Origin of the sequence: Aeoliella fuhlenseeensis, from assembly GCF_052161615.1 — a bacterium.
Classification (GTDB): domain Bacteria; phylum Planctomycetota; class Planctomycetia; order Pirellulales; family Lacipirellulaceae; genus Aeoliella.
In genome coordinates this window covers 5075760-5537132 of sequence record NZ_CP197417.1, presented here as the reverse complement: position 1 = coordinate 5537132, position 461373 = coordinate 5075760, and the positions used below count along the sequence as shown (strand labels likewise).

Sequence of the window (461373 nt, the reverse complement as noted above, 5' to 3'; positions counted from 1 at the left end):
GTTCGGCCAGGGACAAGAGAGCGGGGCGGCGGCTTCGGTGGTAGGTCGCCAACCCATCAACTTCGTCTACTTCGTCGTTTAGCTTTGCTTGGTAATAGCAACTCGGGATGCTCGCGTTTGAATCTCCTTCTCCACTGTCTGCTCTTGAACAAGCTACGGTCCAAATAAGGTCGTAGTCGCGATGCCTCCGCTTCCAGTTGCAAATCGTCAGTGGGCAACGTGAAGAGGTGCCACCCAATAGCACGCATGCCGAATTTATCGGGTATTACAGTTGCTTTGTAGGGCAACTCGTCCCCGACGCTTGCTTCATTGATCTGCAGGAACAGACGCGTGCCTGGAGTGGCGTAGTAGACGATTACTCCTGGCGCAGGTATCGACCACTTCTCAACCTGCGCTGCCGGAAACACGACGTTATACTGTTGCAATCCGCGCCAACCGAGCATTTCGGCGAAACTTCTCATTTGATACCGAGGTTTAGCGCGTACGAATCTAGCTTGCTCGGCAGTGTAATGAGCGTATATGTTCATGCCGGCCTCCGGGCGCTTACGCAACCCCGTTCGATGGTTAGCTTCTGGCTAACAGCTTATAGCCGACAGCCTACAGCCATTCTCCCACTACTGCTTGATCATGCCCAGTTCGGTGCGCCCGCCGGGGATTATCGGGAGCACGTAGGGACCGGGGTAGTCGAGCATCTCCTGGATGGCCGCTTGGAGGTCTACCTTGCGACCGAAGAATAGTTGCGGTACGTGGTTTTCCATGAATTTGGGTGAATTCATCCAGTCCGGCTGATTCTCGCTACCAGCAGTCGCTAGGGTCTGTTAACATGCCCAGAGCGTTCAGCTATAGACCTATGCAAACTAGGGCGGTTTTCGCGATGATCAAACCATTTGTGGCGACCACACTTCTTGCGTTCCTGGCTCCGTTGACGGCCCAAGCGGCGGTGTTCCTCACCAAGGAAGTCCAGCCAACACCCGGGCTGGAGGGCTTTTTTACCTACACGGTCACGGCAACCTCCAATGTGGGAAAGATCTCGGCTTACGACTTTAGCAAGAGGTCTGGCGTAGGCGAGAATTCGGGAATCGTGGGACCGCTTCATCAAGGTGCTTTCAGCGCAATCTTTGGCTCGGCAGAAGCTTCGTCTTCGCTGGGGGTCGCTGGAGATTCTCGATTCTTATTCTCGCCCGATGACGTGCTCAACTTGTTGTCGGAAGAGTCCACTGAGTTCTTAGGCTCGGCGTTTACGTTGTACGGGGAGGCGTTGCACGAAGCGACTCCGTCACGAAGCTTCCTCCAAATCGTCACCAACGATCCTGCTGCGGTTCATCTATCCGGGAAGATTGTTTCCCGCTGGACGGATCTTGCAGCAGATGCGCACGTTGATCTCGTGAACTTGGCACTCTCTGACATTCCGGTTGGACCGGCCCCGGATCTGGCGAGCTTGCCGCTGTTTACACCGCCTGTCAAGGAGATTCCTCTCACCATTCCGCCAGTGACCCCTCCAGCGCCATCGCGTCCAATCCCTCCCGTGGAGGTTCCGACCGAAGCCGAAACGACTGAAGAGGAAGAACCCGCTCCGCCAGTGGGAACTCCTCTTCCGAATCCAAGAGAGGTACTCCTCACGCCGGAAATCCAGCGATGGCTATTGGAGTTCAGGACAAGCGATCTTCCGCCGAATCGAGTGTATCCCTACAGCCTAGGGGAGATGGCGAACTTGCCACAACTGTCGATCGATGAGGTCGGCACTCCGCAGATATACCTATCTTCTTTTCAGCTCTTTGATGGCGATTCCACCTTCGACTTCGCCGGCCAAATTCCGATCACTGATCGCCTAAACGTGGCAGTGGCCTTCCAGAACTTCGTAGGCCAATCTACCCCGCCGGTGACGAGTGTTCCTGAGCCCTCCACGCTGTTTATCGGCTTGGCAGCGGCGAGCGGCTTGCTCGTGCTGGGGCGCAAGCGACCCAGCGCAGCAGCATAGCCCGACCGGCGATCGCGTTCGAAGGGACTTTCGATCACGAACGAGCTTTTGTGCTCCGGGCGCTTACGCAACCCGGTTCGATGGTTAGCTTCTGGCTAACAGCCTATAGCTAACAGCCTATAGCCATTCTCCCACTACTCCTTGATCATGTCCTTGACGGTGTGGCCGCCGGGGATCATGGGGAGCACGTGTTCCTGGTAGGGCGTTGCAACGTCGAGCACGTAGGGGCCCGGGTAGTCGAGCATCTCCTGGATGGCCGCTTCGAGGTCTTCCTTCTTGTCGACGAATGCCGCCCCGCAGCCGAAGCCTTTGGCGATTTGGACGAAGTTCGGGTAGCGCTCGTCCTGTCCCTTGGCTCCGATGCCGTCGCCGCAGCCGCTCCACTCGGGGTTGTCGATCGGGCCGAGGTAGGTGTGGGCGCGATTGCCTTGCATGAAGCGATCTTCCCACTGCACCACCATGCCGAGGTGCTGGTTGTTGAGCAGCAGCACTTTCACGGGGAGCTTCTCGCACGCGAGCGTCGCGAGTTCCTGGATGTTCATCAGGAAGCTACCGTCGCCGTCGATGTCGATCACCAATCGGCCGGGGAACTGGCTCTGGGCGCCCATCGCTGCAGGGAGACCGAAGCCCATCGTGCCAAGTCCGCTCGACGAAAGCCACGTCCGCGGCTTGTCGAACTTGTAAAACTGAGCGGCCCACATCTGGTGCTGGCCGACGCCCACGCTGATCACGGGGTCGAGCTTGTGGGTCATCTTCCACAGCGTGCGGATGGCGTGCTGCTGAACGATGCCCGGGTACTCTTCGTTGTACTTGAACGGCTCGTCGGCCTTCCACTTCTGACACTTGGCGACCCAGTCGCTGATGTCTTCGGGGGCCTCGACGATCTTGTTGAGTTCCTTGAGCGCGAACTTCACGTCGCTGCACACAGGAATGTGGGCCGGCTTGTTCTTGTTGAGCTCGGCGGCGTCGATGTCGACGTGAATGACTTTGCCGTGCTTGCAGAACTCTTCGACCTTACCGGTCACGCGATCGTCGAAACGCACGCCCAAGGCAATCAACAGGTCCGCTTCGTCCACGGCGTAGTTCGAGTAGACGCTGCCGTGCATGCCGAGCATGTCGAGCGACAGCTCGTCGGTGCCCGGATAAACGCCGAGACCCATGACGGTCATGGTGACGGGAATGCCGGTCTTCTTGACGAGTTCGCGAAGCTCGTTGGAAGCCTCGGCGATCACGATGCCACCGCCGGCGTAGATAACGGGACGCTTGGCCCTCTTGATCGCCGCGGCGATTTGATTGATTTGTTCGGGGCGGGCCAGTGGAACGTCGGCCTCGAAGCCCGGGAGCTCGATGTCCGCGTCGTAGTTCGGCACGCACTTGTCGAGCTGAATGTCTTTCGGCATGTCGACCAGCACGGGACCGGGGCGACCGCTGGCGGCAACGAGGAAGGCTTCCTTCATCACCCGCGCGACGTCGTTGACGTCGGTCACCAGATAATGGTGCTTGGTGATTCCGCGGCAGACTTCGACGATGGGCGTTTCCTGAAACGCGTCGGTCCCGATCACCTTGGTGGGGACCTGGCCCGTGATCGCAACCATCGGAATGCTGTCGAGCTTCGCGTCGGCGATGGCGGTCACCAGGTTCGTGGCACCCGGACCGCTGGTCGCCATGCACACGCCCACCTTGCCGGTGCTGCGTGCGATGCCTTGGGCGGCGAACGCACCACCCTGCTCGTGACGCGGCAGGATCGTACGCAGCTTGTCCGCGTGGCGCGTGAGGGCTTGGTGGAGCGGCATGCTACAGCCGCCGGGGTAGGCAAAAATCGTATCGACGCCGTGGTTTACCAGCGACTGTACCAAAATGTCAGCGCCGCTAACGAGTTCGGTAGAAGTCTTTGGTTTGGTTGCAGTAGCCACGGTATGAGCCTCAACAGATCTAATAGGAAAAAACTAAAACGCGATTCGACCCCACCAAGCGGGGCCCGTGCTTAGGGACCCATGGAGGCGCGAAACGGTTCATGATAAGTGAACGGGGAGGCTCCGGCAACCAGTTCGGCCGGGTTCCCGTAGGCGAAAATGAGCAAAAACCGCCGAAATTGCCGGCGTTTTCGCCCGATTCGAGGTTCTTCCACGATTTGAGGTCGCGGACCTCCGTTAACCGCCCACCCGTTTGGGAATGGTGAACGAGTAGAGCACGACGACCGCTCCGGCGCCCATCAGGCTCCAGGGAGCCCAGTCGGGGGGCGTGATGACCTTGCCCGGAACGACCTGCTGTCCCTGGCCGCTGGGTTTGAGCACCGCCTGTTCGATCGCCAGCGCCTCGACGCCCAGCACGCAGCAGTAGGCTCCGACCGCTAAAAAGAATGCACGCCACATGGCCGTCATGGCCTCCTTGTCGCTTCCGTAGTTTGGAGTAGGTGTCTAGTGGTTTTATCGTCGCCATCCCAGGAGGTCTTTCAACGTTTGTGCTAGCGGAAACAAGGATGACTAAGGAAAGTCGACGGGTTGGTGGAGTTGTAAGAGTAAGGCGAGCGGGTGAGCGTCAGGGCCGTGGTGGTTAGTTAGTTGGTTCTCGCCTCCCGTCCGTGAATAAAGTCCCACATTCGCGACATCGCATTGAGTGCGACTTTATTATTTTTCAGCCCGTTGGGAGTTGTGACGCAAGTCACTTGGTGTCAATGGTTTACGGTGCTAATTTCAGCGAGGCTGGCACGGTTAATGTCGCAGGGGTTCCCCGCAGGTGCGACTTTACTCCATTCGGAAGGTGGGAGGCTGCTTCCCGATAAGCGCACGAGGCGAGTGTTCGACCAACTGGCGTCGGCCGCTCGTATTCGGTGATAAGTTGCTTCTTTCGTTACTTCGCAATTACTGATCTAGCGAGCAGTAATGTGTACATGAGAACATATTCAAAGCGCGCTTTCTAGTACCTTAGTGGAAGAAAGTGGGAAATAGTTTTGGGGGGATTCCGGCGGTGGGTGAGCGATTTTTTGCGAGTGAGAGGAGCCTCTGAGGATTCGGGGCACCACGGCCCTTACGGGCCCCGCTCGCCTGGAAGTTTGGAGGGGATTTCGCGAGAATAGGCACTCCCCTGCCCCTTTCCGCCTGACTGCGCCCCCTGCCCTCCTTTTGTACGCTGCCCTATGTCCCTCGCTCCTGGTTCGACGCTCGGTGTTTTTGGTGGTGGCCAGCTTGGTCAGATGTTTGCCGCGGCGGCTCAGAAGCTGGGGTTTCGGGTGCATGTGTATTGTCCGGAGAGTGACTGCCCGGCGGCGCAGGTCGCCGAGTTGCACACGCCAGCCGACTATCACGACTTTCAGTCGATCGCTCAGTTCGCGCAGTCGGTCGGTGCGGTGACGCTGGAGTTCGAGAACGTCCCGGTAGCCGCGGCCGAAGCAGCGGGGCACTATGTTCCGGTGCGGCCCGCTGGCGACGCGCTCTACACGGTGCAGGATCGCAGTCGCGAGAAGGGCTTCCTCACGGCGGCCGGCATTCCGACCACGCCGTATCGCAACGTTCGCTCGGAAGACGAACTCCACAAAGCAGTCGCAGACCTCGGCACGCCCGCGGTGCTCAAGACCACCAAGTTCGGTTACGACGGCAAAGGGCAGACGATCGTCCAGTCGCCGGACGACGCGATGCGAGCCTGGAGCTACCTCGGCAAACACAAGTGCGTGCTCGAAAAGTTCATCGAGTTCCGCCGCGAGATCTCGGTGCTCGTCGCCCGCGATATGGAAGGGAACATCGAGACGTTCGGCCCCATCGAGAATTCGCACGCCAATCACATTCTCGACGTGAGTGTCTACCCGGCCGAGTCGCCTCAGTCGGCGGTGGAAGCCGCGCAGGCCGCGGCGAGGCAGGTGGCGCTCGAGATCGATTTGGTGGGTCTGGCGTGCGTTGAGTTTTTCGAAACGCCGTCGCGCGAAGTGATGGTCAACGAGATTGCTCCTCGCCCGCACAACTCGGGGCATTTGACCATCGAAGCGTGCGGAACCAGTCAGTTTACGCAGCAGGCCCGAGCGGTTGCTGGCATGTCGGTCGCCCCCATGACCGCCCCGCGGCCGGCGGCGATGGCCAATTTGCTGGGCGATTTATGGGAGAATGGCGAGCCCGACTGGAACGCCATCGAGCGGTTTCCCGGCGTCGTGCTCCATTTATATGGCAAGCACACGGCACGTCCCGGGCGTAAAATGGGGCACCTGACCGCCGTGGCCGATACGCCGGCCGAGGCCGAGCGGTTGGTGCGCGAGGCGCGAGAAGCCATTGTGCGGCCGCGAAGAGGCTAGCCGATGGGGGCGGGGCCCCTAAAGTAAAGCTGGAACGATCAGAACTAAATCCATCCAAAGGAACACTTCGATGCGAACCCTAATTGCCACTGTTTTCGCACTCACTCTTACTTGCGGGATTTCGACCATGAGCATTGCTGAAGAAACCAAGGACAAGGAGTGGCCCGCGGCGCTCGACTTCACCATGCAGACGCTCGACGGCAAGGAAGTGCACCTCGGCGAGAAGTACGATGGCAAGGTCGTGCTGTTTGTGAACGTGGCGAGCAAGTGTGGTTACACGCCGCAGTACAAGGGTCTCCAAGAGTTGCATAAGAAGTACGGCAAGGAAGGCCTCGCGATCGTCGGCGTTCCTTCGAATCAGTTCGGCGGCCAGGAGCCAGGCACGGCGGATGAAATCGCCACGTTCTGCGAGAAGAACTACGGCGTCGAGTTCGACATGCTGTCCAAGGTGAACGTTAAGCGGAGCGAAGAAGATCAATGCCCGCTGTACCAGTACCTGACCGACAAGGAGAAGCTTCCCGGCATTGGCAGTGACGTGAAGTGGAACTTCGAGAAGTTCCTCGTGGGCCGCGACGGTGAGGTGATTGCTCACTACGGCTCGAGTGTGAAGCCCGAGAGCAAGGAAATGGTCGCGGCGGTCGAAGAAGCCCTGGCTGCCAAGCCGGCGGAGTGAGGCCAGCTGAATGAGGAAAGCCGCTGCTAGCAAGGCTGAGAAAATGTGGGAGGCCTCTCGGAGGCCGAAAAATCGGGCTCGGAGAGCCCTTTCACAGAATTTAACGGGAGAACCCCGCTACAAGTTGTTTCCGTGCGTAATACTGGATTGACGCACCCCGCGGACAATCGCGACAATAGAAGCCTCTATTTCGCTTACCGCCCTCGCATGGAGGTTATCGCTGTGACTGGCCGCTTGATGCTACTTGCTGTTTGTGTGGGTTCGCTCGTTTCGCTGTCGCTGGTTGCCAGCGGGCAGGACGCGGCGGCCCCGGCGGGTTCGCAAGTGCCCAAGGTCGAACTATCGGCGCAGCACAAGGCGATGGTCAAAGTGGGCGTCGGCCAGGAGTTCCCCGCCGTCCAGCAAGTCGCCGACGGACTGGGGACGAAGGCCACGGTGGTCGCGGTGTGGAAGGGGGACGGAGCGATGGCCAAGGCGATGCTGCGTGACCTGGGCGTCGACATTGCCGAGCAATACAAGTCGCCCGAAGTCACCACGTTCGCCATCGCCACGGGCATGCCTGTGGCCGAAGCCCAGGAGCAAGCCACGGCTCTCAAGTATACGGGCCCCGTGATCGCCGACGAACAGGGCGAGACCTTCGCCACGCTCGGCACTGACCGCCTGCCTCGCATCTACGTGCTCGACAGCAAGGGCCAAGTGGTGTGGATGGACATCGAGTACTCGCTCTCAAGTCGCCGCGAACTGAAGCAAGCGCTAGCGGCACTGGTGAAGTAGTCGCGGGGTAATTGCCCGCGAATCACGCGGATGGTCGCGGATCGAACTGTGGGAGGCCTCTCCGAGGCCGATTCTTCTCTAGGGCATCGGGCTCGGAGAGCCCTCCCACAAAGAATGCACGAGAGCTACAAATCCTTGCGCCACTCGTTGAGGCGTTGCAGTGCTTCGAGCGGTGTCATCGCGTTGAGATCCAGATCCCGAATCTGAGCGACCACAGGATGCTCGGTGGTTTCGAACAGCGTCAGTTGCAGCGAGCCGTTCTTCGAGGGCTTTTTCACCGCGGGCTCGGCGGGGGCGACATGCGACGTATCGACGCGGTGGCCGGTGGCTTCGAGCTCGGCGAGGATTTCTTCGGCCCGGGCACTCACGGCCTTGGGGACGCCGGCGAGCTGGGCGACGTGGATGCCGTAGCTGCGGTCGGCGGCTCCGGGGACGATCTGGTGTAAAAACACGATCTTGCCGAAGTGCTCGCGGACCATCACGTTGCGATTCGCCACGCCCGGCAGCTGCTCGGCGAGCTCCGTGAGTTCGTGGTAGTGGGTCGCGAAGAGTGTCCGTGAGCCGATGGCGTTATGCAAGTACTCGACGATGCTCCACGCGAGCGAAAGTCCGTCGTAGGTGCTGGTGCCGCGGCCGATTTCGTCGAGCACCACGACGCTACGGTGCGTGGCGGTGTTGAGGATGCGGGCGGCTTCGGTCATTTCGACCATGAACGTACTTTGCCCGCGGGCGAGCTCGTCACTTGCCCCCACGCGAGCAAACAACCGATCCGCCACGCCGATGCGTGCTTTGCGGGCGGGGACGAAGCTACCGACCTGGGCCATCAGCACGAGTAGCGCCGTCTGGCGAATGTAGGTACTCTTGCCCGCCATGTTTGGGCCGGTGATGAGGAGTATGGAGGGGGCTTGGGGCTCGGGGCTTGGGGCTGGGGACTCGGCAGAAAGAACATCATGACCTGCGCACACGCAGTCGTTCGGCACGAACGAACCGGCGGGTTCGGTGGCTTCGACCACGGGGTGGCGACCCGCTTCGATCTCGAGGACGGGCTCGTCGCAGATTTCGGGGCGGACGTAGTTGCGAGCCCGGGCTACCTCGGCGAGACTCGCGAGGGCGTCGAGATCGGCGAGCGCGGCGGCGGTCGATAGCAATCTCGGACCAACGCGCGCGGTGAGGTCGCGGAGTTCGGCGAATAGTTCGAGTTCGAGGGCGAGCACACGTTCTTCGGCCGACAGGACTTTCTCTTCGTACTCTTTAAGCTCGGGTGTAATGTACCGTTCGGCGTTTTTGAGGGTCTGCTTGCGGATGTACTCCGGCGGCACCTTGGCGATGTGGGCGTGCGTGACTTCGAGGTAGTAGCCAAACACTTTGTTGAAGCCGACCTTCATGCTGGGGATGCCCGACCGCTCGATCTCGGCGGCTTGGTAGTTGGCCATCCACTGCTTGCCGCCGGACATGAGCTCGCGAAACTCGTCGAGCTTCTCGTTCGCGCCAGAGCGAATAAATCCACCATCGCGTGCGAGGTGTGGACACTCGTCGGCGAGCATGGTCTCCAGGCGACTGCGAAGCTCGGGGCAAAGATCGATCCGCGACTCGATGCCTGCGAGTAGCGTGCTCGAACGTCCCGTGAGCTTGGCTTTGAGCGCGGGGAGCGTAGCGAGCGTTCGCCCCACGCACTGCAAGTCGCGCGGGCCCGCGCGGCCGGTGGTGACGCGGGCGATGAGCCGCTGGAGATCGTAGATGTTCTTGAGCGTATCGCGCACCGCGGTGGCGAGCTGCGACTGGTCGACGAGTTCGCCGACGGCGTCGAGCCGGGCGTTGATCGCGGCGACGTCGACCAGCGGGTAAGAGAGCCATTCGCCGAGCCGGCGCGCGCCCATCGGCGTGGTGGTGCGATCGAGCACGCCGAGCAGTGCGCCGTCGCGGCGGCCATCGCGGAGTGTTTGGGTGACTTCGAGACTTCGCCAAGTTGCAGCGTCGATCTCCAGCGACTGTCCCTCGCGCATCGGCGTGAGCGTGCTGATGTGCGACAGGTCGGTTTTTTGCGTCTCGGTGAGGTACTCGACAATCGCCCCCGCGGCCGCGAGGGCCATCAAGTCGGCGGGCGACTCGCAGTTGAAACCGAACCCGTCGAGCGTCTGCGTGCCAAAGTGTCGCGCGAGGAGCTCAATCGCTTGCTTTTGCCCGAACGCCCACGCGGGGCGCGTGGTGATAGTGCGATCGAGGGTCCACGTGGTGGGCATCGCGTCGCGCTGATCGACCGACAGTAGTAACTCGGCGGGGGCGATGCGGGTGAGCTGATCGGCGACCTGCGTGGGCGAGAGCGGCGCGCAGGCGAAGAGGCCGGTCGACATGTCGACCCACGCGAGGCCCACGCGCTCCTGGGCTTTATCGGTCACGACCGCGGCGAGGTAGTTGCTCGACTGCGGATCGAGCAGGGCGTCGTCGGTCACCGTGCCCCGGCTTACGACGCGGGTAACTTCGCGCTTGACGATGCCTTTGGCTTGCTTGGGGTCCTCCATCTGTTCGCAAATCGCGGCCCGATGGCCGGCGGCGATGATCTTCGCGAGGTACTGATCGAGCTGATGGTGCGGAAAGCCCGCCATCGGAATAGGGTTCTCACCCTTGTCGCGGCTCGTGAGAGACAAGCCGAGCAGTCGGGCCGCGGTCTTGGCATCGTCGTGGAAGAGCTCGTAGAAGTCGCCCATGCGGAACAACAGCAGCGCATCGCCAGCCGCCTCTTTGGCCTGGTGATACTGCTGCATCATGGGACTGAGCGACATTGGGGGCGAATCTCCGAAGGGGCGTGGGTGCGAGTTCCCTATGCTAGCGAACCACCGCGCGCGGGTCATGGGGTTGCGTCGCTAACCGCTGAACGCGAAGTACCAAATCACCCATAGCACAACCGCTGCATAAAGCGAGGCGACCACGTCGTCGGCCATGATGCCCCAGCCGCCGGGGAGTCGTTCGAGCCAGTTGCAGGGCCAGGGCTTCGTGATGTCGAACGCGCGGTGCAGTCCGAATCCAATCAGCGCGATCCAGATTCCCCCCGTGATCGGGACGAAGAGGAAAACTAATGGAACGGTCGAGAACTCGTCCCACACCACGGGCCCCGGGTCTTTGCGGGCGAGGTCGCGGGCGGCTCGGTCGCAGAGCGGGACCCCGAGCAGCAGCATTGCCACCGCGGCGACCCACGGCCAGAACGGCCCGGGGAGCTGAGCATAGAGCAGCGCCAGGGGCAGCCCCCAGATAGCGCCGAAGGTCCCCGGCGCGGGCATTAACAGCCCGATTCCCAGCCCCGACGCCAACCAAACGGCCAGGGAGTTGCGAGCGTGGGGGGGCGGGGCGTTGGGGTCCATAAGTTGTGCTATCGGTCCGCAATTCTGGGGAGAGATGTCCCAAACTGCGGGCAGTCTCCGTTTCCTATCTTCCGCCGGGCAGCTATGATTGCGAGAGGGATTCGGTAATCTAGCGAATGTTTAGCGGCGGGGTAAACAATGCCTGCCGCCCCTCGCCACGCCCGCCGAACCTGCCCGCCGGTGCCGCTGTCCGTGGCTTGTTCGTCCATCTTTCCTTTGTCCCATTGTGCGCGATGCCCGCAACCCCCGACCAGCCTCAGACGACTCCCACCAAGCCCGAAGCCGGCAAGAAGCTGAGCCCGCTCGAGCAGCTCAAGGCTGCCAAGGCGAAGGCCGCGACGGAGGACGACGGCGAGGAGAAGCTGAGCCACGCCGAAGAGGTGAAGCTGGCGAGCAACTACCTGCGCGGGACCATCGCCGAGGAGCTCGTGAACGGCGAGCCCAACATGAGTGCCGACAACTGCGTGCTGCTCAAGCACCACGGCACCTACGAACAGGACAACCGCGACCTCCGCGCCGAGGCCAAGGCCGCGGGCCTGCCGGGCGGTAAGTACTTCAGCTACATGATCCGCACCGGCATCCCGGGCGGGCGTTTGACGAGCGATCAGTTCCTGGCGCATATCCACTTGGGTCGCGAGTTGGGCGATGGCACGCTGCGCATCACCACGCGGCAAGGATTGCAATTGCATGGCGTGCTGAAGGGCAACCTGCATCGGGCCATTTTCCGCATCAATCAGGTGCAGCTCACGACGCTTGCCGCGTGCGGTGACGTGCGGCGTAACCTGATGTGCTCGCCGCAGCCTTACAAGAACGATCCGGTTTACGACAAGTTGCAGTTGCTGTCGGACGAGCTAGCGATCAAGCTCCGCCCGCAGACCGAGGCTTACCGAGAGATCTGGCTGACCGATCCGGATACGGGCGAGAAGATCGACCTGGTTGGCTCGGCGAACGACGTGAGCAATGGCAAGCCGAAGGGGGACGAAGAGCCCTTGTACGGCAAGGCTTACTTGCCGCGCAAGTTTAAGCTCGGCGTATCGCTAGCTGGTGACAACTCGGGTGAAGTTTACGCGCAGGACGTTGGCTTCCTGGCGGTGTGCGAGGATTTCGACATCGTTGGCTACAACGTGCTGGTGGGTGGCGGCATGGGCGTGACGCCGAGCGCCGCGAAGACCTACGCTGCGGTCGCATTGCCAATGGCGTTCATCCCGGTGAGCGGATCGAACGACGAAACCAACGCCGAGGCGGTGGAAGTCGCCAAGGCGATTCTCAAGGTGCAACGTGACTTCGGCAATCGCTCGGATCGCAAGACCGCGCGGCTCAAGTACACGGTGCGGAACTGGGGCCTCGACAAGTTCAAGAAGAAGGTCGAAGAGTACCTGGGCCACGATCTTGAAGATCCACGCCCTGTGCCGATCACCGACTACAACGACGGCCTTGGCTGGCACGAACAGGGCGACGGCAAGTGGTTCTATGGGCTGTTCGTCGAGAACGGCCGCATTAAAGACACCGACCACATGCAGTTGATGACGGCGCTCGGCGAAGTCTGCACGACGCTGAAGCCAAGCATTCGTCTCACGGCGCACCAAAATATTCTGTTCTGCGACATTGCCGATGCGGATCGTGAGCGTCTCGAAGGCATCCTGGTGCATCACAACGTGATCCTCACCGACGACATAAGCCTGTCGCGTCGCTGGAGCATGGCGTGCCCGGCACTTCCGATGTGCGGCCTGTCGATCACCGAGAGCGAACGCCTGCTGCCATCGATCATGGATCAGATGGAGAAGGAACTCGCCACGCTTGGCCTCGAAGGCGAGGTGTTCACGACGCACATGACGGGTTGCCCCAACGGCTGTGCGCGGCCGTACAACAGCGACCTTGGCATCGTTGGCAAGGCGAAGGGCAAGTACACGCTGTTCCTCGGCGGCCGTCGCCAGGGCGACCGGCTGAACTGGATCTACAAGGATCTGGTCCCCGAAGAAGAACTAGTGTCGACGCTGGTTCCGGTGTTCGAGCAGTTCCGCGACAACCGCCAGCCAGGCGAGGCGTTCGGCGATTTCTGCGACCGCGTGGGCAAAGAAGGCCTGCCGGCGTAGGTGTTTTCCTTTAAGCACCGGCCAAAGTCCCGGATGCGAACTGCTTGCTCCTAGACGTGTGGTGATGGGTAGTGATCGCTCGTGCGCATGCGGCGGAGCTGGCGTGAGCGGCGATTTGGGCGAATTGCTCGCTGTGGAGCTCGCCTTTTAGTATACTACTTCTACATGAGTCGAACTCCGCTGGTTGCGGCGGGGTTTACCAAGAGTCGGTCGCTCTGCTGGACCTAGCTCCTCTCCCGTCTGCTCCCTCCCCTGAAGCTCCATTGGATCTCATGAAGTTCTCCCGCGCCTCCGCAGTTCTGCTGCTCACGATGTCCGCTGTGTGCCCACCAGCGAGTGCCATCAACCTGCCGTTCGTGCTCAATGAAGCCAACGCGGTGGAGGACGATAGCTACCTTGAAGAGGATACGTACAGCGGTGTGCCGGTCGCCGATCGGCAGAACAAGCAGGACTTGTACTTCGCTTCGATTCCAGAGCTCGCGGTGCCGGCTGGTTCGCCGCAAGGGGTGCCCGCGGGTACGCCCGACGGCCGGATCCAGGGCAACGGTAGCGACTGGATGGAACTCGTGATCACCAGCGACCACACCAACCTCGCGGGGTGGAGCATCGAATGGTCCGAAGCCTACTCGGCGGCGAACTCGACCAATGGCCAAGCCGGGCGTCGTGGCGGGCGCCTGACGTTTGCCAACGATCCTGCGTGGAGCAATCTCCGCGCGGGGACCATCCTCACCATCAGTCAGGCGAAGTCGATTTGGATCGACACCGATTACAGCGGGCTCAATCGCAACTTCACCGATGGCGTGAACGAGATGAATGGGGGCGACTACAAACTCGACCTTTCGACCGACCTGAGTTTCAATCCGACTGCCGGTGACTGGTGGATGCACGTCAGCACGAAGGGCGAAGCCGACAACGAGGCTCCGCTGATCACCACCATCGACTTGCCGAGCAACTACAAGTACGCCGAGGGCGATGGGTTCGAGCCAGGTGAGTTTTCGGTGACCAACGACGACTGGGCATTCTCGATTCTCGACCCCACCAACGCGCTGGTCTTTGGTCCTGTGACCGAGCTCGATTCGCTCGACACGGGCGGTTATCACGGTGGCGGTAATATCAATGGCCGCGAGCTTCTGAAGCTCCAGGCCGATCCCTCAGCCGATTCCGAATACTACCGTTTCGCGGGCTACTATTCGGATGGCGCCACGAGCACTTTCGGCCGCGAAAATGTCTGGGACAGCGGCACTTCGAATCAAGATTTCACGGCACTTCGCAGTTGGTTCCCCGAAGTCCTTGCGGGCGACTACAACGGCGATGGCTTTGTGAATCTGGCGGACTACACGGTGTGGCGAGATGCGCTTGGTTCTACCGGAGCCGGACTCGCCGCAGATGGCGATGGCAGTGGTACGGTCGACGCCGCGGACTACACGTTCTGGAAAGAACGATTCGGCGACAGCACGGGCGGTGGTAGTTTTACGGGGGGATTGTCCCCCGCTTCGGTCCCCGAGCCCACCTCGGCGCTCTGCGCGCTAGTGGGCGTGATCGCCGTGGGCTTAGTGCATCGTTCGCAGCGAACGCTCTAGCGGACGTGCTGCTACAGCGCCCCGGCTGCAACCGTTTCGCCACCCGCGCGGGTTGCCATCGCGATGCCCGCCACGGTGTCGAGATCTTCGGATACGAGCACGACGTGTCCGTCCGCGAAGAGCGCTGCTGCACCTCCGGTGTGGAAGCCGTAGATCTCGCTGTCGTTGTGGCGATTGATGATTGGCTGGGTGTTGATGGTGAAGCCCGAGTCAGGATCGGCCCAGCCGGTGCCAGCGCCGACGTTCCGCGTGTTCCCTTTGCCGTCGCCAAGTTGGCCCTGGGTCCACAGTTCGGGACGGCCGGCGTCTTCGGCGATCATCATCGTGTTGGACGTGCCATCGGTGATCTTGCTAACTCGGCAGGCACCTTTGTGCCACACCTTGTTGAGCACGCCGACCACGGCTGGGTGATCATCGCCGCCACCCGTATTTCCGGGATAAGGTCCCAGAGTGCTTTGCACAAAGTCCCAAGCGCCCTTGCCAACCCCATTGATCGATCCATAGTCGCCGGCGGCGGGCTTCTTGTCGGAACGAAACATCATGTCCATGCGACTGGCCGTTGGCGTGCTCGGGCACACGAACAGGCCGATGGAGTAAGCGACTGGCTCGCGATTTTGGGGGCTGAACCACGCTGACTTCAGATCATAAACACTGGCAATGTTCTGCTCCTCGGCGTAGGGAAGTGTCACGACCTGCCATGACTGCTGCACCGACTTCGCCACGGGGCGATCGGGAACATCGTGGTTGCCTTTGTCGTTGAGGTTGATGTTCCACCGGCCGTAGGGAAACTCGCGTTTGGTGCTTTCGTAGTTGAGCACGGCCAAGCCGATTTGCTTGAGGTTGTTCATGCACTGCGTGCGACGGGCTGCTTCGCGAGCAGCCTGTACTGCTGGCAGCAAGAGGGCCACCAAAATTCCGATGATGGCGATCACCACGAGCAGTTCGACCAACGTGAAGGCGCGAGCGTAACGACGATTCTGGTTCATGGCAGTTCCAGTGTTTCCTACGAAAGATGTCCTGTGCTTAACGAATCTTGGATCCCTCGCTTCAGCGAGCGATCTACTAGGCGAGCCGGTTCCATTTGCGAATACCGATCGATGCTACAAACATCACGCTCCCTAGCAGGATCGCGCTGGGCTCGGGGATGGCGGTGGTGGACGCGAGAGCCCCGGCGGTGAGATTGGTGGCCCCCAGGTTGTCACGCCAGATGGTGTAGTCGGCGAGATTCACGGCCCCGTCGCCGTTCAGGTCGCCTTGGGTGAGAATTGCACCTTCGGTAATGCCGAAACCGTTCTTCCACGCGACATAATCATCGCCATCAACGGTGCCGTCGAGGTTGACGTCGCCGACAAGCGGGCTCCAGTTGCGAAGCATCGTCAGGTCCTGTAAGCCACCGCCCGAACTCCACGAGTTAGGTCCGCCGAAGGAGCTCGTCGAACCATCGCGGTAGTCGGCAACTCCCACGCCGAGGTAGGAGTCGGCGGTTGCTCCGGTACCGACGTTGAAGGCCTCGAGCTTGATGATTTCTTCCGCGCTTAGTCGCCAGCTACTGCCGGGCAGGTTGGTGCCCTCTTCGCCGAGGGGGCCCTGCACGACTTGGCCTTGGGCGTCCTTGATCGTCCATTGCCAGTTGTCGTTGTTGAGCGCGAACAGGCCGGCTTCGTCGGTGACGACATCGTGCGTCTCGTCGCCGGTGGTGATGGAGCCCGTGAAGTTGAAGTACTTGAAGCTGGTGTCTGCGTTTCGCTCGCCGGCATAGACATGCATGTGCCAGTCGTCGGCGGCTGGATCCCACGATGTATCCGTGGAGAAATCGAGGTAGGTGTGGAGGTTCGAATCGTAGGCGTCACCGCGCGGGGTTCCTAAACCATTGGTGCCACCCACTCGCTCTAGGCCTCCCGCTCCCCAGGGGTCGATCTCGAAGGGCGAATCGTTCAAGTACCAAGCGTCTTTCCACTCGGTAACGGTGAGCAGCGTGCCTACCGGCACTGCCTGCCACAGCGGATCGTTGGTGAATTGAATGGTTCCCTGGCCAAACTGATTGGGGTCCAGCGGGTCGTTCTTGTCGTACGACCATTCGAGCGTCCAGCCGCGAAGATCGAGCCCTTTTGAGAAGCCGCCGCCGGGCAGCTCGTCGCCTTGAACGACGAGGAACTCAAACCAGTTCTGGCCATGACCCTGCACGCGTCCGACGCTGGAAGCCGGCGAGGAAAAATAGGGGTCGCCTCGACCCTTGTCGATGAAGCGCTCGCCGCTGATGGCGTTGGCTTCGTTCAGAATGAAGGCATTGGGGGCCGCGGCCATTGTTTCCGCGGCAGAGTTCGAAAGCAGGCAGGCAAACGCGAGAAGCAGCAGATACAACAATCGGGAGGGCAGCATGAGCTTCTTGTTCCTCAAGTAAAGGCGTTCCGCCAATCGTGGCCACTTCGGGGAGCAGGGGAGATTTCGTAAAACTGTTTGGAAGGCAAGGTTGCCGGCGAACTTACGCTCGCCGGCACCTTGCGAAATCCGTCCGTCGTGCTGCGGCGAGCGACAGAGTCGTCGATGGTTGCCGCTCGCAGTTCGGCAGAGGTCTAGCGGCGACGGCAAGCCATCAGCAGGCCGCAGGCAGCCGCGACCATGACGAAGGTCGTTGGCTCGGGGATGGCGTTCAGCTGGGTGTAGACGCCCGGATTGCCGACTTCCAAGCGAGTGTTGGTGTAAGAGCCGAAGACGTCGCCATTCGCCGACGAGACAGCCGAGATGGGGTTGTTCAGACCAAGAGATTCAAAAGGAATATTGGCACTGATCTGGCGGGTACGGGGCGAACCAGGGAAAGTCTGATCGCTGTACTGAAGCGTATCGACCAGCACGTCGTTGGCGTCGTAGATGTTGATCGTATCGCTACGGCCGAGGCCAATTTCGGAGGCGCCGATAACGTCCACCTCAGGACCCAAGCCCCAGGCGTTCTTGAACAGCGTGGCGCTCCAATCGGTCCACAGCACGCTCTCGCCAGGCTGCACCACGCCGAAAGCGCTGAGATCGAAAGCGCCGGCAGCGGTGGAGCTATCGGCGAAAGACCAGCCCGTCATGTCGATGGGGGTGTCGCCTACGTTCGTCAGTTCGACGAATTCGCCGGCTTCGGGGGCAACGATGTTCTCGTCGGGATTGCCTTGATACATCCACTCGGTGATGCGAATGGCGGCATCTGCATTACAGCAGGCGAACATCATGGCTACGGCGGCCAAACCCACAAATCTACTCATCTTCATCAGTCATCCCTCAAAGTTGAATTACGATCCACAAAGCAAATTTGACGCCCAGCCCCAAGCTCACGCCACGAAGGGCGAGGAGGGCAACATTCCATTCGTGCTGCGAGTAGTTCGCAGTCCCCCGCGTCCGGTAGGCGCAATCTGCCTGTCCGGGTGCCAGCTCCGTGGGGGTGAGTGTAGAGGTCCGCAATGAAGCTCGCGTGAAGCAATTGTTAAGAAATGGCGCGGTTTTGATGAGGCTTGCCAGAGCTGACTTGTCGCTATGGCCGGTAAGAAAGGAGGCTCAGGTTTTCGCCTTCTCGGGCGTCCACCACCCCAGCCCGCCGGGAAGTGGCTCGTTCGCGAATTCCAGATGCACCACCCGGCGATGCGTTGCGCTCGCCGCCGGACGCGAGCTGTGGAATAAGAGAGGTCGCATTAGAAGTACGTCGCCGGTTTGCGCTGTGACCAAGTGTGGCAGGTGGTTCTCGACCACCGAACGCAGTTCGCTTTCGGGCACCACGCCCAGGCGATGCGTGCCAGGCAGTACTTCGAGAGGCCCGTTGTCGGCGGGGCAATCGTCGAGGTGGACTCGCAAGGTGAGCATTCGCTCGAGCACCGCGGCGGGTGGGCGGACGTGCGGTACCCCCTCCTTCACGCTCCAGGCCGTGAAGCCGGGCGCCGGGCGTTGCTCGGCGACGGGGATCATTAGGTCCTGATGCCAGCCGACGTGCCAGTTCGCGCCGGCGACCTTGTCGAACAGCAGGCCCCGCACGGCGAACGCCCCGCCGCCGAGTACCGGTTCGACGAGGCGGCGAACGGCGTCGCTCGCCGAAAAGTCGACGACCTCCGGGCACGTTTCGAGTAACCGACGTGCGTTGCGAGAGGCCGAGCGGACCGTGTCACCTCGCTCGACGATGGCGTCGCTGACGCGGCGAAGTCCGTCGATGGTCGCCGGGTCGACCGCACCGCGGGCGAGGAAATAGCCGTCGTTTTCTAGCGATTCGAGCATGCGGGCGATTCTACCCCTCCGCAAAGCGATTGGCGACGCGGGCCCGTGGCGGTAGCATAAAGACGCATCGTTCGACTTACTCGTTCCGCCGGTGGGGGTGCGTAATGGTTCGTTGGGTTGGCATCGTGACGGCACTACTTCTTGCTTCGAACGTCATCGCGTTCGATCACATCGGTAATGGCTTTGCTTCGACGTGGTCGGCGAGCCACGAGATGAACTCATCGGCCACGGTTACTTGGGGTTTCGTGCCTGATGAGACGATCGTCGAGTCAACCGGTCGTCTATCGGACATCGGTGCAACGGGTGGCAGCAATCTTTCGCAACTGAGGATGTTGATCGACAACACCCATGGTGCGGGGGCGTTCGACGCCGCTATCCGCCGAGCGTTCGCCACTTGGTCGGCCGTCGCGAACATCGACTTCGTGGAGATGATCGACCCAGGCACACCGATGGGCATTGCCAGTACTGGCACGCCCAACATCCGAATCTCGGCGTTTGTACCTCTCGCCGGTCATTGGTTCGAAGGAGCCGGCGCGGTGGGTATTGGCCCGCCGGGGTACGCCGAAGACTTCGAGCAGGCGTTCCCCGAATCGGGCGACGTGTTGTTCAACTTGAACGCGAACTTCGACATCGTGACCGGCGCGGAAGACGTGACGCCGCTGCCTCCGTTCACGAACGACCTCGAGGGGCTAATGCTGCACGAGTTGGGCCACGCCGCGATTGGCCTCAATCACCCCGAGTGGGACGGCGAGGATCCCGATCAACGTGTGATGTACGTCGGCGATTGGATGGACCCCGAAGCGCCCTTCTGCTGCACGGCGATCAACCACGAGCTTCACCCCGACGACATCGCTGGCGCGCAATTCGTCTACGGCGTGCGGGGCGACTTTAACGGCGATGGCACCGCGAATCTGGCGGACTACACCGTGTGGAGGGATGGCCTCGGCGGTGAGTTCGATGAAACGGACTACGCCGACTGGAAGCGAAACTTCGGTTCGGTGCGTCCGACGAGCGAGGGGCCCATCACGTTGGCGACCGAGAGTGTGCCCGAGACAGGGACTGGGGTGATGCTGGTATCGTTACTCCTAGTAGCTATGACTTACAAAATGTCGGGTGGCTGGGGACGAGTCCTGCGAGCCCCCAGAGCTTAAGTTGGATTAGAACCATGGTGAGCTGGGTCGTCCCCGACCCCGAACTGACCACCGCAAGCTGGAAGCTTACGCCACGGGGGTGTCGCGATTTACATCGGTCCCCGAAAGGCTTACCATAACGGCGGACTTTTCCGCTTACTTTTCCAGGGGTACGAACGTGGCTTGGGTTTTTGAACGCACGGTGGAAGTCGCGGCCTGGATCGCGCTGATCGTTTGCTGGATCGCCATTGGGCTGACGGTCTACTACTTCATTCGCTGGTGCGGCACGCTGCAAACCGATGAGATCGCCTGGTATCTGATCCGCGACGCCGCGAAGTCGGCCGGGGCGGCAGTGGCGTTTGCGCTGGCACTCGGTGGTTTAGCATGCATCGACCGGTTTCTGTTCGACGCCGAGAAATAGCCGACGCATCGAGCACGGCTCAGAAGGCGTGATCGACGAGCGAGGCATGGATCGACTCGCGCTGGAAGCAATCGAGCAGCAGAGCTAGCATTTGCTCGCTGGAAAACTCGCTGCTTGGCATCCCCGGTTCGTACTGATGACGAAGCAAGGTTTCAAGCGGAACCTGCGAATGGTCGCGGAGTGCCATCCATTCGTCGGCGAATAGAGGCTCGCCAACTAACCCTCGGTGTCGCAGTTCGACCTGCGAGTGCCGCGGATCCTGAGCGATGCGGCGATAGCGGTCGTCGACGCTGCCGGGCAAGCCCTCGAGCAGTTGAAAAAAGTAGCCATCCAGAAATAGCAGTCCCCCGGTCAGCCCGGCGTGACTATTGCGATTGTGCGAGACGCGAATGATATCGCACACATCACGGAACTCGACGCCGGGTGCCGCTTTGCTGCTGTAAAGCAATTGCTTGATCATATGGATGCTCCGTTCGTGACCCCACCGATCTGAGCGGGCGTCAGCGGCGACCGGAAGCTCAAGAGTTGCTCCTGGCGAAGGGGTCGGCTAAGCAGGTAGCCTTGGATCTGCGTGCAGCCTGCCGAGATCACGGTTGCCAGTTCGTCGGCAGTCTCGATGCCCTCGGCGGTGGTGGTCACGGCAATCGCGACGCCCAGCGCAGCGATCATATGGACCAGTGCCGCGGCTTCCGGATCATTGTTCACTCCGGCAATGAACGATCGATCGATTTTGATTTTGTCGAACGGAAACTGCCGCAGGTAGTTGATGGAGGAGTAGCCGGTGCCAAAGTCGTCCAAGGCCACTTTGACGCCAAGCTTGCGAAGCTCGCTCAGGATGGCGACGGTAAGCTCGCCGTGCCGAATGAGCGATGTCTCGGTGACTTCGAGTTCCAGGCGATCCGCGGGTAGTCCCGAGGATTCGAGGGCTCGCTCCACGGTTTGGACGAAGCTGCGATCTTCGAGTTGTACCGACGAGACGTTCACCGCTACCCGTCGGTCGTCGGGCCAGTAGGTCGCGTCGCGGCATGCTTGTTCCAGCACCCATCGGCCGAGCGGCACCACCAGGCCCATCTCTTCAGCCAATGGAATGAAGTCGGCTGGGGAGACTTTGCCTAACTCGGGGTGCTCCCACCGCACGAGCGCCTCGGCACCGACGATACGGTTCGAGGCGAGGCAAAGCAGGGGTTGGTAGTGCAGTTCGAGTTGGCATTCGCTTATGGCGCGGCGAAGCGCGTGCTCGAGTTTGCGGCGGATCTTGACCCCGACGTCCATCTGGGCCTCGTAGAACCGAATGCCATTGCGGCCTTCCTTCTTTCCCTGCGAACGGGCCATGCAGGCCGAGCGAACCAGTTCGGCCGCTTCGCGCGCGTCGTACGGGGCAAGCGAGATACCCAGGCTGACACCCAGCTCGATCCAAGCCTCGTCGACAACGTACGGTTCGCGTAGCGCCGATTGCAGTCGCTGCGCCAGCTTACGGGCATCGTTGGGCTGGATGGCGGACGCTTGCAGGATTGCGAACTCGTCTCCGCACAGTCTTCCCATCACGCAGTGTGGCCCCAGCAACTGTCCCGCGCGAGCTACAACCTGCTCCAGCACGGCATCGCCCGCCGAATGGCCATAGGTAGGATTGATCTCGTTAAGCTGCTCGATTCGGAAGCACAGCACGGCCACTTCCGGGCCACTCTCGTCAATCGAATCGAGTTCCCGCTGCACCTCCTCGTTAAACTCCAATCGGGAGAGGAGCCGGCAAACCGTCGTCGGTTCGGTGTGGGAAAGGTGGGACATAACGATTCGGTGCAACGGGCATGGGTCGGGGACCTAGAAAGGATACGTCTTGCAGGGAGGGGTGCCGAATAGCAGGCTCGGATTTGGAATCCGCTCCAAAGCGAGGCTTTCATCTGGGAGGATCGTACGGGGCTGGCGGATTTGGCTGCCGGCACGGCTGGCGCAATCGTTAGCGGCAGACGCCACCGTTTGGCACTCGACTGGCTGAGTCGACCCCATCGCGCTACAATAGCCGGTGACCATGGAAGAATCCCCTGTGGTCGTCGATCGGGCGAGCACCACTCGTGGGCCGCTCGAATCGCTGACCTTCGAGCTCGAACAACTCGAAGGCTTCGCCGAAGTGCAGGCTAGTTTGGCCGCCGGCCATAGCGGCACGCTGGGCGGAGTCTGGGGGTCGTCGTGCGCGCTCGCCGCGGCAGGCTTGGCTCGGCATTGCCCCGCGACGCTGGTGATTGTCGCCCCGCGCCCCGCGATGATCGACACGCTGGCCGAGGACCTCGCGCTCTTTACGACGACGCCGATCGCCTGCTTCCGTCCCAGCGAAGCGTCGCGCACCCGCCAAGTCGTGATCGACGAAGTCGAGAGCGAGCGGCTTCGCATCGTCAAACATCTCACCGCCGCCCCCGCCGAAGCGCGGATTCTCGTTACGTCGATCCAGGCACTCATGCAACCCGTGGCGAGCCGCGAAGTGCTCGCCGATTCGACGCGGGTGCTGCGAGTTGGCGAGGCCATGAATGTCGAAGAGTGGACGGCCTGGCTTACCTCGCGCGGGTGCCACGGCACTTCGGCGGTGGAGCTTCCGGGCGAGTTCGCAATTCGTGGCGGCATCGTCGACTTGTTCCCGCTCGATGCGCTGGCACCGGTGCGGATTGAACTCTTTGGCGACGAGATCGAGTCGATTCGCGAATTCGACGTGGCGTCGCAGCGAAGTCTTGGTGCCAAGAAGACGGTCGACGTGACGGTGCTCGACCCCGCGTCGCCCGGGCGGTCGCACTTCACCAGCCACCTGCCCGAGGGAAGCTGGTTCATGCTGGTGGAGCCGAACGATGTCGACGAAGAAGGGCGTTACTTTCACGAACGGCAGGAGTCGGCCGAGCGACTGCACAGCACAAAGACCACCCTCGCCGAGATTTACAAGTTCCCTTCGGTCACAGCATCGGGCATTCCGACCGGTTCGTACGACATCACCTGCCACCTGGGGTTCGAGTCGGTCGAGCGATTCAGTGGTGACTTGCAGAAGGTCCGCGGCGAACTCGAAAGCGTGGCGCGGGACGAGCGAGTGCTGCTGATTTGCGAAACGCCCGCGGAGATCGACCGCCTGAAGGAGCTGTTCACGGCCTCCGTGCTCACCACCGAGAACCGCCTGGAGTTCGTCACCGGTCGATTGCACGAAGGGTTTCGCATCGTCCCGCGGAAGACCCTGCTGCTGTCGAGTGCCGAGCTGTTCCATCGCCACGCGAGCGTGGCCCGCACGTCGCGAAGCTACCAAGGCCGAGCGATCGATAGCTTCCTGGAGCTCAAGCAGGGCGACTTGGTGGTGCATGTCGCCCATGGCATCGGTCGCTATCGCGGCATGAAGTTGCTGGAGAAGGAAGGCCGCGCCGAAGAGCACCTGGAAATCGAGTACGACGGCGGCACGCGGATTTACGTGCCGAGCTTCCGCATCGAGTTGGTGCAGAAGTACGTTGGCGGCAAGAAGCTGAAGCCGCCCTTGGCGAAGATCGGCGGCAAGGCGTGGGTGCGGCAAAAGAAGGCCGCCGAGGCCGCGGTGCACGACCTGGCGGCCGACATGATCGAGCTCGCCGCGAAGCGCGACGCCCGCCCCGGCATTCGCTTTCCCGACGACACGCCGTGGCAGAAGGAGTTCGACGCGGCGTTCCCCTATCAAGAAACGCCCGATCAGCTCCGTGCCATCGCCGACATCAAGGCCGACATGCAGGCCACGCGGCCCATGGATCGTCTGCTGTGCGGCGACGTCGGATTTGGCAAAACCGAGATGGCGATCCGCGCGGCGTTCAAAGCGGTCGACGCCGGCTACCAAGTTGCCGTGCTGGTACCGACCACGGTGCTCGCCGAGCAGCACCGCCGCACGTTCTCCGAGCGAATGGCGGAGTTTCCTTACGTGATCGCCGCGGTGTCGCGGTTCAGCACGGCGGGCGAGCAGCGGAAGACGATTGAAGCGGTGCGCGAGGGAAAGGTCGACATCCTGATCGGCACGCATCGCTTGGCGTCGCCCGATGTGGAGTTCGCGAACCTGGGTCTCTTAATCATCGACGAAGAGCAGCGGTTCGGCGTTGAAATCAAAGAGCGACTGAAGGCCATGCGAACGGTAGTCGACGTTCTCACCATGACCGCCACGCCGATTCCGCGAACGCTTCACTTCTCGCTGCTTGGCGTGCGGGCGATCTCGAATCTCGAAACACCTCCCGCCGATCGCGTGGCGGTCGAGACGCGTGTGACTCGTTTCAGCGACGAAATGATACGCAGCGCCCTACTCCGCGAACTCAACCGCGGAGGGCAAGCGTACTTCGTCCATAACCGCGTCCACGACATACAAGCAGTCGCCCACCGGCTGTCGTCGATTGTTCCCGAAGCCCGCATTTGCATTGGCCACGGCCAGATGGCCGAGGGGGAGCTGGAGAAAGTGATGGTCGATTTCGTCAATCACCAGTACGACATCCTGCTCGCCACGACGATCATCGAGAGTGGCCTCGACATTCCCAACGCGAACACCATGTTCGTCGACGACGCCGATCGCTACGGCCTCGCCGATCTGCATCAGCTTCGCGGGCGAGTGGGGCGGTACAAGCACCGGGCGTATTGTTATCTGCTGGTCGACGAGAAACGCCACCTGTCGCCCGAAGCCGCCCGCCGACTGCGGGCCATTGAAGAGTTTAGCCAGATGGGTGCCGGCTTTGCGCTTTCGATGCGTGATCTCGAGATTCGCGGAGCTGGCAACCTGCTCGGCACGCAGCAGAGCGGGCACATCGCCACCGTGGGCTACGAGATGTACTGCGCGATGCTCGAAAAAGCAGTGCGGCAGTTCAAGAATCTCCCGCCGCCCGAATCGATTGACGTCAACATCGACCTCCCTGGCGCAGCCTATTTGCCACCACAGTACGTGTCGGACGCGCGGACGAAGATCGACCTCTATCGCCGGCTCGCAAGGCTCACCTCCATGGAGCAAGTCGAAGAGTTCGCCGGCGAGCTTGTCGACCGGTTTGGTCCGCTACCTGAGGTTGTCGAAAGCTTGCTCGAACGCTGCCGACTACGCATCTGGGCCCATCAGTGGGGCATCCACTCGCTGCATCGCGATGATCGATTCGTGGTGCTAGCGTACGGCAATCGCGCGAAGCTGCGGCGACTCGTCGAGCGGGCTGGTGGAAAGCTTCGCGTCGCCGATACGAGCACGGCGTACTTTTTGCTAGCAGATCCCAGCGGTACGCCCGACGAGATGCTCGAAGAGATTAAATCGCTCTTGCGGCCAGCGGCGGCCGCTGCCTAAACTCCCGCCGCCGGATACCTTGGGCGCTGCGCCCCTGGTAGGGCGCGTTTGCTTCTCGAAATCTTTCGTTGCCGTGCATCGACTCCTCATACTCTCGCTCGTCGCGCTCGCTGCTGCCTCGGCGGTAGCTCAGGAGACTATCCAAGGCCCCGTGAAGCTCCAAGGAGCCGAGGTCATCGCGCGAATCGACAACAGCGTGATCTTGGCGAGCGACGTGCTTTGGGAAGCCGAGCTCATCATTCAGGTCAGCAACGTGCCACCCGAACAGGTCGAAGAAGCACGTCATATGCTGACGCAGAAGCAGCTTCGCAGCTACATCGACACCAAGCTGATCATGGCCGACTTCCGCCGTACCGCTCGCGGGGCGGACATGGAAGCGATTCGCGGCCAACTCGAAGAACCGTTCTACAGCGGTGGCATGTCGGGCAAGTCGCCCGGCAGTGTGCCCGGCTTGATGGAAGTGCTGAAGGTCGACGACCTCGAAGAGCTCGATAAGAAGCTCGTGTCTCTGGGCACTTCGCTTGCCGACCGCAAAGAGGCGTTCATGGAGAAGGCAATCGCTCAGACTTGGGTGCACGAACAAATCGATGTCCCCAAGCCGACTTACGCCGACCTGTTGGAGTACTACAAAACCCACCAGGACGACTACGCCATCGCCAAGGCAGCACGCTGGGAAGAGCTGATGGTTGAGTTCAAGAACCACCCGACGCGCGAAGCCGCGCGGGCGAAGATCGCCGAGGCGGGGAACATCGTTTGGCAGCGGGCGCAAGCGCAGCCCGACGCCTCGAAGCCGCTGTTCACCGACGTCGCGCCCAAGTACTCCGAGTCGTACAAGGCGGCCGACGGAGGTTTGTACGACTGGACCAGCGAAGGAGCGCTCCGCGATCCGAACCTCAACACGGCACTGTTCACGCTGCCGGTTGGTTCATTGAGCCCTATTCTCGAAAGCGAAGTGGGCTACCACATCATTCGCGTGGTCGAGCGTCGCGAGGCGGGGTACCAGCCGTTCGAAGAACTGCAGGACGCCATTCGCGAGAAGATGATGAACGATTCGTTCGGCGAGCAGACTCAAAAGCTAATTGCCAAACTACGCGGTGAAGCCCGCATCTGGACCATCTACAGCGGCGACACCACGGCCCAGGCGTACATCGAATCGCCTCTGGTGCCGCCGTCTCGGGTTCGCTAGTCGAATCCTCGAGAGTGAATCGCGGCTCGATTCGATCTTATTGTTCCACGAAGTGGAATTAACATCGAAGAAAACTGTGGGAGACCTCTCCGAGGCCGATTTTCCACGCAGGGCATCGGGCTCAGAGAGCCCTCCCACAATAGGCGCTCTCTCCTTGTTCCACGAAGTGGAACCATATCAATGCGAAGGGTCGCTGGGAGCCGAATGTCCACTGGTTTGGCAGTCCGGGGGCGAGGACGCCCCGGCTCACCCAGAAGTTTTCAGCATTCGATCACGTTCACTTCGATCGCTAGGCCGCCGCGGGCGGTTTCTTTGTACTTCGCGGACATGTCGGCGCCGGTGCGACGCATCGTGGCGATTACTTTGTCGAGGGACACGTGATGCTCTCCGTCGCCGGCGAGGGCCAGCCGCGACGAGTTGATCGCCGTAACCGATGCGACCGCATTGCGTTCGATGCACGGCACCTGCACTAACCCACCAATGGGATCGCACGTCAGTCCCAGATGGTGCTCCATGGCGATTTCCGCGGCCTGCAGCACTTGCTTGACGCTACCGCCGAGCACTTCGGTGAGCGCACCAGCGGCCATCGACGCGGCGACGCCCACCTCGCCCTGGCAACCGACCTCGGCACCGGAGATCGAGGCGTTCTCTTTGTAAAGCATCGCGAGCGCCCCCGCCACCGAGAAGTATCGCACGACGTTGTCTTCGCTCGCGCCGTTGCAGAATCGCATGTAGTAGTGCAGCACTGCCGGAATGATGCCAGCCGCCCCGTTGGTCGGTGCGGTCACTACACGACCACCGCCGGCGTTCTCTTCGTTCACGGCGAGCGCGTACAGATCGACCCAGTCGAGCGTGGCGAGCGGGTCTTGTGACTGGCCGCGCGCTTGGAGCTTACGGTAGAGCGCCGCGGCACGCCGGCGAACCTTTAGCCCGCCAGGAAGAATTCCCTCCGTACGGCAACCTTTCTCGACGCACTGCTGCATCACCTGCCACCGCTTGAGCACCTCGGAGCGGAACTCGGGCTCCGGTCGACGAGCTATCTCGTTGAGCCGCACCACGCCACTGATGGGCAGGCCGGTTTCTTGCGTCCGCGCTAGCAGGTCCGCGCCGGTGCGAAAAGGATAGGGACGATCGTCGGGCCGCTTCAGCCCTGCGGCTTTCGCGGCTTTGATCGCTTCGACATCCGCCGCCGTGAGTACGAACCCACCGCCGACCGAGTACACCACCTGCTCCGCCAGTGTCTCGCCTTCGGCGTCGTAGGCGACGAGCTTCATTTGATTGGGGTGGACCTTGCACTTCGTCTTGCGATCGAACTTCAGGTCGTTCTCGTGATCGAACTCGATCGCTCGCTCGCCGCCCAGGTTTAGGCGATGCGTCTCGTCAATCTCGGCGATGCGTTTGTCGATGGAGTCGACATCCACGCCATCGGGCGTTTCGCCCATTAGCCCCAGCAGCACGGCTTTGTCGGTACCATGGCCTTTGCCCGTGAGTGCCAGCGAGCCGTAGAGGGTGACCTTTACTCTCGCGGTTTGGCTAAGTTGATCGTGTTCACGAAGTTGGTCGACAAACGACTTCGCTGCTCGCATCGGCCCGACGCTATGCGAGCTAGAAGGTCCAATGCCAATGGTGAAGAAATCGAGGATGCTATACATAGGGGGCGGCGGGCAGCGTGGGTGGGGCCTGAGTAGCCTGAGAACCTTGGATCGCCTGGGAACATAGTAGAACGGCGGCGAGCCGAAAAGCCAAGTTGACGCAGGCGTCCAGATTCGCGATCGATTCGAGCCTGCGCTCTAGGAATCGTACGCGACAACCACGCGGCGTGCGAATCGCAATCGGGCGGGTTTCGAGGGTATTTCACGCACTCCCGCGTCGAATTTCCCTGCCGACCGTCGCGGCGACGTCTCCTGCGGGCAAACGGCGGGCCACTTTGTGATCGCCCTTCCGGATTGCATAATTAGTGCATGCCCGTGCTGAATGTTGCCTGCTATAAGTTCGTGGAACTAGACGACCTTGAGTCGCGTCGCCGCCTGCTGCGCCGGCGTTGCCATGAACTCGACCTGCGAGGCACCATCCTGCTGGCAACCGAAGGCATCAACCTTTTCGTCGCCGGCGAGAGGCCCAGTATCGAAGGGCTGATCGAATGCCTTGAGAACGAACTGGGCACGGGGCCGCTCGAAACCAAGGAGAGTTTCACCGAGTATCAGCCGTTCACGCGGATGCTGGTGAAGATCAAACGCGAGATCATCGCGTTCGGCGTCGAGGGCATTTCGCCCGCCCGCTACACCTCGAAACGTATCGCCCCCGCAGAGCTCAAGCAGTGGCTCGACGAAGGCCGGCCCGTGACGCTACTCGACACGCGGAACGACTACGAAGTCGATCTCGGCACGTTCGAAGGAGCAGTGCGGCTGTCGATCGACCACTTCCGCGATTTTCCCCGCGCCGCCAAGTCCTTACCCAACGAGATGCGCGAGCAACCGGTGGTGACGTTCTGCACGGGTGGCATTCGCTGCGAGAAGGCGGCACCCGCGCTCGAGCAGATGGGCTTTCGCGATGTCTATCAGCTCGATGGCGGCATCCTCAAGTACTTCGAGCAAGTGGGCGGCGCGCACTACCGTGGCGACTGCTTCGTGTTCGACCAACGGGTGGCGGTAGACGCGGCACTTCGCGAAACCGACGCCGCGCAGTGCTACGCGTGCCAAGCGATTCTGTCGCCGGAAGACCAGCAGTCGCCGCACTACGTGAAGGGCGAGTCGTGCCCCCGGTGCTATCGAACCACCGCCGAGGCGATGCAGGAGTCGATCGCCAAACGGCACGAAGCCATTCGCCGCGTGACGACGCCACTTCCCGGCAGCACACCCTACGATCGCCGGTTACCACTGCACGTGGCGGGTGAGTGGAATGGACTGGTGATGCTAGAGTTCCTCCAGCAGGCGGTGCCCTCTCTCTCACGCGAATATTGGCAGCAAGAGATTGCACTCGGACGCGTGCTGCTCGATGGTGTGCCCGTTAGCGGCGAGCGACTGGTGGTGGCTGGTGAGAAGTACGAGCACTTGGTGCCGCAGGTTGTCGAGCCGGCGGTGAACGCGGACATTCGAGTTTTGTACGAAGATGCCGACTTGGTGGTGATTAACAAGCCCGCGCCGCTTCCGATTCACGCCGGCGGCCGCTACGAGAAGAACACGCTGTCGGCGATCTTGGCTCCTGTCTACGCCCCCGAGCGTGTTCGCCATGCCCACCGACTTGACGCAAATACTACGGGTGTGGTGGTGTTCGCGCGGACGCGGCGCATCGCAAAGCTGCTCCGCACGCAGTTCGATGGCGAGGGCGTGAAGAAGGAATATCTGGCGCGAGTGGCCGGCCATCCCATCGAGGACGAATTCGCTTGCCATGCGAGCATCGCCCGCGAGAAGTCGACGGCCGGAACGCGAGAGCTCGACGACGATGGCCTCACCGCCGAGACGCACTTCCGCGTGATCGAGCGATCGCACGATGGCACGGCGCTGCTAGCCGTCGAGCCCGTCACCGGCCGGACCAATCAGATACGGTTGCATCTGGCGTCGCTTGGTCTGCCGATTGTCGGCGACCCCAGCTATCAAGCGAGCGGCGACGCCGTGCGACAGACACTCGATGTCGACGAACCCCCCATGTGCCTCCACGCCTGGCGGCTTACGATCGTGCATCCGTCGACCCGCCAGCGAATGACATTCGAAGCCCCGGCGCCCGCGTGGGCACAATCATCGTCGTAAGAAACTTATGCCTAACCCCGTCATCACCAGTCGCCAGAATCCGCGGATCAAAGAGGTCGCGGCGCTTCGCAATCGCGAGCGACGTGAGGAACTGCATCAGGCCGTGGTGTATGGCGTACGTGAGTCGCAGCGGGCGCTCGCGGCGGGGGCGACGGCGAAAGAATGCCTTTGGTGCCGTGATTATTTTCGTTCGAGCCAGGCCGAAGACATCGTCGCTGCGCTAGAAGCGGCGGGGGCCGAGTCGTTTGAAGTCGCACGCGACGCGTTCGACAAGCTGGCGTACGGCGATCGCCTTGATGGCGTGGTGTCGGTGTTCGAGACACCGCGACGAATGCTCGCGGACTTGAAGCTGCCGGCTGTGCCGCTGGTCGCCGTGCTCGAAGGAGTCGAGAAGCCCGGCAACTTGGGGGCCGTACTTCGTTCGGCCGATGGGGCGGGGCTCGATGCCGTGATTGTGGTCGATCCGGTGATTGATCTCTTCAATCCCAATGCCATCCGCGCGAGCGTAGCAGCTGTGTTTCAGTCGAACGTGGTGGTCGCTACCGCTCGCGAGACGCTCGCTTGGCTCGCTCAGAATAAGTTCACCGCATGGGCTACTCGCCCCGATGCCAAGCAGATGTACTGGGACGCCGACTTCACAGTGGCAGGAGCCATCGTGTTGGGGGGGGAAGCCGAAGGGCTTACGGGCGCCTGGCAGGGAGCGGGCATCACGCCGGTCGCGCTACCCATGCACGGAGTCGCTGACAGCCTGAATGTCTCGGCCACCGCCGCGGTGCTGTTTTACGAAGCACGAAGGCAGCGAAGCGTCGGGGCACGCTGAAAGGGCATGGGGGTCGGAGACCCCATCCCACAGGTTGGCCAATCAAGTTGGCTCAGTACTTTTTGCGGGCTTCGTCGATGGCGGTGTCGATGCGGCGGATGTTCGCCCAATCGTCCTTGTAATTTACTGGCACGAAGCGGTCGGCGTTCTGCGTGCCGTAGGTTTCGAGCATCGGCGTCCCTTGCCAATTGAATTCGGTAAGCACCTTGGTGATTTGCTCGCGAAGCTCCGGAGTCAAATTGCAAACGTAACCGACCGCCACCGGCGGGAAACGCTCGGACTCGTATATGACCCGCACGGCGGCAGGATCCACTTCTCCCCGAGCCACCATGCGATCAAACAGGTCGCTTGCAATTGGAATGCAGTCGGTCTTGCCAGCGAGCAGTTCGGCGACGGATAGCTCATGCCCCATCGAAAAACCGTAGTCGTAATCGCGCTCGGGAAGCATGCCTTGCTCGTCCATCAAGTAAATGAGCGCGGCCTTGAAGCCAGAGTTGGAATTGGGCCGAACGAAGGTAACCTTCTTGCCCTTCAGCCCTTTGGGGTCCTTGATATCGCTGTCGGCTCGGACCAGCAGGTTCATCGTGTAGCCCGCCGCGTCGGCATTGCCGAACGTGCTCACCGGAATGAAGCCGGCGGAGGTGACCGCCATCGGTACGGCACCGGTACTGAAAGCAATGAGGTGGAGATTGCCCGCTTGCATCTCCGCTAGCTGCTTCTCGGTGGCGTCGAAGTGTTGGTATTCCGTCTCGATGCCAGTCGCCTCGGCGATGGCGTCGAGTACGGGCTTCCATGCTTTGGCCTCATCGCCGGCCTCTTCGGACGCCACGTAGGAGAACACTAGCTTCTCGGGCTTGATGCACTCGCCGTCGGCGGGGGAGTCGGCCAGTAGATCGCCGTTAGCGTCAGTCCAGCCCTTCATCGGTGCGGGAGCGACGGTTGCCTTGCCCAGCAGCCGCGAGACTTCGCGTTGTTCGAGTTCTTGTTGCGCCGCGCTTGGTAGGTAGTTTTGGACGGCCCACGCTCCGGCGACCAATACGACGACGATCGGCAGCAGGATCTTAAAGATTCGCGAGCCGGAGAAGGATTGCGGGGGGGCGTCGTTCATAGCGACCTCCGAATAGGAAGTGGGGGGCGTGCGGCTGGGATATCGCCTGTCTACGGTAACATACCAGGGAGCTGGTATCGCGCGAATCACCGCCGCAGAAGTTGCCGAGCGCGCAGCGAAAAACCGGCCGAGGAAGGGGAACCTCGGCCGGTTCAATTGCGGACGCTAGCGTATCGGGCGAGGGATCGTCCGCGGGCCTTTAGCCCAAACGGTAACGCATGGCCACGGCGGATGTGCCGAGCAGACCAAGCAGCAGGAACGCACTCGCCGGCTCGGGAATGATGTTCTCGCCGGTCACGGTCAGCTGGCCCGAAGCCAAGATGCTGTTCACCGTTCCATTGGCATTCTTCATCAGCATCACGTCGGTCGAGGTGTAGCTGAGAATGACATCGTCAGCGTACTGCAGACCGGTCGGCAGGTTTTGGCTGAGCACCTTGGCCGTAGCGAAGAAGTTAAACAGGTTGAGGCCGGGGACGCCGGTTTCTACGACAATGTACGAAATCTCATCGACGCCCAGGCGAAGGAAATAACCGTCAGCTGTGAACCAGTCCAGGCCCCAAACTTGCGAGCCAGTACCACCCGCATTGTTGATGACCATGCCAGGAGTGAGCGAGCTCCCGAGGTTGGTAATGCCGAGGTCGAAGTAGATGGTGTCGGGCGGGTCCATCAGCAGGGCCTGCGTCACGTTGTCGAGCTCAAACTCGGTCGAGGTGACCTTGCGAGACTCGGCGGGCACTAGGTTGCCACCGTTGGGGTCGGCACGATCGAACAGCATGCCTCCCGATTCCTGGTTGTCGTATTGCACGTCGACGTTGCTGACCAACATGTTGATCAGGGCCGCCGAAGCGTTGTTGCTGACTAGCAGCATGGCGGCAATCGCCACAAACCATTTCATCACAGAAAGTTTCATCTCAGATAATCCCCTTCAAGGAACGATACAATGACAGCTTCGCTATCGGTTAGACGCTTGCCGCTTAGGCGGCCAGCGCGTCGGAGGTGACAACGATGTCACTTCCCCAAAAAAATAAAACGGCACTCCTTACCAGTCGGCTCGCTTATTGCGACGCTGGTGGATGCCTCCTGTAACACTCTTTCTTTTGGCTCGTTTGGCCGTATCCCGGCCGGAGCTCTTCGTTGACTTTTGCGACCCACGCGCCCGTTGCGGCACGGTCGATCGCGCGGGGCGATCGAGTGCGTCATGGTCGTCGGGCGAGTTAAACATCAATCGATCTCGCATCTACTTCACCCCTCGTTGTGAGCTTTCGCCTGCACCTGTTGCTGGTGACGCCCGTCGTTGTGTGTGGTTGCCAGTACTGGCCGGCCGTTTGATTCCTCAAGGGGCCTGCCCTACAGCACCCTCTGCTGTTTAGCCGGCTTACGCGCGCTCTTCTCGGCCTTGTCACGAAGAAGCTTCTCGGTAACGCCACGCGCTTCGCGAAACAGCGATTCGAGTCCCGAGTCTTCCCCCAACCCCGCCAGATAGACCCACACCCCCAGTTGCCTCGCGGCGAACTCACCCAGTGGGTCGTGGGGGTCGCCATTTATCACCAACAGTGGAACGTGATTGCGTGCAAGATCCGAAGCCAATTGCTCGAACTCCGTTCGGCGATCGTCGCCTGATACGCTCTGTAGATCCACGACCGCCAAATGCAACTCCAGCCGAAACGCAACACGCATCGCGTCGGCCGTCGTAGCGCAGGTTTCCACGGACCATCCCTCCTCGCTCGCCGTATGGCGGAGCGCGTCGGCATGAATCGCGTCGGCGGTAACGATCAAACAACGAATGCAAGCCACCGGCCCCGCACGGCTGATGGGCACCATTGTCGAGGCTGCCGACAATGGCATTGCGATGTTCAGTTCAGGCGCGTTCATCAATCACTGTTTCTGCCAAACTCATATGCCGACTCCTTGCCACTACCGTCCATAAATGAGACCCATCGGCTCAGATCTCGTGGCACACATAACTCGTGGCGCAGGTACGGACCTTCGAAGCGAAGAACCCGAACCTCACTGCGCGTCCTACTTGCGCAGGTCGCACCACCATCGTTGCTACTCTCGACCTCGCTCTCGCCCCGCGCGTACTACTTCGCGAATGCAAGATGCCGAGGCACTGTTGTTTTTGTGATCCACCTCCGCCGAGCGCATGGCCATCCGATGCCGATGCAAGCGGTTGCGGTGGTGCAGCGTGGATTCAGGCGCACGTCCCTCAACGCGCAGCGCGACCCACGACGCGCGATCGCTACCAGCTCACCTTCTTGCGGCGGCGGCGATGCATGCCGTTGAACGACTGCGGCGACTTTCCACGACGGCGTCCCTGAGGAGCGGTGCGACGGGCGTGTTCGTTACCACGAATCTGTTCGAACTTCTCGGTACCGTACTTCGTTTCGACGCTCTCGTAGACTTGTTCAAGACTCATTGCCAAACTCCCATTTCCAATTGCAGGAGACTTCGCCGCGCTGGCTGGCGCGACAACTCTAGAAAAAGACACACCTCTCGAAGCCTCGACTGGGTAAGACGATCCGCAACCACTCCGGGCCCGCGGCGCTCTTAAATCGAGACACACCTTGCACCCTCCGAACCGTCGTCCGGAGCTTGTGCGATGCCCCCTAAAGCGAGGGGCATGCCAAACGCCGGATGGATGCGTGTGTGATTGCGTAAGTGCTGATTAAATAAGCACTTAAGGGGAAAGAATTTTTTCTGGCCGGCGTGCAAGCGACCGCCGTGGTTCACATGATTGGTGAAACCGCTCGCGGTTGTCGGCCGTAAGTCGTTTGTGGGTAATGGCTTACGACTCGATTCCCCGAACGTGTGATTCGTCCCTCGAACAGGGAGGGCAACTCTGAAGCGAGGAGACGCGGGAGAAACAGTGTAAAAACCGCGAGAAAATGCGGTAGAAATGGACCAGCGGCTTAAGGGGCTGGGACCGGGTCGTATGGCTGGCCAAGAATGCAGCCACCAGCTCCCACCCGAGGGCCGGCCGCGGCTTGGCTGCCAGCTTGCCACTGAGGGGAGAGAACGGGACGGCAAGCAGGATGCTTGCCCCGCGGGCCCGGTTAGTTGTTCGACGAAGCCTCTTGCTGCTCTTCGTCAGCGATCTGCGCGAGCAGACGGGTCATGGTGTTGGCATGAATGCCGAGCAGCTTCGCCGCGCGACCTTTGTGGCCACGCGTGGCTTGCAGTGCTTGACGCACCGCGACGCGACGCAGCTTCGACAAATTGGTGAAGGGCAACGAGGGCGAGACGCTTTCGACGTTTCGCGTGACCGGCAGCGAGGGTTCGCAGTCGAGCACGTAGGCTTGCTCGATCACGTGACCCAACTGACGAATGTTGCCCGGCCAGGGGTACTCGCAGAACTCGCGAAGTCGTTCGGCCGAGGGCTTCCAGACTTCTCGCTTGTACTTCGCGGCGTACTTCGCGGAGAAGTACTCCATGAACCCCGGGATGTCGTCCGAACGATGACGCAGGGGTGGAACTTCGAGCTCCACCATGTTCAAGCGGTAGTAGAGATCTTCGCGGAAACGACCCGCGGCCACTTCGGCCTCGAGGTTGCGATTCGTGGCGGCGATGATCTGCACGTCGATGGGCACTGGCCTGGCTGCGCCCACCGGAGTGACCTCGCGCTCTTGCAGCACGCGAAGCAGTTTGGGCTGCAATTCCGCGGGCATTTCGCCCACTTCGTCGAGGAACACGATGCCCCCTTCGCCCGCACGGAACACACCAAGGCTCGCGCCGGCAGCGCCGGTGAACGCACCTTTCTCGTGACCAAACAACTGGCTCTCGGCTAGTGTTGGTGTGAGCGCGGCGCAGTTGACGGGGACGAACAGACGATCGCGACGGGGACCGAGCTCGTGCAGAAGTCGAGCCCACACTTCCTTGCCGGTACCGGTCTCGCCGGTGATCAAGACGGGGCATTGCACCTCGGCCGCCTTTTCGGCGTGACTTGCAATGCGCGTGACCCTCGGGTTCGAACCCAGAATCCAACTTCTGGGATGCTCGGGCGGCCGCGAAAGCAGACGCTCGATCGAGGGTGTAGTAACCTCAGGTGCCATTTCTCTGAAGCTCCGCAAGGCAGAAGCAACACGCAAAGCGTGCTTGAACGATGTTCGAATTGCTCTGCCAGTTCTGGCTAGGTTGATAGCCTGCCGACTTTCCATGCCCCAATGATTGTGGGAGCAAGTCGGGTGCTATTTACATCACTAGCGGTTCCAATAAATCAAAGTTCCGGGTACGAAAATGAGGAGTGGGGGCCAGGCTTCCCGCGTGTGGCTCCCTTACCCCAGGCTTGCAGTATAAACGCGGCGTACAAATCGCTCAATCAAGTTGAGTTAAATGCCTGCGAATTTTCGGCAGACTGGGGCAAATCGCACTTCCTTGACGATCAGGCGCAAGGTAGGGATTTTTACCGATCGAAGACGCCGCCGTCCGCGTCGTCTAGTGATGACGCAACTCGTTGCAGCGTATGGCCTTATAGGAATTCAGGCCGTTTCAAGCGGCCACGGGGCGAGAGAGCTGCCCAGAAGCGGTTTCGCGCACCGCAAGCACGGTGATCCCCAACCGGTCCGCCATTTTGCGGAATTCTGCATCCTCCAGCAGGATGGTTCGGTCGGCTTCGATCGCCAAAACCCGTCCGCCGGCCTGAGCGATGGTCTCCAATGTCCCGACGCCAACGGTCGGCACATCGAACCGCATGTCCTGCTGCGGCTTGGCAGTCTTCACCACCGTGAATCCACCTTGCGGGCAGAGCTCGCCCGCGCGGGCGATCGACCGATCGGTTCCTTCGACCGCTTCGACGGCGAGCACCGCGCGGCCTTTGATGCACACGCTCTGACCGACGTCGAGCTTGCCCATCTCTTTCGCAAGTTGCCAACCGAACTCCACGTCGGCGTACTCGCCCTTCGACAGCGGGCGGCCTGCGACGAGCCCTTCGCTGATGAGCAGTTCCGGCGCGTAGTCGGTGGCCGGCACAAACTCGATACCGAACTTCGCGAACGTATCGACCACCGCCAGCAGCAGCGTATCGTCCTTGCGATCGGACGAACCCGCGACGAAGTGCGGATAGAACGCCTTAAGTGTGGTCCAATCAGGAATCAGATTCCACATCGCGCGGGGTTGGAAGAAATTCACTTTGTGAATCTTCCCCGCCATCGTGGCGTGTTCGACGTCGTGACGCACGAACCATCGCGACGCTTCGCCCAAACGGGCGAGACCTACCCAATCGAACTCGTCGCACACGCGGGCAAGGTTCGCATCGGCGTGGCCTTTCACGCCCAGGCAACAGACGCGGTAGCCATCGCGCTTTAGCGCCTCGGCCACCACCAGCGGAAAGCGACCCCACGCCGCCAGCAACCCAATGGTTTTGGGCGACTTCGCGGCAATCGATCGTGGGTGACTATCGGTGGGCATTGCGAGGGAGCGTAAGATCTCTAAGCGGCGGGGGCGATGGCCTGCGGACCAAGGCCACTCTGGGCATCGCGGTTTTCGAGGTCGGCCACCACTTTGCGCATTTGCTTGAACTCTTTGCGGAGCTCGGGCAGCTTGGCGAGCGACGCCAATAGAATCTTCTGATCGCGTTCGGGAATCGCCGGTGCGCCGAACGCCACGACGCCGGGGGCAATATCGTTCGATACGCCCGCCATCGCGCCAATGCGAGCACCGGTGCCGATGTGGACGTGATCGCGCACGCCCACTTGGCCCGCCATCACAACGTAGTCGCCAGTCGACGTGCTGCCGGCGATTCCGACCTGGGCGCACAGCAAGTTGTGTTTGCCAATCTGGCAGTTGTGGGCGATCTGCACCAGGTTGTCGATCTTGGTTCCATCGCCAATGCGAGTGGAGCTGTAGGTACCGCGATCGATGGTCGAGTTCGCACCGACTTCGACGTGCGCGCCGATGACGACGTTGCCGAGTTGAGCGGAAAGTTCGTGACGACCTTCGGACTGACGATAACCAAAACCGTAGGCACCAATCACGGCGCCCGAGTGAATGATCGAGTGGTCGCCCACCACGGTGTCTTCGTAGAGCGTCGCGCCGGGGAACACGGTTACTCCGGTTCCAATCTGGCAGCCCGCCATCAGGTGCACGCCCGCGTGAATCGTCGAGCCAGCAGCAATTGTTACCTCGTCGCCAATCGTCGCACCGGGACCAATGCTGACCCCTTCGGCAAGCTTCGCGGTGGGGCTTACAAACGCCGCGGGGCTAACGCCTGGCGTTGCGGTGCGGCGGGCGGGGCGGAACGCGGCAACGATCTTCGCGAACGCGACTTGGACGTCGGCCACTTCAATCACCGGCTTACCTTCGCACCGAATTCCAACGGGCAGCAGCACGGCTGTTGCCAGCGACGCGGCAGCTTGGCTCGCGCGCTCGGGCTGGTCGATGAAGGTAATTTGACCCGCGGTCACCTCGTCTAGCGGAGCGGCACCAAGGATCGCGGTGTCCGCTGCTCCGGTCGCCGTGCCGGCAACCAGCGTGGCCAAGTCGGCCAGTGTTCGAGGTAGTCGCTCGGTCATGGCGGGAATCCTTTCCCCAAAAGTGTCCATCGGTGTGCGATAAGAACCTGCATGCTAGCAGGCGGCCGGTCTCTTCCATTAGACCGGGGGGCCGATAGTAACTTCGCCCTGTTGGCGAAGCAACATCAACCACTGGCGATGCTAGCAGCAAAGTCCGCCCAGTGTGGCCAAGCTCCGTAGTGGCGTAAGCTTCCAGCTTGCGATTGTGAAGCGGAGGTAGGTTGGCCACGGATGGAACGCACCAACCTCGGCTGCCGGACGGCTCGCGCCGTTCCGCTACGAAATCCAAACGGAAGGGCGCAAGCCCTGCGGCAGGGCATCGCAAGCAGGATGCTTACGCCACAAAACTTACGCCACGTCAATCATCCAGTGCCTGGCTCATCACCAGCGTCCGGGCTTGCTCGAAGTGTTGCTGTAGCTTGAGGAACTCGTTGCGGTCGCCGCCGAGGTCGGGGTGGCACGTCTTCACGAGTTGGCGGTAGGCGTTGAGAAGCTGGTCTTCGCTGCATGGCAGCTTGAGTCCAAAAGTCGCCAGGCACGGTGGGGCGTGTTTGCGTCGCTGCGAATCCGCGGCTACCCACGCCGGAATGCGAACCATGTAGTTCGAAACCAGCACCAATGCCCCACGCAGACGGCGGTAGTGGGCGCGGATGTCGACCGCCATCAAAACGTAACCTGCCAGCGGAATCCCAATGACAAGCACCACAAAGCCAACGATCACCGCCAAGTCGAAAGGACCTGGCCAGGGAGTAACCTCAGCAACAATCGGGGAGGCCGCGCTCGGCATGGGGCAACGCAACACGGGTGGTCGAGGGAAAGAACCCTCCCAATGTACACGCCTGCTGCCCCGTTGTCGCGACTACTTCGACCCCGACAGGGCCACTTTGGCAGCGTGACGTTCGGAACCGCGTGGATACCGGACATCCCAGGCCAGCCCCATCCGCTCCAGGCCGACGATCAGCAGCCAAATGCCATCGATTTCCCACCACCGGTGCCAGTTCGAGGCGCTGGTGGGGTGGGCGTGGTGGTTGTTGTGCCACCCCTCGCCGCTCGACAAAAACGCGACGAACCAATTGTTCTGACTCTCTTCGGCCGTCCCGTAATTCCTGTAGCCCCAGAGGTGCGTCATCGAGTTCACGCTCCACGTAATGTGCCACACAAACACCGTGCGGAGGATAACGCCCCACAGCAGGACGCTGCAGCCCAGTTGCAGTCCGGCCAGCCAACTTCCGGCTAGCACTCCGCCGACTACCCAGGCGATGCCAAAATACAGCAAGGCGTGGGCGAAGTAGACGCCAAGCAGGTTTTGCCGGCGTTGCAACCACAGGCAAATTGGCTTGCGAAGGATGTCGCGAGCATAAAGGTCGTAGAAGGTGAGGGTGTTCCGCTCGGGATTTCGCACCAGGAGCCAACCAACGTGGCTCCAGAAGAAATTCACCAGCGGGCTGTGAGGATCGGGCTGCTCGTCCGAGTCCTTGTGATGCAGTCGATGGTTCGCTACCCAAGCCGCGGGAGCGTCTTCCAGGCAGCAAACCGCCACGAGAATAAAGAAATTTTCGAGCCACTGGGGGCACGCAAAACTACGGTGAGTCAGCAAACGGTGATAGCACAGGTTGATTCCCACGCCACCGTAGAAGTAAATCCCCGCCACGCACACTACCACGCCGGTCCAACTAAACAGCCACGGCACAACCGCCAATAGCGCTAGTAAATGGAGCACAACAATCGGTGCGGCGTAATGCCACGCGATCCGCCACTGGGTGCCTCGAGGTGCCTCGAGGCGAGGGCGTTCGACGGTGGGCACGCGACGAGAGTCGCCCCGCGCGACCTCCGGTCGCGGGGTGGCAATGGTATTGGTGGGCACGCTTCGCTCCGACGCCAAAAGGGGGATGCAGTAGGAATGTGCCGCACCAGCACCCTTTCGATAGGAACACAATCGCGCAGATCCCACAAGGGTTTGAATCCATCAAACCCACGGATTAACGCCGACAGAGCGAATTAGTTGTCGTCTGGGTTGTCTGGGCTATCACTACCGGTGTCCGATTCAGTGCTCGCACGCTCACCGCCCGCCTGTTCACCGTCCGTTTCGGCAGCAGGATTCTCGTCGGACGGGTCGCTTGCTTCGGTTGTTTCCATTTCTTCGAACACCGTGACAACCTTCGGCTCGCCCCCATCCGCCGCTGGGGTTAACCGAAACAGATCACGCGAAGCCGGCGCATTCACCTGCACGTCGTAAAAGTCGAACTGCCACACGAACTTATTGAACTCGTCGTGCGGATAGAGTTGCTTCTGTAGCTCCTCGTTGGTGATTTCGACGCGAAGCAATAGGAACGACTGCTTAGCGATCCACAGCACCTGAGGTCCCACGCTCGTTGGCATCTGCACGCGATAGCAGGGCACCGGCTGGTCCTGCGTCTTGATGGACTTCGAGGGAAGCAGCACGAGCTTCGATGGCGTCGCCAGTGGCCACGGCGTTTGGTCCTTGGGAGTTAGCAGCAGGGCGAGCTGCGGGAAGATGTCCTGCATCGCCACGGGAAACAGCGCCTTGGCGAGCAGCGGATCGGGCGCCACCGTTTCGAACGTTGCCACTTCGGGCGCAGGCAGTCGCAAACGCTGGGGCTCGAGCCACGACACGGCTCCTTCGAGCTGCGTCCCGTCCGACACCACCACGGCTGCCGCCGCCATGTCGGTTCCGTCGGCGGTCGGTTCGATGCGCGTGATGCGGAACCGGTTGGGTCGCTTCCACAGCACCGCCACGTTGATCGGCACTCCCTGACGCTTTACACCATCTTCGGCTCGCACAAAGTGCGGACCGAACACTGCGCTATCCATGTAGGTGTTGGCGGTGCGATAAACCTCGACCATCCGCTCGACGACCTGTTTGGCCGTCATGTCGTCCTGCGTCGTCGTCGCGGCGGCGTCTTTCTCGGCTTCGTCCACCTTCGTCGGCGAATTGCACCCGGCAAGCACCAACATCGTGGCGAGACAAACGGGCGACCAACTCCATCGGACCAGTGGGGGCATCATGCTTTTCACCACGAGAAAACTAGGGCTTTGAAGATTCCGCCTAACCTACCACAGCCGGTCATCCGAAGCCATCGCGGGTTGACCCTCGCCGAGCGTCGCCGATACCATTTGTACCTTTCCCATATTGCCGCGCGCGGCTTACTCGTAGCGAAGCGTCTCCCCCATGTCCGTGCAAGCTCAATTCGTACTCGGCGAACTTCCCCCGTTGGAGCTATCGCTCCGCCAGGAAGCTTGGCTGGGCACGGCATCGGACACGACATCATCCAGCGGGGCGATTACCGATGTGATCGCGGCGACCCGTGCCGCGCTCGAATCGCCGCTCGACTTTCCTCCACTCTCGCAGGCCATCGTGCCGGGCGATCAAGTCGCCATCGCCATTGGCGCGGGTGTCCGCGAGCAGGCCAACGTCGTGCGGGGCATCGTCGCAACGCTCGAACAAGCTGGCACCGAACCGAGTGCCATTCAAATCGTCACCGGCAGTGTCGCCGAAGCCAACACGCTCCGCGGCGAACTCGACGACCTCACCGCTGGTGGTTCGGTGGTGGTCGGTCACGTGGCGAGCGACGACGAATCGCTTTGCTTCCTCGCCGCGGTCGACGAGGAACCACTGGTCATTAGTCGCCAACTGTTCGAGGCCGACCTGGTGATCCCCGTTGGCTGCGGACGCCCAGCCAAGTCGCGCGACGCCCGCGGGCCGTTCGAGTCGGTCTTCCCTCGTTTCGCCGATGCCCTGACGCAGCGCCGCTACTCCCAGGCCGACGCCCTCGACGCACCCACGTCCGGAGCCATCCGCCGACAAGAAACCGATCAAGTCGGTTGGCTACTCGGCGCGGCGATGGTGGTCGAAGTGGTCCCCGCGCGCGGCGGTGGTGTGGCACAGATCCTTGCCGGCGCCCCCGAAGCCGTCGCCCGCGAGGTGGCCGCGGCGTGCGATCGCGAGTGGGCGTGTGGCGTGGAGCAGCCCGCGCGGCTGGTCGTCGCCACACTCGCCGGCGGACCCGACGAACAAACGTGGGACAACGTGGCCCGCGCGCTGCACGCCGCCGGCATGGCAGCCGACGCCGACGAGAGTTCCGTGGCCATATGCACCCAGCTCGACACCTTGCCTGGCGAGACGCTGCACAAACTGATCGCCACTGGCGGCGACCTCGAGCGAGCCGCGCGACTACACAGCTCGCAGTCCGACGACGCGGCCGCCGCGTGGGAAATCTACAAAGCCCTGTGCCGCGGCCCGGTATACTTCATGAGCCAACTCCCCCCCGAGCTGGTCGAGGACCTCGGCATGACCCCCATCGCGAGCGCGAAGGAACTCGCCCGCCTCGCCGAGCGCAGCGAAACGTGCATCGTGCTGAACGAAGCCCAACACTCGGTGCCTAAACTGTAAGATGCTACCGACTGTGGGAGGGCTCTCCGAGCCCGATTGGAAAAGAATCGGACGCGGATTGTGCAGTGTAAACGCTTATTAGCCGCATGGCGCTAGCCACGGTTGATTCGATTTGAAAGCAACCGTGGCTAGCGCCAAAACGGCTAATAGCTTCTAGCAGGTTTACTTCATGAATACTTCAAACGTCGGTATCTATTTCAACGACTGGCCCGCGAGCGTGCTCGTGGTCACGGGAGGCGATCGCGCGAAGTTCCTGCACAACCTCTGCACCGCCGACGTGCTGAAGATGACGCCCGGCGAAAGCCGCGAGGCGTTCTTCACCAACGTCAAAGGGCATGTGCTATACCACGCACTGGTTCATGCGAAGGAAGACAAGATCGTGGTGATCGTCTTCACGGGCGATGCTGCGCCACTCGCCGCGCTCCTCGATCGTTATTTAATTCGCGAAGACGTGAAAATAACGCAGGGGGAAGCACATCCGACGCTCGTCGTGGGCAGTGAGAAATCAGACGGATCGATACCCGTTCCAATGCACCCCGCCGCGTCCATCTTCCTCGGCGAAGCTTCGGTCAAGAGTTTAGAACCGGGCGATCGCGTAAAGTTCGACACACTACGCGTCGGAGCAGGTTGGCCCCTCGGCGGTGTCGACTTCGGCGACGGCACCTTGCCCCAAGAACTGAGCCGCGATCGCCACGCGATCAGTTTCAATAAGGGTTGCTATCTGGGCCAAGAAACTGTCGCCCGCCTCGACGCCCTGGGCCACGTCAACAAACAAATGGTCCGCCTGCGAGCCGTCGAAGGCACCACGCTCGCCGTGGGCGATGAGTTGTTCGATGGCGAAAAGCTCGTCGGCAAGCTGACGACTTGCACGGCTAGTGGCGAAGCCGGTTTGGCCATGGTCCGCAGGGGTAGCAACACCGCTGGTACGGAGCTGCGAACGGCGAAGGGTACCGCGACGGTCGAAGCGATTGACTAATCGCGAGTCGAATCCCGCCGTACAACGGTGGGAGGGCTCTCCGAGCCCGATTACCTCGCATTCGGCGCGTTCGCGATCACCATCTCGCTCGCGAGCAGCGTTTCCAACCACGCGGGCACCTCCGCCTCCACATCAACATCCGCGGGCACACTCCCTACGACGATTAGCTTCTCGTTCCGCAGCGAATCGGCAAGCCGAGTTAGTTGCGACTCCATGTTTACTAGGAACGCCTTCGAAGTCACTTCGTCGAGCGGCCGGCTCACAAGCTGTACTTCCCCGGGCGTCCGCTCGCGGTGCATGGCGACTAGCTGGCCCCGCACCGACTTGATCAACTCGCCGGCGACGTACGCCCGGCGCAGTTCTCCTTCGGAGGTGAAGTGATAAACCGGGTCCTGATCGAGATAGACGCTCGCCGCGCCATTGGTGCGAAAGCCCACGAACACCTCCTGGCCCTCCGCATCACGAAACTCCACCCGCCGTACGTATGCCGTTGCATCGCCGAGCAGGTTCTCACGCTCGTGTTCGTCGCGTGCCATGGTTCGTCGACCTTCGGACGCAGCTACGCCGTTGTCTCGGCCTCTTTGTACATCAGGTCCATCGATTCGAACACTTCGTCGAGGTCGTCTTTGAACAGGTCGCCGATCAATAGGTCGGTGACGCGGTTCTTGAGGTGAGGGAACCGGCGGATGAATCGGCCGAAGCTGAAGCCGTCGTAGTACTCGCACACCAAGCGGCGCATGCGGTTCATGCCTTGCACGTAGTCGGCTTCCCACTTGCCAAGCTGGGCGGCGGAAGTGTCGCCCTTGGCTAGGCCCTCGGCGATGGCGTCGGCGGCCACGGCACCCGAGCGGAGCGCGAGCAGTACGCCGGAGGAGTAGAGCGGGTCGAGGAAGCCGAAGGCGTCGCCCACCAGCACCCAGCCGTCGCCCGCGGCTCGGCTAGCGCGGTAGGTGTAATCCTTGGTGGCGTGGTAGCGATCGACTCGTTTGCCGATCGACACTCGCTCTTTCACGTTCAGGCAGCGGTCGAGTTCTTCGTTGAAGGTTTGCTCGTGATCGCCGCGGCCTTGAAACAGGTACTCGAAGTCGGCCACCACGCCGACGCTCACGACGTTGTTGTGCTGGGGGATGTACCAGAACCAGCCCTTCTTATCCTCGGTCTGGAGTACGAGGGTCGCGCCGCCATTTTGACCCGGATCGCGATAGGCACCCTCGAAGTACGTCCAAATTGCTCCCTTGTTGAGCTTGGGGTCGGACATGCGGAGGCCGAACCGATTGATGATCATCGAGCTTTGGCCACTCGCGTCGACCACCACGTCGGCCATGACGCGGCGCTGCGTGCCATCCTCTAGCTTCACCTCAACGCCAACGGCGCGGTCGCCCTCGAACAGGATGTCGAGCACGCGGGCACCTTCGTGCGCCGTGACTCCATGCTCGCGGGCGTTCTCCAGCATCATGGTGTCGAACTCACTCCGCTCGACCTGCCAGGTTTGCGAACACTCATGGGGCTTGTTTTCGTGGAAGTAAAACGGGGTCGAGACCTTGCCGCTGGCACTGACGAACTGGACGCTGTACTTCTCAACGAAGTGGCTTGCCTTCATCTTGGGAAGCATGCCAAGCCGCTCGAATACCCAGTAGGTTTCGGGAATGAGCGACTCGCCGATGTGAAAGCGGGGGAACTTCTCACGTTCGAACAATTCGACTTGAACGCCTTGCTGTGCTAGCAGCGTGGAAACGGTCGAGCCGGCGGGCCCGCCACCGATGACAACGACTTGGGATTGATCGCTGGACGCCATGCGCGTTGAACTCCAATACGTGAATGCCGGTTGCATGCCGCCTGGGCACCCGCAGCCGCCGTGGGTGGGAGGTCGTCGAGGGGGGCGGGGCCGCGGTGGAGCAGCCCCGAGATTCCTCATTTTACGCCGATCGCCGCACGTCTCGCTACCCTTGCGCAGCGAATGGAGCGATTGTTTTGGCTGCGGATTTCCTCGCGGCGGGGGTATTGTAGGACGGCGGGCGGGAGTGGGGAGGGGGCGAAGTGAAAGCGTACTTCCGCACCCAAATTCATCCCCCCGCAGGCGTGGACCCAGTAGCGGAGCGTGGTGGTTGGCTACTGGGTCCCCGCCTACGGCCGCTACCACCGCATCATCGGCCGCAGAAGCATCGACCAACTACGAATCTGGTGCGAAGGCCGCCTGTCCCCCTACAAAATCCCCCGCCGCCTGCTGGTGGTCGACGACCTGGCGCGGAATGCGATGGGGAAGGTGAATAAGCCGAAGGTGGCGGAGATGTTTGGGGAGTGAGGGGGCTGTGGCAGCAGCCTAATGCTGGCCAGCTTGCTGTGCCAGTCGAGTTCTAACGAGTCGAGTGAGACATCGTCCTTGGAAGTGTTTTTGCACTACTAAGTGTGCGGCCAGAGATAGAACTTGATCACGCAGCTACCTGAGACGCCTCGACGATAAGACGCCACGTACGATACAGGTTGAATTAAGAAGGGCGCTTGAGCATTAGATACCTCAGCCGGGTACATACTCGCTCAAAAGGGCAATTGACTAGACGCAGCAATTGGCTGGCCGTACTTTGGTGTTGAGGTTGGCTGCACTCACCCCAGCCAGAGTTCGCCCGCGGCAATCCGAGGTGATGAAAACCTCTTAATTTTAGAGTCTACCAAAAGATTAATTCGAAGTGGATTTTGTTAAGCACTGTCGGACGAAGGTGGTGCTCATCGAAGTAAAGGAACTGGCCTCCCTTTGGCCTTACACAGCCGTTCGGTGGACACTAGCCCCAGGCTAACTATAATCCCGAACGTCGCTGTCGTCGGCTCCGGAACAGGGTCTGCATATTTCGCCACGTACACGTCCGCCGCTCCAGCGTTGGCTCCACCAAGATTCCCATATGTACGCCCCGTAAGGTACAAATTCCCCAGCCCGTCGGCGATGATACTACGACTATCATCCTCGAATGCCGTACCAAATTGTTCCGTCCATAGGTGCATACCGGTAGCATCGTACTTTCTCACAAATGCATCGAACCCACCGGCGGCCTCACCACTCAGAGCTCCCTCTGTGCGACCAGTGACGTAGACATTCCCCAACGTGTCAGCACTGACGCCGAAGCTCAGGTCGTCGTTTGCTGTACCAAATTGTTGTACCCAGAGGAGATTACCGACGGCATCGAATTTACCAACGAATGCGTCGCTTCCACCTGCGTTGGCACCATTCAGCGCGCCCTCGGTACGTCCGGTGAAATAAACATTCCCTAACCCATCTGCGCTGATTCCCAAACTATAGTCGGCGAAACCCGTGCCAACTTGTCGGGTCCAGTTCAGTCCGCCATCGGAGTCATACTGGCTCACGAACGCGTCGCTTTGGCCGGCATTGGCTTCACCTATGCTGCCCCCGGTCGACCCCGTGACGTATACGTTTCCAAACGCGTCAGCGGAGATGCTCTTTCCATCGTCTGATCCAACTGATCCAAGTTGCCGCGTCCATTTGAGCTCGCCTGTAGAATCGTATTTACTCAGAAACGCATCCCACGAACCGCGGTTGCCTCCTCCTAGGTCCCCCATGGTCCGGCCCGAAATGTAGACACTACCCAACCCATCAACGCTGACGCCAAAACCGTCGTCGTATGTCGCTGTTCCAAGTTGGCGAGTCCAGAGACTCGCTCCCTCTGAGTTATATTTACTGAGAAACGCATCTGTTAACCCGGCGCTAGTCCCGCCTAAATCGTGGTTCGTTCTCCCGGCAATGTACACGTTCCCTAGCCGATCGGCACTGACACCCAAGCTTTCGTCATCCGCCGCCGTGGCGACCTGTCTAGTCCAGAGCAGTGCGCCTCCGGAATCGTACTTAACTAGAAATGCATCGGTGCGGCCAACGTGAGCTCCTCCCAGCGCCCCTCCGGTAGACCCGGTGATGTACAGGTTTCCCAATCCATCGGAACTGACGCCGGAGCCCGCATCCAAGTCGGACGTACCGAGTTGCCGCGTCCACTCATGCGTGGCGGCCAGGAGCGGGGTCCAGCAGTGAGCGAAGAGCAAGAGGAACATGCAGCGTTTCATCTGGTTGTCTCTCCAATAGCGCGGGCGATCAACGGCACGGCAAGCGGAAGGGTGATCAACTCTTCAATATAATGTTGACCCCACTGTCTGTCCTACCAACAAGGCCAAATTTTCTCCGACTGTTCATCATCAGAAGCGGTATTGTAGGAAATGAGGTAACCAACATGTCTCGACGCCGATCGCTGATCTTCATCAGGATAAATTACTTGGGGATCGCTAAACCGCTGTGTCTGTGAGACGTCAGCGCACGACTATAGGCCGTCGGCACGTGTCAGCGGTGGCAACCACATCTCGCACTCGGCGAACGCCTTAAATTCGTGCCTTGCGAACCGCCTAATCGGCCCGCGCCATGCCGGCACAGAGGTGATCCAACTCACAAAAGGAAGTAAGTTGCGACTTGTGCAGTTGCTGAGTGACTTAGGCTTTCCGGGGAGACGAAGGGCAATGACGGCCTTGCCGGAAAACCTTGACAGCAAACGACTTAAAGAAGTGCTCCCTCTAGGGCTCGAACCTAGAACCTATTGATTAAGAGTCAATTGCTCTGCCAATTGAGCTAAGGGAGCGGCGGGTAGACTCGGCATTGTAATGCGACCGGCCGTGGGGGTGTAGGGGCCGTGGGGGGTGGTTTTTCGTGGGTGATGGGAAGGACCGCGAGGAGGGGATTGGAGTTCGCGGGTTGGGAGGAGTTGGGGGGCGATTGGCGGGGAGAGGGAACTCGCTGCTAATCCGTGCTGTAGAAGAGTAGATGCACGATCTTCCATTGGTTGCCGACTTTTTTCAGGGTGAAGTGGTCGTAGCCGTGGGTGATTCGTTTGTCGTTGGTCAGCTCCCAATAGGCCAGCACGCGGACGACGTCGGCTTCGTGGTGGATGTCGATGGTCTTGGGGATCTCGCGGGGTTTGATCTTCGCCTGCTGGACGTAGCCTCGCTGCTCTTCCACGAACGTCTTGCGGGGGTAGCTGATCAGCTGGCCGTCGGGGCCGAGCAGTTGGATGCATGCGTTGGGCATAAAGCACGCGTCGTACTTGTCGAACTGGCCGGTGGACCAACTGCTGAAATAACCCTCGATGAACTGTTTGACCTCGGCGTCGTCTGCGAGCGGGGCAGGAGGCTCGGACTTGGTCGTGGCGACGAGGGCATCGAGCGCGTCGAGCGCGAACGCTTGGACGTACTCGGGGTTCACTATCTGGCCAACCATTTCGTCGCCGCCAGCCGGCTTGCTCGGAACCGTTACACCCAGGGGCGGGACGTGGCAGAAGGCGACCGGTGCGGACAGCTGCTTCTTTCGCTTCAGGTATTCCAGTGAGTAGAGCGCTTCCTCGCACAGGTACTGCCCGGCGTTGGTCGAGACCTTCACCGCGTAACCCTTAGCCTCCAGTTGTTTCGCCATCGCGTCGCACGCGGCGGTGGCTGTGAGCTTCGCGGGGCCATCGCCCGCGAGGCGGTCGACGGCGGGGAGTTGTCGCTGGTTATCGGGAATCTGCCCGCGTTTGGCCAGGGCGACACTCTCAATGGTGAATCCGGCCGGACTCCCCTGCCCCAGCGACAAGATCGCGGCCGGCTGATACTCCGCATTCCACTCTTCGAGCTTCGGCAATACCTCGCCCCACACGACGGGGAGCTCTTTGCACACAAGGCGATAGCCATTCCACTCCTGGCCGTCGAGCGACTTGATCCCCTCCCAAGAAGGATTCGGCCGCTTGAGTCCCCCGAAGGGCTCGAAGCCCGTAAGCAGGATGTTTCGTGGCTCGGCGGCGTGGAGCGTGGCGGTCGCGAAGAGCACGAGCCCACACAGCAAAGTAAGCAGTAAAGGTCGGGAAAGAACGTTCAACATAGATTTAGATCCAGTCTCGCAAGCGAGGGTGGTGTTGCAAAATAGCCGACGACCTACGCGTCGTCGGAGTTCGGTCCGACGACGCGTAGGTCGTCGGCTAGGTGGTGTGTGCGTGGGGGATAGTTCGCCTCAAAAGGACATCGTTTCAATCGGGCAGAAGTTGTCTGTAAAGATCACAGCGCGGTCGGTCGGCGTGGGTTCGGTCACCAGGTTGGCGGCCATCGCCTCGACCATCTCGGCATTGACCCACGCATCGGTGCGAAATTCGCCAGCGAGTCGCTGCCAGTCTTCGGGAGTGAGTCGTTCCTCGCGTTTGCTTGCAACGAGGATCACGTTGGTCGATTCGTGCGTCCGGCGACGGCCTCGGTCGAGGGCGAACACGTACACCTGCGGGTAGACTTCGCTGAGCGTGGCGTGCATCGATTGGTAGATGCCGCTTTTTTCGCCGTCGAGCGAACTGTTGATGTTCATCACAAAGAGACCATTTGCGGTGCTCTTCGCGGAGCAGAGTTCAAGAAACTCGCGCGTCACCAAGTGAAACGGAATCCGCCCGCCAATGGTGAAGGCGTCGAGGACGATGCAGTCGTAGCCCCCTTCGGCACCACGTAGGAACATCCGGCCGTCGGCGGCGATGGAACGGAGGTTGGGCCGGCGATCGAGGAAAAAGAACTCGTGGGCCACGTCGAGCACACGCGGATCAATGTCCACCAGATCGATTTCGAGCGAAGGCTGATGGGCGAAGTAGGCCCGCGGTCCCACGCCACCTCCGGCGCCGATGAATAACACGCGGTGCATGTCGGGCGAGGGGAGGAACGCTAATTGAAAATAGTTGGTGTACTCGGCGAGCGTTTGGTGGGGTGGTTCGAGCGTCACCGCGCTTTCGGTGTACTGGTCGAACAGCATCTGCCGCGACTCGTAGCTGGTGTTGTCGACCACGGCGATGTGGTGATAGGGGGTGTCGGTCTCGTAGCGCAGCACATCGTACCGACCGAGCTGCGAGGGGGGCTCGGTGTTCGCGGCGAGCACCACCGCCAGCACTCCGACGATGGTAGCAGCGATGGCGTGCTGCGCGGCTTTGCGCTGCGTGAAGAGCGTGATGATTGAAGTGGCCAGCAGTACCAGGCCCAGCACTTTGAGAATGACCGAAAGACCCAGCCAGGGGATGAGCAGGAACGTGGTGATCAGCGTGCCGGCGATGCTGCCCGCGGTGCTGAGCGCGTACAGCTCGCCGGCGACTTTGCCGACCGACAGTACGGACGTCGCGGCGATGCGAACCGCGAAGGGTGAAAGGATTCCCAGGCCGACGCTGGGTGGCAGGAACAAAATCAGCGACGCCACGAGCGAGCCGCTCCGCTCGCCGAAGCCGGCCTCCACCAACCGGTCGCACACCACGGGGGCGAACGAACCGAGGAGCAGGATCCAGATCGAGACGACCACCGTGACCGTGGTCAATAAGACGAGCGAAGGGTAGCGGTCGGCGAGTCGTCCGCCGCCGTAGTAGCCAATGGCCAGGGAGGCTAGGAACACCGAAATCAGGCTCCCCCAGATGAAGACCGAGTTGCCGAAATGGGGGGCGAGGACCCGGCTGCCGGCGATTTCGAGCCCCATCAGTACCCCGCCGGCGACAAACACCAGCAGCCTCAGCCCCGCAATGGCCGCCGGCGAATCGCCGGGCTCGGGCCGGGCGGTTTCGACGGTCACGGCACTTTTCGAGCGAGCTTTGTTCGATTTGCTGGCGATGATCGGGCTCCTGAGGCTGGCTTCGGCTCGAAACGAGCACCGCGCGACTTGGCGAAACGCGAATTCTATCACAAGCGGTGAAGGCTGAAAAACTCCGAGCGGGAGCGTGGCGAGGGGAGCGCGAGGGTTTGGCGTTCGGTTCGCAGCAGAAGAATTTGCGGCTTTTTATGGATTTTTGGAGGGAGAAATGCCTCCGTTTTGGGATTACCTTATAGCGGCCTGCGTCCGCTCGTCGGGACAACAGACGGCCTCGGCGAGTCACTGGCAAGCATCGATGGGGAGGATGCTTGCCAGGCAGTCCGCGTTCTCCCGATCCTCGTGACCTTAAAAATAGCTTGTGTGCCATGCTTTGCCTGCGATTGATTGCGCTCGTTTCGTGCTTGTACCTGTCCTCCGCCGCCTGGGCCGATGTGCCCGTGGTGGACGAATGGAAGTTCGTCCTCCGTCGCCCCGCCCAGGGTTGGCAGCAGCCGGAGTTCGATGACAGCGAGTGGCGGGACGGCACCGGCGGTTTCGGCAAGAGTGGAACCCCGGGGGCGCGAATCGGCACGCAGTGGTCGCGCCCGAACATCTGGCTCCGCAAACACATCGAGCTCGACAGCGTACCGAGCAAGCCGGCCCTGCTGGTGCATCACGACGAAGACGCCGAGGTTTTTCTGAACGGCAAGCTGATCGCCACCCTGCCGGGCTACACGCAGAACTACGAAGTCGTCCCGATCGCCGAGGAGCATCTGGAGGCAATCAAGGCGGGCGAGAATGTGCTCGCCGTGCATTGCAACCAAAAGACGGGCGGGCAGTTCGTCGATGTCCATTTGGTGTCCGGCGACGACGTGCCGGAACTCCCCCCGGTGCAGGCGGCAACCGAGCCGTTCAAGACCGAGCTCGTCACCAAGTGGGGCGAGGAAGTCACGGCGGAGAACGCCTGGACCGAATACCCCCGTCCGCAGATGGCCCGCGACGAATGGCACAACCTCAACGGCACATGGAAGTACGCCATCACTTCGGACAAAGAAAAGAATACCCCCAGCGAATGGCAGGGCGACATCCTGGTGCCGTTTGCGCTGGAGTCGAAGCTGAGCGGCGTGCAGCGTTTGCTCGCGCCGAATGAATCGCTTTGGTACAAGCGGACGTTCGAGGTCAAGAAAAGCTCGCAGCCGCGGACCATCCTGCACTTCGAAGCCGTGGACTACGCGAGCGAAGTCCGCGTGAATGGCAAAGTGGTTGGCACGCACCAAGGTGGCAACGTGCCCTTCTCGTTCGATGTCACGGAGTTCGTGAAAGATGGCGAGAACGAGCTAGTAGTCCGCGTCGAGGACGACACCGAGGCCTGGCAGCTCCGCGGCAAGCAGGTGCTCGACCCCAACGGCATTTGGTACACGCAGGTCTCGGGCATCTGGCAAACCGTGTGGCTCGAAACCGTTTCGGACAGCTACATCGAAGACCTGGTGATCGGCACTAGCGCGAAGGACGGAACGATCAACGTCGATGTCGCCGCTGCGGGTGCGGGTAAGGCCTCCGGTGCTCAAGTTATCGTCAAAGATGGTGACGCGAAAGTGGCAGATGTGAAGGGCAAGCTCGAAGGCCTTACCGTCACCGTGCCCGACGCCAAGCTCTGGTCGCCCGACTCACCTCACCTGTACGACCTTGAAATCGTGCTGCTCGACGACGCGGGTAAGGAACTTGACCGCGTGAAGTCGTACGCTGGCATTCGAGATGTTGGCAAGTTGAAGGATAGCGATGGCCACTGGCGTTTCACGCTCAACGGCAAGGAAGTCTTCCATTGGGGTCCGCTCGATCAAGGTTGGTGGCCCGATGGATTGCTGACTCCCCCGTCAGACGAGGCGATGCTCTATGACATCGAGTACCTCAAAGAGGCCGGCTTCAACATGATCCGCAAGCACATCAAGGTCGAGCCGCGGCGGTATTACTACCACTGCGATCGCCTCGGGATGCTGGTGTGGCAGGACCAAGTGAGCGGCGGAGCGTCGCCCCCTTGGACGCGCATGGCCCCCAATCCGACCGACGCCAACTGGCCCGACAAGCACCACGAGCAGTACATGGCCGAGCTCGAGGCGATGATCGATCATCTGGAAAATCACCCATCGATCGTCGTGTGGGTTCCGTTCAACGAAGCGTGGGGGCAGCATCGCACCATGGAAGTGGGTGCGTGGACCGCCAAGCGTGATCCAAGCCGATTGGTGAACGTCGCCAGCGGTGGAAATTTCTGGCCGGTAGGCGACGTGGCCGACGAACACAGCTATCCCGATCCGGGATTCCCGCTCGGGCAGCAGCGGTTTGGCGACTACGTTAAAGTAGTCGGCGAGTTCGGCGGTCACGGCCTGCCGGTGGAAGGCCACATCTGGGACGCCGACCGCGACAACTGGGGTTACGGCGGGCTGCCCAAGAACGAGGCCGAGTACAAGCAGCGCTACGTCACGTCACTCGACAAGCTCAAGGAGCTTCGCGACCAAGGCATCGCCGCGGGTGTCTACACCCAGACGACCGACGTCGAGGGCGAAATCAACGGCCTGCTGACCTACGACCGCAAGGTGATCAAGTTCCCCGCCAAGGAACTCGCCGAGCTGCACAAGCCGCTGCTCGAAGACAAGTAAAGCAAATTGCCCACGAATGACGCGGATGGAAGAAAGAGCTTGGAACACTAATCGGCGCTAATCACTAGCGCCGCGCGGAGATACCAAATCGCAGTGCCGTTCTCTGTTCCTAATGCATTCGCGACCATTCGCGTGATTCGCGGGCAAGGAAAGCTATGAGTCGGCTAATCCGTGTTTCATCCGTGTTAATCCGTGGCTAAATGCTTACTCCCGAACTCTGGCGAGTCCGGCTACGAAGCAACTACTCCGCCGGAAACACTTGCTTCCAGTCGTCCTTCATTCGCACCACTAGCCAGCCTTTCTTCTCCGCCTCGTCCATCAGTTCCTCGGGGAACGTACCGATCTTCGAGTCGGGTAGACCGCCCGCGGGGCCGTAGGCGTATTCTCGCTCGGCATCGTTGTGGTAGACGAGAAGTCCCAGCCGCGGACCGTCGCCACCGGTGGTGTATTCGAGCATCTCGCGGTCGCCGGCGGAGTTGCCGAACGCCAGGATCGGACGCTGACCAATGTGTTGACCGATGCCCACCGGCTTGCCGGCGTGGTCGTCGATGAAGTTGACCTTGGGCAGACGGATCAGCACGGGCTTCCCGTCCTTGATTTGAAACTCGGTAACGATGCTCGAACCGACCACTTGCGGCTTGGGGATACCATAAGTCCGCTCGGTCCATGGCCGCATGAACTCGATGCCGCCCCCGGAAACGATGAACGTCTTAAAGCCGTTCTCGCGCAAGTAGGCAAGCAACTCAAGCTGCGGCTGATAGACGCACTCGGTGTAAGGCCGCTTAAACCGCGGGTGCTCGGCAGTCGCAATCCAATCCGTGACGATCTTTTCAAAATCGTCCGAGGTCATCCCAGCGTGTGTTACCGCGACGATTGCGAGCAGCGCCTTGTCCCCCATCGCCAGCAGCCCCTGAACGTCGCCATCGAGCACCGACTTGTAGGGCTGGGTGGTTTTCCACTCGGGATGCTGCGGGGCGAGTGCTTTAACGCGATCGAGCGCGAAGGCAAGCTGCGTGTACATGGGCTGCTCGACCCATAGCGTGCCATCGTTGTCGAACGTGGCGATGCGTTCGTTCTCAGCGACGAAGTCGGGCCCGCCTTCGGTCGTAACCTTTTCGACGAAGGCGATGATCGACTGCTTGATGGGTCCTTCGTTCCACGAGGGCAGAGGATCGGCCGCGTGGGCGGCGGCCGCGAAACACGCGATCGCCGCCACGACAAACAGACTGGAATTCCGAGATCTCATAACAACGCCCTGCTCAGTTGCCGGTTGGAATGGGAATCTTGACGCCCTCTTTTTCCAGCGCTTCGCGGATGTACTTGAAGCGTTGGTACTCGGACAGCGTGATGGGGCCGGTGTAAACGCCACTTTGCAGCTTGCGCGGCGGGTACTTGATGTAGGTCTTCATCAGGTCTTCGATCGAAGCACTGATGGTGACCATCGTCCAGGTCCGCTCGGTGTAGTTGTTCATGAAAATGTCATAACGCTCTTGGGGATCCTGCCACAAGTCAAACACCTGCGGCACGGTGGCAACGTACTTCTCGGCACCCTTCCATCCGAGATTCGTGTCGACCGCCAGAGCACCGGTCGCTTGGCCGTCGTCGCCACGAAGGTTGAACACCGCTTTGTAGTTGCCAACGCGTGCGGCGCCTGGGGTTAGCTCGTTCTCAGTGAAGTAAAACCACTCGGTGCGGTCGCACTTGCCTGTGCCGGTGAGCAGAGCGGTCATGTCGTGGCTGTCGAACATCATCGGCTTGCCCTCGCGGTCCTCGGTGGGAAGCTCTACGCCGGCGACCTTTGCGAACGTAGCCATCAGGTCGAGACCGCCGACGATATCGTGGTTTTTCACGCCTGGCGCGATCTTACCGGGCCACATCGCGATCGCCGGGACGCGATTGCCACCTTCGCGGACGGTCCCCTTAGTGCCCCGGAAGGGAGTGTAACCCGCGTCGGGGTAGACATCTTGCCAAGCACCATTATCCGTGGTGTAGAACACCAAGGTGTTGCGGTCGAGACCCAACTCGTGGAGCTTGTTGAGGACGTTGCCGATGCGGGTGTCGAGCTCCACGACGGAGTCGGCGTACTTCGATTTCGACATCGACTTGTGAATGAATTCCGGTGCCGGTAGGTTCGGCTGATGAACCTTCATGAAGTTGATGTTGATGAAGAACGGCGTTTCCTTGTCTTTGGCCGCTTGCTCCAGGAACTTCAGCCCCGACTCTTCGATGTACTGGTCAAGAAACGGAATGCCAACTACGCCTTTGTCGGGCGTGTTGACGTACTGGCCGTTGACTTTCCAGTCTTCCTTGGCGGGCTGACCGGCGTTACCGGACATCGAACCCTTGGTGACCTTGTTAAACATGGCGCGAAGCTTGGGGTCCATGTCGGGAAACCAAGTCGGGTCGCCATAGGTGTAAGCATTGCAGTGGTAGAGGAAGCAGTGCTCCATCTCGTCGTAGCCTTGCGCGTTGGGGAGTGCGTAGTCGGCTTCGCCCAAATGCCACTTGCCGGTGAAGTAGGTCTTGTAGCCACCCCGCTTCAGCACCGAAGCGAGCGTCCACTCGGCCGCGGGCAAACCGCCCCCTTCGCCCTGGAAGGCGACGGTCGTCATGCCGCTGCGGTTGGGAATGCGCCCTGTCTGCATCGCCGCGCGGCCCGGTGTGCAACTGGGCTGGGCGTAGAACGAGAAGAAGGTCATCCCTTGCGCCGCGAGATTGTCGATGTTCGGCGTTGGCATGCCACGCCCGACGCCACCGCCGTAAGGACCAAGATCGCCGTAACCGGTATCATCCGAAACGATGAACAAGATGTTCGGTTTGTCGGCCGCCACGACAGCGGTGCAGATCAACAGTGACAACACCGTGGCAGTCAAGAAACGATGAAAACGCATCGAACAGGCTCCTTGCTTCGAAGAGAGAAAGTAGGCGACCTTCGAACTTCCCCTCGAAGGTCCAGAATGGCTCTACTGTGTCGGTGTTCTTCACCAACCTTGGTAAGTCTACCGCCGCGCCCTCGGCCCGTCAGCCACTGCGAGGGAGGAAAACTTTCCCGCTGGCGACACTCCATGGCCCAATGAATCACTTCGCCGGATGGCAACGGTCGTGGGGTCTCATGACGAAAGGGTGCCCGAACTACCGGCAAATTCGCCCCAGATTGCACATCCTCGCCCTCCGGTTTGCCGCGAGATGCACCGATTCCTACCGGTACGCTGACGGGTTCGTAACGTCCGACTACAATGGAAGATGAGCCCTGGTGGCTCGTTTCGCCATTTCCTTCGCCCTGCCGCTCCGAATTGCCGCGATGGCCCACATTTCGCTTTACGTTCTCGATGGTGCCGACCGTGGGCGAAAGTACGAGAGCCTGGTGACGCCAATCACCATTGGCCGCGAGGAAGGCAACGCCGTTCAGCTGAACGACGAACGCATCAGCCGCTTCCACATCAAGATCCAGGAAGACCAGGACATGCTGGTGCTCACGGATCTCGACAGCACCAACGGCACGCGCGTCAACGGCGAGCAAGTGCAGCTTCGCATCTTGCGCTATGGTGATGTGATTTCGCTCGGACGCAGCGTCCTACGCTATGGCACGCGCGAGCAGATCGCGCAGCGCCTCAAGTCGCTTCGCGAGTCAGGCGAAATCCCGACCGACCAACTCGACGCCAGCGCGCTTGCCAAACACCTCGAACTATCGCCCTCCGATCCCGACGTCGATTGGGGGAGCACCACCCAGTCACGCAGCACGCTACACATCCCTCGCCCACCAGAGCTTCCCGAAGGTCTGGGCCCCGCGCAGTCGGCGCAACTTTCGGAACTCTTGGAATACCTTCACCTTCGCACCCGTGCACTGCTCGAAGGCGTGGAGATCCCTGAAGAGAGCCGCGTGGTGGAGATCGACATTGCCCGCTGGCAAGAAGTCCTCGACATGCAAGGCCTACTAGCCGGCTACCTCCGCAACATCGGCGAACCCGAAAAAGAGTAGCGGAACTCAGCTTTAATTGCATTCTTGTTGTTTAACGCCCAGCCGTAGGCGCCGGCTACCTCCGATGCACGAGTAGCCGGCGCCTACGGCTGGGCGTTAAACGAGTGAAAAGACCATTAGGTGCCATTAGAAACACTCTTGCCTCGTTACTGATCCGCGTTCATCCTGCCCAATCCGCGCCAATCCGCGTCCCATCCGTCACTTCTTTGCCCCTGCCACTGGGGGCTCGCAGGACTCGTCCCCAGCCACCCGATACACCCCTCCGGCCACATCTTGTGGTTCGATTTCTAGCGAATGCCGCGATTCTGCGTCGATGGAACTTCGCCTCCAGCGCGATACAATGACGGGCTCTCACCTCTGGTCATTCGCCCTTCGTTATTGGTCATTTGCTCGCCATGGATGCGCCCTCGTTTGTTCACCTGCACTGCCACAGCCACTACAGCCTGCTCGACGGTGCGAGTCCGATCAAGAAGCTGGTAGCGCGGGCCAAAGAGCTCGGCATGAACGGCCTCGCGCTCACCGATCATGGCAACCTGTACGGCGCGCTCGAGTTCTATCGCACGTGTAAGGAAGAGGGCATTAATCCCATTGTCGGGTACGAAGCCTACATCGCGCCGGGCAGTCGCCTCGACAAGGGTGGAGCTTCAAGCAGCAAAGAGGCGAGCTACCACCTGACGCTACTCGCGCAGAATCGTACAGGCTTTAAGAACCTGGTGAAGCTCGCCAGCAAAGCCTACCTCGAAGGCTTCTACCACAAGCCACGCATCGATAAGGAGATTCTCAAGGAGTACTCCGAAGGAATTATCTGCCTGTCGGGCTGCGTGAGTGGCGAGCTCAGCCGCACGCTGCTCTCGGGCTCCACGGCCGACGAAGCGATGCGTCAGGGTGAGAAGGCCGTGGCGTGGTTCCAGCAGACGTTTGGCGATCGCTACTTCCTGGAGATCCAAAACAACGGCGTCGATATTCAGCGGGCGGCGATGGAGCTGACCGTCGACTTGGCGAATCGCATGGGGCTGCCTCTGGTAGCCACGAGCGACGCTCACTACGTGAAGCAAGAGGATGCCGAGGCGCAGGACGTGCTGCTCTGCATCAACACCGGCCGGTTCCGCACCGACTCCAACCGCATGAAGATGGAGGGCGACCAGTTCTTTCTCCGCAGCCCCGCGGAAATGTACGCCGCCCTGCCCGGCCACGCCGAGGCCCTCGCGCGAAGCCAAGAGATTGCCAACTCGGTGGATATCGATCTCGATCTTGGCCAGCGGTACTTCCCAACCTTCACGACGCCCAGCAGCTCGACGCCCGACATCAAGGCGAGCGAAGCGTATCTCCGCGAGCTCGTAATCGCGGGGCTCAAAGAACGCTATTCCGACGTGCTGCATCGTTGGCAGAACAACGACCCCGCGACCGGCGAGCTATCGGACGAGGTAATGGCCCGCGTTGATCGCGAGCTGAACGTGATTAACAAGCTCGGCTTCCCCGACTACTTCCTCATCGTGTGGGACTTCGTTCGTTTCGCGGTCGAAAGCAACATCCCCTGCACGGCTCGTGGATCGGGCGTGGGGTCGCTGGTGTGCTTCGCGCTCCGGTTGAGCCACGTTTGCCCGCTGGAGTACGACCTGCTATTCGAGCGGTTCCTCGACGAAAGCCGTCTGGAAGCCCCCGATATCGACATCGACTTCTGCAAGGATCGGCGCGTCGAGGTGATTCAGTACGTCAAGCAGAAGTACGGCGAGGCGAACGTCGCACAGATCGGCACGTTTGGAACGCTCGCCGCACGGGCCGCCATCAAGGACGTCGGCCGCACGATGTCGATGCCCATTTTCCGCGTCGACCAGATCACGGCGATGATCCCTGACCAACTCGGCATCAGCCTCGACAAGGCGCTCGAAAATTCCGACGAGCTCAAAAGGGCCTACGAAAGCGATCCCGAAATCCGCGAACTGTTGGATCTTGCGCGGAAGATCGAAGGCCTCGCGCGAAACGTGGGCACGCACGCCGCGGCGGTGGTCATCGCGAAAGAACCGGTGAGCGAGTACGTCCCGCTGCAGCACGTTAAAGGCAAGACCGAAGTCATCACCCAGTGGTCGATGGGCGACGTCGAAGCTGCCGGCCTGCTGAAGATGGACTTCCTCGGCCTCCGCAACTTGACGATCCTTGCGCGGAGCATCGACCTGATCGAGGAGTCGACCGGCGAGCGGATCGATCCCTACAAGTTCCCCATCGACGACAAGGCATCTTATGCGCTGCTTTGTCGTGGCGAGACCAAGGGTATCTTCCAGCTCGAAAGCGGTGGAATTCGCGACCTCTTGCAGCGAATGAAGCCCGACAACTTCCGCGATATCATCGCGACCGCCGCCCTCTATCGACCTGGTCCGCTGGAAGGTGGCATGGTCGATCAGTACATCGAAGTGAAGCACGGCCGCCGCCCCGCCGAGTACCCTCACCCCGTGATGGAAGAGGTGCTCTCCGAGACGCACGGCGTCATGGTGTATCAAGAGCAGGTCATGCGGATTCTCAACCGCCTGGGTGGCATCGACCTGTCCGACGCCTATAAGTGCATTAAAGCGATCAGCAAGAAAAAGCTGCCGATGATCGCCAAGTACCAGGAAGAGTTCATCAAAGGCACGCAAGAGAAAGGCCTCGACAAGAAGAAAGCCGAAGAACTGTTCGGCATGATCGAGAAGTTCGCGGGTTATGGCTTCAATAAATCCCATTCGACGGCCTACGCCCTGATCGCCTACATGACGGCGTATCTCAAGGCCCACTATCCCGTGCAGTTCATGGCGGCGCTGCTCTCGGGCGATATTCCGGGGCGCAACTTCAAGAGCAAGGACTCGCTGGTCGAGCATCTTGAAGACTGCACTCGAATGAACATCGAAGTTGTCCCGCCCGACGTGAATCGGTCGTTCGTCGACTTTGCGGTTCGTGAGGGCAAGATCCTGTTCGGCATGTCGGCCATCAAGGCGTGTGGCGGCGGCGCAGCCGAGGCCATCGTCGAAGCCCGCGAGAAAGACGGCCCGTTCCGCAGCATGTTCGACTTCTGCGAACGCGTCGACCCGAGCGCCTGCAATCGCGCGGCGATCGAAACGTTGATCAAAGCCGGCGCGTTCGATTCGCTCGGTGCACGCCGGTCGCAGCAAATGGCCGTGGTCGAGCGTGCCCTGCAATCGGGGGCGTCGAAGCTCAAGGACCGGCGGGCGGGGCAGCGAGGGTTGTTCGACGCCGCGGACGAAGAAGAAACCACCACCGACACCTCGGTGCTGCCCGATGTTCCCGAGTGGGAAGAGAAGGAGAAGCTGACGAAAGAGAAAGAGGTGCTCGGCTACTACCTGTCGAGTCACCCACTGACCGAGTTCGAGCAGATCCTGCGAACCAACGCCACGCACTCGAGCAAGACGGTCAACACGCTCGAACACCGCACCGAAGTGGTGCTGGGTGGCATGCTCGCCGCCATCAAGATGAGCCACACCAAAAACCCCAAGCCCGGCATGCCGTCGAAGTATGCCATGTGGGACCTCGAAGACCTCGATGGCATCGTGCGGTGCATCATGTGGCCCGAGCAGTTCGCTCAGTTCGGCGACAACGTGATCGCCGACGCCATCGTGGGCGTGACGGCCGTGGTCGACCGCCGCCCCGGTGCCGAGGAAGTGAACCTGATCATCAACGAGCTAATGCCCATCGAAGCCCTCGCCGAGCGCTACACCAGCGGGCTGTCCGTTCGCGTGGACGAAGAGCGGCATGGCGTCGAGAAACTCGCGATGCTGCACGAAATCGTTCGAGGTTACCCCGGCAACAAGTCGTTGCGGTTGACGCTTGTTCTGTCCGACGGAGTCACCGCGCACGTCGAAAGTGGCAAGCGCGTCGACCTCAACCCCGAATTACGCCGCCGCATCGACGAGTTGCTCGGCCCCGGCAACGCCCAGCCGATCAGTTCGCCGCCGAAACCGACAGCGGCCCCACAAAACGGCCGCGGCCGGCGGCAGTTCGCTAAGCAGTAAGCAATCTTGCCTACCAGCCCCAATCGAACGCCAAGTCGACCGCGAGCACGGCTTCCGTGCTATCTGTGTCGAGCAGATCGTCGGCTGACCACTCGGCAATCGACCAATCGTCATCGTCGCGAAGCAGCAACAGGTCGTCGTTGTCGGACGATGGGATCACACTCGAACCCGCCGACATCGCACCGCTCTTCGGCGAGTCGTCGTACAGCGATTCCATCGCAAGGTCGTAGTCCGGTGTGCTCGGTGCTTCATCGGTAGTTACCGACTCACTAATGGCTTCCGGCTCCGGCGCGGCGAACAGCGCGGTTGGTGCAGAAGCCACGAAGCTCGCCACCGCCGCGGCGGGCAGCTTCGCGCCCAGGTTGTCCCGCCAGACGGTGTAATCGGCTAGGTCCACGCGGCCATCGTTGTTGGCGTCAGCCACCAACCCTGAGCCTGTCGCACCAAACGATTGCTTCCAGATCGCGTAATCGCCTTGGTCGACGGTGCCGCTGTCGTCAAAGTCGCCGGCGAGTTCCGGAACCACCGCGGCGTCGAAGATCGACTGACCCAGGTTGTCCCGCCACGCCGTGTAGTCCGCCAAGTTGACGACGTTGTCGCCATTGGCATCGCCCGCGAGTCCAGCACCCGTGCGGCCATAGTTTTGCTTCCACACCGTGTAGTCGCCTTGGTCGACGGTACCGCTGCCATCGAAGTCGCCCGGCAGATCGATGGTCGCCGGCGGTGTGGCCGAAGCCTTGGTCACGGGCGGATCGAAGTTGCCCACCAGTGGCATCGCTTGCTCGTCACCAAAGTCGGCGTACAGGTCGTTGCCAAACGGAACCGGCGTGAACGCGTGAGCCAGCGTGCTCACCGTCCCCACCACCCGAGGCGCGAAGCCCGACAGCACGAAGAACCACTCGGCACCCTCGCTGGGAGTTTGGGTCGAGTTCCGCGGCACCCACAGACCGATATCGTCGATGCCGTCCTGATCCATGTCCGCGGCGACCGGTCGCTCGAGTACACCCGAGAAGCCCCACTGGAAGGTGGGCCGCAGGGCGGCGAAGTTGCCGAAGGCCCCGATGCTCATGCCGAACGTGAACTGGTTGTTGTTGAACACGCCGACGTCGTCGATGCCGTTGCCATCGAAATCGCCGACAATCGGAATGCCCTTAAGGCCCGTATTGGCGACCACTTCGTTAGCGGTGATCACAAAGTTGCGATCGAAGTCGAACGCCCAGTTGCCCCCGTAGAACAAACCAATCTCGTCGCCATTCGCTAGGTTGTTATCGAAGTTACCGGCAATCGGAAGCGCCCCGGCAACATTGAAGTTGGCGAGCAGCGGCTGCGACGAGTAAAGATCGGCCACGCCGTCGCTGTTGAAATCCACCAGCCAGCGATGCTCGGCCGTTTCAATCGAGTAACCGTACACGGCGAGTTGATCGAAGTACCGCCCCGCGACCGGAATGCCACCACCAACGCCACCACCGATGAACTTACCCGCAAACACCGTGTCGTGCGTTGCGAAGCCGCCCGGCACGAGGTCGGGCCGATCCATCGCGAACGTGATGTCGACATTCGTCGCGTCGTTGCCAATCTGGCCGTTCGACGGATCCCACACGAAGTTGCCATTGATGTCGATCGCGATGGTCGTCGGGATGAAGGTCGCGATTTCGGGCCGCGAGTCGATCGTGAACCTACCCACGAAGTTGCCACCCGGCACGCCGTCGCCACTCGGGAACGTCGGATCGTCGAGCGGGCCGTTGGCGTTCGATTCGCCGTCGAGCTTGTTGCCCGCCGGATCGACCAAGTTGTCTTTGACCGTCAGCGTGTAACGATCGTCGGGCAGGAACTGATTGAACGTGAGCACGATGGTCGCCGTGGCCGCTTGGCCATTCACCCGCGCGGCGTTAATCACGTCGACCGCCGTAATGCCAATCACGCCCACGTGATCGCCCACGAGTTGGTAGTTACCCAGCGCCTCGGCAATGTCTTCCTTCAGCGCCTCGTACAGGAAGTTTGGGTCGACGTTCGACCGCAGCGGCAAGTCGCGGACGTGGATCGTGATGCTGTTCGTCAGCGGCGTGAATCCATTCACCGATGGCTTGGGGTCGAATAGATCGTAATCGGGCACACCCGTCGGATGCACCGCTTGCGTTGCACCAGCCGGGTCGTAAATCTGCGGGCCCTGCGTATCGATGAAGATGTTGAGCGCGTCGACACCGGCGGAAATCTGACCGTTCATCGGCATCGGATTGCCAGCCACGTCCTCGGCCGTCATCAACAGCCGCCGCAGCCCATCCTTCGGCAAGCCCACAATCTCGTTGAGATCGCGAATCGAAGTTAGCTCCCAGTAGCCTTCGGGATAGGCGTCGTTGCCATCGTACGGCACGGCCACCGTCATTCCGATAAACACGTCGGTCGCCAGGTCAATAATGCCATTGGCGTTCGAGTCGACGTACACGCGAACAATCGAATTCGCCTCGGCACGCCCCCAGAACTTCGGCGTCGTGTCGCTCGTCACGCGGTCGGCGTAGGTCATCGGCATCGTGGTGACACCCGAGTCGCTCGACGGCGCGAGGCCATCGGTGGTGCTCGCGGCGTCGGGAAGGCCGAACGACCCGGGAGGCGTCACTGTGTCGACAATGATCGTCAGTAGGAAGTCGTGGCTCAGGTTGCCGGCACGGTCTTCGACTTCGAGCTTCAAGTTGTGCACGCCATCGGCCAGCTTGCCGACCCCCGCGACGCTGATCACCGCCGCGTTTGCCGCACCAAACAGCGCGAAGAATTGCTCGGGCAGCATCTCCGCGATCAGCGTGCGGATGGTGAACATGTCGCCCGCCGTATTGAACGCATCTTCCACGGCGTCTTGAGCCGAGTCGTACAGCAGAAACTCGGGTGTGTTCTGCCCGTCGAAGCTCTCGTAACGATCGTACACGCGGAACTTCAAGTTGTCGGTGAACAGCGCCTGTGCGAGCGCGACGTTCGGATCCTCCGAAGTCATCGTCACCAGTGGCATGTTCTGTTTGGTGACATTGTCGACGTCGTTGCGGCCGGTGTCGCCCGTGACCGGGTTCGTGACCAAGTCGAGATACGGCATGTTCGGCTCGACCGTATCGACCACGATCCGCAGCGAGTTCGCCGCCGCGTCGGCGAGCGACGTGATATTGCCCGCCAAGTCTTCGAAGCGGACGCTAATGTCGTACACCCCATCGATCAACGGCTCGACCGTCACTTCCCATCGCCCCAAGCCGTCGGCGGGAACGCCATTGGTGTTCTCGCTACCGACGATTCCTTGGCCAATCAAGATCTCCGCACTAATGGGATTGCCCGACGTGGGGCTGATTCGCGTGGCGTAAACGTAGACCTTGGCATTGATCTCGCCCACGCCATCGAAAGCGGGTGCGTTGATCGCCGTCACGTTGTCGTCGACGAACATGCCCGAGTCGCTCGAATCGAGCAGGTTCGGCATCACGGCCGGCGGTTCGACCGTGTCGACCAGCACTTCGAGCAAGAAATCCTCGCTGATGTTGCCCGCGCGGTCTTCGACTTCGAGCTTCAGGTTATGGAAGCCATCCACCAAGAGCCCCGCGGCGGTTACCGCGAAGTTGCCACCCGGATTGAGCACGATGAACTGCTGGCCCAGCGTGCGATTAAGCACCGTGAGCGACGTAAACATGTCGCCCAACACCGAAGTGGCGTCCGACGGATCGCCCGCAGCCGCGGAGTCGAACAACAGGTACTCGGCGTTGTTCTCATATCGGTCCCAGATGCGGAACTTCAGGTTGTCGAGGAACAACCGGTTGAGAATCGCTGGGTCGTGCGTGGTCATCGACACCAGCGGCGAGTTATCGTTGGTCACTTCGTCGGCCAGGTCCCGCCCGCTATCCTCGCGCAGATCGAGCAGCGGTGTGTTGGGCTGGTTGGTGTCAATCTCGATGTCGCGCGTGGGGCCGAGCGCTGGATTCAAGTTCACGTCGAACGAAGTGACGTTGCCCGCCGCGTCTTCCACTTCTACACGCAAGTCGTACACGCCGTCGGCCAGGGGCTCGGTGGTGATCTCCCACAGACCCAGACCATCCGCCGCGCCGCCACCAATGCCTCCGATCGGTCCGATGATTACGTCCGACGAGTCGCTGCCGGTCACGGTTTGTCCCACCAGCGAGTTGTTCGCGAACAATCGCACGGTCGACCCCGCGGGTGCAATGCCCTGAAGCGCTGGCGACATCTTGTTCGTCACGTTGTCGTTGTTGAACATGCCGGTGTCGCTCGACGCGACCAAGTCGGCCGATATCTGCGCCACTAGGCCCGTCGGAACGATCGTCAGCACGAACGGATCGGACAACTGCGCACGGCCCGTGGCTCGCTGCGTTCCGCCCGCCGCACTGGTGTCCGAGCCGTCGACCATCTGCACGGCGGTCGACACAAACCACTCTCCGGCCGCGAGCGCCACGGCATTCGGCACCGTGAAGCTCCATAAGAATCCGCTCGCGCCGACTTGGCTGGCGAACCCACGCACCACGGCGCCGGTGACCAAATGCACCATCGAGACATAGACGCCGGCACCATCGTCGGTCGCGTCGGCCGCGCTGCCATCGCCGTTGGGGTCGATGGTCGCTTGATTCAATAGCGTGATGCCCGAGTCGCGAAAATCGACCAAGTCCGCCTGAATGATCAGCGTCGGCGTGGTGTCGCTGGTGATGTCGTCGCTGTTGGAGGAACCGGTGTCGCTCGATGCGATGAGGTCGATGAACGAGGGCTTCGGCGCCGCAAAGTTCTCAATCTCCAGCGAGTAGTTGTTCAAATCGTCGGCTGCACCCACCACGCGAATGAAGTACGGCTGCTGATGCACCACGGGCAGGATGATCTGCTCGTTCGAATCGACGCTGTTCGCCACAGCGATCTGATTGCCCGCTACGTCGAACACTGCGATGTCGATATCTCCCAGCCCATCGCCGGTGATATCGTCGAACAGGGCGTTGATAATGAGCTTGCCCGAGTGATGCGCGGTGTAGCGATACCAATCTTCGTCGTCCGCGGTGTCGATCGACAGGTTCGTCCGCGTGACGTAAGGCTCCGAGCCGAGGTTGGTCGCCGTTGCCTGCGTGTTGTTGGGTTCCAGCGAATCGGACACCACAAACGCGGCCCCCAGCGTCGACGGCAGCACGACGGTGTAACCGTAAGCATCGGCCAGGATCATCGTGTTGAGATCCGTGATCAATTGCCGCGTCGCCGGCGGACCCACGGTGCGGCCGGCATTCATCAGGTCGCTGGTAAACGTCGGCGCGCTGGGGAAACCAGGATCCGCGGGGCCTTCGTAAATGTGCCCGCCGCCGTCGGTGGTGAGCGTCACCGCGACACCAAACTGCCCCGCGATATTCCGAAATACTCGTAGGTCTTCGTCGGGATCCGCAGGGTCGGTTACCTGATCGGTACCCGCAGGCGTCACAAAGTTATTGATCGCCAAGCCGTTGCCGAGCAAAATGCCCACGGCGTGACCAATCTCGTGCAGCGCCGTGCGATAGAAGTCGTTACCCGCTTGCGTCGAGTCGGCCGTGAAGGGCGTGACAATCGCGGTGAACTCTTCGTCGAGGTACGGCGTGGGATCGATGAACCAGCCACCGCTGCCGCCGGCGTCGTCCATGGTGAGTGTCGCCGAGATGGGCAACTGATTGCCGTCGGCCACGATGTTGTTCGCTTGGCCTCGCAGCCCGCCACCGAGGTCCGTCGCCATGACGGTCAGCGTGAATCCATTGTCGGTCGTGGGGTTGTCGTCGCCATCGTAGTTGAAGTCGGTGATCACCGCGTTCCAATCGGCGATCGCCCGCTCGATGTTCAGCCGCGCCACCCCGGCCATCGCACCGTAGGTAACGTTGAACCCATCGCTGTCGGTCACCGCATCGCCACGATTCGCCCACACAATCGCCAGCAACCGCCGATCCTCAAGCCCCTCCACGCGAAGCTGCCGCCCCCGCTTCCAATCCAACTGCCGATCGACGGAACCTCCAAAGGGATTCAGCGCGGCAAGAAACGAACGGACCGGGCGCGCGGGGATGCGGCGGGACATCACGGGAACCTCGAAGTGGCTTGGTCATGTGGTGCAGATTCCGTCGTCGCGGCGCCCTCGCGCCCATCGTCGACGGAACTTCCAAGCGGTCCCTCGCCTGTAAACTGCCGCTCGTAAACCCATGCGGCCGTTCGAAAGAGAGCCCCCAAATGGCACTACGGCCCCCCGCGAACGCGCCCGTAACATACGGGAAGCTTGGGGAGTTTGCAACAGTTGGGAAGGCTTTGTCGTCAGTTAAGATGGGCTGTTAGTAAACCAAACGAAGCGCTCCCTGCGCCACCGCGCAGACCACGGGCGACCAAGCGCAGCAACAGCCCCCATCTTGGTCGTAGCCGGACTCGCCAGAGTTCGGGCAGCGCAACGAGAACGCCCGCCATGGGAGAAAACCTTGCCCGCGAATCACTCGAATGGGCGCGAATAGAACGATGCTCCGTCGTTTCGGTAGCGCCAACTTCATCCGTGCAGATCCATGTCCATCCGTGGCCAAACCTCCTTCCCCGAATTCTTGCGAATCCGGCTACCTTCATTCCTGCTCCACACACTCCATCAGATCATTAGCGAAGATTAGCGCCGATTAGTGTTCCAAAAACTGATTCACCTCTTCGCTTTCTCCGTTCCTTCCTATTCTCTAAAGCCCCGAATTCTTGCGAATCCGGCTACGAAGAAAATCGACCTCCAGAAACGCCAAAAGCGGAGGCAATCCCGTTGGATCGCCCCCGCTTCGGTTCTCATCCATCCAGCTCTTCGCTGATTTAGCAGCGTCACTGACTTAACAGCGTCACTGATTTAACAGCGTCACTGATTTAGAAGCGCCACTCGACGCTCGACGTGAGGCCGCTGAACGAAAGGGTGTCGCCGACGTCCACGTAGTTGTCGGCTTGCACCGCGTCGACGAACTCGGGAGTCGTCACGGCGTTGAACCAGTAGATTGCCGTGTAGCCAATCTTCGCACGAACGCAGCCCGAGCAGCTGGTCCACGCCAAGCCGACTTCGTATTCGAGCATCGGCGTGATGCGATCGTCTTCCCAGCGAACAATCGCCAGGTCGCTGTCGATGGTCGAGTTGTACTGGCGATAGTCGCCGCGGAACGAACCGGCCAGGGCACTCGCCGAAATGTTGCCGTAGCTCGAGAACCGGCCATGTCCGAGGAATCGCTCGCCATCGAGGCCGACCTTCAAGCCGCCGCCGTCGAAGTCGATCTCGGTCGTGGTGTCGATCACACCACCTTGCGAGCCGCCGAACGTGCCGTTCTGGCTAAACCTCTGATCGAGCCGGCCGTAGCGACCACCGATGCTGTAGTTGATCCAGCTGCAATCCGTGGCGGCCAGAATCCGGCGAAACTCACCATCGGCGAGCTGCATGCGAAGGTCGTACGTAGCCGACACGGGACCGGCCGAGCTGGTGACCGCGGTGCCCGGATGATGAACCAGCGAGCCAACCGTACCCAAGCCACCACCCACGTTGCCCGGTGGTGTCAGGTAGTCGACGGCGCTCGAATCGAGGTAGAGGTAGTTCACCACGACGCTGCTGCATTGATCGCACGCAATCGCACCACCCACGCGAACACCGGGAGTGTGATCGGGATCGGCAACACCAATCAAACCAAACGGCACGGTACCCGCGCCACCGGTTCCGTTTTGCTGCTGCGCATGGTGCATGTCGGCACCCGTCGGATGCAGGTATAAGAACTGCGCCCACACCGCAGTGCGATGCGCCCAAGGCGGAACGCACGGATCGCAGCAATCGAGGGCACAGGGATCATCGCATGCCGGCTCGCAGCAATTGGTATCGCAGCACGCGCCGCCTCCGCAGTTGCCCTGTTCGCAATAGGGACCCGAGGCGTAGCCCGACTCGCAATCGGAGCAGTAGGCCATCGAAGCCCAAGCGTCTTCTTGTTGTTGACTTTGCTGTTCTTGATTTTGACTTCCAGCAAACGCGGCGCGTACGGTTGGCTGAGCACCCCGCGCCACGCCAGTTGTCAGCACTAGGCTCGCGAGCAACAGCCCGGCGACCCCACGACCAATCCCCTTCGAGGAAATGGACATCCCCGCCTCCCCCTAAAAAGTGTTCAATGGTTGGCGCGCTCATCGCCGCGCCCCGTCTCCCCCAGGCAGTTCCCCAGGACCCCGCGCTCACTCCCCCAAGGAGGTTGGCTTGTAACGGTCCTACTGCCTGGGAGGAATGATCGGTCACCCGCGTCGCGGTTGTTCGCAATGTCCGCGTTTTGCCGGTTAGTTAAAAAGGGTAAAGTCTGCGGCTAGGCGCGACGGAAGTTTCGCTAGCAGTGCGCGCAGCGTTGGAGTTCCACTCTCCCTTCCGTGGCGCAAGCATCCTGCTTGCCACCTTGCAGCCGCGGAGCGGCGACAGCGCGTAGCCAGGGGCGCGAGCCCCTGGACCAATCGCCCCCCACAGCGAAAGCCGCGGAGCGGCGACAGCGCAATCGCCATTGGCATCAAATCACGAGAACGTCCGCCGGGCATCCCCACTCACTCCAGCTCTCCCAATCCCTCTCTCTCTCTCTCTCTCTCTCTCTCTCTCTCTCTCTCTCCGAGGCTGGAGCTCGCTGTCGCCACTCCGCGGCTCACGGTCACACGTTGCACATCCAACCAGGGGCTCGCGCCCCTGGCTATGCGCTGTCGCCGCTCCGCGGCTGGGGAAAGCGAGGCAAGATTTCCCCACATTCTCCGCAGAATTCCCGGTCCGAAAACTATTTTCGAGAAAATGTACGTTTGTCCAAAAAGGGACTAGAAAGTACTCGCGCCTATGGTAGGTTAGCAACTGTACATACAAGTAGGCCGGATCAAGCGGAGCGCCGATCCGGCAAAGGACGCTGAAAAGAAAGAAGAAACAAAGCCATTTAAAACACGCACACGCCATCCGTTTCCTAGCCACGAAGTGGCGCGCTTCGATAGCCCAGGACGAAGTCCTGGGAACTCTTCCATAACTACGACGATAGTCCCAACGGGACGCGCTACCGGTGCGCACACGCGTGACCGTAGCGCGCTCTTTCAGAGCTGACAATCACCATCTCATCACTCTACCCAGGGCTCCGCCCTGGGCTATCAAAGCGCGCTCCTTCGGAGCTAACCGCTTGGCGCCTCTGCGCCTTTGCGCCTTTGCGTGTGACAGGAACCAACTCAAACCCGAGGAGCAACCTGCGACATCGCGAGCGCCAACAACTCCCACACGCCAAGCGCCGGGTCGGCGCGGAGCTTGACCCGGCCTACTAGTCGCATGGACCGTTCACTCGCGAACTCAGCCCCCACCCCAGCCCTCCCCCGAGACGTCGTTGCGATCAAAGTGTCACCGACGAGCAACGTACCCCGCGCAATGACTTGGGGGAGGGAGTTAGAAACATAAAGTCGCACCTGCGGTTTACCCCTGCGACATTACTCTTTTCAGTCCCGAGAGCAAGCAATGAATTCGACCGAGAAAACACGACACTTTTTAACGCACGCGGCCTCGCGCAAAAAGAATAAAGTCGCACCCAATGAAAAAGTCGCGAAAGTGCGACATTACTCGCGCGAGGTGGGGAGCCTGATAAGGGACTCGAATGACCACGGCCCTTACGGGCCCCGCTCGCCTCAGCCTAGTAGTTGCCAGGTGACGACGGCGATGCCTAGCGGGACGAGGTACCACGCAAAGATCGAGAGCGTTCCTTGTCGCACGAAACGAATCAGGAGCAACAGCGATCCCCAGCCAACGACGAACGACACCACGAAGCCCACGACGAGTACAGCAATCGGGGTTCCCGTTGCTCCCTCTTCCAAAATGTCGAGTCCTTCGAGGAAGCCGGCACCAGCGATGGCGGGGATGGCCATGAGGAACGCAAACGTGGCGGCCGACTCGCGGCGAAGCCCGCATGCGATGCCCGCGGCGATGGTGGTTCCGCTACGCGAAATGCCGGGCAGGATGGCGAAGGCTTGCGCGAGACCGATGAGCAGCGCCCGCGAGTAACTGATCTCGGTGTAGTCGGTGTCGCCCGGCGTTCGGCGCATGGCGAACACCAGCATCATCGCAGTCACAGGAAACAAACAACCAACGAGCAATACATTTTCAAGGATTTGATCCGCTTGATAATCACTCAGTCCTTTTTTGATCCCAATGCCAACGATCGCTGCAGGAATGGTCGCCAGCACTACGGCGACGGCAACACGCTTATCGCGTGTGAACATGCGAACGATCTCGCGCCGGTAATGCACGAGCACCGCCAGCAGCGTGCCGAGGTGGAGCACGACGTTCACTTCCAGCATGTCCTCGGCGGGAGCGTGCCCCATCGCTTGGAGCAAGGCGTTGGCGACCACCAAATGCCCCGACGAGCTGATTGGCAGGAACTCGGCGATGCCCTGAATGATGCCGAGGAGGATGATTTCGAGATAACCCATGCTGACTAACCAACCAGAGCGAGCGGAAACGGAATGTGATAGGATAGCACGCAGGGGGTGCGGCGTGATTGCCGGAACAATCGATACAACCCACCCCGCGTGCTTTCCGCAGCAGTTCCATGTTCCACTACGACGACGGCCTGAAAATCACGCGAGCCGGCCTGGCGGTCGACTTTCGTCGTCGCCAGCCGCGAGGATTCGTCTCGCACGCCCACGCCGACCACATGGCACGGCACGAAATGGCGTACGCAACGCCGGCGACGGGGGCGCTGTATCGCCATCGACTCGGCAAGCTCCTGCAGGTTCGCGAGATGCCGTACCACGCACCGATGAAGCTGGGCGAGGTCGAGCTCACCACTTATCCAGCTGGACACTGCTTGGGTTCCGCCATGCTGCTCGCGGACGATGGCAAGGAGCGCTTGCTCTACACGGGCGATTTCAAGCTAGGCGATTCGCTCACCGCCGAGCCTGCGGAGCTTCCGCACACAGACATATTAGTAATGGAGACTACGTTCGGCTCGCCCCGCTACCGCATGCCACCCCGCGAGCTGGTGATCGAGCAGTTGCTCGAGACAATCGAAGCAGCGAAGAGTCAGGGAAAAACGCCCGTTGTTCACGCCTACGCGCTCGGCAAAGCCCAGGAAGTCACGGCGATCCTCACACGGCACGGGCAGCGAGTACTCCAGCATCCAACGATCGCCGAAGTGAGCAAAGTCTACGAGAAGTGTGGCGCGAAGCTCGGCAATTACGGCATGTATCGTCGCCAGACACTGAATGGTCAGGTGGTAGTGACCCTGCCACAGTCGATGAAGGGGTTTCGCCTGGCCGGCCTTGGAGAGACGGTGTCGATCGCCGTGACGGGTTGGGCGGTGAATCCTTCGACGCAAGCTCGGCTGGGTGTCGACGTGGCGCTACCTCTCTCCGATCACGCGGATTTCGACGAGCTGCTGGAGGCCGCCGGGCGGGTAGCGCCGCGAAAGATCTACACCACGCATGGGCCAAAAGGCTTCGACGAACACCTTCGCAATGCGGGTTTCAACGCCGAGCCTCTCTTGCCCGAAACGCAGCGCCGTCTCTTCCAGTCGTAAAGCTGCCAGCCGTAAAGCGTGCTAGCAGCCATTGGAAACTGCATAAGGTTTGCGGCCAGCGCCGTGTGCTAGCGATTGAAGCGGGTAGGGTTATGCGGGCCGTGCCGAGTGCGCGGGTCGCAGCTAGGTTCGATTGCACGGCTTTTGCTAGTTCGGCCGCCAATGACTGGCCGACTTTCACTTGGCAAGTGGTGCGCCCGCGTTTGGCGTGCGCACCGAGCTGTATCGACCCTGGCCGCTTCCCCCTGATTGTTTCCATGCATCGAATGCCGCGACCAAGGCGAACGACAACGCTGCTGCTCACCGGGCTAGCGCTCGGCGCTGCTGGATGTAGCAGCGAGCCCGTAGCTGATCCAACGGCGCAGCTTGCTCCTCCACAAGCGTGGACCGCGCCGGACGAAAGCATCCTCGCGGGAAGCCTTCCGCCAGAGAAGAAGAAAGTGTCGCGGGTAGTCAATCGTGTAGCGCAGCGAGAGCCGCAGCTCTTTCGATTGCCCCCGCCCCCCGAGATGAGTGTCCTGGTGCGAATGCCCGAGGCACCCGTGAGTTCCGACGTCACGCCGCCCGGCATCACGCCGGAAGTCGACCATCCAGTCGATCACCAAGTCGCCGACGCCGATCGGGCACCGCTGCTGGAGTTGCTCCCGCCGATTCAGGAGGAAGAGCTAGCGGGGGATCGCGGGGTGCTTGAGTTCGAGGAATTTGAGGAGCCCGTGGTCGCGGAAGCAGAGGCTGCACCCGCGGAGCCCGAGCTGCCCGCGAAGACGCAAGCGAAGCACGAGGGTGCCCTGTTGCACGGAGAAGTGGCTGCCGTGGATACGCCCTCGCCGAGCCATGCTTACGAAGTGGACGAGTTTGACGAAGACGCTGCGGCGGCCGCGGCGACTTCGATCGACGAGCTAATGGCCTACTATCCGGCCGAGGATCAACTCAGCGAGCAGTTCCGTCCCCGAGTGCAGGAAGCGTTTACGCTTGCACGGCATGGGGCGCTCCACGCGGCTCGGGCACGGTTCGAGCAGTTGCTCGTCGAGCTCGCCCAGTCCAAGGACGCGAGTCAAATGACCGACCGCCACACACGGTCGCTCGCCGCCGGTTTACGAGCGCTGGCCGAGGCTGACGATTTCGCGAAATGCACGAATGGCAAGATTCGCCCCCAGGGGATCGCCGCCGGGCACCAGACACCGATGCTGCACGAGAGCAAATCGGAGTGGACGCTCGCGCACGAAGCGACCGCCATGTACCACCTCTATGCCCAGCAGAAGCTCGCAGCGGCGGTGAAGGGGGAGCAGGCGGGCTCGATGATGCTGTTTGGCATGGGCAAGATCTACGCCCAAATGGCCGCGCGGGACAACACGCCGCAGGCCATCCGCAAGAGCTTGACCATGTATCGCAGTGCGGTGGTGGCTCATCCGCAGAATCACTTGGCGGCGAACGAAGCGGGCGTGCTCCTCGCGCGGGCAGGGCGTTATCCGCAGTCGCTCGAGATGCTCGAGCACTCGGTGAAGCTCGCCAATGCCAGCGCCACGCATCGCAACTTGGCGTACGTGCAAGGAAAGCTGAACCATCCCGAACTCGCCCAGATGCACGAGCAGACGGCGATGCAACTTGCACAGCATGAGATTTCGCGAGGACAGTTCTCGGCCGAACGCGGGATCCAATGGGTCTCGCCGGACGAGTTCAATCGCATGGGGAGTGATTCTCCCGCGGGGAGCGTTGCCTCGGCGCCGAACACACCCGCCCAGGCCCCCGCGACGCAGGCGGCATCGCCCCAACAGTCGCGCCCCCAGACGACCTGGTGGTAACCAAGTAGACGCATCGAATATGACTTCCAAGACGAAATACCGCCTGCCTGTGCTTGCTACCGCGACCTTCGCGGCCGCGATGCTGTCGCTGCTCGCCATGGCGCCGCGCGACCGCGCGGTTCCCGTGGAGACGCCCCCCGCGTCCACGTCGCCCGAGATCGAGCTTTGTCAGGCCATTAGTCCGGCTGCTCCCTACAACATCTGGTCGGTCGACAGCGCCGCCGGTGGTGGGTGTGGTGAAGTGGGTTGGGACTCGCGGGGTTGCAGCAACTGGCAAACCTACGCTCAGGGTGAGTACGTCGGGCATGCTCGCTTGCCCCATGTTTCGGAGTACCGCCTGCGGGTTGGTGATCAGCTCGCGATGTACTACCTGCGGACTCGCGAGGTGCTGTCGCATCCCTACGAACTCCAAGTGGGCGACGTGATTCGTGTCGAATCGCTCACCGCCGGTGGCGGTGTGCCTTCGTCAGGCACAGAAGACGGAGCGACTGGCACCGACGACCTGAGCCGCCAAGTGATCATACAGCCGGACGGCACGATTACGCTTCCCCTGTTGGGCCAAGTACGTGCGGCGGGGCATTCGATTCCGACGCTGCGTGACGAGCTCGAAGAGAAGTACAAGCGTTACTACCGCGTTCCAGCGATTACCGTGACAGCGGTTCGCGTCGACACACGGCTCGAAGACCTCATGGAAACCGTTGATGCCCGCGGTGGTGTGCTCGGTGGTCGTCAGTTGCAAGTGAACGTGACCCCGGCCGGGCAGATTAACCTACCCGCGATTGGCAGCGTGTACGTGCAGGGTCTCACCATTAGCGAAGCGAAGATGGAGATCGACGCTCGCTACCACCAAGTGATTCCTGGTGTTCGGATTACGCCGGACTTGACGCAACGGGCACAGCGGTTCGTGTACGTTCTCGGCCAAGTCCAAACTCCGGGACAATTCGAGTTGCAGGGTCCCACCACGACTATGCAGGCGATTGCGCGGGCGGGTGGCTGGAAAGTCGGCTCGAACCTTCGGCAGGTCGTGGTGTTCCGCCGCGGCGACGACTGGCGACTGCTGGCCACGATGGTCGACCTACGCGGCGCGCTCTACGCCCGCCGCCCCGTGCCGGCGGATGAGATCTGGCTGAACGATTCCGACATCATCCTGGTGCCGAAGAATGCGATTCAAATGGCGGACGAGGTGATCGAGCAAGTCTTCACCCGCGGCGTGTACGCTGCGGTGCCGATCGAAATGATCTGGGGCCAGGGCTTTGGCACGGTGAGTACGATCATCACGCAGTAGCATGAGGGCTGGGGAATCGGACTCGGAGAGCCCTCCCACAAAGCTTCCTTGGAGAGCCCTCCCACATTTAGTAGTTCCAGCGCTCAAGAGGTCGTGCGGGTTTGCTCGTCCATCCAGGCGAGGTACGACTGGCCGCCGTCGATGATCGGCGTGACGATCAGCTCAGGAACGTCGTAAGGATGAAGTTCGGCGATGGCCTGCTTCACGGCGTCGACATTGGCGGTGGATGTCTTGAACGTGACGACCATCTCCTCGGTGTACTCAACGCGGCCCTGCCAGCGGTAGACGCTGCGGACAGGTCCCGCGATTTGCGCACACGCCACGAGGCGGCGGTCCACCAGGTCGGTGGCAATTTGCTGGGCGACCGCGTGGTCGCCGGTTGTGGTGGTGATGACAACGAAGTCGGGCATGGCAGAAGTCTCAGAGGGGTAAGGTCGAGTCGATTGTAGCGAATGGAGCGTGCCAACGCATGCAGTCCCGTGGCGAACTCGCTCATCGGCCGGCCGCCGGGCGAGGCTCGGCGTAAGCTTGAGAATCAGCCCGTCCCTTCGACCAATTGTGCTTCGATCCATGTCCGGCTCACCTCCCACGATCCATTTATTTCCAACCGAAGTGCTCTCCACCGAAGCGCGCGAGAAACCTTCGCAACGCCTCGCGAGTGACGAGCAGCCGGTGCTGCTGCCGCTTCGTCCGCCGATTACCACGCGCGTGCTGCACGTGATCAATGGCGAGCACTACTCGGGTGCCGAGCGGGTGCAGGACTTGCTCGCGATGCAGCTAGCGAACGAGGGATTCGGGGTCGACTTCGCCGCGCTGAAGAGCGGCAAGTTCGGCGAAGTGCGGAAGTCGAAGGTGCGGCTAGTGCCCCTGAAGATGCGCTCGCGGCTCGATTTCCGGGCGGTGGGTGGCATCAAACAGCTCGTGCATCAACATGGCTATCGCATCCTGCACGCTCACACTCCGCGGACGGCGCTGGTGACGGCAATCGCGGCGAGGTCGCTCGGTGTGCCGTGGGTATATCACGTTCACAGTCCCGTGTCTCGCGACTCGGATCGCTACTGGCAGAATCGCATCAACTCGTGGGTCGAGAAGTTCTGCCTGAAGAACGCTTCACGCGTAGTGGTGGTTTCGCCATCGCTCGAACCGTACATGATCGAGCGCGGAGTGCCGGCGTCGAAGATCATCGTGATCCCCAACGGCGTGCCGGTCTGCGAAAACGTTGAGGAGCGCGCACCACGCACGGGGCCATTGGTGGTTGGCATGGTGGCGCTGTTCCGCCCGCGTAAGGGAACCGAGGTATTGCTGGAGTCACTGGCTGCCGCGCTTTCGTTAGGGCATGACGTTCGCGTACGGCTCATTGGTGGTTTCGAGACGCCCGAGTACGAGAAGCAGATTCGCGCCAAGGTTGAAAAGCTCGGCATCGCCGACCAGGTGGAGTTCACCGGCTTTACGACCAACGTCGCGGGGGAGCTGGCGAAGCTCGACGTGATGGTGCTGCCGAGTTTGTACGGCGAAGGTCTGCCGATGGTGGTGCTCGAAGCAATGGCAGCCGGCGTGCCGGTGATTGCTTCGCATGTCGAAGGTGCCAGCACGGCGATCGAACATCGCGAATCGGGCCTGTTGGTCGAGGCGGGAAGCGTCAGTCAATTGACCGACGCGATCGGCGAGTTCGCCAGCGGCGCGGTCGACTGCGAGTCGCTCGCCCGCTGCGCTCGGGAGCGTCACCGCGAGCAGTTCTCGGACGTCGCGATGGCTCGCGGCATGGCATCCGTGTACCACGAAATGCTGGAAGAAGTCGCCGCCCGTCAGTCGGCTGCACGCGATTCGCGGAGTAACTCGTAGGTCCGCCGAAGTACCCGATTGAGTCCTTCGCCCGTGACGGAGGAGAACGAGTAAACTTCGCGACCGGTTTCGGCGGCAAGTTTTTCGGCAAGTTCCTTGGCGCCAGGTAGTTCGCATTTGCTGACGGCGATGATCTCGGGCACCGATGCCAATTCGCTCGAGTGCTGTTCGAGCTCATTGCGAATCGTGTGGTAGTTCGCCACCGGATCGCTCTGGTCCATTGGCATCGGCTCGACGAGGTGCACGAGCACCCGAGTGCGTTCGACGTGCCGAAGAAACTCAAGGCCGAGGCCGGCTCCTTCGTGAGCCCCTTCGATCAATCCGGGAATGTCGGCCATGACAAATTCGGTGTCGAGGTCGACCTGGACGATGCCGAGGTTGGGCTTCTTGGTCGTGAACGGGTAGTCGGCGATCTCGGGGCGAGCTCGCGAGACACGGCTGAGCAACGTGCTCTTGCCGGCGTTGGGTTTCCCCAACAGTCCAACGTCGGCGATCAGCTTGAGCTCGAAGATCACGAAGCGATGCTCTCCTTCGCCGCCAGCGGTGTACTCGCGGGGAACTTGGTTCGTGGAGCTCTTGAAGCGGATGTTGCCTTTGCCCCCCTGCCCACCTCGGGCGGCTACCACGCTGTCCCCTTCGTTCTTCAGGTCGCGCAGAATCAGGTTGTGCTTAGCGTCGCGGAGCAGTGTGCCGGGGGGAACGCGGATGATCAGGTCTTCGGCATTTGCACCGTGGCAGCCACTCCCGCCACCGGGCACTCCGTTGCGGGCCCGCCAGTGCTTGCGATGGGCAAGTTCGGCGAGGCTATCGACACCTGGCTCGGCGACGACGATAACGCTGCCGCCGTTGCCACCGTCGCCACCGTCGGGGCCACCGCGAGGGATGTACTTCTCGCGGCGGAAGCTGGCGCAGCCGTCGCCCCCTTTGCCGGCTACGAGTTCGACTTCCACGCGATCGACGAACATGGCTGTGGCGGGGGTAAGAGTGGGGAGAACGTGCGGAGCAAAAAAAAAGGGACGCACGGGGCGTCCCTTATGTTATACGCTAAGGAGCTGTTAGCGGAGCGAGCTAGCCAGATTAGTTGGCGAGCACGTTCACGCGGCGGCCTTCCTGATCGAACTTGACGGTGCCTTCGATCAGCGCGAACAGCGTGAAGTCCTTACCCTGACCGACGCCGGTGCCGGGGTGGAACTTGTTGCCGAGCTGGCGAACCAAGATGCTGCCGGCGGTGACGGTTTGACCGCCGAAACGCTTGACACCACGACGTTGGGCGTTGGAATCGCGACCGTTGCGGCTCGAACCCTGACCTTTTTTATGTGCCATTTCAGTGGACCTTCGCGACTAAGAATCTTCGAGGACTTCTCGATCGATCGCGGAGCAAGCGCTAAGCCGCACCGGCGACGAGAGGTTTGTACGGGGGCTACCCGACGAGGCGCGTGAGACTACCCCATCGAGCCTGGAAATCCTACCGGAAGGTCCACCGGTACGCAACCCCCTCTTCGACGCCGTACAGCGAGCCCTTGCCGGGGGCCACGCCATAGCGAATTTCGGCCTCGTTCTCGAGAAATTCGTCGCCAGGACGCCAGAAATTGAGCTGCAAGGTCTTCACGGCGATTTGGCGTCCCTTGCCAGCGGGGTCGCCCACGCGGAACTCGCCGGGGGTGTCGTCCCAAACAAAAGCGTTGGTCAGCCCGCCGACGAAAACGGAGAAGAAGTCCATCTCGGGGTCGACTTGCTCCCAAATCGCCACTCCCCACACGGTGTTGTCTTCGCCCTCGGTGCTGACGGCGATTTCTTGGCTGGCCATCTCGGCGCTGTTGAGAAGCTCGACCCCGGGGACTTCGCGGTCGCGAATCGTATCGACGACTTCGGGCAGGATCCGATCGAGGTACGCCTTGTAAATCTTCTGGCCCCCGGCGTCGACGTCCTGCCCCTCGAGTACAAAGTGAGGTAGGAAACGAACCGGCTTGGGCTCGGCAGCTTCGACCGAGAACTCGCCCGCTTCGTTCTCAACGGGGCGAAGGCGATCGCCATTATTGCGAACGTTGTAAACCAAGTACCACAGCAGCTTACGCTCGGTTTGGCCGTCGGGGCGAGTGATGTCGACATTGATCATACGGAGCGGCTTGAACGTGAACTGAAGGCCCCACACTTCGTTACTGAAACCAACGTTCTGCGCCTTGCTGTAGAGCGTCCGCGTTTTGGCGAAGGTCTTGGGGTCCCAGTCGAGCGCCTTGTTCGAGGCGATCTCGATCATCGGGTGCCGGCTGTAAGTTTCTTCCGGCAAGATCTCGGGCGGAATGGTTGTTAGCACGCCCCTCGCGAACACACGTGGCTCGGTCCGCGGCGCTTGGGCGTCGACCGAAGCGGGCGTAATCAGTGCCAGCACGGAGAAGAGTGCCGAGAAGAGCAAAGATAAGGGCAGGCGAAGCATGGCGGCTTAGTCGGTGGTGCAGTGTTCTCTTCGAAGGGGCGATGCGTCCCACGGGGGAGCAAATTCGCTCGTAAGTTCCTGCCCGCATTATATTTGGCCGGCGGGGCGAGAGCAAACTTCGCCCCGTTCGATGGGCCTGAGCCCCGGCGATTCCGCACCACCGGCACTCGCCGCACACTCCACAAAAAACGACCTCGCGCCAGGCCGGGCCCAACGCGAGGTCGTCAGCAGGGGGGAACACTCGGCAAATGCCGTTAGGTTTTCTCTACTTTCTCTTCGCTTTTGTCGTCGTTTTTCTTCTCGCTGTCGTCCGCCGCTGGGCGGCCACCAGGACCGCGTCCACCACGTTCGCCTCGGCCACCGCCGCGACGCGACTCGGCATTAGCGGGTCCTCGCTCGCCATCGCCACGATCGGCCCACGGATTGCCGCGGCCTTCGCGATCGCCAGGGCCACGGCCCGGACCACGGCCTTCGCCCGGTCCGCCGCGACCTTCACCGCGACCAAAACCAGGACCACCGGCACCGGGACCACCGGGACGGCCTTCGCGGAAGGCGCGACCCATGACCATGAACTCCTCTTTGCTTAGTTGGCCATCGCCATCTTTGTCGAGACGTGTGAACATCGCTTCGGAACCAAGACCACCAGGGCGGCCTTCTGGTCCGAAACCTTGAGGAGGTCCACCACGACCTGGACCACCGAAGCCGGGGCCACGACCACGGCCTTCGCCAGGTCCGCGATCACCACGCTCGGCGCGGTCGCCGCGTTCCGCACGGTCGCCATCGCCTTCGCGAGGAGGACGTGGTCCACGAGGACGGTCGCCATCTCCATCACGCGGTCCGCGAGCACCGTCTCCGTCGCGTGGTCCACGCCCGCGATCGCCGCGAGCTTGATCGCCACCACGTTCGCCGCCGCGACGAGCTTCTCCGCGACCTTCGCCACGGCCTTCTCCATCGCGCCCGGCTTCACGGCGACGCTCTTGCATGGCACTTCGCATGGCGGAGCGCTCTTCGTCGTTCAGCTCGCCGTCGCCATCTTTGTCAAAACGCTCTAGCAGTTGTTTCATTCGTTCGGGATCGCGTGGTCCGCGCTCGCCGCGCGGGCGATCTCCGTCTTGCGCCAGTGCTGGACTTGCTATCAGCAGTGCCAACGCGGCGATGGTTAGGTAACGTTGCATAGTTCCAATTCTCCTCTGAATATCTGAAGACACGCACGCCAGGCCGCTTGTCTGTTTATCCCACCTGGAAAAACCGGCAGCCGGCGACGGCCAAGATTCGCTCGAGCACTCTTGGTCACGAGAGTACAAACCCCAAGTACAAGGGGTAGTATCGGGGGAACTTGGAATTTCTTGGCGACTTGCTGCCGATGACTGACGCTCCCCCCTGTTAGCGGTAACGACTACACTGACAGGACTCTAACGCACAGGCTAGCGACTCATATGCAATACCCGCCCTACCTTCTCGAGACTCCCATCTACATGGCCGCCGTGCTGGCACTGGGCATTGCCGCACAGTGGTTGGCGTGGCGGATGAAGGTACCGGCGATTGTGTTCTTGTTGTTCCTTGGCTTCGCCATGGGGTACATCGTTGGTCCGCCCGAGACCTATCTGGGCGACAACGAACAAGGGCGAGCCATTCTGTTTGGCATGGTTTCGCTGGCGGTCGGGGCGATCCTGTTCGAAGGGGGTCTCAGCCTGCGCTTCCAAGAGATCCGCGACCACAGCGGCGTGGTCATTCGGCTCGTCTCGTTGGGCCTGGCCATCACGGCGGTACTGACGACGCTCGCCGCGCGGTACCTCGTGGAGTTCTCGTGGCCAATGGCCGTTTTGATTGGTTCGCTGCTAACGGTGAGCGGCCCGACAGTGATCCTACCGCTGCTGCGACAAGTCCGCCCCGAGCGGCGCGTCGGTTCGATCATCAAGTGGGAAGGCATCGTCAACGATCCCATCGGCGCGGTGCTAGCGGCGCTCGTCTACGAGGTAGTGGTCCACCCTTCGACCGATGGCATGACCCACGGGACGCTGTTCGCCCTGGGTAAGACGATTGTCGTGGGACTTGGACTGGGCCTGGGTGGCGGCTGGGTCATTCGCGAACTGATGCGTCGCTACTTGGTGCCCGACTTCTTGCAGAACGCCGTGGTCCTGGCGATGGTGCTGCTATTGTTCGCGGTGTCGAATCAGTTGCAGTCGGAGTCAGGACTCGTCACCGTGACGGTGCTTGGCATTTACTTGGCGAATCAGCGCTCGGTACCCATCAAGCACGTGGTCGAGTTCAAAGAGAACTTGCGTGTGCTGCTCCTCGCGGTCTTGTTCATCGTGCTCGCGTCGCGGATTCAGCCCTCGATGGCGGAACTCGAGGACATCGGCTGGCGCGGCATCGTGTTCGTGTTGCTACTGATCTTCCTGGTGCGACCTATCGCCGCGTTTGTTTCGACATGGGGGAGCGATCTAACTCGCGAGCAACGAAAGCTACTGGCCTGGATGCATCCGCGGGGTATCGTCGCCGCTGCGGTGGCCACGCTGTTCGCCATTGGCATCGCCGAAGCCCGGCCCGAGTTCGAAGCCGAGGCTCAGAAAATGGTGCTCGTGGTGTTTCTGGTGGTCGTCGGTACGGTGACGATCTATGGATTGTCACTCGGCCGCGTGGCGAAGTCACTAGGCCTATCGCGCGAGGATCCGCAGGGCGTGCTCTTCGTGGGGGCGTCGCCCCTAGTACGTGAGCTCGCTCGCTCGCTTCGCGACGAAGGCTTCGGCACGCTGCTCGTCGACACCAATCCCGAGAACATTTCGCTGGCGCGAATGGACGGGCTGCCGGTGTGCTACGCCAGCATTGGCAGCGACTTTGTCCATCATGAGACCGACCTGGGCGAGCTCGGCAATCTGCTTGCGATGACTTCGAACGACGAAGTCAACACCCTCGCCGCGAGCGAGTTCGCCGAGCAGTTCGGTAGCGCGAACGTCTATCAGTTTTCGCCGCACGACAAAGCAAGCCAGCGACACCAACGCGTGCCAGCCCACTTGCGCGGCCGCATCCTGTTCGCCGACGGCCTGACGGAAGATCAAGTGCGCGATCGTTACGAAGCGGGCTTTCGGATTAAGAAGACCACGCTGAGCGAAGGTTTCACAATGAAGCAGTTCCGAGAAAAGTACGGCAGCGACGCCATCCTGATGTTCGTGCTCCCCGATAAGTCGCGCCTGACGGTGATCGCCAGCAATTCGACCTACGAACCGAAACCAGGCCACAAACTCATCGCCCTGGTGCCCCCGCAGCCAGCGGGCACGCCCACCGAAGCCTAGCACTCGCGAGCCGCGAACCGGTGCGTATAATGGCAGGTCCTAGTGAAACGCGAGACGACGATACGCGTCGCCCAGCGTCCAACTTGGTCCGGTAGCTCAGTCGGTTAGAGCAGGGGACTCATAATCCCTTGGTCGGGGGTTCGAGTCCCTCCCGGACTACTGTACGAAATGACACTGGTAGACCTGACGTGATAGGAGGGGAAAAACCCGAGGTTTTTGCATATTCCTCGTTTTCGTGTCCTTCCCAGCCGCTGGTGTCTGACACTGTCTGCGTCGGATTTTGCGTCGCTTTTTGGAAGTCGTCTTCGGTGACTTGCAGGTAGTGTTTAGCCGCGATTGCCTGGGAGTTTCCGATCCAATCGCACACCACATGCATGGGATAATCTCGCGCTAATTCGGTCTCGCGAGTGCTGCGTAGATTCTGGAACAGCTTGGGCCACGGTTTGACCCCTGCTCGCTTCATAATCCTCTGAAGGCCGGTTCTCCAATTCACCGTCCCATCTCGATCACCCTGGATGACGTAGGGGTCGTCAGGGTCGGCTAGCACCAGGGCGTCCAGGAGCAGGGGTTTGAGCTCCGGAAACAGCGGGATGGTGCGTGAGGCCCGTCCCACGTGGTGCTCGGTCTTGGGCGAGTGGACCACCATACGGTCGTTTTCCCAGTCGATGTCGTCCCACCGCAGTGCTAGGTGCTCTGAGGGGCATCGGAATCCGCCGAAGCGACCCAGGGCAAAAATGAGCCGCCACTGGGCGTCCGGGCACGCGTCGAGCACCGCATCCGCCTCGATTCGCGTCACGAAGTAGAACTTCTCGGGGCTGGCCAGGGTCGTCGACTTCAGGTGGCTAAATGGATTGGAGTCGATCAGGCCCTTCCGCATGGCCGCAGAGAAGAACTGCTGCGCGATCTGGACGTACTTCCGGAGGGTATTCTCCGTCAGTTTCTTGGTGATCAAGGCAATCCGCCATTCGTCCGCATCACCGGCCGTTATGTCCCGCAGTCGCTTCTCCTTTCCGAAGAAGTCGACCAAGTGCCGCTTCGTGATATCGAGCTTCACTGTGGTGCGGTGCTTCAGGTCGGTTCGTCCCTTGATGTAGGCTTCGACGAATTCTTCAAGGCACGCCACGGACCGTGCAGGGATAAGTTGGTGGTGGGAGAGCTTCTCCGCCAGCACATCACCAATTTCGGCCACCCACCGGGCGGTTTCGCCGTCGATGGGATACTTGGTGATTTGTGCATTCACCAGATTGTCCACGTGCATATCGATGCGTTCCGCATCACGGCGAGGCATTTTGCCAAGGTAAATCGACTTGCGTTTGCCCTCTGCATTCATGTACTGCAGACGCCAGCGGCCACCATTCTTGATCAGACTTCCCATTCTTCAAGCTCTCCTGTGGATATCTTTGGGCGGGATGGGACGTGGTGGCTCTGCCCAGCCACCATTGTACCCGATTTCGACGCTACACTGCCAACGTTTTTGGCTGCTCTTCGCCCCATTTTTCGATCTTGGCGCGAACGCGCCGCGCACGCGGTCCCTGCCGCATCGGCTTGGCGAAAGTCGACTGTTGCTCCAGGACAAGCACATCGCTCAAGTCCTTTCTGAGGAGCTGGGCAACTTCGCCTCGCGAGAGCGTGAACGAGTTGCGATGACGTTGAGTACTCGCATGAGACATCGGGTAGATCTCCAGCTACGCGGGGAGGGGTGAAACACAAATCAGTACAAAGCCGGCGCAAGCCGCCTGAGCAATGCTCGCTAAACGGCGAGCGCCGGACAGCCTGCATCGACCCATTCTTCGATCCGCTTACGCGAATGCCGGATGCACCTTTCGCGAAGCGAGACGGGCCGAGGGATCAGCCCATCCTTCTCCATTCGAGCCACGTGACGCTCGGAGCATTGGAGCAGCTTGGCGACGTCGGAACGGGTTAGGAGGAGGTTGTCGGGGGATTCCTTGGTAGATTTCATAGTTTCTCCAATAGGTTGCTAGAAAACGATTGCTAGACCAGCGTTTATCGCTTTTTGAAACTGGCAATCACCATGCAATTGCAGGCTTCGACTTCATAGCTGGACGATATTCCGGACGAAATGATTCGCTTCTGGGGGAGGGCGTGGCATTGGCAGTCTCCTGAGGTCGTTTGCTGTCGCTCTGGTGCGTACTGTTCCTGCTCGCAAAAATCGGACAATGACGGCGATGACGACAGAATTGGTCGTAACGTTCTTGAGGACCGACGGTTAGAAGAAAGGCAGGAGGCGATCAGTGCGGTGCAAAGCTAGACGAACGCTTCCCTCTTTTCTTAAGTCAAAAAAACTTCTCCTCGGCGTCATCGCCGTCAGCCGTCACGCGAACTGTGCGTGGTCGATCACCCCGGCAGGAAGCCATTTCAACTCTATCTTCCGCGCGGTCGCGGCCCGGCCTCGTTCACAGTTAAGCCCGGCGTTCCGAAGGCAGGGGGCTAACCGAGTCAGCGCGCCTGAAAGTTGAGACGCAGTGCGTGGCCACCTCTCATCGTGCTGCACGTCATCCGCAAAAGCTTTCAGTTCCGTCAGGAGCTGAGTCGCGGTGCCCGTCCATTCATCATGAGAGCCCATGAAGAGCTGTACGGCGTGCGCCAATGGCTCTTCGAGTACACCGTGATTGGCGTTTATGCGGTTGTTTTCATAGGCTGTCATAAATGTCCCCTCAATCCAGCCCAACCCGCTTTCGGCCGCAGTCACCCATGTCGCGAAATCGGCCATTCTCGGCATATCCTTCAATTGCACATGCGATTGCCTTCTGAGGGCCGAGGAAACGCCATCGAGTAACGCTCCGAGAATTGCTGGACGGGCCGCTTCAAACTGTTTCCAAAGCTCGGCTTCGGGCAATCGCTTCTGCGAGTCTATTACCGGTAACGTAACCAAGATGGCTCTATCGAGAAGGTCAGGGCGCTCCGTCGGGGGCTCGATACCTGTCAGTATCACTGGCCTCTTTCCCTCGAAGATTACCTCGCCTTTATTCGTGTAAAGGCTCCGAGTGCTAAATCCGCCTCCGGTAGCGAGCCGACAGAGCGCGTCGGATAGGGATGGTGATATCTTCGATAGGTTATCAAAGCACAGCCACCAGCTATTATCTGCGGCGATCATTAGGTCACGGCAGTCGTGCGGAGCTGCTCGCAAAGGCGAGACGTTTGGATCTATGAGGGATCGAATAACTCGTGCTGTAGTGCTCTTCGCTGACCCTTGCTCGCCACCTAGGATCAGCTCTGGGTAAGGGCCTCGCGGATTGAGGGCTCCCAACAGAGCCCCGACGATCAGAGGAAAATCCTCATCCGCGATATTGAGGAAGTTCCTCAACAATTCGATGTCGCCGCCATGTTCGGGGGTTGGTAGCGGCGACATACCAGGGGCTCGTTTAAAGTGGACGGGAGATTGTTCAACTACTCGCCAGCCGTCCGCTGTAACCGCAATTGCCCGCCAATCTTTGTCGCAGAGATCGAGAAATACCCTCTCCCCTTCGTGCCCAATTCGCACAAAGATCGACTGAGTGAACTTGCTCATGCGAGCCTTGGCCTTAAGCAGCCCGATAACGTCCTTAACGTTGGTGGTGCCGGCTAAAGTTCCAAAGCGGCTATAGTGCGTCCATTCCAGCCAGCTTGAGATATGCTCACTGTCCAAGTTCCAAGTCTCGCGATGCTGATCAATGCTAATACTTCCGTAGACGTCCCCATCGTCCGCGAGAAAGCACTCGGCACTACTGGCAATTTCTAGAAGCTGGGACGACTTGCTTGTCCTCCCTGGTCTCTGTGGCGAAGCGGTTTCAGGTGCGCCGTACCCCATTGAACGCAGGCGGTCTGCAGCTTCCGCAAAGTTGCTCTGGTGATGTAAGACAGCGTACAGCCCAAACTTGTCATACGGATGATCTGGCTCCACCGGATGTGCGTCGGTGGAGAAACAGAAAAAGAGCTCCTTTCCATAATCGGTGGAGCAATAGCCAGTCGTTGCACTGGAGCCCTCAACTTTACCTGGGCGGCGCCAATGTGTTACGCCATCGAGTGTTGACTCGATTCGCCAGCCTTTGGGCAGCAGAATTTCCTCCCACGTTCCGCGGTGATTAAAGTCATCCCCCGGTAGCGGTCGGATGATTTCCGTACATGAATCGAGATAACCATCCGCGATCGTATTGCAATCAATAGTCTCTACCAGTAGCTTGGGCGGCTTACTAGCGGTTGCGAGCAGTTTCTCCACAACTGCTGCCGGAAGTTCAGCAGGCTCATACTCCTCTAGCGAAACTATCCAAGTGCGCGCATGTCCTTCGGTGCTGCTGGGCGGTACTAACGAGTGTGCAGCTTTATCTCCCGCCCCGAGACGAATTTCGACGGATTTGAATTTGATAACCGCCTTCCCTAATTGCTCAAGCCTATCGTTGTGCCGAAATAAGTGGTGGTCACCACGACGAGAGGTGAAACATGGGGTACACGGAAGTTCCCCATCAAACAGCTCCAGTAGATCATCCTTGGACTCGGGCGAGTCGCATTCCACGTCGATGATTCCCGACTGTGGACCGAGAATCAAACCTACATTGAGGGTCGGGTTCCTATCAAACTCCGCAAGGATGCGTTCGTCCGTGTATACAATCTCGTTCCACTTCTTGCCGATTGGCTTCTTGCCGTTGCATAAAGTGATGGGGTATCCGGCACCGCTGAGATTCAAGGCTGCAGCTTTCGTTGCGACTTCACTCGTCGAGCTCATAAAACATCTCCATTAAGGAAATGAAGGGGGTGCAGCAATTCGAACGAGCCAGATGGATGACTCGGCAGAGACCACGCTCTAGGCTGCTGGAAAAGTCTGCGCGATCAGAGAACACGGGCCAGAATTATCCGGCCGGATAAGCCGGATTTCCGCCCGGATTGCTTCGTTATTCGTCAATTACTTCCAAGATATTTTGCTGTTTTGTCACTCTGTTTTCCGGCTGGGAAAGCCGGAAGCTGAGGTCCGGCAGTATTATCCGGCCGCGTCCTGCATTGCCGTTGAGAATACATCTCAGCTTCGGCTATCTCCGTTAGTCCTTCCTACTCATCTGCAAACCCTTGCGAACGTACCTTTTCCAACTCTCTTTTGAGGGCCTACTCGATGCACCCGCAACTTCCCACCTTCTGTCCGTAAATTCGTAAGCTGCATCGTAGGTTACATTTCGGCCGAGCGACCGCTTGGCATACTCGTACTCTGCGAGCGCTCGATCGAAGCATGACAGCCGTTCTCGAGTTCGCTCCACCCTATCGGGTGTGTTTACCTGATCGCAATTGGCTACCGTTATCGCATCGCAGTCGATACTTCCGCTCGCCGTCACGGGCGGTGGCGATCTGAACGCAGAATCGTCACTCCTGAACCACTTCACACAAAACAACTCCTTTAACGACATCGAAACTCCTTTAAAGCCTCTGTAAATACTTCCCGTTCACATTGAACGCGACAGCATGGCTAGCATCGGTTACGCGAATCGCCGTCATAAAATCGAATGGATGTGACGAAAAACCTTGCCAGACAAAAAAATACTTCCAAATGAAAATTGCCTCTGGCGTCGGCAAGCGAGTCTCTAAACTTCACTCCGTCTTCGCCATGCCCTTCCGCTCTAAGTCCTTTAGCCTCCGAGGCTTAAAGCCTTTACCGATTGGCGGTCTCGCGCAATTTTCTTGGGGGGGTGTTGGAGAATTGCGGAATGTATCGGTTGTCGTGATTGGCGGGTTCCTGTTCTAGTGATGATTTCTCCGAGCGGTGAGGTCCAGAGACCGCCGTCCCCCCGTGCGAGCTTTTTCGCGAATTTGGCCAGGGGTGGGGGTAGCCTAGACCGTGCACCGAGCCCAGCATTCCCTGACACCAATTCTGTTGCTCGACAGCAGGCATAGAGACGTTTCACTGTGCCGCTCCTCTAAGTGCCCATCACTAGAACCTCTTCGGCGAGGCCATAGGGAGATGAAGCCAGACCATCACGAAATCATCTTCAGCTCCATTTGGCAGGAGCGATTTCGAACGGTGCTGACCACTTCTGTCGGGTTGAGGTGCCGTACGTACCGATCGGTCGTGGCCAGACTCCTGTGGCCCAACTGAGCCTGAATGAGATGGATCGGCACGCCCTCGTTTGCCAGCTCGAAGGCGTGCGTGTGACGCAGTCCGTGGGCATGCACTCGCTTATCGATACCGGCGTGCTTCGCCAAGCGGGGTAGTAGCTGGCGCAGGTAAGCCGATGCCAGGCTCGTACCCACCTGGGTACAGAACAGGACACCCTCGTCGCAACCGACAACCACTCGGCGTGTTGCAAGGTACTCACCGAGGGCCCGAGCGGCAAGCGGATCCAGGCCCACCACTCGGGATTGGTCCCCCTTGCCGTGGAGGACGCGGAGCGTTCCCAGCCGAACATCCACGTCTTTGCAACGGAGAGCAATCGCCTCGCTGACCCTTAGTCCCGTTCGGTAGAGCAGGACGATCAGCGTCCAATTGCGAGCTTCGACGAAGGTCCCTCGGCCACAGGCATCCAGCAGCCGACGGACCTCCGATGAGGATAGCGGCTCGGGAGGCAGTCGACGGCCTTTATTGGCAAAACTCATGCTAGAAGACCTTGTATTCGAAATTTGGGGCAATTTTGGGGCTGGGAGTTACGCTTTGACTCAATAGCGTAACTCTCATCCACTCTCACACCTCCGCTTAATGATCTGCCTTTGCATCTTCGACGTGTGCTGGGCCCACACCACCACCCCGTCAAAATTCGACTTGATTGCCTCCCCGGTTCCCCCGATCTTCATCTTGTCTACATTCACGATCTGCGCCCGACCTTCGAAGTGCTTTACAAGTCGATGGGCTTGGTGGGGCTGGGCCCCGATGACGGCGATCACCGGTGGGGTTTTGGCGTGTCCGTTTGTATGTCCGTTGTGGCCGTTGTCCCCGTTCGTATTCCCATTGAGTTGGGTCTGGGTCTTCGGTAGCTCGGCAGACGGACGAGCAAGAAAGGCAGTCACCAGTTGTTCGGCGACGTAGCCGGCCAGTTTGGGGAGGGGGAGGGAACCGATGAGTTCTTCGGGAGAAAAGTAATGAACTAACTCAGCAGGTTCGGTATTCTCCAGTACTTTGTCGCCAAAGAAGGTCATCACTTCTTCGATGGGCATTTCGTCGAGGTCGACTTTGGATTTTTCAGCCTCTTCGAGTTTTTGTTTGACCGTAGTGGCTTGTTTGAAGATCGTTTGTCGATCGCGATCCAACTGGATCAAGAAGGGAAAGACCTGAGCTATCTGATCGTTCGACGAGATGGTTCTTTCGCGGTGAGGTTGCCATTCGCCAAGTTTGATAAGGGTGGCTTGGGCTAGGTTGATGAGACTGATGTTGGATTTCTTGGGGTGATTGATTCTTAGCTCAATCATCTTCTCCGCTAGTTGGTAACACTCGTCGCCCGTCCAGCGGACGTTTTTGCGACAGGTGTCTCCTAAGAGGTCGTCGAGCGCGAAAGTTGTGACGAGCGGACTTTGCCCTTGCGTCCCGTTGTCGACAGGAGAAGTCCACAATCCGTCGAAGCGAAGCATCTCCGAACCATGGGTTCCAGGTGGGGGAACAGTATCGCCATATGGGTAGGTCTGCTCGCAATGGCCACAGGCCCGGGACAAGCCGCAATGTAGGAGCCTAACTACCAACCGCCAGCCCTTTCCTGGGCATCGAGGTCTTCATCATAAGTACCCCTAAACACCCTAATTCAAAACTCTAGGGGATGGGATTGTAAGCAAGGAACTAAGTCGACTGCTAATTCTCAATTATGGTAGGATTTGGTAAGGTTTGGGGTTGGGGGCCGGCACCGCTAACAATCATGACCGCGACATGCCTAAGTTAGACGAATACCTTCGTATTACCGAGGCAGCAGAGTACCTGGGTGTGGCACCCAATACGCTCCGCAACTGGGGGCGTAGTGGCAAGCTGGTAGAGCGACGCCATCCCGTGAATGGGTACCGGCTCTATGCCAAGATTGAACTAGACGCATTACTCCAACAGACCGCAGAGCCCACCTCCAGTCCAACGCGCAAACGTAAGCCCCGTTAAGCTTCCCCGCCTTGGTCCCTTCCGGATCATACCATGACGCCTGAACAAGAAGCCCGTGCGATGATTGACGCGAAGCTCGCGTCGTCGGGGTGGATTGTGCAGACGTACAAAGAGATGAACCTTGGCGCGGGTCGAGGCTTGGCTGTCACCGAGTTCCCGGGTGCACACGGTCCGGCCGACTATCTTCTCTATGTCGACTGCAAGGCGCTCGGCGTGGTGGAGGCGAAGCCGGTGGGGCACACCTTGACTGGTGTCGAAGGACAATCGGCCAGTTATGCCGAAGGATTGTCCGACAAACTCCCAGCTTGGCGGCGGCCCCTCCCGTTTCAGTACGAAACAACCGGCGAGGTCACGCAGTTCACGAACTGGATGGATCCGCATGCCCGCAGCCGGAGCGTCTTTCAGTTCCATGGCCCCGAGACGCTGCTGGATTTGGTTAAGGATGAGGGAACGCTTCGTGGTCGATTGCGGCAGATGCCAGAGCTACTGCCACAAGGACTATGGCCCAAGCAGTTCACAGCGATCAACAACCTGGAAGAGTCTCTCGCATTGGCGAAGCCCAAGGCGTTGATCCAGATGGCAACCGGTTCGGGCAAGACGTTCACCGCGGCCAACATTGCCTACCGGCTTATCAAACACGCTGGCGCTCGGCGCATCTGCTTTCTGGTCGACCGTACGAACTTGGGCCTGCAAACGCTCAAGGAGTTTCAGCAGTTCCAGCCGCTTGGCGAGCGGCATACCTTCGACAAGCTGTACGTTACCAGCTACCCGCGGACCAATCACTTTGATCCGGTGAACAAAGTCGTCATCACCACGATTCAACGTCTGTATTCCGTATTGACCGGTGCGCCGGAGTTAGCCGAGGAAGACGAAGAGCGATCAAGCTTTGAGGGTGCTGGGGCATTTAAGAAGCCCCCCAAGCCGATCGTCTACAACGAGAAGCTTCCGCCAGAGTTCTTCGATGCCATCATCGTTGATGAATGCCACCGTTCGATCTACAGCGTGTGGGGCGATGTGCTGAAGTACTTCGACGCGTTCACGATCGGCCTCACCGCCACGCCGAGCAAGCAGACAATCGGGTTCTTCGACAAGAACTTGGTTATGGAATACAGTCACGCGGAAGCCGTCGCCGACCGGGTGAACGTCCCCTACGACGTTTATGAGATCAACACACGCATCACCAGTGACGGTTCCGATGTGGAGGCAGGATACTACGTCGGTAAACGCAGTCGCAGGACCCGCGCAGAGCGGATGGAGCAACTCGACGACGACCTTAATTATGACGCTAGCCAGCTCGATCGCGCGGTGGTCGCTGTTGATCAGATCCGCACCGTCGTGCAGACCTTCCGCGACCGACTCTACACGGAGATATTTCCGGGCCGCAAGGAAGTCCCCAAGACGCTCATTTTTGCCAAAGACGACTCACACGCCGACGACATCCTCCGGATTGTCCGCGAGGAGTTTGGGCGCGGCAACGAGTTTTGCCAGAAGATCACCTACCGCACCGGAACGATGCGGTGCACTCGCAAGGTGAAGGACCCTGACGGGACTGAGCGGGAAGAGGTTTACTACGAGAAGATTAAGGGAAAGACGGGCGAGGACGTGCTGATCGCGTTTCGCAATTCGTTCAATCCGCGGATTGCAGTCACGGTCGACATGATCGCCACCGGCACCGACCTCAAACCGGTGGAGATCGTCTTCTTCATGCGCTCGGTTCGCAGTAGCAACTACTTCGAGCAGATGAAGGGCCGTGGCGTCCGCGTGATCGATAGGGATGAGCTCAAGGGCGTCACCCCCGAAGAGAAAGGCGAGAAGGTCGTAAAGACGCGATTCGTGCTGATCGACGCAGTGGGCGTGTGCAAGGAGTGTAAGAGTGAACGCGGTCCGCTCGACCGTGAGCCGAACAAGACGCTTAAGCAGGTGTTCGATTACATCAAGGCCGGTGGTCTCGATCCCGATGCTGCGAGCGCGCTGGCCGGCAAGTTGACACGGCTCTCGCGTGAAATGAGCGAGGAGCAGCACGAAGAGGTCCGCCGCCATGCCGCCGGGCGGAGCATCGATGAATTGGTCGCGGGCCTCGTTGCCGCGACCGACGACGCCCATATCGAAACCAGGGCTCAGCTAGATAATCCCGCCGCCGCCGAGTTAACCGTAGACCATCTGAAAGAGGCCGAAGAGGAACTGATCCGCGATGCCATCCGCCCCTTCTACGACCCCAGGCTCCGCGACTTGCTGCTGACACTAAAAGCACAGAACGAGCAAACGATCGACCATATCAGCCAGGACGAACTACTATCGGCTGGTTACTCGCAAGCAGCACGCGATCAGGCGCACACGAAGATCGAGAACTTCAGAAAGTTTATCGAAGAGCACAAGGACGAGCTGCTGGCTTTACAAGTGTTTTACGGACAGGCCACGCCCGACCGATTGCGGTTCCGCGACCTGAAGGAGTTGGCGAAGCTGATCGAGCGGCCGCCAGTCAGCGCTACCACCGAAGAGCTATGGCGGTGCTACGAGGCGCTCGAAGCATCTCAGGCGACTGGCAAAGGAGGCCAGATGGTCACCGACCTGATCTCGATCATCCGGCACACGCTCACCCCTGATGAGCCGCTCACTCCGTTCGCAGAGGTCGTGCGATGGCGCTACGCCGCGTGGCGCAAGCAGCAGACCGAAGCCGGCGTCACGTTCACCGATGAGCAAAGCCAGTGGCTCGACAAGATTGCCGAGCACATCGCCACGAGCCTCGCCATCGAGATGGACGACTTCCACGACGGCTGGTTCGCGCAGCGAGGCAACCTCGGCAAAGCCCACGAGCTGTTTGGCGACCGGCTCTCGACGATCTTGGATGATCTGAATAGGAACCTTTGTGCATGAGCGATGGAAAAGGACTACCGGACGGTTGGGTGGCAACGACCATGGAGTCACTCGGGTCTTTGCTGTGTGGGACATCCCCGACTACCGCAACAGTCAATAAGAATGGTGAAGGTACTCCGTATGTTTCTGGCCCAGAGCAATGGGATGGGTATATGCTTCACCTTGACAAATGGACTACAGAACCTCGTCGCGTAGTCCCCGACGGATGCATCTTCATCACTGTTAAGGGAGCAGGCGTCGGAAAGCTTTTCCCTGGGCAGGCAGTGGCGATCGGTCGCGATATCTACGCATTCTTGCCTCATGAAGGTATAGACCGACGCTTGGTGCAGAATGCTCTACAGGCCACGATCTACGACGTGGTTCGACAAGCTAAAGGTGATATACCGGGCCTCTCGAAGCCGCACATTCTCGAGCACCCGATCACTCTTCCACCCGCGCGTGAGCAAACCCGCATTGCCGATCGCATTGACGAACTCTTCACCGACCTGGCCGCCGGTGTCGCGGCGCTCGAGCGGGTGCGGAAGAAGCTGAAGCGGTATCGCTCGGCAGTGCTACACGCGGCGGTGACCGGCCGGCTCACTGAGGCGTGGCGCCACGAGCATGGCCCTCCTGGCGAGTCGGGCGAGCAACTCTTGGAGCGATTGCTCGTCGAACGCCGCCGGCAATGGGAAGAGCGGACCCAGGCCGACTATGAAGTGAAGGGCGCGACGCCTCCTAAGAACTGGCGGGAAAGGTACAAGGAGCCTATCGAGCCGAAGACGGACGACTTGCCCGAGTTGCCCGAGGGCTGGTGCTGGGCAAGCCAAGATCAGATTGGGGAAGTGCAGCTTGGTCGCCAGCGATCTCCTGAGCATCACTCTGGTGAACATATGCGACCATATCTACGCGTCGCAAACGTGTTCGAGGATCGCATAAGCACTAAGGACGTGAAGTCAATGAACTTCACGCCGCGAGAGTTTGAGGCTTATCAGCTAAAACACGGCGACTTGCTTCTCAATGAGGGGCAGAGTATGGAATTGATTGGACGGCCGGCGATGTATCGTGACGAGATTCCAGGGTGTTGCTTTCAGAACACTTTGGTTCGGCAAAGAGTCGGCCATGTAGTTCTTGCCGAATATGCATTGAGCGTATTGCTCGCCCAGTTCAAGACGGGACGTTATCGGAAGATCGCAAGAATCACCACGAGCATAGCGCACCTTGGTGCGGAAAGGTTTGCCGGTCTAGAGTTTCCGCTACCTCCGATTGCAGAGCAGCAGGCGATTGTGGAATTGGTGCAGGAGAAGTTCTCGCAAATCGACGGGATGGAAGCCGAAGTCAATCGCGGGCTAGCTCGCGCTGCTCGGTTACGCCAAGCCATCCTTAAAGCCGCCTTCGCGGGCGACTTGGTCAAACAAGACCCGCAGGACGAACCAGCGTCGGTTCTGTTGGATCGCATCCGCACTGAGCGCGAGGCAATCGCCGCAGTGTCGAACGGCCGTCCCAAACGGTCGCCGCGCAAGAAAGCGGCCCCCAAGAAGACGACGAAGAGTGCGAAGAAGGCATCACCGAGAAAGGCACGGAAGTCATGAGCAAAGCGAATGGACAACCTACTACCGCCCCCACGGCGAGCCAGATCGGCGCCCGGGTCTGGTCGTACGCAAGCGTGCTGAAGGACGATGGCCTGAGCTACATGGCCTACGTCGAGCAGCTCACGTTCCTCCTGTTCCTCAAGATGGCCGACGAGCTGACGAAACCTCCGTACAACCAGCCCAACCGCATCCCTAAAGGCAAAGACGCCAAGGGCAAGCCAATCGACTTCGACTGGCCCAGCCTGTTGAGGCGCGATGGTGCCGAGCTGTACCAACATTACCGCGACGCCCTCGACTCGCTCAGCACGCAGCCGGGGCTGCTGGGTGTGATCTTCAAAGAGGCCGAGTGCAAGATCAAAGACCCCGCCAAGCTACGGCGGTTGATCTTCGACCTCATCGACCGCGAGAGCTGGCTGAGTCTCGACCTCGACGTGAAAGGTGTGATCTACGAGGAACTTCTGAGCCGTAGCGCCAGTGAGAGCTCCGGCGGGGCGGGGCAGTACTTTACGCCACGGCCGATCATCCAAGCGGTGGTCGACGTGATGCAGCCTGAGCCCGACGAGACAATCGTCGACCCGGCGGCCGGCACTGGTGGTTTCCTGACGGTCGCCTACCAGTACGTGCTCGACGAGCACGGGGCAAGGATGGACAAAGACGAGAAACGTCGCGCCCGCGAGAGCCTGGTCGCCGCTCAAGAGCTGGTCCCCGAGACGGCACGGCTATGCGCTATGAACCTCTACCTGCACGGCATCGGGGGCGTGGACCTGTCGCCCGACACCCCGACGCCGGTCATCAGCGGCAAGAGCAGTCTCGACACGCCCCCCACGCAGCACTATTCGATGGTGCTCACCAACCCGCCTTTCGGGAAGAAGGCGAGCTTCAAGACCGTGAACGAGGAGGGGGACCTGGAAAACGAGGACGAGGTAATCGTCCGCCAGGACTTTTGGGCTTCGACTAGCAATAAGCAACTCAACTTCGTCCAGCACATCTTCAACCTGCTGAAGGTCCACGGCCGAGCGGCGGTCGTCGTCCCCGACAACGTGCTTTTTGAGGGTGGCCCAGGCCAAAAGGTTCGTAACCAGCTCCTTGCACAGTGCGATGTCCACACGCTCCTGCGACTGCCCACCGGCATCTTTTATAAGCCAGGCGTTAAGGCCAACGTGATCTTCTTTGATCGCAAACCGCCGCAAGAGAAAACATGGACCAAGAAGCTGTGGGTCTACGACCTCCGAACCAACAAACACTACAGCCCAAAGCAGAACCCAATTCACCGCCGCGACTTCGACGAGTTCGTCAAACTCTACAAGCCCGGTGCCATTGGCAAACGCAAAGCAACCTGGAGCGAGGACAACCCCGACGGTCGCTGGCGGAGCTACACTTACGAAGAGCTGCAAAAACGCGACAAGCTGAGCCTCGATCTGTTCTGGATCAAAGACGACAGCGTCGAGGATAGCGACAGTCTGCCAGATCCCGATATCCTGGCGCAGGAGATTGTGGACGACTTGCAGGACGCACTGGAGCAGTTTGTGACGATTGCTGGGAAATTGAAGCGGTAACTAGGGCGAAGTAGCAGGAAGTGGAAAATGGCGACTGAGAAGGCACTCGGTTACGGCCCTCACGCGATCCTGGCCGAGGCGACACTTACTCGCGATGCTTTACCTGATACGGGCGAGTCTGATGCGATCTTCGCCGAACACGCATCCGTAGGCGTAACCAAGTATGAATTCTGGCGTTCGCTTTCCAATGGTGCGAAGCGAGGAGGGCTCAAGAGTAAGCAACGTGGAGCCAAGGCCATTCACCTAAATCATGCTGAGCTCGACGTTAATCGACGTTTGGGACGAGTACGGATCCGCAACCTAGCCCGTAGCAGTGGTCATGGCCGACGCGAGCCGGATCGCCTATTTACCGCCGTTCGAGGCCGAGCAGGAATTCCACAACCTCGGATTCGAGTCTGTCGAGGTCATGTCCGACGGGTCGATGACCGGATAAGAGCTGAGAAAAACAACCTACAATGGGAGCGCAGCAACGTGGACTTCAGAGAGGTTGGCCGACGCAATATGATAATCACTTCTCACCCAGTGGATGGGTGGCCGCACCGAACTTTGAAAAGCACCTTCCGCTTCTCTTCTCAATAGCTACGAATCACATTTGCGAAAGTGGCCCCGCTCCGGCCAGAGGAGGTCGTCTCGGTGAGCCTGCGATTCTCATAACCCAAGTGACAACGTCCACTTCCGCTGAACTTCGCTAGGGACATTTCAAGCGGGCGGAATGGTGTCGTCCTTGCCACCATTGCGTAATTCAGCTTTCCGAAGCTCTCGAGTGTTCCGCACCTCTTCAAGCGACGAGTGCTCCAAGTACGTCGCGACCATTTTGACCAGATCCGCTGCCGCTATGGGCTTAGGCAGGTAGTCATCGCACCCAGAGTTCAGGCAACGCTCCCGGTCCTCCTTCATCGCGTCAGCGGTGAGTGCGATAATTGGAATTTCGCAACCCATAGCGCGCAATTCCGAGACGGCCGTGTGACCGTCCATTATGGGCATCTGCATATCCATGACGATCACCCCGTAGGGCCTATTGTCTTCGGCGGCCTGCTGCACAAGACGCAGCGCTTCCTTGCCATTTTCGGCCGTCTCAACTTCCGCACCTGCTTCTTCCAGAAAATGCTGACCCACGTAGCGAATATCTCGGCGATCATCTACTAATAATATCCGGCCCTCTAAACTGGGAATTTCAATCGGTTGATCGTCGCGAGGATACGCGCTCGGTGTTAGGGGAACAAGCTGGAGTTGATCGGCTGACGGGGTTGGCAGCGTGACGGTGAAGGTAGAGCCCACTCCTTCGACGCTCTGGACATCAATATGGCCCCCCAGCATTTCTACAAGTCGCTTACTGATTGCCAGCCCTAGCCCGCTGCCTCCGTAGGGACGCGTCCGTGAGGCGTCTCCCTGGTGAAAGGGTTGAAAGAGGGTCTTGAGCGTACTGGGTGGTATACCAATTCCTGTATCCTCGACCTCGATTCGCACACAACCCTTGTGCGGATCATAGACGGCACGCAGTTCTACGTATCCCTTCTCCGTAAACTTGAGGGCGTTGCCAACGAGGTTCAACAGAACCTGTTTTAGCCGCTTGGTATCCGACTCAATGAAGGCCGGAATAACGGATGACGATGTGAGGCGAAAGTCGACCCTTTGATTCCGAACCCGGACATGCATTAGCGATTCGACCTCGGCAAGCAGTAGAGGCAGATTGCAGGGTTCGCGGATAACCTCCATACGCCCCGCTTCGATACGGGACAGGTCCAATATGTCATTAATCAAATCCAGCAGATGGTTTCCGCTTCGTTTGATGGTGAGAGCGCACTGCCGATTATCGGGGTCGGTAAGGTGCGCAAGAAGAATGTCCGCGTGTCCCATAAGAGCCGCCATGGGCGTGCGAATCTCGTGGCTCATGTTGGCTAGAAACTCACCGCGAGCCTGGTTGGCTGCATCCGCTTCGGCCTTAGCCTTGGCTAGCAACTCCTCTCGTCGCATTCGTTCGGTCTTATCGATGACCGCCACCAGAGTCTGTGCATCGCCTCTATCACCCTCGCTATGCGTTGACGCCGGCTGCATCGAGGCGTTAAGCCATCGCAGACCACCATCGGTATGAATTACCCGGTGATCTACGGAGAGGACCTCGCGACTTTCCGATGTCGAAACGCTTTGTATCGTCGCTAAAAGTGTCTCGCGATCGGCGGGGTGACAGCGGCTCAAGAACTGGTCCATGGAGATCCAGTCGTTCGTCGGAAGATCGTACTGTTCTCCAGCCATCCGATCGAGGCGCACCGACTCACAGCCATAGTCAATGTCTACTGCACCAACACCAGCAAGTTGGGTTGCAAGTCGCAACCGCTCTTCGCTACGCTCTCGTCTTTCTACCTCGTCGCGTAACGCGTCATTGGAGGTCTTCAAGCCCGGCCATTCCATGGCCTGGGGCGCGATCCTTACCAGGGCGATGACGGTGGCCCAGGACACGATTGCCGTGAGCAGTTTTAAGAGCCCTGAAAACCTGTAGATGGGTTGCCAAAAGATAATTGCCTCTACGAGGTGGACACTGCCACATGCAAGAATGAAAGCTGCGAAGAGTAGGTAGATCCGTTTGAACGGAACGTCTCTTCGGCGCTTGGCAAAGACAACTAGGGCAACGGGAATCGAAGTGTACGCACCCCAGACAGCGATATCTGAGAGAATATGAAGCCAACCGTGACCGGTAGTCCAATGACCGCAATTCCAGCGGGCAGGGAAGTCGGAAGTGTCAAACAGTTTGTATAGGAAATCGAGCACGCTCATGGCAGCCTGGGTCAGCTAAAGGTCAGCCTTATCTGCACCACAATCGACGTTGAAGTCTTAGAGCTTCCCTGTCTGTCCACCGGGTGGGTACTCCCGGGGAAGAGGTATGGAATTAGATTCGAGTTCGTCCGGAATGAATCTTAAGCAAGCTTTATTCGCGTAGCAAAGGGATCTAATGTTTGCCCAACTTCCACAAATCCGAACAAGATCGGCACGAAGACCGCTGACCTCCCCTCGTGGGCCGTCAGCTCAAGTCAGGAGACGAAAGTTATTCTAAGACGTAGGCAGACAACTCGCTCTTGGAAGGCTATGGCGTTTGCAATTTGGGAGGCAGGGGTAAACTTGCTCGCCACTCACGCCCAAAGCCTGTCGCAAGCGTGGCCCTTTAGCCAGCGGGCGCGTCCAAGGCGGTGCCACGGGCGCCGGTGCGAACGAGCCACGCACCAGCAGCAATCATCAACAGCCCCGATGCTAAGAAAGCGACATCCCAGAAAATATGTTCGGCGGTCTCCACGACGTGATGCAGGTGCAAGATATGGTGGTCGATAATCCCTTCGACGAGATTAAACAAACCCCAGCCCACAACCATGGCACCGATCAGGGTGCGGCCTGACAAGATGATGTTCGGTCGCACTATCGCCTGCCAGAGCAGCACAAGTCCCGCTGCGGTCATTGTCCACGTCATCATGTGGAAAACGCCATCCCAGAACATGTTGATTTCGAGATTCACTATCAACTGTTCGGCGGCGACGCCTCGAGTAGGGTACTTGGCCGACATCATGTTATGGAGTTGAAGCAACTGGTGGAGCACAATGCCATCTAGGAACCCACCCATGCCGATCCCGAGGGCGGTGCCCGCAACAATCAACGGTCGGCGAGTGGGTGCGAGACTCATAGTGATCCCGTATTCGACTTAGAGGATCCAGCGGCTGACAAAGCTTCTCGATCGGGTTGCTTCGAAGATTGAGGGGGCCAAGAGTGTATGAGAATGAGTGCCCCGACAAGTACCGCGAACGGAGCCAGTGACATTCCCAGGTTATAGAAGAAGCGGGAGTCAAAAATGCCTTCCCTGACCTGCTCGCCCAAGCTGGAACTGCAAAAGGGGCAAGCCAACGCTGGGGCGCAGTTAGTTAAAGCCATTGCTAGGAGGACAGGCAACTGTGCAAACCTCATGAGAAATGCCTTCGAGGGACGGTAACGAGATGGCAATGAAAAGAGCAGCAAGCGACCACGGTGGCCGGCAAATAGCCACCTACCGTTCGGCCACAGCCAATGACGATTGGCCGAATTAGAAGCGGAGTGGGACATCGAGCGGCTCCTTGAGGTCATGCTCTGAAGGCCATGCGTGACGATTTCACCGAGGCCGAGGGGATGAATCCGCGAGGACAGCTTTATCGGCGTTCTTCAATCGGGCGATATTGCGCAATGTCTCCTGACGGATTTGGTGGTTGATCGACTCGGACGTACTATTAGGGACGCGACGGGTTGTACAAGGAATCATGCCAGCGCCTCCTTAACGGGAAGAGAGAGGTGGAAGTGTCCACACTTCCGCTCTGCGAATACCGTGCCCACGGGAGTGTATTCGGACTCGATCAGTGCCCTCATTGAGTCCAGTGCGGATGGTAATGCGGCGTGATCGAAAACCGTTGCTCTTGCCCATGGCTAGGGCAGCATTTTGGACCAGTTCGAAAAGTACCTCGCGAAGCTGGCTTTCGCTCGTGACAAGCAGCCGTAGATATCCATATAGATCCAGCATGAGCTGAGTGCCCGGTTTCAATTTGCTCTGTAGGATTGACCGGCAATCAGCCGTAAGCTTGTTGAGATCTACCTCCATCTACAGAATGCTCGCGGCCATCCTACCCTTTAGCTGTGCTTGAAGCTCACAACACCGTTCCGAAGAATGTATTGGTGATCGATTGAATCGGGCGAGCGTCTTCCGCCGTGCCATTTAATCAACGTGGTGAGTCTGTATATCGTGCGGCTCCGGTTGTGTGGACACTTGCTTTTGTATGGCGGTTAGACCGGATTGGTGCGAGTGGCATAACGCCCCATGCGGCCAGTTCGAAGTTGCAGATAGCCTGCCCGACGGGCGAGTGCTTTTCGCACCAGTATCCTGCGGACCGTATGCACGGAGGCAGACAACGCGAACATCCCGCCCTGCGATCCCTAGCGGCTCGAGAGTGCGGAACGGTGCCACAGTTCGTACTGCAAGGCTCGTAGGTTGGTACCGAGCGAGACCTTACGATCGATTACTACGCCCTACGGACTGCAGAGGCGGAGAATCACCAGGCGCCCACATCCACGGCGGTCCCATCGTCTTTCCGGCAGAGTAATTGAAAAAGCGGATTGGAGATGTCAAAACTTAGTGTTCGCACCGATCCATCGGCGAACGCCGCATTCATGCCACTGGAGTGGGCGGCGCCGAAGAGTTGCCAGTAGGCAAGCTCCCCAAGAGGCTGATCCTGAAATGGACCGTACATAGAGCATCGCATGACGGACCAATTCCATCCGTGGAAATAACCCATGTCCGTGAAGGCAATTGTTGGCCAAGGGGGTTGAGGACCTTCTTCGTTCAGTTTCACCGGCTGATAGCGAGTGGGATCGACAAACTTCTCGGCCATCATCATGACATTGGACGTACCGTCGGTCAGTTGTGCCAGCCGGCTCGGCGGAAATCGCACATCGGCTTTTCCCCCACGTACAAAGGCCGTGTTCCGATAGTAGGGATGGTTGATGTTGTCACCCGCCTTATCTCCCCAGAAGTTCCAACACCCTGCGCTGCTTGCTCCTCGACCGCTTCCAGCCGTCGCGTCCTTCCAGAGCGGCATTGCATAGTCATTTAAGCCTAGCCGCTTTCCGTCCACGCCTAGGCGAGTCACTGGAGATCGTCGGGATGGGCAGAAGTACGCAGGTACTGCAACTCCTTGAATTGTCTTATCGTCGGCCGAATGCTCGGACGCGAATTCCAAGTAAGGCAGTATCTGAAAGAGCGTTCCTGCCTGTTGGAACCGCCGAGCCTTCGCGGAAGTGGATTTTGCCCCCTCTCGCGTGATAGAGCCATTGTTGCCAGAGGTTGGCAAGCAGCGCATCGCATCGTGGTGGTTGAGCACGGCGAGGCTGATTTGTTTGAGGTTATTCTGGCAACTAGCTCGCCGTGCAGCCTCTCGTGCAGCCTGAATGGCCGGAAGGAGTAGAGCTACAAGAATACCGACGACAGAGATTACCACCAATAGCTCGACGAGTGTAAACCCTACATGAGTACTTCGTAGCGGAGTAGTCATTTTGGCATCCTAACTTCGGAGAACTGTCAAACCGACCAGAACCATTGGAAAACTCACCGCGTTCCAGGCGTAGCAGTTCCTTCAGCTGTTTGTCAGAGACGAGCTTTACTTCCCCGTTAGCGAACGCGACGTAGCAATTCACTGCATCGTCGGTCGACTCATAGGCTATCACAGGCCCTGTCTTACCTGGGCTGAGGGAAATTGATTGACCGTAACAGATCACAAATGGCTGATCGTTGCGAGCTGAAGTAAGGAGATAAGTCTTCCCTAACGCGTCACGGATCCCTTCGGGAACTTTGAATGGTGCTAGGTGTCGTAGGCTCTGCTGAAGTTCTATTGCATCGATTGGACCTCGCCCATTGGCAACGGCGTAGTCCAAGTAAGCTGTAGCTAGCGCGCGAAGGCGTTGCTCTGTAGTGACATCTGTTGGGTTTGATTGTTTACATCCGGCCAGAAACACGAGTGTAATGACAATAAGCGCAGCGCACTGTGCGGCTTGCGGAGTTCGTGGATATTCACCCATGCTGACTCTCCGGGGGGTTAACTTGGTTCTGGGAGACTCGCTTCGTGTCCATTCCGCAATGTCGACGCTACATCGCCGCCAACGGAGCCGTTCGCGTGTCGCGCCGGTGTTGCTTGAAGTAGAGTTTTCAGCTCGCCGACATCAATAGGCTTCACTAGATGGCTGTTGAAACCTGCCGCATTGGTCCGCCGCCGATCGTCTTCTTGCCCCCAACCGGTAATGGCGACAAGCGGCATATCGCAACCCCAGGAAGTTCCGCGGATATGCTTCGCGGCTTCGTACCCATTCATGCGGGGCATCCCGATGTCCATCAACACAACATCGGGAAGAATCTGTTCGGCCAGTTCAATACCTTCCTGACCATCGCTCGCCTGAAACGGAATATGCCCCAGTAGTTTAACGAGACGCGCGGTCACCGAGCGTACATCGGGGTGATCGTCTACGACCAGCACACGCCGGGAGGTTGCCGACATGCTATCGATTCCCCTACCAACTTCGCCTGAAGGTTTCACTTGTTTGGGCGTTATCGCAGGCAGACGTACACAAAACCGACTTCCCTGGCCTATCCCTTCGCTGTGAACTTCAATCGTCCCCCCGTGCATGTCGATCAGCTGCTTGACGAGGGTAAGTCCAATTCCCAAGCCAACATGTCCGCCTTCGATGGTTGACCGCACCTGCATGAACATCTCGAAAATAGACTCTAGTTTATCGCTGGGAATACCTCGCCCGTTGTCAGCGACTTCTATGGTCACTTCCTCATCGCACACCGCTGCCGACAACCGGATCCTCCCGCCTGGCGGGGTATACTTCGCGGCGTTGTCCAGCAAATTGGAAAGCACCTGTGTTAATCGGTTAGGATCGGCGTGGACGATCACCCGTTCGTCCGGCACATCAATGGTCAGTTCATGCTGTGCTTGCTCGATTGTAGGTCGGGTTTCTTCGACCGCGTTTTGCACGATCTCCGCAATGGATACCTGACATTTGCGAAGCTCCAACTTGCCGCGAGTTATTCGTGACACGTCCAGTAAATCATCAACCAGCCGTACCATATGACGTGCCTGGCGATCGACCATGTCAAGCATCTCCTGTGTCAGTTCAGGATCGTCACCGCAGCTTTTGACGAGCTGGATTCCATTGCATATGGGCGCTAAAGGGTTGCGGAGCTCATGCGCAAGGGTGGCTAGAAACTCATCTTTACGACGATACGCGTCACGTAGAGCTTTTTCGTTCTCGCGACGCTTCGTTTCATCTCGCAGAAGGATGACAATGCCACTGATACGATCTTGGACGTCCCAAATAGGCGCGGCCGTATAGGCGACCGGCAGAAGTCGGCCGCTCCTCGTGCGCAAACTTACTCCTATGGCGCCTTTTATCACGCGCTTTTCTCCGAGGGCGAACGTGTGGTGGGTGTCAAGTTGGGTGATGAGAGCCTTCTGGCGGATCACGTGGTTCTCGCCGTCCCTTTGGCGCCAGCGCAACTTCTTATCAAGGGCTTAGCAACAAATACCGAATGTTTGGAACCAATGCTCCGCCTTCCTTCCCTCTCTGCCGTCAGCATTCAGTTTGAACTCGCTGAACCACTACTCGACGACGATCGCACCAACTTCTCCCCAACGAGTATCTGTTGCTTCGCGGAGCAAAGCCGGACGACTTTTCGCGAGACTGAGGGAAGGCTCTCGGCGATTGTGTATCCACCGGCTGAATTCATCGACAGTGATGATGAACAGATTCTCGCCCGCGTTCTCGAAGACGCCGAACGACTGCGATTGCCCCTTCGGCGGCTCATGCGACAGTACCGGGTAGTAAAGCACCCGTTTGACTTCTATGCGATGCGGCCAGGCACCGAACGCCTGCGTCCGACCCAGGCGACATCCATCCTTGGCCTATCGCTAGCAGGTGACTACACGAAACAGCCCTTCTCCGCTTCCATGGAGGGTGCCGTCATTTCCGGGCAATTCGCCGCGGAAGCAGTGTTGGGTGTCATTTAAGATGTGGGGAACTATTGCTCGGAAGGCTAGTAGCCACATGGATCGCGGAATCGAGGACGGCTGGTCACGTATTGCGGCTTGGCTCGCATGGCTCCAGGGCCTGTACTTCGTAACCTTCGGAATCTGGCCACTGGTGGATATGAACTCCTTCCAGTGGGTCACCGGGCCCAAGTTCGACCATCTGCCGAACGGCAATCAAGCCGATCACTGGCTCGTCTTCACTGTCGGTTTGCAGTTGGCTGTTATTGGCTTGGTTCTGATGCTCGCCGCTTACCGGCACGACATAGGCCTAGGAATTGCACTTCTCGGGTTACTTTCGGCGGCAGCTCTGTTCGTGATAGATGTGGTCTACGTCAGCCGCGGAATCATTTCGGCCATCTACTTGATGGATGCAGTCATCGAGATCGTCATCGTCGGGGGTTGGATCGCCATAATTGCACGTTACAGAATGTTGACTCAACAGGGACGGCCATGATCGGTTTTCATTGCTCTCATGAACTGTACTCGCCCCGTCAGCTTCTCGATCTGGCCGAGTTGGCACTACGCGCCGGGTTCTCTTGCGTAAGCTGCTCCGACCACTTTAGCCCGTGGAGCGTCCAGGGTCAGAGTGGTTATGCATGGTCGTGGCTGGGGTCTGCGATGGAACGATGCGGGGGAGAATTCGGAACCGTCTGCGCACCCGGTCAACGCTACCACCCTGCGATCATCGCTCAAGCTTCGGCCACACTGGCTCAAATGTACCCAGATCGATTCTGGCTAGCGGTCGGGACCGGCCAGAATCTGAACGAGCACATCACCGGCGACGAGTGGCCCGCAAAGCCCCTCCGCAAGGAACGATTGGCTGAGTGCGTCAACATTATTCGCCAACTCTGGGCCGGGGAAACCGTCAGTCGGAAGGGGTTAGTACGTGTAGAGAACGCGCGACTCTATACGATCCCTGAACAACCCCCCCTGCTCTTTGGGGCCGCCATCACGGACTTCACGGCAGAGTGGGTAGGCGCTTGGGCAGACGGACTGCTGACGGTCGCGAAACCTCCTAAAGAGCTTGCGAAAACGGTGGACGCTTTTCGTCGTGGAGGTGGCTTGGGGAGGCCGATGCGTTTGCAGGCCGCGGTTTCACTTGACTCCACGGAAGACAAAGCGGAGCGGGCTGCCTATCGGCATTGGGGGGTCGCGAGCTTAGATGTGGATGAGATGCAGGACATCCCTCTTCCGGAGCTGTTCGATCAAAAGGTCGCCCATCACGATGCGGACGAGGTCGGCGACAATCTGCGGGTTTCGGCTGACCTCGACGAGCACGCAGAATGGATTCGGCAAGACCTCGAACTCGGTTTCGAAACGGTGTACATGCATTACGTTGGCAAAGACATCCAACATTTCATTCAGACATTCGGCAGAGAGGTTCTGCCACGCTTCAAGTAGGTGTTTCCGGAGGTGTTTCTATGACCCCTCGCTCTGTGAACGATCTCGATTTCACGCCCGTTAGCGACGTTACGCCCTCTCCGGTTCAGTGGCGAGATCAGGTGATTTATCAGTTGCTAATCGACCGATTCGACAATGGTCAGGAGCAACCCCCGTATGACCCCGAGTCCACGACTCGTCACGAGTGGAACCCGGAACATGGCAAGCAGTTTCAAGGGGGGTGTCTACGGGGTATCACGCGACGACTGGATTACATACGGAACTTGGGCTGCACCACGTTGTGGATCAGTCCTCCCTTCAAGAATCGGAAGGAGGTAAAAGATACGTACCATGGCTATGGCATTCAAAACTTCCTGGCTGTTGATCCGAGGTTTGGCACCATGGAAGATCTGCAAGAACTCACTCGCGAAGCCCATCGTCGTGGAATGTACGTGATTCTCGACATCGTGATCAACCACACGGGGAACAATTGGGGGTACCTAAACGATGAGCCGATGGTTTTCAACCACGGAGAAGTGTTTGATTTCGGCTTCTGGCGAGGTAGTGATGGAAACGCCTTGAAGTGCGAACCTGACAAGTTCGGCGACGACGACGCCGTTTGGCCGGTAGAGTTGCAACGCCCAGAGTGTTATAAGCGACAAGGTCGGATCGGCGACATGCAGTCAGATGCGCCGGACGAGATGATCAGCGGAGATACCGGCGACATGAAGGATTTGGATCTTACGCGCGGGGACGTACGTGACATCCTTATCCGATGCTACAAGTGGTGGATCGCCCAAACGGACTGCGATGGTTTTCGAATTGATACGGTGAAACACACGGAACCTTACGCAACCTCGATCTTCGTGAACGCCATTCGGGAGTATACCCAAAGCATCGGCAAACACGACTTCCTGCTTTTCGCCGAGATTGTCGCCGACGATGACACTCTGATGAAGTATCTGGGTAAGAACACCCCCAACAAGGAAGATGCGGATACCCAAGAGTATCCGGCACTTCGTAGCTGTCTCGATTTCCCCCTTTGCTTCGTTCTTGAAGGAGTAATCAAATGTCAGAAGCCCGGTAAGGTCTTAATGGAACGATACGAAGGCTTCCAACATTACTTTCGAGACTTCAGCCAGATCGGCGAATACTTTGTCACCTTCGCCGACAGCCACGACCAAATCCACCATCCCTACTTCCGGCTCCTACACGGCCAGCAGGATGAACGGGTCGCAATTCTCATGGTTGGCTACCTGCTAACGGCGATGGGAATTCCTTGTATTTACTACGGCACGGAACAAGGATTTGACGGTGGCAGAGAAGACGACGACGATTACGTCCGCGAAACGATGTTCGGGGGAGACTGGGGCGCTTTCGGGGCCCGCGAGGGCCATTTCTTTAACGAGGGCCACACCCTATTTAAATCCATCGCTTCCATCGCCCAGATCCGGGCGTCGGAGCCGGCGCTCCGCTACGGGCGTCAATTCTTTCAGCAGATATCGGATGACGGGCAAGATTTCAGAGAGCCCGAGACGCCAGGCGGAGTTCTAGCTTATTCGAGAGTCTTAGATACCACGGGAATCTTGATGGTGATGAACCTAGATCCCGAGCCGCGGACTGCTTTGGTCGCGGTGGATGAAACCTTCTTCCCAGAGGGAAGCGAGGTGGTAAATCTCCTTACGCAAAACACGACAACGGTCGAAAAAGCATCCGACGGCACCACGGTTGTCGTTAGGGCGGAGATGCAGCCTCGGGAGATCGCGATCCTTAAGTGTAGGTAGGAGAGGTGGGCTGTTCTGAGTTTCGAGGCATCGATCTCTTCGAGCGGTACTCGAACACAATCGGCATCTTGCGCAGACGCCAATAGGCGAGATAGTCTCGCAGCGAATCGACACCTTGCGTGAATAGCAAGCTAATGGCCGTCCACCCCGAAACCCACGCCCCCAAGCGGACTGCCTCGGCGGAAGTCTTGGCCGTTTCTTCGTCCCAATCGAATCCCTCCACTCGATGTGATAACCAGAGGAGGAACACGGAGGCAATAATCAGGAAGGCAATCGTAGGGATGCACTCGGTAAGCGCCCGTGCAGCCATCTTCAAGCGCCAGCTAAACATAGCCTGGTAGGCTTTCGATGTCTCCGATTCCTTCTCGGTATCTTTTACATCGTCGTTTACGCGGATCGCCAGTCTTTTCGAGGACCCCGGCTTGAGGTGGCGCATGGACGAGCATAGGTAGCGAGCAATCTGATCATCGAGCGACCGAGCATTGGGGTTGGTAAAGTCGCTGGCCGCGTAGCGCTCCCGGTATCCAGGAACGGTTATACGAAGGACGGAGCCCTTTGAGCCATCGTTCTTCGAGTCCAGTTGATTCATGGGAGTGCTCCTCAACAATGAAAAGAGCCCTCCTTCGTAGGGAGAAGGAGGGCTCTAAAGTCATCAAATCACTCTTCCGCTTCTTGCTCGGCCATCCAATTAATCTCGGACGCCACGCCGGTCAACTCTTCGTCGGTCTGCTTTTCCTCCGCGAGGGTCTCTGAGAGCAGGCTGGCAGCTTCCTCTAGTTCGAGCATCTGTGCATAGGTCACAAGTGTGCCATACGCGGCGATCTCGTAGTGTTCGACCTTTTGTGCGGCAGCAATCATGGCAGCGTCTCGCGCCGGCCCCATCTCTTCCTTCTCAATGAGCTCCGAGCCTTCTTTCAGAAGCCCTTCCATTCCGGGGCAGTGTTTGCCCCGCGCGGCTTTGTCCATGCTTTGAAAAATGGTTTCGAGCCGCTCGATCTGCTTTTCAGTCACGCTTAGATGCTCTTCAAAAGCTCGGCGAAGCTCATCACTTTCGGCAGCCTTCGCCATCTTTGGCAAGGCCTTGGTGATTTGACGCTCGGCGTCCAAGGTGTCCTTCAGGACATCCATGAATACGTCGTCCAGGTTCTTAAGACTCATCTTATAGTTCTCCAAGTTTAGATGGTGGGAAGGGTAACTGGACCGACTGCTCGCAACTCTTGTACCTAGCCAATCGGCTATTCGTTCGGTCTGCGGTTTGCCACTACTGCAAGTAGTGTGATTCCTTGATTCCACCATGAACCCCTAGTAGAAACGCTGAGGCCGACCATGAACATCGATTGGCACGCATTATTCGTCCCGGATACCTCGCTCCCGGAGTTGATACTCCGTGGCACCTTTATGTACATTGCCCTTTTGGCCGCGTTGCGAGTATTGGTGAGACGTCACATTGGCTCCATGAGCCTGATGGACCTACTGCTGATGGTGTTGATCGCAGACGCCGCCCAAAACGGAATGGCGGACGAGTATCGATCACTTACCGAAGGCGCCGTACTCTGCGGAACTCTATTCGCCTGGAACTATTTGTTCGATTGGCTTTCGTATCGATATAAATGGTTCCAGCGGATCTTGGAGCCTGCTCCCCTCCCGGTCATTCAGAATGGCAAGATGCTACGGCGGAACATGCAGCGGGAGCTGATCACCAAGGATGAACTCCAAAGCCAATTGCGAGAACAAGGCGTGCACGACGTGTCGGAAGTAGAATTTGCCTTCATCGAGCCCGATGGCGGAGTAAGCGTGTTCCGCAAGGACGGCACTTCGGAGGCGAAAGGAGCCGATCATCAGGATAAAAAAGAGTCGAACTTCGGGTAAGTGAAGCGTGGGGGGCATTCGCCAACGAGCGATTCACTAAGCCCATTGCCAGCCAATATGGAGCGTTACGTTTTCGAGTCCTTCGTACGTGCCTTGAGCGCCCGTGAGCGTGGAGGGCTCGCTGTCGTAGAACATAAACCTGTGCGAATGGAAGTAGTTGGTGGTCGCCTGCGTTTGTGCGACCGTTCCGTACACCAAATCTACGCGACCACAGAGTCCCATGCCTTGGAGCCATCAGCGATCTTCCCGAGATAGAGTTAGATTCAGCCAGTTCGGCAAGTCATCAGGCGAACCGCTATCATCGTCGCTGAACGACAAGGGGATGTTGTCGGTGTAATCAGCGGCGTTAGTCCATCCGCCCCTATCTGAATAGGACTTGCTAACGGCAACCATCAGGCGCTCGTTCGACCAATGCATGCCTTCGTCCTCACGACCGCTGAGGGGGTAAGCGAAAGGATTAGGTTTCGCTCTCTTCGGTCCGCCCCTCGCGCTCACGCAGTGTTTCTACTTCCTTGGCGGCGACCTTCTTGGCCACTTGCTCATCGCGCCCACGTTCAGTCTCCATCTCTTTCAGTTTGTTAAAGCGATCTTCATCGAGCTGTTTATCGTTGTTGGGCTTATCGTTACTAGGCATGATGGTCTCCTTCAAACGTGGTTAAGCGAGGACTACTCGGCATTTTGCCGGTGGTGGTAAGGCAAATCTCGTGCCGCTAGCGCTCCTTGGGTTGTGTGGTCTGTTTGCGTAGCGATGCCAGCGCGCACCGAACTCAAGTGGCACGGGAACTGCATCCGCCCACTTCATTCAACTTCATTCAACTTCATTCACAGGAGAGCCTACCATGGCTAAGAAGAAAGCATCCAAACGCGACACCATCAAGCCGAACGGCGACACTCGGTACGTCCGAAGGGACAGTGGAGGCAAGTTTAAGGAAAGTGACGACGCCGGACGCTCGCTCGCCCAGGATCGAAAGAAAAAGGCAAAACGCAAAGTGCCTTCCGGACAGGGCGACAAAGGCGATCAAAAGCGGTGACGCCTACCTCGGAGAGTCGGAGCTGGCGACGCTAAGGGGTTAGACGAACTCGGCAACTTTTCGGTGTTCCATCAGTTCCTCGTGTCGCCTTTTCAAACTAAAGGTGATAGGTCAGGAGTAATCGATGAGAGAGGAATCGAACCCAGCCGCCGATGACCGCGGCACTTTGGTTATCGTCGGTGGCCACGAAAACAAGGAGTGGCACGAGGAAATCTTATCTACCTTCGTGTCCCTTTCGAAGGGGAATGAAGCCAATCTCGTGGTGATGACAACTGCCTCGCAGAAGCCTGACAAGGTGGGGGCGAAGTACGCCGAAGCGTTGCAGAAGCTGACAGGCACAGACGCGTCTATTGCCGTTTGCGACGGACGAGACGGCGACCTCGAACAAGTGGCTAAGTGCATTGCGCAAGCAACCGGCGTTTTCTTCGTAGGCGGAGAGCCGTGCCGTCTGCTTGGTGCGCTGAAGGGAACTGTCGTTGAGGAGGTGCTTCACAAAAGCAATAGTGAGGGACTAGTGATCGCCGGCACGAGCGCGGGGGCGCTCATGATGGGAGACGTCGTGTTCATGGACGGGGAGAACAGAACCAACCCCTCCGAAGACACGATGAAGCCAGGCCCGGGAATGTCCCTTATTCGACAAGTGCTTCTGGATGTCCATTTTGCCGAACGCGGGCGCTGTGGAGAGATGTTATGCGCCATCGCGAAGTTTCCCGACCACCTTGGGATCGGCATCGACGAGAACACGGCAGTGATCTATCGAGGTGGATGTTGCCGTGTTATCGGCTCGGGTGCCGTGTTCCTATTCGATCCCTCGCATCCTGACTTTCACGATCATACCAACGGCACTGACGACCTAGCCCTGGTTGGGGTTCGCCTGCACGTACTACCAAAGGGATTTGAATTTCGAATCGAAGATGGTTCGGCAGTCGACATCAGGGGTGTCAGCGCTCAGTGATGAAAGCAGCTACGACCGTTTTCCACTCCTGACGTCCACAATTCTTGCAGGTCCCGGTCCCGCCGTTTTCGCCGCTGAGCTGCCCGCAGTAGCCACAGCAGCATTCTCGCCCTTCCCTTCCCGGAGAGGGGCAGTCTTCCCCCGCCAGAGGTTCGGCCGACAGTCCTTCTCGTGGCTCCTCACGCCGCATAACGCTTAGCTCACCAGAGGGTTCGAGGTAAGCGATTCGTACGTCACCCAGTTGTTCGATACCCTTGAGGCGTAACTCTTCCAAGAGCTCTTCGCGCGTGAAACTTTCCTTTTGGAGGTTATTAACCTGGATGACGCCATCGATGACGAGGATAGAGGGGGTGCTGGAGAGGGCTCGTTCCGCCCATTCGTTGTGGGCGCTAAACGCCGCTAAGCCTCGCTGCAAGCCAATGACCAGCGTGATTACTAGCATGCAGTGCAACAACGGCACATCGGCTTGAAACATGGGATCGCCTACAGCGGAGCCAAGCGCCACGATGATGGCGAACTCGAATGGTGTTAAGTTGCCCATACCCCGCTTCCCCATCCATCGGATCAGCAGCAGGGTGTAAAGAAAGATGATCACGGTCCTTCCAGCGATCTCTGCCATAAAGATCGGTGGGTAATCTCCGAAGAGGAGGTGATTTAAGTCGAACTGATAGTTTTGAGTTGCCATGGGTCGAAGCTCTCCTTGCCCCCCATTTCGCTAATCGTGTGCCCATGCTCAGAATGTGTCCCTCCAGAGATGCGTTTTTCGGCGAATGCCACAGTGTCTGCATTTACCCATGATGGATCGCGATATTGAACGTCCTGTCGACGGTGTTTCGACCTACCACTCACAGGCGTTTCCACCAACAGTTCGTCATTCAAAGTGAGCATAGCTGGGCGTGGGTGGGTGATCACTTCATTACCAGCGTGATCGGCAGCATTCCAACTGCTTTACACACCTATCCAGAGAGCTATTACGAGTTTCCACCGAGTGGGAACTGCGCGTACAATCAGTGAAGCAATGAAGCAACGTGATTGCTTTCCTTCCCCCTCCCGAGCTGCGAACCATGGATCGCCGCAAGCACAGCTTCGAACATTTCCGCGAATCAGATCGTGGGGAAGGTGCGTCTTTGGAGGGTGATCGGCGATTTCAGGCGTTGTTGGAGGCTACCTCCTACAGCATCTATAGCATGAGCCCAGACTGGTCGGAGTTACGCTACGTCGAAGGCCAGAATTTTGTAGCCGACACACGCGAGCCTAGCAAGTCATGGCTTGACAAGTACATTCCGCCGAGCGATCGCCCCCGACTGCTGGCAACCATTCAGCGGATGGTGCAAGAGCATCGCACGTTCGAGCTCGAACATCGAGTGATTCGCGCCGACGGTTCCATTGGTTGGGCTCATTCCCGGGCGATCCCACTTCTGGACGAGAAGGGTATGATTATCGAGTGGTTTGGAGCAGCTTCTGACATCACCGACCGGAAGCGGATCGAGCAGGACGCCGACGAAGCTCGCGTATACGCTGAGTCGATCGTCGAAACGTTGCATGAACCACTGCTCGTCCTACATTCGGACCTCCGGGTGAAAAGCGTTAATCGGGCTTTCTACGATCACTTTAAGGTAAATCCCGCCGACACGCTTGGCAGCAGAATATATGATTTGGGCAATGGCCAGTGGGACATCCCAGAACTTAGAATTCTTCTGGAGGAAGTTCTATCAAAGCACCGTATCTTCAAAGACCACCTGGTCGAGCACGATTTCGAGAGCATCGGCCCGCGCGTTATGCTACTGAATGCTCGCCGGCTCGATACCGTCGAACTACTTCTCCTAGGCATCCGCGACATCACCGACCGTTTCGAGGTCGAGCGGGTTTCGCGCCAAAGCGATGAGCGGTACCGCGAACTCGTCAGCCAAGTAGCGGACTACGCCATCTTCCGAACGGATGTGAAAGGGCGCCCGATCACGTGGAACGAGGGCGTGGAGCGCATGCTAGGGTTTAGCCAAGACGAATTCATTGGGACAGACATCAAATTCACCATCTTTACGCCCGAAGACATCGCCGTAGGCATACCAGAGCAGGAATTCGACACGGCAGCTCGTACCGGCACCGCCAACAATGACCGTTGGATGTGTCGCAAGTCAGGGATGCGATTCTATGCGCAGGGTGTGACGAGTGCGATACGAGGTGACCACGGCGAGCTTGTTGGTTTTACCAAGGTAATGCGGGATCATACGAGTCTGAAGAACGCAGAGGACGCGCTTCGCGAGAGCGAGCAGCGTCTACGGGCGGTGGTGCACCAGGCAAGCACTGGAGTGGTCCAAGCGGACGCCCGAGGCCGGATCACCTTGGTCAACCGTCGATGGTGCGAGATGCTGGGCTATGAGGAGTCCGAGCTGTTGGGAACCACTATCTTGGACGTGACTGAGCCAGAGTATCGAGACGCCACGCGGCGGGCGGTCGAGGAGTTGGCGAACGGTGGGGCCGACTTCGAAATTGAGAAAAGGTATCGACGTAAAGACGGGTCGGGGCTCTGGGCGACCAGTAGTGTAGCAGCCCTACGCGATCCCAACGGGCTCTACGAAGGTCTAGTGGCAGTGGTTCTCGATATTACCGAACGAAAGCGAGCCGAAGAGGCGCTTCTTCAATTGAATGAGACACTCGAACAACAGGTCGCCGAGCGAACGGCCGTCGCTGAACGTCGCGCCCGCGATCTTAGTAGGCTTGCTGAGCAACTAAGTGCCACCGAACATCGCGAGCGAATTCGCTTGGCGAAGCTTCTACATGACCACCTGCAACAGTCGCTTGTGGGCGCGCGGTATCTACTTTCCGCGGCTGATAACGAGCACGCTCTTGAACGTCGAGGGATTCTACAACGATTGGACGAGTTGTTGTCCGAGTGCATCACTACCTCGCACAATCTGACTCAGGAACTAAGTCCACCGATACTGCAGATCGGAACTATTGCCCAGATTCTCGAATGGCTCGGCGAGCGAGGCAAGCAACGGTACGGGTTATCTACCGTGGTAAAGTGTCACGACGAATTCCCGACTCTTCCCCAGCATGTTCGCATCTTCATCTTCGAAGCAGTCCGTGAAATGCTGTTCAATGTAGTAAAGCATTCTGGACGAGCCGAAGCAACCATAGACGCGTACGTGGTTGATCACACAATCGTGGTTCAAGTTCAAGACAGTGGATCGAACTTCGACCCGGCCGCCCTTCGATCGCGTTTGGAACGACCGGATACATTCGGTCTTTTTCACATCCGCGAGCGGGTCGAAGCTTTGGGAGGGAGTCTGGGGTTTGAAGTCGCGGTCAACGGCGGGGCGCGTTTTCGGATCGTACTGCCTGCCCTCGCCACAGCGGTTGTCGCACGGCAGCGAGGATAGAGATGCTAACCCGACTTTGCACGTGGCAATTGGAAGCGAGGTAAGAGCGATACGATTGAATCCGCTTTTAGTGCCCAGCGTAATACCCGCCAGCCTAATCGAGCCGCTCGCGACTCACGCATAGAGGTGGCGCGAGATTTCACGAGGATAACGTGACAGAGCAGTTCCAATCTCCGAAGTCAGAAAGCTAGCGGCTAATGTGAAGTCCAGGTTCACGCCAAGTAAACTCGAATTCCCACCTAGGCCTCCGTCATTCCAGGTACCTCCGTGTCGGGCGGAAAAGGCCTTTGCAACGGAAACTCCAGGTCGTTCCTGCCTCCCCAGGAGCCCAGTGCAACATGAATGGCCGAGAGATCTCTGGAGTTAAGGAACAAGGGAGTTTAGGGTAAGTTGATTGTATACAGAGGTATTTATCGGTATAACTTGAAGGGAAATTGGAGTTCCCGCACCGCATACATACGTTAGATTCGATCATCAAGCGTAGCGAACTCCTCAACTTTTTGGCTTTGGATCCGATGCACTCCTGCAATCGGGGAGTTCTCGGTCGCTTGCTTCTCATCTCTCAATCTCTTATCTGCGCTGACTAATTCTCGTCAGTCGCCACAAAGAAGGTATGCCATGATGGATCGTGCTAGCGGTATGTCGTTTGGTGCCCGTTTGATTCGCGAGAAGAAAGACCGGGGATGGAAGTGGGTCAAGGGTCGTCGTGGCAAAAAACCGGTAGTGCGTCCGCATCGCTTCGAGACTCTCGAAGAACGTACGGTGTTCGCAGTCGCCGGCTTCGATACGACCAGTTGGCTTGGAGCTCCGTACAACTACAGCACCAATGGAATGGGACTGCCAATTCTTCACAGTAATCCTGGCGCTACCGCCGCCATCTTCCTGGACTTCGACGGTGGAGGTGGCGGAGAGTATTCCGGAGTGGTGTATGACACGGACGGTAACACATCCAACTTTAGTGCCGCCGAGCAAAGCGACATTTTCTACGCGTGGCGGACGGTAGCCAATGCGTACGCGGCGTTCAACATTGATGTCACCACCGAATGGAACGCTAGCCAGCCAAAAGCATGGATCACGGTGAATTCCACGGGCAGTTTCCGCCAAGCATCAAGTAACTCGTTTGGTAATCCGTCCAATCCAGGCGGCTCTGTCCCCAAGGCAGATACGACCAGCAGGCCCCAGTCCTTCATTCACGAAATCGGCCACATGTTTGGGGCCGACCATCAGGAATGGTACGACGAGAATGGAAATAAGCTCGACGAATACGCCCCCAAGATCGACGACAATCATGGAGTGATCATGGGGCGAGACTGGGAGGGGAGCACACCTAAGTTCGTTGACGCCCTTAGTGGTGCAGGTGTGTTTCAAGATGATTTGGCGGTAATTGCCGCCAAGATTTCCTCGGTCGTAGGTGGTACAGGCTACCGTACCGATGACTACGTTCACGGTGGCTCCAGCGTGCAGTGGATGGATAGCACCAGTTATCCTGGCTACTTCGTGACAGCCGGCATCAATGAGCATAGTAATGACGCCGACCGTTTTAAGTTTACTTCCACCGGCGGGAAGTACTCCATCTATGCCAGCACCGATTTTGGCTCAGCCGCCGACGTGAAGTTACGGGTTTATGACTCTAGTTCGACGCTACTCTACGAATCGTCTGACGCACGCAATCAATCGCAGCTTACGTTGGATTTGCCTGCCGGAACCATCTTCGTGCAAGTACAGGGGGAAAACAATTACGGAGACATCGGCACTTACAATCTCATCGTCGCACGGCCCACCACATCGGCAAATGCGTTTTGGGCGAATTCCGATATCGGCAACCCTGGCCAACGGGGGGCTTCATTCTACGAACCCACCTCTGGAACTTACACCATCGCGGGGTCAGGAGCTGATATTGCCGGCTCCAGCGACCACTTTCAGTACAACTACATGAAGCTCTCGGGAGATGGTTCCATCGAGGGGCTGGTGACCGATGTCGACCCCACTCACGGTAGTGCCAAGATGGGGCTCATGATTCGTGAGACCCTCGACGCGAACTCCAAAAATGTAAACATACTATCGATGCCCACTACTGGCATCCGAATGCAGTACCGTAGTAGCATCGGAGCGTCATCCGGCACTCAAGCGATCTTGGGTAGCACGTTTACCCCCATGTACGTGAAGCTTGAGCGGCTTGGGAATACCTTCAATACTTACACGAAGGTCAACTCCGGCGATAGTTGGATCCTGTTAGGAACTCGCTCGGTGACCATGGGCAGCACCGTCTACATGGGCATCGCCAGCACCTCGCATGACAACAAGGATATCAGCTACGGCCAAATCACCAATGTGGCTGTGACGGGAAATGTCAGTAATGCGAACCCTTCCGCACCAGTCATCAACGGCCTGGCGAGTCCTAGCTCGGTGACCTTCACCAACGTGGCGACCACGACGGCCACCGTCAACTGGACCAACGTGTCGGGTGAAACGGGCTTCACCATCGAACGATCCAATGGAAAGGGAGGCTTCGAGGTGGCGGGGACAGTGGCAGCCAATGTGCTCACGTTCAATGATAGTGGATTGCTCCCTGGGCGGAAGTATTTCTATAGGATCCGGTCCAATGATGCCACTGGTGTGTCGGCCGGATCATCGGGCTTAGATTCGATGGATACGCGTCCTGGACCGGTAACCGACCTGCGGCTGATCTCCTCCGGAGCCGACCGAATGACTGTCCAGTGGTACGGCTATGGCCTCATGCGGGAAACTGGCTTCCGAGTCGAACGATCAACTGATGGGGTCAATTTCAGCACGGTCGCTACGCGAAGTGCGAACGATACAGGCTTCATCGACACGGGACTCACGACGGACACTCTATACTACTACCGTGTCGTTACAACAGACGCCGCGGGCGACGCCGCCACTTCAGCCGTTGTAAGCCGTCGTACCCGGCTTGAAAGCGTTAACAACCTCGCTTTCACCTCCACGCACGAGACTGTAACGCTGAGCTGGACGGAGAACCTCATTAACGAAGATGGATTTCTGGTTCAGCGTGAGGAGGACGAAGGATGGCAGACCGTCGCTACCCTTCCTCCCAATTCGACCACTGCGGTCATCCTGGATCAGAATGCTCATAGTCGTCATGACTACCGGGTGTTCGCTCATAATGATGGCGTGGAAGGAAACAAGACAACTATCTACACGTTGACCAAGCCGAATCCCGTCAATCCACTTCCCACCCCTCTAACTTCGATTAATCTTGGAAACCAGTCACGACCCGGACAATGGGACTTCCGCTACGACTCAGCCGAGTCGGAGCAAGAGTTTAGGACTTGGGCGGCCACCGGCACTATAGGTGGCACGTCCGATAATATGACATTTGCATATGCCACGCGTTCGGTCGCAAATATCACGTTGACCGCCCGAGTCGAGTACATGAACTATGGCGTCAGCGGATCGGAAGCCGGGATCATGATTCGGCAAGACTCCAGCGCCGGATCGAAGTATGTATTTCTAGCGCTGGAAGAGTTGAGTGGCGGCTCCAATCGTGCGGAGTTCTCGCGTCGCAATTCTGCCAATGGCACGGCCGCTCAAGTGGGAAGTTCGGTCAATAATCTGAGCAATGATTACTGGCTCCGCATGACCCTATCGGGTGCCGGGTCTACTAAAACAGTCACGGCTGCGATTTCTCCAGATGGCGTGACTTGGACCAACATGTCGAGTACTACGACGATCAGCCTGTCCGGTAACATGCTGGTGGGCTTGGCTTACAACTCCAACACAACAGACGATGCCAAGCCGTGGAGCGCTCGCTTCACGAATCTGACCATCACCGGTGGCGCAAATGTCGCACCGTATGCGAAGGACGACACGAGTAGTACTACCGAGAACGTGCCTCTAGTCGGCAACGTCCTCACCAACGATTACGACATAAATGGAAATGCCCTCACCGCGACTCAGCTCACTAGTCCGACCAATGGCTCGGTGACCTTCTCGTCGAACGGAGCGTATACCTACACCCCCAATGCCTCTTTCACTGGAACCGACTCGTTTACCTATCGCGCCACCGATGGCAATGCCAACAGCAACACGGGTACGGTGACGATTACCGTCAATCCAAGTGCAGGCCTGATGTTTGCTTTTGAAGGGATGGAAGCTGAATCGAACCTAAGGAGCCCCGCGCTGACTGAGGGTCGCTCAAGGGATGAGGCCTTTGGAAGCATGGGTGAACATTTTGATCCGGCTCACGAAGGTTGCTGCTGTGGGGCGTGCCTACTAGCGGAGGCTATTTTCAAAGAGAATAACGGCCAGAAGAAACGTGGCGAAGTGAAGGTACCTGAGAACGGCGAGCAGGCTATCTTCCATGCTAGCTTAGCTCAACAGCGGTGGGAAAGCTTCCCCGGCATTTCCCGGCAAATTCGTTCTCGGGTTTAGGTAGACGGTAGGTTAGCGATTCGCTTTTGCCTTTGTGCAGAAGCTGTTCTGATAAGCCATAAGGTCCAGAGCTAGACCCACGCCTTTGTAAGATCGAGAACCTAATCAGTCCTAGCCGCTTTTTCGCGGCGCGCGTGACGGCAAGAGTCATAACATGTCAGTCGACGCCGTGAGCCAAGGACCGGGGTGCGTCCATACCTGAATCGTAGATCGCCACACCCGACCACTTTACCAATCAATCGCAGCCGAACCTTGGGCGGCCCAGGACCGCCCGTCCCATTTCAGAAACGAAATAACGTGGGTCGTGATCACTTGATTGCAAGAGATAGTTCCGCGTCTTCCAACAAATTAAACGTCGAGTCGTTCTCAAGAACTCCGCTGATGGCAGAAGCGGGCAAGGGGCGTGCGAAGAAATAACCCTGTCCGAACTCACAGTCTAATCGACGCAGGGCTGTCGCCTGCTCGAAGGTCTCGATACCTTCGGCGATCAGTCGCATGTTTCTATGCTCCGCAATCATCACCATGGCTCGAATTGTCGTCGCCGTCTCTGCGTCCACTTCCGAGCTTGCCAAGAAGCTTTTGTCGAGTTTAATGGCCGCGAAGGGAAGCGTGTGCAGCGTGCTCAACGATGAATAGCCCGTGCCAAAATCATCAAGATAGACCTCGATTCCGCGTGCTACCAGTGAGTCGATTACCTGCTTGGAAAGTTTCGGATTTCGCATCGCGGTAGTTTCCGTCAGTTCGAGTTTAAGGGAACTCGGTTCCAGCCCATACTGATTGAGGCATCGATCCACTTGATCAAGAAGCTGCTCGCCGACGAGTTGAGCCGCAGAAAGGTTAACGCTGACGGACAGATTAGCGGTTTGCGGCATAGTAGCGCGCCATTCGCTTAGTTGGCAAGCGACTTCTTCGAGAACCTGCTCGCCAATGGCTTCGATCGTACCGGTCTGTTCCGCGATTGGGATAAAGGCGTCAGGCGACAAGAGCCCCCGCGTGGGATGCTCCCACCGCACAAGCGCCTCTAGGCCCACAATTTTGCCGTCCGCCAGAGAGACGATCGGTTGGTAATAGACAACGAATTCCTGGTTCGCGATCGCAAGTCGCAGGTCGTTCTCAATGTCCGCACGCTCCAGCATTCGAGATCGCATCGCCTGATCGAACATGGCGATTCTTCCCTTGCCCTGCTCCTTGGCATAGTACAGAGCTGTATCGGCGTCGCGCAACACGTCGATGCCGTCGTCGTACTCACTCTGGCTAATCGCTGCCCCGATGCTAATGCTCGGCGTCATACGCCGACCACCGAGGTCTAGCGGCGCACACGCCAGATTTTGGATCCGCCGAGCGACACTCAGGACGTTGTCGGTATCGCGAATATTGTCGAGTAACACGACAAATTCGTCGCCCCCCAATCGGGCGACCGTGTCGTGCGATGGACGAATCGACGCTTCCATAGTGCGCATCGCCCCAAGCATGGCCGTGGCAAACTGCGTTAACAGTTGGTCACCGGCGCGGTGTCCCAAACTGTCGTTCACCAGCTTGAAGTTATCGATGTCAATAAACAAGACGGCGAAGCGGTAGTCCTTTTGGCGTTTCCCACGATCCACGCATTCGTTCAGTCGGTCCATCAAAAAAGGTCGATTTGGCAGGCCAGTCAGTGTATCATGAAATGCGATATGTTGAATCTTTGCATCGACGAGTTGGCGTGCGTGCACTTCCCGTGACAGGCGCTCGTTTGCCTCCGCGAGCGAGCTGTTGCGCTTTTCAAGATCGATATTTGCCTGCTGAAGTTGCAAGGCATGGTCCTTGACTAATTCCTGCAACGCTTGGATGTTGAGGGACGCTCTGACGCTGAGGTTCCATTTCTCGGTCAGGGCACGGGCAAGTTGTCGAATTTCCGCATGCTCGAACGGCTTTCTCAGAATGAGTAGCCAGTCCGTCGCCTTTAATCGCTCGTCGATCGCTTTCCAAGAATAGTCCGAATACGCGGAGCAGATCACGATTTGCAGCGCAGGATCGACCTGACGCATACGTTCAATCGTTTCGATGCCGTCCCATCCGGGAGGCATGCGAATGTCCACAATTGCCATGCTGAACGGATGGCCTTCGCCCAGAGCTTGTTCGACCATCTTCAGCGCCTGCTCGCCTTGGAACGCGGACTGGAGTTCATATTGGACTGGCGCGCGTTCGCCCTTTTCTGGCGTGGCAACGTCGCCGAAGAGTTCGGCTTCGACGCTCGCCAACGGATCCTCTTGCTGAGGACGGAGAATCCCCATGATGTCTTTGTGGATCTCCGGGTTGTCGTCAACCAACAGGATGCGGCGCGTCGGCAATTGCAAGCAGGAGTCGATGATGGATGTTTTCATGGCAAGCGTTCGTTGTTGGCTTTGCTAGGGGATCACCCGAGGGAGCGGTGAAAGCGAGTTACGCCAGGATTGTTTGATTCAGGAGAACGACGTCGACAAGGCGAACTCGAAACGTTGCGCCTAGACCGGGTCCTGCACTCTCCGCTGAAATATGGCCGCCGACACCCTGCACGGCGTTGGCGCAGTAGTGTAGTCCAAAGCCGTTTCCATTCGTTTTTGTCGTAAAGCCATGCGCAAACAGTTTTTTCCCCGTCTGTTCGTCGAAGCCGTGCCCTGTATCAGTGACTTCTATCTCAATCCCCGCCTCGTCGATCCATTGGGCGGAGATGGTCAGCACGCGGGGTCGGCCGTATTCGTTCTGCATCGCCTGGATGGCATTGCGGACTAGGTTGACCAACACTTGCGTCGTCTTGCTCTTATTCAAGCGCAAATCGGGCAGCGGTGGCAAATCCACCTGAACCTCAATCCGAGCAGATTGCAATTGCTCTTGGTTGAGCAAGAGGACCTCGTCTACCAACGAAGCGAGAGCCACTTCTTGACGGAAGTCAGACTCTCCCGTGTAGCTTTGTTGGGCAGAAATGACGTCGCGTATGTGGCGAATTGTCTCGAACAAGCGAGTAACGTCGGCCTGTTGCTCGATTTGCTCCCGTTTTAGCGCCTCGTTCACATCGATCAGATACTTGATCAGCTTGGGGCCGCGTGGATCGCCCGTAAAAAACTCGCCAGCACGCGGAGCCTGTTCGCGCAGCATCGCCGTGGCGCGATCCAACCCAGCCGCTTTTGATTCGCCCAGTCGCTCGCGCAGCATCTCAATGCTACAGCTCGCCGAGTTCACTGCGTTGCCGACGTTGTGCAGCACCTCGGAAGCGACTTCTTCCATCCCCGCGCGGTGCGCCGAATCAAGCACCTTCTTGCGATAGCTAGAGAGGTGCTCGGCCATGCGGTCGAATTCATTGGCTAACATCCCAATTTCGTCAGTCCGAGTCAGTCCCAGTCGCATCTTGAGATCGCCGGTTTGTCCGACCAGCACGACATGGTCCACCATGCGACGAAGCGGATCGACGACACCACGCTGCAACAGAACCCACATGACGGCCAGCGTTACGGCGCCGCCCACCACGCTGACTGCGGTCGCCACTTTGGCGGCCACCCTCCCTTGCGCGGTTACCTCGCGCGGAACTTCGACGCGCATCAAGATCGCCGGTTTGCCGTAGACGTCGTTCACGAGCCTATACGCATGGAGCAACCCTTGATCGACGATCTCGATGTGCGTTGCTTGGGCTACCGGATTATTGTCCAATACCCGACGCGCCCCCGCCGGCATGTCCGACTGGCCAATCGTCCAAGCCTCCAGCTTGACCTGCGTCCGGTCCGCAATGCTCTTGATTTCGCGATCGTTCAGAAACCGGCCCATAATTAGCGTGCCTCGAATCGGGCCGGTGTGCTTGGTCGTAATGATCGGCCGCGACGCAAGGAGCATGGGCCCTTGGTTAGTCACGAGAATACCCGTCGCCGCGTCGTCAACGCTGTCGTGCGTGGAAATCGGGCAGGAAACGTCCTTAAGGGCGGCGAACAGGTCGGGAACGCTTATTTCCTCAAGCGTCTCCTGGTCGCGGACCTCTCCCCAACGTACTCGCCGGTCAAGATCGAGAAAGCACAGCAAGTTGAGATGGGCGTTGGAGAACGTTTCGTCGACCAAGTTGGAAGCTTCATATTCAAGATTGCCGTCTTGAACGTAACGGTAGGTGTCATCCCAAGAAGCCCAGTCATTCGTCGTATTCGAAAGGCTATGGAGATCGCGATCCAAGGCTTCTAGGCACCGACTGACGTTGCGCTCGGCGCCGGACCGCTCCAGTTCCTCGAAGGTCGGCATCACGACCAATTCCTGAGCGGCGCACATAATTGCCACGAGAGCAATCGATAGCGCCACCAGCAGGGCGGCTACCCGGTTGCGCAATGACATGTGACATCACCTCAGTAAAAGGCAAAGATATCGCGAGGGAACCTATTGCGAAGGATAAGGAGCCTTGGAAACTGTACGTCGGGACAAGAGTAAATTCCCCACTCACCGCGCCAAATGTGGCTGAACACATCGAAGCGGTACAATCCGCGCGTGCCCGTCAATCGTTACTTTGTGACTAAGGGGGCGGCCAACACTTCATTTCGCCCGATGCGCATTCCGAGAGACCGTGGCACGAGGCGTGGCGTAGTGAGGGAGCAATGGCGATACAGAACCTGGGGCGGGCCGTGGCAGCGTTCCTGCTTTCCGCATGCCCGGCATACGCCAGCGAAGTCCCCTCGTCGTCATTAGCGATTCAGGGGCCTCTCCTCAATGTGGAAGAGTATTCGGCGATCCCCTCCGGTTCTTCCGTGCAACTGTCGCAACTTCTGCGCCTGGCCCGAACCGACGTCACGACAGAACCTAACCCGGCGGCCACCCTGGGAGTCGTACCGGGCAGACCGAATCGGCCGGAAGATGAGACGGCCGAACTCGAGCCTCAGGGAGACGACGCCAATGAGGAGGCCGACGAAGATGCCGAGGAGCTCCAGACGCTTTTGGGCGAGCGGTGGCATGAACTTGGGCCGTTCTCCGCGCAGTACCTTTATACAGGCGAAGTCTTCAACAACACCCGCGGTGGCATCAGTACGAAAGGCGCGACGCGATATCGGGGCAATCTCGATCTGGAGCTACGGATGGATACCGCGATGGCCAACTGGTGGGACGGAGGGGAGTTCTATGTCTACATGGAGCAGAGCCAGGGGACGACTCTCACAAGCGACTTCGTGGGGGACAGCCAGTACTACAGCGACCTCGACACCAGCCCCAAACCACAATGGCTGACCCAGCTCGGCGAATATTGGTACGGACATACCGTCGGCGACGACGTGCTGGTTGTGCGAGTAGGTCGCTACGATCCCAACAACGATTTCGCTTTCGCTGATTTGGGCGGCGACTTCATCAACTCGTCGTTCGAGACGCTTCCCAATGTTCCGATGCCTTTTTGGCCTTTCCAGACCCTCGGTGTTACCGCACTCTTTCAACCGCACGAAAAGTGGCGCCTCGGAGGTTCCGTGAATGACCAAGGGCGCGATGTCGGCCAATGGTGGATGTCCACAACCAACCGCGGGATGTTCTTCATCGCCCAAGCCGACTACCTACCATTTGCCGGCCCGGAGGATGCGCCCCTCACGATCATCCGTGGCGGTGCTTGGGGCTCGAGCAGCGATACGGAGGCCGTCGACGCCACTCGCGTCTTTGAGAACAACTACGGTTTTTACGCTACGATCGACCTAAAGATCTTCACGGAGAAGAAGTCTGAAGATCAGGGCCTGGGCGTATTCGTTCAATACTGCTGGGCGCCGTCCGATCGCAATCAGGTCGATCAAGGCATCGGCGGCGGCCTAGTCTACACCGGACTGTTGCAGGGGCGTGAAGCGGACACCTGCGGCATCGGGTGTACGCAAATCCTATTCAGTGACGAACTCGAAGTCATTACCGGGCAGGAGTCTGAAATCGCGACTGAAGTATTCTACAAAGCGCGGTTGAATGATTGGTTTTCTCTCACCCCCGACCTGCAGTACATTACTCGTCCCGGCGGCATTTATCGCGACGCGATGGTTGCTGGCTTTCGATTCGAAGTAGCTTTTTAGTGGGAGTCGATGGAACGGCTGCACGTCCACCACCGACTCGCACGTGATTTCCATCTCTGCTAGTCCCCCGGCCATAGGGAACTGTGGAAAGCTGCAACGGCTTGAGGAAGTAGTTTGTACCTTCGCTAAATTGGTAGTGTGCTCTCGCCCTTGCTTGAGCTCTACCCACTTCAACCTAAGAGCTGTCTCAAGATCGGTCCCAGATGTCGCCGAGACTCTGGCAGTGATGGAGCGGGGCCGCGGTGAGCGCTGAAAAGTGAATATCGGTACTAATCGACGATCGATCGCCGGGCGACCAGTTCAGGGACTTTAATGATCCAAGTCAACGCGCGATCGATGTCCGGACGATGACGGTGCCGCATCAGTATTCCTGGGCAGTGCGCGCACTCAGCAAGCATCTGCGCCCTGGAGGCGGTAGGGACTTTGGTGAAACTCGATCCACCCTATTGCGACTCCGAGTTCTGAACATCCTCGATCGGCGAGACGGAGATTGTGTTGAGGGGGAGTCGTAGCTCGCAGACGACGGCTGCTGTTCTCTTCTAGGTCGGCAGGTCTAACTGTGTCGGTGTTGCCGTCCTGGAGCATATCATCCGGGCTGGTGTAGCTCGCGGCTTGCATCACACGATGTACGGCATCGGGCTCGAAGACGTTGGTTAGCTGGTGTTTGGTGTGGTAGCGGTACTGGTTAGCCATCCTCGAGATTGCAGTCGGAGGTGGGCTTGCAGACCTATACCTGAACGCAGTCGCCCAGGCACCCAGATCAGCAGAAGGGGCTGGTAGCGAATTTCTGGTATCGTGAGCTGATGGGGGGAAAGCAGTATCCAAACGTCTCGGAGATGCGTTGTGCAAAAATCGACTGGGAGCATCAAGCTATCGACACACATGTACTGAGGCGTGCTGATGAACCGTACCTGGTCACCGCCCACGGCCGCAATATTGGAGTCAAATTCATCGAGCTTGAAGGATTTCCGAGCATCGGTCTCCGTTAGGCGATAGAGCTCGGCCCCCGTCGAGGCACTGTCGATTGTCATCATGGCACTGTATTTGGTCGGAACCGTAAATGGAGAACTGAATTCTGTAGCGCTCCCCTCCATTGGGTACAGGCAGACCAATGGGTTGCTTAGGCTTTCTGGGCATGGCGCGAATTGCCGCAATACGCAAATGCCCTACTATCGGGGGCACTAGCGAACTACTAGTATTCAAATACTATAAGAGCTACATGGCCTCTAATCGATTCGGCGTGCAGAGGCCATTCTTCTTGTTGATCGCGTGTTGACCATCCTGGCAGCGGCGTAAACCGTACAAATGGTACGAAAGCGATCTGCTTAGCATGACACGGTTTAGCGATTGTGGTGATTGCTGCTCTTAGCCCTTCTGGCAACGCCTTCTAGTTCGTTGCTTTCTCTATTTCTGCGCACTTGGTGCGCGCGGAGGTAACTATGGCTCGCCCGGTTCAGATTCATTGCATCAACAAGAGTGATCGCTACCACGCTTACGGGAGAACCACTCATCTTGGCGGCCTAAACCTCGACAAGACTCGATGGCATCTATCTCAAGTTGGTGCAATTGAGGGTATTGAAGGTGGCAAGTGGGACTTTTATGTGAGCGGAGGAGTTCAATTCGTTTGGGCCGTTGTTGCCAAGAGTTATTACGGCAAGAAGTACCTCAAAACGGAATGTGGCGGCGAACAGCCCAACAACCTGCTCAGCCTGCCAGAGATTCACAAATAGGACGGTGAATGTTTCCACGCATGATTGCAACATGGGGCGTGTCGGCGAGGCTGTAGTCTACTCCCCAAGCGGGTTGTGTTGCGCGCCGTAGAGCTTCGCGTATGACTCGCCCGTTGTCGCAGGGGCCAGCAGCGATGATTGGATGCGTTCCATTCCTCAGTGATACGCGGATCCTTACCAACGGCTGTCGCGGTTTGCGATAAGTTTGCACTCATTCGAGCCTCTCTCGTGTGACAAACAATAACGTTAGGTTTGCCATGTCTGTGCCAACCCGCATGGGCCAATCTGCTCAATCAGCGCCACTAGCCACACTGGTGCCAATTTTTCATTTTACGCCACAGACGATGTTTCGAGCAGCTCCCTTACTGTCCAGGCGTGATCCGAGAGCCCGGATGCCATCGCTAGTGCGTCCGTAATGGACTCAAGTTTCCAGACAAGGTTAAACCACGCCACGAAAATAGCCTGCATTGCGGCGTGATGCTCTGGACTTTCAATGCGAGCGTTGCTCAACCGAGTGAACCGACGCAGCGACATGCGAAGCGTCAGGTTCCGAGGGAAGTTCGCGACGGGGGCAGGCCCTCCACAGCCGTCAGGCTGCATTTTCCATCTTCGTTAGCCAATACCTTTTCGATGAGTGGCTCGGTAACATTCAACTTGCCAAGGATGAGAAACTTGCCAATCCAGCCGTCATGATCGTAGGACTGACCGATGAAGCCATCCCCTTGCCAGCCTGGACAAGTGGCTGCCTTGGGAAGCTCCCGACTGCGCCTGGCGCGCTCGGCGAGCAAGCGACGAGCGAATTCCCTGGTTGAATCGAAAGATGAGGTAGGATTTCCGGACTGAGTCGGGCGTGAGCTTGGCTAAGAGTTGCGGATCGGCGGGAAGCTTCACGAAGGTTGCGATTCGCTGCTCGGCAGAACAACGCCGTAGCAGATGCCACAACTCGGCACCGACGAGGCCATTCACATCGTTCGGTTGCGCGAGTCCCATCTCGCAGCGCACGCTGAGAGGCCGTCAGCCGCCATGCCGCGTCATCTCATTCGGGGTGAGCAAACCCTACTTTTCTCCAAACAATTGAAGGAGCGATTGGAGCTGCTTCCACTCGGATGAACTCGGGATCTGCTCATCGAACAGCTACTGCTGGTCAGCGTTCCTGGGGTCCTGCGGTGTCACAACGTTGCAGCGTGCGCCGCAACGCTAAGAGATCGCAACGGATCGCTTACAGCAGAAACCTGACGTGATCTAAGTGGGTGTGGCGATTGAGATGCCGCGTCGTGCTTAATCGGGTGTTGCTTCGAGGAAGAGCGCAAGCACCATCGGAGTCGCCGAAGCTTCCGTGCGACCCTGTCTGTCACCGCCCAAAATCCTGGGGTGCGACCATGGGATTGATCTCTTCAGGAAAGTCCAGTGACTCGTCATCTTTCATCGGTGGATCGACGACGGGAGTCGGCTCCGATGGTGGCGGCAATATTTCTTGGTCGGTTTCGTTGCGCGCTCCCTCCGGCGTCCCGTCAAACTCCGCCGAGGCGAGCTTAATCGGATGAATCCCCACCGTGTCGCGAGCCCAAGCGACCCATTCCGGTCGATCGTCGTAGAAGATCATCTCCTGAAGAACACCACGAACCGCTTCGACATCCGCCCCCGCGCGCAATTGGGCCTTTGCCAGATTGCCAAGGTAAACAGGGTTGGTGGGTACCATCTCAACGGCCGTTTCATAGTACCCGATGGCCACCCCCATCTTGCCAGCCGCTTCGTAAGCCAGCCCCAAATTATTGAGGGGCTCGGCATGGCTTGGCATTAGCCGCGATGCGTACTCGAATTCCCATGCCGCAAGGTAAAGCTTCTCCTGATGATAGTAGAGCATGCCCAACGTATTGTGGGCGGGTCCGTAACGCACGTCGGCGAGCAGTGCCTTTTGGCAGAGGGCCTCTGCCTTCCCCAAGTCTTTTAGGCACCCGAGCAAACAGTCGCACTCGCAGGGACACGACTTGCTGGCACGCTCGATGATCTTGAGTGCCCGCTCGTGATAAATGGCGGCCGCCTGGGTATCCCGCGTAGGATCGGCGGCTACCGTGGCGTACCGCTTTACGTCCTCGGTGGTCATCAACCGGCAGCCCGCGCCGCCGAAAAAGAGCAGAAGGACGGCCGAAGACCATCGCCAGGTTGTCGGCCAACTGCGGAGCATGTCGCAAAATAGTAGAAAAGCATGAGTCGAAAAGAACGCTGGCCCAAGAGGCGCAGAGTGTCACCGAGAGGAGCTTTTAGGCGAGTAAATGAGATAGGTCAACGCCACTTCGGCGTTCCACACTTCTGCCTGATCCTCGGCTGTGATGCGGGGTGGTGAGAGTCTGAGGTCGGTTAACTTAGGGGAATCATCGGACTGCTCTGCTAGCTGAGCGAAACGGATCACGCTGGCAAGCGGTACGGATAGCACTTCGAGCTCCGTGACCTGTTCTAGGTACTGAGAGTCGCCGACTCGCCTCGCTTCCTGAGGTTCGATACGAGCGATCCCCTTGGCTTCGATTCCGGCCTCTTGTGCCCAGGCGGCGATCTTGCGATTCAGCTCCTCACTCGGCTTTGTCTTGAGAAGGGCACGCTGCTTCTGCTGACGGAGTTCTAGAATTTGGCGGGCGGCCTTTTGGCACGCGATCAAGTTTTCGAGTTCGGTGGCGAGGCGGTTTTCCATCGTCCAGCGATACCAAAGGCTCCATGCGCACGCCGCTACCAGCGATAACGCAATCACCGACACCAAAAGCGTACTGCGGCGGACATCACTTCCCATGGGACTTCTCCTTGTCCGCCGCCTGAGCGACCATCCGAAAACTCACCCCCTCGACCGGAAGCCGCTGCGTGGTGGGAGGTGTCACGGCTAGGCCCTTAGCTCGAAGAGCAGCCGCGATACGGTCGGCGTCACTAAACTCGCGGACTTCGCCGGTGAGGTGGAGTTGGCGACCATCAAGCCGTACTTCCAGCAGGCGGAATCGCATCTCCTCGGGTAACACTGATAGCAACTGATGCAACATTGGTAGTACCGACTCTGAAATCCCGTCTTCATTCTTACCGCCCTTCACTCCCGAGAGCTTGGCGAGCTCACTTTCTAGGCGTGATCGAACGCCGGTACGCAGCGTTGCTCCCGGGAGCACTTCCCGAAAAACGTCTTCGGACGCTACCTGGAGTTCCGCACGCTCACGTGCTCGATCTTGCGCCGTGTGCCAGTTCATTACCGCCAAGGAGATCAGTAAACCAGCTGCCGCAAGTTGCAGAAGGCGTACCTCCCACCGGAGCGGCTCCTGGGCGCGTCCACCGTGCGCGACCCCTTGGAAGGCAGTCGCGGGTTCTTCCTTTCCTTGCCTCACGGCGGTAAGGGCTTCGAGTGCTCCTAAAGCAAGCGGATCGGCGTCTCGATGAACCATCTCCGTGCCGGCAATGGTTTGGAAAGACTGGAGCAAGTCATCGGAGGAACTGCCGTTGTGATAGACTGTAAGCGGGAAGGCTCCTGGCCGCGAAAGTTGATCGTACGTGAGTTGTTGGCCCAATTGCGCGGAGCCGTGTGGTAGATACTGCCACTGTGTGGGCTTTCCGTCGATGAGTCGCAGGTGATTCGCGGTCCCGCAGGTTCCGAGCCAGACAATGACCTCTTCTGGCGCAGCGCGGCGCGACTTCCTGTGGGACCAAGCGGCGAGTGGCATGATCGGCATGACCAAGTCGACCTGTATGCCATTGGTTTGTAGGGCAGAGGCTAACGACAGGATTTCCTCTTGATCCGCCGCAATGGCCATTAGGTCGAGGTCGCGACGAAGGTACGTCGCGGTCAAGTCTTCGGCCGCCAGCGGTAGATGTTCTTCGAGCTCGTAGAGAAGAGCGCTAGTTCGCCGCAGTTGGCGAGGCGAATCGAGCTTCCAGTGCGCGACGTAGGTGATGTCCGATTCCAACAATATGGCGAGCGGAAAACGTGAGAGCGCCCGCTCTTCGAGGGCACTCGCAATTTCGGTCGCTGCCGTTGTGGGTTCTTCTTGATGCCAATCGCCTCCCTCCTCCAGGACGATGGGTTCGTCCTGGGCTAGCGCTAGTCGCCACTTGGTGCGACCGAGGAGCAAGGCGGGATAGGCTCGTGCCATCGAACGACGCTATTCCATCTGGAGTGTGGTGAGATCGTCGCCGCGACGAACTTCGATAGAACTCGGGAGTATCTTTTCAATCAACGCATCTGCGGAGCCGGGGCTAATCGATTGCCCGACTCGACGAAAATGGACGTTCTGCTGCGCGTCCTGAATGATCGCTTGGGAGTTGTCGTCGTCGATCATCGTGCCCAGGAGTTTTTCCTGTAGCGGCGGTGGCGGCGGCTTCACCTCGACTATGGGTGGAGGTGGCGGAGGGTCGAACAAGACCTGCTGTAAACGCTTCTCCCATACCGGGGAGAAATCGAGCTGGGTATCAGAGCTCGGCTCTGGTTTGCCAGCTTTAGCGGATGAGCTTAGATCGACACTCATTCTCTCACGATCAGTCCCTGAGTCCGAGAGTCCGAGCGCAACAATCAATCCTGTCCCCGTCAGGATAGCAAGGGTCACTAGTCGCAAGGACCATCGTTTGGTGCGGAGTTTCATGGGTTACCACTCAAACACAATGGTTTCGGGAGTCTGGCGATTGCTCGGATCGCGGACCAGCAGGTAGGTCCGATCCCCTAGATTGTTTGTTTCCCTGATCCACACCGAGTAGGATCGCGAGTCGGTCGACAACAGCGACTTTGCTTGTATCCAACGCCGCCTGGGGATGTCGAGGTCTTTTACCAGGGCTTCCAAGTCGCCTTGGAAAGCCATGCGGGCTTCGAGGAGTTTCTCCGTCTCCTGCGGGAGGAGGACGCCATCGAGGAGTAATCGCATCACCTCATCGCTCGACCGGTAGATGTTGAGTTTTCCGCGCCCCCAACAGCTCCAAGTGGTGGTCAGGGAGCGGAGGCGAGTAGCGAGGTCTTCCTGGAGATCGAACTTGGAGAGGTCGACCACCTGCCCCCAGCTTTCGTACGGGAGGCTTATTCGTTGGGTGAGCGACTGACGGGGGCGTAAGAGGAGTGGCACGCCTCCGACGACGGCCGATTGTGCGAGCATAGAGGGGAGCTGTTCCGGTCGGCGGACGTGCAGTGCGTTGAGATTGAGCTTGGCTTCCTCGTCGCCCAGGCGGAGTTGATACAACTTGTCGTTGAGCGTGACCTCGAACTCGATCTCGGAGGGAAAAGGGCAACCATAGCCCAGGGCAAGCTGCTGATCTTGGGCCATTGTAAACAACTCTTCCCCTCGATCTAAAACGGCCTTCCTACAAGTCACAAGGCTCCACCGGTTCTCCAGTTCACGCTGAGCCGCGGTACCCCGTCGCACCAAGCTGAGGCTGTGGCTCGCGATTCGGGCAAGAGCGCAAGCAGCGATTGCCACGATGACAAGCGTCATCACCAGCACGAATCCTCGGCGGCGTCCGGGTCGGCATTGGCGATGGCCTTGAAAAGTCATAGCTAGTCAACAGCCTAATTCAGTAGAGGACGAAGCTACGTAGATAAATAACGGAGTTGGCGTTGTCGGGATAGTCACCGTAGATTGCCACTTGCAAGCGTGATGGCAAGACGCCATCGGCAATCGGCATGATCGGTGTCGTATTCGACGGGTGCACTGTCGTTAGGGTACCAGGACCTATTTCCAGCCGACTTGCGCCCTGCACCATCAGCTCGGGCGCGGAAGGGGAAGACAGCCCATCGGCCGAATACTCTTGGCGGAACAGTAGAGTGTCCGATTTCACGTGTACTCCGTAGTAGTGAATCTCCACTGGTAACCAACTGCGTTGGCCCATCGCGTTTACGGAGCCAGCGTGCCCGACGAGGATCAATCTTCCACCCTGGCGTTTGAGCGTCCGGGCATGCCGCAGGTCTCGTTCGAGTTGCCGGGTGAGATGGTCGTGCCAGGGTGGAGATGACAGGGTAGCGTCGAGAATGCGCTCTTTCTTGGCCACTCCGGCGAGTATCCCTAACACGGCTACCATGAGTGCCGAAGCCAAGGTCGTAGCGGCGAGGACCTCCACGGAAGTGAAGGCAAGTCGGTAGTTGTAAGTCGCGTCTTTCACGGCAGACGCTCCAAAGGTACGGACCCTGTCGTTAGAAACTCCACTTGTGCGAGCGGAATGTCAGTTTCACCCATAGTGGGTCTCTTGTCGGAGACCACCAGTCGGACCGGTTGCATTCCAAGCGGCAGAAGTTTAGGGTCGGGTTTGGCTTCGAGCTTCCAGTAGAGAACCGGTTTTGTATTCAGCGAGCCCGAGGCGGCAGGTATTGCCATGGGAGTGACCATCGACCACTCACGAAGGAGCTGGTCCGCTGCGTTGATCGCCATTAGGCGCAACTCCGCTCGCTTCGTTTGCCGCGCGAGACGATCTTGCGCTGCGAGTACCAGGACGAGCAGCGTGGCCAAAATCGCGATGGCAGCCACCACTTCAAGGAGAGTGAGGGCTGTTCGATTTGAGGACACGGAACACCTCCTCTACTTCACGTGTATCTTGTAGGCTGACCGCTTGGCCGGAACCCCCAGCGAACAAAAGCCACTCGGCAGGCGTCGCAGCGGTGCTTAGCTGAACAGCGTAGGACTCACTCTCACCCCCAGGGCCCAAACGTACCGTTGCCAGCCCTGAGCTCTTTCGCTCTCGAAGCGAGAGAAACCGTTCAATTCTCACCGACTTTGGTAGTACGCAAGGTTGCCCCATCATCTCGCGATCGTCTCGGCATTCGATGGTCGATTTACGAAGATCGATTCTAAGTTCAAGTGGTGTGTGCTTTCTGGCCGCGAGGTGACGGCTCTGATCGTCGTAGCTCGCAAAACTCTTGAGGGCCGTCTTAAACTGCGCCCGCTGGTAACTGCCACCAGTTCGAGAGACGGCCATTGCTGCAATTAGCGCCAACAGCGCCAGAACCACCAGAAGCTCTAACAGCGTGAAACCTCGCCAGCGCTGGTAGCGTGGGACATGCACGGTTATCGGTCACCTAGCGACGAACTGACGATGTCGCCATCGGCACCATTGCCACCCTCTGTTCCGTCCGCTCCGTAGGATGCGACTTCGTAGGGAGGGCTGTTACCGGTTTCCAGGTAAGAATAGGGATTCTTCCACGGATCCGTCGGCAATCGTTCGAGGAGCGGTTCGGGGAATTTTTCGCTGGGCTCGGCTAAGACTTCGAGTCCCTCGTCGTTGCTGGGGTAGCGGTCGTATTCGAGGTAGTAGCTTTCGAGGGCTTGGCAGATTTTGGAGATTTCGGTGCGGGCGATGTTTTGTTTGCTGCGGATCATGTAGCTCCGTACTCCAATAGTTACGGTGCCGGCCAATAGGCCGATGATCACAATCACCACCATCAGTTCCACTAGCGAGAAACCGCGGCGCTCTTTTGAATGTTCAGAGTACATTGCCAGCCTCCAGGATCGGGAGCATTGTCGCGAACAGAATAAACCCAACCACTACTGCTAAGAGCACAATCAAGATCGGTTCTAGCACTGTCGCCAATCGCGTCGACAGGCTAGTCACTTGTCGATCGTAGTCGGTCGCTAGCCGCTTGAGCATCTCCTCAAGTTTACCCGACTGCTGGCCCACCGCAAACACTTGTACGACCGTAGGGGGAAAGACACCCTGGCGGTCCATTGCGTCGCCGATGTCGCTTCCAGTTTGGACCTGATCGCGTACCCGTTCAAAGGCGTGGCGAAGGACTTGATTCTTTACGGCACGGGCCGCGATGCCGACTGACTCTAAGAAGACGATACCGCTTTCCATCAACGTGGCAATGATGAGCGAGGCGCGGGCGAGCTCCTGCTTTTCTGCTAGTTTGCCGAAGATAGGTAAACGGAGCAGGACGCGGTGCCAGCGGAGGCGGCCCCAGGAGGTGCGTAAGATGAATACTAGTCCCACAAAAACCCCACCCAGAGTCATGGCGATGAGCATCCCATGTCCGCGGAGCAGATCGCTGACGCCCTTGAGGATTCTCGTGGGCCAGGGGATCGTCTGCCCCGCTTCCAAGAGATTATCTAGCAGCATTGGCACCACAAAGGTCATCAAGAACAGCGTCACCAGCAGGCTCATCCCCAATACAAACATGGGGTAAAACAGCGAGGTGAGCACTCGGTCTTTGAACTGGAGGTATCGTTCCCGGAACTCCGCCAGGTGGTCGAGCACTACGTCGAGAGTACCAGCACTCTCTCCCACCTCGACCATCTGGATAGTCAGGGGATCGAACACTTGCGGCTGCTCCCGCATCGCTTCCGCGAGGCTGCGGCCGGCGCTGACTCGGTCGCACACCAGAGCTAGGGCGTTGCCCATGCGGCCTCGTTGTTGCTTCGTCACAGTGCGGAGGGCATCGGAGAGCGGAATCGCGGCGCTAAGGAGTGTCGAGAGTTCTCGAACTATAGGAACGAGGCGTGCTTCGTAGCGGTTGGTGCCGCCCCAGATCCAATTAGTCGCAGTGCTGGAGGACTGGGAGCGAATCTCCTCAACGCGAAGGCCACGTGCCCTAAGTTGGTCCCGAGCTTGTCGGGCGGTATCGGCGGCAATCGAGCCGCGGACGAGCCCATCAGTACCAATCGCTTTGTAAGCAAACACTGCCACTGGCACTTACTCGGTGGCGAAAGTTAGTGGGGGTCGTAAGTCCAACTGAAGCCGACCTCTGTAACTAGAGGCGGCCTAATCTGTAGATATCTCACAGCGACGAGTTCCCCTGATCTATTTTAAACGTTGAGGAGGTGCCAAAGGTACCTCAACTCAGTTTCCTAATTCGCTCCGGTCAACGGCTTCCCTGCCATCAAGCGTTGTACCGCTATATCAGTACCACTATATCAGGGGCGGATTGGCTACCGCAGGCTTACTCAGAAATGCGTTAAAATCAATCTAAGAAAGGTCCCATCCGAATCAAATTCGATCTCGCATTTTCGTCCCCCCAATTTAAACGTGAATAGCGCGCCCTCGCCATCCGGTTCGACTTCCGAAGCTCCACCAAGTTCCCTTTGGCAATTGAGGGGGGTGAGGCCTAGCAGGTCAAGATCTTGGTAATTGGCATACGTTCGTCCCGAGAAGGTGGTGTACTGTTTTTCAATTCTGTCATAGCGGACCAGGTGCAAGCCCTCGACCGTTTGCGAGCTCTTGGATACTTCTAGGCACAGGCCGAGGCTAAAATAGCGAAACTCGATCCCATTTCTCCAGGGCTGATCGTGCACCGGACCAAGGAATGAAAAAAGTTGAATGGGGCTCCCCAACGAAATGGAGTTCAAGGTGCCGAGAACCACGTCAACATTCAGCATGCGGCCATCGTAAGGAGGCCACTCTTTCGTTGGATCGGACGTTCGCCGGAGAAAGTTGAACACTGCGGCTCCATCGGAATTTCTAACGCTTTTGTTTTCGAGGCTTTCAAAGATCGTCACGAGAGTCAAAAGGCTGTGCAGGCTGTTCACTTACCTCAATCTCACAGCTCATTCAACCGGTGCCCCGGCGTGGCCACCATTGGTAGATCGAGATCCCCGCGAAGGCGGCCGCGCTCATGATCCACCAAATATGCCACATCAACATTTCAAGCCAAATCTGAGGCAGGGTGGTGTGTCGGGAGCTCAATTTCACAAGGTGGTGACTTCCGTAAGCAAGATCGTGTTCATTCAACTTGGGAGAATAAAGCACCCGGTAATCGTAACTATTGAGCTTACCTGTTTTAAGCTGGAGTAATACGGATTCAGGGATGTCTAGTTGACAAGTATCGGCTGCCACTTCGGCACCATTTATTATTCCGCTGATTGACGTGATTGTCTCATTACGGTGCTTTCCAACCTTCCTCTCCCAGGCCCGGGTGATTCGATAATCGACTTCCGAATAGCTGTCGCGATTCTCCGCATAAACCCACTTGGCGATATGCTCGTTGCCTTTCAAGCCGATAGCGATAGGGAAGGTCACCACAAAGCAGAGAATGGCCACTACTTCAGGAGCATCACGCGCTGCGGTTATTAATCTTGGCAACATGGTCCTTTGGCCGGCCCTAACTCAACGTACACAAAATCGAGCGAAATACCCACTTGAAGCGAAGCCCCAGCACTACCGATCCAACCGTATCCCATCGTACCGTTGATCTTCGAGAGATAATCATCGTCCGGACCAAGGGGGCCAGACGCTGACCCATAGATACCAAATCCAAGCCCCGCTTGGCCTCTTATAAACCAGTTGCCAGAACCCCGCCAGCCGGCTTTGGGACACCCATCTGTTGAACCTTCGACGAGACCGACCGAGGGCGAGGAAAAGCCTTTATCTTGGCAGCCAGCCAGGGCGCTTGGATAGTTCTTTATCTTGACCTTTTGACCTTTCTTGCAAGGGTGGTCTACCCACTGATTTCGACCTCCAACCGGAGTCTTATTTCTCTTGTGGTAACGACGTTGGTCACCGATAGATTTGCCAATTTCAAAGTATCCCTCACCAGAGATGCCGATCTGCAGGAAACCTTTATAGTTGGTGCCATCGCAGCATTCGCCGAGACTCACCTGCAGGCACACTTGGAACTGGAAGGAATACACTCCTCCTATCGGGATGGTGACTCCATAGCAGCCGCTTCCGCTGGATCCATACTTTTTGACAATGTCGTCTATGCTTGCCAGACCAGAAGGGTCCAGTCCATTGGGAGCAAAGTAGGCGGCGTACAAATTCATTCCATCTTGGTACTCAATCGGATCCCGATTGATAAATCTACCAAGCTGCGCGTGGTAGTACCGATGTCGGTATTGGTACAACCCCGTCTCTGGATCGAGTCTCCTTCCGGTATAAAGATATTCGTTCCCGATGTCACTCGATTCGTCGCCATCCTGCTCCCAGGCGGTTAAAGGGGAATCGACCGTGTCGGCCTCCCCATTGAGAATAGTAACCTCCCCGTACGGGCTGTACGTGTACCGCTCGCCCACCCCATCCGTCCCCGAGTTTTCGTAAAGGGCGGCAGTGACATTGAAGTTGGCGTCGTGGGTGAGGTAGGCCCTATTTCCATAGTTGTCGTAGCTCACCGCTAACGAATCGATGTACTCGGGATGCCACACGTACTGCTTGTTGGCAGTGCTAGCCGTCCCCACGCGTTCCTCCAGGCACTGCCATTGCTCGTTGTAGTAGAAATGCACGGCAGTCGAGGCAGTGCTTGCGGGCAATCCGGGGTAGCGGATGATCCTACGGTGAAGACCGTCGTAACGGTTGGTTTGTCGAACCGTACTTCCCTCTTTAAGTTCCACTAGCCGATTCCACGCGTCGTACGTCGCCGTGTAACCGTTCGCCAAGTCCCGTGGTTTGGGGATCGTGGTCATATTTCCCGCCGCATCGTGGGCGGGAGTCGCCATCGCCGTCGAAGCCGTCAGTTCGTTCACCTGGTTGTGCGTACGTGTATCGAGCAGCGTCCCGCTACTGGTCGTACCGTTGCGGAGCTTCGCCCAGTTGCCAAGCTGATCGAGTTCCCAGTACCGATCTTTGGCACTCGTCGATTCGTTGTTCGACTGGAGCCGCTGGAGGCCATCGTAAGTGTACTCTTGGTTTAACGCTGCCCGCAGAACGTTATCTCGCGTTAATCGGTTGCCGGCGAAGTCGTACGTGTAGGAGAACTGGTCACGCATCACGTTGTCATCGTAATCCCACCACTCTTTACGGGTTTGCCGACCAAAGCGGTCCAGACCGTTGTAGACGTTCGTCCCTGCGCTCTCCAGATTGTAAAGTCTTGATTCTACGTCGAACTCCGTGTAATCCGTTTTTACCATTCGGCTGGTTCCGCTGTACTGGTAGGCGACCAGCTCGGTATCGGGTGTACCGTTCCCGTCGTCCTCAATCAACGTGGCGATGCGGGATAGCCGATCGTTGACTGTATCGTTCGATCCGTAGGTCATATGAATCTTACGAGCCGTGGTGGGATAAGTGACGAGAGTCTGGCGAAGCCCATTGGTGAGAATGTCCCCGCTGTCGGTTTCGTCGTAGGAATACCCAACGCTGGGCTCTCCCCCGCCGACTGCACCACCGTGGTCCTGCTCCGTCCGTCGAACGAGTCCAATGTCGTTACTCCCGCCTCCGCCAGCCGTGTTGTAATTGTACTTGACCTCATTACGGACCGCGCCAGTGCCGTTGCTATTCTCCCATGAAGTGACATGAGTGACCCGCCCAAGGCTGTCGTAGGTCTTTCCAATTGCCTTCACGTGCCCATCAACGGTTCCAGGTATCGAGGTCGCACCCTCGCGAATCACTCGTCGGCCTGCGTCGTAGGCATACGACATCTCTATGTCCAACTGGTCTTTTCGCTTCGAAATGGATCCATCGACGTTATACTGCACCCGCACTTGATCCGCGGCAGTCGCCCAAGTGGTCTGGGGCGTGCGGGTGCTGGCTTCGGGATAGATGGTACATGTTACCAGGGAAGCATCGTACGGATCGGTGTAAAAATAGTCCGTGACCTGATCGACGTTGGCGCTAGGGCCGTTATTGTACGCCGTGAGTTTAGTTGGCTGCCCCAAACCGTTGTAAACAAAGCCCGTGGTGCGATTTACACCCGCCGCAACGGTGCCAATGCTGCTGGTGGGATCGTACCCCGACTGCCAATTCTCTACCTCAAACGTCTGACGCCCTAGATCGTCGTAAAACGATTTCGTAGTGTTCGTTGTCGAGCTAGCTTGCCAAGTTTTGACTGTGTCTCGCTGACCGTTGGCTGCTTCATAGCCGAACTTCGTCAACAATGCGTAACTGGTGCTGACGCTTGGCTCAGCTGTGTATTCAGGCGGTGCAGTAGATTGCCAGTAATCAGGACTACTAGTACCGTCGCCCGAGCCGTAATCTGCGATCGTCCTCAACCGATCCGCTTCGTCGAACCAGTAATACTCCGTTGCACGAACGCCATCGACCAACTGCCCAGGTGTGTCACCGAATGCTAGGCCGTTACTGTCGTCGTGATTGACTTCCAACGAATGCTGCTCGGTCACATTGGTCACGGCAACCGGAGTATCAGTATTATCCCAGTACTCCAAGTGTTGCATCTCAATCACTTCACTACTGCCGCTGGTGTGATTCAAGAATTGTGGCTGTGGCACCGGTGCGCGGTAGTTAAAACCTCCGCTCCAATACTTGGTGACGTTCAATTCCTTGACCGTACGCTGCTGGTACTGGCGACCGGCACCGTCATAGGCGTATTCTTGGTGGGCCCCATACGAATTGCCGGTTGCTACGAGGTTACCGCGACGATCGTAGTAGTTGTTGATCTCGACATGATTCGCCCCTTCGACGCCAGGAAATTGCTCGATGCGATAGACCCGCCCCAATTTGTCGTAGTAGGTCTTGGCAAGGTTGTTGCGATTCGTGGGGGTGCTCGTTACGAACGCCGCATAGTTGGTGGGCCAAGCCGGTGCGCTGGTGTAGACGGCGGTCGCCGTAGTGCGTCCCAGCCAATCAATATCTTGCACCTTATACGGTCCAAACGGGGTGGTCCCATTGTTTTGCAGTACACCACGGACATGTCCGCGGAAAGTATACTGCGGGATGGAATCGATGTAGTCGTTAGTCCCAGTGCCGAAGTACGACTTAATGCTGGTGAGCCGGCCGTCCCCAATTCCCCCGCTGTCATAGATCATTGTCGAAGTTCTAGCCCAGCCGTTGAAGTTGCTTGGCAACGCAGGCTGTGATCCATCGATCGTCGTGAGATCGTCGTAGTCAGTGGGCGCTGCAGTGGCCACACCCCAGCGCGTCTCTGTCACGCGGCCTCTGGCATCGTAAAGTTGGGCCGACACCTGATAACGATTGGTATCTACGTAGGCGCTAGTAGCACCGCGCCTCCCCATAGCATCGTAGAGGAAACTTGTCTCGTAGTAGTTGGTGCCGAGCGACGTGCCGCTTAGTTTGTGGTAATTTCGAGTGCTGGTTAACTGACCGTTGACAGGGTTGTAGTGGTAGGTGGTAAGAGACACCTTACCGCTGGTTGGAAGCGTACCGGTACTGCTTGCCACCGAGGACGGGTCTACTGCGTAGGACTCCAGCACGATGCCGGCGTCGGTAGTTCGCGTCACTTGCACGGGAAGTTCGTCCGCACTTCCGTCGTACGGGAATCGAGCCATTCCATTCGCGAAGTACTTCGTTACATGGACGGCCCCGCCCGGCTCGATCGTCTTCGTGACGCGGCCTTCTACGTCGTACTCCGTCTGGGAGGTCAAGTTCATCGCCGTGGGTAGAGTCGTACCGCGTGTAAAATCGTAGCCCGTCCCACTGGGTACAGCACCCGCCCAAGCGACGCGAACTCCGCTACCGGTGCTCCCCACTTCTGCCGGAAGCGTGCCGGTATTTATATCGGTGATCACAAGAGCCTGCTTACGCGTATTGGGATGATGACTGTAGTAAGTCACGTAGCCATCACCGTCCTTGTACCAGCGGAGATTTCCCTGTTCGTCAAAGTATTCGTACGTGACGGTCGAGGAGGTTGGCCCGTTCTGGGTGTCGACGCTGGCCAGCGTGGTCTTACGCACCTTGATCTGGGTATCGTTCGCGTCATGGAAATAATAGGCATAGGATGCTGTATTAATTCGCGATGAATCGGTTCGCGAGGTTATGTTTGCCACTGGGAAAATGTACTGTGCCGTTGGCAGCCACTTAGGTTGTCCAGAGGTTCCATTCCCCCAATCGATTGCGTCGACGTAGTAGCGGTTGTTCGAACCGGCGCCTTGGCGAACCCGAGTGCCAGTGGGATAGCCATCTGCGTTGTATTCGAGGTAGTAGACGACTCCCGCGGAGCCATCGACGGTGTTGGTGTTATTGGCTCCACCGTTGCCGGTAGGATTGAGGAAGTTACGGAGTTCACTGTCTGTATCGACAAGTGTATGGGCCGAGGGCATTCGGCTCTCTACGACCCGAAAGGACGCGTTCAGAATCTTCGACTGGCACCACATCTTACCGGGAATAGTGGCCGCCTCGCGGATAGCAACCCCTCGAAAGTTCATTCCCCAGATGTGACGGATAACTTCGTTTCCTTGAGAATCTTCCGTATCTTCGATGGTGATCTGGATGACCTCGTTGGGATCGATATTGCTGGCAACTGCTCCGTCATTAAGGTTGAGGTAAAAGAAGCTACGAGTAATTCCCGTCGCTGAACCACCACAACCTCCACACCCACCGTTGACTGTCTCGGTTCGCACCATCCCCGTTTGTGCCGTTGCATCGTACTCCGGTCGATCTTGGGCTCCGTACTTGGTATTCAGATTCTCGTTGGCTCCACCATCCCACGGTGTGGGCGCGGCGGTGGTATTGAGGTTACTTGTGTAGTAGGTATACGACCGACTTGCGAAATCCTTAATTTCGATGGGTGTACCTCCACTGATCACGTCGGTAGAGTCGCCAGCGGCAAGAATTTCCGGCAGGGAATTGTACGCCGAATTGCCGGCGTTTAGGATTCGCTCGACTGCGGCTGCGTCATAGACCGCCTTGACTTGATGAGCCTTGCCATTGGAAGAACCGCTGACAGGATAGTAGCGGTACTGGGTAACCCGGATCATGGGGTTGCCTGCCGAGTCGTAGCGTATGTCCTTGACCTGAACTAAGTCTCCCTCGGATCCTAAGTCAGCCGAGTGTAAGTCCGAGTCGAAATAGGTGTACTCGACCTTTATCACATCGCTTGATCCGTCGCTAACCGTGATGCTCGTAAGATAATCGGACGTATAGACGTAATCGACTTGCCAGTTTTGAGGGGCCGCGGTGTACGCCGTTGTCACGTGGCCTGACCCATCGTAAATGAACCGGTCACCATGCAGTATGCTGGGGAAGTCTCGCTTACGTCGCTCGTAGAGAAGTGCCCGCGAGCTGGCGAACTCGTCGAAGATATAGATGTCGCCAGTATCAAGATTCGTGAGAACGTACACATACTGTGCAGACGCCCCGCCGAAGCTGCGGTCTTCGTAGACGTTACCCACCTCTAACTTTTCGAGAGTCGCGTTGAAGTCCGCAGGAGCAGACCATGTTTCGTTGGTCGGGTGTTTCTTGAAAACACGGACCGTTGACGCGGTCGTCTTGAGGGTGATGGTGCCATCCAACGCTTTGTGGAGCGCAAGCCCTGCGTCGGTGCTCGACCATTTAGGGCCCATGATGGGAGACTCGCCTAACTGACCTCCTTGGATACTGCTATCGTAGCTGATCTGGTGGACAAACTTGCCGAGCGGCGTGGCGACCGAGAACGCACCGCTGCGCTCCGTCTGAGCGCCACGCGATGGCATGACATTCCCCGAATTCTGACTAATTGACTCAGAACCGTAGGCAGCCCCGGACTGAGGAATACCTTCACTTTTAGGACAGGTTGGACATTCCAGCGGGTCAAAACACTGCGTAGGAGGTTCCTGCACAGGTGGCTTAGGCGGCTCTTGGTAAGGGGGCGAATTAGACCCCCCTGGGGGCGGCCCGGTAGATGCGGCAGCTTCCTGCATCACGGCGAGTGGTAGAGCGAGCCAAACTGCGAGAAATACTTTTATGCCCGTTGAGAACCCAATGCGAATACGACGATTCGCAAGAGTGGCGAGACAACGGCGAGCGAGTGAAGTTGCGAAAGTCATTGCGGATTTCGAGCCAGTAGAAGGGCCTGCGATGTCTAAATGAATCAAATAAAGAACTCTTGCTTGAACTACTCAGCCACTGCGGGCTTGCCGTCCATAGCATCGAGCGTCTGCTGAAGCGAAGCTGCTTGGGTGTCATCACCACGCTTCAACGCATCTTCAAGGCGGGTTGCAACTTCTGCCCGTTGCTTCCTGGTTTCCGCCTTGCGAGCGCTGTCCATCTCGCGAAGAGCGCGGCGCTGCATGGAGGCAAGCTCTCTGGGCCATTTCGGCCACACGTTAAGGTGGGGCTGCATAAGGCTGTCGGCTTGTTCCCAGCGGCGCGTGACAGTGAGCCGAGCCGCCCGTTCACGGGCAACTCTCGCCTGCATTCGTGGGTCTTTGGTAACGAGAGATGCTTCTTCAAGCCATTGAATGCCAGCACTGGGGCGCCCGGGCTCTTTGAGGTGTCGCTCGGCGGGACTTTCGCGAATCTCTTCGGCCATGGCGCGGGCGATCAGCCAGTTGACGCGTGTGTCGCCTGAGACAGTTTCATCAGCAAGTTTGGCTTCTAGGAATTCGATCCACTCCAGAATTCGACCTCGCTCTAGATAGCCGAAGGCAAGTAGGTAAGCGACCGGGAGAACGCATTCGCCGTCTTCCCGCACCAGGTAGTCTGACTGGAGCCACTGGAACGACTTTGGATGCTGCCACAGGATGGAGATGCACGCACGGCGGAATAGGGCGCGATTGCCATCATAGAAATCCTGAACATTAGTAGCGAATTCGGCTTTTCGGCCTCCGTTCATTTGCATCCAAGAACCTAAAATGTCTAGCGCCGCGCTTTCTGCTCCAGGCTGCAGTCGGTCATGCAGTCGCATGATGGTCTTGAGTCTCGCGTGCCGGTAAGACTCTGGATGCTCCAAGAGCTTGTTGGCAAGCGCCATTCGCTGAGGAGTTGAGAGGGCGAGTAAACAATCCTGGTTGCGATAGTGCTCCAGTCCCAAGGGATGCAGGTGCCTAATCTTCGCAGGGGATCGAGGGGGTTCTGTGGATGCCGTCGCCTCCACCCCGACAGCCTGTGTCTCTACGGGAGGTGGAGGGGGCAGGAACGCCGCATCCTCAATAAGCTTCTCGTAGATTCGTTGCTTAACTTGGTCGTACGGCTCGCCAACAAGATTTGGAGTCTCACGCGCAAGAATCTGGTCAATATTCTTGACGGTTGTCACTTCCGTGTGTTCGGTGGCATCGGTCTCGACCCAGCGAACGGTGCAACGTACTCCCGGCGTAGCTTCTCGGGGAACGGTCCAGAGTGCCTCAGGGACAATCTGGCGAGCAAACCCTGGCCCCTTCCAGTAGAGTTGACCAACGCCCATCCGCAGCGAGCCGAGCGCTGCGGTGTTGCGGAGCGTGACCCGCACCTCTGCGACCTGCCCTGCGGGAAGTGTGATCGCTTGGCGAGAGGCAGCCCACTTGGTGGGCTCGGCTGACACCACCTGCGTGCCGTTTACGAAGACTTTCATTTCCTGGCTGTCGTGCGCGTCTCCCGCGGAAGTGCTCATCTCCAGCGGTGTTATGTCAAACACATACTCGCCCGCATTTGGTATTTGCAGCTGCCCCACCCACTCCACTTCCATTATGCATGCTCGACCGATCCTAGGTCGGAGGCCACTGCCGAATAAAAAGGTCAGCTGATCGAGCGTCAGCTCCTGCACCCCATGCACACGCACCCAGTTAGCCACTAGCTCGCGCTGGAGCTTCGTACTCTCATAAGGGTTGTCCTCGGGCTTGATAGTTCGACGGATGAACGATTGCAGCCCGTCAAATGACATGCTCTCCACGAATGGGGTCGAAGCGGCCAACTTGGCCTCGATCTCCAGGACCTGCGGGCTGGGAACGAAATCCCTACCCTTAATAAGGAGGCTATAAAGTTTATCGTGAGTCCAGTAAGGGAGCGCACTCGTACCCGTGATATACCGCTGAACCGACTGTCCAAACTCTTCCCGAGGCACCACCGTGCTAGCCCATCGAAGCATTTCTATCCCCGCGGCTGGGGAATCGGTGAAGTCCACCTGACCTGCCCTTAGCCGTCGTGCTCCCTCTCGAGCTGCTGCCAATTCGAAGTTCGCTTGCTGCTCCGCAGGCCACTTATCAACGACGTCGACCGTACCTCGGACCAATTTGGCAAACCCTCCCGACGACAATTCCGGCCATTGAGCTTGAGTGGCCACAACTACTTCATCGATCCGCTCGGGCGGTACGGTACCCCCCGCCCAATCGAGGAGCTGGCGAATGTCGGCTACTGAGCCCGACTGAAGTAGGTCGACGCTCAGAGCCCGCCGAATAGCTTCTGCATTGGAGGCTTCGTCGTAGATGGATTCTTGAAGTGAGCCCCAGGACCTCTTGGTATAACCGGCGTTTTGTACATCCTGAATAAACTCCCGGGTCGTCATCTGACTCCAGGTAGCTTGCCGAGCTGTATGGATTTCAAAGAGACGCTGGCCGCCAAGGACGCTGCTTGCCCAACCGCACAACTGCTTGGCCGAATCAGCGTCCTGTGGTGGAACTCCGGCTTCCACACGGCGGGCGGCTTCAACACCGACGCTCTGGTGAAATTCGAGCTTTTGTTGCGGTGTCCAGTCGGCGTAACTTTGCGTTACGACCTCGACCGAATGGACGAACTCCGCCCCTGACATTCCGCCCCATTTCGCGCGAACAGCCAGGGGATCCCCGGGAGCGGGAGGATTGGTTTGCCCCAAAGCACTTGCCGCTAGCAGCAGCGTCGTACAGAAAACTGCCGCGTGCTCCAAAAAAGCCCGAGAGCGCATAGTCGTATCCTAGAGAAACAGGACCCCATAGATGAAGAAAAGTCGCCCCCGAGGCGTTGTCCCGTAGAACTTGCGGCGAGTATACCAGTGAATGCCATTGTCGCAAGCGGCGAATTCTGAGAAAAGAGCGGTCAGGAATAAGCATTGGTGTAAACACACGAAGAGTGGGGCAGCTCAGTGGCATCGTGAATGGATACTTGTAACGCAATTTAAGTTCAGTGCGCACAAATACTTAGTAGTACGTCTACGCGTCGTCTGGCTGCAGGAACTCCTGATTAATGGCAGACGCGTGGATGTTGAGAAACTGGATTTCGCCTTATGCGGATTTGGAAGTGAGTGGTAAGTGCATGGTAGAGCCGTTGACTCTTTACCTCTTCATTCGCGGAAGGGCTATCCTCCAACAGCATCGTGTCTACACATCGTGGTTGACTTTTGATCCGAAGGAAGGAACTGCCCCATGAGGCCGGCGCACGTAGCGAGAAGGAACCACTTCCACAGGAGTGTTTTGTGGTATATCGCCTTTGCATCAGTAGCGGTCGCAGCACCTAATGCGGTCAAGTCGCAGCAACTGGAAGTTCCCCGCGGTGCAAGGCTCGACCGCCAGACTGCGAGCAAAGAAGTTCAGCTTAATCTGCCGGGGACAGTAACACTCAACGTGCTTGCCGACCTCGTGAGTGAGCGGCTGGGCGTGAAGATCATCTATAACGACGACATCCGCCAAGAGAAAATCAATATCAAGGCACCTCAGCAAATACCCGAGGATTCGGTACTCCCGCTCTTGGAGAGCATTCTCAAGATCAAGGGATTTGCGCTCATCGACGCAGACGTGCCGGGTTGGAAGCGGATCGTCAAATCCGCGAACCTCACGGAAATCGCTCGCCCGCGCGTGACCCTCCCGACGGGCGAAGTCGCTCCGACGGAGGCGGTAACGCAATCCTTCGTCCTCAAGCACATCTCGCCCCAGCGACTCGAAGAGCTTATCAAGCCGTTTTTAACGGAACCAGGTGCGAATACGATCCGACTCGACGAGCAAAACACACTGATCGTCACCGATTACGCCAGCAATCTCGATCGCATTTCCCAGCTTATCCAGACGATCGATCTTGCCGGCCCTGAGTCCATGTTGGAGTTTTACAAGGTTCAGCACGAGGACGCGGCCAATCTCCAAAAGCAAATCACCCAAGTGTTGGCCGATCGCGTGGCTGCAGCGCCCGCCGGCCGTGTAGTCGCTCCCCTCAAGATTACGCCCGATACGCGTACCAACCAGCTGCTCATTACCGGCAGTCGAGAACAAGTCGCCGAAGCACTCGCCCTCGCACAAGCACTCGACGTGTCTTTAGGGCTGGAGTCCCGTGTCTACTCATTCCGCTACGTACAAGCCGCCCGGATCGACCGCTTAGTACGCGATCTGTTGGACCCTGTCACGGCCGAGCGCCTTTACCGTTCGTCGGTCGACGATGAGGACAACCTCTTGATCGTGAGCGGCACGAAAGACATCCACGACCGGGTCGAGGCCGTTCGTCGCCAGATGGACGTGGAAGCACGCCGTCCCGGGAGCGCGATGCAGTTCTACAAGATCAAACACACCGACGCGGCGGAGATTCTCCAGACGATCCTCTCGGTTCAGCAAGGAACGACCTCCCTCGAACGATTCGGTGATCGAGGGGTTTCTCCACTTGGTAGAGGCCGGATGGCAAACTCGCAGTACGGCATCCCCTGGGGATACGATGGGCAGTTTCTGCCCGGACCCAATCAGCCTGCCATTCCCGGAGCAGCACTGCCACCGACAACCCCCGCGTTCGTACCGACAACTGGTATTGAGTCGGGCCAAGCCGCCATCCAACCGAATCTTGCACCCGCTACCCCGGCCCCAGCACCCGAGACCAGCATTACCACCGCACTAGCGCCAGAGGCCGCCAAGGTTACCGCCGACCCAACGACCAACAGCATCATCGTCGTCGCCGACCGAGCGACTCAGCAAGTCTACGCAGACCTGATTAAGTTTCTTGACCGACCGCGCCCTCAGGTGATGATCGAAGCGCAGATCGTGATCATCGACACCACCGACAACTACGCGCTTGGCATCGAAATCTCTGGCGGCGATGGCCTGGGAATCAGCAAAGCATTTCAGTTCACTTCCTATGGCCTTAGTATGGTGGACCCGGCCACAGGGGCTTTGTCGCTCATTCCCGGCACGGGGTACAACGGGACAATCGTGAATCCCGAGGTTGCCGATGCCGTGGTCCGTGCCCTATCCACACATACGAAAGCCCGCGTAATGTCGTCGCCGAGGGTGCTCGTCAAGGACAATGAAACCGGTACGCTCGCTAGCGTCGCCGAAGTTCCCTTTACCAGCGTGAACGCGTCGCAGACGGTGGCTACGACGAGTTTTGCGGGGTTTGCGGAGGCGGGTACGACGATTGACGTTACGCCTCGTATCATCGAATCGGATCGCTTGGATTTGGAGTTCGTCGTGACCCTTAATAGTTTCACCGGGGCAGGCAGCGACGGTGTCCCTCCTCCCAGGCAGACGAACGAAGTGGCAAGCTCGGTGACTGTCCCTAACGGGTATACGGTGATCGTTGGTGGCCTCAATCAGCAGAACAATTCGCTCACCCAGCAGGGCATTCCCGGAATTGACCGAATTCCCGTGTTGCGACTCCTGACCAGTAACTTCACGTCCAACAATAGCAAGAGCACGCTGTTTGTGTTCCTGCGTCCCGTGATCGTGGCAGACGACAAGTTTGAAGACCTCAAATACATGTCAGATCGCGATCTATGTCCGACCGGACTTCCGAAGAATTTCCCTACAAGCCAGCCGCTGCTGATCAAGTAAACCTGCCAGTGCGGGATGAAATGGTTCGCGTAGAGGCACTCGTCCGCTATAAAGAGCCGCATGTCCATCGTCCAGCTTCAACCTGAACTCAGCACTTCGGCCAAGTCACCTGTAGAACAGTGGCTCGAAAGGCTGCGGGAGCTCGCCCGCACCGAGCAGACCATTGTCGACACGATAACACATGATGGCAAAGAGAGTGTTTTTGAGTGGGCTATGCGAACCAAAGTACCTGAGTCGCTCGTGTTGAGGACTTCGGCCGAGGTTCTTAATGTCACTTTTGCCGCGGAGCTCTCCAACTACGAGCCCCTGCGAACTTTCCTCGATAAAACACCAATCGCCTTCGCTCGTCAGCATGCGGTGCTCGGACTGGTGTCTCGTGAGGGGCAGAAGCACCTTGTCCTGGGCTCGATGGAATCCTGGCACGCCCTCGACACGTTTCGCCGCCATACGGCCCCTGGGCTGGTCCCCCTGCTAGCTCCGCGAGAGGTCGTGCTGGAGAAAGTGAACCTTGCCTACGGCCAACGCACCGGCCAAGCCGAGACGGTAATCAGCACGTTGGGACCCAGTTCGGTGCTGACGAGCGTGGAAGCCATCACAGAGCGAGAAGACCTACTCGATGGTGGGGGGCGAGCTCCAGTTATTCAGCTCGTCAATGCGATCCTTTTCGAAGCGGTGCAGGAGGGCGCTTCGGACGTTCATATCCAGCCCTGTGAAGATCGAGTCGTTGTGCGGATGAGAATCGATGGCATTCTGCATGACCAGCACGAACTGCCCAAGTCGATCCAAGAAGAGATTACTAGCCGTATCAAGGTTCAGGGGAAGATGAACATCGCTGAGAAGCGACTCCCTCAGGATGGACGTGCCACCGTTCAGGTGGGGGAGCGGATGATCGATCTGCGAATCGCATCTCTCCCGTCCAGTTATGGGGAACGGGTGGTTATTCGTCTCCTTGATAAGAGTGCCAGGCTTTACACGCTCGCCGAAGTGGGAATGGATTCGTGGTCGCTCGAACATTACAGCCGTCTGATCCACTTGGAGCACGGTCTTATCCTCGTGACTGGCCCCACGGGTAGCGGCAAAAGCACCACCCTCTACGCGGCATTGCAAGCGATCAACTCCAAGGATCGCAACGTCGTGACGCTCGAAGACCCGATCGAGTACGACATCGCCGGCGTCAGCCAGACGCAGATCAACACTAAAAAAGGACTCACGTTCGCAACCGGGTTGCGGAACGTACTGCGTCAGGACCCCGACATTATCATGGTGGGAGAGATTCGTGACCAAGAAACGGCCGTGATGGGTATTCAATCTGCTCTCACGGGCCATCTGGTGTTCTCGACGCTTCACACCAACGACGCGGCGAGTGCCGTGACACGACTTCTGGACTTGGGGATCGAGCCGTATCTGGTGAGCAGCTCGCTCCTAGCCGTGCTTGCGCAGCGGCTCGTTCGCTGTGTTTGCAAGAAGTGCGGCGTAGCGGAGCCGATGACGGAAGCTCAACTGCGGCTCCTCGACCTCGATCCCTCCGATGGCAACGATTATCGCGTCACGACCGGTAAAGGCTGTGAGGATTGCCGTGGCACCGGCTACCGCGGACGCATCGGAATCTTTGAGCTGCTGGTGGTGAACGATTCAGTACGAGAGGCTATTCAGAACCAAGCCAATGCGTCGCAGATTCGCGAAGCGGCCATGCGGGGTGGGATGCGGCTCTTGCGGGCCGATGGCATCCAAAAGATTCTTCGCGGACAGACGACCATTGAGGAAGTCGAGCGAGTGACGATGCGAACCGCATTGTGATCGCCGGGGCAAATGCTGTTTCGAGCATGCCAACATTGCTTCCAGTGGACTTACTCAACGCCCAACTAACGGCTCCGAGGCGCTCTCCCACAGACCCTCGTCGCCTCCGATACGCGTCCGGTGGGAAGCGAATGCTCTCGATCTTTTGATCTTACCCTTATGCTAATCTCCGAGGAATGGATTGCGTTGATCGAGACCACTGCATCGTCTACTAAGCAGCAGGTTCGTCTGGACCTTTAGGCCATTGGATCTTTACGCGGGTCACCAAGAAGATTAGGTCTCACCTTCGTGATGCCCTCCGAAGATGACGACCTGCTGGTGGTGACGCTTTCGCGGACGTATTGGAATGCGTCCATCAAGCGTTGCCACAACCTTCATGGATCGGGGTGGCCATATCGGGAGACGGATGCCGGGCAGCTATTTTCAACAGCACCTGCTTCACCAATGTTGGAAGCGCCGGCCATTTCTCAATTAGCAGGATCAGTTGCGAATCTGCAGCAAGTGCGTCGGATTTTGCGTCGCGAACTTTCGACGAGCCTTGTTTTTTCGAAGAATTCGGCCACTGTTCGAGTCCCTCCCGGACTACTTTTATCCTGAAGACTTGCACATTGCCCTGCAAGTCAGCGGGGCGGGTGCGAAATCGTCGTTGGCGGGCGGTGTCTATCGCCGGTATACTTCGGCCACGAATTCGCCCCTCGTCCCCCGCGAGCATTCACGATGAATCCTCACCCCGAGCTTCGCTTAGTGGCCTCGGCGGCGTTTGCTCCTTACGCGGGTCCGCTCGCGGCTGCAAATCGGGGGTTCCACGACATCTACAATCGCTTGGTGGTCGACACGATCGACGCCATTGGCGACTCGATCCCCGTGTTGGTGATGATCGGCGACGACCTGTCGCTGCTCGCGAATAACGAAACTCGCACCGAGCGCGTCATCCCCGAGCTCTATCATCAGCTGAAGGCCATCGGCCACACGGCCTTTGGCGTGCAGTTGTGGCTGATGGGTAGCGAGGAGAAGCCACTCGGTGAGGCCGAGCTGCTCGAGTTTCACGAGAAGCAACTAGAGATCGCCGCCACGCGAACCGCGCTCGCGTTGCTACCTGACGCCGAGCGTGCCACACCTGCGGAACTTTTGCACAAGACGCACGAAATCGTCGCCGAAGTGCTACGCGATCGAAAGGTCGATCCAACGCACGCCGCCACGTTCGCCCGGCAAATCGAGCCGCTGGTGATGAAGATGGCGGCGGCCGCCGTGCGGCTAGAACTCGATGCGCTGCACCGTGTGGTCACCGCCTGGCGAGGGGGCCTGGGCGAGGCCAAGTGGCAATCGACGTACGTCGTCCTGGGCGACTATCACCAACCCCGCTACCGCAACGCCGCCCGTCAGTACTTCGACCGCGTGCTCCGCGAACAAGAAGGGATCGGTGCCGAGTTCGAAAACCGCATCGTCTACGCCGAAGGCATTCTCGACCTCGGAGGCGCCGTCGATCTCCTAGCCCGCCACCTGATCGACCAACACGCCTCGCAGCTCATCTTCGGCGACAAGAGCCGGTTGCAGAAAGATCTGCTGGCCGACGCGGCGGGGGTGTATTTGGAGGAGCTGCTGGGGTGAGGGAGGGGGAGAGGAATGCAAGAAGGGGGGACAAAAACCAATGGAGACCAAGGCTCTAAGGAGAACAGGCCAAGTGTAGCCTTCACGCCGATAAAAGACCTGACCCCTTTTCTCGCTCGACGACTTCGGTAGGCACACTCCCCGACTTCAGCAATTGAGCGCAGGGGAAGGTGCTCGTCTTAAGCGAGTCTCGCGGGATATGAAGCCCAGCACGAGCACCGCGGCGACCATACCGGCAAAGGTGGAAGGGGGCTCGGGCACGGCGAGCGTGTTCGAGGGGTAGTGGACTATGTAGCCTTCGAGATTCACTGCCCCGCCAGAAATCACGCTTCCATAAAAGTCCCGACCTCGCAGTGTAGCGTCGCCAAACGGAGTGAAAAGCGTACCGAAAAAACTTCCGATGCCGCCCGTCTCGACGATGGCCTCACCATGTACCTCGAACAGCACGTCGCTTGCTAGTTGCTGGATAGAGAGTGGGGTCGAGGCTCCAATGGGCACGCCGTTAACGTAGACAAACAGGTACGGATCGACGATCAGGTCTTCCGCGATGTAGATGTTGATTGGCCCATTAGTTAGGTCCAAATACAGGTACGCAGAACTCGACTTAGTCAGCGAATTGAAGTAATAGTCGCCTCCACTAAGGTGAAGTTCGTCGTACAATCCCCGAAAGATCACATCGCCATAGCTCCCGGGTGCCAAAATACGATCGTCGTTGATCGTCAGATCAAGCGTACCCGGCGAGAACGGTGTCGCCATTGGCAGCCTCAAGTCTGGGACCGTGTTGCCGACTCGATTGATGGTTCCCGCTATGTTCCCGACATTTGTGAAGGTATTGCCGTAGGTCACGTCTCCCGTCACGTCGACCCCGAAGCCCGTTTGGAATTGGATTGAGCCATTTGCCCAGAGGCTCCCCTCGAAATCGTGAAGCCCACCTGAAGTCGTCAAATTTCGACCAGCGTAGTAGTCTCCCCGATGGCGTTCAGGCTCCTGAATGCCCAGGGCAAAATCGATAAGAATATCATTTGCCGCGTACACGTCGCCCTGGACGGTCGAGTAGGTCTCTAGCCGGATGTCTTTCTTGCTGAACACAGCAAAATCAGTTGCCGCTCTATCGCTGGCGAGTGCCGCTTGCGTCCGCTGACAAGTCGGCAGTGTCGACGACAAGACCAAACAAACTAGTACGCAAACTGCCGGCGATCGTGTCATGAGGTCTCTCCGATAAAGTGGAAGTCTGTACTACAGGTTGCCATCAACTTTAGTCGCCACCTACAGCCCACGCTAGCTTTCGCCGTTCCAACTCCCAGCGACCCAAGCCAAGATGTCTTACGTTCAACGGTTACATCCTGATCCTCTCGGAAGCTAGGTCGTGTAGGGTAAATACCTCACTCTCCACTTCTCGGTGGAAGGTCTTTTCCAGGTCGCAGCGCACCCGCCATCGTGTCACACGCGGCGCATTGTCACGCGTTCCTTTGTACTCCCATTCTGGGATCGCCGATTTAATCGGTTGCCTTTTCGCACTTTGATGCTGCACTTATCGCTGACTTCGGAGCCAGCCATGCCGCCGTTTATTGGGACGGGCGATGTCGGTCCGCTAGATCCAAGGGCCTGGACGGGCGAGAAGACGTCGTGCGTGGGAAGATTGCCACCCAGGTCGTCCCCGATCCAACGCGGTTGCTGGGGATAGTGATGGGGCTAATACGAATCGGACTCCAACTTGCCTCCTGCCCTCCACAGCCGTCGAACAAAAGAGTTGGCCGATGCAAACGGCATCGCACCGTGCCCTGGATCGCCGCTCCGCTTGAACACGCCTGTCGGTTCGTAAGATCTTCTCTCCACGCCACTTACGCCCACCCAGCAAGCAAGGTACCGGTGGCAAAACGGACGCGAGGGCAATGCCGGTCGTAGGAATTCCCCACCCGCCCGCGATCCCCGACGCCTCCGGACCCGTACATCCTCTGTCGGCTTGGTGCGGAGTTGCCTCCGCGGGCCCTCGTTTCATGGACACGGGGCCCTGGTGTGTTAAACTGGGGGGGCGGGACCCCCTCTACAGGCTGTTGGTGCGGCTGGGTTCTTCCACCAACTCCTCGTGGCTCCACAGGCCGGCTCCCTGGCTATTAATACGTACGCACTTGGAGTTCCAAACAGTGATGACATCTTCGCGTTGCGCGCTCGCGCTAGCGGTAACGTCGCTCGTTGCCTTAGGGCAACTTGCGAGCCAAGCACCGGGTCAAACGCAGGCACCGCCCCCCCGCGATGCTTCCTACGCGGGCTCCGCGCCGGCGGTCAACACCACGGTGGTAGGCGGCGGTGGTTGGGGTGGTGGCTATCACTCGTCGACCGCCGCGGGCGATGCGATGCAGGGCATGGCCTCGGCCATCAGCGCCAAGGGCGAAGCGAACTTGAACAACAGCATGGCCGCTCGCAATATGGAAGAAGCCTACAGCCGGGCGCTCGACAATCGCGCGAAACACATCGAGACGTTCCGCTGGCGCGAAGACAGCGCAAAGCAGATTCAGCAGCAGCAAATGGCCGAGCACCGGGCCGAGATGGAACCGTGGCTGGCGAAGCAGCGTTTGCAGCCGCTCACAACCGCTCAGTTTGATCAAACATCGGGCGTGGTCGAATGGCCCAAGCTGTGCCTCGATCCGCGGTACGACAAGTATCGCAATCGTTTGAACGAGTTGTTTCAGAAGCGCTCGCAGTACGGCGCGCTTAGCATGGACGAATTCACGGAAGTGGAGAATCTGATCAAGGACTGGCGTGGGGCGATCACCGCCGACAGTCGGACCGAGAACTGGCCGAGTGGTCCGGTAAGCCAAGCGCTCCGCTTCCTGCTCTCATTGAATCGCGAACTGAATGCCCAGTTTGGTTAGTGCCTTTGTGCAACGTTTGACCCCCGCATTCAGTCCAATCATTATTCGTCACGAAAGAAATTCGAACATGCCAGCTTTTCGTTACACATTCGGAGCAACGGTTTGTGGCCTCGCGCTGCTCTCGCCGGCTCCTGCGATTCATGCCCAATCGGTCGCCACGCCCGCCGCTCCCGCTATTTCCAGCGAAGCGAACGCCGTGGACGACCTGATGGATGGCAAGGTTTCCAAGGAACAAGTCGCCGCGAAAATTAGCCAAGGACTTGACTCCAAGATGCCGGCGGTGCGCTGGCGTGCGGCTCGTGCCGCGGGTTTGATGGGGGTTTCGAGCCCCGAGATCATTGCCAAGCTGCAGACGGGTGCCGCCGACAAGGACTGGGTGATCCAGCTCCACTCGGTGTCGGCTCTCGGCAAGCTGGGCGATAAATCAGACGCCACGATCGACGCGCTGACGAAGGCCGCGGTATCGTCGAACGCCCGTGTGGCGACGGCGGCGATTGCGAGCCTCAAGGCGTTGGAAGTCTCGCCAGAGAGGCTCGCCGAGACCTTGAGTAAAGCCCTGGCCTCGGACGAAGATCAGTCGGATGCCGTGCACGCCGTCGAGGCGATGGTGGCTGCTGGTGCCAAGTCGGTGCCGCTGCTGAATGCCTCGCTCGCGCACGAGAACACCGCCTACTGGGCGAGTGTCGCGATTGCCAAGATTGGCCCCGAAGCCGCAGGCACCGCGCCGGCGCTCGCGAAGTTCCTCGGCACTACGAAGCTCGTCGAGTCGGTGCCTCAGGCGCTGCTGGCACTGGCCGCGATTGGCCCTGAAGCCAAGAGTGCCGAACCCGCCATCACCGCCGCGATGAAGAAGTGGGCGACCGACGAGTCGGTGCAGATCAGTGGCCTCTACGCCCTTGGTGCGATTGGCGCAACCAACTCGCGTGCGGTGCTCGACACCGCGGCGGCGAGCGCAAAGCCGTTCGAATCGATGGTCGCTTCGTGGGCCCTCGCGAAGACTAACCCTGGCGACAAGGCACTCACCGAGACCGCCGTTAAGAAGTTGGCCGCGGGTCTCGCAAGCGCCGACGAGCCGATGGGCCGCGCTGCTGCTCATGGCCTGGCAAGCCTCGAGATTCCCGCTGGCATGGCGGCACCGTACCTGATGGCCGCCGCGAGCGATCCCGATGGTAAGGAGCACGTGGTGATGGCCCTGGCTTCGCTGGGCGAGCAGGTCGTCCCGCACGCCGACAAGGCCCTCGCGAATCCGAAGACCCAGAAGCTGGCGATCGCCGTGCTTGAGCGGCTTGGTCCTCAGGCCGCGGGTGCGACGGGTGCTCTTGTCGCGGCACTGGACGGTGCGGATGCCGAGACGGCCGTCGACATCAACGACGTGCTCGCGAACATCGGACCCGGCGCTGCTGCCGCGACCGAGAAGCTGGCCGCCGAGCTGAAGTCGAAGGACGCCGCGGTTCGTCACAGCGCCCTGTACGCCCTGCGTGAGATTGGCCCCAAGGCTGCGGCTGCGAAGCCGGCGGTGATCGCGCTGATGGAAGCCGCCGACACCAGCACTGCCGAAGGCAAGTTCGACAAGCTGGCCGCCGCGTGGACCTTGGCCCGCTTCATGAAGGCCGAGCCGGTGCTGACTGGCAAGCTGGTCGAAGTGATTCAAGAAGGCCTTGGAGACGACTCGGAAATCGTCCGCCACGAGTCGATTATCGCCGTCGTGGACCTGGGCGAATCGGGCAAGCCGCTGCACGAAGCCGTGAAGAAGCTCGCCGGCAGCGACCCCAACGCCGAAGTACGTGCGACCGCCGAAGCGGCGACGACCACGCACTAAACGCGTCATAGCGACTTAGTAGAAAACGCTGAGGGCCCTTCGAGACCGATAACCCATCGGACCTGAAGGGCCCTCTTTTTGTTGGCACTTTGCTCTGTTGAGTCTTTGTGGGAGGGCTCTCCGAGCCCGATGGCCTGCTCTGGGAATCGGCCTCGGAGAGGCCTCCCACAATTGTTGTTCGCAGCTACGGCAGCTTGATCCCTTCCAGCTGGTACTTGTACTCCTGGCGGACGATCGACGCGGGGGACTCGTACACCCAGGTCAGGCCATCGATGCCGTCGGGCAGGTCGAACAGGTAGGCGATGCCGACTTCCGTGGGAGTTTGCTTGGTGGTTTCGAAGCCGGCGTGGTCGATTCGCTCGCCTTTGTCGTTCACCAAGTAACTGGGGTTGTTGAACACCCAGCCGCGATGCGAGGCCAGGGCGTCGTTGTCGTCCTCGAGCACCAGGGTCATGTGAACCTCCCACACGGGCCCGCTCTCGACGACTTGCTCGAGCGTCACCTTCACACCGCCACGCGACTGCGCGATGGGGGCTTTGGGCTTCAGGTCTTCGAACTTGAATTCCTCGCGTTTGCCCGGCACCAGGGCGACCATCGTCCCGCCGAGCACGGTGATTTCTTCCACCGAGCGTGCCGGTAGTTCAAAGGGCGCGGTGATGGTGGTTGCGCCGGTTCCTTCTTGCACCTCGATCTGGAACACGCGTCCTGGCTGTCGCGGAGCGAGGCGCGTGCCATCGCCGGTCACGGCGTCCATGCGATCGATTTCCTGGGCGATGGCGATTGGCCTCAGGCGTGGCTCCCACGCAATTTCGAGCTCAATGTTCACGGCCTTATTCTCAGGCAGACGCATTCCGCGATTGGCAACCACGTCGGTCACTTCGAAGCGAAACGGCCCGGCGTAGCTCGCCCGGCCAAACCGCTCGGCTTCTCCCTCTTCGCGTGGCACCAGGGCTACGGCCTCTTCGCCCGCGTAGGCGTAGTGACTCAGTCGAGCTTGATCCATCACTTGATCGAGCACCGACCAAAACGGCTCGTCTTCGACTTGCAGAATGATGTCGGGGCTCGCGGCGATTACCTCGGGGTCGCGTTTGTCGACCAGCCGATTGCCGCTCAGCTTTTCGAGCTCCTTGAGCACCTCGGCGAGTGGCCACTGGATGGCGTTGAGCGACACGGTGGCGGCCTCGACCGCCGCCGTGGCGATACGATCTTCAACCGCCTTGCGAATCGTCGCGAGTCGCTCGCGGACTGCTGGGGGCATGTTCTCGTTGGGCTTGGGGAGCGCGGCGAGGAATTTCTCGGGTCCCACTCCTTCGACATCCACCAGCAGCAGCAAGTTCTGCTCGGCGATATCGCGCTCCGAGATCGTGTCGGCGTCGAGCGAGGCAACGAGCTCCTCGATCTGCGCGGCGAGCTCCGCGTCGTCGGCCCCGGCGGTGCCCATTAGCGAAAGGGCCATCGCCAGTGCGATGCCCGACAGCCATGTGCGTGGATTCATGGTTTCTTACCTCCCTCAGCTCTCATGTTGCGTTTTGGCATCATGCGTGCGGCCTGTTCCGATTCTGCGAACTGCATTTTAAGCCCTCGGGCGGCAAAAGTCTTGCCGGTTTTGCGAGCTAGAATTCCTCTAGAACGATCCAGATTCTTCGAGTACTGTCGGCCCACCCACCGCTTGCCATCGCCATGCTCACTCCACGCATTGCCCTCGCGATTCTCGCCACCACCGCGGCGTTACCGGCTCTGGGGGCCGAATTCATGTTCGCGGCCGACTACGACGGCCAGCGGATCGAAGGCCGGCCGCTGTACTGGACCAAGACGCAGATATTAATCCAGTCTCGCGATGGCGTGCTCCACTATCTCGACCCCAAGAAGGCCGAAAACGCCCAGCGGACTTCGCCAGTATTCGAAGGCTTTAGCCCCAGCGAGATGCGAGCGTCGCTGAGCGAAGAATTTGGCGACGGGTTCAGCATTACTTCTACGGGGCACTACTTGGTGGTCCATCGTCCCGGCGAGAGCGACATTTGGGGGCAGCGGTTCGAAGAGCTCTACCGCGCTTTCCAGAATTATTTCCGGGTCCGCAATTTCTCGCTCACGGAGCCCAAGTTCCCGCTGGTCGCGGTGATATACGGGTCCGAGGACGAGTACTACGAGCAAGCCCGTCTGAGCGGGCACAATCTGCCTCCGAACACGCTCGGGCACTACGACCCGCTCACCAACCGCGTCTTAATGTTCGACCGCGTGGACGTGAACGACAGCGAGTGGGGGTCAACCGCCAATACGCTGGTGCACGAAGCGACCCATCAAACGGCGTTCAACACGGGCCTCCACAGCCGCACGGCGGTGACGCCCAAGTGGGTGGTCGAGGGTCTCGCGACCATGTTCGAAGCCCGTGGCGTCTATCAAACGGGCACCGACGCCCAGCGTCGCGATCGAATTAATCGCACTCGGCTCGACGACTATCGCCACTTCTTGCCGTCCAGCAGCGGCAAGCACGAGTTGTTGGAACTCATTGCCAGCGACCAACCGTACAACACGTCGGCCGAGCGAGCCTACGCCCTAGGCTGGGCATTGACCTTCTATCTCAATGAAACCCGGCCCCGCGAGTACGAGCAGTACCTACAGAAAATCGCGGATCGCCCCATCAATAGCGAGTACCCGGCGGTCGAACGCGTACGCGACTTCGCATCGGCGTTCGGAAAAGACTTCGGGTTGTTCGAATCGAACTTCCGCACCTGGATGACAGAGCTCGAATAGCGAAGGGCGAGCTTACAACAACTGTGGGAGGGCTCTCCGAGCCCGATAGCCGAGAGTAAGTAATTGTGGAGGCCTCTCCGAGGCCGATTACCCTAGTAGGGCATCGGGCTCAGAGAGCCCTCCTACAGCACCAGAGCACTCAGAAATCAATCGAGCGCCGGGGTGCCGGGGTGGTGCCGCTGGGGCGATTCGGCTTTCGCTCTTCTTCGTCCTCGTCGTCGGCCTTGGGGGTTCCGCCCTCGCGCTCGCCGGAGTCAAGCTGCTGGCGTTCGCGAACCGGTTTGCCCTGCTCGTAGCTTTCCAGTTCCTTCTTGATGGCGTCCGAGTTCTCTTCGTCGTTGAGCTCAATCGCCTGCTTGACGTACTTCTTCGCGTTCTCGAAGTCGCCCGTCTCGGCGTAGGCGGCGGCCAGCGTGCTGACAATGTGGGCCGTCTTGAAGTCGGTCATTTCGCACGCCTTGGTAGCGAGCTCCACGGCTCGCTTGCCGTCGCGCACGGGGTCGTCGGGGCTGGTGGCGAGCGTCCACGCCAAGTTGTTGAGCACGCCCGAGTCCTCGGGATCGAGCTTCATGGCTTCCTCGTAGTCGGCCACGGCCTCGGCGTGCATGCCGACGTTGAGCTTCGAGTCGCCGCGGAAGCGGTACAGCAGGGCGTTCTTGGGATCGCCCTCAATGGCCCGGTCGAGGGCCTCGATCGCCCGGCGGGGCATTTCGAGCTTCAGGGCGAACATGGCGATTTGCAATTCGAGGTCGGCACGCCCGGGGGCAGCTTTGCCCAGGATTTCGAGTTGTTCCAGGGCCTTTTGGTCTTCACCAAGACCTTCGTATGCCCGGGCCTTCAGCAACACTGCCGGCGCCAAGGTTGGATTTAGCTCCAGCATCTTGTCGGCGTCGGCCAGGGCTTCTTTGGGCTGCTCGTTACGAAGGTAAAGCTCGGCACGCAGCAGGTAGCACAGCGGGTTCGACTCTTCGCGATCGATGGCCTTGTTTGCTTGGTCGATGGCGTTCTCAAGATCGCCCTGCTGTCCGTACATTTCCGCGCGTTGCAGATAAGGCATGATGGCCCCGGGCTCGGCTTCGCTCGCCCGATCGAACGCCTTGAAGGCTTCCTCGGTGCGACCTTGGGCATTGAGCACCAAGCCTCGAAGTTCATGCGCCGCGTATTCGTCTTCTGAGATCTCGATCGCGGCGTCGATGTCGTCGAGCGCCTTGTCGAGTTCCTCTTCGCCCATGAAGTGCCGGGCGCGGAGCAAGCGATAATTGATGTTCTTGGTCTCGGCCTCGATGGCACCGTTAAGGTCGGTCAGCCGTGCGCCGGGATCGGTTTGTGCGGTGGCGCGGCGAGCATACGCCTCGGCGAGCACGGCGGGTTCGACGTCCTTGGCGTCAATCACTTTGCCATAGGCGGAAGCCGCGGCTTTGGGGTCGCCCTGCGGAAGTTGCTGCAACCGGCCGATGAGAATCCACGCCTCGTTCTCCGCCGGGTCGAGCTTCACGGCCTGTGCCAAGTCCGACAGCGCGATCACGCGCAGCTGCAGCCATCGCGGGTCCTGCTGGGGATTGGGAAGCGGTTGTTCGAGTAGCACCCGCGCGAGGCCCGCACCTCGTTCCATGAGGGTCGAGGCGAGCATTTGCTTGGCGAACGCCTCGTTCTCTTTATCGAGACCTTTCTTCATCGCCGAGGCGAGCAGCTGAATCACGTCGTTCACCTGCTTGCCATCGGTCGCGGTGAGCTTGAGCTGCGTCGCTTTATCGAGGTCTTCTTGGCCCGGTGCCGGCTCGTCGGAGTCGTCCGCGGCCTCCTCGCCCGAATCTTCGCGGTCGTCGGAGTCATCATCCCCTTCTTCGGTGTTCTCGTCGTCGGGGGTTTCGCTCGATTCGAGGGTCGCAGGGTCGACGGCCGGGGCGGCGTCGGGCTTGGGTTTCTCGGGGGCGGCGATCACCAGCGGCACCGAGGTTAGCACCAGCAGCAGGGCAAGCGAGAAAACCAGGAGCGAGAGGGAGCGAAGGGCGAGCGGCATGGCGGGGGCTCCGGAGGGGTGTCCGAAAATCAGGAATGCGGGTGCTCCATTATTGTCGCCCGCGACGCCGCTGGCTATCCGAGCCGCCCGCGCGCGACGAAGCGACACTGCCGAACCCAGGCGTTTCGCGATATACTGCCACGTTTTCCCCCTACTTCCCCATTCGCCCTACCGCACGCCACGCCCCGCGGCTAGCCGCTGAGCACGACGCGCGAGGACGCCCACCAAGGAACCGCCGCCATGGAGGCAGGCATCGTTGGCCTACCGAACGTCGGAAAGAGCACGCTGTTCAACGCCCTGACGGCCGCGGGCATTGCTAGCGAGAACTATCCCTTCTGCACCATCGAGCCCAACGTCGGCGCGGTGCCCGTGCCCGACGCGCGCCTCGGCCGAATCCAGTCGCACATCAAAACCCAGAAGGTGATCCCCGCCATTCTGCAACTGGTGGACATCGCCGGCATCGTCCGCGGGGCGAGCGTGGGCGAAGGCCTGGGCAATAAGTTCCTCACGCACATTCGCAACGTCGATGCGATCTTGCATGTGGTCCGTTGCTTTGACGACGAAGACATCACGCACGTCGATGGCACGGTCGATCCGATTCGCGACATCGAAACCATCGACACCGAGCTGATGCTCGCCGATCTCGAATCGGTCGACAGCTCGCTCGAGAAAGCACGCCGCACCGCCCGCACGGGCGACAAGGACGCCAAGCGTCGCGTCGAGTTGCTCGAAATCTGCAAAGGCATCCTCGCCGACAGCAAGCCGATTCGCTCGCTGAACACCAACGATCCGATCCTCCGCAAAGAAATCGCCGGCCTGCAACTGCTGACTAGCAAGCAGGTGCTATACGTCGCCAACATCGAAGAGGACGACCTCGAAGGCACGGGGCCCCACGTCCAGCGCGTCCGCGAGCGGGCTGCTGCCGAAGGGGGCCAGGTCGTCCCGGTCTGTGCACGGCTCGAAGCCGAACTCTCGGAACTCGACGAAGCCGACCGCCAGGAGATGCTCGAAAGCGTTGGACTCACCGAGCCTGCGCTAGCGGTGCTCGCGCGGGCCGCGTACTCGCTGCTCGGTTTGCAGAGCTACTTTACCGCGGGCGAGAAGGAAGTTCGCGCCTGGACGATCCCCGTCGGAGCTACTGGCCCTCAAGCCGCCGGCGTGATTCACAGCGACTTCGAGCGGGGCTTCATCCGCGTCGAATGCTACTCGGTCGACGACCTCGACCAGTACGGCAGCGAGAAAGCGATCCGTGAAGCGGGCAAACTACGCGTCGAAGGCAAAGACTACGTCATGCGCGATAGCGACGTCTGCCACTTCTTGTTCAACGTCTAAAAGCGAGCGGGGCCCGTAAGGGCCGTGGTGGCCTCGGTAGTCGAATCTTTGTGGGAGCCCTCCCACAAATCCCCAACTGACGATTCCTCGCCGCTAGAACCCCATCCCCTTTGCCTTCACCTTCACCCGGCAAAGGTCGTGGTTGCTGGTCATGTAAAGCGTCGAGCCATCGTCGCCGAAGGCGCAGTTGGCTACCAAGTCGCCGGTGTGGATCGTGGCGAGGTGTTTGCCCTCGGGGCTGATAACCAGCACGCCGCCGGGGCCGGTCGCCCATAGGTTTCCCTCGGTGTCGACCTTGAGTCCATCGCAGCTGCCGCGGGCGTGCTTCCCGAGCGGCGTGACATCCAGCAGCACTCGGCCTTCGTCGATCGAGCCATCGTCCTGGATGGCGTATGCCATGTAGATGGCGTTCTTCGAGTCCGACTGCGCGACGTACAGTGTCTTCTCGTCGGGCGACAGGGCGATGCCATTGGGCGCGCGGAGCGACTTGGTGAGGAGCGTCGCCGGCTCGCCCGGCACCACGCGATACACGCCCTGGAAGTCGAGCGGGCGATCGGTGTTGTCAAACGAACCGATGCGGCCGTACGGCGGGTCGGTGAAATAGATGGCTCCCGACGAATGAATCGCGAGGTCGTTGGGGCTGTTGAGCTTCTTCCCCTCGAAGTCGCCGGCGAGTGTCGTGAACTTGGCCTCGGGCTCAAGCACGCTCGCGTCCATCCGCACGACGCGATGGTCACCATGCTGGCACAGCACCAATCGCCCCTCGCCATCGATGGCGAGTCCATTGGAGCCCGATTCACCTTCGCGATCGGTGTCGCCGGTGTAGCCCGAGGGGTTGAGATAAACGCTGAGCCCTTTGCCGTCCTTCCACTTGTAGACGGTATTGCGTGGGACGTCCGAGAACACCAGGAAGTCTCCCTCCGAGATCCACACTGGTCCTTCGCTCCACAGGAATCCCGTGGCAAGGCGTTCGATCTTCGCGTCCTCGTCAACCAACTCCACCGCCGCCGGATCGTGGATCTCGATCGAACCCACGGTCTCGATTGGCTCGACGTTCGATTGCCCTCGGGCGATGGAACTCATGGCAATAATGCAGATCCACGGAAGCACAGCGGTGCGAAGCATGCGAGGGGCACTCCAAGATGTAACAAGGGAACGCTCTGCGGCAGGAAAATCGGGCTCGGAGAGCCCTCCCACAGAATTGGCGAGCGGTCGATTTACTCTTCCGGTTGGCCGACATCGACCTGTGACCAATCGATTTCCGGGCCGTGCTCTTCGATCAACTGGAGGAGCGTCACGGCCCGTGGGGCATCGTGATTAGTAACGAGGATTTCGACCTCGCCCATCACTTCAGGAAGCAAAGTGGCGGAGTTCGTGTTGCCAGTCATGGCCTTGATGCCGGCCCGTTCCAGCGCCGCAACGATGGGTGCCGCTTCCATCACCGAGTGGGCATTGGCGACAACGCAGAGATCTTCGGACGGGGACATGGGCGGAACCTCCTGAGTCAATTCGGGAAAAGCGCGACTAGCGACCCCTTAAGCCACTGCAACTATCGTACCTCACCCACCAGCGGGGACCAAGTTCCAACCGCGAAAACACCGCGGCGGCCCGCTGGCAATCGGCCGCATAACCTGCCATGCTGTTCGCTTCGCCAATAGAGCGTTAGAAAATCTAGCGCAACTGTTGAGAATCCAATGCAATGGCTGGCAGTAGGACGTGGGATCGAATCGGGTGGAATCTGTCGAACGAATGCCGAGCGGCTCGCGACGCGATGCGGCTGCCGAGTGGCTGCTGAGCCGCATTAACTACGAGCGCACCAACGTCGTCCCCTACGGCGAGCGGCAGCTCAAGCTCGATCGCATGCGGCAGTTCGTCACCGCCTTGGGTAGCCCCGACACGGCGGCCCCCATCGTCCACATTGCCGGCACCAAGGGCAAAGGCTCGACGGCCGCCATGGTCGCCGCGATGCTCACGGCGTCGGGTTGCCGGACCGGCGTGTTCAGTTCGCCCCACCTTGAACGGCTCGAAGAGCGTTTCGCCATCGATGGCATTGCCGCAACGGGCGAGCAACTTGCCGACCTCGTCGAAACCGTTCGCCCCGTCGTCGACGAGTTTGATCGCCGCGCTGCCGAGTCGGGCGAAGATGGTCTCACGTTCTTCGACATCTCGACCGCGATGGCCCTGGTGTATTTCGCACAGCAGAAGTGCGCGGCCGTGGTGCTCGAGGTCGGCCTTGGCGGGCGGCTCGACTCGACCAACGTTTGCCTGCCCGCTGTGTCGGTGATCACCAGCATCAGCTTCGACCACACCAAGCAGCTCGGCAACACACTCGCCAGCATCGCCGGCGAGAAGGCCGGCATCATCAAGTCGGGTGTCCCCGTCGTGTCGGGCGTGATCCCCGACGAGCCGCGCGACGTGATCGTTCAAGTGGCCCGCGAACATGGCGCGCGGTTGATCGAGCGCGGTCGCGACTTTGACTACATCTACCACCCTTCGAAGAAGGGGGACAAGTTCGACTACGTCGTCGCGGGCGAGGTGAAGCTCGCGGACGTGGCTATCGCCCTCACCGGCGAGCACCAGGCCGCCAACGGCGCGGTGGCCCTCGCCGTGATCGACGAACTGATCCGCCAAGGCTGGCAGATCCCGGAGTCGGCACGCCGCGAAGGACTCGCCACGATGCGGCTGGCGGGGCGAATTGAACTCGTGGCCGGCGAACCGCTCGTCGTGCTCGACACGGCGCACAACGCCGCCAGCGCCGCCGCGCTCGCCACTACGCTCGCCGCGCGGTGCGAAGTGCCTAGGACGCTCGTGATCGCCTGCAGTCGCGATAAGGATTTCAAGGCCATCGCCACGGCGCTGGTGCCGCACTTCGAGCGGATCCTGATCACCGAGTACCAGTCGAACCCTCGCGTGGTGCCCCGCGACGAGTTGGCCGCGGCGTTTCGCGCCGTCGCTAGCCCGACGCCTAGTGCCTCGATCGAACTCATCGCCACGCCCATCGAGGCGTGGCGTCGTGCCATCGAGGTCACTCCGGCGAGCGGCTTGATTGCCATCGCAGGCTCGTTCTTCCTCACCGCCGAACTCCGCCCCGTTGTGCTGGGCCAGCGCGCCCAGCTTCCCTCCACTTGAATTCAACCTCCATGTCGATCCCCACCATTCTCCCGGTTCGTCAGCAAGCTCGATTCGTCAACGCGACACTTGCCCGCCGTTTCGAGCAGATCCTGCCCACTGTAATGCGTGAGACTGGTTTCGACGCGTGGCTCGTCATCGGCCACGAGGATAATCACGACCCCGTGTTCAAAACCATCACGCCCTACGAAGTGTGGGCACCCATTCTTCAGGTCGTGCTGTTCTTCGACAACGGGACCGAGATCGAGCGAATCAACATCTCGCGAACCAACATGCGAGGACTGATGCCACCATCCACTTGGCAGCCCCTCGACGACAAAGACCAGTGGCAACTACTCCGCGAAATGCTCGATCAGCGACAGCCACGCCGCATCGGCATCAACACGTCCGAAGTGATCTGGGCGGCAGACGGACTCACCGCGACGCTTCGGGACAAGCTATTCGCGTCGATCGGCCCCGAGCTGTCGTCGCGATGCGTTTCCGCCGAGCCACTGGTCATTCGCTGGCTCGAAACGCGACTCGACGAGGAGTTCGAACTCTACGAACACGCCTGCCAAATCGCCCACGCCATGATGCGGCAGATTTTCTCGCGCGACACCATCACCCCCGGCGTCACCACGCTCGAAGACCTCGAGTGGGCGTACACACAACTCGCCCGCGACCTGGGCCTGCCGCTGTCGTTCAAGCCGTTCTACCGACTTTACCGCAACGACAACGCGCCGCAGCCCAGCGATCCCGATAAGCTCGTCATCCACGCCGGCGACATGCTGCACTGCGACGTCGGTGTCGAGTACTTACGGCTCATTACCGACCACCAAGAACTCGCCTACGTCCTCCGCCCCGGCGAAACCGCGGCACCCGAAGGCCTCCGCCGCGGCCTTGCCGAGTCGAACCGCTTGCAGGACGTCTTCACCAGCAACTGGCAGTGCGGCCTCACCGGCAACGCGATCCTCGAGTGCAGCCTTGCCCAAGCCCACGCCGAGGGGATCAGCAACCCGCGAATCTACTCGCACTCGCTTAGCCACTTCCTGCACGAGCCCGGCCCGCTAATGGGCCTCCCCTGGCAACAAACGGCGATCGCCGGCCGGGGCGACGTTGTGATGCACGAGAACACCGCCTATACCGTCGAACTCCGCACCGACGTCGAGGTGCCCGAATGGGGCGGCCAGCTCGTGCCGTTCATGCTCGAACAAGACGCTGCGATCACGCGCGCCGGCGTCCACTACATCGACGGCCGCCAAACTGAGTTTCATTTGGTGTAGGAGTCATAGTACAACCCTACTCCGTATGGTTAGGCCCATGCGTTCGCATTCTCGGAACGAGCGAAGTCCCAGGGGGCGAAACCGCTCCAATGGCTGCGCTCACTCCTCCGCTTCTCCATACGGAGTATGGAGGTACTATCTTGCGAGCCACTCCAAGCTCACACACCCCACCATCCCGAACAAGCTCAGACCAACGGCCGCGAACAGCGCTGACAACACCATCATCGCCAGCCCGACGACCATCGAAAGCGCGAGCACGCACACGTAGAACTGGAACACCAACCAGAGCATGCTGCTCCACGACATCCGCACATCAACCACGCGGACGTTCTGAAGTTCTACGTCGGCGACTCGCGCCTTGCGCGCTCTAGCGGCTCTCGGAGCGCGTGGCGACGCAATGGGTTCCGCCGTCTCGGGAGCCGCTCCCACGAAGTCGAGCTCAGGTGGCGCGCTCGCCGTAGCTCCGCGCGGCACAATCTCGGGAATCACCGCGTCGTCTTCTTCCTCTACCGCGGGAAACACCTGCGCGGGCGGCGGAACCGCGACAGAAGGAGGAGCCACCGCGGGCGGAGCGCTCGTTACGGGCGGAACGCTCGGCGGCACACTCGCCACCGGCGGCACCATCGGCTGAACGTTGGGCGCTGGCGGCGCGACCACGTCCGCCATCACCAGCACGGGCGATCCACACTTCGGACAGGGCAATGTCTGCCCCGCGTGCGTGTCAGGAGCCTTGATCGGCGCACCGCAGTGACCGCAGTGAAACTTAATCGGCATAACTACATTCAGCGAATTCAAGGCGAGCCGGGAGCGTCAGCGACCGGAGGAAAGCAGTTGAGATCCAGCGACGGGAGGGAATCTGCTTAGGGTTCGAGCCTGAAGCTCAGATTGTTCCCTGAATGCCCAACCCCTACCATTAAGTTTGACCCGCCCGCCCGTGTCAAACTTCCACCCGGCGGGGGTTGCGGTAAAGCACACGGGCCAGAAGCTCCGGCGAACCAGGCTCGCCCCCACGCTCGAAGTGCCACTCGGGATGCGTCGGCACCCACTCGGGGGCCAAAGGCCAGGGATCAAAGGGATCGCCCCCCAGCAGCTCCGCAAGCCGCGACGACTGCATCGCCACGTTCCCGGCCCGCGGCGGCATCGGCCCCGCCTCGATCCGCGGACAACCTTTGAGGAGCCGTGGATCGTACCCACCCACGCGGTTAATCACCTGGGCGATCTGGTACAAGCTAAGCCGCCGCGAAGCCCCCGCGTGCAACACTCCAGCCGAGTCTCCCGCCAGCAGTTGCTCGAACACCACGTTCAGGCAATCGGTGTAAGTCGGCGTGCGGATCTCGTCGTAGTACAACGTCGCCGGCCGGTCTTTGGCGAAACGCGATTGAATCCAATCGATCGCCCCCGCGTGACCGTTGAAGCTCACCCCCATCGGCAGCGAGATCCGCACCACGCAGGCCTCGGGGTACCAGTCGGCGATCAATTGCTCGGCACTCACCATCGTCTTGCCGTACACCGTCACGGGGTCGGGGCGATCGGTCTCGACGTGCCCCTCGTGTTCGGCGCGGTCGCCCGAGAACACGAGGTCAATCGAAGTATGCACCAATCGCACCTGCCGCTCGGCTACATGCGACAACAGGTTCACGAGCCCTTCGACGTTGGTCCGCCATGCGAGGCGAGTGTCGAGTTCGCACGCCTTGAGAGCGCAGTTGCCCGCGCAATTGAGCACCGCGTGAAACTGGTACTCGTCAAACAACCGCCCCATCGCCACCGGATCCTCGGCATCGCACGCCACGATGTGCGGCCCGTCAAGCCGCCAGTTGTCCCGCTGGCGAATGCCAATCACTTGGCCGGGGTAACGCTCGTGGAAGTAGGCCAGCGCGTTGTACCCCGCCACCCCAGCAACGCCGGTCACGAGCAGCGGCAAGCGTTGTTCGTCGAGGGGGAGCATCGGCGGGGGAATCGGAGGCAAGGGGAAGCGAAACGCCCCATTATAGCCGCCAAACCTGCGATCGGCGAACGCTAGGCCGCCCGTTGCCACCGGCTTACGAACTTCGCGTAATCCTCGGCGGTGTCGATACCGCTGGACGTGTGCTGCGTGACGCCGACCATGATGGCGTGGCCCCGCTCGATGACGCGGAGCTGTTCGAGCCGCTCGGCCTGTTCCATTCGCGACGGGGGCCAGCTTGCCAGTTGCATCAAGAAGTCCCGGCGATACGCGTAGATGCCCAGGTGCTGGTGGAACAGCGCGGGCTCGCTCGTCAGGTCAAAGTCTTCCGCCTCGCGGACGAACGGAATCTGGCTGCGGCTGAAATACATCGCTCGGCCGGCGTCGTCGAACACCACCTTCACGCACGCAGGGTTCGCAATCTGCGCCGCGTCTCGCAGCGGCGTGGCGAGCGTTGCCATCGGTGCGTGCGGATTTTGTTCCAGAAGTTCAATGACCTGATCGATGGCCGTCGCCGCCATTTCCGGCTCGTCCCCTTGCAGGTTCACCAGCACGTCGGCATCGGGAAGACCCGCGGCCACCTCGGCCACGCGATCGGTGCCACTCGCACACGACTCGCTGGTCATCACCGCGGTGCCGCCTGTGCGGCGAATCACCTCGGCGATCTCCACGCTATCGGTCGCCACGACCACGCCCACCGGCCGCCGCGCCCGGCGGGCCGCCTCGTAGGTGTGCTCGATGAGCGACCGCCCCGTGTCCGACAGCAACATCTTCCGCCGAAGCCGGGTCGATCCAAGCCGAGCGGGAACCACCACGTAACTGCGAAGCGCGCGAGTATTATTCATGCCGCGATTTTTACCGCGAACCGCCATGCCGTGGTAGCTCAATCGCCACGGTGTTCTTCGGAATGCTAGCAGCGAGTTGTGTAGGCCGGGTCAAGCTCCGCGCCGACCCGGCACTTCCCGCTAAGCCATCCTAGTCCCCTCTCCCCCATTTCGTTCGCGCGCGGCTCTCACCCATTGTTGGAACACCACCGCGAACGAACTGGGGGAGAGGGTTAGGGTGAGGGGGCAGCCTCGCGAGCAAACTCAGCCCCCACCCGCCCCAACATGAAGCCGAATTTAACTTCCCTTCAGCCCAGCCTTAGGGCCGCCGGCGATACTTGGGACATCGAATCGCAACTACTACGACTTCCTGGAACATCGCCATGACCCCCGTCGTCCTCGCCGGCATCATCACCGCCTCGGCCACCGCCGCCGTGCTGCTCGCTACGTGCGTATCCGCGGCCTTCGAAAACCCACCCAACGCGACCTCGCGTCCGCAACCACCGCTGAGCGAAGTGTTGTCGCGGGGGAATTAGGCTTCTGCGGTACCCTCCTGCTCGCCAGCCGTTTTCTGCTGCCTAAGTCGGTGGATCGCCCGCAATTGGAGAAGGGCTTCTTGGTCCTTGGGGCGGCCAAGATACTCTTTGATGCGAATAAGATCTTCCAATCCGATCACGGACAGCTTTCGCCCTTTGTACTCAAAAGATTCCGCAGACGGGACTAGCTCTTCGTAGGCTCCAATCGGATCAAGCCATCCCAACAGATCGAGTGGCACGTACCGGGTGTTGAACGTGAAGTTGCTCCCCAGCGCCAATGTCTTGGCATCCAAAACAAAGGGCAAACCGGCTGGTGCGTCCCGCAGTGTTGGCTGCAGGGCCTTCATCGCCTCTGCAAGTCGATGCAGATTCTCGGCCGTACGTCGGTAGCATAGGTCGACATCGAACGTGGTACGTGAACCGCCGAGCAACACCTCAGCCTGACCACCCACCACGATAAACTCCACTTCGTGCGCGAGGAGCAAGTCCAGTAGCTTCTCCAGTCCATCGGTTTCAGATTCTTCGTCCATGAGTTCTCAATTGCTCGGTTTGCCAGCGGGCACGGTCGCTCTGGCGAATCCGCTCTAGAGGCGTAAGTCGCAAATTGGCGCGAATCAGCGAGATATCCACCCCGTCGGCGTTTTGCTCTGGAAACGTCGGCCGAGGGCAGGGTCGAGCAAGAATTGCTTCGAGTGATTCTTCCGACGAATCGGTGGTTGTACGCGAGGGCTCCATACTATCATTGTAGAACCGGACAGTGAGCTTGCCGAGCGGATTTTCACCGCCATCTCCACGGCTTTTTAAAAGTTAGCCAGCCATTGACGCCCGCAACCGCCGCTGTGCCATCGGTTACAATAGAACTCTTCCAGTACCTCCTCCGATGCCGGGAGCCGCGGAACGTGACCCATTTATCTGCTGTTCTATGTTGCTCGCTATTGGCGATTCATGCCATCGGTTGCTCGCGTCCTGCTCCTGCTCCGGGACCGGAGTTGTTCGACACAAGCAACTTGCAGTCGCTTGAGATCCTCCGCCTGCGTCCCTATGGGGAAGAAGGAACGTTGGATATCAGCACCGAACCCGCGCCCGATCGTTTCCGCGGGTGGCGCGTCATTGATCGGGTGACCGTCGATCGCCCGAGCACGCAGAGCGAGATCTCCCAGCTTGTGGAACGCGGCCTTCGGGAAGGCGAGGAAGGCAACCTCGCCGCATCGTGTTTTGAACCGAGGCACGCCATTATCGCCCGGAGTCCGAACTCGACATGCGAGCTGGAGATCTGCTTCGCATGCAGCTGGGTATACGTCTATCAGGATGGGAAGTCTTCGCGGCGGATGATTTCCGACGCTCCAATGGAGTTGCTGGAGGAACTGCTGGGCCCGGCGGAAGTCACGCGACGTGAGCCCGTCGAGTGATCTCTGAAACGACGATCGCCACCCAATAGACTTCGAACTATGGAAGAGCCCAACCCCCCTACGAGTCGCCCCGCGCCACGGGCTCTGTGCAAGAGGTCCCCCGGCAGCATGCAGATACTCAAGTAGTGAAGCCGCTGGAGCCGTTTGGAACGGCTGCTTTTGTGATGGCGTTGTTGATACCGCTATCTGGTGTAGGCGGCATCGTGGCCCTGCTCGTCGCTGAACAGCGCATCATGCTAGCAGCGATGCTGACTGCATTGGCCGATATCCTGGTTGTCGTGCCTATCATCGTCTCGTGGAAGCGGCACCACAAAGCACCGCAGCGATGGCGAGGCTATGGATTGCTCGTGTCGGCCCTGGCTATTCTCACGGTCCAAGTAGCCTTGAACGCGATTGGATTTCTGACCCTGATTCTAAGGTGAGTTTTGTCCCTAATTGCCGATGGGAACGGCCAAATAACCCGCGTTTTCGCCACATTTTGGCGCCCAACTATTTCCACTTTTTTCCAGAAAGGGACTAGAAAGCGCGCTTCGGATGTGTTCTTATGTGCATATCCACTGAAGTCGTGGACGCATGTTCTTTGACAACTGAAAAACTAGAAGAAAACGGCAGGCAGAGTGCTTGGTGGGGGCTCGGCGTACGCGTTGGGCAAGGCGTAAGGAGCCGGGTCGGCGCGGAGCTTGACCCGGCCTACATCGAGTAAAGTTGCAGTGCGGAATCGCGCTGCGACTTTATTCCGAACGAGTGTTTGGGAGGTTTCTCGTAACTTGTGCCTGCAAAGGCGCTTACGACCAACTCCCAAAGGGCAGGAAAATAATAATGTCGCAGTCAATGCGATATTCGCGCAAGTGCGACACAACTTCGAAGGTGGCTACTGCACCAGCTGCTCTTCTTCGGCGGAGGCGACTTCGATTTCGCCGGCGTCTTCGAGGCTGCGGACGATGTCGACGATTTTCTGCTGCTCGGCTTCGACCGCAGAGACTTTCACCGCACCGAGGAACTCCATTTCCTCGCGGAGCATGTCGCCGGCACGCTGCGACAGGTTGCCCAGGATCTTGTCCTTGAGTTCCTCGCTCGCCCCCTTGAGCGCCAGCGCCCACTGCGTGGTTTCGATGTGTTTGAGCATCGACTGGATGTCTTTGTTCGAGAACTTGGCAATGTCTTCGAACACGAACATCAACCGGCGAATCTCTTCCACCAGATCGGGATCGTCCTCGGCCAGTTGCTGCAGGATAATGCGTTCGGTCGAGCGCTCGGAGACGTTCAGCATCTCGGCGACCGACTCGACGCCACCCGCGTTCTGGAAGCTCTGGCTCACGACATTCGACATCCGTCCTTCGAGACCACGCTCGACTTCGCGAATGATCTCGGGATTGGTTTGGTTCATCGTCGCCATCCGCCGCACGACCGCGAGCTGCCTCTCGGGAGGCAAACCCGCGAGGATCTCCGCCCCGTACGCAGCGGGCAGGTACGACATGATGAGTGCGATGGTCTGCGGGTGCTCGTCCATGATGTAAGTCAGGACGTTCTGGCTATCGACATGCCGAAGGAAGCCGAACGGCAACGCTTCGATGGTCTGGCGAATGTTGTCGAGCGCCTGCCCCGCGTCGGATCCAAGAGCCCGCTTCACGAGGTTCTTAGCGAGGTCGAGACTGCCACCTTCGGTGGTGGAGCTCGGATTGGCGTTGGCGAACTCGCGAATGGTCGAGTCCTGCTCCGCCGGCAAAATGCGATTGGTCCGGGCGATCTCGATCGAAACCTGCTCGACTTCCTTGGGGCTCAGCTTGCTCAACAGAGCGGCCGCGTCCTCTTCAGGAAGGCTCATCAACACGATGGCAGCTTTGCGAATATCGGACATCGCTCAGACATTGGGGGTGACAAGGAGTTGCCAGCACCCAACAACGATCGAGGGCGCGCGGCAATCGTCTTATCGACTCCGATAGTCGCAACGCATGAGAGGATTTGACGTTTGCGAAGGATGTGCTGCCGCTAGCGAGAAATGTGGGAGGGCTCTCTGAGCCCGATAGCCGTGGCTGTGGTTCCCTTTCAGGGAACGATCCGCGCGACTGCTAGCGAAGGTCATCCCAACGACAAACCCCTTCTTGCCCTTCGCATTCGTCGACCGACACTTCGAGCGACGTGGGGCGAAAACCATGCTCGGCGAGGGCAGCAAGCAGTTGCTCGCCGATGTGGTGTGCTAGCAGCTCGGCGGTGGTGTTGGAGACGGGGAGCAGCACGCAGTCGCTCGCCGGGAACACCCAGCGGCGATCTTCGAACCGTGCGGTGACTTCGTTGTCCGCGCTCGTCACGTGGATCGTTGGGTGACTGGTGGGAAGGATCACGCGGTGGTCGAGCGTGCGAGTGATGGCGATCAACGCATCACGAGCGGCGATGAAATCGACGACGTACTCGTTCTCATCGAGCGGCCCCGCGATTTCCGCCGCGACGCGGTAGTTGTGCCCGTGGAGTGGCTCGCAGATGTTGCCCGCGAACGTGATGAAGTGGGCGGCGCAGAACGTGAACTGCTCCTTGCGAAGCCGAACGTGGTAGGTGTTGGACATGGGCGACGACGCTCGCGGTCAGGAGTAGAATTTCACCGGCCAGCTTAGTCGATCGCCGGCGAGGAGCACAAACAAAGCCGCGGCCACCAAGTCCGCCGTGGTGCCCGGGTTTCGGCGATGCCCATCGGCACGGAGCCAGAAATCGAGGTCCGAAAGTGCTGCGTGGTACGACTGGGGATCTCGATTGGCGAGAGCCAGTACGCTCGCCGCCCGAGCCGCGAGGTCATGCGACACATCCGTGCCGAGCTTCCGCTCGACCAAGCTGTCGCCATAACGCGAAATGAGAAGCAGTTGAGCACGAATGATGGCGTCGTTCAGCGAGGTGCCATGCGTGACGTGATCGGCGATTTGGTTCGCGGCTTCCGTGACTTCGGCGAACTGATTGGTGAACTGGCGGGCCACTAGGTCGCGATCGGCGGCGAGTTGCATCGCCTCGACGAGCGAGTGTTCGGGTTCGGCGGAGACATCTCCCTCGTCCACTTTCCCCAGTCCGCCGGGCATTGCTTCGCGAATGGCGGCGTAGAACTTGGAGGTGTCTTCGCGAGTCGCCGAGTGGACGATTCGGGTTGCTTCTTCCGCATCTCCCTCGGCGAGCGCGAGGGGGGCAAGGAGTAGCAGCGTTCCTAAATTCGTGTTCACGCCCACGGCAGCACGCGTCGCCCGGACGGCTTCGAGCACGGTACCGCCGAGTCCGAGCTCGGCCGAGGAGTCGAACACGGGGCCGATTACCGCGGCGCTGACCAGGAAGTCGACGTAGCTCATGTCAGCAAAGTCCGCCCCGCGGTGGACGTTGCCGGGCTTCGCGGCGGTGGCTTCCCACAGGCAGGCGAGTGTCGCACAGCCACCGATGGTGGTCGGGCGTTGGTTCGGATCGCTGCTCATGACGACGCCTCGCTGGTGGTTCGCGTGAGGAACGACTCGACCAATTGCAAAGCTTCGTCGGGGGCGTCCTCGACCACCCAGTGCCCCACGTCGGCGAGTCGATAGGCCTCGGCGTCGGGCCAGATGTTCTCGAACTTCGTCAAACAGTCGGGGCGAAAACACCAGTCGCGCATGCCCCACACGAGCATCTTTGGTTTGTCGGCGAGCGAGGGGAGTCCTTGCTCGATGTCGTGCAGCGTCTGCCAAGTGGGATGGCTTTGCTTCATCGGAATGTCGGCGACGAACTCGTACGTCTGCCTGCGATGGTCCCACGTGTCAGTCGTTGCAAGGTACGCATCGGCAACCGCGGGTTCGAGCTTTGCCTTGCGAGCCAGCGTCATCCGCAGTGCCGCACAGGTAAATAGATTAAGCCCCTGCACACCCCAGCGACCGACGACCGGAATGCGACACGCGGCGATGCGCTGGGGGATGTACCACGGCGGGAATGCACCGGTGTTGAACAGCACTACTCGTGAGAACGCCTGCGGACGCTGGAGCATGGTGCCGAGGCCGATGGCTCCGCCCCAGTCTTGGGCGACGAGCGTGGCGTTGGTGAGACCGAGCGCATCGACGAGCGAGACCACGTGCTCAATGTGATCTGCCAGGCGAAACCCGCGATCGGGCTTGTCGCTGAGTCCGCAGCCCATGTGATCGACCGCGATGTGGCGATACGAGTCGCCGAGCCCCTGGATCAAGTTCCGCCAGTGGAACGACCAAGTGGGATTGCCGTGAACGTACAGCAGCGGCGGTGCTTCGCGGGGGCCAACATCGAGGTAATGCATCCGCCCCGCCGGCAGTTCGTGCCACGACGACTCGAACGGATAGAGCTCACGCCAGCGGGAGGAATTGGACGACATGGCGGAGCGAGCAATGGAATGGTGGGGCGACGGCTAGGGGAGTGGTACACTATCAATTGCCAGGGCATCGCGTACAAGGCGGCCCCCGCTTCGCCCCCCTTCGTGAGGACCGACCTCGTGCCGAGTTTGACCGTCGAAAACTACCTGAAGGCGATCTTCCAACTGGCCGACGGTTCGGGCAGCCAGACCGTCAGCACGGGCCAAATCGCCGACGCCCTGAGCGTCTCGCCCGGCACGGTGACCAGCATGCTGAAGACGCTCGCCGAAGGGAGCCTGGCGAGCTACAAGCCGTACGAAGGGGTCGAGCTAACTCCTGCAGGTCGGGCGCTCGCGCTGCGGGTGATTCGCCGGCATCGGCTGATCGAGTTGTTCCTGGTTCGTACGCTCGACCTGACGTGGGACGAAGTGCACGAAGAAGCCGAGCACATGGAGCACGCGGTGAGTGACTGGCTGGTCGACCGCATCGAGGCCCATCTCGGACATCCGAAGTTCGATCCGCACGGCGACCCGATTCCGGCGGCCGATGGCGAGATGGCCGAAGGCGAAACGCTGCCGCTTGCGGACCTGCCAGCGGGACAGCAGTTTCGCGTGGTGCGAGTGCTCGACCAATCGCCGGAGTTCCTGCGAACGCTCAGCGACTCGGGCATTGGTATTGGCGTAGCGGGCTCGGTGGCGATTGCTCACGCCGACGGAGGGCAGACGCTGCAACTCGGGGACGTCGAGCAGCGGATTGATGGGCGCATCGCCGCGAGCGTATGCGTGGACGTGCTGGATTAGCAAGCGTGCACGAAAAAACCCCGTGCGGCCGGGTTCGATGAACCGAGGCCACACGGGGCGTATAACAAACTTACCGGCCTATTGCGACTGGGTGGAGTCACTCGAAGATAGACGCGAGTCGGACGGTGCTGCGCACAGCCATATATCAACTCGGGCCAATCGTATTTTTAGGTCCTCCCGACGGAATCTTGACCGGAAAGTTTGAATGGTAACTCGGCTGCTCGGGCGAGAGCCGAAATGCAAAGCACGCTTAGGTTATCGGGCCACGTGGGTTACGAACTTCAGTGGCAGTTAGGTCACTGTAGCGCGGTGGCCGCGATGGTCAACCTTCGCCAGGAACTCTCGTTCGCTTTTTGGCGAAAGGTCTCGAAGCCTACTGGAAAATCATAGTTCGGGAAAGGACGGTCGCCAGCGTTTTGTTGGAGTTTTCACACACCCCTGCGAAATGCAAACGTCGTGCCGCTAGCACGCGAGGCGGGTGATCTTGCGGGCAGTTCGCGAATGCCGTAATTGTTGCCGCGCGATTCTATCGCCTTGCTTTTCTCGATCTCTCCTCGCTCCGCGGAAGTTCCTATGGACGACTCCACCGAAGTCTCTCGTCGAACCGTGCTGGCGAACTGTGGTCGTTTGGCCGCTGGTTTGTTTACGGTGCCCATATGGCTGCTGTTCGCTCAGCGTGCAGACGCCGCGATTCCTCGTGGACCCGTGCTGAGGGAACGCCTGATCGTCGGCTTGCGGGTGAAAACCGAGCGAGACATCGAGTTCATCGACCACGTGGTCGATTTGGTGGTCAGGCGTAAGCTACCCCTGAAGCTGGTCGACCAAACCTACTTCTGGGCGCGGACCAAGGCGGCGGCCCACCGCTCGCTCGGCAACAACCCCATGGTCTACTTCCGGCCGGGACTGGCAGCTCGGGCGGCGAAAATCGGCATCAAAGTGTGAAGCTGGCTCCGCGGTGGGTGGGCGGTAGGCATCGAACTCCATTGCGGCTAAAATCGGGCTTTTCCGGGTCCCCGTTGTCCCCGTTTGTCGATCGAAAAGAGTCCTCATGGCGCGCAAAGTCATAAACCGCAAAGAGAAACGTGCCGAGATGGAGGCCGCGGAGGCCATCGAAGCTACCGAGAAGAAGGTAGTCAAGAAGACTCCAGCGAAGCGTAAGAGCCGTGCCAAGGCTGCCAAGGAAGTTCGCCTGAAGGCGTTCTGGGGCGTGTTCAACCAGTCGCTCCGCCGCGTCGCGCTGTACGATTACAGCGAGAAGAAAGAGGCGGAAAAGAAGGCCGAAGAACTCAGCGCCTCGGGCAAGTCGCCGCACTTCGTGCAGCCGGTGAAGGAAGCGATCGAAGAAGCTTAAAGAAATCTCAAGCCTCGCGTCGCGAGTGCGGCTCCCCGGTGGTCACCCAATAGGTGGCATCCTAGCGTACTAACGGTCCCCGGAGATCAGTTCCCGGGACGCCGACATGCTTTGGAGGCCCGGACGTTGACTCCTGCCGATTCGCGACGACTAGTGCTGCTGACCGGTGCCTCGGGCTACGTCGGTGGGCGGCTTCTCAAGTTGCTCGAGAACCGAGGCTTCACGGTGCGCTGTCTCGCGCGAAACGCCGAGGCGCTCGCCAAACGTTGCGGTCCGGGCACCGAAGTCGTCGCAGGGGACGTGCTGGTTCGCGAGTCGCTCGACGCACCGCTCGCGGGTGTCGACACGGCTTACTACCTGATCCACTCGATGGGTGCCACGCGCGACTTCGAGAAGGAAGATCGCGACGCCGCGGCCAATTTCGCCAGTGCAGCACGAGCGGCCGGCGTGCGCCGCATCATCTACCTCGGTGGCCTCGGCGAGGACACCAAGGATCTCTCCAAGCACCTTCGCAGCCGCCAAGAGGTGGGCCGCGTGCTCCGCGAGTCGGGTGCCGAGGTCATCGAACTACGAGCTTCGATCGTCATTGGCTCCGGCAGTTTGTCGTACGAGCTGGTTCGCAACCTGGTCGAGCGTTTGCCCGTAATGATCTGCCCTTCCTGGGTCTCTGTGGCCGCACAGCCGATTGCGATTGAGGACCTGCTTGACTACTTGCTTGAGGCAATGGACGTCTGCACCGACGGCTCGCGAGTTTTCGAGATCGGCGGCCCCGAGCAAGTCTCCTACGGCGACCTGATGCGCGAGTACGCGCGGCAACGCGGGCTACGGCGATGGATGATTCCGGTACCGGTGCTGACTCCGTACCTATCAAGTCTGTGGCTCGGCTTGGTGACGCCGATCTACGCACGAATTGGGCGGAAGCTGGTTGCGAGCATGCGAAATCCCACGGTCGTGAACGACACATCGGCCTCCCAATCGTTCAGTGTTCGCCCTCGTGGTCTCCGTGATGCGATCGCCCGCGCGCTGGCCAACGAAGACCAAGAGTACGCTCAAACACGCTGGAGCGACGCATTGAGTTCCAGCGGTCCGATCCGCGATCTGGACGGGATGAACTGCGGTTCGCGGATCGTCGATTCGCGGACTTTGCAGGTCGCCGTTTCACCGGCCGAGGCGTTTGCGCCCATCCAGCAAATTGGCGGCACTCGGGGTTGGTACTACGGCAGTTGGTTGTGGCAACTCCGGGGTTTTCTGGACCTGCTGGTGGGCGGCATCGGTGTGCGGCGAGGCCGCCGGCACCCGGTGGATATTCGCGTGGGCGATACGCTGGACTTCTGGCGGGTGGAGCGGTTCGAGCCCCATCGAATGCTTCGGCTCCGGGCCGAAATGAAGGTGCCGGGGCGAGCCTGGCTGGAGTTGGATGTCGATCAAGGAGAACAGCCAGGAACCAGCGTGATTCGCCAAACGGCGATCTTCGATCCGCTGGGTCTCGCGGGGCTGGCGTACTGGTACGGGCTCTATCCGCTGCATCAACTTGTGTTTGCGGGAATGCTGCGTAATATCGCCCGCGCGGCAGAAGCGGAGGCGGCCAGCGGACCCACGCCCGGGCGCCGCTAAATCGGACCGGCCCGCTTGCAATCTGAGGACTCACTCGTGAGGATACACGTCGTCGCCCCTGGGCGGCGACGCGGAACACTCCGCCCTGCCCTCGCCCGCCGATCCCGCTTGAGAGGAACCTTGCCGTGGCTAAATCAAAAGCAGACACGTCGAAAGCCCCATCCAAGACAGCCGAGTCGAAGAAGTCGGAAGCCGCACCCAAGCCCGCTCCCAAGGCCGCGGCGGCTAAGAAAACCGTCGCCAAGCCTGCCGCGCCGCTGCTCACCGACGACGAAATCGGCCCCACCGCCGGCCTCGTGTGGCAGACGCTCAACGACCAGGGTGCCCAAACCGTGGCGGCGCTCAAGAAGTCGGTCGATGCGCCGGGCGACCTGGTGATGGCCGCTGTGGGATGGCTCGCTCGCGAGGGAAAGCTCGAGTTCGAGACGTCCGGCCGCACCGTGAAAATCTCGCTCCGCTAACCTCCGATACCAGAGCCGATGTACCAAGCTGCCGCCGATCGTTACGACTCGATGCCGTACAACCGATGTGGCAAAAGCGGCCTGTGTTTGCCGGCTGTTTCGCTCGGATTATGGCACAATTTCGGCGGCGTCGATGCGTTCGAGAATGGTCGGGCGATTGTCCACCGGGCGCTCGATTTGGGCGTCACCCACTTCGATCTCGCGAACAATTACGGCCCGCCACCTGGTTCGGCCGAGGAAAATTTCGGCCGGATGCTGGCGACCGATCTCGCGCCGTACCGCGACGAGTTGGTGATCAGCACCAAGGCGGGCTACTTGATGTGGCCTGGTCCTTACGGCGAGTGGGGTTCGCGAAAGTACTTGCTGTCGAGTCTCGACCAAAGCCTCAAGCGAATGGGGCTCGAGTACGTCGATATCTTCTACTCGCACCGCCGCGATCCCGACACGCCGCTGGAAGAGACGCTCGGAGCCGTGGCGACGGCGGTCAAGCAAGGCAAGGCACTCTATGCCGGCATCTCGAACTACAACGCCGAGGACACCCGTACGGCGTGCCGACTGCTTCGCGAAATGGGCTGCCCGCTGCTGATTCACCAACCGAAGTACTCGATGTTCGTCCGCGAGCCCGAGCAAGGGCTGCTGGACGTGCTGGGCGAGGAAGGCGTGGGGTGCATCCCGTTCTCGCCGCTTGCGCAGGGCATGCTGACCGATCGGTACTTGAAGGGAATTCCCGAAGATAGCCGAGCCGCCAAGTCGCATGGCTTCCTCCAGCAAAGTGAGCTGACCGCCGAGCGGATGCAGCAGATTCGCTCGCTCAACGACCTCGCCGCCAAGCGAGGTCAGTCGCTCGCCCAAATGGCCCTGGCTTGGGTACTCCGCGATCCGCGAATCACCACCGTGTTGATCGGCGCCAGTAGTGTCCAGCAGCTCGAGCAGAACATCGCTTGCCTCGAAAATCGACATTTGTCGGGCGAAGAGCAGGCGGCCATCGAGCGGATTCTGGCGTAACTTCCCCGGCACTTCAGGCGCGAGCGAAAGAGTCTTAGCGATGAAAGTGGCGATTGTGGGGGTTGGGCACGTCGGAGCCACGCTGGCCTACTCGTTGCTCGAAGTCGAAACCATCGACCACCTGCACCTGGTGGGGCGGAACCAAGGACGGCTCGAAGGCGAGACGCTCGATCTGCGTCACGCCGCGTCGTTCTTCGCCGCGCCGCAGACCATCAGCTACAGCACGGTCGCCGATTGCCGGGATGCCCAGATCATTGTGCTGACGCTCTCGCAGCCCCCGACGAGCACCGACCGCAACGCCCTGGCGGTCGATAATGGTCGGCTTTTCGCCGAGGTAGTGCCCCAGCTCGCCCGTCAGTCGCCGGACGCGGTGTTCGTCGTGGCGACGAACCCCGTCGAGGCCCTAACGCAGTGGACCATCGAGCTCTCGGGCTTCGATCCCGGGCGGGTTCTGGGGGCGGGGACCATCATCGATAGCTGCCGATTCCGGGCCGCGTTGTCGGAGTTTTTGCACGTCCATCCCGAAGATTTGCGGGCTTACGTGCTGGGGGAGCATGGCGATTCGCAGTTCCTGTGGCTCAGCGGGGCGGCGGTCGGCGGAGTCCGCCTAGAGGCCCGAGACATTCCGGACCACGTGATCGAATCGACCCGATCGAGCGGCACGGCCATTTTTCGCCTCAAAGGTCACACGTCCTACGCGATCAGTCAGGCGCTACAATTGATCATCGGCAGCATTGCCGGCGACCGAATGCGTACTATGCCGGTGTCGACTCAGGTCGACCTGGGCCCGGAATTCCCTCCGCTATGCCTGGCGATCCCCTGCGTGGTGGGTCGCGGCGGCGTCGAGCGGCAGCTTCGGCCCCGGTTCACGACCGAGGAGCAGGAGAAGTGGCTGGCGAGCGGGCGAAGCGTGGCGGCCACGCTCGGCCGGATTCATGCGGAGTTAGGGTAAACACCCGTAAGATTGGGGGAATAGCTAAAGTTGTTGTGTTGCGGTTCGTGCGAAGTTCGTGGGGGCGGGAGCGAACCACCCTTGCGGCAGTTGGTGTCCCCTGTATATTAGGCGATTCGCACGATATCGCGTAGATTCGCGCTAGCGTAGCTCAATTGGCAGAGCAGCGGTTTTGTAAACCGCAGGTTGTGGGTTCAAGTCCCTCCGCTAGCTCTCTCCTTGTGGCCGACGCGAGAGCGAATTGATGCGAGATTTTGCGGCCGCGGCAGGCAAATCTCTCCGCGTTGAGTGAACCTTCGGGGGCACTCACAGGCTTCGCTGGTCGGTGGTGGTCCCCGAGCCGGACGGCGCGAGAGGGGGATTTGTCAGGGCCGCGAAACCCCGAAAGGGGAGGTTACCGAAGCGGTCAAACGGGTCAGACTGTAAATCTGATGGCTTATGCCTTCGCAGGTTCGAATCCTGCACCTCCCACTTAGGAAAATGACCAATGTCGAATGACCAATGACCAATCCGGGAAGGTGCTGAGGTTGCCGCGAGGCGTTGGTCATTGAGACTTGGGCATTGAGATTTCCCGTGATTGCGGGTGTAGCTCAATGGTAGAGCAATAGCCTTCCAAGCTGAAGACGAGGGTTCGATTCCCTTCACCCGCTTGGCGAGGTCTGCTGGCGTGAAGCTGGCGGCTTCGAGAGAGACGAGTTTTAGAGATGATTCGCTGCTGTAGCTCAGTTGGTAGAGCACGTCCTTGGTAAGGACGAGGTCACGCGTTCGAGTCGCGTCAGCAGCTTTCACAGTGGTGACTTTCCGGTTACCTTTTAATTTTTCCAGCTTCTGTATTTCAACAAGTATTTGAGTTAGGGACGAAAATGGCCAAGGCTCTTTTTACCAGCAAGAAGCCGCACGTGAACGTCGGCACCATCGGTCACATCGACCACGGCAAAACCACCACCACTGGCGCCATTGTGGCTGTGCAGGCTGCAAAGGGCCTCGCCCAGGCTAAGTCCTATGCTGATATCGCCAAGGGCGGTACGGTTCGCGACGCGACCAAGACCGTGACCATTGCCGCGGCTCACGTCGAGTACGAGACCGCCAATCGTCATTACGCCCACATCGACTGCCCGGGCCATGCTGACTTTATCAAGAACATGATCACCGGTGCCGCCCAGATGGACGGCGCGATCCTGGTCGTTTCGGCTCCGGACGGACCGATGCCCCAGACCCGCGAGCACATCCTGCTGGCCCGCCAAGTCGGTGTGCCCAAGGTGGTGGTCTACCTCAATAAGTGCGACCTGGTCGACGACGAAGAGCTGCTGGAGCTCGTCGAAATCGAAGTTCGCGAACTGCTGGACAAGAACGGCTTCCCCGGCGACGAAGTCCCCGTGATTCGTGGTAACTCGAAGGCCGCTTACGACAATCCTTCGGACCCTGAAGCTTCGAAGTGCATCAGCGAGCTGATGGACGCCATCGACAGCTACATCGACGAGCCCACCCGCGAAGTCGACAAGCCGTTCCTGATGGCCATCGAAGACGTGTTCTCGATCGAAGGTCGTGGTACTGTTGCTACCGGCCGTGTCGAGAAGGGTCGCGTGAAGGTTGGTGACGAAGTCGAGATCATTGGTCTCACTGCCGCCCCCACCAAGACCACCTGCACCGGCGTCGAGGCGTTCAACAAGACGATGGAATCGGCTGAAGCCGGTCACAACGTCGGTTGCCTGCTGCGTGGTGTGAAGCGTGAAGACATTCAGCGTGGTCAGGTTCTGGCCAAGCCGGGTTCGGTTACCCCGCACACCAAGTTCGAAGGCGAAGTGTACGTCTTGAGCAAGGAAGAAGGCGGACGCCACACCCCGTTCTTCAGCGGCTACCGTCCTCAGTTCTACTTCCGCACGACGGACGTCACTGGTTCGGCCAACCTGATGGGCGATGCCGAAATGTGCATGCCTGGCGACAACACTCGCATTAGCGTCGAGCTGTCGAAGCCAATCGCCATGGAAGACGGTGTCCGCTTCGCTATCCGCGAAGGTGGCAAGACCGTCGGTTCGGGCGTTGTAACGAAGATTCTTGAGTAATTGATGTCCAAAAGCTGAATGACCAATGACCGATTCTGGTCATTGGTCATTCGTGCTTGGGCATTCGAGATATGTAGGGGCGTAGCTCAATTGGCAGAGCGCTGGTCTCCAAAACCAGAGGTTGTGAGTTCGATTCCCACCGCCCCTGCCATTTTTATGTGCGAAGCCGAGGAGCCAGGGTATCCTCGTCCAGGTGTTGGACGGGGCCCGCAGGAAGTTCTACCGTGTGGCGGGAGTCGTCAGTGGGTGCGTTCCTTTCGGAGCTGCTAAAGTTCGACATCTACAAGCGTAGCCAAGGACGCATTGTCCGTCAGGTTACGTTTGCAGCCCTCGCAATCATTATCGCGCTGGGTTGCTGGTCGCTGTCGTTCGCGATGCAGGAAGTTGAGAATCCAGCCGTCCGCTACTCGGTGCCTCTGGCAATCCTGGCGGTCGGTCTATGGGCATCTTTCCGCCTGGTGCAGATGCCCCAGTTCGCGGACTTCTTGATTTCGGTCGAAGCCGAGATGAACAAGGTAGCCTGGCCCAAGCGGCGCGAGCTGATCAATGCCTCGATCGTCGTGATCCTGGTGATCTTCTTGCTTGCCGGCTTGCTCTTTGGTTTTGACATGTTGCTGTTGACGTTGAAGGGCTGGCTGGAATCGCTGGTTCGAGCGGGAGCCACGGAAGCGGAAGTCCTCACCGAGCAAGCTCGGTAATCGCGGGTACGAAGTAGCCTTGGAGTAAGCGTGGAGAACGAAGCCGAAAAACTGCAGCGCGAAGCACTGGCCGAATCGGCGTCCGAGGGGACGCACGACCGGGATACCTCCGCGCCAGCTAGTCCGGTGGAAGGCGACCCCGCGGACGACGGAACGGCTCTGGCCCGCGGCACGGCCGGCGGCCTGAGTGAGAATGTCGATGGCGAGATGGAAGAGGTGCTCAATACCTCGGAAGATCCCGAGGCGGCTCGCGAAGCCCTTGAAGACGCCGAGCGCGTGCTCGAAGACATGACCGGCGATGACGACGAGCCAGACGACGAAACTCCCTCCTCCGACGACACCGTGATGGAGAATATCGTCGATGAATCGTCCGAAGAGGATTTCGACGAGATCGACGACGAGGACGAAGCAAACGCCCAGCCCGTGCGGACTACCCCTCGCGGCCCTATCGAACTCGATGTGCCCGAAGAGGAAGAGATTAAGCTCGAGTGGTACATCCTCAAGGTTCAGAGTAACCGCGAGCGATCGATCGCCGACGCCTTGAAGCGGAAGATTGCCATCGAAGGGCTGGACAAGCTCTTCGGTCAGGTGCTGGTTCCGACCGAGAAGGTCACCGAGTTCAAGGGCGGCAAGAAGAAGATCGTCGAGCGGAAGCTATGGCCGGGCTACATCGCCGTCCAGATGCACGTGAACGACGATACCTGGTTTGCTATTCGCGAAACCTCGGGCATCGGCGACTTCACCGGTTCAGCCGGCAAGCCAAGTCCGATGCAGCCGAACGAGATTGCCCTGATCCTGCAATCGGACGTCGAGGTGGCTGAAGAAGCCCCGAAGCTGGACATCAAGTTCAGCCCCGGCGACAAGGTCAAGGTCATGGAAGGCAACTTCGAGAACTTCGAAGGCGAAGTGAGCCAGATCGACGAGGCTCATGGCCGGGTCACCGTGATGCTGAGCATCTTCGGCCGTCCCACGCCGGTGGAGTTGGAGTACTGGCAGGTCGAGGTAATCTAGGCCAAACAGCCTCTCTAGGCTAAGCCGCAAGCGACAGTTGGGTGTGGTTTTTGAAAATCACACCACCCCCCTTCCCCTGTTTCCCAACTGCGGGTACAAAACAGGGCTCGGCAGTTGCCGAAATTCAAGCCTAATAGATACTTTATCCCCACTGCGTTACGGTCATGGCCAAGCAACTCGTTGCCAAGGCGGCATTTCAGATCCCGGGCGGACAGGCGACTCCGGCTCCTCCTGTGGGTACCGCGCTAGGTAAGCACGGCATCAACCTGGGGCAATTCGTCCAGGCATTCAACGAAGCCACTCGCGAAGCGAATGGCATGATGATCCCCGTGGTGGTGAGCGTCTACAACGACCGCTCGTTCGACTTCATCACCAAAAGTCCCCCCGCCGCTGTGCTGCTGAAGAAGGCGGCTGGCTTGGCGAAGGGCTCTGGCGTGCCGAATAAGACGAAGGTGGGTAAGGTTAGCAACGCTCAGCTCGAAGAGATCGCGACCACGAAAATGGCCGATCTGAATGCCCGTGACTTGGAGCACGCCGTGCGAATGATCGCCGGCACTGCACGCAGCATGGGCTTGGTTGTTGAAGGTTAAATCGAAGTCATTTTAAACGTGGGACGTCCGGCCGTAGTGGTCGCGGCGGTTTGAACCACACTTCCCGCGAAAGGGGGAAGCAATATGCCAAAGCTCTCTAAGCGACTGAAGTCGGCTGCTGCTAAGAAGCCGAAGACCGCGCTGCCTCTGGCTGAGGCGGTGAACGCCCTGAAGGGGTACGACAAGCCGAAGTTCGACCAATCGGTCGAGGTGGCGATGCGACTTGGTGTCGATCATGCCCAGGCTGACCAGATTGTCCGTGGGTCGATTGTCCTGCCTCATGGCATCGGCAAGGATCAGCGGGTGGTGGTGTTCGCCAAGGGTCCTCAGGCTGATGCTGCTCGTGCAGCGGGTGCGGACGAGGTGGGTGACGACGAGCTCGCCAAGAGGATTCTTGGCGGCTGGACTGACTTCGATGTCTGTATCGCCGCTCCGGACATGATGAAGGTTGTCGGTCCGCTTGGCCGTGTGCTCGGTCCTCGTGGTTTGATGCCTTCGCCTCGTGCGGGTACCGTGACTCCGGACGTCGGCAAGACGGTCGAGGAGTACAAGGCGGGTAAGGTCGAGTTCCGCAATGACAAGGGTGGTAATATTCACGCCATCGTCGGCAAGCTGAGCTTCGATTCCGAGAAGCTGGTTGAGAACGTTCAGGCGTTTGTCGACCGGATTGTCAGCGTCAAGCCGTCGGCCGTGAAGGGCGTGTACGTCAAGTCGGTGCACTTGAGTGCCACGATGAGCCCCAGCGTGATGGTGTCTATCTAGTTCGCGAATGGCTAAGTCGGTGCCAGGTGTGGCACGGCAGGCCCTTACCCCCTACAGATTGCCATGAGCAAGCCAGTTAAACAGTACATCACCAAGGACCTGCAGGGTCGTTGGGAAGGCGTGAACGACGCCCTGCTGGTCGATGTTGCCCTGCTGGAGGCCAACGACGCGGTGGCCCTGCGGAAGCAGCTTCGCGAGAAGAATATCCACATGCTGGTCGTCAAGAACAGCCTGGCTCGGCGTGCCAGTGAAGGCACGCTGCTCCGCCCGGCGTTCGATGGTGCCAGCGGTAACACGGCCGTGATCTGGGGTGCTGAGGACATTGTGTCTTTGGCCAAGGAGGTCACGAAGGTTGCCAGCACCAAGCAGTTCGAGAAGCTGAAGGCCAAGGGCGGTGTGATGGATGGCTCGAAGCTGTCCGCCGACGACGTGAAGGCTGTCAGTAAGTGGCCAAGCCGCGGTGAGCAGCTCAGCATCCTGATGGGCCAAATCCTGTCGCCGGGTGCCAAGCTTTCGTCGCAGCTTCTTGCAGGTGGTGCAAATCTGGCGAGCCAGATCAAGCAACTAGGCGAGAAGGATGGCGACGGTTCGAGCGAGCCTGCGGCTGAGGCGGCAGCGGAGTAGAGCTGACTTGGTTCAGCTCTCGAAGAGAAAAGACATAGAACGGAAGAATTTCCGTATTTGCGAGCGGTTTCGGCGCAGCCACGGTAGCGATTGCCAAGCCCACATAATTATCCAGATCCAGTCCACTTTTGCGGCCCTCCCGCCGCACACCCAGCGAGAAAGGGAACGTTACCATGAGCGATGAAGCAGCCGTTGCCGAATACTCCGAGACCACCAAGCAGCTCGGCGAGAAGATCATTGGCCTGACTCTGAAAGAGGCCAAGGAACTCAGCGATTATCTGAAGGACGTCCACGGCATTGAGCCGGCTGCCGGCGGCGGTGCCATCATGATGGCGGCCCCTGCTGATGGCGGCGGTGCTGCTGCAGCCGAAGAGAAGACCGACTTCGATGTCATCCTCGAAGGTTTCGGCGACAAGAAGATCGGCGTGATCAAGGTGATTCGCACCATCACGGGCCTCGGCCTGAAGGAAGCCAAAGACCTGGTCGAAGGCGCTCCGAGCAAGGTCAAGGAAGGCGTCTCCAAGGAAGATGCCGCGAAGATCAAGGCCGAACTGGAAGAAGCAGGTGCTACCGTCTCGGTCAAGTAGTTCGGCGGCCCGCCCCAGCGGCGGGCAGCTGCGCGTCTTGATTCGGAACTGTGTGGGTGGTGTACGTACCCCGGGTGCTAGCATTGCTGGCTCCCCGGGGTTCGGCGATTGCCTATTTAAGCAATTTTTATGCCACCCAGGTGCCCAAGGGGGCTGCGACCTGGTATAACTACTGGTCCGCAGCTCGCGTTTGCCTGCTCTCTCCCCTCGGCTGATTGCATGAGCTTTCCGTCCCTGGCCTTTCCATCCGCCCTTACGGTGAAGTGTGCCGGAGCCTGCTGCGCGCAGGTCGCGCACCTCGGGTGGCTCGCTGCGCCCGACGCTCCGGCTGCGTCCCTCTATCGACTTCCTACGGACCCTTGTGTCCTAGCACTGGAGTAGATTCGCCATGGCTGTGCCTGCGCAACGTCGTCTCGAAACGCCCGTCGTCCGCCGCTTTGGCGGCGGCCGCGATCCGCTGGAAATTCCGGATCTTACTCAGATCCAAACCGCCAGCTACGCCCGCTTCTTGCAGTACTCGGGAAGTGGTGCGCCTACGCAGAAGCGTAAGGACGATGGTCTGGAAGCGGTTCTGCAGGAAATTTTCCCCATCGAGAGCTACGACAAGTCGATCAACTTGCAGTACCTCCATTACGAACTGGGGAAGCCGCGCTACGATCCGGACGAGTGCCGTCAGTTGCGTTTGACCTATGGACGGCCGTTCCGTATTTGGCTGCGCCTGAATAAGGGCGACGAGCCGCTGGACGAAGAGGTGTACCTGGGCGACCTGCCCATCATGCTGGGTGGTGGCGAGTTCATCATCAACGGTGCCGAGCGCGTCGTGGTGAGCCAATTGCACCGCAGTCCTGGTATCGACTTCGTTAGCGAAATGGAAGCTGGCGAGCGTAAGGTCTATAGCTGCCGCGTGATTCCCGAGCGTGGAAGCTGGATCGAAGTCAACACCACGAAGAAAGACAGCATCACTGTCCGCATCGATCAGAGCGGCAAGTTCTCGGTGATGACGCTGCTTCGTGCGATGGACCCGAAGTACTCGCTCGATTCGGATATCCTCCGTGCGTTCGCCGAAACCACCAAGCAGAAGATCGTCGATGGCCGCAGCGCCACGAAGATCGAAGGCAAGGTGGCGGTCGACGACATCGTCTATCCAGTTGGCAGCGATCGCGCCGGCGAGATCATTGTCGAGTGCGGCAATAAGATCACCAAGAACACGGCGGAGTTGATCTGCACGTCGGGCGTGAAGTCCGTCGAGATCATGGAGCCCCCGGCGACGCCGCATCTCCTTAATGCGTTGGCGGACGACGTCACTGCGAGCCACGAGGAAGCACTGCTGCGTATCTACCAGCGGCTTCGTCCTGGTAATCCCCCGCAGCTCGAGAAGGCGCGGACTCTGTTCCACGAGAAGTTCTACGATACCAATCGCTATCGCTTGGGTCGCGTGGGTCGCTTCCGTATCAATCGCAAGCTCGATATCAACGTGCCCGAGACGGAGATGATTCTCCGCCCCGAGGACGTGATCAACTCGGTGTCGTACATTCTCGGTCTTGCCGCTGGTGAGTCGGAGTACCACGTCGACGACATCGATCACTTGGGCAATCGCCGGTTGCGTACGATTGACGAGTTGGCGAGTGACGAACTTCGCAAGGGCTTCCTGAAGCTTCGCCGCACCGTCCAGGAGCGGATGAGCCTGAAGGATCAGGAGGACATGACTCCTCGCAGCCTGATCAACCCCAAGAGCATCTCGGCGGCCATCGAGTATTTCTTTGGCCGTGGCGAGCTCTCGCAGGTCGTCGACCAGACCAACCCGCTGTCGATGCTCACTCACGAGCGTCGTCTATCGGCCCTTGGCCCGGGTGGTTTGAATCGCAAGCGTGCCGGCTTCGAAGTGCGTGACGTTCACATTTCGCACTACGGTCGTATCTGTCCGATTGAGACGCCGGAAGGTACGAACATTGGTCTGATTTCCAGCTTGGCGATGTATGCCTCGGTGGACGAGTACGGCTTCCTGATCACGCCCTACCGCGTGATCAAGAACACCAAGCTCACCGACGACATCGTTTGGTTGCGTGCCGACGAGGAGCACCGGGCTTACGTGGCCTCGGCCGACTCGCCGATTGAGAACGACAAGCTGAAGGGGGACACGATCGTCGCCCGCTTCCACTCCGACTTCGTGCTGGTTCCGACCGACAAGATCGAGTACATCGACGTCGCGCCGAGCCAGATGATCGGTGTGTCGGCCGGTCTGATTCCGTTCCTCGAGCACGACGATGCCAACCGCGCGCTCATGGGATCCAACATGCAGCGCCAAGCGGTGCCGCTGTTGGTGGCCGAGCCACCGGTGGTGGGCACGGGTCTTGAGAAAGACGTCGCGCGTCATAGCGGTATGCTCGTTCGCGCTGGCCACAAGGGCACGGTGACCTACGTTGACGCCGAGCGCATCGAGATTGGCCCCGAGGTTCACAAGCTGCGTAAGTTCGTTGGTCTCAACGAGCGTACCTGCCAGAACCAGAAGCCGATCGTCAAGCCGGGCGACAAGGTCGAGAAGGGCGATGTAATCGCCGACGGTGCCGCGACGTTCAAGGGCGAACTGGCGCTGGGTCGCAACGTGCTCGTCGCCTTCATGTCGTTCGAAGGTTACAACTACGAAGACGCGATCATCCTGAGCGAAGAGCTGGTACAGCGCGACACCTACACTTCGATTCACATCGAAGAGTTCGACGTCGAGATCCGCGAAACCAAGCTCGGTCGCGAAGAGTTCACGCGTGACATTCCCAATGTCAGCGAGAAGATGCTTCGTAACCTCGACGAGAGCGGTATTGTCCAGATCGGCACCTACGTCGAGCCGGGCGATATTCTCGTGGGTAAGGTTTCGCCGAAGAGCAAGACCGAACTGACGCCGGAAGAGAAGCTACTGCACGCCATTTTCGGTCGTGCCGGCGAAGACGTGAAGAACGATTCGCTCGAAGTTCCCTCGGGCGTCGAGGGCATCGTGATCGACACGCAGAAGTTCTCGCGTCGCATGAGCCTGTCGGAAGACGAACGGAAGGAATTCGAGCAATCGCTGAAGGTTGCCGAGACCGAAGGAAACGAAGCGATCGCCGCTGCGTTCACCGGCTTGGTAACGGAACTCGAAACGGTTCTGGGTCGCAAGCTGACCGACGACGATGGCAACTCGCTGGTCCATGGCCAGGATCCCAAGTTCGTCGCCGAGCAAGCCCAGACGTTCAAGCTCGATGCGATTGACGTTCGTAGCCCCGACAAGAAGAAGCTGCTCGAGAAAGCGTACAAGCAGTATTGGACCAGCGTCGAAGAGGCGATGGACGAGCGGGACCGCAAACTCAACAGCATGAAGCGTGGCGACGAGCTCCGCAGCGGCGTGTTGCAGATGGTGAAGGTCTACATTGCCACCAAGCGAGTGATCTCGGTGGGTGACAAGATGGCCGGCCGCCACGGTAACAAGGGTGTGATTTCGAAGATCATGCCGATCGAGGACATGCCGTTCCTCGAAGACGGCACCCCGATCCAGATCATGCTCAACCCGCTGGGCGTTCCGAGCCGTATGAACGTGGGTCAGATTCTTGAGACCCATCTCGGTTGGGCTGGTGCCAAGCTCGGCTTCCGGGCTGTGACGCCAGTATTCAACGGAGCGAACGAAGACGAAATCAACGATTGCCTAGTGCAGGCCGGCTTGCCACGCAATGGCAAGGCTCGCCTCTACGACGGTCGCACCGGCGAACCGTTCGAACAGACGACCACCGTTGGTTTCATCTACATGCTCAAGCTGCATCACTTGGTGGACGACAAGGTCCACGCCCGCAGCACAGGCCCGTACTCGCTGATCACCCAGCAGCCGCTCGGCGGTAAGGCTCGGTTCGGCGGTCAGCGTTTCGGCGAAATGGAAGTGTGGGCCCTCGAGGCCTACGGTGCCGCTTACATTCTGCAGGAACTGCTGACGGTGAAGTCGGACGACGTCGAAGGGCGTACGAAGATTTACGAGTCGATGGTCAAGGGCGAGAACACGCTGGAAGCCGGTACGCCGGCGAGCTTCGACGTGCTCACGAACGAGATCCGCGGCCTGGGTCTCAATATGCAACTCGAAAAGCGACAGATTTGATTTAACGCAGAGAGTCCGCCTTTCTCACGCCGCGCCTTGCTAATGCGAAGCGATGAGAAAGGTACCACCCGTTCTTTGCGACTTCGCGCCTCGGCGTGAAATAAATTTTCCAGGAGTTTAAGTATGAGCCTGCTCGAAACTTCCAACTTCGATCGCATCAACGACTACGCCTCGGTCAAGATCAGCCTCGCCCGGCCTCATGACATCCGTAGCTGGTCGTTCGGCGAAGTGAAGAAGCCCGAGACCATCAACTACCGGACCTACCGTCCGGAGAAGGATGGTTTGTTCTGCGAGCGGATTTTCGGCCCCGAAAAGGACTGGGAGTGCGCCTGCGGTAAGTACCGCGGCATGAAGTACAAGGGCATGATCTGCGACCGCTGCGGCGTGAAAGTGACGCACAGCCGGGTGCGTCGCAAGCGCATGGGCCACATCGAGCTCGCCGCGCCGATCGTGCACATCTGGTTCTTCAAGGCCATGCCGAGCCGCCTTGGTTCGCTGCTGGCGATGAAGACCACCAGCCTGGAGAAGGTGATCTACTTCCAGGACTACGTGGTTACCAATCCCGGCAACACGCCGCTGAAGCCACAGCAACTGCTGACCGAAGAAGAGTTCCGCGCCGCTCGCGAAGAGTACGGCGAAGGAGCCTTCGAGGCCGACATGGGTGCCGAGGCGATTCGCAAACTGCTGGGTGCGCTTGACCTGGTGAAGCTGTCCGAGCAACTTCGCATTGACTTGCGGGATACTGGCTCGAAGCAAAAAGCTAAGGACCTGATTGGCCGCTTGAAGACGGTCGAAGCCATTCGCGACTCAGACAACAAGCCTGAGTGGATGGTGCTCGACGTGATTCCGGTCATTCCGCCCGACCTTCGTCCGTTGGTGTTGCTCGATAGCGGCAACTTCGCGACGAGCGATCTCAACGACCTCTACCGTCGTATCATCAATCGCAACAACCGCCTCAAGAAGCTGGTGGACCTCAACGCTCCTGAGGTCATCATTCGCAATGAGAAGCGAATGCTGCAGCAGTCGGTCGACGCCTTGTTCGACAACAACCGCTGCAAGCGTCCTGTGCTCGGTAGCTCGAATCGCCCGCTGAAGTCGCTTACCGACATGATCAAGGGTAAGCAGGGCCGGTTCCGCGAGAACCTGCTCGGCAAGCGTGTCGATTACTCGGCACGTAGCGTGATCGTGGTTGGTCCGAAGCTGAAGCTGCACCAGTGCGGTCTGCCTAAGAAGATCGCGCTCGAACTGTACCAGCCGTTCATCATCCGCCGGCTCAAGGAGCTGGGCCACGCCGACACGATCAAGTCGGCGAAGAAGATGCTGGAGCGCAAGGACGAAGAAGTTTGGGACATCCTGGAAGAGGTGATCACCAACCACCCGGTGCTCCTCAACCGTGCCCCCACGCTGCACCGCATGGGTATTCAGGCGTTCGAGCCGATCCTGGTGGAAGGCAACGCGATCAACCTGCATCCGCTGGTGTGCAAAGGCTTCAATGCCGACTTCGACGGCGACCAGATGGCAGTCCATCTGCCGCTGTCGATCGAAGCCCAGGTGGAAGCCCACACGCTGATGATGTCGACGCACAACATCTTCAGCCCAGCCAACGGTGCCCCCATTATTAGCCCGTCGCAAGACGTGGTGATGGGTTGCTACTACATCACGATGAACGTTCCCGACAGCAAGGGTGACGGCATGGTGTTTAGTAGCATGGAAGAGGTCGAGATGGCCTACGCCTCGGGCAAGGTTGCCACGCACGCCAAGATCCGAGTTCGCCTGCCGAAGGACCGCTGCCTCCGCGAGGAGATGAATCAGCCCGGTTCGAAGGGCAAAGTGATCAACACGACCGTTGGTCGCGTGATCTTCAATATGATCCTGCCCCAAGGCATGCCGTTCTACGACGTTGCCCTGCGGTCGGGTCAGTTGTCGCGCGTGATTAGCGACTCGTACGAGTTCCTCGGCCGTCGTCAGACGATTGACCTCTTGGATGACATGAATCGCCTGGGCTTCCGTCAATCGACGCTCAGCGGTTTGTCGTTCGCCACGGACGACCTCGTCACGCCGACGACCAAGGAGAAGATCCTTGCCGAGGCGGAGAAGGAAGTTCTCAAGCGTAATAAGCTGTACCAACGCGGTATCATCACCGAAGGCGAACGCTATAACGGCGTGCTCGACGCGTGGACTCATGCCCGCGAAGAAATCACCGCGGCGATGATGTCGGCCCTCGAAAGCGACTTCCGCAAAGACGGCTACGTGAACCCGGTGTACTTGATGGCGCACTCCGGTGCTCGTGGTGGTGTCGAGCAGATGCGTCAGCTCGGTGGTATGCGAGGTCTGATGGCCAAGCCGAGCGGCAAGATTATCGAGACTCCCATTAAGGCCAACTTCCGTGAAGGCCTGACGGTGCTCGAGTACTTCAGCTCGACGCACGGTGCTCGTAAGGGTCTGGCCGATACGGCTCTGAAGACGGCCGACTCGGGTTACTTGACCCGTAAGCTGGCGGACGTCGCACAGAACGTGGTGGTCACGCTGCACGACTGCAAGACGACCCAAGGTATCACCAAGGGTATTATCTATCGCGGTGAGAAGGTCGAAGTGAGCCTCGCCGACTCGATTAAGGGTCGCGTGAGCCGCTCGAACATCGTCAACCCGATCACCGACGAAGTGATCGTGAGCGAGAACGCCCTGATCACCGGCGATATCGCCCGGAAGATCGAAGAGCTCGGCCTGGAGAAGATTCAGGTCCGCAGTGCGATGACTTGCGATGCCGCTCTCGGTATTTGCCGTCTGTGCTACGGCATGGACATGTCGACTGGTTCGCTGGTCGAAGAAGGCATGGCCGTCGGTATCATCGCTGCTCAGAGTATCGGCGAACCGGGAACGCAGCTAACGATGCGTACGTTCCACATCGGTGGTGTGGCGTCCGGCGACGTCGAGAAGAGCGACATCAAGGCCACCAAGGACGGTATCGTCAAGTACGCCCGTCTCAAGGCCGTGGTCAACGCCGAGGGTCAGCAAATTGTGCTGGCTCGTAACGGCGAACTGTCGCTGGTCGACGAGAAGGGTCGCGAAATCGAGAAGTACGACGTTCCGACCGGTGCGCACATCATGTTCGATGAAAACGCGACCGTGAAGAAGGGCGACGTGCTCTGCGAATGGGATCCTCACTCGATTCCGATTCTCGCCGAGACGGGTGGTAAGATCCGCTTCGAGGACCTGATCGAAGGCGAAACCATTCGCTCGGAGAAGGAAGCCTCAGGTCACACTCGTTACATGGTGATCGAACACAAGGGCGACCTGCACCCGCAGATCGTGGTGGAAGATCCCAAGGACGGCAAGATCCTCGACTTCTACTACATGCCCGAAAAGGCGTACCTCGAAGTCAAAGAAGGCGATGTCATCACGCCTGGCTCGGTGCTCGCCAAGACGCCCCGCGAAGCCGGCGGTACGCAGGACATCACCGGTGGTCTGCCCCGCGTGACGGAAATCTTTGAGGCTCGCAAGCCGAAGGATCCGTCGGTCATCGCCGAAATCGATGGCGTGGTGGAGATCATGCAGGAGAAGAAGCGTGGCAAGCGCTCGATTATCGTTCGCAGCGAAAGCGGCATCGAACGCGAGCACTTGGTAACGCAGAACAAGCATCCTCGCGTCCACACTGGCGACATCGTCAAGGCCGGCGACTCGCTGGTCGATGGCCCGCTGGTGCCGCACGATATTCTGCGTGTCTCGGGCGAAGAAGCCCTGCAACAGTACCTGACTCGCGAAATTCAAAACGTCTATCGCAGCCAGCGCGTCGATATCAACGACAAGCACATCGAAATCATCGTCTCGCAGATGCTGCGGAAGGTGAAGATCGAGTCGCCCGGCGATACCGATTTGCTCCCGGGTAGCGTGGTCGACAAGTACGACTTCCGCCTGGCGAACGACAAGGTCGCCCAGTGCCTGAAGATCTCGGACAAGGGCGACAGCGACTTCGAAGTCGGTGCCATTGTTCCGAAGGACGTCCTAGAGCAAGCCAACGCCCAGATCGAAGCCCTCGGCGGAGCCCTGGCGAAGGGAACCAAGCCGAAGAAAGCCACGGCAGCCACCCAGCTTCTTGGTATTACCAAGGCGTCGGTGCAAAGCCAAAGCTTTATCTCGGCAGCCAGCTTCCAGGAAACCACCAAGGTGCTCACCGAGGCGGCCCTCGCTGGCCGTACCGACCACCTGGTTGGTCTGAAGGAAAACGTGATCCTGGGTCACCTGATTCCGGCCGGTACTGGTTTCCGGTCGATTCAGGAGTCGGAAGTTCGCATCCGCCCCGAAGCCCTCGAAGCCCTGGCGGCCGAGAAGGCCTCGCTGCTGGAGCGGAGCTTCCCGCTGCTGGAATCGGGAGCCAGTTTGGACGTGCTCAATGGCGACCTGCACCCCACGGTCGGCACCATTCCGAGCAGCCTCGACGCCCTGTTAGGGAACGATCCCGAGCCGACTCCGAGCGAGGATTTGGGTTCGGATTCCCTAGATTAACTATTATGCCGGCCTAGGCGGAAACACGCTCGCCCCCAGTGGGCGAGGTGCCCGTTGACGGGCGGAAAAAAGCCCCTATATTGAGTGGTTCTCCACAGTGTGGAACTGCTCACTGTATTCAACCTAAAGCGTGTCCTTAGAATGCCCACGATCAACCAACTCGTACGCAAGAATCGCAAGGCGAAGCGGAAGTTCTCCAAGTCGCCGGTGCTCGAAAAATGCCCGTTCAAGCGCGGCGTGTGCCTGCAAGTGCGTACGATGACGCCCAAGAAGCCCAACTCGGCACTGCGAAAGATCACCCGCGTGCGGTTGTCGAACGGCAAGGAAGTCACCGTGTACATCCCGGGCGAAGGTCACTCGCTGCAGGAACACAGCATCGTGCTGGTCCGTGGCGGTCGTGTTCGCGACCTCCCCGGTGTGCGCTACCAAGTGGTCCGCGGTGCCCTCGACACGTTGGGCGTTAAGGGTCGTAAGCAAAGCCGCAGCCGCTACGGTGCGAAGAAGAGCTAAGCGTGAATGCCCAGTGGCGAATGACCAATGACCAAAGCAGAGGTCTTGGTGGTTCCCAAGTTGGGCAGACGAACAAATCATTGGTCATTCGTTAATTGAGAATTGGGAATTCCCCACTATGGGTCGTATCACCGCCAGCCGTAAGCAGATGAAGCCGGATCCGATTTACGGATCGCTGCTCGCCTCGAAGTTCATCAACTGCCTGATGCACGACGGCAAGAAGAGCACCGCCCAGCGCGTGTTCTACGATGCTCTGGACCTCGTCAAAGAGCGCCTGCCAGACGTCGAGCCGATCGAAGTTTTCACGCAAGCCCTTGAGAACGTGAAGCCGGCGATCGAAGTTCGCAGCAAGCGCGTTGGTGGTGCCGCTTACCAGGTCCCGATGCAGGTCAATCGTACCCGTCAGCAATCGCTCGCGATTCGCTGGGTGCTGATGGCCATCCGCGACAAGAAGGGCCGCCCCACGCACATGAAGCTGGCCGACGAGCTGGTGCAAGCTTACAACCGCGAAGGCACCGCGATGACTCGTCGCGAAAACGTTCACCGCATGGCCGACGCCAACAAGGCGTTCGCCCACTTCGCCTGGTAGCATTCTCCCGAATTGCCACCTGCCGCTTAATAGGGCCAGGGGCTGAGGACATGGGTTCGGTAGAGAACCCTAGTCCCCGGCCCCTGGCTTTTTTATGCGCTGGTTAGCAACCCCTGGCTGTCGCACTCGCGTCGCTCGTCTTCGCTGATCCTAGGCCCCCAGCACCCGGGCTGCGATCGTGGTAGAATCGCCATTCTGCCCCGAGTACCCGTTCAATTGCGTGTGGGAGCCCCTCGTGCCTTACGTCAACGTGAAGATCACCAAGGAAGGTCTCACGCGCGAGAAGAAGGCAGCGCTCGTGCGCGGGATCACCGACCTGTTGGTCGAAGTGCTCGGCAAGCGGCCCGAGCATACGCACATCGTCATCGACGAAGTCGACGACGAAAACTGGGGATACGCTGGCGTGCTGACCGACGAGTACCGACAACAATCCAAAGCCTGAATCAACTGCCCGTACCAATTCGCCGGCCCGCCCGGCGTCCTGCTGACACACCATGGCCATCGACCTCACCAAACTACGCAACATCGGCATCATCGCGCACATCGATGCCGGCAAGACGACCGTCACCGAGCAGATGCTTTGGGCGAGTGGGGCGAAGCACCGCGCGGGGGCGGTCGACTCAGGGACGACTACCACCGACGACGATCCCGAAGAGGGCGAACGCGGCATCACCATTTATTCGGCGTGCGTGCAGTTCCCGTGGAAGGACGTGAAGGTCAACTTGATCGACACGCCCGGTCATGTCGACTTCACGGCCGAGGTCGAGCGAAGCCTGCGAGTGCTCGACGGTGCGGTGGTCGTGTTCAGCGCCCGTGAGGGAGTCGAGGCGCAGAGCGAAACCGTCTGGCGGCAAGCCAACAAGTACGGCGTGCCTCGCATCGCGTTCATCAACAAACTCGACCGCGAAGGGGCCGACTACTACGCCGTGCTCGACGAGATCGAGAAACGCCTGGGAGCGCACCCGGTCCCGATTCAGATCCCGGTAGGGCAGGGGCCCGCGCATACCGACACCCCGTTCCGTGGCGTGATTGATCTGGTGCGGATGAAGATGCTGACCTTCCCCGGCGGCAAGGAAGACCTTCGCATCGAGACTCTCGACGTTCCCGAGGACGTGCTGCCCGAGGCCCAGCTTTATCGCGAGCGGCTGCTCGAGTCGCTGTACGACTTCAGCAACGAACTGATGGAACTCGCGCTCGCCGAAGAAGAGATTCCGGAGAAGCTAATCCACAGGGTGCTCCGCGAGGCGACCATCGCCCAGCAAATCCAACCGCTGCTTTGCGGTTCGGCACTTCATGGCATGGGAGTGCAACCATTGCTCGACGCCGTGGCGGCGTACCTGCCCAATCCGCTGGAGATGCCACCCGTGGTTGGCACCGACCCCACGGCCAAAGTGAAGGACGACGAGGAACCGGCGAAGATCATCCGCAAGCCAGACCCCAAGGAGCCGTTCTGCGCCCTGGTGTTCAAGATCCTGCCGTACAAGACGGGCGACCTCTACTGGATTCGCATCTACTCGGGCGAGCTGAAGCCTAACAGTCGCGTGCTGAATCCCGGCAAGGACAAGAAGGAAAACGTCGCTCAGCTTTGGCGCATCCACGCCTCGAAGAAAGACGAGCAGCTCACTGGCGCGCAGGCGGGCGACATCTGCGCGGTGATTGGCCTTCGCGACAGCATCACGGGCGACACCCTATGCGATACTCGCGAGCCGATTCTGCTGGAGTCGATCGAGTTTCCTGACACGGTCATCTCGATGGCCATCGAGCCCGAGAGCACGGCCGACAAGAAGAAGCTTGCCGAAGTGCTCGACATGCTCCGCAAACAGGATCCGACCTTCGCAGCCAAAGACAACGAGGAGACAGGCCAGACCATCATCAGTGGCATGGGCGAATTGCACCTCGAAGTGATTCAGCACCGCCTCGAACGCGACTTCAAACTCAACGTGAAGGTCCATCGCCCACGGGTCAGCTATCGCGAAACGGTCGATCACGCCGTCGAGGTGACGGGCGAGTGCTCGCGGCTGATCAACGGTGCCCAGCACACCGCAGCGGTGCGGCTGAAGGTCGAGCCGTTCGTCGCCACCGGACCGCTCGCCGCGCACGCTCCGCCGGTAATGGTTTCGGTCGATCCCAATCATGGGCTCCCCAATCACTTTTTGAACGTCGTGGTCGAAGAACTCGAGAACGCCACTGCGGGTGGCGGAACCTTGGGCTTCCCGTTGATGCGGCTCAAGGTCACGGTGCTCGGTGGCGATGTGCACGAAACCGACTCGACCGACATCGCGTTCCGCACCGCCGCGAGTTTGGCGTTTGATCAAGGCTTGCGCGACGCGGGCGAAGTGCTGCTCGAACCGATCATGAAGCTCGAACTCTCGACTCCCGCCGACCACGTCGGCGATCTTGTCGGCGACCTGCAGCAACGTCGGGCGATTATTCATCAGACCGAATCGCGAGGATCCGACACGGTGCTCCACGCCGAAGCACCGCTTGCGAACTTGTTTGGTTACTCTAGCGCCATGCGTAGCCTCAGCCAGGGTCGCGCTGGATGCTCGATGACTCCCAGCGGTTATGGCCCCGCGCCGGACGAAGTCGTGAAGAAGTTCCTAGGCGAATAGTCATCGGCTCGTAAACATCGGCTAGTTAACATCGACGGGCGGGTGCCATGATTTCACTGCACTTCTTCGGTCACCAACCGGACGATTCGACGATTGCTTTGGCGCAGGCGCTCGGTGTCGGCAGCCGCGAAGACACTCGCAACGCGGCCGAAGTCGGTAAGTTCGAACAGCTGTTAGCCGAAGCCCCCAAGCACTGGCGCGTCGCGCCGCTCGAAGAGGCGGACGTGGTGATCCTGTCGGTTGCCTACGAAGGAAATAGCGAGTCGATGCCAGAGGTCGCTCGGGCGAGAGAACTCGGCAAACCGGTCCTGTATTTCAACCCTCGCGACAACGTGGCCCCCCTGCCCGCCCACTACGGCACGCTCTATCGCGATTCGTTCGAGGCCCACACTCGGCTGCCGCACGAAGAGGCGATGCCCGCCTTTTCGAAGGACTTCTACGCCGAGGGCCGCGAGTTCGCACCCCGCGAAAAGCAGTCGCAGCCTGTCGTCGGATTCTGCGGCTTCGTGGGGACCGCATGGTCGCGGCTGCTCTATCACCTGCAGCGAAGGAAGCAGAAGGTTCTTGGTCTAGAGCTCCGGCATCGCGCTCTCCGAGTGCTGGAGCGGACGTCCGGCGTGAAGACCAACTTCATTTGTCGAAGCCAGTTTTGGGGAGGCACGGTTAGTCGTCGAGGGGCGGCCGAGCCGCAAAGTGTCCTGCAGGTACGCAACGAGTACCTCGACAACATCATCGACTCCGACTACACGCTGTGCGTCCGCGGGGCGGGCAATTTTTCCTACCGGTTTTATGAAACCCTGTCGCTCGGGCGAATTCCCTTGTTCATCAACACCGACTGCGTGCTGCCGTTCGCGGACGCGATCGATTGGCGGAAGCATTGCGTTTGGGTGGAGAGTTACGAGATTCCCCAAATCGGCGAAATCGTCCGGCAGTTCCACGACCAGCTCGCACCCCAGGAGTTCGTCGCTCTCCAGCACGCCAACCGCCAGTTGTGGCAGGATTACCTCCGTCCGCTGGAGTGTTACCAGCACATCCTTCACCGCACCTTGGCGAGCTGAAGCCCCCGCCCACGGGTGTCCGAACCCTTAGGCTGTGCCGTTCGTACCAATTATTCGAGGTCCCCGCGCGCCCCGTCCGCCAGTGGCTGGTCGCGTTGCTTGACACCCCCCGGCTTGCCGCCTACCGTGGAAATCTCGGGGGCTTTGCAACAGGCGGTCTCCTGACACCTCCTCCATTGTGTTAACCCGCTCCCTCTCAGGCGTTTACGAATGCTCAAGTACCTGCCCTTCATCGTCGTCGGCCTCATCGCCATTCCACTTACCGTCAAGCAGTGGCAGTTGATGGACTGGGTCTGGGGCGCCAATACCCCGGCTCTTCAGTGTGCCTACCTGCTGGAGACCGAAATCCCCCGAGAGATTGGTGACTGGGTGGGAGTCGACCAGCCGGTGGACGAGAAGACGCTGCGGACCGCTGGTGCCGACGGCTACATCAACCGCGTCTACACCAATCAGAAAACAAAGCAGCAGGTGGCCGTTTGGTTTATCGTGGGCCACTTCCGCCAAGTGTCGCAGCACACTCCCACCGTCTGTTACCGCGCGGCCGGTTACAACCAGTGCGAAAAGCAATCGACCTACAACTTCGAGATCGAAGACATTCCGACTTCGCAGTTCGCGACCACCAAGTTCCATCGTCAGGATGGTGGTGCGGATAACTACGAGCGCGTGTTCTGGGCCTGGTGGAAGCCCGAGAAGCTGGAAGAAGGACAGTCGGCCGCCGATGTGAACATCGCCTGGAGTGCTCCGGAAGATCCTCGCCTGAAGTTTGGTTTCTGCCGCGCTCTCTACAAGCTCTACTTCACCTCCGCAGCAGGTCGCGACCAAACGCCGGACGACACCCCCTGCATCGAGTTTGCTGAGCTGTTCCTTCCCATCGTTCATGAGAAGCTACGCGAGAGCGGCATGATGATGGCAAACGAACAACTGCCGCCAGACGCCGAGCAAGTGCTGAAGCGGATGCGCGACTCCAACGAAGCCAAGCCTGGCGAGACCGTCACCCCGGAAACCGGCGACGTGACCGACGACGCCCCCGCCGAAGACGCAGCCTAAACTGCGATAACTACGAACGCCAAACAACTAGGGCCGCCGAAGTCGAAGACTTCGGCGGCCCTTTGTGTTGGTGCTTAGCGAGTGGGTTGCTTAGAACTGATCGCTGGAGACGGGAGGCAGTTGGGCATCGCGTGGGTTGTTAGGTCCAGGTCCGCCGGGCTGGAAGTAGGAGCGCCGGGAGTTCGTGGTCATGATCTGGCCGTACACAGTGGGATCCAGCGTGTCGAGCATGAAGGTCACTCGACCATCACCAAATGACGTGTTCACGCCACCTGGATGATTGCTGGAAGGATAGGCGTTACAGTCGGTTAGATCAGTCATGTTCAATAGCGGGGGAACTTCAGCGGGGATGCCGTTGATCTTTTGATAACCTTCCGGGCATGCACTTACAGGTCGGTTGGACCACTGAAATCCAAACCACCGACCGTCGTCCTTCAGAATGTCATTCTTGTCCTGGGAGAACTGTGTGGGCTGGTTGCTATCGTCCGTGTAGGTCCAGTAGAAGTTGTTTAACCGTTCGCTGACCATCACCGTGTTCGAAGCACCATCGTTGGCCATGTAGCTAATGGAAACTTGTGGTGGTTTGTTCGGCTTGTTGTTGCTGCCTATTTCGCGTCCGTCTGCAGCACCCGAGGGGATAGCATTCATATTGACGCTGCGATCCACGAAAACTCCGTTAGCGGCATTTTCAAAGATATCGGGACGAGTGGGATCTCCACTCATCTGGCCCGAGTTGCCGACGTACGCGCACCACGGGAAGCCAGGAACCTCGGGGGGGCTGCTAGGGCACTGGAGTACCTCGAGTTCAGGGATACTGGCCGCCGGGTTGTTAAAATTGTTCCAATTGTCCCAAACGGCTGGCTGTTCCATGTAAGGAAACAACATGACTATCCAACTCGCCTGACGTGCCGTCCCGTACTGGCCGCGGGCATCCTTTTGGCTCCGAACGTCTTCAAGGTCGTTCACGTAACCCGGCAGGTGGTTGCGGGTGGAGTCGAAGTTGGTCAGCGCGAGGCCGAGCTGACGCATGTTGTTTTTGCAAGTGTTGTTGCGGGCCGACTCACGTGCCGCTTGCACCGCCGGTAGCAGCAAGGCTACCAGCGTTCCGATGATGGCGATGACCACCAAGAGTTCGACGAGCGTGAAGCCGCGGGGGGAGCGGCGGGGCGATAACGAGTGCCTCATGTTCTTTTCTCTCTCCTTGTGTTGCGCGGGCTCGATCGGCCACGCGCAGGCGTTGGTTCAACAGGCCTTCCGCTTACCGTGTTGCCCACGCGGGTGCGGCCTCAGTCTCGGTACGTTTTCTGGTCCGGTGTTGGTCGCCCTAAGGAGCTCTACGAACAGGGCCCAGCGAGCTGGGAATCGAAAAATAAAAACGGTTGCAGCGTCCGTTCGAGGTGGCGACCAACGCCTCGGCCGGGCTGCGTCGTGGGGCTCGCACCATCGCGAGCCAAAAACAAGGTGGTGGTGCCAAGAGTGCGTACACTCCGCCCGCCACCTTAAATTGTCGCAAAACTAGGGGGTCCTGTCCAGAAATAGAAGTTGCGATTCGAGGCAGGTCGCTTGAATAAACGCCCCATTTTGGTATTCTCCCTGACAGTGGTGTGGACGCCCGGCATCGGATCCGCCGGCCTGGTTCCATCCGCTATTCGCCCAAAACAGCCCCATTTCTTCCTCAGCTGGCTGTTTTTACCCAACTTCTTGGGACTGGCGGCACAACCAACGGCTGGCCGTATCACTTAAACCATCCTTCAAGGAGAAATCGGAATGTCCATGTTCATCGGCGAGGCACTTGCAGGCGACGGCAACGAAATTGCCCACATCGACCTGTTGATCGGCAGCAAGGACGGCCCCGTGGGCGTCGCGTTTGCCAACGCCCTGGCACGTCAGAGCGAAGGCCACAGCAACCTGCTGGCCGTGCTCACCCCCAACCTGGCCGTGAAGCCCGCCACCGTCATGGTGACCAAGGTGACCATCAAGGGCATGAAGCAAGCCGTCCAGATGTTTGGCCCCGCTCAGGCTGCCGTGGCCAAGGCCGTTGCCGATAGCGTGGCAGATGGCGTAATCAAGCAAGGCGACGCCGAAGACCTCGTGTGCGTGTGCGGTGTGTTCATTCACCCCCAAGCCGACGACGACAAGAAGATCTACGACTACAACTACGAAGCCACCAAAATGGCCATCAAGAACGCGATGGAAGGCAAGCCCTCGGCCGCCGAAATGGTCGCCGGCAAGGACGCAGCCGCCCATCCGTTCCGCGGCTTCTAGTTTGAGTTGAAGGAAATGGTTGGGGGTGGGAGCAACTTGTCAGTTTGCTCCCGCCCCAACTTTTACTACAACTGTGGGAGGGCTCTCCGAGCCCGATTTCTTGCCGAGGGTGATGCTAAGTCCTTCGAGTGAGTGGAGAGTCATCACCTCCGCTAGCCCCCACCCCGGCCCTCCCCCCGAAACGTCGTTGCATCGGGGCTTATGAGAAATTGACCATCCATCTGGCAACGACTTGGGGGAGGGAGGCAAGAGCTTCGCTCTTCCACAGGTTTTGCCCACACGGACGCCGATTCCATGCCCGCCAAGATCCTCCTCTGCCTCGATACCGATCCGCAGCCCAGTGTGTTCGACGCGGTGGTGGCAGTGGATGCTGGAGTCGACCAGTTATTCCGGCATAGCAACATCACGCCCGACGTAGTGCGTGACCTCGTGTACGGAGCCATCTTCACCCGCTCACCGGCAGAGCTGAAGAACACGGCGATCTTTGTCGGCGGCAGCGACGTTACCGCGGGTGAAAAAGTTCTCGCTACGGTCGACAAGACTTGCTTCGGACCGATGCGCGTCTCGGCGATGCTCGACTCCAACGGCTCGAACACTACCGCGGCTGCTGCGGTGATCGCCGCGGGGCGTCACGTCGATTTGTCGAAGTCGACGGTCGCGGTGCTCGCAGGCACAGGCTCCGTGGGCAAGCGGATCCTGCGAATGCTCGCCGACGACGGAGCGAACATTCGGCTTGGCTCGCGGTCCCTCGAACACGCCGAGCGCGTGGCCGAAGAAATCCGCCAGCAGTCGCCCACCGCCAAAATCGAGTGCCTGGTGACCACCGACGACGCCGGGCTTCGCCGCTCGCTCGATGGCGCGAACGTAGTCATCGCGAGCGGACCTCCCGGCGTCGAGCTCTTGCCGCAATCGATTCGCGACGAGTTCCCGAACCTTGCCGTAGCGATCGACCTTAACGCTGTCCCTCCGCTGGGCATCGCGGGCATCGAAGTGGGCGATAAACGCAAAGAGCAGGGCCGCACCATTTGTTACGGCGCGATCGGCGTTGGGGGCACAAAAATGAAAATCCACCGCGCGGCGATCCAGAAGCTCTTCACCACCAACGACTTGGTGCTCGACGCGGTGGAGATTTACGAGCTCGGTAAAGAGCTCGACTCCGCGAAGTGAGTGTTGCTCACCAATCCTACGGGCTCAGCATCAGTAGCACGATAAACGTCACCAACAGCGCGACCGCCGAAAACACGGCAATCGCGATCCGCATCTTCACTCGCAGCTTCGCCTTCTCCTCGGGCGAGAGCTTTAGCAACTCGGCATCGGAGACACGCTGGCGGGCTGGCTCGGGAGCTGGTTTCTCTCGCTTGGCTCGCGGGGCGATCGGAGCGATCTCAGGCACGACCACCGCGTCGACTTCGGAGTCTTCCTCGAACTCCGCGGAAATTGCGGAGGGAGTCGCCACCCATTCCGCTGGATCCTCGGTCACCCGCGGTGCCGGCGGCGGTGGAGGAGGTGGTGGCGGAGGCGGGGGTGTTGCTGCCTGCAGCAATCGACCGCAGTGCGGGCAGGTGGCCGAGGTCACCACGCCCAGCGGGCTGCCACAGTGGGGGCAGGGACGGGGCGGCGGAGGAGGTGGTGGGGGCGTGGTCGACATGGCGGTTCCATCCTAACTGGTCGAAGTCGACTTCAAAAGCGATAATGGCCCCTCCCCCTTCCATCTCCAACGTCCCCGCACAGAACTCGCCTCGCCTTGGCCAAGAAACGACGACCTTCGCGCCCCAATCAACGCCCCAAGCCAAGTGGCGATTCGAATTCTGTTGCGCTCACCCCTACGCCCGCCGGTGATGGGTGGATTCTTCGGCATCCGCGGTGTGCCCGCGATCGCGCCGAGGACATCGAGGAAGTCGGCATCATGATCGACGCCGGCGAGCTCGAAGTCGCCCGCGACGAACTGCAGTGGCTCCTCTCGGGCTGTACCGATTGTCTCGATGCTCATTTGCTGCTCGGCCAGCTCGCGCTCGACGGGCAGAACGACTACGAGCTCGCCCGAGGTCATTTCGGCTATGCCTACCAACTTGGTTTCCGGGCGTGGCGACGAGCGGGCGAACCCACTCCGGTTCGCTACTCGCAGCTTCCCAACCGCGGATTCTTCGAAGCGGGTCGGGCACTCGCCTGGTGTCTCGAAAAGCTCAACAAGCGAATCATGGCCGACGAAGTGGTCGAGGTGCTCGTGAAGCTCGACCCCGAAGACCCGCTGGGCTGCCGGCGGATGCTCGCCGAGCTACGGGACACAGGATCGCTGCCGATGCTGTGAGGGAGCTATTGAAGCCGCTGTGCCACCAGATGCAGTGCTGCGAGCAACTTGAAATCCGCTCCGTCGCCCTGCTCCAGGCGATTCGCGATCCAGGCGTCGGCTTCGGCGAGGGGGACTTCGTGGACCACGATCGACTCCGATTCGTCGCCGCCGCCGGTGCCCGTCTTCCGAACGTTCGCGGCAAGGTACAGCGTGACCGACTCGTTGGTCAGCCCCGCGGATGAGTACATCTCCACGAGGTGCGTCCACTCATCCGACTCGTAACCTGTCTCTTCCAAAAGCTCGCGCTGCGCGGCGACCAAGAGCGGTTCGTCGGCGACTTCGGGAAGGTCCCCGACGAGGCCCGCCGGAATCTCAATCACTCGCCGACCCACCGGAATGCGGTACTGCTCGACGAGGATGATATTGCGATCGGGCGTCACCGCGACAATCCCCACGGCCGCCTTCGCGACAGTCCGCGCCGCGTACTCCCAGTGCCCCTCGGCCACCAAGGCCAGGTGCTTGCCGCTGTAAAGCGTGGTCGGATGCGAGTGGTGATGCGTGTCGTGCATGAGTTTTGGTCCTAAAAGTTTCGTGCCATTAAACCCGCTCGCCGATCGACTCGCAACTAACACGAGTTGCCGAAGGGAGGTAATGTCGCGATTCGCGAATATCGCAACGACTGCGACATTATTATTTTCCCGCCCTTTGGGAGTTGGTCGTAAGCGTTTTTGCAGGCACAAGTTGCGAAGCAACTCCCAAGCACTCGTTCGGAATAAAGTCGCAGCGCGAATCCGCAGGTGCGACTTTATTCGATGTAGGCCGGGTCAAGCTCCGCGCCGACCCGGCTCTTTACGCCTTGCCCCGCGCGCGTACGCCGATCGGCTCGCCAAGCTTCTCGCCTGCCGTTTTTCTTCTAGTTTTTCGAGTTGCCAGAGAACATGTGTCCACTACTTCGGTGAATATGCACATCAGAACACACCCGAAGCGCGCTTTCTAGTCACATTCTGGAAAAAAGTGGAAATAGTTGGGTACCCGATTTCCAGGGGTTTTCTCGAAGAATCGAGCCTGGGGCATGCTCTTGTTTAATGCCCAGCCGTAGACGCCGGCTACGCCTACCAATTCGCATCGCGTTGAATGGTCTCTAGGGGTTTTTGGCGCTGGTGAGGTGTTTGAGGTGGGTTGGGTGGCCGGCCGATTTCCTCGGGGCGAACCGCGAGGCGCCGCCATCGGCGCGGAGCTTGCCCCGGCCTACTTTTATTGCTCGCTGGTCGCTGGCCACCCAGGCTAGGCCCCGAACTGGTGCCTCGTTGACCACCCCGCTGGTCTCTAATTGGGCGAAATTTTGCCATCGGCCTAATGTTCCAGGTTGGCACGCAATGTGCCAATTACGGCTGGACCCCCGAGTCGTTTCGATACCCGCACGAGTTTTCCCTCCATGATCAGCGCCGCCGACACCCTTGAACCAATGACGACGTTGGCCCCTTCGTCGGTCATGGGGCTCCGCGAGCATTACCAACGGGTTCGCCTGCAAACGCAGGCGATCTGCGAACCGCTCTCGCCCGAGGACTGCGCCCTGCAGTCGATGCCCGACGCCAGTCCTGTGCGTTGGCATCTGGCGCACACCACGTGGTTCTTCGAGACGTTCGTGCTGAAGAACGCGGTGCCCAGCTACAAACCTTACAACCCCGCTTACGAGTACCTGTTTAACTCTTACTACAACCAGGTCGGCAAACAGTTTCCGCGGGCGCGGCGTGGGGTGTTGTCGCGGCCTGGGCTCGCGGAGATTTTTGAGTATCGCCAAGCAGTTGACGCGAGAATGTCCGAGTTGCTGGAAGATAGCGATACTTTGCCTCGTGAACTGCTCGACGTGGCCACCCTAGGCCTGCATCACGAGCAGCAGCATCAGGAGTTGATCCTGACGGACATCAAGCACCTGTTGTCGTGCAATCCGATGTGGCCCGTGTATCGCGAGCGAACGCCAGAGGTCGCCGCCACGCCTGCGTCGATGGACTGGATCGAGGGTCGCGAGGGAATCCATGCGATTGGGTACGTGGGCGAAGCGTTCGCTTACGACAACGAAACGCCTCGGCACGAAGTGCTCCTGCAACCGCATGAGCTCGCCTGGCGACTGGTAACCAACGCCGAGTTCTTGGAATTCGTCGAAGACGGTGGCTACCAGCGTCCTGAGTTTTGGTTGTCGCTCGGTTGGAACACCGTGCAGGCAGAACAATGGAATGCTCCGCTCTATTGGCTGAAGCAGGACGGCATTTGGAATCAATTCACGCTGGCTGGGATGGCTCCGCTCGAACCGCATGAACCGGTGTGCCATGTTAGTTTCTTTGAAGCCGATGCGTACGCTCGGTGGCGCGGTGCGCGGCTGCCGACTGAAGCCGAGTGGGAACTGGCGGCCATCGAAACCGAAACCGCGGGCAACTTCGTCGAGAGTGGACAGTTCCACCCCGTGCCTGCCAATCCGGCGGCTCGCGGAATGCAGCAAATGTTCGGCGACGTATGGGAGTGGACGGCTAGCCCCTACACCCCCTACCCCGGCTATCAGCCCGCCCCCGGCGCGATTGGCGAGTACAACGGCAAGTTCATGTGTAACCAGTACGTGCTGCGTGGCGGTTCGTGCGCGACTTCCGAGTCGCACATTCGTCCGACTTACCGCAACTTTTTCCCGCCCGACGCGCGTTGGCAATTCAGCGGCATTCGACTCGCTCGATAAAACCTCACACTCAGGACCCTTTGGCAGAGTTCACAGGAAACAAGATGGTCATCTCATCCCCCCTCGAACGTCTGAACGCATCACACCGAGACACGTTTCGCAAGGACGTTATTCAGGGCCTCCGCATGCCTCAGAAAACCTTGCCCAGCAAGTACTTTTACGACCAGCGCGGAAGCGAACTGTTCGATCAGATTTGCGAGCTCCCGGAGTACTACCCGACGCGGACCGAAGTCGAGATCATGCGACAGCACGCGGCGGAGATCGGCGAGCGGATCGGCCCGAACAGCATGATCATCGAGCTCGGCAGCGGCAGCAGCATGAAGACCTCGTGGCTGCTGGAGAACACGCCAAGGCCGGTCGCCTACGTGCCGGTGGACATTTGCCGGGAACATTTGGCGGCGGCTGCCGCGAGGATTGCCAAGCAGTTTGTGGAGATCGAAGTGGCCCCGATCTGCGCGGACTTCAGCACGCCATTTTTGCTACCGGTCACCGAAACACGCATCGCCCGGCGAGTGGTGTACTTCCCGGGCTCGACGATTGGTAACTTCCGCCCGGAGTCGGCGAGACAACTGCTGAAGCAGATGGCAAAGCTCGTCGGCAAGAACGGCGCGATGGTGATTGGCTACGATCTCGACAAGGACCCGCGCGTGCTGGAGCGGGCGTACGACGACGCGGCCAAGGTGACCGCTGAGTTCAACAAGAACTTGCTGCGGCGGATCAACAACGAACTCGACGCCGACTTCGCGATGGACAAGTTCCATCATCGTGCGCTCTACAACCCCGTGCAGCACCGCGTGGAGATGCACCTGGTGAGTGGGCAGGAGCAGCGGGTGGCGGTGGATGGCGAGGAGTTCGATTTTGCCAGCGGTGAAAGCATCCGCACCGAGCTCTCGCATAAGTACCGCATCAATCAGTTTGGCCGGCTTGCCCAAGCCGCCGGTTTCGGAGAGGGCACGGTGTGGACCGACCCGCAGCAGCAATTCGCGGTGGGTTACTACCCGGTGGCGTCGTAGCGAAGAGTGTAGCTAAGGAATAGGACTCGGATAACGCGGACTGGGCAGGATTTGCCGCGGGTTTCGTAGCCCCGGATACACACAGATTCGCACGGACGAAGGAAGAATTGTGGGTGAACCCGCGTCTCGCCAGCGGGGTCGTGAGTGTGTAAAATGAAACCCTCAGCGAGCCCCCGCGGCTTGCCACGCGTCCGTAGCGCAATTGGATAGAGCATCGGTCTTCGAAACCGAAGGTTGCAGGTTCGAGCCCTGCCGGGCGTACTAGGTACTAGTTTCTCTTTTTCGGCGAGCAGGGTTCTGAGCTCGCGTCGCACCGCGTACTTTGATCGCGTTAGTGCGCGTCTGCCGTTTGCTTCGTAAGTAGCGAAGCTGCGGGTTCGTCTAGAAACAGCGTGGTGCCGGCGTGGGTTTGGAGAATCGACGCGGGGGCCGTTGGGGTGACTTCGCCTTCCACGGCGGCGCGGACGGCGTTTGCCTTGCGAGCGTCGGGCACGGTGCAGACGATGCGGCGGCTGGTGAGAATCTGCTGGATGCCCATCGACAAGGCCTGCTTGGGGACCTCCGCAAGCGACGGGTACCAGCCTTCGCCCACTTGCTGGCGTCGGCATTCTTCGTCGAGCTCGACCACGAGGTAAGGCGACTTTGTCTCGAAGTCGGCAGGTGGGTCGTTGAACGCGAGGTGGCAGTTCTCGCCGATGCCGACGAACGCCACGTCGACCACGTGCTTCGCGATTTGCTCACCAGCGCGATGGCACTCGGCATGCGGATCGGAGTCGCCTTGAAGGTAGCAAATCGACTTCGGCGGCAGCGGCATACGGCTCACCACGCGCTTCCACAGGAACTGCCGGAACGAGGCGGGGTGCTCGATGGACAGGCCGACGTACTCGTCGAGATGGAACACGTGCACGCGGTGCCAAGGGAGGTTGGGGAGCGAAAGCAGCGCTTCGAGCATTTCCATTTGCGACGCGGCGCACGCAAACACCACGGTGGCTTCGCCGCGCTCTTCGACGGCTTGGCGAATGCTTGCGGCGCCGCTTTGGGCCGCGGCCTGCGCCATTTGAGCGATCGTTTCAAATATCTGGACGTCCATCAGCGTGGTTTCTCGAATCGGGTTGCAAAGCTAAAGTTGTTGCTTCTAAAGTCACTCGGCGGAGGCTGACTTCTGGCGTGCGAGGTCGATCACTTCGGCGATTTTGACCGTCGCCCCTTCGCGATCGCGGCTTAGTTCCGCGGCTTCCATGATGGCGAGCACTTCGAGCGTCTCGTCCGGCGAGACAGGGGCCACGCGGGTTTCGAAGAAGGTGCAAATCTGCGTGACCAAATTGCCGTAGCCCGAGAATCCGGTGTTCGAGGCGACTTGCTTGGTGCCATAGAGCGTGAAGGAATACACGGGGTTGCCGGTGGCGAGTGCCCACATGGTCCCTTTGCGTCCATCCTGCCATTTGCAGGCGAGCAGTACGCCGGTGGTCGAATCGATTCGAGTGACTTCTTCGCAACCCGGACCCAGGAGCGTAGCGAGCGACTCGACGCCGTGGATGCCGTACCAAAACAGGTCGGGGTGCGTGGGTTCGGTGCGATACGGCGAAGAAGTCGACGCGCCGAGGAGTTTGCCGATCTTCTTGTTGGACTTGATCGCTTCGACTTCGGAACAGAATCGCAATGCGGACGAACTGAAGAACGGCGTGTTCGTTTCTTTGGCGATTCGCATGATCGAGAGGAAGTCGGCGACCGAAGCCGTCGCCGGCTTGTCGATGAACACCGGTTTGCCCACGGCGATTTTGCGGAACTGTTCGAGGTGTACCCGGCCATCCACGCTTTCGAGTAGGAAGGCGTCGGCGAGTTCCACCGCTTCGTCGATCGAATCCACGATCGTGACGCCGGACCTCTTAAGCTGGTCGGCGAACTTTGCGACGCGGTCTTTGCTGCTCGCGATGTCGGGGCTGCCGCCCGGGAAGGCGGCGACCACCTGGACGTTGGCCAGGGGACCGGTTGCCGAGGGAGCGTTGATGAGCTCGGTGAAGGCCACGGCGTGGGAGGTATCGGTGCCAATGACGGCGACGCGAATCGGTTCGGCGAAGGCCCCATTTGCGCAGAAGTAACTCGCCGCGACGATCAGAAGTTGGAGCCCGCTCGGCGGGGAATAGGGCCACGTAGGGATCATGGGGACGCCCGTTGAATTTTAATTGACGGCAAAACTGCATGCACTATAATAACTGCATGCAGATTGGGTCAAGCCGCTGAGTCGTGTTTTCCCGCACCAATCCTGCGCCCGCCCCTTCCTGCCTTTCCCGCCACGCCCCATGCCCGGCCTTTTCGACATCCAGGTGAACGGTTACGGCGGGGTCGATTTCAACTCCGACACGATCGACGACTTGGCGATTTTGCAGGCGTGTCAGCGACTCGAAGCGGATGGGGTCGAAAGCATCCTGGCGACCATTATCTCGGCCGATGTCGAATCGATGTGCCGACGAATCGGGCGTATCGCGCGGGCCGTGGCGAAGTCCCCCGAGGTCGCCCGCGTGATCCGCGGCATACACATCGAGGGCCCCTTCCTTCGCGATCAAGCCGGCTACATCGGCACCCACCCGGTTGCCAGCGCGCAGCCCGCCACGCCCGATGTAGCGGACCGGTTGCTCGAGGCGGGCGAGGGGCTCGTGCGGCTCGTAACGCTTGCGCCCGAGCGCGATGCCGGCTTCGCGACCACTCGCTGGCTCGCCGAGCAGGGTGTGGTCGTGTCGGCTGGGCACTGTGATCCGACGCTCGACGAACTGCGCGGCGCGATCGACAACGGGCTGTCGATGTTTACGCATTTGGGCAACGGTTGCCCCAAGCTGATGGACCGTCACGACAACGTGGTGCAGCGGGTGCTGAGCGTTGCATCGGACCTTTGGGTCTGCTTCATCGCCGATGGCGTGCACGTGCCGCTATTTGCCCTGTGTAACTACTTGGATGTGGTCGGCATCGATCGGGCGATTGTGGTGAGCGACGCGATTTCGGCCGCGGGACAGGGTCCCGGTGTGTTCGCGCTGGGCGACATGCAAGTGGTGGTCGACGAGAACCTGGCGACGTGGTCGGCCGACCGGCAGCACCTGATGGGCTCGGCGTGCCCACTGCCACGAGCCATGGAGAATCTGGTTGAGCGGGTGGGACTCACCCGCGACGAAGCCGAACTACTTACTTCCGCGAATCCTCGACAAGCGCTGAAGATGGATGCCTATCACCCCGTTGGCAAGGAGCTGAGCCGATGACCGCGCTGTTGTCGAACCTACGCATGATCCGCCGCTATCCGAGCGTGGCGAATGCCGTCCGTCTGCTCGACGACGAGAACCGTTCGCTGGTGGATCAAGCAGCCGACGAGATCCTTTCGCGTATAATCACCGGTGCGTTTCAGCCGGGGATGAGCCTCAAGTCGACACAGCTCGCCGCGACGCTGGGGATGAGTCGCACGCCGATCGCGGGGTCGCTCGCCCGGTTGGTGGACGATGGCGTGTTGGTGCAAGCGTACAACCACGCGGCGGTCGTCGGCTCCCACGCCAAAGACTGGCTGGACCACGTCCACCGACTTCGGCAACTACTGGAGCCCGAGGCGGCGGCGCTCGCTGCGGGGCGACTGCCGGAGGATGTGATCGAAGACTTCCGCCTGCTGATCGCCGACGCCGAGCCGATGGTCCGCGAGTGCTGGAAGATCGCGGCGATGCTGCTGGACTTCTCGCTGCACCTCGCAATCGCGGAATACTGCGGCAACGAGCCACTGGCCGCGGCGATACGCAAGTGTTGGTCGTTCAAGCGAGTGTCGTACTCGTTGTCAGGCGACTGCGGGGAGAATTTGGAGGCGGAATACTTCGAGCACGTGGCGTTGTTCGAAGCGTTGGCAGCGGGCGACGCGCAAAAGGCCCGCTCGCGGATGGCTGGTCACTTGAAGAACGCATCGGACACCCGGCCCTCGGCGAGGATCGTTTAAGAGAAGTTTGGCAAATCGTAGAAAGCGATGAGTTCAAGAGCCGCCTTAGTTGGGCACTCGCACTATTCGACAACCCTGAGTAATTGGTAGCAACCTATGAATCGACGGCAATTTATCGGTACCGCAGCCGCGGCTACCGCGGCCTACACGGCGGCGAAAACGACCCTGGCGCAGGGGGCCAACGACAAGATTGTGCTCGCGCTGATGGGAGCCCACAACCGCGGGGCCCAGCTTGTCGAGCGATTTGGCAAGCTGCCCAACGTGGAGATCGCCTACATTTGCGACGTGGACGAGCGGCAACTCGAGAATGGCGTGAAGGCGGTGGCGAAGGGGGGCCAGAAGGCCAAGCCGCAGGTGACCGGCGACTTCCGCCGGGCGCTGGACGATCCGAACGTCGATGGGCTGATTTGTGCGGCACCGAATCATTGGCACGCGGCGGCGACCATAATGGCCTGTCAGGCGGGGAAGCACGTGTACGTGGAAAAGCCGTGCAGCCACACGGCCGAAGAAGGCGAGCTGATGATCGCCGCGGCGAAGAAGTCGGGGACCGTGGTGCAGGTTGGCATGCAACGCCGTAGCGGCGCGCTCTACCAGCAAATGGCAGAGAAGGTTCGTGGCGGGGCGATTGGCAAAGTGTTGCTCGCCAAGTCGTACTACCACCGCAACCGCCCGACGCTAGGCCACGCCTCGCCGGAGACGCCCCCAGAGTACCTCGACTTCGACATGTGGCAAGGTCCCGTGGCCGAGCAGCCCTACCGCAGCAACATCCTGCACTACAATTGGCATCAGTTCTGGCAGTGGGGCAATGGCGAGCTGGGCAACAATGGCGTCCATACGATCGACATCTGCCGATGGGCGATGGGCGTTGATTTTCCTTCGCGAGTCACGGCGTTCGGCCGAAAGCTTCGCTTCGACGACGATCAAGAGACGCCCGACACGCTCACCGTGAACTACGAATGCGGCGACGCCAACATCCAATGGGAAGGGATTAGTTGGTCCGATCCCTACCTGACCGGCAGCCAAATTGGTATCGAGCTACGTGGTACCGAAGGCACCGTGACCATCAACGACGGCGGCATGACCATCTACGATGAACGACGTAGGCCGGTCGATCGGCTGAAGGAAAGCCGAGGGGATACTGAGCACTTGATCGACTTTGCCAAGTGCATCCAGGAAGGTGGTGTGCCTCAGGCCAATCTCGACGAAGGGCATAAGAGCGTGATGTTCTGCCACCTCGGAAACATGGCGTTCCGCAGCGGGCTGGATCTGGAAGTCGATCCGACGACAGGCCACTTGATTGGCGACAGCGCCGCCCAGAAGTACTGGGGCTGCGAGTACCGAAGCAAGTGGATGCCCAAGGTGTAAGCGGGATAACAGCAAAACCCTCGGCGACTTTGCGGTCGTCGAGGGTTTGCACCCCTTGGCAAGTTTCGCGTTCTTAGGGTCGCGACACCGTCTCGTCGAGATTCAGCAGCACGCGGCTAAGCATCGTCCAGGTGGCGAGCTCGTGAACGTCGTGCTCTTCAAGCTTGGCTTCTTCGCCCACCACGGTTTCAGCTCGCTCGCGATCGTCCGCGAACAACGCCTGGTGCTTGGCGAGGTAGTCGGCGAGCGTTTCAAGCTCGTTCTCGCTCGCCTCGCGAGAGGTAGCAAGCCGGAAGGCGTACTGCAGCCGCGCGGCGTCGTCGGTGGCAGGCGATGCAAGTACACGGGCGGCCATCGCCCGCGAGGCGAGCAGCGACTTCCTGCGGGCTTCGACTTCAAACGCACGGTAACCATTTCGCAGTGGCTTTGAATTCCACTTCAACTCAGGACCAGCTATGCGGCGTTCGATAGGGTACCTTGCACTTACGCTCGCTATGGCACTTAGCTTCGCCATCGCCGCGACCGTCGGGGCGGAACCCGCCGAGGTGTCGAGCTATCTGGCGGATGTTCGTGGCGAGTTCGTCAAGAAGTGGCCCGAGAACCGCACGGTGTACCTCGTCTGCCACGGGCATAGCGTCCCCGCTGGCTACTTCGAAACGCCCGAGGTCCGCCCGTTCGATAGCTATCCGCACCTACTGAATGTTGCCCTTCAGGAGAGACACCCCACCGCGATGATTGAAGTCGTTCGCACGGCGATCGGTGGTGAGAACTCGGAGCAGGGAGTCAAACGTTTCGCGGCTGACGTGCTCGCCAAGAAACCGGACGTGATCACCATCGACTACGCGCTCAACGATCGCCGCATCGGTCTGCAGCGCGCCCGAGTTGCCTGGGAGTCGATGATTCGTCAGGCGAAAGAGCAGGGCGTGAAGGTTATTCTGGTCACGCCGTCTCCCGACCAACGATCGGACTTCAACGACCCGAAAGATCCATTAGCATTGCACGCAGCACAGGTCCGCGAGCTTGCGGCGATTCACGAGGTGGGCTTGGCCGATAGCTTCGCGGCGTTCCAACAAGCCGTCGCCGCCGGTACACCGCTGGCGGACCTGATGAGCCACGTCAATCATCCCAATCGCAAGGGCCACGAGCTCATCGCGGGTGAGATTGCCCCTTGGTTCGGTGTCGAGCCGCCACTCGAATTTGAAGCGGGGACGAACTCGCCGTAACGGACGTCGGACCGCTACGCCGCGCGGCCCGTCAATTTCTTGATCGAGCCCGACACTTTGCGGTAGACACTCGACTTGCGAAGCACCTGCTTCACTTCGTGCACCGTCTTGCGCAGGCCCTTGCGGCGCTTGGGGCCGAGCGTGGCTCGAGGAGCATTTTTCACCGGCTGCGGACGCCAGCCTTGCCACGGCGTGCGGTCGAGCACTTCAAAGTACTCGTGCCGCAAAGGGTGATCGCAGTCGGCGTGCCAGGGTTTCGCGGGCGAGCAGAAGTGGATGATCCACGGGTCGTGTCGGACGCTTTCGAACATCTGCTGTGTTAGCGGGCTCGCTTCCCACGTCGGATAAACGAACACGTGCGAGCCTTGGTTCCACCGCGGGTCGAGCTGGTGCCAGCGATCGGCGAACACCACGTTCAGGGCGTATTGATCCCACCACAGCACGTGCTCGCGATGCTCTTCGAGGCAGCGAAACACTTGCTCGGCGAACCCTTCGCTTCGCCAAAGGTCAATGTCCATGACCAACAGGCCCGAGTTGAAATACCGGCCTGTGGGATTGAGGCCGAGCGCCTCGTAGTTCGCCACTGGCCGTGCCGCGGACAACCAAGTGGTCGCCGCCTCGAAGTTCGGCGCGGAAATCTGAGCGTCGATCCAAGGAGCGGCCATGTCCTGCACCGCTGCGATGCCACACTCGCCAAGTGGTGCGTCCCACAACAGCGACACGTCACGCCGCACGAGCATGTCCGAATCGAGATACAGAATTCGGTGCACGTCATCCGGCAGCAGTTTCGGCAGCAGCAACCGGAGGTACGCCGCGGTGCTGATGTGGTGACTGACCGGATAGTCGGCGACGAGCCGAAGGTCGGGCGTCAACCAATTCAACTGGCAGCGGTCGCCGCAGAGGGTCGCCAGTCGCTCTTTGGTCAGCGAGGTCATACCACCATCGAGCACGTACAGAACGATCGCTCGCGCGGGATCGGTCGCATCCAGCAACGAGCGAAGCGTCACCGCCAGCGGCATGGCGTAGGTATCGTCGGCACCGCAAGCGATGACAATCGGTTCGTTGGCACTCGGCATGGAACGTTCGCCTTTTCCTTAGGCGGCCTTGTTGGCTGCGGTAGAACGAGTAGCAGTGGATGACGACGCAAGACCGGACTGCACCGGAAGGCTCGGACGATCCAAGGGCTGATGCGTCGCGGCGATGCCGAATCGCACCGCACAGAACGCCGCCTTGAAAAGATCCTTCCAGCGCTTGCGGTCGAGCTTCCAAGCTCGAAAGTACAGGGGCGCGGCGCGGCCACGTGTGGCCGAGGGGTCATGGGCAGGGTGGCTCGTTGCGTGAAATCTCGCCGCAACCGCAACATTCACCGCGATCAGTCGCTTCAGCCGCCGCGGCCGCAATCCTGGCATCGACGTGTAGAGCTGGGCAATATCGGTTGACTCTTCGATGGTCCCCGCCAGGCTTTGCGTGGTCGCCCCCGCGTGGCACTTGCGATACAGACAATGCACGCCACCGACGTAGCGGAACTTCTTGCCAATATACGCCGCGCGAAGCATGAAGTCGGCGTCCTCGCAGTACTTCCGCCGGGCATCCCACGGACCCACTTCCTCGATCACCGAACGTCGTACGATGGTCGCCGACGGAGTGACGTAGCTGCGACCGAATAGCGACTCCGGAAACGACGCCACTTCTGGAGCGGTTGGTCCCCAAAGCCCGAGCAGCAGATCGGTGCCATCGGTAAACATAACAACGGTCGAGTAAGCGAGGTCGTCCCCCGACTCTTCGAGCGCAGCTACGCACGACTGCATGTGGTACGGCAACCAGCGATCGTCGCAGTCCAGAAAAGCGATGTACTGCCCCGCCGCCTGTTGGAACGCCACGTTGCGCGTGTAGGCCGCGCCGCAGGACGTTTCGTTACGCTGGTAGTGAACGCGGTGGCGAGGATGGTTGCGAGCGAACTGTTCGACCAATTGCTCGGCACCATCGTTCGAACCATCCTCCACCACAACCACTTCCCAGTGCTTGTAGATCTGGCTGGAAATCGAATCGAGCGCTTCGCCCAGGAACCGAACGCCATTGCGGGTTGGAATGATAACGGAAACCAGTCCCGGCGTTTCGGGAAAACTGAACAGAAGCTGACTCATGGCAAGTGCCCTTCGTTGCTAGATGACTACAGGGCCCATACGGTGCCACCAAGACGGCGAGGTCCGCCAAACTCGTCGACCACCTTGATGACGCCTGGGAACTTATCGCAGTAGTCATGCCCGGAAATAATCTTGGCCCCCACGCGTTTGGCCCATTCGATGTCCTTCTTGGTTTCCTCGTAGTCGTGCATGGCATCGAGGAACACCAGCGCCGGCGCGGGGCCTTTGTAGTTGCGGTAGTACTCGTTCTTATCGCCGCGGATCAGTTGCACCTCGCCTTTCGCGATCGGGTACTGAAGCAACTGCCGAGCCAGTGCCTCGTGCACATCGGGCGACAGGCCCCAGGGATTCCAGCAGAACGCGTCCACCGTGATGATCTTCTGTTCGGGCGACTTGGCGAGCGCCATGTAAGTAGCCGTGATGCCCACCAGCGTGCCGACCTCGATAATCGGACCAGGGAATTGCTTCGACTCGCGAACCAGCTCCTGCAATAACGCCACACCCTCGGGTTCTACTGTGCAGTCCTGCGGGTGGAAGTTGGCAATCGACGCCGGGGGAGGCGAGATCACCACAACCGGGGCAGGAGCGTGCTTGGGACGGGCCACGCGCTTTACACCACGGGCCAGCTGTTGGAAGGGTCGGGAAACTTCGCGCCGAAGTTTGGAGAGGGGAGTCTTCGAAATCTGCTGGGTGGCCATGGGCGGGTCTTCCTTGAACTTTGGGGGCCAGTTGGAGGGTAGATAAATGGGGGATTCGAGTTAGGGCTTGGACGCTACGCGGACATCGCCGTCGCGGAGTCGAGTTCCAGTAGTCGGCCATTTTCCACGTGGATAACGCGCTGAGCGAGCGCCAGCGTGCTTTCGCGGTGGGTTACCATGATCAACGTTCGGTCGACCGCGATGTCCTGCAGGGCATCGTGAATCAACCGCTCGCTTTCGACATCGATCTGACTGGTGGCTTCGTCGAGGATCAGTATCTCGGCATCGCGGAGAATCGCGCGGGCCAGGGCGATTCGTTGACGCTGCCCACCGCTCAGTCGCTGACCGTTGGCACCCACAATCGTGTGGTAGCCTTGGGGCAGGTTCGACACGAACTCGTCCGCACGGGCGAGCTTCGCGGCTTCGATCACTTCTTCCTCGGTGGCATCCCACCGGCCATAACGAATATTGTGAAGCACCGTCTCGTTAAAGAGCTCGGTCTGCTGACTCACCACGGCGATCCGCTTGCGAAGGTCGGCCAGCGCCATCTCGCGAATTGGCACGCCATCGATTTCGATGTCGCCCGACTGCGGTTCGTAGAATCGACACAGCAAGCTGACGATGGTGCTTTTGCCGCTGCCGTTGGCACCCACCAGGGCAACGTGCTCGCCACGCTCGATTCGCAAGTTCACGTCCTGCAGCACGGGCTGAACGCCGTCGTAGCTGAAGTGGACGTGACGGAACTCGATCTCTTGATGCGGCGAGGGAAACGCGCGGGGCGACTCCGGTTCGCGAATCCGCGACTGAGCGTCGATGATCGGGAATAGCAAGTTGGCGGCGGCCATGCCATTGTTCACGCCGGTCACCACCCCCGACAGCTTTCGCAGTGGGTCGGCAGCACCGATCAGCATCGCGAAGAACACCGTGAGCAGGCTGACCGACAACGGGCGGTCGCTCATCGGGATGCCAAAGATGTCGGTTCGCTGATTGGTGACCAAGTAGCCCGAGACGACGATGCCCGTACACAGCATGCCGATGCCAAACAGTTCGGTCACCGGACTGGTGAGCGAGTTGTAGAACGTGGCGGTCATCGCAGTGCGTTTCATAAGCTCGGTCGACTCGCGAAAACGTTCGCGCTCGAAGTCTTCCATCGTGTTCGCCTTCACCGTGGTGAGCGAACCGAACACTTCGAGCATCACGTGGTGGAAGCCTCGCGAGCGATCCAAGATGCGAAGCGACAGCCGGCGGATCGAGCGGTTAAGAAACACGATCAAGTAAGCGGCGAGCGGAGCAAAGATTAGCGACGCCAGCGTCAACCGCCACGAGATCATCCACGCCCCCGCCAGGCAGGCGAAGATGCGGAGCGGTTCGGTGACGGCGCCCCCCAGAATGTTGGTGAGCCCGACCGAAAGCATGTCGGTGGTGTAAGTAATGTGGGCAGCGAAGCCACTGGTGCCGTGGGCATCAAAGCCGGGGCGATCGAGGGTGATCGCCGAGTTGAAGAGGCGACCGCGAAGGTCGCGCGATACGCTTTGCGAAACCGACGACACCAGCACCGCGTTGGTCACCATGAATACCTGCTTCATCAGCGTGGCGACAAGCACCAGGCTGGCGATCAGGGCAATCGTTGCAAACGGCGTGCTGGGGAGCCAGCTTTCGAAGAAGGGTTGCACGCGCTCGGCCGAGTAAAGCTCCGCGGCTTTCGCCTGTTTGCGTACTTCCAGCATCTGGAGCTGGATATCCAGTTCAGCACGTTCTTCAGCAGGTGCCTTCTCGATCCGGGCTGCCAGCGACTTGAGTTCAGCTTCGTGCGCCGTTAGTTCCTGCTTCGACTGCGTGATCTGTTCGCGGTTCCAATCCTGAAGCGACTTGCCCTGAAGCGTGGCTTCGATAATCGGAAACAGGGCCGCGATGTTCGCGCCCCACAGCACCGCCACGGCCACCGAGCAACCGATCGATGCCACCACGGCAGGCCAATACTTGAGCGCCTCGCGTACCGCACGCAGGAACGAGTTCATGCTTGAAACAACCTTCGGAATTCGGCAGGACTACGGCCTTGCCTGGCTTGACTGCATGGTCTTGCCACCAGTGCAGGCGGGTGTCGCGAACGGAAGCCCGCCGCCGCGCGTGGCCGGAGTGTAGGCACTTGAACTATTTGGTCCAACCCCAATCAATCGTGTCCCTGAATTCCCCTAGCTAGCATCGGGAATCCGCGATGGGAGTTTCCGATACCCCCCAATCAACCCCACTGGAACTACCGATCCTGTACCTTACCTACTGACGTTGACCCGCTCACATTTACTTGGTTTAATCCCGCACCTCAACCGATAGCACTGCCGAGCGGGCCAACACCTTGGCAGGTATAACATGCGAACAAGTTGCCTCATCAATAACTACAACTACGGTCGCTTCCTTCCCGAAGCGCTCGATAGTGCGCTTTCACAGTCGGTGCCATTCGACGAGATCATCGTCGTCGACGATGGCTCCACCGACCACTCCCGCCGTATCCTTCAGCGGTACGAAGCGGAAGAGCCAAGAATAACCGTTGTAACGCAGCCCAATTCAGGGCAGCTCTCGACCTTCAACACCGGCTATAAGCTAGCAACCGGCGACGTCATCTTTTTCCTCGACGCCGACGATACCTACGCCCCCAACTACCTCGAACGGACGATGCGCGTTTACGCAACTCGCCCGGATGTCGACTTTACCTTCTGCGGACGCGAAGTTTTCGGCACCCAGAACTGGATCGACATGCCCTATACCCAGGACATGGACTTCGGCTACTCGGTAGCCGGCGTCGCGCTCGGACAGCACTGGATCGGCGGTCCGACCTCGTGCATTTCGATGCGGCGCCAGGTTCTCGACCGCCTGCTCCCGGCGCACGACCTCGAGAACTCGTGGACCATCTGCGCCGACCTTTGTTTGGTATATGGCGCCTCGCTCGCTCGGGCGCGAAAGTACTTCATCGCCGACCCGCTAGTCCGGTACCGCGCCCACCCCGACAATCGCTACTTCGGAAAACAGGGAAACCGGATCTCGCAGTACAACCAGCGGCTAAGCTTGATGCAGCTGAACGACCACTACATGGAACGGTTTGGCTACCATCGCGACGACTTGGCACAGTTGCTGCGTGCCGAGTTCCGGACCATTCCGAGGCCGACCAAATTGCAACTCCGCGAGTACACCCGCACAACCTTCCGCCAGCACCAATCGCTCGCGTGGAAGCTTCGACAATTCTCGGCGTACGTGATGCACTTTGCTTCCACGAGAAAGCGCGCCGCTGCACTTGCACCCGAGGAAATTGCCCCCGCCAAGGTAGCACGTCCTGTGATGGTGGCCGAGGAGAAGCAGCGGAAGGCGAAGAAACGACTCAGCGAAGCTCCGGTGTTTGCTGCTAAGTAGGCACGGTAGTTCGCTCCGAGGAACACGGCACGCGACCCGGGGGTGGCCTTCGCTGGCTATCGCTGTACGTTGCCCCGAGCGTCGTGGTACACTGGCCCGCTACTTGGCTGGTGCACGCTTGGGCCTCGCAATATGTTCTCTCGATTTAGTCAGACGTTCGTCACGGGCGTTTTCGGCATTCTGCCACTCGCGCTAACGTTCGCCGTCTTCGCCTGGATGGTCGTGTTCTTGCACGATCTTGCCGGCCCTAAGAGCGCCTTCGGCCGCTTACTGCAAACCATGGGCATGTCGCTCACGGCCTGCGAAGTCACCGCGTATCTCTTGGGGCTCGTCGGCACGTTCCTGCTGATCTACCTGCTTGGCCTGTTGGTCGAGAACGGGGCGGCGGTGCGATGGAACGGCTTGTTCGATCGCGCCATGCAGCGAATCCCGCTGGTGTCGACCGTCTACGATGCCTCGAAGAACTTAACGAGCGTGTTCGATCGCCGTGCCGACTCGATGCAGGGAATGATGCCGGTGATGTGCTACTTCGGCGACGAGCTCGGCATCGGCACCCCTGCCCTGCTCCCCACGTCCGAACGCATTCGAATCAACGACCAGGACTACGTCGTGGTCATTATCCCCAGTGCCCCCGTGCCGTTTGGCGGGGCACTCCTGTGCGTCCGCGCCGATTGGGTGAAGCCGGCCGATTGCACCTTCGACGAACTCGTCGGCATCTACATGTCCATGGGAGCGAGTGCCCCCGCCTCCCTCGGCCGCAACAACAAACCCGAAACCCCAAACCTGTCTCCCCCAAGCGAGCGGGGCCCGTAAGGGCCGTGGTAATATAAACGAACCACATCCCCTTCCATTAAAACGCATATCGCCAAGATCACCAACTAAGGTCTTCTTATGATTCCCGATACAACGTACCCCAAGCTCGCACGCAGCTTCCGTCGATTGGGGTGGATTGGTTTTTGGGTGCAGATCGTGCTCGGGATCACGCCCCTGTTCATGTTCGGCTACTTCCTCTTCGGCAAGTTCACCGGCACCGACCAGCGCGTCGGCTTCTCGGAAATCCTTGCACTCACTGGGCTCGCCATCCTGGCGTTCACCACACTGTGGTCGCTCCGCTACGTGAAGCTGGGCACACAAATCGACGACCTGGCGCGCCGCCCCACCACCTCTAAGATTCAGAACACGCTTTGGATCGGACTCTGGGCGAGCTGCGCGGGAATCGCGATTTCGCTCGCCCTGATGTTCTACGAGGTCATACGGCTTCTCATTTTATTCCTCAAAGCACCCCAAGGTGGTGTGCCGGTGATGCAGACGCAAATCGACGATCGCGCGACCTGGGTGTCTGCGATGGACGTCGTGAGCTTGCTAGCAGAACTCTGCACCCTCGCCGGCGAACTCGTGGTGCTAGGATTCACGCTGTGGCTGTTGTTCCGCGTAGCACGACTACATGGAACCAATGAGTCGCCGAACAGCTAGTCAAACTGTAGGAGGGGTCTCCGACCCCGATTATCGGCCTCGGAGAGGCCTCCCACAGTCTTTTTAATTGAGTGCGCCCGCCTGATGAAAATTTCCCAACGACTGCTGGCGATTGTTCGGCGAACAGGGCGATTCTTAGCCGTCGCTGCCTGGTGGGCTCTTGGCATCTGGGCGATGCTCGCCATCTTCTTCACCGCCCCGGGCTCCGCATGGCTCGGCTGGCCACTCGCATTTGCGGTAATCTGGCCATTCTGGAAGGCTCGTCGCGAGCGCAAGAAGTCGAAGGATTCGCCCGAAGCCGCTTCGCGCAGCAAGCGGTACTCGCTGGTCGCGCTCGCTGCCGCAGCGATCGTTGGCGTCTATTACTTCGGCTTCGTCACGCCCGATCCCAATCAGAACTGGGTGGCCGAGCAGTCCCGCATGCCGATCGTCGATGTCGAAGGAGATAAGGTTTACGTCAAGGACATTCGCAACTTCACCTGGCGGACCGCGACCGACTTCGACGCCAAGTTTTACGACCGGGTGTACGATGTCAGCAAGATCAACTCGATGTACTACATCGTGGCACCGATGCCGGTGTGGGACGGCGTGGCCCACGTGTTCGTGAGCTTCGGCTTCACCGACGGCCAGCACTGCACGGTGTCGGTCGAGGGCCGTCGAGTAGTGGGAAAACCTTACCGGCTCATCCCTTCACTATTCCGCCAGTACCAGCTGATCTACGTCGTGGGTGACGAACGCGACGTGCTTGGGCTGCGTGGTGCGATTTGGAAGAAGCAAGTGTTCTTCTACCCCGCGAAGACCACGAAGGAACGAATGCAGCGCATCTTCGTCGACATGATGCAGCGGGCGCACGATCTGGAGGAGCACCCCGAGTTTTACAACCTCGTGACCAACAACTGCATGAACAACATCACCGACCACCTCAGGCTGCTAGGCGGTCGAACGGTGCCGCACGACATTCGGCTTCTGCTCACCGGATTGTCGGACCGCCTCGCCCATCGCTATGGGTTCATCGACACCGACCTGCCATTCGAAGCGGCTCGTCGTGCGTTTCGTGTCGACCAGTGGATGCAGACTACGCCGCTCGACGAAGGCTTCTCCGATCGCCTGCGCGAGCAACTCGCGAAACAAGTGGCCGAAGAACAAAAAAAGGCGGGCGAGGCCAAATAAGCCCTCGCCCGCCTTCTAGTGTGTTACTTTGAGCTCAAGCGAGTTCACTTAGAGCGATGCGTTCGAATGGCTCATCGGCTGGTGGCGATGCAGGCCAATGGCCAGCATGATCCACGCCCAACCGTTGAAGATCAGCTCGATGCCGATGAACATGCCGATCACCCACAGGCCCGACAAAGGCCACTGCTTGTAGATCAACATGCCCAGGAAGAAGGTGACGGCACCGTTGAGCAGGATCCAGCCACGGGCCGGAATGTCGTGCATGATCGCAAACACAATGCGCATCAGGCCCGAGAAAATTAGGAAGATGGCAATCAGCAAGGTTAGCTGGATCGCGGCGCCCTCTGGCTGGTCGATCACCATCACGCCGACAATCGTGTAGAGCAAACCGATCACCAAGTGCAGCAGCATGCCGCTCCACTTACCTACCCAGAACGAGTTGATCACTTCAACCACGCCCGTGGCGAGCAGGAAGAAGCCGAAGATCCAAGTGGCGGCCACGGTCACTTTGATGGCGCAAGCCCATCCAACCGCGAAGAAACCAAGCACCACCATCGCGATGCCAAGGGCCAGGAACCAGCCCCAGTGACGACGCAAGTTGCTCAACTCAGCCAGGAAGTCGGACGAAACCGAATCGTTAGGCAGGTTCATGGAAGTTTCCATTTCGTAAGGGTGTGTCGAATGGGCGCGTGGCCCGTTACCGCAATGTTCACCCGCAGCGTTTGCGCAGCCTATCGAGGCAGTGCGGTTTCTACAAGCTGGCGAGTCGTATGGTCCGGCACGACGCAAGCCTGCGCCATGGACCACCATCTAGCTTAGGACACGAATTGCGCGCGCTGTCCCAAGAGCACCTACGTAGAAACCCGCGGAGTGGCCGCTACCGCCCGTACGATCGTTACTTTCCCACCGCAACGTGCTGCGATACGAACAAGTCCATGCCGAGGCGTTGCGACAGGAACTTGGCGGCGAGTTGGCCTTTGACGCTGTTGCCGGCGGCGTCGAGCGGCGGGGCGAACGTGCCGAGGCCACCTTTGCCCGGCGAGACGGCGACAATTCCGCCCCCGATACCACTTTTTCCTGGCAGGCCAATCTCGTAGAGCCAGTCCCCCGAGGTCTCGTAGAGTCCCGCAGTCGCCATGACCGCCAGAACGTAATGGCAGACTTGTGGATCCACAACTCTCTCGTGCGTGATTGGATTCACGCCACCATCGGCGAGCGTCGCCCCCATCACCGCGAGGTCCCGCGCCGAAACGCTTAGTGCACACTGCCGCGTGTAGAGATCGATCGCCTGCACCGGGTCGACCTTCAGCCGGCCGTAGCTGTGAAGCAGCCGAGCGATCGCCTGGTTGCGATGGTTGGTTTCCATCGCCGATTGATAAACCTCGTCGTTCATCGCCAACGTGCGGCCGGCGAATTTTGATAGGCCTTGGTGGATGCACTGCCAACGCGATTCGAGCGAATCCCCGGGCACCAGGCTGGTGGTGGCGATGGCTCCGGAGTTGACCATCGGGTTGGTACGACCTTGCTGGCCGCGCTCGATTGCTTCGAGCGAATTGAACGCCCTGCCGGTTGCGTTCACGCCAACGAATTCGCGGACATGATCGGGGCCGAGCGCTTCGCACACCAGGGCGAGTACAAACGGTTTCGAGACGCTCATGATGGCGAACTCGTATTCCGACTCGCCGGCCGAGTAGACGTTGCCACTGGTGCCGACCATGGCGATGCCGAACAGGTCGCGTGGCACGCGGGCGAGGGCGGGGTAGACCTCGGCGTTTTTCCCGTCGGTGTCCGTTTTGAACTGCTCGTACGCCTCGGCGACGAGCTGCGTCACCAGGGTGTCAGGGGGGAGCTGGCCGGTGGAGACGAACGGTTCGGGCGGGCTGGGGTTCATGGCGGTAATTCACGATCGGTGCGGGATCGCAGGACCCTGCAAAACCAGATCGCCGAGTCCGCTGGCGTAAAGCTAATCCATCGCGAGCGGGTTGTCGAACGTCGGCGACGCTCGGCAAGTCGGCGGCTCCGCTTTAGCGAAAATGTTTCACGTGAAACATTTTAAGCAAATGGTATTATTGCGTACACTAATCGGAGGATTGGTGCCGATGGTCGCGGTGAGTAGGTGAGTAGGTGAGTAGGTGAGTAGGTACAGACGTTCCCGGGCCCTGATTGGAGCAGATGCGCGGGTACTTTCAAGTCACTTTTTTGGCGAAAGGCGAATTTGTTTTTGCCTGGGATTTGGGGACCGGCCGCCGGTGTTAGAATGCTGGGCTATGAAACTGCTCAACATCCTGCATACGACCGAATACCACTACCACTCGCCCGTGAAGCTGGGGACGCACCGCGCGCTGTTTCGACCGCGAGAGGGGCACGACTTGCACATCGAGCGGGCGCATCTTGAGATCGAGCCGACGCCGAACCTCAGTTGGCTGCGTGACATTTATGGCAACTCGATCGCCGTGATGAAGTTCGCGGAGCCGACGGACAAGTTTCGGCTGCACAGCGATATCACCGTCGCGCTGTACGACGACAGCCCGGTCGAGTCGCTGCTCGATCCGCTGGCGGCCGCGTATCCCTTCTCGTACGCATCGAACGAGCAGGTGGAGATCATTCCCTATCGCCTGCCGAGCTATCCGCATGACGGGCCGGCGGTGAAGCGGTGGCTGCTCGACCTCTATCAACCAGGGCAGATGGCAAACACTTCGGACCTGCTCGACCGGCTCAACACGCGGATCTTCGAGGCGTTCGAGTATCGCTATCGACCCGAGTACGGCGTGCAGCTTCCGTGCACCACGCTCGCGCTCGGTACCGGCTCGTGCCGCGACTACGCGGTTTTCATGATGGAGGCGGCGCGGCACTGGGGGTTTGCCGCGCGGTTTGTGACGGGCTACATCCAGATGGCCGAGGGCCAGCACGGGGCGACGCACGCGTGGACCGAGATCTACCTGCCCGGCGCCGGCTGGCGAGGCTACGACCCCACGAACAACAAGCAGGTCGGCCAAGAGCACGTCTCGGTCGCCGTCGCCCGCGAACAGGACCAAGCGTCGCCGCTCTCGGGGACTTGGGAGGGGGCGTCCGATGCGTTTGATCGGATGGAGGTGTCGGTGCAGGTGGTGGGGGTGTAGTGTGGCGTAAGCTTCCAGCTTGCGATGGGTGGAGAAGAATTAGTCGCGGATTTGCGCGGATTGGGCAGGATGTTCGCGGATGAGGATGGAAGTGGCCAATGCGGATAGATCGTAGGGTGGGAGGTTCTGTCGGCAGATCGCGGTTTGCGTCACCTTGAACTCCGATGCCGACAGGTTCACCCACCTTTGACCGTTGCCGAACGCGGTGGGTAAACCTGCTGGCGGATGGGGCTTTCACGATGGCTTGGGTTACTTCGCCAGCAGAACTGCCCACCCTACGGACTACGACAAAGATAAAATATGGTGTTCCGATCTTCTGCGCGTTTGAATCAGGTTACATGAATCCGGTCGCAACTTTGACATTTCCGGTGCTTGCATTCACTCCCGTTGGAGTGAGGCCCTATTCTCTCTACGAGTCGTTGCTTCGCGTTATGAAGCACGAATACGCATTGGGCTGGTATAACGACCTGGAAATCGTTGACTCTAACGGCGTCTGCGTAGTAGTACGGTCGGCTCGCCTTGTGAAGGTACCGATCATCGCCAAATTGTTTGGCGGTATGGTCGAAGTCGAAATCCAAGACGCTGAGAAGCTTGCGGAATATGACCTCGACTCCATGCGTAGCCGCGCGATTGAGTTTCTCTCTCTGTACCCTGGTATGTATCAAGCTTCCGGCTATGAAGAACTCGTCAAAAGAGTAGACAAAGCTGCGACATCGGCTGATATAGTGAGCGTTTTCTTGACTTGAGAACTGGAGGCTCGCCGGGCTCGTCCCCAGCCACCCGAACAACTAAGGACATAATGGTGGGCTCGATGGGTAAGCCAATTGACCTTCTCCTTTCGCTCCGGCCTTACGATGGGCTCCGGGATGCCCAAGTCTGTCTCGCACTCGCCAAGAAATACTTTGAGATTGAGACGAGTTGGGCGGAGAAGTTGAGAATGCTCGACTTCTTTCCACCCATTAACATCGCCCAAGCGCTGGCACCCGACATCGGCTCGCCGGACATGGCAGTACTGCTTCGCAGTAATTTCGCCACCTCGACTGCTGAACACAGGGCTTGCGAAGGATTTCTCCTTTGGCAAGCACTAACGGACTCGACGCCTCACCTGATTTCGCAGCATCGTTTGGAAGATCCTTATCCGGTGCTTCTCGATTTTTTCAAGCATGGCGGGCGATTGGCCATGGAAGGATGGCAAGCTGAGGTATTCGGGTGCGGAGGGTTCGATGTCCGCCAATTGCGAAAACAGATGTTGGGATTTGGATAGTTAGCTTGTCCGTCCTCGACCTTGGATTGGTGACAGTCGAATTGGTAGCGAGGCGTCTAGCAGGCCCACATTTCCGGGGGCGAGGACGCCCCGGCTCACACGGGGGTGGAGGATCTTACCGACTACTTCTTATCCGCGAACATCCTGCCCGATCCGCGTCATCCGCGTTCTATTCCTTAGCCCGACACACGCAGCTCCACCGTTGTCGAGAACTGGGGGCTCGTGGAACTCGTCCCCAGGCACCCAAGAGTGTTCTCGTAGGGCTGGCCCCCTCACCCTAGCCCTCTCCCCCAAGTCGTTCGCGGCGCGGGGAATCGCGAGTGGTGTGTTGTGCGCGCGAACGAATTGGGGGAGAGGGGACAAGAGGGTTGGGGACATTCCCAGTGGCGTAGGGTGGGAGGTTCTGTCGGCAGATCGCACGTTACGCCGCTTAGGACTCCGACGCCGACAGGTTCACCCACCTTTGACCGCTACGCAACGCGGTGGGTAAATCTGCTGGCGGATTGTGCTTTCGCGATGGCACATTTCCCTTCGCCAGCAGAACTACCCACCCTACGGGGTTGTGGCCTATAATCCCCGCTGCATGTGGGGGTGCGGTTTGGGTTCTTGCAACGGGAAGAGGATGCTATGGACGTTGGATGGCGGTGCGGCCTCCGCGCTTTGGGTGTTTGGCCTAGTGCGATGCTAGCGGTGTGCGTGATCGCGGGGTGCGACGAGCCGCCGGCTGCTCGCACCGAGGTGGTGCGGCCGGTGAAGACGTTGGTGGTGGTGCCGGGGAGTGAGACGCAGGCGCGGATCTTCTCGGGGACCGTCGAGGCGTCGCGGCGGGTTGAGCTGGCGTTTCAGGTGTCGGGGCTCCTGGCGAGTCTACCTATCAAGGAAGGGCAGCGGGTGGCGAAGGGGGATTTGATTGCTCAGCTTCGCACCGATGAGTTCCAAACGCGGCTCGACTCGTTGCAGTCGCAACTCGATCAAGCGCGGGTGACGCTCGTTGCCTTGCGGGCGGGGGAGCGGCGTGAGGAGCAGCTTCGCCGGGAGTCGCTGGTGCGGCAGGCTCAGTCGCGGCTCGCCAATGCTCGCGCGAATTTGCAGCGGACCGAGCCTCTGGTGGCACGCCGGGCCGTATCGGAACTGGAATACGACTCGGTACGCACGCAGTACGAAGTGGCGCAGGAAGAGTACGAGGCGGCGAAGCAGCTGCTGGAGAAGGGGACCGTTGGCCGCGAGGAAGACATCCTGGCTCAAGAGGCTTCGGTTCGTGGGCTCGAGGCACAAGTCGTTGAGGCGAACATTCAGCTCTCCGACGCGACGCTCACCGCTCCTTACGACGGCGTGATTGCTCAGCGGTTTGTCGAAGAAGGGCAAAACGTGCGGGCCAAGGAGCCGGTCGTGCGGTTTCAGGATGTCGAAGAGATTGAGATCGTGATCGACGTTCCGGAAGTCGTGATGGCGGCGGACTTGAGTTCGTCGGATGTCGTGGAAACGCTGGCCGAGCTAAGTAGTGCGCCGGGCGTACAGTTTCCGGTGGTGATTCGCGAGATGGCGCAGGTGGCCGATCCGACGACGCAGACATTTCGCGTCCGGGCAGCGATGCAAGTTCCAGACGGAGTTCGCGCGCTCCCTGGCATGACGGCGCGGGTGACGATGAACTTCCGCCGGGCGAAGGTGCTCGGCGAGCGAATCATGGTGCCGGTGGCCGCGGTGGTGAGTAGTGCCGATGGCGAAGCGGCGGTGTGGACGATCGACAACAACTCGACCACGCGGCGACAAGTGGTGAAGCTGGGCGAGCCATCGGGTGGGCAGATTGAAATTGTCGAAGGCTTGGAGCCAGGCGTTCGGATTGCGGTGGCCGGAGCCAACGGGCTTCGCGAGGGAACCAAGGTTCGCGATCTGGGCGACGCCCTCGGAGGGGTTCGGCTATGAACCCCGGCATCCTTTCGGTCCATTACAATCGGGTGGTCTTCGCCGCGATGGCGCTACTGCTCGCGGGTGGCATCGTGGCGTACCAGCAGATGGGACGCCTCGAAGATCCCGAGTTCACGATCAAAGAAGCGCTGATCATCACGCCCTATCCCGGCGCGAGTGCCGAGGAAGTGGCGCAGGAAGTCACCAATCCGATCGAAGCGGCGGTGCAGCAGCTTGGACAGCTCGACCGAGTGACGTCGGAGTCGATGCGTGGGCGTTCGGTGGTGTCGGCGATCATCAAAGACCAGTATCACAAGGACGCCATCCCGCAGGTGTGGGACGAGCTCCGCCGAAAGATTGCGGATGTGCAGCCGCAGCTGCCGCCGTCGGCACGCGGGCAGACGATGGTGGTCGACGATTTCGGCGACGTGTTTGGCATTTTCTTCGCCATCACCGGCGATGGTTACACGCAGCCCGAGGTGCGTCGCTATGCCGAGTTCCTGCGTCGGCAGCTGTTGCAAGTGCCGGGGGTGAAGAGCATCGAGCTGTTCGCGGCGCAGCAGGAAGTGGTGTATCTCGAAATCTCGCGAGAGCGACTCGCGCAGCTCGGCATCAACGAAGAGCAGATCTACGCGAAACTTCGCGAGCGAAACATCGCGGCGGACGGCGGGCGGATTCAAGTCGGCTCGCAGCATTTACCGCTCGATCCGACAGGTGGGTTTGAATCGGCCGAGGAGATGCTCGACCTAGTGATTGGCAGCGACGCGTCGGGGCGGCAAATGTTCCTGCGCGACGTGGCGAGCCTCGAACGGAGCGAACTCGACCCGCCACGCCGACTATTGCGCTACGATGGTGCGCCGGCAGTGGGGCTTGGCATCTCGACGGTCGGCGGCGGCAACGTGGTGACGATGGGGGAGGGGATTCGCAAGAAGCTGGCGGAGCTCGAGCAGTTCCAGCCAATCGGCATGGAGATTGGCGAGATCAACTTCCAGCCCGAGGCAGTGTCGGCGGCGACCAGCGATTTTATTTTCAACTTGATCAAAGCCGTTTCGATCGTGCTGGTCGTGTTGTCGCTGGCGATGGGCATGCGAACGGGTTTTATCATCGGTGTGGTGCTGTTCCTGACGATCATGGCGACGTTCTTCGTGATGTACATGAAGGGCGATCTGCTGATGGAGCGGATTTCGCTCGGGGCCCTGATCATCGCGCTCTGCATGCTGACCGATAATGCGATCATCGTGATCGAGGGGATCAAAGTCGGCATCGAGTCGGGCAAGGACAAGCTGCAAGTGGTCCGCGAAACGGTGGCCGAGAATCAGTGGCCGCTGTTCGGGGCGACGGCGATTGGCGTGATTGCGTTCGCGGCCATCGGGTTGTCGGACGACGCGACGGGCGAGTACTGCAACTCGCTGTTCTGGGTGATCCTGATTGCGCTGACGCTGAGCTGGATTTCGTCGGTGACGGTGACGCCGCTGTTGAGTTACTTGATGTTCAAGCCCGCGGCGGGGGAAGCGAGTGAGCGAAAAGAGGAGTACAGCAGCTTGCCGTTTCGCGTTTATCGCCGGCTGCTGGTGACGGCGCTCCGTTTTCGCTGGGCCGTGGTCGTGATGGCGGTGGTGGCGTTCGTGGCGGCGATTTATGGGTTCGGGGCGGTGAAGCAGAGTTTCTTCCCGCCGGCGACGCGGCCGCAATTCATGGTCGACGTTTACCTGCCCGCGGCGACGCACATTCGTGAAACCGAGGCGTTTGCTTCCGAAGTGCAGAAGTACATCCAGGAGCAGAAGCACGTGACGCACGTCACGTCGTTCATCGGCGGCGGCGGGCTGCGATTCCTGCTGGTGTATTCACCCGAGATGGAGAATCCGGCCTTCGTGCAGTTCCTGGTAGACGTGGACGACTGGCGCGAGATCGACACGTTGGTGCCTTTGGTTCAGAAGTACTTGGACGAAGAGCACCCCGGTGCCAACGCGATTGCCAAGCGGTTTCTTTTGGGTCCAGGGGCCGGTGGGCGTATTCAAGCGCGATTCCGCGGGCCGGACCTAGCAACGCTGAGGCGACTCGCCGACGAGGCGAAGCTGGTTCTGGAGAACGATGGCAACGCGCTCGGCGTGCGGGACGACTGGCGCGAGCAGGTTAAAGCGATTCGGCCCGAGCTTTTGGAGTTTCAAGCTCGGCGGAATGGAATCTCGCGCGTTGAAGTTTCGCAGGCTCTGCAGGGTAGTTTTGAAGGGCGGCCGGTAGGTATCTATCGCGAGCCGGGCTACGCCGAGACGGGGATGTTCCCGCAAGAGTCGCGACTGCTGCCGATCATTGCCCGCCCGCCACTCGACGAGCGTGCGGACGTGGGGAGGCTGAACAGTTTGATGATTTGGAGCCCGGTGGCGGGGCGGATGATTCCGCTGAGCCAGGTCACTTCGGGATCGGAAGTGGTGTGGGAAAATCCCGTGATCGCCCGGCGAAATCGCGCGGCGACGGTGACCGTGCACGCCGATCCGCGGGTGGGGCTGCCGAGTGAGTTGTTCGCGCGAGTTCGCGACGGGATCGAAGCGATTGAGCTTCCCGAGGGTTACACGATGGAGTGGGGTGGCGAGCACGAGGACTCGAGCAGGGCGCGGGCGGGGCTCGTGAAACCGCTGCCGGCGGTGCTGGCGTTGATGGTGTTCATCGTGGTGTGCTTGTTCAATTCGCTGCGGACCACGACGCTCATCTGGTTGATCATGCCGCTGGCGATCATTGGCGTGACGACGGGGCTTTTGCTCACCGGCCAGCCGTTTGGGTTCATGGCGCTTCTGGGCGTGCTGGCGCTGGGTGGCGAGCAGATCAAGAACCAGATCGTCGTGCTGAGCAAAATTCGCAGCGAGTCGGCGAAAGGGAAGACGCCCTATCAGGCGATCATCGACGGCGGCGTAGCGAAGATGCGGCCCGTGTGCATGGTGGCGCTGACCACGGTGCTCGGCATGATACCGCTGGTGAAGGACCCGTTCTTCGGAGCGATGGCCGTGTGCATCATGTTCGGCCTGTCGTTCGCGGCAGTGCTGTCGCTGATCGTAACGCCGGTGGTGTATGCGATTTTCTACGGAGTGGAGGAAGGGTCTGCCCCTGCTCCGAGTTAAGAATCAGTCGCGGATGAACGCGGGTGTGGCAGGATGGTCGCGGATTTCTTGGAGCTATCCGCGAGAATCCGTTCAAATCCGTGAAGGTCCGCGACTAATTCTTAGTTGAACGCTGCACGCAACACCGGGTTACCACCAGTAGCCGTAGAAGGGGTTCCAGCGGATGGGAGCACCCCAGGGGGTGAGGGAATGCATGGGGGCCATGCGCATCGAGTTGCCCACGGCGTCGAAGTCGGTGTAGTTGGGTAGGTCCTGGGGACGCGGGGCGTAGGGGCTGCGAACCTGCGTGGTCGCGGCACGGCTTCGTGCGTCGGTAAACTGCTGCATCGACTGCTGCTGCTGGGCGTGGATGTTCTGGGCCTTCGTAGCTTGCAGGCTTCGCGTGCGCTCGAAAGCGGCTTGGGCCTGGGCTTCGCGGCGACGGTCGCGGTCGAAGTTGCCGAGCTGGTCGCGAATCTCTTGTGCCGACATGCTCATCACGTCGGGTCGCTTGCCCTGGAGGCGCTCGTCGGCGTTGGCAGCGGTTGCGCGGAACTGCGACACCCACTGCCGAGCTTCATTCGCTTGGGGGCTCATGAGGACCTTGAGTCGCTCCTGCATGTCGGCGAGCAGTTCCTTGCGCTCGCTTTCGGACATCGAGAGTGCCCGCTGGTTGAGATCGTTGACGATCGCGGTCATTTCCTCGGTGGAGTAGATCTGCTGCACGGAGAGCCATTGCTGGAAGTCGCTCTGCATAGCGAGCCACTCGGGGCTTTGCAGGACGCCACCCTCGGCGACATCCGAAGGATGCGTCATCGGGGGCGAATCTTGCCCGCTCGCCGTTAGGGCGAAGCTCGCCAGAAGCAACGACGACACGCAGAACAGCGAGCGGAAAGTTGTGGTGAACACGGTTGGCTCCAAGTTAGGTCTCGTGACCCGAATGCTGACCGAAGTGATTGGTTGGATTACTCGCTGGCGCGCTTGAACTCGAGTTGCTGCGTGGGGAGTGCTTCGCCGCCCGCGCGGGTGGGAGTCGACTTCCAGAGGATGCCGCCGTTTTTGGTGGGGCTGTAGCTGCTTTGGGTGGTGAGCTCTTCGCCGGTAGGGAGCGTGGCGGTGAGGTCGACGCGCCAGGTGTCGCCGTCCTTCGTCCAGATGCCCTCGCCGGTGCCACCATTGGAGTCGAAGACCCACGAGTGGAACTTCTTCAGGGCGGGGTCCCATTTGATCCGCTCGTTTGCCGTGATCGGTTCGCGGCCTGGTGCGCTGATCAGGAACGACCGCAGCAGGTAGTGGCCGTCTTCGCTAAATTCGTTCGAGGCGACGATTTCAATGGGGCCCGACTTACCTGCCCACTCGCCAACGAGCCAATCGAGTTGGTGCAACTCGGGCTCAATGCCATCGGTTTCGCTAGTGGCCTCGCGAAGGCTGTCGAGCAACCACTGGCCATCGCGGTTCACCCACACGGCTGTGAAGCGACTGCTGAGCGAACGCCCGTCGGGACTGTCGACATCGGGGTATTCGCCATCCTCGATGGCCACGGAGGGGGTGATGAGACGGATGGTGCTTTCCCACTGGGGGATTTCGATCACTTCGGGATTCGGCTTGCCTTGCGCGGACGCCAGGGCGAGCAGGCCTTTGACCTTGAACTTCGTGCCCGCGGCGTCGATGTAATCGCCATCGGGGGTCCACAGGGTTTGCAGCTTGGCGGCGTCGCCCCGCTTCGAGGCATCGACGTAGGCCTTGCCCGCAGCGCGGATGGCAGCGACGTCGCCGGTTTCTTGGGCGACCGCGGCGGTGGAGTGCGCAATCGCCACGAGCACCAAAGCGATCGAAAGAGAGGGGAGAGTTTTCATGACTGCCTGTCGTCGCTGGATGTGAGTGTGGGGTCCACGCCGCGTGCTGGCGCGGTGCCCCGCTTGGCGTTCGCTGCCCCCAGAAAACGCCGCAAAAACCCGACTGAATTAGAGGCAGCCCCGAATGCAAAGTCAAGAATAACACGCTCCGCCCGCGCGGTGGCGGAATCGGGTTGCGAATTGATCGCAGGGATTCGGGACGTGCCGAATATGACGATTGAACACGCTATACGAGGCGTTTCGCTAGTTCCAGGCACCTTCGCGAACGGTATGATAGGGCTGCTTTGGCAGTTGGTCTGGTCGGTTTGGTCGAAAGGCGCTAGGTATGTCTCAGCCGGGTGGTGGTGCGTCGCCCACGGTGTTTGCGCGGGTTCTGGGTGCCATCGAACGGTGGGGCAATCGCGTGCCGCATCCGGCGATTCTGTTTCTCGCACTGTCGGCGGTGGTCATCGTGCTGTCGCAGGTGCTGGCGTCGATGGGGGCGAGCGTCAGCTACACGCGAGTGAACCCCGAGACGCTGGAACTCGAAGAGGCCCAGACGGTCGCCCGAAGTTTGCTCGCCGCGGATGGCATTCGGTTCATCTTCACGTCGGTGGTTCGCAACTTCATCAACTTCGGGCCGGTGGGCATCATCATCGTGGCGATGATTGGCATCGGGGTGGCCGAGCGATCGGGGTTGATCCAAGCGGTGATTCGCCAAGTGGTGGTGATCGCGCCGCGGAGTTCGATCACGGCGATCGTCGTCACGCTCGGCGTGCTGTCGAGCATCGCGTCGGACGCTGGCTACCTGGTGCTCATACCGCTTGGTGCGGTGGCGTTTCACAGCCTGGGCCGGCACCCGCTCGCGGGACTGGCGGCGGCGTTTGCGGGCGTCGCCGCGGCGTTCGGGGCGAACGTGCTGGTGAAGCCGATCGATGGCATCCTGGCCGAGATGACCAACGACGCGATCCACATCGTCGATCCTGGGCGGAACATCGAGCTCACCGCGAACTTTTACTTCGGTATCGCATCGAGCATCGTGCTGATTGTCGTCTGCACGCTCATTTCGTCGAAGATCGTCGAGCCCCGCCTCGGCAAGTACGAGGGGGACGCACCGCCGGCGGAGTCCGAGGGGCTGAGCAAAGACGAGACGCGTGGGCTGTGGTTCGCCGGCGTGGCGACGGCGTTGTTCGTGGCGCTGATACTCTGGCTGACGGTGCCCGCGAGTGCGCCGCTGCGTAATCCCGACACCGGTGCGATCCTGGGCAACTCGCCGTTCATGGACAGCTTGGTGTTTCTGATCATGTCGTCGTTCTTGGTGGCGGGGCTCGCGTATGGGTACGCGGCAAGGACGCTGCGGTCGGCGGACGACGCGATCGATGCGATCACCAAGACGCTGTCGGACCTCGGTGGGCTGTTGTTCCTGTTCTTCATCATCAGCCAGTTCGTTGCGTACTTTAATTACAGCAACATGGGGACGATCCTAGCGGTGCATCTGGCGGGGATTTTGAAGGACGCCGAGCTCAACAGCTACACGTTGCTGCTGGCGTTCATCGTGATCGGGTTCTTGATGAGCTTTCCGGTGCCGAACATCTTGCCGAAGTGGGCGATTCTTGCCCCGGTGTTTGTGCCGCTGTTTATCAAGCTGGGTGTCGACCCCGACGTGGTGCTCGCGGCGTATCGTGTGAGCGACTCGCCGTCGAACGTCGTGAATCCGCTGCTGCCTCACTTCGCGCTGGTGGTGGGCTTTGCGCAGCGGTGGCAGAAGGACGCCGGCGTGGGGTCGATCATCGCCATGATGCTGCCTTACAGCGTGGCGACGATGTTGGCATGGGTGGCGCTGTTCTTCGTGTGGTATGGGTTCGATCTACCGTTTGGTCCGTAACGGGGTTCTTAACAGGGTGGGGTGCCAGGGTGAAGGACTCGTCGAGCGATTCCGAGTGCCAAGTGGTGCTTGCGTACCTGCTGCAACTCGCGCAAGCCCATTTGGCGTGTGGCGAGCAGACCGCCGAGGTCGAGCATTTGCTCCGCCGCGCCGCGCTCGCGTACGGCTTGCATCGGCCGCGGGCGATTGTGTTTCCCACGGCCATTTTCATTTGCGTCCACGATGACGATGGCGAGCATACCACGATGGCGGAGGGGCCGACGGAGTCGCTGCGGCTCGATCAGATCGCGGATGTTTACAACCTGGGTGATGCCACCAAGAAGGGGCAGATGACGGCTCGGCAGGGGCTGAAGGAACTGAAAGAGATCCTCGCGAAGCCGCCGCGCTTCGGCGCGGCCATCGTCGTCCTGGGGCATACGATTCTCACGGTCGGCGTGGCGATGCTGTTCATGCCGACCGAGGACAACCTGATTGCCGCCGCGATCTTGGGGACCATCGTCGGCGTGCTGCGGGTGCTCAATCGCAATCGCCCCGTGCTGGCGGTGCCGCTGTCCGTGGTGGCGGCCACGCTGGTGTCGAGCTTGGTATTCTCGGCCATGAAGTATGGCCTGCCGGTCGAGCCGCTGCATGCGCTGGTTCCGCCGCTGATCACGTTCCTACCCGGGGCGATGCTGACACTGGGCATGGTCGAGCTAGCGTACGGCGACATGGTCAGTGGTTCGAGCCGACTCGTGACGGGCTTGGTGCAACTGATCCTGCTGGTGCTGGGGCTCGTGGCGGGCGCGATGCTCGTTGGTTACCAACCCGCCGACTTGCTCGAAGCTTCTGACGAGAACATCGACGAGCATTGGCGACTGGGAGCAAAGTGGGTGGGGGCGTTAGTCTTCGGCATCGGTGCGTACCTCCATTTCTCGGCTCCCAAAAAGTCGTTGGGATGGTTGCTGCTCGTGTTGGTGCTGGTGTTTGGGACACAGCAACTCGCCGGCGGGGCCGTGGGCATGGGGGGAAGTGCTTTCCTGGGCATGCTGGTGGCCACGCCGATGGCGTACCTGATTCAGCTAAGGCTCAATGGCCCACCGGCGATGGTGACGTTCCTGCCGAGCTTCTGGCTGCTCGTGCCCGGTGCGCTGGGACTGTTGAGCGTCAAGCAGATGCTCAGCGACCGCGCGGCGGGCATCGATGGCCTGGTGGCGATGCTGTTTGTCTTCACGTCGATTGCGCTAGGGTCGCTGGTCGGAGCGACGTTATATCGCACGCTATCGGAATGGCTTGGCTGGCAACAGCAACAGCTCAATCGCGTGGGACGCTACCTTCGTCGCCGCAAGAAACCATAGGCGATGCCGCTCGCGGCTTAGCCCTTGGTCTCTTTAATCTTCCAGCGTCGCCAGCGCCACCGCCATTCGGCATCCCTCGGCAAACTCGGAGAGTTCGACGTACTCCTTCACGGTGTGAATCTCTGCTTGGCCCGCGCCGAAGGTCACGGTCGGTACGCCATGCTTCACGAGCCAGTTGGCATCGAGTCCGCCATTCGAGAGCATCGTGGTGGGGGTGAGCCCAATCAACGTGGCCGCCCGCTTTGCGTACTCGACGGCGGGCGAATTCGCGTCCAGCTCGAACGACGGATACGACGCGCGGCTTTGGAAGTTGACCTCCGCCATTCCGCCCGTGTCGTCGGTGACCTCGGCCTGGGCTTTGGCGAAGGCTTCGCCGTAGGCAGCGGCAATGGTCGCGGCGAACTCGGTGTCGAGACTGCGAGCCTCGCCGACAACATGAACGTAGTCGGTCACTACGTTCGTGGCATCGCCCGCGGCCTTGCCCGCTTTGCCACCGAACACACCAGGGTTGCTCGATCCTTTGCCCTCGGGCTTCACGACTTTGCCGAACCATCCGCTACGATGGGCTTCGGCCAGCGCGATCGAGGCGACCAGCGTCGACGAGATTCCTTTCTCGGGGGCTACGCCCGCGTGAGCGGCCTTGCCTTTGATCTCGACCTCCCAGTTCACCTGCCCGACCGCGCCAATGGTCAGTAGCCCGGCGTGCGTGCTATCGACGTTGAAACACATGGTCGCGCCCCCCAGGTCCTTGGCGTCCAACTCGCGGGCACCATGCAGGCCACTCTCTTCGCGAACGGTAAAAAGCAGCGTGATGGGTGGATGCGGTAGCTTGTGTTTCAGCAGCGTGCCCGCCATCGCGATCAGCACGGCGCAGCCGGTACGGTTGTCGCCACCCAGGGCCGTGGTGCCATCGCCCACGATGCGCTGCCCCTCGCGGCGAGGCTTGGCACCGGCGCACAGCGGCACGGTGTCGAGGTGCGTGGAGAACAACCGCCGCTCGCCCGAGCGTGTGCCAGGCAAGTCGACGAAGAGATTGCCACACTCGGTTGGCAGCGGGATTCGCTCGTGCACCGTGTCGTACCGCCTGGCGGACGTGGGAACGCCCACCGCCGCTAGTTCCTCGCACACGGCGGCGGCGATGGCCGCCTCGTGGCCCGTAACACCTTCGACGGCCAAGAGACGCAGCAGTAGCTCTTCGGCGGCGTCGACATCCAGCGGTATTGCACTAGTGGACATGGCTTTATACTCCCCTCTAAACGGATAACAACGCTACGCGACGGTGATGCTCGGCGCGAGCTATTAAAGTCCCCACGGCAAGCCCAGCAGGTACCACGCCGCGAACAGGGCCATCCAAACGATGGTCATCCAGATCGAGTAGGGCAGCAGCAAGGCAACGATGGTACCGATGCCAGCGGTCTTGTCGTACTTCTGGGCGAAGCCAACGACCAGGGCGAAGTAGGCATTGAGGGGCGTAAGGGCATTGGTGGGCGAATCGCCGACGCGGTACGCCGAGAGCACTGCCGCAGGGTCGACCCCCAGCGTGACGAACAGGGGGATGAACACCGGCGCGAAAATGGCCCATTTCGCAATCGCCGGCGTAAAGATGAAGTTGAGCAGCGTCACCACCAGAATGAAGCCGAGCAGCAGCCAAATCGTGCCGATGTTTGCACTCTTGAGCGCGTCGGCCATGTTCACGGCGAGCAGCGTGGGGATGTTACTGTAGTTGAAGTAGGCGATGAACTGGCTGATAACCAGGAATAGCAAGATCGTCCCGCCAAGTCCCGACACGGCTTTAGTCATCGCCGCGATGATGGCATTGGTGCCTACGAGCGTTCGCGCTCCCATGCCATACGCGATGCCGGTGATGAGGAACAGGAACATGATCGGCACGATCAGGCCGTTCATGAAAGGCGAGTTGCCGATCAGGTCGCCCGTGTCCGGATTGCGGAGCGGTGCCCATTCGGGAATGGTCATGAACCCCAGCACGACGAGCACGAGCGCTAGCCCCATTGCGGCGAAGCGGAGACCGCGCGACTCGGCGGGGGTGATCGCTGTTCCTTCGCTCGCGGTGGACGATTCGGCAACATTGGTATCAAGGTCGGCGTCGGGATGCGCCTTCTCGGGGACGTAAGGCCCCAAGCGAGGTTCGATGATCCGTTCGGTGACCAGGGCAATAACGATGGCGAGCACGGGGACCGACGCGATCGAGAACCACAGGCCGGCGGTCAGGTCGATCGAACTCGAAGGGTCGACCATGTGAATGGCGTCGTTGGTGATCTCGGTCAGCACGGCGTCGAGCGGCTTGATGATCATGTTGACGTTAAACGCCCCGGCGACCGCGGCGAAACCGAGGGCCAGCCCCGCGAGAGGATTTCGGCCAATGGCGAGGTAGGCCGCTCCCGCGAGAGGAATGAGCACCACGTAGCCAGCGTCGGCGGCGATGCTCGACAGGATGCCTACGAGCGCCAAGATGTAGGTGAGCGCCCATCGCGGCGAGACGGCAACCAGCATGCGAATCAGGGCGTTGATCAGACCTGCTTCCTCCGCCACTCCCACGCCCACCATCGCCACGACCAACAGACCAATGGCGGTGAAGCCCATGAAGTTCGGCACCAGCCGAACGTACATATCGCGGAGACCACTGGCGCTAAGCAAACTCCGCGCGGTGGTAGTGGCGTCCTCGACTTCGTGCGTTTCGGGATTGATAACCTGATAGCTGACGCTAGCTTCCATCAGGACCAGGACGTGCGACAGCACCAGCACGATGGCGATGAGGATCAAGAAAATGACGACGGGGTGCGGAACTTTGTTCCCCACCTTCTCGACGATGTCCAAGACCTTTTGTGTAAAACCCTTCGGAGCCGCACCCGCCGAATTCATCACCAAGCCCTCCCGAGAACCAGCGAGCCGACCTTTAAGGCCTCAATGGCAACAGCCACGGCACGAGCAGCACGCTTGCGATAAGTACGATGATACTAAACGGTACGCCGACCCGCAGGAAGTCACCAAATTTATAATTACCCGGCCCTACGACCAGCGTGTTGACGGGCGACGACACGGGGGTCATGAACGCCGTTGAGGCGGCGAGCGCCACGATCATTGCAAACGGGTAAGGCGAGTTGCCGGTGTCCTGGGCGACTGCGATGGCGATGGGGGCCATCAATACGGCGGTCGCCGTGTTGGAGATGAACATGCCGAGAATGGCCGTGATGGCGAACAGGGCGCCAAGGATGACGTAAGTACCCGATTCGCCCAGCAACGATAGGATACCCTCAGCAGCCATCTCGACACCCCCGGTCCGGTCGAGCGCTGTAGAGAAGGGGAGCATTCCGACGATCAGGACGATGGTTTTCCAGTTGATCGACTGGTAGGCACTCTGGACGTCGACGCAGCCCAGCACGCCCATCAATAGGCAACCGAGGAGCGCGGCTTGCACAATGGGAATCAGTCCGCTGATCATGAGGCCAATGACGAGCAACAGAACGAGCACCGCGTGGGGAGCCTTTCCGACGACGGGTAGCACCTCGTCGTGCTCCTGGGGCAGGTTGAGCACCATCAGGTTGTGGTGGTCGAGTTGCAGGCGATCAATCTCTTTCCACGCGCCGATCACCAACAGCGTATCTCCGACGTGCAGCGACTCGCTCAGGATCGGCTGCTCCATCGCTTCGCTACCACGCCGGAGGCCGATGACGTTCAGCCCGTACCGCGAACGAAACTCGGCCTCGACGAGCGTCTTGCCGACGAGGTCGGAGTCGGGCGTGACGATGGCCTCGGCCATGCCAATCGCTTGGGCACGATCGTTGAAGTAAAGGCCGGTGAGCGGAACTTGCTCCAGCTCGTACCGCTCGCGGAGCTTATCGATATCGACGCCGGACATCTGCAGGTCGACCAGCAGCGTGTCGCCCACCTGAAGCTCGGTGGACTCGGTGGGCCGGATCATCTGCTTGGAGAAACCTTGCTGGCGTTCGATCGATACGATGTTCGCACCTGCGGTGCTGCGAAGGTGAAGCTCGCGAAGAGTCTTGCCGGAAAGCGACGACTCGGGGGTCACTCGCAGGCGGAATCCGCGGTCGGACAATCGGTACTTCGCCACCCAGTCGGCGAGTCGTGGTCGAGCCTTCGATTCGGCAGCGGTGGGGTCGTGAGACGAAAGCCACCGCCGTGCGAACAGCATGTAGACGATACCGAGTACCAAGATCACCGCACCGAAGGGAGTGAAGTCGAAGAACGAGAACCCATCGATTCCGTGGCGTACCAGCTCGCTATTCACTACCAGGTTGGGCGCAGTAGCGATGAGCGTGGTCATGCCGCTGATCAAAGCTGCGAAACTTAGGGGCATCATCAGCCGACTCGGCGCGGTGCGGGTCTTCCGTGCGATGCGGAGGACGACCGGAATGAAGATGGCGGTCACAGCGGTGGAGCTCATCGTCGCTCCTAGGCCGCACACGATGAGCATCAGCAGCACCAGCAGCTTGGTCTCGCTCTTTCCCGCGCGGGCCTGAAGCCAGTCGCCGAGCAGTTGCGCAACCCCCGTGCGGACCAGTCCTTCGCCAATCACAAACAGCGCGGCGATGAGCACGATGTTCGAGTCGCTAAACCCGGCGAGGGCTTCGGGCATGGTGATGACACCCGTAAACGGGAGCAGCGTCATCATCAACAGCGCCACGATGTCCATGCGTGGTTTGTTGATCACAAACATCACGATGGCCGCCATCAAAAGCGCCAGCACCACGGCAAGTTCCGTACTCATAGACTCCGCACCCATCCTCAAACGCTGCTAGAACAACGAGCCAAAGAGCGGCCATTGTAGCCTCAATGCCCGCGGAGCGGCACCGCGAGCCCCCAGCGAATTAGCCGTTTAGGCGATAGCCTCGGTTGGTCCCGAGAAAAGAACCGTGGCTAGCGCCAAAACGGCTAAGACCACGACCGGAACCTTAGAAGTTGTATTGAACCAGGGCGTTAAACCTTCGGGCGCGGGCGGAGTCGCCGTCGAGGTCTTCGCGCTCGCCGACCAGGTATTCCATGCCCAGCGACATGCGGGGAATCGGAATCCACCAGAGGCTTGCTGCGACGTACTTCGCGCTGTCGTAGGTGCCGCCGGGCTGACCCGGCGCGCTGTCGACCGACACCTGCGAATACGTGAAGTTCGAAAGCCACTGGGAGTTGTACCAGTGCTCGTAACTGGCGTTCCAGGCGGTGGCCTCTACCAAATCGAAGGCACCGGTGATCGGATCGACCTGGGCGTCGAGCCCCTGCCCTGCTAGGTCGTTAACGTATCGCCCGAGGCCAGGTCCCCAGTTGGCTTGCATCAGAATGCGACTGCGGGTGAGGCCCGAGGGATCTTCTTCGTGCACGGGATCGGTCCCCATCCACCACGCCCACGGATGGAACACGACGTTGCCATTCACTCCCAAGCCCATGCGGCGGGTGACTTCTTCGTCGTCGGTTCGATAGCCGATGGTGCGGAACAAGCCGGCGACCTGCACGTGCGAGCCGCGGTCGCCTTGAAGGCGAAGGTGCGTCGCGAAGTCGGGCACGTCCTGCACCGCCGAGCCCTGACCGTTGGTGGTGATGTCGGAGAAGCAGCGCTCGACGCTGGTGGCCCAGTAAACGCCATCGACTATGGGGATAGTCATGCGGGCGACGGGCTGCCGCTGGTTCGCCCAACTGTTGGGGCCCTGGAAGTCGACCAAACTTGGCCAGTTCGTGCCGTCCATGAACACGCTGTTCTGCTGACCAACGCGGAAGTAGCCGAAGTCGATGAATGCGTGCCGCAAACGAAACGGATTACCGCCGCCCCCCGCCGCTTGCGCGGGGCCGTTGAAGAAGTCGCCTTCGATGAACGTGTGGACGTTCCAGTCGCAGTAGTTGGTCGGCGTCCAGCTTTCGAGCGAGAACCGACTCGGCCGGGCGGTCATGTTGACGTTCTGACCGATCTGCTGCGGCACGGGGATCGTATTGGTGACGAACGAGTCGGCGCTGCCAATCGGTGCGAAGTCTAGCAGTCCCGTCATCCGCACGAAGCCGCGGAGCCTGAACGAAGTGTTGGTTCCAGGCACGAGGAACGAGCCAGGATACATGCCTCGCGTCACCAGCCCCGCAGGTTCGCCAACGGGGAGCGGTGTGGGGGGCGTGATCCACTCGAACTCGGGCTCGCCAGGCGCGCTTTCGTAGTCGCGCGGTTCGAAACCGGGCGGGGCGTAGTCGGGTAGAGGCCGCGCGCCGATGTCCCATGTGTCGTAGTAGTCGGGATTGAAGTAGTAACTGGGAAGCCGCGGGTACTGCCGAGCGTACTCAGAGTTCAGGTAATCGTCGCCCGGTGCGTCTTGGTAGTCGGTCGAGCCATCGCCATCGTCCGCTGTGGGAACGGGGAATGTCATCCCCTCGGCCTGGAACGCTGTGGGCTGGACGGACGAAGTCCCTGAGTCGTGACTTAGTGGTTGCCAGACACCGGAGTCCGAGAAGAGGGTCGACGTGATCGTCTCCGCACGGGGTGCGTCGTCGCCAATCGCAGCGCGACATGCACCCAGGACGATTGCGTGCAGCACCACGAGTAGCGTGAGGCTACGAAGCGTCATTTTGCAAGCGATACGACCCATCCTCGCGGCTCCCGCCAGCACCCTCACCGCGTACACCGCTAGCTACGCACCATGCGGCTTCCAGCGATAGTATCGACCGAAGCGATTGTGAGGCTTTGGGAGATCGGGCGGGCTGAGCGGAATTTAACTCCGAGGCGCCAGCATTGGTGGCAACTCTGAGATTGGCCATGTACCCCGACCAGGCTTGGTCGGGGCTGTTGGGGAGATCGCTCGTGCCTCACTTGTCCTGCAGCGTCTTCACGGGGACGTGCAGGTTGAATTGCACTGCCACCATCCGCAGGGCGAACGCCACGGCGACGCCGGCGGGCTGGGACGTCCACTCGCTGACGCCGGCGGCGTCGAGAGCCAGGTAGGTCACGGACCCAACCAGTGCGCAGGTGGCGTAAAGCGGGCTCTTGCGGAACAGACTGGGGGTTTCGTTGCAGATGATGTCGCCGATCACGCCGCCAAACGAACCGGTCATCACGCCGAACACGGCTGAGACCAGGGGGCTCATTCCCGCCTCGACCGCCACCACGGTGCCGGCGACGCTCCAGAGGCCCAGCCCCAGTGCATCGGGCAGGGCGAGCCAGGGTTCGAGCTTCGCAACCTGCCGTGGCAGCACCGCGCCGATCACGGCCACCACCAGCACGGCCCAAAGATAGTCTTCGTTCTCGACCCAGAACAGCGGCCGGCGGTCCAGCAGCACGTCTCGGAGCGTACCGCCGCCAAATGCCACGGCGAACGACACGCTGACGAGGCCCACGATGTCAAAGTCTTTACGCAAGCCCCGCAGCACGCCATAGATGGCGGCAGACAGCACGGCGGCGAATTGAAGAGCGTAGAACATGGCGGACCGAGGGGAGTGTTGCTGGATTCTAGAGCGGCGTCTGGGATGCTGCCAATCGGAGTCGAAGGATGATTAGTGCCGCACTTAACTTCAGATCATTAGTGCGCAGCTTAACTACGCTTCTAAGACCGCCGGCAGCCCGCGCGGGTTCGACTCCACGGGCCGGCAATGCGCACAGAGGCCGCCGGTCCCTGGTACGATCCGCGGGCTTTGTTTAGCGTGATGCAAATCGACAGGCGTCGTCCCTCTCCGCATCCCCCCTTTCCCCTGTCTGAGTTCCCGCCTTGAAAGCCCTCGTAAAGAAGCATTCCGAAGTTGGGTTGTGGCTCGAAGATGTCCCCGAGCCGACGCATGGCATCAACGACGTTCTGGTCCGCGTTCACAAGACTGGCATCTGCGGAACCGACGTCCACATCTACAACTGGGACGCCTGGGCCAAGAAGACGATTCCGGTGCCGATGGTCGTCGGCCACGAGTTTGTTGGCGAGATCGTGGCGGTCGGCTCGAACGTCAACGACTTTCACGTCGGCGACATCGTCAGTGGCGAAGGGCACGTCGTGTGCGGTCGCTGCCGCAACTGCATGGCGGGGCGTCGGCATCTTTGCAAGGCGACCAAGGGTGTGGGCGTGAATCGTCCCGGTGCGTTCGCCGAGTTGATCTCGCTGCCGATGACGAACGTCTGGCACCACGCGCCTGGCGTCGACCCCGACGTGGCGTCGATCTTCGACCCGCTTGGTAACGCCGTTCATACGGCGCTGTCGTTCCCCGTGCTGGGCGAGGACGTATTGATTACCGGTGCCGGTCCAATTGGTATCATGGCCGCCGCCGTGGTCCGCCACGCCGGCGCGCGGCACGTCGTGATCACCGACGTGAATCCCTACCGGCTTGAGCTAGCTCAACGGGTGGGCGTCACGCGGGCAGTTGATGTTCGTTCGACCAAACTCGCCGACGTGCAAGCCGAGCTCGGAATGACCGAGGGCTTCGACGTTGGCCTCGAGATGTCGGGCAACGCCAGCGCGTTCCGCGACATGATCTCGAACATGTGCCACGGCGGAAAAATCGCGATGCTCGGCATTCCCGAAGGCGAGATGGCCATCGACTGGAACGAGGTGGTGTTCAACATGCTCACCATCAAGGGCATCTACGGCCGCGAGATGTACGAGACTTGGTATCAGATGACCGTGATGATCCAGAGCGGCCTCGATATCAATCCTGTGATCACGCACCGCCTGCCCTACACCGAATTCCAGCAAGGTTTCGACACTATGCGTTCGGGAAGTTCGGGTAAAATCATCCTGGACTGGACGGTTTAGTACGCAGAGTCGCTGCGGCCAACAAAGTAGGGTGGGTGGTTCTGACGGGGCAAGACGCTGACTAACGTTTACGCTCACCACCGTCAGGTTCACCCACCATTGCAGCGAGCATGAACAAGAAGGTGGGTGAACCTGTCGGCGTCTGAATGATCTCAAAGACTACAAGTTTGCTGAGCCGACAGAACCACCCACCCTACGCACGAATATCAAACCCACAGAATCCCCGCGTTCCTGCCGGGGCTAATTGCGAGCGAACGATATGAACCAAGATCTCCAGCGTATCACTCACCAAGTCGATGAAATCCGCGAAGCCGGGCTCTACAAGCACGAGCGGCTGATTGAGTCGCCGCAGCGGGCGCATATTGGCGTCGCTGGCCACGAGGTGCTCAACATGTGCGCCAATAATTACCTGGGCCTCGCCGACAACGCCGAGATCATCCAGGCGGCCCACGAGTATCTCGACCGCTGGGGCTATGGGCTCTCCAGCGTGCGGTTTATCTGTGGTACGCAAACCTGCCACAAGGAACTCGAAACCGCCGTGAGCGACTTCCTTGGCACCGACGATACCATCTTGTACTCGTCGTGTTTCGACGCGAACGGTGGATTGTTCGAGACGCTGCTCGGCGACGAGGATGCGGTGATTAGCGACGAGTTGAACCACGCCTCGATCATCGACGGCGTGCGGCTTTGCAAGGCGAAGCGGTACCGTTACAAGACCTGTAACATGGACGACCTTCGCGAGAAGCTTCAGGAAGCCGACGCCGCGGGCGCGCGGACTAAGTTGATCACGACCGATGGCGTGTTCAGCATGGATGGCAGCGTGGCGAAGCTCGACCAGATTTGCGAGCTCGCCGACGAGTACGGTGCCTTGGTGCACTTCGACGACTGCCACGCCACCGGTTTCTGGGGCCCCACGGGGCGTGGAACCCACGAGCATTGCGGCGTGATGGGTCGAATCGACATCACGACTGGGACCTTCGGCAAAGCCCTCGGCGGCGCGAGCGGCGGCTACACCAGTGGCAAGAAGGAAATCATCGAACTCCTCCGCCAACGTTCGCGGCCTTACCTGTTCTCGAACACCATCGCCCCGCCCATTGTAGGTGGATCGATCAAGGCGATCGAAATCGCCGGCCGTTCGACCGAACTTCGCGACAAACTGATGCGCAACACCAAGCTGTTCCGCACCGAGATGACCGACGCCGGCTTTGATATTCTGCCGGGCGAACACCCGATCGTCCCCATCATGCTGGGCGACGCGAACCTCGCCACATCGCTAGCCAACAAGCTCCTGGAGCTCGGCATCTACGTCATAGGCTTCTACTACCCCGTGGTCCCAATGGGCAAAGCACGCATCCGGGTCCAAATTTCCGCCGCACATTCGGAAGACGATTTGCGCGGGGCGGTGGAGAAGTTTAAGGAAGCGAAATCGGCAATCGCGGTGGCTTAAGGGATTGGCTGACCACAGAGTGCACAGAGGACACGGAGGGAATTGTGTCATCCTGAGGAGTGAGCTGAGAAACGAGTACCGAGTTTATGGCACTGATTGATGATCCCGTGGCCTGGATACTTCTCATGTTCTCCAAAGAGGAGCGAGAAGGTCGTGGCGCGTTTTGCCAAAGGTTTCCCGACGGCGATCTAGTCCAAAGTCTGCCTCTCGTCGAAGGTGAGCGAATATTTGGGATTTACAAAGAGTCCTACTTCTTCTCACCCGTGGCCTTGTACATCGTGAAGACTGGAAATTGCGAGCGGCTGCCTTGGGCAGCGATTTGCGATTGCACTACTCGGCATGGCGATGGCCAGAAGAAGTCGGTGGTTACGCTGTTGGATGGGACAACTCACGAGATTAGTGTTTCGGACTTGGCTACTGGGTGGAGTGGTTGTATCTCCCAGTTGTTTCACCAAATGGTGGAGCGGTATGGCGCACGACCCGCTATGGGACCGGAATCCCTGATGAACATTGAGCAGTTTTTCCGTGGGTTGAGAATGGGCTCCAAGGCGATTCCAAACTTGCCGGAAGCAAGAAATACCGCAGCAATAGAAGAAACGCTGCTATCGCTTCGAAACCAACCGAACACCACCGATGTTCAACTGATTCTCGCTAGTGACGACCCCGATGCAGCCGTGGGTGTTGCCGTGCGGACTTCACTCAATGCTTCCCACTTTGAGGAGCTGGTGGAGCCTCTTGGTACATCCGGACTCGTCGATTCGACCGCCGAGCTAGGCCCTCGATTCAACGACTTTCAAAAGAACGAAAGAGTTTACCAGCTGATGTGGGACTGAAGATTACCCCCCAGTTCCTCCGGGCGCTAACGCTTCCGGCTCGCCTGGATCGTCATCAGTGTTTATTAGCGAAGATTAGCGGTCGCAACTCCTCTTCCTCCGCGCTCTCTGTGCCCTCTGTGGTTCATTCGAGCGAATGGCCACGGAGATCCTTCAGTCCCTTAGGCTCCCTCAGGATGACACAGACGCTTGGCCATAACGATGGGGATGCCTCAAAACTCTCTACCGCTTCAGTAGCGCGTCGACGTCGATCGAGAAGCCGGTGTCTTCGGTTTCGTATTCGAACGGTTCGTTCCACGGCATTTCGGCTTCGGCGTTGACTCGGCTGGAGTCGCGGACTTCGTCTTGCAGCTTACGGACCAGGCCGGCGATGTACGGGTCGGACCAAGGGACGAGGTCGCTCGGCTTGAACCGGGGACGGCTACCGCCATTGGCGAGCCAGTCATTGTCAGCGGCGACTTCAACCACAACGGTACGGATACGACGAGGAGCGTTCATTTGTGTGCCTTTGTTCTTCTTGATTAGATAGCGAGAAAAGTCCGTGGCACCGATTCGCGCGACCCCCGCAGGGATCAAGTGGAGGAGGAGTTCAGGATTGCCCACCTGCGCTGACTCGGTAACACTCACGCGGCCAATGCTATGACCGGGTGAGTGCAGTTCCTTCGGGTCTTGGTCGGCGGTGAGGTTGGCCCGTGGCGGGCCGGTGTGTCCTCGTTTCGCTCGACTTAGGTCCCCGATCTGTTGAAGGCTCACTTCAACGGAAGGGGACTATTGCAGGTGGTGTGCCAAACGCCGCGCGGCAGCGACAGAAATTGTCCGGCACCCAGAAACACCGCGAATTATCGAGGTTTTTCGCGGTGTGCAAGAACTACACGCTGGCGGCCCGGTTGCAAGGATTACAAACCTCGATAGTGCAAGCATCACGGCTGTGCGGGTGTGGAAAACTTTACGGGCGCGTGGCGACCGTGAGCCGGGTCGTCCTCGACCCCGGAAACTTGAACCCGTGGTGAAGCGTTCCACCTCGGGCATGTCCGGGGTCGGGGACGACCCGGCTCACACGCCTTCGCGAGAAGTTTTAGGGTTCGCGGCCCGAACTCTTGCGAGTCCGGCTACCGAGTAGCTACTCCGTTTCAGCATCCTGCTTGCTATCCAGCAGTTCCTGCAAGTGCGCCACTGCTAGCTCCACGGCGGGGTCGGCGTACAGCGGGGTGTCTTCGGAATCTTCCGTGGATTCATCGGCGGCGGGATCGTACGTCGTGGTATCGCGGAGCACGCGTGCCTTCGCCCAATCAACGTATTCGTCGAGGGTCATTTCGATTTCGAAACCTTCGTTCGGCGCGACTCCCCATTCGGGGTCGGCCATCGCTTTGGTGCGGTCGGGTTCGTGGCGATGAATGTTGCGGCCGCTTGGTCGCCAAAAGCTGGCGGTGGTGAGCTTCAGCGTGCTGTCGCCGGCCTGCATGGGCAAGGTTTCCTGCACCGTTCCTTTGCCGTAGGTACGCTCGCCGATTACCACCGCGCGGCCGTGGTCTTCGAGGCACGCGGCAACGATTTCGCTGGCGCTCGCGCTGTTGCGATCGATCAGCACGACCAGCGGCAGGTCGACGTAAGGCCCATCGCTTGAGCTTCGCGCGACGCTGCGAGCCTCGCCTTGGCGATCACGGGTCTCCACGATCAACTTCTCGGCAGGCAGAAACAGCTCGCACGTCGCGACGGCCGAATCGAGCAGACCTCCAGGATTGCCGCGAAGATCGAGGATTACGGCCTCCGTGCCAGTTTCCTGAAGCTTGGGGAGTAGGTCGGTGAGTTCGGTATAGGTCTTCGCGCCAAACGACGTGATGCGTACCAAGGCGATGCGTGGGTCTTCCTCAAGAACGTATTGCCAAGCTCCGCCCGGGAGCAAGCGATCGCCACGCAGCGAGTCGAGCGTCAGCTTCTCGCGGACTACTTTCAGGGTGACGGGCACCTTCTCGCCCTTGTGCAGCACCGAAAGCTGCACCGCGTCTCCGGGCTTGCCTCGCATCCGTTCCAGCACTTTATCGAAATCGAATTGGGTGAGTCCGGTGGTGCCAAAGTCGTCTATGGCCAGGATCACGTCCCCTTCGACGAGCCCCGCGCGATCGGCAGGCTTGCCCGCCATGGGCGGGCCGGCGACTTCGAGCACCGGTGGCTCGCCTTCAAAGCGTAGCCGGACTCCGATGCCGCCGATTTCCTGGTTAATCTCTTCGCGGAAGAACTGGGCCTGTCGCTCGGTAATGAACTGCGAGTGGTCGTCGCCGGCTCGCTTTAGCACCGCAACCATGCCGTCCATCGCCCCCTGGAACAGCTCGCGATCAGGAACTTGCTGGTAGGCGTGGCGATCGATTTTCTCGTAGCCCTCGACCATGTAGCGGGCGTAGGGGTCCTGCTCGTTGCGAATGAAGCAAAGCCAGCAAAATGCCGTGGCAAGGAGCAGGAGCGTGAGGTTGCGGCGAGACATGGCGTAGGAGCGGCTCGGTGGTTGTCAGTCCCCTCTCCCCCGCGATTTCGCGAGGTGAGGGCTGGCGGGAAAAGGAACTTATGATCGCGAAATCGTGGGGGAGAGGGCTAGGGTGAGGGGGCCTGCCCAGCGGGGTGCTTACTCTTCTGTGGGTGTGTCCAAGTATTCTACGCCCAAACTTCTACAAATCGCGACGGCGACCCCTTCGAGGTTTTCGAGCACTTCGTCGTTCGTGAAACGGATCACCCGCCAGCCTTGTTGTTCCAAATAGCTCTGCCGCGACGCATCGGAAGCGGCGACGTAGTCGTGATAGCCTCCATCGAGCTCCACAATCAAGGAATGCTCGATGCAGGCGAAATCGGCAATGAACGGTGGGATGGGCAACTGCCGCCGAAACTTGAGCCCACCCAGCCTTCGCCCGCGAAGGACGGACCACAACTGTGCCTCGGCTTCGGTCTGGCGCGTCCGAAGTTCCCGCGCGCGAGCGGTTTCGATGGGAGGTTGTCTTGGGGGCATGGCTTTACTTGCAGGGCAGCCCCCTCACCCTAACCCTCTCCCCCAAATCCCTCACTGCAGGGTCTCTGGGGATTGTAAGTCAATTGGGTGAGGGATTTGGGGGAGAGGGGACTAAGTTCCGAAAGCCGAGGGCTTAACTTTAGTCTGCTACCCCATTCTACGCCTCCCGCACGCTGCTAGCACCAGGGCGCTCGTGCTAGCATCTGTGCAGGTCCACAGGCGTCGACTCGGCCTTGCGTCGATCGGGCGGTTCGGATGTAATGCCGGTTGTTGGAAACAGAGATCTTCTCTTCGTGCGAGTCGGCATTGCCGGCACGCCGATCTAATCAGGCGATGGATGGCCTTCGAGGAAGCAATGCGGCTGGAAACCCAAGACAACGCGAATAACCCCTGGAAACAGTTCGTCTTTTACGGCGAAGTGGTGGGTTTCGTATTGGTGTGGGTGATGGGTGCCCTGTTGGTCGCACGCACCAGCACCCCCGAACCGAGCCTAGCGAACACACGAGCGGTCGACTCGGTCGCCGACGCAGGCCTGCCTGATCTGCCCGTCAAGAAGCTGGAACAATAAGTTTCCACGCGATTGTTGCGCATTTCTTACGGCGCAATTTCCGGGGTCGGGGACGACCCGGTTCACACGCGAGACTTCTGAGGTGCCGACGCCTCTTTACGCGTCGGCCATGGCTTCGCTGCCGATGTCGTCACGGAGGTCGGAATCGGACCGACGACGCAGGTAAAGCTTGATTGGCACTTCGTCGAAATCGAGTTGCTCGCGGAACGTGTTCAGCAGGTACCGCTGGTAGTTGGCATCGATCGCCGCCGGTTGGCTGCAGAACAGCACGATAGTTGGCGGCTCGATACCGACCTGTGTGGCGTAGTAAATCTTGGGCCGACGGTTCTGGTACATCGGTGGTGCTTTGCGCTTCACAGCGTCGCGGAGCATGCGATTCAGTTCGCCGGTGCCGACGCGCGAGCGGGCCTGCTTGAACAGCATCTGGCCGTGGTTCAGCAGTGCCTTGACGTTCTTGCCCGACTTGCCGGTGATGAACGCGATGGGGGCGTATCGCATCGTGCGATAGGTATCGTGGATGTAGTTCACCCACTTTTCGGTCGGCATGGTGCCGGCCAGTTCATCCCACTTGTTGACGACGATGAAGCAGGGCTTGTACTGGCTGGTGATGTAGTCGCAAAGCTGCTTGTCGACCTTGCCGATGCGCTCGGTGCAGTCGTGGAACAGGAACACCACGTCTGCCCGGCGGATGCTGCGCTGAGCGCGGTGCATGCCGTAGAAGTCGATGTCGCGCTGGCTCTTACCCTTGCGCAGGCCCGGGGTGTCGATGGCGATAAACGCCTTGCCGTCGAGCTCGAAACGGACGTCGACGCTATCGCGCGTGGTGCCCGGCACTTCGCTGACGATCATTCGCTCGGCCTTGGCCAGCGTGTTGACGAAGGTGCTCTTGCCAACGTTCCGCCGGCCGACAATCGCCACCTTCATGGTGGGCTCGGCGTCAGGCGTGTTGTCGTCGCCGGGCTCGGGCAGCGTGTCGATGATGCGATTGAGCAGGATGCCGCGATTGCGATTCTGCAGCACGCTCACTTTCACCGGAGAGCCGAAGCCCAGGCGATGGAAGTCGTCGGCTGCGGTATCGAATGTGTGGTCGTCCGTCTTGTTCGCCACGCAGACGACGGGCACTTTCACCAGTCGCAACCGCTTAGCGATTTCCTGGTCCATCGGCATGAGGCCGCTGCGGGTATCGAGCAGGAAGAGGATCAGATCGGCCGACTCGAGGGCGACGGTGATCTGGTCTTCGATGTGTTGGGTGAGGTTGTCGGCATCGTTGAACCCCATTCCGCCGGTATCAACCAGCTCGAAGAAGCGGTCTTCGTGGCACATGAGGTGCGTGATGCGGTCGCGCGTGACGCCCGGCTGGTCGTCGACGATGGCGATCTTGGTCCCAGCGAGCCAGTTGAACAGGCTGCTTTTCCCGACATTGGGGCGACCGACGATAACTACTTGGGGAACTGGCATGATGGCTGGACGTCTGCTGGTGCCTTGGGAAGGCCGCGATCCTGCGCATCTCCCTCTCGATTCGCTGCGGCGGTGCCTCGGGCGCACTATTACCCGCCGGCTACCTTCTATGGGGGTTGCCCTTCCTCGGGTCATCCCTCACCGTATTGTAGTTGTCCTTGGACCGAGGGTCAGCCCCCAAAACCTAGGGGTATTGGGAGCCGAGGTGCGTAGGCCTGCGTGTAATGGAACCGACGGAAGTGGCGATGGTTTCGAGGTTTCGGGTCGGAAAGGTCCGAGCCGAGAATGCCCGGCTCACTTGGATCGATCAACCTTTAGTAAGTGTACGTTATGGATTCCGCCCGCCATCGAGCCGTTCTGGCACGCCTCGAAAGCCTGAAAATGGCGGGGGTCGAGCAGTTTCCGCGGGCCTCGGCGGTCCCGATGCCGGCTGCCGAGCCACCCCAGCCCCCCGTGCCGGCTTCCCCCCTGCCCCAGCCCCCTTCGCCCCTTGAGCCCGATATGCCTCGCCCGTCCAAATCGGCCAAAGCCAAGCCCGCCGCCCTGTTTGAACCGACGGAGCCCGGCGTCGCCGCAAAACCGACCGACAAGGTTTCGTCGGCCGCCACGCTCGAAATCCTCCAGGCCGAGGTCGCCGGCTGCACGCTCTGCCACGAGCTAGCCACGACGCGCACGCAAACCGTGTTCGGCAGCGGCAATCCCAAGGCGAGGCTTTGCTTCATGGGCGAAGCTCCGGGGGCCGACGAGGATCGCACCGGCTTGCCCTTCGTGGGCCGCGCCGGGCAATTGCTGACGAAGATCATCGAGGCGTGCACGTTGACACGGGAAGAAGTCTACATTCTCAACGTCCTGAAGTGCCGGCCGCCGGGAAATCGGAATCCTCTGCCCCAGGAATCGGCGAACTGCAAACAGTACCTCCGCCGGCAGCTCGAGCTCATTCAGCCTGAGTACATTTGCTGCCTGGGGGCGGTCGCCGCCCAGAATCTGCTGGAAACGACGGAGACAATCGGCAAACTCCGCGGCCAGATTCATCAGTACCGCGGCATCAACGTCGTCTGCACCTACCACCCCGCCTACCTGCTTCGCAATCCTGCCGCGAAGAAAGATTGCTGGGACGACATGAAAATGTTGATGGGACTGATGGGGGTGAAGCTGTAGGAAAGGTAGCCGGGTAAGTGTCATTCCGAAGGAGCCTAAGCGACTGAGGAATCTACGCTGCCGGGCAGGGCCGTGCTGAGGATGGCTGAAGTTTGAAGTTCCAGCCACCAGAATGGCGGCGGCTTGCGATCTCCACGCCAGATTCCTCAGTCGTTCCACTCCTGTCGGAATGCCACAGGGTTCCCCGCGCCAGCGACGCTAGCTCGCTGCAAAACTCTGCCGGTCGTGCTGGGCAAACGGGCTGACCTTGCGGGTCGTGCCGGTTCTTTCTTTAGCCTTTTTGCAACTTGTGGCCGCTGGGCACTCAAAGCTCTTTTGCCCTCCGTAGCGGCTTGTTAAAGTCGAATTCACGGGAGCGCCGGAGTGCTCCACCACCCGCATACGACACCGATGCGCACGGCCTTTATCGGTCCGTGCACGCCAGCCATGTTCATGCCCGAATCTTCTCAACACAACGACGTCGATAGCCTGCTGCGGAACGCCCGGTTGCGTGACGAGCTGGAGCCGCTGTTTGACGAATCCATTGGAAGCGTCGATTACAGCGTGATGTCGACCCATCGCGAGAATGAGTTTCTCGAATCGATGCTGGAATGGGAGCGGGCTCCGATGGTCCCGATCAGCCAGTGGTTCGACCCGGAAATGGTGCTGCCTCACCCCGATCACTTGGCCGGCGACGATCTGAGCGAACTGCTCGATAGCGTCGTCGAGCAGCTTTACCAGCAGCAGATCGTGCTGGACTTCACCAACCACTTGGACGATCGCCAGCTTTACACGCTCATCTACCGCGACATCCTGCCGAGCTACGAGAAGAAGCTTTCGAAGCGCAGCAGCTTCTTGCACTGGGACTGTGCCAACATCGAGGGTGACCCCGAGATTTGGCTACGGTACTACGCCAGCGACGAAGAGCGCGATATCTGGTCGGACGAAACCGGCGAGAAACTCCCGCCGCGCCAGCTTCCGCCGTTCGCCCGCCAGTTGCCACGCGCACCACTTTAATCGTGCCCGCAGAACTGCGAACTCTCTGAAAAGTCCGGGGCCGGGGACGGCCCGGCTCACTTGGATTGCCGCTCAAAGCATCTCGGGCCACATCGCGTCGCTCACCAGCAGCCCTTCGCGCGTCAGCCGTACGCGATCGCCATCGTCGGCGAGTAGGCCGTAGCTGGTGAACTTCGAAATTGCTTCGCCGGCGAGTTCGTCCATCGCGAATCCGGTGGCTTGTTGGAACTCATCGCGGCGGAGGCCCTCGAGGCGACGCAGCGCGAACACCAACCGCTCGCGAGCCCGCGACTCGTCGTCGAATTGTTCTCGCTCGGCAACTGCCGACTCCCCTGCTAGAACGCGTTGCAAATAGGTGGTGGTGCTGCGGTGGTTCGTCTCGCGAACACCAGCGACGTAGCGCGCCGCGCCCGGGCCAACGGCGTAGTACTCGTCGCCCCGCCAGTAGGTTTCGTTGTGCCGGCTCCGGCGTCCGGGCTGGGCAAAGTTCGACACCTCGTAGTGCTCGAACCCCGCGGCGGCTAGCTCTTCGATCGCCGAGATGTACATGTCGCGCTCAAGATCGTCCTCGGCTTGCAGGAGCTCGCCACGCATCCGCCGGCTCCAGTAGGTCGTCCCCTTCTCGAACGTCAGCCCGTAAACCGAGATGTGCTGAGGGCGGAGTTCGATTGCCCGCCGAAGATCGTCCAGCCACTCGGCGAGCAACTCGCCCGGTGCGGCGAAAATCAGGTCGATGGACACCGCGATGCCTCGTTCGCGGGCGAGTTCCACCGAGCGCTCGATGTCACCGGCGTTGTGGTCGCGTTCGAGTACCCGCAGCTTCTCGGCGCGAAACGACTGGGCCCCAAGGCTCAAGCGGTTCACGCCCGCCGCGGCGAGCATGTCCGCCATTTCGGACGTCATGTCGGCGGGGTTGGCCTCGACGGTCCATTCGTAGCCGGCGGCCAGCGGGTGCCAATGCGCCGTAAGTTCGGTGAGCGTGCGAAGTCCGCTAGGCCCAAGTTGGGTCGGCGTTCCGCCGCCGTAGTAGAGCGTGTCGACTTCTTGTGGCTCGGCGAGTTGCTGCCGCAGTTCGATTTCGACGGCCTGAAGATAGCTCGGCACCAGGTCGCCGCGACCGGCGACGAGCGCGAAGTTGCAGTACCCGCAGCGGTGGGCACAGAACGGAACATGAACGTAAGCGGCTCGCGCCATGCTGGGTGCGGAACTCAGTAGTTAGGGTCTCTCCCTGAGTGCCCAACGACCAACGCTTCGCAGGAATCCACACGGGGTTTTCCTATCTTAACAAGTTTCGCAAAAAACTTGCGGGGAAGAATAAAGTCCCCCCATAATTGCGAATGGCTTCGGTCCGTCCTTCTCTGACACCGGAATGAGTTCCCATGCGTACCACGTTTCCAATCTGCCTCGCCATCGGATTTACCGTCAGCTCCCTTTCATCGGCCGGCGACAATGTTGCCTCGGGCATTGCCGAGCGCATGACTCGCGAAGCCCTGGCTGCCGGCGCGGCAGGTGAAACGGAACTTCGCGAAGACCTGCTCGACCAGGCACTGCGGGTTGCCCCCGACCACGCCCCCGCGCGCTGGGCGAAGGGCCAGATCGAGCAGGATGGCGAGTGGAAGTCGATTGGCGTGGTGCAAGAGGAAGCCCGCGCCAACACTCGGCGTGACGAATACCAGGCGATGAAGTCGCAGGCACCCGAGGGATCCGCCGCACAGCTTGAGCTCGCCAAGTGGTGCCAGCGGAACAACTTGGCCGACGAAGCCCGGTATCATTGGCTTAACGTCCTGACGGCCGATCCGCAGAACAAAGACGCCCTACGAGCGCTTGATAGCGATTGGTTCGAGGGTCGATTGCTGCCTCGCGATGAAGTGGCAGACCTGAAGCTCGACCAACGCGAGCGACGTAAGGCAGAGGGGACATGGCGAGCTCGCATCGCTGGGTGGGACCGCGCCATTAAATCCGGCGGTGACGAGGCCGAACGTGCGCTCGCCGATGTGGAAGCGACCGTCGATGAATCGGCGATTCCCGAGTTCGAGAAGCTAGCGATCAACACCCGCAAGCGTGGCCCCGGCCAAGCAAGTCGCAACGCACAACTTTGCGAAGCCTACGTCTCGGCCCTAGAACGCCTGCCGAGCTACGAGGCGAGCTTGTCGCTCGCACGTCTCGCGGTGCTCGCCGACGACTCGACGCTCCAACTCGCAGCCATGGAGACTTTGAAGCAGCGGCCTACTTATGAGGTGCTGCCGATGCTGTTCACCGGGCTTACTCCTGTGATCGAGAGTCGATTCGACATCACGCGGAGCGAGAACGGACTGATTCAATACACTCACGAGATGGTGGCTGAAGGAGCTGATGTCGATTACGTCGCCGAGACATCGACCACCGTGGCGGCACCGGTGGTGGTGATCGAGGGCGCGAGCGCTCAGGCGGTTCAACGAGCCCTGAATCGCTCGGAGATGCGGCAGTACACGGCTGCCCAGCAAATGGCTCGCGAAGCACAACGTCTTGAAGAAATGGCGGCCTCGGCGAATGCGACCCGCGAGCAACTTAATGGCCGCATCGTCGCCGTGCTTCGCACGCTGACGGGGAAAGACTATTCCGACAATCCCCGCGAGTGGTGGGACTACTGGCGCGAAGAGAATGGCTACGACGAGTACCGCGAAACCGTCGCCTACCGAGCCGACCAGTCGTACGACCTCACGGAAATCGTCGCCCCGCCGATCCAAACGGGCGGAGGTGGTGGCGGTTACGAGTGCTTCGCGGCGGGCACCTTGGTGTGGACCAAGACCGGTATGCAGGAGATCGAGACGCTCCGCGCTGGCGACATCGTCCTTACCATGGACGAGCAAACGGGCGAGCGATCGTTCCGGCCCGTGCTTCGCACAACACTCCGCCCGCCAGGCCCGATGATGCACTTGGCTACGAGCAACTACCAGATCGTCTGCACGCCGGGTCACCCTTTTTGGGTCGAGGGTACGGGTTGGCGGATGGCCAAAGAACTGTCCGTGGGCGATCGCATCACCACGGCCACCGGCGCGCCGCTTGAACTGCGTGCCGTTGCTTCGGCCGAAGAAGAGCAGCAGGCCTTTAATTTAGTGGTCGAAGGGAACAATAATTACTTCGTCGGCCAGGACGGTCTGTTGTCGCACGACAACACACAGCGTCGACCGGAACTCGCACGAGCCGCACAGCGGTAGTACTACCATAACGTGCAACTTAACAACGGAGGGGAAACCGTGGTAAGGTTGAATCCAGCTTGGAAGTTGGCAGGTGTTTCTGCGTTGTTCCTGTTCGCAGGAAATGCGTTGGCAAGCGACACCGTTGTAGTCGGCGTCGCCGAACGCATGACGCAAGAAGCACTCGCTGCTGGTGCGGCGGGCGAGCTGGAGCTTCGTGACGACCTGCTCGATCAAGCCCTGCGCGTGGCTCCCGATCATGCACCCGCGCACTGGGCCCGTGGCGAGATGCTCCAAGGCGGAGAGTGGAAGTCGATTGGTGCCATTCAGGAAGAGGCTCGGACCAACAAGTATCAGCAGGAGTACCAGACGCTTAAGGCCGAGGCAACGGCCCCCGCGGCGCATCTGGAACTCGCCAAATGGTGCGACCGCAACAGCCTTGCCGACGAAGCCCGCTACCACTGGCTTAGTGTGCTGTCGGCGGATCCCAAGAACAAAGACGCCCTGCGAGCGCTCGACTGCACCTGGTTCAACGGACAATTGGTAAGCCGGAGCATGGTCGCGGATCTGAAGGCGGAGCGGCGTGCACGTCGCGAAGCGGAGGGAGCGTGGCGTACCCGCCTCGCCGGATGGGATCGTGCCGTCTCGCTCGGTGGTGATGAGGCGGCTCGCGCGCTTGCCGATATCGAAGCGACGGTCGATGAAACGGCGATTCCCGAGTTTGAGAAGCTGGCGATTAATACTGGTAAGGCTGGGGCAGGCCAAGCGAGTCGCAACGCACGATTGTGCAAGGCGTACGTTGAGGGCCTTGAGAGGCTTCCGAGTTACCAGGCCAGCCTTGCTCTCGCTCGCGTAGCCGTTCTTGCCGACGATGAGCATCTGCGCCTTGCGGCAATCGAAACCTTGAAGCACCGTCCCACTTATGAAGTGCTGCCGGTTTTAGTGACGGGCCTCACTCCGGTGATTCAAACGCGGTTTGACATCTCTCGAAACGAGACTGGTCTTATTCAGTACACGCACGAAATGGTGGCTGAGGCGGCCGACGCCGACTACGTGGTCGCGTCCTCAACCACCTACGCGGCACCGGTGCTGTTTACCCCACGCGCTAATCCGCGTACTCTGCAGCGCCGCCTGAACAAGGCGGCTCAAGGAACGTACATGGCCGCCCAGCAAATGATTCGCGAGGCACAGCGATTGGAAGAGATGGCTGCCTCGACAAACGCAAATCGACAACAGCTTAACAGCCGCATCGTGGAAGTGCTTCGCGCGCTCACAGGCAAGGACTATTCTGATAATCCGCATCAGTGGTGGAACTACTGGCGAGAGGAAAATGGCTACGACGACTACCGCGACACCGTCACCTTTCGCGTCGTCGAAAAGTACTACTGCCCGCAGTACGTAACAGAGTACACACCCTCCTGCTTCGCAGCCGGCACGTTGGTGTGGACCAAGACTGGCATGAAAGAGATCCAAACTGTGGCTGCGGGCGACCTAGTGCTCACCATGGACGAACAGACCGGCGAGCGAGCCTTCCGGCCTGTGTTGCTAACTACTGTTCGCCCACCCACAGCGATGATGCACCTTCAAGCCGGCGACCACGAAATCGTCTGCACGCTGGGGCATCCATTTTGGGTAGAGGGATCGGGCTGGCGAATGGCGAAGGAACTCTCGGCGGGCGATCGTATCACCACGGCCACGGGTACGCCTTTGGAACTACGTGCTGTGGCTTCGGCGAATGTGGACCAGGAGGCCTTCAATCTGGTGGTCGAGGGCAACAATAATTACTTCGTCGGGCAAGACGGATTGTTGGCGCACGACAATACGCAGCGCCGTCCCGAGCTGACTCGGGCGGCACAACGATAGTCCTCGGGGGACTCTCGGAACATCGAACGACATCGCGCACAATGGAAGGGGCGGCAGAATGCTGCCCTCCTCGAGTTTCGCGTTCGTTCTTTGGTAGGTTCCTTTCGTGCAAATTACTACCGCTGATAAAGCCGTTGAAGTTATTCAGTCTGGGCATCGGGTGTTCGTCCACACGGCGGCCGCGACGCCGCAAGCGCTGGTCGAGGCGCTCACGGTGCGTGCCCGTGACCTAAATGATGTCGAGGTGATGCACCTGCACACCGAAGGTTCCGATCCGTGCCAGGATCCCGAGCTGGTGGGGAAGATCTACACCAACTCGCTGTTCGTGGGCGCGAACTGTCGGGGTGCGATGCACAATGGCAACGCGGACTACATACCCATCTTCCTGAGCGAAGTGCCGAACCTTTTCCGCAGCCGTGCATTGCCGCTCGATGTAGCGCTAGTGCAGGTGTCGCCACCTGATCAGCACGGATACTGTTCGCTAGGCGTTTCGGTTGACGCTTCACGGGCTGCGGTTGACTCGGCACGGTTCGTCGTGGCGCAAATCAATCGCCACATGCCACGCACCCACGGGCATGGGCAGTTGCATATTTCGCAGATTGGTTTAGCGGTTGAGCACGATGAGCTATTGCACCAGCGAGTTCCCTGCGAGTTATCGTCCACCGAGCGATCGATCGGTCGCCACATTGCCGAGCTAGTCGAAGACGGAGCAACCCTACAACTTGGCATTGGTGCGATCCCCGATGCCGTGCTCGCCGCTCTTAAGGATCACAAAGACCTTGGTGTGCACTCCGAGATGTTCTCTGACGGCATTGTTGAACTGGTAGAACGTGGCGTGATCAACGGGAAGTACAAAACGCTTGATGCGGGTAAAGTGGTCGGCTCTTTTTGCATCGGCACGCAGAAAGTGTACGACTTTATCGACGACAACCCGGCCGTCGACATGCTCGAAGCGAGTTACGTGAACGATACCGCGGTGATCCGTCGCCAGCCGAAAGTCACGGCGATCAACAGCGCCATCGAAGTCGATCTAACGGGGCAGGTGTGTGCCGACTCCATCGGCCCTCGGATCTATTCAGGCGTGGGCGGGCAGATGGACTTTATCCGCGGAGCGTCGCTCTCGCCGGGTGGCAAGCCGATCATCGCCTTGCCGTCCAGCACTCGCCGAGGCGAATCTCGCATCGTGGCCGTGTTGAAAGAGGGTGCCGGCGTTGTCACCACACGGGCACACGTCCATTACGTCGTCACCGAGTACGGCGTGGCGAATCTCTACGGAAAAAACCTCCGCCAACGCGCCTGCGCCTTGATCGACATCGCGCACCCCGACCATCGCGAACAGCTAGAGCGGGCAGCGCGAGAACGATTTACGACGCTGGAGTGGCGAGGGTGAGGTTAGGATCTTCAAATAGCCCCGACCAAGCTTGGTCGGGCTGCCCGCCTAACCGTTGCTCAACTTCTTGATGATATGCTTCGCAAGCACTTCTTTGATCTCGCGATGCCGGGGCACGGCTGAAGCACGCCAGTAATTGGGTTGCGATACCAGTCATGTCTTGCACCATGCCTGACCAACTCACATCCCACGGCTTCAAGCACCGTAATCAAATCCACTCGTTTCACGAGATCACCAGATCATCGACGCGGCGAACGCCTGGAAGGACGCCGCTCGTGACATCGCGATAGAGGTCAGCCAAGTGCTCGCGTAAGTCGTCGAGTGTGTCGCCTTGGGTGAGGTAGTCGGGATAGTCTTGCAAGTAACCCAACCAGCCACCTTCCGCTTCCCAGTAGACGTATTTGGTAGATTGCATGGTGGTAACTCCGTGGGACGTGCACCAAACGCTTAAACGCTACCCTAATTATAGCTCGCGGTCCTCCCCGACCAAGCTTGGTCGGGGCTATTCCCGTTAGCTATCCAGCACCTACCGCGACTTCACGCCCCCTTTGCCTTCGGTTTCGCCAGTCTCTAGCACCGCGAGGAACGCCTTCTGCGGAATGTCGACTTGGCCGATCGACTTCATGCGCTTCTTGCCTTCCTTCTGCTTCTCCCACAGTTTGCGCTTGCGGCTGATGTCGCCGCCGTAGCATTTGGCGGTCACGTTCTTGCTCATCGCGCTGATAGTCTCGCGAGCGATGACGCGCGTGCCGATGGCAGCTTGAAGCGGGACCTCGAACATGTGCCGCGGGATTTCTTGCTTCAGCTTCTTGATCACCGCCCGGCCGCGGACCTCGGCGTCGCGCTTGTCGCAGACGATCGACAGGGCGTCGACTCGCTCGTTCTTCACCAGGATGTCGAGACGCACCAACTCGCCGGGGCGATAGCCGATGAGCTCATAATCCATGGTGCCGTAGCCCCGCGTGATGCTCTTGAGTCGGTCGTGCATGTCGTACACCACGTCGGCGAGCGCCAGGTCGTACGTCAGCATCGCCCGCGTGCTCGACAGGTACTCGGTCCGGACGTACTCGCCGCGGCGATCGGAACAGAGCTTCATGATGCCGCCGATGTAGTCGGTCGGCAGTACGAAGTTGACGCGTACGATCGGCTGGCGGAACTCTTCGATGTCGCCCTGGTCGGGGACGCGCTGGGGCGTGTGGACTTCGAGTTCCTCGCCGCTCTTGGTGGTGACTTCGTAGGTCACGTTGGGCGCTGTCTGCACCAGGTCGATGTCCGACTCGCCCTCAAGACGTTGCTGCACGATTTCCATGTGCAACAGACCGAGGAAGCCACAGCGGAAACCGAAGCCGAGGGCGTCGGACGTCTCGGGTTCGAAATCGAAGCTGGGGTCGTTAATCTGGAGCTTGCCGAGGGCCTCGCGTAGCTGCTCGAAGTCTTGACCATCCGACGGATAAAGACCGCAGAACACCATTCGCTTGGGTTGCTGATAGCCAGGTAGCGCCGTGGCTGGTTCGCCCGTGGCGACGGTAATGGTATCGCCGATCTGAACTTGTCCGAGCGACTTGATGTTGCAGATCAGGTAGCCCACCTGCCCGGCGGAAAGCTGGGTTCGCGGGACTCGCTTAGGGGCGAACTGACCCAGTTCGATCACGTCGTGCGTCGTGCCGGCCTGAATGAACTTGATCTTCTGTCCCTTCTTGACGGTGCCGTTCATGATCCGAAGATAAGTCACCGCGCCGCGGAACTCGTCGTAGATCGAGTCGAACACCATCGCCTGGAGCGTCGCGTTGGGATCGCCCGCGGGGGCGGGGACACGCTCGATGACCGCTTCGATCACCTCGCGGCAACCCATGCCGGTCTTCGCACTGCAACCAAGCACGTCGTCGGGGTCGATGGCGAGCGTCTGCTCCATCTCTTGTTTGACTTCGTCGGGTCGGGCGTGGTTGAGGTCGACCTTGTTCATCACGGGGACGATGGTCAGCTCTTGCTCCATCGCCGCGTAGGCGTTCGCCACGGTTTGGGCTTCGACCCCTTGAAAGGCGTCGACCAGCAGCACGGCACCTTCGCAACACGCCAGCGACCGCGACACTTCGTACTGGAAGTCGACGTGGCCCGGGGTGTCGATCAGATTGAGCTCGTAGTCCTTGCCCTTGTACTTGGTCTTCATGCTCACGGCGCGGGCCTTGATCGTGATGCCGCGCTGCCGCTCGAGATCCATGTCGTCGAGCACCTGCTCCTTCATCTCACGCTTGCTAATGGTATCGGTGATCTCGAGCAGTCGGTCCGCGAGGGTGCTCTTCCCATGATCGATGTGGGCGATGATCGAAAAGTTGCGAATGTACTTGGGGTCCATCGACGCGAGCTGGAATTCGGAGGTAGGAGGCCGACAGGAGGGAAAACGGAGGGGCCGGGTCGTCCTCTGATCCCGGAGCTATAGCCCCTCAATATACCACGAGAGGGCAGATTGGAAGAATGGGCGAAATGCCGGGGATTTCAGCGTCGGCGAGCCAATTTGCTGGCAACTACCACTAAAGCGACGATGCCCACGATGAGGGAGATTGCCAGAAACCCGAGGGCTGGAATCAGCCAGTAGCCGGCCGGCTCCGTGAGACGCGCCAACTCGCGGCTATCTTGAAGACGCGTGTCAAAGGCCTGCGAAAGCTGATGGTAGTGCAACAACCCAGCGGCGATTGACGCCATCGAGAGGGCTAACGAACCCAGCGACCAGCAAAGCAGCCGCACTCCAACCGACCAACGCTTTCGACGCCGGCTTTTCCCCGGCTGGCTAGGCGACGCGTACGGATTGTCTTGCGGATCGTTCATGCGAGCCTTGTTGCGAGTGCTATCGCAAAGCTAGCAGAGAAGCCCGCGCCCGGTCAAATCGCAGTGGCCGGAAGTGCAACGCATTGGACGTATCAACGCACGCAAAAAAAAGCGGCCCCCATCGCCATCGATTGACGACAGGGACCGCTTTGCGTCCGTAAATCTTGCTGAATGCCAAGCTGCCTGTTACTTGGATCGGCGACGGTAGGCGATCAGTCCGCAGGCACCCAATCCCAGGATCGCGAGAGTGCTTGGCTCGGGAATCGCCACTGCCTCGACCCGGGCCACGCCCACCGCGACGCCTGACAAGTTGCTGGTAGCAAGTTGATTGGTAAGCAGGAAGCCTCCCAGTTCTGGCGACACAAGCAGGTTTCCATCGACGGTCAGGCTCGTCACTTCGGGCGACGCGCCCGTCACTTGAATGTCGAACAACGGTGCCACTACGCCGACGGTGCTCGCCACGAAGAAGCCGCTGGCATTGCCGCCAAGCGTTCCAGCACGCGCTGCGTCAAAGGCAATTGTGAAGTTACCCACTTCGACCGTGTCGGCGTTGAAGAACACGCTGCCTGTGTGCTCAATACTACCAGCGAAGCTTCCAGCGGCGGGAAACGTTGCTGCATCGTAGGAAAACGTGGTGGGCAGCGAAGCGGCGTCGCGTGGATTGACGGAGAACGCCACGGAGTCAGCAATAGAACCTGGAGCGATCACATCGCTCGATACGCTCGAAAATGTCAAACCAGCTGCCGACGACAACGCGTCGAAATTCAGAGCGACGTTGGTTTGGCCACCTGTCACAATGGACTGGGCCAACGCCTGAGAGCCCATTGCGAGGGCGCAAATTGCGATGGCAGTAAGGGAACCTGTACGGGATAAAGTCTTCATCTACGTTTCTCCTCTAAGTTCAGTTCGAAGAACGGGCTTACCTCAAAGAGATGGAATGCGAGGCCAGTCATGCGCGCCGTCAATGGCATGCATGCAGCTGACCGAGTTCACGGACTTGGTGTGCGAGATCCAGACGAAAGGTTGGCTAGCGAATTAGCCAAAGTTTCAGGCGGTCATTAGCGGAGAGGCCGCGAAGGCACGACTTGGAGATGTTTGCAATTGGAGATGTTTTCGCTTTCCGCGAGACTATTGGTCGATAGTCGCCGAGTGGCAAGTGCAAGATCGGCCTGTTTTTTGATTTTTTTGCGAGGCCGCCGTCGCGAAGCCCGCGGATTGTCTTGCAAATCGTTCATGCGCACAGCCGGCCGTTTCCAGCAATTTCATGCCCTATTCTGTCACCTTCGCCGACTCTTCACACTACGTCGCTTTGACTTCCGGCCTCGGTTGTCCAACAATACGGACCTGCCGAGTTCGGCGTCCTGCCCCCGTTCCTCCCGGAGCCTTTGCGATGGTAGCCCTGCGTTTTGCGTTCTTGCTGCTGGTGGTTGCCCTTGTGAACCCCGTGCTGGCCGAAGACTGGCCACAGTGGCTGGGGCCGGATCGGGCGAGCAACTGGGACGCACCAGGCATCAAGACTTCGTTCATGGACGGGGAGCTCAAGCAAAAATGGAGCTTGCCATGCAGTCTTGGGTACAGTGCCCCGTCGGTCGCCGGTGGCAAGGTGTACGTGTTCGACTACGAGATCACCGAGGGTACCGCCGAGAACAATCCTGGCCGGCCGATTGGACTCAAAGGCAACGAGCGCCTCCACTCGATCGACGCCGCTACGGGCAAGGTACTGTGGACCAAGGGGATGCCGGTCGACTACTACGTCTCTTACCCGAACGGCCCGCGCTCGGCCCCGACTATTGTTGGCGAGCACATTTACACGTTGGGTACCGAGGGCGATCTCGTGTGCCGCCGTGTTTCGGATGGCGAGCAGGTGTGGCACGTCAACTTCCTCAAGAAGTTCGGCATCAAGACACCCATCTGGGGTCACTCGTCGAGTCCGCTGGTCGTCGGCGACTTGGTGGTGAGTATGGTGGGTGGCGACGGAACCGCGGTGGTCGCGTTTAATAAAGAGACCGGCGAAGAAGCTTGGCGCGCCCTGTCGTCCACCGAGCCAGGATACTCGTCGCCCAGCACTACGGTGGTCGATGGCAAAACCTGCGTCGTGGCATTCCACCCGGCTGGCGTATCGCTGCTGGATGCGGAGAGCGGCGAAGAGCTTTGGACCAAGCCTATTCAATCGAAGTTCGGCATGTCGATCGCCGTGCCAAGGCGTTTGGACGAGCAAATGTTCGTCACCGGCTATGGCGAGGCGATGATGCTCGACGCTCTCAAGAGTGGTGATCCGAAAATCACTTGGAAGGACAACTCGGCACGGGAGTCGGTGTACTGCTCGAACTCGACGCCGTACTTTACGAAGGACGCCATCTTCGGCTGCGACATCGAGAGCAGCAAGCTGATGGCGGTCGACCCCACGACCGGCGAGCGGTTGTGGGAAAACCTTGAGATCTTGGTGGGAGCCGACGCAGGCCGACTTCCACGGCATGGCACTGGCTTCATCGTTCGCCATACGCCCAGCGGCAAGTACTTTATCTTCAACGAGCAGGGCGACCTGATCGTCTGCGACATGACCCGCGAAGCGATCACCGTTCACGGCAAGCAGAACATCATTGAGCCCGCGGGCGAGGCTTTCGGCCGCGACGTGGTGTGGACGCACCCAGCGTTCGCCGAAGGCTGCGTGTTCGCACGGAATGACCGCGAGATCGTGTGCGTGGACTTGAAGGAATAGAGTGCGATCTACTGCAGACCCACGTAGCCCCGACCAAGCGTGGTCGGGGTTCATGGCCAAGGTCTAATCGTGGGCGTGGTGGTCCTCGGGGGCACCTGGGCCGAGCACCGGCTGGACCCATGCTTGCTGGTGGTCGTCAATTTCCGACGGATTGGGATGCAGTGCGGACGAGGTGATGACCGCTCGCACGTAGTACTCGTCGCCCGTGAAGGTGTACTCGGCGGACGTGCTTTCGACCTTTTTCAGCACCTCGCCGATGCCCTTGCTATAAGTGTGGGTGACGTGCAGGTGCTCGCCCTTCTCGTTCTTGATCGGCTTGCCGGTCAAATCGGTGGTGTTGCGGGTGCCTATGAACTCGATGGTGTAAGTCTCGCCCGGGCGAGGGTCGACTTCCACCTTCATTCCGTTCGGACTGGTGGTGATTTGCTTGAGCGACACGCCGCTTGAAGCGTAGAACCTGCCTGCTTCAAGGGATTCAATCAGCAACTCGGGTGTTAGCTCGCGGGCGAGTACCTCGACCCAGCCTCGCCCCGGGTTGCTCTTGCGATTGGGGATGTGGTGATAGTCGTGCCCGTCGTCGACCGCTAGTCCATACATGATCGGCATGCCCAGCGCGCCGATGCGCTGCGCGAGGACGATGTCCCAGATGCGTTCGGTGCTGGGGTGATGATGGTGATCGCCGTGGTTGTTCACGCCCGGGTGGCCATTGTAGACTTCGAAGAACTTCTCGTCGCGCACCCGCAACAGGTCTTCCGCCGTGACCGCGAAATGGAAGTTCGGATGATTCAGGTGAATGATCATCGGCTTTCCCGTCGCCTCGCGCTGCGCCATGGCGGCTCGCACGTTGTTTTCGATCACTTCGAACGCGGTTCTTCCCCCCTGAGGAGGAATGAGCTCATGCGAGTTATGGACGTTCATATGAATCGGGTGGCCACCTTCGGCCGTTTTGTCGCTAATCTCCTCGCCTTGGATCAATAGGAACTTTCCCGGCTCATCGAGGCGAGAGGCAACTTCGGTAAACTGCCGCATGCGAACTTCCAGTTCGGCACCCTCACCGCGCTGCTCTACCCAGTCAGGGAACTTCTCCTTCAGCTTTCGATAGGCGGTCTGACCACCCTTGGTGTTGCGGACCTTCACCCAGCGCTCGGTGTTCGCCAGGACGTTGTGGTCGGTGAATACTAGGAACTGGTATCCGTGATCGCGATACCATAACGCAATCGATTCCAGGTAGTCATCGCCATCGCTCCAGTGCGAATGCGTGTGCATATTGCCGCGGTACCAGGACAATTCCTTATCGGCGGCGAGCACCACCGGCTCGTGCGCAACCGCAAGGCACGAAAGTGTTGCGAGTACCGCCGCGATCCCTGCCAGAAGCTTAGAAAAACGTTGCATCATTCCCACCCTAAATGGAAGTATTGCGTTGGGCCAGTCCGAGGTCGCTGAGTTCGGCGGTCCTGCGCTCGAAGGTTAGACAACTTCTAAAGTTCACTTACGGTAGCGGAAGTCCGAGCACGTTGATACTAGGAAATAGTAAACAAGCTCCGTAATACAGTACGAATAACCCCAAAAACACGGCGACGAACGAACCAAGTACTACGCCCATGGTGAACTCGTCCTCGTCACGCTTCGTCTCGCCTTTCTCATCGACCAACGCTTGCATCTTCGTGGCAGAGACGGTTTTGGGGGCAGAGGTGGGCGATGCCGCTTTCGGTGCCGCGGAGGTAGTTGGCTGAGTTCGCGGGGCGGGGCTCGTCGCTGTGGGCCCGCCGCGGGACGCAGCGACGGCTTGCTTCTGATTCCGCAAGCTTTGCGACGCCGCTTGCGGCGCGCCGTGGTCGATGGCGGGCTCGAGCGTGTGCCGCTTCGGTTCCGTTTTTGGCGTGGGCTGCGGAACTGGTTTTGCCGGCTGGCTCTTCGCCCCATGCAGCATGTCGTCACTAAGCAACATCGACGCCACGGCGTCTTCGAAATCCTGGTAGCCTCCGTCGCGACAAATCACTTTCTTCCAGCGATCAATACGCGACTCGGGTAACCCACGCACGCGGTCGAGTTCAATCTGCGCCTGATCGCCCAATCCTTCGACCGCCGCATTCACCGACAGGCGGCCGCTGGTGTCGTAGTTGTACGTCACGGTGATGGGTGTTCCTGCCGGTAGTCCCGGCGGCAGGTTCCGGAGGGCCGCCACGGCCAGCGGCGAACATTGATCGGGGAGTGAACTTTCGCCCTCGAGCAATTGGATCTTGATGCTCCGCTGGTTGTCGGTCTTGGTGACGAAGCGCCGAGTCACCGAGTAGGGGAGGGGAGTGTTGCGGGGGATGAGCGTGACGTTCTCGACCCGCATGGTCTCTTGGTTGATCCCTTCGATGCCTAAGCCGTGCGAATTCACATCGGTTACTCTCAGCCTCGGTACTTCGGCATCGATGCCTCGCACACCCATCAAGTACCGTGCAAACACCGCCGCTCCCCGCGCGACGGCCTCGTCGGGGTGGACGCTGTCGTCGGGTTCCTTGCCCGAAACTCGCTTCATCGCCTCGCGAACCGCAAGCATCCGTGTCGAACCACCGACCAATAGCAAGCGATCAATATCGTTCCACAACAGCCCCGCTGCTTTCACCGCTTGGTTGGTCGTGAACACGGTGCGCTCAACGAGATCGGCAGTAAGCATCTCGAAATCGTCCCGGCTTACCGGCAGGCTCATCTGACAGCCGTCTTTCTCAAACACTAGCGACGCCATCGGCAGCACCGACAAATCGTGCTTCGCGCCACGTGCGGCGCGAAGCATGCGAGCCGTATCGCGGTCGTTGAATTCGCCAACGCCAGGATGCATTTGACGGAATTGCTCCGTCGCATGATCGGCGAGGCGAGCGTCCCAATGAATGCCGCCGAGTTCGTAGTCGCCATCGGTTGATAACGTACGTACCTGGCCGGCGGAGAGTTGCATGACGGTCACGTCGAACGTACCGCCACCCAGGTCGTACACGACCAGCTTCAGATCGCCCTCGGGCGCACCATCGGGCGAGAGATAGCCGAGCCGCTCGCCAAATGCGAGGGCGGCAGCGGTCGGTTCGTTGACGATGTCGAGCACGGGGAGGCCGCTCATGGTTCCCGAGTCGGCAGTGATTTTTCGACGTGCTTCGTCGAAGTAGGCTGGCACCGTGATCACGGCGCGGAAGTTCTCACCGATCTTCGCGACGATGTCATGCCGCAACTGGCGAAGGATACAGCCTTGAATCACTTCGGGTGGATACTGTTGCCCGACGATCTTGTAGCGGTAGAGCGATGCCCCTACGTCGCGTTTGGCGTTCTCGGCAACGCGTCCAGGGAATTCGACCGCCGCCTCCCACGCGGCGTTGCCCACGACGATGTTGTCGTCGTCGAACAGCACGACGCTGGGCGTCAGGATGCTGCCTGAAGAGTTGCGAATCATCTGCGTATGGCCATCGGCGTCGACGTAGCTAGCCGCCGAAAGCGTTGTGCCAAGATCGATTCCGACGGGGATCACGCTAGACATTCGCACTCATCCAATCTCGAGGGGCATGGCCGCGGCGCTCACTCGCGTTGCGGCCCCATTTGCCGGCTGATACTATGATAGTCTACGGCGATAACCATTAAAAACGGCAGCCCGCGAGGGGTTCCGCACGAATAAAATCCCCTTTTGGTGGGCTGAACCAAGCCCGCAGTTTGCAAGTTTGAAATGAGCACTCCCGAGGCCAGCAACTTCGATCCCTACCACAAGTGGCTGGGCATCCCGCTGGCCGAACAGCCGCCAAACCACTACCGACTACTGGGGCTCACAGAGTTTGAAGACGACCCGGACGTGATCGCCGCCGCGGCCGATCGTCAAATGGGGCACGTCAAAGGCTTCGCCACCGGACGCTACGGTGCCCATTCGCAGCAGCTGCTTAACGAGCTGGCAAAGGTCCGGGTCTGTCTGCTGAACCCCAAGCTGAAACCGGCGTACGACGAAGAACTGCGCCGCAAGCTCACACCAAAGCCCGCGCCGGCCACGCAAGTCGCCCGTTCGCCCGCACCGGTGACCTCCGTTGCCGCTCCGCCCTCGGTGATTCGTGGACCGAAGATCGAGGTGGTCCGGGAGCCGCAGGATCCGGCGGAAGGTCTCCCCTCGCTAAAACCACCACGCCGCGCCCTGCTCGCACGCCGTCGGCGCAAGCAGAACTCAGCACTTCCTCTATTCCTGGGAATTGTGATTGCAGCGCTCGCCATCGCAGGCGTGTTGATCTACTACGCAACACAACCTGTCCCCTGAATACTCAAGGCGAGCGGGGCCCGTAAGGGCCGTGGTTGTACGAGTGCTGAGCAAGGGTAATAGCGCGTAGGTGAAAGCATCCGCGCCGCGGAAGGGTATTGGTTGTGGCGCGAAGTCACCACGGCCCTTACGGGCCCCGCTCGCCTATGGCTTCGAGCTCATAGCCTACAGCTCTAGAATACCGGACCGAGCTTCTTTAGCCGTGCTTCGGTTTCAGCCATCAGGGCGTCTTCGGCGGCTTCGTCGGCCGCGACGTAGGTGACGCTGAAGCGAAGGAAGGCCCCCGCGTCGTCCCAGGGCACCGTGCAGATCGACTGCTGGCGAATCAGGTACTGGCTCGCGGCTTCGGCGTTCTCGAACGTTGTGCCATCTGCCAGACCCTTTGGCGAAGGAGTGTAGAGGAAGTACGTTCCGCCCGGCATTTTGCAGTCGAATCCGCAGCGGGTGAGGACCGCCACGAGCTTCTCCATCCGCCGGCGGTACTTGGCCCGGGTCTGCTTGGGAATCTCGGGGTCGTCGAGTGCCGCGGCGGCCGCCTTCTGGATGGCGATGAACTGACCCGAGTCGCTGTTGTCCTTCACGTCGGCGAAGGCCTGCACGATCAGTGGATGGCCACACACCCAGCCCATCCGCCAGCCAATCATGTCGAAGCCCTTCGACATCGAGTGGACTTCAACGCCCACTTCTTTGGCCCCGGGAACCGACAGGAAGCTCGTGGGTGGTTGGTCGAACGATAGCATCGAGTGCGCGGCGTCCTGGACGATCACAATGCAGTGCTCGTGGGCGAACTCGATCACCTTGTCGTAGAACCAGCGCGGAGCCGTCTTGCCGGTGGGGCTGTTGGGATAGTTGAGCACCATCATCTTGGCCCGCTCCAGAATGTCGGGCGCGATGTTATCGAGGTCGGGAAGGAACTCGTTCTCGGCGAGGAGCGGCAACTTGTGAACAACACCACCGTAGTAGGCGGTGTGCGTGCCGGCGACGGGATAACCGGGGACCGTCATCAGTGTGATGTCGCCCGGATTGATGAACACGGCGGGAAGCATGGCGTAGGCCGGCTTCGAGCCGATCGCGTGGGTGATCTCGGTCACCGGATCGAGCACCACGCCGAACTCGCGCTCCATGAACCGCGCGGCGGCCTGCTTGAACTCCGCGACGCCGTTGTCCGCGTAGCCACGGTTCTCCGGCTGGTTGATCTCCTTGCCCATCACTTGGCGGACGCTCTCGGGCGCCATCGCGTCGTTCTCACCGATGCCAAAGTCGAGCAGCGTCCGATCAGGAAAATCAGCGAGCGCCTGCCGCTTCGCCCGCTTAATCTTCTCGAACTTGTAGATGGCGGTTCCTTTGCCGTAGTTGGCTCCACCAATTCGATCGGCGAAAAGCTGCTGGAAATAGGGATCGCTCATCGGTGGGGCACCTTCGTCTGCAGAATCAAGAATCGCTGAAAATCTTGTGAAAAGGCCAGAGTAATGCAGACCGCCGGCTGCTTCAATGGCCGGCCGTCGCAAGAGCGAGACACCCGCCAGAACCCGGCGGTTCGGCCCGGCCCAAGCGGCCGCGAGACGTAGAATCCCTACATTCCGCAGCGAATCCAGCTCCGCTGGCCATCCCGCGGTGCCAGCATGCGATTCGCCTTAGTTCACTGAGCCCTATTGCCTACAATGAAGGGACCAATCACCTCTTGCCTCCCAACGAGATCTGATGAAATTGCGAACACTCTCCATCGTGCTCCTTCTTGCCCCGCTCGCGAACGCCGTAGTACACGCTCAGGAATCGACCTCCAGGCCTGCGACTGGCGAGGTGGTCGAAGTAGTCCGATTCACGGACGGGGGAGCACAGCGATCGGTTACCGGGCGGGTTCTGGTGCAGGACTCCGAAGGGGGGGTGCTGGTCCAGGGGACCGACGGCGTCCAATGGATCGTCGAAGCCGATGAGGTGCTCGGCCGTGAGGCAATCGAAGCCCCGTTCATGCCGCTGTCGCAAGAAGAGGTGGCGAAACGTGTGCTGGCGAGCCTCCCCGCAGGATTCAAATCGCTCACCACACCGCACTACGTGGTTTGCTACAACACTACCCGGCCCTACGCTCAGTGGACGAGTTCGCTGCTCGAACGACTCCACCGTGCGTTTACCAATTACTGGAAGAATCAGGGGATGGAGCTCAAAGAGCCAGAGTTTCCGTTGGTGGTGGTGATCTACGCGACAGCACAACAATATCGCGCGGCTAGCACTGAGGAGCTCGGCGATGCGGCCAGCAGCATTATTGGCTACTACAGTCTGACGACCAATCGCGTCAACATGTACGACCTGACGGGCTCCGACGCTTTGCTCGCGGCGACAGGAAGTCGTGGATCGCTCGCCGAGATCAATCAGATGCTCGCCCAGCCCGCCGCGCAGCCACTGGTAGCGACCATTGTCCATGAGGCCACGCACCAGATCGCGTTCAACTGCGGCCTGCAACAACGCTTAGCTGAGCTGCCACTATGGTTGGTCGAAGGAATGGCCGTCTACTTCGAGGCACCCGACCTTTCGAGCACTCGCGGTTGGCGCGGCATTGGCAAGGTGAATCACTTGCGGCTCGACACCTTCAAGAACAATCTCGGCACGCCCCGCCGTACCTCGCTGCTCGCGATGATCGCCGACGACAAGGTGTTCCGCGACCCGCGCACGGCGACCGACGCCTACGCCGACGCGTGGGCGCTTAATTACTTCCTAATTCGCTATCAGCCTGACAAGTACGTGGCGTACGTCAAACACCTCGCCGAGCAGAAGCCTTTGGTGCCCACCACGCCCGAGGCGCGGATCGAAGAATTCCGCAAGCACTTTGGCGATATCGAACGCCTTGATCGGGAGTTTCAGAAGCGAATGTCGCGGATCAATTGAGCCTGCTGGCAACTTCTTAGTCCCCTCTCCCCGTCCCTCACCCGGGACGGGGAGAGGGGACTGATTGGTCTACCTTCCTCGCGCAAGACGACGGGCGAGTTGTTCGAAGGAGAACGTTCCGTTCGGTCGAGCGTCGAGTTGGCGGGCTTGCTTCAGCATGTCGGCTGGCGACTGGGGTGCCGCGGCAGTCGAGGCGACCACGACGAGTCCCGTGTTCTCGGGTAGCACGAAGGGGTAGACGTTGGGAAACGCCTCGCGCATCGTGGCCAAGTCTTCGCGAAGGCCTCGGTGGTTGTTCAGATTGAACACCACCACGCCGTCCTTGGTGAGGTGCGATTGCAAGTCGCGATAGAACTGGACGGTGTTCAAGTTGAGCGGCTTACCCGTCGAGTCGGTCTCTTCCGAGGGCTTGAGAAATGCGTCCATGTAGATGACATCGTACTTCGGCGTCTCGCCGGCGAGGTACTTGAAGGCGTCGGCGGTGATGATCTTCACGTTCCCGGCGGTCGTCACGCCGAAGAACCGCCTGGCAATGTCTACCACCGCGGGATCGATCTCGACGACATCCACTTTTAATTCGGGATCGAACTTCTTGAGGAAGTGCACCATCGATCCACCACCGAGGCCGACGATGAGCACACGTTCCTGCGCCGGACGAAAGGCGTAGCTGAGGAACATGAACTGCGTGTAAGGAACCACCAGCCGATTGGGATGGGCAAGGTCGAGCATCGACTCGACCACTTCCTCCTGCGTATCGCGAACGAACATCATCGAGCGATAATCTTCTCGCCGGCGAATGCGAATGTGCGAGAAGTCCGAGGTCACGTCGTGTTCGAGCTTGCCGTAGGGCGTCATTTCCTGCGCCGCGGCGGGCTGGCTGGCGGTAAGCAAAACGATCGCCGCTAGCACCCACAAACACCACTTGGCAGCCGGGTTCGTTCGAACGTCGCTCATCTACTTCCAGCTCCTCGAATCAGCTCTTCGTGAAGGAAAAGGGGGCCAGGGAAGGATACTCGCATGCCGCGCGATCGTCGACCCCGTGCGTTTGGTCAAGCTAGCAGCCTGCTTCATTCCCGCGTCGAAACGCTAAACGGCTTGTCGTCGTCGCCGGTCCCTCGCTCCAGGTTCGGCGTCAAACTCATCTCTAGCACCAGGGTTCCACCAGCGACAATATCGCGGTGGCGGAGGTAGTTCTTCGTGTAAGGTTCGCCGTTGAGTGTGGCGGACTGAATGTAGACGTTTTCGGGCGAGTTATTGCGGGCTTCGACGACGAATTGCTTTTCGTTTTCCAGGTTCAGCGTGGTTCGCTCGAAGACGGGACTGCCGAGGACATACTCGTCGGTCCCCGGGCAGACCGTGTAAAACCCCATCGCGCTCAGTACGTACCACGACGAGGTTTGCCCTTGGTCTTCGTCGCCTGGGTAGCCGTTTTCGGTAGAGTTGTAGAGTCGCCGCATTACCTCGCGGACGCGTGCCTGAGTTTTCCACGGCTGCCGGGCATAGCAATAAAGGTACACGGCGTGCTGCATCGGTTGATTGCCGTGGGCGTACTGGCCCATGCCGGCGAGCTTCATCTCGCGCATCTCGTGGATGGGTCCACCATACGTCCCGACTTCGAAGTCGCCCGGCGTGTCGAACACGGCGTCGAGTTTAAGGGCGAACTTTTGCTCGCCGCCGACGAGGGCCATTAGCCCTTCCACATCATGGAACACTGACCATAGCCAGTGCCATGCGCACCCTTCGGTGTAGGGACCACCCCATTCGATGGGATCAAACGGCTCGGCCCACTCGCCCGCAGCATTGCGTCCTCGCATGAATCCGGTGGTCGGTTCGTAGACATTCTTGTAATGAAACATCGTCTCGGCGAACTGGGCTTGATGGGGCTCGCTTCCCACCATGCGTGCGAGCTCGAAGCCGCAGAAATCGTCGTAGGCGTACTCCAGCGTTTTCGCCGTCGCTTCGCGGTGCTCGGGGTAAGGCAGGTAGCCGAGGCGCCCGTACTGTTCGGCACCGCCGCGACCATTGGCCGGACCCCAGGGGCCTTTGTTTGTCGCCTCGTGCTGGTAGGCGGCGAGCGCCTGCTGGGGGTCGAAGGTCCGAATGTCTTTCGCCCACGCGTCGGCGAGCACCGAGATGGCGTGATTACCAATCATGCTTCCCGCCTCGCCTGGGAACGACCACGAAGGGAGCCACCCGCATTGCTCGTACGCGTCGAGCGTCGCCGCAACGTATTCGCCATGCATCGTGGGCTGGATCAGGGCGTTGAGCGGCATCTGAGCGCGGAACGTGTCCCACAATCCGGTGTCGGTGTACATGGTCCCCGCGTGAACCTCGCCATCGTACGGACTGCGGTAGTAGGGATTTCCCTTCGCATCGAACTCGAAGAACTTCCGCGGAAAGAGGCACGCTCGAAACATGCATGAGTAGAACGTTGCTAGCTCTTCTTCACTGCCACCTTCGACCGCGATCTTACCAAGCATTTGGTTCCACGCACGGCGGGCGCGGTCACGTACTTCTTCGATTCTGGTTGTCGGCGGCAGCTCGTTCGCCAAGTTGCGCTCGGCCTGAGCGAGATCGACGTACGACGATGCCACGCGGACATTTACCACGCTTCCGGGAGCGAACTCGAAGTAACCACCCACGCGTCGCCCCAGTGCTACGGGATCGTCGGCGTTAATCGTGGTCCGTGATCGTCCCGCGCGCCACGTCCCGAAACTCTTCAGCGGCTGGTCGAACTCAAGGACGTAATGATTCACAAACCCTTGGGGTTGGTTGCGACCATTGCGAACAATGCCGGTCACTCGCCGCCGCTCGGCATCGATCTTCACCTCGGCGAATCCGGTGTAACCATCGAGCACCACCCACGCCGGCTTATCTGCGGGGAACTTGAACTCTAGCCACGCCCCGTGCTCGCTCGGTGCCATCGCGACATCGACGCCGCTCGCAAGTCGCACGCGATAGTCGTGAGGCTTCGCGATTTCGTCGTCGTGCGAGAATCGCGTCGCCCGCTCGTCTTCGTGCACCACGAGCTTGCCGACCACGGGCATTAGCGAGAATACCGCGTAGTCGTTGCTCCACGAACTGCACTGGTGGGCCTGCTGAAATCCGCGAATGGTGTGGACGTGGTACTGGTATTTCCAACCATCGCCGTTGCGCCCAGTCTGCGGCGTCCACGTGTGCATGCCAAAGGGCATTGCGCACGTGGGGTAGGTGTTGCCGTAAGTCAGCTCAAACCGCGAGTTCGTCCCTTGCAGCGTGTTCACGTAGTCGACCGGGTCTTTCGCCAACGAAGGCGTGGCGACAGAAGCTGCTAACATACAGAGAAGAGCGGAGCGAATCATCGGCACGGTCGGCGGGGTGGGAGAGCTTGCCAGGAGGGAGTGCTCCCATTCTACCCCAAACTGCTGGGCCTGCCCACGCAATGGCTACCGAAGTGCAGCAGATTGCCATTCGAGAGCCGGTGAACCCTATTTCTCGCTCGCCAGCGCCCGGGCGACCGAATGCATGGTGCGGGCAACGCTCGCTTGATCGAGCAATTCGACCGACCGGCCGCGGCGGTCGCGGGGCTCGCCCCAACTGCCGGCGTAGTGACCACGATCGTCGCGGAGCGTGTGTCGCAGGTGATGCGTGGTCTTGGCTGCGAGTTGCTCCCAAGCGGGTTCGTCGGTCGCTTCGCCAAGTTCCAGGAAGGCATCAATCAGCATGTGGGCGAACCGTCCGCCATCGCGGATCGCACCGGTGCTCTCGTCGACCCATTGCTGCTTGGCAGCCTCGGCGACGCGCTGCGCCTCGTCGAGATATTTCTTGTCACCCGTGATGGTGTAGAGGTCCACGTTGGCTTTGATCATCACGGCCGTGTTGTAGGTAAACTTACGCTTGTCGAGTCGACCTTCTAGCGACAAGTTGTCCCAGAACAGGCCGTCTTCGTCTTGCAAATTCTTCGTCGTCCACTCGTAGAGCCGCAGGGCGTCGGCGAGTTGCTTGTCGTCCTTCGTCACGCGATGTAGCCGCAGGGCGCCGAGCATCGCGGGGGCGTTGGCACACGTGTTCTTCGAGGTCTTCTCATTCTCACGCCAGTACACGCCGCCGCCCAGTTTGTCGTCCTCGCCACTCATCACGTAGCGCTGCGTCCGCTCGGCCTTCTCGAGGTACTCGCGATTGCCCGTGTGCTCGTACGCTTCGACCAAGGCAATAACAAACCACGCGTTGTCGTCGTAGTAGCGATCAAGGTTCGTCGAGTTAGGCAGCACGTCGTACCCGCCGACGCCGTCCTCACGCCAGTGCTTATCGAGTGCCGCCACGCACGCCTTCAGGCGATCGACGTACTGTGGGTCGTCGTTCTTCGCCGCAGCGACGAGCGCCGAGAGTTGCACCCCCAAACTCCAAGCGTACGCCGGCTTGCTTCCTCGCCATGCCCCCCAGGGGCCGACACGTTCGGCGTAGGTGTCGTGCTCGTCGAGCCAGAAGTCGTTCTCAATCTGCGCCGAAGTTTCGTTGGCCCATGCGAGCACTTCTTCGGCCGTGGGACGGCTGGTTTCGGTTTCTTCGCCATTGGCTATAACGGCGAGACCACTAAGGGCGAACAAACAAAGGCACGAGATTGGAAATCGCATCGGGGACCTCGCAAAGAAAGGAATCTCCCATGAGCTTACTCGTGCGGCGCACGGAACTCCAGCGCGACCAAGTCGTACGGACGCTCCGGATGCCTATCCTTCGAGAAACCGCAGCACTTCGTCCACATTTCTACGGCCACCAATCACCAGCGGCGTTCGGTCGTGAACTTGTGTCGGCATGCAATCCACAATGCGATGGCCCCGCCCATCGACGGCCGCTCCCCCCGCTTGCTCGGCGAGGAACGCCAGAGGATTGCACTCGTACATCAGGCGGAGTTTGCCATCGGGATGCTCCGTGGTCGGCGGATAAAGATACACGCCACCGCTCACCAAGATGCGATGGAAGTCGGCGACCAGCGAGCCAACGTATCGCGACGTGAAGCCACCCTCCCCTGCTTGCTTGGTCCACGCGAGATACTTCTGGTAGCCCTCGGGGAATCGCCCGGCGTAAGCCTCGTTCACGGAGTAGCTTCGCGCGTAGTCTGGCATCTGCATGTTCTCGCGCGTCAAAAGGAACGTGCCAATCTGCGGATCGAGCGTGAACTGGTGCACGCCGTTGCCACAGGTGTAGACCAGCACCGTCGATGGTCCGTAGAGCACGTATCCGGCCGCCACCTGCTCGGTACCCGGTTGAAGGACGCTCTCGGCGGCCCCGTTGATCTCGGGTGGATTGCGAAAGATGGTGAAGATGGTGCCGACCGAAACATTCACGTCGATATTGGACGACCCGTCGAGGGGATCGAACATCACGATGTACGAATCGTCGGGCTCGACTTCGTGGAGCACGCGGGGCTCGTTGTCTTCTTCCGAAGCGATAATACCGACGTTGCCACGGTAGCCGAGCGTCTTCTCTAGCGTTCGGTTGGCGATGACATCGAGTTTCTTTTGCGCCTCGCCCTGGATGTTGATCGCACCTTCTTCCCCCCAAACGTCGATGAGTCCCGCACGCCGGACGTAGGAGCCAATCATCCGAGTGGCAAGCGTGATGCCAGATAGCAACCACGAGAATTGGCCCGACGCATTCGGAAAGCGAAGCTGCTGTTCCTGAATGTGCTGACTGAAGGTGACAAAGTCCCCATCTCGCTCAATCGCCATCGATTCGCTCCTCGCCAGCCTGTATTTGAGACGCGAGCGATCGACCCACAAAGGCCGATTTCCGCCCCGGTCCTACGCCCGACGATTATAAGCGGCGATGAAGGGCTGGCCAGCACCAAAACAAGGACGATCAGCAGTGCTAACGCGGCATGTCGAATCGATAGATGGCGACCAGCACGTCTTGCCAGTCGGCATTGACCGTGGACTCGGGACTATCTTCGAATCCCACGATTTCGACACCCATGTCTTTGGTGAGCAGCCGATGGAGATTGCTCCGCCATAGTTGCCGATACCGATCCGTCAGGCAACTCGACTGTAGCTCGTACTGTCGAACGCGGTTAGAGGTGTTGCGAATGACGTACGCACCGCGATCGGAAGGATACTGATCGGTCCATTGAACGCCACGCTGCACGCCTCCATGATGCCAAACGATACGCTGGTTAGCGACGTCGACGATGCGGATGTCGTTCTGGAGCGCGGCGTAGCCCGTCACCATCAGGTAAGCCTCTTCGCCGGGTTGAAGGCTCAGGGTGTAACCCGTGCCAAGCTCCCTGGCTGGCTTGAGGTATTCGGTCTTATCGACTTCCGGAAAGTAGTTAACTGTCGCCTGCGATTCGTCGAGGCGCGTGCCGTCAACGCTGGCGAAGCGAATGATTGCGCGGATATCGTTGTAGTCGCAGTCCTGCCATTCTTCGGAATTCTCTAATCCCGTCCCGTCGAGCTTCGCCGTGGTATAAGTGCGATCATCCCAACCTAGGATCATCAGCTCTTTTCGCTCGACGTAAGTGCGGAAGTCGCTTGGTGCCCATCGCTGCGAATCTTGAAAACGCCGATCCAGGTAAGCTCCGGTGAACAGGAAGTAGCGGTTCGACGAAGTCGGGTTCGACTGCGAGAACTCACCCGTCCAACCCGTTCGAATGTTCGACGGGAGTTGATCGCCAATCGTATTGCCTACGGAGTAGCTATCCCCGACAGGCACTCCATAAGCATTGAGCTCGACGATGGACAACGTATTCTGCGAGGAAGCATCGGTGTCGATGAAAACATCCATCACCGTATTCGGAGGTTGAACCACGAGTCGGCCTCGCTCGCGCAGTCCTGGCGCGTACTCCATCCATGCGGTGCCGCCGATGAGTTGCGGGAAGTCGCGATCCGCGTTGATCATCGATGGCAGCAGCAACTTCGAAGGAGTCGATGTGCGAGTCAGCCGGCTCACCAAAGTCGCAGCTTGGTGATCTTCGGTCCAGAACAGCGCATTTTCGATCTCGTAGTGGTGTGAAATGCTCGGACTGGAGGCCGAGGACGCGGTGTTGTCGTATTGTCCATCGCCTGAAGCGATAAACAATGCCACCAACAGCAGGCTAACCGCCAATGCTACGAAGCCGGTCGTTGCCCAACGTGGGTCAGCGGCCGACGGAACCTGTCGCCCGCGCGGCCATGCGCTCACGCTCTTGCCCGAACGACTGACCAGTGGCGCGAACGACGTGCTCGCATCCGTTAGCTCGCCTTCGAGCAGCACGTGCATAGAGAGCAATCGCGCGTAGTAACGTTGTAAGTCGGGGCGGTCGAGCAGCATTGTGTTCAATGCGACGATCGCCTCGTCACACCCTGGCGTTTCCACCAGCATGCTGACCAAACGCTCGACCTGTCCTTGTTCCTCTAGTTTCACAGAATCACCCTCGCAAAGTCTCTCTTGTTCCGTTCCCTCTCACGTCTCTCGCCGCGTTGCTACTCTTGATATCCCAGCTCTTTTTGGATGCACTTCAGTAGTGCCTTCCGCAGACGCATGAGTCCCATGCGTATCGAAGCGGCGCTCTTGCCCGACTGTTTGGCGAGCACCTCGATCGGAATGTTCTCTTCGTATCGATCGCGAATCAGATCCAGGTGCGGCCGGCTCAGTTGTGGCAAGCAATGTCTTAGAGCGATACGGCGGGTATCCTCTTCGTCGTTGACGAACTCGTCTTGTTGCCCCGCGAGTTGCCCGAGAAGTTCATCGCAGAAAACATGGCGATCGCGGCGGCGATCGCGAACATAAGCCTGCACTTGCCAGAAGGCAATTTTGCGAGCCCACGCACCGAAGTTGGTGCCGAGTTCGAACTCGTCGGACTTGCGCCAGATCACCAAGTTCGACTCCTGCAACACATTGCGTGCGGCGTGCGCATCGCCCAGCAGGATAGTGATGTAATTCAAGAGTCGCGATTGCTCGTCGGTGAGCAATTGCACGAAGCGCTCTTGTTCCGCGCCAACCACTCGGCGCTTACCGACAGTGTTCTCAGAATCCACGGCCACACCAGTCTTCCGAAGTTCGAAGCAACGCCTGCTCGAGAACCTGAAGGGTCACTATTGCCTCGCGATCGAAATGCGGTAAGCCGTCCTCGGCGCGCGGGCATTCGTGGACCCTATCTACCTGATACCAAGAACACGAGCCGCGCAACAGAGTTCCGCGGGTAAACCGCAGAAACAATTCTCTTCAATACGCGTTACGACAACCGAGCCGCCGGTATTGAGTTCATAGGCGGGAGGTGTTTGCAGGCGCTATCCCTTAGTTCTTCAGGTGAGAATTGAGCCCCAGTGTTTCAGCCGACGGGACTCTTCTTCGTAAGCCCGCAATCGTGTTCTCCGTAAATGTGACGTTTTTTAGGCAAAGCGCACGCCTTCCGCGATAGCCGCTGGATAGTTTGCGATTCAGCCACAAGTTCGACCCCCTACCTATCTCTTGGAGCGAGGTATCACGCCTCGACGACCCGCAATCATGCGTTTAAGAAGAAGACTCGAACTCCACGACCGTCCGTTCAATCAAGGCTTCACCTTAGTCGAGTTGTTGGTGGTTATTGCCATCATTGGCATTCTCGTCGCATTGCTGCTCCCCGCAGTGCAGGCTGCCCGTGAGTCGGCTCGCCGCACGCAGTGCACAAATCATCTCAAGCAACTAACGCTTGGAATGATCAATCACGAGTCGTCCACCGGCTCGCTGCCTTCATCGGGTTGGAAAGGTCACTTCTCGGGTGATCCGGATCGTGGCACGGGTAAGAATCAGCCGGGAGGGTGGATGTACAGCATTCTCCCCTACATCGAACAGCAGCAGCTTTTCGATATGGGTAAGGGGAAGACCGGGGCTGCGCGGTTCCAAGATCTGGCAGCACGCGACAGTACCCCCTTGCCTACCATCAGTTGTCCATCGCGACGTTCGCCACAAGCAGTACCACGGACGTCGACCTCGCAAGCTTTGTCAGGCGATGGCTTGGGTAAGGCTGCCTATTACAGCATGCCAACTGCCGCCAAAGTTGACTACGCGATTAACGTTGGCGACATGACCAACTATGACGTTAAGTGTCTCGAAATCGGACCAAATAATTACGATCCCGCCAGTTGGCCGGCTACCTTTCCTCCGCGTGCCTCCACCTATAGTGGCGTCTCGTTCTGTGGCACAGCGGTCAAGTTTCGTCAAATCACCGATGGTCTCACGAACACCATCGCCCTCGGCGAAAAGTTTGTCTTCACGCAGGTCTATAACGATGGGAAGCACTGGGATGCGGACGACTGGGGGCCCTACATGGGCTTTCAGGACGATCTTGTTCGCAGCACCTACTTCGATGGCCTAAACATAACCCACGTCCCGCAGCAGGATACGGACGTACTTCCAAAACTGCCCGGAATGAACACGTCCGATCAGTTCGCTCAGTTGCTGCCAAAGGAGCTTTTTGGCAGTTCGCACCCAGGTGGGTGCCTGTTCTCGATGTGCGATGGCTCGGTAACGCTCGTCACTTTCGATGTCGATGCGGAGACCTACCGCCAAATGGGCGATCGCGGCGACGGCGGCATCAAGAAAGTCTACGTCCGTTAAGGTTCGCGGCCGTCAACTCTATGTCCACCTCCGACTACTTGTTTCAGTTCACGCTCTTCAAGGTATGGCGCTGCCCCTAGTGCCCGACACTTGTGACCATCACCTAACGACAAAGGGACGTACCAGTGAGACTTCCACTTCGACTCTGCGCCTTGGCGATCACGTTCGCTGCGTTCGGCTCGCACGCATTTGCGATCAACATTCTCGCCCCCGGCGACTACATCATTCCAATCGATAGCGATCCTTGGACTGGCGGTAGCGATAACAACTGGCCGGATGGTGAAGCGCCGTCGTTCGCGGTCGACGGAGATGCCACCACCAAATACCTCAACTTTTCTGGCACGGGATCGGGAGTCATCGTCACTCCTGCCGATTCGACCACCACGGTTCAAAGCCTGCGCCTTACCACGGGCAACGACCCCGGAGCTTGGTGGAGAACTCCCACTTGGGTCAATGTCTTTGGCACCAACGCAGCGATTGTCAGTGGCGATCGGACCACGGGAGATCTAGAGCCGTGGAATCTGATCGGGTCGATTCCACTGGCGGGTGCCTACACATTGCCCGGTACCGGCAGCACGGCCGGCGCAGTAGTCCCGCTTCCGAATAGCTCGTCTTACGCTCACTACAAGGTGGAGTTTCCGTCGCTGAGTTATCCCTACTTCCCGGGTGGCACGATGGAGATTGGCGAGATCGAGCTTTTCGAGAGTGCTGATGCAACGGGGACGAGCGTACTAGCCAACCCAACGAACATTTATGGTATCTGGAACCGCCGCTCGGAGAGCGACGCCCCTGGTAACGAGTCGCCCCTACAGCTTCTCGACACGGCTGCGGGAACGAAGTACTTGAACTTCGGCAAGGAGAACTCTGGGTTTATTGTCACGCCCAATAGTGGACCGGAGATCGTTACCAGCTTCCGCATTCAAACGGCCAACGACGCTCCGGAACGTGATCCCGCTAGCTACATCATCTACGGTACCAACGATTCGATCCAAAGCCTGCCGCACAGCCAAGGATCGGGCGAGACCTGGACCCAGTTGGACGCAGGCAGCCTTTCGCTCGGCGATGCGCGTGGAGCTTACAGCGACACCATCGACTTTGCCAACACCCAAGCGTGGTCGTCGTACAAGATTGTCTTCCCAACCCTGAAGAACAGTACCACTGCGAACTCGATGCAGATCGCGGGCCTGACGCTCAACACGTCGGATACCGCAGTACTAGTGGTTGATCGCCAGACCGGCCAAGTGGCCATCGAGACCACGGACACCATGACTTTTGGTGGTTATGAAATCATTTCCGAGACCTTCGGCGTGCTGCGTTCGGAGAGCTGGAACTCGCTGGCGTCGACGGGAGCCGACCCCAATGATACTTGGACGGTCACTTCCGAAACTCCCAATCTACTCGCCGAGGAGATGTCGGCCGGTGGTGCAGGCAATGGTTTCCAGATCGCTCCCAACTCGCCCCTCAACCTGGGCTCGATTCTCCCCATCGTACCAACACAATTCGAAGACCTGACTTTCAACCTCTACGGGACCGACGGCACCACCATTGTGTCGCAGAGAGTTACCTACGAAGGCACACCCATTCCGCTCGGCGATTACTCGGGCAATGGCACCGTTGGCATCGAAGACTACAACCTGTTTCTAGAAGTATACGGTTCACAATTCGAGCGAGGTGTCGACTCCCAGTTGACCCGATACCTCGGTGGCGACCTCGACGGTGACTTCGACAGCGATATCACCGACTACCGGCTCTTTGTGCAATACGCTGGTGGCATGGGTGCCCTGTTTGGCACCCAAGTGCCCGAGCCTTCCACCGTGCTACTGCTCTCTCTGGGTGCGGTGGCCGCTGTTGGCGCACGACGTGTTCGTCGTGGCGCGGCGTTGCTGATGGTGAGCATGGCTACTGCCTTCGGTTTTTCCAGCAGCGCTAACGCACAGATGTTTTCGATCGCTGCCCCAGGCCAACCCATCACCGTTACCGAGCCCGAAGGGCAGCTTTCGGAGTCGGCGGAGACAACCGCCGCCGTGTTGTTTGACGACGCCGCGCTGGACCAGCTCCCACTCGGGGGAGACGGAAGTGGCGGAGGGGAGCTGTTCAGAACCAATTACGATACCACCACTGTCGACTACTGGGACTTTCGGAGTCTCATCGACCAAGGTGCGCCATTGGAGTCGCCCGTGTACGTCTTCATGGACTACGGTTCGCCCATCACCACCGATTGGTTCATGTACGCCCAGCGATCGGGTGGCAACTATGGAGCTGATCGTGTAGGTAAGTTTGAGTTCTGGTTCCAGAACACCCCGTTCGGCGAGGGCAATAACACGATCCCCACCGCCAACCCGCAAGCGACCGTGAATATTGCCCCGACCGACAATCGCCTGGTGACGAGCACCCTTTATCCCTACACGTTAGGTGGCGAGCACACAGGCCAGTACGTGGCCATGCGTCTGACGTTGTCAGAATTGTCGGCCGCGGTTTCGGCCGTCAACCGTCCCGGTGGCCACGAGTTCCGCTTCCTCAACGGTCCGACGGACTTGGTGCTCGAAGTCGATCGTGCCTCGGGTGAACTAACGCTGAAGAACAACCTCAGCGGTGCCATCCCCATCAACATGTCGTCCTACGAAATCAGCAGCCCCGCAGGCGCGCTCGATGCCTCGGGCTTCGATGGACTCGGCGACAACACTGGATTCACGGGATGGTCGACGGGTGGTGGCTCCAACGAGTTCCGCCTGGTAGATGGCAACTTCGCCAACCTTGGTGCCGATAGCGTGATCACGGTGGGCGCGACTGGCCTGTCGCTTGGAACGGGTCTCAACTCGCTGCTTGCCACCGAAGATCTCATCTTCACCTGGACCGATTCGCTGGGTCGCTACTTCGACGCGCGGGTTGTCTATGTGGGCGAGTTTCCCGACACGCTCGTTGGCGACTACAACAGCGATGGAGTGGTCAATCTTGCCGACTACACCGTGTGGCGAGACAACCTCGGCTCGACCGTGGTGTTGCCCAACGACGCGACGCCTGGCATCGTGGATGCTAGCGACTACGAGAACTGGAAGTCGAACTTCGGCAGCATGGCACCCGTCGGAACCGCAGCTTCTACGGCGGTTCCCGAGCCAAGTACCGTTGGGATTGCCTTCGTTGCACTCGCCTGCCTTGCCGGGTGTGCGCGCTCAAAGCGTCGCACGAGCCCCAACTGATCGCAAGGTGAACTGAGTAGAGAACGCTGCTAACGCAGCATTAGCCTTCTACGGCAGGTTGCGCGCTCTAGTGATGTTCCAGTCGGGCAGTCTGGGATAGCACTAGGACGACAACTTGCCACGCGACGCCCGGTGGATCCTGTTCCACCGGGCGTTTTGCTTTGATAGTTACGCACGAGGCCATCTAGTGCTTTCAGCTCCAACTAGAACGTGCTCAGCAGCTCGTCGCTTAGCATTTCGAAATCACCGATCTGGTCGTCTGCGTCGGACTCAAGCACCGCGAAGTCGACGGTGAACCCCTCGGCGTCGTCCAACCGGCTGAACGCCAAGTCGAGGAGCATGAGCTCGTTGGCGGAGTTGCTCGACGAGCCTGCAGAGCTTGTCGAAGCAGTCGTCGAGGTGGTGTGCTTAGAACCCGTCGAAGAGCCATCGAGCGGGTAGCTTGGTGTCGAGAAAGCGCTCGGCGCTGGATCGGCAACCGCAGTGACTTCGTCGGACATCGGAGCAACGACAGCGATGGGTTGGTCCGCGGTCTCGTTGGCGACGACCACGGGCGAAACGATGGGGGCGACGACGGGGGGTGGCGTGAACGTGGCACCCAGGTTGTCGCGCCAAATGGTGTAGTCGCCGAGATCGACGCGGCCGTTGCCATTGCCATCGGCGGCGAGCTGGGTGGTGGAGCCATAAGTGGACTTCCACACCGCGTAGTCGCCGGCATCGACCGTGCCGCTGAAGTCGTAGTCGCCTGCCAGCGTGATGTGGACGCCGGGCGTTCCGCCAGCGACGGCGCTAGCCCGCCAATTGTTGCCGTCGGCGTAGTTCCCGAGCAGGTCAATCACTTCCATCGAAGGACCATCGCCGTCGGCAGTGGTCGGCCATGGCGCTGCGTCGTCGTAAGTGAACTCGTGAATGGGGTTGCCAAGGGAATCGAACAACGAGAGCGCTTCGCCACTGTTGCTCAGATTGCCCGAGGTATAGCTACCAGCGATGTTGAAGCCGGTGCCGTAACGAAGCGTAAAGGCGTCGATGTTCTTGACGACCAGCACCGTCTCGCCGGGCTGCACCGTGGTGACCGACGAGGTGGTGAAGTCGAATACGATGCCAGTGCCGAAGGATACGCCATTAAGGCTAATGGCTTCGGTGCCGATGTTGATGAACTCGATGAATTCGTAGTCGTCGGCGACGAGGTCAGGTCGCGCTGCGAGTTCCGAAGGCGAGGGATCAGCGGGGTGGAAGTGGAGTTCGCTGATGCGGAAGTTGGACGCATCGGCGGGGACTTCGACGGAGTAGAGGCCCGTGACGAGGGCGCTCCATGGTGGAACGGGTACTTGGCTCGACGTGGCGCGGAACGCCCGTGCGTTGATTTGTGTGGTGCCATTCGTAGCAATGGGACCGGTATAGCGGATCGCATTCGGTGAAATGCCACCGCCATCGGCGCGTGGGTCACTTCCATCGAGCGTGTAGTAGATAGAGACACCAGCGGCCGCGGTGAGTTGGACCTGCTGCGGTGCCGAGTTTCCGGGAGGTGGCGAAAGGTTCGGCTTACCAACCATCTGGCTGTCCATCCAGTTCGCGCGAATCAAGAGCCAGTTCTTGAAGTGGCTGACCTCTGCAGACCAGCCCACGTCACCGGGGTCGGCATAGGCACCCCCATTGGGGGCGACGTTCGACCACCGCGAGAAGTTGCGTGCTTGCGCTTCGACTAACTGCGAGGACAGTCCGGCCATGGTGGCTTCGAGATTGGCGTTGCTCAACACACCTTGTCGAAGCTCTTGCCAACGGTCGGTCCACTTCTGTGCGAAATTGGGATCGTCGAACAACGGACCCCACCAGTCGGACTCGAAGAAATTCACATCCGGCAGAGTCCAGCCCTGTGGGTTCGCCGATCGCCCATCCTCTCCACCCGACGAGCGATCGAAATCCCACAAAGGCCCGTACGCAATCTTTCCGTCGCGATCCTTTGTGAGGTAGGTACTCAGCCGCAACGAGTCAGGCTCCTTGGAAAGGATGCGAATGAGGTGATGGTCAATCGAAGCGTCGACGTCGAAGTAAGCCTGGTAACCTAGCAGCGGATCTTTAGAGTTTGGACCATAGAGGGCATCTTCGAAATCTTGAACGTAGTTGCGCAGGTAGGCAACCTGCGCCTCGGTCATTACCGGGTAATCAGGATCTTCGTTGACCAGCCATGAGCCAGGAAACGTTGGTGAGTTGCGATCCGTCTTCCAGTACGAGCCCGCGGGAGTTTCTCCATCGATGCCGTCGATGGAGAAGATGTAACCACCGGTGATGTCGGGCTCGGTGTTCTGGCTGGGGGTAAGTTCGGCCATGTCCACGCGGTTGGAGTCACGCTTGATGTTCTCCATCAAGACGTACACACCCATGTAATCTTCGGCGTAGTCGAGCCCCTGAAATCGCGAACTGTTGCTGAAGTTCGCATAGACTTCGACGAATCGAATGCGCGGCGACCAATTGCCCATCGCCCGACTCAGCTCGTGAAACGTAGCGTCGCGAATCATCGCCCGATCGAAGTCGTACGGAGCGTATAGCACCCAGTCCGACTCGGAGGGCATGCCGAGCAGTTCAACAGCTTTGTCTTCGCCGGCCTCGTCTCGGATTTCGATACGAAGGTTCGTCTTGGGATTGCCCGCCGTACTGCGGCCGCGGCGATGCTGTCCGATGAGCGTGCTCAGATCGGCATCGTTCGCCAGCGAGGCACGCCCTGTGTTCTCATCAAGGTCGTACAGCGACATCACCGCGTTCTCGAAAGTCACCGTGCCGGGCGTTCCGCCATTGAAGTTTTCGAGTACGATGATCGGAAGGTCCGAGGTGAACGCGGCCGTCGCTGCGCTAGTGCGCGTGAAGGTCTCGGTATGCGGCGTGCCGACTTGGCCTTGGGTTCCAAACGCCCGCGCCCGGACTTGCGTGGTGCCAGTGATCGAAATAGGGCCGGTGTATAGCGGCGAACTGGCCGTCGGTTCGGTGCGGTCGAGGGTGTAGCGAATCTGCGCCGTGGGATCGGCAGTGCTAAGCGTTAGAGAAAAGTTGCTGACAAAGATGCCGCCGGCCCGTGAGAAATCGACGTCGGCAGCACGCAGATTGGTGTTCGGTGCCCCGGGAGTAGCGACTTGCAATGTTCCGATCGACGTCGGCCCTCCGGTGGTGGTTGTGAGTTGAACGGAGGCCAACAGATCAGAACTGCCCGACGAAGTGTTCAGCATTTGAATCGCCAGGATGTTTTGACCCTGCACGAGCAGATGCGAGTATTGCGACACCTCGAAGTCGACGAAGTTCACGGCGAGGCCATCGGGATGGTCCGCCGTGGCGAGGGAGCTCCAACCCAGAGTGCCAGGCGCGTTGGCACTAGCAATCATCTGGCCGTTGAGGTACGCCACGAAGCCGTCGTCGTATTTCATTTGCAGCTTGCCGAGCATGGTGCCCAGTTCGCTGACGTTGAAAGGAATGCGGACGTAGGCAGTCGTGGTGCCGGAAGGCAGGAGCGTGCTGAGCAAGCCACGGCTGTTAAAATCGTTGCCCGAGGACTCGTAACCGAGACTCGCAAATCCGTTGCTCCACGCGGCGTGATTGAAGCCGGGTTGCATCCAAGTTGCATCGACCGAAGAATTGACGGGCCGAAGGTAGCGGACGCTGCTGGTGGGCGAAACAGCGGTTTGGGTGGCTAGGTTGAATCCTAGACCATAAGAGATGTCGGAGACCTGCTGGGGATACTCGGTTCCACCGGGACCGTACTCGCTGAGCACGATGCCCAGCGGGTCAACGAGAGCCAGGTACTCGCCACTCGCGGAGAGCGAGAAGTTGGTGTGCAGGTTGCCGGCGGAATCGGGGGTGTTGTTGCCGCTTGCAAACACCACGAGGTACTGCCCTGGGGCGACCACCGTGGGCGTGGAGAAAACCCACTTGTTGAGGTCCTCGGCATCGTCGGTCAAGCGGTAGCCGGCGAGGGTCGCAGGTTCATCGCCGGCATTGTAGATCTCGATCCAGTCCGAGGCGGCTCCGTTGCCATCTTCGAGCGAACCGCCATTGGAGGCCATGAACTCGGTGATAATCAGGTCGGCGGCAAGAAGTTCACGCGACTCCAAACGCTCCATCTTCAAACGCTTCTGCATCAATCCACGCCGTATTCGGTTCCGGAAAAAGTGGCGGTCAGCAGCCGCGCGCCTTAACATTCTCTTCATTACACCTTAATGTAAAGCACCCAGGCTGGATACAGCTTGCGTCCTTCTTTTTCCGGTGAGAAATGCGAGGGCGGGCGGACTCAGATTCCCATGGCCGCATCCAATCGGTCGGGCAGCACTTCCGTTCATCCAACCCCCGCGTTTCGGACAAATTAGGCCAAACCGAGCCTCGGCGAAAAACACACAGCTCTGTCCACGGCTCTCTAGGAAATCAGGTAGCCGCCGTCGACCGGTAGGCTTACGCCATGGATCATGGCGGCCGCGTCGCTCAGGAGATAGGCGGCCGCGTAGGCAACATCGAGGGGGTTGGCAAACCGCCCCAGCGGGATTTTGTCGAGCATCGGTCCGCTCTTTGCAGGGTCGCCCCAGGCCATCGCGGCCATAGGCGTGAGCGTCACCGTTGGGTTAATGCAGTTCACTCGGATTCCCTGCGAGCCAAGCTCGAGCGCCATCACCTTCGTTAGTTGATCGAGCGCTCCCTTGGACGCGCAGTAGGCTGCATGATCTTTGATCGCCACCAACGAGGCTTGGCTGGAGATGTTGACAATCGCACCCCCGGTCCCCCGTTCGATCATTCCGCGCGCGACGACTTGACTAACGATCATTACCGCACGAACGTTAACAGACATCGTCTCGTCGAACTCTTCCACGCGCGTCTCAAGAAAGGCTTGCGGCCGAGAGATGCCGGCATTGTTCACCAGCAAGTCGATGGCACCTAACGATTCGGCCACACGTGTCGTGCACTGAACATCGGAGACATCGACGGTCGCGGTCTCACAGCCGATCTCTTCTGAAAGTGTGTCGAGATCCGCTTGAGTCCTTCCCAGCGCGACGACTTCGGCACCAAAGGAGCTCAGTAGAACTGCGATCTCGCGACCAATGCCTTTTCCAGCGCCCGTTACGAGTGCCCGCTTGCCCGTGAAGTTCAACTCCATGGCTCGTGGGGCTGACGCGGTCGATTTCTTCACTTGCACGCGGTGAACGATAGTGGAGTTCGCTGGATGATCCAGTCGCACGGGGGTATTCACTTGGTTTGTCACTCTAAAGAACTATTTGGGCTTTGACGCTGCCTGACGGCATGTTGGCAGCAAAATGGAATGCTTGGACGCTGTCCTCGAATCCGAAGACATCGGTGATCAAGGGGCGGACATCAATCTTCCGGCTCGCCATCAGGGCGAGGGCGCGGGGATACATGTGGGCGTAGCGAAATACATGTTCCACTCGGGCTTCTTTCACCGACGCCTTTACGACATCGTAGGCGATCGGTGCTCCAGGCATGCCGATGTAGACGACTCGCCCGCCGGGGCGCAGGGGATCGAAGGCCGACTCGGCAGCGCGCGCGTTGCCGCTGGCCTCTAGTACCACGTCCGCGCCCCACCCATCGGTTACTTCGGCGACCACACTAGCGAGGTCCTGGTGCGTAAGATCGACTGCCACCACCGCTCCCAGCGCCCGTGCGATGTCCAGCTTGGGTTGCTGCACATCGCTCACCACGACCGTGCTCGCTCCGGCCGCCAGCGCGGACATGACCGTCACGAGTCCGATAGGTCCCGCCCCCATCACCACGGCCACGTCACCGGGCTCAATCGCGGCCTTGGTCGCCGCGTGCAATCCTACGGCCAGCGGTTCGACCATCGCCGCTTCGGCGAACGTGATGTTGTCGGGCACTCTGAACGTGAACGCCGCGGGATGGACCACGCTAGGACGCAAGCAACCATGGACGGGAGGGGTCGCCCAGAATCGCACGGCAGGATCAAGGTTGTAGATCCCCAGGCGAGTGGCTCGGCTGTTGGGATCGGGTATCCCCGGTTCCATGCAGACGCGATCTCCTGGAGATAGGTGCGTTACAAGCTCACCAACTTCGGAGATGGTTCCTGACGCCTCGTGCCCCAGCACCATCGGCGCTTTGACGACAAACGGTCCGATGCTGCCGTGCAGAAAGTAGTGCACGTCCGAGCCGCAAATACCCACCGTGTGGATATCGATCCGCACGTCGTGTGGCCCCAAAGGCTCGTCGATCTCGATCGATCGAAGCGCGAGGCGGTTCTTCTCTTCTAGTACTAACGATCTCATTCAATTGCCTAGGAACTCGGGTCACGACGGGCCATCACAGGGCAACGGCCCGCACCTTGTTAGAAGTTGTAGTCGTCGATGTTGTCCTTGGTGAAAACCAAGATATCGCCCAGCATCACCGCGTCCCCCTCTACTTTCCGCTCACCTAGTCTCCCGGCATCGAACGTCGATGCTCCGGGTTTAAGCTTTCCTGATAGAACCCCCTCGGCCACGTACACGGTGAGATAGCCCAGGTCTTTGGTGTTCCACAGCACGGCCGACCCGACGGTGCCGTCCTTGATGTATTCGCGCATCAGATTGGGGGTCGAAATTCCGGTGGCCTTTACTTGGTCTGCCTTGTCAGCCTGCCGAATTGCCTCGGCAACCGCAGGGAACGATACGGTGCTTAGCCCCCAAATCCCCTTGAGATCGGGGTGGGCCTTCAAAAGCGTCCGCGTGGTCTCCAACGCCCGGTCTTGATCCTCTCCTGGGTATTCGATTCCGACCAGTGTGATGTCGGGATACTCGGCGAGCCTCTTCTTCATGAAGTCGATCCAGGTGTTCTGATTGCTCGAGGTCTGGCTGGAGCTCACGATGGCCACTTTTCCCGACTTGCCGATGTCTTCGGCCAGCACATCCACCAATTTGTTGCCGATTTGCTCGGGCGTGGCTTGGTTCACGAAGAAGCTACGCGACGGCTTGGGCGTGTCCGCGTCCCACGACACCGTGACAACACCTTTCTTCTGGGCCTTCTCCATGGCTGTGCCGAGGATCTGAGGATCGTCCGCCGAAACGGCGATGGCGTCGAAGCCTTCCAAAGACCACTGGCTTACCATCTCCGCCGCCCCGACGGGATCGCCATCGGTGGGGCCATCGTAAACGAGCTCGACGTTGCCGAGTTCGTCGGCAGCCTCTTTTGCCCCTTCGGCACAGGACGTGAAGAAGCTGATGCCCTTCTTCTTTGGTAGAAAGCCGATCGTGTAGCTCCCATCCGCTCCACCCGATTTCGACGACGCCGACGGATCGCCCGACGAGCACCCAACAGCGGAGGCCATAAGAGCAAGCGTCAGCAGTGATTTGATGGGGTTCGACATCTTCTTGGTTTCCACCTTTACGAACGGCGTTGGGTTGTAAGCAATAGGTTGATCAGCACGGCACCAATCAACAGTCCACCCGTGATCAACGAGTTGAGTTCGCTGACATGCCAATGCCAGGAGACGAACTTGTTGGTTTCGTGAAGCAGCAATAGCCCAAGCAATAGGCCGGCGATGTTCCCCCTTCCGCCGAGGATGCTGATTCCTCCCAAGACAACTGCGGTGATGGCTTCGAGTTCAAGCCCGGTTCCGAAGTCGGCTTTGGCTTGCCCGTAGCGCGTGGATAGCAGGATGGCGGCTAGTCCGCACAGTCCGCCCGAAAGCGTATAGAGCAGCAATTGAATCTTCCGCACCGGGACGCCCGACAATCGCGCGGCCGTTTGGTTGTGACCGATCGCGTAAAGAAAGCGACCGGTCGGGGTGCTTGTAAGAAGTACCGTCGCAGCCAGTGCCAGCAGAAGGAACAACCACATCGGGAGCGGAAGCCCCAATACGTTTCCCTGGATGGCATTGGAGAATGCCTCGGGAATGCCCTGGATGGTGCGACCTCTCGTCAGCGCGAGTGCGATGCCACGGAACATCGCCATCGTCGCCAGGGTGATGATCAGCGGGTGAACGGACGCCCTGGTGATCAGCACTCCGTTGAGTGCGCCACAAACGCTTCCGACTACCAGGGCAAAGAGTCCGCCCCACCACGGACTGTAGCCGGCCTCAATGGTCAGGCCGAGGGTCACGGCTGCCAAACCAGTCATTGCGCCGACCGATAGGTCGATACCACCGGTGATGATGATCAGTCCCATCGCCAGCGAAACCATCGCTACGGGCCACAACTCGCTCGCCAACTCAACCTGGACATCAGGGCGGACGAATCGTGGTTCTAGCGTGCCCGCAACGAGGAACAGAGTTACTAGCAGGACCGCAAGAGTTACCTCTTGTCCGTACGCAAAGCCCCGTAGACGAAGGCGGGTTGAGTTCATCGCTTGAGGTGCAGCGGTCATGCGGACCTCACGTGGCGAGGCTGACGACGGACTATTTGATCTGCAAGTACAGCGACCAGGATAAATGCTCCCTGGATGGCCAGTCGCCATTGGGGCGGAGCTCCGACGTAGGTGAGGGTGGTGGGGACCAGCTCCAGCAGTACAACCGCGAGCAAAACTCCCAAGACCGTTCCGCGGCCGCCGAGAATCGACGCTCCGCCAACCACCACGCAAGTGACAACGAGTAACTCCAGGTTCTCGCCAATGTTCGGCTGGATGATGGAGTTCTTGGGCGCAAGCAGGATGGCGGCGAGACCCGCCAGGAAGCCCGATAAAGTGAAAACGAGGAACTTCGTCCACCCGACAGACACACCTAGTAATGGCGCCGCGCTCGGATTGCTGCCCACGGCGAAGACCCTACGTCCGAAGGCCGTGTAGCGAATCATCAAAGCCGCGACGACCCCAACAAGACCGGCGATCCAAACAGAAATCGGCACGCCCATCCAGGTGCCCGTGGCGAGATCGCGAAGCACGTCGGGACGTCCCTCGATGCTGTGGCCCTTCATCACCATCTTGGTCGCACCTCGCACGACGGTCAGCGTACCCAAGGTGACGACGATCGATGGCACACGCCCCCAGGCCGTGACCGCGCCGTTGAACATGCCGACGGCCACTGCAACGAGTAAAGCGCAAGCAGCCCCGGCGGCTGGCGACATGTACGGTGCCGGCCCGTAGCAACACAACCCGAGCACAGCGGAGGCGAGGCCGACGATCGAGCCCACCGATATGTCGATTTCGCCGGTGACGATCACCAGCATTACGGCGCAGGCGACAATCGCCGTAGGGGCGGCACTCGCGAGCACATCTAGCAGGTTGCTTGGATTCAAAAACGAGGGCTGAAGCCATCCGACCATCAAACATACCGCGAGCACCATCATCGCGAGCCAGGTCTCGCGTCGGCTCCGCAGGCGCTGTCCGAACGTGACGCTCTTGGCGCCCACCTGTAGCTCAGGCTTCGTGGCGTCCGCTGCCCTGGCTGGAAGAGCCAGCTCAAGTATCTTTTCTTCGGTGGCCTCTGCCGAACGAAGCTCGCCTGCGATCCGACCTTCGCGCATCACCAAGATGCGATCGCAAAGGCCTAGGATTTCCGGAAGCTCGGAAGAGATGACCAGCGTAGCCATCCCTTCGTCGGTCAAGTCGCGGATACGCCGATGAATCTCGGCCTTCGCCGCCACGTCGACACCGCGTGTCGGCTCATCCAGCATCAGTAACTTGGGTTTCGTCGCCAGCCACTTTCCAAGCACCAACTTTTGCTGGTTGCCGCCCGACAGCGCATTGGCCGGGAGCCGCAGGTTGGCCGCCCGCACTCGCATCTCTTCCGCCAGACTCGCCGCCAATGTGTTTTCTGCCCGGCGGCGAATCAAACCGAACCGCGTCAGAGACCGCAGCACGGCGAGCGTCAGGTTGGCACTCACCGACATTGGCAGCACCAGCCCCATGTGCTGACGGTCTTCGGGGACCAGCGCTAGACCTCGCTCGATGCTTGTAGCTAGCGACCCCTTCGGCAGAGGCTTTCCGTCTACGAGCACCGTGCCCGAGTCGTAGTCGCTGACGCCAAAAATGGCGTTCGCGACTTCGCTGCGCCCTGAGCCCACAAGGCCCGCCAGCCCGACGATCTCGCCGCGGCGCACGTCAAACGAAATGTCCGCGAAGGTTCCTTCTTGGGTAATGTTGCGGACCGCAAGACATTCTTCTTTGGAACTCGAGTCCTTTCGCGCGCCCAAGTGCGCCAGCAGTTCGGTTTCGCGCCCCACCATCAGCGCGACCAGTTCTGGTTCCGTGATTTCGCTGATCGATCGGGTCGAAACCAGCGCCCCGTCACGCAGCACGGTCACACGATCGGCCAGCGCGAATACTTCCTCCATGCGATGACTCACGTAAACGATCCCTACCCCTTCGTCTCGCAGTTGCTCTACGATGCGAAAGAGCAATTCGCACTCGCGGGACGACAAAGAAGCGGTCGGTTCGTCGAGGACCAGCACACGGCACTTCTGCGATAGAGCGCGGGCCATGCACACGATCTGTCGCTGGGCGGTCGACAGCTCGCCAAGTGGCAGGTTCAGTGGCAAGTCTTGGCCGAGGCGTCGGAACAGCGCGCGAGCCGTTGCGAGCATCGCCTTGCGATCAAGCAGTTGCCCAGCCATAGGGCCAAGCTCCCGCCCCACGAAGATATTGTCCACCGCGTCCAGGTCCAGGCAGGCGATCGACTCCTGGTAAATGACGCTCACCCCGAGCTCGCTCGCGGCATGCACCGAAGCAGGCAGGTGTTGACCGCCAACCTCCACGCGACCTTCGTCGGGGACGTAGAATCCCGACATGACTTTGATGAGCGTCGTCTTGCCAGCGCCGTTCTCGCCACACAGAGCGTGGACTTCTCCTGCGCAAAGGGTGAAATCCACTTGCTTCAACGCGTGCACACCCCCAAACGACTTGCTGGCGCCGATGACTTGCAACGCGATTGGCGGTGCGGCGCCGGACGGCTGCAAGGGAGAGTCGCTAGCGCAATCCGTATCGGCAGCGCTCGGCATACTCGAGGCTGTGGAGTTGGGCGTGGAGATGGCAGCAGGGGGGATCATTCTCAACTCAATGCGTCACGATGCTCGGGGGCGATTACGATCAGGAGCGCAATATACTGCAGCCCGCGACCTAACACTTATCGATGCCCCGTCTCGCGGGCGAAGATCTACTTCGCGTGGTCCTTATAAAACGCCGTTCGCGACGGATTGGTTTTGCTAAAGGGAACTGGAGATGTGCCTTGGACGACAAGCCACGAGTAGTACTGTCGCTGCTGCCCGGCCGTGCCGAAGTCGCGGAGTTGCTGCGACTTGCCATGAGTATCGTCGACTTCGAGCGTCACGATGGAACCTGGATGGGTGTCTGGTATCACGCCTCGTTCCAGATCGGCGGCGTAAAAAGCTGGACCGGGGGAACCAGCGACTAGCTCCGACACATTGACCCAGGTACCCTTGGAGTTGAGGCTGCTGGTGCCCAGTGTCTCGATTGTGAGCGAGTGAGGGCCATCGCCGAGGCCGTCTTTTTTCCACACAAACTGTCGGTCGCGTGTGTCCGCGTACTGGTCAACAATCGCCAACTCTTTCCCGTCAATGGTCACTCGCGACTTGCCAGCGTCGTCGAAGTATTTGCCTCGCCACTCGACGGAGTCTCCTTCGAAGTCGAACGTGACGGTCGCCCCTTTCTTCTCCGTCACCCACAGCGACCCTGCACCACGCCATTGGCCTTCGGCAAACATCGGCACGCCCCTCACGGAGCTCTCATAGGCTAAGAGCAAAGGCCCTCGATAGACGGAAGTCTTACCAGCGAGATCTCGCTCGCCCGCCCAGTAACGAAGTGCAAATCCGAGGTCGATTTTCACCTTGTCTCCCGCTTTCCACTGGCGGTCGATGGTGGCGTAGGTCCCCGGTGTCGTGGGTACGGATTCGCCGTTCACTTCGACGGTCGGATTCTGTGACCAATGAGGGATACGGAGGGACAAGGGGAACTCGGTCGGCGATTCGGGGGTCACGGTCAGGACAACTCGACCATCCGCGGGATAGGTCGTTTCTTGCCGAAGGGTGATGGCCGTGTCTTTCACTTGGGTCGTTATCTCCGACGGACCGTACCAATTCAGCACCAAGCCACGCTCTCCCCGCCGCATCAGAGCCCAGTCGCTAATCATGCCGAAGCCCCGAGCTGCATTTACGCTGCAACAGTTAAGTTCTTCGCTTCCCGGACGGATCTGAAACGCGATATCGGTGGTGCTCGGGACTCGCATTCCATCCATGGGAGTGTTGTAAGTGCTCCACTCGCCGGAGGGGGTGTAGCTTCCGATGACTTGATTGAGGGTCGATAGCTCAAGCTCGTCGGCGACGATCGGATTGCCGGTGAGCTTAAGCATCTCGACGCTCATCGCCATCCACGCGATCGTGCAACACGTTTCGATGGCGCGTGGATCGTACGGATTGCCTTGGGCCCGTTCGCCAGAGGAGAAGCCGCCGTTGTTGTGGCGATCGTACTCCGCGATGCTCCACCAATAATGTTCGAATGCCTGGCGGTAATCGTCTTCGCCGGTGATCCAGTAGAGTTCGGCGAGCCCCAACAGCGCGTGCAAACTCTCCCAACGCGGTTTGGGAGTTTCGTGAAACTCTTTCCCAGCGAGAGCCTGGCGAAGGTAGTCGCCTGCTTTCGGGGCTTCGAAATCCTTGACAACGTACTTGGCACCTTCCAGGTAGCGCTCGTTACCGGTCTTTCGATAGAGCAGCGCCAGCGAATGCACGATCGCTTGGTTCGATTCGCTCATGCCCATGGCGGCCACGGACTTCTTGCCGTCGAGAAAATGTGCGCACAATAGGTCACCGATCTTCGTGGCGCAGCTGAGTGCGTGCGGATCGCCGGTCAACTCGTGCCATTCAAGCAGCCCTAGCATGGCATGGTAGTGCCCCCATGCATCCCAAGTTTCTTTGCGCGGCAGGATGTTGGGTGCCCTGCCCGTGAGACGACAGTCCTTGGGAAAGGGGCCCAGATAGCCATCGACATCCTGGAGCGCAGTGAGCTGAGCAACAAACTGCTCGCCCTCCTCGCGAAGCCGGTCGTCCCCCGTGAGCCGTGCAACCTCGGTAAGCGAGGTCAGGTACTTGCCGGCGAATTCCCCGGACCACGGTAGCAAACTGCGGTAGGGGGGCATTTCTCGATTGGTGAACATCTCGAGAATCGCTGGATTGCGGGCGGGTAGCTCCAGCAGCCAGTTCCGCGTGACCGCATCGACGTACTGCTCGGTGACTCCGTCCAAACGCAAGCGCTGCGCGCCGCATGGTTCCAATGTCGGACTGATCTGGTACTCCGCCGCCATCGACGGCTGCGAAGCCAGCAGCGCAAAGACGATGGCCAGGTAGCACGGGTGATGTAGCGGGAGGTTGTGTCGTATTGGCATAGCAGCGTGGGAAATGGCGAGAGGCTAACTTCCGGTGGAACTGAGTTCGAAGTTGTGGGTGTTCTCGGACCAAGCGGACGACACCGTCACGCGTAGGGTCGAATCGGTGTTGTACTTCGCAGGAATGACGTTTTCCAGCAGTTTGCGGCGGCCAGAGGGCTCGTTGGGGTGCGCGACCCACTTGTTTCCTTCGACCATCGACGTGATCTCCACCCGATACACGCCATTAGCAACTAGGCCAGTGCTCACGGCCGGGACTTTGTAGTGGCCATTTTCGATCGACGCTCCAGCGTCCGCCGAGTTGGTTCCTTCGACGGCCACGAATTTGATTTGGCCCTCCTTGAGCGGTTGCCCATCCAGCGTAACCTGCCCCTCGACGGCACGAACTCCGCGCGAGTCGCAACCGACCATCGCGGTCAGGGCAAGGCCAAGGGCCAAATTGCAAACAAAGGTACGTCGCATAAACTGCCTTCCGCCGATTGACCGGTGAGCGAACCTAATCTAGCGACACTTCTCCGCCATTGATGCTTCCCAATCCTTGCCACACCCGAGTCGCAATCGAGTCGCTCACAAAATGGACGGAGCCATCCACCCGAGCCGCGGTTACGCCGCCCGGGTGATGGCTCCGTGCTGCCCAGTAAGCTGTACCGAACGTGGGCGACCGCTTGCAAGGCGCTTCGGGCCGCGGGGTGATACCGCAAGCATGCGCGTCGAGGTCGGGTTCGGTCGAGTTGGGTCCAATTCGATGCGTGTAAGCCACGCCGTGGTCGACGGACCAAGTGCCCCGGAAATCAAGCTCGCCATCGGTACCGGCAATGACTTCGGAGAACGCGTAGGTGTTGGACAACCCGTCGGTGACGTGACGAGGCTTGCGTGTCAGATTGAAGTTGAACAGCGCGAGCGTCCCCGAAGCTGCCGCCGGATTATAGAAGGTGTTTGAGGTTAGGGGATCCTTCTCCCAATTACCCGGCTCGACCCACGATCCATCGGCGGCGAAACACCCCACGTAATTCGAATGTGCCCAGCCCCAGTTGCCGACAAAACCGGCGGAGTCCGAAGGGCACAGGAACGACTCGATTTTCTGCTTGAACAGCGGACCATTTATGGCGGCGAAGTTCGTAACGCGGTCGCCCACCGTCCAGTCGTACTGCTCGTAGATCGCATTCGACTCCATGTACGGCATCAGGTAGACTGTCCACTGGTGGACGATCTTTCGATCTCTTTCGTTGTCGGCCTGCGAGCCCGTGGGGAAGTGCCCCTTGGCGCTCAAGAAGTTCTGATTTGCTAAGCCGATCTGCTTCAGGTTGTTGGTGCACTGCGAACGCCGTGCCGCCTCGCGAGCTGCCTGGACAGCTGGTAGTAACAGCGCCACGAGGATGCCGATGATGGCGATCACCACCAGCAGTTCCACCAGCGTGAATGCCGCGCGGGCGAGGCGGAACTTCTTGCGTTCGGTCCGTAGATTCGAGATTGTCATCGCTTGATGCACCTGATTGTTGAACACACGGATCCGACCGTGCTGTCTACCCAATGCTTTACGCGAAGTGGCCTTAACAAGGGGTCTTTCTCACCGCCAGCAGCGCAGAGGTTAGGAGAGCTACGACGAGAAGCGAGCTTGGCTCGGGAACCGCGTTGGTCGACAGCGTGGGGGCAACGCTCGCTCCCAAGTTGTCCCGCCAGATGGTGTAGTCGGCCAGGTCCACAACGCCATCGCCGTTGCCATCGGCGAGCGTACCTGCCGTGACGGATTGGCCGAACGAGCTTTTCCAAACGCCGTAGTCAAGGTCGTCCACCATCAGGTTGTTGTCGTAGTCGCCCGGTAAGCTGACGGGGCCGTCCAGTGTCAGCCGCACGTTATCGATAAGGTAAGTGACGCGAGGATCAACGGCGTTCGAACTGGCATCTTTACCCTCGGCAACCATCACCAGACGCAACATGCTGCCGATGTGGGGGGAGTCGGCTGGGATGTCGAACGTAACTTCCAAGTCCGTCAAGCTCGTCGTGTTGAGCGCGTCGAGTGGAACGGGATGCGAGAGCAACAGGGACTTCACATTCCCTGGGGCGATGACCTCGACATTGAGCTTCAGCGGAGTAGTCGTTGCTTCGAAGCCCGCTTCCATGGCGGCGGCCACATTCCACGTGTACGTACCAGGCAGGATAGCAGCCACGTCCTGGTAAAGAGCACCTACCGAGTTGGTATCGGTCGACACACTGCGAACTGAGACGAACCCCAGCTGATCGCCATCCTGAGTGCCGGCTAAGGGAGTTTGAGGACGATAGTACCCTGCACTCCCGTGGCCGCTCATCGTCGAGGTCCAGACCTCGGTTTCGAACGAAGCCTGCCAAACCCCAAGCGACCGCTGCTCGCCACCCGTTGGCGTGTACTTGAGCTGCACGTCGTCCAGGTTGTAGGCCGCGCCCGTCCCCGTGGTCCCACCGTCTTGAGACTGATTGTTAAACACCATTCGCAAGTACTGACCAATCGCAGGGTGGCCACTCGCGATCTCGACCTGGGCGGAGTATTGCGTGAAGCTGTCGCTGCTGAACGTCCCCACTGGATTGATATTCTCACCGAGCAAGATCTTGGCACCACCAAAGCCGAACGACTCGAAGTTCAAGTAGAACGGCGAAGTGGAGGGCTCTTGGCCCGGCTGATGCGCGACAAGCACGCTCACGTCGTAGATGCCTTCGCGAATAATCGTCGCGTCCTGGTAGATCGTGGCACGCGTGCTGGCCGTGCCCCCTGAGTTCACGAAAATTCTGCCAACCGAGTTGCCAACCTGACCGGCAAGGGGAGGGTCGGGCGCGTAAGTACCTACCTGCCCGGCCGATGCGCGAGAAAACGTCCACCGCCCCATGTGCCCCGTTTCGCTCGTGGCGGGAACAACGGTCGACTCAAAGGAACCGTTGGGGATCGGAATGTCGATCGCGAATACCGACTCGCAACCTACGTACCCACTCGCTATCAGAACGAATCCGGCCAACACACGCCATTGAAGAGACATCGGTTACTCCATACTCACTTGAATAAGAATATTTAGACTTGAGAGCCTCTGTTCCTGACTCGATACAATGCTGGGGGCACCGGACCTTGAGCGCCAGGAGCTTCAGCGGCGGTTCTGGCAACGCACTATGCCCACCACAACGGCACACCCCACGAGCATCATCGCTACGGTGGCGGGCTCGGGAATGCGATGGGTCATCCGAATGTTGTCGACGTTGTACGACCCGCGCGGGTCGTTGGGGTTGCCGCCGGGATCCTGGCCTTGGACCAGCAAGACGATGCGCAACGTCTTCCCTAAATGCGGCGACGTGTCGGGAATCGTAAGCGAGGCTGTGATATCGGTCAGCGTCGAGCTATTGAACGTGCCAACCGGAAACGATGTGCTGCCTAGCAGTGTGGTGCCGCCGCCGATGGCCTCGAAGTTCAATCGAAAGGGAACGACTGTCGGAGGGACCGCCGCCTCGAGCCCAACCGCGGCCGTCAAGTCGTAGTATCCTGGCACGATTGTGCCCACGTTCTGCCATAGTGCAGCGAGGCCTGGTTGGTCTCGCACAAAGAGGTAGCCGAGTTGATTCAAATCTTGATTCGTGTAAAGGGCGGGACTGGGATAGAACCGACCGGCACCGCCTCCGTTCTGCTGTACTCGATTCCATCCGGTCGGAGCACCCCCGCCGGTTCCTAGCGTCAGTGCGGCTAGTTCAAACGATGGATTGTTAATGGGGATAGTGGCGGCAACAGCATGGACGCCAAAAAATGTGGTTGCTAGGCACGACAACACCGCCACTCGCGAGGCGGAGGAAGCGGACATGAAGAAGCGGATCATTAGCGAGCTCTCCCAGTTGCGTGGTGCAGGAAAACGAAGGTCGCACAGGCGAACGCGCGGACAAGTTAGGTCACGACGGTCTTGGCAGTGGTGAAGGGGAGCTCGCCCTTCACTTCATTGCCAAGACGCCTTCAAGCAACGGCATGCCCAAGCAGATCGATGCGGCAGGACGCATGCATCGATTCTGGATGTCGTCTTCTTAAGCGGCCAACAGCCGCTCGCAAGACCCACCTGTAAACATCTGCGACAAGTTACGCCCGTTGAGTCACCGCAGTGATGAACTCTTCAATCGAGTGTAGCCACCGACCCATTCGCCGCAATGAGATAGGACGGCAATGTTATTGAGATATTTTTCGCATCGAGTTGAGATAGGTTTCTTGAAGAAGGGGTATGGTTTTTCGCCTCGTTTTCCGGGTATTATCGAAAAAGGCGGTCAAACCTGCTGCCTTTTGGCCTCTTCACCCAGCTCGTCTGTAGCATTCGCCATTGAGCTACGTTGCAGGCACCGCTTCAAGCTTTGAGCGACGGTCCGCTACGTTGTTGACGTTGGAAAGCCATGAACGACTCTAAACTCCGTCGCCCCCAAGTGGCGCTCGACATCGAAACATCTCGCGTCTACGGGCGCCGGATACTCCAAGGGATTTCGCGCTACTTGGTGGCCCATCGTCCGTGGTCCATTTACGTCGAGCAGCACGAGATCGGAAGCGGTGTGCGTAGTTTACTATCGCGCTGGAAAGGCGATGGCATCATCACTCGCCAAGCAACTCCTGACGATGTCCGACTGCTCCGACGGCGCGGATTAGCTGTGGTGGACTTGAGTAACTTCTTGCCACCGTTTGGAATTCCACGGATCAGCTCGGCGGATCGCGCGATTGGCAGACTCGCAGCGAATCACTTTCTCGAACGAGGTTTCACCAACTTCGGATGCTGTGGCTTCGCAGGTCAGCACTGGTCGCAGCAGCGACGCGAAGACTTCGCCTCCGCGGTGCAGCATTCTGGTTATCACTGCGAGGTGCTGGAGCAAACGCTGAAAACCCGAGCACAACAATGGGAGCGTGACCAGGACGAGATGGCAAGCTGGCTCGCCCGTCTCCCCAAACCCGTCGCCGTGCTTGCCACCAACGACCTGCTGGGGCACCACGTCCTCGATGCGTGCGCGAGGGCATCGCTGCTCGTCCCCGAGGAGATTGCGGTGCTCGGCGTCGATAACGACGAGCTGCTCTGCAACCTATGCAGCCCCTCGCTGTCAAGCGTGATTCCCGATCCCGAACGCATCGGATTCGAAGCCGCCTCATGGCTTGACAGGATCATGGATGGCGAAGTGATCTCCAACGATGCTGTGCTCGAGGTGCCAGCCATCGGCCTCGCCATTCGCCAGTCGTCGGATATCCTTGCCGTGGACGATCCCGATGTAGCGAGCGCCCTCAAGTACATTCGCGACCATGCGTGCGAAGGAACAAGCGTCAATGACGTCGTGAAACATTTGGCCGTCTCGCGAAGTTGGTTAGAGCGAGCCTTTCGAAAGCACCTGAAACGCTCGCCGCAGGGGGAGATTCGCAATATTCAGGTCCGCCGCTGCAAGGAGCTGCTCAGTACCACCGAGCTTCCACTGGAGAAGATCGCCAGCCTGTCCGGCTTCCGTCACCCCGAGTACATGAGCGTCGTCTTCAAACGCGAAACCTGTCAGACTCCCGGCCAATATCGGGCGCAGCATCGCACTTAAGGGCGGTCTGCGTGGGCACACATTGCGACGAAGATTCTAGGCCATGGACTCCGTCTCCTCAAAAACATCCGAGGAATTGTCCCCTTCTCTCGGGTAGCCGCGCAAAATCGCCGTTTTGCTCCGCGTTTTGATGCTATGAGATGATGCCGGCATCGGTCCGCACGGATCTCTGTGTGTGCTAAATAGTCCATGCGCTCCCTCAAAAATCTATGGGCGCAACCCGAGGCCCCAGTTGGAATAGAGGTTCCCAATCGCGACCCTGCTCATCCAGTAGCAGTCCGTCGCGTTCCAACACTTGTTCTTCGATTGGCTGAGGCGGTTGATCCCATGTTAATGCGCTGTTCGTTGCTCCTAACCCTCGCGTGTGCCCTGACACTGCCCGCCATCTCGAGAGCCGCGGCTCCGATCACCATCGAGTCGCTACTGCACGAGATGACCGACCGCGATGCGTTGGCACGCTTCCCACAACCCAGCTACACCTGCGCCCAGTCGAGCAGCTACGACCGCGACTCGGTCTCGCCCAACGATGGCAAGTCGTGGTTCGCCAACTGGGACCGCAGCCAGTTCGTCCGCATCGAGGAGAACAACGGCCGCAAAGAGTACGTGCTGCACGATCAAGACGGCCCCGGCGCACTCGTGCGATTCTGGGCTACCTGGCATGGTCCCAAAGGCAAACCGTTCAGCAACGGGACGCTCCGCGTTTACATCGACGGAGCCGAGAAGCCCGCGATCGAGGGATCGGTGCAAGACGTTATCGATAGCGGGCTGCTTTGTGGCGAGCCACTATCGAAAGGCGTCTCTCCCAAGACCGCCTACGCCCAGCGAGGTCACAACCTATACCTGCCCATTCCCTACGCCAAGCATTGCAAGGTGACGTACTCCACCGAGGTCCCCGTGGACAAGGGAGGCCGCGAGGGCGAGGCGCTGTACTACCAGATCAATTACCGCACGTATGGGAAAGACGTCGAAGTCGAGTCGTTCTCGATGGATCGCTTGGCCGCTGCCCGTAGCGCGATCGAAGCCACCAACAAGACGCTCGCCAGCGGTGCTCCCAAGCCGACCGCGGATTGGCGGTCGACGGCACTTCCCGAAACCATCGCGCCGAAGAGTCAGTCAGAGCCCGTACGTATCACCGGCCCAGGGGTCATTCGCTCGATGCAGGTGCGACTCGAGGCCGACAACTTAGAACAAGCCCTACGGTCCACAGTGCTCGAAATCCGCTTCGATGGCGAGCGAACCGTGTGGGCGCCACTCGGCGATTTCATGGGAACCGGTTACGTCGTCAGCCCGTTCCAGACGTGGTACTGCAGTGCCGACAAGGAGGGCACGCTTCGCTGCTCGTGGGTGATGCCGTTCGAAAGCGAAGCCGAGATCGTGCTTCATAACCTGGGCGATCAGGAAGTCCGCCTCGCCGACGCCAGCGTCTACCACACCGACTGGAACTGGGACGACCGTTCGATGCACTTCCACTCCACTTGGAAGCAGCTCACCGAAGTCGAAACCCCTGGCAACAAGAACATGGACGCCGAAAACGCCGAGGACGTGAACTACGTGACGGTCCAAGGCGAAGGAGTTTACGTTGGCGACACGCTGACGCTCTGCAATGGTGCCGCCTCGTGGTGGGGCGAAGGCGACGAGAAAATCTACGTCGATGGCGAGTCGTTCCCCTCGCATTTCGGAACCGGAACCGAAGACTACTACGGCTACGCCTGGTGCCGGCCCGAGTCGTTCGAGTCTCCGTTACACGCCCAACCCAACGGCGACGGCAATCTGAAAGGGGGCTACTCGGTCAACAGCCGCTATCGCGCGCTCGATGCCATTCCGTTCAAGGAGTCGCTGAAGTTCGACATGGAGCTATGGCACTGGGCGGCCACAAAGATCAACTACGCCCCCACGACCTTCTGGTACGCGAAACCAGGTGCCACTTGCAACATCGAGCCAGCCCCGGAGGACGCCGCCCGCCCCGTTGCCAAAGCGAAGGACGAACTCGCCGCCGCCGTGCGAGTCGATGGTACGATCGCGATTCAGGATCGTGGGCAACAACCCTAGCGTCGAACTGAACCCAAGACGCGAATTCGCCCACTCAATTCGTAAAGAGCACCCGATGACTCCAAGGCTATTTGCATCCCTTGCTATTCTCGCTTGCTGCGCGGCAGTGGCTCGTTCGGACGAACCCCTGCGAGAGATCACGCATCCCCACTTGAAAGTCGGCGAGTTTCGTCGCGTCTACGACCCTAGCGCAGGCGAGAAGGAGCCGTGGTACATCAACGACCACACCTTCATCCGCGATAAGGAGAACGTGTGGCATTTGTTTGGCATCACGCACGCCGAGCCAGCCAATCCGCTGGACGAGCTCCATTTCGTCCACGCCACGGCAGGCGAGTTGCTCGAGCCGCAGTGGGCGAAGCAGCCGCACGCCCTCTCGGTCGACCGCTCGCCGCGCTGGAACGAGAAGCACCTGTGGGCGCCCCACGTGATCGAGCGCGACGGGCTCTACTACATGTTCTACTGCGCGGGGGGCGAGACCAACGAAACCTACCGGCTGCACCTCGCTACCTCGCCCGACCTCAAGACGTGGACGCGTAGCGATGCCAATCCGCTGGTCACCGATGGCTTCGACGCCCGCGATCCGTGCGTCTTTCGACACGGCGACAAGTGGATCATGTACTACACCGCTAATCGTCCGGCCGCCGAGGGCAATCACGTGGTGATGGCGGTGACGAGCGACGACCTGCTCCACTGGGGCGATCCGAAGGTCGTGTTCACGCATCCCGTGGTCGGCAAGTGGGGCGGGCCGACCGAATCGCCGTTCGTCTTCGAGCGCAACGGCAAGTACTATCTCTCGACCTGCGAGATGCCACCTTACGACAGCACCACCTTTTGGGTAAGCGACTCACCCTACCACTGGGACATCGGGAACGCCGTCGGTGCGACGCCGGCGCACTGTGCCGAGGTCGTCCGCGATGGCGACAAATGGTACGTCAGCCGCGCGGGCTGGGGCCGCGGTGGAGTCTACCTAGCCGACCTGGAGTGGCTCGACGACAGCTCCGATAGTCCGGAGTGAGTCGACCAGACGCTAGTTCGAGCACACCGCCATGCGAAATTGCTGGCGGTACTCGGTGGCCGTCACGCCGCAGTGTTTGCGGAACACTTCGCAGAAGTATTTGAGCTGTGCGAATCCCGCTCGCTCAGCGACCGTCGAGATCGGATAGTCGGTCTCGGTAAGCAAGAGCCTAGCCCGGTTGAGCTTCACGCGAATGATTTCCGCCTTGATCGTTCGCCCTCGCGCCTTTTTGAAACGTCGCTCCAGGGTGCTGGATGCCTTCGAGACGCGATTGACCACGTGGCTTGCGAGGATGCCCTCGGTGGCGTGTTCGCGAATGAACTGGAGCGCGTCGGCCACGACATCGTCATCGATGTTCAGCGTTTCGGTGGACCGGCGAGCCGCGATGCCGCGGGGTGGGCCCAGGTAAGTCCGCTGCTTTTCCGCCACCCCACCTCGCATCAGCCGGTCGAGCATCTCGGCGGCCGCGTAACCAATCTGGCTCGGATTCACGTCGATGCTGGTCATCGAAGGAATGGAGAGATGGCACAATTGGGGGTCATTCCCCACACCAATCACCGCCACTTCGTCCGGTACCAAGAGATCTTCGCGGCTACATGCATCAAGCACCTGCTGACCCAACGCATCGTTAGAAGCCATGATTCCCACCGGCTTGGGCAGCGTCGCAATCCACGCCGCCAGCCGCTCTTGCTGTTCTTCCCAACTCAGCCGGTAGTCGTTGGTCCACACGCTGTAAGTCTGGCCAGAATCGGTCACCAGTTCCTCGAAATGCTTGCGGCACGAATCGGCCTCAGGGTCGTCGTCTTTTGACGTTCCACAGAAGGCGAACTGCCGGAGGCCAAGACCCCGCAAGTGCTCGTAGGCCAACTCGGCTACTGGTTGGTTGTCGACGCCAATGAACGGGAAGGGAGAGTCCGCAACCATGCCACTTAGATCGATGGCCGGCACGCCGGCCTTGGCGATCATGTTGGCGATCGCCGGCGAGGTGATTTGTGCCAGAACCCCATCGCCATCCCAGTTTCGCAACCAGTCGGCAGGCGCATCTCCTCCGCAATGCCGCTGGATGTAGATCGACCACGGACCGCCATCGCGCTGGTACCGGGCCACGCCGCGGAGCAATCCGCGGGCGTACTCCTGGGAGGCTTCAATCAGAATCGCTACACGAGGTCGCTTCGCCATAGTTGAACTCACCGCCATGAATCGTGTCCGTTGCCGCCAAGCAAATCGCCGTGACTCGACCGTCTCAGCCGCTGGCGTGCACCCCCTCAACCCTTTCGGAAGCAGCTTCCGTAGCCGCTCCCCCTACGTACCTCTAGCAAACCTTATTAAATGGACAGAATCCATGGACTTTCGGGCCCGGTACATGGACTATTTAGGCCTGTCGCGTTGGCCAATATTTTGCGGAAGGGGGATGGCTAGTGTATGCTAACCCTCGGCGAACGGACCCGAATCGCCCACGAATTCGCCAATTGCCGTCCTGTTTTACCCTCTCACCTCGCTCAATATTTCCTTCATGCTCGACGGCCGCGTAAGCTTGGCGGGAAAGTCTATCCCCATCGCAACCGCGGTGGCGAACGCCCGGTACTGCTTCCCTTCGAGTCACAAACACGACCAAAAGTCCCCGTCGCTCCGCCTGCTATGTGCCGGCCGCGAGCAGTGCTTGCCGGGGTACCACGTCCAGCGATCCGACTTCCGTTGCCAACTGGTCGAGCTCGTCGTCGAAGGCCAAGGCACGGTCCGCGCGGGTGGCGAGAACCGCGAGGTCTTCCCGGGCATCGTCTTCAGCTACGGAATGGATTCGCAGCACGAGATCTGGACATCGCCCGACGGCCCGATGACAAAGTACTTTGCGGCCTTCGAAGCCAATGGTTTCATGGACGCCGGTGAACTGCAAAGCATTCGCTGGATCCGCGACTTATCGACCATGCAAGTTCTGTTTGAAGAACTCATCCGCGAAGGCCAGCGCGACGGCGAGCTGGCGCGGCAGATCACGTCTACTTATCTGGAGCTCATCTTACTCAAGGCCCGCGAGGCGCTCCCGGACGACCGCATTCCTCAGCACCACGCCAGCAAGGGCCGCGACCTGTTCGAGCGAGCACTCGCCTGCATCGAGACCGACTACTGCGAATTGGGCGGCCTCCGCGACCTCAGTCGCAAAGTGGGCGTCGAACCGAATTACTTGTGCCGCCTCTTCCGCCGCTTTGGCCAAGAGACTCCCATCCAGTGCCTGTCACGCTACAAGCTTAACTTCGCCGCCGAACTGCTCCTCAGCCAAACCCGCTCCGTCGCCGAAATCGCCACGATCGTCGGCTACTCCGACCAGTTCTACTTCTCCAAGGTCTTCAAAAAACGCTTCGGCAAATCCCCGAACACCTTCCGCAACGGCCATCAGGGAGAAGAATGAGGGTCAGAACCCGCAAGCTAGAATCCGAACGGCTAGCAAATTAGCCCCGGGATTTATCCCGGGGTGATGGCGTTCTTTCCTCTTCATCTCCCTCCCCCTAGTCGTCGCGCATCCAGCACCGCCATTGTGAGAACGCTAATCGCGACGACGCCCTCGGGGGAGGGCCGGGGTGGGGGCAGGGAGTAGAGTCGGGTTTCCACCCGCACCGCGACCGTCAATAAAGGTTGCGGCTGTGCAGTGCTGCCCCGATAATAAACCCGCGGGCAAAGTCCCTGCCGCTTTTGCGCCTGAGTACAAAGGAGCTTTCATGAACGCGCATCCGTGTCGAAGCGTGGCCGCGCACGTGGCACTCATAATCCTGCTGGCCTTCGGTGTGTTTCAATTCGCAGTGGCAGACACCGAAAGTCCACGCGTTGTTCTTGGCCCATCTGCAGGAGATTTGATTGCAGGCCCCGGTATGAACGCCACCGGGAGAAACTTGCAGGGTTCTGAGTTTATCGGTCAAGATCTGACAGGCGCGGTGTTCGACGGTTGTAATCTATATGGAGTTCTATTTCGAGAGTGCGATCTGTCACACGCATCCTTCCAGGGCTGCATCCTCAACGGGACCTATATGGATGCTTGCGAATTCGATGGAGCTGTATTTACGAATGCAACCATCAATGGTGCAAACTGGTCGAAGGGGCGATTCCGCGGCCTTCTTGAACTTTCACCCGAACAGCTTGGGTCAACACAGTCTTACAAGACCAAAGATCTCCAAAAGTGCCTAATAAGCGGTTTAAACGGCCGCGTGCAGTTCGATTTTCAGGATGCAAATCTCGAGCACGCCCTGTTTGTAAACGGAGATTTCAGTCAATGCGTGTTCACTAACGCAGAAATCAGTAGTACATCGTTTTCGCATTGCACCATCACCTTCAAGCAGATTGCGTCAACAAGAAGTGTTAAAGCGGGACGGCTATTCGCTGAGATCTACAGTATGATCGGGAAGTGCGACCTGTCCGGGCTCGATCTGCGGGGGTCAGACCTGCCGGCAGAATTCTCCGGTCAACCTGTCGACTTACAAGACGCAAATATCAACGGTTCTACTTTGCGAGGATTAACCAGGGCACAGCTCTACTCCACTGCGAGCTACAAGAGAGGGGAACTAACAGACATAGCCTTCAAATCAGCAGACCTAACTGACTGCGCCTTCGCTGGAGTTAATCTGACAGGATCGACGTTTGAAAAGTGCAGCTTACTACACGCCAATTTCGACGACGCGGTAATCACCGGAGTCAATTTCGAGCCGTATGCATCGGCAGAAAGTGAAGGCCTGACGGTTGAACAGATCAGGTCGACGTGGAATTACAAGCACGGACGCATGGAGGGAATAGTGCTTCCCAAGTATCTCGCTGAGGCGGCTTCACTCGGGACGGAGTAGCGGTAGTCAAAAAGACCTTCTGCAGTTCAAATCTGTCACACATCTTTAGGACGCCGTCATGGTTCGAACAAGCAATCATTGGACGCGCAGGTGTGAACGTTTAGGCCCCAGGCGGCCGCGGGCCGCGGTGGTTATTGGTCTACTTGCGACGATGCTGTTGGTCGCATGTCCGACGCTAGACGCGCAGCCGACCGGTGGAGGGGATACCGCGAAGGACTCCCGCGTATTCCTTGAACTCGGGAGCAGCGACTACAGCCACGCGATCGCAGCCCTCAAGGAAGCGGAGAATACCACTCACGTCCAACTGCGACATCCTGGAGACCGAGAATGGTTCGGCGAACCCCTTCCGAGGGGAAATTCCTCTATCGGTCATGACAAGGGTGTCTGAGCTTCCGTTTCTCTACCAACTGAGCGTGTGGTCCGGCAGTTGGTCGGAGGAGACGGCGAGCCTGCTCGGCAAATGTTCTGCGCTAAAGTCCTTGCATTTGGGAGGAAGCCAACTTGGGGAACGAGACTTCGAACGAATTGCAGAATTACGATCGCTCGAAGAGATCAGTTTTCGTAGTGATTTCTCGCCGCGCTGCTTCATTACCCTCGCTAAGCTGCCGAATCTTCGTCGCATTCGCGTAGTGGGTTACGGCGACCACTTTCCTCACCATCACCTCGATCAGGAGACGATCGCAGCAATTGCTTCGCTGGACGGACGATTAGAAGAGTTTTCCGCCCATGGTGTGTCCGACGATGAAATGGGCCTTTGGATTGGCCCCGGCGTTGCTAGAGAAATGTTCAAAGTATCTTCGCTTCGGGTGCTGCGAATCGAGATGGTTTTGTGCGGCTTGACGCTCAAGGATTTCGAACCTCTTCAGTCCCTCCACAAGCTGACCGAGTTCCACGTGGGATGGGGGCCCAGTCCTAGCGGTGACGAAGCGGAAATTCGATCACTTCTCGAAGGCGCTTCTGAGAAAGTGCAGACTCGAACGTCTCCGCCGGTGCCGGGCCACCCAAATCCGCCCTCTGCTGCTAGTTCAACTGCCGGCGAGTAGCGTTGGTGCTACGCGACCTGGCCCAATCAGAAGCATTCATCCACGATCGCTCCACGCTAAGGGGAGCCCGTAGCTCGGACTCCCTTTTGAGGGCGCAATGTGGGTCCTCTGGGCGGGCACCGAGGTCGCGGTAGCCGGCGCCTTCGGCTGGGCGTTAAACGAGTTTTCCCCGAGATTCAGGCGCCAAAACTATTTCCACTTTTTTCCAGAATGTGACTAGAAAGCGCGCTTCGGGTGTGTTCTCATGTGCATGTTCGCGGTGTGAGTGAACGCATGTTCTTTGAAAACTGAATGATTTAGCGATAAACGACAAGCGGCGAGGTTGGCGGTGGCTCGAATTACGCGCATTGGTGTCATCCTGAGGGAGCCTCGGCGACTGAAGGATCTCCTTCGCCATTTGTTCGGCTCTCACAGGGGCGAGATTCTTCAGGTCGTGTTACTCCCTTCAGAATGACAAGTTGGTGGGGATCGCGAGACAGAGTAAAGTCGCACTGCGGTTTCGCGCTGCGACTTTACTCGACGAGGGTGCTGGGGAGTTGGCTCGTAAGTCGTGTCCGCCGTGACACTTACGCGGAACTCCCACAAGGCGGGAAAATAGTAAAGTCGCGGTCAATGCGATTTACGCAGAATGCGACTTTATTCGACCGCCGGATTCGCGACCCGGGGGACGATGCACACCCGCGTTTGGCGGTCGATTTCCACTACTTGGCGGATCTCGTCGCGGACCACGAAGAATGCCTCGATCACCCGCGGATCCCACTGGCGGCCCGACTCGCTTCGGAAGATATCGTCGAGCTTCTCGTGGGGCATCCCGGCGCGGTACGGGCGATCGCTCGTCATCGCGTCGAACGAATCGGCGACCGCAACGATGCGAGCATGCCACGGAATCGCTTCGCCACGCAGTCGGGCCGGATAGCCGCTGCCGTCCCACGCTTCGTGGTGGTGCAGCACAACGGGGAGCACGTGCTCGAGCTGCCGCACTCCCTTGAGGATGTGATAACCGAGTTCGGGATGACGCTTGATGTGCTCGAACTCCTTCGGCGTGAGTGCCGAGGGTTTGCGAAGCACCTGGTCGTCGACGCCGATTTTTCCAATGTCGTGAAGCAGCCCTGCCCAGTAGATCGAAGTGACTTCCTCGTGCGAACACTTGAGCTGCTTGGCGAGCAGTACCGAGATGCGGGCCACGCGTTCGCTGTGACCGCACGTGTAAGGGTCTTTGGCGTCGATCGCGGAACTGAAGGCCCGCACGACGCTCTCGAAGAAGTTGGTTTGGGCCTTGTACTGCCGCACGTTACCGGTGTGCATGCCAAGCATCGCCGCGACGCTGGAGAGCAGGCTGGTTTCGAGCGTGCCGAACTCCTTGGTCTCGCGGCCGACCGTGGGGCAATGGTTCACCGCGAGGAGCCATCCCGCGATGTCGCTACCGGCGCGAATGGGAACGCTGATCGCTTCGCGCACCGTAGCGTAACGCCAAGTGGGCGACGCGGTCATGTCGCGGTCGAGGAGCACGGTTTGCTCGCGAGCCTCGGGACCGATGTGCTCGAACATCGCCGGAAGGTCGCCCGCAGGGACAGGACACCGACCCGTGTAAATCCAGTCGGGCTCGTCATTCGCTTCGCCCGCGATGCACGCCAGCACGCACTCGGCAGGAAGCACGTCGCCGAGCCATTCGACGGCGAGGTCGATCAACTGATCGGCATCGCTCGTGAGCGAAAGTCGCTCGTTAATGCGGTGGAGCAGGTTGAGTTCGTCGAACGTCTGGAGCAAGTGTTGCGAGACGTTCGTGAGTTGATGCTTTAGCTTTTGATTCTGCGACTGGGCCGCGCTGAGGTCGATCAGGTTTTGACCAAGAGCGGCAATGGCTCGCGTCGGCCATACAGGTTGACGCATCGCCCAACGAAGGAGGACATCTGAGTGCAATCGAACAGCATACGCAGCAGCGGAGACATCGGTCGTGGCGTCGACCGGTTCGGTGACGAACGTCGCCAGCGCCAACCTCGTACACCACTCCTCGCCATCCGCGTGAATAGGAACCGCAAGCACAGCCAGCGGGGCACAGTCTTCGACGAATTCCGCGCGACCCCGTCGGGCCACTTCTTCGAGCAAACCGAGCCACGACGAGTGATCAATCGCCAGCCAATCGCCCAAACCACGATCGAGCTTACCGGTCGTGAGGTCGAGCACCGCGACCGGAACATCGAACGCTCGGCGAAGGCGATCGACGAGTTCCGAGGGCGCAGGCAAGCGCGCAGCACGAACCGCGAGGGTTTCGGTACCCGTCGCTGGCAGCGTTTCGCTCGTGATTGCCTGCGTCAATTGCACTGTCAAAGCGGCCTGGAGGCTTGTGGAAACGACCTCGCTTGTGCGAGGAATCGTTCTAACCCGCTGCACAAGAGCGGGTGTCCAAAAATACCTCAGAAGAATTTAGGGGGGAGACCGCATTCCCCAAGCTCCGGCAAACCGCGGCCTTAAAAGATCGTAAGCATCGCCCTGCAACGATTGCAGCGATTGGAGCGGCAATGGCTCGTGGAAAGCGCTTAGAAGCAAACCCTACTGCGGAGGGGCTTCGCGGTCTCGTCGGCGATCGCGATACCGTCGACTCGCCCGGCGGAGGAAGGCTTGATCGTCTTGAGAGAGGTGCTCGAACCCTTCGGTGTGAAGGCGAGCGAGGATGTCGTCGACCCGGGCGTCTTCGTAATCCTCCTGAGCTTTGCGTTTGCGTTCGTAACGCTCGCGAAGCTGATCGTAGTGCTGCTCGACGAGCACCATGTGGCTCGAATCCTCACGCCAGAGGTCGTCCTCGAGATCCTCGGCTTCGAGCGTCAGCCACTCGTCGTCGAGCGAATCGCCATCAAGTTCGGCGATGGCGTGCCAGTCGATCTGTGCGGCGACAAACAAGTAGAACGCGGCAAAAATCGGAATCATCCACACGTGACTTTGGGCCTCGACCATCGTGGCCAAGTAGAGCCCGCAGAACAGGAAACCAACCGAAGCCGCTTGAGCGAGACGTCCGGTTGCGAGATGAGCGGTGCGACGTCCGACCATGGGCCAGAGCAAGGATCGCAGCACGATCGCGGCGTCGAAAGGATAAGCAGGGAGCAAATTGACCAGGAACAATATCCAGTTAAGCCACAGCACCATCTTCACGGCCATCAGGCCAAGCGGTGCGGAGGTGGTGAACTCGCTCACCGCGGCGATGGGATGCAGCAGCGAAAGGACTTCTGACGCTCCCTGGAATACCAGCGGGCAAATGGCTGCGACCACCAACAGCAAGTGGACAGCAGGTCCCGCGAGAGCAACGAGCACCTGAGGCTCGGGTTCTTCAGCAAGGTCGGCGCGGTAGTCGCCACCCGAAGGACCGACAACCACAAGATCGACTTCGCCTCCCATGCGATAGGCGACGATTACGTGTGCCAGTTGGTGCAGAGCAACGCTCGCCAGCCACACACCGATGATCATGAGCCCCAGGATCGGGGCGTGAGCAGTGAGGGCGATGGTCGCGACGAACGCGAGCAAAAGCAATAGATGGATTTCGACCGTAGTTCCAGCCCAACGGCCTAAACCGACACTCCAACGAAAGCCAGTGTGCCAAACCATCCCGCGTTCCTAATCACTTGCCCCACGAGCGCGCCGATTCCCTCACCGGACGCCGGGTCAAGACCACTCGGTATGTTACCACTGTTGGCCCAAAGGGGCAAACAGTTGGAGAAGCCCTGGTTCGGAGCCTCTAAGCGGTGCTCGGAGAGAGGACGCTGGCTGATTCGCGGGAAGTCGGACCGCCAGCCATCGGCAACCCGAAAGGGGCAAGGTTGCTAGCGAGGCGGGCCGTGCTCGGCTCCGGAAGTTCGAAGGACGACGTTCGCTTCTCTGGCCAATCCGGGAGCGGGGACGCCCCGGCTCACCAGAATCTCGTCCATGCGCCCCAAAACGCCCCAGGGGGGCAGGGGCGAAACGTCCCGCTGGGTTAGGGCGAAACGCCCCAACCCGCCGCGGTCCATTTTCTTGCCGATTGCTTCCCAAAACTTCTAAGTGCCTGTTCCGCAACGGTTTGCGAGTTGACCTGCACTCCAGGCGCGCACTTTGGCACGCATGGTGCTTTTGGAGTACTCGTTGCCGTCTAAGTCACCCTCACCGCACAAGCCGCAAGAAGCGATTGATCGATGCCACCCGTTGCACCCACCTGCGTCGACCTGCTGCCCGCCATCGAAGCGGCTCCTTACGGGGTGGCGAGCCTGCGGTACTCGGCGGTTTACCTGATCGACGGCGACAAGTCCACCTACGACGCGGCCGTTGCAGGAGTCGACCTGACGCAGGTTTGCCTGCGTCACTTTACGACGGCTGCCGAGGCGCTGCGTGTCCCGAAGTTCGAAGCCCCGATGTTGTATTTAGTCAACGCGGCGCTGGCGGACATGTCGGGTTTTGACCTCTACGCGATGCTGCAAGAGCGCTGGCCTCAGGTGCCGGGCTATTTAATCAGCGATTCGTACAACGCCACCGACGAGATCCGAGCACGGTGTGCCGGCTCGACGCTTTATTTCTGCAAGCCGCTTTCCGAAGGCTGGCTTGCGTCGATGCTCGAAGGCATTTTGCCGGCCGCAGAACTCGCCGTTCCGACGGTGCCTGCGACTGCGGCCTTAGCCAGCATCCCAACACCATCTAGTACTCAACCCGCCCTGTTGTGGAAGCGTCCCGCTGTACGCCGTACGCCACACCACCGGCGACCTCAATAAACACCATCAGCATTTTTGGGGAGATGCGAATGAGAAAATTGTCCGCGCTTTGACTTCAAGATTGCCTTGCGGGTGGGAGGCCTCCCACCCACTGCGAATCACTTTCAACTTTCATCTACACACTATACCGGAGTTAGTCTAATGAACCTCACCGTAGAAATGGACGACGACCTGGACCTCGCCGAGGCACCACGTTTTCAAAAATGGAATCGGCCCGACCGCTGCTCGGCTCGCGAGAGCGTCCGCAAGGGTCTATGCCGGTCGAAGCGCACGAATGGCTCGCCGAGCTTCTCGCGTAGCGCAAGTTTCAAGAAGCAAGCGAGCCGCAAGTTCGCTTAGTGCATCGCAGAAGTTCCTACTCGAGCTTTTGCGCTCAGAATTCCTCACTGGCACACAAAGTGCGATGAGGGGTTGAGATTTTCCTATTCGCCAAGAGGGCATCCGCCCTGGCACATCTTATTAAGGGGATACGCTAATGACACTGCAACATCGTCTGCTCGCCAGTACGCTGGCTCTTTTTCTCACCACCAGTCTCGCGCAAGCCGCCACGGTGGTTGTAACCGACGCCGCCACGAAAGCTTTGGTCACCGGCACTGCGCCTGCGGTTCCGACTTTTGACGAAGCCAAGATTGGCACCGGATCGTGGCAGGCCAATGGAGTCGCTAAGTCGAGCATTTCATTCTCGCTCGCAGACCTGGGACTGAGCCCCACCACCACGATCACCGACATCTCGTCGATGAGTTTCAGCACGCTGAAGTCGACCACCGGTGGTTCGGCTCCCGACTGGTACCTAACCGTATACACGGTACCTACCTTCAATCCTATCTCGGATAACGGTGCGGCTTGGTACGGCGTTCGCATGACGTGGGAAGGGTTGTACGCCAACAACTTCTCCAATCCTGCTAATCAGTGGAACACGTTTAGCACGGACCCGGGTACTAATCAGCTTACCATGATCGATTCGAACACCACCAACTTTGGTTTCTATGGTGCTCCGACTCTGCAAACCCTTCAGGCCAACAGCGGCGTGATCAATTGGTCGACCTACCCGACCAGCAGCTCGGTCGCGACGTTCGACTACAACGAGTCGCCGATTCTGGGCTTCGTTCTCGAGACCGGCAGCGGATGGGCCAACGGTTTTGATGGCTACTTGGACGAGTTCACCGTCACGGCTGGCGGCGTCTCGACGACCATCAACTTCGAGCGTGTCCCCGAGCCGGGCTCGATCGCCCTGGTCGGCCTCGCCGGTCTGTTCGGCACCGCAGTCTACCTGCGTCGTCGCTGGGCCTAAGCCAATCCTGGTTAAGGTGTTTCGCTCACGACCCCCAGCGATCGCGTCGCGACCCGCGACGCCGCTGGGGGGTCTTTATTCTTCCAATTATTGATTCAGGAGTCTTTCGATGAAACGCAACCCATACATGATCGCCGCTATCGCAGTCCTACTGGGACTCGGCACGGCCGCCTCCCACGCCAGCACGGTTCTAGTCGGCGGGCTCTATGAAGTCGATACCGACCTGACCGTCAAGTCGCTGACCAGCTCTTCGGGAAGTTTCAATGTTGTCAGTCACGACTACGACGACCTGTTTGCGCTCGATTACAACTGGGGCTCAAGCAACGACACAGACCTCGCCGGCCAGCAGCAGGAACGATTGAGTTTCAATACGGCTCCCACGGTCGCCGGTCCAGGCTCGTCCATTCTCGCCGGATTTCTCAACCCGGTGACCAATGGTGCCGGCATCGACGTGATCTTCTTCGAGAGCGGTGACGCACCGACAACAAACCAGCCGGGCCTGCCCGAAGCGGACTGGCTCAATCCACTCGCGAACAACCAGATTGAGTTGCTGGCCGTCAGCGTGGACCGTACGGCCGGTAGCTGGGTGGATGTGGTCGTCCTCGACTTTCTAACCGGAGATGAAGTTGGGGAAGACGGGGTGACCGATTACGGCGTGTATGTCTACGGCCTCGACCTTTCGACGCTCGGCATCGCGGACGGTGCCACTGTTTCGCAGCTGTACGTTGGCAACACTGTCGGCTCGATCGCAAGAAACCCGGACGTGGTCTATGCAGCAGGTGCCAATGTAATCCCCGAGCCATCGACCATCGCCATCCTCGGCATCGCCGGTGTGGCCGGTCTCGCGATGGTGCGTCGCCGCCGTCAAGGCTAACGGAGTCAGTCGCCCGTAGCCCCGACCAAGCTTGGTCGGGGCTCTTCGGGGCTTCCTTAGTCGAACCGTTCTGGTCCCAAACTATTCCCTCCACTACTTCATACAAGTTTTCTACGACTTGCACTTAAGGGTTACGCTAATGTCTTTCTCCAAGAACATTCTTTCGATCGCTCTGGCCGTTGTCTCGGCCTCGGCGGCCGCTACTGTCAAGGCGGATCAGTTTTTTGACTTCGGCACTCCAATCATGACCGGTCCCTCGCAGGCTGCTGGCGTCTGGTACACCGATCGCTATGCTCCGGCAGGCTTCACCGCGTCCGTCTTTTTCGATACCGACGAGCGATTGCAACAGTCGATTAGTGCAACGGATGGTGCTGACAGCCGTCCGGGTGCATTCTCGAGTGCGTTCTACAACACCCAAGGCCGCAAGTACGACCTCGAAGTCGGAACCGGCGAAATGTCGATCCAGCTCTACATTCCCTCCACTTGGGAAACCTCCAACGCTCGGATGGCGGGTTTCTGGGGAACTGGTTTCGACGACGCCAACGCAGTCTCGGCCTACCCCATTCTCGAATTCACCTCGGAAGCAGCAAACCCCCGCTTTCGTGGCTACGACAACGGTGTGTGGATCGACTTGGGACTACCGACCGGCTTCGCCTACGACACTTGGCAAGAGCTTGGCATCTCCCTCCTCCCTTCGGGTGAGATTGAGTACACCGTGGGAGACATTTCGGCAACGACGACCATGCTCGCCGGCAACGGTACCACTTCGATCGGCAACGTGATTCTGCAAGGCCACAACTCGCAGATCGGCGTCTCCTACGACATCTACTGGGACAACCTGTCGACTACCGTAATCCCCGAGCCATCGACCATCGCCATGCTCGGCCTCGCCGGTGTGGTTGGTCTCGCCATGGTGCGTCGCCGCCAAGGCTAACGAAACCCCTTAAGTGGCCTCGGCCGCTACGGCGGCCGGGGCTTTCTTAAACTCTCGCGTATCGATTCGACTGCTTCATCACTTCTTTAAAACATTCTGCGTTCGACGAGTTCGCAACTTCGACTTAAGGGAAACCGCTAATGACTACCAATTTGCACAACCTGAAGAAACTGTCTTCGACCATCGTGGCCTTGATGGCTGCGGTGATCATAAGCGGCCCATTGGCCCTGGCTGCCCCCTTCGTGGCAATCACCGACGTCGCATCTTACACGGGCTCGGTCACCTCGTATGCCACGCTGGCAGATGCTCAGAGTGGGACCAACGCCCTGGGCACCTACGCCATACCTGATCGAGTGACTGCGGCCCCTAACAATACACCATTCCGGGATGCCGCGATCTACACGGTTAACGATTACGCACCGGAAGGCAGCGATATCAACATCCTGATGACCGCTTGGTATTACACCACCGTTGCTGGTAACCCGCAGAGCGGACTTGGTAACCCCAACAATACCAATACCGGCTTCGTGCAGCTTTACGATGACGGCAACGACACGGTCACCACGAGCAGCGGTATTTTCAGCAACTTGCAGGGCGGGGTCTACACTGACTATCACCTTCAAGTAAGCGGTTCGAATGCCGGGGCTACTGAATTCGCGAGACTCTGGCCTGCAGCCACCAACGGCGCGGCAGCAGCGACCAGCGGCGGCATTTTCCATAGCTACGAGTTGGATGTCCTGTTCAGCGGATTGGACGGCCAGGCAGTTTCGCCCGGCATCTACCGATCGGATCTCGATCCAACGTCCGTCACCGGCTCGTTCAACGCCATCTTCGAAAACACCAGTGCGGGTCACACCGGCTTCTACACGGTCGACTTCACTTTCGGAATGGATAGCTGGGCCGTCGCTCAGAACACCCTTGGAAATCTGAATGGTGATGTGTCGGGAAGCGTGTTTGTTGGCACCGTCCCCGAGCCGTCGACCGTCGCCCTCCTCGGCATCGCCGGTGTGGCTGGTCTCGCCATGATGCGTCGCCGTCGCCAAGGCTAAAGAAACCCCTTAAGTGGCCTCGGCCGCTACGGCGGCCGGGGCTTTTACAACACAGATTCCATCTTCAAGCAACTTCTGAATTCATACTTAACTAAGGATACGACTAATGACCACTTCCTTCGCAACTCTCGTTCGCTGCCTGGTTCTCGCCGGTGTTGTTCTCTCGACCAGTGTCGCTCAGGCTGCTTTCGTTCCCTACGTCATTCGTAACAGCGGCGGTGGAAACCCACCCGTCATCCAAAACAACAACACGTACGTGCCCAACGCCACGGAGTTCGTAATCAGCGAAGGTGGTCAGAAAGCGGCTTGGGGTTCCAACGACGTCAATGGCGCAACGATCCAAAGCCTCACCGACCTGTCGATTACGCGGTACGACGATCCCAGCCGGTTCACGGCTGGTTCGGGTCCCGCCGTTGCCCCCTACTTCAACATTTGGATTACGGACGGCATGCAGTACGCCGTTCTCGCCAACGAGCCCTCGAATCCCAGCTTTCAGCCGCTGTTCGAGACGACCATTGATGGTTACAAGCAGTACAGCTTGAGCTTCAGCGACATTCAAGACGAACCTGTCAAGGTTTACGAAACCGCCAATGGTGGGACCAACAATACCTGGGTGCATGCCGCTCTCGGCAAGACCGGTATGGGATTGACCTTCGCGGACGTTGCGAACTTTGTGATCGAAGCACCGGATGCCGCCTACATCACTGGTGGCAACGGTGTTGGCACCGGAGCTCCTCGTGAACTCGGCACCAACGTTGCCTACGGTTTCAACTGGGTATTCGGCGACACCTTGAGCAACTACGTCTCGGGTGCCGAAGGCTACGTGGTTGGCAACCCCAACGCCATCCCCGAACCCTCGACCGTTGCCATCCTCGGCATCGCTGGTCTGGCCGGTCTCGCCATCGTGCGTCGCCGTCGCCAAGCCTAAGGCATCCTAGTTCTCACGCCGCTCGCTCGATCTGCTACGGCAGGACGAGTGAGCGGCCTTTTTTATCTCTCTACTTTTCGCTGTGGCCTTCGAGATGCTCCATGGATGTGTTTGCGGAGGGGAGCGAGCGGGCGGCACTTGCAACAAGGATACGGGTCATGAACAACGGCATTCGATTCATTGCGACGATTGTAGTAGCGCTGGCAGCAACCGCTTCAACTCAAGCCGGCACGGTTCTTAGTTGGGGCCCGACAAGCGACCTGCCTAATGGCGTGCTGGGGCTAACGAGCCTCGCCGTTAACGGTGCGGAAGAACGCTTCACCAATCCGGGCAACGGTGGCTTCGACGTTGGCTTCCGAATGACGTCTCCGAATCTTGCCTATACGGGCAACACCGGCTTCTTTGGTACCACCGACGAACCGAATCTGCCCAACCCACCATCGCCGGCGGGTGGCAACTACATTTACTTCAGCCCCGCCTCGGGATCGCCGAACACCGTGTTCTTCGAGATCCGTTTCTACGCCACCGGCACCAACACGCCCATCGACGTGACGGGTCTTAAGATGCAGCTCGAAGATGTCGAGCGTGGCGGTGAAACCCGCGAATGGATTGTTGGTCCGAAGATCATCTCGGGCGGCGTCGCCGAGTCGTTGTCATTCGCCGACACCAGCATCTTCACCGTGCCGACCGGCGACTGGGCAGCGATCATCAATGATCCGGTAACCGTCGATGGCGAGTCGATGTTTCGCGCGGTCTCCGGTTTTGGAGTCGTCGGCGGAACTCAAGCCGGCAAAACGATGGGCATCGATCTCTCGGACACACCGCTGTCCTACTTCCGCATCGGAACTTCGAAGGCCGGAAACGGCGGGAGCTGGCTGATCGGTACCTTGGGCGAGATTACGCCGGTCCCCGAGCCGTCGACCGTCGCCCTCCTCGGCCTCGCCGGTTTGGCGGGTGTCGCCATGGTGCGTCGCCGTCGCCAGGGGTAAGAAAAGCTTTTGGAAGCAGCCCCGACCAAGCTTGGTCGGGGCTATTTCAACGCTCAGTATCTCTAAGGCTTATGAAGACAACGACTTAGGGAAAATACGACCAACGACGAGGGGCCAGCAACCGCTGGTCCCTCGTTGCGTTTCGCCGCATCCCCTCAGGTAAAATTAGGATCGCTCAGGTGCGATTTTTGGCATTATTGGGATTGAATGCTTTCTAATCGTTCGCGCGGTTATTAAACTAAGCCTCGGCCCTTCGGCCTGCCGTAACCGGAACCCGGCAGACCACAGCCCACCCACCCTTGATAAGCACCCTACGATGTTCCCACCCGGTGCCGCTAATGATCGCGACCCCATTGCCTCGACTGGTAGGCCAGTCAGCATGGATGTATGAAACGCTCGAAAGAATCGAGCAAGTTGCCCCTTACAAAGCGAATGTCCTCGTGTCGGGTCCTAGCGGAACCGGCAAAGAGCTCGTTGCGCGTGCAATCCACGCCGCAAGCGCTTGCGCGAACGGTCCGTTTCTGCCGGTGAACTGCGCCGCGATTCCCCAATCGCTGTTCGACAGCCAGATGTTCGGCCACGTGAAGGGTGCCTTCACCGGTGCCGAGTACGAATCGCTCGGCTGCTTTCGTGCTGCCCAGGGTGGCACGCTGTTTCTCGACGAAATTGGCGAGCTTGATCTCGATCTTCAAGCCAAGCTGCTCCGCGTTTTGCAGGATCGCCAGGTCACGCCCGTCGGCAGCCAGACGCCGCAGCCGATTAATGTCCGCATCGTCGCCGCGACGAATCGCGACCTCGAACAAGAAGTGGCTGCCGGACGTTTTCGGCTGGACCTCTACTACCGCCTGAACGTCATCGAGATCCCGACGATCGCGCTCGCCGAACGGCCGGCCGATATCGAGACGCTCAGCCGTTTCATGCTGCACAAGGCGTGTGCCGAGAATGGCATGCCCGCCAAGACCATCACGCCCAGCGCGATGAACGTGCTGCTCGCCTACCACTGGCCGGGCAACGTCCGCGAGCTGCAGAACCTCATGGAGCGGGCCGCCCTAGCCTGCCCCGGCAGCGAACTCGACGCCGAGGCGCTCGATCGCCTATGGAACCGCCGACCCGCTGCGGCCCCTGGGCCGAGCCGTGTGATGCCTGTCGCCGTCGAAGCGCGGTCCGCGTCACTCGTTGACGACTGGAAGTCGCTCGAAGACATCGAAGCCGAGCACATCGCACGGACTCTCGAACGCGTGGAACTCAACAAGAGCGCGGCGGCCCGGCTTCTCAAAATCGACCGCAAACGACTCGATCGCAAGATCGAGAAGTACAACCTCCTGCGATTCACCCTCCGCGATCGCCGCGAAGCGGCGCGGGCGTAGGGGAACTGATCCGCCTAAGGCCCCAGCCTCTCGATCGCCCACGCCTCCCCGCTGCGTCGATACACAATCCGGTCGTGCAACCGGTTTCGTCGTCCTTGCCAGAATTCGAACTTCGCGGGCGTCAGTGCGTAGCCGCCCCAGTCTTCGGGCAACGGGACCGCGCCGCCGGCGTACTTTAGCTCAGCGTCGGCGAGCGATTGCTCGAGTAGGTCTCGGCTGGCGATGACGCGCGACTGATCGGACGCAACGGCACCCAACTGGCTCGCACGGGGGCGCGAGGAGAAGTACGCCTCGGAGATCGCACGGCTCGTCTTCTCAATGGTTCCTTCGATCCGAACCTGCCGACCGAACTGCCCCCAGTAGAAGCAGAGCGCCGCGCGAGGGTTCGCGGCTAGGTTGTCCCCTTTTTGCGACGAGTAGCTGGTGAAGAACACCATTCGGCCTTTAGCGTCGATGTCCTTGAGCAGCACGATCCGCGCCGACGGCATTCCATCCGGCGTGGCGGTCGCCAGTGTCATCGCCGTGGGCTCGAACCAATCTCCTAGCGGATGGTCGATCGCTTGCTGCAGCCATTCTTTGAACTGGTCGACCGGATCGCCGAGCATCTCGGTCTCCTTCAGTCCGGCGTGTTCGTAGTCGGCTCTCAAATCTCCTAGTTCCATCGTCCCTGCCTCAACGCGCAATCAGAATCGTCGTGAATTGTCGTGCCCCTTCGTGGCGATCGTGCGGACCGATTGCAGCACGGGATGGCACAGAACCCCACTCTACTCCGCCTCGAACACCAACGCTACGGCCTGGCCGGTTGGCGTGTGGTTGAGTTTCGCGAAGGCTCGGCGGGTTGTCGGCTCGCGCTCGGCCGCGACGCGAATTGGACACGCGGGGTCGGTTTGCTCGTGATTGAGCGTGGCGGGGACTTCGCCCATGTTCGCGGCGAGCAGACTCACGGCGAGCTCTACCGCGCCACCCCCGGCCCCGAGGTTGCCGAAGTAACTTTTCGCCGCGGTGACCGGCACGTCGGCACCGCCCAGCACTTCCGCGATCGCACAGGCCTCGACCGGATCGTCTTCAATCGTGCCGAGGCCGTGGGCGTGGATGTGCGCGAGGTCGCTTGCTGGAATGTTCGCTTGCTCGATCGCCGCCGCGAGGGCATTGGCGATCGCTTTACTCGGCGCGGCGAAGTTGGTCGTGGCCTCGTTGCGACTAGCCGAGCTGACAAATCGCGCGATAGGCTTGCGTCCGCGGCGCTCGGCGTGAGTGCGGGTTTCGAGGACAAACAGCGCCGCGCCTTCGCCCATCACCATGCCGGTCCGCGCGGCATCGAACGGTCGGCTGAGCGTCGCGGGCCACAGGCCTTCCTTCGCCATGCGCGCGCCGCCGTGCCACAGCAGGTCGGTCATCGACAATCGCGTGCTGACGCCGCCGGCGAACATCAAATCGGCTTGGCCGCGACGGATCACTTGCACTGCCTCGGCCATCGCGAGCAAGCTCGAAACGTCGCCGTTCAGGATCGTGTTGGTGGGTCCGCGGGCGTCTTGTCGAATGCCGATATGGCACGCCGGCATGTTGGGCAGGTACTTAAGCATCCACAGCGGGAACAACTGTCGCTGCGCCTCGTGCCCCCACTTCGCATAATCGAACTCGCCATCGGTCTGGCTAGTGCGGTACGCCTCGACGAGTTCTTCCAGGTCGCAGTACATGCTGCCCGCACCCAAGACCACGCCAGCCCGCTCGGGTTCGAACGCACCTTCGCTGATACCGGCATCGGTCGCGGCGAGCTCTGCGGCGGCGAACGCCATCTGAATCTCGCGTGCCATCACCTTCAGGCTCTTGCGCGGGGTGACGTATTCCTTGGGGTCGAAGTCGCGGACCTGGCCACCGAACGGCGCGATCCAGCCCGCCTTGGCGTAGTCGTCGATGGTCGTCACACCACTGGTGCCAGCCTCGAGCGAAGTGCGCACCGCGTCCCGTCCGATGCCAATCGGAGAGACAATGCCGATGCCGGTAATGACTACGTCGTCCAAAGCGGGATTTACCAGGGCGTCCAAGGTGCCGTTGAAGAGGAGTTCGCGGTGGCGTTTGCTTCGGAATGTCGCAATCACGACATCTACGTCGGCAATCGCTGCGGCGCGGGGCCACTCGTTTGCGCCACGTCTCCACACCTCTCAGTCGGTAGGATCGGTTTGCGCCACCGTTGCAGTTTACCTATCCTGGGGATGGCCCTCAACAAACCCCTCTCCGGATGTCGATCGTAGCGAAGGTACCATGCCCGCGCTGCGAACCGCGAGCTTGGCACCTCCGACCCGCCCGGCTACCCGGGGCCTTACGGCCACGGCTCGCCATAGAAAACTCCGGTGGCTGCTTCCCTGATCGGGGGACGCCTCCGGCCCGCCCGCCAACTCCCGCCTGGATGCGCCTGCAGTTTACACTGCCGGCTCGATTAGTCGTTATGCAGTCCCTCACGAAGTCCCCCGCCGAGTTGTTGGCCGCCACCAGTGGTCGATTCTCGATGGCCGAAGCCCGCCGCATTGTGGGCAATCAGTTCCGCCCCCGAGCGGCGATCTACTGGACCGACTTGCTCGCGACCTGGGTGATCGGCATCGCCGCCTATCGCATGGTCCGCGAAGAGTGGCTCGGCTGGCCCCTGCGTGCCGGGCTGTTTGTCCTGTCGTGCCTGATGATCTATCGCGCGGGGCTGTTCATTCACGAACTGGTCCATCTGCCGGGCGACAAGTTTCGTAGCTTCCGCGTGGTGTGGAACCTTTTGTGTGGCATTCCGTTCCTCATCCCGTCGTTCGTCTACTACACGCACCTCGACCATCACCGCCGCCGGCACTACGGCACCAAGAACGATGGCGAGTACCTGCCGCTGGCACATCGCAGCCGGTGGTGGATCGTCGGCTACTTGGCGCAGAGCCTGATCATTCCGGCGCTCGCCATCGTGCGGTTCGGCATCCTCACGCCGCTCACTTGGTTGCATCCGTCGATTCGCACCTGGGTGCATCGCCACGCCTCGAGCATGGTGATCGATCCGATGTATCTTCGACCGCTGCCAACGGAACGAGTGCTGCGGACCATTCGCTGGCAGGAAGTCGGCTGCTTCCTGTTCATCTGGACGTTCGCCGTGCTGGTGCTCATCGGCCGCCAACCGGTGTTCGCGCTGTACCAAGCTTACGCGACGGGCGTGGTAGTGGTGACCATCAACGCCATCCGCACGCTGTCGGCCCATCGGTGGCTGGGGCAGGGCGAGGACATGACGTTCCTCGAACAGCTCGTCGACTCGGTGAACTACCCCGCGCACACATGGTGGAACGTGGTATGGGCGCCTGTTGGTCTGCGGTTCCACGCCCTGCACCACTTGTTTCCGAGCATCCCGTACCACGCGTTAGCTCAGGCCCACCGCCGACTGATGGCCGAGCTCCCCGCCGACTCGCCGTACCGCGTGACCGAAAGCCCGTCGTTGAGGTATGAACTTGGTTCGCTCTGGAAGCGCGCGGGTTCCAAGTCAGCAAGGCTGGCCATGCCGCGACGCGTGCCTGTCCGGGAAGAATTGGAAGACGAGTTTCATATGCCGATGGGCGTGGCGTAGGAAATGTTACACTGCTGAGCCGAACCCACGGGGCGCGTGCAAGGATGCCGGCGGACGAACCCTGCGAGCTCCCAGCTTTGTAAAGAATCGACGAGGAAAAGTCGTCGCTTCACGGAGGGCGTGGCCGCGCGGCTGGACGTAGTTCGTAGCGAGCACGCACTGTTCGAATGCTTGCCGCCACTCGTATCCATCTACTACTCTGGCGGTTTTCCAACCGCGATGGAGGTGGGGATGTCCAGCGTTGAGATCGATTTCGCATCGATTCGTAAAGCGAATCTACAAGAGCTGGGAGCCAGAGGTTTCCAGGTGGCCAAATCGTTACCCCTGGGATCCGCTGAAGAGACAGGGACACTTCGGCCGAGCAACGAGATTGCCGGCCGCCTCTGGGCGCTCGCAACCACCTTCATCTACGTGAGCGCTCCATCGCGGGCGTTCTCCACCAAATCCATCAAAGAGTGCGTGAGACGGAATCAACTCGAGCAGTGGATGGCCCCAGCGGAAATTGGCACCTTGAGAAAGTGGCGATGGCGTGCAAGGCGTACGGAGATGGGTTCGGTGGGTTGGCGGCTAGAGAACATGCTGCCGCTTGCGTGGATACTGGGCTTCCACCAAGTGCCGAAAACGGACGGCACTATGATGGACGGCGAAGCCATCGGCGAGTTGATCACGCAATTCGTCGGCAACCTTGATCAAGATCTCAAAGCATGGCTGGCGAGCAAAACGCTTCGGCCATTGCAAAAGGTCGTAGAAATGGAAGATCGCTTTTACTGCGCGCACAATGCCGTCAGGAGTGCGCAGCTTGGTCATGCGACTGTTCCCCAACAGTTTCACCCGTTGGTCAACGGCGGCGTTATCCACGAGCGACGCCACGCTTTGACCTGGGCTCTGTCGCCAGGCGTAGATTGGGACGACACAGCGCTTAGTACGTGAGATTCAGAGTTAGGTGAGACACGGTCGCCACGCAACCTCAAGCCCGCGGCGTCGCTGCCTCGGCTTGCGACACCCTTTCCGTCGGCGTCTCGTCTTCGGCCACGTTTCTCTGCAGCGCCGACTCGCGCATGGCTTCGGCGATTGCCTCGGCGGCCACTTCGCGTTGTTTCTCGTCCCGGCGGACGGAGGTTTCGAGTTCGACGTGGACGAACGTGCCGCCGGTGCTGCGGAGGTGTCGGCCTTGCTCGTTCTTCGTAGCGCCGAGCGAGGCGAAGAGCTTACCAGGGTTTTGCTGGTTCACCCGAATGTTCAGTTCGTCTTCGGGCTTTAGCCGATTGAAGGCGTAGCTATCGATGCCACGGTGCTGGAGTCGTTTGTTGAGGGTGACAATTTCGTCGATCACCTCGCCGCCGCCCGTAGAGAGGATGGCCTTCGCCTCGGGGGGGAAAGGATGCTTCTCGATCGTGAAGCCATGAATCTGCCAAACCGCTGCGCGGCCAAGTGCTTCGGCCCACGCCACGTGGACTTGATGAAACACCGAGTCGACCAGATCGGGCACGTCGGCTTTGTCGCGCTGGGCACCTGCCAAGAGCAGACCCTTCGCCCCGCGCTGGAACACCATCGTGGCGACCTTCGCGCTATTCGAGTCGTCGATCGGGTGCGGTGCCTCGACGAGCGCCGGCACCTGGCCCGCTGGATTGTAGAGGTAGGACCCCCAACCGCGGGGTTCGGCTAGAGTGTCGAGGTCCTCGCGCAGGAGGACGTAGTTGGTCTTGGTCTCTTTGTCGACGAACCGCACCACTTCGCAATCCACTTCCTTGGCCAGCCGGGCTGCTTCGTCGAGGTTGCCACCGGCAATGTGGCGGCTGGCTCGATACAGCGTCGACAGCGCGAACGACGGCTCGATGTACGGCCGCGGATCACGATGCGGGTGGCGCAGGAAATACTGCGGGCTAGTCAGTTCGCCCACCAGGGCGGTAAGTGTACCGCTAATGGCGGGTAGGCCTTCGGCTGAGGCTGGCGGGGCGACGGAGCCGACTAACGAGACGACTGCGAGCACCCAAACAATGGAACACTTTTGGGTCATCACTCAATCCCTCCCTGGACAGAGTATAACTAGCGGGGTGTTACTGGACGTGCGGTAGGAACCCTGGTGGGTCGGTTTTTAGCCGGATTTCGGGTAGCACGCCTGTCTGAGCAAGCGGATTATGAAGGGACATCACGACTTAGGGCAAGATCGATTTCGAGGAGCGGGCTTCCGAATATTGAAATTGGCGGCCTTTCGCACCCCATGTTTCGCTCGTTTTCGCTCACAGCGGCGGTAAATCGGTCACCTTGCGGCATCGTGTGTGGCTGCGTTAGAATCCAAGGTTCACCATATTCCGCAACCTCCAATCTACGGGAGCTTCAGCTTGGGTACGAAGAAGTCAGGTAAGGGTCGTCGCAAACTGGGTCGCAAAAAGCGGCGTATGCGTGCGAAGATTCGCCACCGCAAGTAATCTCTAGGGGGCGTAGCACCGCCTTCCGAAGGGCGCGCCTTGGGCCATCTGCCCCGCGTCCAGTCTCGAACGCCTCACACAACGATGTTGGCCGAATGCTGCTGCGCGCTCCCGTCGCGCCCTCATTCCGCGCCGCGTCGGTGTCGTGCTGCGCCGCGGTTTCGATGACACTCGCGACCTGCTCGATCCAGTTAGACTTCGCCCGAAGTACTCACTGTGCAAGGAGTTGCCCCACCTGCGGGGACGCGCGGTACACCGTCTGCTTAAAGAGCGAAACGAACCTTCTTTCGTTTTCTCTGGCAACGGATTGCTAGCATGTGCCGCCTCGGGTTGTTGTGGTTGTTGGCTCTTACATTGTCTTTGACGACGTTTTCGGCGTCCGCCGGGACGTTGTCCGGAGCCCGCGTCGAAGTACGCGAAGACGATCGCCGCGAATCGGCCGGCACGCTCTCCCGCGCTCGCGACGAGGTCCGTAGCGAAGCTCGGCCCAACGGCCGCAAACGAGATCGCCGCCATCGCGATAGAAGTTGCGATGCTTGCCTGCCGGCTTGCGGTTCCTTTGGCTGGTTCGCGTATAGCCAGCCCTGCCCTCCCCCGGTCGTCGAGACGGTGGTCGTTACGCAGCCGGTCTACCTGGTCGAGCCGACGCTTGAGGCTCCCCCCACCTACATCGAACCGCTCGGCCCGTCGCTCGCCGCGGCATTCGACCGGCAGTTCGCCCCCTACCCTTACGCCCACGAGTCGCACGGTTTCATGCTGGTCGGCTCCCCGGGAGCGGGCCAAAGCTGGTCGGGACGGATCGGCGTGGAGCAAGGCAGCGACTTTGCTGATATCGATCGCACCGGATTTAGTTTTTTGCTCGAAGGCGAGAGCGGACTCGGCATCGATTTCGACTGGGACTCGTACGCCGAGGACCTCGCCGGCGGCGGGCACGACGAACTGCACGTCGGCGAGATCGACCTACTGTATCGCTTCGTCGAGAATGAGCAGTTGCTGTTCCGCGCGGGTTTGGGCGTGGCGTGGCTTGGCGATTCGTACGACACCAATGCCGGCATCAACGTCACGCTCAAGGCCGACTACGCCCCCTGCGATCCGTTCGTCCTGTCCGGAGAACTCGACCTCGGCACCTTGGGCGACGCCGAACACCTACACGCTGCCGGCACCGTGGGCATGATGATCCACCGCTGCGAAGTCTACGGCGGCTACGACTACCGCCGCATCGGCGACGTAGAGATCCAGGGTCCGATGATCGGGCTGCGGGTTTGGTTTTAGAGGTGCAACGAACGTAGCCGGATTCGCCAGAATTCGGGGCGAGCGTTCGTCGTCAGGAAACGAGCAATGTCCAGGGGTCGCATCGTCTCCAATTGCATCACCCTTTCCTCCGCTTCTCCATACGGAGTATGGAGGTACTATGCTCACTTCCGCGGCGTGCGCCGCCAGTGGCGGCGGTTCCCATCGGCTTCGGCCCATACGTTGTAGCGAAGTTCGTCGGGCGAGAGACCCAAGGCGATTGGCCGGCGGACGCCGCGTAGTACAGCCACGTCGTACAACTCGGCGATGCTGCCGGTGAACTCCAGCGTGTGCACGATCTGACCCGAGGTGGTATCGATGACGGCGAGACCCGCGTAGGGTGCCATGTTATGTGCCGCGAGTTCGTCGTCGAGCGCAAGTCCGCCGAAACGATTCTGCTCGCGCGGTTTCGATAGTCCCACAATGGCGTAGTGATCCACGAACGCCAGCCCGCGCGCGTAGCCCGGCACAAACGCCACGGGTTCGAACTTTCCCAGGGCGAGATCGACGTAGCCCAGATAGCCCACGCCCGAGTTCAAGAGCCACAGCCGCCCATTATGCCAACGCGGCGAGTGCGGCATCGACAGGCCGGTGACAACGGGCTCGCTGTCGTCGATGCTCCACAACTGCCCGCCATGCATGCGGTGTTGTTTCCACCCGCGACTGGTGTCGCTCACGTGGCAGAGTGTCGCGAACTTCGCGCGGCCTTCGACCATCGCCACGCCATTGAGGTGACAGCGGTCTTCGGACGTCAGCGTCGTGATGAACGGGGGCCGCCATGTTTCGGCGAAGCTCTGCGTGTGGCTCACGGTTGCCAGGCAGTTGAACAGCGTCGCCACGAACACCGGCTGACCGGCGGCGTCCACCGCGATATCGTGCAGGTCGAGATCGCCCGTCGTGTAAGCGGTGCGGGGGACGAACAGCCGGTCGTAACCCGCCCGGCGTGCCTTGTGGTCGAACTGACTGGCAAACTGCCAAACCTGGTACGCCGTGGCTAGCCACATGATGTCGCCATCGGTCCAAACGCCCATCGCCCGGCGGAAGCTTCGCGAACTGATCGCCATCTCGCCCTGGGTGTCCCGACCGACGAGCAGCAGCTTGCCGACTTGATAGGTCGTCACCGCCAGGCTGATGTCGAGTTCGGCGAGCCAGTCGGTGAAGCCCGCGGACGGCACGCCCTGCCATTGCCGCCGGGCGGATTCAGGGTTCGAGTTGTCAGCAGATTCGTTCACCCCGCAAAGTATACCGGCCACTCGCCCCCACGTATCGGGTGCCAGCTTTGCCCACGGCTTTCATCATCCCGGCTCGCCCTTCACCAATTGTTCGACGCCTCCGCAGCGTTCGACTATCATCATGGTCGGGCAAGAGAGACCAATTTTCGCGAGCAATTGCTCGACGAGCGAGGCCAGGGGAGCGAATTCATGTACGCACGCAAACTTGGCGTCGAAGTTCTCGAGTCTCGTGAACTCCTGTCCGTTACCGCCGACACGTCGCCCTATCCGGTCGCCACTCATTCTCAATCCGGCCCGCGGCTGGGGCCCGACTACAACGACAATGGCGTCCAGTTCGGCTACGTCCGCGTCGGCATGGTCGACGCCGAAGTACAAGTGATCATCGGCAACGCCGCGGCGCGGCTCGATGCCTGGATCGACTTCAATGGCGATGGTTCGTTCAGCGGCCCCAACGAACACATCTTCGATGCCGTCTCGCTCGCGGTGGGCACGCACCTGCTGGAATTCGATGTCCCCAGTTGGGCCGTGAGCTGGGCGGATGGCGGGCCGGTGAATTCGCGCTTCCGGGTCAGCACTCAAATCACCGGGGTAGGGCAGGGGGGCAGCGTCACCGGCGGCGAAGTCGAGGACTACCAACTCTTCATCGACCCCGCCACCAAGGCCTCGGGCGACTTCGGCGCGGTGCAGAACATCTACACCGGCAGCCAAATGAACGGCCCCTTCGACGTCATCACCGCCGACCTCAACGGCGATGGCGATCTCGAAGTGATCACCGCCTCGTACATCGACGGCCGCATCACCGTGTTCGAGCGAGGCACCAGCTCGTGGACTCGCACCGTCATCAACACCATCCCCAGCATTAGCGGGAACGAACTTTTCTCGATGGGTCTCGCCGCAGACGATCTGGATGGCGACGGCGACATCGACATTGCCGTCTCGTCGTCCGAAGAGAACTCCGTCTACTGGCTGCAGAATCTCGGTTCCATCGGCACCAATTCTTTCACGCGGCGATTGGTTGCTAGTGGCCTCGAAGGCGTGCAAACCGTCATCATCGCCGACTTCGATCGCGATGGCCGCAACGACTTGGCCTCGGCATCGCTCAACGACGATCGACTCAACTTGCATCGCAACATCGGTAACGTGGACGAGATGTTTCAGACATCGTTCCGCACCTTGGTGTTTGATCCGACGGCGATTGGCGTCTCGGTCCGTCTGTCCGACATCTACGCGGCCGACGTGGATGGCGATGGCTGGGTCGATCTAGTTACCGCCGAGCGGAATCGCAATCGCGTGGCAGTCTACGAGAGTCCCGTCGTAAATGGCGCCCGAAGCCCCTTCTCGAACACCACGCCGTGGGTGCTCGGCAGCACCGTCCTGGCGGGCTCCAACGGCACCGCCGATCGAGCTTATGGCGTTTTTGTCGCCGATATGGATGGCGACAACGACATGGACGTCGTGGTGTCGAACTTCGATGGCGACCAGATCGTCTGGATCCGCCACAACTCGGGCGGAAGCTGGAGCAGTCCGATCAACATCGCCAACAGTGCCAACGGCATCAACGGCCCCGTGTTTCCGCAAGTCGCCGACATCGATGGCGATGGCGACATGGACGTCGTGGTCCCCCTCGCCGAGGCCGGCCAAATCCGTGCTTATTCAAACAGCGGTGGAAGTTTCTCGCTGCTCGACTCTATCACGTTCACCGCCCCCCGTAACGCCTTCATCGCCGATATCGATGGCAATGGCACGCTCGACATCGTTGCCGTGTCGCTCACCGGCGATCAAGTCGCGTGGTTCTCGAACCCCGCAGCACCCGACGTGGCGGTCTTCGGGGAGGAGATATTCATCACCGATGGCGACACCACGCCACGCGTCGCCGATGGCACCGATTTCGGCACTGCCGCACAGGGTGGCGCGACGGTTAGTCGCACGTTCACCGTCACCAACACGGGGGCCGGCACGCTCACGCTCAGCGGTTTGGTGGTCCCGACCGGCTTCACGCTCACCGAAGGATTGTCGTCGTCACTCGCACCTGGCGCGACCGACACCTTCACCATCCGGCTTGAAACCACCACGCTCGGCACCAAGGCCGGCAACGTGTCGTTCAACAACAATTCCGCGGGCGAATCGCCCTACACGTTCCGCATCACCGGCACGGTCGCCAACACGCCCGACGCCGAGGTCGAAGGCAATGGCATCGTCATCCTCGATGGCGATACTTCGCCGGACGCGAGCGACGGCACCAACTTTGGCTCCGCCGCGCAAGGGGGCCCGACGGTCGATCGCATCTTCACCGTGTTCAACCGGGGCACCGCCACGCTCACGCTCAGTGCCCTCACCGTGCCGACCGGTTACTCGATCGTCAACGGCCTGGTCGCCTCATTGGCCGCCGGCGCGAGCGACACGTTCACCATCCGCCTGCTCACCACCACCGCAGGCACCAAGTCGGGAAATATTAGCTTCACTACGAATTCGCCCGGCGAGACCACCTACAACTTCGCCATCACCGGCAGCGTCACCACCGAGCCCGAGCTCACCGTCATTGGTCTTGGCGACGTGATCGTCGATGGCGACGCCACCCCGTCGTTCGACGATGGAACCAACTTCGGGTTCATCGCTCAGGGAACCGCGGGCTTCGTCCGCACCTTCACCATCCGCAACGATGGCTCGAGCACGCTGAACCTGGCGAACCTCACCGTCCCTGCGGGCTTCACGATCTCGAACACCCTTACCAGCACGCTTGCCCCCGGGGCTAGCGACGTCATCGGCATTCGACTCAACGCCACGACACTCGGTGTGAAGTCGGGCGTCGTCAGCTTCACGAGCAACGATGCCGACGAAAGTCCCTTCACCTTTTCCATCACCGGCCAAGTCGTCCTGCCCGGCGACTACAACGGCAACGGCGAAGTCACCGGGCTCGACTACAACGTCTGGAAGTCCAATTTTGGCAGCACCAACCGCGCCGCCGATGGCAATGGCGATGGCGTGGTGAACCTGGCCGACTACACCATCTGGCGCGACAACCTCGGAGCCTCCGCCGGAGCGGTTTCCGCGATCGAATCCCCAGCCGTGGTACCGGCCGAAGCTCCAGCACAGCTATCCGACGCGCCGACGACCCCAGCGGCCAAAACCTCGCCCCTCGCTGCGAGCAGCACTTCCCTGGTCGGCAGCAGCCTAAACGCACCCCTTACAAAATCGTCGGCCACGCAGTCGCCAACCATTACCCGAGTCGACGCCACGCTACTGCTCCGTTCGGGCACCCTCTCTTCACGCGAAAGCACAACAGCTTCGTCCCCCATCAAGGAAGAACACGCAACCGACAAAGCCCGCGACCTCGCCTTCCAAAACTGGTCGCCCTTCGAAGAGCTTTAGTTGGGGTAGGAACTACAGAAACCTGTGGGAGGGCGAGCAACGTTGGAAGGGCGAACAACTGTGGGAGGGCTCTCCGAGCCCGAAAGAACCAAGCCACGCTCACTAAACTACTCTGAAGTCTACCCGCGAATAACGCGAATCACCGCGAATTAAGTGGGGTGATTGAGACATAAGGAAATACAGAAGAATTCTGGAACACTAATCCACGCTAATCAATTTCTTCTTATTAGCGCCGATTAGCGAAGATTAGTGTTCCCCTCCTCTTCCTGTGGCTTCCGTGCTCTATGTGGTTCACCCCTAACCTCTGGGGGCTCGCAGAACTCGTCCCCAGCCACCCGACATCTTCTACAATCTCCCTGCCGTTAACCCAACTCTCTTCATCTCTTCCACGCTCGCGTTGTCTCCACCCAAATCCGCGTCCTATTCTTCTGAACAAGAAACAAACGGAACTAAGAATCTCGGAACACTAATCGACGCTAATTTTCACTAATCAATTTCTTCTTATTAGCGCCAATTAGCGTAGATCAGCGGTTCTCCCTTCTCCTGTGTCCTCCGTGCCCTCTGTGGTTCATTCCCCGAACGTCTGGGGGCTCGTGGAACTCGACCCCAGACTCCCGGCATCTGCTATCGGTTCCTGCCTCTGTTCGCTTCGTTTCCTTCCGTTCAAGCACTCCTCGACGTCCGATACGCCAGCGACATGAGTGCGACTCCCGCCAACGTCAACCACGCACTTGGCTCGGGCACCTGTTGAGAGCCGCTCGCTCGCGCACTCTCCGTGCTGCGGCCGAAGTTCACTTTCCAGATCGCGTAGTCTTTCCCATCCACCTTGCCGTCGCGATTGGCATCGGCTGCCCCATTCGTGGAACCAAGCGCGTCACGCCACACCGAGTAGTCCGCCAGGTTCACCAGCCCATCGTCATTAAAGTCTCCCGCAACGAACGGCGTGATGGGCAGTTCGAACAGGTTCGCCGAGTTGGTCCGCTCGAGTTCGGTGTCGGTCGAGAAGGTCCGCACGCGAATCGTTTTTCCATCCTCAAGGAACTCAACCAGCCGCATCCAACCACCACCCCCTTCGCCAAGGTGCTGGGCGTTAAAAAACATCTGATGGACGAAGTTCCCTTCGGTGCCGGTCGAGCCAACGTACCCAGAGCCGTCATCGCCGAAGTGGCCGTTGAACACCATCTCGAAGTTGCCGTTGCCACGAACCAGCTCCGTCCACAATTGCTGCCCGTCAGCGTCAGCGGCAACGCGGCTATTCGAGTAGCGCTGCTCCGTGCCGTTGATGAAGGCATGGGTGAGCAAGATCGCCGTGTGGTCGGCGTACTCGGGCTTCGACGCAATCGTGTTGGCCCAGTCGACCGTCGCCGGGCGAGGCTCCCACTCCAGGGCCACGATCAACATCGGACGGCCATCGGGCGCCGTCATTTCGTAGTACGAGTTTTCGATCCGCCCCGCGACCATCTGCCCCTTCAAGATGCCACCGAACGCCGGATTCACTAGAGGGTTGTCGCTTGCTTGGAAATAATTGCTGATCTCGGTGTTGCGATTCTCGGCATTCGTGGGACCAAAGTCATGATTGCCGGCCGCCATGACGTAGGGGACGTGGCCATTGAGCACCTTCATCGAGGTCTGCGCGTTGGCCCATTGCTGGCTGCTTGTTTGGTCGCCACTCGTGGGATCGTTCGTGTCGTTGTTGTTGACGATGTCCCCTTCGTGCAGCACCAGTCCGATGTTGAACTCCTCGCGATGGTCGCGAATCCACTCCGTCATCTGCGTAAAACCCTCGCGATGCTGGGATGACTTCACGTAGTTCTGCGAATCCGGTATCACGGCGATCGACCACACCGCGTCCGGCGACGGAGCAAACGGCGCTTGCGACTCGGTAACCACGACGCCCGGCGACGCGTGGTTTTCGCCGAGATCACCGGCGCGGCGATACCGCGAACCGTAAACGCCAGTTGTCGAGGCAATCCAGTTCATTCCCAAATCGTTTGCGGACTGCGATAGGCCTCGCGGCACCACCATGATGCTCTGCCCATGACTGCCATCGACCACGGGCCAGAGCCCGCCGGCCTCGAAGTTCACGAGATCGCGAAAAGCTCCGGTGTTGTCGCGTAGCGCCGCGATCTCATTCGAGATCGATGGCGTGTTGGCGAACACCGGGAAGTTATCGACCTCGACGCGTGGTAGCCCCGTCCCCCATTGCGCGTCGAGCGTCGCCGCGTCGCCGGTTACCACGAGTGCCTTCTTTGGCGCGAGCAAAGTTCCCGCAGGAAAGGGCGAAGCGTAGTCGCCATCTTGCGAATCGCCGAAGTACCAGCCGCTGAGATCCACGGCCTCGGTGCCCGTGTTGAACAGCTCGACCCACTCCTTGTTGAACGCGCCGGTCCCCGTCTGCGAATCGCTGCCATACGGGTTGTACATGATCTCCGAAATGATCACGCTCGCCGAACTCGGCAGCCACGTCCCACACATCACCGCACTGAGCAATGCACAACGCACCCCTCGCCAACCGTTCGCAGTTTCCACCGACGTTCCTTACTTCCGTAATCCGAGTTCGAAGTCGCGCACCCTGTGCGCAAGGCCCCAAACTGATGCACGAATCAAGTTCGGACAAGCAGCGTAACCCGCACTTCGCCGATAATTCACGAAGCTTTTACGCAGCATTAACAAATAGCCCTTCGTTCCCTCCCCCTCGTTCTCGGGTGGCACGGACTTTCGGCCGATTCACGTCCAGCCATTTCTTAGATTCACGACGGCCGATTGTCCGTGTGCGCAGCACAAGAGGTCTCGCCGTGCTCTATCGCCCCGGGGGTGCCTGGGGACGAGTTCCGCGAGCCCCCAGTGAGTTGCGCGACTTGCACGAGCTCGCGCATTCCCCTTTTCACAGCCGCGGAGCGGCGACAGCGCATAGCCCGGGGCGCGAGCCCCGGGACCCATCGCCCCCACACACCAAAAGCCCCGGAGGGGCGACAGCGAGCTCACGACCGATCCCAGGAGACGTAGGCGTCTTGTCATTCTGAGGGGAGTAATGCGACCCGAAAAATCTCGCCCCTGAGTAACGACGAAAAAATGGCAAACGGGATCCTTCAGTCGCCAGGGCTCCCTCTGGATGACACAGGGGCGCAACTACCGCATTTTCCACAAGCCTCCCGCCCCACCAGCTATCTCCCAAAAAATGTCCACACGTACACATGGGCCCTTGACGAGGGCATGTACATCTGCTACAATACAACCTGTCCATCGCACGCGTGGGGCGTGCGGGGGAGAGAGCCCGTACCCGTATCAAGCTCCGCGCCGATACGGCAATTCACGCTCGACCCAATCGCAAATCCTCAACCACTCGCGATTCTAATCCAGTAGCCACGAAGTGGCGCGCACGTAGCATGGCCGCCCCGGCCGTGGCCAACATTGCACTCGTACGTCGTACACGGCCGAGGCGGCCATGCTACGCGCTTGCGCTTCGCGTCTTGGCGTGAGAATCGATAAAACACTTCGCCCAACAATCAAACATTCGAGAGGTGTCGACAAATGCAACACGTTAAGCGCCGCACGCGGCGCGGAGCTTGACCCGGCCTACACACCACTACTGAGGAGTAAAGTCGCACCTGCGGTTTCACCCTGCGACAAAACCTCGATCCGACGCAATGGAGATTCGATTGTAAGTGTTTCAATGGTAACGACTTAGGGAAATCCTGAGTCGCCACGCCCGAGGAGTAAAGTCGCACCCAACGAAATATCCGCCAACTGCGACAAAACGCCTACGAGCTCCGTCGGCGCAATAAGCAGTACAAAACCCGGCCGGCTGGTTCGCCTTCGTGCCCTGTGATAGCCTACCGAAGATCCATTCCTACAGGTTTCCTCGCTCCCCATTTGTCTGCCATGCCCTCGCAAGAACTCCTCGACGCCATTGAAGCCGCGACCCAGGCGGAGAAGATCACTCCTACGGCTGCTACGCACATCCGCGAGTGGCTCACCGAGCCGAAGTACGCCGACTACGCCGATCAGGTTGCTGAGCACATTCGCGATCAGAAGTGGCAGGTACTCGACGACGCGTTCTGGACCATCATTCCGTTTGGCACGGGTGGGCGTCGCGGCAAGATGTATCCGATTGGTTCCAATGCGATCAACGACCGCACCATTGGCGAGAGCGCCCAGGGACTTGCGGACTACGTGAAGGACACGCTCGGCGCCGATGCCGAGCTCTCCTGCGCCATCGCCCGCGACACCCGTCATCGCTCGCCGGAATTTGCTCGACTGTGTGCCGAGATCATGGTCGCCGCGGGATTTAAGGTTTACTTCCTCGACGGCTACCGCAGCACCCCCGAGTTGTCGTTCTGTGTGCGTTACAAAAACTGCTCGTGCGGCATCATGGTCACGGCGAGCCACAATCCGCCAAGCGACAACGCCGTGAAGGTCTACTGGTCGAGCGGTGCCCAGGTGCTTCCGCCGCACGATAAGGGGATCATCGACCGCGTGATGAACACGCAGGAAATCAAGCGGGCAAACTTCGACGAAGCCCTCGCCGCCGGCAAGATCGTGTACTGCCAAGAAGAGGTCGACCGCGCGTTCATCGATGCCGTGATGCTCCAGGCCACGCCGGGCCCTCGCGATTTGAAGGTGCTGTACTCGCCACTGCATGGCGTCGGCGCCACGTGCGTGGTTCCTGCACTGGAGCGCGATGGATTCAAAGAGGTCGAAGTATTCGGTCCGCAATCCACACCGGATGGCGATTTCCCCAACGTCCCGGGCCACGTTTCGAACCCCGAGAATCCAGAGATCTTCGACGCCCTGATCGGCCACGCGATGAACACGGGTGCCGATCTCTGCCTGGCGACCGATCCCGACTGCGACCGCATCGGCCTCGCCGCGCCACTGACGCTCGACGCCGGCAGCGACTGGCGGACGCTCACCGGCAACCAGATCTGCGGGCTGCTTTCGGATTACATCTGCGAGACTCGCAAGCTCACGCCCGATAAGTTCCAAGTCACCACGCTTGTCACCACAAGGCTCGTCGAGCGTATCGGCATCAGCTATGGCATCAAGACCATCGGCGATTTGCTCGTCGGATTTAAATGGATAGCCCAAGCCATCGACGCCGGTGGTGCCGAGAACTTCCTGTACGGCACCGAAGAGTCGCACGGTTATATGGCGGGGCAGCACGTTCGTGATAAAGACGGCGCGGTTGCGTCGATGCTCGCCTGCGAGCTAGCCGCGAAGCTGAAGGCTCAAGGCAAGACGCTGCACGAAAAGCTAGACGACCTGTTCTGGCAACACGGCGTCCACGCCGAGCGAACCATCTCGGTGATGATGCCCGGCAGCGATGGCATGGAGCGAATGAAGGAAGTGATGGCCCAGTTCCGCACCGCCCCGCCCGAGAAACTCGATGGCCTCGCCGTGGTGCAGCGTCGCGATTACATGCAGAACATCACGACTAAGAAGGACGGCACCGTCGAACCACTGCCGCAACCGACGGGCGACCTGGTGATCCTCGACCTCGAAATCGACGGCAACTACGTCGCCTGCCGCCCCAGCGGCACGGAGCCCAAGATCAAGTTCTACATGTTCGCCTACACCCCCGCGGAAATGCTGCACGACCTGGAAGAAGCCAAAGCCGAACTCGACGCCCGGCTGAACACGTTCGAAGAAGACCTCCGCAAGTACGCGGGCGTTTGAGGTCGGCGTAACACGCCGCCCTCGGCCGCGTATTTGATGACAGAGCCATCCCCTGCGCTTCGTCATTTTGACTCATCGCGTCGTCTAAATGACTGCGCCGCGCGTTGGGGGAGTGTCGCCGGCGAGGCGCTGTTTTTTTCGTAAGTTTTTCTTAGTGAATGACTTACGACTTGGTTCGCTTTCGAGGCGATCCTGCGGCACACCACTCGCATTTGAAGATGGGCATGTGCGGCAACTGAATGCCGCTCCCGTGAGACCCCCCCATCCTGAGGCAAGTACCATGTTCAAGTTCATCCTCCCCGTGGCCATGGTGGCCGCATTCGCGTTCGCCGCGCCCAGTTCCAATTCGGCTGAGGCGAAGGGCGTTCACTTCCGTGCCGGCGGTTTGCACATCGATGTGGGCAGTCCTCATGCGCACGGACGACATTATGGGCACGACCATGGCTACAACCACCGCTACAACCAGCGATCCTTCTACGGTGGGGGCCATCAGCACCGGGCTTACTACCCGTCGCAGCGGTGGCATGGAGTCCATAGTTGGCACGACACTAGCCATTGGGACTACCATCCACGCGAGGTTTACCGGCACGGCAATCACTACCATGTCCAGCCCGGGCATTGGGATTGGCACGAGGATGGCCACATGCACCACCACCACGACTAGTCCCGATCTCCTATCCGTTGTCCACTCCGCGCGGCGGCAGGGTTTCGACTTTGCCGCCGCGTTTTTGCGTTTTTTGCTCCCGCTGCAATCCACGTTGGAGCATTTTCACCGGAGCTCTACAATGAAAGTCTAAAGCCGTCCCTTATCAGGAGATGTGGATCGATGTGCGGAATCGTTGGTTACGTGGGCCCGAACGAGGCGACTGAATTCTTGCTCGAAGGGCTCCGCCGCTTGGAGTACCGGGGCTACGACAGTTCGGGGGTGGCGACGCTGCACAAAGGCGATCTGATGATCACCAAAACCGCCGGCCGCATCGACAATCTGGCCGCGGCGCTCCGGAAGTACCCTGCACCTGGCACCGTGGGCCTTGGGCATACTCGTTGGGCAACGCACGGTCCCGCGACCGACGAGAACGCTCACCCGCACATCGGTGGTGAGCGGGTGCTAGCACTCGTGCACAATGGCGTGATCGACAACTTTCGCGTGCTCAAGACAAAGCTCTCCGAGCTGGGCTACAAGTTCTCGACCGCCACGGATACCGAAGTCGTCGCGCAACTGCTTGATTACGAACTTCAGCAGTGCCTCGCGCTCCAGGATCCTGAGCAGCGAATCTCCGAACCTTACGAAGTGCTCGTCCAGGCGATGCAGGCGATGCTCAGCCAGCTTCGCGGCACGTATGGTTTTGCGGTGATCTTTCGCGACTACCCCGATGTGATTCTCGCCGCGCGGCTCAGCAGTCCGCTGGTGATTGGCATCGGCAATGGCGAGCACTTCATCGCCAGCGACCAGACACCGCTCGCGGGACGCGCGGACAAGATCGTGTTCCTCGCCGATCACGAGGTTGCGGTGGTGACCGCAAACTCCATCCGCGTCGTAAGTCGCGACCTGGGCGACGTGCCGCACGATGTCAAGTTGATCGAAGTCGACGACACACAGGTTGGTCTCGATGGCTTTCCGCACTACATGCTCAAGGAAATCTTTGAGCAACCCGAGACGGTTCGCAACGCGATGCGCGGCCGTTTTGATCACGATCAAGCGACGGCGGTGTTTGGTGGTTTGAATCTCTCAGCTCAGCAGCTTCGTGCGGTGGATCGGTTTGTGCTCACGGCGTGTGGCACGAGTTGGCACGCGGGGCTGGTGGGCGAATACATGCTCGAAGCGTTCGCACGCGTGCCGGTGGAAGTGGAGTACGCGAGCGAGCTCCGCTACCGCAACCCGCCACTGAGCACCAATACGCTGTTGTTTGCGATTACGCAAAGTGGCGAAACGATCGATACGCTTGCCGCGATGCGTGAGGTCAAGCGCAAAGGGCATCCCGCGCTATCGATTTGCAACGTGGTGGGCAGCACTATCGCGCGGGAATCGGATGGCGGTATTTATTTGCATGCCGGTCCAGAAATCGGCGTCGCGAGTACAAAAGCGTTTACGTCGCAGTGCGTGGTGCTCGCGCTACTCGCGCTCTACTTCGGACGTCTAAGGCACTTGAGTTACGAAGCCGGTCTGCGAGTGATCGACGAGCTCGAGGCCCTACCCGAGCAAGTCGAGCAAGCGCTGACCACCAACAGCGACATCCGCCGCATCGCCGCCAAGTACGCGGGTTGCGACAACTTCTTGTACCTCGGTCGGCAGTACAATTTCCCGGCGGCGCTCGAAGGGGCTCTGAAGCTGAAGGAAATCAGCTACATCCACGCCGAAGGTTATCCTGCCGCGGAGATGAAGCACGGGCCGATCGCGCTGGTGGACGAGAACACGCCGAGCGTGTTTATCGTTCCTCGCGGCGGGGTGTACGAGAAGGTCCTCGCCAATATGGAAGAGATCAAGGCGCGCGGCGGTCCGGTGATTGCAATTGTCAATCCGGGCGACGAAGACGCGGCCGAGATCGCCGACGACGTGATCCATGTCCCCGCGGTCGCCGACTTTGTGCAGCCGATTGTCACGGCGATTCCGCTGCAACTCTTGGCGTACCACATCGCCGTGCTTCGCGGCTGCGATGTCGATAAACCGCGGAATCTGGCGAAGAGCGTTACGGTGGAATGATCACGCGTAGCGATTTTCTTTAGCCAGTTCGATCAGTTCGTGGGAGTGATTGTCTCTCTGCCTGCGGCAGTGCTCGCCGCACGCCCTACCCAGCGATCGGTGTAGTCGGTGTGGACCGAGGATCAGCTGTAGCCGATCCTGGAACTGCCGAGAGAATCGACGTTCGGCGAACCTTCGCTGGCCGCGAACTTCGTCAATTCCGTAGGGACTGAGTGCGGTTTGGCGAGCTCGGAGATCGGGTACAATTGCGACGGCGGAGTGGGCCGCGCGGCTAACTCGGGCAATCACGCGCGCACTCCAGACCACAAACGGGGCTAAACGCCGAGTGCACTACAAGCCGTAGCCGGATTCGCAAGAATTCGGGTGCCTAACAACAAACTTCACGACGAACGACATGCTACGACTTACTCTTGCAACCTGCTTATTGCTTCCGAGCGTCCCCGCGTTCGCCGAGCCATTGTTCCCCAACGCGGACTTCGAGCGCGGCACGCTCGACAACTGGACCGTGCAGGGGTCGGCGTTCGCGACGCAACCAACCAAGGGCGACAACCCCTCGCTGCGCGGGCGCGAGAGCAGTTGGCACGAGGGGGACTATTGGATCGGTGGCTTCGAAGCGTACACGGGCAAGTCGGGTTCACCTGGCGGCATCCACGGCGACGACCACACCGGCACGCTCACTTCCCAAGAGTTTCTTATCGAGAAGCCCTTCCTCAGCTTTCTCATCGGCGGCGGCAAGCAGCCCGGCAAACTCGGCGTGAAGCTGCTTTGCGAGGGCGAAGAGGTAGAACTCGCCACGGGGTGCGACTCGGAGTCGATGGTCCGGTGCAACGCGGACGTAAGCCGCTTTGTTGGCAAGCGTGCCCAGCTTGTGGTGTTCGACGAAGCGGTAGGGCAGTGGGGGCACATCAACGTCGATGCGTTCGAGGCGGCTGACAAACCGCTGCCCGACGCCTCGCAAGAGTTTAGCCTGTCGAAGGCGGTGCTCGCCGAATCGTACGACGACATCGACTACCGCGAAGCGCTGCGGCCGCAGTTTCATTTCTCGTCGGGCCGCAACTGGGTGAACGATCCCAACGGCATGGTGTTCGATGGCGAGAAGTACCATTTGTTTTTCCAGCACAACCCTAAGTCGACCGACTGGGGCAACATGACCTGGGGGCACGCGACCAGCCCCGACATGATTCACTGGAAGCAGCATCGGCACGCGCTGTTGCCTTACCGCGTTGATGGCAAGAGCGGTACGATCTTCTCCGGCACGGCGATCGTCGATCACAACAATAGCCTTGGCGTGCAGAAGGGGGATGTGCCGACGCTGTGTGCGTTCTACACCTTTGCCACCGAGCCGAAGTTCTACCAAGCGATGGCTTATAGCACCGATCGAGGCGAGACGTGGACGTACTGGAACGAAGGCCGCCCGGTGGTCGAGCATCAAGGCTTTGACGCGGGCGAGCGCGACCCTAAAGTCTTCTGGCACGAGCCCACCAAGCAATGGGTGATGTTTCTGTGGGTGCAGTCGAATCCCGGACGCGTGCGAATCTTTACGTCGAAGAATCTCACCGACTGGCAGGTTGCGTCGGACTTGATGCGTGACTGGGCGTTTGAGTGCATGGACGTGGTCGACGTGCCGGTGGATGGCGACGCAAACAATCGCAAGACCGTGGTGTACGACGCCAGCTTCGACTACGAGATTGGTACGTTCGATGGCAAGAAGTTCCACACCGAAGCCGGGCCGTTCGTTCCCGGCGGCGGCGATTTCTACGCGGCACAAAGCTTCTACAACCAGCCGGATGGAAGGGTGATTCAGATCGGATGGATGCGTGGCGGCGCGAACGCCGCGCGGGTTTATAATCTGCCGTTCAACCAGCAGATGGCGTTTCCGTGCGAACTCACGCTCCGCACCACCCCCGATGGCTTGCGGCTGAACGTTTGGCCGATCGAGGAGATTGAATCGTTGATCGAATCGACCGTCGAGAAGTCCGACGTGACGCTCAAGGCGGGCGAGAATTTATTGGAGGGCAAAGGTCCGCTCGACTTGGTGGACCTGGAGATCGACTTCGATCCCGGTACTGCGGGCGAAGTCCGCTTCGATCTAGGGTTCGCAAAGCTCCGTTACGACCGGGATGAGCAAGCGCTCTATGTCCCCACGGTGGGTGACGATGGCAAGACGGGCGAGGCGAAAGCACTCGCAAATCTGGCTCCTCGCGATGGATCGGTGAAGCTGCGGCTGCTGGTCGATCGCATGACGATTGAATCGTTCGCTTTTGGCGGCGAGCAGTTCCACGCTACGTACTACTCCCCGTTGGAAGACGACGAGGACGTATCAATCACCGTCGACAAGGGCGAGGCAACGGTCAAAAAGCTATCGCTGCGTAAGCTGCGATCGGCTTGGCGGTGAGCTAGGTGTCGTGATAAGTACAGCGCGAGGGCGCTAACCTTGTAGCGACTCGATAGGGGGCAAATGCGGGGGTGGCAACTCCCACGTGATAGGTGAGCTGGCAGGGTCCCCACGGAGAATCAAACGCGCGGGGGCTGCTGTGACAACGGGAGAATCGCAGAGTGGGCGAATTGCCGCCAAATCGCGGGGCGACAGAAGGTCCATGGTAATCCGAGTCCGAGCGGAGAGATTGGTTTTGTCGCATCTGCTTTGTGGCTGCGTACCCGTCGGCGCAGAAAAATTCAGCAGATGGGTCGCATTTTTTTAACGTAACCTGTCTGCGTCAATAGTTTTAGACTACTGCGCGTCGCCGATCTCGAGTTCGGTCATCTCGGGCGTTTCGAGCGTTATCGGACCCAGAGCGCCGGCCCGCAGATCGGTGATGAAGGCCTTCGAGGCGCGATCGTAGTCGACAATCCCCCCCTTGCGCAGACAACCTTTCCGCCGGCCGATGGCTTCTAGTAGCGCTAGGGCGTCGTCGGGCCGCTCTTCAAGCTGGTACCGCGCCGCGAGGCCATCGTAGTAGTTCTCAAGCAGATAAGCTGCAGCAAAGTGGGCTACGTCCGAGTACTCCAGGGCGGTTTCTTTCACCGCACCGGTGGCGGCCAGTCGCATGCCGCTGTTGGGGTTCTCGATGCGCGGCCAAAGGATGCCCGGTGTGTCGAGCACCACGACGCCGCGGCCGACATCGATTTCTTGCTGGTGCTTCGTAATGGCGGGTTCGTTACCCGTCTTCGCCACCTTGCGGCCGGCGAGCACGTTGATCAGCGTCGACTTTCCAACGTTTGGCACGCCAGCGATCATGGTGCGGACGGGCTTGTTAACGCTCGAGCGCGCTGGCACCATCCGCTGTACAACATCGCACAGCCGCACGATGGTCCCTTCCTGCTGCGTCGAAATGGGCCGCGCGCGGACGCCGGTCTCGCGTTCGAAGTAGGCTTCCCAGCGAGCCGTTTGGACGGGATCGGCCAGATCGCTTTTGCTGAGCACCTTGAGGCAGGGTTTCTTACCACGCAGCTCGGTGAGCATCGGGTTCGCGCTGCTAAAAGGAATGCGCGCGTCGAGCACTTCAATGACCAGATCGATACGAGGCAAAACTTCCTCGATCTTCATCTGGGCTTGATGCATGTGCCCGGGATACCACTGGATGCTCATTGCGAACTTTCACGAAAGACGATGGGAGCCCGTAGCCGGTCCCGCAAGCCTTTAAGATACCGTAGATTTCGGTCGAAGGCGACTCAGGCCGGTCCGGTAGGTCGCTGGGTTCGATGCTTCGATTGCCGAATCCAATGCCAGACCAAGCCCACGGCCAGGACGCCAAGTCCAGTGGCCCAGACGGAGGGTTCGATAGCGAACCCTAGAGCCAGGCAGGCGATGAGCCCCGCCCATGCCCACCAGCGGCGGTAGAGTCGCTCGTCGTCGGCGAGTTGGATGGCCGCGAGATTCGTCACGGCGTAATAGATCAGCACCGTAAACGCGCTGAAAGACCATGTCGTCTTGATGCTGCCAATCGCCACGAGCGAGCCGATAACGAGCCCCACGACGATCACCGCAATTCGCAGATTGCTGGTCGATTGGGGCAGGTCGCCCCGCCGTCCCATGGCGAGCACCACGCGTGAAAGCCCCAGGATCAAATTCAGCAGCACACCGAGCATCGCCGTCATCGCCCCGATGGCAATCAGCGAGTGAATGCGTAGTGGAAAACTCCTCGCGGCGATTTCGAGCGGCGCGGCTTGCTGGTTGGTTGCTGCGGCGAGCGCCGGCGCTCCAAGCGAGCCGATGGCGACCACGGCCACCGCCAGGTAGAGCACCATCGAGACGACCAGCGTGGTGATGATAGCTCGCGGGATCGTGCGGCGGGGCTCGACGACTTCTTCGCCTAGCGTGGCGATGCGTCCGTAGCCGGTGAACGCAACGAACATGAGCGCCGTGGCATTCATGAGCGACGCGGGCTCGAAGTCCATTGCCAGATTGGCGGTCGAGATCTGCCCCGAACCCACCGCGACGAACGATGCTAGCGCGAATAACGTGATCGACACAATCACGATGTTGACCTGATTCGAAAGCCTAACGCCCGCGAGCACGATGGCCGTGAGCACTACGACCACGCTAATGGCGACGGGAACCAGCCAGCCGCTCTCCTGGCCTGTCATGTTGAGCAAGTAGCCCGTGAAGCCCAAGGCAGCGGTAGCTGCCGAAGCGGACTTAGCGCACAGGAACATCCAGCCGGCAGAAAAGCCGAGCGTGGGGTTGAGCCAGCGGTAGCCGTACTCGTAGGTTCCACCACTCACCGGGTGGTTGGCGGCAAGCTGGGCGCTGCTGAGTGCGTTGCAAGTCGCCACGGCGGCGGCTAGGGCAATCGCGATTACTACGGCAGGACCTGCCACACCGGCGGCGATGCCGATGCCGACGAAGACGCCCGTACCCACGATCGACCCGAGCCCCATCATGGTGGCCCCGAGGGTTCCGATTTCGCGGGTTAGTGGTTGCATGCAGTCAAGCGGCTTTGGAGCAATGGATTGGCGTTGCGTTTTCGAACGGTCGTCGTCGACGGTGTATCGTCCAACGGCATTCGTTCGGTAATAATAGATTGTACCTTGATGGGATCGACAAGCAATATCGGTGTGCGATAAAATGGGCGACGACGTACTGCGGCACATGTTTCTCGGGTTCATGCGTCTGCATGTGCTATACCACGCCGAGAAAGAAGCGATTTGCGGTACCGAGTTGATGGAAGAGCTCGAAGAGCACGGATTCGAGATCGGGCCCGGGACGCTCTATCCAATGCTCCACCAGATGCAGAAGTCCGGGCTACTCACCAGCGAGGACGAAGTGGTAGGCGGCAAACGGCGAAAGAACTTGCGAATCACTGCCGCCGGTAAGAAGGTACTCGCCAAGGCCAAGTCACAACTTCGTGAGCTCGCCTCGGAGATCCTCGACGATCACGACGGCAGAGCCAAGCATAAGCACAAATGAGAAAACTATTAGCCACTCACGCTCCCGCCGCCGTCATTCTCGTGCGGCTCATGGTGGGGGCGGTATTTTTATCCGAAGGCATCCAGAAGTTCCTATTTCCCGCCGAAGTGGGTGCCGGACGATTTGCGAAGATTGGCTTTGAGTCGCCGGAGCTCGTAGCCGGATTCGTGGCCGTATTTGAGATCGTGTGTGGCGCTCTGATGCTCGTGGGGCTGGGAACACGAATCGTCGCTGTGCCGCTGATCGTGATCATGCTCACGGCGATCGTTACGACCAAGGTGCCGATTCTCATGGAGCAGGGCTTTTGGAAGATGGCCCACGAAGCTCGCACCGATTGGTCGATGCTGCTGGGGTCGCTTTTCCTGCTGATCGTGGGTGCGGGGCCTTGGTCGGTGGATAGTAAGTTGAGCCATTCACCGGCGAACGCGAACGAATCAACGTCTCCCTAAGGATTGATCCACCCTCGCCATCGTAGTCCGCACCCGTCGGTGGTGGGTGACGCTCTCCGTCTACGAGAATACGCAATTCTTTCCACCGAGTGATTAATCGTCGAGCTGCGAGTTGGTCTCGACCGGCGTCGCTGGGGTCTGAGTTGCTGCGGGCTGTGCTGCCGACGTCTGGGCTGCTGCGTCCTTTGGCGCATCGAGTCGCATCAGCATGTAGGTCTCGGTCTGTGCCGTGCCACGATGCACCAGCAGCGTCGTCTGGTCTTTGGTCAGATTGTAGATGCCGGTCTCGTACACGACGTTGGAATTGTCGCCAATGGTAAAGGCAACGCGCTGCGTTTCTTTGTCGACCTTGCCCTGCACCACTTCCGAGTCGCTCGTGGCGCTGTTGTACATCGTGCCACTCAGAATACCCTGCTTGTCGACTGCGAGCTGGAGGGTGCGAGTAGGCGACTTGTCATTAGCGCTAGTGGACATCGCAAACGTGCCGAGTGGCAGCCAGTCGCTTTCGCCTTCGGCCTGCTCGGCGTCCGTTGGATCGACGGTCGCCAGTGCCGCAGCGGACTGGGCGTACTCGTCGGCGGTGCCAACGTCTTGGCCATTCACATAGACCTGGTTGTCTTGGTAGACCACGTTGCCATCGTCGCCGTAGTCGTAGTAGACGCCGCTCGACCAGCCCCACGGGGCAAACCAATTGGTCATGCTGCCCCAAGTCGCGCCGGCCCACCAGTATTGCCACGGGTGATTGTAGTAGCCGTGGTGGTAGTACCAGCTGTTGAGATTCGGATGGGGCTTGCTCCACCAGTCGCTGCCAGGAATCTTATTGAAGTTCCGCAGTTCGTCGCTGTGGTTCTTGCTCCACCAATCGCCGCCGATGGGATGATTGTTCCACGCGTCGCGGACCTTGTCGCCCGCATTCTGAAGTTGCTGAGCACGTTCCGGATGATCGTCGGCCCACGAGTGCAGTTTGTCAGCACCAGGGCTCGTCGGTCCCATCAAGCCGCGGAGCTTGTCTTGAAGCGCTGCGGTGGATTCCGGCGAACGGTTCTGCCATGCGGGATGATTGCCTGCGTAGCCAGTCGCGAAGGGATTGTTGATGGTTTGCGGACCTGGTGCATTCGGTCGATCGGCCGGCAAGTTGGGTCGATCGCCAGCGCCACCCGCCGCGGGAGTGTCGAGATGAAGAAAGTTACTGAGTTGATTGGCACTCGGACGGGCACCTGCGCCGTTGGCTGCCGCACGCAAGCCGTCACCCGCACCGCCATACCCACCCGCGCCGCCGAAGCCGGGAAGGGCAGGGTGATCGCCAAGTCCGCCGAGGTCAGGGCGAGCTCCGCCCCCGAGACCATCGAGGCCGGCGCCCCGTCCTTCGAGGCTTTGCAGTCCGTCGCCCATTCCGCCGGCACCACCAAGTCCGGAGAAACCACCAGCCGGTAGGCTAGGTCGGCCGCCGAATGCCGAAGGTCCAGCGGGAAGTCCGCCACCCATTCCGCCAAAGCCACCGGGGCCGCCGAATCCGCCAGCGCCACCGTGGAACCCGCCGGCTCCGCCGAAGCCTCCCGCGCCACCAAAACCGCCAGCGCCACCGAAGCCGCCGCCACCGCCATGGAATCCGCCACCACCTCCACCGTGCATGCCAACCGCCGAGGCTTCGCCTGCGAGTGCAGCACTTACTACAAGCACGATCGAGAGAGTCCAGTTCGTACGCATCACAAGGCTCCGGCTAACTTAGACGTTGTGTATTGGTTTTGTTCGCGTTACTTCTTCGGGGCGGGCACACGCGTCAGCGTGACCACGGCCGAGTTGGGTTGAGATTCGCCAGCGACATCGATGTCGACCATCTGAACGCGAAGGTGATCGTTGTCCACTCGCTCAAGCATTTGCTTCATGCTGCCACGGCGGCCATCGGGCAACTTGCCGACCACGGTGACCACCCAGCGATTCTCGCCATCGGGTTGCCACGCCGCTTCGCCGAAGCCACCGTTCTGCTCGAAGGTCCAACTGCGAATCGTCCGGTCCTCGGCATCGCTGCCGATGTACTGCTTGCCTTCGTAGACGACTTTGCCATCCTTCTCGCGGCGAAAAGTACGGACGAGAAACTTCTCGTCGAGCGTCCATTCGAAGTCGTTCGAGACGCCGGCCTCTTTGTCCTCCCACCGACCGACCAGCCAACCAAGCGACTTGAGCGCGCTGAAGGTGTCGTCGAAGGGCTGTTCCATCGACTCGCTGATGAGCCACTTGTCGCCTTGCTTCGCCAACTTCGCGACGAACCGCGACATTGTCTGGTCGTTCTCTTGCATGCCAATGACGGTCGCAATGCCTTCGATCGTCACGGTGTCGGCTGTGGCATTACTCGAAGACTGCAGTGAGATACCCATTCGCGCGTCGGGATGGGCGTCGAAGTACTTTTGGTAGGCCGCCGCGATATCTTTGCGGCCTTTGTTCATGCTGCCATCGAACGCCGACGCCGCAGTCCCTTCAGGCGTCCAGAACGCAGCGACCTTCTCGGCATCCGCGCTGTTGAACGCGTCTTGCACCCCATCGAGTGTCTGCACCGCACCTGGTGGCATCTCGGCGAGCGCAGCGAGAGGGGAGAGCAACATCGCGATCGCAATCACGAGCATCGCACGCATGGCAATTCTCCTCCGAGAGCTTGGCACTTGGCCGCTTTTGACAATTGTACCGGTGACGCGCACGCCCCGGCCAACGAACCTCCTGGAGTATAGCTCATGACTTGAGGTGCAGAGACACCCGAGAAATAGGGGGGAAGGCCCTAGAACTGCGGGATTATCCGCGATGGAATGTGGCCAGTGCTAGTCAAGACTTCGCAGCGCCGATTGTTGCTTGGCCACTCACATCGAACAGCCGCAGCCCGTCTCCCACACTCGGCCGTCGGCCGACATGACCGGGGTGTGAGCGTGGACGGGCGGGCTCGGACTGGAGTTATCGTACCCACCGAACTTGGCGACGGGCGACCAATCGGGACTCACGGGTAAAGTATCGGGTGCTAGCGATACGAAGTCGCCCGTGCCATACACGACGCGTCCACCGACCATCGTCATCGCACTCTCAATGCCTCGGATCGCGTCCTCCTCGACGGCAAAGTAGTCGTCACTCAATACGGCTAAGTCTGCGAACTGTCCGACCGACAAGGAGCCCTTGCGATCGTCTTCGCTGCTGAACCACGCGCTGCCACGCGTGTAGAGCCGCAGTGCTTCTTCGCGCGAGAGGCGATCGCCCGTGTCGTTGAGCACCGTCCCTCCCACGGTTTTGCCGGTGACCATCCACCACAAGCAGGTCCAAGGATGGTAGCTGGCAACGCGCGTTCCGTCGGTGCCGGCACCGATGGGAATGCCCATGGCGAGCATCTTCTTGAGTGGCGGGCGTCGCTTAGCGGATTCGATACCATAACGCCTGATGTAGTACTCCCCCTGATACGCCATGCGATGCTGAATAGCGATGCCACCACCAAGACGCTGGATGCGCTCGAGGTTGGTGTCGGAGACCGTCTCGGCGTGGTCGATGAACCAGCGAAGCTCGTCGATCGGCACGTCGCGATGCACTCGTTCGAAGATGTCGAGAAATCGCCCGATCGATTCATCGTACGTCGCATGAATCCGCCAGGGCCAGCGCGCCTCGGCGAGCGTCCGCACCACTGCTTCTAGTTCGCTCTCCATCACCGGCCGTAGATCGGGGCGAGGTTGTAAGAAGTTCTCGAAGTCGGCGGCGCTCCACACCAAGTTCTCGCCGGCTCCGTTGACGCGAAGTAGATTGCTTCCTTCGCCCGGACGTGTCATACCGAGCCACCGCTGGTAATCGTTGAGCTCGGCACCGGCCTTCTGGGCGAACAAGCTGTAGGCGATCCGAACTGTCAGGTGACCCTGGTCGTCGAGTTCCTTCACCACGCCATAGTCATCCGGGTAGTTCTGCCCCCCGCCTCCGGCGTCGGACACGCTGGTTACGCCAAACCGATTCAGTTCGCGCAAGTACTGCCGGGTCGAGTTCAGCTGGTCTTCGCGCGAAAGCGTGGGAGCGTTGGCGATCGTGGAGTACAGGATCAAAGCGCTCGGCTCGGCAATCAATAAGCCAGTGGGCTTACCCCGTCCGTCGCGGGCAATGAGTCCGCCAGGCGGGTTGGGAGTGTTCTCGTCGAACCCCAAGGCGCGAAGGGCCGCTCGGTTCAGCAAGGCGGAATCGTAGAGATGCAAGACGAACACCGGAGTGTCGGGCGCCGCTTGATTGATTTCGTCGAGCGTTGGCATGCGTCCCTCGGCGAATTGGAACTCATTCCACCCACCGATCACGCGGACCCATTGTGGCGGGGGTGTGCGGTCGGCTTGGGCCTTGAGCTGCGCGAGTGCTTGCGAGACGCTCGGCACTCCATCCCACCGTAGTTCGAGATTGAAGAACAGCCCGGCGCGAATCACATGCAGGTGCGAATCGTTCAGCCCCGGGATCACTCGCCGGCCCCCTAGATCGATGGTCGAAACCGTGGGCCCGGCCGCCGCGAGCACTTCGTCGTTGGTTCCCAGTTGCTGAACGAGGCCGTCGGCAACCACCATGGCCGAAACCTCAGGTTGCTGTGGCACGTTGGTCGTGATCTTGCCATTGAAAAGGGCAACGCGGGTAACCATCGCAGGACTCCGGTAGCATGAGAGGGAATAGCAGACTGCGGACTCTAGTCGTAACGCAAGGTTGCGCGGGCCGCCCCCGCCACGATGGACGAGGGAGACCCGTTCAACCGATGGTTCAAGTTCACTTGGTCGCATCAACTTTGCGAGCGGCGGGAGCTTTGTGGACCATCGTGTAAGCGTATTCGATTCCGGAGCCGTAGGCCCCGCCGTACTCCCGAAACAGGTTCATTAGCGCGTCGTAGTGCTCGCGGTTGGCCCAGTCACGCTGAAACTCCAGCACGGTGGCGAGCGACGTCATGCGAACTACGCCCGCTTGCTCCATACGAGAAAGCGCCGCGACGTGGGCCGCGGGCGACGTGCCGGCTGTGGCGTCTTCAACGACGTAGACATTGAAGCCTTCGGCGAGCATTTGCAAAGCTGGCCAGGTGATGCACACTTCCGTCCAAAGTCCAGAGAGAAGGATGTTCTTCCGGCCCGTGCTGCGAATCGCTTCGCGAAACTCGGCCGTATCCCACGAGTTCATGCCAGTTCGCTCGATGGGCTGCTGGTCGGGGAACACGTCAAGCAGTTGAGGCCACATCGCGCCACTGAACGAGTCGGTTTCAACCGTGGTTAATATCGTGGGAACACCAAACTCTCGGGCACCCCGCGCGAGCATCAGTACGTTGTTAACGAGCAACTGACGATCGATACCACTACCCACGCCGAACAGCATTTGGGGTTGGTGGTCGATGAAGGCGAGCACCGAGTTGTCGGCGGTGATTAGTCCCTTGTCGGTGTTGGGAAGTATGTTGGCCATGTTTTGAGTCTCCATTGGATAGGTTAAGAAGAACGATTTGCGATTCGTCAATTGAGGTCGAACAGCATCACCTCGGCGTTGCTCGTAGTCGTGAGCGTCAGCAGTTGCTCATCGCTCACTGCCAAACCATCGCTGGTACCGAGTTCGTGGCCATTAACGGTTAAGCTGCCGCGAAGCACCTGCAGCCACGCGTGCCGGTCTGGCTCCAGGCGGTAATCGAGGCCGTGTCCGGCGTCGAGATTCGCCAAGTGAATCTTCGCGTCCTGGTGGATGCGTAGCGAATCCGAAGCTCCGTCGGGCGACGCCACTAGCTGCCACTGGTTCTGCCGGCCAGCCACGTCGAACCGTCGCTGCGAGTAGCTCGGCGTGAGGTTCTTCTCCGAGGGCAACAGCCAGATCTGGTAGAGGTGGGTTGGCTCGGTTGTCGACGGATTGAACTCGCTGTGCTGCACGCCCGAGCCTGCCGACATGTGTTGGAACTCCCCGGGCCGCAGCACGTCGCCATTGCCCATGGAATCCTTGTGTTCCAGGGCACCCTCAAGGACGTAAGTGACGATCTCCATGTCGCGGTGCGGATGGGCACCAAAGCCCTGTCCTGGGGCCACGCGATCCTCGTTCATCACACGCAGCGAGCGGAAGTGCACGTGGTGCGGGTCGTAGTAGTCGGCGAACGAGAACGTGTGGTAAGCGTTCAACCAACCGTGATTGGCGTGGCCGCGATCGGATGCTTTGCGGATTGTGAACATCGTAGGGCTCCTTGGGCTACTGATGGATAGTTGATATGTAAAGTATACGGTTAAAAAAAGGGACGGTTCACTTTGTGGCCGATCGAGACAATTGGGTCAGCCTGGTAAGCTCCTTGAGATCCTTGCGTGAGAGATGTCCTAGCAACGTCTTATGGAACTCGGTAAGCGGCGTGTCGATCTTGGCGAGTAGCTTCACTCCCTTGGTGGTAATCTCGACGAAAACGATTCGACGATCTTCTTCACAGCGCCGGCGAGTTACAAGCTCCTGCTTTTCCAGGCGGTCGATCAAACCGGTGATTGCTGGCACCACGCGAATCATGCGGTCGGCGATTTCAAGCGACGGCAGCGGAGCCCCCTCCCCTCTCAGGATGCGAAGCACGTTGTACTGCGACATTGTCAGGCCGAACTCGCGGAGCAATCGCCCCAAGCGATTTTCAATCTGGTCGGCCGTACGAATCAGGTTGAGCGCCGCCTCTTGCTCCAGGGAGTCGAAGGCGTTTCGCTTTTTGAGCTCGTGCTGAAGAGTGATGTTGGTCATTGGAGTCGTGGTCCGGCGTTCAAAAGCGTGTCGTGTAGATAGTTTATGTGTAAATTAATTGCAAGTCAATAGAGTCGGTGGTAGCAAAGTGACTTTTAGGGCTTGTCGTTGCCGTACCACCGCTCGGCGATCCGGTCGAGTTCCTGCATCACCCCATCGAGTTCGAGCACCTTGGGCGTAATGGCGTACGTCACTTGAGGCGGCACCGTCGGTTCGTAGTGCCGCGTGAGCCAGCCCTCGGCCTCCAGCAGCCGAAGCCGCTCGGTGAGAGTTTTCGTTGAGATCCGACCCAGACGTCGCCGGAGCTCGCCAAATCGTTTGGGCCCCTCCATGTGCAGCCGGTGCAACAGCAGCAGTGTCCACGGGCTGGCCAGAATGGCCATCAGTTTCTGAAGGGGCTCATGGTCGTTCTCGAGGGCCGGCTCGCGTTTTGCCATGCGTTGTTTCCCTTCGGAAAGTAGGTTTGCATTGAGAATCTACTTTACAAAATAAAGCTGTGTTCGTAAAGTGCCTTGAGTTGCAGCCTGTTTCCCCTCTCCGTTTAGAAGGTCAACAATGCCCACCCTCACACTTCCCCCGATAATTGATGCCTACTTCGAGGCCGACCGCCTCGGGTCCATGTCGATCGTCGAATGCTTTGCGGACAACGCGGTCGTGAAGGACGAGAGCCACGCCTATCATGGCAGGGAAGCAATCCGCCGTTGGCGGGCCGAAGCCGCCGCGAAGTACACCTACACCTGCCAACCGCTCGACGTCACGCAGCAGGGCAACCAGTTCCGTGTGAACTGCCATCTGGAAGGCTCGTTTCCAGGCAGCCCGATCGAGCTCGGGTTTTGTTTTGAAATCGATAACGACCAAATCACCACGCTGGAGATTCAATGATGAACCATTCCCCTAAGTCCACTGCCGCTATTGTTACCTTGTCCCTCACCGTGGCGGCATTGCTTGTGTTGCAAGCTTCGGCCGACGACAAACCGGAATCCGCCGAGCCATCCAAGGTCTCGGCTGGCGAACCGGACAAGTCCACACAAGCGTATGAACTCCGTATCTACACCGCGGCTCCCGGGAAAATGGAAGCTCTCCACAAGCGGTTCCGCGACCACACGCTCAAGTTCTTCGAGAAGCACGGCATCAAGAGCGTTGGTTACTGGGACACTGAGAATGCGGAGGGCGAGAAGCAGCTCTACTACATCGTGGCGTACCCCGACCAAGCGAGTCGCGACAAGATGCTAGTGAAGGGAGTCGCCGCTGATCCTGATTTCCTAAACGTCGTTAAGGATTCGGAAGTCGATGGCAAGTTGACCTCGAAGATTGAATCGGTGATGCTCAGTCCTACGGACTACTCACCCCTTCAATAATTACGACCTGCGCCGAGGCCCCCGATGAAAGCTGTCGGACTGACCCGCTATCTCCCGATTGAGGACCCCGATTCTCTGGTCGATATCGAGCTCGAAAGGTCTTCGCCAACGGGGCGGGACTTGCTCGTCGCGGTGCGGGCGATCGCCGTGAATCCGGTGGATACGAAGGTCCGTGCCCCCAAGGACAAGATCGAGCGTACGCCAAAGGTGCTCGGTTGGGACGCGGCCGGCGTGGTCGAGTCCGTCGGTCCTGAGGTGACGATGTTCGCCCCCGGCGACGAAGTGTTCTACGCCGGCGATCTCACGCGGCCGGGCTGCAACGCCGAGTACCAACTCGTAGACGAGCGAATCGTGGCCCATAAGCCACGATCGCTCGACTTCGCTCAAGCGGCCGCCATACCCCTCACCGCGATCACGGCTTATGAGTCGTTCTTTGAACGGTTGGGGATCGATGTCGAAGGCCGCAATGCGGGAGAAACACTGCTGATCATCGGGGGGGCTGGCGGCATGGGCTCCATCGGCATTCAGCTCGCCAAGATCGCCGGCCTGCGTGGCATTGCCACGGCTTCGCGCCCCGAATCCATTCAGTGGGTTAAGGACCTCGGCGCCGACCACGTCATCAACCACTTCGCGCCCCTCAAGCCGCAGATCGAGCAGCTTGGCCTTCAGTTCGTCGACCACATCGCCGTTTTCAACAGCACCGATGCCCACTGGAACGCGGTCGTCGATCTGATTCGGCCGCAGGGCAAGGTCGTCCTGCTGGTCGATAACAAAGAGCCGCTCGCTCAGAACGTGATGAAATCCAAGTCGGCATCCCTGGTTTGGGAGTTCATGTTCACGCGATCAATGTTCCAAACTCCCGACATGATCGAGCAGCACCGCTTGCTTTCCCGTGTCGCCGATTGGATCGACGAGGGGCGCATCCGCGGGACAGTGGGAGAACTCATGACCCCCATCAACGCAGAGAACTTGCGTCGAGCCCATCGAGCGCTCGAGTCCGGTCGCACGATCGGCAAGATCGTTCTCGAAGGCTGGTCGTGATTGCCCAAAGGCACAGCGCAAAAAAAAAGTCCAGCTCCCAGTCGTTAAGCGAACTGGGAGCTGGACTAGGTAGTTTTTCGGAAGAGCTAGCTCTTCGCTGCCTCGGTCGATTCGGCTTCGGAATCGAAGGTCGGACGCTGTGCCTTGGGAGCACTGCGGTCGCGGATGCCGACGAATTCGATAATCGCTTGAGGGCCGGCATCGCCCAGACGGGGCTTGGCCAAGTGGACAATACGGGTGTAACCACCCGGGCGGTCCATGAAGCGCGGGGCAATCTCGTCGATCAGGATCTCGACGGCTTCCTTGTTGCCCAGCAGCTGGATCAACCGGCGACGCATGGTCACGGCGGGAGCCATCGCGGCGTTCCACTGCGAGTACTTCTCGCTGGTCCGCCAAGCCTTCCACGCATCGCTGCGATAGTCGGCCTGAGTCTCCAGCGCGGCAGCAGCCTCCAGTGGAGCCTGGGCCTTACGGGCAATCGTTACGCACCGCTCGATGAACGGACGAACTTCCTTGGCCTTCGCCAAGGTCGTCGTGATACGTCCGCGTACCTTAGGGGGCGACGGGGCGTTGCGAGACAGCGTCTTGTCGAACAAGGGATGCTCGGGATCGCGCTCGGTGAGGATCAATTCGCTCGCCAGGCTGCGGAGCAATGCTCGTTGATGCTTCGGATTGCGGCCCAACTTACGGCCGGTGCGTCGATGTCGCATGACTCTATACTTTGCGAATAAGAGACGATGGTGGGTATGTTTGTCGTGACAGCCGCGATGGAGCCTGCTGTCTCGGGGTGAGCTTAGACGCCAGCGTGCATCGGCACCTTCATGCCAAGATGCAGACCAAGGTCGCTAAGCTTCTCGCGGACTTCGGTCAGCGTGGTTTCGCCGAAGTTACGCACTTCGAGGAGTGCGTCTTCGCTACGCGAAACCAACTCGCGGACCGTCAGGATGTTTTCGCTTTCCAGGCAATTGCTGGCCCGCACCGACAGCTTTAGTTCGGCGATGGGGAGGTTCAGCTTCGAGTCGAGGCCGGGATCGGTATTCTCGGCAACGGCCGCACGCGTCGGGGTACGCACTTGCGGACCAAGAGTCGAGTACTGGACGAACGGGTTGAGATGCTTACGAAGAATCTTCGCCGATTCGACCAATGCCATCTCGGGGCCCAACGAACCATCGGTGGTGATCTCGATGGTCAGCTTGTCGTAGTTCGTCTTCTGACCGACACGGGTTTCTTCGACCTGGTAGCGAACACGCAGAACCGGGCTGAAGATGGCGTCGATCGGAATGATGCCGACTTCCTGAACGTTGTCGCTGTGCTCGCTCGAAGGAACGTAGCCGCGACCGTTCTCGACCACCATTTCCATCACGAACGGCACGTTGTCGGTCAGCGTGGCGATGACGTGGTCTTTGTTGATGATCTCGACGCTGTCGTCGGTCATGATGTCGCTGGCCTTGATCTCGCCAGCCGTATTGCGCTCGACACGCAGCACCTTGGTCGACTCGCTGTGGTTCTTCACCACCAGCGATTTGACGTTCAGTACGATGTCCGTGACATCTTCGAGCACACCGCGAACGGTTGTGAACTCGTGCTGGGCGTTGTGGATCTTGATCTGCGTGACAGCGCTGCCTTCGAGGCTCGAAAGCAGGATGCGACGCAGGCCGTTACCCACGGTGGTGCCGAAGCCACGCTCGAACGGCTCAGCGATAAACTTGCCATAAGTGCTGGTGAGCGATTCCTGCTCGCATACAACCACACTAGGAAGTTCCAGGCCACGCCAACGAATATGCATCGAAAACCTCCCACAGAGGGAAATAAGGACGAAGTACGAGCACCTACTGGCCAGTGGCCCACGGTGTCGCGTTTTTTTGTGGTTTGTTTAGCGCGAGCAAAGCTCGACGATCAGTTGCGTCTGCACTGGCAGCGAGATGTCATCGGGGCCCGGAATGCGGCCGACGATACCTTCCGGTACACCATCGCGGTCCACCGACAGGTAGTCGGGAATATCGCGACCTTGGCCTTCGCCAAGCGCCTGGCGGACACATTCAAGGCTCGAAGCACGATTGCGAACGCGAATCACGTCGCCGGGGCGAACTTGGTAGCTCGGAATGTCGCAGGTCGTGCCGTTGATCGTGATGTGGCCATGGTTCACCATCTGGCGAGCCTGGGCGCGGCTCAGACCGAAGCCCAAGCGGTGCACCACGTTGTCCAGACGACGCTCGAGCAACGTGAGCAGGTTGTCGCCGGTGTTGCCTTGTTGACGCTCGGCCTCGGCAAAGTAGCGGCGGAACTGACGCTCCAGCACGCCATAATAATGCTTCACCTTCTGCTTCTCGCGCAGATGGATCGCGTAGTCAGTCGGCTTGCCACGCCGGCCGGTGTGCATACCTGGCGGGCTGTCGCGTCGCTCGAAAGCACATTTCGCGGTGTCGCAGCGAGTGCCCTTGAGGAACAGCTTCATGCCGTCGCGGCGGCAAAGTCGGCAAACGGGTCCGGTATACCTGGCCATACTTACTTGGTCGTTGAGTGTTAAGTGTTGTCTGAAGGGGCCGCTGGCCGCTTAGTACTTTGTCAAACGAATCTTTTTGTGTTGCGATCTGGCAATCGGCCAGAACTTTCGGAGAAGCTAAGAGATCGCAACTCAAAAAGTTCGGCTTGACCAGAAACTAGACGCGACGCTTCTTGCGGGGACGGCAGCCGTTGTGCGGCAGTGGGGTCACGTCTTCGATGCTCTTGACCTTCAGGCCGGCGGCTTCGAGGGCAGTGATGGCGCTTTCGCGACCGCTACCAGGACCACGGACTTTTACGTCCACGTCCCGCATGCCGTACTTCTTGGCCTTCTCGGCGGCCTGCTGAGCGGCACACTGACCGGCGAACGGGGTGCTCTTGCGACTTCCCTTGAAACCACTGGTGCCAGCACTGGCCCAGCACAGGGTATCGCCCTTGGTGTCGGTGATGGTGACGGTCGTGTTGTTGAACGTCGCCACGACGTGGGCAATGCCCACGGCCACATTGCGCTTGATGCGCTTCTTGGTCTTGTCTTTGCTGGTAGTTTGCTTGGCCATCCGCCAATAATCTCCGTCGCGGGAATGAGCTTACGCTGTATGTTGGTTTGCTGGGAACTGAACTGGCGGTTAACGCAGGTCTTTGACGCCCTTCTTGCCGGCCACCGTCTTCTTGGGGCCCTTGCGGGTGCGAGCGTTGGTCTTGGTTCGCTGGCCACGCACGGGCAGGCCACGACGATGGCGAATACCGCGGTAGCAACCGATGTCGCGGAGCCGCGAAATGTTTTGGCTCACCTGGCGACGCAGTTGACCTTCGGCGAGGTAGTCCTTGTCGAGCAATGCGGCAATGCGAGCAACTTCGTCTTCGCTCAACTCCGAGGCACGGGCCTGCGGATCGAGGCCCGCCTTGTGGCACAACTCGCGTGCGGTGTGGTTGCCCACCCCGTACAAGTAGGTCAACGAGATAACGGTCGGGCGATTGGCCGGAATGTCGACACCCAACAAACGTGGCATAGGATTACCTTCTAGTAACTCTCGAATTCAAAGCGTCCCCGAGGACGCTTGCAGTTGTTCGGATTCGCAGGGCAGGGTCGGTCAGGCAACGAAACCGGGCGTCTAGCCCTGGCGTTGCTTGTGGCGCGGATTCGCGCACACAACGCGGATCACGCCGCGGCGGCGGACCACCTTGCACTTGTCGCACATACGTTTAACGCTGGCTCGCACTTTCATCGTGCTTTTCTCCAAATACCATCTCCGCCAAGCGGCGGGTTTGCAGCAAAGGGCATCGTCATTTGACGCCTCCGCACCTTGCTCAAAAGCGGCGCGACACGGGCGTCGTGGTTCCGACGACGGGAAACGCTTGAATATAGGGGCACTCGCCTAGGCCTGCAAGGGTGCGGCGGCACGTTTTTTGCCCCACTAAACCGCCCTTCCAGGTAGATTGTGGAGTCTAGCGAAAACAGGCTGCCTGTGGAATCTCCCTAGTGGAGATAAGGCGAGCTAGGCCTGTAAGGACCGGGGTTATCTGCCGTTTGGGAAGACTTGGGTGGCCTCAGTACTCGAAATGCTTATCCCAATCCTTCACCGGGCCGATCCGACTTCCGCCGGGCTCTGAAAAAATGCCGGAGCAAATCTCCGCATTCCTGCTCCAAAACCCCGCGGGTGACCGCCGAGGCGTGGTTCAGCCGTGGGTCGGCCAGCAATGTGTAAAGCGACTCCACCGCCCCCGCCTTTGGATCCGTTGCTCCGTAAACGACTCGGGGGACCCGGGCGTTGACGATCGCCCCCGCGCACATGGGGCAGGGCTCCAGTGTGACGTACAGCGTGCAGCCCGAGAGTCGCCATGAGCCGAGTGCAGCCGCGGCCTGGGTGAGTGCGATCATTTCGGCGTGGGCGGTCGGATCGTGCAGCGTCTCGCGCTGGTTATGGGCAGCCGCGATGATCGATCCGTCGTGCACTACTACCGCCCCCACGGGAACCTCTCCCTCCGTCGCGGCGAGCTCGGCTTCGCGGAGCGCGCCGCGCATGAACTGCTGGTCAATTCTGGGTTGGAGTTCGAGGGGGTCGAGCGTCATTTCGGATTGTTATCCCCCCTTGGCGAGCCGGGCCCGATAGGGCCGGGGTAAGTGCCCCGTGGGTGCGTGGTCTATACTGCTCTGGTGAGGCGTAGAGTAACCCGGCCCTCACGGGCCCGGCGCGCCTGAATTTACTTTAGCAATTGACCGCACCGCCCGTCAGCGGGCTCTAACTATGAACCCGAGCATCGGCGAACACCGTTTCTGGACGCCCCTGCGTCGGTGGGTAGTGTTGGTCGCCTATCTCCTAGCGTTGGTCGCTAGTACGCACTGGCCCAGCGAGTTGAAGAGCATCCAGGTGAGCTACTTCGACAAAGTGATTCACTTTCTCGCGTTTGCGGTGCTCGCATGGTTAGTGGCTTGGGCGCTGAGGCTAGATAAGCGAGTCTCACTGCAGACCGCAGCGGTGCTCGTGTTCGCCATCGCGGTGTTCGCTGCACTGGACGAGGTCACCCAGCCATACGTTGGCAGGCAGTGCGATCCCCTGGATTGGGTCGCCGACCTGGCAGGAGCTATCGCGGGAATTACGGTGTTTTCGCTTCAGTCGCGAAAAGCTTCCGTGACCTAGCCGGAAGCAATCGGGCCTCCTCGATCTGAGAAAGTTCGAAGCTATTGCACTATTCACGGACTTCGTGGAAGTCCGGCGATCGAGGCGAGTTCGCTAGACGTAATTGGGCGTCGGCGCGCGATAGTCGTCGAGATTGATCGACTGGAACCACTCGATGGTTTTCGCGAGGCCCTCGCGCAGGGCAACTTTCGGCTCCCAGCCACCAAGGTGCTTCTTCGCGAGCGTGATGTCGGGCTGGCGCTGGGTGGGGTCGTCGGCCGGCAGGGGCATCGCGACCATTTTCGACTTGGAGCCGGTCATTTCGATGACCAGTTCTGCCAGTTCACGGATCGTGAACTCGCCTGGATTGCCAATATTCACGGGGCCGACAAAGTCGTCGGAGCCGTTCATCATGCGGACGATGCCTTCGATCAGGTCGTCGCGGTAGCAGAACGACCGGGTTTGCGAGCCATCGCCGAAGATCGTGATGTCCTCGCCATTCAGAGCTTGCCGGATAAAGTTCGACACGACGCGTCCGTCGTAGGGGTGCATCCGTGGGCCGTACGTATTGAAGATGCGCACCAATCGGATGTTTACTTTGTTCATCCGGTGGTAGTCCATGAACAGCGTCTCGGCGGCGCGCTTACCTTCGTCGTAGCACGACCGCAGGCCGACGGGATTCACCGAGCCGCGATAGCTCTCGGGCTGCGGATGGACTTCAGGGTCGCCATACACTTCGCTGGTCGAAGCTTGAAGTACCTTCGCGCGGCAACGCTTGGCCATGCCAAGGACGTTGATGGCCCCCATGACCGACGTCTTCATCGTCTTGATGGGATTGTACTGGTAGTGGCCCGGGGCCGCGGGGCAGGCGAAGTTGTAGATTTGGTCGACTTCAAGAAACAGGGGATGCGTCACGTCGTGACGAATTAGCTCGAAGTTCGGCTTATCGAGCAGGTGCGAAACGTTCGACTTTTGGCTGGTGAAGAAGTTATCGAGGCAGATAACATCGTGCCCCTCGCCCACGAGCCGCTCGCAAAGGTGCGAACCCAGAAACCCGGCCCCGCCGGTGACAAGAACACGCTGGATTTTGGACATCAGAAGGACAGTTCCCGGGAAAGGCGGATCGCACTGGAACCTTCGATGATAATCAGCAGGGCGAGCGTTGGCTATCGGGATGGATTTTGCGGATTGTGCTGTATTGCACGAGGTCAGCCGGCCGAAGGCTCCGTTATTGCAATCCTAATGTATGACGGAGTGCGGCATCGAGAGCGTTGCAGTAGACCATCTTCCCGATTGTGCGATCAATCTCACTTTCACGTACCGTTGCCAAGTTGTCGGTCATAATGACCGAATCGGTTAGCAGCCCCATTCGTTGCCCTTCGACCGAGCTACGATCCACTCGAATTCGGCTCGGGTGACCAACCCGACCAAGATTGCTAGAGATCATAGCCAAAACAAATTTGCTTCAATCCCGTATTGAGATTGTCTGCTTGCACTAGCATGGCTGGCCGGCGCTTAGCAGTCCGCAAATTCGAGTCGGGGAACAGTACGAGCACAACGTCACCGCGACTAAAGGGCATCGTATGCATCCATCTCAGGGCGGTCCCAGTCTTCGGCAAAGGTAGCTAGCCTGCTACGTAAATCGGCTGCTTGCTGCTCGTTCATCCCAATTTTTGCCAGATCGACTGCACGGTCGTCGAGAAAGGTCACGATGACTCGGCCCTCTAGATTGGCCGGAGGTGACTCCAGCAACTCCAACTTGCCTTGCCGGTAAATTCCTTCAAAGGATGTCAACATGCACACTCCGCGTGGAAAGTATCGGCGTACCGCCTCGCAAATAGGCGAATAGATGGAGAGACCTACCGCGAGATTTACTGCCTTCAAGTCTAGATTCAATGGCTCTATTCGGCAACCAAAACAGTCTGGGAGGCGTCTTGGCCCCATTGATTGCTATGCGGCTGAGAGGGACCTTTTTCGATAGAAGGCCCTTTCACTCCGGCGTCGCCACCGGCTCTCCGACTTCAGGCCATCCCTCTTTGGTCCAGGTCAGCGGTCGGAGTTGCAGGATGCGCTGGGCCCGCAAGTTCTCCATGTCGTAGGTGTGGTGGACCATCCACTCGCCATCGTCGGTGGAGAGAATTCCGTTGTGGCCCGGACCTCGCCAACGCTCGTCGCTTTCGAGTACCAAGGTCCCGCCCCCTTCGAGCATCGACTTGCCTTTGGCGTCCGCGAACGGCCCCGTCGCTTCCCGGCTGCGGCCAACCATCACCTTGTACGTGCTATCGGCGCCGTCGCAGCAACTGTCCCAGGAGACGAACAGGTAGTAGTAACCATCGTGGAACATGACGAACGGGGCTTCGATGGCATGCGAGTCGACGTCGGGCCGGCCAGCGACCGGTTTGATTTCGGCGTCTTCCTTGGGTTTGCCGGTCGCCGGATCGACTTCCACGACCTTCAGCCCTGTCCAGTACGAACCCCAGAACAGCCACCACTTCCCCTGTTGGTCGACAAACAGCGCGGGGTCGATGGCATTGAAATTGGTCGTCTCGGGCGACGACCCGATCACCTTGCCGCGGTCTTCCCACTGGTAGTCGGGGCTCTCTGGGTCGATCGACTTGTTCACAGCCAGACCAATCACGGAGCGCTGGCTGCCGAACGTCGAGACGCTGTAGTACAGGTAGTAGAGTCCGTCCTGATACGTCAGGTCCGGTGCCCAAATGCCATCGGTGCCCGGCACTTCGCGTCGCGCCCAGCGAGGGACGCCTCGCGGGAACACCTGCCCCGCGCGTTCCCAGTGCTTGAGATCCGTCGAACGCAACAGACTAATCCCGCGACCCGTCGCTACGACAAAGTAGACCGGATTGCCATCTTTGTCCTTGGTTGCGACGATCGTCGGATCCGGCGCCCCGACAAGCAGGCCGTCGCGAGGTGCATCGCTCGATTGGGCAGAAGCTAGGCTCGAAGCAACGACAAATAGTCCAAGTGCAGTAAGAACGCGAGTAAGTTGCATGACAGATTCAGCGCAAGGTGTGCAAGATTAAGGCGAGCGGCGCCCGTTAGGGCCGTGGTCAATTGAGTTTGACTCACTCGAAAACTCAACCCTTCTGATTGTAACGACTACGCAATCGCGATGCACGAAAACGAGGTGCGCTCAGGCTCCGAGGCGCGTACGACCTTCCTGGCGAACGCTCGAGCGAAGGAATCGGAGAGGGGGGAAGAAACGCCCTCAAATCCTGCTAACGATTGATGGACCGCGAAAGCGCAAGCACGCGCCAAGGGTGAACGAGCAGGATTTTGGTTGGACTTTATAAGTCGAACTAGTGGAGCGAAAGGGAGTCGAACCCTCGACCTCTGCATTGCGAACGCAGCGCTCTCCCAACTGAGCTACCGCCCCAAACTGCCTAGTATTCTACGCACCGCGGGGCCGTTTTCAAAGGGCCTAGCGAGGCGTGATGGGGGGGCGTTTGGCAAGCATCGGCCGCAGTTCTTCAAAGAAATCTTGCACGTCGTTGAACTGCCGGTAGACGCTGGCAAATCGGACAAACGCCACCTCGTCCAGATCGCGGAGGTGTTCCATCACCAGCATGCCAAGCTCTCGCGACTCGACCTCGGTGTCGAACTGGGCGTACACGTCGTTTTCGATCGCCTGTACGGTCGCATCGATTTGCCGGCTGGTGATGGGGCGCTTCCAGCAAGCACGTTCCAGGCCGCCGCGAATCTTATCGCGCGAGAAAGGTGCCCGCGAACCATCCTTCTTCACCACCTTGATGGTGGTCTCTTCGGGCCGCTCGTAGGTGGTGTACCGCCGGTTGCAGCCCAGGCATTCGCGTCGGCGGCGAATGGCCGAACCATCCTGGCTGGCTCGCGAATCGATAACGCGATCGTTGTCAACGCGGCAAAAGGGGCACTTCATGACCGCCGAGTATACACGTGCGGTGGGGCGGTTCACAACTACGCGGGCGAATTTAGGCGACAAGTTTCCAATAGATGTGGCTTGCTAGCGAACACCGTTTTGAGGGAAACTGCAACCAGCGGGCTGACCGCCGAGACCCTGCCCGTGCAATCGGACCATCCATTAACCTCCGCCCAGAGTGCGACTCGATGAAGTGCCCCAGCTGCCAAGGCGAGAACGACGACAAGGCCACCTTCTGCCAGCAATGCGGAGCCCGGCTTGCGGACGACGCGGCGCAGGCCAAAGGTGCCGAAGCCGACGCCAAGTTTCCCGTACCGCGGTCCAAGGTCGAGTCGCCCGCGAAGCGATCCAAAGTGGCCGCGGCGATGGCCGCGGGCGACGACGTCTCTGAGGAACGCGAGATCTGGGATGGCAGCTACTCGCCCAAAGCGATGATCGGCTGGTGGGCTGCCGCCGGTGTGATCACCATCGCCGCGCTGGTTGCCGGCGTGATGTTCGTGGGGCCTCACATGATGTGGGTGATCCTCGCCCTCGTTATCGGCTGGCTGGTGCTTGGCGGGCAGTACGCCTATCGCCGTTATGGCGTGCACTACTTCCTCACGACGCAGCGGTTCCTGCACGAGACCGGCATTCTCTGGCGGCGGACCGATCGTATCGAACTGATCGACATCGCGGACGTCACGTTCCGTCAGGGACCAATCGAACGGATGTTCAACGTCGGCACGATTCGCCTCACCAGCAGCGACCGCTCGCATCCCGAAATGGAGCTGCCCGGCATCGACGACGTGCGTAAGATCGCCGACACCATTGACGATCTCCGCCGCCGCGAACGCCGTCGCCGTGGCCTGCATGTGCTCGAGCACAGCATCGAGGGAAGCTAATCGCTAGGGGGACGAGGGAGGCAAGGGTTCGAACTTGGCGTTGCGAACTTCTTTGTTCAATCCTTCCATCGTCTTGTCGGCGAGGAAGGTGCCCGGTTTGCCGCGAAGCGTGTGACGCAGGATCATCGTTTGATCGTGCGTCACGGGCCCATCGGTCGAGCCGTGGTACATGGTGAACGTCTGCGTGAGGTGTAGCTTGCCCGATATCACCTCGGTTTGTGGGACCGGAGGAGCGGGGACGTTCGATTGTCTCACCACCGTATTGACTTGAAATTCCAGCAGAACCCGGCCACCTACCTCCTTCGCGCTAAGGAAAGTCATCGAACTGGATAGGTCGTCCTTCTTCACGTCTTCTCCCAGAACCTGCATTTGAGATGCGATTAGCTTGGGGTCGGCTTGCCAGGTCTCGCCGACGCGGCGCGGGGTGTCGCTGCCGAACAGGTCGTCTATCGTTACCCGGCTGGTATCGAAGCTAATGATCCGCGGGATGACGTACGACGCCATGCCGGGGAGCAATTCGCCCTCGGGGGTGGTGAAGGTGTTGGTCTCGTCGCCGACTTCAGCGAGGATCACTGCCTCGGGGGCGAGAAGCTGCCCGCCGCCGTCGTTTGTCTTGGCGTCGGAGCGGTGGACCGTGTACTTGCGCTTGATGGCCTGACGGCGGGCGTTGACGGCGAGCACTTCGACGGTCGCCTCGAAGTCGACGTGCGTGAACTGGTCACCCGACTGCTCGGCCTCCTCGCCGTTTAGGATTTCGCGCTTCAGCTCCTCCTCGGCGCGAAGCGTGAGCTTGTACCGATCGCCGACGTCGGCGAACTCCGGGAATCGCACCACGTAGGTAGGCGCGTCGGAATCCGCGGCCGCCCAACTACCTGCGCACACCATCAGCACCAAGGCCGTGACGAAAGCAGCGTGGGGAAATCGAGGACCGAACGTCATGTCGCAGGCGGGCAAGAGAACTCGGGGCAGGACCGCCGGACGACACGAATGTGCCGGCGGTTTGGGGTGAGTTCTATTGTACGCTGCGAGGGAGCGGGATGCGACAGGTAAGGGAGATTCGATTGGCGACGGAGGCTATTTCCCCTTAATCTCTTGGCCCTCCAACGTTCCCCCTGATGGTTCAAGTGAGATGATTTGGTCTTTCGTGGGAGGTGGCGTTGGATTTGCCGGTGCCTCGACACTCGAAGAAGATGGGCCACAGCCTAAGCAGAGGAAGCCAGACAGGCACAGAGACAAAAGGGAAGTAACTGCGAACTTCGACTTCATTTCGAATAACTCGATTCGGCGTTAATAGTTGGACGTTAGAAATTCTCGATCACTTCGTTCCATTGCATGGTCGACATCGCTTCAAATGTCTCTTGCTCGATGTCATTGTTCAGACTTTGCACTGACCCATCAACGAAAGTAAAAAGGCATACTCCGCCGGCGTGCATACTGCCATAGTAGCTCCAGTGCGTGTCGAAATCGGACGTAGCTGTATCTTCTTGCCCACTATAGATCCCAAACGCGGAGGGTAGGGCGTTGGCTCCTGCCCACGCAATTCCCATGATATACCCCGTCTCCACCGAACCGCTTCCCGGGTCCCCTACGCCCACCTGTCCCGGCGCTTCGCCAAACATGATGGTTTGAGAGGTGCCGTCGGTGACTCGTCCAAGTCGCGTCTTGCTTCGAACGCTGAAAACCCCCACCAACTCATCGACGGGAATCCCCGCGGTTGGTTCGGTATAGCCGAGTTCGCCGAAGACTCCGTTACATGGGCGATAGTGCGTTACCGCCAGTTGCGTTTCTGGCTCAAAGAGCTCACCCGTTATTCCGATACGTCCATCCCTAACGCGCGGCCATAGGCGGGAGAAGACACCAAGTGTCGGAGTTTCCGTGGTCATCGAGGGGCAGTTCAAAACGCTCAGTTTCGTCTGCGCTGCTTCCCATGCGGGTATTGTAGTCGGATCGTTAAACCAGTAGGGAAGATCGTTAGCGTCGGCACCGATCTTCCATTGTTGGGTCATCCGATCGTAGGTGTTGCCGGATTCGAAGTACGGCAGCAACTCGGGAAATACGCCGCTCCATTGATGGGGAGCAGCCGTAGTGCCCAGTGCCTCTGGAGTTGCAAAGTTCTTTCCACCAAGATAGCCCGGAGGCAGTTTCTTCATCGCGCTCTCATAGTTGAGCGCAGCTAGCCCGACATTTTTTAGATTATTCGTGCATGAAGTCCGCCGCGCCGCTTCGCGCGCCGACTGCACCGCCGGCAGCAGCAGCGCCACTAGGATGCCAATGATGGCGATCACGACTAAGAGTTCGACGAGCGTGAATGCGCGGGAAGAATAATGACGATGACGCGTAGCGCAACACTCGACAAAGGCGGAACCTACGCCCATAGAAACGGCGCCCATACTTGCTCCACGGAAGGGATATAACGCCTGGAAACGCGCCCAAACTCCTCCCCAAGCTGACGGCAGGGCCCCGTGTGGCCGCCGCGACAGTTTTGCTTCCCCGCCCGCTGTCGCTCGCGTGAGCTTAGCCAAAGGGCGAAAGGCAAGTCAACTAGTCGCTTGTAATTTTGTGGAACCACTCCAACGGGTGGCCCAACGCTTCGACCGGGGTGCAGATCGGGAAGACCGGCACCAGTTAATACCCGAAGGGTGGCTTAGTGTTACGTGAGAAAGTTACAAATCGAGGAGGTTCGTCACCGGCAACCCCAGTTTGCCGGGCACCTAACCCTCGGCGGTCGCCCAGTCGCGGCGTTGCCGGCTGCTGGGGATGTTCATGGCTTTGCGATACTTGGTCACCGTCCGCCGGGCCACCGTTATGCCGGCGTCGGCCAGGGCGGCGACCAGGGCGTCGTCGCTAAGCGGCTTAGACTTATCCTCGCCATCGACGATTTCCTGGAGCTTCAGCCGGACGCGATCCCATGCCACCTCTTCGCCATCGGCGCTGGTCGTGCCACCCACGAAGAATCGCTTGAGCGGAAAGATGCCCCGCGGGGTTTGAATCCACTTGTCGTCCACCGCGCGGCTGACGGTCGTCACGTGGACGCCCACCTTGTCCGCGATCTGCTGCATCTTCAAAGGCTCGATGAACTCGGGTCCTTCGTCGAGGAACCGCGTTTGATGATCGACAATCGCTTGCGATACGCGCGAGATCGTGCCCCGACGTTGTTCGATGGCATCGATCAGCCACTGCGCGGCGTTGATCTTCTTCTTGATGTACTCGCGGGTCTCGACGTCTTTGCTCACCGCGGCCTGTTGCAGCAATTTGCGATGGTAAGGGCTGATCGAAAGCGACGGGATTTGGCTATCCTCGAGTCGCACGTGGTACTTGCCATCTTCACCCAGCTCGACGAACACGTCGGGCGTCACGCTCGGTACATTCACATCGCCATAGTCAGCACCGGGCTTTGGCTTGAGCTTGCGTAGCTCGGCCCAGAGTTGGTTGATGAACTCGATGGTGAAGCCGGTCTTCTTCGAGATCAGGGGCAGGCGATTGTTTTCGAGGTCTTCCAGATGATCGGCGATTAGCGTCCGCAGTTCCTCATAGTGAGGCATCTTGGGCGAAAGCTGAAGCAATAGGCATTCGCGCAAACTCCGCGCTCCGACGCCTGGCGGATCGAGCGATTGCACAACGCCCAAGGCCTTCTCGGCGAGTGCCAGTTGTTCGGCGCGGAACTGCTCGGCATTGCCGTTCAGATCGCTCGTGATCGGGGGAATGATCTCGCTGAGCGGCGTCTTCAGGTAGCCATTGCTGTCGAGGCTGTAGACAATTCGCTCCGCCATCTGGCGGACATCGGGCTCGATTTCGAACCAGCTCAACTGATGGTGTAAGTAGTCGGCCAGCGACTCGGGTCGGGCCGAAATGTTCGCCATCGCGTCGTGCTGGCGATCACCTTCCGACTCGATTTGATCACGCGACGGACGGCTACGCTCTTCGTAGTCGTCCGGCATGTTATCGGCCATGTTCAGCAGCCGCTCGAAGTCGTCCTCGTTGTTGTGCGCCTCGTCAACAACCAGTTCCTTTTCCGACTCGCTGGGGGCGTTGGGATTCTCGACATCGAAGTCATCGAGCCCGACCTTCTCGTCGTCCATGTCGACCCCGTCCGAGAGGTCGGCTTGCTCGAGCGTTGGATTGTCTTCCATTTCCTGCTCGATGCGTTCTTGGAGTGCCATGATGGGCAACTGCAAGATTTCCATCGACTGGATCATCCGCGGTGCAAGCACCTGCTTCTGAGCCAGTTGCATCTGTTGTCCGAGCGAAAGACGCATGAAAGTAACCGTGTACCGCTTATCGAGAGGAACTCGCGCGAACCGCACATCACGACGAGCATTGATTGAACAAGGCGCTGGCACCCATTCGTCCAGCTGCTCTTAGCATACCGCCCTGAAGTGCCGAGGGTCAAACCATTGGCGGCACATTGCGTGCCACAACAGCCAAGCTTAGCATTTTTGGTGAGGGCCATGCAGCGACGCGGCCCCACTGCTCCGCGCAGCGGCGCGAAGTTGCAAGAGAAGTGCTAGAGGCCAGCATTTTGGCTTGCTCCCATTCTAGCGACTTTCGCTAGCCGATGGGTACAGATCACGAAAATTGTCACCGGCCGGACAATTGGAATATTCCGCAACTGGCGGATCGCCATCGGTGGACCGTACGCTTACTTCGGCAATTGCAACGCATCGCTGTGAGGTTCGCCGCTTGCTAGCTGAAGCGCCGGCCGAAACCGGATGCCTTACGGCGTCGGCGGCTGGCCACCCATCCCCCCCAGCATGTCGCCGAGGCCTGGCAGGTTGAGGTCGCCCGTCATTTCGGCGATCGCTTGCTGGTGCAGCTCTTGGGCCTTCGCCTTCGCCGCGTTGAACGCACTCGGGAGCAAGTCTTCGAGCATCTCGCGGTCCCCCTTTGCCACAAGTCCTTCGTCGAGCCGCACGGCTAGTACCTCGCCCAGACCGTTCACGTCGACCTCCACCAGCCCACCCCCCGCCGCTCCGGTGACTCGCTTTGCCTTGAGCTGTTCGGTGAGCCCTTGCATCTTGGCATTCATCTCCTGCGCCTGCTTCATCAGGTTGCCGATGTTCGCGAGTTGTCCAAGTCCTTTTAGCATATCGGGCTCCGTGTCGATGTTTGCTGAAGTATGGCAGTAGGCCGGATCAAGCGGAGCGCCGATCCGGCGATTACAGCGTTGCGGGTTTTTCTGCTCTGCCGATCAGCATAGCGGGAAGTTGCTTAATTTGTCCTGAGGCGGGGCGTGATTTGCCGCACGCGGCGCGGAGCTTGATACGGCCTACATGACTAACCAACTACTTTCGCGGTTGCCGTGGCGGGACCACTCTCAGTCGGTTCGGATCGGCGGCGAACAATTCAACGGCTTTCGCAACGAACGGGCGCTCGGCCACTTCGCTCTGCAGCTGACGTTGCGACACGGGTCGCGATGGTGCAGCAGCGGTGGTGGGCGTGTCGACCGCGACGCTTTGGTCGATAGCAAACTTTAGCGACACGCCGCGACCAAGATGTTGGGCTAACGCTCGTTCGAGCGTTGGCCGATTGTTGGGGCTGTCGCACATGTCGCGTGAGAACTGATCGCTCGCCGCGAAGGTCACCACTACGCTGCCATCGCTCGCAAGGCGAACATCTCGTGCCACTTCTGCTTGGTGCTCAAGCATTCCGCCTAGGTTGGCGACGACCTGCTTCCAAGCTTGCTTGACCGAGTCGTCGGTGAGCGTCACCTGGGCGGCGCGCGTTGGTGCAGCGGAGGGATCCACGCGGTGCGAAGCGCGATTACCCAGATTGGACGGTGCGTCCACGGCCGCTGGTGTCGCCGCACGAGGTGCAGGGGGCGGGGCGAGCGACGAAGCAAGCGAAACTGGCGGTGCCGCTACCGGCGGGGGGCTAATGTTTTTTTTTACGCCCGCATCGCCAGGGGCGGGGGTATTCGTGCGAAGCTCGGTGACAACGGCGGCCAGGTTGTCGAGATCGTCGAGGTGCGCGAGTCGCACCACCGCCATCTCGGCGAGCGTCCGTGTGTGCAAGCTGCCACGCATCCGCGAGGACGTGTGGTCGAGCACTTGAATCATGGCGAGCACCGTATGCACGCCGAGGCGCGAACCCAGATCGCGCGTTTGTTCGTACTGGCTGGGGAGCACGTAACGAAGCTGCGAAGTATCGCAGCCAACCACGATCGCCATCACGTCGCGGAAGTATCCGAGCAACTGGTCGACAAGTTGTCCGACATCCGCACCACCGGCGATGGCTTCGTCGAGACTCGCAATGGCTGCCGCCGCGTTACGGGAGACGATCGACTCGACCAGCCCCCCAATCCGCTCGCCCGGTGCGACACCTAAGAGCGTGTAAACATCAGACGCCGTGATCTTCTTGCCACCCGACGCCAGCAGTTGCTCAAGCAGCGACTGGCTGTCACGCATCGAGCCAGCAGCGCGAATTGAAAGCACGGCGAGCGCTTCGTCGTCGATCTCGACGTTCTCGGAGTTCGCAATCTGTGACAGTCGCTTGGCAATGGCCGACGATTCGATGCCGGCGAAGTCGAACCTCTGGCACCGCGACAAGATGGTGATCGGGATCTTTTCGGGCTCAGTGGTCGCGAAGATAAACTTCACGTGCTCCGGCGGTTCTTCCAGCGTCTTGAGGAGCGCGTTAAACGCGCTCTTCGACAGCATGTGAACTTCGTCGATGATGTAGATCTTGTACCGGCAGCGACTCGCGCGGACGCTAGCGTTCTGTCGCAAATCGCGGATGTTGTCGACACCCGTGTTGCTCGCGGCGTCGATCTCGATGTTATCGACGTCGTCGCCTGAGATAATACCGAGACAGACATCGCACTCGTTACACGGCGTGGGCGTGGGACCATGGACGCAGTTCAGCGCCTTGGCGAGCACGCGGGCTGCCGAGGTCTTGCCCACTCCGCGAGCACCGGTGAACAAGTAGGCGTGCCCCACGCGGTTGCTGTTGATCGCCTGGGTCAGGGCCTTGGCGACGTGCTCCTGGCCAATCAGCTCGCTGAACGCCTGCGGCCTGTACCGGCGGGCCACCACTTGGTAGGCCTCGACATGACCTTCGGACCGCTCGGTGGGCGTGTCGGTGTCGGCCATGACGGGTCCTGCGAGTGACGTCGGAAAGGTGCGTATGCCTCGCGATCGGCCGCCTCGCGGTTAGCTGGAGGCGGCCGGGAGGAGCCAGTGTAAGAAAGCGGCGACGAACGAGAGACCCCCACACAAAGAAGCACAAGCTTATGGCTGCTGCGTTTCCACCCTGACCAGGTTCGCAAGGCCCCCATTGCAGGGGCCTCTCGCTTGTCGTCGCTACCAACAAGTATGACACCCAGGTCCCGAGCGTCAATCGCCCCCGCAATCGTCACTTCTCCTCGGCGAATTGCTGGCGCAGCTCCGCGGCAGCTCGGAAGTCGGACACCGCCTTCTCGATTTTCGCCTTCTTGCTCGCAAGTTCCGCCACCTCGGCGCTCAACGTGTCGGCCGCGGTCTTCGATGTTTCCGCCACGCTCGACAGCTCCCGGCGTTTCGCTTGCAGAGCTTCCAGTTGTGCCTCGAGCGCTTCGAGCTCCTTAGACACCTCGGCGACTTTGGCCATCTCGCCCGCTAGCTGCTCTTCGACCTTGGCGAGTTCAGCAGACTTGGCTTCAGTGGCTTGCGACTCGCTGGCCAGCCGCGACTCGAACTCTCCTTGCGCCGCGGCGTACGCGGAGAGTTCGGCTTCGAGCGAGGCAATCCGGGCCTCGGCATCGGCCTGCTGCTGGCGTTTGGTATTGAGCTCGCCCTGCAAGCGATCTCGTTCGGTGACGAGGCCGGAAAGGTCCGGCAGATTCTTCTCTGCCGCTTCGAGTTGGGCGAGCGCCTCGCGGTGCTGGTTCATTGGTCCGGTGAGGGCATCGACTTGCTGTTTCGTTTCCTGCTGCGCCTTGTCAGCAGTCGGGCGTTTCGATTCCGATTCTTGCCGGCGAGCCAAGATCCCTTCGAGCGCCGACTCATGCTCGGTGATCTGAGCGTTCAGCTCGGCGACTTTTTTGTCGTCCGCCTCTTCACCTTCTTGATTCCCCACCGATGCGAGTTGCTGCTTTAGTTCGCCAAGCCGCGACTCGGCTGACTGTTGCTCGCCGGCGACCGTGGCGATGGCCTTGTCGAGTTCTTCGAGTTCTTTGCGGCGAGCTTCGAACTGCGCGGTGAAGTCACGCTGCGATTGCTCGAGCTTCGCCAGGGCGTCTGCTGCTGCGGCCTTGTCGGCCTTATGCTTCTCCACGGCGGCCGTGGCGTTTTCAAGCGTCGTCATAGCGGCGGCGAGGGATTGTTCTGCCGGGGCAATCGTCGGCGCGATCGCTGCCAGTTCGCCCTTCGCCGTCTCCACGCGCATCGCGATGGTCGGCGGATTGCCATCGAGCCGGCCCACTTCGGCACCGTCTTCCAGCTTCGCCACTCGCACGGCGCCGGTCCAATCGCTGAACACCGCGTGCGAGTCGTCGTGGGTCGTGGCGATGGAGAGCCCGATGTCGTCGCCTTGGCCGAGCCGGCGTTGTTCCTGGCCATCCGTGTTCCAAAGCCTCGCGGCACGGTCGCGACCGATGCTCACTAGCCGGCCGTCCTTGGTGAACGCCACGTCGAGAATTCCGGAGCCGACGTTCCACTGCTTGATCGCGGCGCCCGAGGGCTGCCAAGTGCGAATTTCACCATCGTCACTCGAAGTGGCGAGTAGTTGCGAGTCGCCTCGCCAGCTCATGGACGTGATCGCCACTTTGTGACCCGTGAGTGCCGACACGGTCCGTCCGGTAGCTGCTTCCCAAACAGTGCCGTTGCCCGAGCGATCGGCGATCGCCAGGTACTTTCCATCGGGACTGAACTCTAATGCCGTGATCCAGTCGGTGTGTTTCGTGATGCTGTAAGCGAGCGATCCGTCCGCCGTGCGCAGCACTTGCACTCGCTTGCGAGGACCGCCGAGCGCAACGAGCGAATGGTCGGCTACGATGTCTGCGGCGAGCACTGTGTCGAGCTCATCGCCGAGCTCCGAAATGCGTTCGCCCGTCTTGATGTCCCACAGGTGCGCGACGCCTACAGCGGCGCCACGTCCTCCGGCCACCAGCAGCAGATCGCCGTTGCGGCTGAAGCGAACCACTTCGGGCGTGCCCACCACGAATGGCACCACAGCCAGCAGTTCACGCGTGTCGGCGTGGTAGAGCAGCACTTGTCGCTGCCCCGTCATCGCAACGAGCGGTGCCCAGGGGCTGGCCGCCACGTTGTTCACGGCACCGGCATACGGTGCGCGGACAATCGGCTCGCGGAAGAATCCACCCGGCATGGCGGGCTCGCCAGCGGGGCGGTTGTCGGCCGAGGGCACAAACGCCGCGACCGCCGGCTTCGACGACTTCATCGCCTTCGAACCGGCATTCTCCAGAAGCCCGCCATCGATCCACGCTTTGACCAGCGCGAGCTGATCGTCGGGCAGTTTGTCTTGCCCCGGTGGCATGATCGGCTCGTCGATGTGCGCCATCAGCTGGTAAAGCCGCGAACCATCACCAGAGCCCGGTTCCAGCACCTTGCCGCTCGCGCCGCCGGTCATCGCGTCGGCGAACGTCTCCAGCGACAAGTCGGCACTACGTCCCCCCGAGTCGTGACACGCGAGGCAATGCTCGCGAAAGATGGGCGCTACGTGATCGTCGAACGTCACCTTCTCCGGCATCTCGGCGAACGAAGGGGTGGCTGCCATGAAAGCAGTTCCGATCGCCACCGCGATCGCCTTCCATCCGCCTAGCGCGTCATTCCGCATTTCGCATTCCGACTTCCGCATTGCGTCACCAATCAACGTAGACATTCGAGTAAACGTACGCACGCCAGCTAGCTTTAGTGGTTAAACAAGAACTCGCGACTATTCAGCACCGCCCAGAACACGTCTTCTAGTTCGGCCACAGGCTTGGGATTCTCGCCCAGCACCGCGGCAAGTTGCTCGCGTTCTTCGTCCGTGGGTTTGCGAGCTAGGCACCGCTGGTAGATCTCGTCGACAACCTGCTGGGGCGTGTTCCCCGCTTCGAGCAACTGCTCGACCAGCTTGCCGTTACGAATCTTGTCATGAACCGTGCCGCCGTTCAGCAGGTGGAGCGCCTGCGAGAGCGTCGGCTCGCTGTGCACTTCGCATGCACAAACCGAATCTCGCTGGGCTCGGCCGAACGTGCTAAGGAAGTAATTGCTCGCCCGCCCATCAGCAATTTCCACCGCTCGCGAACCGAGTGGCAAGCCGGGCAGTTTCTCGGGCGACTGAGTGACTTGGCAAACACAGTCGAGCAGCGTTTCGGCAGGCATGCGTCGTGTCGCGGCGCGGGCGAAGTTGGCGGTGTCGGTTTCGTTCGACGGATTGGCGACGGTCGATCGTTGGTAGGCGTTCGAGTTGCAAATGTCACGTACCAACTGTCGCAGGTCGTACTTGTACTCGATCAAGTGGTCGCCAATCGCGGCGAGCAACTCGGGGTTCGACGCGGGGTTGCTCACTCGGAAATCGTCCACCGGCTCGACGATGCCGCGCCCCATGTAGTGCGCCCACACGCGATTGGCGATGCTGGGGGCGAACCACGGATTCTCCTCGCTGGTCACCCACTCGGCCACCACCTCGCGGCGATCCTTCTTCTTCGTGTCGGGCAGTTCGCCCCCCAGGAACTTCGGCGGCATCGCCTGTCCCGTCACCGGATGGGTCGACTCGCCACTACCGCGATTGAATACAAACCACTCGCGCTCGTCGCTGCCACGCTTCCGCGCGATCTGCGAGAAGAACGCCGAGAAGCCGTAGTAGTCGTTCATCGTCCAGCGGTCGAACGGATGGTTGTGGCACTGGGTACACTGCATACGAATCCCAAGGAACGACTGCGCGACGTTCTCTGATAGCTTGTTGGGGTCCTGCTCCACCAAGTAGAAGTTCACCGCGGGTTGCTCGAACGCGCTGCCGTTGGCACCAATCAGCTCGCGGAACATCTGGTCGAGAGGCACGCCAGCTTCCATCTGTTCCTTCAGCCATTCCGAGTACAAAAACATCGCCTTGTAGTCGACCAAGTTGCCGTCGGTGCGAACCAGCACCAGCTCGGCCCACTTCATGCCCCAAATTTGCGAAAACTCCTCCCGCTCGAGCAGCTCGTCGATCTTCTTCGCACGCTTGTCGGGCGACGTGTCGGCGGCGAACTGTTCGACTTCAGACGGCGTCGGCAGCATGCCAATCGTGTCGATCGTCACTCGACGGAGGAACTCGGCGTCGGTCGACCGCTCGCTTGGTTCGATCCGCAGGTCGCCTAGCTTGGCGTTCACCATTTCGTCGATGTAGTTTGCCGGTGGGGTGTCGGAGGGTTCGTATTCCAAACCTTCGGGTAGCACAATCACCTGGCTGCCCACGGTGTGCGTATCGAAACGGGCCATCACGAACGCCTCGCCCCGCATGCCGGTGGTGGCGACGGCCGATGGATCAAGCTTTGCCACCGAGTCGTTGTTCGAACTAAAGACGGCGAGGTTCGTCACGTCGCGTGTCGAGCCATCGCTGTAGTGGGCGATCGCCACGAAACGCTGCTGCGTACCGGTTCCCTCGAGCACCACGCGCGGCGGAAAGAACTCGACGCGGTCGACGGTCGGCGCGCCACTCAGATCATTCGGCACACCCGCTTCGATCCAGTCACGCAGTTTGTCGTAATACACCGTGTCGTGCTCAAAGAGCTTGCCGCCAGTGTGCGGAACACTTCCCACGGCCTTCACCAGCAGCAGGCTATCGTCCGGCAGCGCGCGGTTGATGCGGCGAGTCGACATTTCGCGGGTGAGTCGTTCGTAGTCGCCGGCGGGGTCGAAGCCAAACAGCGACAACCGAAAGCCGTCCTTACCCCGCGACGAACCGTGGCACGCCCCCGAGTTACAACCCGCGCGAACCAGCACCGGAATCACGTCGTGGCGATAGCTGATTGGCTTGACGCTCTCAATCGTGGCGACCGTTACATCACACTGAGCCGCGAGGTCACCCAGTTTCGCCTTCAGCACCCCCTGGCCATTGGCCGCGGGGCGGAGCACAAAGCCATCGAGCGTCGCCGAGCCGGTCGCCGATTCGACCTGCCACTCGACTTTGTCGGTCACGTCGACCGACACTCCATCGTCGCGCTTCGCCACGGCGACCACCGATTGGTAGTCGTGCGCGTGCTCTAGCGTGGCCGTCGAGGGATACACCGAAAGTTCGACAAACTTCGCCTCGTCGGCCATCGCTGACGAGGTCGCGATTGATAGAGTCGCAATCGTGATGCACAAAGTGCGAATAGCCGACGACCTACGCGTCGTCGGACCAACCCACGATCGAATTCTTAAATCTATCGCGTTCATAGAGTTCTCATTTCGCATAACATCAAATTCCTATCGCGCTGCCGTGGCTTCGGAAGGCGGTGGCAACGGGGTGTCGACCCGCAGCTCGCCATAACCAACCGAATGATAGACCGGCTCGCCGTTTTCCATGATCGTTACGCGGCAGAACTGCCCACGGTGTTGGCCGGGGCGGGCGTCGGCAGCCGCCTTCAAGTGGAACGTGATTTCCTGGGTCTCTTTGGTGATCTTGATCGGCTCGGTCGCGATGCCCGGCGGCAAGTTCAAGAGCTCGACCGTCGCTTCGCCTTCGAACGGGGTGCGCTGCTCGATCTTGATCGGGAAGTCGACCGATTGACCCTGCTCGACGTTCGGTCGCGGCAGTTCCATTGCCAAGTACGGCTCGGCGATTTTCAGCTTGGCGAGCGGGGTCACCGTGACCAGTCGGCCTCGCACATCGGCTTCGCCACGCATGGCGATGGGCCACTCTCCGACTTGGGCTCCTTCGTTCGCCGTGACGGGAATGATCACTTCGTTTTCGTTCTCCGGGATTCGCAGCGAGGCGTTGCTCGAGACCCCCGGCGGGTCGTACAGCATGCGGACGAGAATCGCCCCCGTGAATCCTTCCGCCCGTTCGGCGATGACCTTAACCCCCTTATCGCCGCGTTGCACCAGCGGGGCCGCGGGTTGCTCAATATGAATCGTGTAGGGGGCCTTTTCCGTCACCGCCACCACCGGCCGCGAATCCGAATATCCCCACACGTCGACGTTATTGCGACCGCGAACAAACCAGTTGCGCTGCGTAAACTTCGCCGCAACCGCCGTGTTGTCCTCGGTGCGTCGCGAGGTCATCGTGGCGAGCGATTGCCCCAGCGGCGCGTCTGCTGCTGCCGACAGGATTACCGGCGTGCGATCGTAGTTGCCCGGCACCGGTGGAATCTCTACCGACACGCCGGGGGGAAGATTCGTCCAATCGATCGTGAGCGGACCCCCCGTATCTTGGCGAGCCGCACGGATCATCGCCCCATTGCGGTTGCCTTGAGGAACGTCGAGCAGCTTGGCGACGTAGCGTTCTTGCTCTTCCAGCTCCATATTCACCAGCGGATCGGGCGCGAGTGCTTCGAGCCAGTAGGTATAGGTATCGCCCCACCGATTCAGTCGATCTTCGACGCGAAACACGAAGTCACCATCGGCCGGTGCTTGAAAGCGGACGTAGCTGTCCACGAAGCCGCGATCGTCGTCGTTGCTGGTGAGTGTCTTGCCATTCGCGTCGAGCACTCGTAACACGGCGTCGACGGGCGAGCCATAGATGCGGGCGTGAAGTCGCAGGTGGAACACTTGGCCCTGCTTGGCTGCGACGCGAAAACAATCGAGATCGCCTTCCTCACTGATCACCCCGTAGAACGCCCCCGGAGCCACCCCCGAAGTTGCTTCCTTCGCGTTGTTGTTCGGCTCCACTTCGCCGGTCACCGGCATGTTCACCACACGCAAGTAGTGGGGCGATGGCGCGAGTCCGCGGTCGCTCGAAGGGACGTACGCAAAAGAATCCGTTGGCGTGTCGGGCAGCTTTACTTCTTCCGTTGCCGCGCCGCCAGCGTCGCCACGCCATTCGATCTTGATGGTCTCCCCTGCCCTGCCTCCAGGCGGATAGACGGCCAACGGACGTGGGAACTTTCCGACATGCAATCGATACGTCGCCTGGTCGCTACCACGGTAGGCCGACTCGCGAAGCTCGAGCAGGTACTTTCCATCAGCCGGGGCAACGATCGAGAAGCACGCGTCTTGTTGCACCAGCGCCCAGTCGTCGCACTTCGCCAGTTCTTCGCCCGCAGCATCGTAAAGCGTGATCACGGGGTCGAAGAACGTACGGCCTAGTCGCAAGCCATCGACTTCGACCGAAATCGGCTCGCCCGCTTCGGCTTCGAACTGAAAGAAATCAACGTCTTCGTTCTTCACCACACCATTCACCACGGTCCCGAGCGGAATCGCTTGCGGTGCCGCGGCGTCGCTGTTGGGCTCCGTTTCGTTTATCTCGGGCAGTGCGCCGACGTGGAACGTCATAACGTTCGAGATCCCCGAGCCAGTTCGCAGTCGCAGCGGGTACCGGCCCGGCATGGTCGTCTCGGGGACGAACAGCTTGGCCGAGGTTTGATTGTCGTCCACTCGTTTGAGCTTGCGAACCTCGATGCCGGGCTCGTGCCAGAGGATTTCCAGTGGATTGTCACCCAGTCGCGGGCCGCGCAGCGATACGACGACCTCGGTCCCTCGCTGAGCGCCTTGCGGAACGAGTTCGCTAAGCTGCGGCTCGGCTCCCACGACAAACATCGGGGGAATCAACATCGCTAGCGCGAAGATGGAGAATAATCGAAGCACGAAACACCTCGCCTGACAGGGGTGCCTTGCGTTGGAAGCTAGCCGACGATCTCGCGGCGGACTTTGCCACCGTCGACGATCTCAATCGGCCGAGCACCGGGGGCCATCAATTCCTTGCCGGCGTCGATGCCGAGCTGATGGTAAATCGTGGTCGCCAGGTCCTCGGGCGAGATGGGGCAGTCTTCGGGTTCGGTGGCCGTCGCGCCGCTCGAACCGACAATCGCCCCGCGATGGACGCCGCCACCCGCGAGGGCAACGCTAAACACCTTGGGCCAGTGGTCGCGGCCACCATCGGCGTTGATCTTCGGCGTGCGACCAAACTCGCTCGACACCAAAACCAGCGTCGAGTCCAACAGGCCCCGCTCGTCGAGATCCGATAGCAACGTAGCGTAAGCCCGATCGAAAGCGGGCAGCAGGCGATGCATGTTGCCGGTGATCGCCGTGTGATGATCCCAGCCGCCATAAGTAAGTGTCACGAATCGCGCACCCGCTTCGACCAACCGCCGCGCGAGTAGCATCCGCGCGCCGGCCTCGTTGCGACCGTAACGATCACGCACACCACCCTCTTCCGCATCGAGGTTGAACGCTTCGCGAGCTTCCTTGGAATTTACCATGTCGAAGGCACGCTCATAAAACGTATTCATCGCGCCGACGTTGTCGGCTTTCACGCGATCGTTGAACTCGCAGTTCACCAAGTTCAAAAGTTCACGCCGGCGGTTGTAGCGAACGTCGTCAACGCCGCCGGGGATGTTGAGGTCGCGAACCTTGAAGCCATTCTGCTCGGGGGCCGCGCCAAGATTGAATGGCGAGTACGACGAACTCAGGTACCCCGTCCCCTGCGCGGGGTCGAATTGATTCGGCACCGAGATGTAGGCCGGCAGGTTGTTTCGTGGGCCTAGCTCGTGGCTAACCACGCTTCCCATGCTCGGGTAGACCAGCGCGGGGCTGGGGCGATAACCGGTGAGCATGTTGTGGACCCCCCGCTCGTGGGCCGCCTCGCCGTGCGTCATCGAGCGGATCACCGTCATCTTGTCGGCGACCTGGGCGGTCATCGGCAGGAGCTGGCCGAACTGCTCGCCAACGATCTTGGTGCCAATGGCTCCCATCTCGCCTCGGTATTCGATCGGCGCATTCGGCTTGGGGTCGAACGTTTCCTGACCCGAAAGTCCGCCGGGCAGGAAGATGTGAATGACGCTCTTCGCCTTGGGGCCAGCGGCGGCGGGGCCGTCGCTCGCTTTCGCGTTTTGCAAGAACAAATAGTCGCCGAGCGTCAGCCCTAGTCCGGCAAGCGAACCAACGGCCAAAAAGTTACGGCGAGAGAGACCACGGACGTCGAGCATGCCAACACTCCTTCAAGCTGGGAATGGCACTGATTGAACGCGATGCGGTACCGGTGGGTATCAGCGGTAAAATAAGTAGCAAGAACAAGAACGCGGCGCGAAAGAGGCAAGTGCCGCGATTATGGTGGGAAAGCAGTGGTGGGAAGCAGGGGGTGGGGCAGGCAGGGAGGTGATGAAGCGTGGAACAGTCGCTCGTCTCGCCCCCCGACGTTGGCTCGCATCTTAGCGGAGCTCTGCTGAGAAGTCAAAGAAATGACTGAGAACTTTAGGAAAAGGGAACCTACCGAAAAAGGAGCAGCCGGCTTCGTCGGTGGTTCGAAGCCGGCTGCGTGCTTTTAGGTTTTAGAAGAGAGATCGCGCGCCATCGCCTGCCACTTACCGCATCCTAGGCCATTCGACATGCGGGGAATCGAATGGGGGTGGAGCTTGTTCAGCGGCGGCTTGTTAGGCGGCGGCAATCTGCGCGTCCGGCTTTGCGCCGGGACCTGCTGGTCCGGCCGGGAGATCCCAGGCCTCCAGTTCATCGCGAAGCACCAGGACGTCGTCCGGGGCCTCAATGCCTACGCGAACTTTGTCGCCGCCAATTTTGACAATGGTCACAACGATCGAGTCGCCAAGCCGAATTCTTTGGGACTCTTTGCGGGAAAGCACTAACATGTTGGGGGGCACCTCCGTGTTTTCGAAACGCCAGTTGAGGTATAGTGAAATTATGTATACATCAAGGCGATTGGCGGGTCAATAGGCATTTCGCCAGATTGGCCTCGTGGGGCGACCCGTGAGGGATGGGTCGGCCCGGGGGCACACGGTTGGTGGTGACGGTTTCGGCGTTTTCCTCGCGGGAGTCTGGCTTCGGCGGCTTTGATGCTTTCTAGGAAACTCAAGCGGCAATTGCGACGAGGGCGTCGACCGCCACCTCGCCTACTAATTGTGTTTTCGCACACCGCTGGCCAACCGCGTTGTAAAACCAGATGACTCCTCGCTCAAGTTCCCACACCGCGGAGACCTGCAACTGCCGCGGGCCATGGAGCACGAACATCACTGCACACGCCGCGCCGGCGCGCTCGAGGGTTCGTTCGCTCAGGGGAAAATGATTCGGTTCTAAGTCTTCTAGTTCGCAAAGCACCTGGTTGACGTGGGTTCGGACTGACTCTTGATCCTCAAGTCGCTCTTTGTGAGTCCGCATGCTGCGCTTCGATCCTTGTGGCTACAAAGCCCCGCCTTTGCCTGCCGCGAGCGGCATCGCCGACAGCGTCCCGGTGAGCGAATGCCTCTTGCATTGGCTCCTCCGTTCTCCACCGCCGGTAACTGGCTATAAAAGGTATCGGCCCGGTAAGCCGCGGGGCTTTGGTTGACTTGGTAAAATATATCGCTCTGGTTGACTCTCCGGACAAATCCCGGCGAGCAACCATCGCCCCCCAACTATCGGCCAGCCTTCGCGAAACTCTCGACCGCAAGGTGGCTAGCGACGGAAATCTCCACGTAGTTTTGCTATTTGCTGATAGCGTCGTAAGCGATGCACCGGAAATGCAAGCGAGCGGGTAAGCGTCAGGGTCGTGGTGACGTAACCTACCAACAACCGCAATCACTCCCTCTTTCGCTAGCACCCGCAACCCATTTCCGAACATGCGCACAGAACGAATCGCACGTACAGTAACAGAGGAGAGCTCCCGTGTCAATCATTGGCTCGCTTCCACCGAGCAAGGCATTGTGTAACTCCGCCCCGCTCATTCCACTCGCACGAACGACAAATGCCGCTCGCAGTGTCTTAAGTGAAATCCCATCCATTCGTCGCGCGTGAGCGGGCCGAGCACGGGGTGGGGTGGGTACTGGTCCGTGTGCTGTTCGAACTGGTCGATGAACTTCGTGAGCCTGGCGTGCTGTTCGGCGAGGTCGGCGTCGGCTGGGGGAGCCATGATCTCAGCGACACTCGCCGGGATCGGCACGAATGGCGGAAAGCGAACACGCGTGACCAACCAACGATTGGAACGCAGGATAAAACGGACCCACTTCGGAAAGCTCGGCGGACGCCCTTCGAGCGATGCTTGGAACGCTCCCGCCAAATGATAGAAGATCTGCGCCGCCGTCCAATTGCCCGTCGTCGTGTGCCGACTCGTGGCAATGCGATCGACCTCGCGGCGGATGTCGTCGAGACTCTTGTTCTTCATTGGTGCCCCCACCATGGACCTTATTTCATCACCGCCCCAATCGCCGCGGCGAAGGCCTCAGCCGCCGGCGGAAAGCACCGCAGCCACAGCTCCGGCTCCACTAGTTCTAGCTCCATCACCGCATCGCGCCCATCGCCATCCAGCACCATATCCACTCGGCCATAGGTCGGCATCGGGTCGCACGCTGCGATCGCTGCCTCGGCGAGTGCAATCTGCGCGGGTGTGGGCTCGTACGGTTCAACGGTCCCGCCATGGTCGTCCTGCACACGAAAGTCACCAGGCTTCGCCCGTTTGCGAATGGCGTGCGTGTAACGCCCCGCGAACATCATCAACGTGTCTTCGCCCACCGTCATGATCGCGGGCTCAAAAGGTTGCAGCAGCATGGACTCATTGCGCGTGAGATCATCGAGCACCGCCTGCAACTCGGCGGCATTCTCGCGCGACACGCGGTACGTGTGCCGCGCTCCGCCCGAGACGCACGGTTTGAGCACCGCTTCGTGCCAGCCAGTCTCGTCAAGCAACTCGCTGAGCTGAACTTGGCACCCCACCTCGATGAAACGCGACCGCACAATTCGCACGCCCCGCGCCTCAAGATCGGCGAGGTAGTGCTTGTCCATATTCCAGCGCAGTGTCGAGTAAGGATTGCACAGCCGCACTTCGTGCCGCACCCGCTCGAGCCACGCGGTGAACTCGGCGTAGCGATCGAAGTAATCCCACGTCGTGCGAATCACGGCAAGGCGGAACTCACGCCAATTGACGTCCGGGTCGCTCCACGCCACGCGCTTCGACGAGATGCCAAGCCCCGAGAGTGCTTCCCGGAGCAGGCGATCTTCTTCAAGGATGTTCGCCAAATACCAATCGTCTTCGGCCGCCGTGGCAGCGGTGTAGCGGGGGTCGGTGACGAGCGCAACGTCAAACGGCATGCGTGGAGTCTCAACAGGGATCGGATCAAAGAGCAGCATCTTACCAAAATGTTGCGGCTTCGCGTGTTGCGAAGCGAAGGTAGCAAGACACAATGAACAATCCAAAGGTCCACTGCGCTCACCCCCTGCCCTGCCCCATGACACGCCATCTGCTTGCCCTGTTCGCCGCCCTGCTTGTCACCAACCTAGCAATCGGTGCCGAGCTGCCCGTCGCCAAAGGTCGCGAATTCGTCCTCGACCACGCCGGCTGCAAGCTGTTCGTCCCCGAAAACTACACTCCTCGCGACGGTGGGGCTGTTGATCTCCTGGTTCACTTCCATGGCCATCCGCCGGTGGTGCGTTCGAACGCCGAGCACGCTGGGCTCAACGCCGTGATACTGACGATCAACCACAACGGCTTGTCGGCCGTCTATTCCAAGCCATTTTCCGATCCCAAGTTGTTCGGAGAAATACTCGACGAAGCCCTCACCACCTTGATGGAGAAAGGCAACTTCGATCGCGACTCGCACTGGGACTCGATTTGTCTATCGTCGTTCAGCGCGGGTTACGGCGCGGTTCGCGAGATCCTCAGGTCCCCCGACTACCGCGAGCAGATCGCCGGCATCCTGGCCGCCGACTCGCTCTATGCCTCGACCGCCGCGGATGGTACGCCCGAGGACGATCAGATGGTCGATTACAAAACATGGGCCGACGCCGCGGCGAAGGGCGACAAGACCTTTCTGTTCAGCGACTCGTGCGTCGTAACCGACGGCTACGAAAGCACCCGCGAGACCGGCGACGAACTGCTCGCCCACCTACAGCTCGAACCCAAACCCACGGACGAACGTGGCCTCGGCGACCTCCGTTTCGACCGCCGCGCGAGCAAAGGCAACTTCCACTACTGGGGCACCCCGGGCAGCGACGCCAACGCCCACATGGCCCACCTCCGCTACATCGGCGAGTTCTATCAGCATTTGCCATTGGCGAAGCATGCCTCGCGTTAATGCTCGAACTCCCGCATATCAATCGGCTCCGGCGCAACCTCTTTGGGTTCGAACCAACGATAGATCGTCGGCAGCACCAACAGCGTTAGCGCCGTCGAAGTCACCAGCCCGCCGATCACCACCGTCGCGAGGGGCTGTTGCACCTCGGCTCCCGAGCTCGTCGACAATGCCATCGGAATGAACCCGAGCGCGCCGCACGATGCCGTCATGATCACGGGACGAAGCCGGTCCATTGCGCCGTTGACCACCGCGTCACGCTGGCTGTCGCCCGCGTGGCGGAGGTGGCGGACGTGCTCGAGCAGCACCACGCCATTCATCACCGCGATGCCGAACAACGCGATGAATCCCACGCCCGCTGAAATGGAGAACGGCATATCGCGCGCCCACATCAGCAGAATGCCGCCAGTCGCCGCGATGGGGACGTTCAAGTAGATGAGTAGCGCGAGCGTCACCGAGTTGAACGTTATGTACAGCATCGCAAAGATCAACAGTAGCGCTACCGGCACGGCGATCGCCAAACGCGCGCTCGCCTGCTGCAAGTTCTCGAACTGCCCACCCCAACGGAGCGTGTAGCCCGCCGGCAGCTCGACCTCGCTCTCAACCACGCGCTGCGCCTCGGCCACGAAGCCCGCCAAGTCGCGGCCGCGGACGTTGCACTGCACCAGCGTGCGTCGGCGGATGGCGTCGCGGCTGATTTCCACGGGGCCCTCTTCCACCACGATGTCGGCGAGCTGCGAAATGGGAATCTGCCGGCCTTCGCGGTCGTCGATTCGCAGTTCCGAAATCCGCTCGACATCGCTCCGCCAATCAGGGGCGAGCCGAACCTGCAGCGGAAACCGCCGCTGCCCTTCGAACACCTGCCCCACCGGCACGCCCCCAACCGTCGCCACCGCGTCGAGCACATCCCGGGCGTTGATGCCATACCGCGCAAGGCTTTCCCGTCGGACGATGATCCGCAAGTACGGCAACCCCGCGACTTGCTGCGCCTGCACGTCCGCCGCTCCGGGCACTTTGCTCAGCACCGCGGCGAGCTCATCCCCCTTACGTTTAAGTTCGTCCAGGTCGTCGCCGTACAGACTCAATCCAATGTCCGACCGCACGCCGGCGACCAGTTCTTGCACGCGGAGTTCGATGGGCTGCGTGAAGCTGTACGCGTTCGCCGGCACCTCGTCTTCGAGCCTCTGCTGCATTCGTTCGACGAGTTCCGCTTTCGTAATTCCCTCGGGCCACTCCGATCGTGGACGAAGCCGAATATAGATGTCCGTCTGGTACACCCCCATCGGGTCGTTGGCGATTTCCGGCCGGCCGGTTTTCGAGACCACTGTTTCTACTTCTGGGAACTGGAGCAAGCATCGCTCCATCGACTTCGTCATATCAATCGAAGTCTCCAGCGACACGCTCGGCAGCCGTGTGGCCTGGATCGCGAGGTCCCCCTCGTCGAGCTTCGGCACAAACTCCACACCAAATCCGGTGGCCAGCACCACGCTCACGACAAACAGTACGACCGAAGAACCAATCATCAGCACCGGCCGGCGCATCGCAAACGCCAGCATCGGCGTGTAAGCCCACTTGATCCAGCGAACGAGGAACGTCTCTCGCTCCTTGATCTGCCGCGCGAGGAACAGCGATGCCATCACCGGCATTACCGTTACCGACATCACCAGGGCCGACGACAGCGCCGTCATGAACACAAACGCCATTGGGCGGAACATCTTCCCTTCCATCCCCTGCAGGCTGAGGATCGGGATGAACACGATCACCACGATGATGCCCGCGAACAGAATGGGCTTTCCAACTTCCTTCGCCGCTTCGCGATACACGCCCAGCGGCACGTGGTCGCCGCCGTGGTCGCGCTGGTACCTCGAAGCCCGGCGGACGCAGTTCTCGATCATCACCACCGCCCCGTCGACGATGACGCCGAAGTCGACCGCGCCCAGGCTCATCAGGTTGGCCGACACGCCGGCGTAGCGCATGGCGATCAGCGCGCTCATCGCGGACAGCGGTATCGCCGCCGCCACGATCAGCCCCGCACGAATATCACCCAAGAGCAGCATCAGCATCACGATCACCAGCACCACACCAAGCCCGATGTTCTCGCCCACCGTGTGAATGGTCTTCTCCACCAGCTCGGTGCGGTCGTAGAACGTGTCAATCACCACGCCGTCGGGCAATGTCTTCTGAATCTCGGCGATCTTATGCTTCACGTCCTCGACCACCTGCCGCGAGTTGCCCCCCATGATCATCATCACCATGCCAATCACCGCTTCGCGATCGCCGTCGCGAGTGACCGCTCCCTGACGCAGCATCGGTGCGAAGCGAACCTCGGCGATGTCTTGAATGCGAATCGGTGCGCCGTCGCGGCTGTCGAGGGTGATGGTTCGAATGTCGTCGAGCGAGCTGACGAGCCCCTCGCCGCGAACCAGCCGCTGCTCCGAACCGTGCGTGATATAACCACCACCGGCGTTGCCATTGTTCTCTTCAATCGCCGCGAACACGTCGGTGAGCGAGATGCCATAGTTCTTCAGCTTCTCGGGGTCGACCTGCACCTCGTATGTTTTTAGCTCGCCACCAAACGTGTTCACCTCGATCACCCCGGGTACGCTGCGCAACTGAAACGCGATCTGCCAGTCGAGGATCGTCCGCAGTTCTTGCAGCGAATGCGACGTTCCGTCTTCGCTCCGCACTTCGAACTGGTAGATCTCGCTCATGCCCGTCGCGATGGGACCGAGCTCGGGCGTCCCCATGCCGGCGGGAATACTCTCGCGTGCCTTGAGCAGTCGCTCGTTGATCAGGTTCCGGGCCCAGTAGATGTCGGTACCGTCTTCGAACGCCACGGTCACCGCGCTCAAGCCAAAGCGGCTAATCGAACGAATCTCGGTGACCTTCGGCACGCCGCTCATCGCGTTCTCGATCGGGAACGTGATGAATTGTTCGACCTCCACCGGCCCGAGAGCCGGCGAGTTCGTGAGAATCTGCACCTGCACGTTGGTCAGGTCGGGCACCGCGTCGAGCGGGATGGTGGTCGCCGCGAAAAACCCCACGCCCAAGACCACCGTCGCCAGCAGCATGACGATGAATCGATTGTTAAGCGACCACTCGATGATGTGATTTACCATGCTCGGCTATTCCTCCCCCATCAGGGCTTCGAGCATCTTCGACTTCAGCACGAAGCCACCGCGTGTTGCCACGCGTTCGCCCGCGGTGAGTCCCGCGTCGATCACTACCACATCGCTGTTTCGCACGCCGGCCTTCACGTCACGGCGTTCGAATTGATCGTCCGCCACTTGGACAAACACAAACTGCTGGCCCTCGTACTCTTGTAGTGCTGATGTCGGGATCGCCAGCGACTGGCCCTCTGCCGGGGAGTTGATTTCGATGGTCACGAACATGCCGGGCTTCAGCAGGCGGTCGGCGTTGTCGGCCACGGCACGCAGCGAAATGGTCCGCGTCGATTCGTCCATGATCTCGCCTGTGAAAAACACTTCGGCCTCGAACACTCGGTCGGGCCACGCCGTGTTGTGAACCTTCACTTTCTTGCCCGCCAGCGAACCGAGGAGCGGCACGTTCTGTTCGTAGATGTCCGCCGTAATCCAAACCGTCGAGAGGTTTGCAATGCTAAAAAGCTGCGTGTCGGGGCGAATCTGCTCGCCGAGCGCCACGTCCTTAGCGATCACTGTGCCATCGAACGGGGCACGAATCGAGTAGTGCGACACTGCCTCTCCTTCAATGTCCGGGTCGATACGTGCAATTTCTTCCTCCCGGCATCCGAGGATGCGAAGACTCGCCGTCGCCACGGCCACTTCCGTCGCCGCTTGTTTCACGGCTTGCGACGAAGTGAGTAGCGCCGTGGTTAGTTCGTAATCCACTTGCTCGATGCGCGACTGAAACGTCGCTTGGTCGGCGTTCATCGCGGCCCGCGCGGCGACCATCTGCTTGCCGGAAATCGCTCCCGAGTCGGCAATGCTGGAGAGTCGTTCGACGTCGGCCGCGGACTTCACGTAGTTGGAGTACGACGCCAGCAACCGCTCGCGGTAGTCCCCCATGCCACGATTGCGGAACTGCGACTCGATGGCTTCGATCGCTTGGCGTTCACGCAGCACGGCGAGCAATTCGCGGGTATTGGCGACGATCTCGCGTTGCATGCCGTCCTGCACCTGAGCCATCTCCAGCACGAGCCTCGCCTGGTACAGCGCGAGCTTCGCCTGTCCCACCTCGCGGCTATGCACCACTACCATCGCGTCGCCGGCCTTCACTTGCTGACCCAACCGCACGGCCACGCTCTCGACCGCCCCTTCGACCATCGGATAGATGTGGGCAATGCGATCCTCGTCGAGCGACACCTTGCCTGTCAGGTGCACCGTTTCGGCGAACGGCATCATCGCCGCCGGCGCGACCTCGACACCCGCCGACGCCCACTGCGACGGAGGCAGCGTTACGCTCGCCGGTGCGGGCGATTCGCTAGTCGGCGTGGGCGCGGGCTCGTGCTGAGCGGGTGTGGTAGGCGTTGCACTTCGCTCCTCTGACGAGTTGGGCGATTCATTCGACTGCCAATAGATCGCTCCGATGGCCACGGCGAATACGACGCACGTCGCAGCAACTATAGTTTTCCAATAACGCGCGAGCGCAGGGACATGCCACGCGCGAGAGAGTGCCTGATGCATAGAACGACCTCATTGAATCAGCGCGATGTTTGTGGGAGGCGTCTCCGACGCCGAAGATCGGGGTCACAGACCCCTCCCACATGGTTTCGCCGCGCCTTGATTGATCGGAAACTCACCAGCACGCGCAGCGATCCAGGGATCGTTTAGCGCAAACCAGCAAGACAATTCACTCGAAGCCAGAGGCCGCTAACAAACCCAGCGGCACAGTTCCTGATGCATCTGCAAGCCGAGCGGCGCGCGCAGGGAGGGAGCCGGCAACGACTCCGCCGCGCCGAGATTCATGAAAGAGCTGGTATCGACCACGTGGCACAGCACCGCCACGCTCGAAGCGTCGAGCGACAGTTCCTGCCGGTCGGCCGCCGAAGCGGTTTGCACGTCTTGAGCGTACTGGGCCGCGTCGAAGAACGTCCCCTCCATCGCCACCCACCGCAACACCCAGTGGCAATGCGGTTCCGTCGAAGCGTCGCGCTCGTCGGCACGTTCGCTGTGAAACAGTGCCACATGCTCAGCCAGCAGGTGCGAGGTCTGCGGCCGCGAACGGTACTCGTCGTGCGAATGCACCATCGGCAGCGGCCCCGGCCAAGCCAGGAGCAACACCATCGGCTTCAGCAAGTAACGAGGAAGCGGTTGCATGCGATTCGCACTGCGCAGGGGGGAGAGACAACGTCTGCCAGCAGTCTAGGCAGGCAAGCGAGGAGTGTCAATTTCAACGCGGTGCGGGCACCCGGAAACCCCTTCACCCAACAGCAGGCTGTGGGAGGGCTCTCCGAGCCCGATGGAGTGGAGAATTGTGCTCCGCTGTCGATGCGTTGCGCTTTAGAACGTTCTGTCCCACGAGACGTAGCTCGTCGGCTATTGGGAAACAATGGGGCTACGCACCGTGGTAGAGCATGTAGGCTTCGATGGCCAAGAACACGATGGTGAGCAGTCCAACCAGCACAACGGTCGACGGCAGAGCATACCGCCGGCCGTGACGCTCGAAGGTCATCGAATACCATCGCTCGCCACGACTTTCATCGAGCATCGAAGCCATCGGCAACGTCCCTGCCGTGAGCACGGTGATGACGAACCATCCGACTGAGTACGTCAGGACGTAGAAGACCGCGTAGAACAGCAGTTCAACGAACGGTTTTAATAGGTCGGTGAGAATCTCAGACATTTAGGGGGGAAGTCGGTAGTCGATAAAGGATGATATGAATTGAGATTCGTTCGGGGGGTGGGAGTTATTGGAGACAGTCCACTGGAATCGTGATCCAGCGGCCAACGGTGAGGCGCCCCGTTCACTTTTTCCCATGGAATTGCTCCCAATCCGGACAAACCTTCGTCCGCACCCTGTCCTCGGTTCCTCAAGGTTAGCCCATCTAGTTCTGGTTTCTTGGCGGTTTTGTGACGCCCGCTCGCCGCAGTTCGAGTTAATATGGCGGTCACGAATCCCGGCCTCCAATTTACGAGTTGCTCCATGACGAACGTTTCGGCTACCTCGCTGTCCCGGTTCACCTCGCAATGGGTTGTTTGCCTAGCGGTGGTCTGGGGCAATCCTCTTGTGGTATACGCAGCACCAGTACCTAATGACGTCATCAACCGCGTCTACGTTGATGCACGTGTCACATCGAATCCCGCGGAGGTGTACGCCTGGATTGAAAACCAGGGACAAGTCGCACTCCCCCTACCCAACGCTAAACTGCTGGGAGGGACGGTTAAGGGATACTTCGAGTACGACCCACAAGCAACGAGCCACCTTATTCTCGGCGACGCCGTTCGTCAGTTCGAATTCTCGTCCGTCTGGCTAGAAGTTCGCGGATCGGACGACTCCCTTATCCACTCGATCACTACCGCCCCCAATGGCTTTCGGGTAATCGAAGGTGGTTTGCATCTCTTTCTTGGCCCGAGCGCGCCCTCCCAGACTGGTTACCAACTTCGACAGCCAACGGACATTCGTATCACACTGCTCGGTGGCCAGTTTTCACATCACAACCCTCTCCCACCCACGCCCGCGGAATTGATTGCAGGCAACATCGATACCACATTCAGGCCTACTATCTATATAGATCGAACGAACCCATTTCAGAGCGCTAGTGGGTGGTCGGTGCCGTTCGAGTCATTTGGGCTCTACACTATTCCGGAGCCTAAAGCCTATCTGTTGATGGCGGCGTCGCTTGGCGCTTTCTACTGGTTGCGACGCGAACGTGCCGAGGCATACTAGCCAACCGGCGGTTCAAGCTATTCGCAGCGGAAAGTCTTCTGCGTTTTCACGGTTCTTCCGCTTATGAGAATACGTAACCAACCGGTATTTCGCGCCCGCTGAAGATGATATCGCCGCGGCCCATCGCCCTGGCATTCGTTGCGCGGAAAAGAACGTTTGTCTCGCATTTACCCCCTTCAACTATTTCCACTTTCTTCCAAAAAGTGACTAGAAAGCGCGCGTCGAGTGTGTTCTCATGAACACGTTCCACTCGTTGAGTGGTTCTTGCTCTTTGACAACTGAAAAACTGTTCCACGCCCGTCAGAATGACATCTGGGTGGAGGTCCCAAATCGAGTAATGTCGCACCTGCGGGTTACCCCTGCGACTTTACTCCTTGGAGGCTCGGCGAGGCATGCTTCGCAACCTGTTGGTCGACATCGACTTACGTCGAATGCCTCGCCGGTTGGAATTGGAGTAAAGTCGCACCCAATGAAATAATCGCTCGGTGCGACATCACTCGAGACCCAACTTGCCTAGTTTGCCGCGTTATTTGCTAGCAGGGGACTGCTCTGGCAGGCGGCTCGCGATTTGGCGATAAACGAGTCCTAGATGGCGGCTGCGTGTTTGGAGTGGCTGCTTGCTTGGTTCACGTGTCCTCGCCACCTTGCCCCGCCCACCTACCATGCCTCGTTCGAAGATGCCTGCTGAAGGACTGCACTTCACGCAAGCCGTGCGAGGGATTTGCGTGAGCATGACCGAGCGGGTTCCGCTGCTGGGGCACATCGACATGCGCCGCGTGGCGGTCGGTTTTTGCCAGGCTCGCAAAGGCGTGCCGCACGGACTGCAAGCATCGCTCACGCCGCTGAGGTTTGAGAACGGTGCTCGATCTACCGTCGCCCGCGGACGCCAGTACACGTGCCAAACGCTCCTCGATCCTTCGGGCGAGGAGTACTTGTACCTGCTGAACTTCTACTTGCCTCGGTTCCTGAATCATTCGCTGGGCGAGAAGCTTACCACGATTGTTCACGAGCTTTGGCACATCAGCGAGCGGTTCGATGGCGACCTGCGACGACATAATGGGCGCTGCTACGTCCATGGTCCCTCGCAGCGCGACTTCGATCGCACGGCAGCACGACTCGCGGGCCAATGGCTTGCCACCGAACCTCCCGAAGAGCTCTACGGGTTTTTGCGGTACGACTTCCGCGGTCTCAACCAGCGATATGGCACCGTGTTCGGCGAGCGTTACCCCACGCCGAAGCTGGTGCCGATCAAGAATGCTAGCTGAAGCGGCCTTGGCGTTGACCTGACGGATGTGGATCCCTAAGCTGCGCGCGATTTGTCTTTTCGCCTTGCTCTCATCGCTCCACACTTCTCGTCGGGATTCGTCCGCTTGAATCGACTTGTACCAGTATCGACTTGGTGCGCGCTCGCTCTGGTAGCCGTGGCTGGTTGTCAGTCGATCGGCGATACGAGTAGCGTGACGAGCGATTCGCTGCTCAAGGCCGCGACGAGCTCGCCCGACGCGGTGACTCTCGACATTTACTGGGCACGCACGGAACTCGACGACACGAAGTTCGCCGAAGCGCTGTGGGCGAACGTCCAGGAAGATCGCTTGCCGGTAGAACTCCGCAATGCACTCGCCGACGATGGTTTGCGAGCAGGCATCGTGGGAGGAACTCCGAGCGAGGAGCTCGTGCACTTGCTCAATCCCGACGGAGTCGATGTCACCACAGCGGCCGCCGACACGACGGGCTCGCTCGCCGCAAAGCCCGCGAAGGTCACACGGCGACTCAAGCAACTCCGCCCCGCGGATCGTCTCGAACTTCAATCGGGTGAAGTGGTCCCATCGTTTCCGTTACTGCGAGGACAAGGTGGCAAGCTGGTGGGGCGATCGTTCGAAGGAGCCCAAGGCATCTACGCGATCGAAGCCAGTCACACGCCCGAAGGTCGCGCAAGCATTGATCTCATGCCCGAACTGCACCACGGGCAAGCTCAAATGCGATACGTTCCTTTGGGACCCGGTGCCGTCACGCAGAAGTTGCAGCGCGAGATCGAGCCGTTCGAGGAGTTGCGAACCAAAGTCGAACTCGCACCGGGCGAGATGCTCGTGGTGACGAGCCTGCCGGGGTGCGAGACGCGACTCGGGTCGCTGTTTCATCACACGAGCGAGGCGGGTTCGAAGCAGCAGAAGTACCTGTTGCTGCGGCTGTCGCAGGTTCCCGAATCGCAGGCGCTGGCAACGCACAGCGATTCGAGCTGGCCCTGGAAGTAACGCACCAAAGTGTGCGTTTTAGCCCATTATTGGGCCTGTCTCTCGACGGGAGCACGCCTTGTGCCGACCCTCCCCGATGTTCTCCAGAGGGAGTAGAATGCCCATTTTGCAGGCCACATAACTTTACCTCCATAGGGAGTCACTATCATGCCACTCGTACCCATGCGTCTGCTTTTGGACCATGCCGCTGAGAACAGTTACGGCTTGGCTGCGTTCAATGTGAACAACATGGAGCAGATCCAGGCGATCATGTTCGCCGCGGAAGAAACCAACTCCCCCGTCATCGTGCAGGCATCGCGCGGAGCTCGCAGCTACGCCCAGGACAACTACCTGAAGCACCTGATGATCGCGGCCTCGGAGCTCTATCCGAACATCCCCATCGTCATGCACCAGGATCACGGCAACAGCCCCTCGACGTGCCAAAGCGCGATCGACAACGGCTTCACCAGCGTGATGATGGACGGCAGCCTGAAGGAAGACGGCAAGTCGCCCGCCGACTTCGATTACAACGTGAAGGTCACCAAGGAAGTGGTCCAGTCGGCTCACAAGCAAGGCGTGAGCGTCGAAGGCGAGCTGGGCTGCTTGGGTTCGCTCGAGAGCGGCGAAGGCGAAGCCGAGGATGGTCACGGTGCCGTGGGCAAGCTGTCGCACGACCAACTGTTGACCGACCCCGAAGAAGCCGAGCGTTTCGTCGCCGAGACCGGCGTCGATGCCCTGGCCGTCGCGATTGGCACCAGCCACGGAGCGTACAAGTTCACCACCAAGCCGACCGGCGAAGTGCTGGCCATGGATCGCATCGAAGAGATCCACCGCCGTCTGCCCAACTGCCACTTGGTGATGCACGGTTCGAGCAGCGTTCCGCAGGAACTGCAGGACATCATCAACAAGTACGGCGGACAGATGAAGGCCACGTTCGGCGTGCCGGTTGAAGAGATTCAAAAGGGCATCAAGCACGGCGTCCGCAAGGTGAACGTCGACACCGATAACCGCATGGCCATCACCGGTGCCATTCGCAAGGTGTTCGCCGAGACTCCCGAGAAGTTCGACCCGCGCGACTACCTGAAGCCCGCTCGCGAGGCGATGAAGGAAGTTTGCGTGGCTCGCATGGTCGCCTTCGGTCAGGCTGGCAACGCCGACAAGATCAAACCCGTGTCGATCGACAAGTTCTCGGCCTTCTACACCAAGGCCTAAAACGCTGATCTAGAATTTGAACTCTCAGAACAGCCGGTGTCGACTCGACGCCGGTTGTTTCTGTTTGGAGGAGGCGTGTTTTTGTTCGATCGCGACTCGTGTGCTAAGATGACAGCATGAGCACTGCCGAAATCAAGCCGACTGCCGAACCCCAATTGGTGACCGCGGACGAGTTGCTACGCGACTACCACGGCCAGAGGTGCGAGCTCATTGAGGGGAGGGTGAAGTTAATGTCGCCAACAGGATTTGGGCATGGGTCGTTTGAACGCCGCATAGCCAGTTTGCTCGGAGAGTATGTGGATGAGCACGAGCTAGGCGATGTTGTGACGGGGGAAGTGGGGTTTCTTGTTGCACGTCGTCCGGATACGGTGCTCGCGCCCGACGTGGCGTTCGTTACGAAGGACCGTCTCGATGCAGTTGGCTTCACCGAGAAGTACTTTCCCGAAGCCCCAGCACTTGCGATCGAAGTAGTATCTCCCGGAGATACGGCCGACGAAGTAGATGAGAAGGCGAGACAGTGGCTCGCCGCCGGAGCCAAGGCGGTTTGGGTGGTGTATTCTCGCGGTCGAACGGTCGCCGTGTATCGGTCTCTCGATAACATTTGCGTTCTGACCGAGGAGCAGTCGCTGTCCGGTGAAGAGGTTGTACCTGGATTCTCAGTCAAGGTTGCCGATCTGTTTCTCCACGCCCGCTAACCCGCCATGATTCGACGCAATGTTCCGCTGGGCGAATCGCCCGAGAAGTGGCTCTTGATCTCGCAGGTTGAGCACGCGCGGGTGAGCGGTGAACTCGCCGCGGCGTGGGGGGGCGAGGTGGCGAGCGTGGTTTGCTCCGCCGACTCGAAGGATCTCCATCTTCAGGAAGTCCGCCGCGAGATGCTTGCCGCCATTTTGCATCACGACGATGGTTGGACGGCGTGGGAAGCGGATCCTGGCATCGATGCCGAGCATCAGCGGCCTTACTCATTCACTGAACTACCACCGACGGACGCCCTGCAGATGTGGCGGGACTCGGTGATTCGAGCTCGGCAGATTGGTCCAATTGCAGGATGGTCGGTTGCGGGGCACTTCGAACATCTGCTTCGCGAGTCGCACCATGCAAAGCTCGACGTCAGCCAGCAGTGGCTTGCTGAGATTGGTGAATGGCGTACCGCGTGGCTCGCCGAGTGGCGGTCGATCAATCGCCCGGTGCACACGCAGTCGCTCGCGGACGAGTGTTTGGGATGGCTACGAACATTCGACTGGCTCAGTCTGTGGCTCTGCTGTCTGTGTCCGGCGAGTCCGGGTGACGAACTGTGCGACGCGATGACACTCGGCGAAGGCCCGCTCGCGAAGTCGCCGGTGACGTTCGAACCTCGCCCCAGTTCTTCGGCCGACTTCACTTGGCATGTCGGTGTGACGCCTTGGTGCTTCGAAGTGCCATTCATTGAAGTCGATGCACTCGGTTACGCCGTCCCGGCGAAAGCATACGCGACCACCGCTGAGCTGGCGAAGAATCGCTCGCCGATGCGATTGAGATGGAAGCTGCTTCCGCAAAGTGAGGCTTGATGCGAGCGCATAAAAAAACCGGAGGAACCCGTTAAGGTTCCTCCGGCGTCGCTATTCGCTGAATCGAAGATGTATATCAGTGCGGTGTGCGAACAGCTGGATGGGTCGGTATGAGTTCTCCTCCCCCTCACCTCCAACAGTTTCCCGAGTCGGTACGGATTCGTCAATCGTCGCGCTCGGAAAAACCAAAAAATTCACACACGACCGCATTAACTGCCGGCTTTTCTGACCACTTTGCACGAATTGCCGCAGCAAGTGTAAAGCGAAGCTGACACCGGCAGAAGCGGTGCTAGCTGGCCGATTCGCTAACCGCCGAAGTGTGCGAGTGGTGCGGGGCGCTACCGAGTCGGGAAGAACCTTCCGCCGCCGCCTCACGTTTCTTCGCCTCGGTTTCCTCCTTGGGCTCCTTGCCCGCAAGTAGCGAGAAGAAGCAGGGGACCACGATGGTGCGAACGAAGAACGTATCGAGCAGCACGCCGAGCGACAGGGCGAAGCCGAGCTCGATCATGCCTCGTAGCGTGCCCGATGTCATGGCGACGAACGTGCCTGCCATGATGATGCCGCAACTGGTGATGATGCCACCGGTTTGCACCATCGCTTTGCGAAGCCCGCGGTGTGGTCCCAGCTTGGCCTGTTCTTCAACGATGCGGGTGGTGAGGTAGATGTTGTAGTCTTGCCCCACGGCGATGAGGATCACGAACAAGAAGATGGGAGCCTTCCAGTCGAGCCCGTCGAAGGTGCCTTGGTAGTACCAGTTGAAGAACATCTCCGTCATGCCGATTGTGGCGTAGTAGGAGAGCAGCACGGTAAGAATCAGGTACAGACAAACGATGGGCCGGCGGAGGATAACCATGATCACGGCGAGCACGGAGAGCACCACCAGGATCTTGATGGTTACTTCGTCCTCGGCGGTTACGTTAGCGAGGTCGCGCATGGCGGGGGAAGTTCCCACCAATTCGAACGTCGCACCCTTCCACGCCGGCATACCTTCGCGAATGGTGTCCCAGCTCTGTTGGCTCCCAGCAAACCAGTCGGGCTTCAGCTCGGCTAGTGGTTCGCCCTTGGAGATCGGCTTCAGCTTCTCTTCGATCGTGTCGACGAGGGCTCGCGCTTCGCGGGAGAAGGGGTCTTGATCGAGCACCAAGTGAAGCTGTGTCACTTTGCCCGCGTAGGGACCCGTCTCGGACACGAACGTGCTTTTCGCGAGGGGGCTACTAGCGACGGTGAGTTCGGTGAGGTTTTCGCTGCTACTCGGATCGCCGCCGCGTGGCTTGTACAGACTGCGGACGTCCATGACGCCGGGGATGTTGTATAGATACGTATTGAGAAAGGCGATGTCGTAGTTGCCAGCGTCGTTGAGACCACCTTCTGGTAGCGTGGCCATCACGGTCATCGGGGCCGTCTCGCCAGGCGGGAAGTACTCGCGGATCAGGTTGGTGCCCTGCTTGGTAGGCCGGTTGTCGGCGAGTTCGTTCATGAAGTCGTGCGTCACTTCGACGCTCAAACCTTCGATGATGAACACGGCCGATAGGCCCAAAGATACCCACAGGATCACGCCTGGGTATCGCATCACCGCCTTGGCGACAAAGTCCCATAGGGGCGAAATTCGCTTCATCTGCTCGTCGAACGGCAATCGTTCGAGCTCATCGTGCTTATCGGTCTCCACGCCGAACGGCCAGAAAACGAACTTGCCGAACGCCCGCAGCATGGCAGGAGCAAGCGTCAGAGAAGCCACGAGGGCGATGAACAGGCAGATGGCAACGACGGGGCCCGAGTAGACGAACTTGCCGTATTGGGCGAAGAACATCGTGGCGAGACCAAGGATGGTGGTGAAGGCACTCGCGGTGAGGGCGTCGCCCACGTGCGAGATGGCGGTGCCGGCGGCCTTGGGCAGTTCGGTACCCAGGCCCAGCTCTTCTTTGAAGCGAGCAATCAGGAACAAACAGAAGTCGGTCCCGGCGCCGAAGAGAATCACGATCACGAAAATCTTGGTCGTCGTGAAAATAGTGAACGTGCTGGTGTAGCCCGCGATGGTGACGTCGCCGGGGCCGAAGTTGTCGGCCATCAGGGCAACGACGTCGAAGGCAACGCTCAGGCTCACAGCGATCGTCGCCATGGGAATGATGACCAGCAGCGGAGCACGATAGATTAGCAGCAGGCAGAGAAGCACGAGAATGATGGTGGTCAACTCGGTGCTCTTCAAGCTGTCCTGGACCGACGACTGCATGTCGCCGCCGATGAGCGTCGAGCCGCTCAGTCCAATTTCGAGCCCTTCGGGGAGCTTTGCACTCACTCGCGCTTCGTCGACTAGTTGGGCTACGGCATTGAGGATTGGTACGTTCTCGATGGCCATCATGTCGGTGGTCAGGCGACCGACCACCATTACGGCGTGACCTTCGATCTGTCGCTCGCCTCGCGATCCGTTGGCGCCATTGGCGTGGCCGCGGCGAGTGTTCTTGAGCATGGGGCCAACGACGGGCGTCAGCTCGGTCCACACACGATTCTGGTCATCCGCCCAGGGCAGCGGAGGCGTAACGTAGCTAACCAATGCTCCGACAGTTCGTAGAGGGGTCGTCGCCGGATCGGGCACTTCTTTGCCGTGCTCCTTGACGAACGTCTGAACGACTTCCTTCACCTGTTCGCTAGTCAAGCCCAGCGTGCTATCGTTGGGCGTGGTCGCAGCAGCAGGATCGGCTGCGGCATCGCCGGGTGGAACGGCTGCCGACTGAAGGATCGAGTTGAGTCGAACCTTTTCGGGATCGACCTTGAATTTGGTTCTCAGCAGCTCGCGAAGCTGGTCCAGATTGTGGAAGGTGTCCTGCCCGAGTCCATTGAGCTGCGTGGCCACGTCGAGCGCGAACTGGCGGTCCGGTTTCGTCAGCGGTGCTTCTTTGCGTGCGAAGACCAGCACGATGGTGCTCTTGACCTTCTCGTCCGGAAACGCCTCCTGCAGAAGCGTGAGTCCCCGTCGGCTCGTAGAATCCTTGGGCAGGTAGTCGAAGTCGCCGTCGAGAGCTACCTTGTCCCAACTCGGGGCGACTAGCTTCAAGCCAACCGCCAGAACGATCCAGCCTATGAGAATCAACCGCCAATGGCGGTTCACCCAATTTCCAAGTAATGCGAACATCGATTATCGGCGGGGGGTGAGTAGCTGCGGAGTCTCGACGCGCAGGCGCAGCAACGCTTGCTCGTGGTCCGAAGTCCATGATGTTAACCCGGTTGCGGCAATTGTCCTAGTGGACAGCCCCGCCTTTTGGGGCGTATTGAGCGTCGAGCACCTAGGTAAAGTTCCTCCTAATCCACCTACGGTAGATGTTCCTGCGCGTTACACTATTTGCGGATAGCCACGGTGCGGTGGCCTCAGGACCGCTAGCATCCGAATAAACGGCGCTCCAGCGAACTTTGCCCGTGTTTTCGCGTAGTGCCCAGAAGCGAGCCGCTTCGCCGCGGGGTGTTGGCCCCGGGGGGGTGTGGCATGCTACAATCTTGCGCAGGGTTGCCTGTCCCTCCCAATCGGGGCAGGTTACTTCTCTTGTCGCAATTTACGGAACGATTAAAGGCGAATCTTACCCACCAGGCTGTTGATATGAGCTGGCTTGCTTCCGCAAGGCCGAAGGCGGTGTTGCGATTTATTGCGTGTGCGCTTGCGCCTTTGGCGCTTACGCCAGTCGTTACGGCGGCCGAACAGCGTCCCAACATCATCGTCATCCTGGCGGATGATATCGGTTATTCCGATATTGGCTGCTACGGTGGCGAGATCGCGACGCCCAACTTGGACAAGCTCGCCGCGGGAGGCGTCCGGTTCACCCACTTCTACAACACGGGGCGGTGCTGCCCCACCCGGGCAAGCTTACTCACGGGCCTCTATCCCCACCAAGCCGGCATGGGCTGGATGACGGGCTACCAAGGTACGGGTGGTTACGCGGGCGACCTCAATCGTCAGTGTGTCACTCTGGCCGAAGTGCTACGTCCCGCTGGCTACAACACCTACATGGTGGGCAAGTGGCACGTGACGCCCGCCCCCAAGCGACAGCAAGTCGAGGAGGACAAGATCAACCGCGACAACTGGCCTTTGTCACGCGGGTTTGATCGTTACTACGGAACCATTCAAGGTGCCGGAAGTTACTTCGATCCCGGCATGTTGGTACGTGACGAGGAATTGATCGCGCCCGAGAACCCCGAGTCTTACTACTACACCGATGCTTTGTCGGACAACGCATCACGGATGATTCGCGAGCACAATCGCCAGAAGCCGTTCATGATGTACCTGGCGTACACGGCTGCCCATTGGCCGTTGCATGCCAAGCCGGCCGACATGGCGAAGTACAAAGGGAAGTACAACGAGGGTTGGGACAAGATGCGCGAAGCCCGCCTTGCGCGGATGAAGGCCGAGGGGTTGGTGCCCGAAAATGCCGAACTCGCGCCGCATGTGAAGGAGTGGCAGCACGAAGAACTGCAGGACTGGCAAGCCGCGCGAATGGAAGCGTACGCCGCGATGATCGACTCGATGGATCAAGGAATCGGCCGCGTGGTCGAAACGCTTCGCAACACCGGGCAGCTCGATAATACACTGATTCTCTACTTGCAAGACAATGGTGCTTGCGCCGAAGAAGGTCGCAGCAACCAGGCCCGTGAAATGCGCGATAAGCTGGAGCCAGCCGATCCCATGGGAAAAGACGAGGTCCAATTGGCCTCGGTGCCAGAGTTTACACGCGACGGGCAGCCGGTGCTTTGGGGTCGTGGCGTGATGCCCGGTCCAGCCAATACCTACATGGAAGTGGGCCGCGAATGGGCGAACGCCTCGAACACGCCGTTTCGTTTGTTCAAGCACTATGTTCACGAAGGTGGCATCGCGACGCCGCTCATCGCCCACTGGCCGCGAGGTATTTCGCGACGTGGCGACCTCGAACACCAGCCGGGCCACCTGATCGACATCATGCCGACGCTTGTTGAACTTGCAGGCGCCACGTACCCCGAGAAGTTCCACGAGGGCGATCAGGCGATCACTCCCGTCGAAGGAGTCAGCCTGATCCCGGCGTTTGCGAGTAAACCATTGGAACGCAAAGAGCCGCTGTTCTGGGAACACGAGGGCAATCGAGCCGTTCGCCACGGTGATTGGAAGCTGGTGGCTCGTGGAGCGACGGGAAGTTGGCAGCTCTACAACTTGAAGGAAGATCCCAGCGAACTCACCGACTTGGCCGAAGACGAGCCCGAGCGCGTGGCGGAACTGAGCGGCATGTGGGGAGCCTGGGCGTCGCGAGCGGGTGTGTTGCCGCTGACTCCGTACTGGCCCAAGCCAGAAGCGGAAACGCAGAATGGTGGTGAAAAGCCGACACCCGCAGCGCAACCTGCCGCACCGCCGAAAGTCACCACCGCGTCTCCGTAACGTTGGTGCATGCTAGCGCCACGGCAACCAATCAAACCAGCCACCTTCGCCCTCGACGCGATGCATTTGTGGTAGTCGCGCAAGTTGCTTACGAAGCTGTCGGCTAACTGCCGTGCCGCGAACGTCCAGGTAGCGCAGATTACTTGCGGCCGTGACTTTCATCACGCCCGTGTCCGCGACGTCGGTATTCGCGAGCCGTAAGACTTCGAGGAACTGAAGTCCTTCCGAGTGATCGGCCAGCAGCAGGAGCTCGGTGTTGCCCACTTCGCAGCCGGTGAGGTCAATCTCGACCAAACGATCGGCAATGGCGGTGAAGTCCTGGCCGATGGTGTCTTCGAGCCAGTCGAGTTGCTGCACCTCGGCCCGGCCACCCCACGATTCGACCAGCCGCACGATCTCGCGCTGGGCGATGTACAGCGGCATCTGCAAGCCAATCCAGGGCAAGCGTTTGCCGTTGCGCTGCGCGAAAGCCAGGGCTTCTTCGAACGCCGATTGCAGGGCTTTGAACTGCTGCGAATCGCCCCCTTTGTCGGGATGGGCTTCCTTGGCCTTCTCGAGAAACGCGTGCCGCACGTCGGCGGGCGTGACGGGAACCGATAGGCCCAGCACTTCGAGGAACGGCCGCTTGCGTCGCGAACGCTTCACGATGCCCGCGTTGCGTTCGATGGCCGCGTCGAGTGCGGAGGCGGCTACAGGTTTATCCAGCTCGTCGGCCATAACTACCATCCACGTTTTGCGAAGCCACCAAGACCCGGCCAATTATACACAACGAGGGCAAGAATCGCACCACGCGGACGAAGTACCAAGGTGCCGACCGACTCACCCCTATCTCGACGCCCCATGCGAAATCCGCGTAAATGGAGTCCAGCAGCTTGCTCGGGCTGAGCGACAAGTCGCGGTAAGGGGTTTCTCCATATCCAACCAAGTGCCGATGAACGATCCTGACATACCCACCGAAGGCAGCATCCACAACTATTTGCTCTACACGCTGAGTCTCCCCGAGCGCGCGCTTCGAAGCACCGTTGGGGTTGCCGGCGGGATGGTGCGCGAGGGCGCGAACCTGCTGTTGCCGCAGGCGTTTCGTAGTTCGAAGAGCTACGAGATCGTCGTGCAGCAGGGCCTCGACTTCATGACCCGTGATATTGCGGGCGTGAAGCTCGCCGGCAGCGAGAACGACACGCCACAGATCGAAGGCTACGTTGCCAAGAAAACGGTCGGTGGGTTCGTCGAAATGGCGAGCCTTGCCACATTGCACCTTTCGCCGGCATTGTTACTCGCCGTGGTCAGCGACGTCGCATATGGCTCGCAGACTTACCTAAAAGAGTTGTCGCTCGAACTCAAACGCGAAGGGGTGATCGCCGAGGACTCGACCATCGACCACGCGAGCGATTTACTCGAAGCGATTCGCGAGTCGTCGGCCTTGAGTGCCCAAGTTTTCGACACGCCACCGCTGTCGATCGAAGGAATCACCCAAGCGATAGAGCAAACCACGAACTCGGTTAGTAAGATTGACCCCACCAAGGTGCTGCCCGCGGCCGAGATCGATCGGCTGTGGCGCGAGATGCACGAGGTGGCACGCGGAGAAGAAGTGACGCTGCTGGAAGTCTCCGGCGCGATGACGCTCCACACGCTCAACCGGCTCGGCAGGGCAGGGCAGGGGGCGCTTTCGGGAATCACGATCGCGGGCAGCTTGTTCGATCGACACGTGGTCGACCATTACCGAGTGGCTCTCACGGACATCCACTCCCGCGGCTACTACAACACGCTGGCGGAGGTCAGTCAGCCCTACATCGCCGCCGTGTGGGAGAATTTCTCGACCGAGAAGTCGACAATCACCCAGGATTTGCTAACGGGCAAACTGTTGGGAGATGCTACCCGCGCCGTCAGTGGCTGGTTCGGAAATAACAAAGAGGCTGCCACACCGGCGCCTACGGCCGACACCGATTTACCAGTCCCCAGCCCCGAGCCCCCACCCCCCAACTAGTCGCCCCAAACCGTCGCCAGCACCCGCCGCGGGGTCGCGCGATTGCGGTGCTCGACGAGGTAAATCCCCTGCCAAGTCCCAAGTGCTAACTGTCCATCTTGAATCGGGATGGTGAGCGATGCTCCCAGCAGTGAACTTTTGACGTGCGCGGGCATGTCGTCGGGGCCTTCGCACGTGTGGACGTACGGGAACGACTCGGGGGCGATGGCGTTCATCGAGGCCTCCAAGTCGACCTGAACGTCCGGGTCGGCGTTCTCGTTGATGGTGAGGCTCGCCGAAGTGTGCTGGAGGAACAGGTTGAGTAACCCCGTAGTGGTGGTTCGGATCTCCGGGACCTGGCGAACGACCTCACCGGTGATGAGGTGAAAACCACGGCGAAACGGGGAGAATTTGAGTTGGCGCTGCGACCAGGGCATGGCGTTGAGACCTCGCGAGTGGGGGTAGAATTCTCTCCAGGTTGGCGACTTCTGTGAGGCGAAACTAGCGCCGGTTTTGGTGTACGGGAAATTACTCCGGCAATCCGAAGCCCCTAAATTGCCTTTTCTTGGCAGGCTATCCAGACTTCGCCATCTAGGACATTTTGCCAGAAGTCGCAAAAAAAGGCCAAAAATCTGGAGTCAAGTCCCCTTCGAAAAACTTGACTTCCAAATTTCTCCAGTAATAATCGTGCGTTCAAGTTAACCAGTTCTTCATTCTCCGCAGCGGTGTAGGTTCACCTTTGGCGGCTGCAGAGCTTCCCTGACACGCTGGCCCACTATCCCGCCCTCGGCCGGCAACTGTATCGGATAATTGAGAGAGTACGATGCCTGACAACAAACTAGACAATGTTTTCGACGCCATTCTGAAGTATGGCCACGATGAGGATTTCGTGCCCCGCGTCGACGACACGTTCCAGCCCACCAGCGCTCCGGCCGGTTCGCCCGAGAAGCTGGAAATCCTGGCAGAGCGCGTTCGCCAAGGCCATCCCCTGTGGCACGACGAAGACCGCTTCGACTACAGCGGCCTGACCGGCGCTGTGCGCCCCCGCGACTGATTTCGGTCGAGCTGAGCTTCTCAGGATGAGGAGAGTCGTTCGACGCGAGAACTCGCAAGGTTGACCCACACACAAAAACCGCTGGCTTCCAAACGAAGCCAGCGGTTTTTTGTTTGCGCTAGGGTGACCCTCGATAGCCGGGCCGCCACGCGGGCCGCGAAAGAGTGGGGTCGTCCAATGGAACTCGTTTCGCGGAGGCAGGTGTGCCTCCGGCTATTGAAAAGCGTACTTGTAACGAAGCGTGACAGGTGACTTCACTTCCGCAACGTCAGTTAGAAATAGAACTAGCTTTCCGGTTTCGTCCAAATGGCGATGGGTAGCATCATGCAGGTGGCTTGAAGTGATGATCGGTTTTACTTCGAAATGCCCTCGATATTCGATCGCCCGCTCCAGCGGTTCTTCACGCACGCGGGCCGCGACGTCGAACGTTAGTAGGCACCCTTCGGCCTCGAACAGGACACTCGCCGACCAGTGCGTTCCATTCCCCGCGCCGTTAAGGAATAGAATCTTGCCGCCGTCGGTCTGTTGCTCGTGTAGTTCTTGATACACAGGCCCAAGCGGATCGTCGTCGACGCTTTTCCATTCGATGGTGGCCACGCCATCTTTCACCGCCGCGATGGTGTGCCCGAAGCGATCGCCGAGCCAATGGAAGTCGACGCGCAGGCCGCTTCCATTGTCGTTCAGCTTTTCGAGGGTCGCGCGTGGGATATCAGTCATCGAACCAAGAACTGCAGTTGCTCATTATCCCCCGACGGAAGTCGGGGGTTTGTTGATTGCCATTTGAAGCTGTGCGTGATGCGGAAAAACCCAAGGCTTCCGCCATGGGCTAACTTGGAATTCGAGTAGGGACTCAATCGTCGTCATCGTCGTCGACCACGGGTTGTCCCGCGCGCCAGCGGAGGGTGCTGTCGAGGAAGCCTTGGATATCGCCATCGAGCACCGCGTGGAAGCTTCCCATCTGGAACTTTGTCCGGGCGTCCTTCACGCGTTGGTCAGGGTGCAGGAAGTAGTTGCGAATCTGCGAGCCAAAGCCGCTCTTGGCTTGCTGTTGGTACTTGATCGCATCCTCCGCCTCGCGTTTCTCTTCCTCAATGCGGGCCATCCGAGCGCGAATCATCTTCCACGCGGTGGCGCGGTTCTTGTGTTGCGATCGTTCGTTCTGACACTGCACCACGATGCCGGTTGGGATGTGCGTCAGCCGCACCGCCGAGTCGGTCTTGTTGACGTGCTGGCCGCCGGCACCGCTGGCGCGATACGTGTCTTCGCGGATATCGTCTTCATCGATTTCGATGTCCACGGAGTCGTTGACTTCGGGCGATACGTCGATGGCGGCAAAGCTCGTCTGGCGTTTGCCTTCGGAGTTAAACGGGCTGATCCGAACTAAACGGTGGATGCCGGTTTCGCCGCGGAGGTAGCCGTAGGCCATGGGGCCGCGGATTGCGATCGTGGCGCTGTTGATGCCCGCCTGGTCGTTATCCTGACGGTCGATCAGCTCGACCTTGTAGTCGTTCTTGCTAGCCCACTGAATGTACATCCTCAGCAGCATTTCGGCCCAGTCGTTGGCGTCGGTACCGCCGTCGCGGGCGTTGATGCTCATGATGGCCCCCGCGGCGTCGTGCGTGCCGGAGAGCAAGGCGCTGAGCTTCAGCTTCTCGATGAGCTCTTCGATCCGCGCAACCTCGGCGGGGACTTCGGCGGCAAGGTCTTCGTCCTCGTCGGCCATCTCGACCATCGCCACCAGGTCGTCAGCCGCCGCCATCGCCACGTCGAGCGGCCCCACGATGGAGCCGAGCGACTTCATCTCGCCGATTTTCTCCTGGGCCTTCTCTTGGTTGTCCCAGAAGCTGGGCTGACCCTGCTCGGCTTCAATCTCCGCTATGCGTGCCTTTTTAGTGGCGTAGTCAAAGAGAGTCCCTGAGCTGCGTCAGGGCCTCCTGAATGTGGCCCGTGCGGTCGACGTATTCCTTTTCCATGGTGGCGTGCGCTTTCTCGAGTAGCGGGGGCTCGCAGGGTTTTGAAAACCGAAGTCTTGTCGACTCCGGCTACGGAATTATAAGTACCTACCGCATGACCCGCGAGGGCGGGCCGTTGTTCGCAGCCCGTCTCGTGCCTATGCTGCAATCATGGCACGCGTGGTCCTGGCAATGAGCGGAGGGGTCGATTCGAGCGTGGCGGCCCACTTGCTTCTCGAAGCGGGTCACCAGGTGGTCGGCGTCTTCATGCGCCATGGCGAACAGAGCCCGGCAGTATGCAACCTCGCGTCCGGGGTCGGGGACGACCCGACTCACCCGAAGCCTTCGTTGCAACTTCCCATTGCGAGGCTCGATCACAAGCAGGGGTGCTGCACGGCGGCCGATGCCGAGGACGCGCGGCGCGTGGCGGATCGACTCAATATTCCGTTCTATGCCATCGATCTGAACGAAGAGTTCGGGCGGATCATGGACTACTTCACCGCCGAGTACGTACGAGGTCGCACGCCAAATCCCTGCGTGCAGTGCAACAACTGGATCAAGTTTGGCAAGCTGTTCGACTATGCCGATTCGGTGAATGCCGAGTTCGTGGCGACGGGGCATTATGCGCGAATGGTCGAGCGTGACGGCGAAGCGGCTCTGATTCGCGGCATCGACGATGCCAAGGACCAGTCGTACGTGCTGTTCGGCATCAAGCAACATTACCTAAAGCGAATGATGCTACCGGTGGGCGAGTATCGTAAGCCGGCGATTCGCGAACTGGCGGCCAAGGTCGGTATGAACGTCGCCGAGAAGAAGGATAGCCAGGAGATTTGCTTCGTCACGAGCGGCCGTTACGACGAGTTCGTGAAACGCCGCCGCGAAGGCGAGACGACGCCTGGCGAGTTCGTTACTACTTCGGGCGAGGTGGTCGGCCAGCACGCGGGTATCGAAGGGTTCACGGTGGGGCAGCGCAAGGGCCTTGGCGTCGCGCTTGGCGAACGGAAGTTCGTCGTCCGCATCGAACCCGATACGCACCGCGTCGTGCTGGGCGACCGCGAAGAACTCGGTCGCCGCGAACTTACGGCCAGCGACTGCAATTGGCTCACCGAAATTCCCGTGGACCAGCCGCTCCGCGGCCTCGCCCAAATACGGTACAACGCCCCCGCCGCGCCGGCGGAGTTCATGCGACAGGAGGGCGGTCGCCTTTCGGTCACTTTCGACGAACCCCAATTCGCCGTCGCCCCCGGACAAGCGGTGGTGTGCTACGACACCGACCGCGTGCTGGGCGGGGGATGGATTGATTAATCCGTTCAGCCACGGATGAACACGGATCGACACGGATAGAACTTGACGTCCATCCGTGCTAATCCGTGTGTATCCGTGGCTAAATAATCGACATGGTTTCCATTATGCCCAATAAACTCTCAGGCGAAACGTCGCCCTATCTGCTTCAGCATCAAAACAATCCCGTGGACTGGTATCCGTGGGGGCCCGAGGCGCTTGCGCGGGCGCGGGACGAGGAGAAGCCGATCTTTCTTTCGATTGGGTACTCGTCGTGTCACTGGTGCCATGTGATGGAGCACGAGAGTTTTGAAGACCCTCGCATCGCGCGGCTGATGAACGAGAAGTTCGTTTGCATCAAGGTCGATCGCGAGGAGCGGCCCGATCTCGATCAGATCTACATGAACGCCGTGCAGCTGATGACGGGACACGGCGGCTGGCCGATGAGCGTGTTCCTGACGCCCGACCTGAAGCCATTCTACGGTGGCACCTACTGGCCACCCACCGCGTCGCGTGGCATGCCCGGATTCGATCAGGTGCTGATGGCGGTGGACGACGCGTGGTCGAATCGCCGCGATCAGGCTCTCGCCGGTGCCGAGCAACTGACCGGCGAGCTCGAACAGATCACCCGCAAGGGTGCCGAGGGCGTACGTGTGCCCTTGAACGCCGACATCTTGAGCGCCGCCGCGCATTCGCTCGAACGCATGTTCGATCCCATTTACGGCGGATTCGGCGAAGCGCCGAAGTTCCCCCATCCCTTCGAACTGCAACTCGTACTCCGCTGGTGGAAACGTTCGGGGCTCGATCGCTGGTGGGACATCGTGCGACTGTCGCTCGACAAGATGTATCAAGGGGGCATGTACGACCACCTCGGCGGCGGCTTCGCTCGCTATAGCGTCGACGCGCGTTGGCTGGTGCCGCACTTTGAGAAGATGCTGTACGACAACGCGCTGCTCGCGGTGGTTTATCTCGAAGCCTACCAAGTGAGTGGCGAAGAGCGTTATCGCACGGTGGTGACCGAGACGCTCGACTACTTGCTCCGTGACATGTGCGACCCGGCCGGTGGTTTCTACAGCGCCGAAGACGCCGACAGCGAGGGTGTCGAGGGCAAGTTCTACGTGTGGACGGCCAGCGAAGTCCGCGAGGTGCTCGGCGACGCGGCGGCCGAGACGTTCTCGCGTGTGTACGACATCACCGAGCGGGGTAACTTCGAGGGGCACAGCATTGCTAATTTGCCAAAGACCATCGAGCAACAAGCGAAGTTACTCAGTCGTGACGTGGAGGAACTTCGAACGGAGCTTGCCGCGAGCCGCGAGAAACTACTTGCGGTTCGTGCGAAGCGAGTTCGCCCCGGCCTCGACGACAAGGTGCTGGTGAGCTGGAACGGTCTGGCGATCGACGCCTTCGCCCGGGCGGGAGCATGCCTGGGCGAGGAACGATACATTGCGGCGGCCAAGAAGGCGGCTGATTTCATCCTGGCGAATATGCGTGACACGGGCGGGCGGTTGCTACACACGTGGCGCGGCGGCACGGCCAAGCTCGCCGCGTACCTCGACGACTACACCGCGCTCGCCAATGCGCTGGTGAGCTTGTACGAAGCAACGTTCGAGGAGCGTTACATCGCCGCGAGCACCGAATTGATGGGTATCGTGCTCGCGAGATTCAGCGGCGGCGACGATGCGGGATTCTACTTCACCGCCGACGATCACGAGCAATTGCTCACGCGCAACAAGGACCTGACCGACAACGCCACGCCTGGCGGCAATTCGCTGGCGGCGCTCGCACTGATTCGCCTTGGCAAACTCACTGGCCGAAGCGAGTATCTGGACACGGCCCACGCGATCCTTGCCGCTGCCGCACCGCTGATGCAGCAAATTCCAATGGCGACCGGCGAGATGCTCATCGGGCTCGACCTGTGGGTCGGGCCGACGCCGGAGCTCGTGTTCGTTGGGGCAGGAGCGAATGAGCTCGCCACATCGGCGAAGCGGAAGTTCTTGCCGCGGGCGTTGGTGGCGGCCCGCGAAGAAGCGACACCTGGGGCGGTGCTCGATGATCTGTTTGCGGGGCGCGATACCGCCGGTGACGTGGCTCTCTACGTTTGCGAGAACCACACTTGCCAGGCACCAGTGGTAGGTCGCGCGGCGATTGAGAAGGCGATCGAGAAACTTTGATGCTACTGAGCTGAAGCGATGAAAGGCCCCTCTCCCAGACCCTCACCCGGGTCGGGGAGAGGGGACTCGCACTACATCTTCTGCCCTTCGCGGAGCAACTCTTCCATCCGTTCGATCTGCTTCTCGCTACGGGCGATGAGTTCGCGGAGGATTAGAATCTTCGTGTCGAGTTGCCCGTTCACGTCGCGGCTCAGTTGGGCGAGTTCGACTTGTTGCTGCTCGATAACGGCCATGCTGTCGTGCATTGCCCCGTCCCACTTCGATTTCGGTCGCGGCTGGGCGTCGATTGGCCGCGTGTCGAACCTCCGCTTTCTTCCGCCGAAGTACCGGTAGCTCCGCCGCATGAGCAGCGCCGTCAGCAGCGCGATACCCGCGAGGAACATCAGGATCGAACCCAACTGCATGGCGAGCATGGCTGTTCCTTGCTACTAGTTCCGTGCAAACGCAGCGCTCGCCGCCGCGTAAACTTCCGCCAGCTTGGTCCCCGAAGCCTCCGCGGCGCGGCGGCACGATTCGTATTCAGGGGCGAAACGCTCGGTGCCGTCGGGGAGCGTGGCGACGGTGCCGCGGAGCACGCCAAGCGGAGTCTCCACTTCTACGTGTCGGCGGGGAAGGACTCGTCGCTCGACCAATTGCCGGCGAAGTCCGAGCGTGGTGGTTTCGCGGAACACGATGCCCTCCAGCAGATCGGCTTTGTCTTGGGGGCACTGCACGGTGAGTTGCACGCCTGGCCGGCCCTTCTTCATCTGGATAGGCGTTAGGGCGACGTCGAGCGCACCGGCCTGCCAGAGTTGCTCCGCACAGTAGCCAATCTGCTCGCCCGGCGTGTCGTCGAGGTTCGTTTCGAGCACTACAATCTTGTCGCTCTGCAATCCGGTTGGCGCATCGGTTGTTTCACCAACGATCAATCGCAGGACGTTGGCGTGATCGAAGTCCTTTTGGCCGGCCCCAAGACCGATCTTCTCAATCTTCATCGCTGGCATGGGGCCGAACTCGCTGGCGAGCGTCGTAACGATCGCCGCACCAGTAGGCGTGGTGAGCTCGCCCTCGGGAGCGAAGTCGGCCAGCGGCACGCCGGTGAGAAGTTCTGCCGTGGCCGGCGCAGGGATCGCGCACCGGCCATGAGCAATTTGGATGAATCCCGTACCGGTCGGAATGGGCGAGCAAACGACGCGGTCCACGCCCAACAGGTCCCAACCAATCGCCGCGCCAATGATGTCGGCAATGGAGTCCACCGCACCGACTTCGTGAAAGTGCACCTTCTCAATAGTACTGCCGTGCACCTTGGCTTCGGCCTGAGCGAGACGCAAGAAAATGTCGCCGGCGAGTTTTTTCTGCTTGTCGCTCAGGGTGCTGCGATCGATCATCGCCGTGATGTGGTGCAGGTGGCGATGGGCGTGCTCGGGTTCGTGCTCGACGACAATTTGCGTCGCGCGAAAGCCCTTCTTCTTGACCTGTGTCGCAACGAGCTTGCAGCTTGGCAGGCCGAGCGAATCGATGCCCGCTTGCAGTGCGGCGATGTCGACACCGGCGTCGACCAAGGCTCCGAGGGTCATGTCGCCGCTGATTCCGCTGGCACTATCGAGGTAGGCAATACGCATGGTGATCTTGCTAGCAATACGAGTGAGCTGTGATGGCGTGAATTCTAGGCCTCGGTGGGCCGCGGCGTCGACGTTGACTGGTTCGCCGAGATTCCCTAGTGTCTCGAAGTCAAAATAGGCCCGCGAGCCCTTCGCAGCCGCACGACGTTATACCATGAGCACCCTCGCCCCATCACCTCCCGCCAATCGCACGCTCAGGCCGCGGATCCCCGATCGGCTGAAGGTGCTGTACGTCACGACGCTTCACCGCACGAGCACGTGGCTTGCCGAGGCGTTTGCCACGGACAATGCGTCGCGTGTGACCCTCCGCGAGTCGGTCGGCGTGACGGCGGGGCTTGCCATGATGCGCGACGAGGTGTTCGACGCCGTGGTGGTGTACCACGAGCCCGGCGTGCTCGACGCCCTTGATTTCGTCGAGGCGCTTCGCACCGGCGGGCATGAGGAACCGATCATCGTCCTGGGAGTTGAAGCCCCGCAGTCGTTCGAAGTGCTGGCGTACGAAGTTGGCGCGGACGCCTACTGCTCGATGAAACAAACCACCACACGCAGCCTGCTGTGGGAGTTCGCCCGCGCGATCCGCCGGCACGAACTGGTCCGCGAAAACAGCCGGTTGGTAGAGGCCGAACGGCAGCGCCTCACCGCCGAGCATGCCGAGGCCGAACGACTTCTGGGCGAACAGCGAACGCTGCTCAGCGAACTCGAAGCGATTGACTCGGGCGAAGTCGACGCGGGCGACGAATTGCCAGGCTTGCTTGGCTCTACCACCGGACGCACGCCCCGGCGATCGCTCCCCACGGTGCTCGTGGATCATTATAGAAGCCTGCTGCAAACCTACGTCGTCATGGGCTCGGGCAATCTAACCGAAGAGCTTACACGCCTCGCCGAGTTACTCATCGATGCTCGCGTGTCCGCCCAACAAGTAATCGCCCTGCACGTCGAAGTGCTCGAAGGGATGATCCATGGCCTCGGCCGCCGGAGCGCTCGGCACGTGATGAACCGCGCCGACCTGCTGGTGCTCGAAGTCACCGTGCATCTGGCCGACGGTTATCGGCACCGCGAAGAGTCACGCCGCGCGAGGTGCGAACAGCGGTTGCTGCCAGGATTCGCCGAGGCGGATGTGTATCCGCGGAGCATTGCGCACCCTCTGTCCGATTGATTGTGGGAGGCCTCTCCGAGGCCGACTCTTTCCGCACTCACCGGGCTCGGAGAGCCCTCCCACAGAATTGGAGCATCTACGCCGCGCGGAACGATTGCGAGTCGAGCTGCGTCTTGGATCCCGCCACCTGCTTGACGTACAGGTCCATTTGCGGGAACGGAATCTCCAGCCCCGCGGCGTCGAGATGCATCTTCACCGAGCGAATGAGCGCTTGCTTCACGTCGCCGAAATCGCTGGTGGGAGCCCACACGCGTACGGACCAATCCACGCTCGACGCACCTAGGGCCATCAATACAATAGCTGGCTCGGGTTCGGTGTAGGCACCCTCGGTGGCGTTGGCCGCTTCGGTCAGCACGCGGCGTGTCTCGTCGATATCGGCAGCGTACGACACTCCAACCTCGACATCGACGCGACGCTTTTTGTGGTACGTCACGTTCTCGATCACCGCGCCGAAGATGGAGCTATTCGGCACAATAATCCGGCGGTTGTCGAAGGTGTCGATTGTGGTGGTGAAGAGCTCAATCTCGTCCACCTTGCCGAGGAAACCCGCCACGTTGACGATGTCGCCTACCTTGTAGGGGCGAAACACCAACAGCATGGCCCCGGCGGCGAAGTTCGATAGGGTTCCCTGAAACGCGAGGCCAATCGCAAAGCCGGTCGCACCAAGGATGGCCGCGAAACTTGCTGTTTCGACGCCAAACCTGGATAAGCACGCAAGCGCCGCAAGTAGGATGATGCCCCACCAAGTGAGCTTGGCGAGGAACAGGGTGAGCGTTTCGTCGAACCGCAACTTTCGCAGGCTGGTTTTCACAAAGCCCGATGCCCACCCGGCCAGCGTCCACGCAAGGGTCAGCAGCACGAATAGTAGCGCGACTCGCGTACCGTAGTACTCGGCCAACGACACCCACTGCGTCGGCGACAGATCGAACTGAAACATCATCAGCTTCTTGAGCGCGACGACATGCTCGGGAACGCTGGCAGTAGTCACTTTGACAACCGGCGTGGTTGAAGTAGCAGCGGCAGCTTGAGCGAGCACGAACATGGGTTAGGTCCAAAGCACCAAAATGGAAGAATGCAGGGACCTAAATATCAGAAAGCATCACAGACGCTCAATGGGAACTTATTCCCAGAAGCCCGTCCACCGCTCGGCCAATGTCCGCTTGCCGCATCAGCGATTCGCCTACCAGGATCGCATTCACACCCGCGTCTGCTAGCAGCCGGACGTCGGCGTGTGTCCTGATGCCACTCTCGCCGACGAGCAGTTTGTCGTCCGGCACCGCTTTGCGGATGTTGAGCGTGTGATTCAGGTTGACTTCGAACGTGTGCAGGTTGCGGTTATTGACGCCGATGAGCGTTGCGCCAGCCGCCAGAACGTGCTCGAGGTTTGCCGGCTCATAGAGTTCGACCAAAGCGGTAAGCCCCAGCTCGTTCGCCTGGGCGTGCAGCGTTGCTAGCTCCGCCGGCGTCAGGCACTCGGCGATCAGCAGCACCGCATCGGCACCCGCCACGCGGGCTTCGACCAGTTGGTACTCGTCGAGCACGAAGTCCTTCCGCAGCACCGGAATGCCCACGGCCTGGCGAACCGCCCGCAGGTAGTCGAGATGCCCTTGGAAGTACTGCTCGTCCGTCAGCACGCTGAGGCATGCCGCACCATGCTGCTCGTAAATCTTCGCGATCGCCACGGGGTCGAAGTCCTCGCGGATCAGCCCCACGGACGGGCTCGCCTTCTTCACCTCGGCGATCAGCTTGATCGGCCCGGGGGCGGCAATCGCCGCGTGGAAATCGCGGACCGGCGGGGCATCTTTCAGCTGCGCCCGCAATTCGGCGAGCGGCTGGCCCACTTTGGCGGCAGCGATCTCTTGGCGTTTGGTGGCGACGATCTTATCGAGAATGGTGGACATGGAGGGTAAGTTTCAAGAGTCACGAAGCGAAGGGCAAGGACCCCCGCATGCCGCATCGGGTCATGGGTCCTTGGACATTGATCATTCCGGCACCGGTGGATCACAATACTTGGCATTCCCCCACCCGGACGAACCTCCTATTATCGGCGCGCGAGCGGGTGTGTGCTAGCATGCGCCGAACCGATTTGCACACCCACTTTGATAGGCAATTGTCATGACCGAATACCGAATTGAACGCGATACCATGGGCGAAATGCAGGTGCCCATGGATGCCCTGTACGGCGCGAGCACCGCGCGAGCCGTCGAGAATTTCCCCATCGCCAACCGCCCTGTGCCGGCTAGCGTCATTCAGGCGTTCGGCGAACTGAAGGCCGCGGCGGCCGAAGCCAACCTGGGACTTGGCAAGCTCGACCGCAAGCTGGCCGAGGCCATCATCGCCGCCTCCGCCGAAATCGCCGAAGGAAAACACAACCACCAGTTCCCCGTCGACGTCTACCAAACCGGCAGCGGCACGTCGACGAACATGAACGCCAACGAGGTGATCGCCGCGCTCGCCAACGAGAAGCTCGGCCTCGGCGCGACCACCAAGGCCGAAGGGGGCGTCCATCCCAACGACCACGTCAACATGGGGCAGTCGTCGAACGACACCTTCCCCACCGCCATGCACATCGCGGCGGCCAAGCTGATCGACCAGCAGCTGGAACCCGCGCTCGAACGCCTGCACAAAGAGCTGAAGCACAAAGCCGAGAAGTGGGACAAGATCATCAAGGTCGGCCGCACCCACTTGATGGACGCCACGCCGATTCGCGTGGGTCAGATGTTCGCCGGCTACGCAGCGCAGGCCCACTACTGCGAAATTCGCGCGGGGCGTGCCAAGGTTCGGATTCAAGAAAACATGCCGATCGGCGGCACCGCCGTCGGCACGGGCATCAACGCCCACCCCGATTTCGCGGGCCGCGTGTGCAAGTCGCTGACCAACAAGCTGGGCGTGCTGTTTACTGAGGCCGAGGACCATTGCGAAGCCCAGGCCGCCAAGGATTCGTTCGTCGAAGCACACGGCGAGCTCAAGGCCATCGCTGTCTCGCTCTCGAAAATCGCCAACGACATCCGCCTGCTCGGCAGTGGTCCTCGCTGCGGGATCGGCGAGTTGATCCTGCCCGCTATTCAACCGGGCTCGTCCATCATGCCGGGCAAAGTGAACCCCGTGATCGCCGAGAGCGTGATGCAGGTCGCTTGCCGCGTGGTGGGCAACGACGCCACGGTCACCATGGCCGGCATGGGTGGCGTCGGTTCGATCTTCGAACTCAATGTCGCGATGCCAGTGATGATCGACGCCTTCCTTGAGTCGGTCGAACTCTTGGCGAACGTGATCAATGTCTTCATCGACAAGCTGCTCAAAGGCCTGGAAGTCGACGAAAAACGATGTGCCGAGTTGCTCGACGCCTCGCTGATGAACGTTACGGCACTTGCCCCCGAGGTGGGCTACGAGAAGTCGGCCGAGCTCGCGAAGCGGGCCCACAAAGAGAACAAGACCATCAAAGAGTTGGTCACCGAGTTAGAGCTGATGGCCATCGAGCGGCTCGAAGAGCTGATGGACTACGACAGCATGACGCGGCCCGACGACGTTTAAGATAACGACGTCTAAGATAACGACGCTTGATATTGCGACGCTTGATACCAAGCCTAAGAACAATCAGAGGGCCTGCCGCCACACCGCGGCCGGGCACCACGAAAGGATGCGTGGACAAACATGGTGAGCGCAAGGATAACGTGGATCGCCGCGACGATCGTCGTGTTCGCCCATTCGCACGCCGATGCGCAGCAGTTGCCCGCCCGCGTGGCCCATCCCCCCGCGTACCAGGCACCTGCGCGCCAAGCTCCGGTGCGTCATACGCTGCCCACCAGGCTGCCCGTGATCGAGCAAACCAATTTCTGGCGCGAGGCCCAGCCACTGCGTTCGGCCGCGCCGCGTCGACTGCCGAACTTGCCCCCGGACCCTGCGCCACTCGAACTCCCCAAGTGGTTGCTCCCGGAGGAACCCGCTAGCGCGATCGCACTGCCGCTGGAGCCAGCGGGCGAAGCGGTGATGATTGACGATAACTGCGAGCCGATCGCACTCGCACACGAACCGCTCGCACTTGTACACGAGCCGGTCGCCAAGTCGTCGGCGGTCCGTGATGCCATTTCGCTGGCCATTGCGAACATCGAAGCGACGCCGTCGCGTGCCGCTTCGCTGCTAGTCGTGGCACGCGAACTGGCGGTCGAAGCGCGGACCCAAAGCGACTTTACCGACGTGATCGAGCAATGCCACTTGGCACTCGACGCCGGGGCCGACGAGGACACCGCGGCCGAAATCGCCAAGCTCGGCGCGTGGGCTTACAATCGCCGCGGTGAGATACGATCGACGGCAGGCAACGAGCACGCTGCGTTTGAGGATTTTCAGGAAGCCGTGCTGCTGGACGACACCTGCTGGCAAGCGCTCCACAACCGTGGAGTGACCCTCGCAAGGTACGATAAGCAAACCGAAGCGCTCGCCGATTTCGACCGCGTCGTGGAGCTCGCCCCGTCGTTCGCGATCGGACGATACAATCGTGGCGAAGTACTCAGTCAGCTCGCGAGGTGGCAACAAGCGGTCGCCGACTACACCGAGGCCCTTGAATCGCTCCCGAACGAGCCGACGCTCTACGCCGCGCGGGGTGCAGCGCTACACGAGATGGGCAAACTCACCGAAGCCCTCGCCGACTACAACATGGCGATTCACATCAATCCTGCGAGTAGTGACGCGTTTGTTGGTCGCGGAAATGTCTACGCCGACCAAGGTCTGTACGAGCTCGCCACCGCCGACTTTCAGCAAGCCCTGGCCCTCAATCCACAGTCGCCCGCCGCTTATCGCAGCACGGCGTGGATGCTCGCGACCTGCCCGGTGGAGCGTTATCGCAATGGACCCAAAGCCATCGAAGCGGCGACCCGCTTGGCGCAACTTCGCGAAGGCGAAAGCCCCGACGTTTTGGAAACGCTCGCCGCCGCCTACGCCGCCGACGGTCAGTTCGCCAAAGCCATCGCGTACCAGGAGCAAGCCATCACGCTCACCTCCGACGCCACAGTGCAACGCGCCTACCGCGAACGCCTCACGCGCTACCAACAGAATCAGCCGTATTGGGCGAAGTGATAGAAGTCCCCTCTCCCCGACCCGGGTGAGGGTCGGGGAGAGGGGACTTCGCACTTAGTCCCACCACGAGTACCGCACGATGCAGTACACGGCTCGCAGCCCATCGGCCAAGTGGATCTTCTTCCCCTGGTCGTACCCGCGGCTGGCGTAGCTGACGGGAACTTCTTGGATGCGGCACTTACGCCGAGCGAGCTTGGCGGTTAGCTCGGGCTCGAATCCGAAACGTTTCTCGCGGAGCACCATCTCGCGGATCGCACCGCGACGGAACACTTTGTAGCCCGTTTCCATGTCGGTGAGCCGCAAACCGGTTGCGGTGTTCGACATCCAGGTGAGCATCCGGTTACCGAATCGATGCACCCACGACGGATCTTGGCGGGCGTTTTCGAGGAAACGCGATCCAAACACGACATCCGCTTCACCCGCTTCAATCGGAGCGAGCAGTTTGCCGTAGTCGGCAGGGTTGTATTCGAGATCGGCGTCCTGGATCAGCACCACGTCGCCCGTCACTTGGTCGAACGCCGTGTGCAGGGCCGCCCCTTTGCCCTTGTTGTAGCCGTGCATGAAGACGCGGACGCCTTCTAGGGCATCGAGCTCCAGCAGCACGTCGCGGGTGCCATCCGTGCTGCAGTCGTCGACCACAATCACCTCGGTGGCGTATCCGGTGCCTAGCACCCGCTCCACGACCTGGCGAATGGTGTCCCGCTCGTTGAACACGGGAATCACCACACTCACGGCGAGGACCGTCCGCTTCACGGGACGCGTCACCACAGGGCTCGTGGCTGCGTGCTCGCGTTCTAGCTCGGCCAGACTCGCCTCGGCTTCGGCGAGGGTCGATAGCATGCGTGCCGTCGTGGCAGAAGCGTTCTGTTCGCGCTCGGTCGCTATCTCAGTGGCCGAGCGCTTCGTCAGCTCGGCGGCGAGAGTCGGTGTTTTTTCTTCGACCATGATATGGGAGGGGGCAAAGCTACGCCTGAGGCAGCACGAACGAATGGCTGCCAGGGAACTGTAGCTCATAAAATCGGTATCGGCGGCGTCGATTCGCTGAGCGGATCGCTTTACCAAGTACAACTTGTCGGCAAAATCCACACGGCCATTACAACTGCTTGACGCCCCGCAAACGGAGTGCTAGCAATAGGGAATCGCAGGCCCTTTGAGCAGGCCATTAATTTGGCTTGGCACCGTGCGCGTGTTTTGTTACCTTGCGGCCCTCACTGATAGAAAGGCCGCATGGTTGGCGGCATTCACGCTGCCACATGCGACCCTCGTCTGGCCGACACGGAAGGAGGCCCCTCGTGCAAGTTTATGATCAAGAGAAGCTGCGGGTGCACATCCGCTGGATGATCCGCCGCGATATGGGCGAAGTACTCCAAATTGAAAAAGGGAGCTTCGAGTTCCCCTGGTTCGAGGAAGACTTCGTCCGTTGCCTGCGCCAACGCAACTGCATCGGCATGGTGGCCGAGTACGGCGAGCGGGTCGTGGGTTTCATGATCTACGAGTTGCACAAGACCCGCCTGCACGTGCTCAACTTCGCCGTGGCTCCCGAGTACCGTCGTCTGGCGATTGGCGAGCAGATGATCGATAAGCTCGTCAGCAAACTGTCGAGCCAGCGCCGCACACGCATCTCGCTCGAAGTCCGCGAGACGAACCTCAACGCCCAGTTGTTCTTCAAGCACGCCGGCTTCCGCGCCACCGCGGTGCTGCGTGACTTCTACGACGACTCGACCGAAGACGCCTACGTCATGCAGTACTACTACGACGAACAAGTCGTCGAAGAACTCACCCCCGACCACGTCCATCGCTTGGCCGGTTGAGTAGTTAGGGTTGCCTACTCCCCTCATGTCATTCTGAGGGAGCCTAAGCGACCGAAGAATCTCGTATGCCATTTTGTGGAACACTAATCTTCGCTAATCGACGCTAATTAAAACCCATTAGCGAAAATTAGTGTCAATTAGTGTTCCAAAAATTCCCTATAGCCCCACGATCTCCGCCTTGATTTCCGGCAGATCGAGGATGGCGATCGAGTGCTTCGGCGCGCGATACAGGGCACCGGGATTGAGTACCAACTTGCCATCGCGCGTGGTCTTATCGGCCACGTGCGTGTGGCCATAGCAGACCACTTGATACTCATCGCTATCGAGCACTTGCTGAAATCGTTGGTGTTCGTGACTATGCAAGAGGGCGATCCGCACGCCTTCGAACGTTAGGTCGCCAAACAGCTCGTGACACTTCTGCCCCGCCGCTGCGATCCCTTCGCGTAGCTCGGCCTGATAGTAATCGCAGTTGCCAAACACAAAGTGCGTGGGCCACGCCGAGAAGAGATTAACAACCTCGACGCTACCAATGTCGCCACAGTGTAGCACTTGGTCGACCTCAAGACTCTCAAGCAGGCGAATCGCCGGCCGTGTGTGATCGACGTACCCGTGCGTGTCGCTAACAATCCCCAGTCGCATCTTTCGCCTGCCCTTCTAAGCCAAGAAATCATTCGCGGATCACAGCGGATTCAAGCGAATAAACGCGGATTCAAGTTGTAATCAATATCCGCGTTCATCCGCCGCATCCGCGTATGTCCGCGACTAATTCTACTCGTCGCCAAACAAATAGGCTTCCAACTCTCGGGCCTTTTCTTGCAACTTCTGCTCGACTTCGGCGCGATCAACGCCATCCGCCAACAGAGTGCAAATCGGTTTGCCGCGCTGAATGGCGTCTCCTTCGTGCGGAATGTCGGCGATATCGAGACTCGGTGGTCCACGGAATGTCGCGTTGCGTTTCGCAAACAGGTACGCCTTGCCAAACGATTGATCTGATCGACTCACGGGCTCGGGCAATTCATCCTTGGTGCACGCGGCGATGTGGGCGGCGATCATGTTGACGCCCGCGAATCGTTCGACCACTTCCATCGACGCCGTGTAGCGAGGATTCACGTCGACTACCCACGCGGTCCCTTTGTCGTCGAGCACAAAGTCGACGCCAAACACACCAACGAGCCCAACCTCACGCGCAAGCACGCAACCCACGTGCAGAAGCTGGGCGTTTAAGTCCCCTCTCCCCGACCCGGGTGAGGGTCTGGGAGAGGGGACGTCGACCTTCGGAAGCTCAAACGGCCCTACCGACCCAGCGTAATGAAACGGCTGGCTATGAGTCCATTTGCGATTCATCAGTTGCTCCGTCACTCCGAGCAACTTCCCCTCCCCTGCCGCCGCGACGTAAGCCGCGGAGATCGAACGCCCCGCGATTTTGCGTTGCCAGTAGCAGTTCTCAGGAGCTTCGCTGCCGGGAACCCAGTCGTCGACGCCGAGTCCGCCGGCGGTGGCGTGAGATTTGGTGAGCCAGCCGGCTTCGCTTGGCGGCGCGCTCGTGATTTCGGGGAACGCCACTTGGTTGTCGGCGAAGAGGCCAGCCAATTGCGTGGCTGATTTGCAAGCCTCTAAGGTCTTTGCTGGATTTCCTAGAAGAGGTTTCAGCTCGGCCATCCTCGCGACGTGCGGCGCGTAGTTTTCCCAGCTCCCTGTGAACATCCAGGCGTCGACATCTTGTTCGGCGAGCCAATCGACGAACGCATCGGCGTCCGGCTCAATGCGTGTCGCTGGGCATCGTGCGACTAGGTCGCTGTCGGCGAACAAGTCCGCCGCGATCACTTCGTAACCCGCCGCGAGTGCCGAGAACGCCGCGGCTCGGACGCTCGCTCCCATGATGGCGATGCGCATGATGGCTACTTGCCCCCGTGCCGACCTTGGAACTTGTCGGCCGGATACTTCTGGGCATTCTTGATCATCTTGGCGTGCAGCGTCGCCGACAAGTCGACCCCCATCGAGTTGGCGATCGCCAGCGTGTAGGCCAGCACGTCGGCGATCTCTTCGGCCGCCGCCGCGAGCTTCTCGGGATGATTCGCGACCTCACGCGAGTCGGCAACCTCGATCCACTGAAAGTGCTCCATCAACTCCGCCGCCTCGATTGCCAGCGCCATCGCCAAGTTCTTCGGCGAATGGAACTGTGACCAATCGCGCTCGCGCACGAAGTCGTCAACGAGTGTCTTGAGCTGGGCGACTGTGGTTGAATTGTCGTTCTTCGTATTCATAGGAATTCGTCGCGGATGGTCGCGGATCTTAGCGGATTATCGCGAATCTGAAACTGTGGATCAAATTATAAACCCTGCAGCGGATGGCATGGCTGATTTCATTCGCGCTGATCTGCCCAAATCCGCGCCGATCCGCGACTAATTCTTCTTCGTTAGCCGAGCAGCTTGGCAATCTTCCGCCCCGTCGTACTGAGCGGATACTCCGCAAGCTCAGAAGGTTTTACCCAAACAGCTGGCGATGCCTTGGACGACTTCAACCGGCCACCCTTGTGCGTCGCCTCGTAGCAGTCGAGCGTGATGCGAAACCGCGTGACCCCGTGCTTAATTGTTTTTAGCAGTGGTCCCAGCGAAGCCGTGATGCCTGTGAGCTCCGCGAGTTTCGTTTCAATCTCGCGCACCGCGTACAAGGGACCTTCGCTCTCGACGCCAAACCTCGGAAAGTCCCACAGCCCGCTCCAGCGTTCGTCAGGGCCGCACTGCCGGACGAGTACGTCGCCCCCGCGCCGGACCACCACCGCAGCTTCGTGCAGCTCGGTGTAGTTGGTTTTCTTGGTGGTCGGCAGAAGCTCGCCCACGACGCCGAGCTGTCTCGCTTGGCACAGCGACTCAACAGGGCACGCATCGCACTTTGGTTCGCGCGGCGTACAAACCAGCGAGCCCAGCTCCATCAACGCCTGATTGAAGCGAGATACATCCTTCGCGGGTAGAAGCTCCTCGGCAATTCGCCACAGCTTCTTCTGCCCCGCGGTTCGCGTGGGGTCGTCGCGGAGCGCCACGAGTCGCGAGAGCAACCGTATTGTGTTGGCTTCGAGAATCGGAGCCGGTTTGTCGTACGCGATCGAGACAATCGCCCCCGCCGTGTAGCGTCCGATGCCGGGGAGCTTCATCAGCTCTTCGACGGTCTCGGGGAACTTGCCCTCGAGCTCGCTCGACACCACCTTCGCCGCCGCATGCAGACCACGAGCTCGGCGGTAGTAGCCGAGTCCCTCCCACAACCGCAGCACCTGCTGCTCGTCCGCCGACGCCAAGTCATGCACCGTTGGCAGTGCGGCCATGAATCGTTCGAAGTACGCGCGAACGGTGGCGACCTGCGTTTGTTGCAGCATCACCTCGCTAACCCACACGCGGTACGGATCGCGACTTTTGCGCCATGGCAAGTCGCGCTCGTACTGCTTGTACCAAGCGAGCAGCTTGCGGCGGAACGATTGCTTCCACGCGCTGGTGAGCTCGAAGTCGGTGGAAGCGTCCGTTGCCATTCGCATCACGTGCGTGTTGTCACCAGCGTCAGCACGACTAAGGAGCTCCCCTTCTAAGGAGCAAGTTCCTTACCTGGCTTCACGTCCGCCTTGCCCGGCACTGCCCAACGTCCGTAGACCTTGCTGCAACGGTTGTACTCGGTGGCGAATGCGTCGGCTTCTTCGGGCGTGAACGGCCGATCGATGGTCCGCTTGTACGCCTTGAACTCGTAGATGTGCACGAAGTAGTTCGCCGTGGGCGCGGGGCGACCGTACTCGTCCGCGTCTTCGGCTGGAGCACCTTCGACTGCCTCTGCGGCTACAGGGGTCGCTTCGTCGACGGGTTTGGTCTTCTCGACCTTTTGCTTGACGACTTCTTCCTCCGGCTCGTCGTCGAAGATTTCCTTCTGCTTCTTGGGAGCAGCTTTCTTCGGCGCGGCTTTCTTGGGAGCGGGCTCCTTGGCAGCCTTCGGTTCTTTGGCTTCCTTGGGCTCCTTCTTCGGCTTCGCGGCGGCCTTGGGCTTGGCGGCGGTTTTCTTCTCGGCTGGCTTCTCAGCAGCCTTCTTCGCCGGCGCGCTCTTGCCGCGAGGTTTCGCCTTCGGCTTCTCCTCGACCTCTTCTACTTCGTCCTCTTCCTCTTCAGCGTCGTCCTCATCTTCGTACTCGTACTCATACTCTTCTTCTGAGTCTTCTTCGTACTCTTCATCCTCATCGTCGTCGTCCACGAATTCGTAGTCGCCGTCGTACAGGTCGTCATCTTCTTCCGCTGGCATGGCTGAGGCCGGGGCTGGGTTCTGAGGCAAAGGGGGGACGCGATCCGACGCACACGCCAGGTCCCCGAGAGAACCCAATAGTATTGAGCCCAAGGCCCCCGGCGTCAACGTCCCGCCCCCACCCGATTAGCGGCGGGAGTTCTCGTCCGAGGCGGTCTGAACCACCTGGGTGCGGGCAACTTCCACCGCTTTGGCCAGCGGTTGGTCGTCCTCGGTGCCGCGGAATCCGACCGCATGAGTCCCCTCTGCCGAGCCGTTAGTCCGTCGCACGACGATATCGGGTTGTACTCCGACCTGACTGATGGGCTGGCCATTGGGGGAATAGAAGCTGGCGGTCGTCAGGCGAATTCCGGCCCCACCGTAACCCAGTGGGAAGATGCCCTGGACCGAACCTTTTCCAAAACTACGCTCGCCGATCACGGTGCCGCGACGGTTGTCGCGAATCGCGGCGGCGAAAATCTCACTCGCACTCGCACTCTGGTCGTCGATCAGCACTACCAGCGGAACTCGCCAGGTGCCGGCACGATGAGCACGGTAGTCGAAGTCCTCGCCAGCACTCCGGCCGCGGGTCGACACGATGCGTCCCTGAGCGACAAACTTGTCGGCGATTTCGACGCTCGAGGTCAGCAGACCACCCGGGTTGCCGCGAAGGTCGAGCACCAGCGTCCGCATACCCTTCGCATGCAGGTCCCACAGTGCGGCTTCGAGGTCACGAGAAGTGGTCTTCTGGAACACCGGCACGCGGATGTAAGCCACACCGTAAGCGGCATCGACGATCGACACGTCTTCGAGGCTAGGCACGTCCACGTGTTCGCGGCGAACCTGAACGTCGAATGCACTGCGAGCACCAGCCATGTGGGCGAGGTCGCCCGACTGTCCTGGCTCGACGTGCACTTCGACCGTTGTTCCTTCTTCGCCCGTCAGCAAGCCGGCGGCTTCGTCGGTGCTCATGGTCGTGATGTTGCGACCGTCGATGCGAGTAATCACATCGCCCGACTTGATCTGTGCACGCTCGGCAGGGCTGTTGGGAATAGTGCTAACGATTTCGAGGCCACCATTCTTCGCGGCCTTGAGTTCGACACCCAGTCCCACAAAGTTGCCTTCGATCTGCGAGTAGATCTCACGCAGCTGGTCGCCGGAAAGGAAGGCCGAGTAATGATCGAGCGAACCCGCGGCTGCGGCGGTGAATTCGAGTTCCACCGCGGTTTGGCTCAGTCCCAGTTGTTGCGAAGCAATCTGGGCGACTTGCTGAGCCACGGCGAGCGTTTGCTCGCGGGTCGTAATCGTGCGGTTTTGCAGCGGACCGTAAATCGCCCGGCGGACCTGGGTGATCTTGGCGGTGTCGGCTTGGATGCCGTTGTGACGCAGGAAGTTGGTTTTCGTCAGCGCCACGTCGACCGACTGCACGCCTCGCTGAGCCAAAGTGCCCCATGGAGGATTCACGTAGTAGTGCGAGTCGATCTTGCCCAGCAGCTCGCCATAAAGTTCGGCAGCCTGGGCCGAGTTCAGCGTGGTAACCGCTTGCAGGAAGCTCTGGTCGACGTAGCGGCGCTCCACACCGTAGTGCAGGCGAGCAATGTCGAATCGCTCGGCGAGCTGACGATCGGTGGGGTGCTTGCGAGTACCTTCTTCGTACAGCGAGAGAGCGTCGCCCCAGCGGTGCTCGGATTCGAACTCACGACCTTTGGTGAGCAGTTGCGAAACGGCCTGAGGCTCGGCCTCGGCAGTGATCGCAACGGCTTCGCTTTGGGCGTACCCGATGGGGGCAAACGAAATGCCCAGGCCAACGGTGATCGCGGCTACAAAGCGGTAGAGCGAGAGGTAGTGCGTGTGACGCATGCTGATTCGTTCCGTCTATTTCGCAGGTGGTTCGAGTCGTTTGCCGGAGGCTTCCAGTTCGAACCGAGCGGGGCAGGGGGCTCGCCGGAAAAGCGGGCACAGTCCCGGGGCACAAGCGAATATAGGCCACGAAATGGGGGTGGTCAAAAAATCTGCCACCAGAATTTTCGAGGGCCGGGAGCACTTGTTACCGCACGACCGCTACAGGTGACTTATTGCACGTAAGGGAGGTAGCAATAAGCGGCCAGAACCGGATCGCCGGGGCCTGCCGACCTTGCCGATTGTTCGGACTCCGCCGAACGCACAGGACAAGACCGCTCATGAAAAGGCGTCGTGCCAGGAAGGCCGGCAACGTCTCTATCGCCGGTCCTTGATTGAGCCTGCGGAGCGGATGAATTCGCCGCTCCTTGGCTATGCACCTAACTACGCGAAGCCCGTTTCGACAGTTCACGCTAGCGGTGCGTGCGGTTTTGCGCACCGACGATAGTTGAGTCGCAACCCGCGAATATTTCATTGGGTGCGACATTACTACTTTTTCACCCGGCGGGAGATTCGACGTAACGCCTTGCAGGCAAACCGTTTGCGAACAGGGTCTCCGGGTGCCTCGCAAAAATTAAGTCGCAGGGGTAACCCGCAGGTGCGACATTACCCTGTTGCTCCCTCCTCCAAGTTGTTGCGCAACAAACTAAACCACTTCGGTGCCATGACCGCAACAACGACTCGGGGGAGGGCCGGGGTGGGGGCTCGTCCCTCGGAAACCCTACGCTATTGGCAAACGAGATCCTTCAGTCGCTGGAAGCTCCCTCAGAATGGCAGAGCGCGGAGGTCTCCACAGGCCGCTGTCAGCTTGGCCGCAATTCTCAGTTTTTCAGTTGTCAAAGAACAAAAAACACTCGAAAAGAGGAGTGTGTTCATTTGAACACAATTCGAGCGCGCATTCAAGTTGCTTTCTGCAAAAAGGTGAAAAAAAGTTCATGCATGCGAAATGGGCGTTGGTGAGGGTATCGGTTTCTGTCAGCACCGGAATTGTGCCTGCTACAATAGTGCGGAATTGCAAGCTGTCTCAGTCACGTCCGGCGGTGACTCGGTTCGGTAACAGGAGGTAGTAGGAAATGAAGCAAAGACTCTTCATCTGGTTCTGGGTCGGCTTCGTCGTCTCCTTCGTCCTGCTCGGCCTGCTGCTCAAAACCTTCGTTATGATGCCCGATGGCGGGGCACTTCGGCGTACGAGTTTGCTGGCGTACTACGCCACTTCGATTAATCAGATGATCGAGCCACGTCCGCTGGGGCCGGCGACCCAGGATCCGGGAGATGTTGCGGTCGTGTTCTTGGAGCACGCGGGGTTGTCGCTCGGCGGCGGTGGCTTGGCCTTGCTCGTGGGTTGGATCGTGGAGCGTGTCCGAAGTAAAACGAAATCGGTTTCGTGAAGCGAGCAAGTTACGCGCGAAGATTCTCTACCAACCGCCCCGTTCCCCTCCCCGTAATGCCTAAGAAGAAACCCCAACCACCGGCCGACGTCCACGCCGTAGCTTCCCCCGACGATAAGCCGGTGCTTCCCTTTGCAACGCCCGCCGTATTCGAGCGATGGCTTGCGAAGCATCACGTGGATCACGCGGGGGTTTGGATTCAGTTCTTCAAGGTCGCCAGTGAATACAAGAGCATCACTTACACCGAGGCGCTCGAAGTCGCGCTCTGCTACGGCTGGATTGATGGCCCCGTGCGGAAGGGGAATGAGGTCTCTTGGATTCACAAGTTCACGCCGCGCGGCAAGCGTAGCGTTTGGTCGCAGGTGAATAAGGGCCACATCGAGCGGCTTACGCTCGAGGGCCGGATGAAACCGGCGGGCCACGCCGTGGTCGAGCTTGCCAAGGCCGACGGACGCTGGGACGCGGCGTACGCATCGAGCTCGACGTTCGAAGAGTCGCCCGAGTTCCTGGCGGCGCTCAAAAAATCGAAGGCCGCCACGAAGTTCTACAAGACACTGAAGAAAGCGACTCGCTATGGTTTCTACTACCGGCTGCACAACGTGAAGCGGGCGGAGACCAAGGCTCGCAAGATCGCCGAGTTCATCGCGATGCTGGAGCGCGAGGAGACGTTTGAGCGGTGAGGGGAGATGATATTCCATTCCAAAGCAATCTGTGGGAGGGGTCTCCGACCCCGATGAGCTAGGAGGAATCTCTCATATTACAGAACCATCTGAATCAGAGAGTTTTGTCCGACGAGGCGTAGCTCGGCAGCTATTCACGGCGCGTAACGGTGCAACTCTCTAGTCGAGTTAGGATAGCCGACGACCTACGTGTCGTCGGACCAACTGCTCTAAGTCGCAGTGTGTTGCAATTGGGGAGGTCCACTCGGCTTCATCGGGCTCGGAGAGCCCTCCCACAAGTTCTTTGTGGGGCTAGGAGGGCGAGAACCGCAATCTGCAAACAAAAAGTTAGCAGGCGCGCACTTCGGTAAACAACTCGCTACACTAGAACCACGTTGCTTGTCTTCTCTTGTGTTCCCACTGACGGGTGCGAGTTCTATGCGTTCGACCAGCTTGTTGTTTCGTAGCGCGATCACGGCGGCGCTTGCCGGGTTTCTGTTTGGTTTCGACACGGTAGTCATCTCCGGCGCCGAGCGGAGCATCCAGAAGCTTTGGGAACTCAGCGATTGGCAACATGGCCTGGCGGTGAGTGCGGCGCTGTGGGGTACGGTGCTTGGTTCGCTCGTGGGTGGCTGGCCCACCGACCATTGGGGCCGCACCAAGACCTTGCAGGCGGTTGGGGTCTTGTACTTAGTATCGGCCGTGTGGTCGGGGCTCGCGACCGATGCCTACTCGTTCATGATCGCGCGATGGATAGGTGGCGTGGGCGTGGGCATCGCGACGGTTGCGGCGCCGCTGTACATCGCCGAGATCTCGCCGCCGACGCTTCGCGGCCGGTTGGCGGGCATGTTTCAGTTTAACATCGTCTTTGGCATTCTGATCGCCTTCGCGTCGAACGCCATCATCGGTGCCATCGGTGGCGAACACGCGTGGCGATGGATGCTCGGTATCGAGGCGGTTCCCGCGATCATCTACTGGGTGATGTGCATGGGGATTCCCGAGAGTCCGCGATGGCTGATCGCCAAGCGCGGCGAAACGGAAAAGGCCCTCGAGGTGCTGCGGAGAGTGAACCCCGAAGCTAGCGAGCAAGAACTTCAGCACGTGGTCGACGAGATCGCAATGAGCGCGCGAGGCGAGGTCGTGGTGCCTGAGCTAAGTTCAGCAGTCGACGGGCCATTGTCGCGGCACACGGTGGCGGAGTCAGCGAATCCTTACCGCGCAAGTGCTCAAGCCGCTGCGAGTGAGGTACCGTCCGAGGGGTTTTGGACGTCGCGCCTGCGAATCCCCATTCTATTGGCGTTTCTCATCGCGTTCTTCAATCAACTCTCTGGCATCAACGCCATCCTCTACTTCGCGCCGCGAATCTTCGAGCGGGCAGGACTCGGGGAGAATGCCGCGCTCTTGAACTCCGTGGGCATTGGCATCACGAACTTAATCTTCACGTTCGTGGGCCTGTGGCTGATCGATTCGCTAGGCCGGCGAACTCTGCTGGCGATTGGCGGGGTGGGTTACGTCGTGTCGCTGGGGCTTTGCTCGTGGGCGTTCTTCACCGAGACGTTCAGCATCGTCCCGGCGTGCATCTTCGCCTTCATCGCCGCGCATGCAGTAGGGCAGGGGGCGGTGATCTGGGTGTTTATCTCCGAGATCTTTCCGGTGCAGCATCGCGCCGCGGGTCAAGCACTCGGCAGCTTCACGCACTGGATCTTTGCCGCGGCGCTGACGCTGGTGTTCCCCCGCGTGGTGACCGAGTTCGAGCCGGGCTACGTGTTCGGCTTCTTCTGCTTCATGATGGTGCTGGAACTGGTGTGGATCGCCACGATGGTACCCGAGACAAAGAACGTTCCGCTGGAAGAGATGGAAGCGAAGCTGGGGATGGTTTGAGAGGGGTTGGAGAAACGAATGCAATGACGAATCCTTATCAATCCCCACAGGAGAACTCCAAAGCCGTCGTGGTGTGGTACAAGCGGTGGATGGTCATTACCGCAATCGCCTGCCTTGTACTCGCTGGCGTTTGCTTGCTCGCCACGGTTGTCAGCATGCATTACGCATTTCATGTGATTTCGAACGCTGCTGGTTCGCCCAAACCAGAGGACTTAGCGTCTGCAATCGCTCATTCGCTGACGTACTCCTATTTTGCGGTACCTTTCGCACTGAGTGGATTGGTGTTGTTGGTGTTGGGGATACGGTCGAAAGGGTGACGAAGTAGTGTTGGCAAGATTCGCTACCTTGAAATCTGAAAGGTAGACTATCCAATTTTCAAGGTCAGGAATTTCCCCAAGAAAGTTATCGCATGCCCAGACAAACAGACGCGAAGAAGGTTTTGGAACACTAATATGCGCTAATCTTCGCTAATGGCTATTAGTGCCGATTAGCGTGGATTAGTGTTCCTTCCTTCTCCTTTCCTCCGCGTCTCTGCGTCTCTGCGTGAGATAAAGAAGTGTAGCGATCTGTCGAGGGGCGAGATCCTTCGGTCGCTAAGGCTCCCTCAGGATGACAGGTACTACTCGTCAGGATGACGAGTACCAACTGCTAGCACTCGGCGATTACAGTGCCGCATTTCTCTTGACGCCCTTCGGGCCGTCTGACACACTCCGCCGCCCGCTTGGCGGAGTGCTGTGTGGGGGCACTCCGTCCGGCGTGGTTTTCGACCCGCACAAATCTTGAGACTTGAGGAGCACGCACGATGCGTCGTTCAATTGCTGTTTGCACGTTGGCACTCGTCACGGCTGTTGGTTGTGGCAAGACCGAACCTACTACTCCCGCCGCGCCGGCCAGTGGCTCGACCTCGGCTGCCAAGCCAATGCACCCGGCTGCGGCGACGGCGATGCAGTTTCTCCAGGCAAGCGCCGCTGGCGACCTGTCCAAGGCTACGGGCTTGCTGACGCCGGTGGCGGTCGAGCAGCTCAACAAGCAGGGCATGACCATCGCGCCGCTGAACGTCGAGTCGCCCAAGTTCATCATGACTCGATTCTTGGTGACCGAGGAGAACGAAGCGGCCGTGGAGTTCGCCATGCAGTTTCAAATCGAAGGCGAGCAGCAGGAGTTCCACGGTTGCTGCGTGATGAAGAACATTGGCGCTGACTGGCGACTGGCGGGCGTGATCATCGATCCGGGCAACGGAATGGAGCCGGTGGTCCAGAACTACGAGCAAGAGCTCTCGCCCCCCACCACCAACCCTGCAAACACGGTGGCGAACCCCGCAGGTGGCCAAGTTCCGCAAACTGCCCAGAGCCCCGATGTTCCGCAGCAGCGCTAGTCGCGTGCTAGCGATAAGTTCGCAACTCGAAACAACTTACAACCTCGCATTCGCCAACTGGCGGGTGCGAGGTTGTTTGTTTGGGTAGATGGCGGGAATCCGGAGGTTGCCGCTCAAACCGCGGCACCCCCTTGGACAGGCCGGCGGGGGCTGCTAGGCTTTTCGACTTAGTTGGCTAAACCGCCCCGTTCCCCTTAATCGTTAAATCCAACCCCACCTACGTTTTCTGCGTTTTTCAGCGTGATGTTATTCGCGCTGTTTTTGTTCCATTCGAACCGACGCGTGTTCGGTTCATTCGGTTGTGACCGTCGACCAGTGTCGGCGGACGGAGGAGAAGCAACCGAACGTTTCCCGCCGTTGGTAATATGGTTTTCTCAAAGGAGAAAAAGATGAAGTCGACCAACCTGTTGCGTGTTTGTGTGATGGTGGCCGTGGCTGTTTTCGCCCTGGCTGCTTCGGACGTTGCTAGCGCCAAGCTGTTTGGTGGCAAGCACCGTGGTTGTGGCAAGAAGGCCGCTTGCTGCGAGCCCGTTTGCTGCGAAGCCGAGCCCGCCTGCCCCTGCGAAGAAGCTGCTCCTTGCGTCGAGGCTGCCCCCTGTGTTGAGGCCGCTCCTTGCGTGGAAGCCGCTCCTTGCTGCGAAGCTGAGCCCACCTGCTGCGAAGAGGCCGCTCCTTGCTGCCCCAAGAAGAAGCGTTGTGGCCTGCTGAGCCGTCTGCGTGATCGCAAGTCGTCGTGCTGCGAGCCCGCTTGCGAGCCGGTTTGCGAACCCGCCTGCGGTTGCTAATTTGACCCCCCAAATGTCCGGCGGCGGGCGTTTAGCTTGCCGCAGGGACTTTATGCAGTTCACAAAGCCTGGTAGCCCCTGCTACCAGGCTTTTTTCGTCTGTAGTGGTTGTAGGGGCGATAATTGACTCCTGGCGGGGAGTGGCGTAGTTTAGTGAGGGCGTGGCGGTTAGGTAAGTCACGCTGAGTGCTAGGGACGAACCACACGGTTTGCCGCGAGGCCGACAAGCGTCGTAACCATCGCGGGGCACGAAAAGAACCATCACGGGGAAGACCGAAAAGGGAGATGATGCGATGAATTCATTGGTACGTGTTTGCTTGATGGCTGCTGTGGTTGCCATGGGCCTGGGCATGGCGAGCGACGCCGACGCCCGCGGTTGTTTCAAGCGCTTCAAGCGTGACCGCTGCTGCAAGCCTGCTTGCTGCGAGCCCGCTCCTTGCTGCGAAGAGGTCAGCGATTGCGGCTGCGGCGCTCCTGTGAGCGACTGCGGTTGCAGCGGCAGCACCGTTGTGCCCGCTGAGGAAGGTATCGTTGTCGAGCCGACTGAGGCTTCGCCTTCGGACAACCCCGCCGTTCCCGAGCCCCCCGCGGCCGAGGAAAGCGAAGCTGCTCCGGCTGCTGAAGTTCCCGCCGAGCCCTCGTCGACCTAAGCATTGCTTAGAGCCGAGATCGTTACACATGACGCCCCGCTGCGAGCCTCGGCTTGCAGCGGGGCGTTGTGCGTTGATGGAGGCGTGATTCGGCTCGACTGATTCGGCTCGACGGGCGGGCTTAGGTTTGGGATAGTCGGCATGCAAGTGGCCGTAGTGTCGCTTGCTAGCAAACTTGCCCCCTCACCCTAACCCTCTCCCCCACGACGTTCGCGTCGCTGTTTCCCTTAGGTTGGCAGCGTACGCGCGAACGCCGTGGGGGAGAGGGGACCAGACCGTAGCATGCAGTTTCGTGTCCAACTCGATACGTTCAGCGGGCCACTCGACCTGCTGTTGTACCTGGTGCGCAAGCACGAGGTGGACCTGCATAACATCCCGGTTGCCAAGATCACCGATCAGTTCTTGCAGCACGTGTCGGTGATCGAGCAACTCGATGTCGACGCGGTGGGAGACTTTCTCGACCTGGCCAGCTCGCTGATCGAGATCAAGTCGCAGATGGTGCTCCCCCAGCAAGTGGTCGCCGAGCCCGACGAGGTCGAAGACCCGCGGCAGGAGCTGGTCGAGCGTTTGCTGGAGTTCAAGAAATACCGCGATGCTGCGCAGATGCTCGAAGAGCGTGGCCGGGAGTGGCAGGAGCGTTTCCCGCGGGCGGCGGTCGACCTGCCCCCGCGCGCGGCGAAAGAGGAACTGCCCGAGATCGCCGGCGTCGAACTCTGGGACTTGGTCAGCGCGTTCGGCCGCGTACTCCGCGACAAACTGGCGAAGCCCGAGAGCACTACGATTCAGTACGACGACACGCCGATCCACGTCTACATGCGAGAGATCGATCAGCGGGTGCGAACTGAAGGGAGCGTGGCGTTCTTCGACCTGTTCCCGACGGCGGTGCACAAGTCGACGCTGGTCGGCATGTTCCTCGCGCTCTTGGAACTGGTGCGATACCGCTACGCCCTCGCGCACCAAAGCGACCGCTACGGCGACATCCTCATCGAGCCCGGCCCCGAGTTGCTCCCCGACCACGTGGTGGTGAGCAGCACGATCGAGCCCGGCGAGCCGGGAGCGTAAGCGACCGGAGTTTTGAACTCGCGATCCACTTTCTCCGGGCGCTGATTCTCGATAAAGGGGCGCTTCCGGCTCGCCTTTCTTGGAACGCGCAGGGCGCTGACGATGGGGGCTCGATCGGGTAGGGTAGGGGCACTTCAGGATCCCGCTCCACCAGGTTGTCGATGGTCGAAAACGCCCCGCTGAAAACGATGGTCCACAACGGTCTCACGATCGAGGGGTACTCGCGCGCGGCGGTGCAGACCTACTGGCGAATTCCGGAGTTGGGGCTGGGATTCGACTTGGGTGCCCAGCCGTGGAGCTTCATGGGAACCGAAAAGTGGTTCATCTCGCACGGGCACCTCGACCACATCGCGGCACTCCCCGTATACGTCGCGCGACGGCGGATGATGAAGATGTCGCCGCCGACGATCTACCTGCCCGAGGTGGCGGTGGGACCGGTCGAGACGATCCTTAAGGGCTTCACGCGACTCGATCGTGGCCGCATGCCGGTGAACTTGGTGCCGATCACGCCGGGGATGGAGATCGAGCTTTCGCGCGAACACGTGGTAACTACGGTGGCAACCACGCACACGGTGCCGTCGATGGGATTTGTCGTCTGGCAACGCAAGAACAAGCTGAAGCCCGAGTACCAAGGACTCGAAGGGCACCAGATCCGCGATCTGCGCATGGCCGGCACCGAAGTCACCGAAGAACAGCGCGATCCGATCCTCGCATACTTGGGCGATAGCTCGCCGCCGGGCCTCGACGACAATCCCGTGATGTACGAGGCGAAGATATTGATCTGCGAGCTAACGTTCGTTGCCAAGAGCCACCGCAAAGAGAAGATCCACAAGTTCGGTCACATCCACCTGGATGATATCGTGGAGCGGCGCGACCGGTTCAAGAACGAACTGATCATCGCCAGCCACCTAAGCACCCGCTACCACGACAACTCGGTGGTGAAGACGGTCACCAAGGCGATCCCGGACATGCTGGGGGGGCGGTTGCACTTGTGGTTGTAGAGCGTGCGAAGAAGTGCTAGCCCATGACGGGAGCCGTGGGTTCATTGCGTGTGGATTTCGTTCTGAACATAGAAACGCTACAAAACCCAAGGCTCCCACCATGGACTGATGGTTCGAGTCTCGGACACGTTATCCGGCTCACTTCTTGGCGGGCGTTTCCGGTTCAAGCTCCAGGTTCTCTACATTCCACACCCTCACCGTGGCGTCGCGGCTGACGCTGGCTAGGCGTTTGCCGTCCGGGGAGAAGCGGAGGCCTTCGATCGGCATGCAGTGGCCCATCAGCAGTGGCGCGTATTGCCGGCCCGTGGCGATGTCCACCAGGGCGATGCGGTGACCTTTGACGGCAGGCAGTTGGTAGTGACGATCCTGGGTAGCGAAGGCCAGTGTCTTGCCGTCGGGTGATACATCAAGGCTCCACGTGACGTACCAGGTACCTTGCGCGTATCGGGCGTCGAAGGCGTGGTTCTGTTCAATCGCCGGCCAGCGAGGGGCGATTACCTTGCTGGCATCGTCCATCGTCGCAGGGTCGCGTGACTGAACCCCCAGCATCTGTCCGCCGGTGTAAACGCGATCGGCCGTCGTCGCGATGCTGATGCCTTCCTTCATCGGTTTCAGTGGTGAAATCGACGCGACCTCGCCCGATTCGGCATCGACGAGTGCCACGTTCTTTTCACCCACCACGGCGATCCGTCCCGAGTCTCCCAAAAAGTCGAATGCGCGGACCGGACCTGGGAACTCGACTTTCACGACGCCGGCTTTGGCCGCCTTCTTCTGCCAGATCCAAAGCTCACCTTCATCGGTGCCGGCGGCCAGTCGCTTGCCATCGGGCGAGAACCTGACGGTCCGCACGCTGCCAGGGGGAGCTTCGAGTTCATTGAGGTCGACTTCTTCGTCGGACAACGTCCAGACGAGGAGTTCGCTCTCGCCATCACGCCCTCCACCAGTCACTAGCTTTGGCTCGGTGGGATGGAAATCGAGCGATCGAATCGAATAGTTGGCTGGTAGTTCGTGGAGCAGCTTCCCCGTTTTGGCGTCCCACAAACGCAGTTGCGCGCCAGCGTCGCTTCCGCCGGTCGCGACCATCGCTCCATCGGGTGAGAAGGCGACGTCAAGCGTTGTCCACTCGTCGGCCAGCGTCACCCATTCGAGCCGCTCGCTGTCAGATGACTTGTTGGCCCAGTTCATCAGGCGGGCGAGTTCGTTCTGGTCGCGGAAGTAGTGCTGGTGCGTCTGGCCACCCACGGCAGGCAGCCGTTTGGCCGCTCGATCGCGATCTCGAGTTCGCACCGCGGTCCAGGCGGCGAGGCTCGCGTACATGGAGTTCTGAGGATACTTCTTGCAAAGAGCCTCGGCACCTTCGTTCACTCGATCGTAGTCGAACCCGCAGCCGGCGAGGTGGGCCTCGTCGAGGAAGCACTTGAGTTGATTAAAAGTCCAGGCGTAGATTTCTGGCCCCCGCTCGGGACCGGCAATCGTGGCTTGCTCTTCCATGAACTCGGCAAGTTCGCCCGGCTCCCCGAACCAGCGGGGAAGCAGGCAGATCGAAAGCGACGAGTACAGCGGCATGTACTCCGAATCGATACCTTTCCCCGCTTCGAACGACAGCCGCAGGGTTTCTTTCGGCAACCCCAAGCCCTGCCCGACGCGGATCTGCAGTTCGTAGAGCGCGGGGTCTTCGTCCGTAAGCTCCTGGGTTTCGAGCAGTATTTCGGCGGCCTGCGTCAATCGATCCTTGAATGCGACGTATCCCTCTTCGGTGACGGTGCCAATGTAGCCTGTGCCACGCGCCTGCCACGCGTAAGCCACCAGTGCCTCGCAAAAGGCGATCTTGGCGAAGCTCGATTCGGGACGCTGATCCATCCATTCCTGAAGCTTCTTCAGGTGTCGCTTCCATTGGAGCTCCGTAGGCTGCTCGGTCGCGCGAAGAAGTTGGTAAAAGCGATAGTAGTTGGGAAAGCCATCGAGATTCGCGGAACGCGACTTACGAACCTTCGCGGCGATCTTTTCGAGTGCTTCGAAGTCTCCGGAATCCCAAGTCTCCGCGACAACGCGTTCGAACTCGTACGATTGCATCTCCTTCGAAGCCGTTGGCGGCGGAACGGTGATCAGATGCAGGTCGCCATTGGCGTAGGCTGTGATTCCCATCTTGCCATTGGGGCTGATCGCCGCCAGGGCGACGTCGGTGCGAGTGGCAGGAAATTCCTGCGTAAACTGCCCCCGTTCGATGTCGTAGAAGGAGAGGGCCGTGTCGCCGTCGTAAATTGCCAATAGCGGGAGGCCGGTGACCCAACATATATCACGGCAAGGAGTGGCAAGCGGGCGACGCATCTCGCCCATTCTCCGAAGCTGTGGATCGACGAACATTAGGTGTCCGTCCGTCGTGGCGACGACCGTAAAGGAGATGTCCGTGGTCGATGCGGCAATATCAATTCCCGTGCCGCTGACGGTCGGAGACAGTTTTTGGGAGAGGTTGACCACAGGACACTCCATTCCTGACCACCTATAGCCCACCGACTCTTTGCCTTTCCCGCCAGGCATCAGGCCAATTCGAGGGAAACGGGCCCAGCGGCCCTCTCGCAGCAGGAACTCGCCAGCGGCACCCCCCATTTCGATCTGCACAGAATGAGATCCATCCTCAAGCGGACCCATGCTGTAATGAGTTCCATTGAGGTTCACCTCCTCTGCGTTCACAAGGTCGTAGATCATGGGCATGATCCGCTGCATTTCACGCGGACGGCCGAGCGAGACGTCGCGAACGGCGAGCAGTACGTACGTGGGGTCGAGCGTGAACTGGCATGCGAGGATTTCGGAACCTTCGATGCGAAAGTTGTCGATCTCGTCGCCGGTGGTCAGATCCCACACGCGAAATCGCCCGTCGTCGTGCGTCGTGACGGCGAAGCGATTGTCGGGCGAGATGCCTAGATCGATCACAGCCTTGGAGTCGACGGTCGCACTCACCGGCTTGGAACCGTCGGCCAGCATCCATTTCGAAAGCTTGCCTCGGTCGTCGGTCGTCACAGCGAACTGCGAGTCGCGGCTAAAAGCCACCTGGGTGACCTTGACTCCTTCGGTGTCGAGCTTGCGAATAGGCACCTTGCCGACCTCGTCGGCCGCTACGATCCGCATTTCGGTTGGGGCGAGCGCGGCGACGGGCTCGTAGTCGGCCTTGCGCTTGTGCGTCACGAACGGATGAGCGGGGTTCGGCTGCGAGCCTCCCGCCGGGGAGTCGACGATCGCGGGCGAGCCCCACTCGATCGCGGGCTTGGCGGCAGGCTGTTTCGAACTCGACGAATCGCTGCAACCACTGCCAACAACGACGGACAACGCTACGCTGCCCGCGAGCACGATGGATGAACGCTTCGACCACCAGAAAAGCATGATAAACCTCTCACCGACAAGACCCAATCGCCGCCAAGTCCCATGATAGGCAAGGTGCGCGGCGGGGCCTATCCCTGACAAGGGCGTGATGGGCGAGAAGTTGCCGTGGGGGTGGCGGGGTGGGGTGAATCTAGGAGGGTGTTTGGAGACTCCGCGGCTAGAACCATGAAACTCCCGAGATAGTTATGCCGTGGCAGTTCCCCCCTATCCGTTAGATTTCACACCACTCGTCAGACGTGAGCGACTTCTTCTTCCGTCCCCACAATCATCCTTCCGCACCGCGGACACCGGTGGCGATTGTCTAGAATCGTACCGCATTCGGAGCATACCCAGGAGACTCGGGCCCGAATGCCGCTGATCTTGCCACCGTAGTGAAGCCCGGCTTGTACTTTGAGCAAACGGATAATCTCGGCCAGGCTTCGGAACAATAGCCACGAGAGTACGGCGGTCACTGCCAATGAGATGGAATGCCAAAACGCTCCCACCAGCAATGCCAGGAGCGCCAGCAACAGGTTGACAATCAGAAGACTCCAAGCTGCGAAGTCGAGCTTGTTCTCAAGACTTCCCTTTGGCCGGAGATAGCCTGCACGTCGTTTCGCGGTGTCGCCCATCATTCGCCCCCACATGCGCACGGATATCGTGATGACGCAGGTGGGAGTTTAAGCTCTCCGGGCGTAGCGAGCAATTACTTGGGGGCGGAGGTGGATTCGGGAGCGACAAACCCAAGGCTTCCGCCATGGGCTATTTCGCGTTGCATGCTTGCTCGCTCTCCCTTACTCCACCACCCAGGTTTCGCCCGAGTTGTAGAGCTGCTCCAGGTCGCCGGGGCCGCGCTCGGCGCGGGCTAGCTCAACCTGGTCGTTGATCAGTTCATCGTAGCGTGGGGCGTCGACGGCGCGGAAGACACCGATCGGTTCGGGGAAGCCGTTCTGGCGGCGCATGCGCGTTAAGAGGTACGCAAGGCTGGGCTCGGGGTCGCGCTCGTCGTGAAACAAGAGATCATCCTCGGTGATGCCTTTGCCCAGTTCGACGACCTCGGGCTCCATGCCGTTCAGGCGGATGCCCTTGTCGCGGTTCTTGCCAAAGATCATCGGCTTGCCATGTTCGAGCTCCAGCGTGGTCTCTTCCTTGGTGTCGCGGTCCTTGGCGTAGTCCCACGCGCCGTCGTTGAACACGTTGCAGTTCTGGTAGACCTCGACGAACGAAGTACCCGAGTGGGCGGCGGCCCGTTCGAGCACCATGCCCATGTGCTTGAGGTTGGTGTCGATGGTCCGCGCGACGAACGTCCCTTCGGAACCGATGACAATCGACAGCGGCGTGAGCGGATTGTCGATCGCCCCCATCGGCGTGCTCTTGGTCTTCGCGCCTAACAGCGACGTGGGCGAGTACTGACCCTTGGTGAGGCCATAGATGCGGTTATTGAACAGGACGATGTTGATGTCGAGGTTGCGGCGGATGCAGTGCATCAGGTGATTGCCGCCGATCGAGAATCCATCGCCATCGCCCGTGATGACCCACACGCTGAGGTCGGGCCGGACGCTCTTCAGGCCCGTCGCTACGGCGGTCGCGCGGCCGTGGATCGAGTGCATGCCGTAGGTGTTCATGTAGTACGGAAACCGGCTGCTGCAGCCGATGCCCGAGATGAACACGGTGTTCTCGCGGGCAACGCCAAGCGTGGGCAGCACCTTTTTCATCTGCGCGAGAATGGCGTAGTCACCACAACCGGGGCACCAACGAACGTCCTGGTCGCTAGCAAAGTCGTTGGGGGTGAGAACGGGAAGCGATTCGACGGACATGGAAGTTGTCTCGGGTAGGTTGAACGACGCAAAGGAACGACGTTGATCTTTTTACTTGGCCAGCTCTTCGTGAATCCGTTCGAGGATCTCGCCGACGCGGAACGGTTTGCCTTGGACCTTGTTGAGGCCTTGGCAGTCGACCAGGAATTTGTCGCGAAGGATGCTGCGCAGCTGGCCCGTGTTGAGTTCGGCGACGAGCACGCGCTTGTAGCTGCGAAGGATTTGCTCGAGGTTCTTGGGGAACGGATTGAGGTAACGCAGGTGACAATGCGCGACCGAGTGCCCCGCGGTCTGCGCGGCGTGCACGGCGGTGGCGCACGACCCATAGGGTCCACCCCAGCTCACGACCAATAGGTCGCCACTCTCAGGGCCATCGACTTTCTGAAGCGGAATGTCGTCGGCGATCAGGGCGACCTTCTTTGCCCGCAGGTCGACCATGTGCTGGTGGTTAGCGGCGTCGTAGCTGACGTTGCCGGTGATGTCTTGCTTTTCGAGTCCACCAACGCGGTGCATCAAAGTGGGTGTGCCGGGACGCGCCCAAGGGCGGGCGAGTTTCTCGTCGCGCTGGTACGGCAGGAACGGTTCGCCATTTGTCATGGGCTCGGCGTAGGTGACCTTCGTGGGCTTCAAGCTCGCCACGTCGGGGATGCGCCAAGGCTCCGAACCATTCGCGATGTAACCGTCCGTGAGGAAGAACACAGGCAGCATGTGCTCGACCGCGATTCGCCACGCTTCTTGGATCGCGTCGAAGCAGTCGGCGGGGCCGGCGGCCGCCACGATTGGCATCGGGCATTCACCGTTGCGGCCGTACATCGCTTGGAACAAGTCGGCTTGCTCGGTCTTGGTCGGCAGGCCGGTCGAAGGCCCGCCGCGCTGGACGTTGATCACGATCAGCGGTAGCTCGGTCATCACGGCGAGGCCAAGTGCTTCGCCCTTGAGGGCGATACCCGGACCGCTGCTCGCGGTGACCGCCATCTCGCCAGCGAACGACGCACCGATGGCGGCCGTGACCGCCGCGATTTCGTCCTCGGCTTGGAACGTCAGTACGTCGAAGTTCTTGTGTTTGGCGAGTTCGTGCAGAATGTCCGAGGCGGGCGTAATCGGATAGGCCCCGAGGAACAACCGCCGGCCGCTCAGTTTCGCGGCGGTGATCAGCCCCCATGCGAGGGCCGTGTTGCCCATGATGTTATGGTACTTGCCCGGCTTGAGCGTGGCTTTGCCGACCTGGTACTGGGTGTTGATCGCCTCGACGGTTTCGCCATAGTTGTACCCGGCGGAGAGTGCGCGGCGATTGGCCTCGGCGACCTCGGGCTTCTTGCCGAACTTGTCGTCGATGAACCGGAGCGTTGGTTCGAGCGAACGGTCGTATAACCAGAACACTAGGCCCATCGCGAAGAAGTTGCGGCAGCGATCGGCTTCCTTCTGGCTCAACCCGAGCCCGTCGACGCTAAGCCGCGTGAGCTTGGTCATGTCGACTTTGTGCAGCTTGTAGCTCTTCTCCAGCGAGCCGTCCTCGAGCGGGTTCGAAATGTAGCCGGCTTGTTCGAGGCCCTTCTTATCGAATGCGCCTTCGTTGCAAATCAGGATGCCACCATCGCGGAGGTCGCCCAGGTTGGTGACCAGAGCCGCGGGGTTCATCACCACGAGCGCGTCGACGGTGTCGCCGGGGGTGTAGATGTCGTGGCTGGAGAAATGAATCTGAAACCCGCTGACGCCGGCCTTCGTGCCACGCGGAGCGCGGATCTCGGCGGGGAAGTCAGGGAAGGTGGCAACGTCGTTGCCGGCGAGTGCCGAGGTGGTGGTGAACTGCGTGCCGGCGAGCTGCATGCCATCGCCCGAGTCGCCGCAGAATCGAACCGTTGCCTCTTCGAGTTGTTGGATGGGTTTTTCGGTGAACGGTTTTTCGGTGACGGACGCCATGGTGGGAGAGAATGCCTGTCAGAGACTGGCGAGCACAAGCCGATTTCGCCTGGACTCGCTTGGGGAATTGTTCGGCCGGGAAAGCTGCGAGGCAAACGTGGAGTGTACCGCGCCAGCGCGAGGGGTTAAACCGCACTTCCTGGCGAGGATGTAGCGATTTGGTAGGTGGGGTGGGATGCAAGCAAGGTGGGAACGCGTGTGGTGAGCCGGGTCGTCCTCGACCCCGGAAACTTTGCCCGAAGGTAAGCTATCGCCACTTCGGACATTCCGGGGGCGCGCTGCGCCCTGGCTCACACGGTTGATTCTCACGCGGTATGCATTACTGACCACGCAGCTCGGGCGGGGGTTCGTAGAGTTTCGTAAGATCGATGCCTCCCCGCTGTTCTTCCTCCATCAGCGACATCCGCTTCTCCAGTTGCTCGAGCCGCCGGGCCATCTGGGGCAGCAGGTCTTCTTTCGGATCGCGCAAAGTTGGCCGGGGGACTTCGGGATACCCCAGCTGCCGGTGGAGCGAAGCAAACAGGTAGAGCGGGTCTTTGCGGCGGTTGGCTAGGGCGATGCGTCCCTCGCGGTCGCCGAACAGTGGCTGGGCCTCGGAATTGATGGGTTGTCCCGACCTTGCCGCACGCTCGGCGGCGTGAGCACTTTGGACGTACAGCAAGTCGGCGATGTCGACCATGCCCACCTGCCGACGGATGGTGAGGATCCAGTGTCGCCACGCTGCGTCGTACGCTGGATCGGCGGCAACCGCGGCGAGCCCCGCGTCGTACCCCAGGCGATTGCGACAGAGCACTTCGAACTGGTAAAGGAACAACCCTTGACGCGTCGGCACGGTGTTGTTGAACCGGCCGGCGCGATAGAGCGCTTCCTGAGCCAGCACGGCCAAGCCCACTCGAAGGTCAAACTTCCCCCGCTCGCGCTCGGCCTCGCCGACGATGAAGCTCTGGAAAGCCGTGAAGTAGTGTTGCAGCTTGTCCATCGCCGTATGAAACGCCCCCAAGTGCCGGAGTTCGGAGAGCATGAAGTCGATGGCCATCGGGAGCTTGGTGGTGGCGAGGGCCTCTTCGCGCACGGCGGCCAGCACGTCCTGCGCGGGGACGTTCGAGGCGATCCGCTCGCCCAGGGCCTGGAAAAAATGAGCCTGCTCGATGTACTCCTCTTGCCCCAAAGGAGCCACTTCGTTCGGCATTTCTGAGGTTTGCGTCATAGCAGGGAAGTCCGTAGGAGTGGTACATCGGCCTTGGCCGGCCTATCATCAGTAGAGCGCCGTCGCGGCCAAGCTGCAAGCGGCTAGCTAACCATTCGTACCTGATCCCCGAATATACTCCAGCGAAATCCAGACGTGTCTAGCCAGTTTGCAAGCATCGACGAGGCGGTCCAGGCCATTGGCCGGGGCGAAGTGATTGTGGTGGTGGACGACGAGGACCGCGAGAACGAAGGGGACTTCATCTGCGCCGCCGAGAAGGTCACGCCGGCAATCGTGAACTTCATGATCACCCACGGTCGGGGGCAACTCTGCATGCCGATCCTGCCCGAAGTGAGCCAGCGACTCGAACTGCCGCCAATCGTCGAAGACAACACCGCGCCACTCGGCACCGCCTACACCATCCCGGTCGATCATCGCAGCAGCCGTACCGGCATCACGGCTTCGGAGCGAGCGACCACCATCCTGGCGATCTGCGACCCCAAGAGCGTGCCGACTGATTTCGTCCGCCCGGGACACCTGGCACCGCTGGTGGCCAAGGAAGGGGGTGTGCTACGTCGCGCCGGCCACACCGAGGCCGCTGTGGACCTCGCGCGAATGGCGGGGCTCACGCCGGCGGGCGTGCTGTGTGAAATCCTCAACGAGTCGGGCGACCGCGCGAACCGCGAAGAACTCCGTGCGCTCGCCAAGCTGCACGGGCTGCCGATCATTTCGATCGAAGACCTGATCGCCTACCGCCGCGTCCGCGAGAAGCTGGTGTACCGCAAAGCCGAAGCCGACCTGCCAACGCGCTACGGCACGGGGCGGATCATCGCTTATGGCGTCGAGTACGAGACCCAGGAGCCGGTGGTGTTTGTGATGGGCGACATCAAGTCGGCCGACGCACCGCTGGTGCGTTTGCACTCGTCGTGTTTTACGGGCGACCTTTTGGAGTCGCTCCGCTGCGACTGCGGCGACCAACTACACATGGCGCTCGACATGATCAGCAACGAAGGCTGTGGCGTTCTGGTGTACTTGCCCCAGGAAGGCCGCGGCATTGGCTTGGTCGAGAAGATCAAAGCCTACGCCCTGCAGGACGAGGGAATGGACACCGTCGAAGCGAACGTGGCCCTCGGATTCAAAGCCGACCCCCGCGACTACGGCGTCGGCATCCAGTTGCTCAAGGACCTGGGCCTTCGCAAGGTTCGCCTGCTGACAAACAACCCCAAGAAAACCGACGCCTTCATCTACGGCGGCTTCGACCTCGAAGTGGTCGATCAGATTCCAATCGTCCCGCCGATCCACGAGCACAACGAGAAGTACCTGGCGACGAAACGGGACAAGATGGGGCATCAATTGCCGCAGTGAATCGCGGAACCACAAGGGCAGTGTCATCAGTTAGATCATGTCCGGGGTCGGGGACGACCCGGCTCACTGGGCCTCCCAATGTCCGTGTGAGCCGGGGCGTCCCCGCCCCCGGAGACTCTGCCGCCTGTCATGCGTAGCCCTTCCATGCTGTCACGGGAAATCAACCTCGATCCCTCTCGCACCACGTGGCACATCACCTGGGGCACGTACGGGACCAGGCTGCATGGCGGAATTGCTCCGACAGTAGACCGATCACACAATCAATACGGTGAAGCTTTCATAGAGCCAGATTCCGAGCGATACCAATTGGTGTCCAACTTGATGACGAACGAATCAGTTCGCTTTACGGACGAGCAGCGCCTCGTCGTCGAGCAACAACTTCCAGAAATTTGTGAACGGGGAGGTTGGGCGTATCGCATCGCCGCGGCGGAGATTGATCATGTTCATGTCCTCTGCGATGTCGATAGCGACATCCATGGCGAGAAGGTCCGGCGTTTACTAAAGCGGTGGCTTGGGCAGGAATTAAGCAAACACTGGCAGCTCGACAAAGGAGCAAGCTGGTGGGCGGAAGAAGGCTCGAACCGCGTGGTGAAAGGCGAGCGATACCTCGCGAACGTGTATAACTACATCTTGCAACAACAACATTCGAGGGCCCAGTGAGCCGGGTCGTCCCCGACCCCGGAAAGTTTGAAGTGGGTGAACCTTTGCCATTCTCAAAAAAGTCCGGGGTCGGGGACGCCCCGGCTCACTGGGCCTCCTGACATTGAACTTTTCCATGCTCCACTTCCACACCAACCTCTTCGCCACGCCGACGAAGCTCGCCGCGGGGCCGACCGTCGTGCTTCGCGGCGAGGAGTTCACGGCGCTCGTGGGGCCGGATGGGTCGCCGCCGTTGTTCGATCGTCCGCTTCCGCTGACGTTTGAGGAACTCCAAGAAAGACTCCAGCAGATTCCTCGCATGGACATCGAGCCGGATGGCTACTTTCTCGTCGCCGGAGGTGAGAGTGAGGGTGAGCGGTGGCAGATCGATGGGCACCTGTTCGAGTACGAAGATCGTATGCACCGCGTGGAACTTCACGGCACGTGCCCTGAAGAGATACTCACGCGGCTGGTGGCGGCTTGTGGGGCCGACGAGGTGGCGTATCAGCTCGTGATGGAAGGAGTGACGCTCAGCGAAACCGACTTCCGTCGCTGGGCATCGCTCGACCCCCACGGCTGAGCTACGCCTCGACCCGGGGGCGGTTCTGCCAGTCGATGCCCGAGATCTCGGCGAGCGCCAGCATCAGGGCCTGCGTGCCGTTCTTCGCGTGCCCTTGGGCGGCGGTGGCGCGGTACAGCTGCTCCACCAGTGCCACGCCCGGGAGCGCGATCCCCATCCGCCGCGACTCGTCGAGCACGATTCGCAAATCTTTGAGAAAGTGTTCGACGTAGAAACCTGGGTCGAAGTTGCCGGCGATGACTCGCGGTCCTAGGTTCGAAAGTGCCCAGCTTCCCGCGGCACCCGACGACACCGATTTGAGGGCGGTTTCCAGATCGAGCCCCGCCTTGTAGGCGTAGAGCAGCGCCTCGCACACGCTGATCATACCCCCGGCGACGAGCGTTTGATTGACCATCTTGGTGTGCTGCCCGGCACCGGCGGGACCCTGATGGACGTACGTCTTGCCCATGAGTGACCAGAGCGGTTCGAGCGCCGCCACCACGTTGGCATCGCCGCCGATCATGATCGAGAGCGCGGCGTTCTTCGCGCCGACATCGCCACCCGAAACGGGGGCGTCGATGCTCGTGACACCACGCTCTGCGGCTCGCCCCGCGATCTCCACCGCGAGCGAGGGTTCGCTGGTCGTCATGTCCACTAGCACAGCGCCCTGTTTGCTGCCAGCGAGCGCTCCACGCTCGTGATCCAGCAGCACGTGCCGCACGTCCGAGGGCATGCCCACGATCGTGAACACCACGTCCGACGCCTCCGCGACCTCGCGGGGCGAGTCAGCCCAAATCGCCCCGCGTGCGACCAGTCCATCGGCTTTGCCCTTCGTGCGATTAAACACCGTGCATTGGTAGCTACCCGCCATCAGGTGCCCACACATGCTGGTGCCCATGA

Annotated in this window: 362 protein-coding genes, 9 tRNA genes and 1 other RNA gene (1 of these 372 cut by a window edge); 173 read left to right on the top strand and 199 right to left on the bottom strand. The window is 60.0% G+C overall.

Annotation, left to right across the window (positions count from 1 at the left end; genetic code table 11):
* Window positions 1-614 precede the first annotated feature (614 nt).
* Window positions 615-776 (bottom strand): hypothetical protein, encoded by a 162-nt coding sequence (locus tag SH292x_RS21725; protein ID WP_442483124.1) that lies wholly within the window; start codon window positions 774-776, stop codon window positions 615-617.
* Window positions 777-874: 98 nt separating this feature from the next.
* Here SH292x_RS21725 and SH292x_RS21720 point away from each other — a divergent pair, with 98 nt between their 5' ends.
* A complete protein-coding gene (locus SH292x_RS21720) occupies window positions 875-1978 on the top strand; it encodes a PEP-CTERM sorting domain-containing protein (RefSeq protein ID WP_442483123.1) in 1104 nt (367 codons plus the stop codon).
* A gap of 134 nt (window positions 1979-2112) precedes the next feature.
* Here the strand turns inward: SH292x_RS21720 and ilvB are convergent, their stop codons facing one another.
* Complete coding sequence (gene ilvB, locus SH292x_RS21715) at window positions 2113-3891, bottom strand: biosynthetic-type acetolactate synthase large subunit (RefSeq protein WP_442483122.1); 1779 nt, start codon at window positions 3889-3891, stop codon at window positions 2113-2115.
* 237 nt (window positions 3892-4128) lie between these two features.
* The gene (locus tag SH292x_RS21710) at window positions 4129-4359 is read right to left on the bottom strand and encodes a hypothetical protein (protein WP_442483121.1); all 231 of its coding nucleotides are present in this window, start codon (window positions 4357-4359) and stop codon (window positions 4129-4131) included.
* Window positions 4360-5114: 755 nt separating this feature from the next.
* Here SH292x_RS21710 and SH292x_RS21705 point away from each other — a divergent pair.
* From SH292x_RS21705 to SH292x_RS21695, 3 genes are all read left to right on the top strand, one after another.
* Window positions 5115-6257 (top strand): 5-(carboxyamino)imidazole ribonucleotide synthase, encoded by a 1143-nt coding sequence (locus SH292x_RS21705; protein ID WP_442483120.1) that lies wholly within the window; start codon window positions 5115-5117, stop codon window positions 6255-6257.
* A gap of 127 nt (window positions 6258-6384) precedes the next feature.
* Complete coding sequence (locus SH292x_RS21700; protein ID WP_442483119.1) at window positions 6385-6930, top strand: glutathione peroxidase; 546 nt, start codon at window positions 6385-6387, stop codon at window positions 6928-6930.
* A 222-nt stretch (window positions 6931-7152) separates the two neighbouring features.
* On the top strand, window positions 7153-7704 hold the full coding sequence (locus SH292x_RS21695; protein WP_442483118.1) for a peroxiredoxin family protein: 552 nt from the start codon (window positions 7153-7155) through the stop codon (window positions 7702-7704).
* Between the two features lie 125 nt (window positions 7705-7829).
* Here SH292x_RS21695 and mutS read toward each other — a convergent pair whose 3' ends face one another.
* Together mutS and SH292x_RS21685 are read right to left on the bottom strand one after the other, a co-directional pair.
* Window positions 7830-10484 carry a DNA mismatch repair protein MutS gene (mutS, locus tag SH292x_RS21690; RefSeq protein ID WP_442483117.1) on the bottom strand — a complete coding sequence of 885 codons (2655 nt, stop codon included), beginning with the start codon at window positions 10482-10484 and terminating at the stop codon, window positions 7830-7832.
* 81 nt (window positions 10485-10565) lie between these two features.
* The gene (locus SH292x_RS21685; RefSeq protein WP_442483116.1) at window positions 10566-11060 is read right to left on the bottom strand and encodes a phosphatidylglycerophosphatase A family protein; all 495 of its coding nucleotides are present in this window, start codon (window positions 11058-11060) and stop codon (window positions 10566-10568) included.
* Between the two features lie 233 nt (window positions 11061-11293).
* Between SH292x_RS21685 and SH292x_RS21680 the strand changes: the two genes are divergently transcribed.
* On the top strand, window positions 11294-13153 hold the full coding sequence (locus SH292x_RS21680; RefSeq protein WP_442483115.1) for an NADPH-dependent assimilatory sulfite reductase hemoprotein subunit: 1860 nt from the start codon (window positions 11294-11296) through the stop codon (window positions 13151-13153).
* 272 nt (window positions 13154-13425) lie between these two features.
* Window positions 13426-14733 carry a dockerin type I domain-containing protein gene (locus tag SH292x_RS21675; RefSeq protein ID WP_442483114.1) on the top strand — a complete coding sequence of 436 codons (1308 nt, stop codon included), beginning with the start codon at window positions 13426-13428 and terminating at the stop codon, window positions 14731-14733.
* A gap of 11 nt (window positions 14734-14744) precedes the next feature.
* Here the strand turns inward: SH292x_RS21675 and SH292x_RS21670 are convergent, their stop codons facing one another.
* From SH292x_RS21670 to SH292x_RS21655, 4 genes are all read right to left on the bottom strand, one after another.
* Complete coding sequence (locus SH292x_RS21670) at window positions 14745-15719, bottom strand: DUF1559 family PulG-like putative transporter (protein WP_442483113.1); 975 nt, start codon at window positions 15717-15719, stop codon at window positions 14745-14747.
* Between the two features lie 76 nt (window positions 15720-15795).
* Window positions 15796-17112, bottom strand: a complete 1317-nt coding sequence (locus SH292x_RS21665) for a dockerin type I repeat-containing protein (protein WP_442483112.1) — start codon at window positions 17110-17112, stop codon at window positions 15796-15798.
* 194 nt (window positions 17113-17306) lie between these two features.
* Window positions 17307-17984 (bottom strand): lamin tail domain-containing protein, encoded by a 678-nt coding sequence (locus SH292x_RS21660; RefSeq protein WP_442483111.1) that lies wholly within the window; start codon window positions 17982-17984, stop codon window positions 17307-17309.
* Window positions 17985-18267: 283 nt separating this feature from the next.
* Window positions 18268-18975: a phytanoyl-CoA dioxygenase family protein gene (locus SH292x_RS21655; RefSeq protein ID WP_442483110.1), complete on the bottom strand. Its 708-nt coding sequence runs from the start codon at window positions 18973-18975 to the stop codon at window positions 18268-18270.
* Window positions 18976-19079: 104 nt separating this feature from the next.
* On the opposite strand from SH292x_RS21655, the gene SH292x_RS21650 reads away from it, so the two are divergent.
* Window positions 19080-20126 carry a matrixin family metalloprotease gene (locus tag SH292x_RS21650; protein WP_442483109.1) on the top strand — a complete coding sequence of 349 codons (1047 nt, stop codon included), beginning with the start codon at window positions 19080-19082 and terminating at the stop codon, window positions 20124-20126.
* A gap of 157 nt (window positions 20127-20283) precedes the next feature.
* A complete protein-coding gene (locus SH292x_RS21645) occupies window positions 20284-20526 on the top strand; it encodes a hypothetical protein (protein ID WP_442483108.1) in 243 nt (80 codons plus the stop codon).
* 19 nt (window positions 20527-20545) lie between these two features.
* On the opposite strand, the gene SH292x_RS21640 is transcribed toward SH292x_RS21645, so the two are convergent.
* Both SH292x_RS21640 and SH292x_RS21635 read right to left on the bottom strand, forming a co-directional pair.
* Complete coding sequence (locus SH292x_RS21640; protein WP_442483107.1) at window positions 20546-20986, bottom strand: BLUF domain-containing protein; 441 nt, start codon at window positions 20984-20986, stop codon at window positions 20546-20548.
* Window positions 20983-22311: a putative bifunctional diguanylate cyclase/phosphodiesterase gene (locus tag SH292x_RS21635; protein WP_442483106.1), complete on the bottom strand. Its 1329-nt coding sequence runs from the start codon at window positions 22309-22311 to the stop codon at window positions 20983-20985. The genes SH292x_RS21640 and SH292x_RS21635 overlap by 4 nt, the downstream gene beginning before the upstream one ends.
* 241 nt (window positions 22312-22552) lie before the next feature.
* On the opposite strand from SH292x_RS21635, the gene mfd reads away from it, so the two are divergent.
* Window positions 22553-25816, top strand: a complete 3264-nt coding sequence (mfd, locus tag SH292x_RS21630) for a transcription-repair coupling factor (protein WP_442483105.1) — start codon at window positions 22553-22555, stop codon at window positions 25814-25816.
* 73 nt (window positions 25817-25889) lie between these two features.
* The gene (locus tag SH292x_RS21625) at window positions 25890-27002 is read left to right on the top strand and encodes a peptidylprolyl isomerase (RefSeq protein ID WP_442483104.1); all 1113 of its coding nucleotides are present in this window, start codon (window positions 25890-25892) and stop codon (window positions 27000-27002) included.
* A 260-nt stretch (window positions 27003-27262) separates the two neighbouring features.
* Here the strand turns inward: SH292x_RS21625 and SH292x_RS21620 are convergent, their stop codons facing one another.
* Complete coding sequence (locus tag SH292x_RS21620; RefSeq protein WP_442483103.1) at window positions 27263-28654, bottom strand: L-serine ammonia-lyase; 1392 nt, start codon at window positions 28652-28654, stop codon at window positions 27263-27265.
* Window positions 28655-28963: 309 nt separating this feature from the next.
* Here SH292x_RS21620 and SH292x_RS21615 point away from each other — a divergent pair, with 309 nt between their 5' ends.
* Window positions 28964-30748: a sulfurtransferase gene (locus SH292x_RS21615; protein WP_442483102.1), complete on the top strand. Its 1785-nt coding sequence runs from the start codon at window positions 28964-28966 to the stop codon at window positions 30746-30748.
* A gap of 7 nt (window positions 30749-30755) precedes the next feature.
* Entirely contained in the window at window positions 30756-31568 is an 813-nt protein-coding gene (locus SH292x_RS21610; protein ID WP_442483101.1) for a TrmH family RNA methyltransferase, read from the top strand.
* A gap of 52 nt (window positions 31569-31620) precedes the next feature.
* Here SH292x_RS21610 and phnD read toward each other — a convergent pair whose 3' ends face one another.
* From phnD to SH292x_RS21560, 10 genes are all read right to left on the bottom strand, one after another.
* Window positions 31621-32676: a phosphate/phosphite/phosphonate ABC transporter substrate-binding protein gene (phnD, locus tag SH292x_RS21605; protein WP_442483100.1), complete on the bottom strand. Its 1056-nt coding sequence runs from the start codon at window positions 32674-32676 to the stop codon at window positions 31621-31623.
* A gap of 199 nt (window positions 32677-32875) precedes the next feature.
* Window positions 32876-33586, bottom strand: coding sequence for a hypothetical protein (locus SH292x_RS21600; protein ID WP_442483099.1), 711 nt, complete (start codon window positions 33584-33586; stop codon window positions 32876-32878).
* 437 nt (window positions 33587-34023) lie between these two features.
* The gene (locus SH292x_RS21595; RefSeq protein ID WP_442483098.1) at window positions 34024-34548 is read right to left on the bottom strand and encodes a hypothetical protein; all 525 of its coding nucleotides are present in this window, start codon (window positions 34546-34548) and stop codon (window positions 34024-34026) included.
* A gap of 367 nt (window positions 34549-34915) precedes the next feature.
* A complete protein-coding gene (locus SH292x_RS21590; protein WP_442483097.1) occupies window positions 34916-35092 on the bottom strand; it encodes a hypothetical protein in 177 nt (58 codons plus the stop codon).
* Window positions 35093-35729: 637 nt separating this feature from the next.
* Window positions 35730-36725: a sigma-54 interaction domain-containing protein gene (locus tag SH292x_RS21585; RefSeq protein WP_442483096.1), complete on the bottom strand. Its 996-nt coding sequence runs from the start codon at window positions 36723-36725 to the stop codon at window positions 35730-35732.
* A 436-nt stretch (window positions 36726-37161) separates the two neighbouring features.
* A complete protein-coding gene (locus tag SH292x_RS21580; RefSeq protein ID WP_442483095.1) occupies window positions 37162-38079 on the bottom strand; it encodes an LpxI family protein in 918 nt (305 codons plus the stop codon).
* 20 nt (window positions 38080-38099) lie between these two features.
* Window positions 38100-39182 carry a UDP-3-O-(3-hydroxymyristoyl)glucosamine N-acyltransferase gene (lpxD, locus tag SH292x_RS21575; protein WP_442483094.1) on the bottom strand — a complete coding sequence of 361 codons (1083 nt, stop codon included), beginning with the start codon at window positions 39180-39182 and terminating at the stop codon, window positions 38100-38102.
* 358 nt (window positions 39183-39540) lie between these two features.
* Window positions 39541-39984 carry a hypothetical protein gene (locus tag SH292x_RS21570; protein WP_442483093.1) on the bottom strand — a complete coding sequence of 148 codons (444 nt, stop codon included), beginning with the start codon at window positions 39982-39984 and terminating at the stop codon, window positions 39541-39543.
* 57 nt (window positions 39985-40041) lie between these two features.
* On the bottom strand, window positions 40042-41046 hold the full coding sequence (locus SH292x_RS21565; RefSeq protein WP_442483092.1) for an acyl-CoA desaturase: 1005 nt from the start codon (window positions 41044-41046) through the stop codon (window positions 40042-40044).
* A 134-nt stretch (window positions 41047-41180) separates the two neighbouring features.
* Entirely contained in the window at window positions 41181-42209 is a 1029-nt protein-coding gene (locus SH292x_RS21560) for a hypothetical protein (RefSeq protein ID WP_442483091.1), read from the bottom strand.
* 163 nt (window positions 42210-42372) lie between these two features.
* Here SH292x_RS21560 and SH292x_RS21555 point away from each other — a divergent pair, with 163 nt between their 5' ends.
* Window positions 42373-43593 (top strand): lactate racemase domain-containing protein, encoded by a 1221-nt coding sequence (locus SH292x_RS21555; protein WP_442483090.1) that lies wholly within the window; start codon window positions 42373-42375, stop codon window positions 43591-43593.
* Between the two features lie 169 nt (window positions 43594-43762).
* Window positions 43763-44569 carry a CAF17-like 4Fe-4S cluster assembly/insertion protein YgfZ gene (ygfZ, locus tag SH292x_RS21550; protein ID WP_442483089.1) on the top strand — a complete coding sequence of 269 codons (807 nt, stop codon included), beginning with the start codon at window positions 43763-43765 and terminating at the stop codon, window positions 44567-44569.
* A gap of 50 nt (window positions 44570-44619) precedes the next feature.
* Here ygfZ and SH292x_RS21545 read toward each other — a convergent pair whose 3' ends face one another.
* Entirely contained in the window at window positions 44620-45105 is a 486-nt protein-coding gene (locus SH292x_RS21545; RefSeq protein ID WP_442483088.1) for a hypothetical protein, read from the bottom strand.
* A gap of 23 nt (window positions 45106-45128) precedes the next feature.
* On the bottom strand, window positions 45129-46364 hold the full coding sequence (locus SH292x_RS21540) for an NAD(P)/FAD-dependent oxidoreductase (RefSeq protein ID WP_442483087.1): 1236 nt from the start codon (window positions 46362-46364) through the stop codon (window positions 45129-45131).
* Window positions 46365-46670: 306 nt separating this feature from the next.
* Here SH292x_RS21540 and SH292x_RS21535 point away from each other — a divergent pair, with 306 nt between their 5' ends.
* On the top strand, window positions 46671-46871 hold the full coding sequence (locus tag SH292x_RS21535; protein WP_442483086.1) for a hypothetical protein: 201 nt from the start codon (window positions 46671-46673) through the stop codon (window positions 46869-46871).
* A gap of 419 nt (window positions 46872-47290) precedes the next feature.
* Here the strand turns inward: SH292x_RS21535 and SH292x_RS21530 are convergent, their stop codons facing one another.
* The 4 genes from SH292x_RS21530 to SH292x_RS21515 all read right to left on the bottom strand — a co-directional run bounded on the left by SH292x_RS21530 (window position 47291) and on the right by SH292x_RS21515 (window position 52166).
* Entirely contained in the window at window positions 47291-48631 is a 1341-nt protein-coding gene (locus SH292x_RS21530; protein ID WP_442483085.1) for an SBBP repeat-containing protein, read from the bottom strand.
* A 490-nt stretch (window positions 48632-49121) separates the two neighbouring features.
* Window positions 49122-49194, bottom strand: a tRNA-Lys gene (locus SH292x_RS21525).
* A gap of 158 nt (window positions 49195-49352) precedes the next feature.
* Complete coding sequence (locus tag SH292x_RS21520) at window positions 49353-50465, bottom strand: pyroglutamyl-peptidase I family protein (RefSeq protein ID WP_442483084.1); 1113 nt, start codon at window positions 50463-50465, stop codon at window positions 49353-49355.
* A 129-nt stretch (window positions 50466-50594) separates the two neighbouring features.
* Window positions 50595-52166: a fused MFS/spermidine synthase gene (locus SH292x_RS21515; RefSeq protein ID WP_442483083.1), complete on the bottom strand. Its 1572-nt coding sequence runs from the start codon at window positions 52164-52166 to the stop codon at window positions 50595-50597.
* A 383-nt stretch (window positions 52167-52549) separates the two neighbouring features.
* On the opposite strand from SH292x_RS21515, the gene SH292x_RS21510 reads away from it, so the two are divergent.
* Window positions 52550-54817 carry a glycoside hydrolase family 2 protein gene (locus SH292x_RS21510; RefSeq protein WP_442483082.1) on the top strand — a complete coding sequence of 756 codons (2268 nt, stop codon included), beginning with the start codon at window positions 52550-52552 and terminating at the stop codon, window positions 54815-54817.
* A gap of 241 nt (window positions 54818-55058) precedes the next feature.
* Here SH292x_RS21510 and SH292x_RS21505 read toward each other — a convergent pair whose 3' ends face one another.
* The gene (locus SH292x_RS21505; RefSeq protein ID WP_442483081.1) at window positions 55059-56063 is read right to left on the bottom strand and encodes an HAD family hydrolase; all 1005 of its coding nucleotides are present in this window, start codon (window positions 56061-56063) and stop codon (window positions 55059-55061) included.
* Between the two features lie 13 nt (window positions 56064-56076).
* Complete coding sequence (locus tag SH292x_RS21500; RefSeq protein WP_442483080.1) at window positions 56077-57708, bottom strand: arylsulfatase; 1632 nt, start codon at window positions 57706-57708, stop codon at window positions 56077-56079.
* 362 nt (window positions 57709-58070) lie between these two features.
* Here SH292x_RS21500 and SH292x_RS21495 point away from each other — a divergent pair, with 362 nt between their 5' ends.
* Window positions 58071-58796, top strand: a complete 726-nt coding sequence (locus SH292x_RS21495) for an FHA domain-containing protein (RefSeq protein WP_442483079.1) — start codon at window positions 58071-58073, stop codon at window positions 58794-58796.
* 395 nt (window positions 58797-59191) lie between these two features.
* Entirely contained in the window at window positions 59192-62794 is a 3603-nt protein-coding gene (gene dnaE, locus SH292x_RS21490) for a DNA polymerase III subunit alpha (RefSeq protein ID WP_442483078.1), read from the top strand.
* 10 nt (window positions 62795-62804) lie between these two features.
* Here dnaE and SH292x_RS21485 read toward each other — a convergent pair whose 3' ends face one another.
* The 3 genes from SH292x_RS21485 to SH292x_RS21475 all read right to left on the bottom strand — a co-directional run bounded on the left by SH292x_RS21485 (window position 62805) and on the right by SH292x_RS21475 (window position 73225).
* A complete protein-coding gene (locus tag SH292x_RS21485) occupies window positions 62805-68840 on the bottom strand; it encodes an Ig-like domain-containing protein (protein WP_442483077.1) in 6036 nt (2011 codons plus the stop codon).
* 803 nt (window positions 68841-69643) lie between these two features.
* Window positions 69644-70885, bottom strand: a complete 1242-nt coding sequence (locus SH292x_RS21480; protein WP_442483076.1) for an Lpg1974 family pore-forming outer membrane protein — start codon at window positions 70883-70885, stop codon at window positions 69644-69646.
* Window positions 70886-72424: 1539 nt separating this feature from the next.
* Complete coding sequence (locus SH292x_RS21475) at window positions 72425-73225, bottom strand: undecaprenyl-diphosphate phosphatase (protein WP_442483075.1); 801 nt, start codon at window positions 73223-73225, stop codon at window positions 72425-72427.
* A 119-nt stretch (window positions 73226-73344) separates the two neighbouring features.
* Between SH292x_RS21475 and SH292x_RS21470 the strand changes: the two genes are divergently transcribed.
* The 3 genes from SH292x_RS21470 (at window position 73345) to SH292x_RS21460 (ending at window position 77400) form a co-directional block, all read left to right on the top strand.
* On the top strand, window positions 73345-74313 hold the full coding sequence (locus tag SH292x_RS21470) for an MBL fold metallo-hydrolase (RefSeq protein ID WP_442483074.1): 969 nt from the start codon (window positions 73345-73347) through the stop codon (window positions 74311-74313).
* A 257-nt stretch (window positions 74314-74570) separates the two neighbouring features.
* Entirely contained in the window at window positions 74571-76115 is a 1545-nt protein-coding gene (locus SH292x_RS21465; RefSeq protein WP_442483073.1) for a tetratricopeptide repeat protein, read from the top strand.
* A gap of 19 nt (window positions 76116-76134) precedes the next feature.
* A complete protein-coding gene (locus SH292x_RS21460; RefSeq protein WP_442483072.1) occupies window positions 76135-77400 on the top strand; it encodes a polysaccharide biosynthesis/export family protein in 1266 nt (421 codons plus the stop codon).
* Window positions 77401-77483: 83 nt separating this feature from the next.
* On the opposite strand, the gene cutA is transcribed toward SH292x_RS21460, so the two are convergent.
* On the bottom strand, window positions 77484-77810 hold the full coding sequence (gene cutA, locus SH292x_RS21455; RefSeq protein WP_442483071.1) for a divalent-cation tolerance protein CutA: 327 nt from the start codon (window positions 77808-77810) through the stop codon (window positions 77484-77486).
* Window positions 77811-77970: 160 nt separating this feature from the next.
* Between cutA and SH292x_RS21450 the strand changes: the two genes are divergently transcribed.
* The gene (locus tag SH292x_RS21450; RefSeq protein ID WP_442483070.1) at window positions 77971-79242 is read left to right on the top strand and encodes a glycosyltransferase; all 1272 of its coding nucleotides are present in this window, start codon (window positions 77971-77973) and stop codon (window positions 79240-79242) included.
* On the opposite strand, the gene obgE is transcribed toward SH292x_RS21450, so the two are convergent.
* From obgE to SH292x_RS21425, 5 genes are all read right to left on the bottom strand, one after another.
* Entirely contained in the window at window positions 79206-80207 is a 1002-nt protein-coding gene (obgE, locus tag SH292x_RS21445; protein ID WP_442483069.1) for a GTPase ObgE, read from the bottom strand. The two genes, SH292x_RS21450 and obgE, sit on opposite strands and share 37 nt — an antisense overlap.
* A gap of 112 nt (window positions 80208-80319) precedes the next feature.
* Window positions 80320-80565 (bottom strand): 50S ribosomal protein L27, encoded by a 246-nt coding sequence (gene rpmA, locus SH292x_RS21440; protein ID WP_442483068.1) that lies wholly within the window; start codon window positions 80563-80565, stop codon window positions 80320-80322.
* A 142-nt stretch (window positions 80566-80707) separates the two neighbouring features.
* A complete protein-coding gene (locus SH292x_RS21435; protein WP_442483067.1) occupies window positions 80708-81676 on the bottom strand; it encodes a hypothetical protein in 969 nt (322 codons plus the stop codon).
* 254 nt (window positions 81677-81930) lie between these two features.
* Window positions 81931-82299 (bottom strand): hypothetical protein, encoded by a 369-nt coding sequence (locus SH292x_RS21430; protein WP_442483066.1) that lies wholly within the window; start codon window positions 82297-82299, stop codon window positions 81931-81933.
* Complete coding sequence (locus SH292x_RS21425) at window positions 82260-82664, bottom strand: hypothetical protein (RefSeq protein WP_442483065.1); 405 nt, start codon at window positions 82662-82664, stop codon at window positions 82260-82262. The genes SH292x_RS21430 and SH292x_RS21425 overlap by 40 nt, the downstream gene beginning before the upstream one ends.
* A 448-nt stretch (window positions 82665-83112) precedes the next feature.
* Between SH292x_RS21425 and SH292x_RS21420 the strand changes: the two genes are divergently transcribed.
* Window positions 83113-84969 carry a cation:proton antiporter gene (locus SH292x_RS21420; protein ID WP_442483064.1) on the top strand — a complete coding sequence of 619 codons (1857 nt, stop codon included), beginning with the start codon at window positions 83113-83115 and terminating at the stop codon, window positions 84967-84969.
* Window positions 84970-85054: 85 nt separating this feature from the next.
* Window positions 85055-85128 (top strand) — tRNA-Ile (locus SH292x_RS21415).
* On the opposite strand, the gene SH292x_RS21410 is transcribed toward SH292x_RS21415, so the two are convergent.
* From SH292x_RS21410 to SH292x_RS21390, 5 genes are all read right to left on the bottom strand, one after another.
* Window positions 85088-86227, bottom strand: a complete 1140-nt coding sequence (locus tag SH292x_RS21410; protein ID WP_442485876.1) for a tyrosine-type recombinase/integrase — start codon at window positions 86225-86227, stop codon at window positions 85088-85090. The genes SH292x_RS21415 and SH292x_RS21410 overlap by 41 nt on opposite strands.
* A gap of 492 nt (window positions 86228-86719) precedes the next feature.
* Window positions 86720-86929, bottom strand: coding sequence for a helix-turn-helix transcriptional regulator (locus SH292x_RS21405; RefSeq protein WP_442483063.1), 210 nt, complete (start codon window positions 86927-86929; stop codon window positions 86720-86722).
* A 372-nt stretch (window positions 86930-87301) separates the two neighbouring features.
* Complete coding sequence (locus SH292x_RS21400; RefSeq protein WP_442483062.1) at window positions 87302-89689, bottom strand: bifunctional DNA primase/polymerase; 2388 nt, start codon at window positions 89687-89689, stop codon at window positions 87302-87304.
* A gap of 1235 nt (window positions 89690-90924) precedes the next feature.
* The gene (locus SH292x_RS21395; RefSeq protein ID WP_442483061.1) at window positions 90925-91542 is read right to left on the bottom strand and encodes a tyrosine-type recombinase/integrase; all 618 of its coding nucleotides are present in this window, start codon (window positions 91540-91542) and stop codon (window positions 90925-90927) included.
* Between the two features lie 75 nt (window positions 91543-91617).
* Window positions 91618-92508 (bottom strand): hypothetical protein, encoded by an 891-nt coding sequence (locus SH292x_RS21390; protein WP_442483060.1) that lies wholly within the window; start codon window positions 92506-92508, stop codon window positions 91618-91620.
* Between the two features lie 289 nt (window positions 92509-92797).
* On the opposite strand from SH292x_RS21390, the gene SH292x_RS21385 reads away from it, so the two are divergent.
* Genes SH292x_RS21385 through SH292x_RS21370 form a run of 4 tightly spaced genes read left to right on the top strand, consistent with a single transcriptional unit; the run spans window position 92798 to window position 99014 of the window.
* On the top strand, window positions 92798-93016 hold the full coding sequence (locus SH292x_RS21385; protein WP_442483059.1) for a helix-turn-helix domain-containing protein: 219 nt from the start codon (window positions 92798-92800) through the stop codon (window positions 93014-93016).
* A 33-nt stretch (window positions 93017-93049) separates the two neighbouring features.
* A complete protein-coding gene (locus tag SH292x_RS21380) occupies window positions 93050-95890 on the top strand; it encodes a type I restriction endonuclease subunit R (RefSeq protein ID WP_442483058.1) in 2841 nt (946 codons plus the stop codon).
* Window positions 95887-97458 (top strand): restriction endonuclease subunit S, encoded by a 1572-nt coding sequence (locus SH292x_RS21375; RefSeq protein WP_442483057.1) that lies wholly within the window; start codon window positions 95887-95889, stop codon window positions 97456-97458. Before SH292x_RS21380 ends, SH292x_RS21375 begins: the two co-directional genes overlap by 4 nt.
* A complete protein-coding gene (locus SH292x_RS21370; protein ID WP_442483056.1) occupies window positions 97455-99014 on the top strand; it encodes an N-6 DNA methylase in 1560 nt (519 codons plus the stop codon). The genes SH292x_RS21375 and SH292x_RS21370 overlap by 4 nt, the downstream gene beginning before the upstream one ends.
* A gap of 699 nt (window positions 99015-99713) precedes the next feature.
* On the opposite strand, the gene SH292x_RS21365 is transcribed toward SH292x_RS21370, so the two are convergent.
* The 4 genes from SH292x_RS21365 to SH292x_RS21350 form a co-directional block, all read right to left on the bottom strand.
* Entirely contained in the window at window positions 99714-101786 is a 2073-nt protein-coding gene (locus SH292x_RS21365; RefSeq protein ID WP_442483055.1) for an ATP-binding protein, read from the bottom strand.
* A gap of 385 nt (window positions 101787-102171) precedes the next feature.
* Entirely contained in the window at window positions 102172-102681 is a 510-nt protein-coding gene (locus tag SH292x_RS21360; protein WP_442483054.1) for a DUF2243 domain-containing protein, read from the bottom strand.
* 1387 nt (window positions 102682-104068) lie between these two features.
* The gene (locus tag SH292x_RS21355; protein WP_442483053.1) at window positions 104069-105067 is read right to left on the bottom strand and encodes a DUF1559 family PulG-like putative transporter; all 999 of its coding nucleotides are present in this window, start codon (window positions 105065-105067) and stop codon (window positions 104069-104071) included.
* A 540-nt stretch (window positions 105068-105607) separates the two neighbouring features.
* Entirely contained in the window at window positions 105608-107035 is a 1428-nt protein-coding gene (locus tag SH292x_RS21350) for an ATP-binding protein (RefSeq protein ID WP_442483052.1), read from the bottom strand.
* On the opposite strand from SH292x_RS21350, the gene SH292x_RS21345 reads away from it, so the two are divergent.
* Genes SH292x_RS21345 through SH292x_RS21330 form a run of 4 tightly spaced genes read left to right on the top strand, consistent with a single transcriptional unit; the run spans window position 106991 to window position 110763 of the window.
* The gene (locus tag SH292x_RS21345; protein WP_442483051.1) at window positions 106991-107578 is read left to right on the top strand and encodes an FAD-dependent oxidoreductase; all 588 of its coding nucleotides are present in this window, start codon (window positions 106991-106993) and stop codon (window positions 107576-107578) included. The genes SH292x_RS21350 and SH292x_RS21345 overlap by 45 nt on opposite strands.
* 37 nt (window positions 107579-107615) lie before the next feature.
* Window positions 107616-108053 (top strand): hypothetical protein, encoded by a 438-nt coding sequence (locus tag SH292x_RS21340; protein WP_442483050.1) that lies wholly within the window; start codon window positions 107616-107618, stop codon window positions 108051-108053.
* Window positions 108050-109000 (top strand): TIGR03885 family FMN-dependent LLM class oxidoreductase, encoded by a 951-nt coding sequence (locus SH292x_RS21335; RefSeq protein WP_442483049.1) that lies wholly within the window; start codon window positions 108050-108052, stop codon window positions 108998-109000. The genes SH292x_RS21340 and SH292x_RS21335 overlap by 4 nt, the downstream gene beginning before the upstream one ends.
* 20 nt (window positions 109001-109020) lie before the next feature.
* A complete protein-coding gene (locus tag SH292x_RS21330; RefSeq protein ID WP_442483048.1) occupies window positions 109021-110763 on the top strand; it encodes an alpha-amylase family glycosyl hydrolase in 1743 nt (580 codons plus the stop codon).
* On the opposite strand, the gene SH292x_RS21325 is transcribed toward SH292x_RS21330, so the two are convergent.
* Together SH292x_RS21325 and SH292x_RS21320 are read right to left on the bottom strand one after the other, a co-directional pair.
* Window positions 110750-111352: a hypothetical protein gene (locus tag SH292x_RS21325; RefSeq protein ID WP_442483047.1), complete on the bottom strand. Its 603-nt coding sequence runs from the start codon at window positions 111350-111352 to the stop codon at window positions 110750-110752. The two genes, SH292x_RS21330 and SH292x_RS21325, sit on opposite strands and share 14 nt — an antisense overlap.
* Window positions 111353-111420: 68 nt before the next feature.
* Entirely contained in the window at window positions 111421-111921 is a 501-nt protein-coding gene (locus SH292x_RS21320; RefSeq protein WP_442483046.1) for a YciE/YciF ferroxidase family protein, read from the bottom strand.
* Between the two features lie 168 nt (window positions 111922-112089).
* Between SH292x_RS21320 and SH292x_RS21315 the strand changes: the two genes are divergently transcribed.
* Window positions 112090-112632, top strand: coding sequence for a DUF421 domain-containing protein (locus SH292x_RS21315; protein ID WP_442483045.1), 543 nt, complete (start codon window positions 112090-112092; stop codon window positions 112630-112632).
* A 36-nt stretch (window positions 112633-112668) separates the two neighbouring features.
* Here SH292x_RS21315 and SH292x_RS21310 read toward each other — a convergent pair whose 3' ends face one another.
* Together SH292x_RS21310 and SH292x_RS21305 are read right to left on the bottom strand one after the other, a co-directional pair.
* Complete coding sequence (locus SH292x_RS21310; protein WP_442483044.1) at window positions 112669-112854, bottom strand: hypothetical protein; 186 nt, start codon at window positions 112852-112854, stop codon at window positions 112669-112671.
* 235 nt (window positions 112855-113089) lie between these two features.
* Entirely contained in the window at window positions 113090-113266 is a 177-nt protein-coding gene (locus SH292x_RS21305) for a hypothetical protein (protein ID WP_442483043.1), read from the bottom strand.
* Between the two features lie 205 nt (window positions 113267-113471).
* Between SH292x_RS21305 and SH292x_RS21300 the strand changes: the two genes are divergently transcribed.
* Window positions 113472-113663 carry a hypothetical protein gene (locus SH292x_RS21300; protein WP_442483042.1) on the top strand — a complete coding sequence of 64 codons (192 nt, stop codon included), beginning with the start codon at window positions 113472-113474 and terminating at the stop codon, window positions 113661-113663.
* 124 nt (window positions 113664-113787) lie between these two features.
* On the top strand, window positions 113788-114618 hold the full coding sequence (locus tag SH292x_RS21295) for a cyanophycinase (RefSeq protein ID WP_442483041.1): 831 nt from the start codon (window positions 113788-113790) through the stop codon (window positions 114616-114618).
* Here SH292x_RS21295 and SH292x_RS21290 read toward each other — a convergent pair.
* Window positions 114605-115303, bottom strand: a complete 699-nt coding sequence (locus SH292x_RS21290; protein ID WP_442483040.1) for a DUF421 domain-containing protein — start codon at window positions 115301-115303, stop codon at window positions 114605-114607. The two genes, SH292x_RS21295 and SH292x_RS21290, sit on opposite strands and share 14 nt — an antisense overlap.
* A 502-nt stretch (window positions 115304-115805) precedes the next feature.
* Between SH292x_RS21290 and SH292x_RS21285 the strand changes: the two genes are divergently transcribed.
* Complete coding sequence (locus SH292x_RS21285) at window positions 115806-118001, top strand: PAS domain-containing sensor histidine kinase (RefSeq protein WP_442483039.1); 2196 nt, start codon at window positions 115806-115808, stop codon at window positions 117999-118001.
* Between the two features lie 618 nt (window positions 118002-118619).
* On the top strand, window positions 118620-122414 hold the full coding sequence (locus SH292x_RS21280; protein WP_442483038.1) for an Ig-like domain-containing protein: 3795 nt from the start codon (window positions 118620-118622) through the stop codon (window positions 122412-122414).
* Between the two features lie 308 nt (window positions 122415-122722).
* On the opposite strand, the gene SH292x_RS21275 is transcribed toward SH292x_RS21280, so the two are convergent.
* Together SH292x_RS21275 and SH292x_RS21270 are read right to left on the bottom strand one after the other, a co-directional pair.
* On the bottom strand, window positions 122723-124777 hold the full coding sequence (locus tag SH292x_RS21275) for an EAL domain-containing protein (RefSeq protein ID WP_442483037.1): 2055 nt from the start codon (window positions 124775-124777) through the stop codon (window positions 122723-122725).
* Window positions 124778-124835: 58 nt separating this feature from the next.
* Entirely contained in the window at window positions 124836-126740 is a 1905-nt protein-coding gene (locus tag SH292x_RS21270; RefSeq protein WP_442483036.1) for a CHASE4 domain-containing protein, read from the bottom strand.
* A gap of 257 nt (window positions 126741-126997) precedes the next feature.
* Here SH292x_RS21270 and SH292x_RS21265 point away from each other — a divergent pair, with 257 nt between their 5' ends.
* Together SH292x_RS21265 and SH292x_RS21260 are read left to right on the top strand one after the other, a co-directional pair.
* A complete protein-coding gene (locus SH292x_RS21265) occupies window positions 126998-128428 on the top strand; it encodes a carbohydrate porin (RefSeq protein ID WP_442483035.1) in 1431 nt (476 codons plus the stop codon).
* A 1439-nt stretch (window positions 128429-129867) separates the two neighbouring features.
* The gene (locus SH292x_RS21260) at window positions 129868-130158 is read left to right on the top strand and encodes a DUF3892 domain-containing protein (RefSeq protein WP_442483034.1); all 291 of its coding nucleotides are present in this window, start codon (window positions 129868-129870) and stop codon (window positions 130156-130158) included.
* 1351 nt (window positions 130159-131509) lie between these two features.
* Here SH292x_RS21260 and SH292x_RS21255 read toward each other — a convergent pair.
* From SH292x_RS21255 to SH292x_RS21190, 14 genes are all read right to left on the bottom strand, one after another.
* Complete coding sequence (locus tag SH292x_RS21255) at window positions 131510-132343, bottom strand: tetratricopeptide repeat protein (protein ID WP_442483033.1); 834 nt, start codon at window positions 132341-132343, stop codon at window positions 131510-131512.
* Window positions 132344-132403: 60 nt separating this feature from the next.
* A complete protein-coding gene (locus tag SH292x_RS21250; RefSeq protein ID WP_442483032.1) occupies window positions 132404-132940 on the bottom strand; it encodes a hypothetical protein in 537 nt (178 codons plus the stop codon).
* Window positions 132930-134276, bottom strand: a complete 1347-nt coding sequence (locus SH292x_RS21245) for a GspL/Epsl periplasmic domain-containing protein (protein ID WP_442483031.1) — start codon at window positions 134274-134276, stop codon at window positions 132930-132932. Before SH292x_RS21245 ends, SH292x_RS21250 begins: the two co-directional genes overlap by 11 nt.
* 9 nt (window positions 134277-134285) lie before the next feature.
* Complete coding sequence (locus SH292x_RS21240; RefSeq protein WP_442483030.1) at window positions 134286-134762, bottom strand: hypothetical protein; 477 nt, start codon at window positions 134760-134762, stop codon at window positions 134286-134288.
* Between the two features lie 3 nt (window positions 134763-134765).
* Window positions 134766-135431, bottom strand: a complete 666-nt coding sequence (locus tag SH292x_RS21235) for a hypothetical protein (protein WP_442483029.1) — start codon at window positions 135429-135431, stop codon at window positions 134766-134768.
* Between the two features lie 247 nt (window positions 135432-135678).
* Window positions 135679-136263 carry a hypothetical protein gene (locus tag SH292x_RS21230; RefSeq protein ID WP_442483028.1) on the bottom strand — a complete coding sequence of 195 codons (585 nt, stop codon included), beginning with the start codon at window positions 136261-136263 and terminating at the stop codon, window positions 135679-135681.
* Entirely contained in the window at window positions 136260-136664 is a 405-nt protein-coding gene (locus tag SH292x_RS21225) for a hypothetical protein (protein WP_442483027.1), read from the bottom strand. Before SH292x_RS21225 ends, SH292x_RS21230 begins: the two co-directional genes overlap by 4 nt.
* Window positions 136630-137160 (bottom strand): prepilin-type N-terminal cleavage/methylation domain-containing protein, encoded by a 531-nt coding sequence (locus tag SH292x_RS21220; RefSeq protein WP_442483026.1) that lies wholly within the window; start codon window positions 137158-137160, stop codon window positions 136630-136632. The genes SH292x_RS21225 and SH292x_RS21220 overlap by 35 nt, the downstream gene beginning before the upstream one ends.
* A gap of 2 nt (window positions 137161-137162) precedes the next feature.
* Window positions 137163-137588, bottom strand: a complete 426-nt coding sequence (gene gspG, locus SH292x_RS21215) for a type II secretion system major pseudopilin GspG (protein WP_442483025.1) — start codon at window positions 137586-137588, stop codon at window positions 137163-137165.
* Window positions 137578-138777, bottom strand: a complete 1200-nt coding sequence (locus SH292x_RS21210; protein WP_442483024.1) for a type II secretion system F family protein — start codon at window positions 138775-138777, stop codon at window positions 137578-137580. Before SH292x_RS21210 ends, gspG begins: the two co-directional genes overlap by 11 nt.
* Window positions 138778-139034: 257 nt before the next feature.
* Window positions 139035-139586 carry a hypothetical protein gene (locus SH292x_RS21205; protein WP_442483023.1) on the bottom strand — a complete coding sequence of 184 codons (552 nt, stop codon included), beginning with the start codon at window positions 139584-139586 and terminating at the stop codon, window positions 139035-139037.
* A gap of 52 nt (window positions 139587-139638) precedes the next feature.
* Window positions 139639-140127 (bottom strand): hypothetical protein, encoded by a 489-nt coding sequence (locus tag SH292x_RS21200; RefSeq protein WP_442483022.1) that lies wholly within the window; start codon window positions 140125-140127, stop codon window positions 139639-139641.
* A 29-nt stretch (window positions 140128-140156) separates the two neighbouring features.
* Entirely contained in the window at window positions 140157-146402 is a 6246-nt protein-coding gene (locus SH292x_RS21195) for an RHS repeat-associated core domain-containing protein (RefSeq protein WP_442483021.1), read from the bottom strand.
* A 401-nt stretch (window positions 146403-146803) separates the two neighbouring features.
* Complete coding sequence (locus tag SH292x_RS21190; protein WP_442483020.1) at window positions 146804-148429, bottom strand: hypothetical protein; 1626 nt, start codon at window positions 148427-148429, stop codon at window positions 146804-146806.
* A 765-nt stretch (window positions 148430-149194) separates the two neighbouring features.
* On the opposite strand from SH292x_RS21190, the gene SH292x_RS21185 reads away from it, so the two are divergent.
* The 4 genes from SH292x_RS21185 to SH292x_RS21170 all read left to right on the top strand — a co-directional run bounded on the left by SH292x_RS21185 (window position 149195) and on the right by SH292x_RS21170 (window position 155783).
* A complete protein-coding gene (locus tag SH292x_RS21185; protein WP_442483019.1) occupies window positions 149195-149407 on the top strand; it encodes a hypothetical protein in 213 nt (70 codons plus the stop codon).
* A 640-nt stretch (window positions 149408-150047) separates the two neighbouring features.
* Window positions 150048-152378, top strand: coding sequence for a secretin N-terminal domain-containing protein (locus SH292x_RS21180; RefSeq protein WP_442483018.1), 2331 nt, complete (start codon window positions 150048-150050; stop codon window positions 152376-152378).
* Window positions 152379-152438: 60 nt separating this feature from the next.
* Complete coding sequence (locus tag SH292x_RS21175) at window positions 152439-154175, top strand: GspE/PulE family protein (protein WP_442483017.1); 1737 nt, start codon at window positions 152439-152441, stop codon at window positions 154173-154175.
* A gap of 717 nt (window positions 154176-154892) precedes the next feature.
* Window positions 154893-155783 carry a hypothetical protein gene (locus SH292x_RS21170; protein WP_442483016.1) on the top strand — a complete coding sequence of 297 codons (891 nt, stop codon included), beginning with the start codon at window positions 154893-154895 and terminating at the stop codon, window positions 155781-155783.
* A gap of 147 nt (window positions 155784-155930) precedes the next feature.
* Here the strand turns inward: SH292x_RS21170 and SH292x_RS21165 are convergent, their stop codons facing one another.
* A complete protein-coding gene (locus tag SH292x_RS21165; RefSeq protein WP_442483015.1) occupies window positions 155931-156989 on the bottom strand; it encodes a hypothetical protein in 1059 nt (352 codons plus the stop codon).
* A gap of 941 nt (window positions 156990-157930) precedes the next feature.
* On the opposite strand from SH292x_RS21165, the gene SH292x_RS21160 reads away from it, so the two are divergent.
* Both SH292x_RS21160 and SH292x_RS21155 read left to right on the top strand, forming a co-directional pair.
* The gene (locus tag SH292x_RS21160; RefSeq protein WP_442483014.1) at window positions 157931-158656 is read left to right on the top strand and encodes a hypothetical protein; all 726 of its coding nucleotides are present in this window, start codon (window positions 157931-157933) and stop codon (window positions 158654-158656) included.
* Window positions 158657-158723: 67 nt separating this feature from the next.
* On the top strand, window positions 158724-160475 hold the full coding sequence (locus SH292x_RS21155) for a HEAT repeat domain-containing protein (protein WP_442483013.1): 1752 nt from the start codon (window positions 158724-158726) through the stop codon (window positions 160473-160475).
* 184 nt (window positions 160476-160659) lie between these two features.
* Here SH292x_RS21155 and SH292x_RS21150 read toward each other — a convergent pair whose 3' ends face one another.
* On the bottom strand, window positions 160660-161970 hold the full coding sequence (locus SH292x_RS21150; protein ID WP_442483012.1) for a hypothetical protein: 1311 nt from the start codon (window positions 161968-161970) through the stop codon (window positions 160660-160662).
* A 185-nt stretch (window positions 161971-162155) separates the two neighbouring features.
* Between SH292x_RS21150 and SH292x_RS21145 the strand changes: the two genes are divergently transcribed.
* On the top strand, window positions 162156-163226 hold the full coding sequence (locus SH292x_RS21145) for a DUF1570 domain-containing protein (RefSeq protein ID WP_442483011.1): 1071 nt from the start codon (window positions 162156-162158) through the stop codon (window positions 163224-163226).
* Window positions 163227-163365: 139 nt separating this feature from the next.
* Here the strand turns inward: SH292x_RS21145 and SH292x_RS21140 are convergent, their stop codons facing one another.
* Window positions 163366-165246 (bottom strand): tetratricopeptide repeat protein, encoded by a 1881-nt coding sequence (locus tag SH292x_RS21140; RefSeq protein ID WP_442483010.1) that lies wholly within the window; start codon window positions 165244-165246, stop codon window positions 163366-163368.
* Between the two features lie 240 nt (window positions 165247-165486).
* Between SH292x_RS21140 and ychF the strand changes: the two genes are divergently transcribed.
* Window positions 165487-166578 (top strand): redox-regulated ATPase YchF, encoded by a 1092-nt coding sequence (gene ychF, locus SH292x_RS21135; protein WP_442483009.1) that lies wholly within the window; start codon window positions 165487-165489, stop codon window positions 166576-166578.
* A 93-nt stretch (window positions 166579-166671) separates the two neighbouring features.
* On the opposite strand, the gene SH292x_RS21130 is transcribed toward ychF, so the two are convergent.
* Both SH292x_RS21130 and SH292x_RS21125 read right to left on the bottom strand, forming a co-directional pair.
* Window positions 166672-167703, bottom strand: a complete 1032-nt coding sequence (locus SH292x_RS21130; RefSeq protein ID WP_442483008.1) for an SMP-30/gluconolactonase/LRE family protein — start codon at window positions 167701-167703, stop codon at window positions 166672-166674.
* A gap of 92 nt (window positions 167704-167795) precedes the next feature.
* Window positions 167796-168065 (bottom strand): putative signal transducing protein, encoded by a 270-nt coding sequence (locus SH292x_RS21125; protein WP_442483007.1) that lies wholly within the window; start codon window positions 168063-168065, stop codon window positions 167796-167798.
* 244 nt (window positions 168066-168309) lie between these two features.
* Here SH292x_RS21125 and SH292x_RS21120 point away from each other — a divergent pair, with 244 nt between their 5' ends.
* Both SH292x_RS21120 and SH292x_RS21115 read left to right on the top strand, forming a co-directional pair.
* Window positions 168310-169707 (top strand): bifunctional folylpolyglutamate synthase/dihydrofolate synthase, encoded by a 1398-nt coding sequence (locus SH292x_RS21120; RefSeq protein WP_442483006.1) that lies wholly within the window; start codon window positions 168310-168312, stop codon window positions 169705-169707.
* An 11-nt stretch (window positions 169708-169718) separates the two neighbouring features.
* On the top strand, window positions 169719-170969 hold the full coding sequence (locus tag SH292x_RS21115) for a M24 family metallopeptidase (RefSeq protein WP_442483005.1): 1251 nt from the start codon (window positions 169719-169721) through the stop codon (window positions 170967-170969).
* A gap of 135 nt (window positions 170970-171104) precedes the next feature.
* Here the strand turns inward: SH292x_RS21115 and SH292x_RS21110 are convergent, their stop codons facing one another.
* From SH292x_RS21110 to kdsB, 3 genes are all read right to left on the bottom strand, one after another.
* Complete coding sequence (locus tag SH292x_RS21110; protein ID WP_442483004.1) at window positions 171105-171743, bottom strand: hypothetical protein; 639 nt, start codon at window positions 171741-171743, stop codon at window positions 171105-171107.
* A 163-nt stretch (window positions 171744-171906) separates the two neighbouring features.
* Complete coding sequence (locus SH292x_RS21105; RefSeq protein WP_442483003.1) at window positions 171907-172914, bottom strand: SDR family oxidoreductase; 1008 nt, start codon at window positions 172912-172914, stop codon at window positions 171907-171909.
* A gap of 71 nt (window positions 172915-172985) precedes the next feature.
* On the bottom strand, window positions 172986-173756 hold the full coding sequence (gene kdsB / locus SH292x_RS21100) for a 3-deoxy-manno-octulosonate cytidylyltransferase (RefSeq protein ID WP_442483002.1): 771 nt from the start codon (window positions 173754-173756) through the stop codon (window positions 172986-172988).
* Window positions 173757-174118: 362 nt separating this feature from the next.
* Between kdsB and SH292x_RS21095 the strand changes: the two genes are divergently transcribed.
* Complete coding sequence (locus SH292x_RS21095) at window positions 174119-174271, top strand: hypothetical protein (protein ID WP_442483001.1); 153 nt, start codon at window positions 174119-174121, stop codon at window positions 174269-174271.
* On the opposite strand, the gene SH292x_RS21090 is transcribed toward SH292x_RS21095, so the two are convergent.
* Entirely contained in the window at window positions 174268-174801 is a 534-nt protein-coding gene (locus tag SH292x_RS21090; protein ID WP_442483000.1) for a hypothetical protein, read from the bottom strand. The genes SH292x_RS21095 and SH292x_RS21090 overlap by 4 nt on opposite strands.
* A 369-nt stretch (window positions 174802-175170) precedes the next feature.
* Between SH292x_RS21090 and SH292x_RS21085 the strand changes: the two genes are divergently transcribed.
* A complete protein-coding gene (locus tag SH292x_RS21085) occupies window positions 175171-175680 on the top strand; it encodes a hypothetical protein (protein WP_442482999.1) in 510 nt (169 codons plus the stop codon).
* Window positions 175681-175805: 125 nt separating this feature from the next.
* On the top strand, window positions 175806-176102 hold the full coding sequence (locus tag SH292x_RS21080) for a hypothetical protein (protein ID WP_442482998.1): 297 nt from the start codon (window positions 175806-175808) through the stop codon (window positions 176100-176102).
* Between the two features lie 449 nt (window positions 176103-176551).
* On the opposite strand, the gene fliG is transcribed toward SH292x_RS21080, so the two are convergent.
* The 4 genes from fliG to SH292x_RS21060 all read right to left on the bottom strand — a co-directional run bounded on the left by fliG (window position 176552) and on the right by SH292x_RS21060 (window position 180019).
* Window positions 176552-177538, bottom strand: a complete 987-nt coding sequence (fliG, locus tag SH292x_RS21075) for a flagellar motor switch protein FliG (RefSeq protein ID WP_442482997.1) — start codon at window positions 177536-177538, stop codon at window positions 176552-176554.
* A 211-nt stretch (window positions 177539-177749) separates the two neighbouring features.
* The gene (locus SH292x_RS21070; RefSeq protein ID WP_442482996.1) at window positions 177750-178241 is read right to left on the bottom strand and encodes a 6-pyruvoyl trahydropterin synthase family protein; all 492 of its coding nucleotides are present in this window, start codon (window positions 178239-178241) and stop codon (window positions 177750-177752) included.
* An 18-nt stretch (window positions 178242-178259) separates the two neighbouring features.
* Window positions 178260-179123, bottom strand: a complete 864-nt coding sequence (locus SH292x_RS21065; RefSeq protein ID WP_442482995.1) for a triphosphoribosyl-dephospho-CoA synthase — start codon at window positions 179121-179123, stop codon at window positions 178260-178262.
* Complete coding sequence (locus SH292x_RS21060; protein ID WP_442482994.1) at window positions 179120-180019, bottom strand: alpha/beta fold hydrolase; 900 nt, start codon at window positions 180017-180019, stop codon at window positions 179120-179122. The genes SH292x_RS21065 and SH292x_RS21060 overlap by 4 nt, the downstream gene beginning before the upstream one ends.
* A gap of 117 nt (window positions 180020-180136) precedes the next feature.
* Between SH292x_RS21060 and SH292x_RS21055 the strand changes: the two genes are divergently transcribed.
* The 27 genes from SH292x_RS21055 to SH292x_RS20925 all read left to right on the top strand — a co-directional run bounded on the left by SH292x_RS21055 (window position 180137) and on the right by SH292x_RS20925 (window position 206944).
* Window positions 180137-180796 carry a metal-dependent transcriptional regulator gene (locus SH292x_RS21055; protein ID WP_442482993.1) on the top strand — a complete coding sequence of 220 codons (660 nt, stop codon included), beginning with the start codon at window positions 180137-180139 and terminating at the stop codon, window positions 180794-180796.
* 573 nt (window positions 180797-181369) lie between these two features.
* On the top strand, window positions 181370-181738 hold the full coding sequence (locus SH292x_RS21050) for a hypothetical protein (protein WP_442482992.1): 369 nt from the start codon (window positions 181370-181372) through the stop codon (window positions 181736-181738).
* Window positions 181739-181844: 106 nt separating this feature from the next.
* Entirely contained in the window at window positions 181845-182147 is a 303-nt protein-coding gene (locus SH292x_RS21045) for a hypothetical protein (protein WP_442482991.1), read from the top strand.
* 126 nt (window positions 182148-182273) lie between these two features.
* Complete coding sequence (locus tag SH292x_RS21040) at window positions 182274-183761, top strand: SDR family oxidoreductase (RefSeq protein ID WP_442482990.1); 1488 nt, start codon at window positions 182274-182276, stop codon at window positions 183759-183761.
* A 125-nt stretch (window positions 183762-183886) separates the two neighbouring features.
* Window positions 183887-184222 carry a winged helix-turn-helix domain-containing protein gene (locus SH292x_RS21035; protein WP_442482989.1) on the top strand — a complete coding sequence of 112 codons (336 nt, stop codon included), beginning with the start codon at window positions 183887-183889 and terminating at the stop codon, window positions 184220-184222.
* 18 nt (window positions 184223-184240) lie between these two features.
* Entirely contained in the window at window positions 184241-185227 is a 987-nt protein-coding gene (gene mgrA, locus SH292x_RS21030) for an L-glyceraldehyde 3-phosphate reductase (RefSeq protein ID WP_442482988.1), read from the top strand.
* A 40-nt stretch (window positions 185228-185267) separates the two neighbouring features.
* Entirely contained in the window at window positions 185268-186179 is a 912-nt protein-coding gene (locus SH292x_RS21025; RefSeq protein WP_442482987.1) for a malate dehydrogenase, read from the top strand.
* Between the two features lie 140 nt (window positions 186180-186319).
* Window positions 186320-186392, top strand: a tRNA-Thr gene (locus SH292x_RS21020).
* 175 nt (window positions 186393-186567) lie between these two features.
* A tRNA-Tyr gene (locus tag SH292x_RS21015) sits at window positions 186568-186650 on the top strand.
* Between the two features lie 108 nt (window positions 186651-186758).
* Window positions 186759-186829 (top strand) — tRNA-Gly (locus SH292x_RS21010).
* A 61-nt stretch (window positions 186830-186890) separates the two neighbouring features.
* Window positions 186891-186963 (top strand) — tRNA-Thr (locus SH292x_RS21005).
* A 79-nt stretch (window positions 186964-187042) separates the two neighbouring features.
* On the top strand, window positions 187043-188242 hold the full coding sequence (gene tuf, locus SH292x_RS21000) for an elongation factor Tu (RefSeq protein ID WP_442482986.1): 1200 nt from the start codon (window positions 187043-187045) through the stop codon (window positions 188240-188242).
* Window positions 188243-188317: 75 nt separating this feature from the next.
* Window positions 188318-188393, top strand: a tRNA-Trp gene (locus SH292x_RS20995).
* A gap of 91 nt (window positions 188394-188484) precedes the next feature.
* Complete coding sequence (gene secE / locus SH292x_RS20990; protein ID WP_442482985.1) at window positions 188485-188940, top strand: preprotein translocase subunit SecE; 456 nt, start codon at window positions 188485-188487, stop codon at window positions 188938-188940.
* Window positions 188941-188970: 30 nt separating this feature from the next.
* Window positions 188971-189951: a transcription termination/antitermination protein NusG gene (nusG, locus tag SH292x_RS20985; protein ID WP_442482984.1), complete on the top strand. Its 981-nt coding sequence runs from the start codon at window positions 188971-188973 to the stop codon at window positions 189949-189951.
* 164 nt (window positions 189952-190115) lie between these two features.
* Window positions 190116-190541: a 50S ribosomal protein L11 gene (gene rplK / locus SH292x_RS20980; protein ID WP_442482983.1), complete on the top strand. Its 426-nt coding sequence runs from the start codon at window positions 190116-190118 to the stop codon at window positions 190539-190541.
* Between the two features lie 84 nt (window positions 190542-190625).
* Window positions 190626-191303, top strand: coding sequence for a 50S ribosomal protein L1 (gene rplA / locus SH292x_RS20975; protein ID WP_442482982.1), 678 nt, complete (start codon window positions 190626-190628; stop codon window positions 191301-191303).
* A 63-nt stretch (window positions 191304-191366) separates the two neighbouring features.
* Complete coding sequence (gene rplJ, locus SH292x_RS20970) at window positions 191367-191927, top strand: 50S ribosomal protein L10 (RefSeq protein WP_442482981.1); 561 nt, start codon at window positions 191367-191369, stop codon at window positions 191925-191927.
* A gap of 173 nt (window positions 191928-192100) precedes the next feature.
* Complete coding sequence (gene rplL, locus SH292x_RS20965) at window positions 192101-192514, top strand: 50S ribosomal protein L7/L12 (protein ID WP_442482980.1); 414 nt, start codon at window positions 192101-192103, stop codon at window positions 192512-192514.
* A 388-nt stretch (window positions 192515-192902) separates the two neighbouring features.
* Window positions 192903-196625: a DNA-directed RNA polymerase subunit beta gene (rpoB, locus tag SH292x_RS20960; RefSeq protein ID WP_442482979.1), complete on the top strand. Its 3723-nt coding sequence runs from the start codon at window positions 192903-192905 to the stop codon at window positions 196623-196625.
* Between the two features lie 123 nt (window positions 196626-196748).
* Window positions 196749-201128 (top strand): DNA-directed RNA polymerase subunit beta', encoded by a 4380-nt coding sequence (rpoC, locus tag SH292x_RS20955; RefSeq protein ID WP_442482978.1) that lies wholly within the window; start codon window positions 196749-196751, stop codon window positions 201126-201128.
* A gap of 141 nt (window positions 201129-201269) precedes the next feature.
* On the top strand, window positions 201270-201638 hold the full coding sequence (rpsL, locus tag SH292x_RS20950; RefSeq protein WP_442482977.1) for a 30S ribosomal protein S12: 369 nt from the start codon (window positions 201270-201272) through the stop codon (window positions 201636-201638).
* 118 nt (window positions 201639-201756) lie between these two features.
* Window positions 201757-202227 (top strand): 30S ribosomal protein S7, encoded by a 471-nt coding sequence (rpsG, locus tag SH292x_RS20945; protein ID WP_442482976.1) that lies wholly within the window; start codon window positions 201757-201759, stop codon window positions 202225-202227.
* A gap of 235 nt (window positions 202228-202462) precedes the next feature.
* Window positions 202463-202669 carry a tautomerase family protein gene (locus tag SH292x_RS20940; RefSeq protein ID WP_442482975.1) on the top strand — a complete coding sequence of 69 codons (207 nt, stop codon included), beginning with the start codon at window positions 202463-202465 and terminating at the stop codon, window positions 202667-202669.
* A 52-nt stretch (window positions 202670-202721) separates the two neighbouring features.
* Entirely contained in the window at window positions 202722-204839 is a 2118-nt protein-coding gene (gene fusA, locus SH292x_RS20935; protein WP_442482974.1) for an elongation factor G, read from the top strand.
* A 47-nt stretch (window positions 204840-204886) separates the two neighbouring features.
* Window positions 204887-205897, top strand: coding sequence for an exostosin domain-containing protein (locus SH292x_RS20930; protein ID WP_442482973.1), 1011 nt, complete (start codon window positions 204887-204889; stop codon window positions 205895-205897).
* Window positions 205898-206107: 210 nt separating this feature from the next.
* Window positions 206108-206944, top strand: a complete 837-nt coding sequence (locus SH292x_RS20925) for an exosortase-associated EpsI family protein (protein WP_442482972.1) — start codon at window positions 206108-206110, stop codon at window positions 206942-206944.
* A gap of 90 nt (window positions 206945-207034) precedes the next feature.
* Here SH292x_RS20925 and SH292x_RS20920 read toward each other — a convergent pair whose 3' ends face one another.
* Window positions 207035-208129 carry a DUF1559 family PulG-like putative transporter gene (locus tag SH292x_RS20920; protein ID WP_442482971.1) on the bottom strand — a complete coding sequence of 365 codons (1095 nt, stop codon included), beginning with the start codon at window positions 208127-208129 and terminating at the stop codon, window positions 207035-207037.
* A gap of 582 nt (window positions 208130-208711) precedes the next feature.
* On the opposite strand from SH292x_RS20920, the gene fae reads away from it, so the two are divergent.
* Together fae and SH292x_RS20910 are read left to right on the top strand one after the other, a co-directional pair.
* Window positions 208712-209209, top strand: a complete 498-nt coding sequence (fae, locus tag SH292x_RS20915) for a formaldehyde-activating enzyme (RefSeq protein ID WP_442482970.1) — start codon at window positions 208712-208714, stop codon at window positions 209207-209209.
* Between the two features lie 294 nt (window positions 209210-209503).
* Window positions 209504-210376 (top strand): NADP-dependent methylenetetrahydromethanopterin/methylenetetrahydrofolate dehydrogenase, encoded by an 873-nt coding sequence (locus SH292x_RS20910; RefSeq protein ID WP_442482969.1) that lies wholly within the window; start codon window positions 209504-209506, stop codon window positions 210374-210376.
* A gap of 16 nt (window positions 210377-210392) precedes the next feature.
* Here SH292x_RS20910 and SH292x_RS20905 read toward each other — a convergent pair whose 3' ends face one another.
* On the bottom strand, window positions 210393-210857 hold the full coding sequence (locus SH292x_RS20905; RefSeq protein WP_442482968.1) for a hypothetical protein: 465 nt from the start codon (window positions 210855-210857) through the stop codon (window positions 210393-210395).
* Window positions 210858-210953: 96 nt separating this feature from the next.
* Here SH292x_RS20905 and SH292x_RS20900 point away from each other — a divergent pair, with 96 nt between their 5' ends.
* On the top strand, window positions 210954-211517 hold the full coding sequence (locus tag SH292x_RS20900) for a hypothetical protein (protein ID WP_442482967.1): 564 nt from the start codon (window positions 210954-210956) through the stop codon (window positions 211515-211517).
* A gap of 5 nt (window positions 211518-211522) precedes the next feature.
* Here the strand turns inward: SH292x_RS20900 and SH292x_RS20895 are convergent, their stop codons facing one another.
* On the bottom strand, window positions 211523-212068 hold the full coding sequence (locus SH292x_RS20895; RefSeq protein ID WP_442482966.1) for an NUDIX hydrolase: 546 nt from the start codon (window positions 212066-212068) through the stop codon (window positions 211523-211525).
* Window positions 212069-212934: 866 nt separating this feature from the next.
* Between SH292x_RS20895 and egtB the strand changes: the two genes are divergently transcribed.
* From egtB to SH292x_RS20880, 3 genes are all read left to right on the top strand, one after another.
* Entirely contained in the window at window positions 212935-214224 is a 1290-nt protein-coding gene (gene egtB, locus SH292x_RS20890; protein ID WP_442482965.1) for an ergothioneine biosynthesis protein EgtB, read from the top strand.
* 44 nt (window positions 214225-214268) lie between these two features.
* Window positions 214269-215237, top strand: a complete 969-nt coding sequence (egtD, locus tag SH292x_RS20885) for an L-histidine N(alpha)-methyltransferase (protein WP_442482964.1) — start codon at window positions 214269-214271, stop codon at window positions 215235-215237.
* A gap of 187 nt (window positions 215238-215424) precedes the next feature.
* Window positions 215425-215498, top strand: a tRNA-Arg gene (locus tag SH292x_RS20880).
* A gap of 70 nt (window positions 215499-215568) precedes the next feature.
* Here SH292x_RS20880 and SH292x_RS20875 read toward each other — a convergent pair.
* Together SH292x_RS20875 and SH292x_RS20870 are read right to left on the bottom strand one after the other, a co-directional pair.
* Window positions 215569-216327, bottom strand: coding sequence for a glucosamine-6-phosphate deaminase (locus SH292x_RS20875; protein WP_442482963.1), 759 nt, complete (start codon window positions 216325-216327; stop codon window positions 215569-215571).
* Between the two features lie 51 nt (window positions 216328-216378).
* On the bottom strand, window positions 216379-217398 hold the full coding sequence (locus SH292x_RS20870) for a Gfo/Idh/MocA family protein (RefSeq protein ID WP_442482962.1): 1020 nt from the start codon (window positions 217396-217398) through the stop codon (window positions 216379-216381).
* Between the two features lie 139 nt (window positions 217399-217537).
* Between SH292x_RS20870 and SH292x_RS20865 the strand changes: the two genes are divergently transcribed.
* The 3 genes from SH292x_RS20865 to SH292x_RS20855 all read left to right on the top strand — a co-directional run bounded on the left by SH292x_RS20865 (window position 217538) and on the right by SH292x_RS20855 (window position 220563).
* Window positions 217538-218485, top strand: a complete 948-nt coding sequence (locus SH292x_RS20865; RefSeq protein WP_442482961.1) for an N-acetylglucosamine-6-phosphate deacetylase — start codon at window positions 217538-217540, stop codon at window positions 218483-218485.
* Window positions 218482-219198, top strand: coding sequence for a GntR family transcriptional regulator (locus SH292x_RS20860; RefSeq protein ID WP_442482960.1), 717 nt, complete (start codon window positions 218482-218484; stop codon window positions 219196-219198). The genes SH292x_RS20865 and SH292x_RS20860 overlap by 4 nt, the downstream gene beginning before the upstream one ends.
* A gap of 96 nt (window positions 219199-219294) precedes the next feature.
* Window positions 219295-220563 (top strand): Gfo/Idh/MocA family protein, encoded by a 1269-nt coding sequence (locus SH292x_RS20855; RefSeq protein WP_442482959.1) that lies wholly within the window; start codon window positions 219295-219297, stop codon window positions 220561-220563.
* A gap of 73 nt (window positions 220564-220636) precedes the next feature.
* Here SH292x_RS20855 and SH292x_RS20850 read toward each other — a convergent pair whose 3' ends face one another.
* Window positions 220637-221005, bottom strand: a complete 369-nt coding sequence (locus tag SH292x_RS20850; RefSeq protein WP_442482958.1) for a hypothetical protein — start codon at window positions 221003-221005, stop codon at window positions 220637-220639.
* Window positions 221006-221057: 52 nt separating this feature from the next.
* On the opposite strand from SH292x_RS20850, the gene SH292x_RS20845 reads away from it, so the two are divergent.
* Complete coding sequence (locus SH292x_RS20845; protein WP_442482957.1) at window positions 221058-221786, top strand: SGNH/GDSL hydrolase family protein; 729 nt, start codon at window positions 221058-221060, stop codon at window positions 221784-221786.
* 14 nt (window positions 221787-221800) lie between these two features.
* On the opposite strand, the gene SH292x_RS20840 is transcribed toward SH292x_RS20845, so the two are convergent.
* From SH292x_RS20840 to SH292x_RS20825, 4 genes are all read right to left on the bottom strand, one after another.
* Window positions 221801-222862 (bottom strand): glycosyltransferase family 8 protein, encoded by a 1062-nt coding sequence (locus tag SH292x_RS20840; RefSeq protein WP_442482956.1) that lies wholly within the window; start codon window positions 222860-222862, stop codon window positions 221801-221803.
* An 18-nt stretch (window positions 222863-222880) separates the two neighbouring features.
* The gene (locus SH292x_RS20835) at window positions 222881-223930 is read right to left on the bottom strand and encodes a glycosyltransferase family 2 protein (protein WP_442482955.1); all 1050 of its coding nucleotides are present in this window, start codon (window positions 223928-223930) and stop codon (window positions 222881-222883) included.
* A 26-nt stretch (window positions 223931-223956) separates the two neighbouring features.
* Complete coding sequence (locus tag SH292x_RS20830; protein WP_442482954.1) at window positions 223957-224628, bottom strand: class I SAM-dependent methyltransferase; 672 nt, start codon at window positions 224626-224628, stop codon at window positions 223957-223959.
* A gap of 74 nt (window positions 224629-224702) precedes the next feature.
* Complete coding sequence (locus SH292x_RS20825) at window positions 224703-226646, bottom strand: ABC transporter ATP-binding protein (RefSeq protein ID WP_442482953.1); 1944 nt, start codon at window positions 226644-226646, stop codon at window positions 224703-224705.
* 349 nt (window positions 226647-226995) lie between these two features.
* Here SH292x_RS20825 and SH292x_RS20820 point away from each other — a divergent pair, with 349 nt between their 5' ends.
* The 4 genes from SH292x_RS20820 (at window position 226996) to SH292x_RS20805 (ending at window position 230673) form a co-directional block, all read left to right on the top strand.
* Window positions 226996-228030, top strand: a complete 1035-nt coding sequence (locus SH292x_RS20820; RefSeq protein ID WP_442482952.1) for a glycosyltransferase family 2 protein — start codon at window positions 226996-226998, stop codon at window positions 228028-228030.
* 132 nt (window positions 228031-228162) lie between these two features.
* Complete coding sequence (locus SH292x_RS20815; RefSeq protein WP_442482951.1) at window positions 228163-228843, top strand: DUF502 domain-containing protein; 681 nt, start codon at window positions 228163-228165, stop codon at window positions 228841-228843.
* 78 nt (window positions 228844-228921) lie between these two features.
* The gene (locus tag SH292x_RS20810) at window positions 228922-229503 is read left to right on the top strand and encodes a DUF3611 family protein (RefSeq protein ID WP_442482950.1); all 582 of its coding nucleotides are present in this window, start codon (window positions 228922-228924) and stop codon (window positions 229501-229503) included.
* Window positions 229504-229587: 84 nt separating this feature from the next.
* Window positions 229588-230673 carry a lipoprotein N-acyltransferase Lnb domain-containing protein gene (locus tag SH292x_RS20805; protein ID WP_442482949.1) on the top strand — a complete coding sequence of 362 codons (1086 nt, stop codon included), beginning with the start codon at window positions 229588-229590 and terminating at the stop codon, window positions 230671-230673.
* A 48-nt stretch (window positions 230674-230721) separates the two neighbouring features.
* Here SH292x_RS20805 and SH292x_RS20800 read toward each other — a convergent pair whose 3' ends face one another.
* Window positions 230722-231324 (bottom strand): HdeD family acid-resistance protein, encoded by a 603-nt coding sequence (locus SH292x_RS20800; RefSeq protein WP_442482948.1) that lies wholly within the window; start codon window positions 231322-231324, stop codon window positions 230722-230724.
* Between the two features lie 244 nt (window positions 231325-231568).
* Window positions 231569-232564 carry a glutaminase A gene (gene glsA, locus SH292x_RS20795; RefSeq protein ID WP_442482947.1) on the bottom strand — a complete coding sequence of 332 codons (996 nt, stop codon included), beginning with the start codon at window positions 232562-232564 and terminating at the stop codon, window positions 231569-231571.
* A gap of 376 nt (window positions 232565-232940) precedes the next feature.
* Between glsA and SH292x_RS20790 the strand changes: the two genes are divergently transcribed.
* The 5 genes from SH292x_RS20790 to SH292x_RS20770 all read left to right on the top strand — a co-directional run bounded on the left by SH292x_RS20790 (window position 232941) and on the right by SH292x_RS20770 (window position 240074).
* Window positions 232941-233792: a transglutaminase family protein gene (locus SH292x_RS20790; RefSeq protein WP_442482946.1), complete on the top strand. Its 852-nt coding sequence runs from the start codon at window positions 232941-232943 to the stop codon at window positions 233790-233792.
* Between the two features lie 239 nt (window positions 233793-234031).
* The gene (locus tag SH292x_RS20785; RefSeq protein ID WP_442482945.1) at window positions 234032-234538 is read left to right on the top strand and encodes a hypothetical protein; all 507 of its coding nucleotides are present in this window, start codon (window positions 234032-234034) and stop codon (window positions 234536-234538) included.
* A 65-nt stretch (window positions 234539-234603) separates the two neighbouring features.
* Window positions 234604-235056: a hypothetical protein gene (locus SH292x_RS20780; RefSeq protein WP_442482944.1), complete on the top strand. Its 453-nt coding sequence runs from the start codon at window positions 234604-234606 to the stop codon at window positions 235054-235056.
* 627 nt (window positions 235057-235683) lie between these two features.
* Window positions 235684-236979, top strand: a complete 1296-nt coding sequence (locus SH292x_RS20775) for an efflux RND transporter periplasmic adaptor subunit (protein ID WP_442482943.1) — start codon at window positions 235684-235686, stop codon at window positions 236977-236979.
* Complete coding sequence (locus tag SH292x_RS20770; RefSeq protein ID WP_442482942.1) at window positions 236976-240074, top strand: efflux RND transporter permease subunit; 3099 nt, start codon at window positions 236976-236978, stop codon at window positions 240072-240074. Before SH292x_RS20775 ends, SH292x_RS20770 begins: the two co-directional genes overlap by 4 nt.
* Before the next feature lie 129 nt (window positions 240075-240203).
* Here SH292x_RS20770 and SH292x_RS20765 read toward each other — a convergent pair whose 3' ends face one another.
* Window positions 240204-240962 (bottom strand): hypothetical protein, encoded by a 759-nt coding sequence (locus tag SH292x_RS20765; RefSeq protein WP_442482941.1) that lies wholly within the window; start codon window positions 240960-240962, stop codon window positions 240204-240206.
* A gap of 56 nt (window positions 240963-241018) precedes the next feature.
* A complete protein-coding gene (locus SH292x_RS20760; RefSeq protein WP_442482940.1) occupies window positions 241019-241909 on the bottom strand; it encodes a DUF4440 domain-containing protein in 891 nt (296 codons plus the stop codon).
* Window positions 241910-242234: 325 nt separating this feature from the next.
* Between SH292x_RS20760 and SH292x_RS20755 the strand changes: the two genes are divergently transcribed.
* Together SH292x_RS20755 and SH292x_RS20750 are read left to right on the top strand one after the other, a co-directional pair.
* Window positions 242235-243773 carry an AbgT family transporter gene (locus tag SH292x_RS20755; protein WP_442482939.1) on the top strand — a complete coding sequence of 513 codons (1539 nt, stop codon included), beginning with the start codon at window positions 242235-242237 and terminating at the stop codon, window positions 243771-243773.
* 29 nt (window positions 243774-243802) lie between these two features.
* Window positions 243803-245107, top strand: coding sequence for a threonine/serine ThrE exporter family protein (locus tag SH292x_RS20750; protein WP_442482938.1), 1305 nt, complete (start codon window positions 243803-243805; stop codon window positions 245105-245107).
* A 33-nt stretch (window positions 245108-245140) separates the two neighbouring features.
* Here SH292x_RS20750 and SH292x_RS20745 read toward each other — a convergent pair whose 3' ends face one another.
* The 5 genes from SH292x_RS20745 to SH292x_RS20725 all read right to left on the bottom strand — a co-directional run bounded on the left by SH292x_RS20745 (window position 245141) and on the right by SH292x_RS20725 (window position 252535).
* Complete coding sequence (locus SH292x_RS20745; protein WP_442482937.1) at window positions 245141-246343, bottom strand: M20/M25/M40 family metallo-hydrolase; 1203 nt, start codon at window positions 246341-246343, stop codon at window positions 245141-245143.
* 63 nt (window positions 246344-246406) lie between these two features.
* A complete protein-coding gene (locus tag SH292x_RS20740) occupies window positions 246407-247987 on the bottom strand; it encodes an AbgT family transporter (protein ID WP_442482936.1) in 1581 nt (526 codons plus the stop codon).
* Window positions 247988-248021: 34 nt separating this feature from the next.
* On the bottom strand, window positions 248022-249857 hold the full coding sequence (locus SH292x_RS20735; protein ID WP_442482935.1) for an SLC13 family permease: 1836 nt from the start codon (window positions 249855-249857) through the stop codon (window positions 248022-248024).
* A gap of 184 nt (window positions 249858-250041) precedes the next feature.
* Window positions 250042-251685: a DcaP family trimeric outer membrane transporter gene (locus SH292x_RS20730; RefSeq protein ID WP_442482934.1), complete on the bottom strand. Its 1644-nt coding sequence runs from the start codon at window positions 251683-251685 to the stop codon at window positions 250042-250044.
* Window positions 251686-251923: 238 nt separating this feature from the next.
* Window positions 251924-252535, bottom strand: a complete 612-nt coding sequence (locus SH292x_RS20725; RefSeq protein WP_442482933.1) for a trimeric intracellular cation channel family protein — start codon at window positions 252533-252535, stop codon at window positions 251924-251926.
* Window positions 252536-252819: 284 nt separating this feature from the next.
* On the opposite strand from SH292x_RS20725, the gene tdh reads away from it, so the two are divergent.
* From tdh to SH292x_RS20710, 3 genes are all read left to right on the top strand, one after another.
* Window positions 252820-253848 (top strand): L-threonine 3-dehydrogenase, encoded by a 1029-nt coding sequence (tdh, locus tag SH292x_RS20720; protein WP_442482932.1) that lies wholly within the window; start codon window positions 252820-252822, stop codon window positions 253846-253848.
* 259 nt (window positions 253849-254107) lie between these two features.
* On the top strand, window positions 254108-255295 hold the full coding sequence (gene kbl / locus SH292x_RS20715; protein ID WP_442482931.1) for a glycine C-acetyltransferase: 1188 nt from the start codon (window positions 254108-254110) through the stop codon (window positions 255293-255295).
* Between the two features lie 86 nt (window positions 255296-255381).
* Window positions 255382-256128: a hypothetical protein gene (locus tag SH292x_RS20710; RefSeq protein WP_442482930.1), complete on the top strand. Its 747-nt coding sequence runs from the start codon at window positions 255382-255384 to the stop codon at window positions 256126-256128.
* Between the two features lie 222 nt (window positions 256129-256350).
* Here SH292x_RS20710 and SH292x_RS20705 read toward each other — a convergent pair whose 3' ends face one another.
* The 3 genes from SH292x_RS20705 to SH292x_RS20695 form a co-directional block, all read right to left on the bottom strand.
* Window positions 256351-256881: a hypothetical protein gene (locus SH292x_RS20705; RefSeq protein ID WP_442482929.1), complete on the bottom strand. Its 531-nt coding sequence runs from the start codon at window positions 256879-256881 to the stop codon at window positions 256351-256353.
* 367 nt (window positions 256882-257248) lie between these two features.
* Window positions 257249-258607: a S41 family peptidase gene (locus SH292x_RS20700; protein ID WP_442482928.1), complete on the bottom strand. Its 1359-nt coding sequence runs from the start codon at window positions 258605-258607 to the stop codon at window positions 257249-257251.
* 138 nt (window positions 258608-258745) lie between these two features.
* Entirely contained in the window at window positions 258746-259123 is a 378-nt protein-coding gene (locus tag SH292x_RS20695; RefSeq protein ID WP_442482927.1) for an endonuclease domain-containing protein, read from the bottom strand.
* Window positions 259124-259478: 355 nt separating this feature from the next.
* Here SH292x_RS20695 and SH292x_RS20690 point away from each other — a divergent pair, with 355 nt between their 5' ends.
* Complete coding sequence (locus SH292x_RS20690) at window positions 259479-259691, top strand: hypothetical protein (RefSeq protein WP_442482926.1); 213 nt, start codon at window positions 259479-259481, stop codon at window positions 259689-259691.
* Window positions 259692-259787: 96 nt separating this feature from the next.
* Here the strand turns inward: SH292x_RS20690 and der are convergent, their stop codons facing one another.
* Window positions 259788-261149 (bottom strand): ribosome biogenesis GTPase Der, encoded by a 1362-nt coding sequence (der, locus tag SH292x_RS20685; protein ID WP_442482925.1) that lies wholly within the window; start codon window positions 261147-261149, stop codon window positions 259788-259790.
* 330 nt (window positions 261150-261479) lie between these two features.
* Here der and SH292x_RS20680 point away from each other — a divergent pair, with 330 nt between their 5' ends.
* Complete coding sequence (locus tag SH292x_RS20680; protein ID WP_442482924.1) at window positions 261480-262307, top strand: uracil-DNA glycosylase; 828 nt, start codon at window positions 261480-261482, stop codon at window positions 262305-262307.
* A gap of 432 nt (window positions 262308-262739) precedes the next feature.
* Window positions 262740-263303 carry a hypothetical protein gene (locus SH292x_RS20675; protein ID WP_442482923.1) on the top strand — a complete coding sequence of 188 codons (564 nt, stop codon included), beginning with the start codon at window positions 262740-262742 and terminating at the stop codon, window positions 263301-263303.
* 72 nt (window positions 263304-263375) lie between these two features.
* On the opposite strand, the gene hemW is transcribed toward SH292x_RS20675, so the two are convergent.
* Window positions 263376-264497: a radical SAM family heme chaperone HemW gene (gene hemW, locus SH292x_RS20670; RefSeq protein ID WP_442482922.1), complete on the bottom strand. Its 1122-nt coding sequence runs from the start codon at window positions 264495-264497 to the stop codon at window positions 263376-263378.
* Between the two features lie 185 nt (window positions 264498-264682).
* Here hemW and SH292x_RS20665 point away from each other — a divergent pair, with 185 nt between their 5' ends.
* The 3 genes from SH292x_RS20665 to SH292x_RS20655 all read left to right on the top strand — a co-directional run bounded on the left by SH292x_RS20665 (window position 264683) and on the right by SH292x_RS20655 (window position 269732).
* Window positions 264683-266500 carry a polymorphic toxin-type HINT domain-containing protein gene (locus SH292x_RS20665; protein WP_442482921.1) on the top strand — a complete coding sequence of 606 codons (1818 nt, stop codon included), beginning with the start codon at window positions 264683-264685 and terminating at the stop codon, window positions 266498-266500.
* A gap of 108 nt (window positions 266501-266608) precedes the next feature.
* A complete protein-coding gene (locus SH292x_RS20660) occupies window positions 266609-268342 on the top strand; it encodes a polymorphic toxin-type HINT domain-containing protein (protein ID WP_442482920.1) in 1734 nt (577 codons plus the stop codon).
* Window positions 268343-268448: 106 nt separating this feature from the next.
* A complete protein-coding gene (locus tag SH292x_RS20655; RefSeq protein WP_442482919.1) occupies window positions 268449-269732 on the top strand; it encodes an acetyl-CoA hydrolase/transferase family protein in 1284 nt (427 codons plus the stop codon).
* 223 nt (window positions 269733-269955) lie between these two features.
* Here the strand turns inward: SH292x_RS20655 and SH292x_RS20650 are convergent, their stop codons facing one another.
* From SH292x_RS20650 to SH292x_RS20635, 4 genes are all read right to left on the bottom strand, one after another.
* The gene (locus SH292x_RS20650) at window positions 269956-270147 is read right to left on the bottom strand and encodes a type II toxin-antitoxin system HicB family antitoxin (protein ID WP_442482918.1); all 192 of its coding nucleotides are present in this window, start codon (window positions 270145-270147) and stop codon (window positions 269956-269958) included.
* 111 nt (window positions 270148-270258) lie between these two features.
* Window positions 270259-272085 (bottom strand): translation elongation factor 4, encoded by a 1827-nt coding sequence (lepA, locus tag SH292x_RS20645; RefSeq protein WP_442482917.1) that lies wholly within the window; start codon window positions 272083-272085, stop codon window positions 270259-270261.
* Window positions 272086-272225: 140 nt separating this feature from the next.
* Entirely contained in the window at window positions 272226-272555 is a 330-nt protein-coding gene (locus SH292x_RS20640; RefSeq protein ID WP_442482916.1) for a hypothetical protein, read from the bottom strand.
* Between the two features lie 186 nt (window positions 272556-272741).
* Window positions 272742-273437 carry a PEP-CTERM sorting domain-containing protein gene (locus tag SH292x_RS20635; protein ID WP_442482915.1) on the bottom strand — a complete coding sequence of 232 codons (696 nt, stop codon included), beginning with the start codon at window positions 273435-273437 and terminating at the stop codon, window positions 272742-272744.
* A gap of 508 nt (window positions 273438-273945) precedes the next feature.
* On the opposite strand from SH292x_RS20635, the gene SH292x_RS20630 reads away from it, so the two are divergent.
* Complete coding sequence (locus SH292x_RS20630; protein WP_442482914.1) at window positions 273946-275274, top strand: PQQ-binding-like beta-propeller repeat protein; 1329 nt, start codon at window positions 273946-273948, stop codon at window positions 275272-275274.
* Window positions 275275-275337: 63 nt separating this feature from the next.
* Here the strand turns inward: SH292x_RS20630 and SH292x_RS20625 are convergent, their stop codons facing one another.
* Window positions 275338-276666: a hypothetical protein gene (locus tag SH292x_RS20625; RefSeq protein WP_442482913.1), complete on the bottom strand. Its 1329-nt coding sequence runs from the start codon at window positions 276664-276666 to the stop codon at window positions 275338-275340.
* A 97-nt stretch (window positions 276667-276763) separates the two neighbouring features.
* Window positions 276764-278785 carry an Hsp70 family protein gene (locus SH292x_RS20620; protein ID WP_442482912.1) on the bottom strand — a complete coding sequence of 674 codons (2022 nt, stop codon included), beginning with the start codon at window positions 278783-278785 and terminating at the stop codon, window positions 276764-276766.
* A 183-nt stretch (window positions 278786-278968) separates the two neighbouring features.
* Between SH292x_RS20620 and SH292x_RS20615 the strand changes: the two genes are divergently transcribed.
* Window positions 278969-279541: a hypothetical protein gene (locus SH292x_RS20615; RefSeq protein ID WP_442482911.1), complete on the top strand. Its 573-nt coding sequence runs from the start codon at window positions 278969-278971 to the stop codon at window positions 279539-279541.
* A gap of 173 nt (window positions 279542-279714) precedes the next feature.
* On the opposite strand, the gene SH292x_RS20610 is transcribed toward SH292x_RS20615, so the two are convergent.
* Window positions 279715-280947, bottom strand: coding sequence for an LL-diaminopimelate aminotransferase (locus SH292x_RS20610; RefSeq protein WP_442482910.1), 1233 nt, complete (start codon window positions 280945-280947; stop codon window positions 279715-279717).
* Window positions 280948-281242: 295 nt separating this feature from the next.
* Between SH292x_RS20610 and SH292x_RS20605 the strand changes: the two genes are divergently transcribed.
* Window positions 281243-282421, top strand: coding sequence for a DUF1570 domain-containing protein (locus SH292x_RS20605; protein ID WP_442482909.1), 1179 nt, complete (start codon window positions 281243-281245; stop codon window positions 282419-282421).
* A 69-nt stretch (window positions 282422-282490) separates the two neighbouring features.
* Here the strand turns inward: SH292x_RS20605 and SH292x_RS20600 are convergent, their stop codons facing one another.
* The 6 genes from SH292x_RS20600 to SH292x_RS20575 form a co-directional block, all read right to left on the bottom strand.
* Complete coding sequence (locus SH292x_RS20600) at window positions 282491-283375, bottom strand: spermidine synthase (protein WP_442482908.1); 885 nt, start codon at window positions 283373-283375, stop codon at window positions 282491-282493.
* Window positions 283376-283488: 113 nt separating this feature from the next.
* Entirely contained in the window at window positions 283489-285738 is a 2250-nt protein-coding gene (locus SH292x_RS20595) for a GH92 family glycosyl hydrolase (RefSeq protein ID WP_442482907.1), read from the bottom strand.
* A gap of 150 nt (window positions 285739-285888) precedes the next feature.
* On the bottom strand, window positions 285889-287034 hold the full coding sequence (locus SH292x_RS20590; protein WP_442482906.1) for a glycoside hydrolase family 76 protein: 1146 nt from the start codon (window positions 287032-287034) through the stop codon (window positions 285889-285891).
* A 93-nt stretch (window positions 287035-287127) separates the two neighbouring features.
* Window positions 287128-288129 carry a class 1 fructose-bisphosphatase gene (gene fbp, locus SH292x_RS20585; RefSeq protein ID WP_442482905.1) on the bottom strand — a complete coding sequence of 334 codons (1002 nt, stop codon included), beginning with the start codon at window positions 288127-288129 and terminating at the stop codon, window positions 287128-287130.
* Window positions 288130-288268: 139 nt separating this feature from the next.
* On the bottom strand, window positions 288269-289798 hold the full coding sequence (locus tag SH292x_RS20580) for a hypothetical protein (protein WP_442482904.1): 1530 nt from the start codon (window positions 289796-289798) through the stop codon (window positions 288269-288271).
* 59 nt (window positions 289799-289857) lie between these two features.
* Entirely contained in the window at window positions 289858-290352 is a 495-nt protein-coding gene (locus tag SH292x_RS20575) for a sigma-70 family RNA polymerase sigma factor (protein ID WP_442482903.1), read from the bottom strand.
* A gap of 529 nt (window positions 290353-290881) precedes the next feature.
* On the opposite strand from SH292x_RS20575, the gene SH292x_RS20570 reads away from it, so the two are divergent.
* Window positions 290882-291973, top strand: coding sequence for a DUF1559 family PulG-like putative transporter (locus tag SH292x_RS20570; RefSeq protein ID WP_442482902.1), 1092 nt, complete (start codon window positions 290882-290884; stop codon window positions 291971-291973).
* 125 nt (window positions 291974-292098) lie between these two features.
* Window positions 292099-295170 carry a PEP-CTERM sorting domain-containing protein gene (locus SH292x_RS20565; RefSeq protein WP_442482901.1) on the top strand — a complete coding sequence of 1024 codons (3072 nt, stop codon included), beginning with the start codon at window positions 292099-292101 and terminating at the stop codon, window positions 295168-295170.
* A gap of 203 nt (window positions 295171-295373) precedes the next feature.
* Here SH292x_RS20565 and SH292x_RS20560 read toward each other — a convergent pair whose 3' ends face one another.
* The 11 genes from SH292x_RS20560 to SH292x_RS20510 form a co-directional block, all read right to left on the bottom strand.
* Window positions 295374-299294, bottom strand: coding sequence for a CotH kinase family protein (locus SH292x_RS20560; protein WP_442482900.1), 3921 nt, complete (start codon window positions 299292-299294; stop codon window positions 295374-295376).
* 272 nt (window positions 299295-299566) lie between these two features.
* Window positions 299567-300379, bottom strand: a complete 813-nt coding sequence (locus SH292x_RS20555; RefSeq protein WP_442482899.1) for a glucose 1-dehydrogenase — start codon at window positions 300377-300379, stop codon at window positions 299567-299569.
* 25 nt (window positions 300380-300404) lie between these two features.
* Window positions 300405-301436: an NAD(P)-dependent alcohol dehydrogenase gene (locus tag SH292x_RS20550; protein WP_442482898.1), complete on the bottom strand. Its 1032-nt coding sequence runs from the start codon at window positions 301434-301436 to the stop codon at window positions 300405-300407.
* A gap of 59 nt (window positions 301437-301495) precedes the next feature.
* The gene (locus tag SH292x_RS20545; RefSeq protein ID WP_442482897.1) at window positions 301496-302509 is read right to left on the bottom strand and encodes a substrate-binding domain-containing protein; all 1014 of its coding nucleotides are present in this window, start codon (window positions 302507-302509) and stop codon (window positions 301496-301498) included.
* Window positions 302510-302526: 17 nt separating this feature from the next.
* Complete coding sequence (locus SH292x_RS20540; RefSeq protein WP_442482896.1) at window positions 302527-303507, bottom strand: ABC transporter permease; 981 nt, start codon at window positions 303505-303507, stop codon at window positions 302527-302529.
* On the bottom strand, window positions 303504-305945 hold the full coding sequence (locus SH292x_RS20535; RefSeq protein WP_442482895.1) for an ATP-binding cassette domain-containing protein: 2442 nt from the start codon (window positions 305943-305945) through the stop codon (window positions 303504-303506). Before SH292x_RS20535 ends, SH292x_RS20540 begins: the two co-directional genes overlap by 4 nt.
* Window positions 305946-306229: 284 nt before the next feature.
* On the bottom strand, window positions 306230-308473 hold the full coding sequence (locus SH292x_RS20530; protein ID WP_442482894.1) for a beta-L-arabinofuranosidase domain-containing protein: 2244 nt from the start codon (window positions 308471-308473) through the stop codon (window positions 306230-306232).
* Between the two features lie 24 nt (window positions 308474-308497).
* Complete coding sequence (locus SH292x_RS20525; protein WP_442482893.1) at window positions 308498-308935, bottom strand: hypothetical protein; 438 nt, start codon at window positions 308933-308935, stop codon at window positions 308498-308500.
* 34 nt (window positions 308936-308969) lie between these two features.
* Entirely contained in the window at window positions 308970-309950 is a 981-nt protein-coding gene (locus tag SH292x_RS20520; RefSeq protein WP_442482892.1) for a DUF1559 family PulG-like putative transporter, read from the bottom strand.
* Between the two features lie 73 nt (window positions 309951-310023).
* Window positions 310024-311478: a hypothetical protein gene (locus tag SH292x_RS20515; RefSeq protein ID WP_442482891.1), complete on the bottom strand. Its 1455-nt coding sequence runs from the start codon at window positions 311476-311478 to the stop codon at window positions 310024-310026.
* A gap of 102 nt (window positions 311479-311580) precedes the next feature.
* Entirely contained in the window at window positions 311581-312300 is a 720-nt protein-coding gene (locus SH292x_RS20510; protein ID WP_442482890.1) for a PEP-CTERM sorting domain-containing protein, read from the bottom strand.
* Between the two features lie 23 nt (window positions 312301-312323).
* Between SH292x_RS20510 and SH292x_RS20505 the strand changes: the two genes are divergently transcribed.
* The 4 genes from SH292x_RS20505 (at window position 312324) to SH292x_RS20490 (ending at window position 317087) form a co-directional block, all read left to right on the top strand.
* Window positions 312324-312503, top strand: coding sequence for a hypothetical protein (locus SH292x_RS20505; protein WP_442482889.1), 180 nt, complete (start codon window positions 312324-312326; stop codon window positions 312501-312503).
* Window positions 312504-312856: 353 nt separating this feature from the next.
* Window positions 312857-314023, top strand: a complete 1167-nt coding sequence (locus SH292x_RS20500) for a XylR family transcriptional regulator (RefSeq protein ID WP_442482888.1) — start codon at window positions 312857-312859, stop codon at window positions 314021-314023.
* A gap of 327 nt (window positions 314024-314350) precedes the next feature.
* Window positions 314351-316072 (top strand): glycoside hydrolase family 172 protein, encoded by a 1722-nt coding sequence (locus SH292x_RS20495; protein ID WP_442482887.1) that lies wholly within the window; start codon window positions 314351-314353, stop codon window positions 316070-316072.
* Between the two features lie 55 nt (window positions 316073-316127).
* Window positions 316128-317087, top strand: coding sequence for a family 43 glycosylhydrolase (locus SH292x_RS20490; protein ID WP_442482886.1), 960 nt, complete (start codon window positions 316128-316130; stop codon window positions 317085-317087).
* 12 nt (window positions 317088-317099) lie between these two features.
* On the opposite strand, the gene SH292x_RS20485 is transcribed toward SH292x_RS20490, so the two are convergent.
* Window positions 317100-318266: a substrate-binding domain-containing protein gene (locus SH292x_RS20485; RefSeq protein ID WP_442482885.1), complete on the bottom strand. Its 1167-nt coding sequence runs from the start codon at window positions 318264-318266 to the stop codon at window positions 317100-317102.
* Window positions 318267-318600: 334 nt separating this feature from the next.
* On the opposite strand from SH292x_RS20485, the gene SH292x_RS20480 reads away from it, so the two are divergent.
* Both SH292x_RS20480 and SH292x_RS20475 read left to right on the top strand, forming a co-directional pair.
* Window positions 318601-319491 (top strand): AraC family transcriptional regulator, encoded by an 891-nt coding sequence (locus tag SH292x_RS20480; protein ID WP_442482884.1) that lies wholly within the window; start codon window positions 318601-318603, stop codon window positions 319489-319491.
* 307 nt (window positions 319492-319798) lie between these two features.
* Window positions 319799-320911, top strand: coding sequence for a pentapeptide repeat-containing protein (locus tag SH292x_RS20475; RefSeq protein WP_442482883.1), 1113 nt, complete (start codon window positions 319799-319801; stop codon window positions 320909-320911).
* A gap of 175 nt (window positions 320912-321086) precedes the next feature.
* Here the strand turns inward: SH292x_RS20475 and SH292x_RS20470 are convergent, their stop codons facing one another.
* Entirely contained in the window at window positions 321087-321224 is a 138-nt protein-coding gene (locus SH292x_RS20470) for a hypothetical protein (RefSeq protein WP_442482882.1), read from the bottom strand.
* Window positions 321225-321540: 316 nt separating this feature from the next.
* Here SH292x_RS20470 and SH292x_RS20465 point away from each other — a divergent pair, with 316 nt between their 5' ends.
* On the top strand, window positions 321541-321954 hold the full coding sequence (locus tag SH292x_RS20465; protein WP_442482881.1) for a hypothetical protein: 414 nt from the start codon (window positions 321541-321543) through the stop codon (window positions 321952-321954).
* A 636-nt stretch (window positions 321955-322590) separates the two neighbouring features.
* Here the strand turns inward: SH292x_RS20465 and SH292x_RS20460 are convergent.
* Entirely contained in the window at window positions 322591-324276 is a 1686-nt protein-coding gene (locus SH292x_RS20460) for an HD-GYP domain-containing protein (RefSeq protein WP_442485875.1), read from the bottom strand.
* A gap of 228 nt (window positions 324277-324504) precedes the next feature.
* Window positions 324505-325551 carry a site-2 protease family protein gene (locus SH292x_RS20455; protein ID WP_442482880.1) on the bottom strand — a complete coding sequence of 349 codons (1047 nt, stop codon included), beginning with the start codon at window positions 325549-325551 and terminating at the stop codon, window positions 324505-324507.
* Window positions 325552-326114: 563 nt separating this feature from the next.
* On the opposite strand from SH292x_RS20455, the gene SH292x_RS20450 reads away from it, so the two are divergent.
* The 9 genes from SH292x_RS20450 to SH292x_RS20410 all read left to right on the top strand — a co-directional run bounded on the left by SH292x_RS20450 (window position 326115) and on the right by SH292x_RS20410 (window position 334116).
* A complete protein-coding gene (locus SH292x_RS20450; protein ID WP_442482879.1) occupies window positions 326115-326684 on the top strand; it encodes a hypothetical protein in 570 nt (189 codons plus the stop codon).
* 141 nt (window positions 326685-326825) lie between these two features.
* Window positions 326826-327023, top strand: a complete 198-nt coding sequence (locus SH292x_RS20445; protein ID WP_442482878.1) for a hypothetical protein — start codon at window positions 326826-326828, stop codon at window positions 327021-327023.
* Between the two features lie 136 nt (window positions 327024-327159).
* Window positions 327160-327975: a PEP-CTERM sorting domain-containing protein gene (locus tag SH292x_RS20440; RefSeq protein WP_442482877.1), complete on the top strand. Its 816-nt coding sequence runs from the start codon at window positions 327160-327162 to the stop codon at window positions 327973-327975.
* Between the two features lie 109 nt (window positions 327976-328084).
* The gene (locus SH292x_RS20435) at window positions 328085-328849 is read left to right on the top strand and encodes a PEP-CTERM sorting domain-containing protein (RefSeq protein WP_442482876.1); all 765 of its coding nucleotides are present in this window, start codon (window positions 328085-328087) and stop codon (window positions 328847-328849) included.
* 139 nt (window positions 328850-328988) lie between these two features.
* Window positions 328989-329783 (top strand): PEP-CTERM sorting domain-containing protein, encoded by a 795-nt coding sequence (locus SH292x_RS20430; RefSeq protein WP_442482875.1) that lies wholly within the window; start codon window positions 328989-328991, stop codon window positions 329781-329783.
* Between the two features lie 140 nt (window positions 329784-329923).
* Entirely contained in the window at window positions 329924-330832 is a 909-nt protein-coding gene (locus SH292x_RS20425; RefSeq protein WP_442482874.1) for a PEP-CTERM sorting domain-containing protein, read from the top strand.
* Between the two features lie 106 nt (window positions 330833-330938).
* Complete coding sequence (locus tag SH292x_RS20420; protein WP_442482873.1) at window positions 330939-331760, top strand: PEP-CTERM sorting domain-containing protein; 822 nt, start codon at window positions 330939-330941, stop codon at window positions 331758-331760.
* A 158-nt stretch (window positions 331761-331918) separates the two neighbouring features.
* Window positions 331919-332749, top strand: a complete 831-nt coding sequence (locus tag SH292x_RS20415) for a PEP-CTERM sorting domain-containing protein (RefSeq protein WP_442482872.1) — start codon at window positions 331919-331921, stop codon at window positions 332747-332749.
* 338 nt (window positions 332750-333087) lie between these two features.
* Complete coding sequence (locus SH292x_RS20410) at window positions 333088-334116, top strand: sigma-54 interaction domain-containing protein (RefSeq protein ID WP_442482871.1); 1029 nt, start codon at window positions 333088-333090, stop codon at window positions 334114-334116.
* Between the two features lie 14 nt (window positions 334117-334130).
* Here the strand turns inward: SH292x_RS20410 and pdxH are convergent, their stop codons facing one another.
* Window positions 334131-334778 carry a pyridoxamine 5'-phosphate oxidase gene (gene pdxH / locus SH292x_RS20405; protein WP_442482870.1) on the bottom strand — a complete coding sequence of 216 codons (648 nt, stop codon included), beginning with the start codon at window positions 334776-334778 and terminating at the stop codon, window positions 334131-334133.
* A 102-nt stretch (window positions 334779-334880) separates the two neighbouring features.
* On the bottom strand, window positions 334881-336275 hold the full coding sequence (locus SH292x_RS20400; RefSeq protein WP_442482869.1) for a beta-ketoacyl-[acyl-carrier-protein] synthase family protein: 1395 nt from the start codon (window positions 336273-336275) through the stop codon (window positions 334881-334883).
* 287 nt (window positions 336276-336562) lie between these two features.
* On the opposite strand from SH292x_RS20400, the gene SH292x_RS20395 reads away from it, so the two are divergent.
* Complete coding sequence (locus SH292x_RS20395; protein WP_442482868.1) at window positions 336563-337702, top strand: fatty acid desaturase family protein; 1140 nt, start codon at window positions 336563-336565, stop codon at window positions 337700-337702.
* Between the two features lie 219 nt (window positions 337703-337921).
* Entirely contained in the window at window positions 337922-338632 is a 711-nt protein-coding gene (locus tag SH292x_RS20390; protein WP_442485874.1) for a DUF4272 domain-containing protein, read from the top strand.
* A 37-nt stretch (window positions 338633-338669) separates the two neighbouring features.
* Here SH292x_RS20390 and SH292x_RS20385 read toward each other — a convergent pair whose 3' ends face one another.
* Entirely contained in the window at window positions 338670-339719 is a 1050-nt protein-coding gene (locus tag SH292x_RS20385; RefSeq protein ID WP_442482867.1) for a hypothetical protein, read from the bottom strand.
* A 772-nt stretch (window positions 339720-340491) separates the two neighbouring features.
* Here SH292x_RS20385 and SH292x_RS20380 point away from each other — a divergent pair.
* Complete coding sequence (locus tag SH292x_RS20380; protein WP_442482866.1) at window positions 340492-341403, top strand: hypothetical protein; 912 nt, start codon at window positions 340492-340494, stop codon at window positions 341401-341403.
* A 143-nt stretch (window positions 341404-341546) separates the two neighbouring features.
* Here SH292x_RS20380 and SH292x_RS20375 read toward each other — a convergent pair whose 3' ends face one another.
* Window positions 341547-342653 carry a TIGR03032 family protein gene (locus tag SH292x_RS20375; protein WP_442482865.1) on the bottom strand — a complete coding sequence of 369 codons (1107 nt, stop codon included), beginning with the start codon at window positions 342651-342653 and terminating at the stop codon, window positions 341547-341549.
* Between the two features lie 189 nt (window positions 342654-342842).
* On the opposite strand from SH292x_RS20375, the gene SH292x_RS20370 reads away from it, so the two are divergent.
* Window positions 342843-346022, top strand: a complete 3180-nt coding sequence (locus SH292x_RS20370) for a choice-of-anchor D domain-containing protein (RefSeq protein ID WP_442482864.1) — start codon at window positions 342843-342845, stop codon at window positions 346020-346022.
* Between the two features lie 663 nt (window positions 346023-346685).
* Here the strand turns inward: SH292x_RS20370 and SH292x_RS20365 are convergent.
* Complete coding sequence (locus tag SH292x_RS20365; RefSeq protein ID WP_442482863.1) at window positions 346686-348551, bottom strand: lamin tail domain-containing protein; 1866 nt, start codon at window positions 348549-348551, stop codon at window positions 346686-346688.
* 1353 nt (window positions 348552-349904) lie between these two features.
* Between SH292x_RS20365 and SH292x_RS20360 the strand changes: the two genes are divergently transcribed.
* The 4 genes from SH292x_RS20360 to SH292x_RS20345 all read left to right on the top strand — a co-directional run bounded on the left by SH292x_RS20360 (window position 349905) and on the right by SH292x_RS20345 (window position 356794).
* A complete protein-coding gene (locus SH292x_RS20360; RefSeq protein ID WP_442482862.1) occupies window positions 349905-351698 on the top strand; it encodes a phospho-sugar mutase in 1794 nt (597 codons plus the stop codon).
* Window positions 351699-351978: 280 nt separating this feature from the next.
* A complete protein-coding gene (locus tag SH292x_RS20355) occupies window positions 351979-352362 on the top strand; it encodes a hypothetical protein (RefSeq protein WP_442482861.1) in 384 nt (127 codons plus the stop codon).
* Between the two features lie 162 nt (window positions 352363-352524).
* Window positions 352525-354399: a glutamine--fructose-6-phosphate transaminase (isomerizing) gene (glmS, locus tag SH292x_RS20350; protein ID WP_442482860.1), complete on the top strand. Its 1875-nt coding sequence runs from the start codon at window positions 352525-352527 to the stop codon at window positions 354397-354399.
* A 394-nt stretch (window positions 354400-354793) separates the two neighbouring features.
* A complete protein-coding gene (locus SH292x_RS20345; protein ID WP_442482859.1) occupies window positions 354794-356794 on the top strand; it encodes a glycoside hydrolase family 32 protein in 2001 nt (666 codons plus the stop codon).
* Window positions 356795-357130: 336 nt separating this feature from the next.
* On the opposite strand, the gene ylqF is transcribed toward SH292x_RS20345, so the two are convergent.
* Window positions 357131-357988: a ribosome biogenesis GTPase YlqF gene (ylqF, locus tag SH292x_RS20340; RefSeq protein WP_442482858.1), complete on the bottom strand. Its 858-nt coding sequence runs from the start codon at window positions 357986-357988 to the stop codon at window positions 357131-357133.
* Window positions 357989-358071: 83 nt separating this feature from the next.
* The gene (locus SH292x_RS20335; protein WP_442482857.1) at window positions 358072-359325 is read right to left on the bottom strand and encodes an APC family permease; all 1254 of its coding nucleotides are present in this window, start codon (window positions 359323-359325) and stop codon (window positions 358072-358074) included.
* Window positions 359326-359467: 142 nt separating this feature from the next.
* On the opposite strand from SH292x_RS20335, the gene SH292x_RS20330 reads away from it, so the two are divergent.
* Complete coding sequence (locus SH292x_RS20330) at window positions 359468-359809, top strand: PadR family transcriptional regulator (RefSeq protein WP_442482856.1); 342 nt, start codon at window positions 359468-359470, stop codon at window positions 359807-359809.
* Entirely contained in the window at window positions 359806-360258 is a 453-nt protein-coding gene (locus tag SH292x_RS20325; RefSeq protein WP_442482855.1) for a DoxX family protein, read from the top strand. The genes SH292x_RS20330 and SH292x_RS20325 overlap by 4 nt, the downstream gene beginning before the upstream one ends.
* Before the next feature lie 93 nt (window positions 360259-360351).
* On the opposite strand, the gene SH292x_RS20320 is transcribed toward SH292x_RS20325, so the two are convergent.
* The 7 genes from SH292x_RS20320 to SH292x_RS20290 form a co-directional block, all read right to left on the bottom strand.
* On the bottom strand, window positions 360352-361965 hold the full coding sequence (locus SH292x_RS20320; protein ID WP_442482854.1) for a hypothetical protein: 1614 nt from the start codon (window positions 361963-361965) through the stop codon (window positions 360352-360354).
* Window positions 361966-362012: 47 nt separating this feature from the next.
* Window positions 362013-362888 carry a YybH family protein gene (locus SH292x_RS20315; RefSeq protein ID WP_442482853.1) on the bottom strand — a complete coding sequence of 292 codons (876 nt, stop codon included), beginning with the start codon at window positions 362886-362888 and terminating at the stop codon, window positions 362013-362015.
* Window positions 362889-363107: 219 nt separating this feature from the next.
* Entirely contained in the window at window positions 363108-364889 is a 1782-nt protein-coding gene (locus SH292x_RS20310; protein ID WP_442482852.1) for an amidohydrolase, read from the bottom strand.
* Between the two features lie 121 nt (window positions 364890-365010).
* The gene (locus SH292x_RS20305) at window positions 365011-365688 is read right to left on the bottom strand and encodes a hydrolase (protein WP_442482851.1); all 678 of its coding nucleotides are present in this window, start codon (window positions 365686-365688) and stop codon (window positions 365011-365013) included.
* A gap of 47 nt (window positions 365689-365735) precedes the next feature.
* The gene (locus SH292x_RS20300) at window positions 365736-366434 is read right to left on the bottom strand and encodes a pirin family protein (protein WP_442482850.1); all 699 of its coding nucleotides are present in this window, start codon (window positions 366432-366434) and stop codon (window positions 365736-365738) included.
* 67 nt (window positions 366435-366501) lie between these two features.
* The gene (locus tag SH292x_RS20295; protein ID WP_442482849.1) at window positions 366502-366972 is read right to left on the bottom strand and encodes a MarR family winged helix-turn-helix transcriptional regulator; all 471 of its coding nucleotides are present in this window, start codon (window positions 366970-366972) and stop codon (window positions 366502-366504) included.
* A gap of 95 nt (window positions 366973-367067) precedes the next feature.
* Complete coding sequence (locus SH292x_RS20290) at window positions 367068-367409, bottom strand: winged helix-turn-helix transcriptional regulator (RefSeq protein ID WP_442482848.1); 342 nt, start codon at window positions 367407-367409, stop codon at window positions 367068-367070.
* A gap of 118 nt (window positions 367410-367527) precedes the next feature.
* Here SH292x_RS20290 and SH292x_RS20285 point away from each other — a divergent pair, with 118 nt between their 5' ends.
* From SH292x_RS20285 to SH292x_RS20275, 3 genes are read left to right on the top strand one after another with little or no spacing between them, the layout of a single operon-like run.
* Entirely contained in the window at window positions 367528-367854 is a 327-nt protein-coding gene (locus SH292x_RS20285) for a nuclear transport factor 2 family protein (RefSeq protein ID WP_442482847.1), read from the top strand.
* Complete coding sequence (locus SH292x_RS20280) at window positions 367851-368330, top strand: NIPSNAP family protein (protein ID WP_442482846.1); 480 nt, start codon at window positions 367851-367853, stop codon at window positions 368328-368330. The genes SH292x_RS20285 and SH292x_RS20280 overlap by 4 nt, the downstream gene beginning before the upstream one ends.
* A gap of 24 nt (window positions 368331-368354) precedes the next feature.
* Window positions 368355-369371, top strand: a complete 1017-nt coding sequence (locus SH292x_RS20275) for a zinc-binding alcohol dehydrogenase family protein (RefSeq protein ID WP_442482845.1) — start codon at window positions 368355-368357, stop codon at window positions 369369-369371.
* A gap of 86 nt (window positions 369372-369457) precedes the next feature.
* Here the strand turns inward: SH292x_RS20275 and SH292x_RS20270 are convergent, their stop codons facing one another.
* The 7 genes from SH292x_RS20270 to tadA all read right to left on the bottom strand — a co-directional run bounded on the left by SH292x_RS20270 (window position 369458) and on the right by tadA (window position 373944).
* Entirely contained in the window at window positions 369458-370081 is a 624-nt protein-coding gene (locus tag SH292x_RS20270; RefSeq protein WP_442482844.1) for a bL17 family ribosomal protein, read from the bottom strand.
* An 83-nt stretch (window positions 370082-370164) separates the two neighbouring features.
* The gene (locus SH292x_RS20265; RefSeq protein WP_442482843.1) at window positions 370165-371157 is read right to left on the bottom strand and encodes a DNA-directed RNA polymerase subunit alpha; all 993 of its coding nucleotides are present in this window, start codon (window positions 371155-371157) and stop codon (window positions 370165-370167) included.
* Between the two features lie 87 nt (window positions 371158-371244).
* Window positions 371245-371874 (bottom strand): 30S ribosomal protein S4, encoded by a 630-nt coding sequence (rpsD, locus tag SH292x_RS20260; RefSeq protein ID WP_442482842.1) that lies wholly within the window; start codon window positions 371872-371874, stop codon window positions 371245-371247.
* A 157-nt stretch (window positions 371875-372031) separates the two neighbouring features.
* Window positions 372032-372430 carry a 30S ribosomal protein S11 gene (gene rpsK, locus SH292x_RS20255; protein WP_442482841.1) on the bottom strand — a complete coding sequence of 133 codons (399 nt, stop codon included), beginning with the start codon at window positions 372428-372430 and terminating at the stop codon, window positions 372032-372034.
* A 69-nt stretch (window positions 372431-372499) separates the two neighbouring features.
* Window positions 372500-372871 (bottom strand): 30S ribosomal protein S13, encoded by a 372-nt coding sequence (gene rpsM / locus SH292x_RS20250; RefSeq protein WP_442485873.1) that lies wholly within the window; start codon window positions 372869-372871, stop codon window positions 372500-372502.
* Window positions 372872-372985: 114 nt separating this feature from the next.
* Window positions 372986-373099 (bottom strand): 50S ribosomal protein L36, encoded by a 114-nt coding sequence (gene rpmJ / locus SH292x_RS20245; RefSeq protein WP_442482840.1) that lies wholly within the window; start codon window positions 373097-373099, stop codon window positions 372986-372988.
* A 338-nt stretch (window positions 373100-373437) separates the two neighbouring features.
* On the bottom strand, window positions 373438-373944 hold the full coding sequence (tadA, locus tag SH292x_RS20240; RefSeq protein WP_442482839.1) for a tRNA adenosine(34) deaminase TadA: 507 nt from the start codon (window positions 373942-373944) through the stop codon (window positions 373438-373440).
* 175 nt (window positions 373945-374119) lie between these two features.
* On the opposite strand from tadA, the gene SH292x_RS20235 reads away from it, so the two are divergent.
* Entirely contained in the window at window positions 374120-374512 is a 393-nt protein-coding gene (locus SH292x_RS20235) for a VanZ family protein (RefSeq protein WP_442482838.1), read from the top strand.
* A gap of 93 nt (window positions 374513-374605) precedes the next feature.
* On the opposite strand, the gene SH292x_RS20230 is transcribed toward SH292x_RS20235, so the two are convergent.
* The 5 genes from SH292x_RS20230 to nrdR all read right to left on the bottom strand — a co-directional run bounded on the left by SH292x_RS20230 (window position 374606) and on the right by nrdR (window position 378404).
* A complete protein-coding gene (locus SH292x_RS20230) occupies window positions 374606-375586 on the bottom strand; it encodes a UDP-glucuronic acid decarboxylase family protein (protein WP_442482837.1) in 981 nt (326 codons plus the stop codon).
* Between the two features lie 474 nt (window positions 375587-376060).
* Window positions 376061-376288 carry a hypothetical protein gene (locus tag SH292x_RS20225; RefSeq protein WP_442482836.1) on the bottom strand — a complete coding sequence of 76 codons (228 nt, stop codon included), beginning with the start codon at window positions 376286-376288 and terminating at the stop codon, window positions 376061-376063.
* A 193-nt stretch (window positions 376289-376481) separates the two neighbouring features.
* The gene (locus tag SH292x_RS20220) at window positions 376482-377501 is read right to left on the bottom strand and encodes an arabinan endo-1,5-alpha-L-arabinosidase (RefSeq protein ID WP_442482835.1); all 1020 of its coding nucleotides are present in this window, start codon (window positions 377499-377501) and stop codon (window positions 376482-376484) included.
* A 311-nt stretch (window positions 377502-377812) separates the two neighbouring features.
* Window positions 377813-377885: transfer RNA gene (locus SH292x_RS20215), tRNA-Ala, on the bottom strand.
* A 45-nt stretch (window positions 377886-377930) separates the two neighbouring features.
* Window positions 377931-378404, bottom strand: a complete 474-nt coding sequence (gene nrdR / locus SH292x_RS20210) for a transcriptional regulator NrdR (protein ID WP_442482834.1) — start codon at window positions 378402-378404, stop codon at window positions 377931-377933.
* A gap of 188 nt (window positions 378405-378592) precedes the next feature.
* Between nrdR and SH292x_RS20205 the strand changes: the two genes are divergently transcribed.
* Window positions 378593-379285 (top strand): PH domain-containing protein, encoded by a 693-nt coding sequence (locus SH292x_RS20205; RefSeq protein ID WP_442482833.1) that lies wholly within the window; start codon window positions 378593-378595, stop codon window positions 379283-379285.
* Between the two features lie 3 nt (window positions 379286-379288).
* Here the strand turns inward: SH292x_RS20205 and SH292x_RS20200 are convergent, their stop codons facing one another.
* The 14 genes from SH292x_RS20200 to SH292x_RS20135 form a co-directional block, all read right to left on the bottom strand.
* The gene (locus SH292x_RS20200) at window positions 379289-380239 is read right to left on the bottom strand and encodes a hypothetical protein (RefSeq protein ID WP_442482832.1); all 951 of its coding nucleotides are present in this window, start codon (window positions 380237-380239) and stop codon (window positions 379289-379291) included.
* 347 nt (window positions 380240-380586) lie between these two features.
* A complete protein-coding gene (locus tag SH292x_RS20195; RefSeq protein ID WP_442485872.1) occupies window positions 380587-381660 on the bottom strand; it encodes a DUF1559 family PulG-like putative transporter in 1074 nt (357 codons plus the stop codon).
* Between the two features lie 336 nt (window positions 381661-381996).
* Window positions 381997-383541, bottom strand: coding sequence for an RNA polymerase factor sigma-54 (gene rpoN / locus SH292x_RS20190; RefSeq protein ID WP_442482831.1), 1545 nt, complete (start codon window positions 383539-383541; stop codon window positions 381997-381999).
* A gap of 458 nt (window positions 383542-383999) precedes the next feature.
* Complete coding sequence (locus tag SH292x_RS20185) at window positions 384000-384371, bottom strand: YbaB/EbfC family nucleoid-associated protein (RefSeq protein ID WP_442482830.1); 372 nt, start codon at window positions 384369-384371, stop codon at window positions 384000-384002.
* A gap of 196 nt (window positions 384372-384567) precedes the next feature.
* Window positions 384568-386373 carry a DNA polymerase III subunit gamma/tau gene (gene dnaX / locus SH292x_RS20180; protein ID WP_442482829.1) on the bottom strand — a complete coding sequence of 602 codons (1806 nt, stop codon included), beginning with the start codon at window positions 386371-386373 and terminating at the stop codon, window positions 384568-384570.
* 102 nt (window positions 386374-386475) lie between these two features.
* Window positions 386476-386574: signal recognition particle sRNA small type (gene ffs / locus SH292x_RS20175), an RNA gene on the bottom strand.
* 61 nt (window positions 386575-386635) lie between these two features.
* Complete coding sequence (locus SH292x_RS20170) at window positions 386636-388993, bottom strand: c-type cytochrome domain-containing protein (protein ID WP_442482828.1); 2358 nt, start codon at window positions 388991-388993, stop codon at window positions 386636-386638.
* 134 nt (window positions 388994-389127) lie between these two features.
* Entirely contained in the window at window positions 389128-391503 is a 2376-nt protein-coding gene (locus tag SH292x_RS20165) for a DUF1549 and DUF1553 domain-containing protein (protein WP_442482827.1), read from the bottom strand.
* A 147-nt stretch (window positions 391504-391650) separates the two neighbouring features.
* Complete coding sequence (locus SH292x_RS20160; RefSeq protein ID WP_442482826.1) at window positions 391651-393969, bottom strand: pre-peptidase C-terminal domain-containing protein; 2319 nt, start codon at window positions 393967-393969, stop codon at window positions 391651-391653.
* Window positions 393970-394007: 38 nt separating this feature from the next.
* Window positions 394008-395309, bottom strand: coding sequence for a DUF1501 domain-containing protein (locus SH292x_RS20155; RefSeq protein ID WP_442482825.1), 1302 nt, complete (start codon window positions 395307-395309; stop codon window positions 394008-394010).
* Window positions 395310-395753: 444 nt separating this feature from the next.
* Window positions 395754-395966, bottom strand: a complete 213-nt coding sequence (locus SH292x_RS20150) for a carbon storage regulator (RefSeq protein WP_442482824.1) — start codon at window positions 395964-395966, stop codon at window positions 395754-395756.
* 220 nt (window positions 395967-396186) lie between these two features.
* Window positions 396187-396492, bottom strand: a complete 306-nt coding sequence (locus SH292x_RS20145; protein ID WP_442482823.1) for a hypothetical protein — start codon at window positions 396490-396492, stop codon at window positions 396187-396189.
* Window positions 396493-397033: 541 nt separating this feature from the next.
* A complete protein-coding gene (locus SH292x_RS20140) occupies window positions 397034-397474 on the bottom strand; it encodes a DUF1569 domain-containing protein (protein WP_442482822.1) in 441 nt (146 codons plus the stop codon).
* Between the two features lie 20 nt (window positions 397475-397494).
* A complete protein-coding gene (locus SH292x_RS20135; protein ID WP_442482821.1) occupies window positions 397495-398397 on the bottom strand; it encodes an ATP-grasp domain-containing protein in 903 nt (300 codons plus the stop codon).
* Window positions 398398-398534: 137 nt separating this feature from the next.
* Here SH292x_RS20135 and SH292x_RS20130 point away from each other — a divergent pair, with 137 nt between their 5' ends.
* Window positions 398535-399380: a hypothetical protein gene (locus SH292x_RS20130; RefSeq protein ID WP_442482820.1), complete on the top strand. Its 846-nt coding sequence runs from the start codon at window positions 398535-398537 to the stop codon at window positions 399378-399380.
* Here the strand turns inward: SH292x_RS20130 and SH292x_RS20125 are convergent.
* From SH292x_RS20125 to SH292x_RS20110, 4 genes are all read right to left on the bottom strand, one after another.
* Entirely contained in the window at window positions 399377-402496 is a 3120-nt protein-coding gene (locus SH292x_RS20125; protein ID WP_442482819.1) for an efflux RND transporter permease subunit, read from the bottom strand. The genes SH292x_RS20130 and SH292x_RS20125 overlap by 4 nt on opposite strands.
* A 6-nt stretch (window positions 402497-402502) precedes the next feature.
* Window positions 402503-404041 (bottom strand): efflux RND transporter periplasmic adaptor subunit, encoded by a 1539-nt coding sequence (locus SH292x_RS20120; protein WP_442482818.1) that lies wholly within the window; start codon window positions 404039-404041, stop codon window positions 402503-402505.
* Between the two features lie 186 nt (window positions 404042-404227).
* Window positions 404228-404674: a hypothetical protein gene (locus SH292x_RS20115; protein ID WP_442482817.1), complete on the bottom strand. Its 447-nt coding sequence runs from the start codon at window positions 404672-404674 to the stop codon at window positions 404228-404230.
* Window positions 404675-404912: 238 nt separating this feature from the next.
* Window positions 404913-405200, bottom strand: a complete 288-nt coding sequence (locus SH292x_RS20110) for a hypothetical protein (RefSeq protein ID WP_442482816.1) — start codon at window positions 405198-405200, stop codon at window positions 404913-404915.
* Window positions 405201-405500: 300 nt separating this feature from the next.
* Here SH292x_RS20110 and SH292x_RS20105 point away from each other — a divergent pair, with 300 nt between their 5' ends.
* The 6 genes from SH292x_RS20105 to SH292x_RS20080 all read left to right on the top strand — a co-directional run bounded on the left by SH292x_RS20105 (window position 405501) and on the right by SH292x_RS20080 (window position 411234).
* A complete protein-coding gene (locus SH292x_RS20105; RefSeq protein ID WP_442482815.1) occupies window positions 405501-406244 on the top strand; it encodes a hypothetical protein in 744 nt (247 codons plus the stop codon).
* Between the two features lie 662 nt (window positions 406245-406906).
* A complete protein-coding gene (locus SH292x_RS20100; RefSeq protein ID WP_442482814.1) occupies window positions 406907-407509 on the top strand; it encodes a hypothetical protein in 603 nt (200 codons plus the stop codon).
* 105 nt (window positions 407510-407614) lie between these two features.
* A complete protein-coding gene (locus tag SH292x_RS20095) occupies window positions 407615-408496 on the top strand; it encodes a hypothetical protein (RefSeq protein WP_442482813.1) in 882 nt (293 codons plus the stop codon).
* A 147-nt stretch (window positions 408497-408643) separates the two neighbouring features.
* Window positions 408644-409687 (top strand): class II fructose-bisphosphate aldolase, encoded by a 1044-nt coding sequence (gene fba / locus SH292x_RS20090; RefSeq protein WP_442482812.1) that lies wholly within the window; start codon window positions 408644-408646, stop codon window positions 409685-409687.
* 116 nt (window positions 409688-409803) lie between these two features.
* A complete protein-coding gene (locus tag SH292x_RS20085; RefSeq protein WP_442482811.1) occupies window positions 409804-410382 on the top strand; it encodes a Uma2 family endonuclease in 579 nt (192 codons plus the stop codon).
* A 6-nt stretch (window positions 410383-410388) separates the two neighbouring features.
* Complete coding sequence (locus SH292x_RS20080; RefSeq protein ID WP_442482810.1) at window positions 410389-411234, top strand: DUF3891 family protein; 846 nt, start codon at window positions 410389-410391, stop codon at window positions 411232-411234.
* A 289-nt stretch (window positions 411235-411523) separates the two neighbouring features.
* Here SH292x_RS20080 and SH292x_RS20075 read toward each other — a convergent pair whose 3' ends face one another.
* A complete protein-coding gene (locus SH292x_RS20075; RefSeq protein ID WP_442482809.1) occupies window positions 411524-414361 on the bottom strand; it encodes an MMPL family transporter in 2838 nt (945 codons plus the stop codon).
* A gap of 459 nt (window positions 414362-414820) precedes the next feature.
* Here SH292x_RS20075 and SH292x_RS20070 point away from each other — a divergent pair, with 459 nt between their 5' ends.
* Entirely contained in the window at window positions 414821-416620 is a 1800-nt protein-coding gene (locus SH292x_RS20070; protein ID WP_442482808.1) for an arylsulfatase, read from the top strand.
* A 12-nt stretch (window positions 416621-416632) separates the two neighbouring features.
* On the opposite strand, the gene SH292x_RS20065 is transcribed toward SH292x_RS20070, so the two are convergent.
* Window positions 416633-417337, bottom strand: coding sequence for a J domain-containing protein (locus tag SH292x_RS20065; RefSeq protein WP_442482807.1), 705 nt, complete (start codon window positions 417335-417337; stop codon window positions 416633-416635).
* A gap of 214 nt (window positions 417338-417551) precedes the next feature.
* On the opposite strand from SH292x_RS20065, the gene SH292x_RS20060 reads away from it, so the two are divergent.
* A complete protein-coding gene (locus tag SH292x_RS20060) occupies window positions 417552-418604 on the top strand; it encodes a hypothetical protein (RefSeq protein WP_442482806.1) in 1053 nt (350 codons plus the stop codon).
* On the opposite strand, the gene SH292x_RS20055 is transcribed toward SH292x_RS20060, so the two are convergent.
* Window positions 418601-419020 carry a secondary thiamine-phosphate synthase enzyme YjbQ gene (locus SH292x_RS20055; RefSeq protein ID WP_442482805.1) on the bottom strand — a complete coding sequence of 140 codons (420 nt, stop codon included), beginning with the start codon at window positions 419018-419020 and terminating at the stop codon, window positions 418601-418603. The two genes, SH292x_RS20060 and SH292x_RS20055, sit on opposite strands and share 4 nt — an antisense overlap.
* A gap of 386 nt (window positions 419021-419406) precedes the next feature.
* Here SH292x_RS20055 and SH292x_RS20050 point away from each other — a divergent pair, with 386 nt between their 5' ends.
* Window positions 419407-419637 (top strand): hypothetical protein, encoded by a 231-nt coding sequence (locus tag SH292x_RS20050; RefSeq protein ID WP_442482804.1) that lies wholly within the window; start codon window positions 419407-419409, stop codon window positions 419635-419637.
* Window positions 419638-419850: 213 nt separating this feature from the next.
* Here SH292x_RS20050 and SH292x_RS20045 read toward each other — a convergent pair whose 3' ends face one another.
* Window positions 419851-420354 carry a hypothetical protein gene (locus tag SH292x_RS20045; RefSeq protein ID WP_442482803.1) on the bottom strand — a complete coding sequence of 168 codons (504 nt, stop codon included), beginning with the start codon at window positions 420352-420354 and terminating at the stop codon, window positions 419851-419853.
* A 133-nt stretch (window positions 420355-420487) separates the two neighbouring features.
* A protein-coding gene (prfB, locus tag SH292x_RS20040) for a peptide chain release factor 2 (RefSeq protein WP_442482802.1) occupies window positions 420488-421610 on the bottom strand; the annotation gives its coding sequence in 2 pieces (ribosomal slippage) (window positions 420488-421540 and window positions 421542-421610; 1122 coding nt in all).
* 150 nt (window positions 421611-421760) lie between these two features.
* On the opposite strand from prfB, the gene mnmA reads away from it, so the two are divergent.
* Both mnmA and SH292x_RS20030 read left to right on the top strand, forming a co-directional pair.
* The gene (gene mnmA, locus SH292x_RS20035) at window positions 421761-422894 is read left to right on the top strand and encodes a tRNA 2-thiouridine(34) synthase MnmA (protein ID WP_442482801.1); all 1134 of its coding nucleotides are present in this window, start codon (window positions 421761-421763) and stop codon (window positions 422892-422894) included.
* A gap of 104 nt (window positions 422895-422998) precedes the next feature.
* Window positions 422999-425041, top strand: a complete 2043-nt coding sequence (locus SH292x_RS20030; RefSeq protein ID WP_442482800.1) for a thioredoxin domain-containing protein — start codon at window positions 422999-423001, stop codon at window positions 425039-425041.
* A 71-nt stretch (window positions 425042-425112) separates the two neighbouring features.
* Here the strand turns inward: SH292x_RS20030 and SH292x_RS20025 are convergent, their stop codons facing one another.
* On the bottom strand, window positions 425113-425454 hold the full coding sequence (locus SH292x_RS20025; RefSeq protein ID WP_442482799.1) for a hypothetical protein: 342 nt from the start codon (window positions 425452-425454) through the stop codon (window positions 425113-425115).
* A 15-nt stretch (window positions 425455-425469) separates the two neighbouring features.
* Window positions 425470-426642 (bottom strand): nickel pincer cofactor biosynthesis protein LarC, encoded by a 1173-nt coding sequence (gene larC / locus SH292x_RS20020; RefSeq protein WP_442482798.1) that lies wholly within the window; start codon window positions 426640-426642, stop codon window positions 425470-425472.
* 154 nt (window positions 426643-426796) lie between these two features.
* Between larC and SH292x_RS20015 the strand changes: the two genes are divergently transcribed.
* On the top strand, window positions 426797-427798 hold the full coding sequence (locus SH292x_RS20015) for a hypothetical protein (protein ID WP_442482797.1): 1002 nt from the start codon (window positions 426797-426799) through the stop codon (window positions 427796-427798).
* 76 nt (window positions 427799-427874) lie between these two features.
* Here the strand turns inward: SH292x_RS20015 and SH292x_RS20010 are convergent, their stop codons facing one another.
* Entirely contained in the window at window positions 427875-428840 is a 966-nt protein-coding gene (locus SH292x_RS20010; RefSeq protein ID WP_442482796.1) for a mechanosensitive ion channel family protein, read from the bottom strand.
* A 67-nt stretch (window positions 428841-428907) separates the two neighbouring features.
* Complete coding sequence (trpC, locus tag SH292x_RS20005; RefSeq protein WP_442482795.1) at window positions 428908-429699, bottom strand: indole-3-glycerol phosphate synthase TrpC; 792 nt, start codon at window positions 429697-429699, stop codon at window positions 428908-428910.
* Between the two features lie 214 nt (window positions 429700-429913).
* Between trpC and SH292x_RS20000 the strand changes: the two genes are divergently transcribed.
* Complete coding sequence (locus tag SH292x_RS20000; RefSeq protein WP_442482794.1) at window positions 429914-431329, top strand: class II fumarate hydratase; 1416 nt, start codon at window positions 429914-429916, stop codon at window positions 431327-431329.
* A 120-nt stretch (window positions 431330-431449) separates the two neighbouring features.
* On the top strand, window positions 431450-432868 hold the full coding sequence (locus SH292x_RS19995; RefSeq protein WP_442482793.1) for a tetratricopeptide repeat protein: 1419 nt from the start codon (window positions 431450-431452) through the stop codon (window positions 432866-432868).
* 54 nt (window positions 432869-432922) lie between these two features.
* On the opposite strand, the gene SH292x_RS19990 is transcribed toward SH292x_RS19995, so the two are convergent.
* The gene (locus tag SH292x_RS19990; protein WP_442482792.1) at window positions 432923-433813 is read right to left on the bottom strand and encodes a glycosyltransferase family 2 protein; all 891 of its coding nucleotides are present in this window, start codon (window positions 433811-433813) and stop codon (window positions 432923-432925) included.
* Window positions 433814-434160: 347 nt separating this feature from the next.
* On the opposite strand from SH292x_RS19990, the gene rimI reads away from it, so the two are divergent.
* A complete protein-coding gene (gene rimI / locus SH292x_RS19985) occupies window positions 434161-434679 on the top strand; it encodes a ribosomal protein S18-alanine N-acetyltransferase (protein ID WP_442482791.1) in 519 nt (172 codons plus the stop codon).
* A gap of 156 nt (window positions 434680-434835) precedes the next feature.
* Here rimI and SH292x_RS19980 read toward each other — a convergent pair whose 3' ends face one another.
* The 6 genes from SH292x_RS19980 to SH292x_RS19955 all read right to left on the bottom strand — a co-directional run bounded on the left by SH292x_RS19980 (window position 434836) and on the right by SH292x_RS19955 (window position 440790).
* Entirely contained in the window at window positions 434836-435318 is a 483-nt protein-coding gene (locus SH292x_RS19980; RefSeq protein WP_442482790.1) for a YfcE family phosphodiesterase, read from the bottom strand.
* A gap of 129 nt (window positions 435319-435447) precedes the next feature.
* Window positions 435448-436572 carry an ATP-grasp domain-containing protein gene (locus SH292x_RS19975; RefSeq protein WP_442482789.1) on the bottom strand — a complete coding sequence of 375 codons (1125 nt, stop codon included), beginning with the start codon at window positions 436570-436572 and terminating at the stop codon, window positions 435448-435450.
* A gap of 5 nt (window positions 436573-436577) precedes the next feature.
* Window positions 436578-436943: a nucleotide pyrophosphohydrolase gene (locus SH292x_RS19970; protein ID WP_442482788.1), complete on the bottom strand. Its 366-nt coding sequence runs from the start codon at window positions 436941-436943 to the stop codon at window positions 436578-436580.
* 152 nt (window positions 436944-437095) lie between these two features.
* A complete protein-coding gene (gene mutY / locus SH292x_RS19965) occupies window positions 437096-438199 on the bottom strand; it encodes an A/G-specific adenine glycosylase (protein WP_442482787.1) in 1104 nt (367 codons plus the stop codon).
* Between the two features lie 53 nt (window positions 438200-438252).
* The gene (locus SH292x_RS19960; RefSeq protein WP_442482786.1) at window positions 438253-438951 is read right to left on the bottom strand and encodes a hypothetical protein; all 699 of its coding nucleotides are present in this window, start codon (window positions 438949-438951) and stop codon (window positions 438253-438255) included.
* A 126-nt stretch (window positions 438952-439077) separates the two neighbouring features.
* Window positions 439078-440790: a S41 family peptidase gene (locus tag SH292x_RS19955; protein ID WP_442482785.1), complete on the bottom strand. Its 1713-nt coding sequence runs from the start codon at window positions 440788-440790 to the stop codon at window positions 439078-439080.
* Window positions 440791-441902: 1112 nt separating this feature from the next.
* Between SH292x_RS19955 and SH292x_RS19950 the strand changes: the two genes are divergently transcribed.
* The 9 genes from SH292x_RS19950 (at window position 441903) to SH292x_RS19910 (ending at window position 449630) form a co-directional block, all read left to right on the top strand.
* Window positions 441903-442217 carry a hypothetical protein gene (locus SH292x_RS19950; protein WP_442482784.1) on the top strand — a complete coding sequence of 105 codons (315 nt, stop codon included), beginning with the start codon at window positions 441903-441905 and terminating at the stop codon, window positions 442215-442217.
* A 56-nt stretch (window positions 442218-442273) separates the two neighbouring features.
* The gene (locus SH292x_RS19945; protein ID WP_442482783.1) at window positions 442274-442897 is read left to right on the top strand and encodes a YdeI/OmpD-associated family protein; all 624 of its coding nucleotides are present in this window, start codon (window positions 442274-442276) and stop codon (window positions 442895-442897) included.
* 417 nt (window positions 442898-443314) lie between these two features.
* The gene (locus SH292x_RS19940; RefSeq protein ID WP_442482782.1) at window positions 443315-444757 is read left to right on the top strand and encodes an MFS transporter; all 1443 of its coding nucleotides are present in this window, start codon (window positions 443315-443317) and stop codon (window positions 444755-444757) included.
* 23 nt (window positions 444758-444780) lie between these two features.
* Window positions 444781-445074 carry a hypothetical protein gene (locus tag SH292x_RS19935; protein WP_442482781.1) on the top strand — a complete coding sequence of 98 codons (294 nt, stop codon included), beginning with the start codon at window positions 444781-444783 and terminating at the stop codon, window positions 445072-445074.
* A 485-nt stretch (window positions 445075-445559) separates the two neighbouring features.
* On the top strand, window positions 445560-446132 hold the full coding sequence (locus SH292x_RS19930; RefSeq protein ID WP_442482780.1) for a hypothetical protein: 573 nt from the start codon (window positions 445560-445562) through the stop codon (window positions 446130-446132).
* A gap of 389 nt (window positions 446133-446521) precedes the next feature.
* Window positions 446522-446917, top strand: coding sequence for a hypothetical protein (locus tag SH292x_RS19925; protein WP_442482779.1), 396 nt, complete (start codon window positions 446522-446524; stop codon window positions 446915-446917).
* Window positions 446918-447210: 293 nt separating this feature from the next.
* Entirely contained in the window at window positions 447211-447567 is a 357-nt protein-coding gene (locus SH292x_RS19920) for a hypothetical protein (RefSeq protein WP_442482778.1), read from the top strand.
* A gap of 282 nt (window positions 447568-447849) precedes the next feature.
* Window positions 447850-448629 carry a segregation and condensation protein A gene (locus SH292x_RS19915; protein ID WP_442482777.1) on the top strand — a complete coding sequence of 260 codons (780 nt, stop codon included), beginning with the start codon at window positions 447850-447852 and terminating at the stop codon, window positions 448627-448629.
* Window positions 448630-448790: 161 nt separating this feature from the next.
* Window positions 448791-449630, top strand: coding sequence for an MBL fold metallo-hydrolase (locus SH292x_RS19910; RefSeq protein ID WP_442482776.1), 840 nt, complete (start codon window positions 448791-448793; stop codon window positions 449628-449630).
* 138 nt (window positions 449631-449768) lie between these two features.
* Here the strand turns inward: SH292x_RS19910 and SH292x_RS19905 are convergent, their stop codons facing one another.
* From SH292x_RS19905 to SH292x_RS19890, 4 genes are all read right to left on the bottom strand, one after another.
* Window positions 449769-453008: a WD40 repeat domain-containing protein gene (locus SH292x_RS19905; RefSeq protein WP_442482775.1), complete on the bottom strand. Its 3240-nt coding sequence runs from the start codon at window positions 453006-453008 to the stop codon at window positions 449769-449771.
* A gap of 773 nt (window positions 453009-453781) precedes the next feature.
* Window positions 453782-454804 carry a 2-oxoacid:ferredoxin oxidoreductase subunit beta gene (locus tag SH292x_RS19900; protein ID WP_442482774.1) on the bottom strand — a complete coding sequence of 341 codons (1023 nt, stop codon included), beginning with the start codon at window positions 454802-454804 and terminating at the stop codon, window positions 453782-453784.
* Between the two features lie 51 nt (window positions 454805-454855).
* Entirely contained in the window at window positions 454856-456724 is a 1869-nt protein-coding gene (locus SH292x_RS19895; RefSeq protein WP_442482773.1) for a 2-oxoacid:acceptor oxidoreductase subunit alpha, read from the bottom strand.
* 319 nt (window positions 456725-457043) lie between these two features.
* A complete protein-coding gene (locus SH292x_RS19890; protein ID WP_442482772.1) occupies window positions 457044-457931 on the bottom strand; it encodes a hypothetical protein in 888 nt (295 codons plus the stop codon).
* Between the two features lie 135 nt (window positions 457932-458066).
* Between SH292x_RS19890 and ribA the strand changes: the two genes are divergently transcribed.
* From ribA to SH292x_RS19875, 3 genes are all read left to right on the top strand, one after another.
* Window positions 458067-459275, top strand: coding sequence for a GTP cyclohydrolase II (gene ribA, locus SH292x_RS19885; protein WP_442482771.1), 1209 nt, complete (start codon window positions 458067-458069; stop codon window positions 459273-459275).
* Between the two features lie 321 nt (window positions 459276-459596).
* Complete coding sequence (locus tag SH292x_RS19880) at window positions 459597-459935, top strand: hypothetical protein (RefSeq protein ID WP_442482770.1); 339 nt, start codon at window positions 459597-459599, stop codon at window positions 459933-459935.
* A gap of 115 nt (window positions 459936-460050) precedes the next feature.
* On the top strand, window positions 460051-460494 hold the full coding sequence (locus SH292x_RS19875; RefSeq protein ID WP_442482769.1) for a hypothetical protein: 444 nt from the start codon (window positions 460051-460053) through the stop codon (window positions 460492-460494).
* Window position 460495: 1 nt separating this feature from the next.
* Here SH292x_RS19875 and SH292x_RS19870 read toward each other — a convergent pair whose 3' ends face one another.
* Window positions 460496-461373: the 3' portion of an NAD(P)-dependent oxidoreductase gene (locus tag SH292x_RS19870; protein ID WP_442482768.1), read on the bottom strand. 49 nt of this gene lie beyond the right edge of the window; 878 of the gene's 927 nt are visible here — the last part of the coding sequence; its start codon lies off the right edge, out of view — the gene reads right to left on this strand; its stop codon occupies window positions 460496-460498.

Excerpts from the sequence above, each read along its gene's own strand:
- SH292x_RS20475 (WP_442482883.1), top strand. The coding sequence starts at position 319,799 with ATGAACGCGCATCCGTGTCGAAGCGTGGCCGCGCACGTGGCACTCATA.
- SH292x_RS20000 (WP_442482794.1), top strand. The coding sequence starts at position 429,914 with ATGACCGAATACCGAATTGAACGCGATACCATGGGCGAAATGCAGGTG.
- SH292x_RS20030 (WP_442482800.1), top strand. The coding sequence starts at position 422,999 with ATGCCCAATAAACTCTCAGGCGAAACGTCGCCCTATCTGCTTCAGCAT.
- SH292x_RS20755 (WP_442482939.1), top strand. The coding sequence starts at position 242,235 with ATGTCTCAGCCGGGTGGTGGTGCGTCGCCCACGGTGTTTGCGCGGGTT.
- SH292x_RS19950 (WP_442482784.1), top strand. The coding sequence starts at position 441,903 with ATGAAGCAAAGACTCTTCATCTGGTTCTGGGTCGGCTTCGTCGTCTCC.
- SH292x_RS19975 (WP_442482789.1), bottom strand. The coding sequence starts at position 436,572 with ATGCGCATCGCCATCATGGGAGCGAGCGTCCGAGCCGCGGCGTTCTCG.
- SH292x_RS20610 (WP_442482910.1), bottom strand. The coding sequence starts at position 280,947 with ATGAGCGATCCCTATTTCCAGCAGCTTTTCGCCGATCGAATTGGTGGA.
- SH292x_RS20445 (WP_442482878.1), top strand. The coding sequence starts at position 326,826 with ATGAACCTCACCGTAGAAATGGACGACGACCTGGACCTCGCCGAGGCA.
- SH292x_RS20450 (WP_442482879.1), top strand. The coding sequence starts at position 326,115 with ATGCCACCCGTTGCACCCACCTGCGTCGACCTGCTGCCCGCCATCGAA.
- SH292x_RS21510 (WP_442483082.1), top strand. The coding sequence starts at position 52,550 with ATGCTTTGCCTGCGATTGATTGCGCTCGTTTCGTGCTTGTACCTGTCC.
- SH292x_RS21655 (WP_442483110.1), bottom strand. The coding sequence starts at position 18,975 with ATGCTCGAATCGCTAGAAAACGACGGCTATTTCCTCGCCCGCGGTGCG.
- SH292x_RS20205 (WP_442482833.1), top strand. The coding sequence starts at position 378,593 with ATGAAGTGCCCCAGCTGCCAAGGCGAGAACGACGACAAGGCCACCTTC.
- SH292x_RS21670 (WP_442483113.1), bottom strand. The coding sequence starts at position 15,719 with ATGAACCAGAATCGTCGTTACGCTCGCGCCTTCACGTTGGTCGAACTG.
- SH292x_RS20835 (WP_442482955.1), bottom strand. The coding sequence starts at position 223,930 with ATGAGTCAGCTTCTGTTCAGTTTTCCCGAAACGCCGGGACTGGTTTCC.
- SH292x_RS21260 (WP_442483034.1), top strand. The coding sequence starts at position 129,868 with ATGGCTCGCCCGGTTCAGATTCATTGCATCAACAAGAGTGATCGCTAC.
- SH292x_RS20615 (WP_442482911.1), top strand. The coding sequence starts at position 278,969 with ATGAGCACTCCCGAGGCCAGCAACTTCGATCCCTACCACAAGTGGCTG.
- fbp (WP_442482905.1), bottom strand. The coding sequence starts at position 288,129 with ATGGCGATTGAGCGAGATGGGGACTTTGTCACCTTCAGTCAGCACATT.
- SH292x_RS20070 (WP_442482808.1), top strand. The coding sequence starts at position 414,821 with ATGAGCTGGCTTGCTTCCGCAAGGCCGAAGGCGGTGTTGCGATTTATT.
- SH292x_RS20010 (WP_442482796.1), bottom strand. The coding sequence starts at position 428,840 with ATGTTCGTGCTCGCTCAAGCTGCCGCTGCTACTTCAACCACGCCGGTT.
- SH292x_RS21290 (WP_442483040.1), bottom strand. The coding sequence starts at position 115,303 with ATGGCAACTCAAAACTATCAGTTCGACTTAAATCACCTCCTCTTCGGA.
- SH292x_RS21335 (WP_442483049.1), top strand. The coding sequence starts at position 108,050 with ATGATCGGTTTTCATTGCTCTCATGAACTGTACTCGCCCCGTCAGCTT.
- SH292x_RS21650 (WP_442483109.1), top strand. The coding sequence starts at position 19,080 with ATGGTTCGTTGGGTTGGCATCGTGACGGCACTACTTCTTGCTTCGAAC.
- SH292x_RS21325 (WP_442483047.1), bottom strand. The coding sequence starts at position 111,352 with ATGAATCAACTGGACTCGAAGAACGATGGCTCAAAGGGCTCCGTCCTT.
- SH292x_RS20385 (WP_442482867.1), bottom strand. The coding sequence starts at position 339,719 with ATGACCCAAAAGTGTTCCATTGTTTGGGTGCTCGCAGTCGTCTCGTTA.
- SH292x_RS21160 (WP_442483014.1), top strand. The coding sequence starts at position 157,931 with ATGACATCTTCGCGTTGCGCGCTCGCGCTAGCGGTAACGTCGCTCGTT.
- SH292x_RS20510 (WP_442482890.1), bottom strand. The coding sequence starts at position 312,300 with ATGATCCGCTTCTTCATGTCCGCTTCCTCCGCCTCGCGAGTGGCGGTG.
- rpoB (WP_442482979.1), top strand. The coding sequence starts at position 192,903 with ATGGCTGTGCCTGCGCAACGTCGTCTCGAAACGCCCGTCGTCCGCCGC.
- SH292x_RS21665 (WP_442483112.1), bottom strand. The coding sequence starts at position 17,112 with ATGCTGCCCTCCCGATTGTTGTATCTGCTGCTTCTCGCGTTTGCCTGC.
- SH292x_RS21140 (WP_442483010.1), bottom strand. The coding sequence starts at position 165,246 with ATGCCGCTCGCCCTTCGCTCCCTCTCGCTCCTGGTTTTCTCGCTTGCC.
- SH292x_RS21480 (WP_442483076.1), bottom strand. The coding sequence starts at position 70,885 with ATGTCCATTTCCTCGAAGGGGATTGGTCGTGGGGTCGCCGGGCTGTTG.
- rplK (WP_442482983.1), top strand. The coding sequence starts at position 190,116 with ATGGCCAAGCAACTCGTTGCCAAGGCGGCATTTCAGATCCCGGGCGGA.
- SH292x_RS19890 (WP_442482772.1), bottom strand. The coding sequence starts at position 457,931 with ATGACGCAAACCTCAGAAATGCCGAACGAAGTGGCTCCTTTGGGGCAA.
- SH292x_RS21485 (WP_442483077.1), bottom strand. The coding sequence starts at position 68,840 with ATGTCCCGCCGCATCCCCGCGCGCCCGGTCCGTTCGTTTCTTGCCGCG.
- SH292x_RS20155 (WP_442482825.1), bottom strand. The coding sequence starts at position 395,309 with ATGCTCGACGTCCGTGGTCTCTCTCGCCGTAACTTTTTGGCCGTTGGT.
- SH292x_RS21240 (WP_442483030.1), bottom strand. The coding sequence starts at position 134,762 with ATGAAACTCCGCACCAAACGATGGTCCTTGCGACTAGTGACCCTTGCT.
- SH292x_RS20560 (WP_442482900.1), bottom strand. The coding sequence starts at position 299,294 with ATGCAGAAGCGTTTGAAGATGGAGCGTTTGGAGTCGCGTGAACTTCTT.
- lepA (WP_442482917.1), bottom strand. The coding sequence starts at position 272,085 with ATGGACCCCAAGTACATTCGCAACTTTTCGATCATCGCCCACATCGAT.
- SH292x_RS20570 (WP_442482902.1), top strand. The coding sequence starts at position 290,882 with ATGCGTTTAAGAAGAAGACTCGAACTCCACGACCGTCCGTTCAATCAA.
- SH292x_RS21315 (WP_442483045.1), top strand. The coding sequence starts at position 112,090 with ATGAACATCGATTGGCACGCATTATTCGTCCCGGATACCTCGCTCCCG.
- ychF (WP_442483009.1), top strand. The coding sequence starts at position 165,487 with ATGGAGGCAGGCATCGTTGGCCTACCGAACGTCGGAAAGAGCACGCTG.
- SH292x_RS20235 (WP_442482838.1), top strand. The coding sequence starts at position 374,120 with ATGAACCCGAGCATCGGCGAACACCGTTTCTGGACGCCCCTGCGTCGG.
- SH292x_RS21460 (WP_442483072.1), top strand. The coding sequence starts at position 76,135 with ATGACTTCCAAGACGAAATACCGCCTGCCTGTGCTTGCTACCGCGACC.
- egtB (WP_442482965.1), top strand. The coding sequence starts at position 212,935 with ATGATCAGCGCCGCCGACACCCTTGAACCAATGACGACGTTGGCCCCT.
- SH292x_RS21615 (WP_442483102.1), top strand. The coding sequence starts at position 28,964 with ATGCCCGTGCTGAATGTTGCCTGCTATAAGTTCGTGGAACTAGACGAC.
- SH292x_RS19900 (WP_442482774.1), bottom strand. The coding sequence starts at position 454,804 with ATGTCCGTCGAATCGCTTCCCGTTCTCACCCCCAACGACTTTGCTAGC.
- SH292x_RS20435 (WP_442482876.1), top strand. The coding sequence starts at position 328,085 with ATGAAACGCAACCCATACATGATCGCCGCTATCGCAGTCCTACTGGGA.
- rpmA (WP_442483068.1), bottom strand. The coding sequence starts at position 80,565 with ATGGCACATAAAAAAGGTCAGGGTTCGAGCCGCAACGGTCGCGATTCC.
- dnaX (WP_442482829.1), bottom strand. The coding sequence starts at position 386,373 with ATGGCCGACACCGACACGCCCACCGAGCGGTCCGAAGGTCATGTCGAG.
- rpsG (WP_442482976.1), top strand. The coding sequence starts at position 201,757 with ATGGGTCGTATCACCGCCAGCCGTAAGCAGATGAAGCCGGATCCGATT.
- SH292x_RS20500 (WP_442482888.1), top strand. The coding sequence starts at position 312,857 with ATGAACGACTCTAAACTCCGTCGCCCCCAAGTGGCGCTCGACATCGAA.
- SH292x_RS20910 (WP_442482969.1), top strand. The coding sequence starts at position 209,504 with ATGCCCGCCAAGATCCTCCTCTGCCTCGATACCGATCCGCAGCCCAGT.
- SH292x_RS21060 (WP_442482994.1), bottom strand. The coding sequence starts at position 180,019 with ATGTCGTCCAATTCCTCCCGCTGGCGTGAGCTCTATCCGTTCGAGTCG.
- SH292x_RS21265 (WP_442483035.1), top strand. The coding sequence starts at position 126,998 with ATGGCGATACAGAACCTGGGGCGGGCCGTGGCAGCGTTCCTGCTTTCC.
- der (WP_442482925.1), bottom strand. The coding sequence starts at position 261,149 with ATGCCAGTTCCCCAAGTAGTTATCGTCGGTCGCCCCAATGTCGGGAAA.
- SH292x_RS20080 (WP_442482810.1), top strand. The coding sequence starts at position 410,389 with ATGATTCGACGCAATGTTCCGCTGGGCGAATCGCCCGAGAAGTGGCTC.
- SH292x_RS21390 (WP_442483060.1), bottom strand. The coding sequence starts at position 92,508 with ATGCTTCGCTTCGACGGATTGTGGACTTCTCCTGTCGACAACGGGACG.
- SH292x_RS20630 (WP_442482914.1), top strand. The coding sequence starts at position 273,946 with ATGGTAGCCCTGCGTTTTGCGTTCTTGCTGCTGGTGGTTGCCCTTGTG.
- SH292x_RS21520 (WP_442483084.1), bottom strand. The coding sequence starts at position 50,465 with ATGTTGAACGTTCTTTCCCGACCTTTACTGCTTACTTTGCTGTGTGGG.
- SH292x_RS20420 (WP_442482873.1), top strand. The coding sequence starts at position 330,939 with ATGACCACTTCCTTCGCAACTCTCGTTCGCTGCCTGGTTCTCGCCGGT.
- SH292x_RS21640 (WP_442483107.1), bottom strand. The coding sequence starts at position 20,986 with ATGATCAAGCAATTGCTTTACAGCAGCAAAGCGGCACCCGGCGTCGAG.
- SH292x_RS20150 (WP_442482824.1), bottom strand. The coding sequence starts at position 395,966 with ATGTTAGTGCTTTCCCGCAAAGAGTCCCAAAGAATTCGGCTTGGCGAC.
- tadA (WP_442482839.1), bottom strand. The coding sequence starts at position 373,944 with ATGACGCTCGACCCCCTCGAACTCCAACCCAGAATTGACCAGCAGTTC.
- SH292x_RS21115 (WP_442483005.1), top strand. The coding sequence starts at position 169,719 with ATGTCGATCCCCACCATTCTCCCGGTTCGTCAGCAAGCTCGATTCGTC.
- SH292x_RS21170 (WP_442483016.1), top strand. The coding sequence starts at position 154,893 with ATGAATCCTCACCCCGAGCTTCGCTTAGTGGCCTCGGCGGCGTTTGCT.
- SH292x_RS21470 (WP_442483074.1), top strand. The coding sequence starts at position 73,345 with ATGTTCCACTACGACGACGGCCTGAAAATCACGCGAGCCGGCCTGGCG.
- SH292x_RS20335 (WP_442482857.1), bottom strand. The coding sequence starts at position 359,325 with ATGCAACCACTAACCCGCGAAATCGGAACCCTCGGGGCCACCATGATG.
- SH292x_RS20280 (WP_442482846.1), top strand. The coding sequence starts at position 367,851 with ATGATGAACCATTCCCCTAAGTCCACTGCCGCTATTGTTACCTTGTCC.
- SH292x_RS21450 (WP_442483070.1), top strand. The coding sequence starts at position 77,971 with ATGTCCGGCTCACCTCCCACGATCCATTTATTTCCAACCGAAGTGCTC.
- SH292x_RS19905 (WP_442482775.1), bottom strand. The coding sequence starts at position 453,008 with ATGCTTTTCTGGTGGTCGAAGCGTTCATCCATCGTGCTCGCGGGCAGC.
- SH292x_RS20895 (WP_442482966.1), bottom strand. The coding sequence starts at position 212,068 with ATGCACGACACGCATCACCACTCGCATCCGACCACGCTTTACAGCGGC.
- SH292x_RS21365 (WP_442483055.1), bottom strand. The coding sequence starts at position 101,786 with ATGAGCGTGCTCGATTTCCTATACAAACTGTTTGACACTTCCGACTTC.
- SH292x_RS20800 (WP_442482948.1), bottom strand. The coding sequence starts at position 231,324 with ATGAACCTGCCTAACGATTCGGTTTCGTCCGACTTCCTGGCTGAGTTG.
- SH292x_RS21280 (WP_442483038.1), top strand. The coding sequence starts at position 118,620 with ATGATGGATCGTGCTAGCGGTATGTCGTTTGGTGCCCGTTTGATTCGC.
- SH292x_RS20860 (WP_442482960.1), top strand. The coding sequence starts at position 218,482 with ATGACCGCGCTGTTGTCGAACCTACGCATGATCCGCCGCTATCCGAGC.
- SH292x_RS21590 (WP_442483097.1), bottom strand. The coding sequence starts at position 35,092 with ATGAGTCTTGAACAAGTCTACGAGAGCGTCGAAACGAAGTACGGTACC.
- SH292x_RS21145 (WP_442483011.1), top strand. The coding sequence starts at position 162,156 with ATGCTCACTCCACGCATTGCCCTCGCGATTCTCGCCACCACCGCGGCG.
- SH292x_RS21275 (WP_442483037.1), bottom strand. The coding sequence starts at position 124,777 with ATGAAAACATCCATCATCGACTCCTGCTTGCAATTGCCGACGCGCCGC.
- SH292x_RS21250 (WP_442483032.1), bottom strand. The coding sequence starts at position 132,940 with ATGGGAAGTGATGTCCGCCGCAGTACGCTTTTGGTGTCGGTGATTGCG.
- rplJ (WP_442482981.1), top strand. The coding sequence starts at position 191,367 with ATGAGCAAGCCAGTTAAACAGTACATCACCAAGGACCTGCAGGGTCGT.
- SH292x_RS21095 (WP_442483001.1), top strand. The coding sequence starts at position 174,119 with ATGACCCCCGTCGTCCTCGCCGGCATCATCACCGCCTCGGCCACCGCC.
- SH292x_RS20045 (WP_442482803.1), bottom strand. The coding sequence starts at position 420,354 with ATGACTGATATCCCACGCGCGACCCTCGAAAAGCTGAACGACAATGGA.
- SH292x_RS20735 (WP_442482935.1), bottom strand. The coding sequence starts at position 249,857 with ATGAGTACGGAACTTGCCGTGGTGCTGGCGCTTTTGATGGCGGCCATC.
- SH292x_RS20710 (WP_442482930.1), top strand. The coding sequence starts at position 255,382 with ATGGCACTGATTGATGATCCCGTGGCCTGGATACTTCTCATGTTCTCC.
- trpC (WP_442482795.1), bottom strand. The coding sequence starts at position 429,699 with ATGTCCACCATTCTCGATAAGATCGTCGCCACCAAACGCCAAGAGATC.
- SH292x_RS20690 (WP_442482926.1), top strand. The coding sequence starts at position 259,479 with ATGCGGCTGGAAACCCAAGACAACGCGAATAACCCCTGGAAACAGTTC.
- SH292x_RS19935 (WP_442482781.1), top strand. The coding sequence starts at position 444,781 with ATGACGAATCCTTATCAATCCCCACAGGAGAACTCCAAAGCCGTCGTG.
- SH292x_RS20495 (WP_442482887.1), top strand. The coding sequence starts at position 314,351 with ATGTTAATGCGCTGTTCGTTGCTCCTAACCCTCGCGTGTGCCCTGACA.
- SH292x_RS21195 (WP_442483021.1), bottom strand. The coding sequence starts at position 146,402 with ATGCCATCGCGTGGCGCTCAGACGGAGCGCAGCGGTGCGTTCTCGGTC.
- SH292x_RS20515 (WP_442482891.1), bottom strand. The coding sequence starts at position 311,478 with ATGTCTCTTCAATGGCGTGTGTTGGCCGGATTCGTTCTGATAGCGAGT.
- SH292x_RS20120 (WP_442482818.1), bottom strand. The coding sequence starts at position 404,041 with ATGCATCAGGCACTCTCTCGCGCGTGGCATGTCCCTGCGCTCGCGCGT.
- SH292x_RS20790 (WP_442482946.1), top strand. The coding sequence starts at position 232,941 with ATGAAACTGCTCAACATCCTGCATACGACCGAATACCACTACCACTCG.
- SH292x_RS20920 (WP_442482971.1), bottom strand. The coding sequence starts at position 208,129 with ATGAGGCACTCGTTATCGCCCCGCCGCTCCCCCCGCGGCTTCACGCTC.
- SH292x_RS20675 (WP_442482923.1), top strand. The coding sequence starts at position 262,740 with ATGCCCGAATCTTCTCAACACAACGACGTCGATAGCCTGCTGCGGAAC.
- SH292x_RS19970 (WP_442482788.1), bottom strand. The coding sequence starts at position 436,943 with ATGAATACGAAGAACGACAATTCAACCACAGTCGCCCAGCTCAAGACA.
- SH292x_RS20665 (WP_442482921.1), top strand. The coding sequence starts at position 264,683 with ATGCGTACCACGTTTCCAATCTGCCTCGCCATCGGATTTACCGTCAGC.
- SH292x_RS20195 (WP_442485872.1), bottom strand. The coding sequence starts at position 381,660 with ATGGGCGTAGGTTCCGCCTTTGTCGAGTGTTGCGCTACGCGTCATCGT.
- SH292x_RS20115 (WP_442482817.1), bottom strand. The coding sequence starts at position 404,674 with ATGCAACCGCTTCCTCGTTACTTGCTGAAGCCGATGGTGTTGCTCCTG.
- SH292x_RS21320 (WP_442483046.1), bottom strand. The coding sequence starts at position 111,921 with ATGAGTCTTAAGAACCTGGACGACGTATTCATGGATGTCCTGAAGGAC.
- SH292x_RS21435 (WP_442483067.1), bottom strand. The coding sequence starts at position 81,676 with ATGCTTCGCCTGCCCTTATCTTTGCTCTTCTCGGCACTCTTCTCCGTG.
- SH292x_RS20550 (WP_442482898.1), bottom strand. The coding sequence starts at position 301,436 with ATGAGATCGTTAGTACTAGAAGAGAAGAACCGCCTCGCGCTTCGATCG.
- SH292x_RS20315 (WP_442482853.1), bottom strand. The coding sequence starts at position 362,888 with ATGCGTGCGATGCTCGTGATTGCGATCGCGATGTTGCTCTCCCCTCTC.
- SH292x_RS20105 (WP_442482815.1), top strand. The coding sequence starts at position 405,501 with ATGACGAACGTTTCGGCTACCTCGCTGTCCCGGTTCACCTCGCAATGG.
- SH292x_RS19925 (WP_442482779.1), top strand. The coding sequence starts at position 446,522 with ATGAAGTCGACCAACCTGTTGCGTGTTTGTGTGATGGTGGCCGTGGCT.
- SH292x_RS21500 (WP_442483080.1), bottom strand. The coding sequence starts at position 57,708 with ATGCGTTTTCATCGTTTCTTGACTGCCACGGTGTTGTCACTGTTGATC.
- SH292x_RS20865 (WP_442482961.1), top strand. The coding sequence starts at position 217,538 with ATGCCCGGCCTTTTCGACATCCAGGTGAACGGTTACGGCGGGGTCGAT.
- SH292x_RS21255 (WP_442483033.1), bottom strand. The coding sequence starts at position 132,343 with ATGCTCCGCAGTTGGCCGACAACCTGGCGATGGTCTTCGGCCGTCCTT.
- SH292x_RS20680 (WP_442482924.1), top strand. The coding sequence starts at position 261,480 with ATGGATTCCGCCCGCCATCGAGCCGTTCTGGCACGCCTCGAAAGCCTG.
- SH292x_RS20270 (WP_442482844.1), bottom strand. The coding sequence starts at position 370,081 with ATGCGACATCGACGCACCGGCCGTAAGTTGGGCCGCAATCCGAAGCAT.
- SH292x_RS20170 (WP_442482828.1), bottom strand. The coding sequence starts at position 388,993 with ATGGCAGCCACCCCTTCGTTCGCCGAGATGCCGGAGAAGGTGACGTTC.
- hemW (WP_442482922.1), bottom strand. The coding sequence starts at position 264,497 with ATGGCGCGAGCCGCTTACGTTCATGTTCCGTTCTGTGCCCACCGCTGC.
- larC (WP_442482798.1), bottom strand. The coding sequence starts at position 426,642 with ATGCGTATTGCCTACCTCGATAGTGCCAGCGGAATCAGCGGCGACATG.
- SH292x_RS21285 (WP_442483039.1), top strand. The coding sequence starts at position 115,806 with ATGAGCCCAGACTGGTCGGAGTTACGCTACGTCGAAGGCCAGAATTTT.
- SH292x_RS21620 (WP_442483103.1), bottom strand. The coding sequence starts at position 28,654 with ATGTATAGCATCCTCGATTTCTTCACCATTGGCATTGGACCTTCTAGC.
- SH292x_RS21710 (WP_442483121.1), bottom strand. The coding sequence starts at position 4,359 with ATGACGGCCATGTGGCGTGCATTCTTTTTAGCGGTCGGAGCCTACTGC.
- SH292x_RS20310 (WP_442482852.1), bottom strand. The coding sequence starts at position 364,889 with ATGGTTACCCGCGTTGCCCTTTTCAATGGCAAGATCACGACCAACGTG.
- SH292x_RS20410 (WP_442482871.1), top strand. The coding sequence starts at position 333,088 with ATGATCGCGACCCCATTGCCTCGACTGGTAGGCCAGTCAGCATGGATG.
- SH292x_RS20060 (WP_442482806.1), top strand. The coding sequence starts at position 417,552 with ATGAACGATCCTGACATACCCACCGAAGGCAGCATCCACAACTATTTG.
- SH292x_RS20700 (WP_442482928.1), bottom strand. The coding sequence starts at position 258,607 with ATGTCTCGCCGCAACCTCACGCTCCTGCTCCTTGCCACGGCATTTTGC.
- SH292x_RS21545 (WP_442483088.1), bottom strand. The coding sequence starts at position 45,105 with ATGGCACGCGACGAACACGAGCGTGAGAACCTGCTCGGCGATGCAACG.
- SH292x_RS21310 (WP_442483044.1), bottom strand. The coding sequence starts at position 112,854 with ATGGGACTCTGTGGTCGCGTAGATTTGGTGTACGGAACGGTCGCACAA.
- SH292x_RS21045 (WP_442482991.1), top strand. The coding sequence starts at position 181,845 with ATGGCGCGCAAAGTCATAAACCGCAAAGAGAAACGTGCCGAGATGGAG.
- SH292x_RS20820 (WP_442482952.1), top strand. The coding sequence starts at position 226,996 with ATGCGAACAAGTTGCCTCATCAATAACTACAACTACGGTCGCTTCCTT.
- SH292x_RS20650 (WP_442482918.1), bottom strand. The coding sequence starts at position 270,147 with ATGCAATCTACCAAATACGTCTACTGGGAAGCGGAAGGTGGCTGGTTG.
- SH292x_RS20075 (WP_442482809.1), bottom strand. The coding sequence starts at position 414,361 with ATGTTCGCATTACTTGGAAATTGGGTGAACCGCCATTGGCGGTTGATT.
- SH292x_RS21555 (WP_442483090.1), top strand. The coding sequence starts at position 42,373 with ATGTCCGTGCAAGCTCAATTCGTACTCGGCGAACTTCCCCCGTTGGAG.
- SH292x_RS20225 (WP_442482836.1), bottom strand. The coding sequence starts at position 376,288 with ATGTTGACATCCTTTGAAGGAATTTACCGGCAAGGCAAGTTGGAGTTG.
- SH292x_RS20870 (WP_442482962.1), bottom strand. The coding sequence starts at position 217,398 with ATGATCCCTACGTGGCCCTATTCCCCGCCGAGCGGGCTCCAACTTCTG.
- SH292x_RS21300 (WP_442483042.1), top strand. The coding sequence starts at position 113,472 with ATGGCTAAGAAGAAAGCATCCAAACGCGACACCATCAAGCCGAACGGC.
- SH292x_RS20530 (WP_442482894.1), bottom strand. The coding sequence starts at position 308,473 with ATGCCAATACGACACAACCTCCCGCTACATCACCCGTGCTACCTGGCC.
- SH292x_RS20055 (WP_442482805.1), bottom strand. The coding sequence starts at position 419,020 with ATGCCCTGGTCGCAGCGCCAACTCAAATTCTCCCCGTTTCGCCGTGGT.
- SH292x_RS20525 (WP_442482893.1), bottom strand. The coding sequence starts at position 308,935 with ATGCGACGTACCTTTGTTTGCAATTTGGCCCTTGGCCTTGCCCTGACC.
- dnaE (WP_442483078.1), top strand. The coding sequence starts at position 59,192 with ATGGATGCGCCCTCGTTTGTTCACCTGCACTGCCACAGCCACTACAGC.
- SH292x_RS21400 (WP_442483062.1), bottom strand. The coding sequence starts at position 89,689 with ATGAGCTCGACGAGTGAAGTCGCAACGAAAGCTGCAGCCTTGAATCTC.
- SH292x_RS20695 (WP_442482927.1), bottom strand. The coding sequence starts at position 259,123 with ATGCCCCCAAGACAACCTCCCATCGAAACCGCTCGCGCGCGGGAACTT.
- SH292x_RS21540 (WP_442483087.1), bottom strand. The coding sequence starts at position 46,364 with ATGGCGTCCAGCGATCAATCCCAAGTCGTTGTCATCGGTGGCGGGCCC.
- SH292x_RS20305 (WP_442482851.1), bottom strand. The coding sequence starts at position 365,688 with ATGGCCAACATACTTCCCAACACCGACAAGGGACTAATCACCGCCGAC.
- SH292x_RS19875 (WP_442482769.1), top strand. The coding sequence starts at position 460,051 with ATGCTCCACTTCCACACCAACCTCTTCGCCACGCCGACGAAGCTCGCC.
- SH292x_RS21405 (WP_442483063.1), bottom strand. The coding sequence starts at position 86,929 with ATGAAATCTACCAAGGAATCCCCCGACAACCTCCTCCTAACCCGTTCC.
- SH292x_RS21700 (WP_442483119.1), top strand. The coding sequence starts at position 6,385 with ATGAGCATTGCTGAAGAAACCAAGGACAAGGAGTGGCCCGCGGCGCTC.
- SH292x_RS20605 (WP_442482909.1), top strand. The coding sequence starts at position 281,243 with ATGAAATTGCGAACACTCTCCATCGTGCTCCTTCTTGCCCCGCTCGCG.
- mfd (WP_442483105.1), top strand. The coding sequence starts at position 22,553 with ATGGAAGAATCCCCTGTGGTCGTCGATCGGGCGAGCACCACTCGTGGG.
- SH292x_RS21685 (WP_442483116.1), bottom strand. The coding sequence starts at position 11,060 with ATGGACCCCAACGCCCCGCCCCCCCACGCTCGCAACTCCCTGGCCGTT.
- SH292x_RS20730 (WP_442482934.1), bottom strand. The coding sequence starts at position 251,685 with ATGACGCTTCGTAGCCTCACGCTACTCGTGGTGCTGCACGCAATCGTC.
- SH292x_RS20590 (WP_442482906.1), bottom strand. The coding sequence starts at position 287,034 with ATGCGATTTCCAATCTCGTGCCTTTGTTTGTTCGCCCTTAGTGGTCTC.
- rpoN (WP_442482831.1), bottom strand. The coding sequence starts at position 383,541 with ATGCGTCTTTCGCTCGGACAACAGATGCAACTGGCTCAGAAGCAGGTG.
- SH292x_RS20745 (WP_442482937.1), bottom strand. The coding sequence starts at position 246,343 with ATGTCCACTAGTGCAATACCGCTGGATGTCGACGCCGCCGAAGAGCTA.
- SH292x_RS20740 (WP_442482936.1), bottom strand. The coding sequence starts at position 247,987 with ATGAATTCGGCGGGTGCGGCTCCGAAGGGTTTTACACAAAAGGTCTTG.
- SH292x_RS20275 (WP_442482845.1), top strand. The coding sequence starts at position 368,355 with ATGAAAGCTGTCGGACTGACCCGCTATCTCCCGATTGAGGACCCCGAT.
- SH292x_RS21720 (WP_442483123.1), top strand. The coding sequence starts at position 875 with ATGATCAAACCATTTGTGGCGACCACACTTCTTGCGTTCCTGGCTCCG.
- SH292x_RS19955 (WP_442482785.1), bottom strand. The coding sequence starts at position 440,790 with ATGCGTCACACGCACTACCTCTCGCTCTACCGCTTTGTAGCCGCGATC.
- fba (WP_442482812.1), top strand. The coding sequence starts at position 408,644 with ATGCCACTCGTACCCATGCGTCTGCTTTTGGACCATGCCGCTGAGAAC.
- SH292x_RS21530 (WP_442483085.1), bottom strand. The coding sequence starts at position 48,631 with ATGAAACGCTGCATGTTCCTCTTGCTCTTCGCTCACTGCTGGACCCCG.
- SH292x_RS20050 (WP_442482804.1), top strand. The coding sequence starts at position 419,407 with ATGCCTGACAACAAACTAGACAATGTTTTCGACGCCATTCTGAAGTAT.
- SH292x_RS20595 (WP_442482907.1), bottom strand. The coding sequence starts at position 285,738 with ATGTTAGCAGCTTCTGTCGCCACGCCTTCGTTGGCGAAAGACCCGGTC.
- SH292x_RS21245 (WP_442483031.1), bottom strand. The coding sequence starts at position 134,276 with ATGGCACGAGCCTATCCCGCCTTGCTCCTCGGTCGCACCAAGTGGCGA.
- SH292x_RS21465 (WP_442483073.1), top strand. The coding sequence starts at position 74,571 with ATGCATCGAATGCCGCGACCAAGGCGAACGACAACGCTGCTGCTCACC.
- glsA (WP_442482947.1), bottom strand. The coding sequence starts at position 232,564 with ATGAACCCCAGCCCGCCCGAACCGTTCGTCTCCACCGGCCAGCTCCCC.
- SH292x_RS20125 (WP_442482819.1), bottom strand. The coding sequence starts at position 402,496 with ATGGTAAATCACATCATCGAGTGGTCGCTTAACAATCGATTCATCGTC.
- kdsB (WP_442483002.1), bottom strand. The coding sequence starts at position 173,756 with ATGAATAATACTCGCGCGCTTCGCAGTTACGTGGTGGTTCCCGCTCGG.
- SH292x_RS21175 (WP_442483017.1), top strand. The coding sequence starts at position 152,439 with ATGTCCATCGTCCAGCTTCAACCTGAACTCAGCACTTCGGCCAAGTCA.
- SH292x_RS21420 (WP_442483064.1), top strand. The coding sequence starts at position 83,113 with ATGCAATACCCGCCCTACCTTCTCGAGACTCCCATCTACATGGCCGCC.
- phnD (WP_442483100.1), bottom strand. The coding sequence starts at position 32,676 with ATGAACGACGCCCCCCCGCAATCCTTCTCCGGCTCGCGAATCTTTAAG.
- SH292x_RS20810 (WP_442482950.1), top strand. The coding sequence starts at position 228,922 with ATGATTCCCGATACAACGTACCCCAAGCTCGCACGCAGCTTCCGTCGA.
- SH292x_RS21660 (WP_442483111.1), bottom strand. The coding sequence starts at position 17,984 with ATGAAGATGAGTAGATTTGTGGGTTTGGCCGCCGTAGCCATGATGTTC.
- SH292x_RS19995 (WP_442482793.1), top strand. The coding sequence starts at position 431,450 with ATGGTGAGCGCAAGGATAACGTGGATCGCCGCGACGATCGTCGTGTTC.
- SH292x_RS19915 (WP_442482777.1), top strand. The coding sequence starts at position 447,850 with ATGCAGTTTCGTGTCCAACTCGATACGTTCAGCGGGCCACTCGACCTG.
- SH292x_RS21385 (WP_442483059.1), top strand. The coding sequence starts at position 92,798 with ATGCCTAAGTTAGACGAATACCTTCGTATTACCGAGGCAGCAGAGTAC.
- SH292x_RS21360 (WP_442483054.1), bottom strand. The coding sequence starts at position 102,681 with ATGAGTCTCGCACCCACTCGCCGACCGTTGATTGTTGCGGGCACCGCC.
- SH292x_RS20330 (WP_442482856.1), top strand. The coding sequence starts at position 359,468 with ATGGGCGACGACGTACTGCGGCACATGTTTCTCGGGTTCATGCGTCTG.
- SH292x_RS20620 (WP_442482912.1), bottom strand. The coding sequence starts at position 278,785 with ATGTCTAGCGTGATCCCCGTCGGAATCGATCTTGGCACAACGCTTTCG.
- mutY (WP_442482787.1), bottom strand. The coding sequence starts at position 438,199 with ATGGCAACGGACGCTTCCACCGACTTCGAGCTCACCAGCGCGTGGAAG.
- SH292x_RS21235 (WP_442483029.1), bottom strand. The coding sequence starts at position 135,431 with ATGGCCCAAGATCAGCAGCTTGCCCTGGGCTATGGTTGCCCTTTTCCC.
- SH292x_RS21295 (WP_442483041.1), top strand. The coding sequence starts at position 113,788 with ATGAGAGAGGAATCGAACCCAGCCGCCGATGACCGCGGCACTTTGGTT.
- SH292x_RS21430 (WP_442483066.1), bottom strand. The coding sequence starts at position 82,299 with ATGTTCACACGTCTCGACAAAGATGGCGATGGCCAACTAAGCAAAGAG.
- SH292x_RS20760 (WP_442482940.1), bottom strand. The coding sequence starts at position 241,909 with ATGAAAACTCTCCCCTCTCTTTCGATCGCTTTGGTGCTCGTGGCGATT.
- mgrA (WP_442482988.1), top strand. The coding sequence starts at position 184,241 with ATGTACCAAGCTGCCGCCGATCGTTACGACTCGATGCCGTACAACCGA.
- rpsD (WP_442482842.1), bottom strand. The coding sequence starts at position 371,874 with ATGGCCAGGTATACCGGACCCGTTTGCCGACTTTGCCGCCGCGACGGC.
- SH292x_RS20545 (WP_442482897.1), bottom strand. The coding sequence starts at position 302,509 with ATGTCGAACCCCATCAAATCACTGCTGACGCTTGCTCTTATGGCCTCC.
- SH292x_RS20635 (WP_442482915.1), bottom strand. The coding sequence starts at position 273,437 with ATGAAGACTTTATCCCGTACAGGTTCCCTTACTGCCATCGCAATTTGC.
- SH292x_RS20140 (WP_442482822.1), bottom strand. The coding sequence starts at position 397,474 with ATGAAGAACAAGAGTCTCGACGACATCCGCCGCGAGGTCGATCGCATT.
- mnmA (WP_442482801.1), top strand. The coding sequence starts at position 421,761 with ATGGCACGCGTGGTCCTGGCAATGAGCGGAGGGGTCGATTCGAGCGTG.
- SH292x_RS19880 (WP_442482770.1), top strand. The coding sequence starts at position 459,597 with ATGACGAACGAATCAGTTCGCTTTACGGACGAGCAGCGCCTCGTCGTC.
- rplA (WP_442482982.1), top strand. The coding sequence starts at position 190,626 with ATGCCAAAGCTCTCTAAGCGACTGAAGTCGGCTGCTGCTAAGAAGCCG.
- fliG (WP_442482997.1), bottom strand. The coding sequence starts at position 177,538 with ATGTCCGATATTCGCAAAGCTGCCATCGTGTTGATGAGCCTTCCTGAA.
- SH292x_RS21600 (WP_442483099.1), bottom strand. The coding sequence starts at position 33,586 with ATGAAACTTTCTGTGATGAAATGGTTTGTGGCGATTGCCGCCATGCTG.
- SH292x_RS21610 (WP_442483101.1), top strand. The coding sequence starts at position 30,756 with ATGCCTAACCCCGTCATCACCAGTCGCCAGAATCCGCGGATCAAAGAG.
- SH292x_RS20430 (WP_442482875.1), top strand. The coding sequence starts at position 328,989 with ATGTCTTTCTCCAAGAACATTCTTTCGATCGCTCTGGCCGTTGTCTCG.
- SH292x_RS21725 (WP_442483124.1), bottom strand. The coding sequence starts at position 776 with ATGAATTCACCCAAATTCATGGAAAACCACGTACCGCAACTATTCTTC.
- SH292x_RS21130 (WP_442483008.1), bottom strand. The coding sequence starts at position 167,703 with ATGCTTCGCACCGCTGTGCTTCCGTGGATCTGCATTATTGCCATGAGT.
- SH292x_RS20785 (WP_442482945.1), top strand. The coding sequence starts at position 234,032 with ATGGCTTGGGTTACTTCGCCAGCAGAACTGCCCACCCTACGGACTACG.
- rpsL (WP_442482977.1), top strand. The coding sequence starts at position 201,270 with ATGCCCACGATCAACCAACTCGTACGCAAGAATCGCAAGGCGAAGCGG.
- SH292x_RS20490 (WP_442482886.1), top strand. The coding sequence starts at position 316,128 with ATGACTCCAAGGCTATTTGCATCCCTTGCTATTCTCGCTTGCTGCGCG.
- SH292x_RS21270 (WP_442483036.1), bottom strand. The coding sequence starts at position 126,740 with ATGTCATTGCGCAACCGGGTAGCCGCCCTGCTGGTGGCGCTATCGATT.
- SH292x_RS20470 (WP_442482882.1), bottom strand. The coding sequence starts at position 321,224 with ATGTCGCAGTTGGACGTGAGTGGTATTCTCCGCTTCCTTGAGGGCTGC.
- SH292x_RS20110 (WP_442482816.1), bottom strand. The coding sequence starts at position 405,200 with ATGTCTGAGATTCTCACCGACCTATTAAAACCGTTCGTTGAACTGCTG.
- SH292x_RS20625 (WP_442482913.1), bottom strand. The coding sequence starts at position 276,666 with ATGCAACGTTTTTCTAAGCTTCTGGCAGGGATCGCGGCGGTACTCGCA.
- SH292x_RS20085 (WP_442482811.1), top strand. The coding sequence starts at position 409,804 with ATGAGCACTGCCGAAATCAAGCCGACTGCCGAACCCCAATTGGTGACC.
- SH292x_RS21150 (WP_442483012.1), bottom strand. The coding sequence starts at position 161,970 with ATGAATCCACGCACATGGCTGTCGGGCATCGCACTGGCGATGGCCCTT.
- SH292x_RS20845 (WP_442482957.1), top strand. The coding sequence starts at position 221,058 with ATGGCACTTAGCTTCGCCATCGCCGCGACCGTCGGGGCGGAACCCGCC.
- SH292x_RS20485 (WP_442482885.1), bottom strand. The coding sequence starts at position 318,266 with ATGGCGAAGCGACCTCGTGTAGCGATTCTGATTGAAGCCTCCCAGGAG.
- SH292x_RS20455 (WP_442482880.1), bottom strand. The coding sequence starts at position 325,551 with ATGGTTTGGCACACTGGCTTTCGTTGGAGTGTCGGTTTAGGCCGTTGG.
- SH292x_RS20830 (WP_442482954.1), bottom strand. The coding sequence starts at position 224,628 with ATGGCCACCCAGCAGATTTCGAAGACTCCCCTCTCCAAACTTCGGCGC.
- ylqF (WP_442482858.1), bottom strand. The coding sequence starts at position 357,988 with ATGAGCATCCAGTGGTATCCCGGGCACATGCATCAAGCCCAGATGAAG.
- rpsK (WP_442482841.1), bottom strand. The coding sequence starts at position 372,430 with ATGGCCAAGCAAACTACCAGCAAAGACAAGACCAAGAAGCGCATCAAG.
- SH292x_RS20165 (WP_442482827.1), bottom strand. The coding sequence starts at position 391,503 with ATGGCCGACGAGGCGAAGTTTGTCGAACTTTCGGTGTATCCCTCGACG.
- SH292x_RS20360 (WP_442482862.1), top strand. The coding sequence starts at position 349,905 with ATGCCCTCGCAAGAACTCCTCGACGCCATTGAAGCCGCGACCCAGGCG.
- kbl (WP_442482931.1), top strand. The coding sequence starts at position 254,108 with ATGAACCAAGATCTCCAGCGTATCACTCACCAAGTCGATGAAATCCGC.
- cutA (WP_442483071.1), bottom strand. The coding sequence starts at position 77,810 with ATGCCCGACTTCGTTGTCATCACCACCACAACCGGCGACCACGCGGTC.
- SH292x_RS20290 (WP_442482848.1), bottom strand. The coding sequence starts at position 367,409 with ATGGCAAAACGCGAGCCGGCCCTCGAGAACGACCATGAGCCCCTTCAG.
- SH292x_RS20480 (WP_442482884.1), top strand. The coding sequence starts at position 318,601 with ATGCTCGACGGCCGCGTAAGCTTGGCGGGAAAGTCTATCCCCATCGCA.
- egtD (WP_442482964.1), top strand. The coding sequence starts at position 214,269 with ATGGTCATCTCATCCCCCCTCGAACGTCTGAACGCATCACACCGAGAC.
- SH292x_RS20265 (WP_442482843.1), bottom strand. The coding sequence starts at position 371,157 with ATGCATATTCGTTGGCGTGGCCTGGAACTTCCTAGTGTGGTTGTATGC.
- SH292x_RS20370 (WP_442482864.1), top strand. The coding sequence starts at position 342,843 with ATGTACGCACGCAAACTTGGCGTCGAAGTTCTCGAGTCTCGTGAACTC.
- SH292x_RS20395 (WP_442482868.1), top strand. The coding sequence starts at position 336,563 with ATGCAGTCCCTCACGAAGTCCCCCGCCGAGTTGTTGGCCGCCACCAGT.
- nrdR (WP_442482834.1), bottom strand. The coding sequence starts at position 378,404 with ATGAAGTGCCCCTTTTGCCGCGTTGACAACGATCGCGTTATCGATTCG.
- SH292x_RS19945 (WP_442482783.1), top strand. The coding sequence starts at position 442,274 with ATGCCTAAGAAGAAACCCCAACCACCGGCCGACGTCCACGCCGTAGCT.
- SH292x_RS20905 (WP_442482968.1), bottom strand. The coding sequence starts at position 210,857 with ATGTCGACCACGCCCCCACCACCTCCTCCGCCGCCCCGTCCCTGCCCC.
- SH292x_RS21375 (WP_442483057.1), top strand. The coding sequence starts at position 95,887 with ATGAGCGATGGAAAAGGACTACCGGACGGTTGGGTGGCAACGACCATG.
- SH292x_RS21370 (WP_442483056.1), top strand. The coding sequence starts at position 97,455 with ATGAGCAAAGCGAATGGACAACCTACTACCGCCCCCACGGCGAGCCAG.
- SH292x_RS21380 (WP_442483058.1), top strand. The coding sequence starts at position 93,050 with ATGACGCCTGAACAAGAAGCCCGTGCGATGATTGACGCGAAGCTCGCG.
- SH292x_RS20135 (WP_442482821.1), bottom strand. The coding sequence starts at position 398,397 with ATGCCGTTTGACGTTGCGCTCGTCACCGACCCCCGCTACACCGCTGCC.
- SH292x_RS20185 (WP_442482830.1), bottom strand. The coding sequence starts at position 384,371 with ATGCTAAAAGGACTTGGACAACTCGCGAACATCGGCAACCTGATGAAG.
- SH292x_RS20640 (WP_442482916.1), bottom strand. The coding sequence starts at position 272,555 with ATGAACGATCCGCAAGACAATCCGTACGCGTCGCCTAGCCAGCCGGGG.
- SH292x_RS20780 (WP_442482944.1), top strand. The coding sequence starts at position 234,604 with ATGGGTAAGCCAATTGACCTTCTCCTTTCGCTCCGGCCTTACGATGGG.
- SH292x_RS21585 (WP_442483096.1), bottom strand. The coding sequence starts at position 36,725 with ATGGCACCTGAGGTTACTACACCCTCGATCGAGCGTCTGCTTTCGCGG.
- SH292x_RS21580 (WP_442483095.1), bottom strand. The coding sequence starts at position 38,079 with ATGCCCACCGATAGTCACCCACGATCGATTGCCGCGAAGTCGCCCAAA.
- SH292x_RS19980 (WP_442482790.1), bottom strand. The coding sequence starts at position 435,318 with ATGCGACTGGGGATTGTTAGCGACACGCACGGGTACGTCGATCACACA.
- obgE (WP_442483069.1), bottom strand. The coding sequence starts at position 80,207 with ATGTTCGTCGATCGCGTGGAAGTCGAACTCGTAGCCGGCAAAGGGGGC.
- rpoC (WP_442482978.1), top strand. The coding sequence starts at position 196,749 with ATGAGCCTGCTCGAAACTTCCAACTTCGATCGCATCAACGACTACGCC.
- SH292x_RS20770 (WP_442482942.1), top strand. The coding sequence starts at position 236,976 with ATGAACCCCGGCATCCTTTCGGTCCATTACAATCGGGTGGTCTTCGCC.
- SH292x_RS20230 (WP_442482837.1), bottom strand. The coding sequence starts at position 375,586 with ATGTCCAAAATCCAGCGTGTTCTTGTCACCGGCGGGGCCGGGTTTCTG.
- SH292x_RS20520 (WP_442482892.1), bottom strand. The coding sequence starts at position 309,950 with ATGACAATCTCGAATCTACGGACCGAACGCAAGAAGTTCCGCCTCGCC.
- ygfZ (WP_442483089.1), top strand. The coding sequence starts at position 43,763 with ATGAATACTTCAAACGTCGGTATCTATTTCAACGACTGGCCCGCGAGC.
- SH292x_RS21635 (WP_442483106.1), bottom strand. The coding sequence starts at position 22,311 with ATGTCCCACCTTTCCCACACCGAACCGACGACGGTTTGCCGGCTCCTC.
- fusA (WP_442482974.1), top strand. The coding sequence starts at position 202,722 with ATGGCCATCGACCTCACCAAACTACGCAACATCGGCATCATCGCGCAC.
- SH292x_RS21475 (WP_442483075.1), bottom strand. The coding sequence starts at position 73,225 with ATGGGTTATCTCGAAATCATCCTCCTCGGCATCATTCAGGGCATCGCC.
- SH292x_RS21185 (WP_442483019.1), top strand. The coding sequence starts at position 149,195 with ATGGATTTCAAAGAGACGCTGGCCGCCAAGGACGCTGCTTGCCCAACC.
- SH292x_RS20930 (WP_442482973.1), top strand. The coding sequence starts at position 204,887 with ATGATTTCACTGCACTTCTTCGGTCACCAACCGGACGATTCGACGATT.
- SH292x_RS21410 (WP_442485876.1), bottom strand. The coding sequence starts at position 86,227 with ATGCACGTGGACAATCTGGTGAATGCACAAATCACCAAGTATCCCATC.
- SH292x_RS20390 (WP_442485874.1), top strand. The coding sequence starts at position 337,922 with ATGGAGGTGGGGATGTCCAGCGTTGAGATCGATTTCGCATCGATTCGT.
- SH292x_RS21705 (WP_442483120.1), top strand. The coding sequence starts at position 5,115 with ATGTCCCTCGCTCCTGGTTCGACGCTCGGTGTTTTTGGTGGTGGCCAG.
- rplL (WP_442482980.1), top strand. The coding sequence starts at position 192,101 with ATGAGCGATGAAGCAGCCGTTGCCGAATACTCCGAGACCACCAAGCAG.
- SH292x_RS20355 (WP_442482861.1), top strand. The coding sequence starts at position 351,979 with ATGTTCAAGTTCATCCTCCCCGTGGCCATGGTGGCCGCATTCGCGTTC.
- fae (WP_442482970.1), top strand. The coding sequence starts at position 208,712 with ATGTCCATGTTCATCGGCGAGGCACTTGCAGGCGACGGCAACGAAATT.
- SH292x_RS21395 (WP_442483061.1), bottom strand. The coding sequence starts at position 91,542 with ATGAGTTTTGCCAATAAAGGCCGTCGACTGCCTCCCGAGCCGCTATCC.
- SH292x_RS20145 (WP_442482823.1), bottom strand. The coding sequence starts at position 396,492 with ATGCGGACTCACAAAGAGCGACTTGAGGATCAAGAGTCAGTCCGAACC.
- SH292x_RS21110 (WP_442483004.1), bottom strand. The coding sequence starts at position 171,743 with ATGCCGATTAAGTTTCACTGCGGTCACTGCGGTGCGCCGATCAAGGCT.
- SH292x_RS20285 (WP_442482847.1), top strand. The coding sequence starts at position 367,528 with ATGCCCACCCTCACACTTCCCCCGATAATTGATGCCTACTTCGAGGCC.
- glmS (WP_442482860.1), top strand. The coding sequence starts at position 352,525 with ATGTGCGGAATCGTTGGTTACGTGGGCCCGAACGAGGCGACTGAATTC.
- mutS (WP_442483117.1), bottom strand. The coding sequence starts at position 10,484 with ATGTCGCTCAGTCCCATGATGCAGCAGTATCACCAGGCCAAAGAGGCG.
- SH292x_RS20345 (WP_442482859.1), top strand. The coding sequence starts at position 354,794 with ATGCTACGACTTACTCTTGCAACCTGCTTATTGCTTCCGAGCGTCCCC.
- SH292x_RS19920 (WP_442482778.1), top strand. The coding sequence starts at position 447,211 with ATGAATTCATTGGTACGTGTTTGCTTGATGGCTGCTGTGGTTGCCATG.
- SH292x_RS21355 (WP_442483053.1), bottom strand. The coding sequence starts at position 105,067 with ATGACTACTCCGCTACGAAGTACTCATGTAGGGTTTACACTCGTCGAG.
- SH292x_RS21560 (WP_442483091.1), bottom strand. The coding sequence starts at position 42,209 with ATGATGCCCCCACTGGTCCGATGGAGTTGGTCGCCCGTTTGTCTCGCC.
- SH292x_RS21105 (WP_442483003.1), bottom strand. The coding sequence starts at position 172,914 with ATGCTCCCCCTCGACGAACAACGCTTGCCGCTGCTCGTGACCGGCGTT.
- SH292x_RS20925 (WP_442482972.1), top strand. The coding sequence starts at position 206,108 with ATGCTCAAGTACCTGCCCTTCATCGTCGTCGGCCTCATCGCCATTCCA.
- SH292x_RS21125 (WP_442483007.1), bottom strand. The coding sequence starts at position 168,065 with ATGTCCCCGTCCGAAGATCTCTGCGTTGTCGCCAATGCCCACTCGGTG.
- SH292x_RS20875 (WP_442482963.1), bottom strand. The coding sequence starts at position 216,327 with ATGGACGTCCAGATATTTGAAACGATCGCTCAAATGGCGCAGGCCGCG.
- SH292x_RS21155 (WP_442483013.1), top strand. The coding sequence starts at position 158,724 with ATGCCAGCTTTTCGTTACACATTCGGAGCAACGGTTTGTGGCCTCGCG.
- SH292x_RS21595 (WP_442483098.1), bottom strand. The coding sequence starts at position 34,548 with ATGAACGCGCCTGAACTGAACATCGCAATGCCATTGTCGGCAGCCTCG.
- SH292x_RS19990 (WP_442482792.1), bottom strand. The coding sequence starts at position 433,813 with ATGGTCGAAGAAAAAACACCGACTCTCGCCGCCGAGCTGACGAAGCGC.
- SH292x_RS20415 (WP_442482872.1), top strand. The coding sequence starts at position 331,919 with ATGAACAACGGCATTCGATTCATTGCGACGATTGTAGTAGCGCTGGCA.
- SH292x_RS20825 (WP_442482953.1), bottom strand. The coding sequence starts at position 226,646 with ATGAACTCGTTCCTGCGTGCGGTACGCGAGGCGCTCAAGTATTGGCCT.
- SH292x_RS20300 (WP_442482850.1), bottom strand. The coding sequence starts at position 366,434 with ATGTTCACAATCCGCAAAGCATCCGATCGCGGCCACGCCAATCACGGT.
- SH292x_RS21305 (WP_442483043.1), bottom strand. The coding sequence starts at position 113,266 with ATGCCTAGTAACGATAAGCCCAACAACGATAAACAGCTCGATGAAGAT.
- SH292x_RS20100 (WP_442482814.1), top strand. The coding sequence starts at position 406,907 with ATGCCTCGTTCGAAGATGCCTGCTGAAGGACTGCACTTCACGCAAGCC.
- SH292x_RS20220 (WP_442482835.1), bottom strand. The coding sequence starts at position 377,501 with ATGCAACTTACTCGCGTTCTTACTGCACTTGGACTATTTGTCGTTGCT.
- SH292x_RS21505 (WP_442483081.1), bottom strand. The coding sequence starts at position 56,063 with ATGAGATCTCGGAATTCCAGTCTGTTTGTCGTGGCGGCGATCGCGTGT.
- SH292x_RS20540 (WP_442482896.1), bottom strand. The coding sequence starts at position 303,507 with ATGACCGCTGCACCTCAAGCGATGAACTCAACCCGCCTTCGTCTACGG.
- SH292x_RS20295 (WP_442482849.1), bottom strand. The coding sequence starts at position 366,972 with ATGACCAACATCACTCTTCAGCACGAGCTCAAAAAGCGAAACGCCTTC.
- SH292x_RS20440 (WP_442482877.1), top strand. The coding sequence starts at position 327,160 with ATGACACTGCAACATCGTCTGCTCGCCAGTACGCTGGCTCTTTTTCTC.
- SH292x_RS19930 (WP_442482780.1), top strand. The coding sequence starts at position 445,560 with ATGCGTCGTTCAATTGCTGTTTGCACGTTGGCACTCGTCACGGCTGTT.
- SH292x_RS20320 (WP_442482854.1), bottom strand. The coding sequence starts at position 361,965 with ATGCGTACGAACTGGACTCTCTCGATCGTGCTTGTAGTAAGTGCTGCA.
- pdxH (WP_442482870.1), bottom strand. The coding sequence starts at position 334,778 with ATGGAACTAGGAGATTTGAGAGCCGACTACGAACACGCCGGACTGAAG.
- SH292x_RS20130 (WP_442482820.1), top strand. The coding sequence starts at position 398,535 with ATGACACGCCATCTGCTTGCCCTGTTCGCCGCCCTGCTTGTCACCAAC.
- SH292x_RS21340 (WP_442483050.1), top strand. The coding sequence starts at position 107,616 with ATGGATCGCGGAATCGAGGACGGCTGGTCACGTATTGCGGCTTGGCTC.
- SH292x_RS21025 (WP_442482987.1), top strand. The coding sequence starts at position 185,268 with ATGAAAGTGGCGATTGTGGGGGTTGGGCACGTCGGAGCCACGCTGGCC.
- lpxD (WP_442483094.1), bottom strand. The coding sequence starts at position 39,182 with ATGACCGAGCGACTACCTCGAACACTGGCCGACTTGGCCACGCTGGTT.
- SH292x_RS21050 (WP_442482992.1), top strand. The coding sequence starts at position 181,370 with ATGGACGACTCCACCGAAGTCTCTCGTCGAACCGTGCTGGCGAACTGT.
- SH292x_RS21675 (WP_442483114.1), top strand. The coding sequence starts at position 13,426 with ATGAAGTTCTCCCGCGCCTCCGCAGTTCTGCTGCTCACGATGTCCGCT.
- SH292x_RS20855 (WP_442482959.1), top strand. The coding sequence starts at position 219,295 with ATGAATCGACGGCAATTTATCGGTACCGCAGCCGCGGCTACCGCGGCC.
- SH292x_RS20725 (WP_442482933.1), bottom strand. The coding sequence starts at position 252,535 with ATGTTCTACGCTCTTCAATTCGCCGCCGTGCTGTCTGCCGCCATCTAT.
- SH292x_RS21090 (WP_442483000.1), bottom strand. The coding sequence starts at position 174,801 with ATGGACGAAGAATCTGAAACCGATGGACTGGAGAAGCTACTGGACTTG.
- rpmJ (WP_442482840.1), bottom strand. The coding sequence starts at position 373,099 with ATGAAAGTGCGAGCCAGCGTTAAACGTATGTGCGACAAGTGCAAGGTG.
- SH292x_RS20775 (WP_442482943.1), top strand. The coding sequence starts at position 235,684 with ATGGACGTTGGATGGCGGTGCGGCCTCCGCGCTTTGGGTGTTTGGCCT.
- SH292x_RS20600 (WP_442482908.1), bottom strand. The coding sequence starts at position 283,375 with ATGAGCGACGTTCGAACGAACCCGGCTGCCAAGTGGTGTTTGTGGGTG.
- SH292x_RS21680 (WP_442483115.1), top strand. The coding sequence starts at position 11,294 with ATGCCCGCAACCCCCGACCAGCCTCAGACGACTCCCACCAAGCCCGAA.
- SH292x_RS20025 (WP_442482799.1), bottom strand. The coding sequence starts at position 425,454 with ATGCTCGCCATGCAGTTGGGTTCGATCCTGATGTTCCTCGCGGGTATC.
- SH292x_RS20065 (WP_442482807.1), bottom strand. The coding sequence starts at position 417,337 with ATGGCCGACGAGCTGGATAAACCTGTAGCCGCCTCCGCACTCGACGCG.
- SH292x_RS19910 (WP_442482776.1), top strand. The coding sequence starts at position 448,791 with ATGGTCGAAAACGCCCCGCTGAAAACGATGGTCCACAACGGTCTCACG.
- SH292x_RS20805 (WP_442482949.1), top strand. The coding sequence starts at position 229,588 with ATGAAAATTTCCCAACGACTGCTGGCGATTGTTCGGCGAACAGGGCGA.
- SH292x_RS20325 (WP_442482855.1), top strand. The coding sequence starts at position 359,806 with ATGAGAAAACTATTAGCCACTCACGCTCCCGCCGCCGTCATTCTCGTG.
- tuf (WP_442482986.1), top strand. The coding sequence starts at position 187,043 with ATGGCCAAGGCTCTTTTTACCAGCAAGAAGCCGCACGTGAACGTCGGC.
- SH292x_RS20840 (WP_442482956.1), bottom strand. The coding sequence starts at position 222,862 with ATGCCGAGTGCCAACGAACCGATTGTCATCGCTTGCGGTGCCGACGAT.
- SH292x_RS19895 (WP_442482773.1), bottom strand. The coding sequence starts at position 456,724 with ATGGCGTCCGTCACCGAAAAACCGTTCACCGAAAAACCCATCCAACAA.
- SH292x_RS20425 (WP_442482874.1), top strand. The coding sequence starts at position 329,924 with ATGACTACCAATTTGCACAACCTGAAGAAACTGTCTTCGACCATCGTG.
- SH292x_RS21070 (WP_442482996.1), bottom strand. The coding sequence starts at position 178,241 with ATGTCCAACACCTACCACGTTCGGCTTCGCAAGGAGCAGTTCACGTTC.
- SH292x_RS19940 (WP_442482782.1), top strand. The coding sequence starts at position 443,315 with ATGCGTTCGACCAGCTTGTTGTTTCGTAGCGCGATCACGGCGGCGCTT.
- gspG (WP_442483025.1), bottom strand. The coding sequence starts at position 137,588 with ATGTACTCTGAACATTCAAAAGAGCGCCGCGGTTTCTCGCTAGTGGAA.
- SH292x_RS19960 (WP_442482786.1), bottom strand. The coding sequence starts at position 438,951 with ATGCCAGCGGAAGAAGATGACGACCTGTACGACGGCGACTACGAATTC.
- SH292x_RS20815 (WP_442482951.1), top strand. The coding sequence starts at position 228,163 with ATGTTCTCTCGATTTAGTCAGACGTTCGTCACGGGCGTTTTCGGCATT.
- SH292x_RS21330 (WP_442483048.1), top strand. The coding sequence starts at position 109,021 with ATGACCCCTCGCTCTGTGAACGATCTCGATTTCACGCCCGTTAGCGAC.
- SH292x_RS21065 (WP_442482995.1), bottom strand. The coding sequence starts at position 179,123 with ATGAGCAGCGATCCGAACCAACGCCCGACCACCATCGGTGGCTGTGCG.
- SH292x_RS21165 (WP_442483015.1), bottom strand. The coding sequence starts at position 156,989 with ATGACACGATCGCCGGCAGTTTGCGTACTAGTTTGTTTGGTCTTGTCG.
- SH292x_RS20015 (WP_442482797.1), top strand. The coding sequence starts at position 426,797 with ATGAGCACCCTCGCCCCATCACCTCCCGCCAATCGCACGCTCAGGCCG.